424 protein-coding genes, 5 tRNA genes, 4 pseudogenes and 3 riboswitches (1 of these 436 cut by a window edge) are annotated in these 461373 nt (G+C 72.7%); of the genes and pseudogenes, 233 read left to right on the top strand and 200 right to left on the bottom strand.

All coding sequences use genetic code 11. The annotated features are described in order from the left end of the window. Positions 1-63 precede the first annotated feature (63 nt). The 3 genes from thiD to thiM all read right to left on the bottom strand — a co-directional run bounded on the left by thiD (position 64) and on the right by thiM (position 2353). Positions 64-885, bottom strand: coding sequence for a bifunctional hydroxymethylpyrimidine kinase/phosphomethylpyrimidine kinase (thiD, locus tag FHU33_RS00540; protein ID WP_142023596.1), 822 nt, complete (start codon positions 883-885; stop codon positions 64-66). Continuing rightward, the gene (gene thiE, locus FHU33_RS00545) at positions 882-1544 is read right to left on the bottom strand and encodes a thiamine phosphate synthase (RefSeq protein WP_142023597.1); all 663 of its coding nucleotides are present in this window, start codon (positions 1542-1544) and stop codon (positions 882-884) included. The genes thiD and thiE overlap by 4 nt, the downstream gene beginning before the upstream one ends. Further along, positions 1541-2353, bottom strand: coding sequence for a hydroxyethylthiazole kinase (thiM, locus tag FHU33_RS00550; protein ID WP_142023598.1), 813 nt, complete (start codon positions 2351-2353; stop codon positions 1541-1543). Before thiM ends, thiE begins: the two co-directional genes overlap by 4 nt. Further along, positions 2347-2440: riboswitch (TPP riboswitch) on the bottom strand. It overlaps the preceding gene by 7 nt. Before the next feature lie 69 nt (positions 2441-2509). Continuing rightward, a riboswitch (TPP riboswitch) is annotated at positions 2510-2618 on the top strand. A gap of 71 nt (positions 2619-2689) precedes the next feature. Here thiM and FHU33_RS00555 point away from each other — a divergent pair. The 3 genes from FHU33_RS00555 to FHU33_RS00565 all read left to right on the top strand — a co-directional run bounded on the left by FHU33_RS00555 (position 2690) and on the right by FHU33_RS00565 (position 4649). Further along, a complete protein-coding gene (locus FHU33_RS00555; RefSeq protein ID WP_211354948.1) occupies positions 2690-3619 on the top strand; it encodes an alcohol dehydrogenase catalytic domain-containing protein in 930 nt (309 codons plus the stop codon). 106 nt (positions 3620-3725) lie between these two features. Then, positions 3726-4346 (top strand): maleylpyruvate isomerase family mycothiol-dependent enzyme, encoded by a 621-nt coding sequence (locus FHU33_RS00560; RefSeq protein WP_142023600.1) that lies wholly within the window; start codon positions 3726-3728, stop codon positions 4344-4346. A 48-nt stretch (positions 4347-4394) separates the two neighbouring features. Further along, on the top strand, positions 4395-4649 hold the full coding sequence (locus FHU33_RS00565) for a hypothetical protein (RefSeq protein WP_142023601.1): 255 nt from the start codon (positions 4395-4397) through the stop codon (positions 4647-4649). Between the two features lie 23 nt (positions 4650-4672). Here the strand turns inward: FHU33_RS00565 and FHU33_RS00570 are convergent, their stop codons facing one another. Continuing rightward, entirely contained in the window at positions 4673-6415 is a 1743-nt protein-coding gene (locus tag FHU33_RS00570) for a DEAD/DEAH box helicase (RefSeq protein WP_142023602.1), read from the bottom strand. Between the two features lie 66 nt (positions 6416-6481). Here FHU33_RS00570 and FHU33_RS00575 point away from each other — a divergent pair, with 66 nt between their 5' ends. The 4 genes from FHU33_RS00575 to pgm all read left to right on the top strand — a co-directional run bounded on the left by FHU33_RS00575 (position 6482) and on the right by pgm (position 10269). Then, positions 6482-7330, top strand: coding sequence for an alpha/beta fold hydrolase (locus FHU33_RS00575; protein WP_142023603.1), 849 nt, complete (start codon positions 6482-6484; stop codon positions 7328-7330). A gap of 66 nt (positions 7331-7396) precedes the next feature. Then, on the top strand, positions 7397-8170 hold the full coding sequence (locus FHU33_RS00580; protein ID WP_142023604.1) for a S1 family peptidase: 774 nt from the start codon (positions 7397-7399) through the stop codon (positions 8168-8170). Positions 8171-8255: 85 nt separating this feature from the next. Next, on the top strand, positions 8256-8591 hold the full coding sequence (locus tag FHU33_RS00585) for a YnfA family protein (RefSeq protein ID WP_142023605.1): 336 nt from the start codon (positions 8256-8258) through the stop codon (positions 8589-8591). Between the two features lie 43 nt (positions 8592-8634). Next, the gene (gene pgm / locus FHU33_RS00590) at positions 8635-10269 is read left to right on the top strand and encodes a phosphoglucomutase (alpha-D-glucose-1,6-bisphosphate-dependent) (RefSeq protein ID WP_142023606.1); all 1635 of its coding nucleotides are present in this window, start codon (positions 8635-8637) and stop codon (positions 10267-10269) included. Positions 10270-10275: 6 nt separating this feature from the next. Here the strand turns inward: pgm and FHU33_RS00595 are convergent, their stop codons facing one another. After that, entirely contained in the window at positions 10276-11148 is an 873-nt protein-coding gene (locus FHU33_RS00595) for a DUF559 domain-containing protein (RefSeq protein ID WP_170182270.1), read from the bottom strand. A 124-nt stretch (positions 11149-11272) separates the two neighbouring features. On the opposite strand from FHU33_RS00595, the gene FHU33_RS00605 reads away from it, so the two are divergent. The 3 genes from FHU33_RS00605 (at position 11273) to FHU33_RS25265 (ending at position 14888) form a co-directional block, all read left to right on the top strand. Beyond that, positions 11273-11908 (top strand): TetR/AcrR family transcriptional regulator, encoded by a 636-nt coding sequence (locus FHU33_RS00605; RefSeq protein ID WP_170182271.1) that lies wholly within the window; start codon positions 11273-11275, stop codon positions 11906-11908. A gap of 32 nt (positions 11909-11940) precedes the next feature. Next, entirely contained in the window at positions 11941-14193 is a 2253-nt protein-coding gene (locus FHU33_RS00610) for an MMPL family transporter (protein WP_142023610.1), read from the top strand. A gap of 77 nt (positions 14194-14270) precedes the next feature. Then, a complete protein-coding gene (locus FHU33_RS25265; protein ID WP_211354949.1) occupies positions 14271-14888 on the top strand; it encodes a hypothetical protein in 618 nt (205 codons plus the stop codon). A gap of 16 nt (positions 14889-14904) precedes the next feature. On the opposite strand, the gene FHU33_RS00620 is transcribed toward FHU33_RS25265, so the two are convergent. Then, positions 14905-15813 (bottom strand): GGDEF domain-containing protein, encoded by a 909-nt coding sequence (locus tag FHU33_RS00620; protein ID WP_142023611.1) that lies wholly within the window; start codon positions 15811-15813, stop codon positions 14905-14907. A gap of 158 nt (positions 15814-15971) precedes the next feature. Between FHU33_RS00620 and FHU33_RS00625 the strand changes: the two genes are divergently transcribed. After that, positions 15972-16910, top strand: a complete 939-nt coding sequence (locus tag FHU33_RS00625) for a hydroxymethylglutaryl-CoA lyase (RefSeq protein WP_211354950.1) — start codon at positions 15972-15974, stop codon at positions 16908-16910. 16 nt (positions 16911-16926) lie between these two features. Further along, positions 16927-17442 (top strand): flavin reductase family protein, encoded by a 516-nt coding sequence (locus FHU33_RS00630; RefSeq protein WP_211355199.1) that lies wholly within the window; start codon positions 16927-16929, stop codon positions 17440-17442. 21 nt (positions 17443-17463) lie between these two features. Here FHU33_RS00630 and FHU33_RS00635 read toward each other — a convergent pair whose 3' ends face one another. Next, on the bottom strand, positions 17464-19770 hold the full coding sequence (locus FHU33_RS00635) for a SpoIIE family protein phosphatase (RefSeq protein ID WP_142023613.1): 2307 nt from the start codon (positions 19768-19770) through the stop codon (positions 17464-17466). A gap of 162 nt (positions 19771-19932) precedes the next feature. Here FHU33_RS00635 and FHU33_RS00640 point away from each other — a divergent pair, with 162 nt between their 5' ends. Next, complete coding sequence (locus FHU33_RS00640; protein ID WP_142023614.1) at positions 19933-20634, top strand: hypothetical protein; 702 nt, start codon at positions 19933-19935, stop codon at positions 20632-20634. On the opposite strand, the gene FHU33_RS00645 is transcribed toward FHU33_RS00640, so the two are convergent. Beyond that, entirely contained in the window at positions 20550-21059 is a 510-nt protein-coding gene (locus FHU33_RS00645; protein ID WP_246063179.1) for a hypothetical protein, read from the bottom strand. The genes FHU33_RS00640 and FHU33_RS00645 overlap by 85 nt on opposite strands. Next, positions 21052-21417: a hypothetical protein gene (locus tag FHU33_RS24700; RefSeq protein WP_170182260.1), complete on the bottom strand. Its 366-nt coding sequence runs from the start codon at positions 21415-21417 to the stop codon at positions 21052-21054. The genes FHU33_RS00645 and FHU33_RS24700 overlap by 8 nt, the downstream gene beginning before the upstream one ends. A 208-nt stretch (positions 21418-21625) precedes the next feature. Between FHU33_RS24700 and FHU33_RS00655 the strand changes: the two genes are divergently transcribed. The 3 genes from FHU33_RS00655 to ngg all read left to right on the top strand — a co-directional run bounded on the left by FHU33_RS00655 (position 21626) and on the right by ngg (position 26808). Then, positions 21626-23152, top strand: coding sequence for a S8 family serine peptidase (locus FHU33_RS00655; protein ID WP_142023616.1), 1527 nt, complete (start codon positions 21626-21628; stop codon positions 23150-23152). 104 nt (positions 23153-23256) lie between these two features. Next, positions 23257-25041, top strand: a complete 1785-nt coding sequence (locus FHU33_RS00660; RefSeq protein ID WP_142023617.1) for an N-acetylglutaminylglutamine amidotransferase — start codon at positions 23257-23259, stop codon at positions 25039-25041. A gap of 48 nt (positions 25042-25089) precedes the next feature. Then, complete coding sequence (gene ngg / locus FHU33_RS00665) at positions 25090-26808, top strand: N-acetylglutaminylglutamine synthetase (protein WP_246063180.1); 1719 nt, start codon at positions 25090-25092, stop codon at positions 26806-26808. A gap of 82 nt (positions 26809-26890) precedes the next feature. Here ngg and FHU33_RS00670 read toward each other — a convergent pair whose 3' ends face one another. After that, a complete protein-coding gene (locus FHU33_RS00670; protein WP_211354952.1) occupies positions 26891-27988 on the bottom strand; it encodes a CaiB/BaiF CoA transferase family protein in 1098 nt (365 codons plus the stop codon). Between the two features lie 101 nt (positions 27989-28089). Here FHU33_RS00670 and crcB point away from each other — a divergent pair, with 101 nt between their 5' ends. The 17 genes from crcB (at position 28090) to FHU33_RS00755 (ending at position 47169) form a co-directional block, all read left to right on the top strand. Next, entirely contained in the window at positions 28090-28461 is a 372-nt protein-coding gene (crcB, locus tag FHU33_RS00675) for a fluoride efflux transporter CrcB (RefSeq protein ID WP_142023618.1), read from the top strand. Beyond that, complete coding sequence (locus tag FHU33_RS00680; protein WP_170182272.1) at positions 28458-28811, top strand: fluoride efflux transporter FluC; 354 nt, start codon at positions 28458-28460, stop codon at positions 28809-28811. The genes crcB and FHU33_RS00680 overlap by 4 nt, the downstream gene beginning before the upstream one ends. Before the next feature lie 61 nt (positions 28812-28872). Continuing rightward, positions 28873-30378, top strand: coding sequence for an alpha,alpha-trehalose-phosphate synthase (UDP-forming) (locus FHU33_RS25270; RefSeq protein ID WP_246063181.1), 1506 nt, complete (start codon positions 28873-28875; stop codon positions 30376-30378). Continuing rightward, entirely contained in the window at positions 30375-31121 is a 747-nt protein-coding gene (otsB, locus tag FHU33_RS25275) for a trehalose-phosphatase (RefSeq protein ID WP_246063182.1), read from the top strand. The genes FHU33_RS25270 and otsB overlap by 4 nt, the downstream gene beginning before the upstream one ends. 312 nt (positions 31122-31433) lie before the next feature. Continuing rightward, positions 31434-33041 carry a methyl-accepting chemotaxis protein gene (locus tag FHU33_RS00695; RefSeq protein ID WP_342778616.1) on the top strand — a complete coding sequence of 536 codons (1608 nt, stop codon included), beginning with the start codon at positions 31434-31436 and terminating at the stop codon, positions 33039-33041. Positions 33042-33330: 289 nt separating this feature from the next. Next, complete coding sequence (locus FHU33_RS00700; RefSeq protein ID WP_142023620.1) at positions 33331-34947, top strand: methyl-accepting chemotaxis protein; 1617 nt, start codon at positions 33331-33333, stop codon at positions 34945-34947. 381 nt (positions 34948-35328) lie between these two features. Further along, complete coding sequence (locus tag FHU33_RS00705; RefSeq protein WP_142026870.1) at positions 35329-36909, top strand: methyl-accepting chemotaxis protein; 1581 nt, start codon at positions 35329-35331, stop codon at positions 36907-36909. 300 nt (positions 36910-37209) lie between these two features. Next, the gene (locus FHU33_RS00710; protein WP_142023621.1) at positions 37210-38823 is read left to right on the top strand and encodes a methyl-accepting chemotaxis protein; all 1614 of its coding nucleotides are present in this window, start codon (positions 37210-37212) and stop codon (positions 38821-38823) included. Between the two features lie 184 nt (positions 38824-39007). Next, complete coding sequence (locus tag FHU33_RS00715) at positions 39008-41494, top strand: chemotaxis protein CheA (protein ID WP_142023622.1); 2487 nt, start codon at positions 39008-39010, stop codon at positions 41492-41494. 1 nt (position 41495) lies between these two features. After that, positions 41496-41948, top strand: coding sequence for a chemotaxis protein CheW (locus FHU33_RS00720; protein WP_211354953.1), 453 nt, complete (start codon positions 41496-41498; stop codon positions 41946-41948). A gap of 147 nt (positions 41949-42095) precedes the next feature. Next, the gene (locus tag FHU33_RS00725) at positions 42096-42989 is read left to right on the top strand and encodes a hypothetical protein (RefSeq protein WP_142023623.1); all 894 of its coding nucleotides are present in this window, start codon (positions 42096-42098) and stop codon (positions 42987-42989) included. 444 nt (positions 42990-43433) lie between these two features. Next, positions 43434-44552 carry a protein-glutamate methylesterase/protein-glutamine glutaminase gene (locus tag FHU33_RS00730; RefSeq protein WP_142023624.1) on the top strand — a complete coding sequence of 373 codons (1119 nt, stop codon included), beginning with the start codon at positions 43434-43436 and terminating at the stop codon, positions 44550-44552. Then, positions 44549-45373: a CheR family methyltransferase gene (locus FHU33_RS00735; protein WP_142023625.1), complete on the top strand. Its 825-nt coding sequence runs from the start codon at positions 44549-44551 to the stop codon at positions 45371-45373. The genes FHU33_RS00730 and FHU33_RS00735 overlap by 4 nt, the downstream gene beginning before the upstream one ends. Before the next feature lie 2 nt (positions 45374-45375). Further along, positions 45376-45759: a response regulator gene (locus FHU33_RS00740; RefSeq protein WP_092202642.1), complete on the top strand. Its 384-nt coding sequence runs from the start codon at positions 45376-45378 to the stop codon at positions 45757-45759. Further along, positions 45756-46325, top strand: a complete 570-nt coding sequence (locus tag FHU33_RS00745) for a chemotaxis protein CheX (protein WP_246063183.1) — start codon at positions 45756-45758, stop codon at positions 46323-46325. Before FHU33_RS00740 ends, FHU33_RS00745 begins: the two co-directional genes overlap by 4 nt. Then, a complete protein-coding gene (locus tag FHU33_RS00750) occupies positions 46322-46684 on the top strand; it encodes a response regulator (RefSeq protein ID WP_142023626.1) in 363 nt (120 codons plus the stop codon). Before FHU33_RS00745 ends, FHU33_RS00750 begins: the two co-directional genes overlap by 4 nt. Beyond that, entirely contained in the window at positions 46681-47169 is a 489-nt protein-coding gene (locus FHU33_RS00755) for a hypothetical protein (RefSeq protein WP_142023627.1), read from the top strand. The genes FHU33_RS00750 and FHU33_RS00755 overlap by 4 nt, the downstream gene beginning before the upstream one ends. Positions 47170-47282: 113 nt before the next feature. On the opposite strand, the gene FHU33_RS00760 is transcribed toward FHU33_RS00755, so the two are convergent. The 5 genes from FHU33_RS00760 to FHU33_RS00780 form a co-directional block, all read right to left on the bottom strand. After that, positions 47283-47741, bottom strand: a complete 459-nt coding sequence (locus FHU33_RS00760; protein ID WP_142023628.1) for an ATP-binding protein — start codon at positions 47739-47741, stop codon at positions 47283-47285. A 60-nt stretch (positions 47742-47801) separates the two neighbouring features. Further along, a complete protein-coding gene (locus FHU33_RS00765; protein ID WP_246063184.1) occupies positions 47802-49484 on the bottom strand; it encodes a SpoIIE family protein phosphatase in 1683 nt (560 codons plus the stop codon). A 542-nt stretch (positions 49485-50026) separates the two neighbouring features. Beyond that, a complete protein-coding gene (locus FHU33_RS00770; protein ID WP_142023629.1) occupies positions 50027-51220 on the bottom strand; it encodes an ATP-binding protein in 1194 nt (397 codons plus the stop codon). Positions 51221-51306: 86 nt separating this feature from the next. Continuing rightward, the gene (locus tag FHU33_RS00775; RefSeq protein WP_142023630.1) at positions 51307-53370 is read right to left on the bottom strand and encodes an HNH endonuclease signature motif containing protein; all 2064 of its coding nucleotides are present in this window, start codon (positions 53368-53370) and stop codon (positions 51307-51309) included. Positions 53371-53457: 87 nt separating this feature from the next. Next, positions 53458-53919: a hypothetical protein gene (locus tag FHU33_RS00780; protein WP_142023631.1), complete on the bottom strand. Its 462-nt coding sequence runs from the start codon at positions 53917-53919 to the stop codon at positions 53458-53460. Positions 53920-54034: 115 nt separating this feature from the next. On the opposite strand from FHU33_RS00780, the gene FHU33_RS00785 reads away from it, so the two are divergent. From FHU33_RS00785 to FHU33_RS00800, 4 genes are all read left to right on the top strand, one after another. Further along, entirely contained in the window at positions 54035-54406 is a 372-nt protein-coding gene (locus FHU33_RS00785; RefSeq protein WP_142023632.1) for a phage holin family protein, read from the top strand. Between the two features lie 90 nt (positions 54407-54496). Beyond that, on the top strand, positions 54497-59488 hold the full coding sequence (locus FHU33_RS00790) for an NAD-glutamate dehydrogenase (protein WP_142023633.1): 4992 nt from the start codon (positions 54497-54499) through the stop codon (positions 59486-59488). 145 nt (positions 59489-59633) lie between these two features. Continuing rightward, positions 59634-61493 (top strand): glycoside hydrolase family 15 protein, encoded by a 1860-nt coding sequence (locus FHU33_RS00795; RefSeq protein ID WP_246063185.1) that lies wholly within the window; start codon positions 59634-59636, stop codon positions 61491-61493. After that, complete coding sequence (locus FHU33_RS00800; protein WP_142023635.1) at positions 61490-62860, top strand: glucose-6-phosphate dehydrogenase; 1371 nt, start codon at positions 61490-61492, stop codon at positions 62858-62860. Before FHU33_RS00795 ends, FHU33_RS00800 begins: the two co-directional genes overlap by 4 nt. Before the next feature lie 135 nt (positions 62861-62995). Here the strand turns inward: FHU33_RS00800 and FHU33_RS00805 are convergent, their stop codons facing one another. Then, positions 62996-64408 carry an amidase gene (locus FHU33_RS00805; RefSeq protein WP_142023636.1) on the bottom strand — a complete coding sequence of 471 codons (1413 nt, stop codon included), beginning with the start codon at positions 64406-64408 and terminating at the stop codon, positions 62996-62998. Between the two features lie 62 nt (positions 64409-64470). On the opposite strand from FHU33_RS00805, the gene FHU33_RS00810 reads away from it, so the two are divergent. Further along, entirely contained in the window at positions 64471-66141 is a 1671-nt protein-coding gene (locus FHU33_RS00810; RefSeq protein WP_142023637.1) for a DEAD/DEAH box helicase, read from the top strand. A gap of 3 nt (positions 66142-66144) precedes the next feature. Here FHU33_RS00810 and FHU33_RS26110 read toward each other — a convergent pair whose 3' ends face one another. The 3 genes from FHU33_RS26110 to FHU33_RS00825 form a co-directional block, all read right to left on the bottom strand. Beyond that, on the bottom strand, positions 66145-68751 hold the full coding sequence (locus FHU33_RS26110) for a SpoIIE family protein phosphatase (protein WP_142023638.1): 2607 nt from the start codon (positions 68749-68751) through the stop codon (positions 66145-66147). Between the two features lie 148 nt (positions 68752-68899). Further along, a complete protein-coding gene (gene yaaA, locus FHU33_RS00820) occupies positions 68900-69646 on the bottom strand; it encodes a peroxide stress protein YaaA (RefSeq protein WP_142023639.1) in 747 nt (248 codons plus the stop codon). Positions 69647-69729: 83 nt separating this feature from the next. Further along, positions 69730-69948 carry a hypothetical protein gene (locus FHU33_RS00825; RefSeq protein ID WP_246063186.1) on the bottom strand — a complete coding sequence of 73 codons (219 nt, stop codon included), beginning with the start codon at positions 69946-69948 and terminating at the stop codon, positions 69730-69732. 531 nt (positions 69949-70479) lie between these two features. Between FHU33_RS00825 and FHU33_RS00830 the strand changes: the two genes are divergently transcribed. Continuing rightward, complete coding sequence (locus tag FHU33_RS00830; RefSeq protein WP_142023640.1) at positions 70480-70770, top strand: hypothetical protein; 291 nt, start codon at positions 70480-70482, stop codon at positions 70768-70770. On the opposite strand, the gene FHU33_RS00835 is transcribed toward FHU33_RS00830, so the two are convergent. The 3 genes from FHU33_RS00835 to FHU33_RS00845 all read right to left on the bottom strand — a co-directional run bounded on the left by FHU33_RS00835 (position 70764) and on the right by FHU33_RS00845 (position 74369). Then, complete coding sequence (locus FHU33_RS00835; protein ID WP_170182273.1) at positions 70764-72098, bottom strand: deoxyguanosinetriphosphate triphosphohydrolase family protein; 1335 nt, start codon at positions 72096-72098, stop codon at positions 70764-70766. The two genes, FHU33_RS00830 and FHU33_RS00835, sit on opposite strands and share 7 nt — an antisense overlap. Before the next feature lie 960 nt (positions 72099-73058). Then, positions 73059-73883, bottom strand: coding sequence for an ImmA/IrrE family metallo-endopeptidase (locus FHU33_RS00840; protein WP_170182274.1), 825 nt, complete (start codon positions 73881-73883; stop codon positions 73059-73061). An 87-nt stretch (positions 73884-73970) separates the two neighbouring features. Continuing rightward, the gene (locus FHU33_RS00845) at positions 73971-74369 is read right to left on the bottom strand and encodes a helix-turn-helix domain-containing protein (protein WP_170182275.1); all 399 of its coding nucleotides are present in this window, start codon (positions 74367-74369) and stop codon (positions 73971-73973) included. 134 nt (positions 74370-74503) lie between these two features. Between FHU33_RS00845 and FHU33_RS00850 the strand changes: the two genes are divergently transcribed. Further along, complete coding sequence (locus FHU33_RS00850) at positions 74504-74707, top strand: hypothetical protein (RefSeq protein WP_142023644.1); 204 nt, start codon at positions 74504-74506, stop codon at positions 74705-74707. 388 nt (positions 74708-75095) lie between these two features. Here the strand turns inward: FHU33_RS00850 and FHU33_RS00860 are convergent, their stop codons facing one another. After that, positions 75096-76502 (bottom strand): SIR2 family NAD-dependent protein deacylase, encoded by a 1407-nt coding sequence (locus FHU33_RS00860; RefSeq protein WP_142023646.1) that lies wholly within the window; start codon positions 76500-76502, stop codon positions 75096-75098. Positions 76503-76584: 82 nt separating this feature from the next. After that, positions 76585-77817, bottom strand: a complete 1233-nt coding sequence (locus tag FHU33_RS00865) for an AlbA family DNA-binding domain-containing protein (protein ID WP_142023647.1) — start codon at positions 77815-77817, stop codon at positions 76585-76587. A gap of 308 nt (positions 77818-78125) precedes the next feature. Between FHU33_RS00865 and mobF (FHU33_RS00870) the strand changes: the two are divergent. The 3 genes and pseudogenes from mobF (FHU33_RS00870) to FHU33_RS00880 all read left to right on the top strand — a co-directional run. Beyond that, positions 78126-80810 (top strand): annotated as a pseudogene (gene mobF, locus FHU33_RS00870) (MobF family relaxase); the annotation flags it as partial. Positions 80811-81074: 264 nt separating this feature from the next. Further along, a complete protein-coding gene (locus tag FHU33_RS00875) occupies positions 81075-81284 on the top strand; it encodes a helix-turn-helix transcriptional regulator (RefSeq protein WP_142023649.1) in 210 nt (69 codons plus the stop codon). A 144-nt stretch (positions 81285-81428) separates the two neighbouring features. After that, entirely contained in the window at positions 81429-82550 is a 1122-nt protein-coding gene (locus tag FHU33_RS00880; protein ID WP_142023650.1) for a tyrosine-type recombinase/integrase, read from the top strand. Here FHU33_RS00880 and FHU33_RS00885 read toward each other — a convergent pair. Together FHU33_RS00885 and FHU33_RS00890 are read right to left on the bottom strand one after the other, a co-directional pair. Further along, on the bottom strand, positions 82547-83350 hold the full coding sequence (locus FHU33_RS00885) for an exodeoxyribonuclease III (protein WP_142023651.1): 804 nt from the start codon (positions 83348-83350) through the stop codon (positions 82547-82549). The genes FHU33_RS00880 and FHU33_RS00885 overlap by 4 nt on opposite strands. Before the next feature lie 123 nt (positions 83351-83473). Further along, positions 83474-84427 carry an acyl-ACP desaturase gene (locus FHU33_RS00890; protein ID WP_142023652.1) on the bottom strand — a complete coding sequence of 318 codons (954 nt, stop codon included), beginning with the start codon at positions 84425-84427 and terminating at the stop codon, positions 83474-83476. Between the two features lie 297 nt (positions 84428-84724). Here FHU33_RS00890 and FHU33_RS00895 point away from each other — a divergent pair, with 297 nt between their 5' ends. Further along, positions 84725-86293, top strand: coding sequence for an LCP family protein (locus FHU33_RS00895; protein WP_246063187.1), 1569 nt, complete (start codon positions 84725-84727; stop codon positions 86291-86293). Positions 86294-86302: 9 nt separating this feature from the next. Here FHU33_RS00895 and FHU33_RS00900 read toward each other — a convergent pair whose 3' ends face one another. Together FHU33_RS00900 and FHU33_RS00905 are read right to left on the bottom strand one after the other, a co-directional pair. Continuing rightward, positions 86303-87907, bottom strand: a complete 1605-nt coding sequence (locus FHU33_RS00900; protein ID WP_142023653.1) for an ABC transporter permease — start codon at positions 87905-87907, stop codon at positions 86303-86305. Next, entirely contained in the window at positions 87904-88833 is a 930-nt protein-coding gene (locus tag FHU33_RS00905) for an ABC transporter ATP-binding protein (protein ID WP_142023654.1), read from the bottom strand. Before FHU33_RS00905 ends, FHU33_RS00900 begins: the two co-directional genes overlap by 4 nt. Positions 88834-88908: 75 nt before the next feature. On the opposite strand from FHU33_RS00905, the gene FHU33_RS00910 reads away from it, so the two are divergent. Further along, the gene (locus FHU33_RS00910; RefSeq protein ID WP_211354954.1) at positions 88909-89418 is read left to right on the top strand and encodes a GbsR/MarR family transcriptional regulator; all 510 of its coding nucleotides are present in this window, start codon (positions 88909-88911) and stop codon (positions 89416-89418) included. A 21-nt stretch (positions 89419-89439) separates the two neighbouring features. On the opposite strand, the gene FHU33_RS00915 is transcribed toward FHU33_RS00910, so the two are convergent. The 4 genes from FHU33_RS00915 to FHU33_RS00930 are packed head-to-tail and all read right to left on the bottom strand — an operon-like array spanning position 89440 to position 91627. After that, positions 89440-89964, bottom strand: a complete 525-nt coding sequence (locus tag FHU33_RS00915) for a GNAT family N-acetyltransferase (protein WP_142023655.1) — start codon at positions 89962-89964, stop codon at positions 89440-89442. 39 nt (positions 89965-90003) lie between these two features. Further along, entirely contained in the window at positions 90004-90402 is a 399-nt protein-coding gene (locus tag FHU33_RS00920) for a VOC family protein (RefSeq protein WP_142023656.1), read from the bottom strand. Positions 90403-90413: 11 nt separating this feature from the next. After that, positions 90414-90710 (bottom strand): ArsR/SmtB family transcription factor, encoded by a 297-nt coding sequence (locus tag FHU33_RS00925; protein WP_246063188.1) that lies wholly within the window; start codon positions 90708-90710, stop codon positions 90414-90416. A 32-nt stretch (positions 90711-90742) separates the two neighbouring features. Next, the gene (locus FHU33_RS00930; RefSeq protein WP_142023657.1) at positions 90743-91627 is read right to left on the bottom strand and encodes a DNA/RNA non-specific endonuclease; all 885 of its coding nucleotides are present in this window, start codon (positions 91625-91627) and stop codon (positions 90743-90745) included. An 81-nt stretch (positions 91628-91708) separates the two neighbouring features. Here FHU33_RS00930 and FHU33_RS00935 point away from each other — a divergent pair, with 81 nt between their 5' ends. Both FHU33_RS00935 and FHU33_RS00940 read left to right on the top strand, forming a co-directional pair. Next, complete coding sequence (locus FHU33_RS00935; RefSeq protein ID WP_425456745.1) at positions 91709-92224, top strand: GNAT family N-acetyltransferase; 516 nt, start codon at positions 91709-91711, stop codon at positions 92222-92224. A 33-nt stretch (positions 92225-92257) separates the two neighbouring features. Beyond that, entirely contained in the window at positions 92258-92473 is a 216-nt protein-coding gene (locus FHU33_RS00940) for a hypothetical protein (RefSeq protein ID WP_142023658.1), read from the top strand. 86 nt (positions 92474-92559) lie between these two features. Here the strand turns inward: FHU33_RS00940 and FHU33_RS00945 are convergent, their stop codons facing one another. Continuing rightward, positions 92560-93972, bottom strand: coding sequence for a hypothetical protein (locus FHU33_RS00945; RefSeq protein ID WP_142023659.1), 1413 nt, complete (start codon positions 93970-93972; stop codon positions 92560-92562). Position 93973: 1 nt separating this feature from the next. Further along, the gene (locus FHU33_RS00950; protein WP_142023660.1) at positions 93974-94552 is read right to left on the bottom strand and encodes a SigE family RNA polymerase sigma factor; all 579 of its coding nucleotides are present in this window, start codon (positions 94550-94552) and stop codon (positions 93974-93976) included. Between the two features lie 159 nt (positions 94553-94711). Between FHU33_RS00950 and FHU33_RS00955 the strand changes: the two genes are divergently transcribed. After that, positions 94712-94912 (top strand): hypothetical protein, encoded by a 201-nt coding sequence (locus FHU33_RS00955; RefSeq protein WP_142023661.1) that lies wholly within the window; start codon positions 94712-94714, stop codon positions 94910-94912. A gap of 1 nt (position 94913) precedes the next feature. Here FHU33_RS00955 and FHU33_RS00960 read toward each other — a convergent pair whose 3' ends face one another. The 8 genes from FHU33_RS00960 to FHU33_RS00995 form a co-directional block, all read right to left on the bottom strand. Further along, entirely contained in the window at positions 94914-95333 is a 420-nt protein-coding gene (locus tag FHU33_RS00960; protein WP_142023662.1) for a DUF1801 domain-containing protein, read from the bottom strand. A 132-nt stretch (positions 95334-95465) separates the two neighbouring features. Continuing rightward, positions 95466-96677 carry an acyl-CoA dehydrogenase family protein gene (locus tag FHU33_RS00965; RefSeq protein WP_142023663.1) on the bottom strand — a complete coding sequence of 404 codons (1212 nt, stop codon included), beginning with the start codon at positions 96675-96677 and terminating at the stop codon, positions 95466-95468. Positions 96678-96736: 59 nt separating this feature from the next. Further along, positions 96737-97009 carry a DUF3040 domain-containing protein gene (locus FHU33_RS00970; protein ID WP_170182276.1) on the bottom strand — a complete coding sequence of 91 codons (273 nt, stop codon included), beginning with the start codon at positions 97007-97009 and terminating at the stop codon, positions 96737-96739. 186 nt (positions 97010-97195) lie between these two features. After that, complete coding sequence (locus FHU33_RS00975; RefSeq protein ID WP_142023665.1) at positions 97196-97624, bottom strand: DUF4383 domain-containing protein; 429 nt, start codon at positions 97622-97624, stop codon at positions 97196-97198. 200 nt (positions 97625-97824) lie between these two features. Beyond that, a complete protein-coding gene (locus FHU33_RS00980; RefSeq protein WP_142023666.1) occupies positions 97825-99468 on the bottom strand; it encodes a carbamoyltransferase family protein in 1644 nt (547 codons plus the stop codon). 110 nt (positions 99469-99578) lie between these two features. Then, the gene (locus tag FHU33_RS00985; RefSeq protein ID WP_142023667.1) at positions 99579-101330 is read right to left on the bottom strand and encodes a RecQ family ATP-dependent DNA helicase; all 1752 of its coding nucleotides are present in this window, start codon (positions 101328-101330) and stop codon (positions 99579-99581) included. A 216-nt stretch (positions 101331-101546) separates the two neighbouring features. Beyond that, positions 101547-102863 carry an HNH endonuclease signature motif containing protein gene (locus FHU33_RS00990; RefSeq protein ID WP_142023668.1) on the bottom strand — a complete coding sequence of 439 codons (1317 nt, stop codon included), beginning with the start codon at positions 102861-102863 and terminating at the stop codon, positions 101547-101549. Positions 102864-103063: 200 nt separating this feature from the next. Then, positions 103064-104383 (bottom strand): DUF2786 domain-containing protein, encoded by a 1320-nt coding sequence (locus tag FHU33_RS00995; RefSeq protein WP_142023669.1) that lies wholly within the window; start codon positions 104381-104383, stop codon positions 103064-103066. Positions 104384-104514: 131 nt separating this feature from the next. Between FHU33_RS00995 and FHU33_RS01000 the strand changes: the two genes are divergently transcribed. From FHU33_RS01000 to FHU33_RS01025, 6 genes are all read left to right on the top strand, one after another. Further along, on the top strand, positions 104515-104907 hold the full coding sequence (locus FHU33_RS01000; protein WP_142023670.1) for a TOBE domain-containing protein: 393 nt from the start codon (positions 104515-104517) through the stop codon (positions 104905-104907). Next, positions 104904-105734 carry a molybdate ABC transporter substrate-binding protein gene (gene modA, locus FHU33_RS01005; RefSeq protein WP_246063189.1) on the top strand — a complete coding sequence of 277 codons (831 nt, stop codon included), beginning with the start codon at positions 104904-104906 and terminating at the stop codon, positions 105732-105734. The genes FHU33_RS01000 and modA overlap by 4 nt, the downstream gene beginning before the upstream one ends. Then, the gene (locus FHU33_RS01010; RefSeq protein WP_142023671.1) at positions 105731-106534 is read left to right on the top strand and encodes an ABC transporter permease; all 804 of its coding nucleotides are present in this window, start codon (positions 105731-105733) and stop codon (positions 106532-106534) included. The genes modA and FHU33_RS01010 overlap by 4 nt, the downstream gene beginning before the upstream one ends. Further along, the gene (locus FHU33_RS01015) at positions 106531-107583 is read left to right on the top strand and encodes an ABC transporter ATP-binding protein (protein ID WP_142023672.1); all 1053 of its coding nucleotides are present in this window, start codon (positions 106531-106533) and stop codon (positions 107581-107583) included. Before FHU33_RS01010 ends, FHU33_RS01015 begins: the two co-directional genes overlap by 4 nt. 126 nt (positions 107584-107709) lie before the next feature. Beyond that, positions 107710-108297: a nucleotidyltransferase family protein gene (locus tag FHU33_RS01020; protein WP_142023673.1), complete on the top strand. Its 588-nt coding sequence runs from the start codon at positions 107710-107712 to the stop codon at positions 108295-108297. Then, complete coding sequence (locus tag FHU33_RS01025; RefSeq protein WP_142023674.1) at positions 108294-108704, top strand: molybdenum cofactor biosynthesis protein MoaE; 411 nt, start codon at positions 108294-108296, stop codon at positions 108702-108704. Before FHU33_RS01020 ends, FHU33_RS01025 begins: the two co-directional genes overlap by 4 nt. Positions 108705-108712: 8 nt before the next feature. On the opposite strand, the gene FHU33_RS01030 is transcribed toward FHU33_RS01025, so the two are convergent. From FHU33_RS01030 to moaA, 5 genes are all read right to left on the bottom strand, one after another. Further along, complete coding sequence (locus FHU33_RS01030; RefSeq protein ID WP_142023675.1) at positions 108713-109558, bottom strand: SMP-30/gluconolactonase/LRE family protein; 846 nt, start codon at positions 109556-109558, stop codon at positions 108713-108715. 46 nt (positions 109559-109604) lie between these two features. Then, positions 109605-110111, bottom strand: a complete 507-nt coding sequence (locus FHU33_RS01035; protein ID WP_246063190.1) for a histidine kinase — start codon at positions 110109-110111, stop codon at positions 109605-109607. 40 nt (positions 110112-110151) lie between these two features. Further along, positions 110152-110361 carry a hypothetical protein gene (locus FHU33_RS01040; RefSeq protein WP_142023677.1) on the bottom strand — a complete coding sequence of 70 codons (210 nt, stop codon included), beginning with the start codon at positions 110359-110361 and terminating at the stop codon, positions 110152-110154. Between the two features lie 45 nt (positions 110362-110406). Further along, on the bottom strand, positions 110407-110652 hold the full coding sequence (locus FHU33_RS01045) for a MoaD/ThiS family protein (RefSeq protein ID WP_142023678.1): 246 nt from the start codon (positions 110650-110652) through the stop codon (positions 110407-110409). 79 nt (positions 110653-110731) lie between these two features. After that, complete coding sequence (moaA, locus tag FHU33_RS01050; RefSeq protein ID WP_211354955.1) at positions 110732-111784, bottom strand: GTP 3',8-cyclase MoaA; 1053 nt, start codon at positions 111782-111784, stop codon at positions 110732-110734. Positions 111785-111919: 135 nt separating this feature from the next. Here moaA and FHU33_RS01055 point away from each other — a divergent pair, with 135 nt between their 5' ends. Together FHU33_RS01055 and FHU33_RS01060 are read left to right on the top strand one after the other, a co-directional pair. Beyond that, on the top strand, positions 111920-113170 hold the full coding sequence (locus FHU33_RS01055; RefSeq protein ID WP_142023679.1) for an MFS transporter: 1251 nt from the start codon (positions 111920-111922) through the stop codon (positions 113168-113170). 72 nt (positions 113171-113242) lie between these two features. Next, a complete protein-coding gene (locus FHU33_RS01060; RefSeq protein WP_142023680.1) occupies positions 113243-114097 on the top strand; it encodes an aldo/keto reductase in 855 nt (284 codons plus the stop codon). Positions 114098-114224: 127 nt separating this feature from the next. Here the strand turns inward: FHU33_RS01060 and FHU33_RS01065 are convergent, their stop codons facing one another. After that, on the bottom strand, positions 114225-115034 hold the full coding sequence (locus FHU33_RS01065) for a DUF3097 domain-containing protein (RefSeq protein ID WP_142023681.1): 810 nt from the start codon (positions 115032-115034) through the stop codon (positions 114225-114227). 335 nt (positions 115035-115369) lie between these two features. Between FHU33_RS01065 and FHU33_RS01070 the strand changes: the two genes are divergently transcribed. The 6 genes from FHU33_RS01070 to FHU33_RS01095 all read left to right on the top strand — a co-directional run bounded on the left by FHU33_RS01070 (position 115370) and on the right by FHU33_RS01095 (position 122235). Then, entirely contained in the window at positions 115370-116254 is an 885-nt protein-coding gene (locus tag FHU33_RS01070) for a DUF2382 domain-containing protein (RefSeq protein WP_142023682.1), read from the top strand. 162 nt (positions 116255-116416) lie between these two features. Next, entirely contained in the window at positions 116417-117331 is a 915-nt protein-coding gene (locus FHU33_RS01075; RefSeq protein ID WP_246063191.1) for an AAA family ATPase, read from the top strand. A gap of 103 nt (positions 117332-117434) precedes the next feature. Next, positions 117435-118517, top strand: a complete 1083-nt coding sequence (locus tag FHU33_RS01080; protein ID WP_246063192.1) for a vWA domain-containing protein — start codon at positions 117435-117437, stop codon at positions 118515-118517. After that, entirely contained in the window at positions 118510-119631 is a 1122-nt protein-coding gene (locus FHU33_RS01085) for an XdhC family protein (protein ID WP_142023684.1), read from the top strand. The genes FHU33_RS01080 and FHU33_RS01085 overlap by 8 nt, the downstream gene beginning before the upstream one ends. A gap of 20 nt (positions 119632-119651) precedes the next feature. Next, positions 119652-120284, top strand: coding sequence for an MOSC domain-containing protein (locus FHU33_RS01090; protein WP_246063193.1), 633 nt, complete (start codon positions 119652-119654; stop codon positions 120282-120284). A 97-nt stretch (positions 120285-120381) separates the two neighbouring features. After that, positions 120382-122235: an AAA family ATPase gene (locus tag FHU33_RS01095; protein ID WP_142023685.1), complete on the top strand. Its 1854-nt coding sequence runs from the start codon at positions 120382-120384 to the stop codon at positions 122233-122235. 114 nt (positions 122236-122349) lie between these two features. Here the strand turns inward: FHU33_RS01095 and FHU33_RS01100 are convergent, their stop codons facing one another. Next, on the bottom strand, positions 122350-123480 hold the full coding sequence (locus tag FHU33_RS01100) for an NDMA-dependent alcohol dehydrogenase (RefSeq protein ID WP_142023686.1): 1131 nt from the start codon (positions 123478-123480) through the stop codon (positions 122350-122352). A 169-nt stretch (positions 123481-123649) separates the two neighbouring features. On the opposite strand from FHU33_RS01100, the gene FHU33_RS01105 reads away from it, so the two are divergent. From FHU33_RS01105 to FHU33_RS01110, 3 genes are all read left to right on the top strand, one after another. Next, positions 123650-125083, top strand: a complete 1434-nt coding sequence (locus tag FHU33_RS01105) for a bifunctional 3-(3-hydroxy-phenyl)propionate/3-hydroxycinnamic acid hydroxylase (protein ID WP_142023687.1) — start codon at positions 123650-123652, stop codon at positions 125081-125083. 268 nt (positions 125084-125351) lie between these two features. Beyond that, positions 125352-125510 carry a hypothetical protein gene (locus FHU33_RS24710; protein ID WP_170182277.1) on the top strand — a complete coding sequence of 53 codons (159 nt, stop codon included), beginning with the start codon at positions 125352-125354 and terminating at the stop codon, positions 125508-125510. A 49-nt stretch (positions 125511-125559) separates the two neighbouring features. After that, positions 125560-125760 carry a hypothetical protein gene (locus tag FHU33_RS01110; RefSeq protein WP_142023688.1) on the top strand — a complete coding sequence of 67 codons (201 nt, stop codon included), beginning with the start codon at positions 125560-125562 and terminating at the stop codon, positions 125758-125760. Between the two features lie 27 nt (positions 125761-125787). Here the strand turns inward: FHU33_RS01110 and FHU33_RS01115 are convergent, their stop codons facing one another. From FHU33_RS01115 to FHU33_RS01145, 7 genes are all read right to left on the bottom strand, one after another. Then, a complete protein-coding gene (locus FHU33_RS01115; RefSeq protein ID WP_246063194.1) occupies positions 125788-126027 on the bottom strand; it encodes a hypothetical protein in 240 nt (79 codons plus the stop codon). Between the two features lie 99 nt (positions 126028-126126). Continuing rightward, on the bottom strand, positions 126127-127455 hold the full coding sequence (locus FHU33_RS01120; RefSeq protein ID WP_142023689.1) for an MFS transporter: 1329 nt from the start codon (positions 127453-127455) through the stop codon (positions 126127-126129). 195 nt (positions 127456-127650) lie between these two features. Then, a complete protein-coding gene (locus FHU33_RS01125) occupies positions 127651-128061 on the bottom strand; it encodes a universal stress protein (RefSeq protein ID WP_142023690.1) in 411 nt (136 codons plus the stop codon). 47 nt (positions 128062-128108) lie between these two features. Continuing rightward, positions 128109-128831: an isochorismatase family protein gene (locus FHU33_RS01130; protein ID WP_142023691.1), complete on the bottom strand. Its 723-nt coding sequence runs from the start codon at positions 128829-128831 to the stop codon at positions 128109-128111. A 114-nt stretch (positions 128832-128945) separates the two neighbouring features. Continuing rightward, positions 128946-129983: a tripartite tricarboxylate transporter substrate-binding protein gene (locus FHU33_RS01135; protein WP_170182278.1), complete on the bottom strand. Its 1038-nt coding sequence runs from the start codon at positions 129981-129983 to the stop codon at positions 128946-128948. Between the two features lie 136 nt (positions 129984-130119). Continuing rightward, entirely contained in the window at positions 130120-130683 is a 564-nt protein-coding gene (locus FHU33_RS01140) for a tripartite tricarboxylate transporter TctB family protein (RefSeq protein ID WP_142023693.1), read from the bottom strand. Then, positions 130680-132188: a tripartite tricarboxylate transporter permease gene (locus tag FHU33_RS01145; protein WP_211354956.1), complete on the bottom strand. Its 1509-nt coding sequence runs from the start codon at positions 132186-132188 to the stop codon at positions 130680-130682. Before FHU33_RS01145 ends, FHU33_RS01140 begins: the two co-directional genes overlap by 4 nt. A 305-nt stretch (positions 132189-132493) precedes the next feature. On the opposite strand from FHU33_RS01145, the gene FHU33_RS01150 reads away from it, so the two are divergent. Both FHU33_RS01150 and phtC read left to right on the top strand, forming a co-directional pair. After that, positions 132494-133381: an NAD(P)-dependent oxidoreductase gene (locus FHU33_RS01150; protein ID WP_142023694.1), complete on the top strand. Its 888-nt coding sequence runs from the start codon at positions 132494-132496 to the stop codon at positions 133379-133381. Positions 133382-133383: 2 nt separating this feature from the next. Continuing rightward, positions 133384-134145 (top strand): 3,4-dihydroxyphthalate decarboxylase, encoded by a 762-nt coding sequence (gene phtC, locus FHU33_RS01155; RefSeq protein WP_211354957.1) that lies wholly within the window; start codon positions 133384-133386, stop codon positions 134143-134145. A gap of 38 nt (positions 134146-134183) precedes the next feature. Here phtC and FHU33_RS01160 read toward each other — a convergent pair whose 3' ends face one another. Further along, entirely contained in the window at positions 134184-134900 is a 717-nt protein-coding gene (locus FHU33_RS01160; RefSeq protein WP_211354958.1) for a FadR/GntR family transcriptional regulator, read from the bottom strand. Positions 134901-134991: 91 nt separating this feature from the next. After that, positions 134992-136149, bottom strand: a complete 1158-nt coding sequence (locus FHU33_RS01165) for an MFS transporter (RefSeq protein ID WP_142023695.1) — start codon at positions 136147-136149, stop codon at positions 134992-134994. Between the two features lie 204 nt (positions 136150-136353). Here FHU33_RS01165 and FHU33_RS01170 point away from each other — a divergent pair, with 204 nt between their 5' ends. The 7 genes from FHU33_RS01170 (at position 136354) to FHU33_RS01200 (ending at position 143571) form a co-directional block, all read left to right on the top strand. After that, on the top strand, positions 136354-136554 hold the full coding sequence (locus tag FHU33_RS01170) for a ferredoxin (RefSeq protein WP_142023696.1): 201 nt from the start codon (positions 136354-136356) through the stop codon (positions 136552-136554). Then, the gene (locus FHU33_RS01175; protein WP_170182279.1) at positions 136544-137797 is read left to right on the top strand and encodes an NAD(P)/FAD-dependent oxidoreductase; all 1254 of its coding nucleotides are present in this window, start codon (positions 136544-136546) and stop codon (positions 137795-137797) included. Before FHU33_RS01170 ends, FHU33_RS01175 begins: the two co-directional genes overlap by 11 nt. 61 nt (positions 137798-137858) lie before the next feature. Beyond that, positions 137859-139349 (top strand): aromatic ring-hydroxylating oxygenase subunit alpha, encoded by a 1491-nt coding sequence (locus FHU33_RS01180; protein WP_211354959.1) that lies wholly within the window; start codon positions 137859-137861, stop codon positions 139347-139349. 29 nt (positions 139350-139378) lie between these two features. Beyond that, positions 139379-139912: a 3-phenylpropionate/cinnamic acid dioxygenase subunit beta gene (locus FHU33_RS01185; RefSeq protein WP_142023699.1), complete on the top strand. Its 534-nt coding sequence runs from the start codon at positions 139379-139381 to the stop codon at positions 139910-139912. Between the two features lie 90 nt (positions 139913-140002). Continuing rightward, positions 140003-141124, top strand: a complete 1122-nt coding sequence (locus tag FHU33_RS01190; protein WP_142023700.1) for a zinc-binding dehydrogenase — start codon at positions 140003-140005, stop codon at positions 141122-141124. Positions 141125-141216: 92 nt separating this feature from the next. Further along, positions 141217-142701: an aldehyde dehydrogenase family protein gene (locus tag FHU33_RS01195; protein WP_211354960.1), complete on the top strand. Its 1485-nt coding sequence runs from the start codon at positions 141217-141219 to the stop codon at positions 142699-142701. A gap of 72 nt (positions 142702-142773) precedes the next feature. Continuing rightward, positions 142774-143571, top strand: a complete 798-nt coding sequence (locus FHU33_RS01200) for an IclR family transcriptional regulator (protein WP_142023701.1) — start codon at positions 142774-142776, stop codon at positions 143569-143571. 35 nt (positions 143572-143606) lie between these two features. On the opposite strand, the gene mftD is transcribed toward FHU33_RS01200, so the two are convergent. Next, on the bottom strand, positions 143607-144839 hold the full coding sequence (mftD, locus tag FHU33_RS01205; RefSeq protein WP_142023702.1) for a pre-mycofactocin synthase MftD: 1233 nt from the start codon (positions 144837-144839) through the stop codon (positions 143607-143609). 240 nt (positions 144840-145079) lie between these two features. Next, the gene (locus tag FHU33_RS01210; RefSeq protein ID WP_246063195.1) at positions 145080-145670 is read right to left on the bottom strand and encodes an acyl-CoA-like ligand-binding transcription factor; all 591 of its coding nucleotides are present in this window, start codon (positions 145668-145670) and stop codon (positions 145080-145082) included. An 87-nt stretch (positions 145671-145757) separates the two neighbouring features. Here FHU33_RS01210 and mftA point away from each other — a divergent pair, with 87 nt between their 5' ends. The 4 genes from mftA to FHU33_RS01230 all read left to right on the top strand — a co-directional run bounded on the left by mftA (position 145758) and on the right by FHU33_RS01230 (position 149396). Beyond that, positions 145758-145892 (top strand): mycofactocin precursor MftA, encoded by a 135-nt coding sequence (mftA, locus tag FHU33_RS25635; RefSeq protein WP_142023704.1) that lies wholly within the window; start codon positions 145758-145760, stop codon positions 145890-145892. Then, a complete protein-coding gene (gene mftB, locus FHU33_RS01220) occupies positions 145877-146206 on the top strand; it encodes a mycofactocin biosynthesis chaperone MftB (protein WP_142023705.1) in 330 nt (109 codons plus the stop codon). The genes mftA and mftB overlap by 16 nt, the downstream gene beginning before the upstream one ends. After that, on the top strand, positions 146203-147426 hold the full coding sequence (gene mftC / locus FHU33_RS01225; protein WP_142023706.1) for a mycofactocin radical SAM maturase: 1224 nt from the start codon (positions 146203-146205) through the stop codon (positions 147424-147426). The genes mftB and mftC overlap by 4 nt, the downstream gene beginning before the upstream one ends. A gap of 86 nt (positions 147427-147512) precedes the next feature. Further along, positions 147513-149396 carry a putative bifunctional diguanylate cyclase/phosphodiesterase gene (locus tag FHU33_RS01230; RefSeq protein ID WP_246063196.1) on the top strand — a complete coding sequence of 628 codons (1884 nt, stop codon included), beginning with the start codon at positions 147513-147515 and terminating at the stop codon, positions 149394-149396. 13 nt (positions 149397-149409) lie between these two features. On the opposite strand, the gene FHU33_RS01235 is transcribed toward FHU33_RS01230, so the two are convergent. Next, positions 149410-149892 (bottom strand): pyridoxamine 5'-phosphate oxidase family protein, encoded by a 483-nt coding sequence (locus tag FHU33_RS01235; protein WP_142023707.1) that lies wholly within the window; start codon positions 149890-149892, stop codon positions 149410-149412. 54 nt (positions 149893-149946) lie between these two features. Between FHU33_RS01235 and mftE the strand changes: the two genes are divergently transcribed. Continuing rightward, positions 149947-150642, top strand: coding sequence for a mycofactocin biosynthesis peptidyl-dipeptidase MftE (mftE, locus tag FHU33_RS01240; RefSeq protein ID WP_142023708.1), 696 nt, complete (start codon positions 149947-149949; stop codon positions 150640-150642). A gap of 34 nt (positions 150643-150676) precedes the next feature. Here mftE and FHU33_RS01245 read toward each other — a convergent pair whose 3' ends face one another. Continuing rightward, positions 150677-151687 (bottom strand): iron-siderophore ABC transporter substrate-binding protein, encoded by a 1011-nt coding sequence (locus FHU33_RS01245; protein WP_142023709.1) that lies wholly within the window; start codon positions 151685-151687, stop codon positions 150677-150679. A gap of 107 nt (positions 151688-151794) precedes the next feature. On the opposite strand from FHU33_RS01245, the gene FHU33_RS25285 reads away from it, so the two are divergent. From FHU33_RS25285 to FHU33_RS01295, 11 genes are all read left to right on the top strand, one after another. Then, positions 151795-152349 carry a cysteine hydrolase family protein gene (locus FHU33_RS25285; protein ID WP_211354961.1) on the top strand — a complete coding sequence of 185 codons (555 nt, stop codon included), beginning with the start codon at positions 151795-151797 and terminating at the stop codon, positions 152347-152349. Continuing rightward, complete coding sequence (mftF, locus tag FHU33_RS01250) at positions 152346-153824, top strand: mycofactocin biosynthesis glycosyltransferase MftF (protein ID WP_211354962.1); 1479 nt, start codon at positions 152346-152348, stop codon at positions 153822-153824. The genes FHU33_RS25285 and mftF overlap by 4 nt, the downstream gene beginning before the upstream one ends. A gap of 55 nt (positions 153825-153879) precedes the next feature. Beyond that, positions 153880-155148 (top strand): multidrug effflux MFS transporter, encoded by a 1269-nt coding sequence (locus tag FHU33_RS01255; RefSeq protein WP_142023711.1) that lies wholly within the window; start codon positions 153880-153882, stop codon positions 155146-155148. A 111-nt stretch (positions 155149-155259) separates the two neighbouring features. Then, the gene (locus FHU33_RS26115; protein WP_281281600.1) at positions 155260-156585 is read left to right on the top strand and encodes a sigma-54-dependent transcriptional regulator family protein; all 1326 of its coding nucleotides are present in this window, start codon (positions 155260-155262) and stop codon (positions 156583-156585) included. Between the two features lie 53 nt (positions 156586-156638). Then, positions 156639-157877, top strand: a complete 1239-nt coding sequence (locus FHU33_RS01265) for an MFS transporter (protein WP_246063871.1) — start codon at positions 156639-156641, stop codon at positions 157875-157877. Between the two features lie 183 nt (positions 157878-158060). After that, a complete protein-coding gene (locus tag FHU33_RS01270; RefSeq protein ID WP_142023713.1) occupies positions 158061-158564 on the top strand; it encodes a (2Fe-2S)-binding protein in 504 nt (167 codons plus the stop codon). Next, positions 158561-161071 (top strand): xanthine dehydrogenase family protein molybdopterin-binding subunit, encoded by a 2511-nt coding sequence (locus FHU33_RS01275; RefSeq protein WP_142023714.1) that lies wholly within the window; start codon positions 158561-158563, stop codon positions 161069-161071. Before FHU33_RS01270 ends, FHU33_RS01275 begins: the two co-directional genes overlap by 4 nt. Further along, the gene (locus FHU33_RS01280) at positions 161068-161922 is read left to right on the top strand and encodes an FAD binding domain-containing protein (protein ID WP_142023715.1); all 855 of its coding nucleotides are present in this window, start codon (positions 161068-161070) and stop codon (positions 161920-161922) included. The genes FHU33_RS01275 and FHU33_RS01280 overlap by 4 nt, the downstream gene beginning before the upstream one ends. 141 nt (positions 161923-162063) lie before the next feature. Continuing rightward, a complete protein-coding gene (locus FHU33_RS01285) occupies positions 162064-163143 on the top strand; it encodes an SRPBCC family protein (RefSeq protein ID WP_142023716.1) in 1080 nt (359 codons plus the stop codon). A 30-nt stretch (positions 163144-163173) separates the two neighbouring features. Beyond that, positions 163174-163596 (top strand): hypothetical protein, encoded by a 423-nt coding sequence (locus FHU33_RS01290; RefSeq protein ID WP_170182280.1) that lies wholly within the window; start codon positions 163174-163176, stop codon positions 163594-163596. Between the two features lie 98 nt (positions 163597-163694). Next, entirely contained in the window at positions 163695-165359 is a 1665-nt protein-coding gene (locus FHU33_RS01295; RefSeq protein ID WP_170182281.1) for an HNH endonuclease signature motif containing protein, read from the top strand. A gap of 170 nt (positions 165360-165529) precedes the next feature. On the opposite strand, the gene FHU33_RS01300 is transcribed toward FHU33_RS01295, so the two are convergent. From FHU33_RS01300 to FHU33_RS01315, 4 genes are all read right to left on the bottom strand, one after another. Beyond that, positions 165530-165760 carry a hypothetical protein gene (locus tag FHU33_RS01300; protein ID WP_142023719.1) on the bottom strand — a complete coding sequence of 77 codons (231 nt, stop codon included), beginning with the start codon at positions 165758-165760 and terminating at the stop codon, positions 165530-165532. Between the two features lie 174 nt (positions 165761-165934). Continuing rightward, the gene (locus tag FHU33_RS01305; protein WP_142023720.1) at positions 165935-166561 is read right to left on the bottom strand and encodes an alpha/beta hydrolase family protein; all 627 of its coding nucleotides are present in this window, start codon (positions 166559-166561) and stop codon (positions 165935-165937) included. Continuing rightward, on the bottom strand, positions 166558-167229 hold the full coding sequence (locus FHU33_RS01310; RefSeq protein ID WP_142023721.1) for an HAD-IA family hydrolase: 672 nt from the start codon (positions 167227-167229) through the stop codon (positions 166558-166560). Before FHU33_RS01310 ends, FHU33_RS01305 begins: the two co-directional genes overlap by 4 nt. Beyond that, a complete protein-coding gene (locus FHU33_RS01315; RefSeq protein ID WP_142023722.1) occupies positions 167226-167906 on the bottom strand; it encodes a DedA family protein in 681 nt (226 codons plus the stop codon). Before FHU33_RS01315 ends, FHU33_RS01310 begins: the two co-directional genes overlap by 4 nt. Before the next feature lie 72 nt (positions 167907-167978). Between FHU33_RS01315 and FHU33_RS01320 the strand changes: the two genes are divergently transcribed. The 3 genes from FHU33_RS01320 to FHU33_RS01330 all read left to right on the top strand — a co-directional run bounded on the left by FHU33_RS01320 (position 167979) and on the right by FHU33_RS01330 (position 170332). Continuing rightward, positions 167979-169280: an amidohydrolase family protein gene (locus tag FHU33_RS01320; RefSeq protein WP_142023723.1), complete on the top strand. Its 1302-nt coding sequence runs from the start codon at positions 167979-167981 to the stop codon at positions 169278-169280. 204 nt (positions 169281-169484) lie between these two features. After that, positions 169485-169844, top strand: coding sequence for an ArsR/SmtB family transcription factor (locus FHU33_RS01325; protein ID WP_142023724.1), 360 nt, complete (start codon positions 169485-169487; stop codon positions 169842-169844). Beyond that, positions 169841-170332: an SRPBCC family protein gene (locus FHU33_RS01330; protein ID WP_142023725.1), complete on the top strand. Its 492-nt coding sequence runs from the start codon at positions 169841-169843 to the stop codon at positions 170330-170332. Before FHU33_RS01325 ends, FHU33_RS01330 begins: the two co-directional genes overlap by 4 nt. A 57-nt stretch (positions 170333-170389) precedes the next feature. Here the strand turns inward: FHU33_RS01330 and FHU33_RS01335 are convergent, their stop codons facing one another. Continuing rightward, positions 170390-171232 (bottom strand): MBL fold metallo-hydrolase, encoded by an 843-nt coding sequence (locus FHU33_RS01335; RefSeq protein WP_142023726.1) that lies wholly within the window; start codon positions 171230-171232, stop codon positions 170390-170392. A 103-nt stretch (positions 171233-171335) separates the two neighbouring features. Between FHU33_RS01335 and FHU33_RS01340 the strand changes: the two genes are divergently transcribed. Beyond that, positions 171336-172751: a radical SAM domain-containing protein gene (locus FHU33_RS01340; protein ID WP_142023727.1), complete on the top strand. Its 1416-nt coding sequence runs from the start codon at positions 171336-171338 to the stop codon at positions 172749-172751. On the opposite strand, the gene FHU33_RS01345 is transcribed toward FHU33_RS01340, so the two are convergent. Genes FHU33_RS01345 through FHU33_RS01360 form a run of 4 tightly spaced genes read right to left on the bottom strand, consistent with a single transcriptional unit; the run spans position 172735 to position 176840 of the window. Then, a complete protein-coding gene (locus tag FHU33_RS01345) occupies positions 172735-173850 on the bottom strand; it encodes an ABC transporter ATP-binding protein (RefSeq protein ID WP_142023728.1) in 1116 nt (371 codons plus the stop codon). The genes FHU33_RS01340 and FHU33_RS01345 overlap by 17 nt on opposite strands. After that, on the bottom strand, positions 173847-174635 hold the full coding sequence (locus tag FHU33_RS01350) for an ABC transporter permease (RefSeq protein WP_246063197.1): 789 nt from the start codon (positions 174633-174635) through the stop codon (positions 173847-173849). Before FHU33_RS01350 ends, FHU33_RS01345 begins: the two co-directional genes overlap by 4 nt. A gap of 26 nt (positions 174636-174661) precedes the next feature. Continuing rightward, the gene (locus FHU33_RS01355; RefSeq protein WP_142023729.1) at positions 174662-175576 is read right to left on the bottom strand and encodes an ABC transporter permease subunit; all 915 of its coding nucleotides are present in this window, start codon (positions 175574-175576) and stop codon (positions 174662-174664) included. 13 nt (positions 175577-175589) lie between these two features. Next, a complete protein-coding gene (locus FHU33_RS01360; RefSeq protein WP_142023730.1) occupies positions 175590-176840 on the bottom strand; it encodes an ABC transporter substrate-binding protein in 1251 nt (416 codons plus the stop codon). Positions 176841-177004: 164 nt separating this feature from the next. Here FHU33_RS01360 and FHU33_RS01365 point away from each other — a divergent pair, with 164 nt between their 5' ends. Beyond that, entirely contained in the window at positions 177005-177631 is a 627-nt protein-coding gene (locus FHU33_RS01365) for a CDP-alcohol phosphatidyltransferase family protein (protein WP_142023731.1), read from the top strand. On the opposite strand, the gene FHU33_RS01370 is transcribed toward FHU33_RS01365, so the two are convergent. Beyond that, positions 177613-179055, bottom strand: coding sequence for a dihydrolipoyl dehydrogenase family protein (locus FHU33_RS01370; RefSeq protein WP_142023732.1), 1443 nt, complete (start codon positions 179053-179055; stop codon positions 177613-177615). The two genes, FHU33_RS01365 and FHU33_RS01370, sit on opposite strands and share 19 nt — an antisense overlap. Positions 179056-179164: 109 nt before the next feature. Between FHU33_RS01370 and FHU33_RS01375 the strand changes: the two genes are divergently transcribed. From FHU33_RS01375 to FHU33_RS01400, 6 genes are all read left to right on the top strand, one after another. Continuing rightward, complete coding sequence (locus FHU33_RS01375) at positions 179165-180250, top strand: flavin-containing monooxygenase (RefSeq protein ID WP_170182282.1); 1086 nt, start codon at positions 179165-179167, stop codon at positions 180248-180250. A gap of 10 nt (positions 180251-180260) precedes the next feature. After that, positions 180261-181772 (top strand): TldD/PmbA family protein, encoded by a 1512-nt coding sequence (locus tag FHU33_RS01380; RefSeq protein ID WP_142023734.1) that lies wholly within the window; start codon positions 180261-180263, stop codon positions 181770-181772. Further along, the gene (locus FHU33_RS01385; RefSeq protein ID WP_142023735.1) at positions 181769-183157 is read left to right on the top strand and encodes a metallopeptidase TldD-related protein; all 1389 of its coding nucleotides are present in this window, start codon (positions 181769-181771) and stop codon (positions 183155-183157) included. Before FHU33_RS01380 ends, FHU33_RS01385 begins: the two co-directional genes overlap by 4 nt. Positions 183158-183451: 294 nt before the next feature. Next, positions 183452-183754 carry a hypothetical protein gene (locus tag FHU33_RS01390; protein ID WP_142023736.1) on the top strand — a complete coding sequence of 101 codons (303 nt, stop codon included), beginning with the start codon at positions 183452-183454 and terminating at the stop codon, positions 183752-183754. Positions 183755-184037: 283 nt separating this feature from the next. After that, the gene (locus FHU33_RS01395; protein ID WP_142023737.1) at positions 184038-185054 is read left to right on the top strand and encodes a C40 family peptidase; all 1017 of its coding nucleotides are present in this window, start codon (positions 184038-184040) and stop codon (positions 185052-185054) included. Positions 185055-185083: 29 nt separating this feature from the next. Next, the gene (locus FHU33_RS01400; protein WP_142023738.1) at positions 185084-186550 is read left to right on the top strand and encodes an APC family permease; all 1467 of its coding nucleotides are present in this window, start codon (positions 185084-185086) and stop codon (positions 186548-186550) included. Between the two features lie 11 nt (positions 186551-186561). Here the strand turns inward: FHU33_RS01400 and FHU33_RS01405 are convergent, their stop codons facing one another. Continuing rightward, positions 186562-187140, bottom strand: a complete 579-nt coding sequence (locus FHU33_RS01405) for a YdeI/OmpD-associated family protein (protein ID WP_211354964.1) — start codon at positions 187138-187140, stop codon at positions 186562-186564. 99 nt (positions 187141-187239) lie between these two features. Between FHU33_RS01405 and FHU33_RS24715 the strand changes: the two genes are divergently transcribed. From FHU33_RS24715 to FHU33_RS01415, 3 genes are all read left to right on the top strand, one after another. Continuing rightward, positions 187240-187413, top strand: coding sequence for a hypothetical protein (locus tag FHU33_RS24715; protein ID WP_170182283.1), 174 nt, complete (start codon positions 187240-187242; stop codon positions 187411-187413). Positions 187414-187475: 62 nt separating this feature from the next. Beyond that, positions 187476-188825: an NADP-specific glutamate dehydrogenase gene (gene gdhA / locus FHU33_RS01410; RefSeq protein ID WP_211354965.1), complete on the top strand. Its 1350-nt coding sequence runs from the start codon at positions 187476-187478 to the stop codon at positions 188823-188825. Between the two features lie 14 nt (positions 188826-188839). Continuing rightward, the gene (locus FHU33_RS01415; RefSeq protein WP_142023740.1) at positions 188840-189418 is read left to right on the top strand and encodes a gamma carbonic anhydrase family protein; all 579 of its coding nucleotides are present in this window, start codon (positions 188840-188842) and stop codon (positions 189416-189418) included. A 9-nt stretch (positions 189419-189427) separates the two neighbouring features. Here FHU33_RS01415 and FHU33_RS01420 read toward each other — a convergent pair whose 3' ends face one another. The 6 genes from FHU33_RS01420 to FHU33_RS01445 form a co-directional block, all read right to left on the bottom strand. Further along, positions 189428-190633, bottom strand: a complete 1206-nt coding sequence (locus FHU33_RS01420; protein WP_142023741.1) for a cysteine desulfurase-like protein — start codon at positions 190631-190633, stop codon at positions 189428-189430. A gap of 298 nt (positions 190634-190931) precedes the next feature. Then, positions 190932-191429, bottom strand: coding sequence for a hypothetical protein (locus FHU33_RS01425; RefSeq protein ID WP_142023742.1), 498 nt, complete (start codon positions 191427-191429; stop codon positions 190932-190934). A 354-nt stretch (positions 191430-191783) separates the two neighbouring features. Continuing rightward, entirely contained in the window at positions 191784-192854 is a 1071-nt protein-coding gene (gene metX / locus FHU33_RS01430) for a homoserine O-acetyltransferase MetX (protein ID WP_142023743.1), read from the bottom strand. Between the two features lie 19 nt (positions 192855-192873). Further along, positions 192874-194166, bottom strand: coding sequence for a bifunctional o-acetylhomoserine/o-acetylserine sulfhydrylase (locus FHU33_RS01435; RefSeq protein ID WP_142023744.1), 1293 nt, complete (start codon positions 194164-194166; stop codon positions 192874-192876). Positions 194167-194210: 44 nt separating this feature from the next. Continuing rightward, positions 194211-194327, bottom strand: a riboswitch (SAM riboswitch). Between the two features lie 51 nt (positions 194328-194378). Further along, the gene (locus FHU33_RS01440; RefSeq protein ID WP_142023745.1) at positions 194379-195437 is read right to left on the bottom strand and encodes a threonine aldolase family protein; all 1059 of its coding nucleotides are present in this window, start codon (positions 195435-195437) and stop codon (positions 194379-194381) included. A 46-nt stretch (positions 195438-195483) separates the two neighbouring features. After that, entirely contained in the window at positions 195484-196191 is a 708-nt protein-coding gene (locus tag FHU33_RS01445) for a hypothetical protein (protein WP_142023746.1), read from the bottom strand. 34 nt (positions 196192-196225) lie between these two features. Between FHU33_RS01445 and FHU33_RS01450 the strand changes: the two genes are divergently transcribed. After that, the gene (locus FHU33_RS01450) at positions 196226-197254 is read left to right on the top strand and encodes a zinc-dependent alcohol dehydrogenase family protein (RefSeq protein WP_142023747.1); all 1029 of its coding nucleotides are present in this window, start codon (positions 196226-196228) and stop codon (positions 197252-197254) included. 3 nt (positions 197255-197257) lie between these two features. Here the strand turns inward: FHU33_RS01450 and FHU33_RS24720 are convergent, their stop codons facing one another. The 4 genes from FHU33_RS24720 to FHU33_RS01470 form a co-directional block, all read right to left on the bottom strand. Then, a complete protein-coding gene (locus tag FHU33_RS24720) occupies positions 197258-197746 on the bottom strand; it encodes an Rv3103c transmembrane domain-containing protein (RefSeq protein WP_170182284.1) in 489 nt (162 codons plus the stop codon). Next, positions 197743-198636, bottom strand: coding sequence for a mechanosensitive ion channel family protein (locus FHU33_RS01460; protein ID WP_142023748.1), 894 nt, complete (start codon positions 198634-198636; stop codon positions 197743-197745). The genes FHU33_RS24720 and FHU33_RS01460 overlap by 4 nt, the downstream gene beginning before the upstream one ends. 67 nt (positions 198637-198703) lie before the next feature. Then, positions 198704-199495 (bottom strand): thioesterase family protein, encoded by a 792-nt coding sequence (locus FHU33_RS01465; protein WP_142023749.1) that lies wholly within the window; start codon positions 199493-199495, stop codon positions 198704-198706. 22 nt (positions 199496-199517) lie between these two features. Further along, the gene (locus FHU33_RS01470; RefSeq protein WP_142023750.1) at positions 199518-199727 is read right to left on the bottom strand and encodes a hypothetical protein; all 210 of its coding nucleotides are present in this window, start codon (positions 199725-199727) and stop codon (positions 199518-199520) included. A 341-nt stretch (positions 199728-200068) separates the two neighbouring features. Between FHU33_RS01470 and FHU33_RS01475 the strand changes: the two genes are divergently transcribed. Then, a complete protein-coding gene (locus FHU33_RS01475) occupies positions 200069-201847 on the top strand; it encodes a BCCT family transporter (RefSeq protein WP_246063198.1) in 1779 nt (592 codons plus the stop codon). Positions 201848-201882: 35 nt separating this feature from the next. Then, a complete protein-coding gene (locus FHU33_RS01480) occupies positions 201883-202848 on the top strand; it encodes an EamA family transporter (protein ID WP_142023752.1) in 966 nt (321 codons plus the stop codon). Positions 202849-202867: 19 nt separating this feature from the next. Here FHU33_RS01480 and FHU33_RS01485 read toward each other — a convergent pair whose 3' ends face one another. The 4 genes from FHU33_RS01485 to FHU33_RS01500 all read right to left on the bottom strand — a co-directional run bounded on the left by FHU33_RS01485 (position 202868) and on the right by FHU33_RS01500 (position 206936). Then, positions 202868-203878, bottom strand: coding sequence for an ABC transporter substrate-binding protein (locus FHU33_RS01485; RefSeq protein WP_211354966.1), 1011 nt, complete (start codon positions 203876-203878; stop codon positions 202868-202870). 85 nt (positions 203879-203963) lie between these two features. Continuing rightward, a complete protein-coding gene (locus tag FHU33_RS01490) occupies positions 203964-204791 on the bottom strand; it encodes an ABC transporter ATP-binding protein (RefSeq protein ID WP_142023754.1) in 828 nt (275 codons plus the stop codon). Positions 204792-204804: 13 nt separating this feature from the next. Continuing rightward, positions 204805-205878: a FecCD family ABC transporter permease gene (locus tag FHU33_RS01495; RefSeq protein ID WP_142023755.1), complete on the bottom strand. Its 1074-nt coding sequence runs from the start codon at positions 205876-205878 to the stop codon at positions 204805-204807. Beyond that, the gene (locus FHU33_RS01500) at positions 205875-206936 is read right to left on the bottom strand and encodes a FecCD family ABC transporter permease (RefSeq protein WP_142023756.1); all 1062 of its coding nucleotides are present in this window, start codon (positions 206934-206936) and stop codon (positions 205875-205877) included. The genes FHU33_RS01495 and FHU33_RS01500 overlap by 4 nt, the downstream gene beginning before the upstream one ends. 220 nt (positions 206937-207156) lie before the next feature. On the opposite strand from FHU33_RS01500, the gene FHU33_RS01505 reads away from it, so the two are divergent. Continuing rightward, on the top strand, positions 207157-208074 hold the full coding sequence (locus FHU33_RS01505) for a sensor domain-containing diguanylate cyclase (RefSeq protein ID WP_246063199.1): 918 nt from the start codon (positions 207157-207159) through the stop codon (positions 208072-208074). Positions 208075-208091: 17 nt separating this feature from the next. Here the strand turns inward: FHU33_RS01505 and FHU33_RS01510 are convergent, their stop codons facing one another. Genes FHU33_RS01510 through FHU33_RS01520 form a run of 3 tightly spaced genes read right to left on the bottom strand, consistent with a single transcriptional unit; the run spans position 208092 to position 209797 of the window. Then, positions 208092-208820, bottom strand: coding sequence for a mycothiol-dependent nitroreductase Rv2466c family protein (locus FHU33_RS01510; protein ID WP_142023758.1), 729 nt, complete (start codon positions 208818-208820; stop codon positions 208092-208094). A gap of 58 nt (positions 208821-208878) precedes the next feature. Then, complete coding sequence (locus FHU33_RS01515; RefSeq protein WP_142023759.1) at positions 208879-209373, bottom strand: glutathione peroxidase; 495 nt, start codon at positions 209371-209373, stop codon at positions 208879-208881. 28 nt (positions 209374-209401) lie between these two features. Continuing rightward, entirely contained in the window at positions 209402-209797 is a 396-nt protein-coding gene (locus tag FHU33_RS01520; protein WP_142023760.1) for a DUF2237 family protein, read from the bottom strand. A gap of 62 nt (positions 209798-209859) precedes the next feature. Here FHU33_RS01520 and FHU33_RS01525 point away from each other — a divergent pair, with 62 nt between their 5' ends. Beyond that, positions 209860-211824, top strand: coding sequence for an acetoacetate--CoA ligase (locus FHU33_RS01525; protein ID WP_246063200.1), 1965 nt, complete (start codon positions 209860-209862; stop codon positions 211822-211824). Here the strand turns inward: FHU33_RS01525 and FHU33_RS01530 are convergent. From FHU33_RS01530 to FHU33_RS01540, 3 genes are read right to left on the bottom strand one after another with little or no spacing between them, the layout of a single operon-like run. Continuing rightward, positions 211814-212476, bottom strand: coding sequence for an NUDIX domain-containing protein (locus FHU33_RS01530; RefSeq protein WP_142023762.1), 663 nt, complete (start codon positions 212474-212476; stop codon positions 211814-211816). The two genes, FHU33_RS01525 and FHU33_RS01530, sit on opposite strands and share 11 nt — an antisense overlap. Continuing rightward, entirely contained in the window at positions 212473-212841 is a 369-nt protein-coding gene (locus FHU33_RS01535) for a DUF4406 domain-containing protein (protein WP_246063201.1), read from the bottom strand. The genes FHU33_RS01530 and FHU33_RS01535 overlap by 4 nt, the downstream gene beginning before the upstream one ends. After that, positions 212838-213623 (bottom strand): DeoR/GlpR family DNA-binding transcription regulator, encoded by a 786-nt coding sequence (locus FHU33_RS01540; RefSeq protein WP_142023764.1) that lies wholly within the window; start codon positions 213621-213623, stop codon positions 212838-212840. Before FHU33_RS01540 ends, FHU33_RS01535 begins: the two co-directional genes overlap by 4 nt. Before the next feature lie 154 nt (positions 213624-213777). On the opposite strand from FHU33_RS01540, the gene FHU33_RS01545 reads away from it, so the two are divergent. Further along, a complete protein-coding gene (locus tag FHU33_RS01545; RefSeq protein WP_142023765.1) occupies positions 213778-215031 on the top strand; it encodes an acyl-CoA dehydrogenase family protein in 1254 nt (417 codons plus the stop codon). A 93-nt stretch (positions 215032-215124) separates the two neighbouring features. Next, positions 215125-215910 carry an alpha/beta fold hydrolase gene (locus tag FHU33_RS01550; RefSeq protein WP_142023766.1) on the top strand — a complete coding sequence of 262 codons (786 nt, stop codon included), beginning with the start codon at positions 215125-215127 and terminating at the stop codon, positions 215908-215910. A gap of 32 nt (positions 215911-215942) precedes the next feature. Here FHU33_RS01550 and FHU33_RS25290 read toward each other — a convergent pair whose 3' ends face one another. Genes FHU33_RS25290 through FHU33_RS01570 form a run of 4 tightly spaced genes read right to left on the bottom strand, consistent with a single transcriptional unit; the run spans position 215943 to position 219621 of the window. Then, on the bottom strand, positions 215943-216188 hold the full coding sequence (locus FHU33_RS25290) for a hypothetical protein (protein ID WP_211354967.1): 246 nt from the start codon (positions 216186-216188) through the stop codon (positions 215943-215945). Positions 216189-216227: 39 nt separating this feature from the next. Beyond that, the gene (locus FHU33_RS01560; protein ID WP_211354968.1) at positions 216228-217466 is read right to left on the bottom strand and encodes an MFS transporter; all 1239 of its coding nucleotides are present in this window, start codon (positions 217464-217466) and stop codon (positions 216228-216230) included. Between the two features lie 56 nt (positions 217467-217522). After that, on the bottom strand, positions 217523-219232 hold the full coding sequence (locus tag FHU33_RS01565; RefSeq protein ID WP_142023767.1) for a glycoside hydrolase family 13 protein: 1710 nt from the start codon (positions 219230-219232) through the stop codon (positions 217523-217525). Continuing rightward, positions 219232-219621, bottom strand: a complete 390-nt coding sequence (locus FHU33_RS01570; RefSeq protein ID WP_142023768.1) for a VOC family protein — start codon at positions 219619-219621, stop codon at positions 219232-219234. The genes FHU33_RS01565 and FHU33_RS01570 overlap by 1 nt, the downstream gene beginning before the upstream one ends. A gap of 122 nt (positions 219622-219743) precedes the next feature. Here FHU33_RS01570 and FHU33_RS01575 point away from each other — a divergent pair, with 122 nt between their 5' ends. From FHU33_RS01575 to FHU33_RS01585, 3 genes are all read left to right on the top strand, one after another. After that, entirely contained in the window at positions 219744-221048 is a 1305-nt protein-coding gene (locus FHU33_RS01575) for an MFS transporter (protein ID WP_142023769.1), read from the top strand. Positions 221049-221116: 68 nt separating this feature from the next. Further along, positions 221117-221494, top strand: coding sequence for an FKBP-type peptidyl-prolyl cis-trans isomerase (locus tag FHU33_RS01580; protein WP_142023770.1), 378 nt, complete (start codon positions 221117-221119; stop codon positions 221492-221494). A gap of 38 nt (positions 221495-221532) precedes the next feature. Continuing rightward, the gene (locus FHU33_RS01585) at positions 221533-222225 is read left to right on the top strand and encodes a DsbA family oxidoreductase (protein ID WP_142023771.1); all 693 of its coding nucleotides are present in this window, start codon (positions 221533-221535) and stop codon (positions 222223-222225) included. Here the strand turns inward: FHU33_RS01585 and FHU33_RS01590 are convergent. The 3 genes from FHU33_RS01590 to FHU33_RS01600 form a co-directional block, all read right to left on the bottom strand. After that, positions 222222-223184, bottom strand: a complete 963-nt coding sequence (locus FHU33_RS01590; RefSeq protein WP_246063202.1) for an NAD(P)H-dependent flavin oxidoreductase — start codon at positions 223182-223184, stop codon at positions 222222-222224. The two genes, FHU33_RS01585 and FHU33_RS01590, sit on opposite strands and share 4 nt — an antisense overlap. 47 nt (positions 223185-223231) lie before the next feature. Further along, positions 223232-223474 carry an acyl carrier protein gene (locus FHU33_RS01595; protein ID WP_142026892.1) on the bottom strand — a complete coding sequence of 81 codons (243 nt, stop codon included), beginning with the start codon at positions 223472-223474 and terminating at the stop codon, positions 223232-223234. A gap of 72 nt (positions 223475-223546) precedes the next feature. Beyond that, positions 223547-223756: a hypothetical protein gene (locus FHU33_RS01600; RefSeq protein ID WP_142023772.1), complete on the bottom strand. Its 210-nt coding sequence runs from the start codon at positions 223754-223756 to the stop codon at positions 223547-223549. A 75-nt stretch (positions 223757-223831) separates the two neighbouring features. Here FHU33_RS01600 and FHU33_RS01605 point away from each other — a divergent pair, with 75 nt between their 5' ends. After that, positions 223832-224161 carry an ArsR/SmtB family transcription factor gene (locus FHU33_RS01605; protein WP_142023773.1) on the top strand — a complete coding sequence of 110 codons (330 nt, stop codon included), beginning with the start codon at positions 223832-223834 and terminating at the stop codon, positions 224159-224161. Then, entirely contained in the window at positions 224158-224667 is a 510-nt protein-coding gene (locus tag FHU33_RS01610; protein ID WP_142023774.1) for an SRPBCC domain-containing protein, read from the top strand. Before FHU33_RS01605 ends, FHU33_RS01610 begins: the two co-directional genes overlap by 4 nt. Here FHU33_RS01610 and FHU33_RS01615 read toward each other — a convergent pair. Both FHU33_RS01615 and FHU33_RS01620 read right to left on the bottom strand, forming a co-directional pair. After that, positions 224652-225068 carry a hypothetical protein gene (locus tag FHU33_RS01615; RefSeq protein WP_142023775.1) on the bottom strand — a complete coding sequence of 139 codons (417 nt, stop codon included), beginning with the start codon at positions 225066-225068 and terminating at the stop codon, positions 224652-224654. The genes FHU33_RS01610 and FHU33_RS01615 overlap by 16 nt on opposite strands. 87 nt (positions 225069-225155) lie before the next feature. Beyond that, positions 225156-226331 carry an NADH:flavin oxidoreductase/NADH oxidase gene (locus tag FHU33_RS01620; protein WP_246063203.1) on the bottom strand — a complete coding sequence of 392 codons (1176 nt, stop codon included), beginning with the start codon at positions 226329-226331 and terminating at the stop codon, positions 225156-225158. A 219-nt stretch (positions 226332-226550) separates the two neighbouring features. On the opposite strand from FHU33_RS01620, the gene FHU33_RS01625 reads away from it, so the two are divergent. From FHU33_RS01625 to FHU33_RS01690, 14 genes are all read left to right on the top strand, one after another. Beyond that, entirely contained in the window at positions 226551-228365 is a 1815-nt protein-coding gene (locus tag FHU33_RS01625) for a phosphoenolpyruvate carboxykinase (GTP) (RefSeq protein WP_142023777.1), read from the top strand. Positions 228366-228526: 161 nt separating this feature from the next. Continuing rightward, positions 228527-229741: an MFS transporter gene (locus tag FHU33_RS01630; RefSeq protein WP_142023778.1), complete on the top strand. Its 1215-nt coding sequence runs from the start codon at positions 228527-228529 to the stop codon at positions 229739-229741. Continuing rightward, positions 229741-230172, top strand: a complete 432-nt coding sequence (locus tag FHU33_RS01635) for a rhodanese-like domain-containing protein (RefSeq protein WP_142023779.1) — start codon at positions 229741-229743, stop codon at positions 230170-230172. Before FHU33_RS01630 ends, FHU33_RS01635 begins: the two co-directional genes overlap by 1 nt. Next, positions 230169-230834: an acVLRF1 family peptidyl-tRNA hydrolase gene (locus tag FHU33_RS01640; RefSeq protein WP_142023780.1), complete on the top strand. Its 666-nt coding sequence runs from the start codon at positions 230169-230171 to the stop codon at positions 230832-230834. Before FHU33_RS01635 ends, FHU33_RS01640 begins: the two co-directional genes overlap by 4 nt. A 309-nt stretch (positions 230835-231143) precedes the next feature. Further along, complete coding sequence (locus tag FHU33_RS01645) at positions 231144-231818, top strand: TetR/AcrR family transcriptional regulator (protein ID WP_142023781.1); 675 nt, start codon at positions 231144-231146, stop codon at positions 231816-231818. A gap of 93 nt (positions 231819-231911) precedes the next feature. Continuing rightward, the gene (locus tag FHU33_RS01650; protein ID WP_142023782.1) at positions 231912-232754 is read left to right on the top strand and encodes a 3-hydroxyacyl-CoA dehydrogenase family protein; all 843 of its coding nucleotides are present in this window, start codon (positions 231912-231914) and stop codon (positions 232752-232754) included. Between the two features lie 93 nt (positions 232755-232847). Next, the gene (locus tag FHU33_RS01655) at positions 232848-234038 is read left to right on the top strand and encodes an acyl-CoA dehydrogenase family protein (protein WP_246063204.1); all 1191 of its coding nucleotides are present in this window, start codon (positions 232848-232850) and stop codon (positions 234036-234038) included. A 29-nt stretch (positions 234039-234067) separates the two neighbouring features. Continuing rightward, positions 234068-235603 (top strand): long-chain-fatty-acid--CoA ligase, encoded by a 1536-nt coding sequence (locus tag FHU33_RS01660; RefSeq protein WP_142023783.1) that lies wholly within the window; start codon positions 234068-234070, stop codon positions 235601-235603. A 2-nt stretch (positions 235604-235605) separates the two neighbouring features. Then, positions 235606-236385 (top strand): ester cyclase, encoded by a 780-nt coding sequence (locus tag FHU33_RS01665; protein WP_142023784.1) that lies wholly within the window; start codon positions 235606-235608, stop codon positions 236383-236385. Between the two features lie 147 nt (positions 236386-236532). After that, complete coding sequence (locus tag FHU33_RS01670; RefSeq protein ID WP_170182285.1) at positions 236533-237447, top strand: SDR family NAD(P)-dependent oxidoreductase; 915 nt, start codon at positions 236533-236535, stop codon at positions 237445-237447. 85 nt (positions 237448-237532) lie between these two features. Beyond that, positions 237533-238726 (top strand): amino acid ABC transporter substrate-binding protein, encoded by a 1194-nt coding sequence (locus FHU33_RS01675; RefSeq protein WP_142023786.1) that lies wholly within the window; start codon positions 237533-237535, stop codon positions 238724-238726. Between the two features lie 34 nt (positions 238727-238760). Beyond that, a complete protein-coding gene (locus FHU33_RS01680; RefSeq protein ID WP_142023787.1) occupies positions 238761-239624 on the top strand; it encodes a branched-chain amino acid ABC transporter permease in 864 nt (287 codons plus the stop codon). After that, complete coding sequence (locus FHU33_RS01685) at positions 239624-241519, top strand: branched-chain amino acid ABC transporter ATP-binding protein/permease (RefSeq protein ID WP_142023788.1); 1896 nt, start codon at positions 239624-239626, stop codon at positions 241517-241519. The genes FHU33_RS01680 and FHU33_RS01685 overlap by 1 nt, the downstream gene beginning before the upstream one ends. A gap of 32 nt (positions 241520-241551) precedes the next feature. Further along, the gene (locus FHU33_RS01690) at positions 241552-242280 is read left to right on the top strand and encodes an ABC transporter ATP-binding protein (RefSeq protein ID WP_211354970.1); all 729 of its coding nucleotides are present in this window, start codon (positions 241552-241554) and stop codon (positions 242278-242280) included. Between the two features lie 178 nt (positions 242281-242458). On the opposite strand, the gene FHU33_RS01695 is transcribed toward FHU33_RS01690, so the two are convergent. After that, positions 242459-244099 carry a flavin-containing monooxygenase gene (locus tag FHU33_RS01695; RefSeq protein ID WP_142023790.1) on the bottom strand — a complete coding sequence of 547 codons (1641 nt, stop codon included), beginning with the start codon at positions 244097-244099 and terminating at the stop codon, positions 242459-242461. Between the two features lie 89 nt (positions 244100-244188). On the opposite strand from FHU33_RS01695, the gene FHU33_RS01700 reads away from it, so the two are divergent. Next, positions 244189-245214 carry an alpha/beta hydrolase gene (locus FHU33_RS01700; protein WP_142023791.1) on the top strand — a complete coding sequence of 342 codons (1026 nt, stop codon included), beginning with the start codon at positions 244189-244191 and terminating at the stop codon, positions 245212-245214. 36 nt (positions 245215-245250) lie between these two features. On the opposite strand, the gene FHU33_RS01705 is transcribed toward FHU33_RS01700, so the two are convergent. The 5 genes from FHU33_RS01705 to icmF form a co-directional block, all read right to left on the bottom strand. Next, positions 245251-246393, bottom strand: a complete 1143-nt coding sequence (locus tag FHU33_RS01705) for a thiolase family protein (RefSeq protein WP_142023792.1) — start codon at positions 246391-246393, stop codon at positions 245251-245253. A 94-nt stretch (positions 246394-246487) separates the two neighbouring features. Further along, positions 246488-247411: a fumarylacetoacetate hydrolase family protein gene (locus FHU33_RS01710; RefSeq protein ID WP_211354971.1), complete on the bottom strand. Its 924-nt coding sequence runs from the start codon at positions 247409-247411 to the stop codon at positions 246488-246490. Between the two features lie 2 nt (positions 247412-247413). Then, a complete protein-coding gene (locus tag FHU33_RS01715) occupies positions 247414-248352 on the bottom strand; it encodes an MBL fold metallo-hydrolase (RefSeq protein WP_142023793.1) in 939 nt (312 codons plus the stop codon). Between the two features lie 30 nt (positions 248353-248382). After that, positions 248383-249090 (bottom strand): helical backbone metal receptor, encoded by a 708-nt coding sequence (locus FHU33_RS01720; RefSeq protein ID WP_246063205.1) that lies wholly within the window; start codon positions 249088-249090, stop codon positions 248383-248385. A 73-nt stretch (positions 249091-249163) separates the two neighbouring features. Next, a complete protein-coding gene (gene icmF / locus FHU33_RS01725) occupies positions 249164-252406 on the bottom strand; it encodes a fused isobutyryl-CoA mutase/GTPase IcmF (RefSeq protein ID WP_142023795.1) in 3243 nt (1080 codons plus the stop codon). Between the two features lie 145 nt (positions 252407-252551). Here icmF and FHU33_RS01730 point away from each other — a divergent pair, with 145 nt between their 5' ends. From FHU33_RS01730 to FHU33_RS01740, 3 genes are all read left to right on the top strand, one after another. Next, entirely contained in the window at positions 252552-253361 is an 810-nt protein-coding gene (locus FHU33_RS01730; protein WP_246063206.1) for a crotonase/enoyl-CoA hydratase family protein, read from the top strand. 34 nt (positions 253362-253395) lie between these two features. After that, entirely contained in the window at positions 253396-255450 is a 2055-nt protein-coding gene (locus FHU33_RS01735; RefSeq protein WP_142023797.1) for a HelD family protein, read from the top strand. A 118-nt stretch (positions 255451-255568) separates the two neighbouring features. After that, positions 255569-257980 (top strand): transglycosylase domain-containing protein, encoded by a 2412-nt coding sequence (locus tag FHU33_RS01740; RefSeq protein WP_142023798.1) that lies wholly within the window; start codon positions 255569-255571, stop codon positions 257978-257980. Here the strand turns inward: FHU33_RS01740 and FHU33_RS01745 are convergent. From FHU33_RS01745 to FHU33_RS24725, 3 genes are read right to left on the bottom strand one after another with little or no spacing between them, the layout of a single operon-like run. Continuing rightward, positions 257966-258757, bottom strand: coding sequence for a YhjD/YihY/BrkB family envelope integrity protein (locus FHU33_RS01745; protein WP_246063207.1), 792 nt, complete (start codon positions 258755-258757; stop codon positions 257966-257968). The genes FHU33_RS01740 and FHU33_RS01745 overlap by 15 nt on opposite strands. 59 nt (positions 258758-258816) lie before the next feature. Further along, entirely contained in the window at positions 258817-260379 is a 1563-nt protein-coding gene (locus tag FHU33_RS01750; protein WP_142023799.1) for a phytoene desaturase family protein, read from the bottom strand. Positions 260380-260438: 59 nt separating this feature from the next. Then, on the bottom strand, positions 260439-260603 hold the full coding sequence (locus FHU33_RS24725; protein WP_170182286.1) for a hypothetical protein: 165 nt from the start codon (positions 260601-260603) through the stop codon (positions 260439-260441). 329 nt (positions 260604-260932) lie between these two features. Here FHU33_RS24725 and FHU33_RS01755 point away from each other — a divergent pair, with 329 nt between their 5' ends. The 3 genes from FHU33_RS01755 (at position 260933) to FHU33_RS01765 (ending at position 263850) form a co-directional block, all read left to right on the top strand. Beyond that, entirely contained in the window at positions 260933-261988 is a 1056-nt protein-coding gene (locus FHU33_RS01755; RefSeq protein ID WP_142023800.1) for a C40 family peptidase, read from the top strand. Between the two features lie 177 nt (positions 261989-262165). After that, a complete protein-coding gene (locus tag FHU33_RS01760) occupies positions 262166-262489 on the top strand; it encodes a DUF3817 domain-containing protein (RefSeq protein ID WP_246063208.1) in 324 nt (107 codons plus the stop codon). Positions 262490-262527: 38 nt separating this feature from the next. Then, positions 262528-263850 (top strand): serine hydrolase domain-containing protein, encoded by a 1323-nt coding sequence (locus tag FHU33_RS01765; RefSeq protein WP_142023802.1) that lies wholly within the window; start codon positions 262528-262530, stop codon positions 263848-263850. A 21-nt stretch (positions 263851-263871) separates the two neighbouring features. Here the strand turns inward: FHU33_RS01765 and FHU33_RS01770 are convergent, their stop codons facing one another. Next, positions 263872-264582, bottom strand: coding sequence for a hypothetical protein (locus tag FHU33_RS01770; protein WP_246063209.1), 711 nt, complete (start codon positions 264580-264582; stop codon positions 263872-263874). Between the two features lie 154 nt (positions 264583-264736). Then, positions 264737-265357, bottom strand: a complete 621-nt coding sequence (locus FHU33_RS01775) for a hypothetical protein (RefSeq protein WP_142023803.1) — start codon at positions 265355-265357, stop codon at positions 264737-264739. 78 nt (positions 265358-265435) lie between these two features. Between FHU33_RS01775 and FHU33_RS01780 the strand changes: the two genes are divergently transcribed. The 3 genes from FHU33_RS01780 (at position 265436) to FHU33_RS01790 (ending at position 268045) form a co-directional block, all read left to right on the top strand. Then, positions 265436-265687, top strand: coding sequence for a DUF3253 domain-containing protein (locus FHU33_RS01780; protein ID WP_211354972.1), 252 nt, complete (start codon positions 265436-265438; stop codon positions 265685-265687). Between the two features lie 122 nt (positions 265688-265809). Further along, a complete protein-coding gene (locus tag FHU33_RS01785; protein ID WP_142023804.1) occupies positions 265810-267333 on the top strand; it encodes a PASTA domain-containing protein in 1524 nt (507 codons plus the stop codon). Between the two features lie 16 nt (positions 267334-267349). After that, entirely contained in the window at positions 267350-268045 is a 696-nt protein-coding gene (locus FHU33_RS01790) for a hypothetical protein (RefSeq protein ID WP_142023805.1), read from the top strand. On the opposite strand, the gene FHU33_RS01795 is transcribed toward FHU33_RS01790, so the two are convergent. Further along, a complete protein-coding gene (locus FHU33_RS01795; RefSeq protein ID WP_142023806.1) occupies positions 268042-268524 on the bottom strand; it encodes an Lrp/AsnC family transcriptional regulator in 483 nt (160 codons plus the stop codon). The genes FHU33_RS01790 and FHU33_RS01795 overlap by 4 nt on opposite strands. Before the next feature lie 219 nt (positions 268525-268743). Here FHU33_RS01795 and pdhA point away from each other — a divergent pair, with 219 nt between their 5' ends. The 6 genes from pdhA to FHU33_RS01825 all read left to right on the top strand — a co-directional run bounded on the left by pdhA (position 268744) and on the right by FHU33_RS01825 (position 274485). After that, on the top strand, positions 268744-269883 hold the full coding sequence (pdhA, locus tag FHU33_RS01800; RefSeq protein WP_142023807.1) for a pyruvate dehydrogenase (acetyl-transferring) E1 component subunit alpha: 1140 nt from the start codon (positions 268744-268746) through the stop codon (positions 269881-269883). After that, the gene (locus tag FHU33_RS01805; protein WP_142023808.1) at positions 269883-270860 is read left to right on the top strand and encodes an alpha-ketoacid dehydrogenase subunit beta; all 978 of its coding nucleotides are present in this window, start codon (positions 269883-269885) and stop codon (positions 270858-270860) included. The genes pdhA and FHU33_RS01805 overlap by 1 nt, the downstream gene beginning before the upstream one ends. 8 nt (positions 270861-270868) lie before the next feature. Continuing rightward, entirely contained in the window at positions 270869-272365 is a 1497-nt protein-coding gene (locus FHU33_RS01810; protein ID WP_246063210.1) for a dihydrolipoamide acetyltransferase family protein, read from the top strand. A gap of 29 nt (positions 272366-272394) precedes the next feature. Next, a complete protein-coding gene (locus FHU33_RS01815; RefSeq protein ID WP_142023810.1) occupies positions 272395-272784 on the top strand; it encodes a hypothetical protein in 390 nt (129 codons plus the stop codon). Beyond that, the gene (locus tag FHU33_RS01820; protein WP_142023811.1) at positions 272781-273947 is read left to right on the top strand and encodes an AGE family epimerase/isomerase; all 1167 of its coding nucleotides are present in this window, start codon (positions 272781-272783) and stop codon (positions 273945-273947) included. Before FHU33_RS01815 ends, FHU33_RS01820 begins: the two co-directional genes overlap by 4 nt. A 76-nt stretch (positions 273948-274023) precedes the next feature. Beyond that, complete coding sequence (locus tag FHU33_RS01825) at positions 274024-274485, top strand: SRPBCC family protein (RefSeq protein ID WP_142023812.1); 462 nt, start codon at positions 274024-274026, stop codon at positions 274483-274485. Positions 274486-274564: 79 nt separating this feature from the next. Here FHU33_RS01825 and FHU33_RS01830 read toward each other — a convergent pair whose 3' ends face one another. The 4 genes from FHU33_RS01830 to FHU33_RS01845 form a co-directional block, all read right to left on the bottom strand. Further along, positions 274565-274825, bottom strand: coding sequence for an HPr family phosphocarrier protein (locus FHU33_RS01830; protein ID WP_142023813.1), 261 nt, complete (start codon positions 274823-274825; stop codon positions 274565-274567). Between the two features lie 62 nt (positions 274826-274887). Further along, positions 274888-276999 (bottom strand): PTS fructose transporter subunit IIABC, encoded by a 2112-nt coding sequence (locus FHU33_RS01835; RefSeq protein ID WP_142023814.1) that lies wholly within the window; start codon positions 276997-276999, stop codon positions 274888-274890. A 20-nt stretch (positions 277000-277019) separates the two neighbouring features. Beyond that, complete coding sequence (locus tag FHU33_RS01840; RefSeq protein ID WP_142023815.1) at positions 277020-278060, bottom strand: 1-phosphofructokinase family hexose kinase; 1041 nt, start codon at positions 278058-278060, stop codon at positions 277020-277022. Further along, positions 278057-278827: a DeoR/GlpR family DNA-binding transcription regulator gene (locus FHU33_RS01845; protein ID WP_142023816.1), complete on the bottom strand. Its 771-nt coding sequence runs from the start codon at positions 278825-278827 to the stop codon at positions 278057-278059. The genes FHU33_RS01840 and FHU33_RS01845 overlap by 4 nt, the downstream gene beginning before the upstream one ends. A gap of 164 nt (positions 278828-278991) precedes the next feature. On the opposite strand from FHU33_RS01845, the gene FHU33_RS01850 reads away from it, so the two are divergent. Both FHU33_RS01850 and FHU33_RS26120 read left to right on the top strand, forming a co-directional pair. Continuing rightward, the gene (locus FHU33_RS01850) at positions 278992-280689 is read left to right on the top strand and encodes a phosphoenolpyruvate--protein phosphotransferase (protein WP_142023817.1); all 1698 of its coding nucleotides are present in this window, start codon (positions 278992-278994) and stop codon (positions 280687-280689) included. A 132-nt stretch (positions 280690-280821) separates the two neighbouring features. Beyond that, positions 280822-280953 carry a hypothetical protein gene (locus FHU33_RS26120; RefSeq protein WP_281281601.1) on the top strand — a complete coding sequence of 44 codons (132 nt, stop codon included), beginning with the start codon at positions 280822-280824 and terminating at the stop codon, positions 280951-280953. Between the two features lie 142 nt (positions 280954-281095). On the opposite strand, the gene FHU33_RS01855 is transcribed toward FHU33_RS26120, so the two are convergent. Beyond that, the gene (locus FHU33_RS01855) at positions 281096-281581 is read right to left on the bottom strand and encodes a DUF4396 domain-containing protein (protein WP_142023818.1); all 486 of its coding nucleotides are present in this window, start codon (positions 281579-281581) and stop codon (positions 281096-281098) included. 286 nt (positions 281582-281867) lie between these two features. Between FHU33_RS01855 and FHU33_RS01860 the strand changes: the two genes are divergently transcribed. Next, a complete protein-coding gene (locus tag FHU33_RS01860) occupies positions 281868-283949 on the top strand; it encodes a diguanylate cyclase domain-containing protein (protein WP_246063211.1) in 2082 nt (693 codons plus the stop codon). 99 nt (positions 283950-284048) lie between these two features. Here the strand turns inward: FHU33_RS01860 and FHU33_RS01865 are convergent, their stop codons facing one another. Beyond that, positions 284049-284879: a tyrosine-protein phosphatase gene (locus FHU33_RS01865; protein WP_142023819.1), complete on the bottom strand. Its 831-nt coding sequence runs from the start codon at positions 284877-284879 to the stop codon at positions 284049-284051. 185 nt (positions 284880-285064) lie between these two features. On the opposite strand from FHU33_RS01865, the gene FHU33_RS01870 reads away from it, so the two are divergent. From FHU33_RS01870 to FHU33_RS01890, 5 genes are read left to right on the top strand one after another with little or no spacing between them, the layout of a single operon-like run. Beyond that, positions 285065-286288: a substrate-binding domain-containing protein gene (locus FHU33_RS01870; protein WP_142023820.1), complete on the top strand. Its 1224-nt coding sequence runs from the start codon at positions 285065-285067 to the stop codon at positions 286286-286288. A gap of 19 nt (positions 286289-286307) precedes the next feature. After that, complete coding sequence (locus tag FHU33_RS01875) at positions 286308-287099, top strand: ABC transporter ATP-binding protein (protein WP_142023821.1); 792 nt, start codon at positions 286308-286310, stop codon at positions 287097-287099. After that, positions 287096-287911 (top strand): ABC transporter ATP-binding protein, encoded by an 816-nt coding sequence (locus FHU33_RS01880; RefSeq protein WP_211354973.1) that lies wholly within the window; start codon positions 287096-287098, stop codon positions 287909-287911. Before FHU33_RS01875 ends, FHU33_RS01880 begins: the two co-directional genes overlap by 4 nt. Then, positions 287908-288792: a branched-chain amino acid ABC transporter permease gene (locus FHU33_RS01885; protein ID WP_142023822.1), complete on the top strand. Its 885-nt coding sequence runs from the start codon at positions 287908-287910 to the stop codon at positions 288790-288792. Before FHU33_RS01880 ends, FHU33_RS01885 begins: the two co-directional genes overlap by 4 nt. Then, positions 288789-289934: a branched-chain amino acid ABC transporter permease gene (locus tag FHU33_RS01890; protein WP_142023823.1), complete on the top strand. Its 1146-nt coding sequence runs from the start codon at positions 288789-288791 to the stop codon at positions 289932-289934. The genes FHU33_RS01885 and FHU33_RS01890 overlap by 4 nt, the downstream gene beginning before the upstream one ends. A gap of 112 nt (positions 289935-290046) precedes the next feature. On the opposite strand, the gene FHU33_RS01895 is transcribed toward FHU33_RS01890, so the two are convergent. The 3 genes from FHU33_RS01895 to FHU33_RS01905 all read right to left on the bottom strand — a co-directional run bounded on the left by FHU33_RS01895 (position 290047) and on the right by FHU33_RS01905 (position 293893). After that, the gene (locus FHU33_RS01895) at positions 290047-290913 is read right to left on the bottom strand and encodes a 3-methyladenine DNA glycosylase (protein ID WP_142023824.1); all 867 of its coding nucleotides are present in this window, start codon (positions 290911-290913) and stop codon (positions 290047-290049) included. A 248-nt stretch (positions 290914-291161) separates the two neighbouring features. Beyond that, a complete protein-coding gene (locus FHU33_RS01900) occupies positions 291162-293120 on the bottom strand; it encodes a helix-turn-helix domain-containing protein (protein ID WP_142023825.1) in 1959 nt (652 codons plus the stop codon). A 17-nt stretch (positions 293121-293137) separates the two neighbouring features. Next, positions 293138-293893: a 3-hydroxybutyrate dehydrogenase gene (locus FHU33_RS01905; protein WP_142023826.1), complete on the bottom strand. Its 756-nt coding sequence runs from the start codon at positions 293891-293893 to the stop codon at positions 293138-293140. 263 nt (positions 293894-294156) lie between these two features. Between FHU33_RS01905 and FHU33_RS01910 the strand changes: the two genes are divergently transcribed. Continuing rightward, positions 294157-295524: an MFS transporter gene (locus FHU33_RS01910; RefSeq protein WP_142023827.1), complete on the top strand. Its 1368-nt coding sequence runs from the start codon at positions 294157-294159 to the stop codon at positions 295522-295524. A 204-nt stretch (positions 295525-295728) separates the two neighbouring features. Here the strand turns inward: FHU33_RS01910 and FHU33_RS01915 are convergent, their stop codons facing one another. From FHU33_RS01915 to FHU33_RS01955, 12 genes are all read right to left on the bottom strand, one after another. Then, positions 295729-295911 (bottom strand): hypothetical protein, encoded by a 183-nt coding sequence (locus FHU33_RS01915; RefSeq protein WP_142023828.1) that lies wholly within the window; start codon positions 295909-295911, stop codon positions 295729-295731. Positions 295912-295938: 27 nt separating this feature from the next. Further along, positions 295939-296151 (bottom strand): hypothetical protein, encoded by a 213-nt coding sequence (locus tag FHU33_RS01920; RefSeq protein ID WP_142023829.1) that lies wholly within the window; start codon positions 296149-296151, stop codon positions 295939-295941. 124 nt (positions 296152-296275) lie between these two features. Next, positions 296276-298120, bottom strand: coding sequence for an acyl-CoA dehydrogenase (locus tag FHU33_RS01925; RefSeq protein ID WP_142023830.1), 1845 nt, complete (start codon positions 298118-298120; stop codon positions 296276-296278). Positions 298121-298257: 137 nt separating this feature from the next. Further along, the gene (locus FHU33_RS01930; RefSeq protein WP_246063212.1) at positions 298258-298626 is read right to left on the bottom strand and encodes a lipopolysaccharide assembly protein LapA domain-containing protein; all 369 of its coding nucleotides are present in this window, start codon (positions 298624-298626) and stop codon (positions 298258-298260) included. Positions 298627-298695: 69 nt separating this feature from the next. Continuing rightward, on the bottom strand, positions 298696-298866 hold the full coding sequence (locus FHU33_RS24735; RefSeq protein WP_170182287.1) for a hypothetical protein: 171 nt from the start codon (positions 298864-298866) through the stop codon (positions 298696-298698). A 185-nt stretch (positions 298867-299051) separates the two neighbouring features. Next, positions 299052-299477, bottom strand: coding sequence for a hypothetical protein (locus FHU33_RS01935; RefSeq protein ID WP_142023831.1), 426 nt, complete (start codon positions 299475-299477; stop codon positions 299052-299054). Between the two features lie 47 nt (positions 299478-299524). After that, positions 299525-300154, bottom strand: coding sequence for a TetR/AcrR family transcriptional regulator (locus FHU33_RS01940; RefSeq protein WP_142023832.1), 630 nt, complete (start codon positions 300152-300154; stop codon positions 299525-299527). 193 nt (positions 300155-300347) lie between these two features. Beyond that, positions 300348-300485 carry a hypothetical protein gene (locus FHU33_RS24740; RefSeq protein WP_170182288.1) on the bottom strand — a complete coding sequence of 46 codons (138 nt, stop codon included), beginning with the start codon at positions 300483-300485 and terminating at the stop codon, positions 300348-300350. A gap of 115 nt (positions 300486-300600) precedes the next feature. Continuing rightward, positions 300601-301617, bottom strand: a complete 1017-nt coding sequence (locus FHU33_RS01945; protein ID WP_142023833.1) for a TIGR03617 family F420-dependent LLM class oxidoreductase — start codon at positions 301615-301617, stop codon at positions 300601-300603. A gap of 258 nt (positions 301618-301875) precedes the next feature. Further along, positions 301876-302031 (bottom strand): hypothetical protein, encoded by a 156-nt coding sequence (locus FHU33_RS24745; protein ID WP_170182289.1) that lies wholly within the window; start codon positions 302029-302031, stop codon positions 301876-301878. 65 nt (positions 302032-302096) lie between these two features. Beyond that, complete coding sequence (locus FHU33_RS01950) at positions 302097-303023, bottom strand: ribokinase (protein WP_142023834.1); 927 nt, start codon at positions 303021-303023, stop codon at positions 302097-302099. Between the two features lie 58 nt (positions 303024-303081). Then, entirely contained in the window at positions 303082-303558 is a 477-nt protein-coding gene (locus tag FHU33_RS01955; RefSeq protein WP_246063213.1) for a DUF6328 family protein, read from the bottom strand. 69 nt (positions 303559-303627) lie between these two features. Between FHU33_RS01955 and FHU33_RS01960 the strand changes: the two genes are divergently transcribed. The 4 genes from FHU33_RS01960 (at position 303628) to FHU33_RS01975 (ending at position 306523) form a co-directional block, all read left to right on the top strand. Then, entirely contained in the window at positions 303628-303966 is a 339-nt protein-coding gene (locus FHU33_RS01960; RefSeq protein ID WP_142023836.1) for a DUF3140 domain-containing protein, read from the top strand. Further along, complete coding sequence (locus tag FHU33_RS01965; protein ID WP_246063214.1) at positions 303921-304700, top strand: methyltransferase domain-containing protein; 780 nt, start codon at positions 303921-303923, stop codon at positions 304698-304700. Before FHU33_RS01960 ends, FHU33_RS01965 begins: the two co-directional genes overlap by 46 nt. 69 nt (positions 304701-304769) lie before the next feature. Then, positions 304770-305798 carry a type III polyketide synthase gene (locus tag FHU33_RS01970; RefSeq protein WP_142023837.1) on the top strand — a complete coding sequence of 343 codons (1029 nt, stop codon included), beginning with the start codon at positions 304770-304772 and terminating at the stop codon, positions 305796-305798. A gap of 68 nt (positions 305799-305866) precedes the next feature. Continuing rightward, entirely contained in the window at positions 305867-306523 is a 657-nt protein-coding gene (locus tag FHU33_RS01975; RefSeq protein ID WP_281281602.1) for a response regulator, read from the top strand. A gap of 2 nt (positions 306524-306525) precedes the next feature. Here the strand turns inward: FHU33_RS01975 and FHU33_RS01980 are convergent, their stop codons facing one another. Together FHU33_RS01980 and FHU33_RS01985 are read right to left on the bottom strand one after the other, a co-directional pair. Continuing rightward, positions 306526-308235, bottom strand: a complete 1710-nt coding sequence (locus FHU33_RS01980; RefSeq protein WP_246063215.1) for a sensor histidine kinase — start codon at positions 308233-308235, stop codon at positions 306526-306528. Between the two features lie 85 nt (positions 308236-308320). Next, complete coding sequence (locus FHU33_RS01985; protein ID WP_142023840.1) at positions 308321-308848, bottom strand: universal stress protein; 528 nt, start codon at positions 308846-308848, stop codon at positions 308321-308323. Positions 308849-309101: 253 nt separating this feature from the next. Between FHU33_RS01985 and FHU33_RS01990 the strand changes: the two genes are divergently transcribed. Then, positions 309102-311159, top strand: coding sequence for a putative bifunctional diguanylate cyclase/phosphodiesterase (locus tag FHU33_RS01990; protein ID WP_170182290.1), 2058 nt, complete (start codon positions 309102-309104; stop codon positions 311157-311159). A gap of 195 nt (positions 311160-311354) precedes the next feature. On the opposite strand, the gene FHU33_RS01995 is transcribed toward FHU33_RS01990, so the two are convergent. From FHU33_RS01995 to FHU33_RS02010, 4 genes are all read right to left on the bottom strand, one after another. Further along, positions 311355-311428, bottom strand: a tRNA-Gly gene (locus FHU33_RS01995). Further along, a complete protein-coding gene (locus tag FHU33_RS02000) occupies positions 311419-311853 on the bottom strand; it encodes a methyl-accepting chemotaxis protein (RefSeq protein ID WP_142023842.1) in 435 nt (144 codons plus the stop codon). The genes FHU33_RS01995 and FHU33_RS02000 overlap by 10 nt, the downstream gene beginning before the upstream one ends. A gap of 365 nt (positions 311854-312218) precedes the next feature. Then, entirely contained in the window at positions 312219-312437 is a 219-nt protein-coding gene (locus FHU33_RS02005) for a hypothetical protein (protein WP_142023843.1), read from the bottom strand. Positions 312438-312497: 60 nt separating this feature from the next. After that, on the bottom strand, positions 312498-315203 hold the full coding sequence (locus tag FHU33_RS02010; protein ID WP_170182291.1) for a S8 family serine peptidase: 2706 nt from the start codon (positions 315201-315203) through the stop codon (positions 312498-312500). Between the two features lie 169 nt (positions 315204-315372). Here FHU33_RS02010 and dcd point away from each other — a divergent pair, with 169 nt between their 5' ends. Beyond that, a complete protein-coding gene (gene dcd / locus FHU33_RS02015; protein ID WP_142023845.1) occupies positions 315373-315957 on the top strand; it encodes a dCTP deaminase in 585 nt (194 codons plus the stop codon). A gap of 21 nt (positions 315958-315978) precedes the next feature. Here dcd and FHU33_RS02020 read toward each other — a convergent pair whose 3' ends face one another. Then, positions 315979-317298, bottom strand: coding sequence for an MFS transporter (locus tag FHU33_RS02020; RefSeq protein ID WP_142023846.1), 1320 nt, complete (start codon positions 317296-317298; stop codon positions 315979-315981). 183 nt (positions 317299-317481) lie between these two features. Next, positions 317482-319782, bottom strand: a complete 2301-nt coding sequence (locus FHU33_RS02025; protein ID WP_142023847.1) for a heterodisulfide reductase-related iron-sulfur binding cluster — start codon at positions 319780-319782, stop codon at positions 317482-317484. A gap of 458 nt (positions 319783-320240) precedes the next feature. Here FHU33_RS02025 and FHU33_RS02030 point away from each other — a divergent pair, with 458 nt between their 5' ends. Both FHU33_RS02030 and FHU33_RS02035 read left to right on the top strand, forming a co-directional pair. Beyond that, on the top strand, positions 320241-320573 hold the full coding sequence (locus FHU33_RS02030) for a PadR family transcriptional regulator (RefSeq protein ID WP_142023848.1): 333 nt from the start codon (positions 320241-320243) through the stop codon (positions 320571-320573). Next, positions 320570-321577, top strand: a complete 1008-nt coding sequence (locus FHU33_RS02035) for a DUF1700 domain-containing protein (protein WP_142023849.1) — start codon at positions 320570-320572, stop codon at positions 321575-321577. The genes FHU33_RS02030 and FHU33_RS02035 overlap by 4 nt, the downstream gene beginning before the upstream one ends. Positions 321578-321659: 82 nt before the next feature. Here FHU33_RS02035 and FHU33_RS02040 read toward each other — a convergent pair whose 3' ends face one another. After that, entirely contained in the window at positions 321660-322658 is a 999-nt protein-coding gene (locus FHU33_RS02040) for a type IV toxin-antitoxin system AbiEi family antitoxin domain-containing protein (protein ID WP_142023850.1), read from the bottom strand. Between the two features lie 313 nt (positions 322659-322971). On the opposite strand from FHU33_RS02040, the gene dnaK reads away from it, so the two are divergent. From dnaK to FHU33_RS02065, 5 genes are read left to right on the top strand one after another with little or no spacing between them, the layout of a single operon-like run. Next, positions 322972-324837 (top strand): molecular chaperone DnaK, encoded by a 1866-nt coding sequence (gene dnaK, locus FHU33_RS02045; RefSeq protein ID WP_142023851.1) that lies wholly within the window; start codon positions 322972-322974, stop codon positions 324835-324837. Continuing rightward, positions 324834-325562, top strand: a complete 729-nt coding sequence (grpE, locus tag FHU33_RS02050; protein WP_142023852.1) for a nucleotide exchange factor GrpE — start codon at positions 324834-324836, stop codon at positions 325560-325562. The genes dnaK and grpE overlap by 4 nt, the downstream gene beginning before the upstream one ends. A gap of 19 nt (positions 325563-325581) precedes the next feature. Next, the gene (gene dnaJ / locus FHU33_RS02055; protein WP_142023853.1) at positions 325582-326790 is read left to right on the top strand and encodes a molecular chaperone DnaJ; all 1209 of its coding nucleotides are present in this window, start codon (positions 325582-325584) and stop codon (positions 326788-326790) included. Further along, complete coding sequence (locus FHU33_RS02060; protein ID WP_246063216.1) at positions 326787-327224, top strand: heat shock protein transcriptional repressor HspR; 438 nt, start codon at positions 326787-326789, stop codon at positions 327222-327224. Before dnaJ ends, FHU33_RS02060 begins: the two co-directional genes overlap by 4 nt. Next, complete coding sequence (locus FHU33_RS02065) at positions 327221-327712, top strand: MarR family winged helix-turn-helix transcriptional regulator (protein WP_142023854.1); 492 nt, start codon at positions 327221-327223, stop codon at positions 327710-327712. The genes FHU33_RS02060 and FHU33_RS02065 overlap by 4 nt, the downstream gene beginning before the upstream one ends. A gap of 129 nt (positions 327713-327841) precedes the next feature. Here the strand turns inward: FHU33_RS02065 and FHU33_RS02070 are convergent, their stop codons facing one another. Further along, complete coding sequence (locus FHU33_RS02070) at positions 327842-328279, bottom strand: OsmC family peroxiredoxin (protein ID WP_142023855.1); 438 nt, start codon at positions 328277-328279, stop codon at positions 327842-327844. Positions 328280-328363: 84 nt separating this feature from the next. Then, complete coding sequence (locus FHU33_RS02075; protein WP_142023856.1) at positions 328364-328819, bottom strand: MarR family winged helix-turn-helix transcriptional regulator; 456 nt, start codon at positions 328817-328819, stop codon at positions 328364-328366. Between the two features lie 204 nt (positions 328820-329023). Between FHU33_RS02075 and clpB the strand changes: the two genes are divergently transcribed. Both clpB and FHU33_RS24750 read left to right on the top strand, forming a co-directional pair. Further along, on the top strand, positions 329024-331615 hold the full coding sequence (gene clpB, locus FHU33_RS02080) for an ATP-dependent chaperone ClpB (protein ID WP_142023857.1): 2592 nt from the start codon (positions 329024-329026) through the stop codon (positions 331613-331615). 118 nt (positions 331616-331733) lie between these two features. Next, complete coding sequence (locus tag FHU33_RS24750; protein WP_170182292.1) at positions 331734-332438, top strand: hypothetical protein; 705 nt, start codon at positions 331734-331736, stop codon at positions 332436-332438. A 51-nt stretch (positions 332439-332489) separates the two neighbouring features. On the opposite strand, the gene FHU33_RS02090 is transcribed toward FHU33_RS24750, so the two are convergent. Next, the gene (locus FHU33_RS02090) at positions 332490-332957 is read right to left on the bottom strand and encodes a hypothetical protein (RefSeq protein WP_142023858.1); all 468 of its coding nucleotides are present in this window, start codon (positions 332955-332957) and stop codon (positions 332490-332492) included. Between the two features lie 116 nt (positions 332958-333073). Between FHU33_RS02090 and FHU33_RS02095 the strand changes: the two genes are divergently transcribed. The 9 genes from FHU33_RS02095 to FHU33_RS24755 all read left to right on the top strand — a co-directional run bounded on the left by FHU33_RS02095 (position 333074) and on the right by FHU33_RS24755 (position 341569). Continuing rightward, positions 333074-334744, top strand: coding sequence for a molybdopterin-dependent oxidoreductase (locus FHU33_RS02095; protein ID WP_142023859.1), 1671 nt, complete (start codon positions 333074-333076; stop codon positions 334742-334744). Between the two features lie 143 nt (positions 334745-334887). Then, complete coding sequence (locus tag FHU33_RS02100; RefSeq protein WP_246063217.1) at positions 334888-335556, top strand: fasciclin domain-containing protein; 669 nt, start codon at positions 334888-334890, stop codon at positions 335554-335556. A gap of 83 nt (positions 335557-335639) precedes the next feature. Continuing rightward, complete coding sequence (gene pyrE, locus FHU33_RS02105; RefSeq protein ID WP_211354974.1) at positions 335640-336194, top strand: orotate phosphoribosyltransferase; 555 nt, start codon at positions 335640-335642, stop codon at positions 336192-336194. Between the two features lie 46 nt (positions 336195-336240). Beyond that, positions 336241-337674, top strand: coding sequence for an FAD-binding oxidoreductase (locus tag FHU33_RS02110; RefSeq protein WP_211354975.1), 1434 nt, complete (start codon positions 336241-336243; stop codon positions 337672-337674). 37 nt (positions 337675-337711) lie between these two features. Next, entirely contained in the window at positions 337712-339058 is a 1347-nt protein-coding gene (locus tag FHU33_RS02115; RefSeq protein ID WP_142023860.1) for an FAD-dependent oxidoreductase, read from the top strand. 64 nt (positions 339059-339122) lie between these two features. After that, positions 339123-339749, top strand: coding sequence for a pentapeptide repeat-containing protein (locus tag FHU33_RS02120; RefSeq protein WP_142023861.1), 627 nt, complete (start codon positions 339123-339125; stop codon positions 339747-339749). 74 nt (positions 339750-339823) lie between these two features. Beyond that, positions 339824-340858 carry a class II fructose-bisphosphate aldolase gene (fbaA, locus tag FHU33_RS02125; RefSeq protein ID WP_142023862.1) on the top strand — a complete coding sequence of 345 codons (1035 nt, stop codon included), beginning with the start codon at positions 339824-339826 and terminating at the stop codon, positions 340856-340858. A 2-nt stretch (positions 340859-340860) separates the two neighbouring features. Further along, positions 340861-341283, top strand: coding sequence for a DUF3151 domain-containing protein (locus tag FHU33_RS02130; RefSeq protein ID WP_142023863.1), 423 nt, complete (start codon positions 340861-340863; stop codon positions 341281-341283). 142 nt (positions 341284-341425) lie between these two features. After that, positions 341426-341569, top strand: a complete 144-nt coding sequence (locus FHU33_RS24755) for a GPGG-motif small membrane protein (RefSeq protein WP_170182293.1) — start codon at positions 341426-341428, stop codon at positions 341567-341569. Positions 341570-341650: 81 nt separating this feature from the next. Here the strand turns inward: FHU33_RS24755 and FHU33_RS02135 are convergent, their stop codons facing one another. From FHU33_RS02135 to FHU33_RS02145, 3 genes are all read right to left on the bottom strand, one after another. Then, positions 341651-342475: an ATP-binding cassette domain-containing protein gene (locus FHU33_RS02135; RefSeq protein WP_142023864.1), complete on the bottom strand. Its 825-nt coding sequence runs from the start codon at positions 342473-342475 to the stop codon at positions 341651-341653. 67 nt (positions 342476-342542) lie between these two features. Further along, entirely contained in the window at positions 342543-343607 is a 1065-nt protein-coding gene (locus FHU33_RS02140; RefSeq protein WP_142023865.1) for an ABC transporter permease, read from the bottom strand. A gap of 132 nt (positions 343608-343739) precedes the next feature. After that, complete coding sequence (locus FHU33_RS02145; RefSeq protein ID WP_142023866.1) at positions 343740-344354, bottom strand: hypothetical protein; 615 nt, start codon at positions 344352-344354, stop codon at positions 343740-343742. An 80-nt stretch (positions 344355-344434) separates the two neighbouring features. Between FHU33_RS02145 and FHU33_RS02150 the strand changes: the two genes are divergently transcribed. Further along, complete coding sequence (locus FHU33_RS02150) at positions 344435-345724, top strand: adenylosuccinate synthase (RefSeq protein ID WP_142023867.1); 1290 nt, start codon at positions 344435-344437, stop codon at positions 345722-345724. A 201-nt stretch (positions 345725-345925) separates the two neighbouring features. Here the strand turns inward: FHU33_RS02150 and FHU33_RS02155 are convergent, their stop codons facing one another. Continuing rightward, positions 345926-346942, bottom strand: a complete 1017-nt coding sequence (locus tag FHU33_RS02155) for a glycerophosphodiester phosphodiesterase family protein (protein ID WP_142023868.1) — start codon at positions 346940-346942, stop codon at positions 345926-345928. Positions 346943-347089: 147 nt separating this feature from the next. Here FHU33_RS02155 and rsgA point away from each other — a divergent pair, with 147 nt between their 5' ends. Together rsgA and purD are read left to right on the top strand one after the other, a co-directional pair. Further along, complete coding sequence (rsgA, locus tag FHU33_RS02160; RefSeq protein ID WP_246063218.1) at positions 347090-348070, top strand: ribosome small subunit-dependent GTPase A; 981 nt, start codon at positions 347090-347092, stop codon at positions 348068-348070. 24 nt (positions 348071-348094) lie between these two features. After that, complete coding sequence (gene purD / locus FHU33_RS02165; protein WP_142023870.1) at positions 348095-349351, top strand: phosphoribosylamine--glycine ligase; 1257 nt, start codon at positions 348095-348097, stop codon at positions 349349-349351. A gap of 150 nt (positions 349352-349501) precedes the next feature. Here purD and FHU33_RS02170 read toward each other — a convergent pair whose 3' ends face one another. Beyond that, positions 349502-350917 carry an AI-2E family transporter gene (locus FHU33_RS02170; protein WP_142023871.1) on the bottom strand — a complete coding sequence of 472 codons (1416 nt, stop codon included), beginning with the start codon at positions 350915-350917 and terminating at the stop codon, positions 349502-349504. A gap of 126 nt (positions 350918-351043) precedes the next feature. Between FHU33_RS02170 and purB the strand changes: the two genes are divergently transcribed. The 7 genes from purB to FHU33_RS02205 all read left to right on the top strand — a co-directional run bounded on the left by purB (position 351044) and on the right by FHU33_RS02205 (position 359327). Beyond that, positions 351044-352351 carry an adenylosuccinate lyase gene (gene purB, locus FHU33_RS02175; RefSeq protein WP_142023872.1) on the top strand — a complete coding sequence of 436 codons (1308 nt, stop codon included), beginning with the start codon at positions 351044-351046 and terminating at the stop codon, positions 352349-352351. Next, complete coding sequence (locus FHU33_RS02180) at positions 352348-353211, top strand: phosphoribosylaminoimidazolesuccinocarboxamide synthase (protein WP_142023873.1); 864 nt, start codon at positions 352348-352350, stop codon at positions 353209-353211. The genes purB and FHU33_RS02180 overlap by 4 nt, the downstream gene beginning before the upstream one ends. A 115-nt stretch (positions 353212-353326) precedes the next feature. Continuing rightward, on the top strand, positions 353327-355612 hold the full coding sequence (locus FHU33_RS02185; RefSeq protein WP_170182294.1) for an Ig-like domain-containing domain: 2286 nt from the start codon (positions 353327-353329) through the stop codon (positions 355610-355612). Between the two features lie 74 nt (positions 355613-355686). Next, positions 355687-355926 (top strand): phosphoribosylformylglycinamidine synthase subunit PurS, encoded by a 240-nt coding sequence (purS, locus tag FHU33_RS02190; RefSeq protein ID WP_142023875.1) that lies wholly within the window; start codon positions 355687-355689, stop codon positions 355924-355926. Between the two features lie 10 nt (positions 355927-355936). Beyond that, positions 355937-356608 (top strand): phosphoribosylformylglycinamidine synthase subunit PurQ, encoded by a 672-nt coding sequence (gene purQ, locus FHU33_RS02195; RefSeq protein WP_142023876.1) that lies wholly within the window; start codon positions 355937-355939, stop codon positions 356606-356608. Continuing rightward, positions 356605-358947, top strand: coding sequence for a phosphoribosylformylglycinamidine synthase subunit PurL (purL, locus tag FHU33_RS02200; protein ID WP_246063219.1), 2343 nt, complete (start codon positions 356605-356607; stop codon positions 358945-358947). The genes purQ and purL overlap by 4 nt, the downstream gene beginning before the upstream one ends. After that, complete coding sequence (locus tag FHU33_RS02205; RefSeq protein ID WP_142023877.1) at positions 358947-359327, top strand: sterol carrier family protein; 381 nt, start codon at positions 358947-358949, stop codon at positions 359325-359327. The genes purL and FHU33_RS02205 overlap by 1 nt, the downstream gene beginning before the upstream one ends. Positions 359328-359491: 164 nt before the next feature. On the opposite strand, the gene FHU33_RS24760 is transcribed toward FHU33_RS02205, so the two are convergent. Together FHU33_RS24760 and FHU33_RS02210 are read right to left on the bottom strand one after the other, a co-directional pair. Beyond that, positions 359492-359638 carry an MFS transporter small subunit gene (locus tag FHU33_RS24760; RefSeq protein ID WP_170182295.1) on the bottom strand — a complete coding sequence of 49 codons (147 nt, stop codon included), beginning with the start codon at positions 359636-359638 and terminating at the stop codon, positions 359492-359494. Next, positions 359635-361053, bottom strand: coding sequence for an OFA family MFS transporter (locus FHU33_RS02210; protein ID WP_142023878.1), 1419 nt, complete (start codon positions 361051-361053; stop codon positions 359635-359637). Before FHU33_RS02210 ends, FHU33_RS24760 begins: the two co-directional genes overlap by 4 nt. 207 nt (positions 361054-361260) lie before the next feature. Here FHU33_RS02210 and FHU33_RS02215 point away from each other — a divergent pair, with 207 nt between their 5' ends. The 4 genes from FHU33_RS02215 to purM all read left to right on the top strand — a co-directional run bounded on the left by FHU33_RS02215 (position 361261) and on the right by purM (position 365687). Further along, on the top strand, positions 361261-362349 hold the full coding sequence (locus tag FHU33_RS02215) for an S-(hydroxymethyl)mycothiol dehydrogenase (protein WP_142023879.1): 1089 nt from the start codon (positions 361261-361263) through the stop codon (positions 362347-362349). Next, positions 362346-362957: an MBL fold metallo-hydrolase gene (locus tag FHU33_RS02220; RefSeq protein ID WP_142023880.1), complete on the top strand. Its 612-nt coding sequence runs from the start codon at positions 362346-362348 to the stop codon at positions 362955-362957. Before FHU33_RS02215 ends, FHU33_RS02220 begins: the two co-directional genes overlap by 4 nt. A 97-nt stretch (positions 362958-363054) precedes the next feature. Further along, entirely contained in the window at positions 363055-364638 is a 1584-nt protein-coding gene (gene purF, locus FHU33_RS02225) for an amidophosphoribosyltransferase (RefSeq protein ID WP_142023881.1), read from the top strand. After that, positions 364635-365687, top strand: coding sequence for a phosphoribosylformylglycinamidine cyclo-ligase (gene purM, locus FHU33_RS02230; protein WP_142023882.1), 1053 nt, complete (start codon positions 364635-364637; stop codon positions 365685-365687). Before purF ends, purM begins: the two co-directional genes overlap by 4 nt. Before the next feature lie 103 nt (positions 365688-365790). Here the strand turns inward: purM and FHU33_RS02235 are convergent, their stop codons facing one another. Continuing rightward, on the bottom strand, positions 365791-366018 hold the full coding sequence (locus FHU33_RS02235) for a DUF3073 domain-containing protein (RefSeq protein ID WP_142023883.1): 228 nt from the start codon (positions 366016-366018) through the stop codon (positions 365791-365793). 369 nt (positions 366019-366387) lie between these two features. After that, entirely contained in the window at positions 366388-367089 is a 702-nt protein-coding gene (locus tag FHU33_RS02240) for a GntR family transcriptional regulator (protein ID WP_142023884.1), read from the bottom strand. Positions 367090-367172: 83 nt separating this feature from the next. Here FHU33_RS02240 and FHU33_RS02245 point away from each other — a divergent pair, with 83 nt between their 5' ends. Then, the gene (locus FHU33_RS02245; RefSeq protein ID WP_211354976.1) at positions 367173-368351 is read left to right on the top strand and encodes a mandelate racemase/muconate lactonizing enzyme family protein; all 1179 of its coding nucleotides are present in this window, start codon (positions 367173-367175) and stop codon (positions 368349-368351) included. A gap of 106 nt (positions 368352-368457) precedes the next feature. On the opposite strand, the gene FHU33_RS02250 is transcribed toward FHU33_RS02245, so the two are convergent. Continuing rightward, entirely contained in the window at positions 368458-369522 is a 1065-nt protein-coding gene (locus tag FHU33_RS02250; protein WP_142023885.1) for a Glu/Leu/Phe/Val family dehydrogenase, read from the bottom strand. A 158-nt stretch (positions 369523-369680) separates the two neighbouring features. Between FHU33_RS02250 and FHU33_RS02255 the strand changes: the two genes are divergently transcribed. The 4 genes from FHU33_RS02255 to FHU33_RS02270 all read left to right on the top strand — a co-directional run bounded on the left by FHU33_RS02255 (position 369681) and on the right by FHU33_RS02270 (position 374068). After that, complete coding sequence (locus FHU33_RS02255) at positions 369681-370670, top strand: sugar ABC transporter substrate-binding protein (RefSeq protein ID WP_142023886.1); 990 nt, start codon at positions 369681-369683, stop codon at positions 370668-370670. A 68-nt stretch (positions 370671-370738) separates the two neighbouring features. After that, complete coding sequence (locus FHU33_RS02260; RefSeq protein WP_211354977.1) at positions 370739-371740, top strand: ABC transporter permease; 1002 nt, start codon at positions 370739-370741, stop codon at positions 371738-371740. 10 nt (positions 371741-371750) lie between these two features. Then, positions 371751-372539 carry an ATP-binding cassette domain-containing protein gene (locus FHU33_RS02265; RefSeq protein ID WP_142023887.1) on the top strand — a complete coding sequence of 263 codons (789 nt, stop codon included), beginning with the start codon at positions 371751-371753 and terminating at the stop codon, positions 372537-372539. A gap of 155 nt (positions 372540-372694) precedes the next feature. Next, positions 372695-374068: a M23 family metallopeptidase gene (locus FHU33_RS02270; protein ID WP_142023888.1), complete on the top strand. Its 1374-nt coding sequence runs from the start codon at positions 372695-372697 to the stop codon at positions 374066-374068. Positions 374069-374143: 75 nt separating this feature from the next. Here the strand turns inward: FHU33_RS02270 and FHU33_RS02275 are convergent, their stop codons facing one another. Next, a complete protein-coding gene (locus FHU33_RS02275) occupies positions 374144-374677 on the bottom strand; it encodes a hypothetical protein (protein ID WP_142023889.1) in 534 nt (177 codons plus the stop codon). A gap of 59 nt (positions 374678-374736) precedes the next feature. On the opposite strand from FHU33_RS02275, the gene FHU33_RS02280 reads away from it, so the two are divergent. From FHU33_RS02280 to mftG, 3 genes are read left to right on the top strand one after another with little or no spacing between them, the layout of a single operon-like run. Next, positions 374737-375606, top strand: a complete 870-nt coding sequence (locus tag FHU33_RS02280; RefSeq protein ID WP_142023890.1) for an MBL fold metallo-hydrolase — start codon at positions 374737-374739, stop codon at positions 375604-375606. After that, a complete protein-coding gene (locus FHU33_RS02285; RefSeq protein WP_142023891.1) occupies positions 375603-376937 on the top strand; it encodes a class I adenylate-forming enzyme family protein in 1335 nt (444 codons plus the stop codon). Before FHU33_RS02280 ends, FHU33_RS02285 begins: the two co-directional genes overlap by 4 nt. Further along, positions 376930-378450, top strand: coding sequence for a mycofactocin dehydrogenase MftG (mftG, locus tag FHU33_RS02290; protein WP_142023892.1), 1521 nt, complete (start codon positions 376930-376932; stop codon positions 378448-378450). The genes FHU33_RS02285 and mftG overlap by 8 nt, the downstream gene beginning before the upstream one ends. Before the next feature lie 28 nt (positions 378451-378478). Here mftG and FHU33_RS02295 read toward each other — a convergent pair whose 3' ends face one another. Then, the gene (locus tag FHU33_RS02295) at positions 378479-380701 is read right to left on the bottom strand and encodes a transglycosylase domain-containing protein (RefSeq protein WP_142023893.1); all 2223 of its coding nucleotides are present in this window, start codon (positions 380699-380701) and stop codon (positions 378479-378481) included. 181 nt (positions 380702-380882) lie between these two features. Then, positions 380883-382352, bottom strand: a complete 1470-nt coding sequence (locus FHU33_RS02300) for a flavin-containing monooxygenase (RefSeq protein WP_142023894.1) — start codon at positions 382350-382352, stop codon at positions 380883-380885. Positions 382353-382460: 108 nt separating this feature from the next. Here FHU33_RS02300 and FHU33_RS02305 point away from each other — a divergent pair, with 108 nt between their 5' ends. Further along, positions 382461-383117 (top strand): QsdR family transcriptional regulator, encoded by a 657-nt coding sequence (locus FHU33_RS02305; RefSeq protein WP_170182296.1) that lies wholly within the window; start codon positions 382461-382463, stop codon positions 383115-383117. A 60-nt stretch (positions 383118-383177) separates the two neighbouring features. On the opposite strand, the gene FHU33_RS02310 is transcribed toward FHU33_RS02305, so the two are convergent. Continuing rightward, positions 383178-384011, bottom strand: a complete 834-nt coding sequence (locus FHU33_RS02310; protein ID WP_142023895.1) for an alpha/beta fold hydrolase — start codon at positions 384009-384011, stop codon at positions 383178-383180. A 127-nt stretch (positions 384012-384138) separates the two neighbouring features. Next, a complete protein-coding gene (locus FHU33_RS02315) occupies positions 384139-385419 on the bottom strand; it encodes a PucR family transcriptional regulator (protein ID WP_142023896.1) in 1281 nt (426 codons plus the stop codon). A 156-nt stretch (positions 385420-385575) separates the two neighbouring features. Between FHU33_RS02315 and FHU33_RS25295 the strand changes: the two genes are divergently transcribed. The 5 genes from FHU33_RS25295 to FHU33_RS02340 are packed head-to-tail and all read left to right on the top strand — an operon-like array spanning position 385576 to position 391889. Then, on the top strand, positions 385576-386772 hold the full coding sequence (locus FHU33_RS25295; RefSeq protein WP_142023897.1) for a sugar ABC transporter substrate-binding protein: 1197 nt from the start codon (positions 385576-385578) through the stop codon (positions 386770-386772). 47 nt (positions 386773-386819) lie between these two features. After that, positions 386820-388316 carry a sugar ABC transporter ATP-binding protein gene (locus FHU33_RS02325; RefSeq protein WP_281281665.1) on the top strand — a complete coding sequence of 499 codons (1497 nt, stop codon included), beginning with the start codon at positions 386820-386822 and terminating at the stop codon, positions 388314-388316. After that, on the top strand, positions 388313-389374 hold the full coding sequence (locus FHU33_RS02330) for an ABC transporter permease (protein ID WP_142023899.1): 1062 nt from the start codon (positions 388313-388315) through the stop codon (positions 389372-389374). Before FHU33_RS02325 ends, FHU33_RS02330 begins: the two co-directional genes overlap by 4 nt. A gap of 20 nt (positions 389375-389394) precedes the next feature. Next, positions 389395-390381, top strand: a complete 987-nt coding sequence (locus tag FHU33_RS02335; protein ID WP_142023900.1) for a phosphotriesterase family protein — start codon at positions 389395-389397, stop codon at positions 390379-390381. Beyond that, positions 390381-391889: a class I adenylate-forming enzyme family protein gene (locus tag FHU33_RS02340; protein ID WP_142023901.1), complete on the top strand. Its 1509-nt coding sequence runs from the start codon at positions 390381-390383 to the stop codon at positions 391887-391889. The genes FHU33_RS02335 and FHU33_RS02340 overlap by 1 nt, the downstream gene beginning before the upstream one ends. A 47-nt stretch (positions 391890-391936) precedes the next feature. Here FHU33_RS02340 and FHU33_RS02345 read toward each other — a convergent pair whose 3' ends face one another. Beyond that, positions 391937-392149, bottom strand: coding sequence for a hypothetical protein (locus FHU33_RS02345; protein ID WP_142023902.1), 213 nt, complete (start codon positions 392147-392149; stop codon positions 391937-391939). A gap of 244 nt (positions 392150-392393) precedes the next feature. Between FHU33_RS02345 and FHU33_RS02350 the strand changes: the two genes are divergently transcribed. Next, positions 392394-393107: a phosphodiesterase gene (locus tag FHU33_RS02350; RefSeq protein ID WP_211354979.1), complete on the top strand. Its 714-nt coding sequence runs from the start codon at positions 392394-392396 to the stop codon at positions 393105-393107. A 298-nt stretch (positions 393108-393405) separates the two neighbouring features. After that, positions 393406-394395 (top strand): glycosyltransferase family 4 protein, encoded by a 990-nt coding sequence (locus FHU33_RS02355; RefSeq protein ID WP_142023903.1) that lies wholly within the window; start codon positions 393406-393408, stop codon positions 394393-394395. A gap of 90 nt (positions 394396-394485) precedes the next feature. On the opposite strand, the gene FHU33_RS02360 is transcribed toward FHU33_RS02355, so the two are convergent. The 6 genes from FHU33_RS02360 to FHU33_RS02385 form a co-directional block, all read right to left on the bottom strand. Continuing rightward, positions 394486-394559, bottom strand: a tRNA-Phe gene (locus FHU33_RS02360). A gap of 23 nt (positions 394560-394582) precedes the next feature. Beyond that, a tRNA-Asp gene (locus FHU33_RS02365) sits at positions 394583-394656 on the bottom strand. A 14-nt stretch (positions 394657-394670) separates the two neighbouring features. Beyond that, a tRNA-Glu gene (locus FHU33_RS02370) sits at positions 394671-394743 on the bottom strand. A 105-nt stretch (positions 394744-394848) separates the two neighbouring features. Continuing rightward, a complete protein-coding gene (locus FHU33_RS02375; RefSeq protein ID WP_142023904.1) occupies positions 394849-395178 on the bottom strand; it encodes a hypothetical protein in 330 nt (109 codons plus the stop codon). A 23-nt stretch (positions 395179-395201) separates the two neighbouring features. Further along, on the bottom strand, positions 395202-396725 hold the full coding sequence (locus tag FHU33_RS02380) for a metallophosphoesterase (RefSeq protein WP_142023905.1): 1524 nt from the start codon (positions 396723-396725) through the stop codon (positions 395202-395204). Between the two features lie 10 nt (positions 396726-396735). Further along, positions 396736-397263: a GtrA family protein gene (locus FHU33_RS02385; protein WP_246063221.1), complete on the bottom strand. Its 528-nt coding sequence runs from the start codon at positions 397261-397263 to the stop codon at positions 396736-396738. 165 nt (positions 397264-397428) lie between these two features. Between FHU33_RS02385 and FHU33_RS02390 the strand changes: the two genes are divergently transcribed. Continuing rightward, on the top strand, positions 397429-398310 hold the full coding sequence (locus FHU33_RS02390) for a Rieske (2Fe-2S) protein (protein ID WP_142023907.1): 882 nt from the start codon (positions 397429-397431) through the stop codon (positions 398308-398310). Positions 398311-398339: 29 nt separating this feature from the next. Then, positions 398340-399185: a hypothetical protein gene (locus FHU33_RS02395; RefSeq protein ID WP_142023908.1), complete on the top strand. Its 846-nt coding sequence runs from the start codon at positions 398340-398342 to the stop codon at positions 399183-399185. Positions 399186-399576: 391 nt separating this feature from the next. On the opposite strand, the gene FHU33_RS02400 is transcribed toward FHU33_RS02395, so the two are convergent. Then, the gene (locus FHU33_RS02400; RefSeq protein WP_142023909.1) at positions 399577-400473 is read right to left on the bottom strand and encodes a LysR family transcriptional regulator ArgP; all 897 of its coding nucleotides are present in this window, start codon (positions 400471-400473) and stop codon (positions 399577-399579) included. Positions 400474-400544: 71 nt separating this feature from the next. Here FHU33_RS02400 and FHU33_RS02405 point away from each other — a divergent pair, with 71 nt between their 5' ends. Further along, entirely contained in the window at positions 400545-401177 is a 633-nt protein-coding gene (locus tag FHU33_RS02405) for a LysE/ArgO family amino acid transporter (RefSeq protein WP_142023910.1), read from the top strand. 100 nt (positions 401178-401277) lie between these two features. Here FHU33_RS02405 and FHU33_RS02410 read toward each other — a convergent pair whose 3' ends face one another. Both FHU33_RS02410 and FHU33_RS02415 read right to left on the bottom strand, forming a co-directional pair. Further along, a complete protein-coding gene (locus FHU33_RS02410; RefSeq protein ID WP_142023911.1) occupies positions 401278-401712 on the bottom strand; it encodes a cytotoxic translational repressor of toxin-antitoxin stability system in 435 nt (144 codons plus the stop codon). After that, a complete protein-coding gene (locus FHU33_RS02415) occupies positions 401709-402161 on the bottom strand; it encodes a prevent-host-death protein (RefSeq protein WP_142023912.1) in 453 nt (150 codons plus the stop codon). Before FHU33_RS02415 ends, FHU33_RS02410 begins: the two co-directional genes overlap by 4 nt. A gap of 123 nt (positions 402162-402284) precedes the next feature. Between FHU33_RS02415 and FHU33_RS02420 the strand changes: the two genes are divergently transcribed. Next, entirely contained in the window at positions 402285-402614 is a 330-nt protein-coding gene (locus FHU33_RS02420; protein ID WP_142023913.1) for a hypothetical protein, read from the top strand. 231 nt (positions 402615-402845) lie between these two features. Continuing rightward, positions 402846-402918, top strand: a tRNA-Lys gene (locus FHU33_RS02425). Between the two features lie 203 nt (positions 402919-403121). On the opposite strand, the pseudogene FHU33_RS26435 reads toward FHU33_RS02425, so the two are convergent. The 3 genes and pseudogenes from FHU33_RS26435 to FHU33_RS02445 form a co-directional block, all read right to left on the bottom strand. Further along, positions 403122-404180 (bottom strand): annotated as a pseudogene (locus FHU33_RS26435) (tyrosine-type recombinase/integrase); the annotation flags it as partial. A 239-nt stretch (positions 404181-404419) separates the two neighbouring features. Continuing rightward, positions 404420-404977 carry an RES domain-containing protein gene (locus FHU33_RS02440; RefSeq protein WP_113810717.1) on the bottom strand — a complete coding sequence of 186 codons (558 nt, stop codon included), beginning with the start codon at positions 404975-404977 and terminating at the stop codon, positions 404420-404422. 3 nt (positions 404978-404980) lie between these two features. Continuing rightward, a complete protein-coding gene (locus tag FHU33_RS02445) occupies positions 404981-405379 on the bottom strand; it encodes an antitoxin Xre/MbcA/ParS toxin-binding domain-containing protein (protein WP_113810716.1) in 399 nt (132 codons plus the stop codon). Between the two features lie 161 nt (positions 405380-405540). Between FHU33_RS02445 and FHU33_RS02450 the strand changes: the two genes are divergently transcribed. After that, positions 405541-406767 carry a hypothetical protein gene (locus tag FHU33_RS02450; protein ID WP_142023914.1) on the top strand — a complete coding sequence of 409 codons (1227 nt, stop codon included), beginning with the start codon at positions 405541-405543 and terminating at the stop codon, positions 406765-406767. A 362-nt stretch (positions 406768-407129) separates the two neighbouring features. Here the strand turns inward: FHU33_RS02450 and FHU33_RS02460 are convergent, their stop codons facing one another. Both FHU33_RS02460 and FHU33_RS02465 read right to left on the bottom strand, forming a co-directional pair. Further along, on the bottom strand, positions 407130-407789 hold the full coding sequence (locus FHU33_RS02460; RefSeq protein ID WP_113810714.1) for a hypothetical protein: 660 nt from the start codon (positions 407787-407789) through the stop codon (positions 407130-407132). Positions 407790-407967: 178 nt separating this feature from the next. Continuing rightward, positions 407968-408177, bottom strand: coding sequence for a helix-turn-helix transcriptional regulator (locus FHU33_RS02465; RefSeq protein WP_113810713.1), 210 nt, complete (start codon positions 408175-408177; stop codon positions 407968-407970). Between the two features lie 958 nt (positions 408178-409135). Between FHU33_RS02465 and FHU33_RS02470 the strand changes: the two genes are divergently transcribed. Next, positions 409136-410221 (top strand): ArdC-like ssDNA-binding domain-containing protein, encoded by a 1086-nt coding sequence (locus FHU33_RS02470; RefSeq protein ID WP_113810712.1) that lies wholly within the window; start codon positions 409136-409138, stop codon positions 410219-410221. Between the two features lie 468 nt (positions 410222-410689). On the opposite strand, the gene FHU33_RS02480 is transcribed toward FHU33_RS02470, so the two are convergent. Together FHU33_RS02480 and FHU33_RS02485 are read right to left on the bottom strand one after the other, a co-directional pair. Next, positions 410690-411166: a universal stress protein gene (locus tag FHU33_RS02480; RefSeq protein WP_142023915.1), complete on the bottom strand. Its 477-nt coding sequence runs from the start codon at positions 411164-411166 to the stop codon at positions 410690-410692. Beyond that, a complete protein-coding gene (locus FHU33_RS02485; protein WP_142023916.1) occupies positions 411163-412227 on the bottom strand; it encodes a TerC family protein in 1065 nt (354 codons plus the stop codon). Before FHU33_RS02485 ends, FHU33_RS02480 begins: the two co-directional genes overlap by 4 nt. 388 nt (positions 412228-412615) lie before the next feature. Here FHU33_RS02485 and FHU33_RS02490 point away from each other — a divergent pair, with 388 nt between their 5' ends. Continuing rightward, positions 412616-413626 carry an IS481 family transposase gene (locus FHU33_RS02490; RefSeq protein ID WP_142023917.1) on the top strand — a complete coding sequence of 337 codons (1011 nt, stop codon included), beginning with the start codon at positions 412616-412618 and terminating at the stop codon, positions 413624-413626. Positions 413627-413636: 10 nt separating this feature from the next. Here the strand turns inward: FHU33_RS02490 and FHU33_RS02495 are convergent. The 3 genes and pseudogenes from FHU33_RS02495 to nhaA form a co-directional block, all read right to left on the bottom strand. Then, positions 413637-414552, bottom strand: a pseudogene (locus tag FHU33_RS02495) (IS5 family transposase). 46 nt (positions 414553-414598) lie between these two features. Beyond that, the gene (locus tag FHU33_RS24765; RefSeq protein WP_158544625.1) at positions 414599-414832 is read right to left on the bottom strand and encodes a hypothetical protein; all 234 of its coding nucleotides are present in this window, start codon (positions 414830-414832) and stop codon (positions 414599-414601) included. 201 nt (positions 414833-415033) lie between these two features. After that, positions 415034-416271: pseudogene (gene nhaA / locus FHU33_RS02505) on the bottom strand (Na+/H+ antiporter NhaA). A gap of 246 nt (positions 416272-416517) precedes the next feature. On the opposite strand from nhaA, the gene FHU33_RS24770 reads away from it, so the two are divergent. Continuing rightward, positions 416518-417048 (top strand): hypothetical protein, encoded by a 531-nt coding sequence (locus FHU33_RS24770; RefSeq protein WP_170182298.1) that lies wholly within the window; start codon positions 416518-416520, stop codon positions 417046-417048. 74 nt (positions 417049-417122) lie between these two features. On the opposite strand, the gene FHU33_RS02520 is transcribed toward FHU33_RS24770, so the two are convergent. Both FHU33_RS02520 and FHU33_RS02525 read right to left on the bottom strand, forming a co-directional pair. Beyond that, on the bottom strand, positions 417123-417791 hold the full coding sequence (locus FHU33_RS02520) for an ion channel (RefSeq protein WP_142023919.1): 669 nt from the start codon (positions 417789-417791) through the stop codon (positions 417123-417125). Positions 417792-417906: 115 nt separating this feature from the next. After that, positions 417907-418971 (bottom strand): TerC family protein, encoded by a 1065-nt coding sequence (locus tag FHU33_RS02525; RefSeq protein WP_142023920.1) that lies wholly within the window; start codon positions 418969-418971, stop codon positions 417907-417909. Between the two features lie 526 nt (positions 418972-419497). Here FHU33_RS02525 and mobF (FHU33_RS02530) point away from each other — a divergent pair. Next, positions 419498-423136, top strand: a complete 3639-nt coding sequence (gene mobF, locus FHU33_RS02530) for a MobF family relaxase (RefSeq protein WP_113811162.1) — start codon at positions 419498-419500, stop codon at positions 423134-423136. Positions 423137-423644: 508 nt separating this feature from the next. After that, the gene (gene helR / locus FHU33_RS02535) at positions 423645-425807 is read left to right on the top strand and encodes an RNA polymerase recycling motor ATPase HelR (protein WP_142023921.1); all 2163 of its coding nucleotides are present in this window, start codon (positions 423645-423647) and stop codon (positions 425805-425807) included. Positions 425808-425820: 13 nt separating this feature from the next. Here the strand turns inward: helR and FHU33_RS02540 are convergent, their stop codons facing one another. Beyond that, positions 425821-428214: an ATP-binding cassette domain-containing protein gene (locus tag FHU33_RS02540; protein WP_142023922.1), complete on the bottom strand. Its 2394-nt coding sequence runs from the start codon at positions 428212-428214 to the stop codon at positions 425821-425823. Between the two features lie 298 nt (positions 428215-428512). On the opposite strand from FHU33_RS02540, the gene FHU33_RS02545 reads away from it, so the two are divergent. The 6 genes from FHU33_RS02545 (at position 428513) to betT (ending at position 435404) form a co-directional block, all read left to right on the top strand. After that, positions 428513-429007: a DUF2975 domain-containing protein gene (locus FHU33_RS02545; RefSeq protein ID WP_142023923.1), complete on the top strand. Its 495-nt coding sequence runs from the start codon at positions 428513-428515 to the stop codon at positions 429005-429007. After that, positions 429007-429234, top strand: a complete 228-nt coding sequence (locus FHU33_RS02550) for a helix-turn-helix domain-containing protein (RefSeq protein ID WP_142023924.1) — start codon at positions 429007-429009, stop codon at positions 429232-429234. Before FHU33_RS02545 ends, FHU33_RS02550 begins: the two co-directional genes overlap by 1 nt. Continuing rightward, the gene (locus FHU33_RS02555) at positions 429231-430370 is read left to right on the top strand and encodes an NAD(P)/FAD-dependent oxidoreductase (RefSeq protein ID WP_142023925.1); all 1140 of its coding nucleotides are present in this window, start codon (positions 429231-429233) and stop codon (positions 430368-430370) included. The genes FHU33_RS02550 and FHU33_RS02555 overlap by 4 nt, the downstream gene beginning before the upstream one ends. A gap of 322 nt (positions 430371-430692) precedes the next feature. Further along, positions 430693-431304, top strand: coding sequence for a hypothetical protein (locus FHU33_RS02560; protein ID WP_142023926.1), 612 nt, complete (start codon positions 430693-430695; stop codon positions 431302-431304). Positions 431305-431753: 449 nt separating this feature from the next. Further along, positions 431754-433277, top strand: coding sequence for a phospholipase D-like domain-containing protein (locus tag FHU33_RS02565; RefSeq protein ID WP_211354982.1), 1524 nt, complete (start codon positions 431754-431756; stop codon positions 433275-433277). A gap of 111 nt (positions 433278-433388) precedes the next feature. Further along, the gene (betT, locus tag FHU33_RS02570) at positions 433389-435404 is read left to right on the top strand and encodes a choline BCCT transporter BetT (RefSeq protein ID WP_142023927.1); all 2016 of its coding nucleotides are present in this window, start codon (positions 433389-433391) and stop codon (positions 435402-435404) included. A 6-nt stretch (positions 435405-435410) separates the two neighbouring features. On the opposite strand, the gene phaZ is transcribed toward betT, so the two are convergent. From phaZ to FHU33_RS02600, 5 genes are all read right to left on the bottom strand, one after another. Then, on the bottom strand, positions 435411-436256 hold the full coding sequence (gene phaZ, locus FHU33_RS02575; RefSeq protein ID WP_142023928.1) for a poly(3-hydroxyalkanoate) depolymerase: 846 nt from the start codon (positions 436254-436256) through the stop codon (positions 435411-435413). Then, complete coding sequence (locus FHU33_RS02580; protein ID WP_211354983.1) at positions 436240-437985, bottom strand: PHA/PHB synthase family protein; 1746 nt, start codon at positions 437983-437985, stop codon at positions 436240-436242. The genes phaZ and FHU33_RS02580 overlap by 17 nt, the downstream gene beginning before the upstream one ends. A 227-nt stretch (positions 437986-438212) precedes the next feature. Continuing rightward, the gene (locus FHU33_RS02590; RefSeq protein WP_142023929.1) at positions 438213-439316 is read right to left on the bottom strand and encodes a lysylphosphatidylglycerol synthase transmembrane domain-containing protein; all 1104 of its coding nucleotides are present in this window, start codon (positions 439314-439316) and stop codon (positions 438213-438215) included. Next, positions 439313-439915: a hypothetical protein gene (locus FHU33_RS02595; protein WP_246063222.1), complete on the bottom strand. Its 603-nt coding sequence runs from the start codon at positions 439913-439915 to the stop codon at positions 439313-439315. The genes FHU33_RS02590 and FHU33_RS02595 overlap by 4 nt, the downstream gene beginning before the upstream one ends. After that, positions 439912-441627: a hypothetical protein gene (locus FHU33_RS02600; protein ID WP_142023930.1), complete on the bottom strand. Its 1716-nt coding sequence runs from the start codon at positions 441625-441627 to the stop codon at positions 439912-439914. Before FHU33_RS02600 ends, FHU33_RS02595 begins: the two co-directional genes overlap by 4 nt. Before the next feature lie 102 nt (positions 441628-441729). On the opposite strand from FHU33_RS02600, the gene FHU33_RS02605 reads away from it, so the two are divergent. Beyond that, entirely contained in the window at positions 441730-442623 is an 894-nt protein-coding gene (locus tag FHU33_RS02605; protein ID WP_142023931.1) for an ABC transporter substrate-binding protein, read from the top strand. Positions 442624-442650: 27 nt separating this feature from the next. On the opposite strand, the gene FHU33_RS02610 is transcribed toward FHU33_RS02605, so the two are convergent. The 3 genes from FHU33_RS02610 to FHU33_RS02620 all read right to left on the bottom strand — a co-directional run bounded on the left by FHU33_RS02610 (position 442651) and on the right by FHU33_RS02620 (position 446753). After that, complete coding sequence (locus FHU33_RS02610) at positions 442651-443814, bottom strand: acyl-CoA dehydrogenase family protein (RefSeq protein WP_170182299.1); 1164 nt, start codon at positions 443812-443814, stop codon at positions 442651-442653. A 276-nt stretch (positions 443815-444090) separates the two neighbouring features. Further along, positions 444091-445143: a YihY/virulence factor BrkB family protein gene (locus FHU33_RS02615; RefSeq protein WP_142023933.1), complete on the bottom strand. Its 1053-nt coding sequence runs from the start codon at positions 445141-445143 to the stop codon at positions 444091-444093. 104 nt (positions 445144-445247) lie between these two features. Further along, a complete protein-coding gene (locus tag FHU33_RS02620; RefSeq protein WP_142023934.1) occupies positions 445248-446753 on the bottom strand; it encodes an MFS transporter in 1506 nt (501 codons plus the stop codon). A 195-nt stretch (positions 446754-446948) separates the two neighbouring features. Here FHU33_RS02620 and FHU33_RS24775 point away from each other — a divergent pair, with 195 nt between their 5' ends. Next, on the top strand, positions 446949-447110 hold the full coding sequence (locus FHU33_RS24775) for a hypothetical protein (RefSeq protein ID WP_170182300.1): 162 nt from the start codon (positions 446949-446951) through the stop codon (positions 447108-447110). 79 nt (positions 447111-447189) lie between these two features. Here FHU33_RS24775 and FHU33_RS02625 read toward each other — a convergent pair whose 3' ends face one another. The 3 genes from FHU33_RS02625 to FHU33_RS02635 form a co-directional block, all read right to left on the bottom strand. Then, on the bottom strand, positions 447190-448983 hold the full coding sequence (locus tag FHU33_RS02625) for an acyl-CoA dehydrogenase (RefSeq protein ID WP_142023935.1): 1794 nt from the start codon (positions 448981-448983) through the stop codon (positions 447190-447192). 122 nt (positions 448984-449105) lie between these two features. Next, entirely contained in the window at positions 449106-450860 is a 1755-nt protein-coding gene (locus FHU33_RS02630) for an MDR family MFS transporter (protein ID WP_142023936.1), read from the bottom strand. Continuing rightward, on the bottom strand, positions 450857-451345 hold the full coding sequence (locus FHU33_RS02635) for a MarR family winged helix-turn-helix transcriptional regulator (protein WP_142023937.1): 489 nt from the start codon (positions 451343-451345) through the stop codon (positions 450857-450859). Before FHU33_RS02635 ends, FHU33_RS02630 begins: the two co-directional genes overlap by 4 nt. 168 nt (positions 451346-451513) lie before the next feature. Here FHU33_RS02635 and hrpA point away from each other — a divergent pair, with 168 nt between their 5' ends. Both hrpA and FHU33_RS02645 read left to right on the top strand, forming a co-directional pair. Continuing rightward, positions 451514-455497, top strand: a complete 3984-nt coding sequence (gene hrpA, locus FHU33_RS02640) for an ATP-dependent RNA helicase HrpA (protein WP_142023938.1) — start codon at positions 451514-451516, stop codon at positions 455495-455497. Between the two features lie 59 nt (positions 455498-455556). Continuing rightward, entirely contained in the window at positions 455557-456213 is a 657-nt protein-coding gene (locus tag FHU33_RS02645) for a hypothetical protein (protein ID WP_142023939.1), read from the top strand. On the opposite strand, the gene FHU33_RS02650 is transcribed toward FHU33_RS02645, so the two are convergent. Beyond that, a complete protein-coding gene (locus FHU33_RS02650) occupies positions 456200-456592 on the bottom strand; it encodes a hypothetical protein (RefSeq protein ID WP_142023940.1) in 393 nt (130 codons plus the stop codon). The genes FHU33_RS02645 and FHU33_RS02650 overlap by 14 nt on opposite strands. Positions 456593-456788: 196 nt before the next feature. Here FHU33_RS02650 and FHU33_RS02655 point away from each other — a divergent pair, with 196 nt between their 5' ends. The 3 genes from FHU33_RS02655 (at position 456789) to FHU33_RS02660 (ending at position 458880) form a co-directional block, all read left to right on the top strand. Beyond that, on the top strand, positions 456789-457178 hold the full coding sequence (locus tag FHU33_RS02655) for an ATP-binding protein (protein WP_142023941.1): 390 nt from the start codon (positions 456789-456791) through the stop codon (positions 457176-457178). A gap of 93 nt (positions 457179-457271) precedes the next feature. Further along, complete coding sequence (locus FHU33_RS24780) at positions 457272-457442, top strand: hypothetical protein (protein WP_170182301.1); 171 nt, start codon at positions 457272-457274, stop codon at positions 457440-457442. A 73-nt stretch (positions 457443-457515) separates the two neighbouring features. Further along, entirely contained in the window at positions 457516-458880 is a 1365-nt protein-coding gene (locus FHU33_RS02660; RefSeq protein WP_142023942.1) for a cytochrome P450, read from the top strand. Here FHU33_RS02660 and FHU33_RS02665 read toward each other — a convergent pair. From FHU33_RS02665 to FHU33_RS02675, 3 genes are all read right to left on the bottom strand, one after another. Continuing rightward, positions 458864-460156 (bottom strand): sulfate adenylyltransferase subunit 1, encoded by a 1293-nt coding sequence (locus tag FHU33_RS02665; RefSeq protein WP_142023943.1) that lies wholly within the window; start codon positions 460154-460156, stop codon positions 458864-458866. The genes FHU33_RS02660 and FHU33_RS02665 overlap by 17 nt on opposite strands. Continuing rightward, positions 460156-461064, bottom strand: a complete 909-nt coding sequence (gene cysD, locus FHU33_RS02670) for a sulfate adenylyltransferase subunit CysD (protein ID WP_142023944.1) — start codon at positions 461062-461064, stop codon at positions 460156-460158. The genes FHU33_RS02665 and cysD overlap by 1 nt, the downstream gene beginning before the upstream one ends. Before the next feature lie 107 nt (positions 461065-461171). Beyond that, positions 461172-461373, bottom strand: partial view of a PaaI family thioesterase gene (locus FHU33_RS02675; RefSeq protein WP_142023945.1) — the end only. It continues 512 nt past the right edge of the window; the window shows 202 of its 714 coding nt (coding positions 513-714); its start codon lies beyond the right edge, outside the window; its stop codon occupies positions 461172-461174.

The raw sequence follows: 461373 nt of genomic DNA on the forward strand, positions 1-461373 counted from the left end.
GCCGTCGGCGTCGATCGCCAGCCGCAGATGGGGCAGCTGCCGCCCACGCCCGCTCGCTGGAGGTCATGTCGGCCAGATGCCGGCGAAGTGGTGCACCGGGCCGTGTCCCGAACCGATGCCGAGACCGCGGCCGCCCTCCAGTGCCCGGTGCAGGTAGTCGCGGGCCTCCTCCACCAGCGGCAACCAGTCCGAGCTCCTCGACCGGGCGGCCAGCGCGGCGATCGCCGCGGACAGGGTGCACCCCGTTCCGTGCGTCGCCGTCGTCGCCACACGGGGGCGGCGCGTCGTCCAGACCCCGTCCCGGGTGGCGAGCACGTCCACGCTCTCTTCCCCGCCCAGATGGCCGCCTTTGAGCAGCACGGCGCGCGGTCCGAGGTCGAGCAGGGCGCGGGCCTGGTCGGGCAGGTCGTCGGCGTCGGTTCCCGGTTCGACGCCCAGGAGCACCGCGGCCTCGGGAGCATTCGGGGTGATCAGGTCCGCGAGCGGCAGTAGATCGGTACGGACGGCCGCCACCGCGTCCTCGTCGATCAGCCGGTCCCCGCTGGTCGCCACCATGACCGGATCACAGACGACGGGTCCCGGGTGGCGCTCGGTCAGGACCGCGGCGACCTCGCGGACCACCTCCGCGGTGCCCAGCATGCCGAGCTTGGTGGCGTGGACCTCGACGTCGTCGAGCAGGGTGCGCAGCTGGAGGCCGACGAACTTGGCCGGCACGGGGTGGATCCCCGTGACGCCCCGCGTGTTCTGCGCGGTGAGGGCGGTCAGGACGGCAGTGCCGTAGACGCCGAGGGCGCTGAACGTCTTCAGGTCCGCCTGGATGCCGGCGCCGCCGCTGGGATCGCTGCCGGCCACGGTGAGCGCCGTGGGGGTGCGTCCGGCAGTCATCGGATGGCGACCGGCGCCAGGGCTGCGCGGAGTAGTCGCGCCGCGGCCGCCGGATCGTCGGCTGCGCAGATGTCGGACACCACGCAGATCCCGTCGACACCGGTCGCGGCCACGGCGGCCGCTCGCGTGGCGTCGATCCCGCCGATCGCGACGGCGCAGAGCCCCCCGGCGCGGGCGAGGGAGGTCAGGTGGCCGACTGTGTCCAGCCCCAGGCCGGGACCCGCCTCCGGCTTGGTCGGTGTGGCCCAGACCGGGCTGAGACCGACGACGTCGACGGTTCCCGGCGGTAGCCGCAGGGCCTTCTCGAGGTCGTCGGCACTCTCCACCGACAGCCCGATCAGCCGGTCGGGCCCGAGCAGCGCTCGGACCTCGGCTGCCGGCAGGTCCTCCTGGCCGACGTGCACGCCGTCGGCGCCGGCCAGCAGGGCGACGTCCACGGCATCGTTGACGACGACCGACACGTCCGGTCGGTCGGCGACCGCGGCCTGGACCGCTCGGGTCAGCGCCAGCAGCTCACGCCGGGAGGCGACCTTGTCCCGGACCTGGACGGCGGTCACTCCGCCGGCCACCGCGGCACGGACGACATCGGCCACCGGCCGGGGGCGGCACAGTTCCGTGTCGGTGACCAGGTACAGCGTGAGGTCGAACGGCCGTCTCACCCGGCGACCCGGACGTCCGCCACGCGGAGGTCCGCGATGGCCAGGGCGTCCCCGTCCACCGCGTCGAGGGCGTCGAGCCACGCGGCGGCGAACGTGCCGGGCCCCGCGGCCGTCGCCGTCGCCCACTCGGCGGCCAGCGCGACGTGGGCGTGCGCGGCGGCCGCACCGGTCAACGGATCGTCGGTGACGGCGAGGTAGGCCGCCACCAGCGCACCGAGCGCGCAGCCGGCGCCGGTCGTCCGCGTGAGCAGGACCGATCCGCCGCCGACGCGGACGATCCGGCGTCCGTCGGTGAGCAGGTCGACCTCACCACTCACCGCGACCACACCCCCGGTGTGAAGGGCCAGTCCCACCGCCGCGGCGACCGCGTCGTCGGTGGCGGCGGTGCTGTCCACGCCGCGGCCGCCGGCGCCGGCTCCGGCGAGCGCCATGACCTCGGAGGCGTTGCCGCGGACGACGGTGGGACGCAGCGCCACCAGTTCAGCGGCGAGTTCCGTGCGGTAGGCCAGGCCGCCCACTGCGACCGGGTCGAGCACCCAGGGCGTTCCCGCCGTTCCGGCCGACCGGGCTGCGAGTCGCATCGCCTCGGCGGTGCGGCGGTGGACGGTGCCGACGTTGACCAGCACGGCGGAGGCCACGGCGGCGAAGTCGCCGGCCTCCTCCGGGGCATCGACCATGGCCGGTGCCGCGCCCGCGGCGAGCAGCGCGTTGGCCGTGATCGCCTGCACGACGGTGTTCGTGAGGCAGTGCACCAGAGGTGCGTTCGCGCGCACTGCCTCGCGGGCAGCGTTGAGTTCGACGGCATCCATGCCGGTGACATCCCTTCGCCAGTACCAACTGGAGCAGGTTCGACGGGTGTGTTCTCAGTCCCGGTCAGGACACCCCGTGCCACGTACGCCCCGAACGTAACAGCCGGGCGGGTGGCCGTGCTGCCCGGGCGAGGACGGGAACGACCGGCTAGCGTGCCGCCCGTACGCGGGAGCCCATCGGAATGGGCTGAGAGGGCGGCAGGGGTCGCCGACCGTTGGAACCTGTCCGGGTCATGCCGGCGTAGGGAGGCAGTTGTGCGTGCTGTGCGTTTCCACGGAGCGGGACGATCTGTGGTCGTCGAGGACGTCCCGGGTCCTCGCCCGGGCCCCACGGAGGTGTTGATCGACGTCGCCGCCGCGGGGGTGTGCGGCACTGAGTTGCACTTCCTCGACGGGCTGCTGACCCCGGCCCGGACCCCCATCACCCTGGGACACGAGGTGGCCGGCGTCGTCGCCGAGGTGGGCGACGGCGTCGAGGACGTCGCCGTGGGAGACCGCGTCGCGGTGCACTACCGGCATGCCTGCCACCGGTGCCGCTCGTGCCAGGCCGGGAACGACCACCTCTGTGACGCCCCGCTCGGGTTCCTCGCCTTCGCCAGCGACGGGGGATTCGCCGAGCAGGTCGTCGTCCCCGCCTCCGCAGTGGTCCGGGTGCCCGACGGGCTGGACCTCGCGGTCGCGGCCACGCTGTGCTGCAGCGGCACCACGGCGCTGCACGCGGTGGGCGTGGCGGGGGTCCGGGCGGGCGCCGACGCCGTCGTCTACGGGACCGGGGGCGTCGGCCTGGCCCTCGTCCAGGTCCTCCGTGAGGCCGGGGCGCGGCCGATCGCCGTCGCCCGGGATCCCCAGCGGTTGCGGCTGGCGCGCGAGCTGGGAGCGGAGGTCACGGTGGACGGGAGCGGGGACGTCGAGGCCCCGATCCGGGAGGCGACCGGCGGCGCCGGCGCCGACGTGGTCTTCGAGCTGGTCGGCACCAGGGAGACCAGCGCCGCCGCTCTGGCGTCCCTGGGCAAGCGGGGAACGCTGGTCTACGTCGGCTACAGCTTCGACACCGTGGAGATCAGTCCGCTCTCGCTCGTCGTTCCCGAGCAGCGGATCGTCACCTCGGTCGGCAACCGCCGCTCCGAGTTGGTCGAGGCGCTCGACCTGGGCGCCCGGGGCCTGCTGCGCACGACGGTGGACGAACATTTCCTCGACGACGCCCCGCGCGTCCTCGACGAGCTGCGCGCCGGCCGGATCGTCGGGAGAGCGGTGCTCCGCCCCTGACGATGCGCTCACGACGACGCGCCATCCGCCTATCCGGCCGACGAGCAGGGGCGATGGGTCGCTCGGCGCGCTGCCGAGGCCGTGACAGGTTCGGTGGTCGCGGCGCATGAGCGTGATGGCGCAGGCGCGGGCCGAGCGCGAGGACCTGCTCGACCTGGTGGAGCGGCTCACCCCGGAGCAGTGGCGCACTCCGTCGCTGTGCGCGGGCTGGACGGTGCAGGACGTCGTCGCCCACGTGCTGAGCTACGACGAGCTCGGCCCACGGCAGCTGGCGGCTCGCTTCACCCGCGGTCTCTTCCTCGTCGACCGCACGAATGCGCTCGGTCTGTGCGAGTACGCCGTGCGCACTCCGGCTGAGCTGGTCGAGCTGCTCCGCGCCCACCTCACGCCGACGGGGCTGACCGCGGGCCTGGGCGGAGCGATCGCCCTCACCGACGGTCTCATCCACCAGCAGGACATCCGGCGCCCGCTGGGCGAGCCGCGGACCATCCCGGCGGAGCGGCTCGTGCCCGCGCTGCGCACCGCCCTGTTCGGCCCGGTGCTGCGCGGGGTGGTGCGCGTGCGCGACGTCCGGCTCGTGGCGACCGATCTGGACTGGGCGTTCGGTCGGGGGCCCGAGGTCCACGGCACCGCCGAGGCCCTCCTGATGGCCGTGGCGGGCCGGAGGGCGGTCGCCGACGAGCTCTCCGGGCCCGGACGGGCCCGGGTGGCGCAGCGGCTCGGTTGAGCCCGGCCATCCCTTGCCGCTGTCGGCGGTTCCGCGCACTCTGGGCAGATGGCGCACAGCGGCACGAGTGTGGGCACGGTCGTCCGATGGGACGGAAGCCAGGGCGCCGGCCTCATCGAGGCGCCGGATCTCCCGGGCGACTGCTGGGTGGAGGCAGCCGCGCTGGATCCCAGCGCCAACGGCGGTCTGCGCGCGGGACAGGTCGTCGAGGTGGAGTGGACCGAGACCGGGGCCGGTAGCCACCCCGTGCGTGCCGACCGCGTGACGCCACGGGACGACCTGCAGGCCACACCGGGCGCCTGACGCGCAGGGGACCACCCTGGAGATCAGCCGTCGACCAGTGCCGCCGCGGGCAGCCAGTCGGCGTCGAGCAGCTCGGCGATCTCCCGGAGGGACGACGTGTCCGCGCCCGCGGCCGAGCCGCTGACTGCCAGCCGCTCCACCATCACGCGCGCCACCTGCTCCTCCACGGTGTCCTCGGCGAACGCGATCCGCCACGGCGAGGTCTTCCCGTCCCGGTGGGTGCGGCCGGTGACCTGACGGGCCTGGATGCCGGAGAACCGTGGCTGGTGGAAGAGCCCCACCCGCGGGGTGTCCGAGGCAGCCCGCCCGTCCGGCAGAGTCTCGCCGGCGTGCAGCGAGATGGACGCCGTCACGGTGAACACGCAGACCATCGCGTCGCCCCGCTGGAAGCGCAGCCGCTCGCGCTCGACATCGAAGCGGTCCCTGCCGTAGATGCCGGCGACCGGGATGCCCGCGTCCAGCAGGGCCTCGCGGATCGGGTCGGCCGCCGTCTCGACGAACTCGACCGAGACCGCCACCTGGCGCTCGGCCTCCACCTGAGCCCGGACCCAGTCGACGGTGGCCTGCACCCGGATCAGCCCGGCCTTCTGGCGGAACCGCATGAGCGCGGCCCGGCCCTTCGCGCTCTGCCGCGCCTTGCGGGCCAGCTGCATCTCCGCCCGGAACTCCGACCACTCCGACTCGTAGGCGGCCCGCTCCGCGGGGGTCAGTGCCACCGGCGTGCCGGTCACCGACACCGGACCCCAGGGCGCCGGGCGGTGCAGCGTGGCGGGCGGGTCGGCGTCGGCCAGCCACGACTGCAGCCGCGTCAGGTCGGTGCGGCGGGCGTCGGCGTCCTCGGACCACTGCCAGCCGTAGCGGCCACGTTCCACGTGGAACCCGTGGGCCTCGAGCCGCTTCGGCAGGTCCGCCCACTCTCGGATCGACTCCCCGTGCCGGACGGCGAACTCCGGGGCCAGGTAGGGCAGCTCGAGCGGGGTGTGCGCGGGGGTGGCGGTGCAGGCCAGGACGAACGGGGCGTCCTTGACCCGGCCTGCCCCGGACACTGCCTTCCAGTGCTTCCAGCGCTGGGTGGTGGTGTGCCGGACCATGTGCGCCTCGTCGGCGACGACGACGTCGAACCGGAGCGTGGAGACCTTCGCCAGCCGGTCCCAGGTGGTCACGCACCAGCGGAGGCCGCCGTCGCCGAACCCGGCGATCGAGCGCGTCCAGTGCGGGATCGTGATGGCGGCCGGGCGGTCGGCGATCACCAGGACGGTCCGGACGTCGCGCTGCTCGGCGATCGCCTTCACCGCGAGGATCGCCGTCCCGGTCTTGCCCACGCCGGGGTCGTCACCGAGCAGGAACACCCGGCCGCCCGCTGCCGCGTGGGCGGCCACCACGTCGGCGCCGTCGCACTGCTGGTCCCGCGGCGTCATCGGCCGGGCCAGAGGGACCGCCCGCGGCTTCTCGTTGAGCTCGTCCTCCAGGAAGCGCTCGAACGTGTAGGGCGCCGGGTCGTAGGGTGCGAGCTCCGGTGGCAGGTCCGGGCCGACCCAGACGTGCGCCTGCAGGCCGGCGTGCCACACCGCTCCCGGCGCCGGCGCGCGGAACGGCACGGCGAGCACCCACACCCGCTCGCCCGGACCCGCGCTCGGAGTCTCCGGCGCCGGCTTCTTCGACCGCGCCGGTGCGGTGGCGCGCTTCGCGGTGGTGGTCGTCCTGCGGCTCGTCGTCCTGCTGCTCGTGCTGCGGCTGTTCTTGCTTCGGCGTGGCCGGCCTGGCATGGCTCTCCCCCTCGTCCCCGGCACGGTAGGCGGCGGCACCGACGGAACGTCTGATGGAATCGCCGGGTGACCGACGACGAAGGGGACGACGAGCGTCTCGCCACGCGCACCGTGGGGGAGTCGGGGCCGCGGGTCGTCTTCGTGCACGGGCTGTTCGGTCAGGGCCGGAACTGGACCACGATCGCCAAGGGGCTGGCGGACGGCCATCGCGTGACCCTGGTGGACCTGCCCAACCACGGGCACTCCCCGTGGACCGACCGGGTCGACTACCTCGACATGGCCGAGATGCTGGCCACGGAGTTCGAGCACCTGGGGGAGCCGGTCACGCTCGTCGGCCACTCGATGGGCGGGAAGGTGGCGATGCAGCTCGCGCTGCGGCGCCCGGAACTGCTGCGCGCGCTGGTCGTCGTCGACATCGGGCCGGTCGAGTACCCGTTGACGGGCGGCCGCACCGACGACCCCGACGAGGAGGCCTCGCCGTTCGCCGCGTTCATCGCGGCCATGCGGGCGATGGACCTCGACGCGCTGACGACCCGCGCCGATGCCGACGAGGCCCTGAAGACCGCCGTCCCCAGCCGGATGGTCCGCAGCTTCCTGCTGCAGAGCCTGGTGCGGGAGGGGGCGGACGGCGACGGGTGGTGCTGGCGGCTGAACCTGGAGCTGCTCGAGCGAGACCTCGGTGAGCTGCGCGGCTTCCCCGAGCCCCCGCCCGGGGCCACCTACGACGGCCCGGTCCTCTGGGTGGCGGGCGCGAACTCGACCTACGTGCTCGACGAGGACCGCCCGCACATGGACGCCCTCTTCCCCGCCACCCGGCTGGTCCGGATCAAGAACGCCGGCCACTGGGTGCACTCCGAGCAACCCGAGGTCTTCCTCGCGACCGTGCGCCGGTTCCTCGACACCGTCGAGAGCTGACCGGCGGCGCGTGCGACCCCTGGTACCTTCCGCGAGCCCGCCGATCCGTACCGCCGAAGGATCCTCATGCGTCTGCCCCGAGTCCTGGCCGCCGTCATCTCCGCGTCCAGCGCGGTCCTCGCCGTGGGAGCGCTCGGTATGGCGCCGGCCGCGGCCATCGCCAACGGCGTGGCGGCCGAGGAGGGGCAGTTCCCCTTCGCCGTGCAGCTGAAGCTGGACGACATCATGCGGTCGGACGGGACGACGTACGACAGCGCGTGCTCCGGAGCCCTCATCTCTCCGACCTGGATCATGACCGCCGGGCACTGCTTCCACGACGGTGACCGCAACCGGGTGAGCGGTGCCCCCCGGTACGCGACCACCGCCCGCCTGGGTACCGCCAGCACCACCGATCCGGATGCCGGCGTGACCCGGACGGTCACGTGGGTCGAGCAGTCGAGCACGAACGACATCGCGGTCGCACGGCTCGACGCGCCGGTCGAGGGCATCACGCCGATCGCGCTGAACACGGCCAAACCGGCCAGGGGTCAGGTACTGACCTTCGCCGGATGGGGCGCCACCACCAGCGACGGCCCACCGAGCGAGCAGCTCTACTGGGGTCAGGTCTCGGTCAGCAGCGTCCGATCGACGACGGTCCTGGTGAAGGGACACTGGCCGGCCAAGGACACCAGCGCCTGCCCGTACGACTCCGGGGCGCCGTACTTCACCGACAGCCCGACGCCGGCGCTCGTCTCCGTGGAGAGCGGCGGGCCGGCCTGTCCGCACCGGCAGCAGGAGACGACCGCCCGCGTCGACGTGGTCCTCCCGTGGGTGAACAGCGTCGTGACCGACCTGTCCTGACGGGGACTGACCGGCGCGAGGACGTCGTCGGCGAGCGCTGGACGCTGCCCACAGCGACTGCCGGGCCGGTCGATACCGTCCAGCGGTGACGGTCGCCCGCTCGGTCCTGCTGTTCGTGCTCGCCGCGATCGCCGAGATCGGCGGGGCCTGGCTGGTGTGGCAGGGCGTCCGGGAGCACCGCGGCTGGATCTGGATCGGCGCCGGGGTGATCGCGCTGGGGCTCTACGGGTTCGTCGCGACGCTGCAGCCCGACGCGAACTTCGGCCGCATCCTCGCCGCGTACGGCGGCGTCTTCGTCGCCGGGTCGCTGCTGTGGGGCATGGTCGTGGACGGCTTCCGGCCCGACCGGTGGGACGTCGCCGGTGCGCTGATCTGCCTGGTCGGCGTCGCAGTGATCATGTACGCCCCGCGCGCCGCCTGAGATCAGGTCGCGGGAGGGGGCCGCGGCGGGTCAAGATCAGCGCATGAGCGACCCCCGAGCCGGACAGCCCGCCCAGCCCAGCGACCTGGTCGACGTCCCCGCGCTCGTCAGCGCCTACTACACGGTCGAGCCCGATCCGGGCGAGCCGGCGCAGCAGGTGGTCTTCGGCACCTCCGGGCACCGGGGGTCCAGCTTCGACGCCGCCTTCAACGAGGCGCACATCCTGGCCACCACCCAGGCGATCTGCGAGTATCGGGCGCGGCAGGGGTTCGACGGCCCCCTGTTCATCGGCCGCGACACCCACGCGCTCTCCGAGCCGGCCTGGGCGACGGCGCTGGAGGTCCTCGTCGCCAACGACGTGACCGTGCTCGTCGACGCCGGAGAGCGCTACACGCCCACGCCGGCGGTCAGCCACGCCATCCTGGCCGCCAATCGCGGGAAGACGACCGGCCTGGCCGACGGCATCGTCGTCACCCCGTCGCACAACCCACCGCGGGACGGCGGCTTCAAGTACAACCCGCCGCACGGCGGCCCGGCCGACACCGACGCCACCGGCTGGATCGCCGGCCGGGCGAACGACCTGCTGCGGGCGGGGCTCAGCGGCGTCCGCAGGGTGCCCCTCGAGCAGGCCCGCCGCGCCGTCAGCGGATACGACTTCCTCGGCAGCTACGTCGACGACCTGCCGGACGTCGTCGACCTCGACGCCATCCGGAACGCGGGCGTGCGGATCGGCGCCGATCCCCTGGGCGGCGCCAGCGTCGACTACTGGGCCGCGATCGCCGAGCGCCACCGCCTGGACCTCACGGTGGTCAACCCGCTGGTCGACCCCACCTGGCGGTTCATGACGCTGGACTGGGACGGCAGGATTCGCATGGACTGCTCCTCCCCGTCGGCCATGGCGTCCCTGGTCGGCCGGAAGGACGAGTTCCAGATCGCCACCGGCAACGACGCCGACGCCGACCGCCACGGCATCGTCACCCCCGACGCCGGGCTGATGAACCCCAACCACTTCCTCGGCGTCGCGATCGCGTACCTGCTCAGCCACCGGCCGGGCTGGCCCGCCGGAGCCGCCGTCGGCAAGACGCTCGTCTCGAGCTCGCTGATCGACCGGGTCGTGGCCGACCTCGGCCGCAGGCTGGTCGAGGTCCCGGTGGGCTTCAAGTGGTTCGTGCCCGGCCTGCTCGACGGGTCGGTCGGCTTCGGGGGCGAGGAATCGGCCGGCGCCTCGTTCCTGCGGCGGGACGGCGGCGTCTGGACGACGGACAAGGACGGCATCCTGCTGGCGCTGCTGGCCGGTGAGATCCAGGCCGTGACGGGCCGGTCCCCCTCGAAGCTGCACAAGCAGCTGACCGACCACTTCGGCGAGTCCGCCTACGCCCGGATCGACGCCCCGGCGAGCCGGGAGCAGAAGGCCGCGCTAGGCAAGCTGTCCCCCGACGACGTCACCGCGACGGAGCTCGCCGGCGAGCCGATCACCGCCAAGCTGACCCGAGCGCCGGGCAACGACGCCGCGATCGGCGGGCTCAAGGTGACGACGGAGAGCGCCTGGTTCGCCGCCCGCCCGTCGGGGACCGAGGACGTGTACAAGATCTACGCCGAGTCCTTCCGGGGCTCCGAGCACCTCGCGCAGGTGCAGGAGGAGGCCCGCGCCGTCGTGAGCACCGCGCTCGGCACCTGACAGCGTTTATGGCCATAACTGCCGCGTGAGGAGGGCCCGCATCCGGGCGACGACGGCATCCAGGTCGCGGAGGTCCGCGGCGCTCAGGCGGATGACGGTCCACCCGGCGGCTCGGAGCCGGGCGTATCGGACGTCGTCGCGCACGATCTGGTCGTCCTCGAAGTGGTACGCGCCCTCGTACTCGATGGCGATGCGAGCATCCGGGAACGCCAGGTCCACATGGATCGGACGTTCTCCACCGCAGACCTCGTACTGCGGAACGGGTTCCAGTCCGGCGAGGACGAGCGACACCCGAACTCTCGACTCCGGTGCCGACTGCGCGCGGGGATCGACCAGGCCGACGGCCCGGCGGACCTTCGCGACGCCCCACTGTCCGGCGCCTGCCAGCGTCATCGCCGACAGCTCGGCGAGCCCGACGGCCTCGGACCGCACCATGGCATCGAGGGCGGCGACCGCGGTCCCGAGCGGCTCCAGTGCCGCGGTGTCCCATGCAGTCCGCACCGCCGTCGTCACCGGAACGCCGTCGGCGTCGGTGACGACGCCGAACGGTGATCGGCTCCGATGGACCCGGACGCCCCGCGGACCCTTCCACTCGAGAGTCGGGGGGCACACCACGGTGACCGGATCGGAGGTGCCGGCGAACGGTGCGCCGTACCACGCGGCCGCCGAATGCCCGCCGATCGCGGCGCCTGGCGGCAGGAGGAGGGCGGCGCCACGGCACCGGAGCCGGTGGTCGTACTCGATCCCCGGGTCGGCATAGACGCCGTGCAGGAGGCGCCGGTATCCGCGGCGACGGAGCTGACCCGGGGTCAGCAACCCTTCGGCGACGGCGTGGCTCCCGATGAAGACACCTGGGAGCAGTCGCACGTAGGTGGTCACGCCGGAAGCCTCGCCGGAGCGGCGATCCCCGGTCGGCGCCGTCCACAGGCGTGGCGGTTATGGCCATAAACGCACCTGTGTGGCCCTCGATACATCGCTGTATCGGATACAGTTCTGCATCGTGATGGCTGACTCGCAGAGCCTGGACGCCACCGAGCGGCCGAGACGGCGCCGGGCGGAGACCGTCGAGCGCCTGCTCGACGCCGCGCTCGAGACCTTCGCCGACGTCGGGTTCGCCGCGGCCAGCGTCGAGGACATCTGCCGCCGCGGCGGCTTCACCCGCGGCGCCTTCTACTCCAGTTTCCGCACCAAGGACGAGCTGTTCGGGGCGCTGTTCGCACGGGAGACCGCACGCAACCTCGCGCTGGCCGAGCAGCAGCTGGTCGGCATCGAGCAGGAGTCCGACCCGGTCACCGCCGCCGTCGAGCGTTGCCTGTCCACCTTCCGCGCCGACCGCACCTGGGTGCTGGTCCTCACGGAGTACCGCCTGCACGCCGCCCGGCACGCCGAGGCGGCCGCCGCGCTGCTCGAGCACTCGGCGACCCTGCACGCCCGGCTCACCCAGCTCATCGACGACGGCGTCGCGCGGGCCCGCCTGCGGCTCACCCTCCCGGCGGACCGACTGGCCCGCATGGTCCTCGCGCTGCACGACGGCCTCGTGGTCGCGCAGGCCACCGACCCCGCCGGACGCGACGATGCGACCGACCTCGAGCGGACCGCCCTGCTCCTCCTGCTCCGTTCCGCCGTCACGTCGTCCTGATCCCTGCCCCCGACTTCGGAGAACTCCTTCCCATGGCAACCCTGCTCGCCCGGCTCGGCCGCGGCTCCTACCGCCACCGCGGCCTGGTCTCGGTGGCGTGGCTGGCCGTCCTCGGCGCCGTCGTCGCCCTCCTGCTCACCGTGGGCAGCAGCTTCGACGACGAGTTCACGATCCCCGGCTCGGAGTCGCAGGACGCCCTCGACCAGCTGGACGAGGCCTCTCCCGGCGCCGGTGGGGCGAGCGCCCAGATCGTCTTCGTCGCCCCCGACGGCGCCACCGTCGCCGACCCCGCGTTCGCCGCCGCCATCCAGGAGGTCGTGGCCACGGCCGCGGCCACCCGCCAGGTCGGCTCGGTGGCCGACCCCTTCCAGACCCGGGCGATCGCGCCCGACGGCGGCGCGGCGCTGGCCACCGTCTCCTTCGACGTGGAGCGCGAACTGCTGGACCCGGGGACGCTCGACGCCCTGCAGGAGACGACGACGGCCGCCGAGGAGGCCGGGCTCGAGGTCGCCGTCGGCGGCAACGCCTTCGGGACGACGGGCGTGGCGATCGGCGCCACCGAGTTCATCGGCGTAGCCGTGGCGGTGCTCGTGCTGGTGCTGACCTTCGGCTCGCTGCTGGCCGCCGGGATGAACCTGCTGATCGCGTTCATCGGCATCGCCATCGGCATGGGTGCGCTGCTGCTCACCTCGAACCTGGTGACGCTGTCCTCGTCGGCGCCCACGCTGGCGCTGATGATCGGCCTGGCGGTCGGTATCGACTACACGCTGTTCATCCTGTCCCGGCACCGCACCCAGCTGGCCGCGGGGATGGACCCCGAGGAGTCCGCGGCCCGGGCGGTCGGCACCGCCGGCTCCGCGGTCGTCTTCGCCGGGCTCACCGTGGTCATCGCCCTGTCGGGCCTGGCCGTCGTCGGGATCCCGTTCCTCACCGTGATGGGCGTCGGGGCGGCCTGCACCGTGCTGCTCGCCGTCCTGGTGGCGCTGACCTTGCTGCCCGCCCTCCTGGGCTTCGCCGGGAAGCGGCTGGCCCCGAAGCCGGGCTCCCGGGCCGAGCGACGCGAGCTGGCCGACGCCCAGGAGGGCACCGGCACCGGCGGCTCGATGGGCGCCCGCTGGACCCGGCTCGTCACCCGCCGGCCGCTGCTGACCGTCCTCGCCGTCCTGGCCGGTCTCGTGGTGCTCGCCATCCCGGCGCCGCAGCTGCAGCTCGCGCTCCCGGACAACTCCACCGCGGCGGAGGAGAGCCCGGAGCGGCAGGCCTACGACCTGATCAGCGAGAACTTCGGGCCCGGCCTCAACGGCCCGCTGGTGGTGCTGGTGGAGGGCCTCGACCCGGCCACCGCCGAGCGGTCCGTCGGCGCGATCGCCGCCGCCATCGGCGGCACGCCCACCGCCACTCCGGGCGAGTTCCAGGGCGGCCTGGACGACGTGGCCTACGCCCAGCCGACCCTGCTGCCCGACGGCACCACCGCGATCGTGACCGTGATCCCGGAGAGCGGCCCGCAGGAGGAGGCCACCAACGCGCTGGTCGGCGACATCCGCGACCTCGCACCGGAGCTGGAGGCGCAGACCGGTGCCGCCCTGGCGGTCACCGGGCAGACGGCGGTCGCCATCGACGTCTCCGACCGGCTGGGCCAGGCGCTGCTGCCCTTCGCCGTCGTGGTGGTGGGGCTGGCGCTGGTGCTGCTGCTCCTGGTCTTCCGCTCGATCCTCGTGCCGATCAAGGCCGCGGTCGGGTTCCTGCTGTCGGTGGCCGCCTCGTTCGGCGCGGTGGTCGCCGTCTTCCAGTGGGGCTGGTTCAGCGACCTGCTCGGCGTCCCCGCCACCGGCCCGGTGATCAGCTTCCTGCCGATCCTGCTGATGGCCGTCCTGTTCGGGCTGGCCATGGACTACGAGGTGTTCCTCGTGTCGCGGATGCGGGAGGAGTACGTGCACGGGGCCACCCCCCGCGAGGCCGTCGTCATCGGTGCCCGGCACGCCTCCCGGGTGGTCGTGGCGGCTGCGCTGATCATGTTCTCGGTCTTCGCCAGCTTCGTGACGATCGAGGACGTCATCGTGAAGGCGATCGCCCTGGGCCTGGCGGTCGGCATCCTCGTCGACGCCTTCCTGGTGCGGATGACGCTGGTGCCCGCCGTCCTTGCCCTGCTCGGCCGGTCGGCCTGGTGGCTGCCCCGCTGGCTGGACCGCATCCTTCCGGACCTCGACGTCGAGGGCGCCCATCTCGCTGCCGCGCCGGAGCCGGCCGCTCCCCGCCCGGCGGAGGCGCTCGCCGCGGGGCGCTGAACGCCTCTGGTCCGGACGGGTGACGCGTGCCGCCGTGATGACCGGCACGGGCGCCTTTCCCCGGCAGACTGACCGGCGTGAACGGTGAGGGCACCACGCAGGACTGGGACGCCTACCCGCCGCCGGGCTACGGCCCGCCGCCCGGCTACGGCCCGCCGCCGGGCTACGGCCCACCGCCGGGCTACGGCCCGCCCGGCTACGGCCCGCCCGGCTACGGCCCACCGCCGGGCTACGGCCCGCCGCCGGGCTACGGCCCGCCGCCCGGTTACGGCTACGGGATCCCTGGCACCTGGCCGTACGGGCCGGGACGACCGGGGGCCGCCACGGCAGCGGCCGTGCTCGGGTTCGTCACCGGAGCGCTCACGCTCCTGGTGTGCATGGTCGTCGTTCTCACGCTCGGGAGCGGAGACCACGACCCGTCGGCGCTGCTGATGCTGCTGGGCCTCCCGTGCGCGGTCGCCGTCATCGCCGGAGCGGCGGTCCTGCTGGGGCGTGGGTCCCCCGTGCTGCTGCTCCGCGGGGCCTTCGCGTCCGTGGCGGTGCTGGCCCTCGTCACGCTCGTCGGCACGGTCACCCTCGACGGCGGCGACCTCGGAGGCATGCTCATGGTCGTGGTGCTCGCCCTGCCGCTCCCGGTGCTGACGGCAGTCTTCGCCCGTCAGCCGCAGGTCCGTGGCTGGGCCGCCGCGGGCTGACCGCCTGCCGGCCCGGTCAGGACTCCCGGCGCGCCCGTCGCCGACGGCGCGACTTGTCGGCGTACATCGCGTCGTCGGCCTCGCGGACGACACCTTCGTAGACGTCGCTGGGGTGGTCCCCGCCGGCGACCGAGCCGATGCCGATGCTCAGCCCCACGGTGACCGTCGTCCCCTTGAGCACCAGCGGCTCGGTCACCTGCGCGCGCAGCCGTTCCGCGAGCACCTCCGCGTCGACCGGCTCGGTGTTCTCGCAGACGATGCTGAACTCGTCGCCGCCCAGCCGCGCCGCGGTGTCGCTGGCGCGCAGCACCGAGCGCAGGCGCTCGGCGAAGGTCACCAGAACCAGGTCGCCCATGGGGTGGCCGAGCTCGTCGTTGATCGCCTTGAACCCGTCGAGATCGATGATCAGCACGCAGGTCGGGGTGCTCTCCCGACGGCCTCGCTCGAGGGCGTGCCAGAGCCGGTCCTGGAACAGCAGGCGGTTCGGCAGCCCGGTGAGCGGGTCGTGCAGGGATCGGTGGACCAGCTGCGCCTCGAGAGCCTTGCGCTCGGTGATGTCCTCGACGATGAGCACCAGGTGGGCCGCCTGGCCGCCCGCCGTCTCCGGAACCCAGGAGCCGGTCACCTGGACGGGGAGCTCGGTGCCGTCGGCGTGGACGAGCCGGGTCTCGTGTCGCATCGGACGGGTGGGCTGGGCCGCGAGCGCGGCGTGCGCCGCGCGGGCCGTCGAAGCGGCATCCGGATGGACGGCCCCGAGGTAGGAGTGGCCGTAGAGGTCCTCCGCCGTCCGCCCGAGCATCGCGCAGAGCGCGGGATTGGCATCGACGAGCACGCCGGACGGGGTGGTCAGCGCGATGCCCATGGGGGCGTTGGCGAAAGCGCTCCGCCGGTCTGCCGGCGGCAGGGACACATCCACGTCGATCACCGATCACCTTCTTCCCCCACGTCCATCTTGCGCGCCCGGTACCCCGTTCCACCGGATAGACGTCACGGAACCGTTCCGCGTCACCCGCCAGGGTGTTCGCCGCGATCCCCGCCGAGAGGTGCAGGATGCGGGGGACCACTGACAGTCGAGGAGTTTCCGTGATCGAGTTCGACCTTGTGCTGCCCACGGCGGTCGACATCCGCGAGGTGGGCATGCGCGACGGTCTCCAGCTGGAGGCGCCCCTCCCCCTCGACGCCAAGCTCGCGATGCTCGACGCCCTGGTCGCCACGGGCGTCCGGCGGATCGAGGCCACGTCGTTCGTCTCCCCCAGGGCAGTTCCCGCCCTCGCCGACGCCGACCAGGTGGCCGCAGAGCTCTCCCGCTGGGGCGACGTGCACTGGTCGGCGCTGGTCGCCAACGCGCGCGGGGCGGTACGGGCGGTCGACGCCGGGGTGGCCCACCTCGAGTACGTCGTCTCGGCGTCGGACGGGCACAGCCGCGCCAACGCCGGCCGCCCCACGGCCGCCGCGGTGGGCGCGGTGGGCGAGATCGCCGGCCTCGCGCACGGTGCCGGCGGGTCGCTCGAGGTCATCATCGCCACCGCCTGGGACTGCCCCTTCGACGGACGGACGCCGATCCCGCGCACGGTGGACGTCGCCCGGGCCGCCGTCACGGCCGGTGCGGACCAGCTGTGCCTGGGCGACACCATCGGCACGACCACCCCGCTGCGCGTCGTCCAGCTGCTCGACGCCGTCCGGCGCGCCTGCCCCGGCGTGCCCGTCGGTGTGCACTTCCACGACACCCGCGGCACGGGGCAGGCGAACGCGCTCGCCGCGATCCAGGCCGGCGTGACCCAGCTGGACTCCTCCGTCGGCGGGCTCGGCGGCTGCCCGTTCGCGCCCGGTGCCAGCGGCAACATCGCCACCGAGGAGCTGGTCTACCTCCTCGAGGAGTCCGGCGTGCGCACGGGGCTGGACCTCGAGGCCGTCCTCGCCGCCGCCCGCATCACCGAGGACGCCGTCGGGCACGAGCTGCCCAGCTCCCTCTACCGCGCCGGCGGCCGCTCGGTCCCCCGGCCGGCGCCGGACGCCTCCTGATGGAGCAGGCGGCGTGATGGACCAGGTGGCACCGGACGGCGCCCCTCAGATCGTCGACCCGCGCCTGATGCGCGAGGTGCTCGGCCACTTCCCCTCCGGCGTCACGGTGCTGACCGCGGACACCGCAGACGGCCCGATCGGCTTCACCTGCCAGTCGTTCAGCTCGCTGTCGCTCGACCCGCCGCTGATCGCCTTCGCACCGGCGCGGACGTCACGGACCTGGCCGCAGCTGCGCGAGATCGGCCGGTTCTGCGTCAACGTCCTCGCCGAGGGGCAGGACGCCGTCTCGCAGAACTTCGCCCGCTCCGGGACCGACAAGTTCGACGGCGTCCCGTGGACCGCATCGCCGCACGGCTCGCCGGTGCTGGACGACGTCGTGGCCTGGATCGACGGCGAGCTCTGGGCGGAGTACGACGGCGGCGACCACACGATCGTCGTCGCCCGGGTTCTGGACCTCGGCTCGCATCCCGACCGGCGTCCCCTGCTGTTCCACCGCGGCTCCTACGGCCTGCTGCACCGCGACGACGCCTGATCCGGCTCCGGACGGGCGGATCTAGCCGAAGCGGACGGCGAGCAGCGCGACGTCGTCCCGGTGGTCCAGGGCCGCGCTGACCGCGGCGTCGCAGAGCTCCCGCGGCCCCGCGCCGACCGGTGCCGCGGCGATCCGCTCGCGCAGCTCGTGGATGCCCTGGTCCATGTCCTCGCCCGGGCGCTCGATGAGCCCGTCGGTGTAGGCGATGAGCGTCGAACCGGCAGGGACGTCGAGGACGACGGTCGAACGGTGGGCCTCCGCGTCCACGCCGACCAGCATCCCGGTGATCTCCTCGAGCACCCGTACGTCGCCGCCGGGTGACCGCAGCAGCGCCGGGGGATGGCCGGCGCTGGCCAGGTGCAGCCGCCACGGCGCTCCCGCCGTCTCGGGCCGGACCGCGCGGGCGTAGACCATGGTGGCGAGCGAGGCGACCCCCAGACCCTGGACCAGCCGGTCCACGCGCGCCAGCATCCGCCCCGGGTCGGCGTCCTCGGCGTCCCAGATGCAGGCCCGCAGGAGCCCGCGCAGGTGCCCCATCGCCGCGGCGGCGGCCACGTCGTGACCGACCACGTCCCCCACCACCATGCCGACGGAGTCGTCGGGCAGGTGCAGCAGGTCGTAGAAGTCGCCGCCCACGTCGGCCACCGACGAGGCACTGACGTAGTGGGCGGAGGCCACGATGCCCGGCACCTCGGGCAGGACCGGCAGCAGGGAGCGCTGCAGGGTATCGGCCACCGCGTGCTCCCGCTGGTAGAGCCGCACGTTGTCGATCGCCAGGGCGGCCCGCCCGGCGAGGTCCTCGAGGATCTCGACGTCGTCGCGGGTGAAGGCACGGTCGGCGGACGTCCGGACCAGAGCGATGGCGCCGAGCGTCCGGCGGCGGGCGAGCATGGGAACGGTCAGCACCGAGCTGCCGCCCAGCCGGTGGAAGGCCTCCCGCGCGGTCGGGGACGTGACGGCCTCCTCGAGGATCTCCGGCGTCACCTCCGCCAGCAGCACCGGTTGTGACGTCGAGATGCTCCGGCGGCTGGGCGACATGGCCGGCAGGTGCATCACGTGCTGGGCGGTGAACTCCCGCAGATCCGCCTCCCGGCCGTGGCGGTGGCGGGCGACGGCGTCGTGGATCTCGCCGTACTCGTCGAGCACCGTGACGTAGGCCCAGTCGGCGAGCCGGGGCACGCACAGGCCGGTCAGCCGGTCCAGGAGCTCGGACATGTCGAGCGTGGCGATCAGCGTGCTGGTGGCCTCGGCCATGAGCGCCAGCCGGCCCTGGGCGCGCTCCGCCGCTGCCTGGGCGTGCTCGGCATCCGTCTGCGCCTGCTCCGCCACCGAGCGGGCGAGCTCGGCCTCCTGCCGCGCGGCCTGCTCGGCCGCGAACGCCGCCTCCCGCTCCCGCTCCACCCGCACGCGCTCGGTGACGTCGGTCTGCACGCCCACGAAGCTGACCAGGTCGCCGTCCCCGTCGAACACCGGGCTGACCGACAGCTGGTTCCAGAACGCGGTGCCGTCCTTGCGGTAGTTCAGCAGCGTCGTGGTGACCGTCTCGCGCGCCTCGAGCCCCGCCCTGATCGTCGCCACCGCGTCGGCGGCGGTGGCCGGCCCCTGGAGGAACCGGCAGTTGCGCCCGATGACCTCGTCGGCCTCGTAGCCGGTGACCCGCGTGAACGACGGGTTGACCCAGACGAGCGGGTCGTCCGGCTGGCGGGGGTCGGTGATGGTGAAGGTGATGTCGGTGGCGATCACCGCCCGCTCCCGCAGCGCCTGCAGGTAGGCGTCCGGGTCGCCGCTCTGCTCCGGCGGGTCCAGGTGCAGGAAGACCACGAGGGAGAGCTGCTGGTCGCTCCCGGCCCGGGACAGCGGGAAACCGGTCACCCAGAGCAGCTGGTCACCGAGGCCGCCGGCGTCCGCGGCCCCCGCACGTCCGGGCTCGGTGCTCGTCCCGGGCGCCAGCCGCACGGCCTCGCCGGTGACCGGGCGCCCCTGGGCCACCGTCGACAGCGGCCCGCTGCTGGTCGCCAGCGGCCGGCCGGCCAGGTCGGTCAGACCCGCCGCCGCGCCCCAGGTGTCGATGTCCACGGGCAGCCCGACGTCGCCGGCCAGGTGCACCGCCGCGGTGTTGGCGTAGACGACGGAGCCGGCCTCCCGGTCGATGACCAGCACGGCGACCGGCACGTCGGCCAGGACGCCGGGAAGGCCGGCGTGCGCCGCCTTCCCGGAATCGGCGACGGCGGCGCTGGCGGCGGTGACGATGCCCACCTGCTGCCCGAGGTCTGCCTCGGGTGCGAGGGGAGTCCCGGAACGGTCACGCTCGGACGGCACGGAGGCCATCTAACCGTGTGCCACGTACCTGTCTCCACGGCTGTTGCTCCGCCCTGACCTGGGCTCCTGCCTGGGAGCGTGTGGCGGGACGTCGTCCGGGGAACGCCTGTCCCGGTCCGTTCGTCACCGGAGCGGACGCCGCGCTCCGCGGTCACGCCGAGAGGAACCACCATGGGACTGCTCGATCGCCTCTTCGGCCGCCATCCGCGCGGGGGCCCCCAGCAGCACGGCTCCGGTCAGTACGGGCAGCAGGCGTACGCACCGCAGCAGTACGGGCCGCCGGGCGGGCCGTCCGGCCGCCGCGAGCAGTTGCCCGACGACCAGGCGATCGCCCGGTACCGCTACCTGCTGCGCACGGCGCCGCCCGAGCAGATCGAGCAGGCCCACACCGAGGCGTTCGGCCAGCTCACCGTCGACCAGCGACAGCAGGTGCTGGCGCAGCTCGCGGCCGCCGTGCCCTCCGGTGAGCGGCCACGCACCGACGACCCCGAGACCCTCGCCCGGGTCGCCACCCGCGCCGAGATGCGGCAGCCCGGCACCCTCGAGCGGGCCCTCGGCGGCTACGGGCCCGGCTACGGCGGGGGCAATGGCGGTGCCTACGGCAGGGGCTACGGCGGGCCCGGGATGGGCAGCATGATCGGCGGCAGCCTCCTCGGCACCATCGGCGGGCTCGTGATCGGGACCGCCGTCGCCGACGCGCTGTTCGACTCCGGGATCGGTGACGGCGGCCTGTTCGGCGGAGGGGACGAGGAGGCCTACGCCCAGGGCTTCGAGGACGGCGCCGGCGACTACGGGGACGGCGGCGGCGACTTCGGCGGCGGGGACTTCGGGGGCGGGGACTTCGGGGGCGACTTCGGGGGCGGCGACTTCTGAGCCGTGGGCCGTCGCAGCAGGAGCAGCCCCAGCACCGGCAGGACCAGCGGCACGAAGTAGTAGCCACGGCCGTAGCCCGACCACACCGTCTCGTCGGGGAAGGCCGCCGGATCGGCGATCGAGAGCGTGCCGACGACGAGCACGCCGATCAGCTCCACCGTGATCGCCACCAGGGCGGTCCGCCGTCCGGCCACGCCGCCACGGACCAGCCCGACGGTGGCCACCACGTAGACCGCCGCAGCGAGCGCCGACAGCAGGTAGGCCACCGGTGCCTCGTCGAACCGGGTGGCCAGCTGTACTGCCGCCCGGGCGCCGGCAGCCAGTGCGAAGGTGCCGTAGACCGCCACCAGCACCCGCCCCGGGCCCGATGTCCCCGGGCCGCCACCGCTCTCGGCCGGCGCGCCCAGTGCGCGGTCCTCACGCACCGGTGGTCTCCCAGAGCTGCAGCAGCCGCCAGACCATGACGCCGACGACGGCACCGGCCACGGCGAGCACGGTGCCCGCCCAGCGGGTGCGCTCCGTCCGTGCCCACAGCACACCCGCGACCGGCACCAGCGCGACGCCGATGAGGTAGCTGAGGAACGTCGGGGTGTCCTCCGGGCTCTCGCCGCCCACGAGGGCCGCGACCGCGAGGGCGGCCTGGAGCAGGAGCAGTGCCTCCAGCAGCCCGGCAGCGGCCAGGTGCAGCAGGCCGATGCGCCGGTGGGCGAGCGTGGAGAGCAGTCCGAGCAGCGTCACGACCACCGCCACCACCGTGATCGTGCCCACGAGGAACGGCGTCACCGGTGTCGATCCGCGAGGAGGAGGCTGGCCTGCACGGGGCCCATCCTCTCCCGCTCGCTGCCGCGACCGTCGCAGGCCCGGCGGGCAGTGCTGCGGGACGGCCACCTGATCGCCGTTCCGTGGAATTGACCGTAACTACCGAGTAACCCCTACGGCGCAGCCTCGTTGTCCGGTCACGTCCGCCGCCGTGACCCCCGCGAGGAGCGCCATGAACCCGTCGTCCCGTCGTCTGCTCGGGGTGGTGTCCGGCGCCGTCGTCGCCGGCGCCCTCCTCGCCGCGCCCGCCCACGCAGCGCCGTCCGATCCGCTCGCTCCCGTGCAGGACTTCCTCGCCGGCCAGCTCGAGGGGTTGGCCGGCGCGGCGCGGGCGACGGTGCTGGTGCACGGCACCGGCATCGACGCCGCCCGGGCCGCGGTCGACGCGACCGGGATGCGGGCGGTGACGGAGTTCGAGCGGATCGGCGTCGTCGTGGCGTCGGGCACCGCCGACCAGATCGAAGCGGCGCGGACCGAGCCGGGGGTCACCTACCTCGAGGGCAACACCCCCATCGCCTTCACGCAGGAGACGTCGAACACCGCCACCCGCGGCGCCGAGGCCGTGGCCACCCTGACCGGCGCGAACGGCTCGGCGCTGGACGGCAGCGGCGTCTCGGTGGCCGTCATCGACTCCGGCGTCGACCCGACGCACCCCTACTTCCGCAATCCGGACGGCAGCAGCGCCGTCGTCGCGAACCTGAAGAGCCTGTGCCTGGTGGAGTCCGACACCGGCACCGACTGCGTCGTGGAAGTCCCCACCGTCGTCGACACCGACACGATCTCCGGTGGGGGGCACGGCACGCACGTCAGCGGCATCGTCGCCGGCCGGCCGACGGCTCTGGGCGACGGGGGCTCACTGCAGGGCGCCGCGCCCGGCGCGAGCCTGGTGTCCATCTCCACCGGTGCGGTGCTGCTGATCGTGGGCGCCGACTCCGCGCTCAACTGGGTGCTGGAGAACCACCAGGCGCCGTGCGGCGAGGGCGTCCCCGCCGCGGAGTGCCCGCCCATCAAGGTCACCAACAACTCCTACGGCCCGGTGGGCGGCGGCGAGTTCGACCCGAACTCGGCCACGGTCAAGCTCCAGCGCGCGCTGGCCGCCGAGGGCGTCGTCACCGTCTGGGCCGCCGGCAACGACGGCGGCGACGGGTCGGCGTCGGTCACCAACCCGTCCGGCCAGGACCCGACCGGCGGCATCCTCTCGGTGGCCTCCTACTACGACCAGGACACCGGCACCCGGGACGGCGTGGTCAGCGAGTACTCCTCGCGCGGCGACTCGTCCGACCCCTCGACGTGGCCGGACCTCTCCGCCCCCGGCGAGAACATCACGTCGGCCTGCCGGCTCTACCTGCCGATCTGCGCCACCGGCCTGGACCCGCGCAACGGCCCGGGCCTGCTCGACGCCGGCACGTTCAACACCATCAGCGGGACGTCGATGGCCGCGCCGCACGTCGCCGGCATCGTCGCCCAGCTCTTCCAGGCCGACCCGACGGCGACCCCCGCCGAGATCGAGGCGGCGCTGAAGGGCACCACGCACCGGTACTCCGACGGCGCCGCCTACCAGACGGTCGGCGGGTACACGACGTCCTACGACAAGGGCACCGGCCTGGTGGACGTCGTGGCCGCGGCGCAGTCCCTCACCGGAACGTCCGAGGGACAGCAGGGACGGCGTCCGGTCACCGGACCCAGGAAGCGGCGCTGACCGCCGCGTTCCACGTGGAACACCGGCCCGGGGTGGGTGAGCTGCGCCACCCCGGGCCGTCCCGGCGTCGCGTTCGGTGAGTGGCGGGAGTTAGATCAGTACGTATGTGCGGCCTCTGCGGCGAGATCACTTTCGACGGGTCCCTGGCCGACACGACCGCGGTCGCCCGCATGGTCGAGTCCCTCGTACCCCGCGGCCCCGACGGTCAGGGGCTCGCGAGCAACGGCCGGGTGGCCTTCGGGCACCGCCGGCTGTCGGTCATCGACCTCTCCACCTGCGGTTCCCAGCCGATGGTGGACAACGAGCTCGGGCTGACCGCCGTCTTCAACGGCTGCATCTACGACTACCAGGAACTGCGGGCCGAGCTCGAGGGCCACGGCTACCGCTTCTTCTCGCACAGCGACACCGAGGTGATCCTCAAGGGCTATCACCACTGGGGCACCGACGTCGTCTCCCACCTGCACGGGATGTTCGCGTTCGTGATCCACGAGCGGGACACCGGCCGGCTGGTCATGGCCCGCGACCGGCTGGGCATCAAGCCGCTCTACCTGGCCGAGACGCCGGGTAAGCGGCTCCGGTTCGCCTCGACCCTCCCCGCGCTGCTGAAGGGCGGCGGGATCGACACCTCGATCGACCCGGTCGCCCTGCACCACTACCTGACCTGGCACGCCGTCGTCCCGGCGCCGCGCACCATCCTGAACGGCGTCCGCAAGCTCCCCCCGGCCACCGTGCGGGTGGTGGAGTCCGACGGGTCGAGCACCGAGCAGCGTTACTGGGAACCGCGCTACGAGCGCCGTCCCGAGCAGCGGAACTGGTCGCCCCGTGACTGGGAGGACGCCGTCGAGGAGGCGCTGCGGGTCGCCGTCCGCCGGCGCCTGGTCGCCGACATCCCGGTCGGCGTGCTGCTGTCCGGCGGCCTGGACTCCAGCCTGATCGTCGGACTGCTCGCCCAGGCCGGGCAGGCCGGCCTGGCCACCTACTCCATCGGCTTCGAGTCCGTGGGCGGACGGGAGGGCGACGAGTTCGCCTACTCCGACGTCATCGCCGACCACTTCGGCACCGACCACCACCGCATCCGGGTGACCTCCGACGAGCTGTCGGCGGCGCTCGGGCACGCGATCGGAGCCATGGCCGAGCCGATGGTGAGCCACGACGTCGTCGCCTTCGACCTGCTCAGCGAGCGGGTGAGCGAGACGATCCGCGTGGTCCAGTCCGGGCAGGGCGCCGACGAGGTGTTCGCCGGCTACCACTGGTATCCCCCGCTGGCCGGCGCCGGGCGCGAGGAGGCCGTGGAGAAGTACGCGAAGGCGTTCTTCGACCGCGACCACGCGGCCATGGGGCGCGTCGTCGCCGACCGGTACGCGCTGGACTCCGACCCGAGCCTGGCCTTCGTCCGCGACCACATGTCGCGCCCCGGAGCCGAGACGGCCGTCGACGCCGCGCTGCGTCTGGACAGCGAGGTCATGCTCGTCGACGACCCGGTGAAGCGGGTCGACAACATGTCCATGGCCTGGGGCCTGGAGGCGCGGGTGCCGTTCCTCGACCACGACCTGGTCGAGCTCGCCGCGCTCTGCCCGCCGGAGCTGAAGCTGGCCGACGGCGGCAAGGGGATCCTCAAGGCGATCGGCCGGCGGATCATCCCGCCGGAGGTCATCGACCGGCCGAAGGGCTACTTCCCGGTGCCGGCGATCACCCACCTCGAGGGCAAGGTGCTGGGTCTCGTGAAGGACGCTCTGGCTTCCGAGGCGGCCCGGGAGCGCGGGCTGTTCCGGCCGGAGTACGTTGCGGAGCTGCTCGCCGACCCCAACGGCGAGCTCACCCCGCTGCGCGGCAACAAGCTCTGGCAGCTCGGGCTGCTCGAGCTCTGGCTGCAGACCCACGCGGTCTGACCCCCCGTGGCTCCCCCACGTGTCGCCGGCCACCGCCGCCGCACGCCCGTGACGCCCACCCCCGTGCTGACCAGCCGGTCCTGGCACGAGCCGTCCGCCCACGAGATCGAGGGCATGGGCGCCGACGTCGTCCTCGACCTCGGCTGGGGCCAGCTCGTCTTCGGGCAGACGTTCCGGGACCTGCGCGGCATCGTCGACGTGCTGCGCGGCGAGGAGACCGGCCGGCGCGACATCTGCGTCTACCCGCGCGACCCGCAGGTGCTGGTGGGGATGGCACCCGACGAGCTGTTCATCGACCCGTCGCTCACCTACCGGCTCTACCTGCACCGGTACCGCCCCCGGCCCGAGGTCATCCGCGGCGTCTTCGTGCGCACGGTGACGTCCGAGGCCGAGATGGGGGAGATCAACGACCTCTACGCCCGCAACGGGATGGTCCCGGCCGATACGGCGACCATGTGGGCCAACCACCGGACCCGCACCTTCACCTACCTGGTCGCCGAGGACACCCGGACCGGGAAGATCGTCGGGACCGTGACCGGCGTCGACCACGCGCTGGCGTTCGGCGACCCCGAGGGCGGGACCAGCCTCTGGTGCCTGGTCGCCGACAAGCAGGACGCGCCCGCGGGCACGGGCGAGGCCCTCGCGCGGGTCCTGGTCGAGCGGTACGTGGCGCGCGGCCGCGCCTATCTCGACCTCTCGGTGATGCACGACAACACCCCGGCCATCAAGCTCTACCGCAAACTGGGCTTCGCCCGGGTGCCCGCGGTCTGCGTCAAGCGCAAGAACCCGATCAACACTCCGCTGTTCGCCTCGCGGCCGCCCGGGCTGGAGAAGCTCAACCCGTACGCGCTGATCATCGCCGAGGAGGCACTGCGGCGGGGGATCCGGGTCGAGGTCACCGACGCCGAGTGGGGCGAGATGCGGCTGACCGTCGGCGGGCGGACGGTGCTCACCCGCGAGTCGCTGTCGGAGTTCACCACCGCCGTGGCCCTGAGCCGCTGCGACGACAAGCGGGTGACCCGGCGCATCATGCGGCGCGCCGGTGTCCGCGTGGCCCGGGGTGCCGTCGCCTGCGAGGGCGACCTCGGCGACGCCCGCGCACTCCTGGCCGACGTCGGCGCGGTGGTCGTGAAGCCGGCCCGCGGTGAGCAGGGGCGCGGGATCACCGTCGGGGTGTCCGACGACGCCGGCCTGGAGCGGGCCGTGGCGCACGCCCTGCAGTTCTGTCCCGACGTCCTCGTGGAGGAGCTGGTCGCTGGCGAGGATCTGCGGGTCGTCGTCATCGACCGGCAGGTCGTCGCCGCCGCCGTCCGGCGCCCGGCGGAGGTGGTCGGCGACGGGCAGCACCCGGTGGTGGACCTGGTGAAGGCGACGAGCCGGCGCCGCGAGCGGGCCACCGGCGGCGAGTCGAGCATCCCGCTGGACGACACCACCGCCGAGGTGGTCGCCGCGGCGGGCTACGGCATGGACGACGTCCCGCCGCACGGCGAGCGAGTGCCCGTCCGGCGGACGGCGAACTTGCACACCGGCGGCACGATCGAGGACGTCACCGACCGGCTGCACCCGGAGATCGCCGAGGCCGCCGTCCGAGCCGCCGAGTCACTGGGCATCCCGGTCACGGGCGTCGACTTCCTGGTCCCCGCCGTCGACCGCCCCGACTACGTGTTCATCGAGGCCAACGAGCGGCCGGGGCTGGCCAACCACGAGCCGCAGCCGGTGGCCGAGCGGTTCGTCGACCTGCTGTTCCCCGAGACCCGCCGCCGCTGACCTCCGCCGGCGCCCAGGCATAGGTACCTATACATGCGTCTGCGGCCCCAGAACGCATGCATAGGTACCTATGCCCAGGTGGTCAGAGGCCGAGTTCGGCGCGGATCTCGTCGCTGTGCTGGCCGGGTGCGGGCACCGTGCCGACCGAGCCGGGGGTCGCGGAGAAGCGGGGGGCGACGTCGGGCTGCACGACCCCGTCGACCTCGGTGAACACGCGCCGCTCGCGGATGTGCTCGTCGCGGGTGGCCTCCAGCAGTGACCAGACCGGCGCGACGCAGGCGTCGGTGCCGGAGAACTCGGCCCACCATTCGTCCCGCGTGCGGGCGGCGAAGAGGTCGGTGAAGCGCTCCCGCAGGGCCGGCCACTGGCGCGGGTCGTTCCGATCGGGCAGCGTCTCGTCGCCGGCCACTCCGAGCCCGTCCAGCAGCGCGGCGTAGAACTGCTCCTCGAGCGCCCCGACGGCGAGGAACCGCCCGTCGGCACACCGGTAGACGTCATAGAACGGGGCGCCGGTGTCGAGCAGGTTCACCCCACGTCGGTCACGCCACACGCCGGCGTCGAGCATGCCGTGGATCATCGTGGTGAGCACGGCGGTGCCGTCGACGATGGCGGCGTCCACGACCTGGCCCTCCCCGGTCGTCCGGGCGTGCAGCAGGGCGGCCAGGGCGCCCAGGGCGAGGAACACTCCCCCGCCGCCGAAGTCGCCCAGCAGGTTCATCGGCGGCGCCGGCCGCTCGTCGGGCCGCCCGGTGGCGCCCAGCGCCCCGGTCAGCGCGATGTAGCCGATGTCGTGGCCCGCGGTGCTTGCGAGCGGCCCGGTCTGCCCCCACCCGGTCATCCGGCCGTAGACCAGCGACGGCTTCAGCGCCAGCAGGTCGTCGGGCCCGAGTCCCAGGCGCTCCATGACTCCGGGCCGGAAACCCTCGAGCAGGACGTCGGCCCGCTCGACCAGCGCCCGGACGACCTCGACGTCGGCGGGATCCTTGAGGTCGAGGGCGATGGAGCGCTTGCCGCGGTCGAGGAGCGACGTCGCCCCCAGCGACCCGAGCATGCCGCCGCGGGCGCCCCGGCGGTCGATCCGGACGACGTCGGCCCCCAGGTCGGCCAGGAGCATGCCGCAGAACGGACCCGGCCCCAGCCCGGCGAACTCCACCACCCGCACGCCCTGCAGCGGTCCCACGCCGATTCCCTCCCCGGTGTGGGGCCGCCGTCGTGCGACCCTCTCGGGGGCATGCTGCCCGACGCGATCACGGGTCCGGACAGAGGGAGGGCGCGGCGCCGATGGCGTACCTGCTGGCGGCGCTGGGTGGTGCCCTCGGCGCGCTGGCGCGCTGGGCGGTCGCCGAGGTGCTGCCCTCCCCCGCCGGTTGGCCGTGGGCCACGCTGCTGGTCAACCTGACCGGTTGCTTCCTGCTCGGCGCCCTGCTCGCCGTCCTCGCCACGCGGTCCTCGGAGCCGTCCTGGACGCGTCCGTTCCTCGGGGTCGGCGTGCTCGGTGGCTACACGACGTACTCCACCTTCGCGGTCGAGGTGGTCGACCTGCTCGACGACGGGGCCCTCGCCCTGGCCGTCGGCTACGTGCTCCTGTCGACGCTCGGTGGCGTGGCCGCCGTCGCTCTCGGCGCGGTGGCGGCACGGCGGGCGGCTCGGTGACGCCGCTGCTGGTGGTCATGGGTGCCGCCGCGGGGGCTCCGCTGCGGCTGCTCGCGACCAGGCTGGCTGCGCGCCGGGACGGCGACCCCGCGCGCGGCACGCTCGCGGTCAACGTGGTGGGCAGCGCCCTGCTGGGGGTCCTGCTCGGCCTGGCCGACCTCTCCCCCGCCGTCCTGGCGCTGGTCGGCACCGGCTTCTGCGGGACGCTCACCACCTTCTCGACCTTCGGCGCCGACGTCGTCCGGCTGCTCGAGGAGCGGGCGCTCGCGCGGGCGCTGGGTTATCTCGCGGCCACCCTCGTGCTCGGACTGGGGGTGGCGGCGGCCGGCTACGCACTGACCGCATCCTGATCGGCGACGTGCCGGGGCCGGAGGGCGGGACCGGCGGCGGCTCAGTAGGGTCGGGGGCGGTATGGCGGACAACGACGGGGACGACGGCACGGGCGACGGCGTGGGGGCGGACAGCCCCGTGGTCGTCGTCGCGAACCGGCTGCCGGTCGACCAGGTCACCGGGGCCGACGGCGAACCGCGATGGCAGCGCAGCCCCGGCGGGCTCGTCACCGCGCTGGAACCGTTCGTCGCGGGCCGCGGCGGGGCCTGGGTCGGCTGGTCGGGCTCGGCCGGCGAGGCGCCCGAGCCCTTCGAGTCCGGTGGCATGTCGCTGATCCCGGTCGCCCTCACCGACGACGAGGTGGACCGCTACTACGAGGGCATGTCCAACGCCTCGCTGTGGCCGCTCTACCACGACGTCGTCGAAAAGCCCGAGTACCACCGGAACTGGTGGGACACCTACGTCCAGGTCAACAAGCGCTTCGCCCAGCGGGCCGCGGAGGTGGCCGCGGAGAACGCGATCGTGTGGGTGCACGACTACCAGTTGCAGCTGGTCCCCGCGCTCCTGCGCCAGCAGCGGCCGGACCTGACGATCGGGTTCTTCCTGCACATCCCCTTCCCGCCCTACGAGCTGTTCACCCAGCTGCCCTGGCGCTCGGCGATCGTCGAAGGTCTGCTCGGCGCCGACCTCGTCGGCTTCCAGCGGCCCGCCGCGGCGCAGAACTTCGTCCAGCTCGCCCGGCGGCTGCACGACCTGCCGGCCCGCGGTCAGGTGGTCGAGTACGACGGCCGTACCGTCGCCGCCCGGGCCTTCCCCATCTCCATCGACGTGGCGGCCTTCGACGAGCTGGCTCGCTCCCCCGAGGTCCTCGCGCGGGCGAAGGAGATCCGCGAGGAGCTCGGCAGCCCGTCCACGATCATCCTGGGCGTCGACCGGCTCGACTACACCAAGGGGATCGGCGTCCGCCTGGAGGCCTTCGAGGAGCTGCTCGAGGACGGCGCCGTCGAGGCGCCCGACACCGTGCTGGTCCAGGTCGCCACGCCCAGCCGCGAGCGCGTCGAGCACTACGTCCACATGCGGGAGACCATCGAGCAGCAGGTCGGCCACATCAACGGGGTCTTCGGCTCGATCGCCGGGCCGGCGGTGCACTACTTCAACCAGTCGATGCCGCGGGAGGAGCTGGCCGCTCTCTACCGCGCCGCCGACGTGATGCTGGTGACCCCGTACCGCGACGGGATGAACCTCGTCGCCAAGGAGTACGTCGCCGCCCGCGGCGACCTGGGCGGAGCCCTGGTGCTCTCGGAGTTCGCGGGCGCCGCCGCCGAGCTCAAGCAGGCGTTCCTGGTCAACCCGCACGACATCGCCGGTGTGAAGAGCCAGCTGCTCCGGGCGCTGCGCATGGAACCGGCCGAGGGAGCCAAGCGCATGCGCGCGATGCGCAGGCACCTGTTCAAGAACGATCTGGACCACTGGGCCAGCTCCTTCTTCGAGGCTCTGCGCAGCCAGGCCTCCGGCCAGCCGACCGGCCGCGCGGCGGGCCGGGAATCGGCTCCCTTGTCGGCGGGGCGCGGCGGGGCGCAGGGGTGAGCGGCCTGCCTCCGGATCTCGACGCGGCACTCGTTGCATTCGGGAGCCGGCGGCCGCTCCTGGTCGCGAGCGACTACGACGGCGTCCTGGCCCGGCTGCGCGACGACCCGTCGGCCGCCGTCCCGGAGGCGGGGGTCGCCGAGGTGCTGGCCCGGCTGGTCGACGCCGACCGCGTGACGGTGGCTCTGGTCAGCGGCCGGGGCGTCGCCGACCTGCGGACGACGAGCGGGCTGTCCGGCCCCTTCCGGTGGGTGGGCAGTCACGGGGCCGAGTTCGACGGTCCCCTCACCGGCGAGCTCGCCGCCCGACGCGACGCACTGGTCACCCAACTCGCGCCGGTCGTCGCCCGCGTTGCCGGGGCCCGGCTCGAGGTCAAGCCGGCGAGCGTCGCGGTCCACGTTCGACCGGTTCCTGATCGCGTTGCCGCCGCCGCGCTGCTCGATGAGGTGCGCACGCTCGCAGATTCGTCACTGACGATGAAGCCCGGCAAGGACGTGCTCGAACTGGCCGTCACCGACGCCGACAAGGGCAGTGCCCTCCTCCGCCTGGCCGGCGAGCTCGGCGCCGCCGCCACCGTCTACCTCGGCGACGACGTCACCGACGAGGACGCCTTCCGTGCGCTCGGCGCCTCGGACGTCACGATCAAGGTCGGCGATGGCGAGACCGACGCCCGCCACCGGGTGCCCGACACGGCCGGTGCCCTCGCCGTCCTGGAGCGGCTGGCGGACCTGCTCGACGCCTGAGGCAATCAAGTTGCGCGTGAGGGTGTCGTCGATGACGTGCGTCCCGCGCTCAGGTCGCCGCCCTGCCGTTGTCGACAATCGGTGGGCTCCGTCGCTTTCTCCCAGGTCGCTGGCTTTCTGCGCCGTTTCTCGGCTCGAGTCATGGCCGGCGGAAGTCGACAAAAAGTTAGGCGAAAAGCGCTGACCCGATCCAAACATCACAATTCGGGTCAGCCTTGAGTCTCTTAGACTTCCGGGTCGACTGGAGTCGCAACAATCATGGCGTCATCACATCCGGCGCGTGTACGCCATGCTCTGTCAGGACGGTCCCCCGTGAACTCCACTGCCCATTCCCCCGCCGCCCCGCGGCGCGCCGGTTGGTTCGCCGACCGCCCGCTGGCGGTGAAGTTCGGTGTCCTCCTCACCGTCGTCGTGCTCGCCCTCGGGGGCGTGCTCGCCGCCGTGGTCGTCGGCAACGCCGACGTCCACGAGGCGAACACCGAGCTCAGCAACCTCAACGAGGCCGAGAAGCTGGTCCTCCAGATCGACACCCGCGCCAGCGAGCTCAAGGTCGACGACTTCAAGACGCTCGTCCGGGACGACCCCGCGGCGCAGCTGACGGAGCTGGCCGATGACATCGCCACCCCGGAGGGCATGCTGGCCGAGCTCGCCACGATCCCGCTCGAGGGGCCGGCGGCCGACTCCGTCGCCGGACTGGATGACAGCTTCCGCGCGTACACCGACGCGATCACCGCGTGGGTCGACGAGGCGGTCGCCGACCCGGTGGCCATGCGGGCACGCTGGGAGGAGATCCAGGCGGCGAACGACCTCACCGACGGCGCCGTCAGCTCGGCGAAGGACGCACTCGCCGCCGAGAGCGACGCCGCCCAGGGCCGGCTGGACGACGCGATCGCCCGGTCCCAGCTGATCGGGATCGTGATCACGCTCGGCGGGCTGATCGTCATCGGCTTGGTGAGTTGGGTGACCATGCGCTCCATCACTCGTCCGGTGCGGGCGGTCAAGACAGCCCTCGAGGCTCTCGCCGTCGGCGACCTGACCGTCACCACGGGGATCCGGTCGCAGGACGAGGTGGGTCAGATGGCGGCGTCCCTGGACGCGGCGCAGGCCAGCCTCCGCGAGGTGCTCGCGGGTGTGGTCACCTCGGCGGACGCGGTGGCGGCCTCCTCGGAGGAGTTGAGCGCGTCCTCGGCGCAGATCGCCGCCTCGGCGGAGGAGACCTCGACCCAGTCCGGAGTGGTCGCATCGGCGGCCGAGGAGGTGTCCCGCAGCGTCGAGACCGTCGCGGCCGGTGCCGAGCAGATGGGCGCCTCGATCCGGGAGATCGCGTCGAACGCGGCGGAGGCCAGCGAGGTCGCCAGCCGGGCGGTCCACGCCGCGGCGACGACGAAGGCCACGGTCGACAAGCTGGGCCAGTCCTCGGCCGAGATCGGCAACGTGGTCAAGGTGATCACGAGCATCGCCGAGCAGACCAACCTGCTCGCTCTCAACGCCACCATCGAGGCGGCGCGTGCCGGTGAGGCCGGCAAGGGCTTCGCCGTCGTCGCGAACGAGGTCAAGGAGCTGGCCCAGGAGACCGCCAAGGCCACGGAGGACATCGCCAAGCGCGTCCTCGCCATCCAGGGCGACACCACGGCCGCCGTCTCCGCGATCGACGAGATCTCCCAGATCGTCGCGCAGATCTCCGACCGGCAGACCACCATCGCCAGCGCGGTGGAGGAGCAGACCGCCACGACCAGCGAGATGTCGCGCTCGGTGCAGGAGGCGGCCGGCGGCACCGGCGAGATCGCGGCCAACATCACCGGGGTGTCCACCGCCGCTGACTCCACCACCCAGGCGCTGACCCAGACACGCGTCGCCGTGGACGAGCTGTCGCAGATGGCGGTCGAGCTGCGCGCGGCCGTCGGGCGGTTCACCTACTGAGCGGGCGAGTGGCGCACCGGCGCTGACCCGGACGACGAGGAGCGCACGACCACACCGGTCGTGTGCTCCCCGCGCGTTTCCGCCGCCATTCTGGCCATTCCAAGACGCGGCCGAATTGTCGACAAGAAGAGGGCCGGAAGGCAGTCACCTGACTTTCTCTGACGATTGCCGCGACACGTGTTTGATCCTGTTTCGGATCCGTACTGCGTGCGTCACTCTTCCGCCGTCGGGCCGCCGTTCCCGACGCCGCCCGACTGCGAAGCCCCGCATCCGTCCCCAGGAGCCCGTCATGACCGTCCCAGCCCGCACGACTCGATCCGGGCGACCGGGTGGATGGTTCGCCGACCGTCCGATCGGGGTGAAGATCGGCGCGGTCGTCGCACTGCTCGCCATCGTCGTCCTCGGCACCAACTGGCTGGCCGTCGAGCGCATCAGCGAGATGAAGGAAACCCGGGAGGCCCTCTACACCGAGAACCTCCAGCCGCTCACCGCGTTGGCCGAGGTCCAGCGCGCGCACGCCGCGCACCGTGCCCGCACGCTCGAGTACGCCGTCTCCACGCCCGAGCGCCGGGTGGAGCTCGTCGAGCAGATGGAGGAGAAGAACGCCGATCTCCAGGCCGGCTACGACGCCTACGAGCCGTTCATCACGGCGCCGGAGGAGATGACCCGGATGATGGAGACCCGGGCGCAGTTCGTCGACGCGGTCGCCACCCAGCTCTTCCCGGCGGCCGACCGTGGCGACTTCGAGGCCTTCTCCCGGGTGCAGTCCGAGGTGCTCCAGCCGCTCCTGCAGATCATCGCCGACGACATGGAGGCCGAGGGCCTGGCCCAGGCCGCCCAGGCCGCCGCCCGCAACGAGGCGGCCGCCGCCGAGGCGGACGACGCCATCACCGTCCTCCTGGTCACCGCGCTGGGCTCGGTCGCCGTGACCGTCGGCCTCACCGTCGTCGTCGTCCGCCGCATCACCCGGACGGTCCGCTCGGTCCAGCGCTCCGCCGAGGCCATGGCGACCGGCGACCTCACCGTTGCGACAGGAATCACCTCGGCGGACGAGCTCGGCCAGATGGCCGCGGCCCTGGACTCGGCACAGGTGAGCCTGCGGGAGGTGCTCTCGTCGGTCGTGCAGTCGGCGGACGCGGTGGCCGCGAGCTCCGAGGAGCTGTCGGCGTCCTCGGCGCAGATCTCGGCGTCGGCGGAGGAGACCTCGGCCCAGTCGGGTGTGGTGTCGAGCGCTGCGGAGGAGGTCAGCCGGAACGTGCAGACGGTGGCGGCCGGTGCCGAGCAGATGGGTGCCTCGATCCGGGAGATCGCCTCGAACGCCGCGGAGGCCAGCGAGGTCGCCGCCCGGGCCGTGACCGCCGCCGAGACCACCACCGCGACGGTCGCCAAGCTGGGTGACTCCTCGGCCGAGATCGGCAACGTCGTCAAGGTCATCACCAGCATCGCCGAGCAGACCAACCTGCTCGCGCTCAACGCCACCATCGAGGCCGCGCGCGCCGGTGAGGCCGGCAAGGGCTTCGCCGTCGTCGCGAACGAGGTCAAGGAGCTGGCGCAGGAGACGGCGAAGGCGACCGAGGACATCGCCAAGCGGGTCCTGGCGATCCAGGGCGACACGACCGCCGCGGTGGCCGCCATCGAGGAGATCAGCTCGATCGTCGCGCAGATCTCCGACCGGCAGACCACCATCGCCTCGGCCGTGGAGGAGCAGACCGCCACCACCAGCGAGATGTCCCGCTCGGTGCAGGAGGCGGCCAGCGGCACCGGCGAGATCGCCACGAACATCACCGGCGTCTCCACCGCCGCGGAGTCGACCACGCAGGCGCTGACCCAGACCCGCACCGCGGTCGACGAGCTGTCCCGGATGGCAGCGGACCTGCGCACGACCGTCGGGAAGTTCTCCTACTGACCGGCCACCAGCCGCACCGGCGCTGATCCGGACACACCAGGAGCGCACGGCCCCACGGGGCCGTGCGCTCCTCTCGTGTCCCCAGAGCCGCCGGCCCCGCCACCCAGCACTCGGTCGGACCCGCACCGCGGTCGACGAGCCGCGCCTTTCCCCTGTCAGGAATCGGGCGAGCGGAATGTCGACAAGACGCCGATCCGGAGGCGGTCAGCTGTCGATCTCCGGCCATTTCCTGACACGCTGCGAAGCATCGCTAACGACTTATCCTGATGCCCCATCCTCGGGGACGTATTAAATGAACAGTCCGAGAAGTGCTGCGCACTGCGGCGACGCGCAGCCTTCCGGTCCCCGAGCAAGGAGCACCTCATCGTGAGCACCACCCTGATGGCCCGCCGTCGCGGCCGCTGGTTCCTCGACCGTCCCCTCGCCGTGAAGCTCGCCGCCGTCGTGGCGACCATGGGACTCGTCGCCCTCGTCATCACCCGGGTCGGCGTCAGCGGAGTGCAGGAACTGCGTGACGGCGAGCAACGCCTCTACCAGGAGCAGGTCCAGCCGATGGACACCCTGGGCGCCATCCAGCGCAGCTTCCAGGGCGACCGCGTGCGCGTCGTCTCCTACAACGTCGCCGACGCCGAGACCCGGGCCTTCCTGCGGGAGAACCTGGCCGAGCGGCAGGTCGCGCTGCAGGCTCTGCTGGATCGGTACGACGGCCAGCAGGCCGACGACGCCGCGTGGACGGCGGTCAACGAGGCCCTGGCCGCCTACTACGCCAACGCCACCCAGCAGATGAACGCCATCGACGCCGGTTCCGCCGCGTACTACGGGTTCAACGAGGAGAAGCCGCTGGCCAGCGGTGTCATGGACCCGTACGCGGTCGAGAGCGATGCCCAGGCGGCAGCGGCCGCCGCTGAGGCGGCTGCCGGTGAGGACCTCGCGGGCGACGTCGTGCTGCAGATCGTCACCGCTCTCGTCGTCGGGCTGCTGCTCGCGTCGGCGCTGGCTGTCGTCGTCGTCCGGCACCTGACGCGGACCGTGCGTTCTGTCCATGCCGCAGTCGACGCGCTCGCGGCAGGAGACCTGACGCACGCACCCGAGGCGACGTCGGGCGACGAGCTCGGCCGCATGGCCGACGCCCTGGCCGCTGCCCAGGGGAACCTGCGGGAGGTGCTGTCCGGGGTGGTCGCCTCGGCGGACGCGGTGGCGGCGAGCTCGGAGGAGCTGTCGGCGTCGTCGGCGCAGATCTCGGCGTCGGCGGAGGAGACCTCGGCCCAGTCCGGTGTGGTGTCCGGTGCGGCGGAGGAGGTCTCGCGCAGCGTGCAGACCGTCGCCGCCGGCGCGGAGGAGATGGGTGCCTCGATCCGGGAGATCGCCTCGAACGCGGCTGAGGCCAGTGAGGTGGCGGCCCGCGCGGTGACCGCTGCGGAGACGACGACGGCGACGGTGGCGAAGCTGGGTGACTCCTCGGCCGAGATCGGTAACGTGGTGAAGGTGATCACGAGCATCGCCGAGCAGACGAATCTGCTGGCGCTGAACGCCACCATCGAGGCCGCGCGTGCCGGTGAGGCCGGCAAGGGCTTCGCCGTGGTGGCCAACGAGGTGAAGGAGCTGGCGCAGGAGACGGCGAAGGCGACCGAGGACATCGCCCGCCGGGTGCAGTCGATCCAGGGCGACACCACCGCCGCCGTTGCGGCGATCGAGGAGATCAGCCAGATCGTCGCCCAGATCTCCGACCGGCAGACCACCATCGCCTCGGCCGTGGAGGAGCAGACCGCCACCACCAGCGAGATGTCGCGGTCGGTGCAGGAGGCGGCGAACGGCACGGCGGAGATCGCCAGCAACATCACCGGCGTCTCGACCGCGGCCGGTTCCACCACCCAGGCCCTGGGGCAGACCCGGACCGCCGTGGACGAGCTGTCCCGGATGGCCGCGGACCTGCGGACCAGCGTCGGGCGTTTCACCTACTGACGCTCTCCACCCACACGATCGGGGTGGCAGCCGGATGTCCGGCTGCCACCCCGTTCGCGCATTCCGGGCACCTTTCCCGACACGTCAATGGCGTCATGTCGACAACGACGATGCGGTCATCGACCAATCTTCCGCGCCGTTCGCGACACGCTGGAAATGCGGACGATCCCGATTCGGACGTGCCCTACCTTTCTGCCAGTCGCACACGCCCCACGTGATGGACCGCTTTCTGTCGAGGCCATTCGCGGCGCGACGATGCCCCGCCTGCCGTGCACATCAGTCTCTTCCAGGAGAACCACCATGACTGTTCCCGCCAAGACCACCCGCTCCGGACGAGGAGGCTGGTTCACCGATCGTCCGATCGGCGTGAAGATCGGTGCCGCCCTCGCCGTCCTCGCGATCGTCGCCTTCGGGCTCACAGCTCTGGCCGTCCAGCGGATAGGAACGCTGGCCGACGCGGGAGACATGCTGTACGAGGACTCCATCGTGCCGCTCGAGCGGCTGGGTGAGGCCCAGCGAACGTTCCAGGGCATCCGTGCGCGCAACAACGTCTACGGCCTGGCCGACGCGGCGACCCAGGAAAGCCTGCGGGCCGACCTGGAGGCTCGCACGGAGCAGTTCGTCGGCGAGGTGCAGGTCTACGTCGACACCCTGGGAGACCCGAACGACTTCGCGCCGGTCCAGGAGGCCGTCGACGCCTACTTCGCCGTGGTGGAGGGGCAACTCTACCCGGTCGCCGCCACCGGCGACGCCGCTGCGGCCCTCCAGGTGGTCAGCGGTCCGCTCGCCGAGACCGGGCGGGCCCTCTCGGACTCGTTCGGTGTCGAGCAGGCGCGGCAGGGAGAGGACGCCAAGGCCGACGCCGCGGCCGGCCAGGACCTCGCCACGGCGGCGCGGTACACCCTGTGGATCGCCCTCGCGATCGGGGTCGCCGTCGCCGGGCTGCTCGGTGGGTGGGTCGTGCGCCAGATCGTCCGGACCGTGCGGTCGGTGCAGGCATCCGTGGATGCGCTTGCCAAGGGCGATCTGACCGTCATCCCCGAGGTCAACTCGGGTGACGAGCTCGGCCGGATGGCCGCCTCGCTCGGCACGGCCCAGGAGGGCCTGCGGTCGGTCCTGGCCGGTGTGGCCGCCTCGGCGGACGCGGTGGCGGCGAGCTCGGAGGAGCTGTCGGCGTCGTCGGCGCAGATCTCGGCGTCGGCGGAGGAGACCTCGGCCCAGTCCGGTGTCGTGTCCTCGGCGGCGGAGGAGGTCTCGCGCAGCGTGCAGACCGTGGCCGCGGGTGCGGAGCAGATGGGTGCCTCGATCCGGGAGATCGCCTCGAACGCGGCGGAGGCCAGCGAGGTGGCGGCCCGGGCCGTCACGGCAGCGGAGACCACCACCGCGACGGTGGCCAAGCTGGGCGAGTCCTCGGCCGAGATCGGCAACGTCGTCAAGGTCATCACCAGCATCGCCGAGCAGACCAACCTCCTCGCGCTCAACGCCACCATCGAGGCCGCGCGGGCCGGGGAGGCCGGCAAGGGCTTCGCGGTCGTGGCCAACGAGGTCAAGGAGCTGGCGCAGGAGACGGCGAAGGCGACGGAGGACATCGCCCGGCGGGTGCAGTCGATCCAGGGCGACACGACCGCGGCGGTGGCCGCGATCGAGGAGATCTCCCAGATCGTCGCCCAGATCTCCGACCGGCAGACCACCATCGCCTCGGCGGTGGAGGAGCAGACCGCGACCACCAACGAGATGTCGCGCTCGGTCCAGGAGGCCGCCGGCGGGACGACGGAGATCGCCAGCAACATCACCGGTGTCTCCACGGCGGCGGAGTCCACCACGCAGGCGCTGACCCAGACGCAGACGGCCGTGGAGGAGCTCTCCCGCATGGCCGCCGACCTGCGGACGAGCGTCGGCACGTTCACGTACTGAGCACCACCCCTGTCGACGTGGCCACTTCGGCGGGGCAGCAGGTGTCGGCTCCACCTCGCGGGTGCCGATAACTGCACCGACGGCGGTGCCGGGCGGGTTCACCTTGACTCCGCCCGGCACCGGCCGATGACCCAACCGGGCGGGCTCCCAGCCCGGTCGCAACGTGAGAGAGAAGGCACCAACGGTGGACGGTCTGGACGACATCGTCGAGGAGTTCCTGGTCGAGAGCCACGAGAACCTCGACCAGCTGGACTCGGACCTGGTCGCGCTGGAACAGGACCCGAATTCCCGCGAGCGGCTCTCGAGCATCTTCCGGACCATCCACACGATCAAGGGCACCAGCGGCTTCCTGGCCTTCAACCGGCTCGAGGAGGTGACCCACGTCGGGGAGAACATGCTCTCCCGGCTGCGGGACGGCGAACTGGCGCTGACTCCCGCCCGCACCAGCGTGCTGCTGCAGATGGTGGACACGGTCCGGGCCCTGCTGACCTCGATCGAGGCGAGCGGCGGTGAGGGTGCCGTGGAGGTCGCCGGCGTCGTCGCCGCGATCACCGCCGCGATGGACGACGCCCCGGCCGCCGCGGCCATCCCGGCCCCCCGGACCGGGACGCCGGCGAAGGCCACCGCCGTCAAGGCCCCGGCCAAGGCTCCGGCCAAGGCCGCCGCGAAGGCTCCCGCCAAGGCTGCCGCCAAGGCCCCGGTCAAGGCCGCGAAGACCCCGGCCAGGAAGACCACCGCACGCAAGGCCACCACGCCGCGTGCCACGACGACCCCGGCGGCGCCCGCCGCCGGGCCGCTGGACGACGCACCGCTCGCCGTCCTCGTCGACGAGCTGCCCGAGGGAGCGAACGCAGTCATGCCCGAGCGCACTGTGGAGGAGCCGGCCGCCCCGGCTCCCGCCGCCGAGCAGACCGAGACCGAGGCGCCGTCGGCCGGCGGTGACGGTCAGGCGCGGCGCGGGGTCGCCGACAGCACCATCCGGGTCGACGTCGACCTGCTCGACGAGCTCATGCTGCTGGTGGGCGAGCTGGTCCTCACCCGCAACCAGATCGTGCAGAACGTCGCCCGGCAGACCGACACGGACCTGATCCGTGCCTCCCAGCGGCTCAACCTGATCGCCAGCGAGCTGCAGGAGGGCGTCATGAAGACGCGCATGCAGCCGATCGACCACATCTGGTCCAAGCTGCCGCGCGTCGTCCGCGACCTGGGTCTGCAGTGCGGCAAGAACGTGCGGCTGGAGATGGAGGGCCGGGAGACCGAGCTCGACAAGACGCTGCTCGAGGCCGTCAAGGACCCGTTGACCCACCTGGTGCGGAACTCGGTGGACCACGGCATCGAGGCCGTCGAGGCGCGCAGGAAGGCCGGCAAGCCCGCCGAGGGCGTCCTCACCCTGCGGGCGCGCCACGAGAGCGGCCAGGTCGTGGTCGAGGTCGCCGACGACGGCGCGGGCATCGACCCCGCCAAGCTGGGCGCCAAGGCCGTCCAGCGCGGCCTCGTCACCCCCGATGCGCTCACCCGGATGAGCCCGGCCGACATCCTGCAGCTGATCTTCCTGCCCGGCTTCTCCACCGCAGCGGCCGTCACGAACGTCTCCGGCCGAGGCGTCGGCATGGACGTCGTCAAGACCAACATCGAGGCGATCGGCGGCACGATCGAGGTCGAGTCCGACGCCGGTGTGGGCACCGTCTGCCGGCTGCGCATCCCGCTCACCCTCGCGATCGTCCCGGCGCTGACCGTCGAGTGCGCCGGCGACCGCTACGCCATCCCGCAGATCAGCCTGCAGGAGCTGGTCAGCCTGGACGCCGAGAAGGCAGCGAATGCCGTCGAGGAGGTCGGCGGCGCGCAGGTCTACCGGCTCCGGGGTGAGCTACTGCCCCTCGTCCGGCTCACCGACGTCCTGGGCCTGACCTCCGAGCGGCACGACGGCCACGTGGTCATCGCCGTGCTGCGCTCCGAGGGCCGGCGCTTCGGCCTCGTCGTGGACCGCGTCATCAACACCGAGGAGATCGTCGTCAAGGCGGTCGGCGGCCAGATGAAGGCGATCGGCCTCTACTCCGGCGCGACCGTCCTCGGCGACGGCACCGTTGCGCTCATCCTCGACGTCCAGGCGCTGGCCCGCCGGGCCCTGCGCACCGAGACCACCGAACGGAGCCAGGAGGCCGCCCGGGACGCGGCCGCGGCCGCGGCGTCGAGCGAGACCGACCGGCAGCGGATGCTCCTGGCGGCGATCGGCGGCGGCCGCCGCGTGGCCATCCCCCTCGACACCGTCACGCGCCTCGAGCAGGTGCGCACGGAGTCGGTGGAGAAGGTCGGCAACCGGGAGGTCGTGCAGTACCGCGGCGCGATCCTGCCGATGGTCCGCCTCGACCGGCACCTGGGCGCGTACGGCGAGACCGACCGCGAGGTCCTCGAGGTGATCGTCTACAGCGACCACGGGCGCAGCGTCGCGATCGTCGTCGAGGAGATCCTCGACATCGTCGACGGCGAGGCCGCGGTGCGCAGCGACATCGACGACCTGGGGCTGCTCGGCTCCGCCGTCCTCGGCGACAAGGTGACCGAACTGCTCGACGTGCGCGCGGCCATCCTGGCTGCCGACCCGGCCTTCTACTCGGCCCACCCCACCGCCCCCGCGACGCCCACCGGCGTCCCCGCCTCTCTGCTGGAGGTCTGACGTGACCGCCCCCGCCCGCACTGCCGCTCCCGCCACGAGCGGGCAGCTGGCCACCTTCCGGCTGGACGGTGACCTGTACGGCATCGAGGTCGAGCACGTGCAGGAGGTGCTGCGCAGCCAGCAGCTCACCCGCGTGCCCCTCGCGCCCACCGCCGTCGCCGGGCTCATCAACCTGCGTGGCCAGGTGGTGACCGCGATCGAGCTGCGCGAGCGCCTCGGCCGACCGCCGCGTCCGGAGGGCACCGACCCCGTGGTCATCGTCGTCCGCCTGCACGGCGAGGCCGTCAGCATGCTGGTCGACTCCATCGCCGACGTCGTCGACGTGGACGCCAGTGACTTCGAGGCGCCGCCGGACACGCTGGAGGGCCAGGCCCGTGACCTGATCCGCGGCGCGTACAAGCTGCACGGCCAGCTGCTGCTGGCGCTGGACGTCCAGAAAGCCGTCAGCGCCTGAGTCGCTCACTCGACGCAATCGGGCGCTGACAGTCTTCGCCCGAACGCGCGGCCGTTCCCCCATCGCTCTCCTGCCTTGGGGTGACGGCCGCGTGGCGTTTCCGGGACGGAGCATTCAGAGTGGACCAACCCATCTCTGGAGGCGACCGTGCCCTACTCCCTGGTCAGTGCCGCAACGCTCGGCTTCGACCTGGTGCGCCTGCCCGCCGGCCAGGCGGTCGCCGGTGTCCTGCTGACCGGGCTGGGGTCCGATGCCGTGGCCCTGTCGGGCCTCGCCACCATGAACCCGAGCCGGGGACTCGCTCTCGAGGAGCGCGGGGTGCTCGCGGTCCGTGGTCGCCGCGCCCGGGAGCTGGCTGCCTCCGTCCCGCACATGCGCAGCGCCGCCGCCGCGGATGATCGCGCCGCCGTGCTCGTGAGCCAGCTCGAGCAGGGCACGATCGGTGACGCGCCGACGCTGGAGCGCCTGCTCCGCGACGACGTCCTGGGCCCCGAGCACGCCGCGGCCGGTGAGCTGTCGGACGACGAGCGGGACGAGGCCGTGGCCGTCCTGGCCGACGCCGCGGTCGGCTACTGGGCCGCAGGCGTCCTCCCCCCGCTGGTCCGGCGTGAGCTGACCGGCCCCTACGACCGGGCCGTGGAGCGTGCACTCGTCGCCGTCCCCGAGGTCGGCGGCGACCTCGGCCCGGCCGCCGCCGCTCTGGCAGGCCTGCTCGATGCGATCCGCGGGCTGGACGAGACCGGCCGGGCCGCCTGGCGCGCGGCCGTCGACGAGGGCCGCGCCGAGCACCGCCCGTGGGCCACGGCCATGCACGAGGCCTCCTGGGCCGCGCACGTGTCCGGCCGGACCCGATCCCTGGCGGCGGCCCAGCTGCACGCCGTCCAGGCATTCCTCGACGGCGGCTTCGACCTGCACGACGGCGCCGCGGGCGTGTGGAACGCCGTCGCGGGCTGCGTCCAGGGTCTGGCCATGGGCGACCTGCTCGACGAGGGGGCTCAGGCGGTCCTGCAGGCGCCCTTGCGCCGCGTCAGCGCTGCCTGAGCAACCCTTCTCCCTCCCGCCTGCGGCGCCTGCCGCGTCTCGCGGTGGTCGCGGGCGTTGCACGTGCTCGCGGTGACCTCATCGCCGAAGAGGCGGTCATGCGCGCACCTCGGCTCGATCGCTGGCGGGATGCGGCTGCTGCGGGCCGGTGACCTGCAGCTCTCCGCCTGATCCGGCGACCGCATCGCCATTGTCGACAGATGGCCAAAATGCTATTGCGACCATTCCGGGGCGGTCGCCGATGAATCGCGTAACGAGTTCGGCCGGTCCCTTTCCTTTTCATTGCGCACACCCGAAGCTCAATGTGTCGGTACCGTCGGCGGCGCCTCCGGGAGCCGCTCGCGAAAAGGATCATGCCCGCCCGCTCAAGGGCCGTTCCCTGGTGCCGATACAGGAATGACAGCCTGCCGGGCTGAGCCTGCGCAGGGAAGCTGGAGGACACGCGTGAACCCGATCAGGGTGATGGTCGTCGACGATTCCGTCGTCGTCCGGAAGATCGTGACCGACGTCCTCTCCGCCGACCCGGACATCGAGGTCGTGGGCACCGCCGTCAACGGCAGGATCGCCCTGGGCAAGCTCGAGCAGCTGAAGCCGGATCTCGTCACGATGGACATCGAGATGCCGGAGATGAACGGCATCGAGGCAGTGCGCGCCATCCGCGCCTCTCGCAGCCGGGTGCCGATCGTCATGTTCAGCACGCTGACCGAGCGAGGCGCCTCGTCCACCCTGGACGCCCTGTCCGCGGGCGCCAACGACTACGTCACGAAGCCGGCGAACGTCGGCAGCGTCGGGCAGTCGATGGAGAGCGTCCGCGAGCAGCTGATCCCGAAGATCAAGGCGCTCACCGGCCGCCCGGTCACCCCGGGGCCGGCCCGCGCCGCCGCACCACTCCCCCCTCCTCCCCCCGCCGCGCCCCGCACCGGCCCGCACAAGTTGCCGGCCGTGCTGGTGATCGGTTCCTCCACCGGCGGGCCCGAGGCGCTTGCCAAGGTGCTCCCCCAGCTGCCCGCCTCGCTGCCGGTCCCGGTGCTCCTGGTGCAGCACATGCCGCCCGTCTTCACCCGGCAGTTCGCCCAGCGCCTCGACCGGCTGTGCCCGCTGCGCGTGGTGGAGGCCTCCGACGGCACCCCGATCCTCCCGGGCACCGTCCACCTGGCACCGGGCGATCACCACCTCGTCGTCCGGGGCGGTGGGGCCCGCGGGCGGCAGGCCCTGCACACCGGGCTCCACCAGGGCCCGCCCGAGAACTTCTGCCGTCCGGCCGTCGATCCGCTCTTCCGCTCGGCCGTGACCGCGTTCGACGGCGCCGTGCTGGCCGTCGTCCTGACCGGCATGGGTTCCGACGGACGCAACGGCGCCGGGGAGATCCGCGCCGCTGGAGGCACCGTGCTCGTGCAGGACCAGACCACCTCCGTCGTCTGGGGGATGCCCGGCGCCATCAGCCAGGCCGGCTACGCCGACGAGGTGCTGCCCCTGGACCGCATCCCGGAGGCGATCAACCGCCACCTGTCCGGCGTCGCGGGTACGCGTCCGGCCGCGGCCGTCGCAGGAGGCGCGCGATGACCCTCACCGCGACCAGCTTCGACTGGGTGCGCGCCCTCGTGCACAAGGAGAGCGCGATCGTCCTCCAGCCGGGCAAGGAGTACCTCGTCGAGGCGCGCCTGCTGCCCATCGCCCGGGAGAAGGGCATTTCCGACGTCTCCCAGTTCGTGGACTCGGTCCGGAGCCGGCCCGACCAGGACAGCAATCGCCGGATCGTCGAGGCGCTGACCACCAACGAGACCTCGTGGTTCCGGGACGGCGACCCGTTCACCGCGCTCACCTCCACGGTGATGCCGGCGCTGCTGGCCGCTCGCGGACCGAACGAGCGGCTCCAGATCTGGTCGGCCGCCTGCTCCAGCGGGCAGGAGCCGTACACGATCGCGATGCTGCTCGAGGACGCGATCCCCAACGCCGGCTCCCGGGTCTCCATCACCGCGACCGACCTCTCCCGCGAGATGGTGGCGCGCACGCGGGCCGGCCGGTTCTCCCAGCTCGAGGTCAACCGCGGCCTGCCCGCGCCCATGCTCGTCCGGCACTTCGTGCGGGCGGGCAGCGAGTGGGAGGTCTCCGCGCCGCTGCGCCGGATGGTCACCGCCTCCGAGTGCAACCTCGCGACGCCGCTGCCGCGGATGGGTCCGTTCGACGTGGTCTACCTGCGCAACGTCCTCATCTACTTCGACCTGCCCACGAAGCAGGCGATCCTCCGCCGCGTGCGCGATCTCATGCGCCCCGACGGATGGCTGTTCCTGGGCGCGGCAGAGACGACGCTCGGGGTGGACGACTCCTGGGAGCGGGTCGTCGTCGGCCGCAGCTCCGCCTACCGCCCGCTGAAGGGAAAGTGATCGTGCGCGCTCTGGTGATCGACGATTCGAAGGTCATGCGCCGGATCGTCGCCGGGATCCTCGAGGGTCTCGGGTACGAGGTGCAGCAGGCCGGCCACGGCCGCGAGGGGCTCGACGTCCTCGAGGGCGGCTACGTGCCGGACCTGGTCTGCGTCGACTGGAACATGCCGGTGATGGACGGGCTCCAGTTCGTCTCCGCCGTCCGCTCCAACCCGGCCTGGCGGCAGGTGACGATCATGATGGTCACCTCCGAGAGCGAGCACGGCCAGATCGTGCGGGCGCTCGCGGCCGGCGCCCACGAGTACGTCATCAAGCCCTTCACCGCCGACGCGATCCGCGACAAGCTCGCGCTCCTCGGCCTGCTGCCCGAGGAGGTCGTCCTGTGACCGAGCTGTCCGCGTCCGGGGACACCGGCGAGCGCCGTCGCGCCAGCGACGCCCCGCTGCTGATCACCGAGCTGATCGACGAGGACACCGTCCAGAGCATCGCGCAGGAGGCCTGGTCTGCCCTGATCGGGGACGACGAGTTCCTCGTGCCGCTCCCGGGCGGGCTCCCCGACGACGCCGTGAGCTCGTGGGTGGAGATCGTCGGGCCGTGGACCGGCGCCGTCGTCCTCACCTGCGGCCGTTCGACCGCCGAGGCGCTCGCCCGGTGCCTGATGGCCGAGCACGCTCCCCCGGTGCTCGACGCCGACGACATCCAGGACGCCCTGGGTGAGCTCGCCAACGTCGTGGGAGGCAACGTCAAGGCCGTCCTCCCCGGCCCTTCCGTCCTCGGCCTGCCCGAGGTGGGGTCGGTACCCCCAGCCGGCCACACAGCCGATGCCTCGGCTGACACCTGCCGCGTCGACCTCCTGTGGCGTGGCCAGTCCCTGATCGTCACCGTCCAGGGCTCCGCCGGAGCCCCGTCCGTCCCCGAGAACAACCAGCACGAAAACGAGGTGCCGCTGTGAAGATCCTGGTCGCCGACGACAGCCGCGTCATGCGGCAGATCGTCATCCGTACTCTGCGCCAGGCCGGTTACGACGACCACGACATCGTCGAGGCCGAGGACGGCGCCGACGCGCTGGCCAAGGTCTCGTCCGAGAAGCCGGACCTGGTCCTGTCCGACTGGAACATGCCCAACATGAGCGGCATCGAGTGCCTGCAGGCCATGCGCGCCTCCGGCTCCGCCGTGCCGTTCGGGTTCGTCACCTCGGAGGGCTCCCCGGAGATGCGGGAGAAGGCGTCCGACGCCGGCGCCCTCTTCCTCATCGCCAAGCCGTTCACCGAGGACACGTTCAAGGAGCACCTGGACGGGGTGATCGCATGACGACCGGCACCGTGCAGCTGCCCGCTGCCAAGGACGTCCGCGACATGCTGTCCGGCCTGGTCGGCAAGTCGGTCGGCGTCAACCCCGGCGCCCCGGTCACGCCGACCCCCGACAAGCCGGTGTCCGTGGCGGTCTACGTCGACCCGCACATGGCCATCAACGCGATCTGCGTGATGGACCTGGGTGCGTCGGCCTACACCGGAGCCGCCCTGGCCCTGCTCCCGCCTGGTGGTGCGCAGGACGCGGTCGAGGAGGACGGCGAGCTCAGCGGCATGCTGGTCGAGGCGCTGCACGAGGTGGTGAACGTGCTGTCGGCGCTGTTCAACATCCCGGGCGCCCCGCACTCCAAGCTGCACAAGCTCTACGCCCCCGGCGACGACCTGCCCGGTGACATCGAGGGCATGCTCGCCAATTTCAACCGGATCGACCTCGCACTCGAGGTTCCCGGCTACGGCAAGGGAGCACTCTCGCTGGTCCTGCCGTGAGGAAGTGACCTCGTAGTCCGACGGGCTGCGATGGTCTGCAATGCCGCGACCCCCGCTGCTCACTGAGGTAGCGGGGGTCGCGGCGAGTGGGCCCGGAGGCGTTGGGTGCCCTCCTATGCCATGGCGGGCCGGCGGTTCTGGACGACGGTGGGCAGGCAGGCCCACACGTGCTTGCAGCCCTCGTCGACGTACCAGCCGTGGGCCACCGACAGCCGGGCGACCAGGTGCAGGCCGAGGCCGCCCTTGGCGGGGTCGCGGTCGACGGCCGGGGCGGGCAGCGTCTCCGACGCCCGGTCGCTCACGTCCAGCAGCCATCCACCGCTGCCGGCCACCACGGTCGCCACCACGGGGGACTCGCCGTGCCGCAGTGCGTTGGAGGCCAGTTCGTCGAAGGCGAGCACCAGCCGTTCCCCGGCGGTGTCCTCGTCCGGGGGCGGGAACCCGGCCACGCCCAGGCGGGTGCGCAGCGCCGCGCGCGCCGCCGGCAGCTCGGAGAGCTCGGAGAGATCCCAGCGCCACACCTCGCCGCGTCCGTCGGGCAACGGGCGCAGTGGCCACGACAGTCGACCCATGGCCCTCTCCCCCCGGTTGCCGGAACGTGCACAGGCGGAGTTGCCCAGCCGATCACGGCGTCAACCGTGCGGGGATGTGCTTCCTGACTCGTCCGGGTGGGGATCGGCCAGCCGGACGGCCACGAGCGCGACGTCGTCCTGCGGGGTGCCGCGCAGCATCCGGCGCAGCAGGCCGTCGCACAGCTCGTCGAGGGGGCTGCCGGCCAGCTCCCTCAGATGTCCGACCAGGGCGGCCGTGCCGGCGTCCAGCGTGCTCTCCCGGCGCTCCACGAGGCCGTCGGTGTACATCAGGACCACGGCCCCCGGCGGCAGGGGCACCACCGACTCCGCCCGGACGGCGGCGGGGTCGACGCCGAGCATGAGGTCGCCGAGATCGCCACCCAGCACGGTGGCGGTCCCCTCGGCGGTCAGCAGGATCGGTGGGGGATGGCCGGCGTTGGCCCAGCGGAGGATGCGGCCGCCGGCGCCGTCGCACTCGAACCGGGCGACCGCAGCGGTCGCGAGCGTCTCGTCGTGCATCTGGGCGATGGCCTCGTCCAGCCCGCGCAGCACCTCGGCCGGTCCGGCGCTGCTGTAGTACGCGATCCCGCGCAGCAGCCCGCGCAGCTGCCCCATGGCCGCGGCGGCGGCGGTGTCGTGCCCGACGACGTCGCCGATCACGACCACCAGGGAGCCGTTCCGCTGGAGGAAGGCGTCGTACCAGTCACCACCCACGCGAGCGGCCTCCGCCGCGGGGACGTACCGGACGACGACGGCGGTCTCGCCCAGCGCGGGTGGGTCGGTGAGCAGGCTGCGCTGCAGGGCCTCGGCGAGCTGCGCCTGCTGGTTCTGCCGGTGCACCCGTGCGATCGCCCGGGCGGCCTCCGCCGCGACCTGCCGGGCGGTGTCCACGTCCTCGGCGGTCATGACCCGGCCGGCGTCCTGGTACAGCGTGAGCACGCCGACGGTGCGGGATTCGGCGGTCAGCGGGAGGACGACGGCCGTGGCGGGGGCCAGCGCGACGAGGAGGTCACGGGCGGGGCCCTCGCCCATCAGGTCCAGGACGGCGGCGACGGACTCGGTGACGGGCGTCCCGGCGAGCAGGGCCTGTGCCACCGGTGAGGTGCCGGGCAGGGTGTCGAGCCGGATCTGGGCGTAGCGGTTCATGAGCGGCCGGCGCGCCGGGTCCGCGTGCCAGGAACCGACGTCGCGGGCCCGGCCCTCGCGGTCGACCAGGGTGACGATGCAGCCGTCGGTCAGGATCGGCACCACCAGCTCCGCGAGCCGGCCGAGCGCGGAGAGGGTGTCCAGCTGGCCGGACAGCTCCGCGCTCACCCGTGCGAGCAGCCCCGTCCGCGCGGTGGCCCGCCGGGCGGCGTCCTCGGCGTTCCGCCGGTCGGTGACGTCGAGGACGTAGACCGCCAGGCCGTCCGAGCCCGGCCACATCCGGACCTCGAACCAGCCCTCCGGGACGCCGGGGAAGGAGGTCTCGAAGGTGAGGGGGTGGCCGGTGGCCGTCGCCGTCCGGTAGCTGGTCTCGAAGAGGCTGCCGACGATGTCGGGGAAGGCGTCCCACAGGGACTGGCCGACGAGCTGCGTCCGGGAGCGGCCCATCAGCCGTTCGGCCTCGGCGTTCACGTAGCGGAACCGCCAGCGGGCGTCCAGGAAGGAGAAGGCGGCCGGCATGGTTTCGAGGAACCGGACGAGGTCGGCGTCGGGGCGTCGGCCGGCACCTTCGCGCTGCCGCAGTTCGCGCTCGTCCACCGTGGTGCCCCCACGCCTCGCTGTGTCCGCCGGCCGGCTGCTCCGCTGCTGGAGCGTCCACACCGACACGGGCGGGGACGGGCCCGATTCTGTCCACCCGACCAGCGGCTGCCAAGGAGGCGCGGAGCGGGGACGACTGTGTCCCGTCCCGGACGCCGCAGGTGCTCGCGCGTCCGCCGGGTGAACGAGTTCCACCGTGGCGTCCACGACGCCGACGTGCCGCGGAGTCCGCAGACGTGCCGGCCTTGGCGCCTCAGAGGCGCTCGGGCGTCGTCGTCGCAGCGGGCGTCGGACCTACGCCGAGGCCGTCGCCGGAACGCTCGTCCGGCTGCGGCCCCGGTGTCCTCGCCGTCGCCGAAGGGCGCCTCCGGTGCCTGCGGTCTGCCGAAGTGGTAGCCCTGCCCCCGCTCGGCTCCGACGCTGCGCAGCGTGGCCGCCTGCTCGGGGGTGTCGATGCAGGCTGCAGTGCGGGTGAGGGCGCTGCCCCACAGGGGTGACTACCGGGGTCTCTGCTCGATGCGCCGCGCGACGCCGGCCGAATCTCAGTCGGGGTGGCGGAGCAGGTAACGGCCGAAGTGGGGCACGGTGAAGGCGATCTGCCCGCGCTCGGCGGAGTAGACGAGGCCCTTCTTGATCAGCGAGTCGCGCGCGGGCGAGAGCGACGCCGGTTTGCGGCCCAGGGAGACCGCGACCTCGCTCGTCGCCACCGCCGTCCCGCCGGGACCACCCAGCTCGGCCATCGCGTGCATGTACTCCCGCTCGGCCGGGGTCGCCCGGTCGTAGCGCGAGCCGAAGAAGCCCACCGCCAGCTCGGCCTCGGCGACCGGCGCGGCCATGACGACGTCGGCAGCGGTGATGGGGGAGGAGGCCGCGACGTCCCAGGTGACCTTGCCGTAGGCCTGGACGAAGTAGGGATAGCCGTCCGCGGCCGCGTAGAGGGCGTCGAGGGCGTCGGTTTCGAACTCGACGTCCTCCCGGGCGGCCGGTGCGAGCAGCGCGCGGTCGGCGGCCTCCCGGTCGAGCCGGTCGATGCGCAGGTAGCGGAAGAGCCGCTCGGAGTAGCTCTTCGATGCGGACAGCACGGCGGGTAGGTGGGGGAGGCCCGCGCCGACGACGATCAGCGGCGCGCCCTGCTGGGATAGTTCGTGGCAGGCGGCGCAGATGGCCGAGACGTCGTCGGGCTGGACGTCCTGCATCTCGTCGATGAACAGGGCGATCCCGCTGCCGATGTCGGCAGCCACCCCGGCGGCGTCGCTGAGCAGCTCGACGAGGTCGATCTCCATGTCGCCGGAGTCGGCCCGCCCGCTGGCGGCAGGGACGTCGATGCCCGGCTGCCAGCGGTCCCGCACCTTCGCCTCGGCCGGGGCCTGCCGCTGCGCGAACGCCTTGAGGACGCCCAGGACCTCCTCCATCGACTCCTGGTCCTTGTGCCGCGGGCCGAGCTCGCGCAGGGCCATGTGCAGGGCCGAGGACACCGGCCTGCGCAGCGACTGCTCCGGGCGAGCCTCGATCTTGCCGGTGCCCCAGCCGCGCGAGATCGCGGCCGACCGCAGCTGGTTCAGCAGCACGGTCTTGCCGACGCCGCGCAGCCCGGTCAGCACGAGCGAGCGCTCGGGGCGGCCGTGCGCGATCCGCTCCAGGACGACGTCGAAGGCGGACAGCTCCGAGTCGCGTCCGGCCAGCTCCGGGGGGCGCTGGCCGGCACCGGGGGCATACGGGTTCCGCACGGGATCCATGTCGAGCACCGTATGGCGTTCTCTAGCCGGAACCGTAGAGATCGGTAGAACGACCTAGCGCGTGTCGCCCGCGGGCATCTCAGCGCTCAGTACGGGATGAGCGGGTCGGGCGGGCCGGGGCTGGATGCGCTGATCCTCGCCAGCGCGGCGGCGTACTTCTCCTGAGCCGTGGGCGGTGACGGGATGACGGTCGGGGTGCTGCCGTCGTCGGTGCCGAAGGCGGGCGGGTGGGTGGTGAGGGTGCGTCCGCCGGGCAGGGTCCACACCAGGCCGCCGTCGGGGTCGCGGTGCAGCCGCCAGCCCGGGGCCTGGTGGGAGAGGCGGTGATGGTGCTCGCAGAGGCAGGCGAGGTTGTCGTGCGCCGTGGGCCCGTGGGGGTGTGGGGTCTGGTGGTCGAGGTCGCAGCAGCGGGCGCGGGCGCGACAACCGGGGAAGCGACAGCGGCGATCGCGCAGTCTCACGAAGCGGTGCAGGGGGTCGGTGGGCCGGTAGCCGTCGGTGCCCGGTGGGGGCCCGAGTCCGTGTCCGGTGGCGGCGGCCGCGCGCAGTTCGATGCTGTCGGTCAGCGCCAGCAGCGTCCCGGTCAGCCGGTCGGTCACCGCGATGCGGGGCCGTTCGGCGAGTGCGGTGTCGATCAGCCGGCGGGTGTCCAGCAGCCGGGTCAACGCCGCCTGCGCCGACGCGGCGGACCCCACGTCGGCGGGCCGGCCGGCGTAGGCCGTCCCCAGCTCCCGGGCCGCGGCGCGTTCCGCGGCCCGCAACGCGGCCAGGCGCGCCGCCGATCCGCCCTCGCCGGTCGGTGGCACCTTCCCGCCGCCGGCGTCGTGTGGGGTGATCGCGTCGTTCCCGCCGGCGTCGCTCCCACTGGCGTCGTTCTCGGCGGCAGCACTCGGAACGGCGTCATCGGCCGTGTGGCTGGCCTCATCGTCGGCGTCGTCGACCGTGCCGGTGAGGTCCACCGTGTCGGTGGGGTCATCGGCGGCGTCGTCGACCGTGTCGGTGGGGTCATCGGCGGCGTCGTCGACCGTGTCGGTGCCGTCGTTCTCGCTGGCGTGCGCGGCGGTGTCGGTGTCGTGGCTGGGGGTGTGGGGGGTCGCCGGGGCGGGCCGCGGGAGCAGGCCGAACACGTACGCCAGTTCGCGGGCCAGGGCGGCGGGCACGAGGTCGCCGTCGACCTCGGCCGGCTCGTCGGCACCGGGCCCGTGCCCGGTGAGGGTGTCGGCGCCGGTGACCAGGGTCAGTGCGATCTGCACCGGCGGGTGGTCGGCGTGCGGGCGCAGGATGAGGTCGGCGAGGCAGTCGGCCATGCGCTGCTGGTGGGTGCGGGGGTCACGGTCGCCGTTCTCGTCGTACGTGCAGGCCGTGGCGTAGGCGCTGAGCGTCTGGTGGCAGGCGCGGGCGAGCGGAGTGGCCCACAGCGTGGTCATCGCCGACATGCCGTCGTCGCGGGCGTCCAGCCGCACCTGCCTGTTCCGTACGGCCTCGGCCAGTCGCTGCGCGGCGGCGGCGGCGTCGATGCGGGTGACCGCGCGCCGTACGCAGGCCCGCAGCGCGGCGGTGGTCTGCCGCGGGGCCCGGGGCAGCACCGCCGCCTCCACCTGCGCGCGTTTCTGCGGTGTGGACACCGGGCCGGCGAGCTCGACCAGCACCGTGGCGTGGGCGGGGGAGATGTCGCCGGCGGTGAGGGCGGCGAGGGTGGCGGGCAGGCCCTCGACGAGGGTCACCGCCTGGACCAGCATGAGCGAGGCGGCCCGCGCGGAGATGCCCAGCGTGGCCGCGGCCTCGTCCACGGCCCATTCGCTGACCTCGGTGAGTGCGGCGGGCCGGGCGGCGACCGACGCCGCCGAGGCCGCGCCCCGTTCGCCGGGTGCGCGGTCGAACATCGCCGCCGGGCGGCTGCGGGCGAAGGCGGCCAGCGCCCGGGCGCGGGCGGCGGCGGCGCGGGCGGCGTCCCGGTCGGCGGCGGCCGCCTGGTCGAGCTGGGCCGCGCCGGCGCACAGCAGCCGGGCTCGGGCGTCGAGGAAGCGCTGGTGCTCGTCGCGGACGAAGTCGGCGGCATCGGGGTAGTCGGCGCCGAACTCGGTCTCGAGGCAGGCGATGACGTAGGCGTCGTACTCCTCCGCCGTCAACACCACCACGTCGTCGAACACGTGTTCGATCATAGCCGACGTGCGGGGGTCTGACCAGCGGAAGTGGCGCCCTGCCGGACGACGATCGGGACGGCGACCCGGCGCGTGTCAGCGGGGCGGCTGCGGCCGCCCGGACACCCAGCCACGGATCTCGTCGGCCTGCCGCTCGAGCCGCCCGAGGACTTCGCCGCTCGACGGCATCTCCGTGACGTCGAGTCGATGCCGGGAGCCGTCCTCGAGGACGAGGAAGACCGCCCAGCCCCGGCCGCGCCCCAGCCAGCCGTCGGCCCGGTCGATGCCGACCACCTCGACCTGCTGCCGCAGGAAGGTGCGGGTGGATGCGATGTTGCGCACGGTGAGCCGGCCGTCCGCGGTGGCGATCACGCTGCAGAGGGCCACTCGAAGGAGGAAGGCGACCACCAGCACGGTCAGGAGCGCACCGGGGAGCAGGTAGTAGCCCGGCGGCGGATCGCTGAGGAAGGTGTGCAGCCAGGCGACGACGACCACGGCGCCGAGTGCCCGCACCCATCCCGGCGGTCGGAGAGCGAGCTGCTCGTCCGTAGTCGTCACGGTGCGAGTCTGCGGCCGTCCAGGGCTGTCTGCCACTCTCTAGGCGCGACGCTAGACAGCAGTAGTCGAGGCGAGATCCCCCGTCGCCCGCTGCCGGCCGTCTAGCGTCGACGGCGTGATCAAGTTCGCGCTCAAGGTCGTTCTCCTCGCGGCGGTCTTCTACGGGCTGACCTACTTCGACGTCCTGCCGGGGCTCGAGGTCCTGCCCAACCCCGACGGGCCGCTGGGCGAGTACGGCACCTACCTGTGGATCGGACTGATCTTCGGCGTCGTCAACGCGATCGTGGGCCCGGTGCTCCGGCTGCTGTCGCTGCCGTTCGTGCTGCTGACGCTCGGCCTGTTCCTGCTCGTCATCAACGCGGCGCTGCTCGCGCTGACAGCCGGGATCACCGACCGGCTCACCATCGACGGCTTCACGACCGCCCTCCTCGGCGGCCTCATCCTGGCCGTGGCCGGGTGGGCGGCCGACCAGCTGCTCGACCGCTGACCCGGATCCGGCGCAAGGCCGGGCCACGGGTCGGTAACGCCTGCGGCGTCGCCATGAGAAGTGGCCCGGATCGCAGTAGCGTGGCGTGACATGGCCAGCACCACCGCCGTACCGCCGACGCCGGTACGCGGACCGGACGGCGGGCCCTCGGCCGGTTCCCTGACCGAACTCGCCGCGCTCGAGGCCGCCCGCGACGAGAAGCGGCAGCTCCTGGGCCGTGCGGCCGAAGCGGCACTGGCCGCGAAGCGCGACCTGCCTACCGGCTGCACCCCCGACGACCTGCCGGCTCTGCTGCAGCGCTACTACTGGAGCGAGCCCGCCGCCGAGGTCCTCGGCCACGAACCTGCCGAACTCGCCGAACTCGCACTCGGCCACCTCCGCCTCGCCGAGGTGCGGCCCCCGGGGTCGGCCACGGTCGACGCACACGCGCTCCCCGACGGGAGGGCGGTCGTCCGGCTCGTCACCGACGACATGCCCTACCTGGTCGACTCGGTCACCGCCGAGGTCGTCCGGCAGGGCTTCACGCTGGCCCACATCGTCCACCCGGTCGTGGTGGTGCGCCGTGACCTGCGGGGGCAGATCCTGGCCTTCTGCGACAGCAGCGCGGCCGCCGGCTGCGGCGCCGACGCGCTCACCGAGTCCTGGATGGCCGTCGTCCTCGACGGACCGCTGGACGAGGAGGCCAGCACCGACCTCGTCACCGGCCTGCGCACGGTGCTCGACGACGTCCGGGCCGTCGACGAGGACGCCGAGCGCCTGCGGACCCGGCTGCTCGAGCTGGCCGGCCGCCTCGACGAGCTCGTCGGCGTCGCTTCCCCCTCCGGCACGGACGCCGACCCCGCCGACGACCCCGCCGAGGCCGCCGCCCTCCTGCGCTGGCTGGCCGACGGCAACTTCGTCCTGCTCGGTGCGCGGGAGGTCGAGCAGGCGACGGGACGCGGGAAGCCGTCCGCGGCAGTCGTCCCGGGCACCGGCCTCGGGGTGCTGCGCAGCGACACCGACATGAGCGAGCCGACGACCCGACTGCCCGAGGCCGTGCGGACGCCGGGGCAGCACCTGCTCACGGTGACCAAGGCCGACACCCGCTCGCCGGTCTACCGGCGGGCGTGGCTGGACCTGGTAGCGGTCACCCTGCCACCCGATCGGGACGGACGGGCGCGCCAGTTCCGCTTCGTCGGGTTGTTCCCGTCCGCGGCGTACACGAGCAGCGTCGTCGACGTGCCGCTGGTGCGTCGCCGGGTGGCGGAGGTCGTGGCCCGCTCCGGCGTCCCGGCCGACAGCCACACCGGCAAGGAGCTGCTGGAGGTACTGGAGACCTACCCGCGCGACGAACTGCTGCAGGTCGGCGCCGACCAGCTGCTGCCCGTGGCGACCGCGGTGCTGCACTTGAAGGAACGCCGGCAGACCCGGCTGTTCCTCCGTCAGGACCCGACCGGGCGGTTCTGGTCCGCCCTGGTCTACGTGCCGCGGGACCGGTACACGACCGAGGTCCGGCTGGCCATGCAGCAGCTGCTGCTGGAGCGGCTCGGCGGCGCCAGCATCGAGTACACGGCGCGCTCGACGGAGTCGGTCCTCGCGCGGCTGCACTTCGTCGTCCGCGTGCCGGTGGGGCGCCGCGGCAGCCCCAAGCCGATGACCGTCGACGTCGACGCCCTGCAGGCCGAGCTGGCCGCGGCCGCCCGCAGCTGGACCGACGAGCTCGCCGACGCCCTGCAGGCCCGGCACGGCGCCGAGGCGGAGAAGCTCCTCTCCCGCGTCGCGGACGCCTTCCCCACCGGCTACCAGCAGGACTTCTCCGCCGAGCAGGCCGTCGACGACCTCACCCGGCTGGACGGCCTCGCCCCGGGCCAGATCTCGATGCGGCTCTGGACGCCGAAGGGCGCCGCGGCGGGGGAGCGGCGGCTCTCCATCTACCGGGTCGGGCAGCGGCTGCTGCTGTCGGAGGTGCTGCCGGTCCTGCAGAACATGGGCGTGGACGTCGTCGACGAGCGGCCGTACGAGATCGACCGCATCGGTGCCCCTCCGACGTGGATCTACGACTTCGGCGTCGCGGTGCCCGCGGCCGAGCTGCCGCTGATCCGCTCGCTCCCGGAGCGGTTCACCGAGGCCGTCAGCGCGGTCTGGCGCGGCGAGGCCGAGGACGACGGCCTCGGTGCGCTGGTGCTCCTGGCGGGGCTGAACTGGCGGCAGGTCAGCGTGGTGCGGGCCTACGTGCAGTGGCTGCGACAGGCCGGGCTCCCGTTCGGGCAGTCCTACGTGGAACAGACCCTGGCCGCGCATCCCGACGTCGTCGCCCGCCTGGTCCTGCTGTTCGAGACGAGGTTCTCCCCGGGCAGGGGAAACGGCCGGGCCGAGCGCCAGGAGGAGCTGGTCGAGGCGTTGCAGGCCTCGATCGGCGAGGTGGCGTCGTTGGACGCCGACCGGGTGCTCAGCTCGCTGCTCGCCGCGGTCACCGCCACCCAGCGGACCACCTACTACGCCATGTCCTCCTCTGCCAGCCCCGCCCTGGCCGTCAAGCTCGACCCGCACGCCGTGCCCGACCTGCCCGAGCCGCGCCCCGCCCGCGAGGTGTGGGTCAGCTCGCCCCGCGTCATGGGCATCCACCTGCGCTTCGGCGCCGTCGCGCGGGGTGGTCTGCGCTGGTCCGACCGGCGCGAGGACCTGCGCACCGAGGTGCTCGGTCTGGTCAAGGCGCAGATGGTCAAGAACACGGTCATCGTGCCGACCGGGGCCAAGGGCGGCTTCGTCGTCAAGAACCCGCCCCCGGACGGGGCCTCGCGCGACGAGGTCGTCGCCGAGGGGCAGGCCTGCTACACGATCTTCATCGGGGCGCTGCTCTCGCTCACCGACAATCTGGTGGACGGCACGGTCGTCCCGCCGGAGAAGGTCGTGCGGCACGACGGCGACGACACCTACCTCGTGGTGGCGGCCGACAAGGGGACGGCGACCTTCTCCGACCTCGCCAACTCCGTCGCGATCGAGCGCGGCTTCTGGCTCGGCGACGCCTTCGCCTCGGGCGGCTCGGTCGGCTACGACCACAAGGCCATGGGCATCACCGCCCGGGGCGCGTGGGAGTCGGTCACCCGGCACTTCCGCGAGCTCGGCGTCGACGTGCAGGCGCAGGACTTCACCGTGGTCGGCATCGGCGACATGTCCGGCGACGTCTTCGGCAACGGCATGCTGCTGTCGGAGCACATCCGTCTCGTGGCCGCCTTCGACCACCGGCACGTGTTCGTGGACCCGAATCCCGACGCGGCGGCGTCCTTCGCCGAGCGCCGGCGGCTGTTCGGGCTGCAGCGCTCGTCGTGGGCGGACTACAACCGCTCGCGGATCAGCGCCGGCGGAGGGGTGTGGCCACGGACGGCGAAGGCGATCCCGGTCTCCGAGCCGATGCGGGCCGCCCTCGGCATCGCCGACGGCGCCGACACGCTCACCCCCGTCGACCTCATCCGGGCGATCCTGTTGGCGCCGGTCGACCTGCTGTTCAACGGCGGCATCGGCACCTACGTGAAGGCGTCGACCGAGAGCGCCCTGGACGCGGGGGACAAGGCCAACGACGCCGTCCGGGTGGACGGCGAAAAGCTGCGTGCCCGCGTGGTCGGGGAGGGCGGCAACCTCGGCCTGACCCAGCGCGGCCGCGTCGAGTACGCCCTCACCGGTGGCCGGGTGAACACCGACGCCATCGACAACTCCGCGGGCGTCGACACGTCCGACCACGAGGTCAACATCAAGATCGCGCTGAACCGGGTGGTGGACGACGGCGAGATCGACGCCGCCGGCCGGGCCGCGCTGCTGGGCGAGATGGCCGACGAGGTCGCCGCCGCCGTCCTCGCCGACAACCACGACCAGAACGCGACCCTGGCCGTGGAGGCCACCTCGGCCCGCAGCCTGCTGGACGCCCACGAGCGACTCCTCCGGTCGCTGGAGCGGTCGGGCCGGCTGGTCCGCAGCGTCGAGGCGCTGCCCGACGACCGCGCTCTGGCCGAGCGCCGGCGGGACGGGCATGCGCTGACCAGCCCCGAGCTCTCGGTCCTGCTCGCCTACGCCAAACTCGAGACCGGCGACGTCGTCCTGCAGACCGACCTGCCCGACGACCCCGCGCTCGAGGACCTGCTGACCAGCTACTTCCCGAGCCGGCTGCGGGAGCGGTTCCCGGCCGCGATCACCGGCCACCCGCTGCGGCGGGAGATCATCGCGACGGCACTGACGAACCGGGCGGTCAACATCGCCGGGGCCACCGGGCTGTTCCGGCTCTCGCAGGAGACCGGCGTGCCGCTCGACCGCGTCGTACGGGCGCACGTCGTGGCCCGCGCGGTGTTCGACGTCGACCGGCAGTGGGACGCCGTGGGCGCGCTGGACAACCACGTGTCGGCGACGACGCAGGTCGAGCTGCGCACCGAGGTCACCCGTCTGGCCGAGCGGACGGCGCGCTGGCTGCTGCGCCAGCCCGACCTCGTCGCCGACCCGGCGCCTCCCGTCGCCGCTGTGAGGGACCGGTTCGCCTCGTCCGTCACGGCCGTGCGCGCCGCTCTGCCGCACTGGCTGCTCGGTGCGGAGGCCGAGGCCTATGCCGCCCGTGTCGCCCGGCTGCAGGAGGCCGGAGTGCCGCCCGAGCTGTCCGCCGAGGCCGCGGCGGCACCCCTGCTGCCGGCCGCCCTCGACCTCGCCGTCGTCACGGAGCGGACCGGGGCGCCGGTCGCCCTCTCCGGACCGGTCATGCAGTGCCTGTCGGAGCGGCTGGGGCTGGTGCCGCTGCGCGAGCTGGTCCTCGCCCTGCCCCGCGACCGCCGCTGGCCGTCCATGGCGCGGGCCTCCCTGCGCGACGACCTGGCGTCGGAGACGGCATCCCTGACCGAGGACGTCCTGAGCGCCCGGCGTTCGGACGAGGACGAGCCGAAGGAGCTGGTGGCGGCCTGGGTGGCCGGCTGGGACGCCACGCAGGCCCGCTCGGCCGCGCAGCTCGCCGACATCGCCTCCGGTGAGCGGCACGAGCTCGCCGAGCTGCTCGTCGCCGTCCGCACGCTGCGTGGCCTGCGCAAACGCCGCCAGGCCCGTCGCCTCCCCCGCCCCGCGGCGCCGTAGCCGCTGCCGAGTCCGGACGACTATCGGACTCTCCAGCTCGGCCGCTAGAGAGGGAGCTGTTCACCAGACCGTCATGCGTTCCAGGATTCCCGGCGCCACGCGGGGGAACTGTCCCGGCGACCTGTCGTCCAGCCGAGGATTCCTCTTGCCATTGCGTCCCATCGTCCGGACCGACGGATATCTGCCCATCGAGGACCACGGGCTGATCGGGGACGGTCTCACCTGCGCCCTCGTGGCCCGGGACGGTGCCATCCCCTGGCTGTGCCTGCCGAACTTCGACAGCCGACCGTTCCTCGCGGGGATCCTCGACGCCGAACGCGGCGGCTCCCTGGACGTCATCCCGGTCGGCCTCCAGGGGTCCCGGCAGCGCTACCTGCCCGACACCGGGATCCTGGTGACCGAGATGCAGGGCCCGGACGGGCGGCTGGAGCTCACCGACTGCCTGACGCTGCGGTCGGGCGCGGACCTGTCCGAGCCGGTGCCCTCCGGCCGCGGCGAGCTCCTGCGGCTGGCGCGCGCCGTCGGGGGCACGGTCGAGGTCGACGTCCTGTTGACCCCGATGGACGGCGTGCTCGTGCGCTCCGAACTCGGTGCCTGGCGGATCCACTGGGCCGCCCAGCCGAGCCTCGAGATCCTGTTCTCCGCCTCGCACCCGCTCACCGTTGCCGGCGACGGATCCATCCGCGGGCGGGTCACCCTGCGCGAGGGCGAACAACTGACCGTCGCGCTCCAGTGGTCCGGGCAGACCCATACCCGGATCCGCACGGAACCCGAGCGGCTCATCGAGCAGACGGCGGCGGCCTGGCGCAGCTGGGCCGATCGCCTGCAGTACACGGGGCCGCAGACCGACCTGGTCCGCCGGTCCGCCCTGACCCTGAAGCTGCTCGACCACGCGCCGACCGGGGCGATCATGGCGGCGGCGACGTCCTCGCTGCCCGAGGAGATCGGCGGCGTCCGGAACTGGGACTACCGCTACACCTGGGTGCGGGACGCGGCGTTCTCCAGCTACGCGCTGCGGCGCATCGGCATGCAGGACGAGTCCGACGCCTTCCTGGCCTGGACCCTGCGCAACATCGAGCGCGACGACCGGGCCAGCATCGTCTACACCCTCGACGGCAAGCGCCCCGGCATGGAGTGGCAGGACCTGGCGCTCTCCGGCTACCGCGGCTCGGGCCCGGTCCGCTGGGGCAACGGCGCGGCACGGCAGGTCCAGAACGACGTCTACGGCGAGTTGCTGGACGTCGCCTACCAGTGGGTGCGCGCCGGAGGCGCGCTCGACGAGCCGCTGTGGGGTGCGCTGCAGGAGCTGACGGAGCAGGCCATCGGCCAGTGGTCGACGCCGGACAACGGCATCTGGGAGATCCGGGACGCCGGACGGCCGTTCACCTACTCGGTCGCGATGTGCCACGTCGCGGTCGACCGGGCGCTCCGGATCGGCGAGATCTGCGGTCTGCCGCATCCGCGGCAACGATGGCGCCACGAGGCCGACCGGATCTCCGCGACCCTCCTCGAGTCGTCGTGGGACCCGGATCGGGGCACCTTCACCGAGCACCTCACGCCTCCGGGACAGGGCGATCGAGGCGGGCTGGACGGCTCGCTGCTCACCCTGCCGCTGCGCGGCGTCGTCCGGGCCGACGATCCCCGGATGGTGGCCACGACCGAGGCGGTGCGCCGCTATCTCGATGCGGGCGACGGACTCCTCTACCGGTACCTGCACACCGAGTCACCCGACGGTCTGGCGGGCGGGGAGGGTGCCTTCCTGCTCTGCAGTTTCTGGCTGGTCGACAACCTGGTCGGCCAGGGCCGGCTCGAGGAGGCGCACGGCCTGTACGAGTCGTTGTGCGGCCGGGCGAACGAACTGGGACTCCTGGCCGAGGAGATCGACCCGGCGACCGGGACGTTCCTCGGCAACTTCCCGCAGGCGTTCAGCCATGTCGGGGTGATCAGCAGCGGGTGGAACCTGACCCGGGCCGAGGCTGCGGCGGCCGGCGGGACCGCACGATGACGCAGGCGACGTCCCGGTCGTTCGTGATCCTCGGGGGCACGGGTGACCTCTCGGGCCGGCTGCTGCTGCCCGGGGTGGCCGAGCTGGTCGACGCCGGGCTGCTCGAGGGCGTCGACGTGCTGGCCGTCAGCCAGGAGGACTGGTCCGACGGCGAGTACCGGGACTGGGCGCGGGACCGGCTGGCCGAGCACGCGGGTCATGTGCCGGAGGCGTCGCGGGAGCGGGTCGTCGAGCGGCTGGGGTACCGGCACGGCGACGTGACCCTCTCCGCCGACCTGCGGTCAGCCCTCGCCCGCGTGGAGGGAGCACCGGTCGTCTACCTGGCGCTGCCGAACACCGTCTTCCTGCCCACCCTCGAGGCACTGACCGAGGTCGGGTTGCCGGACGGGGCCGTCGTCGCCGTCGAGAAGCCGTTCGGGCGCAACCTGGCCGACGCACGGCGGCTCAACGCCGTCCTCCACCGACTCCTGCCCGAGGAGTCGATCTTCCGCACCGACCACTTCCTGGGCATGCAGACGGTGCTCAACATCCTGGGGCTGCGGTTCGCCAACCGGGTGTTCGAGCCGCTGTGGAACGCGACGCACATCGAACGGGTCGACATCGTGTTCGACGAGACCATCGGCCTCGAGGGGCGGGCCGGCTACTACGACACGGCCGGCGCGCTGAAGGACATGCTGCAGAACCACCTGCTGCAGATGCTGGCCGTCGTGGCGATGGAGCCGCCGGCCGCGGTGGACGCCCGCAGCCTGGCGGCACGGAAGGCCGACGTGCTGCGCGCCGTCCGGCCGCCGGAGGACATGCAGCGGGACACCGTGCGCGGCCGGTACACCGCCGGCGCCGTCCGGGGGCGGCCGCTGCCCGACTACGCGGCCGAGGACGGCGTCGAACCGGACCGCGGCACCGAGACCTATGCCGAGTACACGGTCGGCATCGACAACTGGCGGTGGGCCGGCGTCCCCTTCCGGCTGCGCTCCGGCAAGGCGCTGGGCGCGGACCGGCACGAGATCGTGCTGCGGTTCAAGCCCGTGCCGCACATGGCGTTCGGCGGCGAGGCCCCCGAACCCGACGTGCTCCGGCTGCGGCTGGACCCCGACGGCATCGCGCTGGAGATCAACCTCAACGGGGCGGGGGACCCGTTCGAGATCGAGCGGCGTTCCCTCGACATCGCGCTGCCCCCCACGCGGCTCTCGGCGTACGGGCTGCTGCTCAAGGAGATGCTCGACGGGAACGCCGCGCTGTCGATCAGCGACGTCGAGGCGGAGGAGTCGTGGCGGATCGTCGAGCCCATCCTCGCCGCGTGGCAGGCGGGGGACGTGCCTCTCCGCGAGTACCCCGCCGGCTCCGACGGGCCCACGCGGCACCCCTGACGCCCGGCCTCCGCACGCCCCCGTTCCCGCCGTCATCCGCATGGCGGCGGTCATCCGGGCGCCATAACCGCGCTCATCCGCATATCGGCGATTCTCGGGCCATCTAGGGCCGCGGCTAGAGAGCCGTAGAGGAGGTCAGAGGGCGGGACGGCGCTCGCCGAAGCGGGTGGCCTGCTCGAAGGCGTGCCCCGCCTCCAGCACCCGCCGGTCGGCGCGGGGCGGGCCGACGACCTGCAGGCCCACGGGCAGCCCGTCCGGCGTGAACCCGCCCGGCACCGACAGCGCCGGGCAGCCGGTCGCCGAGATGACCGTGCAGGAGCGCATCCACTCCAGGTAGTTGTCCTGGTGGACGCCGGCGATCTCGGTCGGGTACTCGATCTCCACGGGGAAGGGCAGCACCTGCGTCGTCGGGGCGAGCAGCACGTCGTACCGCTCGAAGAAGGACACCACCCGCTCGTAGAGCTTCGTGTGCACCTGCTCGGCGCGGGCGACGTCGGAGCCGGTCAGCTTGGCGCCCAGCTCGGCGTTCCAGCGGATCGACTCCTTGACCTTGTCCGGGTGCCGGCGCGCCAGATCGCTGAACGTCGCGTCGAACAGCCACGCCCGCAGCGTCCCGAACACCTCGTCCGCGCCGGACAGGTCGGGGCAGGCCTCCTCCACGGACGCCCCCAGCGACTCGAACACCGCGACGGACGGCGTCAGTACCGCGGTGATCGCCGGGTCCGCGGTCACCTGTCCTCCCAGGTCCGGCGCCCAGGCCACCCGCAGGCCGTCCAGCCGCTCGGGCAGCGGTGCGGCGAACCCTGCCGGGTCGTCCGCGAGCGCGATCGGCACCCGCGGATCCGGTCCGGCCAGCACCGACAGCTGCAGCGCCACGTCGGCGACGGTGCGCCCCATCGGGCCCTGCACCGACAGCTGCGACCACCCCATGGGCGCGGGCCAGGTCGGCACCCGGCCCGGCGTCGGACGCAGGCCCACCACGTTGCAGAACGCGGCCGGGTTGCGCAGCGAGCCGCCCATGTCGCTGCCGTCGGCCAGCGGTACGAAGCCGGCGGCCAGGGCCGCGGCCCCGCCGCCCGACGAGCCACCGGCCGACAGCCCGTGCCGGTAGGGGTTGTGGGTGGCGCCGAACAGGGTGTTGAAGGTGTGCGAGCCGGCCGCGAACTCCGGCACGTTCGTCTTCCCCACGCGGATCGCCCCGGCCGCCGCCATCCGCGCCACGACCAGCTCGTCGCGCAGCGGCACGGTGTCGGCGTGCAGCGGCGAGCCCCACGTCGTCCGCATGCCGCCCGTGGCGTGGGTGTCCTTGTGCGCCACCGGCAGGCCGTGCAGCGGGCCGACGGGATCCCCCGCGGCAAGCGCCGCGTCGGCCGCGTCGGCCGCCGCCCTGGCGCCGTCGGCGTCGAGGGTGACGACGGCGTTCACGTCCGGGTCCAGCCGGTCGATCCGATCGAGGTGCGCGGCCAGCAGCTCGCGCGCGGAGATCTCGCGGGCACGCAGCAGCGCGGCCAGCTCGGTGGCGGGCCGGAAGCACAGGTCGTCGGTCACCGGCCGAGCCTGTCATGCCCCCGTGACGCGCGGAACGAGCCAGGGGGGAACGATGGAGCGCGATGGACGGCGAACGAGACACCAGCGAGGACGGCCCGACCTTCGACGATCTCGGCCTGCGGCCCGAGTTGCTGGCGGCCCTGAGCGCCCTCGGCTACGAGGAGCCCACGCCGATCCAGCAGGAAGCCGTCCCGCCGCTGGTGGAGGGTCGCGACCTGCTCGGCCAGGCGGCGACCGGCACGGGCAAGACCGCCGCGTTCGCGCTGCCGGTGCTGCAGCGGCTGACCGCACACCGCACGCAACGCCCGCCGGTCGCCCTCGTCCTGGTGCCCACCCGCGAGCTCGCCGTCCAGGTGTCGGAGGCGCTGCACCGCTACGGCAAGGACCTCGGCGCCCGCGTCCTGCCCGTCTACGGGGGCGCCCCGATCGTTCGGCAGCTGCGCAGCCTCGAGCACGGGGTGGACGTCGTCGTCGCGACACCGGGACGGGCCCTGGACCTGCTCAACCGCGGCAGCCTGCAGCTGGGCGAGGTCGCCACCGTCGTCCTGGACGAGGCCGACGAGATGCTCGACATGGGGTTCGCCGAGGACCTGGAGGCGATCCTCGACGAGACGCCGGAGACCCGGCAGACCGTCCTCTTCTCCGCGACGATGCCCCGCCGGCTCGACGCGCTGGCCCGCCGGCACCTCAGCGACCCGGTCCGCATCACCATCGCCAAGGAGAAGGCGGCCGCGGGGGAGGCGCCGCGGGTGCGCCAGACCGCCTACGTCGTCCCCCGTGCGGCGAAGCCCGCCGCACTCGGCCGGATCCTCGACATCGAGGCGCCGACGGCGGCGATCGTCTTCTGCCGCACCCGCGAAGAGGTCGACTCGCTCACCGAGACGCTCAACGGCCGCGGATACCGCGCCGAGGCGCTGCACGGCGGGATGAGCCAGGAGCAGCGCGACCGCGTCATGGGCCGGCTGCGCGGGGGGACGGCGGACCTGCTGGTGGCCACCGACGTCGCCGCCCGGGGGCTGGACATCGAGCAGCTGACCCACGTCGTCAACTACGACGTGCCGTCGGCCCCGGAGTCCTACGTGCACCGCATCGGGCGCGTGGGCCGGGCCGGCCGGGAGGGCGTCGCGATCACCCTGGCCGAGCCCCGTGAGCACCGGATGCTCAAGACGATCGAGCGGGTCGCTGGCAACCCGATCTCGGTGCAGACGGTGCCGACCGTCGCCGACCTGCGTGCCCGGCAGCTCGACCTGACCCGCGGGGCGCTGCGGGAGAGCCTGCTCAGCGACGACCTCGACCGGTTCCGCGTCGTGGTGGAGACCCTGGCCGACGAGTTCGACCTCATGGAGGTGGCGCTCGCCGCGGTGAAGCTCGCGCACGAGAGCGGGGGCGCGGCCGACGACGACGAGGAGATCCCGCAGGTCACGTTCCGCCCGGACGCAGCTCGCCGGCCCGACACCCGTGGTTCCGCTCCGAGGACCCGCCGGCCTTCCGGAGGTCCGGTCGCCCGGTTGTTCGTCGGTGCCGGACGGGAGGCCGGGATCCGGCCCGGTGACCTCGTCGGCGCGATCACCGGCGAGACCGGCCTGACCGGCCGCGACATCGGCGCCATCGAGATCCACCAGCGGTTCGCGCTGGTGGAGGTTCCGGAGCCGGCCGCCAACGAGGTGATCAGCGCCCTCAAGGCGACGATGATCAAGGGACGGAAGGCGACGGTCCGCCGCGACAAGAGCTAGGGCTCAGGCGGTGCCGCGCTCCGGCGGCACGGTGGGGGGCACCTTGTTCGGGCCGGCCTCGGCCGGCCGGGGCCGGTCCTGCCGGTGCAGCCGGACGGCGACCAGCGCGACGTCGTCCTCGGGCCGGCCGTGGACGAGCCGTTCGAGCAGCTCGTCGAGCATCTCCTGCAGCGGCAGGTCGGCCAGCTCGACGAGGGCGTCGCGCAGCCGGACCAGGCCCGCGTCGAGGTCGGCGTCGCGGCGCTCGATGAGGCCGTCGGTGTAGAGCAGGACCGTCGCGCCCCGGTCCAGCGTCACCACCGACTCCCGGCGGCGGGCGTCCGCGTCCACGCCCAGGAGCAGGTCGCCCCGCCAGCTGGCGAGCTCGGCCACGCTCCCGTCGGGGTTGACGACCAGGGGTGGCAGGTGGCCGGCGTTCGCCCAGCGCATCCGGGTGACGCCCCGCTCCAGCTCGTCCGGGGTCTGCTCGAACCGGGCGATGGCTGCCGTGGCCAGCGTTCCCGTCTGCAGCGTGGCCATCGAGGCGTCCAGGCCGCGGAGCACCTCCGCCGGGCCGGCGTCGCTGTAGGTGGCGATCCCCCGGAGCAGGCCGCGCAACTGACCCATGGCTGCCGCCGCCTCCGTGTCGTGACCGACCACGTCGCCGATGACGAGCATCGTCGAGCCGCCGGGCTGCAGGAAGGCGTCGTACCAGTCGCCACCGACGCGGGCCGCCTCGGCGGCCGGCAGGTAGCGGACGGCGATCTCGGCGTGGTCGGGCTCCGGCGGCTCCGTCAGCAGGCTGCGCTGGAGCCCCTCGGCCAACTGCTGCTGGGCGTTGTAGAGCCGCGCGTTGTCCAGCGCCAGCCCCGCACGGTCGGCCACGTCCTGGGCGATGGCGAGGTCTTCGTCCGTCATCTCGGTCCCCGGCCGGTAGTAGGCGGTCACCAGACCGAGGGTGCGTCCACGACCGCGCATCGGGAGGACGACGGCGCTGTGCGGGTGCAGGATCTGCGCCAGGTCGCGCGCCTCGCCGGGCGCCAGCATGCCCAGCACCGTCTCGCCGCTCTCCCTGACCGCCTCGCCGCTGACCAGCGCCCGGGCCACCGGTGAGCCGACCGGCATGGAGTCCAGACGCACGTCGGCGTACCGCTCCAGCAGCGGCTGGGACGCCGGGTCCGCGTGCCACGACGCGACGTCGCGCGGCCGGCCGTCGGGGTCGACGAGGGTGACGATGCAGAAGTCCGCCAGGGCCGGGACGACGATCCGCGGGAGGTGCGACACGGCCGTCGGCGCATCGAGGGTGCCGGCGAGCTCCGCGCTGACCTGCGCGAGGATCGCCAGCCGGCGCGCCGAGCGATCCGCCCGGTCCTGCATCTGCCGCCGCTCGGTGACCTCGAGGAAGTAGACCGACAGGCCGTCCGGTGTGGGCCAGGCGCGCACCTCGAACCACCCGTCCAGCGGGGCGGGGTAGTAGGTGTCGAAGGTAGCCGGCTCGCCGGTCCGGACGGCGTTGCGGTAGCTGTCCTCGACGTTGCTGCCGACCGCAGAAGGGAAGGCGCTCCACAGGACCTGCCCGAGCAGCTCCTCTCGAGAGCTGCCGATCAGTCGCTCGGCCTCGGCGTTCACGTGGGTGAACCGCCACTCGCGGTCGAGGCTGTAGAAGCCCGCGGGCATCGCCTCGAGCAGCCGGGTGACGAGGGCGGCACCCTCCCGCTCGCCGGTGGTGTCGTAGGCGGCGCCCAGGATCCGGACCGCCGAGCCGGCGGACCCCACGAGGGCGCGGCCCCGTGCGTGCACCCAGCGGGTCTCGCCGTCCGGACGGACCACCCGGTATTCGGCGTCGTACTCGCCGCAGGTGTCGATGCACTGCTGCAGGGCCTCGGTGACCCGCTCGCGGTCGTCGGGGTGCAGCCGGGCGCTGAACGCCTCGATGGTCTCCTCGAAGGTGCCGGGCTCGTACCCGAACATCACGTTCAGCTGCTCGTCCCAGGACAGCCGCCCGCTGGCCAGGTCCCAGTCGAAGGTGCCGATGCCCGCGGCGTCGATCGCCAGGCCCCATCGGATGCGGTCGTTCTCGTACTGCTGGACGAGGGCGGAGAGCTCCAGCTCGGTCACGGTCGACTCGGCCAGCTGCTGCAGGGTGGCGACGTCGGCCTCGGACCATTCGCGGGGCGCCGGGCCGAACACGCACAGCGCGCCGATGACCAGGCCGCCGGACGTCGTCAGGGGTGTGCCGAGGTAGGCGCCGACCTGGCCGGAGGCGACCGGCGGCAGGTCGCGCACCCGGTCGTCGGCGCGGGCGTCGGGGACGACGAGGGAGGCGGCGCCGGTCGCGGTCACGGTGCAGAGCGAGGTCTCCAGCGGGCTCTCGCCCCCCACGGAGCCGGGCGGCAGGCCCGCACCGGCAGCGACCACCTGGACGTCGGTGAGCAGCGAGATCTGGCTGCCGGGGGTGCCGAGCAGTCGGCCGGCGAGCTCGGTCAGCCGGTCCAGGGCGTTGCTCCCGCCGCGCGCGGATCGCAGCCGCCGGGCCTCGACCACCCTGGCGGGCTGGCGGCGCAGCTCCGCTGCCGCACGTTCGCCGGATCGCGGGAACCCGGGGGGCGTGCGGTCTGCCGTTCGGTCCACGATGCCCTTCCGCCCGGCGCTGCCGGGGAGCGCGGGAGGCGCGACCCCGATGCTGGAGCCGCACCCCTCTCCCACAGTTATTGCATGCCCGATCCATTGGACGCAACCAACCCGGAGGAAGGTCACGTTCGCGAACGGCGGCGGCTCCTCACGGAGCAGGGACGACGAGCGTCAGGGCGGTGCCGCCGCCATGTTCCACGTGCAACCCCGCCCGTCGCAGCAGGCTCCTCAGCCGCACGACGTCGGCCGGCTCCGCCGTCGACAGGGCGAGCAGCCGGGCGACCCGGCCCTTGTGCGCCTTGTTGAAGTGGCTGACCACCGAGCGGCGGCCGTCCGGGCGCTCACTGAGCACCTCGAGGGTCACGGCGCCGGGCACGGGCGCGAGCGCGGCGTACGAGCCGCTGCGGAGATCGACGACGAGGTCGTCGACGGCTGCCAGGACGGGAGAGAGGGCCGGCTTCCACATCGCGCGCAGGGTCGGCAGGCCGGGGAGCGTCGAGCCGGCGGAGAGCCGGTAGGCCGGGATCGGGTCCTCGCCGCGGACCACCCCGAACAGCGCGGAGCCCACGGCCAGCCGCCGTCCGGCCCGGGCGCGCTGCGCCCGCGTCATCGAGGCGACGTCCAGCGCGTCGTAGAGGACACCGGTGTAGCGCTCCAGCGCCGGACGGGTGGGGCTCGTCCAGAGCTCGGCGTTGCGCGCGATCTCGGCGTCCTGCTTCGGTGAGAGGCCGAGGGCGGCGCGCGCGGCCGGGACGTCGCCGGCGAGCTTTCCCAGCGCCTCGGCGATCTCGGTGCGCACCGGGGTCAGTTCCGGTGCGGTCAGCGCGGCGAGGTCGAGCGGCGCGCCGTCCCCGCCGGGTGCCTTGGTCTCCGACGGCGGCAGCAGGACGAGCACGGAACGTGAGGTTACAGAATGGGCCCCCCTGCCCCCCGCCGCTCGCAGGCCCGCGGCGGGCCCCTGCAGGGCGGCCGAACGACCTAGCCCGCGAGGTCGACGATCACGGGTGCGTGGTCGCTGGCGCCCTTGCCCTTGCGCTCCTCGCGGTCGATCCGCGCGCCCGTCACCCGGCCGGCGAATGCGGGGGAGCCGAGCACGAAGTCGATCCGCATGCCCTCGCGGCGCGGGAAGCGCAGCTGAGTGTAGTCCCAGTACGTGCGGGTGGGGCCCGTTGACCAGCGAGACGACGCGCACTTCACCTCTGAGCTGCAGAGATACATGCCAGCCAATCAGTGTCAACCAACATCAATTACAAGATCATGTGCCCCGATTGTGCCCCACCAGGGTTTCCGGCCGCTCGCCGGCGCGGCGCTGGTGATCCGAATGCCTCAGCTCGGCCAGTGCGCGTCACGCAGCACCACCGCGCGAGCCCACGCGGTCGGCGCCTTCCACGCTCATCTGCGTCAGGCCGGGAACGGGCCGGACGTGGGCTCCGCACGGCGGCATCTTCGTACTCACGGGGTCCCGCGCCTGCCCGCGGCCTACCCTGCAGATGACGCTCCTGAGGACTCGCCTCGTCGAGGCGGCCCAAGCTCAGGCGTCCTTCGGTGAGCGGCGACACGCCGCCCTGGCGCGACGCGCCGCCAGCTACCTGGCTGTGTGCTCTGGGTCGTTGTGTCGGTATCCGCAGGCATGATTCGCTCGAAGTGGTGAGCAGGCCTGGACAAGACGACCGCTCGGGCGTACCGGCCGGGGCGCAGTTAAGGTCGGGTCAAACCGAAGGGGGTCACATGACGGCGACAGTTGCCGACTGGCAGGAAACGGGGCCTGTCGACCTGCGCGGATGGGATCCATTGGCCGCGGACCGGGCTGCCGAGCGCCTGGAGCGGCGTGCCCGCGACCTCGCGCTCCGGATCGTCAACCGCCCGGGGGTTCACTCTGCCGACGAGGTGCTGCACGCGGTCTCCGTGCAGACCAGCCCGGACGCTGCCGCAGCGGCGATCGTCGCGCTTCTCTCCGAGGGGCAGCTCCGGCTGACTGGCCAGCACCGGCTCGTCCCGGGCGAGGCCGACCCTCAGTAGGCCATCCACGAGTCCAGGGCCGACTGCCCGGTCCGGCCGCGTAGCCGACCGTGCAGGTCGATCACCTGCGCCTCGGTCAGCATGGCGATGTAATCGGCGACGCAGCGGGCGAGGCGCGCGGTCCTGTCGCGGTACGCGTTCGCATCCGGCTCGTCGTCGGACATGTGCCAGAGGTCTACCAGTCGCTTCGGGACCCGGTACTCCTCCCCCTCCCTGCGCGCGCGGGGGAACCACTCCATCAGGTCCTCGAACAGTTCGGCCATCAGCCGACGGTTGCCCTCCTGCATGGTGGCCAGCGCCGGGTCGTGGATCACGTAGAACCAGATCAGCTGCTTGAGCATCTTGACGGCGTACTTCGTCTGCGCGGGCACGTCGATCGGGTCGTCCAGCGGTCCGACCCGGACGGCGCTCACGAAGCTGTTGATCATCTGGCCGGACGCTTGCTGGAGGGCAGCCAGGTCGTCCGAGCCCCCGCGGTAGTGCTTCGAGCGGCTCAGGAACGTCTCGGCGACGGTTCGGAAAGAGCGTTCCGCGAAGTCTGGACTGAACTCCGGGTCCTTGGGCGCCAGCTGCTTCGTCGCCGCGGCGACGAAGCGCGACATCTCGCGGCCGTCGGTGTCAAGTAGCCGGGCGATTGGAATCCGGCCGGCGCGCAGGAAGTCCTCCAGGTCGTGGACGGCGTAGGTAACGTCGTCCGCCCAGTCCATGACCGCAGCCTCGAGGCTCTGGGCCCCGTCGGGGGACCCCCGGCGGGCAGTGTCGAACGCCTCGCGCTCCGTTGGGTAGGCGTTCCACTTCTGGTGAGGGCCCCGCTGCCCCTCCGGGCGCATTCGTGGGTACTTGATCAGCGCGTTCAGCGTCCGAGGATTGAGTCCGAGCCCGAGGCCGGTCTGCGGCCCCCGCCGGAGGATCTTCGTGACCAGGCGGAAGGTCTGGGCGTTGCCCTCGAAGCCATCCAGGCCGTTGCCCTCGCACCACTCGTTGAGAACGGCCTCGCCGACGTGCCCGAACGGCGGGTGCCCGAGGTCGTGGGCGAGGCCGGCAGCCTCCGCCGCGGCGATGTCGATGCCGCGCCACGGTGCGAGGCGCGCGTCGCTGCCCGGCGCGCGGGCGAGGTGTTCCGCGAGCCGCCGCGCGATCTGCGCGACCTTCAGCGTGTGCGTCAGGCGGTTGTGGAACAGCGGGATCTCGCCGACGGCGATCACCTGGGTCACGCCGCCAAGGCGCCGGAACCCGTCGGAGTACAGGATCCGGTCAACCCCGTGCTCGGACTGGCTCCGCCGGTCCCGGGTGGGCACCTCCTCCGCGACCGTGTTCTCCTCGCTCACCGGCTGCACACCCCCGCGTTACCTTTCCCTCGGACGGGTCGGCTCGCGGCCTTGCCTGGCTCCGGGGCTCGTAGTTTCATCGGGGACGTCTCCTCTGTCTTGATCCGGACGGCGGGACGAGGACGGGCCTTCAGCTGCAACTGGGGGCCCGTTCGCTGTCTACTCGCCGGACCCGACGGCCATCCTCGAACCGTGGTTCGAATTCCACGCTTGTAAGGGCAAGAGGGACGGTAGGTGCGCGCTCCAACGACGTCCAACCCCCGACACCCCAGGGTTCTGCACTACTTGTGGACAGATCAGTGGACGGACGCATGTCGACATGTGGAACGCTCCGGGGACGCGTCGACGACGCGGCTGTTCTCCGACGGTCTGACCTGCAAAGACACTGCACACGCGCTGTGGACGGGAGAAAGTCGGGAGAAACTTTGCGCGTCGGTCGCCCGGCGTGTCGCTGTGGAAGTCACCGCTGGGGACAAACCGGCGCCCTCCGCGGGGAAGCCAGGCAGCGTGGTCCCTCGACGAGCACGTCGATCGGACGCGGCATTGATCTCCTGGCGGTTCGTGGTCGAAGACCTGCCGCGCAGCCTCGGACACTCCCTGATGACAGCACCCGTCCCCACACCCGCGCGAGCGTTTCCGACTGCGCCGGCCGCCGGAAGGGCGCTGCGCGTCCCTGCGGGATGGGCCTGCGGCCCACCCTTCCCCCGGCCGGCGCAGTCGGAGGGGAGCTGGTTATGGGGAAGTGGTCAGGCGTGGTGGGCTACTCGCCAGCCATTCTGCCGTCGATCGAACTGCCCGCACTCGGGACGCCACGCCCCTGCCCCGCTTCCACCCAGCAGCGGCGGCTGACCCTGTGACGGCTCCTGACTGAACCCAGATCGGGCTGCGAAGGCCGATCCCCGGCGCTTGACGAGCGCCAGACTGGCGACCCGCCCTTGCCGTGACGGACGCAGACGACGGTCAGGCGGCACGCAGCCGCTGCCCGCTGAAGCGCCCCTTCTGGTAGAGCAGGACGAAGTTCAGCCGGCCGTTGTGGAAGGCCTGCGTCTGGAAAGTCGTCATGCCTCGCTTCGTCTCGATGACGAGGTCGTCGTTGTCCTCCAGCAGGCTAGTGGAGGCCACACGGCCAGCGGCGGCGATGGCGGGGTGCTCGGTCAACACCAAGGGAAGGGCGGCGAGGTCGGTGATAGACCCGAAGCGCTCGGCGAAGGCAGCCGACTCGGCGCACTGGTCGGCCATCAGTGGCAGGTACGGGCCGCGAGAGACCCGCCGGGTGAAGCGGCCCAGGGTCAGAAGAGCAATGCGGTGGTGGCTGGTGGCCACGTACCGCCGGATGGCGGCATGGGCCGAGGTCTGAAACTGACTGCTCAAGTGGAGCGGCACTGCCAGACCAGGAGCGTAGCTGTCCGCCATGGTGGTGAAGCGATCTAAGCCGAACAGCAGTTCAGCTGAGAAGGCGTTGGCTTCCCACTCCATCGCGTCGCGGGTCTCGGGGCTCAAGGTGTTCTCGTCATCGGCGTAGTACGCCTGTTCCTGCCAAGGGAGCACCTGGTGGCCGAGTTCGTGGCCATGAACGAAGCGCCGGCGGGGGACAGCCAGTTCAGCAGTGTTGAGGTACACCCGCTTCTCGCGGTAGGCCAGGCCTCCCATGACCTTCTTCATGAGCTTGGCGGCGATGGCAGCGATTCCCGGCGGGACGTCGGCCCCGGCCAGGAAGAGCTGCTCGGCCGGCAGCAACCCCACAGCAGCTTCAACCGCAGCCAGCGGCGTGGGCGTGAGCTCCATCGCATCGGCGGCGTGAAGTGCCCCCCGTGCGTACCTGCGGATGTCCTCGAGTGAGGCGGCATGAAGCGGCGGCATGGGCTTCTTTACCTACCTTGGGCTCGACGCGCGCCTGGAACGGAGGAAGGCGATGTACTCAAGAAGTTCTCTGCGTTCGCTCTCCGTCAGCTCTTCCAGGGCGTTCATGGGGAAGCCGGCGAGAATGCCTCGCTGCGCCGTGTCGTCGCTGTGCGGGATGCGGTGGCCGGCACGGACGAGGAGGTCGCCGTAGTCCAGGTCATAGACCTGAGCTAGGTGGTACAGCATGTTGGGTGAGGGCTGGGTGACTGTGCCGCTCTCGATCTGGCTGAGGTAGCCGTTCGTCACGGCCTTGCCGGTGCGTTCTTCAACCGCGCGCAAGCTCACGCCCAGTGCGGAGCGGGCCGACTTCAAGTAGGCGCCCAGGCTTTGCGAGCTCGCCGCGCGGGAGGAGTCCAGGTTGGGGGGCACCGCCCCATCATGACGGAGTCTGCTTAGTCGAGCAAGCATTGCGCGGTCCGGCTTGCGCGACGGGTCGTCGTGCGCTTAGCCTACTAAGCAGCGCTTGTAACGGCAGGCGCACAGCGAGTAGACAGGAGACGACCATGGCCAAGGGCCACAGTCGAAGCGCCATCACCGGTCGGTACATCTCGAGAGCGGCCGCGGCCCGGCATCCGCGGACGAGCGTCACCGAGTCCGGGAGTAATCGGAACTCGGGCACCCACCACCGCTCCGCGATCACGGGTCACTACATCTCGGGGGCGGCGGCGGCTCGGCACCCGAACACCAGCGTCACCGAGAAGGCCTGACCGCCGGACGATGAACAGGGCCCCCCGCAGTGCAAGTGCGGGGGGCCCTGCCTCGTACAGCCCCGTCTACCAGGGACGATCAGGTGCGGTGGCAGATGCGGATGGCACAGTCAACTGCGTCGATCAGGCTTGTCCGGTGGCTGAACCGGAGGTGCTCGACCGCCCGTTGGTGGATCGCTCCGTCACTGCGGTGCGAGGGTGGCGGTGAGCAGTCTTAGCGGCTACGAAACGACCGGTGATGGCGCTGCGGCCGCGCACTGTGCTCACTCGGAAGGTGCCGGGGCTGACTTCGCGAACCGAGGTCTTGTTCGTGGACTTCACTGCCGCCTCCTCCTCAACGACGTCACCGTAGCGCCTCTACCTGACAACGGCTGGTGAGGCGGGGCCATCATTCCCCCGCCAGGGTGGACAACCGCTCGGCCCACTCCTCCGACAGTGCGGCAAGGACCTCGGCCCACGCATCTAGATCCTGGTCCTCCAGCGGGGTCGGCGCCGCAGAGCTCAGGACGGCAGTGGGCAGGGGCGGTCCACCGGGCAAAGCCGCAACGCATGGCGCTGCTACCACCGACTGCCATCGCCGGGTGCTTGCTTCTTCGGAGAGGTCTCGCGCCAGGATGTCGGACAGACCCAGGCACTGGCCGGCGATCCAGGGGCTGTCATGTCCCACGGGCACGCTGCGCAGCTGCTCCGGGTGTCGGTAGAGGCGGTCGTGGGAACTCCAACGAACGATTTGGCCGGCCCCGTCGGCGAGCCACAGGGTCATGTTCGCGTTGTCGCCGAGCATGGGTCGAAGCCGAGCAAGGTCATGGGCCAGCTGGTCGGAGTGCTCTCGTTGGAGTCGGTCGAAGTCGCCTTGGATGGCAGTCCACAGAGTGCCGGCCCGAATCTTTGGGGCCAGGTAGCCCGGCTGGGTCAGGGCACTCATCTCGCGGATCGCCTGGGCGGCGTCGCTGTGGTCTTGAACCAGGACGGCTGCAACCCCAATAGCTGCCCATTGCGCCACCAAGGCGTCCTTGACTTGGTCGAACTGTTGCCGGGAGAGCCCGAAGCCTTCGCGAGCCAAGAGAACAAAGCCCTTGTCTGGGCGAGTTGCGAGACCGAGCTCGTGTAGCCACTGGCGGATGTCGCTGTCGCGGTAAGAGGTGCCGGCCAGCAGCAGTGGTCCGCGACTGAGGGCATCCTGGAGAGCGGCGACCTGCCACGGCTTTGACTGTGCGCTCAGGGTCGTGAAGTCTGACAGCGTCAGGACGATCTTGCCCGTCTCGGCGGTGTCCCGGCCCAGGTAGCCGTGTAGGTGGTGAACCTCGAAGTCTCCTCGGGGGGCGCGGTCATCCTCGGTGTCTCGAGGGTGAATCCCGGCGTCCTGCCCGACTTCTTCCAGGGCGTCCTGCAGTGCGCGTTCGATCAAGAGGTCGAAGTTCAGCGTGAACAGTCCGACCTCTCCTACGGGCCGCTGAGCGGCAAGGGAGGCCACCGCGAAGTGAAGGGCGGCCGGCTCGGGCTCACCCAAGGACTCCGGGTATAGGGCACTGCGTACCAGCTCGAGCCAGTCGCTGGCTCCGGCCCGCGCCGCCTCCGCTGCCAGAGAGGGGTCCTGTCGGGCAAGGAACGCCCGGGCGGTTTCCTCGTCGTCGATCGCGCCGCTCAGTCGCAACAGTTGGGTCGCCAGGCGGTCCCAGTCAGGGAGTCCCGCCGCGGCGGACGCACCAGCGCCCAACAGGATGCTCACCTGATCGGCCAGGGTAATTGGACGCAACCGCTCAAGCGTGGCTAGATCGAGCTCGGCGGCGCTCACCCGCTCATGATCTCAGGCACAGGCTGGTCCAATCGATCCCCCCTACCCGAGAGACGATCTCCCGCTGCTGCCGCCCTCACTGTCACGACGACCGCGAGGCCATATCGTCTATCTGCTGTTCCACTCCGAGGATCCGGAAGGCAGGTCGCAGGAGTCGGTCGACTACGCGCTGGGGGTTCGAGTTGAGCTCGGTGGCGGTGGTCGTGGTGAGGCCGAGGTACTCGTCCTCTGGGTAGGTCGCTCTGTACAGGCCGGTCAGTCTCCCGCTGTTCGCGGGTGCTGCCGAGTGGCCCTCGAGACCCGCGAGCGCCAAGCCGATGTCCCAAGAGCCTGCGTATCCAGCTCGGTCGCCGAGTCGACCAGCCATGATCGTCAGCCATTCGGTGAGGGCCAGGACGCCGCGGGTCGACATGAGCGGTTGGGGTGTTGCGCCCCCTTGGCCTGCGCCATAGGTCAGCCTGCTGCAGGAGTAGAACAGGGTGCCGTCGTCCTCGATCCGCGCTGACCTCAGATGGGCCTCGATCTGCGACGCTGCATCCTTCAAGTTGGCAGCGCGGTCCCGCGGTACTTCGAAGTTGGACAACTCGGCGCCGTGTAGCACCCGCCGGACCTGATCAAGTTCGCCGATCGTCCAGCCGTCCGGGTCAAGGGGCAGTTCCACGGTGAGGTCATGGAACAAATTGCGGGGGGAGTCGACCTCGGCGGCCAGCGCGCCGCGCCGCCCAGCCCGGGGTCGGAAGAGGACATGCAAGACGCCGGGTCCGCCGAGGGGCGCTTGGTGCCGTGCGGCCGCGAATCGATCTTCAAAAGCGTTCCGGCGCTGTTCGTTCTCGGCCAGGCGCCGGCGCACCTCAAGATCGATGAGCGGTCTCTTACCGGTGTCACCGCGGCCCCAGTAGCTGCCCTCGACCATGTGAGGTCCGTCGGCGCTGGCATCCAGGACGATCAGCAGGCAGCCGTGCCCGTCCATCGAGGGGTGCGGCAGTGGAATCGACCGCACCACCAAGGGTGGGTCGATGCCGGCTCCGGCTACCTGGTCGATACGGTCCTGTAGGCCAGCGAGCGAGGTGCCCACGACCGCGCCGGCCTTGCCTGAGTCATCCTCGATCCCGATAACGAGGAGCCCACCGTCACAGGCCAGTGAAGCCAGGTCCTTGGCGAGCTCGCGGTTGGCTGCTTTGGAATCTGCGGGTACCGCCTTCTTGAGTTCCACCCAGTGGGTCTCGTCAAGAAGCCCTGCGGCGGCGGCAGACTCGACGTCCCCCCAGCTTGCCGGTGTCCAGCGCTCGACGGTGGGACCCATGTACAGGCTCATGGCGAACTGTAGAACGGAGCGCAGCCCCGGGTGTGCGCTGGCCAGCCGCTCCGGCAACCTTCCCCTGGTCGGAAGCATGACGGTGAAGAGCTAATAGGCGCTAGGTATTCAACCGTTACCAATCACCTACTCAGACAACTCCGTATCCCTCTTCAATAAACCTGTCATTAAGCCCAACACAGCCGTGCGATCAAGCGGCACGCATGCTACCAATAGGGGTAGTCCGGGCCCCGCCTCGCGGGGCCTATCGCCGTTTCTAGGGGTGACCTATTGGTCATTGTTGGGTGGCGTTGGGAATGCGCGGTGGAATGAAGGTGTACGCCGGGTCGGCGGCGGCTGCCCGGGCGTATCTGGAGGCCGACCGCGGCCGGGCCGATGACTACTACTTGACCGAGGGCACCGGCCTGGCCCGCCGCTTCGTGGCCCGCGACGGACGGGTGGCAGAGCGGGCGCCGCTCACGGGGGAGACCTACGAGACGTGGGTGGCCGGCCGTGACCCGGACACCGGCGACCCACGGGGGCGGCTAAGGACCGATGAGCGTGCGGTGCGGTTCGTCGAGGTGGTGGTCAACGGCCCGAAGTCCTGGTCGCTGGCCGCCGCGATGCACGACGACGTCGCGGCCGCCTACGACGCCGCGCAGGACCGCGCCGCCGCCCAGATCATCGGCTGGCTCGCCGCCCACGCCACCACCCGGGTCGGCCCGCGCGGTGGCCAGGTCCAGGTGCCGGTGGAGATGCTGGAGGCGGTGACGGTGCGGCACTACACCTCCCGCGCCGGAGATCCGCACCGGCATCTGCACCTGCAGATCGGCGCCCGGGTGTTCGCCGCCGAACAATGGCGCGGGCTGGACACCGTCGGCGTGCGCGACTTCCTCGCCGCCATAAACGGAATCGGGCACGCTGCGGTCGCCTGCGATCCGCAGTTCCGGGCCGCACTCGCCGCGCACGGCTACACCCTGGATGCGACTGGAGAAATACAGGAGCTTTCCGACTATGTGGGCCCTTTCAGCGCGAGGGCGGCGCAGATCGGGCGCAACCTGGACCGCTACGAACGCGACTGGATGGCGGGGCACCCCGGAGAACAGCCCGGTCCGGCGCTGCGGCGGGCCTGGGACGCCCGCGCCTGGGCCGAGGGGCGCCCGGACAAGGTCATCCCCCGCTCCGGGGCCGACCTCGTGGCACGGTGGCGAGCCGAGCTGGGGTCACTGGGCTATCGCAATCCTGCCCATCCCGTCTCGCTGGCGCCGACTTCGATCGGCGCGCTCGACCGCGAGGCTGCCGTCGACACCGTGCTGACCCGGCTGGCCGCCGGCCGCTCGGCCTGGAACGCCGCCGACGTCCGCGGCGAGACCGAACGGCTGATCGCCGCCGACGGCGTCATCGCCGACCCGGCAGTGCGCCTCGAGCTGGCCGAGGACCTCACCGCCCGCGCCCTCGACCGGTGCGTTCCCCTGGTGGACCGGGAGGGAGTGCCGGAACACGTCCGGTCCTGGACCTCGCGGCCGGTGCTCGCCGTGGAGGCCGACCTGCGCACCCGGTTCGCCGCCCGCGCCCGTCAGCCGCCGCGGGGTGCACCGCGGCTGGCACCGCTGCCGGCCGGCGGTGTCCGGAGCCTGGACGCCGGTCAGGCCGCGGCGGTCGCCGTCCTGGCCGGCGACCAGCGGCTGGTCGTGGTGGAGGGCGCGGCCGGCGCGGGCAAGACCACCACGCTGGCCGCTGCCCGTGGCCTTCTGCAGCGGCAGGGGCGGCGGCTGGTCGTGGTGACCCCGACGCTGAAGGCCGCCCAGGTCGCCCGCGCGGAGGTCGGCGCGGCCGCAGGATCGGCGGCGTCCCTCGTCTTCGCCCACGGCTGGCGCTGGAACGAGCACGGCGAGTGGACCCGACTCATCGTCGGCGAGGTCGACCCGGTCACCGGCCGCATCCACACCGGGCCGGCGGAGGGGGGCCGGCTGCGGCCCGGCGATCTGCTGATCGTCGATGAGGCCGGCATGCTCGACCAGGACACCGCCCGCGCTCTGCTCACCGTCGCCGACGAGGCCGGGGCGCGGCTGGCGCTGCTGGGGGACCGTCACCAGCTCGCCGCGGTCGGCCGCGGCGGCGTCCTCGACCTCGCCGTGGGCAGCGTCGACCCGGCCGCCTGCCTGACATTGGAGTCGGTGCACCGCTTCACCCGCACCGACAGCACCGGCCAGTCGGTTCCGGACGGTGAGTACGCCGAGCTGACGTTGGCGATGCGGCGGGGTGACACCCCGGGTGGGGTGTTCGGCGCCCTCCTCGCCCGCGGCCGGATCCGCCTGCACCCCGACCACGCGGCGCTGCAGGACGCCCTGGCCGCGGCCGCCGCCCACGACCCCCGGGCGGCCGACGTCGCCGTGGTGGCGGACACCCGCGAGCAGGTCAACGAGCTCAACGCCGCCATCCGCAATCGGCTGGTCACCGACGGCCGTGTCGACGACGTCCGGGTCGTGACCACGCGGGCCGGTCAGCGGGTCGGCGCCGGCGACAGGATCGCCACCCGGCGCAACGACCGTGACCTGGAGGTGGCCAACCGGGACACGTGGACCGTCATCGCGGTCGGCCGACGCGGTGGGCTGCTGGTCACCGCCGGCACGGCCACCGGTGGCGTCTCCCGGGGCGATGTCACCCCGGCCGGCGCCCGGGTCCGGGTGCTGCCCGCCGACTACGTCACCGAGCACGTGGAGCTGGCCTACGCCAGCACCGCGTACGGCGTGCAGGGTGACACCGTTCCCGCCGCGCACGTGGTGATCGGTGATCAGACCGGCGCGACCTCGGCCTACGTCGGCATGACCCGCGGCCGGTTGTCCAACACCGCGCACCTCGTCGCGGCCGACGTGGCCGAGGCCCGGGCGCAGTGGCTCGCGGTCTTCGGCCGCGACCGGGCCGACCTCGGCCCCGGCCACGCGGCCGAGCTGGCCGCTCGAGAGGCCGCCCGCGACCGCCAGGACCGGTCGCGCGACCGGAGGGCAGCCGCTCCCCCGCGGCCGGTCGCGCCGGTACCTAGCGTCCCCCGGCCCGAGGCGGAGCGGCGGGGCCCATCTCTTGCCCGTGGAGGCGCCGCGCCGGGCATCGGCCGATGAGCAGGGCCGCCTCCACCGCCCGGCCGCGGGCCCGGCCAGCAACGGGAGGAGAACCGGAGGATTTCGGAAGCCATCGGTGGTCGGCTGTCACCAATCGCACCCAAATGGCGCCTTCTCCCGTAACGGAGCACAGCCCACCCAAGCCCACCGGAGCCAGCCATGTCCGACGAACCCGCCCGCCGCGAGCCCGAACTGCTCACCATCACCGAGGCCGCCGAACTGCTCCGCGCTCCGGTGGCCACCCTCCGGTACTGGCGCCACCGGGGCACCGGTCCGCGCAGCTTCCGCCTCGGTCGCCGCGTCCTCTACCGCTACGACGACCTGCAGGCGTGGGTCGAGCAGCAGCTGGGCCAAGGCGCCGCCGGATAGCGATCCGCAGAAGGGCGCAAGTCCCGTACGTCAGCTCTGACCTCGTCAGATTCTTCGGGCATGCTGCGGCCCGAACTGTTCCGTCCCGAGAAGCGACGACCCCGATTCGAGCCTGGCCGCGTCGGAGACGTGGAGGAGTCAGTCATGGCGAGCGTGGAGAAGCTGGTCCGCAACGGGCGGACGACCTATCAAGCACGGTGGCGAGACGACCAGGGCAGACAGCGCAAGAAGTCCTTCAGCAAGAAGGGCGCTGCTGATCGTCATGCGGCCACCGTGGAAGCGGACAAGGCGCGCGGCACCTACATCGAGCCACGCAAGATCACTGTGGCCGGGTACGCCCGGGAGTGGGCGAGGTCCCGCCCGCACCGGCCCACCACGGCTAGGCGCACCGAGATGATGATCCGGCTACACATCGAGGGGACGCGGCTCGGAAGCCGCAAGCTCGCCGACGTACGCCCGTCTGAGGTCCAGGCCTGGGCGACCGACCGGTCGAGAGTGCTGGCCCCCACCACCCTTCGACAAGCGGTTGGCCTGCTGCGAAGTGTGTACGCGGCCGCGGTTCTCGACCGGCTGGTGGCCTCCTCACCCGTCGTCCGCATCCAACTTCCCCGACACGAGAGGGAGCGGGTCGTGCCGCTGTCGGTCGAGCAGGTTGCGGCACTCGCCCAGGCCATGCCAGCTCGCTACCGAGCCATGGTCCTCACTCAGGCCGGGCTCGGGCTCCGGATCGGCGAGCTGCTCGCGCTCCGCGTCCAGGACGTCGACTTCCTGCGTCGCAGCGTGCGGATCGAGTGGCAGTTCACCCAGGGTTCGAAGGGCGAGCGGAGCGAGCCGAAGACCCCCCGGTCGAGGCGGACCGTCCCGCTGCCTCGGGTGGTCGCCGACGCGCTGGCCGCCCAGCTGATGGCGTACCCAGCGGGCGAGGACGGAACGATCTTCGCGACGGGGAAGGGCGCCCCGCTCGGGCACGTCTACTACGGCCACAACCTCATGCGTCGGGCGGTGACCGGCTCGGGCCTACCGAAGGGGACGACGAGCCACGACCTGCGACACCACTACGCCAGTGTCCTGCTGGCGGCCGGCGAGTCCGTCGTGGCAGTGGCCGAGCGGCTTGGACACGAAGACGCCTCGCTGGTACTGAGCACTTACGGGCACCTGATGCCGGATTCCGACGACCGGACGCGTAGCGCCATCGACGCGGCGTGGGCTGGGGCCGGTGCCTCGAGTGCCCCAGATGTGCCCCAGGGCGCCGGAGCGGTCCGCTAGTCGGCCAGCTCGACCACGACCGGCGCGTGGTCGCTGGCGCCCTTGCCCTTGCGTTCCTCGCGGTCTACCAGGGCGTTTGTCACCCGGCCGGCCAGCGCCGGGGAGCCCAGCACGAAGTCGATCCGCATGCCCTCGCGGCGAGGGAAGCGCAGCTGCGTGTAGTCCCAGTAGGTGTAGACGCCCGGCCCGGGTGCGTACGGGCGGACGACGTCGGCGTAGCCGGCCTCGACGATCGCCCGGAACGCCGCCCGCTCGGGCGGGGAGACGTGCGTCGAGTGCGCGAAGACGGCCATGTCCCAGACGTCGTCGTCCTCGGGGGCGATGTTCCAGTCGCCGACGAGGGCGACCGGGGTCTCGGGGGTCTCGGTCAGCCAGTCGGACCCCGCGGCGCGCAGGGCCGCCAGCCACTCCAGCTTGTACTGCAGGTGCGGGTCGGCGAGCGTGCGGCCGTTGGGCACGTAGAGGCTCCAGATCCGCACGCCGGCGCAGGTCGCGCCCAGCGCGCGGGCCTCGGGCGTCGCATCCAGGCCCTCCTTCGACGACCAGGACGGCATGCCGGGGAACCCCACCGTCACGTCCTCCAGGCCCACCCGGGACAGGATCGCGACCCCGTTCCACTGCGAGTGGCCCACGTGCGCGACCTCGTAGCCCAGTGCGCTGAACACCATCTCCGGGAACTGGTCGTCCCGGCACTTGGTCTCCTGGAGGGCGAGCACGTCGACGTCCTCCCGCTGCAGGAAGGCCGCCACGCGGTCGGCGCGGGTGCGGATCGAGTTGACGTTCCAGGTGGCCAGTCGCACGGGGCCATGGTGTCTTGTCGTGCCGAGTGGGGGCCCGGAGGGTCTCCGCGCAGGCGCGACGCAGCGGCTCAGGGCACCAGGGGGACGGCTCCTGGCTGCGGTGTCGGCCGGAGGCCGACGATGTCATGGCACCTGGACGGGGACCTCGTCCCTGGCCGCCATGCGGGCCCGCATCCGCTCCCGGCTCTCCACGAACTTGGTGGCCTGCGCGTCGAGACCGGCCAGGAACGCCGCCAGCTCCTCGCGGGACTGCTCGCCCTCGGGGCCGAAGTCGCTGCGCTCGAAGACCTTCCAGGTGCGCAGGATGGGGGCCACCACCTCGTCGTGGTGCAGGCGCAGGTCGTAGATGCCGGCCTTGGCGATGATCGTCGAGTTCTTCCGGAAGTTCGCCATGTTCGCGCCGGGCATCTCGAAGTTCATGACCTCGTTGGCCACGGCCTTCATCATCTCGTCGGGGTCGATGTCGAACGCCGCGGTCACCAGGTTCCGGTAGAAGATCATGTGCAGGTTCTCGTCGGTGGCGATGCGGGCCAGCAGCTTGTCCGCGATCGGGTCGCCGGTGGCCTTGCCGGTGTTGCGGTGCGAGACCCGCGTGGCCAGCTCCTGGAAGGAGACGTACGCGACGGCCTCGAGCGGGCTCTTGTCGCCGGAGTCGTAGCCGGTGGTCATGTAGTCCATCCGGGCCCGCTCCAGCTCGACCGGGTCGACGCCGCGGGTGACGACGAGGTAGTCGCGGATCGCGATGCCGTGCCGGCCCTCCTCCGCGGTCCACCGGCCCACCCACTGCCCCCAGGCGCCGTCCCGGCCGAACCGGGTGGCGATCTCGCGGTGGTAGCTGGGCAGGTTGTCCTCGGTGAGCAGGTTGACGAACATCGCCGCCTTGGCCGTCGCGTCCAGCTTCGACTGTTCCGGCGACCAGTCCTCGCCACCGAGGAAGGCGAAGTTCCGTCCGTCGTCCCACGGGACGTAGTCGTGCGGGTGCCATTCCTTCGCCATCCGGACGTGGCGGTCGAGGTTCTCCGCGACCACGGGCTCGAGCTCGGTCAGCACGGCTGCCTGCGGGGACGTCTGGGGCATGGGAACCTCCGGATCGACTCGACCTGCGCCGACGTAACCTACGCCGCCGCCACCTGCGGTCGTGCTCGTCGGGGAGTGCCCCGTTCGGACCGTCGCTACCCCTCCGCCGGGCATCCTCGAGGGACTGCGCGCCCCGGGAGCACCCAGCCAGGGAAGCTTCGACCGCGCGACGGTGCGACCATGAAGCCATGATCCGGCAGCGCATGGCGACGGTCGGCGGGTGAGCGAGCTCGCGAGCTCACCGATGGAAACAGCAGCGCCGCGAACGCGACCGACGAGCTCCAGCGAGGAGGACACGTGAGCGTCGGTCCCGATTCCCCTGCCCACGGTCCCGCGGGTGGGGCCCGCGTGCTCCGTCCCCCGGTCCGCCGGCGCCGCGGGGAACGCAGCTTCCGCGCCGCCGTCGGGCTCGGCGTGCTGGGTGCCCTCGTCCCCGGCGCGGCATTCCTCGCCGCAGGCCGCCGCGTGCTCGGCGCAGTCACCCTCGTGGTCTTCCTGCTCCTCGTCGGAGGTGGCGTCTGGCTGGCGACCGGGGGCCGCCGGACGGTGCTCCTGACCGCTGTCGACACCGATCAGCTGCTCTGGGTCGTGGCGGGGGTGGGGCTCCTGGCCCTGCTCTGGGTGGCCGTGGTCGTGGCCGGCTTCGTCATGCTCGTGCCGCGACGGCTCTCGTCGGGACGCCGCGCGCTCGGCGCGCTCGTGGTGACGGTGCTCGTCGCCGCGATCGTGGCGCCCGCGGTCTGGGCGAGCCAGCTCCTTCTCACCCAGCGGGAACTCATCGCCGGCGTGTTCGACGTCGACGGCCGGTCGGCGACCGTGGAGGACACCCCGGATCCGTTCGGGAACAAGGAGCGGGTCAACGTCCTGCTGCTGGGCGGGGACGGCGGCGAGGGGCGCGAGGGCGTGCGCACCGACACCGTCATCGTGGCCAGCATCGACGCCGACACCGGTGACACCGTGCTGTTCAGCCTGCCGCGCAACCTGCAGGACCTGCCGTTCCCCCAGGACAGCCCGCTGCACGAGGTCTATCCAAACGGGTTCGAGGGCGCCAACGAGTCCGACAGCCTGCTCAACGCCGTCTACCGCACCGGACCGGCGTGGTATCCCGGCATCCTGGGCCCCACCGACGACGCCGGCGCCGACTTCCTCAAGCTCGGCGTCGGCGAGGCTCTCGGGCTGGAGATCGACTACTACGTCCTGGTCAACCTCGACGGCTTCAGCCGGCTGGTCGACGCCCTCGGCGGCATCACCGTGAACGTCAACTACTACGTGCCGATCGGCGGGGACCCGGGCACCGGGCGGCTGCCCGACGACTACATCGCGCCGGGGCCGGACCAGCATCTGGACGGCGTCCGCGCGCTCGACTTCGCGCGTGGACGCTTCGGCCTCAGCGACTACGACCGGATGGCCCGGCAGCGGTGCGCGATCGACGCGATCATCGACGCCGCGAACCCGGGAACCCTGCTGCGGAAGTACCAGGAGCTGGCGGCCACGACCGAGGACATCGTCAGCACCGACATCCCGCGGTCGGCGCTCGACGACTTCGTCGAGCTGGGCCTGCTGGTGAAGGACGCGAGCGTCCGGAGCGTCGTCTTCGACGTGAGCGTGATCGACCCGGCCTACCCGGACTACGACCGGATCCGCCAGATCGTCCAGGACGCCCTCGTCCCGCCCGCGGCGCCCACCGGCTGGGCGGAGGAGGCGCCGGCCGACGGGTCCACCGCGCCGCCGTCCCCCGTCGGTGAGCCGGCCGCTCCGGCGACCGTCGACGGCCCCGCAGCCGACGTGGCGGACGCCTGCGCCTACGATCCGGTCCGGGCGCAGGAAGCCCTCGCCGCCGGAGAACCGCCCACCTACGGCGGCTGAGCGGGTCGGTCAGCCCAGCGCGATGTCGCGTCGCCGGAAGCCGGTGAAGCCGGCGGCCAGGAGGACGGCGGCGACCGCGGCCAGCCCGAGCAGGGGAGCCAGGGTCCACTCCTCGAGCGGGAGCGTCGGGATCCAGGTGATCGGGGACAGGTCGCTCACCCAGCCCGGCCAGTCGAACGACTCGGCGAACATGGTGATCAGCAGGAACAGGCCGACCGCCGTCCAGGCCATGGCCGCAGCCTGGCGGGGGAGGAGTCCGAAGAGCGCGACGGCCACGCCGGCCACGACCCAGATGGCGGGGATGTAGGACACGGCCGCCCCGACCATCCGGCCGAGCGCCGCCCACTCCCCGGTCTGCGCCACGCGCACCAGCCCGGTGGTGACCCCGGCGACGGCCATCGCCAGCGCCGAGCCCCACAGGGCGACCAGCACGTGGCTGCCCAGCCAGGCCGGGCGGCTGGTCGCCGTGGCGAGCAGCACCTCCGCCCGGTCGCCCGATTCCTCGGCGCGGGCCCGCAGGACGGCGGAGACGGCGTAGGACGAGGCGAGCAGCGCCGTGACGGCGAACGTCGTGCCGAGGTAGGCATCGACGAGCTGATCGACGTCCGGGTCACCGAAGACGGCCAGCGCCTGCTCGTTCTCCCCGATGAGCGTCTCCACCGAGTCCGCGAGGGCGCCGTAGACGACGCCGAGCAGGCCCAGCCCCACGGTCCAGGCGATCAGCGCCCCGCGGTGCAACCGGACCGCCAGGCCGAGCGGGGAGAGCAGGGCCCGCCGAGCGGCGCGCCGGCCGGGCCGCGGCTGGGTGAGCCCGGAGCCGAGGTCGCGGCGGTCGAGCAGCGCGAAGCCGGCGACGACGAGGGCAGCGGCCACGACCAGGCACAGCATCAGCGGGACGACGGCGTCGTCGGTGAACGGGTGCGTGGCCTGCGCCCACCCGATCGCCGAGGTCCACACCACCCAGTTGCCTTCGATGTCGCCGATGGCGCGCAGCACGAACGCGACCGCGAACAGCCCGCCGACCAGGCCGTAGACGCTGCGGGTGTAGCCCGTCGCCTGTGCGGCGACGGCGGTGATCCCGGTGAAGACCAGGCCGCACGCGCCCACCGATGCGCCGAGCACGAACGAGCCGAGCGCCGGCAGCCCGGAGGCCGTCGTGGCGGCGCCGATGGCCAGCGCCAGCACGACGCACGCCAGCGAGGAGAGCAGCACGGCGGCCAGCAGCGGCGCGTGCCGACCGACGCGCGCCGACCGGAGCAGCTCCGTGCGGCCGGCTTCCTCGTCGGCCCGGGTGTGGCGGGTGACGGTGAGCATCGCCATCAGCGCGGCGATCAGCATGACGGTCGCGGAGATCTCGAAGGCGACCGCGCCGGCGACGGTGTCCAGCCCGACCGGGGGGCCGGCCAGCGCGATGGTCGCCGCGTTGCTGCCGACCGACGCCCGGTAGGCGGCCAGGTCCGCCGGGGTGCCGTACAGGGCCTGGCTGGAGACCGACTGCGTGACGACCATGAAGGTGCCGACGGCGATCCAGACCGGCAGGCGCAGCCGGTCACGGCGCAGCGCGAAGCGGAACAGCGCGCCGGTGCCGGCGAGCGTGCTCGATCCGCCGCTCATGAGCGCCCCGCCCCCTGCCGGACCGGCACGCCGTCGGCGGCGAGCTCGTCGCCGTAGTGGCGCAGGAACAGCTCCTCCAGCGTGGGCGGGGTGCTCGTCAGGCCGCGCACCCCCAGGTCGGTGAGGTGCCGGAGCACGCGGTCGAGGGCATCGGTGTCGACGTCGAAGTGCACGCGGCCGTCCTCGTGCCGCAGGTCGTGCACCCCGGAGAGGGACTGCAGGGCGTCGGCGGGCCGCTGGGTCTCCACGACCATGGACATCCGCGTGAGGTGACGCAGCTCGGCCAAGGTGCCGCTCTGCACCGTCCGGCCGAGCCGGATGATGCTCACCCGATCGCAGAGTGACTCGGCCTCGGCGAGGATGTGGCTGGACAGCAGCACCGTCCGGCCCTCGGCGCGGAGCTCGCGGATGCACGACTGGAACACCGCCTCCATGAGCGGGTCCAGCCCCGAGGTCGGCTCGTCCAGGACGAACAACTCGGCGTCCGAGGCCAGCGCCGCCACGAGGGCGACCTTCTGCCGGTTGCCCTTCGAGTAGGTGCGCGCCTTCTTCCGCGGGTCGAGGTCGAAGCGCTCGAGCAGCTCTGCGCGGCGGCGCGGGTCGAGGCCGCCGCGCAGGGCGCCGATCAGGTCGATCGCCTCGCCGCCGCTGATGCTCGGCCACAGGGTCACGTCACCAGGGACGTAGGCGAGCCGGCGGTGCAGCGCGACGGCGTTCCGCCACGGATCGCCGCCGAGCAGCTCGGCCCGGCCGGCGTCGGGGCGCAGCAGGCCGAGCAGCACGCGGATGGTCGTGGACTTCCCGGAGCCGTTCGGGCCCAGGAAGCCGTGCACCTCACCGGAGGCGACCTCGAGGTCGAGGCCGTCGAGGGCGCGGGTGGCGCCGAACGTCTTCACCAGGCCGGAGACGGAGATGGCTGTGGTCACGGCAGCAGAACCTACACGCCCTTCACAAATATATGAAGGTTATTACGTCGGCGATCCCTCCGGTACCGTGGGTGCGTGACCAGGGTGGATGCGCCGCGGGAAGATCGGGCCACCCTGCTCCGGTTCGTCGAGCGGTTCGCCTTGGTCCTGCGGGAGTCGGGCATGGCGCCGATGCCGGCCCGGGTCTTCGCCTACGCCCTGGCCGACGACGCCGACCGGTACACCGCAGCAGAGCTGGCGGAGGGGCTGCAGGTGAGCCCGGCCGCGATCAGCGGGGCGGTGCGCCAGCTGGTGCAGATCGGGTTCCTCGTGCGTGAACGAGAGCCGGGCACGCGGAGCGACCTCTACGTCCTCGACGACGAGAACCTGTGGACCCGCTTCACCGGCGCGGAGCTGTCCGCGCTGCAGCGGTTGGAGGACGTCGTCGCGGCCGGCATCGACCTCATCGGGGTGCAACGCCCGGGTGGGCGCCGGCTGGCCGAGACCCGGGAGTTCCTCGCCTTCCTGCACGAGGTGCTCGCCGACGCCGTGGCCCGCTGGCCCGAGGAACGGACCCGCCGGGCCGTGCGCGGGAGCGCGGGCTGACCCGACCACCTGCGCGGGGCGTCAGGGCCCGTCGAAGGGTGCGGCGTAGCGGAACGCCCCCTGGACCGGCGGGCCGGTGAGGTGGCGGGCCTGGAAGTGCACTCCCCACGCCGGATCGGGCGCCGTGATGCCGAGCTCCGTGGCCGGCCGGAAGTCGAACCGCTGGTAGTACTCCGGGGCGCCCAGCAGGGCGACCAGCCGCTCCTCGCAGGTCTCGGCGACCGCGAGGAGGGCGTGGACCAGGGCGGTGCCCACGCCGCGGCCCTGCTCGGCGGGCAGCACGCCGAGCGGTCCGAGGCCCAGCGCCGGGACGCCGAGCGGCTCCAGCCGGCCCCGCGTGGCCAGCACATGGCCGACGACGACGACGTCGTCCCGGACCGCGACCAGCGACAGGTGCGGCAGGAAACCCACGTCCGCACGCAACTGGTCGGTCAGCCGGGCCTCGACGACGTCGTCCGTCCGATCGGTGTCCGGGCGGGCGAACGCCGCCCGGTGCACCGCGCGGACGGCGTCGTGATCGGTCGGTCTCTCCCGGCGGACGTGCACCGGGGCAGTGTCGCCGCGGTCCGGACGCCGCGCACCCCGTTATGCCGCGGGCTCGTTCGTCTCGGCGATCATGATGAGGTTGCCGCAGGTGTCGTCGAGGACGGCCGTCGTGACGGGGCCCATGTCCGCCGGCTCCTGGGTGAAGGTGACGCCGAGGCCCTTCAGGCGGTCGAACTCCGCATGCACGTCGTCCACGGCGAACGAGGTGAACGGGATCCCGTCGGCGACCAGCGCCTCCTTGAGCGGCCGGGCCGCGGGGTGCGCGTCGGGCTCCAGCAGGAGTTCCACGCCGTCGGGGGCCTCCGGGCTGACGACGGTCAGCCAGCGGTGCTCCCCGGTCGGGACGTCGGTCTTCTTGGCGAAGCCGAGCACGTCGGTGTAGAAGCGGAGCGCCTTCTCCTGGTCGTCCACCCAGACGCTGGCCAGGTTGATCCGCATGGCAGTCCTCCTCAGTCGGTGGGCAGCTGCCACCGGTCGGTGATGGTCCTGAGTGGCGAGGTGTCCAGGTCGTGGAACTTGTAGCGGCCCTCGCGGCGGGTTCGCACGAGGCCCGCGGCCTCGAGCACGTCCAGGTGCTGGGAGACCGCCTGCCGGGACGAGCTGAACCCGTGCTTGTTGATCAGCCGGGCGCACAGCTCGAACAGGGTCTGGCCGTTCCGCTCCTGGAGCTCGTCGAGGATTGCGCGCCGGGTCGGGTCCGCGAGGGCTCGGTAGATGTCACCGGACAACGTCGCCCACGACTCCACAATAGGCAAGTGACGACTTGCCTGACAACCCTTCAGCTCGTCAGCACCACGTCCTCGAGCGAGGAGAGCTCTCGCCAGCCGATGCTCGTCCCGCCGGGAGGGGGCGCTGCGCCGGTCGCGGACGCACCCATCAGATCGGCCAGGACCAGCTGGTCGAGGCGGAGGTCGGCCAGTGCCGCGATGTCGGCGACCGGCACCTGGAACGTCCGGAACGGTCCCAGCGGAGGCAACTGCCCCGCCGGTGTCTGCGCGATCGCCGTCTGCAGGTCGTCGACCAGCGGCGTCTGGTCGAGCAGGTAGCCGGTCGCCGCGAGGGCGCCGTCCTGGACGAACGCCACCACCTTCCAGAACCGCAGCGGGACCTGGATCCCCCGGTAGGGCGGGTCGGCCGGGTCGAGCACCGGCCCCGCGAGGACCACCAGCTTCCGGTCGAAGGCGTCGGCGTGGTCCTGCAGGTACTCCTCCAGCCCCAGCCACAGCTCCCGCCCCTGGTTGAACTGCTTGTTCTGGGGCGCGGCGTTCGAGAAGTAGAACGTGTCGGCCTCGGCCTGCCGCGCCTCGTCCTCGGTGTCGCCCCAGGTGGACGACGCCCGCATGACCAGGTGGCCCCGGTCCAGGTCGTTGTGGGCGTAGACCGGCGGGCCCGCCTGCAGCTCGGCCGCCAGCCGCGGGTCCAGGCGCCAGGTGTCGGTGCGGTCCACCTGGCGGAGGCGGGCCCCGTCCAGGTCCAGCGCCGTCACGGCGGCGAAGCGGCGGTCGGGGCGGAACAGCACGCTGTAGTGCAGGTAGTGCAACAGCACCGTCGCCCGGGAGGAGGCGAGCGTGGGCATGGGCACGGCCGGGCCGAGGAAGGCCGGGTCGTAGCCGGCGCGGCCGTCGAGGTCCTGTGCCGTGGCAGCGGCGGACAGGTCTGTCATGGCGGAACGCTAGGACCGCCGGGCCGGCAGTGGAAGGAGGTCGTGCGCGCGGCCGTGGCGGCTCGCGGGAGGATGGGCGCCGTGAGCGCCGAGGTCCGTGCCGTGTTCGAGGTCGACGACGTCCTGCGGCAGGAGCTGCTGGCCTGCTGGATCGACGTGACGAACGCCGGCGGGGCCGTGGGCTTCGTGCCCCCGGTGACCTCCGACGACGTCGTCCCCCTGCTGGACAAGCTGCTGGAGGGCGTCCACTCCGGCCGGGACGTGCTCGCGCTGCTCACCGTGGACGGCGGGACGGCGGGCTTCGCCAGCGTCGTGGGTTCGCTGAGCCCGCTACGCCGCCACTGGGGGACGGTGCTGCGGGTGCAGGTGCACCCCTCGCACCAGGGACAGGGCCTGGGGCGGGTGCTCATGGACGGGGTGCACCGGATCGCGCGCGACCGGGGGTGGGAGTTCCTGCACCTGACGGCCCGTGGCGGCACCGGCGTGGATGCGTTCTACCGCGGCCTGGGCTACGAGGAGGTCGGCCGGCTGCCCGGCGCGATCCGGGTCGCCCCGGGCGACGACCGCGACGAGATCGTCATGGCCTGCCGTCTCTGATCCCGACGGCGGCGCGTTTGGCAGGCTGGGGACATGACCGACCCGTCCCCCGGCGCCCCTGTCTCCCGCAACGCCCGTCGGGAGCGCCTGGTCGGACTGCTCGTCCTCGGGGTCGCCCTCGTGCTCCTCGTGTCGTCACCCACCTGGTTCGCCGGCGACCGGGCCGTGGTCGGGATCGGCCAGCTGGTCCTCGGCGTGATCCTGGCCGGCGTCGGCGGTTTCCTGGTCCGGCGGTCGGGTCGGGGCTGACCGCGCGATGCGGCGCCGGCCCGGCGGCCTGCGCAGTCGCGCCTCCTCCACCAGCTGCCGCATGGCGGTGAGCGACGCCGGTTCGCTCATCGGCCGACCGGCTCCGTGAGCGGTGTCTCCGCCAGGAACGACCCGTCGCGGTCGAAGAAGCGCACCGTCGCGTCGCCGGGGTTGGCGGTGACGGCTGCCGTCCCGGCTCCCTCGGTGAGCGGGAGCCGCATGATCAGCGTGCCATCGGCGCTGGAGGCCTCGGCGAGGACGGCGTCGGCCGGTCCGCTGACCGTCAGCAGGATCGCGCCCGGCACCGAGGACGGCACGGCGAAGACCCGGTCGAGCAGGTCCGTCCCCGCCGGGGCGACCTCGGTCAGCCCGACCTGGGAGGCCAGCCCGGAGGGGCTGTCGTCGCTGCCCCAGATGATCACCTGCGCCGCCGTCGTGGCCCCCGACGGGAAGGTCGCGCCGACGAGAACCACCGTCGAGCGGGAGCCGCCGGTGATCGGAGCACCGGCCAGCAGGGTCGGATCGAGGTCGCCGGCCGGCATCCCGTAGTACCCGGCCAGGGCCTCCACGGCCGCGCGGAGGTCCTCGTCGCGGACCGATCCACGCAGGCCGCGGGGATCGGCCACGTCCGGCAGGGGAGACGTCCTGTCGAGCGCGCGGTCGGTGACGGTCAGATCGGGGTTGTAAGAGCCGGCGTCCTGGTGGACCCACAGTTGCACCTCGAGCGGCCAGCCCGGCCGACCCGGCGTGGTGATCGCACCGACCCCGTCCGTCGTCGGCACCGGCTCCCGGTTCTCCGTGGTCTTCCCGGCGGCGTCCACGGTTCGGCCGGTCAGCAAGGTGACCTCGTCACCGGGCCAGGCGACGACGACCAGCGTCGCGCTGTCCGACGCCGGGTTCGGTGCGTCCATGAGGGCCAGCGGCTGCCGCCACGTCGTCTCGCCGGGGGGCGCGGCGAGGACCATCTGATCAGGGGAGGCGCCGACCGGGCCGATGAACCACGCCTTGAGCGGCCGGCTGTCCAGGCCCAGGACGAGGGCCACCCGCGCCCCCGGCACGTCTCCGGCGAAGGCGACCACCCGGGTGTCCAGCGGGGGGTCGTGGACCGTGACCGCGGTCCGCGGCGGCAGGCCCGGTTCCGGTGCGGTGAATTCCCAGGACAGCTGCGTCACCGCCTCGAGCCAGTCCGCGTCGCCGGCCAGCGAGCCGCGCGTCGGGATCCTGGCGAGCGAGGTCAGTGGGTCCGGTGACGAACCCGTGGACGGAGCCGCTGTCTCCGCGCGGCCTCCGCCCAGGGTCATCGACGAGGCGACGGGGACGCCGACGAGGACGATCAGCGCGGCGAGGCCGCCGGCCGCCCACGCGGCCCGTGAGCGGCGCTCGGCGCGGTAGCGCTCGCGGGTCCGCTGGGCCAGGTCGGACCGGGGCGGCGCGATCTCGTCGGCACGGGTGCGCAGGGATCGCAGGCCGGCCTCGAGCTCGGTGTCGGAGGTCGTCACGTCAGCGCTCCTGTCCGGGGCGGTGGGGCGGGTAAGGAACGAGGCCGGGGCGGTGGGGCGGGTGGGGGACAAGGACGGTGGCCGGTGCCGTGGCATCCAGGAGGGCGCGCAGCCGGGCGAGACCGCGCACGGTCTGGCTCCTGACGGTGTGGACCGAGCATCCGAGCAGCTCGGCGGTGCCGGCCTCGCTCAGGTCCTCGGTGTAGCGGAGGACGAGCACGGCGCGCATGCGCGGCGGCAGGGTGGCCAGCGCCTCGGCCATCCGCTCGCGCTCGGCGACGGCGTCGGTCGCGTCGGGCATCGCCGGATCGTGGGCGGGCAGCGAGACGATCTCCTGCGTGCTGCGCAGCCGCCACCAGCTCGCCGCGGTGGTCACGAGGACCCGGCGCACGTAGGGGTACGGGTCGCCGTCGATCCGTTTCCACCGGCGGTAGGCCTTCACGAGCGCGGTCTGCAGCAGGTCCTCCGCATGACCCCGGTCGCGCGTCAGCAGGACGGCGGTGCGGAGCAGGTCGGCCGACCGCGCCGCGACGAAGGCCTCGAACGCGGCATCGTCGCCACGGCGGTCCGTTGCTCTCACTGGGCCTCCCCGGGTCGTCACCCGCTATGACGTCCCGAGGTGGCCGTGACGAACGCCGTCGTGACCTGATCGTGATCGGGCCGGTTCCGGTGGATCGGCGTTTGCGGCGCCGCACGGCGCGCATCACACTCGCGGACACCCATGACGGACGGAGGACCGGTGAAGCTGGACAAGCAGGAGCTGCTGCGGATGCTGCGCACCCAGGGCGACAACGACACGGCGGACGAGGCGGAACGCAAGCTGCCCGACGAGGTCGACACCGACCGGGACGGCGACGCGCTCGATGCCCTGGGCCTGGACCGCACCCAGCTCATGGCGAAGCTCGCCGGAGGAGGCTTCGGGGGCACGATCGCTCCCTGAGTCATCCCCGCCCCGCCCTCCCCAGGGTGTCGCGCGGACCGCTCGACCGTGTGGCGCGCAGCGACGGGCCTTGGTCGACGGCGAGGTCGAGGAACCGGGTGACGACGTCTGCGTCCACCGGCGCTCCGGCAGCGACGTCCAGCGCGCGGACCTGCCGTCCCGTGCCGGACAGGTGGCCCTCCGGATCGGGCAGGCGGGCGCCGTGCTCGAACACGAGCTGCACGCGGTCGGGCCCGGGGAACAGGGCGCAGACGAACCCGGCGACGGGGTCCCGGTAGTTGATGGAGTGCCAACCGGTCCGCGCCCGCTCGACGAGTTGGGGGTGCGCGCCCAGCACGATCGACCGCAGCCGGTGCACGGTCTCGATGACGGCGTCCGGGTGATCGGCGAGTAGTTGCTCCACGGCTGCGTCCCCGGGCATGGGCCCACCGTGGCACGTGGGTACGACAGATGAGAGACCCCCTGCCCCCACGGCTCGCACGCTCGCCGCGGGACCCTGCAGGGGGCCGGGAACCGCCCCGAACGTGCGAGGGGTGGGGAAAGGGCCCCTCTCTCAGCCGCTGTAGGGGCGCTCGCGCGCGAGCTCCTCCTTGGCGACGCCGCGGATGTGCACGGCGTCGGGGCCGTCGACGATCCGCAGCGTGCGGGCACTGGCGTAGAAGCGGGCCAGGACGGTGTCGTTGCTGACGCCCGCGCCCCCGTGCACCTGGATCGCCCGGTCGATGACGTCGAGGGCCACCTTGGGGGCGGCGACCTTGATCGCGGAGATCTCGGTGCGGGCGCCCTTGGCCCCGTACTTGTCGATCAGATCGGCGGTCTTCAGCACGTACAGGCGAGCCTGGTCGATCTCGATCCGCGACAGCGCGATGGCCTCCCGCACGGTGCCCTGCTCGGCCAGCGGCCGGCCGAAGGCCACCCGGTTCTTCGTCCGCTCGACCATCAGGGCGAGCGCCCGCTCGGCCATGCCGATGGCGCGCATGCAGTGGTGGATCCGGCCCGGGCCGAGCCGCGCCTGGGCGATCATGAAGCCGTCGCCCTCGCCGGAGAGGATGTTGCTCACCGGCACCCGCACGTCGGTGAAGCGCAGCTCCGAGTGGCCGTGCTGGTCCTGGTACCCGAACACCGGCAGGTGCCGGATGATCTCCAGGCCGGGGGTGTCGCGGGGGACGAGGATCATCGACTGCTGCCGGTGCGGGGCGCCGTCGGGGTCGGTCTTGCCCATGACGATGAAGATCTGGCAGCGCTCGTCGGCGGCACCCGAGGTCCACCACTTGCGGCCGTTGATCACGTACTCGTCGCCGTCGCGGACGATCGACGTCTGGATGTTGCGGGCGTCCGACGACGCGACGTCGGGCTCGGTCATCGCGAAGCCGGAGCGGATCTCGCCCTCCAGCAGGGGTTGCAGCCAGCGCTGCTTGTGCTCCTCGGTGCCGAAGAGCATGAGCGTCTCCATGTTGCCCGTATCGGGCGCACCGACGTTCATGGCCTCGGGGGCGATGGTCGGCGACCAGCCGGTGATCTCGGCGACGGAGGCGTACTCCAGGTTGGACAGGCCACCGAGCTCGTGGTGGAAGAGGTTCCACAGCCCGCGCTTGCGCGCCTCGACCTTCAGCTCCTCCAGCACGGGCGGGTGCTCGTGGTTGTCGTACCCGCGCTCGGCGCGCCAGGCCTCGTACACCGGCTCGGCGGGGAACACGTGCTCGCGCATGAAGTCCCACGCACGGGCGCAGACGTCCTCGGCCTTGGCGGAGAGAGCGAAATCCATGTCCGCAAGGTAACGCCGGACGTGACCGCCGTCGCACCGGGGTCCCTTCGCGGTATCGCTCAGCGCGGCGGCGGGGTGGGACGCTCGTCGGCGCAGAGCCAGCAGACCGCCAGCGGCGAGGCGACGGCCAGCAGGATCGCGGCGGCACCGGCGGTGATCGTCGGAGCCAGCAGCAGGGCCAGGGTCACCAGCGGGGTGGCGAGGAGGACGAGGGCGATCCTGGCGACCCTCCGCGGAGGCGCGGGAGGGGTTCCGCCGAGCAGCGCGGCCAGCCGCGGATCGTCCCGGGCGAGGTCCGCGGCCAGCGACCGCAGGACCGGGTCTGCGTCCATCGGCTGGTCCATCGCGTGGCCCCTCGGGGTCTCCCGGACGGCGGCCGGGGGCGTCCCGCCGCTGTGGGCAGTCTGCTCCTGCGGACGGCATCCCGGAAGACGCCGAGAGCCGGGCCCCGGTTCCCCGGAGGGAGGACGGGACCCGGCTCTGCGGCTTACCGGCCGGCGCGGCCGGATCCGGTGGGATCAGCGACGGCTGTCGACCGCGTTGCGCACCGGCATCAGGGCGATCACCAGGCCGACCAGGGCGGTGGCGATGTGCAGGACGTTGTCCGCGGCGTTGATGCTGAGGAAGTCCCAGGTCTCGCCGATGGCGATCAGGCCGTAGACGAAGGCTGCGGCGTAGCCGACCGCGAGCAGCCAGCCGTAGGTCCGCGCCCCGGCCAGGGTGCGGGAGAGCAAAAGCCCGGCGATGCCGATCACGATGTGCACGACGTTGTGCATGCCGTTGATCTCGAACCAGAGCAGCGTCTCGTTCGTGTCGTGGGCGAAGAAGTCGTCGAAGCCGGTGACGAAGAACCCGACGATCCCGACGAGCAGGTAGACGGCCCCGAAGGCCAGTCCGAGGATCTCCGGCACGGTCTTGCCCCGGCCTGCTGCGTTGTTTCCGGCCATTGGTGTCCTCCCGAACGTGAGCCCGCCGGGGTCCCGGCGGGGGTTGCTCATCCCGGTACCCCCCGTGCACGCAGGGATAACGGGCGTCCCCCGTCCGGGCGACAGTCGATGCCGAAACGTCACCGAGGTGGCGTCGTGTCGAGGACGAGTTCCTGGAGGAGTTCGCGAGCCGGCCACCCGGCGGTTCAGGCGGCCCCCTTTCAGGTGAGTGTCGACCGGCTCCGGCGGACGACGAAGGGGCCGATCGCGAGCAGGTCGACCGGTGCCGAGCCGAAGCACTCCAGGGCGTCGCGGGGGTCGTCGACCATCGGTCGGCCCGCGGTGTTCAGGCTGGTGTTGACGACGATCGGCAGCCCGGTGCGCCGCTCGAAGCACTCGAGCATCCGCGCCACCAGCGGCTCCTCGGCGCGGTCGACCGTCTGGATCCGCGCCGTGCCGTCCACGTGGGTGACCGTCGGGATCCGCTCCCGCCACTCCTGGGCCACGTCGTGCACGAAGAGCATGTACCGCGACGGGATCGGACCGCGGCTGAAGATGTCAGCGGCGCGCTCGGCCAGGACCATGGGCGCCACCGGGCGGAACTGCTCTCGCCCCTTCACGTCGTTCATCCGCTCCAGATTGGCCTCGTGGCCGGGGTGCGCCAGGAGCGAGCGGTGCCCCAGCGCGCGCGGGCCGTACTCGCTGCGGCCCTGGAACCACGCGACGATCCCGTTGTTCGCCAGCACCTCCGCGACGGCGTCGGCGACGTCGCGCGGACGCTCGTACTCGATCGCCGCCGTGCGAAGGAACTGCTCGATCTCGTCGTCGGACCAGCCGCGGCCGAGGTCGGCGCCCGGCATCGGCTCGGTGGTCTCGCCCAGGCCGCGCGCCACGTGCAGCGCGCTGCCCAGCGCCGTGCCGGCGTCGCCCGCGGCGGGCTGGACCCAGACCTGCTCGAACGGCGTCTCGGCGAATATGCGGGTGTTGGCCACGCAGTTGAGCGCTACGCCGCCGGCGAGGGTCAGCGTGCGGTCACCGGTCCGCTCGTGCAGCCAGCGCGCGAGGTCCAGCAGGACCTCCTCCGTGCGCTGCTGGACGCTCGCGGCCAGGTCGGCGTGGTCGGAGGTCCAGTCGTCGCCCTTGCTCAGGCGGGGGGCGAACTCCGAGAAGTCGATCGGCGGCGTCCGGAAGCCGCCGTCGTCGGTCGCGACGATCAGCTCCGACAGCTCGCCGGCGAAGCGGGGCTTGCCGTAGGAGGCCATCGCCATGACCTTGAACTCGTCGCTGCTGCGCAGGAACCCGAGGTGGTCGGTGAGGTCCTCGTAGAGGAGGCCGAGGGAGTGGGGCAGCGCCTGACCGGCCAGGATCTCCAGCTGCCCGTCGACGTAGCGCCCGGCCAGGTGGCTGTGCGCCTCGCCCCGGCCGTCGAGCACCAGGACGGAGTTGTCCTGCGTCGGGGCGGCCAGCCCGGCCGAGGCGGCGTGCGCCACGTGGTGCTTGACGTAGCGGACCTTCGCGGGATCGAGACCGGGCAGGGCGTGGGCGAGGAACTCCGGGGCCTTCTCCGCGTACATCTTCCGCATGACGTCGCCGGGGTCGTTCAGGCCGGACTCCTCCGGCGTGCCCATGAGCGCGGGGTCGAAGGAGTAGGCGACCGCGTCGAGCTCGTCGGGGTGGATGCCGGCCTCGGCCAGGCACCAGGCGGCCGACAGCTCGGGCAGCTCCCACGCGCTCCACGGCAGCGGGCGCTTGCCGTGCTTGCGCCGGCTGAACCGCTCCTCCTCTGCGGCGGCGACGATCCTCCCGTCGACGACGACCGCCGCCGCCGGGTCGTGGTAGATCGCGTTGATGCCGAGGACCTTCACGCGTGCACTCCTTCTCCTGGGTCCCTGCCCGTCCGTTCCAGGCGCTGACCCGTCGTCGTGCCGATGATCAAGCCCCGCGGCTGGAGCCGCAGCTCGAAGCGACGGGCAGCTCAGCCGCGGGTGCGCAGCAGGTCGTGCTCGAGGACGGCGGCCAGGCCGAGGGTCTTGTAGCCGACCTCGTCGAACAGCACGGTGATCCGGTCGTCCTCGACGCGCATGACCACTCCCGCGCCCCACTCGGTGTGCTCCACCGGGGTCTCGACCGGGAAGGGGGTGTCGTGGTCGTCGGCGGCCGGGTGGTCCTGCGCGGTGCCGGCGGAGCAGTTGTCGCAGTTCCCGCACGGCTCGTCGAGCTGCTCGCCGAAGTAGCCCAGCAGGAACTGCCGGCGGCACTCGGTGGTCTCGGCGTAGCCGCGCATCATCTCCACGCGGCTCTGGTCCACCTTCTCGTGGTGCTCGGCCAGCTCGCGGGCGGCCGCGGCGGCCTCCGCCGGGCCCGGCCCGTCGTCGACCGGGTGGGCGGCGCCATCCTCGTCCAGGACGACGGCCGCCACCTGCTCCAGCAGGTTGAGGTCGCGGGCCAGCGGGGTCGCACCGCGCCCGGTCTCCTCGCGCAGGTCCTTGACGTCCACGCCGTCGTCGATGCCGGCCGCGGACGCGGCGGCCACGAGCCCGGCGACCTGTTGCAGCTCCTCCTCGGCCGGTGCCCCGGCGGCGAAGAACCGGCGCAGACCCAGGTCTTCCTGCCGGTAGACGAGCACGGCGAGCGCCGGCTCGCCGTCCCGGCCGGCTCTGCCGATCTCCTGGTAGTAGCTGTCGACGGAGTCGGCGGGCTCGGCGTGGATCACGAATCGGGTGTCGGGCTTGTCGATCCCCATGCCGAAGGCGGTCGTGGCGACGACGACGTCGAGTTCGTCTTCCATCCAGGCCCGCTGGGTGTCCTCGCGGTCGGCCTTGTTCAGACCGGCGTGGTAGGGCCGGGCGCGGATGCCCCGCTCGGCGAGCACGGTGGCGATCTCTTCGGTGCCCCTGCGCGTGGCGCTGTAGACGATGCCCGGCCCCCGGCCGTCGCCGATCTCGGCCAGCACCCGGTCGAGCACGCCTTGCTCCTTGCCGCGCGCATCGGCGTGGTGGTCGACCTCGAGGCGGATCTCCGGCCGGTCGAAGCCCGCGACCACCACTTCGGGGTCACGCATCTCGAGCTCTTCGACGATCTCGGCCCGCACCGGCGGCGCCGCCGTGGCGGTGAGCGCGAGCACCGTCGGGTGGCCGAGCTGCTCGATGACGCCGCCGAGCCGGAGGTAGTCCGGCCGGAAGTCGTGTCCCCAGGCGGAGACGCAGTGCGCCTCGTCGACGACGAACAGCGCCGGCTTTCCCTCGGCGATCGCGTCGACGACCTCGGGCTTGGCCAGCTGCTCGGGGGCCAGGAAGACGAAGCGGACCGTTCCGTCCTGCAGCGCCTCCAGCACCTCGCGCTGGTCGCCGGCCGACATCGTGGAGTTGAGCTGGACGGCCCGGCCGGCGCGGTCCTCGATCTCGGTCAGGCGCTCGACCTGGTCGCGCTGCAGGGCGATCAGCGGCGAGACGACGATCACCGGTCCGTCGAGGAGTGGTCCGGCGACCTGGTACACCGCCGTCTTGCCGGCCCCGGAGGGCAGGACGGCGAGGGTGTCGCGGCCGGCGACGACCGCCTGCATCGCGGCCTCCTGGCCGGGGCGGAACGCCTCGAAGCCGAGGACGTCGCGGGCGAATTCGCGGATGCGGCGGGTGCGGACGGCCGCGGTGGCGCCGGCGGGGTTCGCGTCGCCGTCATCGGCAGGGGTGGGAGCGGCGGAACGGTCGGCGCGAGAGCGTGGTGACACCGACCGTGGCTGCCCTCCACTCGGCGGGGGCAAACCGCCGGCCGGGGTGACTCAGGCCGCTCCACACGCCCTCACGCCGAAGGCGCCCGCGGACAGCTCTGAGCGCGACCGCTCCTTGGTCGTGCCGGCCAGCTTCACGCATGCCGACGGCGCCCACGGACAGCCCTGAGCGCGACCGCTCCTCGGCCGTGTTCAACCCGTCCCGCACTGATTGGGCTACGGCACCGCGCCCGAGGTGTGCCCGGCCAGCGCGACGTCGCGGGGGTCGAGGTCCCAGACGGTGTTCGGCTCGTCGGCGACCTGAGGCAGCGGTGCGGGCGGCAGGATCTCAGTGCCGTCGGGCCGATAGGTGTGCCACCGGCCGATGGGATCTCGCTCGATGCGGAACCCGTGATGCACTTTCGTGTGGTGGCGTTCGCAGAGGAGCGCCGAGTTGTCCAGCGATGTCGGGCCCTCGTCGAGGACCCATTCCAGGACATGGTGGACGTCGCACCAGTGGGTCGGGGCTCCGCAGCCGGCGAACACGCAGTGCCGCTGCTGTACCTCGACGGCCCGGCGCAGGCCCGGCGGGACGATCCGCCTGGCTCGCCCGTAGTCCAAGACCTCCCCGTCGGGCCCCATGACCACGCGACTGACGGTGCCGTCGCAAGCCAGCCAGCGCGCCCGGGCGGCAGAGACGACGGCACCGAAGCCGGTCCTCGCCGCGCCCGGACCGGTGGCCGGATCGATCAGGTCTTCCACGTTGATCATCGCGACCACGTGCGGCTTGACGGTGCGCATGATCGGTAGACCACCGGACGCGAGGGCGTTGTCGGCGAGCTGCACCAGCGCGTCTGCCTGTTGCTGGGCGCGCGTGCGGTCGTCTCCGGCGCACCGGCCGGCCTGCAGGATCGACTCGATCGCGGTGAGGAACTTCTCTCCGCCGACGGCGTCGAGGTCGAACCGGCCGCTGACCGCGCCGTCGGCGTGCCGGGACCAGACGAGCGAGCGGCCCTCGGTGGGATCCGGCTCGGGACCGTCCGGGTCGAGGCGCTCGAGGTAGTGGTGCACGACCTGCCGGAGCTCGTCGTAGGGCCGGGTGGCGGCCACCTCGGCCAGAGCGGCGTCCACACCGGAAAGGTCTACGCCCTGCGTGGCGGCTGCGGCCACATTCTCCGCTCTCGCCACCGGCGCGATGGCAGCCACCTGCTCGGCGGTCACCGCGCCGCGCCCGAACGCCTCCTCCACCGCCGGCAACTGCGTCAGCGCCCGGCCGCAGCGCACCAATCGCGCGGCCGCCGGCGGGGAGAGCCGCCCGTGCCCGCGCAGCCACGACTGCATCGTCTTCAGCCCGTCGTGTTCGGGCGCCTGGGTGACCTCGCACTCGCGCACTCGCCGCGTCAGCTGTGCGGCCAGCCGGTTCTGCGCCGCAAGCAAGTCGCGCAGCCCCTCGAGCAGCTGTGGGCCGAACTGTCCGGAGAGGTCCTCAATCGCCAAGTCGTCCAGCGCAGCCGTCAGCCGGCTCAGCGCATCGGGGCGACTGCTCGAACACATGTGCGAATAGTAGTCGATCTAGCTGAGGCAAGCAACATGAAAGCGCAGGTCAGACCTTCGTAGCGTGAAGTCGGAGGCGGTCGCGCGTTGGAGTGGGGAGACGTGTCGGGCCAGGGGGCTGCGCGGCCCGCCGATGAGGCGGGGAAGATGCGTCCGCATGGCTCGTCGACCGACGGCGGCGTCGGATAAGCCGTATCGGCTCAGTGGGACACCTGGTCCCGGCCGGAGCCGAGATCGGCGTTGTCGGCGGCCAGCTGTCCCGCGTACCACCCCCGCGCGTCGAGGCCCCGCGACTTGGTCGCCCGAGTCTTGGGGAACATCTGGGCGAAGACGTCGTCCACCGCTTCGGTGCGCGCGCGCATCACCGGCACCAGATCCGTGCCGATGCTCCGCGATGCCTCCTCGGTCACCTGCTCCCGCGCCTGGGTCAGCCGTTCGCCGATGCGGAAGGCGTAGGACGTCAGGAAGGCCCGCCGGAACGATGGCGACCGGGTGCTTCCGGCTCCGGCTCGACCGGTGTCGGTCATGGCCCGGGTCGCCTGCACCAACAGGGAGGTGAACAGCAGGTCGACCGCGTCCAGATCGGCAGGGAGCCCCACCATCGTGGCGATGCCGAGCTGCTCGATCCAGATGACCCGGACGCCGTTGACCCGGCCGACGGCGTCGAGGAGCTGGACCTTCGCCTCGGGATACGGGTTGTCGACGTGGACCCGGCGAGCGACGACCTGGTCGGTGATCGAGATCCCGTGCTGGGCATCGAGCACTGCGGCGTCGACCGCGTGCCGGGTCATGAGCTCCTGCGCCTTGGCGCTGAGTGCATCCGCTTCCTCCGGGAATTCGGTGCGTTCGGCCTTGGCCAGCAGCCCACGGATGCGGCCCAGGACGCGAGCGTCAGTCACCGCGGCTGTCCGTCGAGGTGACGCCTCGCGGGTGCCCCACCGGGACGGCGGCGGCGTCAGCTGCTGGAGTTCTCCCAGTCCGGTGAGCGCGGCGAACAACCGGAGGACGTCCCGCCAGGCATCGAGCACCGGCAGGCCTTCGGTCCGCAACCAGTTCGTGACGATGGGAGGCCCCGGACTGGCGAGCGCATCCAGGGCTGCGAGCTGGGCCAGCCAGTCCTCCGGCGCCCGCGTTTCGGCTCCGGCGACCCGCGCTCCCTCGGCGATTGCGGCGATCGCCAGCCGGGTCACCCGCTGGGTGGTGGAGCGGCGGACGACGTGGGCGATGTCCGCGGGCTGCCATCCTCGTTCCCACAGGCCGTTCACCAGGCCGACGAGCAGGCTCGACGCGAGGCCGTCCTCGTCCACGCCGGGGTCGAGGACGGCGAGCCGGGCGACCACCTGCTCGACCGTGTAGTCGTCGGCGAACATGGCGGCACGGATGAGCTGCCGCCGCTGGTACTCGAAGTCCTGCTCGTCTGCACCGGTCCAGGGTCCGGGCCCGCTACCGGGCCGGCGTCGGTCCCGGTCCTGCTGCTTGCGCTTGCGGGTGGCACGCCGTTCGGCCGCGGTCTTCCCCATGGCGGCCATCGTTCCGCACGGGATCTCGCCGGCGGAGCCGGGCAGCGAACTGTGGACAGCGCTCCGAATTCCGCATCTGCGGGGGATAAGCGGGCCGACATGTCCGCATATGCGGATATAGAGTCTCCGGCGTGCCCACCGCCTACCGGATCGCCGAGGCCGCCGCGCTGCTCGGGGTCAGTGACGACACGGTCCGCCGATGGATCGACAGTGCCCGGCTGCCGGTGCACCGGGAGGGAGGTGGCCCCGCGACGATCGACGGAGCGGCCCTCGCCCGGCTCGCCACCGAGCTGCGGGAAGCGCCCGAGCCCGGGACGACGCCGTCGTCGGCGCGCAACCGGCTCGCCGGCATCGTCACCCGCGTCGTCCGCGACACCGTCATGGCCCAGGTGGAGATCCAGGCGGGCCCGTTCCGGCTGGTGTCGCTCATGTCGCGCGAGGCCGCCGACGAGCTGGGGCTGGAGATCGGCGTCCGGGCGGTGGCGACCGTGAAGGCGACCCAGGTCAGCGTGGACGTCCCTTGAGCACGCACCTGCGACGGGCCGCGATCGGTGTCGCGGCGCTCGTGCTGGCCGGCTGCAGCGGGCCCGCCGGCGCCCCGGGGGAGGAGCCGGCGGCGAGCGGGCAGGCGACCGGCGGCTCGGAGCCCACGGGCACGCTCACCGTCTTCGCGGCCGCCTCGCTGACCGACGTCTTCACCGATCTCGGCGAGCAGCTCGAGGACGAGCACCCCGGCCTCGACGTACAGATCAACTCCGCCGGCAGCTCGGCGCTGGCCGGTCAGTTGGAGCAGGGCGCCCCGGCGGATGTGTTCGCCTCCGCCGACGAGGCCCAGATGGCCCGGCTGGAGGACGGCGGGCTGGTCGACGACGCCGTCGTCTTCGCCCGCAACCCGCTCATGCTCGCCGTCCCCCTGGACAACCCGCAGGGCATCGTCCTCCCGGAGGGCCGCGCGGGGATCCCGTCCCTGGCCGACCTGATCACGGCGGACATGACCGTCGCGGTCTGCGCCCCCGAAGTGCCCTGCGGCGTCGCCGCGGCCGAGGTGCTCGAGTCCGCCGGACTGTCGGACGCCCCGGACACCTACGAGGACGACGTCCGGGCGGTGCTCACCAAGGTGCAGTTGGACGAGGTGGACGCGGGACTGGTCTACGTCTCCGACGTCCACGCCGCGGAGGACGCGATCCTGGCCTACGCCTTCCGCGAGAGCGAGCAGGCGATCAACTCCTATCCGGTCGGCGTCCTCACCGACGCCCCCAACCCGGCGGCCGCCCGCGCCTTCGTCGACCTGGTGCTCTCCGATGCCGGGCAGGAGGCGCTGGCCGACGCGGGTTTCCAGCCACCGGTGTGAGCAGGGCCCGGAGGGACGCGCGCATCCCGGCTCCGCTGCTGGTCCCGGCGGCGCTGGGGGCCGCGTTCCTCGTCCTCCCGCTGGTCGGACTGCTGGTGCGCGCCCCCTGGTCGTCGGTGGGCGAGCAGCTCGCGGCGCCCGGGGTCGGCCAGGCCCTGCGGCTCTCCCTCGTCTCGGCCACCCTCGCCACGCTCCTGTCCCTCGTGCTGGGCGTCCCCCTCGCCTGGGTCCTGGCGCGGTCGAGCATCCGTGGGCGCAGCGTGCTCAGGGCGCTGGTCACCGTCCCGCTCGTGCTGCCACCGGTGGTCGGCGGTGTCGCGCTGTTCCTGGTGCTCGGCCGCCAGGGGATCGTCGGCAGCTGGCTCGACGACGCCTTCGGCGTCACCATCCCGTTCACCACGACCGCCGTCGTCATCGCCGAGACGTTCGTGGCCATGCCGTTCCTGGTGGTGAGCGTCGAGGGGGCGCTGCGGGCTGCCGACGCGCGCTTCGAGGACGTCGCGGCCACCCTCGGCGCCGACCGCTGGACGACGTTCCGCCGCGTGACCCTTCCCCTGGTGGCGCCGGGTGTCGCGGCCGGCGCGGTGCTGTGCTGGGCCCGGGCGCTGGGCGAGTTCGGCGCCACGATCACCTTCGCGGGCAACTTCCCGGGGACGACGCAGACGATGCCGCTCGCGGTCTACCTGGCGCTGCAGCGGGAGCCGGAGGCGGCGATCGTCCTGTCCCTGGTGCTGCTGGCCGTCTCCCTCGCCACGCTGCTGCTCCTGCGCGACCGCTGGCTGGGGCGGTCGGTGCCGTGAGCCTCTCGGCACAGGTGGCCGTCCGGCGGGGGTCGCTCGCGCTCGACGCCTCGGTGGAGGTCGCCGAGGGAGAGGTGCTCGCCGTCCTCGGACCCAACGGTGCGGGGAAGTCCACGCTCCTGCGGGTGCTCGCCGGGCTGCTGACGCCCGACGACGGGTGCGTCGCCGTCGACGGCACGGTCTGGGACGACGTTCCGGCGGGAACGCACCTACCCGCGCACCGGCGGCCGCTCGGCGTCGTCTTCCAGGATGCGCTGCTCTTCCCGCACCTGAGCGTGGGGGAGAACGTGGCCTTCGGGCTCCGGACCCGCGGCGTCCGGAAGGCCGAGCGCCGGACGGCGGCGGCCGCCTGGCTGGACCGGGTGGGCCTGGACGGTCTCGGCGACCGGCGGCCCGCACAGCTCTCCGGAGGACAGGCGCAGCGGGCGGCCCTGGCCCGCGCGCTGGTGGGCGACCCGGCGCTGCTGCTCCTCGACGAGCCGCTGTCGGCCCTCGATGCTCGCACCCGGCTCGTCGTGCGGGCCGAGCTGCGCCGTCACCTGGCCGCGTTCCGGGGCAGCACCGTGCTGGTCACCCATGATCCCGTCGACGCGATGGCCCTGGCCGATCGCGTCGTGGTCGTGGAGGACGGGTGCGTCGTCCAGACCGGCACCCCGGACGAGGTGAACCGGCGGCCGCGCACCGACTACGTCGCCCGCCTGGCCGGGCTCTCCCTGCTGGCCGGCACGGGCGAGGGGAACACCGTCCGGCTCGATGCCGGGGGAGTGGTCGCGGTGGCCGAGGAGGCGGACGGGCCGGTCTTCGCCGCCGTCCGGCCGGAGTCGGTGGCGCTCTACCTGACGCGTCCCGAGGGCAGCCCGCGGAACGTGTGGCCGGCCCGGGTGGTGGGGGCGACCCCGCACGGGGCCACGGTGCGCGTCGAACTGGCCGGCGAGGTGCCGCTGGTCGCCGACGTCACCGTGACTGCCTTCGCCGAGCTGGGCCTGATGCCCGGAGCCGAGGTGTGGGCGACGGTGAAGGCCTCCGAGGTCGCCGTCTACGCCCGCTGACCAGTGGTGATGATGATCAGGAGACCTGACCATCCGGGGTCCTCCCTCACCACCGGTCACGAGGGAGGACCCGTGATGACCAGGAGACCTGATCATCATCGCCGGCGGTCCTGGGAGGGTGGAGGGATGAGCGCACCGGTCCTCGCCGCCGTCGTCCTCGCCGCCGGGGGCGGCCGCCGCTACGGCATGCCCAAGGCCCTGGTCGAGTACGAGGGCAGTCTGCTGGTCGAGCGTGCGGTGCGGACGGCGCGGGCGGTCTGCGACCCGGTGCTCGCGGTGCTCGGTGCCCGGGCGGTGGACGTCTGGCGGCAGGCCGATCTCGGCGGGGCCGCCGTGCTCGCGAACAAGGAGTGGGAGACCGGGATGGCCTCGTCCCTGCGCACCGGGCTGGACGGTCTCCGCGGCTGGCCGGGACGGGTCGACGCCGCCCTGGTGCTGCTGGTCGACATGCCCGGGATGACGACCGACGCACTGCAGGCGATGGCGGAGCACGCCGCCCCCGACGCGCTCGCCGTCGCCACGTACGACGGGGTGCGGTCCCACCCGGTGCTGATCGGCCGGCAGCACTGGGCCGCGGTGATCGAGACGGCCACCGGTGACGAGGGGGCGCGGCGCTACCTCGCGGCCCACGCGGTGACCGAGGTCGACTGCACCGGTCTGGCCGATCCGGCCGACCTCGACGTCCCGCCGTCCGGGGTACCTTCGGCGCCGTGATCGCTCAGGTCGTCGACGCCCCGCTGTCCGTCGCCGAGCACGAGGACGCCGTGGCCGACAAGGCGGCCGGGGCCGTCGTCTCGTTCGCCGGAGTCGTGCGTGACCACGACGGAGGCCGGTCGGTCACCGAGCTGGAGTACGTCGGCCACCCGACGGCGGCCGAGGTGATCACCGAGCTCGCCGAGGAGTTCGCTGCGCGACCCGACGTGCACGCCGTCGCCGTCTCCCACCGCATCGGCCTGCTCGGCATCGGCGACGTCGCGCTGGCGTGCGCGGTCAGCGCCTCGCACCGGGGCCAGGCGTTCGCCGCCTGCGCCGAGCTCGTCGACGAGGTGAAGAAGCGGCTGCCGATCTGGAAGCGGCAGGTCTTCACCGACGGCGAGGAGGAATGGGTGGCCTGCCCGTAGGTCGCGGCTCAGCCGGCGAACTCGCGCACCGGCAGCCCCCGCACCCCGGCGTCGACCCGGAAGAGCGCGCCCGCCAGCGGGTCGTCGCCGGGCTCCAGGCCCTCGCGCGAGGTCGTGACGAACAACTGGCCCAGCTCCGGCCCGCCCAGCGTGCAGGCCGTCACCTGCGCCGTGGGAACCTCCACCACGGCGTCCAGCCGACCCCCGGCGTCGTACCGGTGCACCGCGCCGCCGCCGTACAAGGCGACCCACACCCCGCCCTCGGCATCGACGGTCAGCCCGTCGGGATTGCCGTCGTCGCCGAGGGCCACGAACGGCCGTCGTCCGGTCAGCCCGGCGTCGCGGTCGTAGTCGAAGACGTCGACGCGGTGGGTCGCGGTGTCGGCGTAGTAGGCCAGCGCACCGTCGGGGCTCCACTCCAGGCCGTTGGAGATCGTGACGCCGCCGAAGACCTCGTGCACGCTGCCGTCGGGGTCCAGCCGGTACATCGACGCCGCACCCGGCGCCTGGTCGTAGGCCATGGAGCCGCACCACAGGCGGCCGTCGGGATCGCAGCCGCCCTCGTTCATCCGGACGCCGGTGTCGGCCCACACCGGGTGGAGGTGCCGGAGTGCGCCGTCGGCGTCCTGCAGGGCGAAGCCCCGCTCGACCGCCAGGACCGCGCCGCCGTCACGGCGCGGACGGACGACGGCGGCGACGTCCCCCACGTGCGCCCGGCCCACGGTCCCGTCGCCGTCGAGGGAGAGGACGTCGCCGGCGAGCATGTCCACCCAGCGCAGCCCGCCCCACCTCGGCGACCAGATCGGCCCCTCGCCGTGGTGGGCGACCGGCCCCGTCAGCTGCTCAGCCCGCATCGGACGATCTGACCGCACTCGGGACGCGGCCGCCAGGCGCGGGCGATCAGTCGTTCGGGTCGTCGGGCAGCGGCGGCGGCTCCATCCCCGCCGCCATGAGCGTGCTGAGCATGCGGGCCGCGATCTCCACCACGGACATCTCGCGGGCGGCGCTCCGCGGTTTCGCCCGGTAGGCCACACCGCACAGCGTGCCGAACAACGTCCCGTCGGCTCGGACCAGCGGGACGCCCACGTAGGCGGCGATATCGCTCAGCGCACCGGTCGACCGGGAGGCGTATGCCGGGACGGCAGCGGTGACGGTGGCCAGCCGTGGGGCGTTGCCCTCGATCATCTGACGGCAGAAGCTCTTCTCCCACGGAAGCTCGATCCCGGGCCGCACGGCACCGGCGGGATGGGCGAGCAGCACGACCTGGCGGTCCTCGACCACCTGGGTGACCATCCAGATGTCCCAGCCCACGTGCTCGGCCAGGAAGCCCAGCGCCCCCTCCGCGGCTGCACACCAGTCCGGCCACGGGGCGACGTCGGCGAATCCCGACGGAACCATGCCGGTCATTATTCCCCTCGGGGGACCGGTCAACCGCGATCGCGGCTGGTCAGCGGGCTCCGGCGAGGCCGTCGTCGTCCCGTCGCCGGTCGGCGTCGTGCGAGGAGCGGTCGAGCTGTTCCTCCTCGGCCTCGGCCTCGATCACGTGCGCCTCACCGGCGACCGTGGCGGCGGCGTCGCCGTGCGACTCCCCGTAGACCTGCTCGGCCCGCCCCAGCAGTTCCTCTGCTTTCGCCTTCGCCTTGCCCAAGAAGCTCATGCCGTCATCCTTCCGCAGCGCCTGCCCCGGACCGGCGGGAACCCGTCACCCTCCGGCGAAGGGCGGCAGCACGTCGACGACCGCCCCGGGTGCCAGGGCCAACGACCGGTCGCGGGTGGTGGTTCCGTCCACGAGGAACGAGCAGGCGGTGAGCACCCGCTCCAGCCGCTCGCCGTGGGCGTCGACCATCTGGCGCACCAGCTCGTCGAGGTCGGCGGCCTCCCGGGTCTCGGTGTCGACGCCGGAGGCCGCCCTCGCCCCGGCGAAGTACCGCACGGTGACGGCGCTCACCGGGTCGCTCCCGCGGACCGATCCGCGCCTCGCTCGTTCCTCGCTGCAGTGCTCACGGTCCCGTCCGATCCCGCCCTCATCAGCCCCCGATCGCCGACATCGGCCGGGCCGGCTGCAGGAAGCTCGGGTCGTCGATCCCGTGCCCGGGCAGCTTGCCCAGGGTCGCGATCCGCCAGCGGTCGGCGATCTCCTGATCGGTCGCGCCGTCGCGCAACGGCGTCCGCAGGTCGGACTCCTCCCGGGCGAACAGGCAGTTGCGGATCTGGCCGTCGGCGGTCAGCCGGGTGCGGTCGCAGGAGCCGCAGAAGGACCGCGTCACCGACGCGATGACGCCGACGGTCGCGGGACCGCCGTCGACCAGCCAGCGCTCGGCCGGCGCCGAACCGCGGGCCTCGGTGTCCGGGGTGAGCGAGTGAGCCGCCGACAGCCGCTCGAGGATGTCCTCGGCGGTGACCATCTCCCCGCGCGTCCAGGCGTGGTGGGCGTCCAGCGGCATCTGCTCGATGAACCGCAGCTGGTAACCGTGCTCGAGGCAGAAGTCGAGCAGGGGGACGGCGTCCTCCTCGTTCATCCCGCGCAGCAGGACGGCGTTGACCTTGACGGGGGTGAGGCCCGCCGCCTGGGCAGCCGCCATGCCGGCGAGGACGTCGTCGAAGCGGTCGCGGTGGGTGAGCTGCTTGAACCGGGCACGGTCGACGGTGTCGAGGCTGACGTTGATCCGGTCCAGTCCCGCGGCGGCCAGCGCCGGCGCCACCCTGGCGAGGCCGATCGCGTTGGTGGTGAGGCTGACCTCGGGCCGGGGCGTCAGGGCGGTCGCGCCGGCGACGATGCCGACGAGGCCGGGCCGGAGCAACGGCTCACCCCCGGTGAACCGGACCTCCTGGATGCCCAGTTGCTCGACGCCGATGCGCACCAGCCGGACGATTTCGTCGTCGGTCAGCACCTCGACCTTCGGCAGCCAGTCCAGCCCCTCGGGCGGCATGCAGTAGGTGCACCGCAGGTTGCAGCGGTCGGTCAGCGAGACCCGGAGGTCGGTCGCGACGCGGCCGTGCCGGTCGACCAGCCCCCCGCTCCCGGGGGCGGCGGCGTCCGGGGGGCGCACCCAGGGGTCGGGCAGCGAGCTGCTGGTCATGGGCCGAATGTAGTAGTGCGGACAGACAAATGTGGCGGGGAAGTCCGGTGGCCGCCGCTAGGCTCGCGCTGCCACCCGAGAGACCGGCGGAGGACCACCCCGCACTCGCCCGTGGCCAGAGAGCGCGAGAACACCGTGTCACCCCGCACCGTCTTCAGTCCCTACGCCCGCCTGTTCGCCGTCCCCGGTGCGGCGTCCTTCTCCTTCGCCGGCTGGGTGGGCCGGTTGCCCGCCCCCATGCTCGGGCTCGGCGCTGTCCTTCTCGTCGAGGGGGAGACGGGGAGCTACGGCCTCGCCGGTGCCGTGTCGGGCACGCTCGCCCTGAGCTACGGACTGGCCGGCCCCCTGTGGGCGCGGGCGATGGACCGCCGCGGCCAGGGGCTGGTGCTGCGCTGGGCCATGACCGCCTTCGCGCTGGCCGGCGTCGCCTTCGTCGGGTCGGTCGTGGCGGGCGGCCCCCGGTGGAGCTGGTTCCTGCTGGCCGCGGTCGCCGGTGCCAGCGGCCCGAACGTCGGCTCAATGGTCCGCGCCCGGTGGTCGGCGCTGCTGGACCCGGCCGGACGGCAGACGGCCTACGCCTTCGAGGCGGTCGCCGACGAGGTCGTGTTCGTCCTCGGACCTCCGCTCGTGACGCTGCTCGCCACGCTGATCGCCCCGTCGGTCGGCTTCCTCACGGGCGTTTTCTTCGGCGTCGTGGGTGGTCTCTGGCTGGCCGCGCAGCAGGCCACCGAGCCGCCGCTGCACCCCGTCGACGCGACCGCCCCGACGCGGCGGCTCGCGGCGCTCACGCCGACGCTGCTCGTCGTCGTCGTCACCTACCTGGGGGTGGGGACGGTCTTCGGCGCCATCGACGTCGTGGTCATCGGCTTCGCCGAGGAGCAGGGTGCGCCCGCGCTGGCCGGGGCGGTGCTCGCCGTGTTCGCGGGCGGGAGCCTCGTGGCGGGGCTGGCCTACGGCCTCGCCCGGCTGCCGGGCACGCTCGCCGCCCGGTTCGTGGGGACGGCGGTCGCCTTCGGGCTGGCCGCCCAGCTGCTGTGGGGCGTGGGGTCGCTGCCGGTGCTCATCGGCTGCGGCTTCCTCGCCGGGCTCACGATCGCGCCGGTGCTGGTGTCCGGCACCTCGCTGGTCGAGTCGCGGGTGGCGCCCGGCGTCCTCACCGAGTCGCTGGCCTGGACCATCACCGGCCTCACGCTCGGGGTCACGGTGGGCTCGGCGGTGGCCGGCGCGGCGGTGGACGCGTGGGGTGCGGAGCGGGCGTTCGCCGTCCCGGCCGTGGCCGGGGGCCTGGCGGCCCTGCTCGCGCTGGTGGGTGCCGTCCTGCTGCGATCGCCGGAGGCCGCGGCGCCCGACGCCGGGCCGCTGATTGAGGACGACGTCAAGGGGTAGGCCGCGAGGGGGTCGATCGCGCACGACCGATCGCGCAGGTCCCGGCCCCACCCCGACTCGAAAGGACAGCCTGTGGCTCCCGCACCCGCCCTCGGAGTGCCCACGATCCCCCTGAACAACGGCGTCGAGATCCCCCAGCTGGGCTTCGGCGTGTACCAGGTTCCGCCCGAGGACACGGCCGATGTCGTCGGTACCGCGCTGGAGCTGGGTTACCGCCACATCGACACCGCCCAGATGTACGGCAACGAGAAGGGTGTCGGCGAGGCCGTCGCGGCGTCGGGCGTCGACCGCGGCGAGATCTTCGTGACCAGCAAGCTCAACAACGGCTTCCACCGCCGCGACGACGCGCTGCGCGCCTTCGACCGGTCGCTGGCCGACCTCGGGTTCGAGCAGCTGGACCTCTTCCTGATCCACTGGCCGCTCCCGGGCATCGACGTCGACTACGTGGAGACCTGGAAGGCGCTCGAGGAGATCTACGCCGGCGGCCGGGTCCGGGCGATCGGCGTCTCCAACTTCCAGCCCCACCACCTGCGTCGGCTGTTCGCGCAAGCCGAGGTCCGGCCCGCGGTGAACCAGATCGAGGTGCACCCCTACCTCGCCCAGGACGACGTCCGCGCGTTCGATGCCGACCACGAGATCGTCACGCAGGCCTGGTCGCCCATCGCGCGGGGCAAGGTGCTGAGCGACCCGGCGATCACCGCCATCGCCGAGCGGCTGGGCCGCACGCCGGCCCAGGTGGTGCTGCGCTGGCACATCCAGCGCGGCGACGTCGTCTTCCCGAAGTCCGTGTCGCGGGAGCGCATGCAGGAGAACTTCGCGCTGTTCGACTTCGAGCTGGGCACCGACGAGATGTCGGCGCTCGCGGGCCTGGACCGGGGTGAGCGCACCGGCCCCGACCCCGACACCTTCAACTACGTCCCGGGCTGATCAGGGGGTCAGACGTCGTTCCCGCGCCCCGTCGGATCGCCGTCCTCCCTCACCGTCGGGGGTCCTCCCCCACGGTCGACGGCGAGGGAGGACACCCGACGATCAGGGAACCTGATCATCGGCGGGGTCAGTCCGTGGTGACGAAGTCGATGAGCTCCTCCACGCGGCCGAGGAGGGTCGGCTCCAGGTCGGTGAAGCTGTTGACCCGGGCGAGGATCCGCTGCGCCCAGACGTAGCCGGTGTCGTCCTCCCAGCCCAGCCGCCGGCAGACGCCCTCCTTCCACGACTCGCCCTTGGGCACCACCGGCCAGGCCTTGATGCCCACAACCTGCGGCTTGACCGCCTGCCAGATGTCGATGAACGGATGCCCGACGACGAGGGCGTGCGCGCCGGTGATCTGCTCGGCGATCCGGGACTCCTTGGAGCCCGTCACGAGGTGGTCGACCAGGACGCCGAGACGACGCCCCTGGGCCGGACGGAACTCCTTGACGATCGAGGGCAGGTCGTCGACGCCGTGCAGGGGCTCCACGACGACGCCCTCGATGCGCAGGTCGTGGCCCCAGACCTTCTCCACCAGCTCGGCGTCGTGCTTGCCTTCGACGTAGATGCGGCCGGCGCGGGCGACCCGCGCCCGGGCGTTCTCCACGTAGAGCGAGCCGGAGGCGCTGCGCAGCGGACCGGCCGGCGCTGCGTGCCTGGGCCGCACGAGCACCACGGGGCGGCCGTCGACCCAGAAGCCGGGCCCCAGGGGATAGCCCTTGACCTTGCCGAAGCGGTCCTCGAGGTGGACGACGTCCTTCTCGCACCGGACGACCGCGCCGACGAAACCCGAGCTGGGGTCCTCGACGACGAGGTCCTTCTCGGCCTCGACCTGGGGCACCGGCTTCTTCTGGGTGCGCGGGTGGACGAGGTTGTCGTACGGGGAACGGGGAGGCACGCCTCATGGTGAGCACCGGACCGGACGGAGCGACGCAGGACGCGCCGGGCGGACGGCGGCGACACGCGCGGCCCGCGGCGAAATTGCGCAGAGTGAGCGACCCGGAACTGCGGTAGCGAGCAGGAGGCGCACCGGATTGCACGCAACCAGTCGCCGCCTGACCTGCGCCGATGCTGCGCGAGCCGTTCGGTGTGCCGCGACGTCGGCGGCAAACCCCGCGCTAACTCCCCCGCAGCCGGGCGTGTCGATCCGCTGGCGATCGTTTCGTGCTTGCGATCACGGTCACCCATCCGAGTGACCGCACCAACTCGTGCAGAGATAGGAGTGCAACGACGATGATCGGTACCGACACCATCAGCCGCGTGATCGGCCAGGACGTCTACGACGAGTCCGGGGACAAGATCGGCTCGGCCGCGGAGGTCTATCTCGACGACGAGACCGGCCAGCCCGAGTGGGTCACCGTGCGCACCGGCATGTTCGGCACCAAGGAGTCCTTCGTCCCCATCCGGGACGCGGACCTCACCGACGACGGCGTCCGCGTACCCGTCAGCAAGAGCAAGGTGAAGGACGCCCCGAAGATCGACACCGACGGCCACCTCTCCCCGCAGGAGGAGCAGGAGCTGTACCGGTACTACGGCATGGGCATGGGTGCGGACAGCACGCCGACCATGACGACCACGGAGACGACGACCGGCATGGCCGGGACCGGTCGGACCGACGCCGGCATGACCGGCACCGATGCCGGCATGACCGGCACCGATGCCGGCATGACCGGCACCGACGCCGGCATGACCGGCACCGACGCCCGGGGCACGGTCGGACACGACACCTCCGGCCCCACCACGGACGACGCCATGACGCTGTCGGAGGAGCGACTCAACGTGGGCACCCGCTCGCAGGAGGTCGGCCGCGCCCGGCTGCGCAAGTACGTCGTCACCGAGAACGTCACCGAGACCGTCCCGGTGTCCCGCGAGGAGGCCCGCCTCGAGCGCGAGCCCATCACGGACGCCAACGTCGGCAAGGCGATGGACGGGCCGGCCATCTCGGAGGAGGAGCACGAGGTCGTCCTCCACGCGGAGACGCCCGTCGTCGAGAAGGAAGCCGTGCCGGTCGAGCGTGTGCGTCTCGACAAGACCACGGTCACCGACCAGGAAACGGTGAGCGAGGGCGTCCGCAAGGAAGAGGTCGACGTCGACGGCGACACCGAGCGCCGGGTCTGAACGCCGGCACGTGATCGACCCCTGGCGCACCACGCCGGGACCCAGAGACGGCGGCGGCCGGCCGAGGACCAGACTCGACCGGCCGCCGTTCTCCATGCCGGGACCCTGGCGACGAGCGACGGGTTTCGACGGTGGCGTCCGTGCAGGTGGGATGCTCGCGGTGTGAGCGAGCCCACCGTCGCGCCGATCGCCGCCGAACCCGCCGGTCTCGCCGGTCCCGACGAGCTGGCGGCCGCCCTCGAGGGCACCGGCTACCTCCCCGACGAGGGGCTGGCGACCGCTGCCTACCTGGCTCTGGTCATGCACCGGCCGCTCTTCCTGGAGGGTGAGGCGGGGGTGGGCAAGACCGCCCTGGCCCACGCCCTGGCGCAGGTCACGGGCCGGCCGATCTACCGGCTGCAGTGCTACGAGGGACTCGAGGCCAGCCAGGCGCTCTACGACTGGGACTTCGGCCGCCAACTGCTGCACCTGCGGGCCGCCGAGGCCGCCCACGCCACCGAGGACACCGAGAAACTCGAGGCCTCGCTCTACGACCGCCGGTTCCTGCTCGCTCGGCCGCTGCTGCAGGCCCTGGAGGACTCGCCGAGTGTGTTGCTCATCGACGAGGTCGACCGGGCCGACGACGAGTTCGAGGCGTTCCTGCTGGAGGTCCTCTCCGACTTCACCATCTCGATCCCGGAGCTGGGCACCGTCCGCGCGCAGACGCCGCCGCTCGTGGTCCTCACCTCCAACCGCACCCGCGAGGTGCACGACGCGCTCAAGCGCCGGTGCCTCTACCACTGGCTGCAGCACCCCGAGTTCGACCGCGAGGTGGCGATCCTCCGCCGCCGGCTTCCCCAGGTGACCGAGCAGCTGGCCCGCGAGGTCGCCCGGGCGACGGCGAAGCTGCGCACCCTGGACCTGCTCAAGCCGCCCGGCATCGCCGAGTCCATGGACTGGGCCACGGCGCTGCACACCCTCGGCGCCCGCGACCTCGATCCCGACCTCGCCGCCCGCACCCTGGGCGCCGTGCTCAAGTACCGCGAGGACACCGAGCGGGTCCGGTCGCTGGCGAGGGGAGCGCTGTTCGGTGGCTGACGTTCCAGGCATAGGAACCTTTACCCCCGCTGACGGGGCTCAGGGCACAGGTAAAGGTTCCTATGCCTGTGCGCCATCCCAGCCTCGGGACGTCGTCGACACGGTGCTCGGCTTCGCCCGCACGCTCCGGCACGCCGGGGTGCCGGCGTCGCCGGACCGGGTCGAGGCGATGCTCGTGGCGCTCGGTTCGCTCGACGTGCTGGAGCCGGGCGCCGTCTACTGGGCCGGCCGGCTGACCCTCTGCGCCGGGCCGGACGACCTCGACCGCTACGACGCGGCCTTCGCCGTGTACTTCTCCGGTGAGCGGCCGCGTGCTCCGCGGACGGTGGGCAAGCCCGAGGTCCGGCTCGCGGCCTCGGCCCCGCTGGAACAGGGCACCGGGGACGGCGACGACGAGACCGACGCCCCCGACCTCGCCGTCCAGGCCAGCGCCGACGAGGTGCTGCGCCACCGGGACGTCGCCGAGCTGACCCCGGCCGAGCGCGAGCACCTGCGCCGGCTCTTCGCGCTGCTCGCGCCGGCGACCCCCATGCGCCCGGCCCGGCGGCGGCGGCCCGACACCCGGGGGACGATCCACCCGGCACGGACCGTGCGCCGGGCGTTGCGCAGCGGGGGCGAGGTCACCCGGCTGATGCACCACCGCAGGCGGACGCGCCCGCGCCGCGTCGTCCTGCTGGTCGACGTCTCCGGATCGATGGCGCCCTACGCCGACGCCCTGCTGCGCTTCGCGCACGCCGCCGTCCGGGCGCGGCCGTCGTCCACCGACGTCTTCACGATCGGGACGCGCCTCACCCGGGTGACCCGGGAGATGCGGCTGCGCGACCCCGACCGGGCGCTGGCCGCCAGCGGCTCGGCGATCCCCGACTGGTCCGGGGGCACCCGCCTCGGCGAGGTGCTCAAGGCCTTCCTCGACCGGTGGGGGCAGCGCGGCACCGCCCGTGGCGCGGTCGTGGTGGTGTGCAGCGACGGCTGGGAGCGGGGCGGGGCGGACCTGCTCGGCGAGCAGATGGTCCGGCTGCGGCGGCTGGCCCACGCCGTCGTCTGGGTGAACCCGCACAAGGGGCGGTCGGGCTACGAGCCGCTCACCGGCGGGATGCAGGCGGCCCTGCCGTCGGTCGACCACTTCGTGTCGGGGCACAGCATGGCCGCGTTCGAGGAGCTGACGGGAGTGATCCAGCGTGCGTGACGTTCTCGAGGATCTCATCGGCTGGTGGCAGGCCGGGGAGACCGTCGGCATGGGGACGGTGGTCGCCACCTGGCGGTCGGCGCCCCGGCCCGCGGGCGCGTCGATCCTGGTCGGCCCCGACGGGACGGCGGTGGGCAGCGTCTCCGGCGGCTGCGTCGAGGGCGCGGTCTACGAGGAGGCCAGGGACGCCGTCGAGACCGGCGTGCCGACGCTGGAGCGCTACGGCGTGAGCGACGACGACGCGTTCGCCGTCGGCCTGACCTGTGGCGGCATCCTCGACGTCTTCGTCGAGTCGATCTCGCGCGAGTCGTTCCCGGAGCTCGGTGAGGTCGCCGAGTCGGTGGACCGGCACGAGCCGGTCGCCGTCGTCACGGTGGTGAAGGGCCCCGACGACCGGCTGGGCCGGCGGTTGGTCCTGTGGCCGGACCGGTCCTCCGGGACGCTGGGTCTGCAGCGGCTGGACGACGCGGTCGCGGCCGATGCCCGCGGGATGCTCGTGGCCGGCCGGACCGGCCTGCTGCACGTCGGGCACGACGGCGAGCGGCGCGGGGACGACCTGACGCTCTTCGTGAACTCGTTCGCGCCCCCGGCCCGGATGGTCGTCTTCGGCGCGATCGACTTCGCCGCGGCGGTCGCCCGGGTCGGCGCCTTCCTCGGCTACCGGGTCACCGTGTGCGACGCCCGGCCGGTCTTCGCCACGCCGAAGCGGTTCCCCGACGCGCACGAGGTGATCGTCGAGTGGCCGCACCGCTACCTGCAGGCCGAGGTCGACGCCGGGCGCATCGACGAGCGCACGGTGCTCTGCGTGCTCACCCACGACCCCAAGTTCGACGTCCCGTTGCTGGAGGTCGCGCTGCGCATCCCGGTCGCCTACGTGGGCGCGATGGGCTCGCGACGCACCCACGACGAGCGGCTGGAGCGGCTGGTGGAGGCGGGGCTGTCGAAGGCGGAGATCGGGCGGCTGTCCTCGCCGATCGGGCTCGACCTCGGGGCGCGGACACCGGAGGAGACGGCCGTCTCCATCGCGGCGGAGATCATCGCCGGGCGGTGGGGCGGCACCGGGGAGCGGCTGGCCGGGATCGACGGGCCCATCCACCGGACGGCCGACCGCTGACTCCCGCAGACTCCGCCGACGTGGCCACGTCGGCGCAGCTGCCGTACCGGTACGACGTCGAGGTCGTCGGGCTGCTGGCCGCGGCGGTGCACCGGTACGACGGGCGCCCGGGGGGCAGGGTGCCCGAGCAGGCCGACGACCGGCGGGAGCGACTCGAGGTGCGCGCCGGGTACGGCATCGTCGGCGACCGGTACGCGGGGAGGCCCGCGCACCGGGACGCCGCCGTGACGGTGCTCGCCGCGGAGTCGGTCGAGGCGCTGGCCGCCGAGCTGGGGTCCGGCCCGCTGGACCCGCTGCTGACCCGCCGGAACGTCGTGCTGCGCAGCGCCGAGGTGGAGGCGCTGCGCGGGCAGCTGTTCGCGATCGACTGCGGGCAGGGCGTCGTGCTGCTGCGGGGCGGCCGGCCCGCCAACCCGTGCGCGTGGCTGGACACCGTCCTGGTCCCCGGCGCACACCGGGGCCTGCGGGGCCGCGGTGGCATCCGGTGCGCCCCGCTCGGCGACGGCGTCCTCCGGCTCGGCCCTGCCCTGCTGTGCAGCGCCGTTCCGCTCGACGCCGGTCGGGCCGGCCATGCGGTCCGGCCGGTACCGAGACCGCCGCAGCCCGGAGGGAAGCAGGCACGAAACGCCGGGATGCCCGGCCATCTGCGGTAGTGGCGGATCGCCCCGCAGGATCCCAGGCCGGACTGGGGAGTGGGAGTCCGCCGCGTACGTGCAGACTCCGGGCAGTCCGACTGCAGGAAAGGCCCGCATGACCACCGACTCCCCGGCGCCCGGCCCCGTCGTCGGCCTGCGCCGCGAGCGCGAGGTCCTCGCGGTGGCGCTCGCGACCCACCGGCACGTCGTCCTCGAAGGGCCGCCGGGCACCGGCAAGTCCACGCTGCTGCGGGCGGTCGCCGCCGAGACCGGTCAGGACGTCGTCTTCGTGGAGGGCAACGCCGAACTGACCCCCGCCCGGCTGGTCGGGCAGTACGACCCCTCCGCCGTGCTCGCAGGCGGCTACGTGCCGGAGAACTTCACCGACGGCCCGCTGCTGACCGCGATGCGCGGGTCGGGGCTGCTCTACCTGGAGGAGCTCAACCGGATCCCCGAGGAGACGCTGAACGTCCTCATCACCGTGCTCACCGAGGGCGAGATCGCCGTCCCCCGGCTGGGCACGGTGCGCGCGACGGCCGGATTCCGGCTGATCGCCGCCATGAACCCCTTCGACGCGATCGGCACCGCCCGGGTCGGCCAGGCGATCGCGGACCGGATGTGCCGGGTCGTGCTCGGCTACCAGCCGGAAGAGGCCGAGCGCGAGATCGTCGCCGGCATCACCGGGTCCGGCGCCCGCCAGGTCGCCCTCGCCGTCCGGCTGGTGCGCGCCACCCGGCAGCACCGCGACCTGCGCACCGGCTCGTCGGTGCGTGGCGCGATCGACCTCGTACTGCTGCTCGACGGACTGCTGCGCCTACGCGGCCAGGAGCTGACCTGCGGACGGGAAACCACGCGGGATGCCGCCCACGCGGCCCTCTCGGGCCGGATCCGCGTCACGGAGGGGGTGGAGCGGACGCCGGAGTCGGTCCTCGACGAGATCCTGGACGACGTCTGGCCGCCCGACTCCGCGCCCCCGGACACGGCCGACGGCGCACCGTCGGGGGGTGGCCTGGGAAAAGCTCCGGGCCCGTCGACCGGGACGGGCCCTGACCGAGCGGACACCCCGCGCGCCGATCGCGCGCCCCGCCGCGCGCCGCGCACGACCGGCCGCCGCGAGATGCAACTCCGACACGAGGCCTTCTCCACCGTCAGCCCGGAGGTGGGCGAGCTCGACGAGGAGGCGTTCGCCGGCCTGATGGGGGCCGACCCCGATGCGGCCGCCGCCCTGCTGGCCGACCTCGCCACCGCGACCGACCGGGAACTGCGGTCGGCCGCCCGCCGGCTGGCCGCCCGGGTGTTCGTCCAGGTCGGGCGGGTCGGGGCGGCCCGGGCGCGGGGCACGCGGCGGTTGGCCGCCACCCGACGTCCCGAGGGCGACCTGGATCTGGACCGCACCCTGGACCGCTGGACCGGGATCTGGCCGCCGGTCGCAGAGGACCTGGTCACGCGACACTGGACCGGATCCCGCCGGGCGGTCTGCCTCGCTGTCGACCGTTCCGGATCGATGCAGGGCCTCGGTGTCGCCATCGCGGCCGTCGCCGCTGCGGGCGTCGTCCTGGCCGCCGACGAGCGGCTGCGGACGAGCGTGCTCACCTTCGCCGACGACGTGACCGTGCTGCAGCCGCACGGCCGGCACCGGTCGGCGGAGGACGTCGTCCTGGCGCTGGTGGGACTGCGCGGCCACGGGCGGACCGACCTCGCCGCGGCGCTACAGGGTGCGCGGAGCGAGCTGCTGCCGGCGACGGCGGACGAGCGGGTCGTCGTCCTGCTGTCGGACTGCCTGTCGACGGTGGGGGAGCCGCCCGAGTCGGCGCTGGCCGGCATCGACCGGCTGCACGTGCTCTGCCCGCTGCCGACGGAGGAGGCCGTGGACGCCGCCCGCCTGCTCGCCGCTCGCGGTGGCGGGACGATGGAGCCGGTCGGGACGCTCGCCGACCTCGGGCCCGCCCTCACCCGGCTGCTGGGCTAGGGAGCACTACACGCTCGGGTAACGACGTCGTCCGACGAGCGGGGGGCCGGAGGCCTCCCCGAGGAGGGTGGGCAGCGGCTCCACCCGCCTCGGGGACGGCTCCTGGCCGCGGTGTTATCGCCGGTCGGCGTCGGTGTAGACGATCATGCCGCGGATGTTCTCGCCGTCGCGCATGTCCTGGTAGCCCTTGTTGACCTCTTCCAGGGAGTACCTCGTCGTCACCAGCTCGTCGAGCTTGAGCTGCCCCTCCTGGTAGAGCGAGAGCAGCTCCGGGATGGCGTTGCGCGGGGCCAGGCCGCCGAAGATGGCCCCCTGCAGGTCCTTCTGCAGCAGGGTGAGCTCGAAGAGGCTGAGCTTCACGTCGACGTTGGCGTAGTTGCCCATGCCGGTGACGACCGCGCGGCCACCCTTGCCGGTGACGCTGAGCGCGGCGGCGATGTCCTCGCCCTGGATGTCGCCGACGGTGATGATCGTCTTCTCCGCCATCCGGCCCCAGGTGAGCTCGTTGATCGCCGGCACCGCCTCCTCCATGTTCGCGAAGGTGTGGGTGGCGCCCATGTCCATCGCCCACTCGCGCTTCTTGGCGACGGGGTCGATGACCATGACCCGCTTGGCCCCGGCCGCGGCCGCGCCCTGGACGGCGTTCATGCCGACGCCTCCGGCGCCCATGACCACGACGTTCTCGCCCGGCCGGACGTCGGCCACCTTGGTCGCCGAGCCCCAGCCGGTGGTGACGCCGCAACCCACGAGGGCCGCGATGTCGAGGGGGATGTCCGGTTCGATCTTCACGACCGACGCCTGGTGCACCGTCATGTACGGCGAGAACGTGCCGAGCAGGCACATCGGGATGACGTCCTTGCCCCGAGCCTTCACGCGGTAGCTGCCGTCGGAGATCGACGTGCCGGCGAGCAGGTTCGCGCCGAGGTCGCACAGGTTCTGCTGGCCGCGCGAGCACGGCGGGCACTGCCCACAGGCGGGGATGAAGGCGGTGACGACGTGGTCGCCCTCCTCGAGGCCGGTCACGCCGGGACCCACCTTGGTGACGACGCCGGCGCCCTCGTGCCCGCCGATGACCGGGTAGGACGCGACCGGGGTGCCGCCGGTGACCAGGTGCTCGTCGGAGTGGCAGAGGCCCGAGGCGGCGAGCTCGACGGTGACCTCACCCGCCCGCGGATCCCCGAGTTCGATCTCCTCGACCGACCATTCCTCGTCGACACCCCACAAGATCGCGCCCTTGGTCTTCACAGAGATCCCTTCCGTCGATTCGCGCCGTTGGCAAGGCAGAGCGGCTCGGTACCCGTCGGTACCGTGCCGCGCGTCACACTCTGCTGACGCGGGCGGCAGCCCGTCAACCCTGACCGTCGTTCCCCAGGCCGTCGTGCAACGTCGTGCAGCGGTCGGCGACACTGGCCGGGTGTCCGCAGCTCCGGTGGTCGTGGTCGGCGCCGGGCCCGTGGGGCTGACGGCGGCGCTGCTGCTCGCCCGCCGCGGGGTCGACGTCCGGGTCCTCGAGAAGCACCGGGAGCCGTATCCGCTGCCGCGGGCCGTGCACCTGGACGACGAGGTGTTCCGCGTGCTGCAGGCCGCCGGTGTCGCGGACACCGTCCTCGCCCGCAGCCGTCCCATGGCCGGGCTGCGGCTCCTGGACGGCGGACACCGGGTGCTGGCCGAGTTCGCCCGCCACCCCGACGCCGGGCCGCACGGTTTCCCGCAGGGCTCGCTGGTCCACCAGCCCGACCTCGAGGCGGTGCTGGCCGCCGCGGCAGCCGATGCGGGCATCGCCGTGGACCGGGGCGCGGAGGTGACCGGCCTGCGCCAGGAGCCCGAAGGCGTCACGGTGACCGTCGGATCGTGGAACGGCGGTCGGGACCGGTCCGTCCGCGCGGGCGCGGTGCTGGGCTGCGACGGCGCCAACAGCACCGTGCGGGAGCTGATCGGCGCCGCGATGCGCGACCTGGGGACGCCGGACCGCTGGCTGGTGCTCGACGTGCGCTCCCCGGTGGAGCTACCGGTCTGGCCCGGCGCCCACCAGGTGTGCGACTCGCGGAAGCCGGCGACGTTCATGCCGGTGACCGGCGACCGGTACCGCTGGGAGCGCCGGCTCGGGCCGGGGGAGACGGTCGCCGCCGCCACCGCGCCGGACCGGCTCGCTGCGCTGCTGGCGCCGGTCGACCCGGCGAAGGTCGAGTTCGCCCGGTCGGTCGAGTACACGTTCCGCGCGCAGGTGGCCGATCGCTGGCGGGACGGCCGGGTGCTGCTGGCCGGCGACGCCGCCCACCTGTCCCCGCCGTTCGTCGGCCAGGGGCTCGGCCTGGGGCTGCGCGACGTCCACCAGCTGTGCTGGAAGCTCGCCGCCGTCCTGTCGGGGGACGCCGACGACGCGCTGCTGGACACCTACCAGGCCGAGCGCGAGCCCCACGCCCGCGCGCTCATCCGGGTCGCCCAACTGCTGGGCGCGCTCATGACCGGCGGCGGGCGGAGCGGCGACGCCGTCCGCCGGTCGGTGCTGGCCGCCGTCCGGCGGATCCCGGCGGTGGCCCGGTTGGCGACCGACAGCACGACGCCGCCGCTGCGCCACGGCCCGCTGGTCGAGCGCCGCGGCCGGGCCGGGCGGCGGCTGGCCGGGACGCTCGTCCCGCAGCCCGAGGTGCTCGTCGACGGGCGTCCCTGCCGGCTGGACGACGTCCTCGGTGCGGGCTACGCGGAGATCACCGCGGGCCTGCTCGTGCGGCGGGCCGACGGCACGGAGCTGCAGGTCGAGGACCCGACCGGCGCGCTCCGGCGCTGGATGGGCGGTGCCTCGATGGTGCGGATCCGCCCTGACCGCGTCGTGCGCTCCGCCCGTTAGCCCGATCGTGCACGGCCGGGCCCCTCTGCTGGCCCGGCCGCACGCGACCGGTGGTCCTCGTCCGCGGACGAATGGCCCGCGCGGGCGTCGCGGTGGCAGCTCGGCCTGGCTGCTGAGACTGACCTGCGGCATCGGCGCCGGACCGGCGGACCGCGAGGAGGGCGTCGCTCCGGGGACCCGTGCCCGAGGACCGCGAGACCCGTGCTGCCGCATACGCGCTGACGCCGAGCGCACTGGCCGAGCACCGCGTCGCCGGGTGCTCGGGATCGTGAGTGCGCTATTCGTGCTCGGGGTGCTGGTCAACCTGGCCGTCCAGGCCTCCCCGTGGTGGTGGCTCGGGGTCGCCGTCGACGCCGGCCTGCTCGCGCACGGCTGGTTCGTGCACCCGAGGCGGCTGCGCCGCCGCGCCGACCTGCTCAGGCAGTGAGCGGGCGCGTCCGGGAGTCTGACCGCGTGACGCGGGTAGTGCCCCCACCATGAACATCGACAAGGACCAGATCCTGCAGCTCCTGCGTTCGCAGGGCGACGACGCCAAGGCTCAGCAGGCCGACCAGGAGCTCCCCGGCCAGGTCGACACCGAGAAGGACGCCGGGTTGCTCTCCAAGCTTGGTATCGATCCAATGGACCTGGTGAAGAAGCTCGGCGGCGGCGGGCTGGGCGGCCTGCTCGGCCGCTGAGCCGGCGCCACTGTGCGCGTATTCACCTCATCCGTCACGAATGCGGTGGATATGCGCACAACGGCGACAGCAGGCGGTCAGGCCTCGCGACGGCGCTGGGCCGGCGGTGTGCGGCGCGAACCCCAGTTCGGCGAAGGCGGCGAGGTTGTCCTCGAGGGTCAGGCCGCGCTCCGAGCCGGCGACCAGTGCGCCGTACACGCCCTTGGGCAGCCGCTTCTTGGCCCGGCGCTGGGCCTCGGCGACCGACTTGAACCACGGGTTAGCCATCGTCAGACCTCCTCGGGCCCGGTCGGCCGAGTCCATCATCTTGGCAGCCGCCCCGCGGCCTGCGCCGCGCAGGCGCGGCGCAGACCGGGGACGAGTGGTTCAGCCCTTGACGTACCGGCGCAGGCTGCCGTCGACGACCGTGAGTAGCAGCAGTAGCGCCCCGGCTCCGACGGAGACCCAGCCGAGGACCTGTATCGCAGCGTCCGAGACGCCGTCGGCGTAGGCGAGCGCGACCGCGCCCGTGGCGGTCATTGCGCCGGTGTACTGCGCCGTGCGGAACAGGCCCGCCGCCGCACCGATCTGGCCTCCGGGCGCAGCCCGGTACACGAGCATCTGGTTGGCGACGAGCCCGAGGCCGTTCGGGAGCCCGAACACGGCGGAGATAAGCACCAGCAGAGCCATCGGGGAGCCGGCGTGCAGGAGCAGCATCCCTACGCTCCCGGCGAGGAGGCCCAGGGCACCTATCAGCAACGGCGGGAGCAGGCGTCGACCCCGGACGCCCACGAAGGACGCGACGGCTCCGACCGCCGACATGCCTAGGAGCACCAGGCCCGCAGTGCTGGCGGACAGGCCCCGGATGTCCTGGAGCCAGGGAGTGAGCCCGAAGAGCACCCCGTACACGACTAGGAAGGTGAGGAAGACCCGCACGTACGCGCTGACCAGCGCGGTGTTCCTGGCGAGCATGCGGAGATCGATGAACGGTGTCCGCGCGCGCAGTTCCACCAGCACGAGAAGCAGCACGCTGGCCACCAGGCCGAGCAGGACCGGCACAGGTGGCCGAGGCAGTTCCATCGTGGTCAGGAGGAAGAGGGAGACGGCGCCTCCGAAGAGCGCGGTTCCCGGCAGGTCGAGCAGCCGCCAGGCCCGTGCCTCTCGGACCCGTGGCAGCGAGCGGGGGAGCAGCAGGAAGCCCAGGGAGGTGACGGCCAGACCGAGCGGCACGTTGACGGCGAAGACGGCCCGCCAGCCGATGGTGTCCACGAGGAGACCGCCCAGTGGAGGCCCGACGGTGAGCGTCACCAGGCTCACCGTGCTCAGCAGCGCCAGTGTCCGGGGCGGGGTGGGCACGCCCAGACGGTCTGCCTGCTCACGCAGCATCGCGATCGCCGCCGGGAAGGCAGCCCCGGTGCCCAGGCCGACCACCGCTCTGGAGGCCACCAGCCACCCGAAGGCTGGTGCGAGCGCCCCGAGCACGCCGGCCACCGCGACGAGCACGCCGCCGACGAGGAACACCCGCCGCGGACCGAACTGGTCGGCCAGGCGCCCGGCGACGGGCTGGCCGATTGCGCTGGCCAGGTACATGACCGCCACGAGCCACGCCGTCGCGGCGGGCCCGACCCCCAGGTCGCCGCCGATCGGTGACAGCGCGGTGGCGATCACCGTGGAGTTGACCGGGTTGAGCATCGCGCCGGCGCAGAGCGGCACCACCAGACGTGGCCCTAGATCGACCGCCCGATGGCGGCCGAACCGGGACGCCGGTGCTGCGGGGCGAGGCCATCCCGGGCGCGTCCCTTGGTGCCGGTCGGCCGAGCTTCTCGAGCGTGGGAGCACAATTCCCCGGACCGTTCGTTGCCCTCCGCGGGCAGTGGTGTGTCGATGGAGGTGCGAGCGTGGCCGGGCCCCCTACATCCCGTGCAGCTGCCGCACGAGGACGGGGCACTCGGCGCTGAGCAGGATCCGCTGCGCGTCACTGCCCATGAGGGCCTTGCCGACCCGCGTGCGCTTGGCCAGCCCGATCACCATCAGGTCCGATTCCCGAGTCGCGGCGATCCGCACCAGATCGACCGCCGCGCTGACGGCGACGATGCTGGCCTCCCACGAGGTCTCGTAGCCCTCGGTGGTCAGGGCCTCGGCCTGCTGCTCGAGGCTGCGCTCGGTCCGCCGGAGCCGCTGGATCTCGTCGTCCTCGGTCCCCACCCGCACCAGGGTGACCAGGTGCAGTCTGGCCGGGCTCCGGGCCGCCTTCCTCGCCAGTTCCAGGAGTGGCTCGTGCGGCTGGTTCTCCTTGAGCGCGACGACAATGCTGGTGAACACGGGAACTCGCTCTCCGAACTCGTGGGATCACGCCGTCGGCGACGGCTTCAGGGCTGTTCGGGCTCGGCCGCGGGGGCGGCCGGTCGTCGTGCGTCGAGAGCCAGCTCGAACTGGGCGAGGGTCATGACGTCGGCGTACTTGTGATGCAGGTCGAAGAGGCTGATCTTGTGGCTGAGGGGACTGCGGTCGAACACTGCCTCTTCGACCACGACGACGTGCAGGCCGTGGGAGTAGGCGTCGACCGCTGTCGCCCGGACGCAACCGCTCGTGGTCTCCCCGCAGAGGACCAGCGTGCCCACGCCCAGCCGCTCGAGGTGCCCGGCGAGGTCGGTCTCGAAGAAGACGCTGGCGCGGCACTTGGCGACCACGAGCTCACCGGCACGGGGACCGAAGTACGGGTCGAGAGCGAGGTCCGCCGCGTCGCGCGGGGACGGAGGTCGGTGTGTGGCACGCGACGTCTCGGCTTCCTGCGTGCTGAAGAGCACGGGGAGGCCGCGAGTGCGCGCGGAGTGGAGCAGGGCGGCGATAGGTGCGCGCGCGGCCCAGGCGTCGGGGCCGCAGCTGCGCGGGTTGCGCGCCACGGCTTCGGTCAGCGTCATGGGGCCGTCGGGGAAGACGCCGCTGAAGAGGTCGACGGCCAGCACCGCCGGCCGACCGACGATCCTCGTCTCGCGCCGGTAGGCGCTGTAGACCTCCAGGGTTTCGGCGGGGACCACGTCCCGCCAGCAGTGGTCCTCGAAGGGATCCACGGCTTGGGTGGCCGACGACATGGACAACGACCTCCAGCTGGGGGTGCTAGCCGGTGGGAGCCGGCCCGGGGAGCGGTACGGAGAGATGACGGCGGTCGCCGGCGACTCGTCGCAGGCGACCGCCGTCACCCGGTCTCAGAAGGAGGCCTTGACCGCCTCGATGAACTCCGGCGAAGAGTCGAGCACCGACTGGATCAGCTCGATGTACTCGTCACCGGTGAGAACGTCCAGCGGCCGCTGCTGGCCCTCCAGCTCCGCGATCAGCTCCTCGTTGCTCGTGGCGCACTCGAAGGCCTCACGGAGCTCGGTCAGCTGGTTCTCGGGCAGCCCGGGGGGGGCCACCAGGCCGCGACCCAGGGTCTCGAGGTTCACGAGGTCCTCGATCAGCGTCTCGCCATCCTCGGACTCGGGGGCGAAGTCGGTGACCAACGGGGTGCCGGGGAGCAGCTCGACCGGCTCGTCGCTGGTGATCAGGACCGGCGTGATCTCACCGCTCTCGATCGCACCGAGGTGGCTGTCCCAGGTGCTGGCGTGGGCGTCGGTGTTGCCGGCGATGACGGACAGCCGAGCCTCGCCCGAGCCGCCGAAGCCGGTGATGACCTCGTACGGGAAGCCGTAGATGGCCGACAGCACGCTGGCCGCGATGTACTCGTTGCTGCCGGGCCCGGTGGCAGCGAAGCGCACGGGCTCCTCGGAGTCGATGATGTCCTGGAAGGACTGCAAGTTCCCGCCGGAGGCCACAGCGATCGTGTCCGGAGCGGTCGCCACTCGGCCGATTACGGAGAAGTCCGACATGTCGAACAGGACGCCCTCGGCGCCGGCGATCTGCGCACTGGTCGCGCCGACCGTGTTGACGATCTGGATGCGGCGCTCGTCAGGGTCCGCGGCAGCCGTGGCGTTGGTAGCGAGCAGGCTCCCGGCGCCGGGCTCGTTGCGGACGACGACCTCGGCCCCGAGGCACTCGCCCAGGTACGGCGCCATGGCGCGGGCGTACACGTCGTAGCCACCGCCAGCGTCGTAGGGAACCACGAAATCGAGGTTCTCGCCCTCGTAGAACGATGCCTCGGCGTCGCCCTCGGAAGCGTTACCGTTCTGTCCACACGCCGCGAGGGCGGCGACGAGGACGACGGCTCCGCCGGCGCGGCGCAGGGTGGTCGAGGGCCTGTGGGTCATGACGTTCTCCTTGGCTCGGGTGGCTGGCGTGGTGCCCGTGCTGGTGCTGCTGGCCGATGGGCCGGGGCGTTCGCCGGTCCGTCGGTGTCGTGCGGCTTGCATGCCGTCCTCCGGCCCGCGAGCCGGCGGAGGGGGGTCAGAAGAAGAGCCCGGGTGGCACCTGAAGCTGCAGCGCCAGCTCGAAGGCGAGGTACAGCACGGCGAAGACCGCGACCGCGTAGACGAGGCTGAACACCCAGGACCGGCGCACCGAGAACCGCAGGTAGCCGAAGGCGAACAGCGGGGCGGTGACGAACAGCCCCAGGACGTACAGGCCGACGAAGAAGGCGGCGACCCACGCCAGCGAGCCGGCCCAGGCGCGGCCACCGGCGTGCGCGAAGACGTACTCGACGTCCTCCTCGGCCTCGTCGTCGGCATCGACCCGCTGCTCGACCGCCGGCGCGGCGGTGCGCGCCCGGAGCACCAGCATGATCACGTGCAGGAGGGCGAGGGCCATGCCCAGTCCGGTGACCATGCGGGGGAACAGCCCCGCCCGCACCGACCAGTCCGTCGAGATCAGGAAGGCGTTGGCGAATAGCGCGCCGAGGCCGAGGCTGACGACCAGGTCGACCACGGGTAGCCGGCGCCGCGCCCGCGGCTGGTCGGCAGCGGAAGGGGTGGCCACTCCTGCGGCGCGGATGGGGCCGTCGGGCCTGGTCATGAACGGACCTCCTCGGCGAGCGGGGCGGACTGGGAGCGGGCCCGGCGCCGACGCAGCGCCGGAACCACGAAGATGCCGAGGAGGACCACGGCCATGCCGATGACCGTCGGGCGCAGCAGCCAGTCCCACCCGAACAGCGAGTAGGAGACGAACAGGTAGCGCTCCGCGATGCCGCCGAGGACGACGGCGAGCAGGAAGGGCACACGCGGCCAGTCCCAGCGGATGCACGCCACGCCGATCGCCGCGGCGATCAGCATCACGAGGACGTCCCCGAAGGAGTTGCTGGAGCTGTAGGCGCCCAGGCCCAGCAGGAGCAGGAGGAAGGGCACCAGCAGCGGGCCGGAGATGAACGTCAGCCGGGTGAGTGGACGCAGGAACGCGAAGGCTGCCGCGACGGCGACGAAGTTGGCCAGGACGACGATCCAGACCATCGAGAACGTGATGTCCAGCTCCGTCGTGAGCATCTCCGGCCCCGGGTCCAGCCCGGCGATCAGGAAGGCGCTCAGCAGCACGGCGGTGGCGGCTCCACCGGGGATGCCGAAGGCGACGGTGGGGATGAGCGCCCCCCCGTCCTTCGCGTTGTTGGTGGCGCCGCTTGCGATCACGCCGTCGATCGCGCCCTTGCCGAACTGCTCCGGGTTCTTGGAGGACTGGCGCGCCTGTCCGTAGGCGATGAATTGGGCGACGGAGCCGCCGAGGCCCGGGATCATGCCGATCGTGGAGCCGATGGCGCTCGACCGCAGGACGACCGGCCAGTGGCGCAGCGTGTCCTTGATCCCCTCGCCGATACCGGTGATGCGGCTGGGCACCTCACCGTTCCCGGCGATGCTGCTGCGACTGAGCATGAGCTGCAGGACCTCGGCGCCACCGAACAGACCGACCACCAGCGGAACCAGCGGGATGCCGTCCCACAAGTAGAGCTGGTCCATCGTGTAGCGGGGGATGCCCTCCTGGGAGTCGATCCCGATGAGGGCCACGAGCAGCCCTGCGGCGGCCATGAGAAGCCCCTTCACCACGTTCTTCCCCGACAGCGCCACCACGAAGGTCATGCCGACGAGGGTCAGCATGAAGAACTCGGGGGCGCTGAGGGCCAGCACGACCGGCCTGATCACCGGCACGGACAGGGCGAGGACCAGCGCGCCGAAGACCGATCCCAGCGCGGAGCTGAACAGGACCGCGCCGAGAGCGCGGCCGGCCTGACCGCGCCGCGTGAGGGGATAGCCGTCGAGCGTGGCGGCCGCCGACGTCGCCTCACCGGGGATGCCGAAGAGGACCGAGGTGATGTCGCCGGTCGTGGAGGTGACGACCAGCATCCCGAGCAGGAAGGCGAAGGCCTCGACCGGCTCCATGGTGAACGTGAACGGCAGCATCAACGCCAGCGTCACCGGGCCGCCGAGGCCGGGCAGGATTCCGACGACGAAGCCGATCGCGACACCGAGCAGCATCAGGCCGAGGGTCTGCAGCTGCAGAACCTGCGCCAGGCCGTCGAGGAGTGCCTCGCCCACGGAAGCTCCAGGGGGATGTAGTTGCCCGCGCGACCGGACCGGCCAGCCGGGATGTGCAGCGGATCCTCGGACCGGACGGGATGGCGTCCGGTCCGCGGCTCTGCGGTCGACGTGCGGTGGATCACGTCCGCAGGGATGGTTGAGCAGAAACGAGTTCTTTGTCAAGCCCACCGTGCAGGCAACCACGTACCCGACCTCCGCCACGTGCTTACGAGTGCGGAGACGCTTGTGGCGCCAGCTGGATGCACCGTACAGTCGCATCAGCAGAAATTACTTCTGCGATGCTCTACCGGAGGGATAACGTCGTGCGGCAGGTGGGAGTCGTCGGTCTCGGGGGCATGGGCATCGCACTGACGGAGTCCCTGCTCGATGCCGGCTGGCCCGTGCGCTGCCACGACATCCGGCCCGAACCGGTGGCCGCCATGGTGGCTCGGGGTGCAGGGGCAGCGACCAGCCCGCGCGCTCTGGCCGAGGTGAGTGACGTTGTGCTCACCTTCCTGCCCGGACCGGAGCAGGTCCGGAAGGTGGCGCTGGATCCCGATACCGGCGTGCTCGTGGGGCTCGGGGCCGGCCGGGCGATGCTGGACATGTCCACCTGCGGGCCCGACCTGGCCGCGGTGCTCGGCGCGGCCTTCGAGACCGCCGGCCGACGTTTCGTCGACTGCCCGGTGAGCCGGAAGGCGCCGAACATGACAGTGCTGGTCGGCGGTCACGCGGGCGTGCTGGGGGAGGACGAGGAGGTCCTCGCCGCCGTGTCCCGGGTCATCGTCCACTGCGGTCGGCGGGGCGCCGGCTACGCGGTGAAGCTGCTCAACCAGCAGGTGAAGTACGGTTGGTACCTCGCCTCGGCGGAGGCCCTGCTCGTGGGTGCGGCCCTGGGGCTGGACCCGGCGACGGTCACCACGGCCATCGAGGAGTCAAGCGGGTCGGACTCCGGCTTCTCCACCGCCGCCAAATACTTCCTCGGCGACGCCGAGGGCATCACCACGCACGCGCCGGCGAGCACGATCGAGAAGGATCTCGCGCTCGCCGAGGCCATGGCGTCGGACGCCGGTGTGCGCAGCAGGCTGCTGGCCGCCGCCGTCGACTTCTTCGTCACCGCCGGTGGCACCCCCTACCGCGGACGCCCCTACCCGGAGAGCTCCGCCCTTCTTCACGCACTGCGGGCGATGCCCCCACGAACAGGAGAGTGACCGTGACCATCACCGACCGGACCGTTCCGGGCCTCGGCTCGTCCGCGGAACTCCGCGACCTCGTGGCGCTCGGCTGCCGGGTGCTGGCCTTTCGCGGTCTGGCCGAGGACATCCTCGGGCACATCAGCGTCCGCACGACAGCCGACGAGCTCCTCGTCCGGTGCCGGGGTCCGCAGGAGCGGGGCCTGCTCTTCACCGGCTCCGCGGACGTGCACGCGGTCTCCCTGGACGGGGAGAGCGAGCTACCCGCCCGCTTCTCGGCGCCCAATGAGCTCCCCATCCATACGGAGGTGCTCCGGGCACGACCCGACGTCCAGGCCGTGGTGCACGTGCACCCCCCGGCCGTCGTCGCGGCAGACCTGGCAGGTCTGCCGCTCCGGCCCATCGTCGGCGCGTACAACATCCCGGCGATGCGCATGGCCCAGAATGGCGTCCCCACCTATCCGCGCGGTGTGCTCATCAACCGTCCGGAGCTGGGGCGCGACGTGGCCCGCGCCCTCGGCGATCGCCCCGCATGCATCCTCCGCGGGCACGGCATCGTCGCCACGGGGGACTCGGTGGAGCAGGCCGTCGTGCGCGCACTCAACCTCGACGCGCTGGCCCGCATGACTCTGCAGGCCAGCGCCTTCGGGACGACCCCGCCGGAGCTGTCGGCGGAGGACATCGCCGCCATGCCCGACTTGGGGTCGGCCTTCAACGACGCGCAGGTCTGGGCGTACAACATCAGCCGGCTGGAGAACGCCGGCCTGGCCGGCGACCTGTGACCAACAACTGAGCGGGACCGGCCCCGGCCGGATCCCGCTCAGTGCCCCGCGACGCGGCGGGCGGTCCGCTGGAGATGGTCGGCCATGATCCGCTGCGCCCGGTCGGGGTCGCGCGTGCGCACGGCCTCGACGAAGGTTCGGTGCTCGGCAACGCCCTGGCGTCCTTCGTGCTGTGCCTCTCGCAAGGACATCAGCACGGGTTCCCGCAATGACCGCATCAGCATGACCAGCGCCGGGTTGTGCGCCGCTGCCGCGACCTGCAGGTGGAAGTCGAACGACATCGTCACCGTGTAGGTTCCCGCGTCGCGGGCTCGCTCCGCCTCATCGCACAGCTGCACCAGCTCGTCCAGCTCTCCCTCGGTGGCGCGTTCGCACACCAGGGGGACGATGCCCAGCTCGAACACCTCGCGGGCCTCGGTCACCTCGGCCGCCGACAGCGCTGACAGGCTGAGCAGGTCGGTGATGCCCTCGCCGACCCGCCTGGTAGTGGGAGCGGTGACGAACGCGCCGCCCCGCGAGCCGACGCGGATCTCGATGAGGCCGCTGGCCTCGAGCACCCGCAGGGCTTCGCGCACGGTCACCCGGCTGACCCCGAAGCGCTCGCCGAGTTCCCGCTCCGACGGCAGTCGGGCGCCGATGCCGAGCTCGCCGGTGCGGATGAGTGCCCGCACCTGTTCGACGATCGCCTGCGAGATGCGCCCGACGGCCACGGGCCGGAACAGGTCGGCGTTGGACGGGGCCAGGCCGTCGCTCACCGCCGGCCTCCTCTCATCGGATGCGGAGATTACTGCACGGCGCCCACCCGGACGTGCCCGTAGCGGGTCCGGACTCGTGGCGGACAGGGACTCAGCCTGCCGGGCGCAGTCGGCCGAGGCCCACCGCCGGTGCCGTGATCAGGATCCCGGCGGTGACGACGGCGGCGGTGAGGGGGATGACGGTGACCATGCCGGCGACGGCGAACGGCGCGACCAGGAGAGCGGCGGCGCGGAAGGTGCCCGTGGAGGCGATGGCCTCGCCGCGCTCCTCGGCGTCGACGGCATCGGTCGCCACGGCGGGGCCGACCGTCTGGACCGCGCCCGCCCCGATCCCCGAGACGAACAGCGCGAGCGCGGTCAGCGCCGCCATCTCGGCGAGCGGCCCGACCACGGCGATGCCGATGCCGCTGGCGAGGATGCCGAGCACCAGTGACCGGCGTAGACCGGCGCCGCGCAAGCGGCCGGCGATCGCGCTCCCGGCAACCTGGGCGCCGTTGGCGACGGCGACGAGCGCGCCGATCGTCGTGGAACTCTGCCGCGCGTGCTCGAGGGCGACGGGGACGTAGGACCCCAGGAGCCCGCGCCAGGCACCCGCGCTGGCGCCTGCCCAGCACCCGACGTCGACGCCCGGGCGCCGCCAGATCCGCACCCGGCCGCGGTCCTTGCTGCGTGGCGCAAAGGGTGGCAGCCGGATGAGCAGCAGGGCGCTCACCACGCCGAGTGCGCTGATGGCCCCGGCCACGCCGAGGGCGAGCTGGGGGGAGTGGGCGATCAGCAGGCCGGCCATCAGCGGGCCGGCGATCTGTCCCAGCCCGGATACCAGGTTGACCCGTGCGAGCGCTCCCACGGCGGACTCCGACGTCCGCACGGCGTGAGTCTGTGTGCCGGTCCAGAAGAAGGCCCGGGCCAGCCCCTGGAGCAACTGGGAGACCGTGAAGATCAGCCACGTGGTCGAGATGACGAGGACGCCGCAGGACAGTGCCAGCGACGCGGCGGAGATGATGACGAACACCTTGTCCGGCAGGCGCCGCATCATCGCGCCCATGAAGAGCCGGGCGCCCATCTGGGACACGGCGGACATCGCGACGATGACACCCACCTCGGCGGTCGAGTACCCGACCCGCAGCGCCAGGAGCGGCACGGCCACGCTGGCGATGCCCTGGCCCACGGCGAAGATCACCGCCCCGACAAGACTGGCTGTCGCGTCCCGGCGGGAGCCGCCCGCGCCCTCCCGCGACGTTGGCGCCATGCGGCGGTTCCTTCCTCGCTGGGGCTGGATGTCGATCGCCCGGTTGACAGTGGCCTCGACCACTCTTACCGTACAATGGACAGACCATTTGCACAACGTGTGCAATGCTGGCCGCGGACCGGGGGCTGGCGGTCGCCTGCCGGCGGCAAAGCGTCATCCCCACCGCGCCCCGAGCACCCGGAACGAGTACGGAGACCGACCCTCATGCAGATCAAGGCCGACGTGGGCAAGTGTCAGGGCTACGGCAACTGTGTCGACCTGGATCCTGAGCACTTCGACCTCGATGACGACGGACTCGTCGTCCTGCTCCGTACCTCCGTGGGCGACACCGAGCGGGAGACGTCCGGCGCCGCCGTGCGCAGCTGCCCCGTGCAAGCCGTGTGGCTGGTCGACGATGACGCGTGACCGGACGCCCGAGCGGGTCGTCGTCGTCGGCGCGTCCGTCGGCGGCATCAGGACCGGGCAGGCTCTCCGGGCCGCGGGCCACACCGGCGAGGTGGTGCTGGTCGGTGCCGAGGACGTCGCTCCCTACGACAAGCCTCCATTGTCCAAGCAGGTGCTGGTCGGCAGCCAGACGGCGGCCGACATCTCGCTTCTCGGTCCCGACGGCTGGGCGGGCGACGGGCTGACGCCGATGACGGGCCGCGCCGCGGTGCGTCTGGACCCGGTCGGCAAGCAGGTGATCCTGTCCGACGGCGAGCCGGTGGCCTACGACGCCGTCGTGCTGGCGACCGGCGCATTTCCGCGGAGCATTGCGGCGCCAGAGGGTGACCTGGTGTGCACCGTGCGCGAGTTGCGCGACGCCGCCGCGATTCGGGAGCGGTTCTCGCGCGGTGGACCGGTCGTCGTCGTGGGCAGCGGCTTCATCGGCGCCGAGGTCGCCTCGAGCGCCCGCCAGCTGGGTCTGGAGGCAACGATCGTCGAGGCGCTGCCCGAGCCGTTCGCCCGCGTCCTGGGGCCCGAAGTCGGTGCCCGGATCAGTCGCCTGCACGCCGATGCCGGGGTGCCGGTCATGGGGTCCGCGGCCGTGGCGCGCGTGGAGTCACTGGCCGACGGCACCGGTGTCGTGCACCTGGCGGACGGCAGACGCCTGCCCGCGGCGACGGTCGTCGTCGGAATCGGCGTGGTCCCCAGCACCGGGTGGCTGGAGGGCTCTGGTCTGGATCTCGGGTTCGGCGTGCTGACAGACGAGTTCTGCCGGGCGTCGGGAGCGCCGGACGTATACGCCGTCGGCGACGTCGCGCGTTGGCTGGACGTGCGCAGCGGCGAGCACCGCCTGGTCGAGCACTGGACCAATGCGGTGGAGCAGGCCAACCTCGTGGCGCACAACATGCTGAACCCCGGAGACCTGCGCCCCCACGTGAAGGCGCCGTACTTCTGGTCCGACCAGCACGGTCTGAAGATCCAGATGGTCGGGCGCATCCACCCCGACGACCGGGTGAGCTTCCTGCGCTGCACCACCGCTGCGGGTGACAAGGACGTCGCTCTCTATTCCCGCGGGGGTGGCTTCTCCGCCGCCGTGGTGCTCGGCTGGCCGCGCGCCGTCGTGGCATGCAGGCAGGCCTGGGAGCGCGGCGAGGACCTGGCGCAGGTCACCGCGCGGCTGTCCGGTCTCGCCACATCGATCCTCTCCGTCCCGGCCGCCTGACCGGGTCCTGATGTCGCTCCACCGACCCCGACAAGTCCACACGCCAGAGGAGAACGAGCAAGTGACGACAGTCGAAGAGCCCACCGGTACCGGCGCTCGGCAGGTGCGCGACCTGGTCGACGTCCGCAAGGGCGAGATCAGCCGCGAGATTTTCATCGACGAGCAGATCTTCAAGGCCGAGTTGGAGAATCTGTTCCCGCGTGCGTGGCTGTTCGTCGGCCACGCCACGCAGGTGCCCAACCCCGGGGACTTCTTCTCTTCGTGGATGGGTGCCGACCCCGTCCTGCTGACCCGGGACGACAAGGGTGAGCTGAACGTCCTGCTCAACTCGTGCCGGCACCGCGGCATGCGTGTCTGCCGCTACGACGAGGGCAACACCCTTCAGTTCACCTGCCCCTATCACGCCTGGTCGTACTCGATCGACGGCTCGCTGGTCGACACCCCCGGCGCCCTGCACGGTGTCCCGCAGCAGAAGGCGGCGTACGGCACCAACCTGGAGCGGCAGAAGTGGGGGCTGGTTCGCGCCGCCAAGGTGCACAACTACAAGGGCCTCGTCTTCGCCAACTGGGACCCGCAGGCGCCGTCGTTCGACGAGTACGTCGGTGACTTCCACTGGTGGCTGGACAACCTGGCCGACGCCTTCGACGGCACCGAGGGCGGCACCGAGGCCTACCGCGGCGTGCACAAGTGGCGGATCCGGTCGAACTGGAAGTTCGTCTCGGAGAACTTCCTCGGCGACACCTACCACGGCGCCTCCACCCACGCCTCGGTCGAGGCCGTCGGCATCGGCCCGGGCGGGAAGGGCAAGCGGCGTCACGGCGAGCGTCAGAACGAGGGTGGATTCTCGAAGGGGCGGATGAAGACCTCCTTCCGGCGCGGACACGGTGCATCGGACAACCTCGCCTACGAAGTCCCGTACCCGGAGTTTGCCGAGGACGACCTGAACGATTACTTCGTCGCCGCATGGGAGAAGCGCAAGGAGAAGCTGCAGGCGGAGGGGCGCCTGCTGGGCGGCCGGGGTCCTGCGACGCTCTTCCCGAACATGTCCTTCGCCGGAGGTTTCCCGCGGACCATCCTGGTCGCGCACCCGATCAGCCCGACCGAGACCGAGGTGTGGCGCTGGTACCTGGTGGACAAGTCCGCGCCCGAGAACGTGCGCGACTGGCTGCGCCACTACTACATGCGCTATGCGGGTCCGGCCGGCATGACCGAGCAGGACGACATGGAGAACTGGGACTACGCCACCGAGGCCAGCCGGGGCGTCGTCGCTCGGCGCTACCCCTACAACTACCAGCAGGGGCTCGGTCAGGAGACCGCGAGCGACCTGGCCGGCTCGGTGCACTCCCACCACGCCATCGCCGGCGAGGTCAACGCCCGCGCCTTCTACCGGCGGTGGGCCGAGTTCGTAGACAACCTCTCGTGGCCCGAGCTCACCGAGCTCGCACGGGTCGACGACCGCGCCACGGAACGCGATGCCGACGTCACCGACGTCGCCGACGGCGTCAAGGTCCTCGACGCTGTCGACGTCGTCGACGGCCCCCCCGCGCAGTAGGACCACCACTACTCCACGAAAGGACTGCCATGCCGATCGACGAGGCCCTGCTCGAGCGGGTGCTCCTGCTCGAGAGCGTGTCCGAATTTTTGTACCGGGAGGCCGATCTGCTCGACGAGCGGCGGTACACCGAGTGGCTGGACATGCTCGCCGAGGACTACCAATACTCGGTGCCGCTCCGGATGAACGTCGCCTACGGGGAGACGGACGCGCGTGAGGAGACGCGTGCCGGCCGAGAGATCTGCTGGTTCGACGAGGGCAAGGAGACGATGTCTCTCCGCGTCGACCAGCTGAACACGGGCCTCCACTGGGCGGAGGAGCCGGTGTCCCGGGTGTCGCACCTGGTGACCAACATCCGGCTCGAAGCCATCGAGCTGCCCGAGGTCGCGGTGAGCTGCCGCTTCCTGGTCTACCGGAACCGGGTGGCGGACGAGACCGACTTCCTCGTCGGCCGCCGCAAGGACCGCCTGCGCCAGGTCGGTGACTCCTGGCAGGTCGTCCGCCGGGAGCTGCTGCTCGACCAGTCCGTCCTCCTGGCGAAAAATCTCTCCATCTTCGTCTGAGCCCACCGTTACCGGGTCTTCTCCGGCCGCCGGCGGAGAAGGCCCGTCGGGGCGTCGCCGCCCCGTGCCCCACCCGAGAGGAGCACCGACGTGCCGATCCCGTCGTCGAGCCGGGCCGCGCTGCTGCGCGCGTTCGGGCAGCCGGCCTCCGTCGAGGACGTCCCGGTGCCCGCGGAACTCGAGCCCGGGGCGCTCCTGGTCCGCGTGACCATGGCGTCGGTGTGCGGCACGGACGTGCACATCTGGGAGGGCGGGGCCTTCACCGCGAACGCCGCGAACCTGCCGCAGGTGATGGGGCACGAGATGGTGGGGGAGGTCGTCGCCTTCGGCGACGGTCCGCGCACCGACTCCCTCGGCCGGCCCCTGGCGACCGGCGACCGGGTCGTCTGGACGCACGCGCCGTGCGGCCGATGCTTCTACTGCACGGTCGACCGGCAGCCCTCGCTGTGCTCGCACCGCCAGAGCTACGGGCGGCTACCCGCGTCCGCCTTTCCCCACGTCACGGGTGGTTTCGCGGAGTACTGCTACGTGTTCCCGGGGTCCGGGCGCGTCCGGGTGCCCGACGAGGTGCCCGACGCGTGGGCCGCTCCGGCGAGCTGCGCGCTGCGCACGGTGGTGCACGTGCTCGAGCAGGTCGGCACCGTGCAGCCGCACGAGTCCGTGGTCGTCCAGGGTGCCGGACCACTGGGTCTGTACGCGACGGCGGTGCTCCGCCACCTCGGGGTGGGCTCCGTCATCGTGCTGGGAGCCCCCGACGGTCGCCTCGAGCTGGCAACGGCCTACGGCGCCACCGGGACCGTATCGGTGGAGCACCTGCCGGATGCCCGCGAGCGGAACGAGGCCGTGCGCCGGCTGACCTCCGACGGGCGGGGCGCCGACGTCGTCCTGGAGCTCTCCGGTGCGCGGTCGGCCTTCGGGGAGGGCCTCGAGCTGCTCCGGGCGGGCGGCCGCTACGGCGTGGCCGGGCAGACCAACGCGGTGGACCTCGCGATCGACCCCAGTCTGATCGTGCGCAAGCAGCTCATCGTCCGGGGCGTCCTGTCGGCCCACGCCGGCCACTACTGGAAGGCCCTGGACTTCCTCCGGCAGACCCGGGACTCCGTCGACTGGGACGCGCTGGTGACCGCGCCCGTCGGGCTGGACCACGTCACCGACGCCATGCGGTCGATGAAACGCGGAGTCCTGAAGCCGCTCGTCGACCCCCTCCTGTGACTCCGCGCTCCCCGCGCGCAGAAGCCGTCGTGGCGCCTCCTGGTGGGGCGCATCCCGGGCCGCCCGCCCGTCGTCCCATCGAGGAGATGCACATGTCCCCCACCGCCACCTATGCCGGCACCGCGCCGGATCGGCTGATGCTGATAGACGGCAAGCTCTGCGCCAGCGTCGGCGACGGCTGGCTGACCGCCATCGACCCGAGCAACGAGAACGTGCTCGGCCGGGTCCCCGAGGCCACGGCGGAGGACGTCGAGCTGGCGGTCGCCGCAGCCGACCGCGCCGCGCCCGCGTGGGCCGCCACGCCTGCGCTGGAGCGGGGCCGGCTGGTGCGGGAGCTCGCCCGCCGCGCCCTGGAGCGGGCCGACGAGCTGCTGGAGCTGGAGGTCCGCGACACCGGGAACACCCGGCGGCGGATGGTCCGCGACGTCACCATGGCCACGGATCTGCTGGAGTATTTCGCCGGTCTGGCCCTGGAGACGAAGGGCGAGACCATCCCGTCCACCGCCACCGGGCTGCATCTCTCGGTGCGTGAGCCCTACGGGGTCGTGGGCCGCATCCTCGCCTTCAACCACCCCTTCTACTTCGCCGCCTCGCGGCTGGCGGCCCCCCTCGTCGCCGGCAACACCGTGGTCCTGAAGCCGTCGGAGGAGGCGCCGCTGTCGACCACCGTGCTGGCCGAATTGTGTGCGGAGGTCTTTCCGCCCGGCGTGGTCAACATCGTGACCGGCACGGGCCTCGTCGCCGGGGCCGCTCTGGTCCGGCACCCTCGCGTCAAGCGGCTGACGTTCATCGGATCGGTCCCGACCGGCCGGGCCATCCAGCGCCAGGCTGCGGAGTCCTCGGTCAAGCACGTCTCGCTCGAGCTGGGCGGCAAGAATCCGATGATCGTCTTCGGTGACGCCGACCCGGAGAAGGTCGCGACCGCGGCGGTCGCCGGCATGAACTTCGGCCACCAGGGTCAGTCGTGCGGCTCGACCAGCCGGCTGCTGCTCCACGAGGACCTCTACGACGACGTCCTGGCGCGCGTGGTGGAGAAGGTCACGGCCCTGCGGCTGGGCGACCCCACACGCGACGACACCGACATGGGCCCCCTCAACAACGCCCGGCACCTCCAGAACGTGAAGAGCCACATCGCGGCTGCGGAGCAGGACGGTGCCCGGCTCGTGACGGGCGGGCGGCGCCCCGGCGGTGCGCAGTTCGAGCGGGGGTTCTGGCTTCAGCCCACAGTGTTCGCCGACGTGACACCCGACATGCGCCTGTTCCGGAGCGAGGTCTTCGGGCCGGTCCTGGCGGTCAGCAGGTGGTCCGACGACGACGACCTGCTGGCCGTCGCGAACGGCGTCGACTACGGGCTGACCGCCTCGATCTGGACCGACGACCTGAACCGGGCTCTGGTCACCGCGCGCGCGGTGCAGGCCGGATACGTCTGGATCAACGGCAACTCGTCGCACTTCCCCGGCACCAGCTTCGGCGGTCGCAAGGAGAGCGGTACCGGAACGGAGGAGGGGCTCGACGAACTGCTCAGCTTCACCGAGGTCAAGACCATCAACATCGTGCTTCCGGCCCAGCTGTCCTGACGGGACGGAGCGGCGTGCAGGTGGCCGGATCGGGCGACGCGACAATGCATCGAGACCCATTAGGATCGTCGGATGGCTGAAACGGTGACCACCGCCGCGAAGGCCGGCCCCGCCTACCCGATCTCGTCCGTGGACAACGCGCTCCGGCTCGTGCTGATGCTGCGGGACCAGCCGCGCCTGCGGCTCTCGGGGATCGCCGTGGCGCTGGACATCGCTCCCTCCACCGCGCACCGGCTGCTGGCGATGCTCGTCCATCACGGCTTCGTCCGGCAGGAGGATGGCATGGGTACCTATGTCGCCGGTCCGGCGTTGCTGGAGCTGGGGCTGGCTGCCGTGCGCAACCTCGACATCCGCACCTACGCCCGGCCGATCCTGGCCGACCTCGCCAGGAAGACCGATGAGACGGTGCATTTGGCGCAGCTGGAGGGCGCCAAGACGCGGTACCTGGCCGCCGCCGAGAGCGGCCAGCCGCTGCGGGTGGCCGACCGGACCGGCCAGCTCCTCCCGGCGCACCGCACGGCGACCGGCAAGGCGATCCTCGCCTCGTTCACCGGTCAGCAGCTGGACGAGATCTTCTCGCTGGACCAGCTCGGCAACGGCGAGGGACTCACCCCGGAGGACCGGGCGCAGCTCGATGCCGAGCTGCTCGAGGTACGGGAACGGGGATATGCGACCAACCACCGGGTGGCAGAGGACATCATCTCCGTCGCCGTGGCGGTGCAGGACCACCGCGGGGCCAGCATCGCCGCCATCAATGCGTCCGCGCCGTCGAGCCGCATGACCAAGAAGAGGCAGATCGCCGTGGTTCGGGACCTGCACGCCGCCGCCGCCCAGCTGGAGGGCCTGCTCAGCACCGGAGGCCGCACCTAGACAAGGGCGCCGGCCCCGGGTGTAGCGGTCCTGGCTCAGGCCTCGCGGCGGCGCTGGGCGGGTGACGTGGCCAGCAGCGCGTTCTCGACGGCGGCGTCGCCGAGCTTGCGCTCGAAGCCGGCGGGGATGACGAGGTCGTCGCGACTGAGCTCGGCGACGTCGGGGCGGCCGAGGCCGACCATCGCCGACCCGAGACCGTCGCGCAACAGGTCGAGCACGTTCTCCACGCCGGCCTGGCCGTTGGCCGCGAGGCCCCACAGGTAGGCGCGGCCGATCATGACCGCCTTGGCGCCCAGGGCCAGGGCCTTGGCGACGTCGCCACCGCGGCGGATGCCGCCGTCCAGGAGCACCTCGATCTGGTCGCCGACCGCGTCGGCGACCGCCGGCAGCGCCCGTACCGAGGCCGGCGTGCCGTCGAGGTTGTTGCCGCCGTGGTTGGAGACCGAGATGGCCGTGACTCCCGCGTCGACGGCGCGCCTGGCGTCGTCGACCCGCATGACGCCCTTGAGCATGAAGGGCCCGTCCCACTGCTCGCGCAGCCAGGCGACGTCCTCCCACGTGGGCATCGGCGACTGCATCCACATGCCGTAGGCGCCGAAGAAGGTGGGTGCGTCGTCACCGGGGTTCGCCACCATGTTCGGGACGGTGAGGTCCGGGATCTTCCCGGTCCTCGCGAAGTCCAGGAGCCAGCGCGGCTTGACCAGGACCTGGGGCGCGTACCGGCGGGCCGCCGCGAAGTCGATCTTCTCCGGGATGAACGGGCTGCCCCAGTCGCGGCCGTACGCGAAGGACCAGTCGAGCGTGGCGATCAGCCCGACGGCGCCGGCCTTCCTGGCCCGCTCCATGCGGGCGAGCATCTCCTCGCGGGTGCCCACCCAGTACATCTGGAAGAAGGTCTGCGGGTTGGCCGCGGCGACCTCCTCGATCGGCTTGCTCGCGAACGACGAGAGCCCCATCGACACCCCGCGGGCGGCTGCGGCGCGGGCGACGGCGACCTCGCCGTCGGGGTGGACCGCCTGCACACCGGTCGGGCTGATCAGAATCGGCATCGACATGGACTGGCCCATGACGGTCACGCCCATGGTGCGCTCGTTGGCCAGGCCGGCGGTGTGGGGGGCGAAGCCGATCTCGGCGAAGGCGGCCAGGTTGTCCTCGAGGGTCAGGCCGCGCTCGGAGCCGGCGACCAGGGCGCCGTACACGCCCTTGGGCAGCCGCTTCCTGGCCCGGCGCTGGGCCTCGGCGACCGACTCGAACCACGGGTTAGCCATCGTCGGACCTCCTCGGGCCCGGTCGTCCGGGTCCATCGACCGGCCCTCGACGGCCGGTGGCACTGAGTGCCAGCCTATCCGTCGGTGCGGGCACCAACGCTCCCCCCGCGAGGGTGGACCCCGCGGATGCCCGGCCGCGTCGGCTGACGTCCAGCCGTGCTCCGGCGCGGCTCGACGTCAGGTCGGGCGGCTCCCCATGCGCGCCGCACCTCATCGCAGGTGTCGCAGGGAGTCCGGTCCTCACCGGCCGAGGGTCGGGAATCCCGCCGCCATCTCGTCGAACGCTCGGTGCAGGAGCCGGGTGAGGGAGGACCGCCCGTCGGCGAGCCACGCCTCGAACGCCGTCGTCGCCGCCGCCCGGGTGCTCGCCGCCACCAGCCGGGGGACCAGCGCGTCGGCCGAGGTCCGGGTCCGCTCGGCGACGTGCCGCGCGACCACCCGGTCGACCTCGGCGAACCGCAGCTGCGAGTGCGCCAGCAGCGCCGGCTCGCCCAGGATCAGCCGCATGCGCTCGCGGAGCAGCGGCAGTTCGGCGTCCGGATAGTCGTTCGCCTCGACGTAGGCCGCGCAGACCGAGGCGAGCACCCCCGTCGCAGGGTCCGTGGCGGTGAGCAAACCCTCCAGGCGGGCGACGTGGCCGGCGAAGTCGCCCCACACGGCGTCGGCCTTCGTGGGGTAGTAGCGGAAGAACGTCCGGCGGCTGATGCCTGCGGAGTCGGCGACCTCGTCGCTGGTCACGTTCTCGAAGCCGCGGGAGGCGAAGAGCTCCAGGGCCGCCCGCTCGACGCGCACCCGCGTGCCCCCGGTCGGTGGTGTCCCCGTCCCGGTCACGCGCAGCATTGTGCCGGTGTTGCCAGTGGCACCGGGTGTCACTAACGTCCGCGGCACCCGCCCTCGCCCCGCTCCGGAGGTATCGCCATGCCCGAGACGCCCCAGACCGACGTTCCCGTCCTCGAGGCCGGATCGGGCGGGCAGGCCCTCGTCGAGGAGGACCTGGTGGAGGAGTCGCTGGTCGAGGAGGTCTCCATCGACGGCATGTGCGGCGTCTACTGAGCCGCCCGGTCGACGAGGTCGCCACCGTGCTGACGGACGTCGCCTTCGATCCGTCGCTGCCGTGGCAGAAGGCCCGGTCGGTGGCGCTGCGGCCGGAGCCGTTCGGTGCGCTGGCCTACCACTTCGGCAACCGGAAGCTCTCCTTCCTGAAGTCGAGGACGCTGGTCGCCGTCGTGGAAGCGCTGGCCACCCACCCGAGTGCCGAGGCGACGCTGGCCGCCTGCGCCGTGCCTGACGGGCAGCGCCCCGCCTACGTCAAGGCGCTGGCCGACCTTGCCCGTTCGCAGATGATCGAGCCCCGGGAGACCCCGTGACCACCGTCTTGCCGTCCCGCCCGCAGCGCCCCCAGGGCGGCCGGCTGGTCGACCAGTTCGAGTACGGCCTGGACGCCCCGATCTGCCTGACCTGGGAGCTCACCTACGCCTGCAACCTGGCGTGCGTGCACTGCCTGTCCTCCTCGGGACGACGCGACCCGCGCGAGCTCTCCACCGCCGAGGCCGAGGCGGTCATCGACGAGCTGCAGCGGATGCAGGTCTTCTACGTCAACGTCGGCGGCGGCGAGCCCACCGTGCGCCCGGACTTCTGGCACCTGCTCGACTACGCCATCGGCCACGACGTCGGCGTCAAGTTCTCCACCAACGGCATCAGGCTCGACCGGGCCCGCGCCGACCAGCTGGCCCGCACCGACTACGTCGACGTCCAGATCTCCCTGGACGGCGCGACCGCCGAGGTGAACGACGCCGTCCGCGGCACCGGCTCCTTCGCGACGGCCGTGAAGGCCCTGGAGAACCTGGCCGAGGCCGGGATGAAAGATGTCAAGGTCTCGGTCGTCGTCACCCGCGAGAACGCCGGGCAGCTCGACGACTTCAGGGCGCTCACCGACCGCTACGGCGCCCAGCTGCGGATCACCCGCTTCCGGCCCGCGGGGCGCGGTGCCGACGTCTGGGACCGGCTGCACCCCACCCAGCAGCAGCAGCGGGAGCTGTACGCCTGGCTGCTCGACAACGGCGACCGGGTGCTGACCGGCGACTCCTTCTTCCACCTCTCGGCGCTCGGCGAGGCCCTGCCCGGGCTCAACCTGTGCGGCGCGGGCCGGGTGGTCTGCCTGATCGACCCGGTCGGCGACGTCTACGCCTGCCCGTTCGCCATCCACGAGAACTTCCTCGCCGGCAACGTGCGCGACGAGGGCGGCTTCCAGCGGGTGTGGCAGCAGTCGGAGCTGTTCGCCGACCTGCGCAACCCGCAGACGGAGGGCGCATGCACCAAGTGCGCCCACTTCGACGCCTGCCGCGGCGGTTGCATGGCGGCCAAGTTCTTCACCGGGCTGCCCCTGGACGGCCCCGACCCCGAGTGCGTGCAGGGCTACGGCGAGACGGCGCTGGCCGCCCGCGACCTGGGGCTGGCCACCCCGCGCAGCCACATCGACCACTCGCACAAGGGCCCGGTCCGCGGCCAGCCCACGCTGCTGGGCATCCCGTCGATCCCCAGCAAGATCTGCGACGAGTCACCGCTGGCCGGGCTCGACCTGCGCTGAAACGTCTCCCGCGGTGATCCACCCCGAAGGGGGCAGCTGACCGGTCGGGGGTACAGCGAGCCGGGCGAGCAGCCGATGCGGGGAACGTGATCCTCCGACTCCGCGACCGGTGTGCCCGGCTGCTGCCCGAGGGTCGGCTGCTGCCCGAGGCCGTCTGGGAGCGTCGGCACCGCGCCATCATGCGGCTCTGCCTGGCCTCGGCCGGGCTGCTCGTGCTCGTCGCCTGGCTGCAGGGCGGCGGTCAGCCGGCCGCCGTCGCCGTCCTGGCCGCCGTGGCCGGCCCCGTCGCCCTGGCCGCCGTCCCGCGGCTGGGACGCAAGGGCCGCGCCGCCGCGACGACGGCGAGCCTCCTGGCCGCTTCCGTGGCGCTGGTCCATCTCTGGGGCGGGGTCACCGAGGCGCACTTCATCTTCTTCGTGATGATCGGCGTCGTCTCGCTGTACCAGGACTGGGTGCCGTACGGCATCGCCCTGGTCGTCGTCGTCGTGCACCACGGCGTCTTCGGCACGATGTACCCGCACGAGGTGTACAGCCACGACGCGGTGCACGACCCCTGGCTGTGGGCGGGGATCCACGCGGCGTTCGTGCTCGCGGCGAGCATCGCTCACCTGGCCGCCTGGCGGCTCAACGAGGACCAGGTCCTCAGCGACCCCCTGACCGGCCTGGCCAACCGGACGCTGCTCGAGGAGATCACCCACCGCCTGCTGGCTCGAGGCGGAGCGGTCAGCCTGCTGTTCATCGACCTCGACGACTTCAAGGACATCAACGACAGCCGCGGGCACGCGGCCGGCGACGGGCTGCTGCTGGTCCTCGCCGAGCGGCTCCACGGTTGCGTGCGGCCGGGGGACGTCGTCGCGCGGATCGGCGGCGACGAGTTCGCCGTCGTCGTCAACGGTGGCCCGGACGTCGCCCGCTCGGTCGGCGAGCGCGCCCTCGTGGCGCTGTCGGTCCCCGTGCCACTGGCCGACGGCATGGTGACGGTGCACGCCAGCGTGGGTGTCGCCGCCTCCACGGACGCCACCGACCGCACCGCCGGCGCTCTGCTCCGCAACGCCGACCTCGCCATGTACCTGGCGAAGGCCCAGGGCAAGAACCGGCTGGTCGTCTACGCCGACGGCATGGCCGAGGCCGCGCGCCGCCGCGCGGGCCTTGCCCAGGACCTGGCCGTCGCCGCCGACGCCGGGCAGCTGGAGGTCCACTACCAGCCGACGGTGCGCCTGACCGACGGCCGGACCACCGGGTTCGAGGCGCTGGTCCGCTGGAACCACCCCGGCGGCGGCCTGGTGCCGCCCGGGGAGTTCATCCCGCTCGCCGAGGAGACCGGCGCGATCACCGGCATCGCCCGCTGGGTGCTGCGCGAGGCCCTGCGCCAGGGCGCCGTCTGGCTGGCGGAGACCGGGACGCCGCTGCGCATGGCCGTCAACCTCTCGCCGCGCCAGTTCCAGGACGGCGACGTGACCGCCGACGTCGTGGCCGCGCTCGAGGAGAGCGGATTCCCCGCGGAGCTGCTCACCCTCGAGGTCACCGAGGGCGTCCTGGTCCGGGACGTCGACTCGGTCGTCGCCCACCTGGAGGCGCTGCGCACCCTGGGGATCCGCATCGCCATCGACGACTTCGGCACCGGATTCTCCGGACTGTCCTACCTGCGCCACCTGCCGGCCGACATCATCAAGATCGATCGCAGCTTCGTCATGGACCTGCCGCGGGGCCGCTCGGCCACCACGTTGATCACGTCGATCGTCGAGCTGGCCCGCACCCTGGGCCTCGACGTCGTCGCAGAGGGCGTGGAGACCGAGGGGCAGCGCCAGGCGCTCGCCGACCTGCACTGCGCCCAGGCGCAGGGCTACCTGTTCGCCCGGCCCGCCCCGGCCGCGCGCGCCGGGGCGAGCCTGCCGGGCCGTCCGGCGCGGGTGCCGGCGCAGCCCGGGGCGCCCGCGGTCGAGCGGTTGCAGGGCACCCGCAGGCACTGAGCCGGGAGCGCGCCTACGAGAGGTCGACCTTCTCGTTCTCCCCGGCGTCGGTCCGCTCGCCGGTGACCTTGGCCTTCACGAAGCTGAACGCCGTCGCCAACCGGCCGCCCGGGCTGTCCCAGTACTCCGCGGAGTCGGCCTCCACCTTGATCAGGACGACGCTGTCGTCGTCCGGACCCTGCGGGAACCACGCCTCGACGGCGCCGTTCCACAGCTCTCGCTTCTTCGCCGTGTCCGTCACGACGACGGCGTCGCCGGTGAGGGACACCCACGTGCCGCCCGACCCGACGCCGACGTTCACCTGCGGGGAGGCGGTGACGTGCTGGACGGGGTTCGAGTCGCGCTCGGCGAAGAACCACAGGTCACCGTCGAACTCCACCTCCTGCAGCGTCATGGGCCGGCTGGTCAGCGTGCCGTCGGTCCGGATGGTGGTGAGGAAGCCGAACCGCTCACCCTTGATCAGCTCGGCCACCTTGCGCGTCTGGTCTGTCGTCATGGGCCTCCCTTGCCCACCACCGATCCGCCGACACCCCGTGTCTAGGCTGCGCCGATGACCTCTCTGGCCGGCGCCGTCTGGCCGGAGATCCCCGATGCGCCGTTGCTCGTCGTGCCCCTCGGCTCGGTCGAGCAGCACGGCCACCACCTGCCGCTGGGCACCGACACGTCGGTCGCCCGCGCCGTCGCCGCCGCGGCGGCCGGGGCGCTGGACGGCGCGCTCGTGGCACCCGCCCTGGCGTACGGCGCGAGCGGTGAGCACGAGGGCTTCCCGGGCACGATCTCGCTCGGCACCGAGGCGCTGACCGGCCTGCTCGTCGAGTACGGCCGCTCCGCCGGCCGCTGGGCCACCCGCGTGCTGGTCGTGAACGGGCACGGCGGCAACCTCGATGCCCTGCGCGCGGCCGTGCCGCTGCTGCGGTCGGAGGGGCGCGACGTCGCCTGGTTCCCGTGCGGGGTACCCGGGGGCGATGCGCACGCGGGGCGCACCGAGACGTCACTGATGTTGCACGTGGAACCTCATGGGGTGCGGGAGGAGCGCGCCGTCGCCGGGGCGACCGCGCCGATCCGCGATCTGCTCCCGCGACTGCGGGCGGAGGGCGTCCGGGCGGTGAGCCCGACCGGCGTCCTCGGCGACCCCGCCGGCGCTTCACGCGCCGAGGGCGCCGCACTGCTGGCGGAGATCACCGGGCGGCTGGTCGCCGCCGCCGAGGGGTGGAACGTCGACGGCGCCGGCCGGCTCCTGGACTGACAGGGCCGACCGACGCCGCAGGCCGTGTCAGAGCTCAGCCGTCCAGGGCGTCGGCGAAGAGCGGGACCGTCGTCTCCAGGGCGTAGAGCAGGCCCGGCGCCGAGGCGCTGGAGAAGGCGTTGAGCACGGTGAGGTCGTCGAGGACGACGGCGCGACCCTCCTGCACCGAGGGCAGGGCCTGCCACAGCGGGTTCCCGGTGAACTCCGACGCCTCGACGAAGATCGGGAACACCACCGTCAGCTCGGCGTCGAGCAGGCCGAGCTGCTCCTCGCTGACCGGGATGAAGAAGTTCTCCGTCGCGAGGTCCTCGATCTCGGTCTTGTTCTCGAAGCCGAGCTGCTCCATGAAGGCGACCCGGGCATCCCCGCTCACGTACGCCCCGAAGCCCTCCGAGGTGTAGGCGCCGACGGCGACCTCGGTGCCCTCGAACTCGGGGTGCGCCGCGGCGGCGTCGGCGAACGCCTGCTCCACCTCGGCGGCCAGCTCCTCGGCCTCGTCGGTCCTGCCGAGGGCCTGGCCCACCATCTCCAGCTGCTGCTGCCACGTGGTCTGGTACGGACCCACGCCTTCGGGCTGGCTGATCGTGGGGGCGATCTCGCTGAGGAGCTCGTGGCGCTCCTCGGTTGCGGCGGACCTGGTGTCCAGGATCAGGTCCGGCTCGAGGGCGGCGATCGCCTCGAAGCTCGGCTCCATCGTCTCGATGAGCTCCGGTGCCTCCTCGTAGCCCTGCTCGACCCACTCCCCGAGGCCGTCGTCGCCGCCGACGGCGAGCCAGTCGCTGGCGCCGACCGGCTCGACGCCGAGCGCGAGCGCCGTCTCGGCGTCCGACCAGCCCAGCGCCACGACGCGGGTCGGCTCCTCCTCGACGGTCACGTCGCCGAAGGCGGTGCTGATCGTGACCGGGAAGGCCTCCGACGAGCCGGACGCCGACCCGCCGGTCCCGGTGGCGGAGTCGTCGCCGGAATCGTCGCCGGAGCCGCAACCGGTGACGACGAGGGCGGTGACGAGGAGGGCAGCACCGCGGAGGGCGGGACGGGCAGACATGCGTGTTCCCTTCCGGAGACCAGGTAAGGCTGACCTAAGCACACGATCCTGTGGGTGTGGCCGCCACCCCGTCCACGGCTCGCGACCGCACGGGAGAGAATCGCCGGGTGAGCACACCTGGACCGGAGCTCGAGGGCTGGCTCGTCGTCGTCGACCTGCAGCGCGTGTTCGCCGACGAGTCCTCGCCCTGGACCACGCCGCGCTTCGAGGAGGCTCGTGCGAAGGTCCGCCGGCTGGTCGCGGCGTTCGGCGACCGGGTGGTGTGGACACGGTTCGTCGCACCGGAGCAGCCGACCGGGGCGTGGAAGGAGTACTACGCGAAGTACGACTTCGCCCTCCAGCCCCCGGACGCCGAGTGCTACCAGTTGGTCGAGGACCCCGGCACCCACCGCGTCCTCGACGCGACCACGTTCGGCAAGTGGGGGCCGGAGATGGCCGAGGTGGTCGGGGACGGGCCGCTGACCGTCGTCGGGGTGGCCACCGACTGCTGCGTCCTCTCCACGGTGCTCCCCGCGGCCGACGCCGGGGTGGCCGTCCGCGTCGTGGGCGACGCCTGCGCCGGTTCCTGCGACGAGGACCACGACCGCGCGCTGCGGATCATGGGCCTGTACGCACCGCTGGTGGAGATCACCACCACCGACGAGGTGCTGGCCGGGCGGTGACGCCGGCCGCGCCCGAAGGCAGGCTCCCTGCCGGGTTCGCCGTCCGGCTGGACCCGCGGACCCGCGCCCGGGACGGCGGTGCCGTCCTGGTCGGCGGCTCGCCGCTGCGCCTGCTGCGGCTCTCCCCGCGCGCCCGGGCACTGCTCGGCGACGGCCGGCTGGTGGTCCGCGACGCGACGACGGCGGCCCTCGCCGCCCGGCTGCTGGACGCCGGGCTGGCCCACCCCGACCTCGCCGGGCGGCCCGCGGACGACGTGACGGTCGTCGTCCCGGTGAGGGACCGCCCCGCGGCGCTCGACCGATTGCTGGCGGCGCTGCGCACCGACCCGGGGACGGCGGGCCTGCCGGTGGTCGTGGTGGACGACGGCTCGGCGGTTCCGGTGGACGTGCCGGAGGGGCTCCGGGTCGTGCGGCATCCCGTGGCCCGGGGGCCGGCAGCGGCTCGGAACGCGGGCCTGCGGGTGGCGGCGACGCCGTTCGTGGCGTTCCTGGACTCCGACTGCGTCCCGCTCCCCGGCTGGCTCCATCGCCTGCGGCCGCATCTCGACGACCCGCAGGTGGCCGTCGTCGCCCCCCGGATCGTGCCGCTGGGCGGAGGTCCGGGCTGGTTCGCCGCGTACGAGGCGGCGGTCAGCGCCCTCGACATGGGCGAGCACCCCGCCGCCGTGCGGCCGGGGTCGGCCGTCTCGTACGTGCCGAGCGCGGCGCTGCTCGCCCGCCGGGAGGCGCTCGGACCGGGCTTCGACGAGTCGATGCGCGTCGCCGAGGACGTCGACCTGGTCTGGCGGCTGTCCGCCGCGGGGCGGCGGGTGCGGTACGAGCCGGCTGCCGCGGTGGCGCACGACCATCCGGCGACGACGGGGGAGTGGCTGCGCCGGCGTGCGTTCTACGGCACGGGCGCCGCCCTGCTCGCGGCCCGGCACGGGAACGCCGTGGCGCCCCTCGTGATCGCCCCGGAGACGGCTCTGGCATGGGGGCTGGCGCTGTCCGGGCGGCGCTGGGGCCGGATGGCCGCGCTGGGTGTCCTGGGCGTGACCGCAGCCCGCCTCGCGCCCCGGCTCGCGGCGCCCGGGGAGCGGCCGCCGGCCGGGTTCGCCGCCCTGCTCGTCGCCCGGGGCGTGGGCGCCTCCGGCCGGGCGCTCGCCCGTTCGGTCACCCGGCACCACTGGCCGGTGGCGCTGGCGGCGGCGCTGGTCTCCCGCCGCGCCCGTCGCTGGGTGCTCACGGCCGCCGTCGTCGATGCCGCCCTGGCCTGGTGGCCGCACCGGCAGTGGGTGGGACCGGTCCGTTTCGCCGTCGCGCGGCGGCTGGAGGACCTGGCCTACGGCGCCGGGTTGTGGACCGGCGTGGTGCGCCGAGGCAGCCCGGCAGCGCTCCTCCCCACCCGACCACCGAGGGAACGTGCCGATGAACACCCTGCCGGTTCCCGTCCGGCCGGAATGAGCCCGGACCCCCGGGACTTGTCGCCCTCGTAGTGCGGCACGGCCAGCGTCGGTCCCCCGCGTCACCGACGATCGGACGAGGACCCCCGTGACCACACTCCAGGAGCGGCCGGCCGCCGCGCCGCCGCTCGCCGTACCGCGCCCGGACGCGGCCCGCACGGCGCTCGTGCTCGGCGCCTTCGTGGCCATCGGCCCGCTGACCATCGACATGTACCTGCCGGCGCTCCCGACGATCACGCGTGAGCTCGAGACGACGTCGGCCGCGGTGCAGCTGACGCTGACCGGCACGCTCATCGGTCTCGCGCTCGGCCAGCTGGTGCTGGGCCCGCTGTCCGACGCGTTCGGCCGGCGCCGGCCGCTGCTGGCCGGCACCGCCCTGCACGTGCTGGCCTCGCTCCTGGTGATCGTCGCCCCGAACCTGGCGGTCCTCGGTGGGCTCCGCGTGCTGCAGGGCGTCGGGACGGCGGCCGGGGCGGTGGTCGCCCTCGCGATCGTGCGCGACCTCTACGACGGGCGGGCCGCGGCCACGATGCTCTCGCGGTTGTTCCTCGTCCTGGGCGCGGCGCCGGTGCTCGCGCCCACCATCGGCGGGGAGCTGCTGCGGTTCACCTCCTGGCGCGGGATCTTCGCGTTCCTCGCCGTCTACGGCGTCGTCATGATCGTCGTGGGCTACCGCCTCCTGCCGGAGACGCTGCCACCGGAGCGCCGGGTGAGCAGCGGCGTCCGGGGGACCCTGCGCGGCTACCGGAGCCTGTTCCGCGACCGGGCCTACGTCGGCCTCGTGCTGGTCGCCGGGCTGACGATGGCCGGCCTGTTCAGCTACGTCTCCGGCTCGGCCTTCGTCTACCAGGGCGAGTTCGGCCTCGACGAGCAGCAGTTCGGGCTGCTCTTCGGCGCCGGCGCGTTCTGGCTCATCGCGGCCACCCAGCTCAACCCGCTCCTGCTGCGCCGGTGGTCGCCGCAGCAACTGCTGGTGGCCGGCACGGTCGCCGGCGCCGCGGCCGGCGCCGCCCTGGTGGTCCTCGCCGGCACGGGGACCGGCGGCCTGCCCGCCGTCGCGGGCTCGCTGTGGGCCGTGCTCTTCGCCTGCGGTCTGGCCCTGCCGAACGCTCCGGCGCTCGCCCTCTCCCGGCACGGGGACGCCGCCGGGACCGCCGCGGCCCTGCTGGGGGCCATCCAGTTCGGCGTGGGCGCCGTCGTCTCCCCGGTGGTCGGCCTGCTCGGCAACGACGCGGTGGCCATCGGCACCGTCGTCGTCACCGCGCTGGTGCTCGCGATCGCGGTCCTCGCGCTGGTCGTGCGGCCGTGGGAGCTGCCCGTGCCCGACGATGACGCGGTTCCCGTCGCGGCGCACTGAGGCACACGATCCGGTGCCGTGCGCCGGATCGCTGGTGGCTCCTGCCCTGGTCAAAAGGGCCGCGACCAGCCACGATGGCCGTGACATGAGCCACCGTCGGCGGAGCCTCCTGTGCCGTCGGCCGTGAATCCCTGGCTGGCGCTCCCCACGGGGCGGCCCGGCCCGGACCACGACCGGCGGCTGCGCGCTGCCCACGAGCGGCTGGTGACCGGGACGGCGCTCGGCGACGGACCGGCCGACATCGCGGTGCGCTCGGTGGTCCACGACTCGTGGCGGCGCTCCCTCGGCAGCGGCGTCGACCCCGACGGCGGGGAGCCCCCGGTCGACCTGCTGGACGACGACCTGATCGCCTACCGCGAGGCCCATCCGTTGGCCCTGGTCATGCCGGTGATCCGGCGGCTCCTGGTCGAGGACGCCGAGGACGGCCGGATGATCGTGGCGGTCACCGACGCCGGCGGCCGGATGCTCTGGGTGGAGGGCGACTCCGCGCTGCGCTCCCGGGCGGCGGGCATGCACTTCGTCGAGGGCGCCCGCTGGTCCGAGGAGGTCGTGGGCACCAACGCCCCCGGCACCGCGCTCGCCGTCGACCACGCCGTCCAGATCTACGGCAGCGAGCACTTCCGGCGGCCGGTCCAGCCGTGGAGCTGCTCGGCCGCGCCCGTGCACGACCCGGTGACCGGCGTCCTGCTGGGCGCGATCGACGTGACCGGCGGGGACCACGTGGCCAGTCCGCACGTGCTCACGCTCGTCCGCGCGACGGTCGCTGCGGTGGAGTCCGAGCTGCGCTGGCAGCACCGCGAGCAGCTCCAGCGGGGGAGCCGTGCGACGCCGCTGCAACGACTGGCCCCCCGGCTCGACGTGCTCGGCCGGGAGCGCGCCAGGCTCACCCTGCCGGCCGGCCCGGTGGAGCTGTCGCTGCGGCACTCCGAACTGCTGCTCCTGCTGGCCGAGGCCGCCGTCGCCGGCGAGGGCCGGACGGCGGTGCAGCTGGCCGCCGAGTGCCATCCCGGCGAGGCCGCGGAGGTCACCGTCCGGGCGGAGCTGTCCCGGCTGCGCCGCCTGGTGGGCGCCGACCTGGTGGGCTCCCGCCCGTACCGCCTGCTCGGGCGGATCGACACCGACCTGGACCGGGTCCGCCGGCTGCTGGCGCGGGGCGCCGTCGGCGAGGCGCTGGAGCGCTACCCCGGCGCGGTGCTGCCCGGCTCCCGCGCGCCGGGGGTCGCCGTCGCCCGCGAGCGGGTGGGCGCGCTGCTCCGGCAGGCGGTCCTGCGCAGCCGCCGTCCGGAGCTGCTCCTGCGCTACGCCCAGCTGCCGGAGGCCCGGGACGACGTGCTGGTGTGGCAGACGTGCCTGGAGTGGCTGCCGGCCAGCTCCCCGCGTCGGGCGGCGGCGGCCGCGCACCTGCTGCGCCTGCGGCGGGGACCCCGCCCGCGCTGAACCCGCCGGGAATGCCGACCGACAGTGAGCTCTTGGCACAGCGAGTGAGTGCCGTGTCGTCGCCCGCAAGCCCCCCGTCCCTGAGCACCGTCCGCGTCGTCGTCGCCGTGGTCGCCCTCGCGCTCGGTGGGTTCGCGATCGGCACGACGGAGTTCGTGACGATGGGCGTCCTGCCCGACATCGCCGACGGCGTGGGTGTCGACATCCCCTCGGCCGGTCACCTCATCTCCGTCTACGCCCTGGGCGTCGTCGTCGGGGCTCCGGTCATCGCCGCGCTGAGCGCCCGGCTGCCCCGGCGGGCCCTGCTCGTCGGGCTGATGGGCGCGTTCCTGCTCGGCAACGTGCTGACCGCCGTGGCGCCCGGCTACCCCACCCTGCTGGCCGCCCGGTTCCTGAGCGGGCTGCCGCACGGCGCCTACTTCGGCGTGGCCTCCCTGGTCGCGGCGTCGCTCGTCGCCCCGCACCTGCGCGGGCGCGCGGTGAGTTCGGTGCTGCTGGGCCTGGCGGCGGCGATGCTCACCGGTGTCCCCGCGGCCACCTGGCTCGGGCAGCAGTTCGGCTGGCGCTCGGCGTACTGGACGGTCGTGCTCCTCGCCGCGGTCACGGTCGCCGCCGTGCTGGCCGTCGTCCCCTCGTCGCCGGGACGCCCCGAGGCCACGGTGCGGGGTGAGCTCCAGGCCCTGCGCCGGCCCCAGGTGCTGCTGACGCTGGGAGTCGGGATCGTCGGCTTCGGCGGGATGTTCGCCCTCTACAGCTACATCGCCCCCGTCATCACCGACGTCGCCGGGCTGTCGCGCGGAACGGTGCCGCTGATCCTGCTGGTCTACGGGGCGGGTGGCGTGATCGGCACGGCGCTCGGCGGTCGCCTGGCCGACCTGGCGCTGTTCGGCTCCCTCGTCGCGGCCCTCGTCGCGCTCGGCGTCCTCCTCGCCCTCGTGGCGCTCACCGCCTCGTCCCCGGCGGCGCTCGTCGTCGGCGTCTTCCTGGTGTCCGTGGGCGCCTCCGTGCTGGCCGTCTGCCTGCAGATGCGGCTCATGGAGACCGCGGGCGACGCCCAGATGCTGGGAGCAGCCCTCAACCACTCGGCCCTGAACCTGGCGAACGCGCTCGGCGCCTGGCTCGGCGGCCTGGTCATCGCTGCGGGTCTGGGCTTCCGCGCGCCCAGCGCCGTCGGTGCCGGGCTGGCCGCCGCCGGCCTCGTCCCGCTCGCGGTGTCAGCCGTCCTGCGCCGTCGCGAGACGGCCGCTCCGGTGGCCGCCGTGCCGACGCCGTCCGGCGTCCCGGTCGGCTGAGCTGCAACCACGCTGCAACGTTGCGCGACAACCGGGAACAGTCGATCTTCCCGGTTTTCCGCCGTTTTCGGCGTCCCGGAGCCCTCCGGGGCGATCACTGAGCCTGGCCTAACCTGCGCCGGGCAGTACAGACTCCGCCCGAAGGCCGGCAGTGACCGGGGCCACACCTCAGAGCGGAGGGCCATGACCCAGATCAACGTGCGGGTCGACGGGGCGTCCTACAGCGACGACGTCGAACCGCGGACGCTGCTCGTCCACTACCTGCGGGAGCAACTCGGCAAGGTCGGCACCGTCGTCGGTTGCGACACCAGCAACTGCGGCGCGTGCACCGTGCACCTCGACGGCGAGGCCGTGAAGAGCTGCACCGTCTTCGCCGTCCAGGCCGACGGCAGCGAGGTCACCACGATCGAGGGCATCTCCTCGAACGGGACCCTGCACCCCATGCAGAAGGCATTCCACGAGATGCACGGCCTGCAGTGCGGGTTCTGCACCCCCGGGATGATCATGGCGTCGATCGACCTGGTGAAGGACAACCCGGACCCCAGCGAGGACGAGGTGCGCGAGGGCATCGAGGGCAACCTCTGCCGGTGCACCGGCTACCAGAACATCATCCGCGCGGTGCAGCAGGCCGCCGGTGAGATGAGCGGCCGCACCGCTGCTGCCGACACCCTCGGAGCGCAGTCATGACCCTCGTCGAGGAGCCGGCCGCCGCGACGCCGGAGAAGGAGATCGGCAGGGCGCGCCGCCGCAAGGAGGACGCCCGGCTGATCACGGGCAGGACCACGTGGACCGACAACATGGTCCTGCCGGGGATGCTGCACCTCGCGATCGTCCGCAGCCCCGTGGCCCACGCCAGGATCACCAACGTCGACGTCTCGGCGGCCCAGCAGGCACCCGGCGTCATCGCGGTCTTCACCGGGGCAGACCTCGCCGAGGAGCAGGGTTCCCTGCCCTGTGCCTGGCCGGTCACGCCGGACATGGTGAACCCGGGGCACCCGTCGGTCGCCGTCGACGAGGTGAACCACGTCGGCGAGGCCGTCGCGGTCATCGTGGGGCGCAGCAAGGTCGCCGCCCAGGACGCCGTCGAGCTGGTCGACGTCGATTACGACCTGCTGCCCGTCGTCCTCGACATGGAGGAGGCGGTGAAGGACGGGGCGGACCTCGTCCACGACCACACGTCGGCCAACACCAGCTACCACTTCGTCTTCGACGCCGGCGAGGCCGGCACCGGTGCCGACACCGAGCAGGCGTTCGCCGACGCCGAGGTCGTGGTCAGCCGACGGTTGATCAACCAGCGGCTGATCCCGGCCTTCATGGAGCCCCGCTCCGTGGTGGTCCAGCCGCAGGGGGACAACTACACCTTGTGGTCGGCCACCCAGATCCCGCACATCCTCCGGGTGATGCTGGCGATGGTCACCGGTGTTCCCGAGCACAAGCTGCGGGTCATCGCGCCGGACGTGGGGGGCGGGTTCGGCGGCAAGATCACGCCCACGCCCGAGGAGGTCCTGACCCTCCTGGTCGCCCGGCGGCTCGGGAAGCCGATCAAGTGGACCGAGACGCGCAGCGAGTCGCTGATGACCGCCCACCACGGCCGCGACCAGATCCAGTACATCGACATCGCGGCCGACCGCGAGGGCAACGTCAAGGGCCTGCGCGTCCGGCTGCTGGCCGACATGGGCGCCTACCTGCGGCTCATCACGCCGGGCATCCCGGCGCTCGGGGCGTTCATGTTCCCGGGCATCTACAAGTTCCCGGCCTACCGGTTCGAGTGCGACGGCGTCTTCACGAACAAGGTGCCCACCGACGCCTACCGCGGCGCCGGCCGGCCCGAGGCGACCTTCGCCATCGAGCGGATCATGGACGAACTCGCCGTCGAGCTCGGCATGGACCCGCTGGAGCTGCGGCGGAAGAACTGGATCCGGGCCGAGGAGTTCCCGTTCACCACCGTGGCCGGGCTGCAGTACGACAGCGGCGACTACGACGGCGCCACCCAGGCGGCGCTGGAGCTGCTCGGCTACGACGAGCTGCGCGCGGAGCAGCAGCGGCGCCGGGAGTCGGGCGACCCGGTCCAGCTGGGCATCGGCTTCTCCACCTTCACCGAGATGTGCGGGCTGGCCCCCTCCCGGGTGCTGGGGTCGCTGTCGTTCGGCGCCGGTGGCTGGGAGTCCGCGTCGATCCGGATGCTCCCCACCGGCAAGGTCGAGGTGGTCACCGGGTCCACGCCGCACGGGCAGGGCCACGAGACGGCGTGGAGCCAGCTGGTCGCCGACCACCTCGGCGTCCCGTTCGAGGACGTCGAGGTGCTGCACGGCGACACCGCCATCTCCTCCAAGGGGCTGGACACCTACGGGTCCCGGTCCCTGGTCGTCGGCGGCACCGCGGTGGTGAAGGCCGCCGAGAAGGTGGTGGCCAAGGCCCGGAAGATCGCCGCGCACCTGCTCGAGGCCAGCGAGGACGACCTGGAGTTCTCCGGCGGGAAGTTCTCCGTCCGGGGCACGCCGGGAACGGGCCTGGGCATCCAGGAGATCGCCCTGGCGATCTTCGCCGCGCACAACTACCCGGAGGGCGTCGAGCCCTCGATCGACGCCGAGGCCACGTTCGACCCGGAGAACTTCTCCTTCCCCCACGGCACGCACATCTGCGCCATGGAGGTCGACACCGAGACCGGGTTCGTCAAGATCCGCAAGTACGCCTGCGTGGACGACGTCGGCACGATCGTCAACCCGCTGATCGTCGAGGGGCAGGTGCACGGTGGGTTGGCGCAGGGGATCGCGCAGGCGCTGTACGAGGAAGCCGTGTACGACGCCGACGGCAACCTGACCACCGGCACCTTCGTCGACTACCTGGTGCCGTCGGCCGCCGACCTGCCGCACTTCGACACCGGGAACACGGTGCACGAGGCGACGTCGAACCCGATCGGGGCCAAGGGCGTCGGCGAGGCGGGATGCATCGCCAGCACCCCGGCGGTGGTCAACGCCGCCATCGACGCCGTCCGGCACCTGGGGGTCAGCGACCTCCGGATGCCCCTGACACCCGAACGGGTCTGGCGGGCACTCCATGAGGGCGGGGACGGTGCTGGTCTCCCACCCGGCCCCGACCGTGCCACCGCCGGCACCATCGCCTACGGCGGCGCCTCCACGGAGACGTCGTCGGGGGTCTCGACCGATGCTTCCTCGCTGGGAGGGGACCGATGATTCCCGCGCCGTTCGCCTACGCCCGCCCGTCCACGATCGACGAGGCGCTGCAAGCGGTCGCCTCCGGCGGGGAGGACGTGAAGATCCTCGCCGGTGGCCAGTCGCTCATCCCGGTCATGCGGCTGCGGCTGGCCGCCCCGGAGACCGTCGTCGACCTGACCCGCGTCGCGGAGCTCCGCGGGGTCCGGGACGACGGTGACGTCATCGTCATCGGTGCCATGACGACGCACTCCGACGTCCTCTCCGACCCGCTGATCGCGCGGTACGCGTCGCTCATCGCGGAGGCCACCGAGACGGTCGCGGACCGGCAGGTGCGCCACCGCGGCACCTTCGGCGGAGCCCTGGCCCACGCCGACCCGGCCGGTGACCTGCCGGCCGTCGCCCTGGCCCTGGACGCCGAGTTCGTCGTCGCCGGGCTCGAGGGGCGGCGCACCGTGAGAGCGTCGGAGTTCTTCGTCGACTACCTGACCACCGCGCTGCAGGAGGGGGAGCTGCTCGTCGAGATCCGCGTCCCCAAGCGCGAGGGCTGGGGCATGCACTACGAGAAGTTCAACCGGGTGGCGCAGGCCTGGTCGATCGTGGCCGTCGCCGCGGCCGTGCGGATGGAGGGCGGCCGGATCGCCGAGGCGCGGATCGGGCTGACCAACATGGGCCCGACCCCCCTGCGGGCGTCGGCGGTCGAAGCGGCGCTGACCGGCGCCGAGGCCACTGCCGAGGCGATCTCGGCAGCGGCGGGACGTGCCGGTGAGGGCACCACCCCGAGCAGCGATCTCAACGCGCAGGCCGACTACCGCCACCACCTCGCCACGGTGCTCACTCGCCGTGCGGTGACGGCGGCCTGCGGGCTGTAGCGTCAAGAAGGACCCCGTTCTCCCCACCCCTCGCACGCTCGGGGCGGTGCCCTGAACGGGGCCGTCGGGTCCGTCATCGTCCGTCCCGGCCGGTCCGCCCGTTCCGGGCGGGCCGGCCGAGCGCACCTCCAGGAGGTCCCCGTGCAGCTGGAGAACTCGTTCACCGTGCCCGTGCCGATCGACGAGGCCTGGCGGGTGCTCCTCGACATCGAACGGATCGCCCCCTGCATGCCGGGTGCGGCGCTCGACTCCGTCGACGGTGACGACTTCACCGGCCGGGTGAAGGTCAAGCTCGGCCCGATCAACCTGACCTACCAGGGCAAGGCGTCCTTCATCGAGAAGGACGAGGCCGCCCACAAGGCCGTGATCGACGCCCGCGGCAAGGACCAACGCGGCAACGGCACCGCAGCCGCCGTGGTCACCGCGAAGCTGGCCGCCGAGGGCTCGATCACCCGGGTCGACGTGCTGACCGACCTCAACATCACCGGCCGCCCGGCCCAGTTCGGCCGCGGTGTCATGACCGACGTCGGCAACAAGCTGCTCGGCCAGTTCGCCGACAAGCTCGCCGCGCAGCTCGGTGAGGGCGACGCCCAGGGAGACGCCGACCGTGCCGCCGCGGCGGAGGAGACCGCGGCCCAGAAGGCCGCGGCGACGGCGACCGGCGCCGTCGAGGAGATCGCCGCCTCCGCCGAGCAGGCGGCCGGGAACGGCGCCGCCGGCAAGGCGGTCAAGAAGGCGGCCGCAGGGACCAAGAAGGCCGCCGCCGCGGCCACGGACAAGGTCAGCGCGACCAGTGCCACGGAGCCGGCGAAGACGGCGCCCGCGAAGAAGGCCGCACCCGCGAAGAAGGCGGCTGCGGCCAGGACCGCTCCGGTGAAGGCCGTTCCGCCGCTGGCCGGCTCCGCCCCTGCCGCGGCCGACATCGCAGCCGTCGCAGCGGAGACCGCCCCGGCTGCGACCGCCCCGGCCAAGAAGGCGCCCAGTGGCCCGCCCGCAGGTCCCACCGCGCCGCCGACCCGCCCGGCCACCGGTGCACCGGTGCGCACTCTGCCTCCCGCCGGTACGCACGTCGTCCACCCGCAGGAGGAGCCGGAGCCGATCGACCTGCTCGAGGTCGCCGGCGGGGCGGCGATGGCGCGGTACGCGGCACCCGCCGCCGGCGTCGCCGGTGTGGTGCTGCTCGTCGCGCTGCTCGTGCGCCGCCGTCGACGTCGGCGCTGAGCCGCAGCGCGACTGATTCGGAGGCCGGCCATGGGCGACGCGAACGTCGTCGACGAGGGGCGGCCGGACCCGCTGCGCCGACCGTCGTCCGGTCTACCGCCGGGCCCCGGAACGTCCGCTCGATCGGTGCCACCCGTCCGGTGGATGGACGACGGGGCGCGGCTGGCGATCACGATCTGGGGCAGCAGCCGTGCACCGACCGTGGTCACGGGTGCCCGCGTGGAGGGGCAGCGGCTGAGCTTGACCGGTGCGGTCCGGAACCCGGGGGGCGGGCCGGTGACCGCCGATCTGAGCCCGTACGTCACCGTCATCGAGACGCCAACCGGTCTGGATCCACGCTCGCCCGTGGTCGTGGCCATGGGCGGCCAGGAGTACGACCTGCCGCCGGCGTCCGAGCAACGGGACGAGCCGCGCATCGAGCTGAGGCCCGCGGGGCGCCCGCCGAGACTCTGAGGGCTCTGCGCTCTCGTCCGCGTGTAGGCGTCCGCCGTCGCCACTCCATGCTGGTCACAGCTCCGAAAGTGTCAGACCCCGTCCGTAGATTCGCTCATGTGTTCGAGGGCGGTGGTTTCGGGGTCGGGGTGACGGTCACCTCGCTCGATGTCGCGCCATGGCCGGAGGAGGTGCTGCCGCCGGGTGTGGTGGCCCGGCCGACGCGGCTGGGCGAGATGCTGCCGGTGGCCTCCCGGACCGATGCCGAGATCGCGGCGGAGCTGCAGCGGATTCAGCAGATGGAGGCCCGGCTGGCCGCCTACACTGTCGAGCTGGTCACCGAGATGTCCGCCCGCCGGCCGGACACGCTCGACCGGCAGATCGGTGAGCCGGGCGCCGCCTCCCCGGACTGGGCGCCGGGCCCGGGCTTGGAGCCGGCGCCGGGGGTGAGCGAATTCTTCGCCGACGAGCTGGCGATGATCCTCAACTGCTCGCGGACCGCGGCCACGAAACTGGCCGACACGGCGGCGTTGTTGACCCAGAGACTGCCGGTGACCTGGGCGGCATTGGCCGACGGTCAGCTGGACTGGCCCCGCGCCCGGGCGCTGGCCGCAGAATTGATGGATCCGGCCCGCGACGTCGAGCCGCAGGTGATCGCCGAGGTGGAGGCCGCGGTCCTGCCGCGGGCGAACCGGCTGTCGATCCGCGGGCTGCAGGCAGCGGCCCGCGCCGAGCTGCTGCGCCTCGACGCCGGCGCGGCCGACCGGCGACGTAAGCAGGCCGAGCGGGGAGCCGACGTCACCCTCCGCCCGGAACGGGACGGGATGGCCGAGCTGTCGGTGTTCCTGCCGCACCCGATGGCGGCCACCATCCACCAGACCCTGGACCACTACGCCCGCCTCGCCAAGGTCGCCGGCGACGACCACCCGCTCGGTCAACTGCGTGTCGGGGTGCTCTACGACCTGGTGACCCGTCCCTGGGACACCAGCCGAGCACCGGTCACCGCCCACGTCACCGTGCTCGCCCGGCTGGACACTCTCCACGCCGCGGCCGCCGGACACGATGCGTGCGCCACCGCCCACCTGCCCAGCGACCACCTGCGCGCCGACCCACCGTCAGCCGCAGCGAATCCGACCGATGAACCGGGTGCGGGTGCCGGTTGTCCTCCGGCCGCCGGTGGTGACGGGTGTGGACGCGTGGAGCCCGCCGAGGTGGACGGGCAGCCGATCACCGCCGCCCACCTGCGCGAGCTGCTCGAACAACTCGACGCCCTCTGCCCGGGCGGCCTGCAGGCCCCGGCCGGGGGCAACCTGACCATCGCGCTCACCGACCCGGTCAGCGGCGCCCTGCGGGCGACCGTCACCCGCGCCGAACTGGAGCGGCTGGCCCGCCGTGGCTGCCCCGACCACCCCGCCGGCGACTGCGGCTGCCCGCTGCTGGACAGGCCTCCACCGGTGGACCGCTACCGGCACACCCCGGCCCAGGAACGGTTCCTCACCACCCGCGACCGCACCTGCCGCCACCCCGGCTGCCACAACAAGGCCGCCTGGGCCGACCTCGACCACGTCCTCCCCCACGCCGACGGCGGAGAGACCGCCTGCGAGAACCTCTGCTGCCTGTGCCGCCGACACCACCGGCTCAAGACCCACGCCCCCGGCTGGTCCTTCACCATGGCCCCCGACGGCACCCTCACCGTCACCACACCCAGCGGCATCACCCGCGTCACCCGACCACCCGGCCTCGCCGAACCCGACGACCCGGACGACGAACCACCACCGTTCTGACGTCACAGGGCAGGCCGGGCGCCAGGGGCGGCTGCCGTGGAACAAGGCTGGCGCTCGTACTGGCTGACGCGAGTTCGGTAGAAGGCGTGCTTTGAGCGATGAGCCCCGGCGACGCCGCTGCGGAATTGACCAGACCGGATGAGACCTGCGCCGATCAGGCTCAGCAGCCGCTAGGGATCTTCCGGACCTACCGCCGGGGCAAGGCGCTCACGTGCGGCCGCGAGCAGTTCGCTGTAGCGGGGATCGATGGTCTCGACCAGCGTCCGCTCCAGCGCGCCGGCCAGCTGCAACAAAGCGCCCAGTTCGCCGCGGTGCGTGAAGGGGAGGTCCGCCCAGTCCTCTTCCTCGCGCTGGGTCAACCACTCGAACAAGACCAGCGCGACGTCATGTGACAGCTCCATCTCCTAGTCGCGGGAGGCGAGCGACCCTTCTGATCCGGTGCGCCGCCACTTTCGAGGGACGACCCGCCAGATCCCATCGCGTCGCCTCGGGCCTTGCACCGTCTCGCAGGGCTGAGGCTGTGCCTCTGCGAGAGGCATCGACTCCTGGACCATTTCGCACCTCGGCTGTCGGACTCAACCTGCCGTGACCTCGCCGAGCCACGACATCGCGGCCGCGGCGACGACGTCGACGTTGCGCTTCAGCGAGTGGTCGCCGGGGACGGCGTAGACCGAGGCGCCGGCCTGCCCCGTGAGTGCTGCAGCCACCTCCGCCGGCCCACCGAAGGCGTCGGTCTCGCCCTGGATCACGACCAGCGGCACGGGGACGGCGGTCAGCTCGACGGCGCGGCTCTTCTCCGGCTTGCCGGGCGGGTGCAGCGGGAACGCGAGCGCCAGCACACCTGCGGCGCCCTGGTCGGCCGCCGTCCGGCACGCCACACGGGCGCCGGCGCTGCGCCCGCCCAGCACCAGGGGACCGGTGAGGAGGTCGCCCGCCCGGAGGTGGTCGAGCACCGCCCGCCAGCCCTCGTCGAGCGTCGGCGGCGCGGCGGCGATCCGCTTCCCCGCGACCCGCCACGGCTGCTCGACCCGCACCACCCGCCAGCCGGCTCCAGCCGCCTCCGTGGCCACCTGCACCAGGTCCGCCGACTCCACGCCGCCGCCGGCTCCGTGGCCCAGGACGAGCGTCCCGCTGCTCCCGCCCGTCGTGACGTGCGCCCGCGCCGGGCCGTGCGGGGTCCCGATGTCGTGCACCTCGGTCATGCGGCAGGCAGGGCCAGGAGCGCGTCGACGGCGGCGGCGAGTCCGCCTGCCTCGATGTGGGCCGGCTCGTACACCGCCGGGTAGACCCGCTCGCTCCGTGGGAACCAGGCGCCGGTGAGCCCGGCCCGCTGCGCGCCCAGCACGTCCCAGCCGTGCGCGGCGACCAGCGCCATGCGGTCGGGAGCGACGCCGCAGGTGCCGGCCGCCCACAGGTAGACCTCGCGGGCCGGCTTCCACGCCCGGATGGCCTCGCTGGAGAGGCTGCGCTGCACCAGCGGGGTGATCCCGCCGCGGGCCAGGCCTGCCTCCGCGACGCCCGGTGAGCCGTGGGTCAGGGTGACCACCCGGAGGCCGACCTCCACCAGCCGGCGCAGCGCGGGCTCGACGTCCGGGTGCGGGGCCAGTTCGCCGAAGGCCTCGATGACGCGGCCGCGCGCGCCGGCGTCCAGCTCGGAATCTTGGGCGAGCGCGGAGTCGAAGGCGTCGCGGAACCGGCACCAGGTGCCGGATGCCGCCGCCGCGAAACCGGTCAGCAGCGTGCGGGCGAAGACGGTCGGCAGCAGGGTCTCCGGTTGCCCGGCCTCCACCAGGGTGGCGCGGACGGGCGCCAGGTCCAGCAGTGTCTCGTTGACGTCGAACGCGACGACCTCGGGCCGGACCCGGGTCACGACGTCTGGTCGCGTTCGTCGGCGGGCAGGCCGGCGCCCGCCGTGGGCGGGCGCCGCAACTTGCCGCTGGCCTTGCGATAGACGAACCAGGCCACGGCGAGGACGACGGCGGCGACCAGCGCGTAGTCCAGGTACTTGAGGTTGTCGCGCACGAAGTCGCCGGCGGCCACGCCCAGCCCGATGAGCACGCTGTTCCAGATCAGGCTGCCGGCGGTGGTGAACAGCAGGAACTGCCCCAACGGCATCCGGACGACACCGGCCGGCACCGAGATGAAGCTCCGCACGATCGGCACCATGCGGCCGAAGAAGACCGCCGAGCGGCCGTGCCGTTGGAACCACGCGAAGGTCCTGTCGACGTCCTCGGTCTCGACCAGCGGCAGCCGGTCGAGGAAGGCGTGCGAGCGGCGCGGGCCCAGCGCCCGGCCGACGTAGTAGAAGAAGATCGCGCCCAGGACCGAGCCCAGGGTGGCGAAGAGCACCACCGGGACGACCGACATCCGGCCCTCGTTGATCAGCACCCCGGCCAGCCCGAGCACCGCCTCGCTGGGGATCGGCGGGATGACGGTCTCCGCGAGGATGCTCAACCCCACGCCGACGGCACCCAGCCTGTCGACCAGGTCGAGCAGGAAACCGGTGATCCCGCCCTCGTCGGATGCGGTGGCGGCGAGGAGCGACATGGCCTCCACGGTATCTGCGGGTACCGGGAGCCGCCGGGCCCCGCAGGGATGCCGGCACTAGGTTCGGGTGCCATGCCGCTCCGCTTCACCGCCCGCGCCGCCGTCATCGGGGATCGCGCCGGAACCGTCGTCCCCGACGCCGTCGTCGACGTCGCGGACGGGCGGATCAGCTGGGTGGGACCGGCCGCGGAGGCGCCGCCGCCCGGGGAGGCCGAGCTGGTCGAACTGCCCGGACTGCTCATGCCGGGGCTGGTCAACACCCACTCCCACGCACCGATGGTGCTGTTCCGCGGCCAGGGGGAGGGTCTGCCGCTGGACCGCTGGCTGCAGGAGGTCATGTGGCCGCGCGAGGCGCGGCTGACCGCCGACGACGTCGAGGTCGCCATGACCGCCGCGTCCGCGGAGATGCTGGGCAACGGGGTGACCACCAGCGTCGAGATGTACTTCCACCCGGAACGGATCGCGGCCGCCGTCGGCACCACCGGCGCCCGCGTGATCATCGCCACCCCGCTGATCCCGTTGCCGGGCATGCCGCCGTTCGAGGAACAGCTGCGGACCGCCGTCGGCCTGGCCGCCGGCGCCCCGGACGACGGCACCGTCGAGTTCGGCATAGGACCGCACGCCGCGTACACGGTGCCGCTGCCGGTGCTGCGGGAGGCGGCCGCCGCCGCACGGGAGCACGGGCTGCTCCTGCACCTGCACGTGGCCGAGACCGCCACGGAGGGCGCGGACCTGCTCGCCGTCCACGGACTGTCGGTGCCGGCGCTGCTGGCCGCGCACGACGTCCTCGGTGGCCGGGTGCTGGCCGCGCACTGCGTCCACATGGACGGCGGCGACCTCGAGCTGTGGTCGGAGTACGACGTCGCCGTCGCTCACTGCCCGGCGAGCAACGCGAAGCTGGCCAGCGGCATCGCGCCGCTGCGCGCCATGCTCGACCGCGGCATCAGGGTGGGGATGGGCACCGACGGGCCGGCGTCCAACGACGGTCTGGACCTGCTCGCCGACCTGCGACTCACGGCGTCGATCGCGCGGCTGGCGGGCCGCTCGGCGACGGCGCTGACCGCGGCCGAAGCGATCTGGCTGGCCACGGGCGCCGCCGCCGACGCCGTCGGCCGACCGGACCTGGGACAGCTGTCGGCCGGTCGCCGGGCCGACCTGGTGCACGTCGACACCCGCGACCTGGTCTTCGAGCCGGTCGGCGACCCGGCCGACCTGCTGGCGCACCTGGTGTGGTCCGGCTCTGGACGGCACGTCCGGGACGTGTGGGTCGGCGGGCGGCACGTCGTGCGGGACGGCGCATCGACGACGGTGGACACCGAGGCGCTTCGGCGCGACGTCGCCGAGCGGGCCGCCCGGCTGGCGGCTGGGGGATGAGCGCCGACCGGGTCGCCGCGCTCGGCCGGACCTCCTCCACGCGCTGCGGTACTCGTCCTCGCCGTCGACCGCGGGGACGACGGTGATACCGCGCGGACGAGGTCCGCGCACCCGGCAGAGTTCTCAACCGATGGGTTGACTACGGCAGCGAGTCGGCCTACCGTCTTATTCAACCGGAAGGTTGAGCACGAGGGGGGCGACGTGGTGGCTGATCCGCTTACCCGGGTGTTCTCGGCGCTGGCCGACCCCACCCGGCGGGACATCGTCGCGCGACTCGCGATCGGTGACGCCACGGTGAGCGAGCTCGCCGTCCCCTTCGACGTGAGTCTCCAGGCCGTGTCCAAGCACCTGAAGGTGCTCGAGGACGCCGGTCTGGTGAGCCGGAGCCGGGAGGCCCAGCGCCGCCCGGTCCACCTCGAGGCGGAGGTGTTCGACCTGATGACCACGTGGATCGAGCGCTACCGCCGTCGCGCCGAGGCGCGTTACCGCCGCCTCGACGACGTCCTCCGGTCCATGCCGGATGAGCCGACACCCATCGCACCCCAGGAAGGAACACCGTCATGACCAGCAGTCAGACGCGGCACCGCGAGACCGAGATCGCCGCCGACCCCGACGTCCCGCTCATCCGGATCACCCGCGAGTTCGACGCGCCGAGGGAGAAGGTCTTCCGCGCGCACGTCGACCCGCAGCTGGTGGCGCAGTGGCTCGGCCCGGACAGCACCCGGACCCGCATCGACCAGTGGGACTGCCGCACCGGCGGCTCGTACCGCTACGTCTCCATCCACGAGGGCACCGAGTACGGCTTCTACGGCAGCTTCCACGAGGTGCGCCCCGACGAGCTGATCGTCCAGACGTTCACCTTCGAGGGCATGCCCGACGGCGTCGCGCTGGAGAAGCTGGCCGTCGAGGACCTCGGCGACGGCCGCAGCCGGCTCACGACGACGTCCCTCTGCGACTCCTTCGCCGACCGCGACGCCATGCTCGCCAGCGGCATGGACGTCGGCGTCACCGAGGGCTACGCGAAGCTGGACGACATCCTCGCCCGCGGCTGACCGCCCCGCTCGGAGGCGCGAAGGGTTCGTGGGGGTTCCTCGCCGCGGGCCCTTCCGTCACGCCCGCAGCGAGATGGTGTCGCCGCGGCCGACGGTGCGCAGCTGCCCGGGGAGCTCCCGGCGCCCGACCTCCGCGACGAAGTCGCCGAGCGGGCTCCGGAACCGGTCGTAGTCGTCGTAGTGGACCGGCACGGTGACCGGGGGCTTCAGCAGCTCCACCAGGTCCGCGCCCTGCCGGGCGTCCATCGTCACCGTGAGGCCGAGCGCCTTGGTGCCGCCGAGGTGGGGGATGAGGACGTCGAGCGGCCCGCACCGTTCCAGGACCTCACCCAGGAAGGGCCGGTAGAGGGTGTCGCCGCTGACGTAGCCGCGCCAGCTGACCTCCCCTCCCCGCACCAGCTCGATCACGCTACCCATCACCTGTGGCAGCACGCGGGCGAGCGGGCCGGGGCCGTGGACGCCGGGGACCGAGGTGATCCGCAGGGTGTCGGTGTCGCGGGTGAATTCGTGGGTCTGCCACGACTGGAGGTCGGCGGTGGCGGTGAAACCGCGGCCGGCCAGGTACTTCGCCGCCTCGGGCGTGGTGACCACCGGGATCTCCTTGGGCAGCGACCTCGTGGCGATGCGGTCCCAGTGGTCGCCGTGCATGTGCGAGAGCAGGATGCCGTCGAGCGCCGGCAGCTGGGTCGGCTGCAGCGCGGGCTCGGTCAGCCGCTTGGCGCGCAGGCCGTAGCCCAGGTGCGCCCGCTGGCCGCGGTGCAGGAAGTTCGGATCGGTGAGCAGCGTGAACGGGCCGATGCGCAGCAGCATCGTGGCCGTCCCGCCGAAGGTCATGGTGACGTCGTCCGCGTCGTCGCGACCGGGTTGCCCTGTGGGGCGCGCGTCCGTCGGTTGTGCCATGTCCACCTCCTGAGGTCCGGTGGTCTCCATGCCCCGGGTGGGATCCGTGCAACCCGACGCCGGCGGACCGGCGCGCCCGCTGCCGGGCGACGACACTGGCGCCATGCCCTCGCTCCTGAGACGCCTCCGTGCGACCTGGCACGGATTCGCCGACCGCTCCCGGCCGGTGCACCCCGAGACGGCTCGCGCGCTGCGCGAACGCTGGGCGGCCCTGCCCGCGCACGTGCAGACCCCGGCCCAGACGCTCGGCCGGCACGCCGTCGGCTGCGAGGGCACCCATGGCGTCTTCCCCAAGTGCAACCTCACCTGCACGCCCTGCTACCACTCGGCCGACGCCAACAAGGTGCGGGTCGACGGCGGGCACACGCTGCGCGAGATCGAGTCGCAGATGTCCTTCCTGCGCGAGCGGCGGGGGCCCTACGCCCACGCCCAGCTGATCGGCGGCGAGGTCAGCCTGCTCTCCCCCGACGACCACGCAGCCGCCCTGCAGGCCATGCGCGACCACGGCCGCTCCCCGATGTCGATGACGCACGGCGACTTCGACCCCGAGTACCTGCGCGACCTGGTCACCGGCCCCGACGGGACGCTGCGCTTCGACCGGATCAGCTTCGCCGCCCACGTCGACTCCCTGATGCGCGGCCGGCGCGGCGCGGTGCGCCCGAGGAGCGAGGCCGAGCTGCACCCCTTCAGGCAGCAGTTCGTGCAGATGTTCCGCGACCTGCGCGCCGCGACCGGCCTGCGCTACTACCTGGCGCACAACATGACCGTCACGCCGGCCAACCTCGGCCAGGTGGCCGAGACGGTCCGCGCCGTCCTGCCCATGGGCTTCTCGATGATGAGCTTCCAGCCGGCCGCCCACGTCGGCGACGACCGGCGGTGGAAGGAGTCCTACACCGCCGTCGACGCCGACGCGGTCTGGGCCGAGCTGGAGAAGGGCCTGGGCCAGCGCATCGCGCACGAAGGCATCGAGTTCGGCGATCCGCGCTGCAACCGGCTCGCCTTCGGCTTCCTGGCCGGCGGCCGCTGGACGCCGTTCGTCGATCCCGATTCCGCCGCCGACCGCGCCGCCCGCGAGCGGTTCTTCGCCCACTGGGGCGGGCTGGCCTTCAGCGGCACCCCGCCGCTCCTGCTGCTGGTCAAGATCGCCCGCGTACTGCGGCACCATCCGGACGATGCGGCCGTCGCCGCACGCTGGTTCGCCCGCCTGCTGCGCCGGGCCGGTGGCCTGCGCCACCTGGTCCGCGCCGCGCGTGCCGGCACGCTGGGGCTGATGACCTTCGAGGTGCACAGCTTCATGGACGCCGCCGACGTCGGGCCGGCGTGGGAGCTCATGCAGCAGGGCGTCGAGTCCGACGACCCGCGGATCAGGGCCACCCAGGAGCGGCTGGCGGCCTGCACCTACTCGATGGCCCACCCCGAGACCGGGCAGCTGGTGCCCGCCTGCGCCCAGCACTCCGTCCTCGACGTGACCGAGAACGCCCAGCTGCGCAGGCTGCTGCCGCTCACCGTCGTCGGCTGACAGCCGCGGTCGTGGGACTCCCGGTGGTTCCGGCCGGAGTCGCCACCACCCATCGGTCGGCCACCGGCAACCGCAGGCCCACGGTGGCGCCCGGGGGCACGTCCTCACCCGGGCCGAGCTCGGCGTCCACCGACGCGGTGCCGGCCCCACCCGCGCCGCCGTCCCCGGTCACCTCGACGGTGACCAGCGAGCGCAGGCCGCGGCGCCGCAGCCGGACGACGGTGCCGACGCAGTCGCCGTCCGCGGGGGAGGTGACGGTCACCGCCTCGTGCCGCACGACGAGCACGGCGGGCCCGTCGGGAACGCGCGCCGGGAGTTCGAGCGTGCCCAGTGGCGACTCGTGCCGTCCCTCGCGCACCACCCCGGTGACCTCCGTGCGCCCGCCCAGCAGGCGGCAGACCGCCAGTGACGCGGGGCGGGCGTAGAGCGAGCGCATCGGTCCGGTCTGCAGCAGGACACCCTCGTCGAGGACCGCGGCGGTGTCGGCGAGGGCATCGGCCTCGGCGTGGTCGTGGGTCACCAGCAGGATCGTCGGGTCCAGCCGCATGCGCAGGTCGCCGAGCAGCTCGTGCATCTCCTCGCGCAGCGCGGCGTCCAGGGCGCTGAACGCCTCGTCGAGCAGCAGCACCCGTGGTTCGGCGGCCAGCGCCCGGGCCAGGGCCACCCGCTGCTCCTGCCCGCCAGACAGCGCCCGCGCCGGTCGCCCGCCGTAGCCGCCCAGCTGCACCAGCTCGAGGAACTCCTCGGCCCGTCGCCGCGCCGTCCGCCGGGGCACCCCGCGCACCCGGTCGGCGAAGGCCACGTTGTCCCGCACGGAGAGATGGGGGAACAGCAGCGGCCGCTGGAACACCATGGCCATGCCGCGTCGCTCGGGGACCACGCCGGCGAGATCGGCGCCGTCGACCCGGACCGTGCCGGCCGTCGGCTCGTCGAGCCCCGCGGTCAGCCGCAGCACCGTGCTCTTGCCCGACCCCGAGGGTCCCAGGATGGCCACGCAGGAGCCGGCGGGCACGTCGAGGGAGAAGTCGTCCAGCGCAGGGCGCTGCCCCGGGCGGTGCACCCGGGTCAGCCCGGTCAACTTCAGCGAACCGCCGCTCATCGTCTCCCTCTCCGGCCCAGCATGCCGACGACGACCAGCAGGGCCACCGGCGGCAGGACGGCGGTCAACGACAGGACGGCGACCTGGGCGTCGTTGCCGGTGGCCGATGCGGCCGACGCGACGAGCAGCGGCAGCGTCGTCAGCCGGCCGCCACCGATCAGCACGGTGACGATGTAATCGCTCCAGCCGACGAGGAACGCGAGGAACGCCGCTCCGGCCAGGGCCGGGGCCAGCAGCGGCAGCTGCACCGAGCGCACGGTCTGCCAGCGGGTGGCGCCGAGCAGGCGCGCCTCGTCCTCGAAGCCGCGGTCGTGCGCGGCGTAGGCGGCCCGCATGGTGATCGTCGTGTAGGGCAGGGCGGCCACGACCAGCAGGACGACGACGCCGAGCGCCGCCGGCACGCGCAGCCGCAGCAGCAGCACGTCCAGACCCAGGGCGACGGCGAAGGGCGGGAGCACCAGCGGCGACAGCAGGACCGCCAGCACCGCGGTCGACCCGGGGACCTGCCGCGAGGCCAGCGCCCGCCCGGCCATCGCCCCGGGCGGGGTGGCCAGCAGCGCGACGACCGCGCCGAGCAGCGTCGAGCGCAGGAACGCCCCGCCGGCGCCGGAGGCAGCGGCCTCGGCCAGCCCCTGGACGCCCCACTCCTGCGGCAGCAACGCGGGGTGGGTCCACCGGTCGGCGAAGGCCCAGAGCAGCAGGGGGACGACGGGCAGCACCAGCCACAGCGCCAGCAGCCCGCGGCCCGTGCGCGAGGCCGCCCGCACCGCGCGGTCGGTCCGCATCCTGGCCGGCCGCGCGGGCGCGACGGTCACTGCTCGGCCGCCAGCCGGCGCAGCGCCCGCAGCGCGAGCAGGACGACGGCGAGCGCGAGCAGCGCCGTCGTCACGGCCACCGCGGCCGCCTGCGGGCGGGCGGCGAGGTCGATGGAGGTGAACAGCCGGAAGGCGAGCACCGCCAGCGGCTCCGGGTAGGCGCGGCCGAGCAGCGCGGCCACCTCGTAGGAGCCGAGCGTGTAGACGAAGCTGACCGCGGCCGTGGCGCCGAGCGCGGGCGCGGCCAGCGGCAGGGTGACGTGCCGCAGGCGGGCCCAGCGGCCGGCTCCGAGCAGCGCGGCGGTCTCGGCGTAGGACGCCGCCCGGGAGGACAGCACCCCGGCGACCACCAGCGCGACGAACGCCGACTCCTTCCACGCGTACTCGGCCACCACGGCCACCCACAGCCGACCGCCCACCAGCGGGGGCCACGAGGACGGGTCGACGCCGACCAGCCGGGAGAGGAAGCCGGCGTCGGCCAGGAGCAGGCCCATGGCCGCCGCTCCCACCAGGTGCGGGATCGGGATGGTGAGCGCGGCCAGCGTGCCCAGCAACCGGCTGCGGCGGACCGCGGCGGTGGCGGCCAGCGCCAGGCAGAGGCCCACGGCGGCGGCGATCGCGGTGGACGCTGCGGCGATGCCCAGCGAGGTGCGCAGCGAGCTGCCCAGGTCGGTCGCGACGGCCCGGTAGGCGTCCAGGGAGAGACTCGGCTCGCCCACCAGGGGTGTCAGTCCCAGGCTCAGCAGCACCGCCGACGTGAGCGCCGCGCCCACGACCGCGACGACCGGCACCAGGGCCGGGAGGACCAGCAGGGCGGCGCGGGTCCGGGGGCCGGGTCGACGACGAGCCGCGCCCGCCTTCCCTGACGGGCTCGTCGGGGCGGACGGCTCGGCGTCCCTCGTCGTCGTCATCGCCTTCGGTGGGTCAGCCGGCGGCGATCTGCCGGCGCCACCCCTCGTCCAGGGCGGTCACCCATCCGGCCTCGACCTCGGGGTCGGCGTCCTCGCTGAGCTCGGCGTAGGAGGGCAGGACCTCCGACTGCGGCAGCTCGGCGAACTGCGTCTGCACCTCGCCCGGCAGGCGCTCGGGGTCGAGGACGGTGTACTGCCCCCACACCTCGGGCCGGGCCTTCGCCAGCTGCTGCTCCGGGGAGAGCGCCAGGTTCGCCACGACCATGGCACCCGCCCGGCTGCCCGACGTGGACGGGACGGCCAGGAAGCTGGCGTTGCCGATGGTGCCGTCCTCGACCAGCAGCACCCGCGTGGTGGGCGGGAAGGTGCCCTCCTCCACCAGGTCGGGGAGCGTCGCCGGTCCGTAGGTCATGGTGAAGTCCACCTGGCCGTCGGCGTAGAGCTGGTCGAGCTCCTGCAGGCTCTGCGGGTACGTCTGCCCCTCGCGCCACAGCGAGGGCTCAATGTCCTCGAGGGTGCCGAACAGCTCCGGCGCGAGCTCGTCGTAGGCGTCCTGGGAGAACTCGAGGGGCACGTTGTCCACCCCGCCGGCGACGGAGTACAGCACCTGCCGGACGAACACCGAGCCGGTGAAGTCCGGCGGGGCGGGATAGGAGAACCGGCCCGGGTGCTCCTCGATCCAGGTCAGCAGCTCATCGACGCTGCCCGGCGGGTCCTCGACCCGCGCCTCGTCGTAGACCAGCGCGAACTGGGCCTTGTGCCAGGGCGCCTCGCACCCGTTCACATCGAGCCCGAAGTCGGTGGTGAGCAGCGGGTCCTCGGGGTCGACGTACTCCATGTTGGGCAGCATCGACGTCCAGTCGCACAGCCACGCACCGGCCTGCTGCCCGGTGGCGAAGTTCTCGCCGTTGATCCAGATCAGGTCCACCTCGCCGTCGGTGACGCCGGCCTGTCGTTCTGACAGCACGCGGTTGACCGCGTCGCCGGTGTCGGCGATCGGTACGCGCTCCAGCGTCACGCCCTCCTCGGCGGCGGCCGGGGCCAGGACGTCGTCCACGTAGGCGTTGCCCTTGTCGTCGCCGCCGTACATCCACAGCCGCACGGTCTGCCCGTCGGCCTCGGCGAGGACGTCGTCCCAGCCGCGTGCCTCGGCGGTCGTCGGCTCGCTCACGGGTGCGGCGCAGCCGGCGAGGGCGAGCAGCAGCGCGCCCACGCCCACCGCCGTCCTGCGGGCTCGCCGGCTCGCGGGGCGTCGTGCGGCCATCGGGAAGGTCCTCCTCGGACTGCGATCGTGGGCGTCGACCCGCGCCCGAAGCGTGTTCGTGCCCGACCGGAGATCCGGATGCGGCCGTCGTCGAGGTCGTGCGAAAGGATCGTCCCCGACCTGATGTCGCCCCGCCACGGGGCCGCCGGCCGTGGAGGTGCCCGGTGCTCGATGCGGCGGCGCGGCGCGTGCTCGACGCGCCCCTGGCGCGCGCGGCCGGCGCCCTGGACCGGCCGTGGCTGAGCCCGGACCGGCTGACCGCCCTCGGCCTGGCTCTCGGGCTGGGCTGCGCGGTCGCTGCCGCCGTCCAGTGGTGGGGGACGGCGCTGGTGCTGTGGCTGGTGTCCCGGGTGGCGGACGGGCTGGACGGGCCGCTGGCGCGCCGGCGCCGGGCGGTCGGGGCGCCCGGCGACGCCGGCAGCGGTGGGTTCTTCGACATCACCGCCGACTTCTGCGTCTACGGCAGCACGGTGGCCGGGGTGGCCGTCGGGGTCACGCACGCCTTCGGTGCGCCGTGGGAGCCCTTCCTCGCCGTCCTGCTCGCCTACTACGTCAACGGGACGGCGTTCCTGGCCTTCTCGTCCATCGCCGAGCGGAGCGGCCGGCAGCTCGACGACGGCCGGTCGCTGTCCTTCCTCGGCGGGCTGGCGGAGGGCACCGAGACGATCGTCGTCCACGCGCTGTGGCTGCTGCTGCCGACGGTCGCCTGGCAGCTGGCGTGGGGATGGGCCGCGGTGGTCGCGGTCAGCGCCGTGCACCGGATGTGGGTCGGTTACCGCTCGCTGCGCTGACCGCCCCGAAGGCGACCGCGGACCCACACCGCCGCCCGCAGGGCGCCTCGGACGAGCGGGTTCGCCAGGCGGGCCCGGACGTCGTCGAGCGCGGCGTCGACGATCGCGTCGTCGTAGGTGGGATAGGCGTGGGTGGTGCCGGCCAGGTCGCCGGCGGTCAGCCGCTGCCGGACGGCGAGAGTCAGCTCGCCCAGGGTCTCCCCCGCGCGCGGGCCGACGACGACGGCACCGACCACGCGGTGCCGCCGGTCGAGGACGAGCGAGGTGAACCCCTCCGTCTCGCCTTCGGCGACCGCACGGTCCACCGCCGCGTGCTCGACACGGCGCACGGTGCAGCCGCTCCCCGCCGCCTCGGCGGGGCTCAGGCCGACCGAGGCCACTTCCGGGGAGGTGAAGGTGACCCGGGGGACGACGGGGTCGATGCGGCGGGCCAGGCCGAGGACGGCGTTGCTCGCGGCGACGCTGCCGTGCATGCCGGCGGTGTGGGTGAAGAACGGCGGGCCGGTGACGTCGCCGGCCGCCCAGATCCGCCGATTGGTGGTGCGCAGGGCCGCGTCGAGGGTGACGCTCCCGTCGTCGTCCAGGTCGACCCCGGCGGCGTCCAGCCCGAGGCCGGTGGTCCGGGGCCGGCGGCCGACGGCGACCAGCAGGCGGTCGAAGGGCAGCGCCGTCCCGTCGTCCAGGTGCAGGACGCCCGGTTCGATACGTACGCCCTGCGAACCCAGTCGCAGCTGCGCCCCGTCCCGCTGCAGAGCCGCGGCGACCAGGGCCGCGGCGTCGGGATCCTCGGGCTCGAGCAGCCGGTCCGACCCGTCGACGACGGTGACCGCCGAGCCGAGCCGGGCGAAGGCCTGACCGAGCTCGCAGCCGATCGGGCCACCGCCCAGGACCACCAGGCGCCGGGGCAGCTCCTCCACGTCCCAGAGCGTCTCGCTGGTGAGCGGCTCGATCGTCTCCATGCCGTCGATCGGGGGCATCGCCGGGTCGGCGCCGGTCGCCAGCAGGGCCGCGGAGAAACGGACGGAGCGCTCGCCGATGCGGGCGGTGTCGGGGCCGGTGAACACCGCGCTGCCGGTCAGCACCGAGACGCCGGCCTTCTCGAGCGCCTCGGGGGAGTCCTTCGGCTGGACGGCGGTGATGGCGGCACGGACGTGGGCCCGGACGCGGGCGAACTCGACGCGCACCTCGCCGACGTCGACGCCGAGGCTGCTCGCCCGGCGGGCGGACGCAGCGGCCGAGGCGGCGGCGAGCAGGGCCTTGGAGGGGACGCACCCGGTCCAGAGGCAGTCGCCACCGGTGCGTCCGTGCTCCACGAGCACGGTGCGGGCACCGAGGGCAGCGGCGGTGTGCGCGCCGACCAGCCCGGCGGTGCCGCCACCGACGACCAGCAGGTCGACGGTGTCCTCGATCGGGTGCACCGGCATCGTCTGGCCTCCCTCGGTCCGGCGACGGTCGCCGCGGGTCACGCTAGTGCCGCTCGCACGATCCGGTCGTGCCCGGCCGATCCGCGCCGGCCGAGGGAGGATCGGCCTGGTGAACACGGAGCCGGAGATCCAGGTCCTGGTGATCGGAGCCGGTCAGGCCGGTCTGGGCACGGCGTACCGGCTGCGGCGGGAAGGCGTCCACGACGTCCTCGTGGTGGAGGCCGGTGAGGTCGCGCAGAGCTGGCGGGAGCGGTGGGCGAGCCTGCAGCTGTTCACCCCGCGCCGGTTCAGCTCCCTGCCCGGCAGGCGCTTTCCGCCGGGCCCGACCCGCAGTCCCTCCCGGCTGGAGATGGCCGACTACCTCGTGTCCTACGCAACAAGCCTCGAGCTGCCGGTGCGCACCCGGACACCGGTGCGGCGGCTCGTGCGCAGGGAACACGGCTTCGTGGCGGCCACGCCGTCCGGGGAGATCCGGGCCCGGCACGTGGTGGTGGCCACGGGGGCCTTCCGCCGTCCCCGCGTGCCGGCCGCGGCCGGCGGCCTGAGCCCGGCGGTGCACCAGCTGCACTCCTCGCAGTACTGCACGCCCGACGACGTGCCCCCCGGCCCGGTCCTGGTGGTGGGTGGCGGCAACTCCGCGGCGCAGCTGGCGATCGAGCTCTCGGACGGGCACGAGGTGACCGTGGCCGCCCCGACGGAGCCGCGCTTCCTCCCCGAGGACGTGCTGGGCGTGAGCAGCTACTGGTGGCTCCTGGTCAGCGGGATCCTCAACGCCGGCGCGTCGACGCCGGTCGCCCGGTTCCTGCGCAGCCGCCACGAGGCGATCCTCGGCCGGGAGCTGAAGCGGGAGGTCCGCGCCGGCCGGATCCGGCTGGCTCCGCACCGCGTGGTCGCGGCGGACGGAAACCGGCTGCGCCTCGCCGACGGCAGCACCGAGCAACCCCGCACGGTGCTGTGGTGCACCGGCTTCGAGCCCGACACCGCGTGGATCGCGATCGACGGCGCCCTCGCGGACGGCGGGGCCCCGGTGCACTCGAAGGGGGCCTCACCGGTAGCGGGACTGCACTGGATGGGCCTGCCCTGGCAGACGCGGGTCAACTCCTCGCTGGTCGACGGCGTCGACCGCGACGCCCGCCGGACGGCGCGGCGGATCCGCCGGCGAGAACGGCAGTTGCCGGAGGGTGGCGGCTGGTAGACAGGGGCGCGTGTCAGCACGCTCCGTCGACGAGTCCTTCCTCGCTCTCCCGCTGTCCGCCCTCACCGACGCCGCGCTGACCCGCGCCGTCGACCTCGGCTGCGAGCACGCCGACATCAGGGTCGAGCGGCTCCGCACCCAGACGATCAGCCTGCGCGACGCCCGGCCCGAGGCCTCCATCGACGGGGAGGACCTCGGCCTGTCGGTGCGCGTCGTGCACGAGGGCACGTGGGGCTTCGCCGCCGGCGTCGTCCTCACCGCGGCCGAGGCCGTCCGGCTGGCCGAGGAGGCCGTCGCCGTGGCGCAGGTGTCCGCCGCCATCAACACCGATCCCGTCGAGCTCGCGCCCGAGCCGGTGTACCCCGACGCCGTCTTCGTCTCCGCCTACGACGTCGACCCCTTCGAGGTGCCGGACCCGGAGAAGACCGGCCTGCTGACCGACCTCTCCGAACAGCTGCTCGCCGCCGACGGCGTCGAGCACGTGCAGACGCGGTGCATGCACGTCAAGGAGCAGAAGTACTACGCCGACACCGCCGGCACCCGCACGCGACAGCAGCGGATCCGCATCCAGCCGGAGTTCACCGCGCTGACCGTCGACCGGGCGACCGGCTCGTTCGAGAGCATGCGCACGCTGGCCCCGCCGGTCGGCCGTGGCTGGGAGTACCTGACCGGCACCGGCTGGGACTGGCGCGCGGAGCTCGCCGAGATCCCCGAGCTGCTGCGCGAGAAGACCAAGGCGCCGTCGGTCGAGGCCGGCCGGCACGACCTCGTCGTCGATCCGTCGAACCTGTGGCTGACCATCCACGAGTCCATCGGGCACGCCACCGAGCTCGACCGGGCGCTCGGCTACGAGGCGGCCTACGCCGGGACGTCGTTCGCCACCGTCGACAAGCTCGGCACGCTGCAGTACGGCTCGGCGCTGATGAACGTCACCGGCGACCGGACGGCGCTGCACGGGCTGTCCACGGTGGGCTGGGACGACGAGGGCGTCGCCGGCCAGCAGTGGGACATCGTGAAGGACGGCGTGCTGGTGGGCTACCAGGTCGACCGCAACATGGCCCGGCTGCGCGCGCTGGGTCGGTCGAACGGCTGCGCGTTCGCCGACAGCCCCGGGCACGTGCCGGTCCAGCGCATGGCCAACGTCTCGCTGCGCCCCGACCCCGACGGCCCCTCCACCGAGGCACTCATCGCCGGCGTCGAGCACGGCATCTACGTCGTCGGCGACAAGAGCTGGTCGATCGACATGCAGCGCTACAACTTCCAGTTCACCGGTCAGCGGTTCTACCGCATCGAGGGGGGCCGGCTGGCCGGCCAGCTGCGCGACGTGGCCTACCAGGCGACGACGACGGACTTCTGGGGCTCGATGTCGGTCGTCGGCGGGCCGGACACCTACGTGCTCGGCGGGGCCATGAACTGCGGCAAGGCCCAGCCCGGTCAGGTCGCCCCGGTGAGCCACGGCTGCCCGGTGGCGCTGTTCGAGGGCGTGAACATCCTGAACACGGTGCAGGAGGCGGGGCGATGACTCGCGTGAAGCCGCAGGAGCTGGTCGAGCAGGCCCTCGCCGCCTCGACCGCCGACGACCAGATCGCCTTCGTCGTCGAGAGCTCCGGGGCCAACCTGCGCTGGGCGGCCAACAGCCTGACGACGAACGGGTCGATGCGCTCCCGCCAGGTCGTCGTCATCTCCTTCGTCGACGGCGGCGCCGGCATGGCCGCCGGCACCGTCACCCGCACCGGCACGCCGGACGTCGCCGAGCTGGTCGCCGCGAGCGAGCAGGCCGCCCGGGACGCCGGCCCCGCGGAGGACGCCGTTCCGCTGATCGGCGATGCCCCGGACGGCAACGGCGACTGGGACGCCCCGGCCGCCGAGACGTCGATCGGGGTGTTCACCGACTTCGCCCCCGACCTCGGCCAGGCGTTCGGCGAGGCCCGTGACCGCGACGAGCTGCTCTTCGGCTTCGCCGAGCACCGGATGGCCACGACCTACCTCGGCAGCTCGACCGGTCTGCGGCTGCGGCACGACCAGCCCACCGGCCGGGTCGAGCTCAACGGCAAGAGCCCGGACTTCGGCCGCTCCGTCTGGGCGGGCGTGGGGACGCGGGACTTCCGGGACGTCTCGGTGGCCGGCCTCGCGGCCGACGTCGAGCGGAAGATGGGCTGGTCCCGGCGCCGGGTGGAACTGCCGGCCGGCCGCTACGAGACGCTGCTGCCGCCGTCGGCGGTCAGCGACCTGATGATCTACCTGTACTGGACGATGGAGGCCCGGGACGCCGACGAGGGCCGCAACGTCTTCGCCAGGCCGGGCGGCGGCAACCGGGTGGGCGAGCGGCTGGCCGCGCTCCCGCTGACCCTGTGCAGCGACCCGCACGCGCCCGGCCTGGAAGCGGCGCCCTTCCAGGTGGTCGGCGCCTCCTCCGGATCGGCGTCCGTCTTCGACAACGGCATGGCCGCCCCGGCGGTGAACTGGATCGAGCAGGGCACCCTCACCAACCTGATCCGGCCCCGGGCATGGGCGCTGAAGACCACCGCCCCGGCGACGGCAGCCGTGGACAACCTGATCCTCGAGGACCCGACGGCGACGGCGTCCCAGGAGGAGATGCTGGCCGCCACCGACCGCGGCCTGCTCCTGACCACCCTCTGGTACATCCGCGAGGTGGACCCGCAGACCCTGCTGCTCACCGGGCTGACCCGCGACGGCGTCTTCCTCGTCGAGGGCGGGGAGGTGACCGCGGCGGTGAACAACTTCCGCTTCAACGAGTCGCCGGTCGATCTGCTCGGTCGGACGGTCCAGGCGGGTCGTACCGAGCGCACGCTGCCCCGGGAGTGGAACGACTGGTTCACCCGCTGCGCGATGCCACCGCTGCGGGTGCCGGACTTCAACATGAGCAGCGTCAGTCCGGCCAGTTGAGGGGCGCCTTGTCGGCCGTCCGAACCCTTCCGTCACACCCGTCACGGAAACGAATCCGACCGGTGTAATTCCCACAACCGTTGCGCGCAACCGCTGGTGAGTAATGACGGCGACGACCCGTGCAGAGCCGATTACGCTCGGTACCCGGGGGCGATGCCGCCGAACCTGAACTGAACGAAATCTCTGCGCCAGGCATTCAGCGCCACCCGGATCCTGCCGATATCTCGTTCACGTCATCCGCAACGTGCAACACGGGTCGCGAACAACGCGCGGGACCGTCGAGGGGAGGGCTCCGTGAGCAGGAGTCGCAAGCCGTCCGTCTTCCAGGTGGGCAAGGTCCGGGACGACGGCCGCACCGTCGTCATCTCCGGCTGGGGTCTGGGGCTGTGCGCCTCCGGCTGCGCCTGCCATCGCCACCCCGTCGCCGGGCACCTCGCCATCGCCGAGGACCAGGCCGGCGGAAAGCTCGGCCTCGCCACCTACGGCGAGGACGAGTGCGACTGCTGCGAGGCGTGGACCGCCGACGAGCTCGCTGCCATCCTCCGCGATCTCGACACCGTGGCCGGCCTGCAGGCGCAGGAGCCCCTCGCCGGCTGAACGTTCGACAACTTCTGCCCGTCGTCCTCGGCGGGCGACGATGTGCGCCCAGGGCGCATTCCCACCACGGGAATGCGCCCTGGGCGCACATTCATGTGGGGACCTGCCGTCGATGAAGTCGCGGGTGTTCCCCGTGTGGCGGGTGTGACGGGCGTGGTGCGGCCACGACAGGGCACCTGCGCGCCTCCCACTACTTCTCGATGTCGAATCCTTACGGTCCGTCCTGACGCGCATGGAACGAGGCCCCTTCCCCGGGTCCGGCGCACTCTGACGGAGGCCGACGGTGCAGTCCACGCGCACGACGACCCGGCGCCGGTCCCGTGCCGTCCTCGCCCTGGGGGCCGTGCTCGTCGCGGCGTCCACCGGGGTCCTCGCGCCGTCGCCCGCCGCGGCCGACCCGACGACGTCGGCCCAGGTACAGGCGCTGATGCGGGAGACCGCCCAGCAACTGACGGTCATCGACGAGCAGCTGCACGAGGCCGAGCTGATCGTGGCCGCTCAGCAGCAGGCCGCCGACGCGGCCGCCGCACAGGCCGCCGCGGCCCAGCAGGCACTCGACGTCTTCGCACCGCAGATCCGGGCGATCGCCCAGAGCGGGTTCACCGGAAAGACCCAGTCGCGGGTGGCCGCGTTCCTGACCAGTGCCTCCGCCGAGGAGCTCGTCCAGCAGATGACGACGCTGGACATGATCGCCGCGCACACCAACGACGTCGTCACCGAGGCGTCGCTCGCGCAGAAGGCCGCGCAGGACGCGCAGACGGCCGCCGACCAGGCCGCCGCCGCCGCCCGTGCCGGGCTCGAGCAGCTGCAGGCGCAGAAGGCCGAGGCCGAGCAGAAGGCCGCCGCCTACCAGGCCGACTTCGCCCGGCTGTCGGCCGCCGAGCAGGCTGCCCTCACCACGGCCGTGGCCGGACGGTCCCTGCAGGCGCCGCGGAACCTGCCGCTGCCTCCCGGGGCCGCGGGTGCGGCCATCGAGACGGCGCTCGCGCAGGTGGGTGACCGTTACGTGAGTGGGGCCTCCGGACCGGACGCCTTCGACTGCTCCGGCCTGACCTCCTACGCGTACGCGGCGGCCGGGATCACGCTGCCCCGCTCGAGCCGAGCCCAGTCGCAGATCGGCACCCAGGTCTCCCGGGCGGAGCTGCAGCCCGGCGACCTCGTCTTCTACTACACGCCCATCAGCCACGTGGCCCTCTACATCGGCGACGGGATGATCGTGCACGCCCGCACCCACGGCGTCCCCCTCTCGGTCACCAGCGTCGACCAGCGCGGGTTCCGGTTCGGCGTCCGCCTGGGTTGAGCGCCCGCCCCGCCTGGCACCATCCGGACGTGACCGTCCGACCCGCCGCGCCCTCCGAGGCGACGCTCCGGCCCGACGCGGTCGGGTTCCTCGACGGGCTGGTGATCGGCCTGGCCGCCACCTCCCCGGCGTACTCGCTGGCCGCCGTCCTCGGGCCGGTCGTCGCCCTGGTCGGCGTGCACGCCCCGGGCGTGCTCCTGGCCTCGTTCGTGCCGATGCTGCTCATCGCCGGTGCGTTCGCGGCCCTCAACCGTGTCGACCCCGACTGCGGGACGACCTTCTCCTGGGTCACCCGCGCGATGGGGCCGTGGGCGGGATGGATCGGTGGCTGGGCGATCACCATGACCGGCGTCCTGGTGCTGGGCTCCCTGGCGGAGGTGGGCGTCCGCTTCACGCTGCTGGCCGCGGGACTGGACGGCTGGACGGAGTCGACGCCGGTGGTCATGGGGCTGACCGCCGGGCTGATCCTGCTCATGGCCTGGATCTGCGTCCGCGGCACCGAGGTGTCCGCGCGGCTGCAGAACGGCCTGATCCTCGCCCAGACGGCGGCGCTCGCCGTCTTCGCCGTCGTCGCGGTCACCCGGGGCCTGCGGGGCGACAGCCCCTTCGGTGGGCTCACCCCGTCCTGGGAGTGGCTGGACCCCTTCGGCGCGGGTGGGGCGGCACTGACCAGCGGCCTGCTGCTGGGCGTGTTCGCCTACTGGGGCTGGGAATCCGCGGTCAACCTGACCGAGGAGACGACGAACCCGCGGACGGCGCCCGGGCGGGCGGCCGTGCTCTCCACCGTCGTCCTGCTGCTGACCTACCTCGGCGTGGCGACCGCGGTCGTCTCCTTCGCCGGCACCGGGTTCCTGGCGGGGAACGCCGACGAGGAGGAGGCGGTCTTCGCGCTGCTCTCGGCGGAGACGCTCGGCGGGTGGGACTGGGTGGTCCTCCTCGCCGTCGCCACCTCGGCCATCGCCTCCACGCAGACGACGATCATCCCCGCCTCCCGCACCGGCCTGTCCATGGCCCGCCGCGGCGCCCTGCCCCGTCGGTTCGCCTCGATCTCGCCCACGCACCGGACGCCCGACGTCTCCACGTGGTGGGTCGCCGGCGTCGGGATCGCCTGGTACGTCGTGGTGGGCCTGATCAGCGAGAACGCGCTCTACGACTCGATCACCGGGCTGTCGCTGCTCATCGCCCTGTACTACGCGCTGACCGGCCTGGCCTGCGCCGTCTACTTCCGCCGGCGACTGCTGCGCAGCGTGCGCGACCTGCTGCTGCTGGGCGTGGGCCCGCTGGTCGGCGCCGGCCTGCTGGCCTGGTTGCTCGTGCTCTCGGTGCGCGACCTCGCCGACGCGGACAACTCCTACACCGGGCAGGCGTGGCTGGGCGTCGGACCGCCGCTGGTGATCGGCGTCGGGGTCATGACCGCGGGCGTCGTCCTGATGCTGTGGTGGCGACGGCGGGACACGGCCTTCTGGCGCGAGCGGGCGAGCACGTACGACGCCTGAGCGCCGTGCGCTCAGTGCAGCCGGCGGCCCTCGCCGAGCATCTGCACGAGGGTGGCGATCCGCTTGGCCCGGGTCGCCGGCGTGGCCGCCGTGTGCACCCGCCAGAGGACGGCGTAGCGGTTCTGCCCGTCGAGCCCGTCGAACGCCGCGCGGGCCGCAGGCTCGGCGTCCAGGGCCGCGCCCAGGTCGTCGGGCACGGTGACGGTAGCGGGGCCGGCGTAGGCGCGCTCCCAGCGCCCGTCGGCCTTCGCCGCCTCGACGGCGGCCAGCCCGGCGGGTCGGATCCGCCCCTCGGCGATCAGCCGCTCCACCGTCGCGACGTTCTTCTGCGACCACACGCTGCGTGGACGCCGCGGCGTGATCCGCTGCAGGTAGAACCGGTCGTCCAGCCGGTTGGCCCGCCCGTCGATCCAGCCGAAGCAGAGCAGCACCTCGACCATCTGCTCCCAGTTGATCGACGGGACGCCCGAGCCCTTCTTCGCCAGCTTCACGTACAACCCCGGAGCGGTCAGGTGCTCGGCCTCCAGCCATGCCTCGAGCGCGCCCTGGTCGGCGAAGGCGAGCACCGGGAGGTCGGTGGGCAGCGTCACGGGCCCATCCTGCCGTCGGGTGCCGACAGTTTCGTCGCTCGCCGGCGCGGCTACCGGCGTCCCGGTGACCGCAGGGTGCGGCGCGGACAGGGGTGGCGGGTGACCGACCGGGGACCTGGCCCGTCGGTGGTGTGGCTCGTGCGGCGGATCTGGGCGGCGTACCTGCACGGGCGGGCGGGCGAGCGGCCGGCGTCGTCCGTCGGCCCACAGGGCTTCCTGGCCCGCGAGCTGCCCGGGGAGGTGCCGGCGGCGCCGGCGGAGGCCGTGCCCTGAGCCGCCGGGCGCCCCGCGTACGTTGACGTCCGACCATCGATCGGCAGTACGGGAGGCCAGGGATGCACGTGGACGTGCCTGCGAAGGTGCAGGAGATCTACGCGGAGGTGCTGCGACGCAACCCCGGCGAGCAGGAGTTCCACCAGGCCGTCTGGGAGGTACTCGAGTCCCTCGCCGTCGTCCTCGGCCGGCACAGCGAGTACGCCGAGATGAAGACGATCGAACGCATCTGCGAGCCCGAGCGGCAGATCATCTTCCGGGTGCCATGGCAGGACGACTCCGGCGAGGTGCAGATCAACCGCGGGTTCCGGGTGGAGTTCAACTCCGCACTGGGGCCGTACAAGGGCGGCCTGCGGTTCCACCCGTCGGTGAACCTGGGCATCGTGAAGTTCCTCGGCTTCGAGCAGATCTTCAAGAACGCGCTCACCGGGATGCCGATCGGCGGCGGCAAGGGCGGCTCGGACTTCGATCCGAAGGGCCGGTCGGACGCCGAGGTCATGCGCTTCTGCCAGTCGTTCATGACCGAGCTCTACCGGCACCTCGGCGAGTACACCGACGTCCCGGCCGGTGACATCGGCGTGGGTGCCCGCGAGATCGGCTACCTGTTCGGCCAGTACAAGCGGATCACCAACCGGTACGAGTCCGGCGTCCTGACCGGCAAGGGGCTGGGCTGGGGCGGTGCCCTGGTGCGCACCGAGGCCACCGGCTACGGGGCCGCGTTCTTCGCCGAGGCGATGATGGCGGCCTGCGGTGAGTCCTTCGACGGCAAGCGGGTCGTCATCAGCGGCTCGGGCAACGTCGCCGTCTACGGCATCGAGAAGGTGCACCAGCTCGGCGGGACGGCGGTGGCGTGCTCTGACTCCACCGGCTACGTCGTCGACGAGAAGGGCATCGACCTCGAGATGCTCAAGCAGGTCAAGGAGGTCGAGCGCGGCCGGATCGCCGACTACGCCGACCGGGTGGAGTCGGCGTCCTTCGTGGCGGGCGGCAGCATCTGGGACGTCCCCTGCGACGTCGCCATGCCCAGCGCGACCCAGAACGAGCTGGACGGCGCGGCCGCGCAGGTCCTGGCGCGCAACGGCTGCCGCTACGTGGTGGAGGGCGCGAACATGCCGGCGACGCCGGACGCCGTGGACGCGTTCCGCGAGGCGGGGATGGCCTTCGCACCCGGGAAGGCGGCCAACGCCGGCGGCGTGGCGACCTCCGCGCTGGAGATGCAGCAGAACGCCTCGCGGGACCGGTGGACGTTCGAGCACAGCGAGGCCAAGCTGGCCGAGATCATGCGCAGCATCCACGCGCGGTGCCACGAGACCGCGGACGAGTACGGGTCGCCCGGCGACCTGGTGCTCGGCGCCAACGTGGCCGGCTTCCTCGAGGTGGCCGAAGCCGTGCACGCGCACGGGCTGATCTGACACAGGAGGACGGCGTGGCCGACAACTACATCGCGGAACTGCCCTTCGGCGCACCGAAGATCGACGAGGACGCGTTCGTGGCGCCCACGGCGGTCGTCGTGGGCGCGGTGACCATGGGGCCGCGCGCGAGCATCTGGTACGGGGCCGTCGCCCGCGCCGACCACGAGACCATCGAGATCGGCGAGGGCTCCAACGTGCAGGACGGCTGCACGCTGCACTGCGACCCGGGCTTCCCCCTGGTCGTCGGCCGGAACGTGACGGTCGGGCACCGGGTCGTGCTGCACGGTGCCCGGATCGACGACGAGGTGCTGGTCGGCATGGGCAGCGTCGTCATGAACGGGGCGCACATCGGCTCCGGCTCGATCGTCGCCGCCGGGGCCGTCGTCACCCAGGGCAAGCAGTTCCCGCCCCGGTCGGTGATCGCCGGCGTCCCCGCCAAGGTCGTCCGCGAGGCCACCGACGACGACCTGCTGCACATCCGCGGCAACGCGGCCGCGTACTACGACCGGCTGCCGGAGGCGCGCAAGGTCCGCCCGGTCGTCCGGCGTCCGCTGCCGCCGGCCGGGATGGTGCCGGGGGACGCGCTGGCCTGACGTCCGCGCTCAGCGGACGGCGAGCCACTCCCGCAGGCCGGCCACCAGCCGGTCGACGTCGTCGCGGTCGCTGTAGGGCGCGAGCCCCACCCGCAGGCCGCCGGTGTCGCCCAGCCCGAGCCAGCGGCTGGCCTCGATGGCGTAGAACGAGCCGGCCGGTGCGTTCACCCCGCGCTCGGCGAGGAAGCGGTAGGCGTCGGCTGCCTCGCGCCCGTCGAAGGTGAGCAGCAGCGTGGGCGTCCGCTGCGCGGCCTTCGACCACAGCCGGACGCCGGGCAGCGTGGCCAGCTGCGTCTCGAGGTGCACGCGCAGCCCGTCCTCGTACTCCTCCAGCGCGGCCATCGCGGCCAGCAGCCGCTCGCGCCGGCTGCCGTCCGTGGGCGCCAGGCCGGCGAGGAAGTCGATCGCCGCCGTCGTCCCGGCCATGAGCTCGTAGGGCAGGGTGCCGAGCTCGAACCGCTCGGGGACGTCGTCCGACGAGGGCAGCAGCTTGGCCGGTGCCAGCGACTCGAGCAGGGCGGGGTCGGCGGCCAGGACGCCGCAGTGCGGGCCGAGGAACTTGTACGGCGAGCAGGTGAAGAGGTCCGCACCCAGCGCGCGCACGTCCACCGGTGCGTGCGCGGTCAGGTGGACGCCGTCGACGGCGAGCAGTGCGCCCACGGCGTGCACCCGCTCGGCGATCTCGGCCACCGGCGGCCGGGTGCCGATCAGGTTGGACGCCCCGGTGACGGCGACCAGTCTGGTCCGCTCGGTCAGCACCTCGGCGACGTCGTCGGCGGTGAGCTCGCCGGTCGCCGGGTCGAACGCCGCCCAGCGCACCGTCGCGCCGGCCTGCTCGGCCGCGATCACCCAGGGCCGCACGTTCGCGTCGTGGTCGAGCCGGGAGACGACGACCTCGTCACCCGACCCCCAGCCGGCGGCCAGCGCCCGGGAGACGTCGAAGGTGAGCGACGTGGCGCTGCGGCCGAAGACGATGCCGCGCGGATCGGCGCCGAGCAGATCCGCCAGGGCCTGACGGGCGCCCGCGACGACGTCGTCCGCCGTCCGCTCCGCCGCGGTGACACGGCCGCGGTTGGCGATCGGCGCGGTCAGGGTGTCGGCGACGGCGCGCGCGACCGGCTCGGGCACCTGGGTGCCCCCCGGGCCGTCGAAGTGGGCAGTGCCCGCCCGTAGTGCCGGGAACTGCGCCCGGACGGCGGCGACGTCGTAGCTCATGCCCCCGACGCTATCCCGGTGGCCGTCCTCGCGAGATCTGCTCGGCGTAGCGGAACTCTGTCATGTAGAGGGTGGGTCAACGCCTGAGCTGTAGCCCGCAACCCACTCGACGTTCTTGCCCGGTGTTGACTGAACTCGCTCGACCTGGTGATCCATCAATGTTGCTTTTGTTCCATTTTCGGGCATGCTTGGACCAGCTCACCCCCTGAGGGCGGTGGGAAGTGAGGCCGGGACCCCCGCCGGACGACGGGACCCGGCCTTCGCGCTGTCCGAGGCGCGTCTGTCAGGAGCGGCCCGCTCAGAGCGTCGAGACGTCGATCTGCTCCACGCGCCCGATCAACTCCAGCCACTCGCTTCTGCCGCGGTCCCGCGCTGCTCCGAAGGCTCCGGCGACGGAGTCGGGGAGCCACAGCATCGGTTCCTCCTTCGGTCTCGCTGTCTCCACCCGCAGTCCTGCGGTGATCAGCCGCTTACCGCGCACGGCCGTGATCATCTTTCGGTCCGACTCGACCAGGCTCCGGGTGCGCTCCTCCATCACGACGCGGGTGACGCCCATGGTTTCCAAGTTCGGCAGAAGCGTCTCCAGGCACTTGCGCCGAGCGCGCTCTTGCTTCGACTTGGCCAACGGCGTTCCGATCACGACGGTGGCCGCAAGATCGAGCGCTCCGATGGCCTCGGCGATCTTCGTGCGACGTGGAGCCTCTTCGTCGCGCCAGTGCAGCCGATCCTGCCGCCGGTAGAGCAGCGACCGGAGGACTTGGCGGATCTCGTCGATCCGGACCGTGTCGACGACCACGGCTACCAGCAGGTAGGTGCCCTGATTCGCAGGGGTGATTCGCATGGACTCATCGACGAAGGCGCACCACTGAGGAGCCTCCGGCTCCTTCGGGGCTGCGGCGCGACGACGACCTAGCACTCCAGGAGTGTGACCGGTCGTTCCGACAGGAGGGAAACCTCGCCTACATCTTTCCCTGTGGATAACCCCCATGGGGTCTCAGTCGTCCCACGCGGAACAGCCGTCGAGCGCAGCGGTAACCGTGCTCGCCGCGGCACGGCACGACCGGCAAGAGACAGCGTGGGGACCCTCCGGGAAACGGCAGGTCCCGCGGGAGTGGACTGCTGCAAATCTCTGCGAGTACCGACGCGTGGATCAGGCGAGCAGGTCGCGCAGGAGTCGGCCGACGGCGGCGGTCTCGATGAGGAAGCCGTCGTGCCCGTACGGCGAGGAGATCACCTGCAGCGGGACCCCGAGGCCGTCGGCGACCTGCTGCTGCAGCTCGATCGGGTAGAGCCGGTCGCTGTCCACGCCCGCGACCACCGACCGGGCCGTCACCCGGGAGAGCGCCGCCTCCACCCCGCCCCGGCCGCGGCCGACATCCCAGCTGTTCATCGCCTCGGTGAGCAGCACGTAGCTGCCGGCGTCGAACCGGCGGCCCAGCTTGCCCGCGTGGTGCTCCAGGTAGGAGGCGACGGCGAACCGCCCGTCCTCCTGCACCGTCGCGCCGAAGCGCTCGCCGAGCTCGAAGGCGCTGCGGTAGGTCAGGTGGGCGATGCGGCGGGCGACGCCCAGCCCGTCCACCGGTGGGTCGGACAGGTCGTAGTCGCCGCCGGCCCAGCGCGGATCGGCGCGGACGGCGGCCTGCTGCGTGGTCTGGGTGCCGATCTGGTCGGCGGTGGCCACCGCCCCCGACGCCAGGAAGAACAGCGTCGCCACGCGGTCGGGCATCGCCACCGCCCACTCCAGGGCCCGCATCCCACCCATCGAGCCACCGACGACGCACGCCCAACGGGCGATGCCGAGCGCGTCGGTCAGGGCCGTCTCCACCCGTACCTGGTCGCCGACGGTCACCTCGGGGAAGCGGGAGCCCCAGCGCACGCCGTCCGGGTCGAGGGACGACGGCCCCGTCGTCCCCTGGCAGCCGCCGAGCACGTTGGCGCAGACCACGAAGAGCCGGTCGGTGTCCAGCGGCGCGCCGGGGCCTACCAGGCCGGCCCACCAGCCGGGGGTCGGGTGGCCTGGACCGGCCGGCCCGGCGACGTGGCTGTCGCCGGTGAGCGCGTGCTCGACCAGGACCGCGTTCGAGCCGTCCGGCGCGAGCGTGCCCCAGGTCTCGTAGGCGACCCGGACCGACGGGAGGACACCGCCGCGCTCGGGGGAGAACGCGGGCAGGTCGAGGACGACCCGGTCGCCCACCGGATCCCCCTCGACCCACCCGCCCATCGTCAGCTGCGCCGCTCGGTCAGGCGGCCTTCGCGGCGCGGAAGCCGGCCTCGAGGTCGGCGAGGATGTCCTCGATGCCCTCCAGGCCGACGGCCAGCCGCACCAGGCCGGGCGTCACACCGGTGGTGAGCTGCTCGTCGGCGGTCAGCTGCGAGTGCGTGGTCGAGGCCGGGTGGATGACCAGGCTGCGCACGTCGCCGATGTTGGCCACGTGGCTGTGCAGCTCCAGGGCCTCGACGAACCGCTGGCCGGCCTCGCGGCCGCCGTGCAGCTCGAACGTGAGCACGGCGCCGGCGCCCTTCGGCGCGTACTTCTGCTGCGCCGCGTGCCACGGCGAGGACGCCAGGACCGGGTAGTTCACCCGGTCCACCTCGTCGTGCGCCTCGAGGAACTCCGCGACGCGCACGGTGTTCTGCACGTGCCGCTCCATGCGCAGCGACAGCGTCTCGATCCCCTGGACGACCAGGAACGCGTTGAACGGCGAGAGGGCCGGGCCGAGGTCGCGCAGCAGCTGCACCCGGGCCTTCAGCGCGTAGGCCGGCGCCCCGAGATCGGCGTAGACCACGCCGTTGTACGTCGGGTCCGGCGTGGTGAAGCCGGGGAACTTCCCGCCGGTCCAGTCGAACGTCCCGGCGTCCACGATCAGCCCCGCGATCGCGGTGCCGTGCCCGCCGAGGTACTTGGTCGCGGAGTGCACCACGACGTCGGCACCGAACTCGAAGGGCCGGATGAGGAACGGCGTGGCGATGGTGTTGTCCACGATCAGCGGGACGCCGTTGCGGTGCGCGACGTCGGCGATCTGCTCGATGTCGAGGACGTCGCCCTTCGGGTTGCCGATGGACTCGCCGAAGAACGCCTTGGTGTTCTCCCGGACCAGCGACTGCCACGCCTCGGGGTCGTCGGGGTCCTCCACGAAGGAGACCGTGACGCCGAGCTTGGGCAGCGAGTGGTGCAGCAGGTTGTAGGTCCCGCCGTACAGCGAGGCCGACGCGACGACGTGGTCGCCGGCCTCGGCGACGTTCAGGAGCGCGAGCGTCGTCGCCGACTGCCCCGACGCGACGGCGAGCGCGGCGACACCGCCCTCGAGCGAGGCCACGCGCTGCTCGAGCGCGTCCTGCGTCGGGTTCATGATCCGCGTGTAGATGTTGCCCATCTCGGCCAGCGCGAACAGGTCCGCGGCGTGCTGGCTGTCGCGGAACTGGTACGCGGTGGTCGCGTAGATGGGCAGCGCGCGGGCTCCGGTCGTGGGGTCGGGGCTCGTGCCGGCGTGGATCTGCCGGGTCTCGAAGCTCCAGCTCTGCGGGTCGGTCATGCGCCGTCTCCTCTTCGCTCGCGGAGAGCCCGCGGCGCGCAGGAACTCCGTCCTTGCCGGACGACGGACGCCGCCCGGCCGGCTCTTCCCCTGGGAGCACCTCAGACGGAGTAGAGGTTGCCGGGCAGCCAGCCAGGTGCTTGTCGCTGCCTCTCGTGAGCCGTTCCGATCCTAGGACGCCGACTCGCCGGGCTGCACGGGGCCCTCGACGGTCAGCCGGCGAGCGTCGCGATCCCGCGCCGGATCTCCGGGAGCGACAGCGCCATGGTGGCGTCGCCGACCGGCAGCTCGACCCGCTGGACGGCCGGGTCGACCGTCGCCATCGACCGCTCCCAGGTCCACAGCCCGTCCTCGGCCAGCGCCCGTGCCGCGGTCCGGAAGTCCTCGGCACCGGTGCGCAGCAGCAGGTGCAGCATCGGCGTCTGCGGCGGATCCGGGACGACGGCCACGCCGGGCAGGTCGCGCACCGCCGCGGCGATCTCCCGCGCCCGCTCCAGGTAGGCCGGCATCAACGGCAGGCGCCGGCGCAGGCACGTCAGCGCCGAGGCCGCGCCGGGCCACAGGCCGAACAGTGTGCCGCCCATCCGCCGCCGCCACTCCCGGACCTCGGCGACGACGTCGACCGGACCGGCCAGGCAGCACCCGGCGAGCGCTCCGATGCCCTTGTAGAAGCTGACGTAGGTGGTGTCGAACAGCCCCGCCACCTCCGCCGGGGTGCGTCCGTACCCCGCGGCCGCCTCCCACAGGCGTGCACCGTCCAGGTGCGCCGCGGCGCCGCGCTCGCGCGCCCAGGCGACCTGGGCGACCAGGTCGTCCCAGGGCGGCAGCTGACCGCCGAGGTCCCGCTGCGGCAGCTCGACGAGCAGGGCGGCCGGCGCCTCGGCGACGGCGTCCAGGTCATGGCGCAGCAGCAGCCGGTAGCGGTCCCCCACCGGCCGGCCGACCAGACCCTGCAGCCGTTCCAGCGCGCGACCCTCGTGCCGGTCGAGGTGGCTCTCGGGATGGAAGAGCACGGTGCGCCGGCCGCGCCGGTCGGCGTGCACCCGCAGTGCCGCCTGCTGGGCCATCGTTCCGCTGGGCAGGTACACGGCAGCGGGCTGCCCGAGCAGCGCCGCGACCTCCGCCTCCAGTTCGGCGACCACGCCGCCGTCGCCGTAGCGGTCGGGATCGGTGTCGGCCGGGATGGTCGCGAGCAGGTCGGCTGCGCGCTGCGGGCCGTGTCCGGCGAGCGCGCGGTCGCAGGTCCGGCGGAGGGTGTCCAGATCGTCCACGCCGGTCAGTCTGTCCGGCGTCGATGTCCCACGTGAAACACCCGCCTCAGGACGGCGGCATCGCGAACCAGAGTGCCTGCGCCCGGGCGCACACCTCGCCGTCGGGGCCGATCAGCGCCGACGCCGTCGTGGACCGGCGCCCCTCGCGGCCGATCACCCAGGACAAGACGACGTGGTCGGTGTCCAGCCGCACCGGGGTGTCCTGGCGCGCGGTGATGGTCCCGAGCAGGTGGGGTAACGAGTCCAGTGGCGCGATCGGCTGGAACGACGGACAGTCCAGCGCCGCCCAGACCGTCTCCGGTGCGGCGGCGCCGTCCGACGAGGGCAGCTCGGCGGTGGGCCGGAAGACTCCGGCCCAGAGGTCGGGCCGGTCCGGGAGCGGTCCGACGAACACGGCGACGGCCTCGCCGGGCGTGCGCTCGGGCCCGCAGCCGAAGCACCGGGGGAAGGGATGCCCCGTCCGCGGCGGCAGCGCGGCCTGCGCGGCCGCCGCCTCGGCGGGGGACGGCGCGGCCGGGACCTCGAGGTCGAGCTCGGCCGGTGTCGCGACGGCCAGCACCTCGTCGCCGTCCAGGAGCTCCACGCCGGTCCCCGCGGGACGGACGTCGAGGGGCCGGTCCAGCGGAGTGGGCCGGCGCAGCCGCACGCTCACGGTGCTCGAGTCGGTCAGCGCCGCCAGCCGGCCGGCCAGGTAGCCGCCGTTGGCGGTGCCGGGTGGACCGCAGAAGCGCCCGGCGACGGTGAGGGTCGGCATCCGGGCGATGGTAGGCGCCGGGCAGGCTGGCACCGTGCGCGCCCTGGTCTTCGAGTCCTTCGCCGGTCCGCTGTCGGTGCAGGAGGTGCCCGTCCCCGACCCCGCGCCCGGAGGCGTCGTCGTCCGGGTGGCCGCCAGCGGGATCTGCCGCAGCGACTGGCACGCCTGGCAGGGGCACGATGCCGACGTCGTCCTGCCGCACGTGCCCGGGCACGAGCTGGCCGGCACTGTCGAGGCGGTCGGCGGGGGAATCCGCCGCTGGCGGGTCGGCGACCGGGTGACCGTGCCGTTCGTCAACGCCTGCGGCCGGTGCGCCCAGTGCGCGGCCGGCGACCACCAGGTGTGCGCCCACCAGACCCAGCCCGGCTTCACCCACTGGGGTTCGCTGGCGGAGTTCGTCGCCCTGGACGCGGCCGACGTCAACCTGGTCGCCGTCCCGGAGGAGCTCGACCTGACCACTGCGGCGGCCCTGGGCTGCCGTTACGCCACTGCCTTCCGGGCCGTCACGCAGATCGGCCGGGTGCGCCCGGGGGAGTGGGTCGCGGTGCACGGCTGTGGTGGGGTCGGTCTCTCCGCGGTGCAGATCGCGGTGGCCGCCGGCGCACGGGTCGTGGCGATCGACGTCTCGGCCGCCGCGCTCGACCTCGCCCGGCAGCTCGGTGCCGAGCACACCGTGGACGGCGGGGCCGACGTGCCGGTCGCGGTCCAGGACCTCACCGCGGGCGGTGCGCACGTCTCGCTGGACGCCCTGGGCGCACCCGTCACCTGCGGGAACTCCCTCCGCAGCCTGCGTCCCCGCGGGCGGCACGTGCAGGTGGGCCTGCTGCCGCCGGAGCAGGGGCGCGCCGAGGTGCCGATGGAGCGGGTCATCGCCCTCGAGCTCGAGGTCCTGGGCAGTCACGGCATGGCCGCGCACGCCTATCCCGGGCTGCTCGGCCTCATCGCCGCCGGCCGGCTCGACCCCGGTCGGCTAGTCACCCGCACGCTCGCGCTCGACGAGTCCGCCCCCGCCCTGGCCGACGTGGGCCGCCGCCCGGGCATCGCCGTCGTCACCTCGTTCTAGGCGTCAGCCAGGCGCACTGCCCGTCCCGGTCTCGGTCGGCAGGCTGGGCGCCGACGTCGTCGGGGTGTCCTCGTCCGTCGTCTCCTCCGGCGTCGTCGTTCCGTCGGGGGTTCCGTCGGGGGTGCCGGTGGGGGTGCCGGTGGGCGTCCGTGTCGGGGTCGACGTGGGGCCGGTCGACGGCGTGGGGGCGGTGGACGGCGCCGGATCGGTCGTCTCCTCCGGGGGCGTCGTCTCCGGGGCGGGCGTGGTCTCGACCGCGGGCTGCTCCGTGCCGGTCCCGGCCGTCGACGGCCGGTCCGGATCGGGGCGGATCTGCAGCCAGAGGGTGCCGATCGCCAGGAACAGCAGGCTCAGGACGACGGTCGACGTCCGCGCCCGCCCCAGGTGCGACGGGATCCGCGAGGGATGCCACGGGGACCGCGGGCGAGCCGTGCTCGCATCGGCGGCGACCTCGGGTTGCTGGAGCGTGGGTTGCCGGTCGGGCTCGTTCACGAATCGCCCTCCTGCGTGCGATCGCCGTCGGCGGACATCCCGACGGTCGTCGGCGGCTCCACCTTCATCCCCTGCGCGCGGAACGCCAGGACGACGCGGGCGCGCAGGTCACGGCCGACGTCGAACTGCTTGCCGGGCAGCGTGCGGGCCACCATGCGGACGTTCACCTGGTCGAGGCCGAGGCTCTCCACGCCCATCACGCTGGGCGGGTCGAGCAGCAGGGGGCGCAGCGCGGGATCGCGGAAGGCCTCCCGGCCCACCTCGCGCAGCACCTCGTTGGCGCGGTTGACGTCGACGCTGGTCGGGACGGGGACGTCGACGACCGCCCGCGCCCAGTCGCGGGACAGGTTGATCACCTTGACGATCTGCCCGTTGGGCACGGTGACGACCTCGCCGTCGGCGGAGCGCAGCCGGGTGATCCGCAGCGTCACGTCCTCCACGGTGCCCGTGGCGGGATCCATCCCGCCCACGACCTGGATCGCGACGACGTCGCCGAAGCCGTACTGGCGCTCGGTGATGATGAAGAACCCGGCCAGGACGTCGCCGACGATCCGCTGCGCGCCGAAGCCGAGCCCGACGCCCAGCACGGTCGCCGGGGCGACCAGGCCGGTGATCGGCACTCCCAGCCGGTCGAGCACGAAGAACACCGCGATCGAGTAGATGAGGACGATGGCGGCCCAGGTGAGCACCTGGGTGAGGGAGTGCCGGTGCTTGGCGGCCTCGGTACGGACGAGGGCGTCACCGCCGGTGTACCGGGCGTCGATGCGGTCGGTGATGCGGCCGCCGGCCCACGAGACGAGCCGGGCGAGCAGCACCGAGCCGAGGATGATGAGCACGACCTCGAGACCGCGGCCGGACAGCCAGTCCCGCAGCTCGATCAGCGCGTCCATGCCACTCCCGTCGGTCGATCCGTGCTCGTACTCACCTTGCTCCGTCGGCCGGGCCCGCGCCACACCGTCAGCGGGGCTCCACGAACAGTGACTGCGCCGACCGGCCGATCGGGCCCTCGGCGTCGAAGAGGACGGCGGTGCACTGCGCCGCGCCGGTCCCGCCCAGCGTCGTCACGGCGTCCATGCCCAGCCAGTCGCCCCGCGGTGGCCGGTGCAGGGAGACGAGCAGGTCCACGTTGGCGAAGGTCGCCGTGGTCCAGTCCAGAACCGCTGAGATCCCGCTCGCTGCGTCGGTCATCACCAGCAGGTGCTGCAGGGGCGTCATCGGCTCGCCCGCGACCAGGGTGCAGCGCGGGGTCGTCCACGCCGAGGCCGGCCCCGGGGAATTGAAGCTGCCCGTGGGGAAGCGCCAGTCCAGCGCCCGGTGGTAGGCAACCTCGGTGGTGAAGAAGGCCGCCAGCTCGCGGCGGCTCTCCTCCGGTCCGGACGCGGCCGGGTGGGGTGCCGGCGGCTCGGGGGCGGCACCGTCGGAACGGGCCCGCATGCGCCAGGCCGACAGCCGCATCAGCGGCCGCTCGTCCCCGGCGGTGAGCACCGTCTCGACCAGTTCGATCCGCCGTCCGGGGCGGACGACCGACGCCGTGATGCGCACCGGGCCGACCGGGACCGGCGCGAAGATGTCGTAGGCCATCCGGACGGTCTGCCCGCCCTCGATGGCGCCGGCCCGCTCGGCCTCCCGCAGCAGCAGCGCCGCCGGAGGGCCGGCGTGCTGCAGCCCGGCGTCCCAGGGCCCGATGGTCAGCGCGGTGGCCAGGTAGCCGTCGTCCGTGGATTCGTAGAGGGCGGTGGGCAGCTCCATGTCCTGCAGTCTGGCGTCAGCCTCAGACATCGGTCCGCCGGGCCGCCCGGGCCGCGGCGGCCGTCCACACGGTGCAGAGCGCGGTGGCCGGCCACCAGAGCCCGCGCAGGTCGTCAGGCGTGGACAGCAGGAGCAGGACGGCGACGACGAGCGCCGCGCCGGCGACGGTGCCGAGGGCGAGGCCGAGCAGGACCCGGCGCCGCCGGTCGGACCACGGTGCGCGTCCGTCCATGCGACCAGGAAACCCGGTGGACCTGTGGATCGGCTGAGCGCGCCCGCCGAAGAGGTGACGCCGACCTCAACCGTTCGGGCCCGAGCGCGTTTGGGCGGGTCCCGGCACGGTCACGGTCATGGGCGCCCGTAGCGCGCGCGGAGCACTGTCAGGCATTGCTCCCCGCGGCCTCCGGGCTGTCCGTACTGCTCGTCGACCGTGAACGGAGATGCGTCGAACGCCGACGCCACACCACTGTGACGACTACCCCGACCGACAGGCCTCTCAGCGACGGCCCGGAGCCCGGCACGTCCGGCTCGGGCGCAACCCAGATGCACCCCGCGATCGCCGAGCCACCACCCATGGCGGGCGACCGCGCGGGGCGGCTGGACACCGTGGTCTTCGGCGTCGCTGCGGCACTCGCGCTCGCCTTCGTCGCCTGGGGCTTCCTGGCGCCGTCGAACCTGGGAACGGCGAGCAGCAGCGCGCTCGGGTGGGTCATCGGCAACCTCGGCTGGCTGTTCGTGGTGGTCGCCTCGGCGTTCGTCGTCTTCGTGATCTGGCTGGCGGCCAGCAAGTACGGCCGCATCCCGCTGGGCCGCGACGACGAGGAGCCCGAGTTCCGGACGACCTCCTGGATCGCGATGATGTTCAGCGCGGGCATGGGCATCGGTCTGATGTTCTTCGGCGTCAGCGAGCCCCTGTCGCACTACGTCTCGCCGCCGCCCCTGACCGTCGAGGGCGAGACCCCGGCCGCGGTGGAGACGGCGATGGCCACCACGCTCTTCCACTGGTCGCTGCACCCGTGGGCCATCTACGCCGTCGTCGGCCTGGCGATCGCCTACGGCACCTTCCGCCGCGGCCGCCGGCAGTTGATCAGCTCCGCGTTCGCTCCGCTGTTCGGCGAGCGGCGCACCTCCGGCCCGGCGGGCAAGGCCATCGACATCCTGGCGATCTTCGCCACCCTGTTCGGATCGGCGGCCTCCCTGGGGCTCGGCGCGCTGCAGATCGGCAGCGGCGCGGAGATCCTGGGCTGGGCAGGTGACCTCGGCAACTCGCTCCTGGTCGTCATCATCGCGATCCTGACGATGGCGTTCGTCGCCTCGGCGGTCTCCGGGATCGCCAAGGGCATCCAGTACCTGGCCAACATCAACATGGTCCTCGCGTTGATCCTCGCGGTGTTCGTGTTCGTCGTCGGCCCGACGGTCTTCATCCTCAACCTGATTCCCACCACGGTGGGCAACTACTTCGCCGATCTGGGCGACCTGGCTGCCCGCACCGGGGCCAGCGGCGGCGACCCGCTGGACGCGTGGCTGAGCGGCTGGACGATCTTCTACTGGGCCTGGTGGATCAGCTGGACGCCGTTCGTCGGCATGTTCATCGCCCGGATCAGCCGCGGCCGCACCGTCCGCCAGTTCGTCACCGGCGTGCTGCTCGTGCCCAGCGTCGTGAGCCTGATCTGGTTCGCGATCTTCGGTGGCGCCGGGATCGCCGCCCAGCGGGACGGCGCCGACCTGGCCGGCGCGGGCTCGCCCGAGGCCCAGCTGTTCGGCGTCCTCGAGCAGTTCCCGCTGGCCACCGTCATGACCGTGCTCGTCATGCTGCTCGTGGCGATCTTCTTCGTCTCGGGCGCTGACGCCGCGTCGATCGTCATGGGCTCGCTGTCGGAACGCGGCACGATCGAGCCCAGCCGGAAGACCGTCGTCTTCTGGGGGCTGGTCATGGGTGCCGTGGCGGCGATCATGCTGCTGGTGGGCGAGGAGGCCCTCACCGGATTGCAGAACCTCACGATCGTCGCCGCGCTGCCGTTCGCGATCGTCATGGTCGGGCTGGCGGTGTCGCTGGCCAAGGACCTGAGGTCCGATCCCCTGATGCTGCGGCGTGAAGTGGCTCTGGAGGCGGTGCGGCAGGCCGTCCGCCACGGGATCACCCACCACGGGGACGACTTCGTCCTGTCCGTCAAGCCGGCACCGGACGCCGACGGGGACGGTGTGCCCGACACGCCCACGGGCCGGACGCCGGCGCAGGAGGCCAAGCGGGATCGCGCCGACGGCAGCGAGACGGTCCGGGACGTCGGCTCGCCGGTGCCGCACGGCGGCGACGCCGGCACGGGGCACGGACAGGGCTCGCCTGCCCGGTAGGTGGCTCGGGGCACGACGGGGACTACGTTCCCGACGTGCCCCGCCCCGCCCGCCCCGCCCTCGGCTACGCCCTCACGCTGGCCGCGGCCGGGTTCTTCGCCGTCAACGGCACGGTCTCCGCCCTCGCGCTCGAGGCGGGCATCTCCGCCCCGCGGCTGACCGCCCTGCGCTGCACCGGTGCCGCGATCGGGCTGCTCGCCGTCCTGCTGGTGACGGCGCCGGGCCGGCTGCGGGTCGGCCGCCGGGAGCTCCCCCTGCTGGCCGTGCTCGGTGTCATCGGCATCGCCATGACCCAGTACCTGTTCTACGTGGCGATCGGCCGGCTGCCGGTGGGCATCGCCCTGGTGTTCGAGTTCACCGGGACGGTGCTCATCGCCCTCTACGTCTGGTTGGTGCGCAAGGAGGAGGTGCGCAGCCGGGTGTGGGTGGCGCTCGTGCTGTCGCTGTCCGGGCTGGCGTTGGTCACCGAGATCTGGACCGGTGGCGGCTCGCTGGACGTGGTGGGGGTCGCGGCCGGGCTCGGTGCCGCCGTCGCCCTGGCGACCTACTACCTCATCGGGGAGCGGGGAACGGTCACCCGCGACCCGGTGACGTTGACCTGCTGGGCCTTCGTCGCGGCGGCGATCTTCTGGGCGGTGGCCGCGCCGTGGTGGCAGTTCGACGCCGGGGTGCTGGGCCGCAGCGTGCCCGTCTCGATCGGCTCGCTCGAGCTGTCGCTCTGGGTGCTGGTCGCCTGGATCGCGGTGATGGGCGCCATCATGCCGTTCTGGTTGTCGATCGCCGCCCTGCGCCACCTGCCGCCGACCGCCGCGGGGCTGGTGGCCACGGCCGAACCGGTGCTCGCCTCGATCGTCGCCTGGCTGTGGGTGGAGCAGGTGCTCTCCGCCTGGCAGATCATCGGCGGCGGCGTCGTCCTCACCGGGATCCTGCTCGCCCAGACCGCGCGCACCGCTCCTCCGCAGGCCCCGATGGGCGAGACCCCCGCGGCCCTGTCCAGCTGAGCGGGGGTCTCGCCGTCGTTCAGCTGGTGACCTTCTGCGCCTCGGTCAGGTAGCCGGCCAGTTCCGCCATGTAGGCGGCCTGCGAGACGTAGTCGGGGCCGATGTACTTCCACGGGTGGAGCTGGCCGGCCTGGACGGCGGGCAGCAGGGCGGCGGTCGGCTGCGCGGCGATCTCCTCGGGGCTCATGCTGAAGCGCAGCGAGTACAGGATCACGTCGCTGGGGTGGTCGGGCACCTCTTCCCAGCCCACCGAGTGCCAGAAGTAGCCGTCGCCGCCCGGATCGACGAAGGTCACGCCCAGGTCCTGGTAGAGCGCCAGCTGCGGGTCGTCGGGCGCCTTCGCCATCCACCAGCCGTCGGCCTCGGTGGCGAACACCGGCAGCACGCTGACGCCGCTCGAGGCCGCCTCGGTGAGCGCCGCGGAGGCGGACTCGAAGTCCGCGCGGGCGTCGGCGACCTCGCCGCTCCCGGTGTCCACGCCCAGCGCGTCGGCCAACTCGACGACCCGCTCGATGACGTCGGCGGCCGAGCCGGTGTAGGCGATGGTGATGATCGGCGCGATCTCGGCGACCAGCTCCTGCTGGGCCATGTCGTTGAAGCCGTAGCCGGCCTTGTCCTCGGGGATCCCGCCGGAGGCGTCGTCCGGGTAGATCGTGGTGACGATGACGTCGGGATCGGCCGCGGCCAGCGCCTCGAGGTCGATCTCGCCGTAGGCGGAGCCCACGATCGCCACGTCGCCGAGGTCCCGGCCCTCGAAGGCGACGTCATCGGCCGCCGAGGTCTGCCCGAAGGTGGCCACCGGCTCGATGCCGTAGTTCCAGAGCGAGGCCGTCAGGTCGTTGAGGCCGGCGATGCGGGTCGGCGCCTCGTCCAGCTCGACGGTGGTGCCCAGGTCGTCGGTGAACGACCAGCCGCCCTCGGCGGACCCGGCGCTCGTGGTGTCTGCGCTGTCGGCGCCGCAGGCGCTGGCGCCCACGGTCACTCCGAGGGCCAGCAGGCCGCCGATCAGGCGGCGAGAGGTGTGGTGCAACGGAACTCCCTCGGTGAGGGGATGCGAGATCATCCCGGTTGCGAGGAAGGTTAGCCTGCCCTAAGCAAGACGGGGAAGGGGGCCGTCAGCGCAGCCGGCGCACCGGGACGACCATCGGGGTCCCGGCCACCGGATCGGGCAGGATCCGCGCCTCGAGATCGAAGACCTCGGCCAGGAGCTGCTCGGTGAGCACCTCGGCCGGCCGGCCGGAGGCGACCAGCACGCCGTCCTTCATGGCGACCAGCCGGTGGGCGTAGCGGGCCGCCAAGTTGAGGTCGTGCAGGACCACGACGACGGTGCGGCCGCGCTCGGCGTGCAACCGGCTGACCAGCTCGAGGACGTCGATCTGGTGGGAGAGGTCGAGGTAGGTCGTCGGCTCGTCGAGGAGCAGCAGGTCGGTGCCCTGGGCCAGGGCCATGGAGATCCAGGCGCGCTGCCGCTGGCCGCCGGAGAGCTCGTCGACCGGCCGGTCGGCGAGCTCGGCCATGTCGGTCCAGGCCAGCGACTCGGCGACCACCGCCTCGTCGTCCCGCGACCACTGGCGCAGCCAGTTCTGGTGCGGGTGCCGGCCCCGGGCCACCAGGTCGGCGACGGTCAGCCCCTCGGGCGCGATCGGCGCCTGCGGGAGCAGGCCGAGCACCTTGGCGACCTCCCTGGTCGGCGTCTTCGCGATCGCCTGCCCGTCGAGCAGCACCTGACCGCTGGTCGGCCGCATCAACCGGCCCAGGGCCCGCAGCAGCGTGGACTTGCCGCAGCCGTTCGGTCCGACGATCGCGGTGAACGACCCCTCGGTGAGCTGCAGGTCCAGGTCGCGGACGACGACGTGGTCGTCGTAAGCCAGGCTGACGCGCTCGGCGGCGAGACGGACCCGTCCGCTCCCGACGTCCGTGCCAGGGTTCAGCAGCTGGGTCATCGCTGGATCGTCCTCATGTGAACTGCCGCCTTCCGCGGACGAGGAGCCAGAGCAGGTACGGGGCGCCGAGGACGGCGGTGAGGATGCCGACGGGCAGCGCCTCGGGGAGCACGGTGCGCGTCACGAGGTCCGCGCCGACGACCAGCACGGCGCCGAGCAGACCCGAGGCCAGCAGCGGCGGCCGGGAACCACCGGTCAGGCGGACGGCGATCTGCGGCACCACGAGCGCGACGAAGGTGATCGGCCCGGCGGCCGAGACGGCGAAGGCCACGCAGCCGATCGCGACGAGGACGACGGCGGCCTGCGCCGTCTGCAACCGGACGCCGAGGCCCCGGGCGGTGTCGTCGCCGAACTGGAGGACGCCGAGGGCGCGGCTGGCCGCCACGGCCAGCGGTAGCAGCACCGCCAGCGCCACGGCCAGCGGGAGCGCGTGGTCCCAGGTGCGGGCGTTCAGCGAGCCGGTGATCCACACGTAGGCCGCGGCGGCGTCGTAGATCTCGGCGTTGGTCAGCAGCCAGTCGACCAGCGCGGTGCCCACCGACCAGAGCGCGATGCCGACGAGCACCAGCCGGTAGCCGTCGATGCCGGCCCGCCACGTGAGCACGAACAGCAGGACGCCGACCAGCAGCGCGCCCAGCAGGGCGGCCAGGGGGATACCCAGCCCGCTGACCGCGCCGCCCGCGGCGAGCACGATCGCCCCGACCGCACCGACGGAGGCCCCCATGGTGATGCCGAGCGTGTCGGGGGAGGCCAGCGGATTGCGGGCGAAGGTCTGGAACAGCGCACCGGCCACGCCGAGGGCCAGGCCGACCAGCAGGCCCACCACGATCCGGGGCGCCCGCAGCTCGAGGATGATGAAGTCCTGCGTGCCGTCGCCGAGACCGACGAGGGTCCGGAGCACGTCCGGGACGCTGATGGGAAAGTCGCCGCGGCCCAGGCCGACGGCCGAGAGCAGCACGAGGACGGCGACGGCGCCCAGCGGCACGGCCACCTGGCGCCAGCGCACGATGCCCGAGGCGGGACCGATCCGGACCACGATGCCCGGCCGGCCCGGCGGAACCGGCGGTGCCGCTGCGCCGACGCTCACAGCCCGGCCGTCTTCCGGCGGCGGACGAGTGCGATGAAGAACGGGGCGCCGATCAGCGCCAGCACGATCCCGACCTGCAGCTCGCCGGGACGGGCGACGACCCGGCCGATCACGTCGGCGGTCAGCAGCAGGACGGCACCGGCCAGTGCGGAGCAGGGCACCAGCCAGCGGTGGTCGGGACCGGTGAACGCGCGGACCGCGTGCGGCACGACGAGCCCGACGAAGGCGATGGGGCCGCAGGCCGCGGTCGCGGCACCGGCCAGCAGGGTGATCGAGGCCAGTCCCACGGCCCGGGCCAGCCAGATGCGCTGCCCGAGCCCGCGGGCGACGTCCTCGCCGAGGCCGAGCAGGTTGAGCGCGGGGGCGTTGGCCAGGGCGAGCAGCAGGCCGAGCGCGATGAACGGCGCGACCTGCCACGCCACGTCGGCGTCGCGCCCGGCCAGCGATCCGACGACCCAGAAGCGGAAGGAGTCCAGGGTCTGCTGGTCGCTGACCAGCACGGCGCGGACCAGTCCGTACATCAGCGCGGACAGGGCGGCGCCGGCCAGCGCCAGGGTGAGCGGGGTGGCCCCGCCGCGGCCCACCGAGCCGATCGCGTAGACGAGGACGGTGCCGGTCAGCGCGCCGAGGAAGGCGAACCAGACGTAGCCCGACGGCGTGCCGATGCCGAGCAGGGCGATGGACAGGACGACGGCGAGGCTGGCGCCGGCCGTCACCCCGAGCAGCCCCGGATCGCCGAGGGGGTTGCGGGTGTGCCCCTGCATGAGGGCTCCGGCCACGCCCAGCGCCACCCCGACCATCAGGCCGAGCGCGGTGCGCGGTACGCGCAGCTGCCGGATGATGACCGTTTCCTCGCTGGTCGGGTCGCTGTCGAGCAGCGCCTGCCAGACCTCGCCGAGCCCGATCGAGCGGGTGCCGACCGCGATGCTGGCCAGGCAGACCCCGACGGTGAGCGCGATGAGCAGGACCAGGCCGAGCCAGCGGCGGGACCGGCCGGGACGCCTCCCCCCGGACAGGGGTGCCGCGAGGCCCCGCGCCGGGGCGGCGGTCGCGGTCACGTGCGGCTCCCGGGGACAGCAGTCGAGAAAGAAAGGCTTACCTTACCTGGCCGCGCGAGGCCGCCGGTCGTCCGAGGTAGGGCTGGGCCCACTCCGTGTGGGGAGCTGCGACGGCGCAGCGTCAGGTGCGTACCGGCGAAGGCCGATGGGAACAAGGTCCAGATCCGCCGCCGGAACGACCGGCCGGTGTCCGACAGGCCGTGAACCGGAGGAGGCACGCGTGTCCGCTCAGCGGGAGTCCGCCCACTCCGCCGCCGAGCTGGCGCACGCCCTGGTGGAGGCGACCGAGTCGCTGATCTGCGTCGTCGACGGCGACGGCCGCATCCTCCTGGCCAACGCCGCGCTGGAGCGCTTCACCGGACGCGCGGCCGCGGACCTCGTCGATCGCTGCCTCTGGGACGTGCTGGTCATCCCCGAGGAGGTGGACCTGGCCCGCGCCGCCGTCGCCGACGCGATGGCCGGTGTGCGCCGGATCCCGAAGGAGGTGGACTGGCTGGCCGCCGGCGGTGCCCGGCGGCGCGTGGCGCTGCACAACAGCGTGCTCGCCGACGAGACCGGCCGGCCCTACGCCACCGCTTTCGTCGGATCCGACGTCACCGAGCAACGGGAACGCGAGGCGCTGAGCGACCTGCGGGCCAGCACCGATCCGCTGACCGGTGTGGGGAACCGGCGCGTCGTCTTCGAGGTCCTGCAGGAGCACCTGGGTGCTGCGAGGGGCGGCGGCTGCGGATTGCTCTTCTGCGATGTCGACCAGTTCAAGCAGGTCAACGACCAGCACGGACATGCCGCCGGCGACCAGGTGCTGATCGAGCTGGCCAGGCGGCTCGGCGACCTGGCCGGGCCCGACGACGTGGTGGCCCGCCTGGGCGGCGACGAGTTCGTCCTGCTGAGCCCCGGCGCGGACCAGGCGTCTCTGGCGGCTCTGGCCGGTCGCCTGGGAGAGGGCATGCGCGCGCCGGTGCAGACGTCCGCCGGGGCGCTGGACCTCAGGGTCAGCGTCGGCAGTGCGCTCGGCCGCCCCGGGGAGGACGCCGACGAGCTCATGGCGCGCGCCGACCGGGCCATGTACGGCTCGAAGACGCTCCGGCGGCGCAACCGGCCGCGCCATCCACAAGGTGCGGTCCGCATGCCCCGCTGATCCTCCCGGCCGCGCCGTCACCGCTTCTGCCGGCGGCTCCCGCCGTGCCAGTCCTCCTGGATCCCGGTCTGGCCCGGCCGGACGCCGAACGCAGGAAGCTGCGGCCGCTCGCGCAGGCTCCGCTTCAGCTCGGCGAACCCGGGGAAGCCGGCCAGTGCGACGACGTGCTGCCAGAGCGCGACGGCGTCGTCCTCGTCGGGCAGCCGGCTGATGACCGGGCCGAAGAAGGCCACGCCGTCGGGCGGGCCGTCCGGTGGCCGGAAGTGCAGGATCGGCGTGCCGACGTCCTTGCCGGTCAGCCCGAGGGCCTCGTCGGTCTCCGCCCGCAGCTCGGGGTCCAGCGTCTCGTCGTCCAGGGCGTCGGCCAGCACCGCCGGCAGGCCGACCTCGGCCAGCGCGGGCGCCACGAACTCCCGGGTACTCCGGTCACCGGCACCGGGTGCTGCGTCCACCTCGAAGATGCGCCGGCCGAGGGCCTCGTAGAGCGGACCGACCGCTTCGCGCCCGTGCTCTGCGCGGGCGCGGGCCGCTACCCGGAGGAGCCGCAGGCCGTCGGTGTGGCCGGCCTCGTACTCGGGCGGGAAGTGGGCGTCGTAGTCGATGTGCGCGTTGAGCAGGCGCAGGGAGATCAAGCGCCAGTCGACGGCGTAGTCGCTGCGGGCGGCGACCGTCCGGACCCACTTGCTCGTCATCCAGGCGAAGGGACAGACCGGATCGAAGTAGAACGTGAGATCGGCGTCGGCCATGCACCGAACGTAACCCGGGACCGGGGGAGCGGCGACTGCCGATGGGGAAGGGTGAGCCTCAGCCGGGCAGCACGGACTCGATCGCGGCGCGGACCTCGGGCGCGTCCGGCTGGGTCCTCGGACGGAACCGGGCAACGACCTCGCCCTGCCCGCTGATCACCCACTTCTCGAAGTTCCACGCGACGTCGCCGTCCTGCCCGTCGATGTCCGGCGTCGCCGTCAGGCGCTGGAACAGCGGATGCGCCCCGGGGCCGTTGACCTCGACCTTCTCGGTCATCGGGAACGTGACGCCGTAGGTCGCGGAGCAGAACTCGGCGATCTCCTCCGCCGTGCCGGGCTCCTGGCCCATGAACTGGTTGCAGGGCACGCCGACGACGGCGAACCCGCGGCCGGCGTACTCCTCGTGCATCGCCTCGAGGCCGGCGTACTGCGGGGTGAGGCCGCACCGGCTGGCCACGTTGACGACGAGGGCGGGGCGGCCACCGGTCAGGTCGCGCAGCGTCGTCGGCTCGCCCTGGAGGGTGGACACCGGCAGGTCGAGGAGGTCGCTCATGCGGGCGGCAGCGTCGCCGGCGGTGCATTCATTCCAGGCCGCTGACGTCGTCCGGGACGTCGACCGCGTGCTGACGCAGCGCCTCCATCGGGACGATCTCCAGCGCACGGACGTTCGTCGCGGCCAGGACGACGCCGGCTGCCGCGCCCGCCTGGTAGGCCTGCAGCCACCGCACCGCGACCACGCACCACCGGTCGCCGGGCCTCAGGCCCGGGAACCCGTATTCCGGGCGCGGGGTGGAGAGGTCGTTGCCCAGGTCGCGCTGCATCCGGAGGAAGTCCGCCGAGACGACGGCGCACACGGTGTGCGAGCCCAGGTCCTCGGGCCCGGTGCTGCAGCAGCCGTCCCGGTAGAAGCCGGTCAGCGGCTCGGTGCCGCACGGTTCCAGCGGGCCGCCCAGCACGTTGCGCTCGTCGGGCTGCACGGCCGCTCCTCGGATCGGGTGCGCGCATGGTCGGCGCGCGGTCAGGATGGCATGGTGCGGTCGTGAACGAGGTGCTGTGGGAGCCGACGCCGGAGAGCATGCAGCAGACGCGGATGGCCGCGTTCGCCCGCTGGGTGGAGGAGCGCCGCGGCCTCTCCTTCGGGGACCCGCCGGACTACGACGCCCTGTGGCGCTGGTCGGTCGAGCACCTCGACCAGTTCTGGGCCGACGTCGCGTCGTGGACCGGCGTGCTGCCCGATGTCCCCGACGACCGGGTGCTCACCGACCGCAGCATGCCGGGAGCGGTCTGGTTCCCCGGGACGACGGTCAACTACGCCGAGCAGGCCCTGCGCCACGCGACCGACGAGGCGCCGGCGCTGATCGCCGTCGCCGAGGACACCGCGCCGGTCGAGATCTCCTGGGCGGACCTGCGCGCGCAGGTCGGCGCCTTCGCCGCGACGTTGCGGCGGCTCGGGGTGCAGCGCGGCGACCGGGTCGCCGGCTACCTGCCCAACGTCCCCGAGGCGGTGATCGCCTTCCTCGGGGCGGCGTCGGTCGGGGCGGTGTGGTCCTCGTGCGCCCCCGACTTCGGCACCCGGGCGGTGCTCGACCGGTTCGCCCAGATCGAGCCCGTCGTGCTGGTCGCCGTCGACGGCTACCGCTTCAACGGCAGGGACCACGACCGGCGGGACGTCGTCGGCGAGTTGCGGGCCGGCCTGCCCAGCGTGCGGACGACGGTCGCCGTCCCCCGGCTGTTCCCGGACGAGGTGCCCGAGGGCGCGCTGCCCTGGTCCGAGGCGGTGGCGGACGCCCAGGAGCCGGTGTTCGAGCCGCTGCCCTTCGACTCGCCGCTGTGGATCCTCTACAGCTCGGGCACGACCGGGCTGCCCAAGGGCATCGTGCACGCGCACGGCGGCGTGGTGCTGGAGCAGCTGAAGTCGAGCCGGCTGCACTCCGACCTCGGCCCCGGTGACCGCTTCTACTGGTACACGTCGACGGCCTGGATGATGTGGAACGTCGTCGTGTCCTCGCTGATGTCCGGCGCCACCGCTGTGGTCCACGACGGCGCACCGGCGTACCCGACGGTGGACGCGCAGTTCGCCCTCGCCGCGCGGCTCGGCATCACCCACCTCGGCACCAGCCCCGGCTACCTCGCCGCGTGCCAGAAGGCCGGCGTCCGGCCCGGGGACGACCACGACCTCTCCGCGTTGCGGGTGCTCGGGTGCACCGGCTCCCCGCTGCCCGCCGCCAGCTACCACTGGGTCTACGACGCGGTCGGCACGCAGCTGCAGCTGACGTCGGCGTCGGGCGGGACGGACGTCGCGGCCGGGTTCATCGGCAGCTCACCGCTGCTGCCGGTGATCGCGGGGGAGCTGCAGCGGCCGATGCTCGGCGTCGCGGTCGCGTCCTGGGACGAGGACGGCCGGCCGGTGGTCGGGGAACTCGGCGAGCTGGTGGTGACCGAGCCGATGCCGTCGATGCCGCTCTACTTCTGGAACGACCCTTCCGGGCAGCGCTACCGGGAGGCGTACTTCGAGCCGTGGCCGGGGGTGTGGCGGCACGGCGACTGGCTGGAGATCACCGAGCGGGGCACGTGCCTCATCACCGGCCGCTCGGACTCGACGCTCAACCGCGGCGGGGTCCGGATGGGGACGGCGGACATCTACGCGGCGGTCGAGTCGATCCCCGCCGTCGTCGACTGCGTCGTCCTCGGTGTGGAGCTTCGCGACGGCGGTTACTGGATGCCGCTGTTCGTGCAGCTGGCGCCGGGAGAGGAGCTCACCGACGAGCTGGCCGGCACGATCCGGACGGCGGTCCGCGAGCAGGCCTCGCCGCGGCACGTGCCCGACGAGATCATCGCCGTCCCCGGTGTGCCGCACACCCGCACCGGCAAGCGGCTGGAGGTGCCGCTGAAGAAGCTGTTCCAGGGCGTGGACCCGGCCAAGGCGGTCAACCCCGGCGCCGTCGACGACGCCGCCCTGGTCGACCACTTCGTACAGCTGGCGCAGGACCGCGTCAGCTCCTGAAGGGCCCTCGCGCGGCCGCCCACTGCAGCAGCATGATCGTCTTGGCGTCGGCGATCCGGCCGCCGTCGATCATGTCGAGCGCCTCGTCGAAGGGCAGTTCGAGGACCTCGATGTCCTCGCCCTCCTCCTCGAGCCCGCCGCCGGCTGTGGTGCGGTCATGCGGGCGGTAGGGCGCGGCGTAGAAGTGCAGCCGCTCGGTCACCGAGCCGGGGCTCATGAAGACGTCGAACACGTGCTGCACCTCGCCGACGGCGACCCCGAGCTCCTCCTCGACCTCGCGGCGGACGGCGACCTCCGGGGCGTCGTCGTCCAGGAGCCCGGCAGCGGCCTCGATCAGCAACCCGTCGGGGTGGCCGTTGACGTAGACCGGGTAGCGGAACTGCCGGGTGAGCAGCACGGTCCGGCGCTCGACGTCGTGCAGCAGCATGGTCGCGCCGTTTCCGCGGTCGTAGGTCTCGCGCTGCTCGGTGACCCACTCGCCGTCGCCGCGACGGCGCTCGAGGGTCGTCCTCCGCAGCACGTGCCAGCCGCTGTGAAGCAGTTCGACGTCCTTCACGACGACGTCGGGATTGCCGGTCAGGTCGCGGCCGACCTGGTCCAGGCCGGTGCGGCCGCGGTGGTCCGGGACGTCGACCCCGGGGACGCCGGTCATCGCGCGGCCGGGATCTCGTCGACGCTGGTCCACACCGGGGCCCCGCGTGCCTCTGCCAGCGCGACCATCTCGTCGGAGCCGGCCGAGGGGCCGGGCAGGCGCAGGACGCCGTCGCACCGGGCCACCAGTCGTCGGCCCATCGGGTGGAACATTTCGTCGAAGGCGGCGTCGCCCACCGTGCGCGACCCCGCCAGCGAGGCCAGGGGGAGGGCGAGGTCCTCACCGTTGACCGCGAGATGGCCCGCCCGGAACAGGTCGAGACACGCCGCCTGGATGCGGCGGTGGTTGGCCGCGATGCGCCCGGGGTCGTCGTCGGTGCCGCTCCGGTAGGGGCCGGCCACCAGGATCATCAACGGCTCGGTCATGCGCAGACCACCTCCACGTCGGCCTCGGTCAGGGCGGTGATGCTCTCCTGTGCGGCGGGGGAGAGCTGGGGATCGCGGGCACCGGTGTCGGTGACCAGCCGGTCGACGGAATCGATGGGCGCCACGGAGGCGAAGGCGCGCACGCCGAGCTTGCTCGCGTCGGCGACCACCGTCGTCGTCCGTGCGCGTTCCAGCCCAACCTGCTTGACCGCCGCGTCCTCGAGGGTGAACTCCGACCAGCCGGCGTCGGCGCTGACCGCCCCGATGGACATGAGGAAGACGTCGAAGCTGAGCCGGCGCAGGGTCTCGGCCGCGAGCGGCCCGGCGAGGCTCTGCTCGCCGGGCCGGGACTCGCCGCCGACGACGATCAGCCGGATGCCGGGCTGGTCGGCGAGCTGGGCGGCGACCGGCAGGCTCAGCACCGCCACGGTGAGCGGACCGCGGTCGACCAGGTGGCGCGCCACGTGCACGGTCGTGGTCCCGGCGTCCAGAAGCACCGTCGATCCCGGTTCGACCAGCGCAGCGGCGGTCCGTGCGATCCGGTCCTTGGTGGCGCCCTGCCAGTCGCGGCGCGCGGTGAAGCCGCCCTCGGTCTCGGGCCGGGTGACCGCGACCGCGCCCCCTCGTATCCGCTCGACCAGTCCTCGCCGCTGGAGAACGTCGAGGTCGCGCCGGACGGTCATCTCCGAGACCCCGAGGCGAGTGGCGAGATCCACCAGCGACACCCGGTCGGCGTTGCGCACGAGTCTCAGCGTCACGTCGAGCCGGTCGGGAACAGCCATGCCGCAGTTTTAACAGCTCGATGTGAGATGTGTGAAGTAGTTGTGATGTCTCTGGTGAGTCCGCTCACCTCGCGGGTGACGACGGCATGCGGGGGGCACCCCCTGCCGCCAAGGTGTACGTGATCATCCGCCGCACGAGTGGAGACGACCGACGATGACGTCGAACGAGACCTGGCAGCCGGAGCCGCCGGTGCTGCTGCCGCCGTGGCACACGCCCGAGCGGGAGCAGCTGCAGGAGCAGGCCCGCCGGTTCGCCATCGACGAGGTGCTGCCGGTCGCCAACGAGCTCGACCCGCAGAAGGGCGAGATCCCGGCGTCCCTGCTGTCGCGGCTGGCCGAGCTCGGCTGGTTCGGCATCACCGTGCCCGCCGAGCAGGGCGGGCTGGGGCTCGGCGTCTTCGAATACTGCATGGTCAGCGAGGAGCTGGCCCGTGCCTGGATGTCGACCGCCAGCATCCTGGCCCGTTCCCAGGGCCTGGGGACGGCGGTGGCCGACGCGGACCGCCGGCACGAGTTGCTCGCCCGCAGCGCCCGCGGAGAGTGGATCGGCGCGATCGCGCTGTCGGAGCCCGACGCCGGTTCCGACCTGGCCGGGGTCTCCACCCGCGCCGTCCTCGACGGCGACGAGTGGATCGTGACCGGTCACAAGCGCTGGTGCGGCAACGCCAAGGCCGCCGACTTCATCCAGGTGCTCGTGCGCCAGCGGGACCCGGAGCCGGGGGAGTCCCGCTCTACGGGCCTGGTCAACCTGCTGCTGGAGAAGGAGCGCGGGGAGTTTCCCGAGGGGGTCTCGGGCTACCCGATCGACAAGGTCGGCTACCACGGCTTCCTCACCTGGGACCTCGAGTTCGACGGCGTCCGGATCCCGAAGGACAACGTCGTCGACGAGGCGCGCGCCGCGCGGGAGGAGAGCGAGGAGGAGGGCGAGGCCGCCGAGCAGGCCGGCTTCGCCGAGGCGCAGAAGTTCCTCAACACCGCCCGCGTGCACACCGCCGCCCGCGCCGTCGGCCTGGCCCGCGCCGCGCTCGAGGACTCGATCGTCTACCTGCAGGAGCGCGAGCAGTTCGGCCATCCGATCGCCGACTTCCAGGCGCTGCGGTTCGCCGTCGCCGAGATGGCCGCCCAGATCGAGCAGTCCCGCGCCTTCTACCGGCAGGTCGCCCACCTGCTGGACCTGGGGCTACCGGTCCACAAGGAGGCCTCGATGGTGAAGCTCGAGGCGACCGAGATGTCGGTGCGGGTGACCAACCAGGCCATGCAACTGCACGGCGGGAACGGCTACACCACCGAGCGGCAGGTCGAGCGTCACTGGCGCGACGCCCGGCTGACCACGATCTTCGAGGGCACCAGCGAGATCCAGAAGCGGATCATCAGCGACCGGCTGCTCCCACGGAGTCCCCTGGGTTGACGCGGCGAGCGTTGTCCCTCAGCCGGACATTTCGCCGCACCGAATGTCCGCCTCGGGGGCGACGTTCCGGCGCACGGTGGGTAGGGGCTTCGGATGAAGCTCTCGGCGCACCGCTCCGGATCCGGCCCACCTCTCGTGCTCGTCCACGGTCTCGGAGGTTCGTGGCGCACCTGGCAACCGGTGCTCCCCGGGCTGTCCGCCGAGCGGGAGGTCGTCGCCGTCGACCTCCCCGGCTTCGCCGGCGACACCCCACCGCTGCCCGACCCGACGCTGGCCGCGCTCGACGACGCGCTGCAGGAGTGGCTGGTCGAGGAGGGCTTGGCCGACGCGCCGCTGGTCGGTACCTCGATGGGCGCCCGGATGGTGCTCGAGCTCAGCCGCCGCGGGATCGGCCGGGACAACGTCGCGCTCGACCCGGGAGGCTTCTGGACCGACCGCGAGGCGACCGTCTTCCGGACCAGCATCGCCGCATCGGTCGCCCTGCTCCGGCGGATCCGGCCGGTGCTCCCCGCGCTGCTCGGCAACCCGGCCGGCCGGACGGCGTTGCTGGCGCAGTTCTCCGCCCGGCCCTGGGCGCTGGACGCCGACGTCGTCCGGACCGAGCTGGAGGGTTACGTGGCGTCGCCGTCCTTCGACCCGGTGCTCGACGATCTCGCGAACGGCCCGAAGCAGGAGGGGGCAGCGCCCGGCGCGGTGTCCGGCCGGCTGACCATCGGCTGGGGACGTCGCGACCGGGTGACCCTCGCCCGGCAGGCAGCCCGCGCGCTGGAGGCGTTCCCGGACGCCGAGCTGCACTGGTTCGAGCACTCCGGCCACTTCCCGTTGTGGGACCGGCCGGAGGAGACCGTGCGGCTCGTGCTGGACCGCACGGGTAGCTGACGTTCAGGGCAGGCGGATCGGCATCAGCATGCTCACGTCCCCGGGCCGCGACGCGTCGCGGAGTGCCAGGGGGCGATGGGGCCGTCGAGCTCCAGCACGAGCTGGCCGGAGTCCCCGGCGTCGAGGGCCTGGAGCAGGAACTCCCGATTCAGCCCCACCTGCAGCACGCCGTGCGCCTGCATCGCGAAGCTCGGCTCGCCGTCCGGCCCGATGGTGAGCACGGAGACTTCCTCGTCCTCGACGCTGCGGGTGAGAGCGGCGCGCGTGTTCCTCCACATGGACGACCGTCCGGCCTCGACCAGGTCGAGAGCCGACCGTCACGACGTGAGCGCGACCTCGTCGGCGTGTGCGATGTGCGCCAATTCCTTCCAAATCAGCGCCAGGATGACGGCGGAGCCCACGAAGGCGAACCAGAACGGGCCGGTGATGCCCCAGATCCGGGCGATGACGCCGCCCAGCGCCTGGCCCGCCACGATGCCCCCGAAGACGCCGATGGAGTAGAGGCTGCCCACGCGTCCCTGCAGCTGCGTGGGCACCGCCCGCATGCGCACCGTGCGCGACGTCGTCCCCCAGACGAAGGCGTGCGCGCCGAAGACGAACATGATTCCCATCGCGACCCAGCCCGTGGTGGCCAGCGCGAGGCCCAGGTGCGTGAAGGTCTCGATGACCAGCCCCACCCGCATGATCGCGGCCAGGCTCACCCGCCGCTCCAGCCAGTCGTAGCCCGCCGTCCCGGCGAGGCCGCCGAGGGCGCCGACCGTCGTGAGCAGGCCGAAGCCGATGGGGCCCAGGCCCAGGTGCTCCGTCGCGTAGAGGACCAGGACCGACCAGGCGGCGCCGTAGGTGACGTTGAAGGTGACGATCGCCAGGGTGAGCGTGCGGACGGGGGGATTGCCCCAGGTCCACCGGAAACCCTCGGCGATGTCGCGGCCGACGTGACGGGGCCCCTCCGGGCTGGGCAGCGACGGCAGCACCATCCGCGAGATCAGCAGCGCCGCCAGGCCCAGGCAGACCGCCTGGACGACGAACGGCCACGCCATCCCCGCCGCGAAGAGTGCGGCCCCGACGGCCGGCCCCACCAGCTGATTCATCGTGATGCCGGCGGTCATGAGGCGGGCGTTGCCGATGCCGAGGTCCGCCCGGGGCACCGCCATCGGCAGCAGCGTCGCGCTCGTGGTGTCGACGAACACCTCGGCGGTGCCGAGCAGGAACAGGGCGAGCAGGACGACGCTGGTGTTCACCGCGCCGGTGACCAGCGCGGCGGCGAGCACGACGACCACGCCGGCGCGCAGCAGGTCGACCGCGACGACCACGAGCCGGCGGTCCACGCGATCGGCGAGGACGCCGGCGTGCAGGCCGAAGAGCAGCCACGGCAGGCGCTGGAGGAGGCCGGCGAGCGCGACGAGGAGCGGGTCGGAGGTCTGCGAGGCGACCAGCAGCGGCCCGGCGGCCAGCGCGATGCCGTCGCCGAGGTTGCCCACCCACGCCGAGCCGACCAGCCAGCGGAACGGCGTCCCCATGCGGGCCGGGAGCACTGCTTCGACGATCCGGCCCACGAAGAGGAGACCCTAGGCGCCGGCCACGGATCCGCCGACACCATTACCCGGCCGGGTCAGGACACGCTGAGGACCCGGGCCTCCCACGGGCGCAGCAGGTCGGGATCCTCGTCGGCCAGGTTGCCCAGCAGCAGCCGCCCGTTCGCGGCCTCGGGCAGCAGCTCGGCCAGCGGGTACGGCGTCGCGCTGACGTTGCAGACGACGAGCAGCACCTCACCGCCGAGGGTGCGGGTGAAGGCGTAGACGTCGTCGTGCTCGGGCAGCAGCATCGCGAAGTCGCCCAGCGCGACGACCGGGTTCTCGTGCCGCAGCGCGATCAACCGACGGTAGTGGGCGAGCACCGACGAGGGGTCGCCGCGCTGGGCCTCGGCGTTCCACTCGACGTGGTCGGGGTTGACCGGCAGCCACGGCGTCCCGGCGGTGAACCCGGCGTGCTGCGACGCGTCCCACTGCACGGGGGTGCGGGCGTTGTCCCGGCTCATCCGGCGCATCGCGGCGAGGACGGCGGCCGGATCCTCGCCGGCGACCATCGCCGTCCCGAAGTGGTTGACCGACTCCACGTCGCGGAAGTCGTCCACTCCTGCGAACGGGTAGTTCGCCATCCCGAGCTCCTGGCCCTGGTAGACGTACGGCGTCCCCCGGTGCAGGTGCAGCAGCGTGGCCAGGCAGGTGGCGGAGTCCCGCCGGTAGCGGGGGGAGTCGTCGCCGAAGCGGGACACCGCCCGGGGCTGGTCGTGGTTGTCCCAGTAGAGGGAGTTCCAGCCGACGTCGGCCAGCCCGGCCTGCCACCGCCCGAACGATGCCTTGAGGTCGCGCATCCGCAGGGGGACGGGCCGCCACTTGCTGCCCTCGTGGTCCAGCCCGACGTGCTCGAACTGGAACACCATGTCCACCTCGCCCCGCGCCGGATCGGTGAACAGCACAGCCTGCTCGACGGTCACACCGGGCATCTCGCCGACCGTGAGGAGAGCGCCCTCCCGCCCGGCGAAGACCTCGCGGTGCATCTCCTGCAGGAACTCGTGGATCCGCGGGCCGCCCAGGTACGACGCCGACCCGTCGCCCAGCGACGTCCCCGGGATCGGCGGTCCGTCGTGCAGGTGCCCGTCGGGCGAGACGTCCTTGGAGATCATGTTGATGACGTCCATGCGGAAGCCGTCGACCCCGCGGTCGAGCCACCACCGCATCATCGCGTAGACCGCCTGCCGCACCCCCGGGTTCTCCCAGTTGAGGTCGGGCTGTCTCCGGTCGAACAGGTGCAGGTAGTACTCGCCGCTGGTCTCGTCGAACTCCCAGGTCGGACCGGAGAAGAACGACTGCCAGTTCGTCGGCTCCGCACCCGGGTCGCCGCCGGCGAAGCCCGCGCGCGGCGGCCGCCACCAGTACCAGTCGCGCTTGGGTGACGACGGCGACGACCGGCTCTCCGCGAACCACGGGTGCTCGTCGCTCGTGTGGTTCACCACCAGGTCCATCAGCAGCTTCATGCCGCGCCCGTGCAGGGCGGCGACCAGCTCGTCGAGCTGCTGGAGCGTCCCGAACAGCGGATCGATGCCCTGGTAGTCGCTGATGTCGTAGCCGTTGTCGGCCTGCGGCGAGGGGTAGACCGGCGAGAGCCACAGGACGTCGACGCCCAGGTCGGCCAGGTGGTCCAGGCGCTGCAGGACCCCGCCGAGGTCACCGATGCCGTCGCCGTCGGAGTCCTGGAACGAGCGCGGGTAGACCTGGTAGGCGACGGCGCTGGTCCACCACGGGGCGTCCTCGGGCTCCATCAGCCGGGGAACGTGTGGTGGACGGCCTCGAGGTTGTTGCCGTCCGGGTCGCGGAAGAAGACGGCGTAGTAGCCCGGGTGGTACTCCGGCCAGATCCGCGGCTCGTGCAGGATCTCGGTACCGGCGTCCTCCGCGGCCGCGAAGACCCCATCCACTGCCTCGCGGGACGGCGCCGCGACCGCCAGGTGCACGGGGCGGACGCCGGTGTCGACGGCGCTGCCGAGCCAGAGCCGCGGGAAGCTGTCCGGGCCGCACAGGCCGACGACCGCGCCGCCACCCGGCGCCTCGTACCGCATCAGTTCGCGGACCCCGCACGACGCGAGGACGCGCGTGTAGAAGTCCGCCGCGGCGCCGACGTCCGTGCACTGGAGGGCCAGGTGATCGAGCATGTCCCGGACGCTAGTGCCGGGGACTGACGTCGGGCATCCGGGCGGTGCGCCGACCGCGAAATCGGGTGCGTCCTGTCGTACCCGTCACCGACGATGACGGCACCGACCCGACAAGGAGCACGATGACCGCCCTGCCGCGTGCGCTGTCGCCGCTGCAGCATGCCCACTACCGCCGGCTGGCCGCCTCCCTGGCGCTGTCGCTGCTCGGCCACGGGCTGTGGGCGGTCGCCGTGGTGTGGCAGGTCGTCGCCCTCGGTGGCGGCCCGGCAGCGCTGTCGCTGGTCACCGCGCTCGCGGCGGGCGGCATGCTCGTCAGCACCCTCGTCGGCGGGGCGCTGGCCGACCGGCTCCCCCAGGGGCACATCCTGCTGGGGGTGACGCTCACCGAGGGCGTCACGATCGCGGTCGTCGCCGTGCTGTCCCTGACCGGCGTGCTGGCGCTGGGTCACGTGGCGGCCGTCGGGCTCGTCGGCGGGATCGCCATGGGCTTCTACTACCCGGCCTACTCCGCGCTGGTGCCGGTGCTGGTCCCGCCGGGCGACTTCCTTGCGGTCAACGGCCTGGAGGGCGTCGTCCGCCCGGTGCTCGCGCAGGCGGCCGGACCGGCCGTCGCCGGATTCCTGGTCGCCGCGATCTCCCCCGGCGCCGCCCTGGCCGCGGCGGCCGCCGCGGCGTTCGGTGCGGCCGCGTGCGTCACCACCCTGCCGGTCCGCGAGGCGCCGGCGACCCATGCGGGTGCCCGCTCGGCCGTGGCCGGCCTGCTGGCCGACGTCGGCGAGGGTTTCCGCTACATGGTGCAGACGCCGTGGCTGCTGGCGACCCTGCTCTTCGCCGCCACGATGCTGCTCGCCTTCATCGGGCCCTTCGAGGTGCTCGTCCCGTTCGCCATCCAGGCGGCCGGGGGCGGCCCCTCGCAGCACGCCTACGTCCTGGCCGCGTTCGGTATCGGCGGCGCGATCGGGTCGCTGGGCGTGGCCTCGCTCCGGCTGCCACGCCGCTATCTGACCGTGATGAACCTGCTCTGGGGCGCCGGCTGCATCCCGCTGGTGGTCTTCGGGTTCACCACCGACCTCTGGCTGATGCTCGCGGCCGGGGCGGTCATGGGTGCCACCTTCCAGGCGGGCATGGTCATCTGGGGCACGCTGCTGCAGCGTCGCGTGCCGGCCGAGCTGCTGGGCCGCGTCTCGAGCCTCGACTTCTTCGTGTCCCTGTCGTTCATGCCCCTGTCGATGGCGCTGGCCGGCCCGGTGAGCGAGCTGATCGGGCTGACCGCCACGTTCGTCGTCGGCGGCCTCGCGCCCGCGGTCCTCGCCGTCGTCACCATCGTGGTGGCGCGCATGCCGGCCGACGAGCTCTCCCATCCCCTCGACGTCGTCCCCGAGGTGCCATCCGGGCCGCTGGCCGAGGAGCGGCTGGACCGGGTCTGAGCGGGTCCGGCCGGCCGCTGCTTGGATGGGTGCGGCGCCGGGAGAGCCCCGGTGCAGGAGGGAGAACCGTGGCCGAGTTGACCCGACCGGACGTCGAGCCGCCCACCGGGCCGGCCCCGGCGGACCTCGTGATCGAGGACATCGCCGTCGGCGACGGGCCCGAGGCGACCGCCGGCAGCCTCGTCAGCGCGCACTACGTCGGCGTCACCCACGACGCCGGGGAGCAGTTCGACGCCTCCTGGGACCGGGGCGATCCGCTGGAGTTCCGCCTGGGCGTCGGCATGGTCATCCAGGGCTGGGACGAGGGCATCGCCGGCATGAAGGTCGGCGGCCGCCGCCGGCTGACCATCCCCGCGCACAAGGCCTACGGCGAGCGAGGCGCGGGCGGGGTCATCAAGCCCGGTGCGACGCTCGTCTTCGTCGTCGATCTCGTCGGGGTGCGCTGACCCGGAATCGTTGAACGGGCAACGACGTTGGGCCGGGCATGCAGGTAGAGATCTGGTCCGACGTCGTGTGTCCCTGGTGCTACATCGGCAAGCGCCGCCTGGAGAGCGCCCTCGAGCAGTTCCCGCACCGGGACCAGGTCGAGGTCGTCTGGCGGTCCTTCCAGCTCGACCCGTCGGTCCCGGAGGGCGAGACGCACCCCACGCTGCCCGCGCTGGCGGCCAAGTACGGCACGACCGAGGACGCCATGCGCGCGAACATGGCACGCGTGGAGCAGGTCGCCGCCGAGGAGGGCCTGGAATACCACCTCGTCGACGCGACCAGCGGCAACACCCTGCTCGCTCACGAGCTGCTGCACCTGGCCGCCGAGCACGGGAAGCGCAACGAGCTCAAGGAGCTCCTGCTGCACGCCTACTTCGAGCAGGGCCGCCCGGTCTTCGACGTCGACTCCCTCGTGCCGTTCGCGGTCGAGGTGGGGCTCGACGAGGCCGAGGTGCGCGAGGCCCTCGCCGACCGCCGCTACCTCTCCGCCGTCCGGCAGGACGGCGCGACCGCGCAGGCTCTCGGCGCGACCGGCGTCCCGTTCTTCGTCGTCGACCGCAAGTACGGTGCCGCCGGTGCCCAGCCGGCCGAGCTGCTCCTGCAGATCCTGGAGCGGGCCTGGGCCGACGCCCACCCGCTGGTCACCGTGCCGGCCGCCGACGGCTGCACCGACGACAGCTGCGTGGTCTAACCCAGCAGTCGCGGCACGGCGCGCAGCGCCTTCTCGGCCTCGGCGTCCATCTCCCGGACGACGTCGGTCGCCGACCGCTCACTGGTCACCAGCCCGACCGACTCACCCGCATAGATGGGGGCGTCGGCGGGGTCGCCGGTGCGACGTCCGTCGATCACCCGCTGGCGGGCCTCCGGTGTCCCGCGCAGCTCGTCCTCGCGGCCGTGCCATTCCCGGCTGAAGTCGTTGACCAACGCCCGGCCGGGCCACCGTTCGGGCCAGGCGGCGCCCTCCGCGACGTCGAACGCCCGGGTCAGCACCGTCTCGTCGCCCGAGGCCGCCCGGACCCGCTCCCGCAGGGCGGGCGCGTTGAGCCCCTCGGTGCACGACAGCAGGGGCGTCCCGATCCACACCCCGGCCGCGCCCGCGACGAGAGCGGCAGCCATCCCCGCGCCGGTGGCGATGCCGCCGGCCGCCACCACCGGCCGGTCGGTCAGCGTCAGGACCTCCTGCAGCAGCGGGAGGGTGGCGCGGTGACCGGTGTGCCCCCCGGCCTCGGTCCCCTGCGCGACCAGGATGTCGACACCGGCGTCGAGGGCTCTATGGGCGTCGGCGGTGGTGTTGACCTGCGCGCAGACGGCGATCCCCGCGTCGTGCAGCGGGCCCACGTAGGGCGCCGGGTCCCCGAAGGAGACCGACACCAGGCTGGGCTCCGCGGCCACCGTCGCCTCGAACAGCTCCGGCCGGGCCTCGAGGACCCAGATCATCAGCCCCACGCCGAAGGGCAGCTGGTTGGCGGCCGGGACCGCGCACTGCTCGGTGACGAACTCCGCTGAGTGGGATCCGCTGACACCGACCATCCCGAGGCCGCCGGCACGCGAGACAGCTGCGGCCAGCGCACCGCCGGACACGCCGGCCATCGGCGCACCGATGACCGGCGTGGTCAGGTCGAACCAGCGGGTCAGCGGAGTCCTGATCACCCGCTCATCGTGCCCTGTGGCGCGGTGGGGCGGCAGGAGTCCTCCTGCTACTGCGCTGCCGGACCGGCCTGATCGGTCCCCTGCAGCCTGCCCAGGAACTCGTGACAGCGCTTCGCCCGCGCGGAATCCTGCTCCATCACCTCGCGGAAGAAGCTCGCGATGTCGTCCAGGCCGGCGTTCTCGGCGTCCCGGACGTACTGGCCGTAGTCGTGCCCGGCCTTCAGCGAGTGGTACTGGACGGAGATCAGGTCGTAGTAGACGTCTTCGAAGCCGGTTTCGCCCGTGGCCATCCGATCCTCCTCGATCCAAAGCGGTAAAGGACCTCGCGGCCCTACCCGGCACGGACCGATCCGTCACATGGATCAAGATTCCGAGAACGCGCCTCCGGTGACGTCGCCGCCACCGGCTTCGTCGGGGAGGTTCTGGCTGGTGGCGAGGTCCTCCTCGCCCGTGGCCGTCGGGTCGTCCCCGGCCGAGGCAAGGTCGTCGCCCTGGCCGTGGGCGCCGGGGTCGGCCTGGAGAGTGCGCGGGTCGTTGAGGGGATCGGGGACGTCGGGATCGGTGACGGTCATGGCGGTCGCATGCCCCGGCCGTGCACGGGTGAAAACCTCTGGTGTCATGCGTAACCCGCGTGTTACACATGACCGGTGGAGGCGCTCGCGGCACTGGCCGACCCCGTCCGGCGGGAGCTGGTGAGCCTGCTCGCCCGGGGAGAGCTGGCCGCCGGTGAGCTCGCCGACCGGTTCCCCGTCAGCCGGCCGGCGATCAGCCGGCACCTGCGGGTGCTCCGCGAGGCGGGGCTGGTCACCGCGCGGGCCGAGGGCAGGCGGCGGCTCTACGCGCTCGACCCGCGACCGCTGCGGGAGATCGACGACTGGCTGGAGCCCTACCGCGACCTGTGGGCCCAGCGGCTGGACGCACTGGACACCGAGATCGCCCGCGGTCGGCGGGCACGGACGAGCGGAGGACAGGCATGACTCAGGACGTCGGGGCCCGGCGAGGCGTCGTCACCGCGCAGGACGACGGGCGGCAACGGCTGGAGTTCCGCCGCTCCTGGCCCGACCCGATCGAGGACGTCTGGGGAGCGCTCACCGAGCCCGACCGCCTGGCCCGCTGGATCGGCCGTTACGACGGGGCGAGGGACGTGGGAGCCACCGGTACCTTCTTCATGACGCACGAGCAGGGGGAGCCGGTCGGAGAACCGATGACCGTCGTCGAGTGCGAGCCGCCCCGCCGGCTGGTGGTCGAGTGGATCCAGCAGGAGACGGAGGACTGGTCGGTGGCCCTCGACCTCTGGACCGAGGACGGGCGGACGTGGCTGCGCTTCGTCCAGGTCTTCCCGGCCGGCGCAGACGTCACCGACTTCGCGATGGGCTGGCACTGGTACCTGGACAAGTTCGGCGCCGAGGTCAGCGGCGATCCGGTCCCCGGCGACTGGGACGACTTCCTCGCGGAGGTCGGCCCCGCCTACGGTCGCGGCTGAGGGCGACCGAGTACGAGCATCGCGACGGCGCCGGCCAAGACCGCGATGACGATCGGCGTCTCCACCGGATCGAACCCCCGCGGCCGGAGCAGGCCGCGGGTCCGGCGCTCCAGCAGCACGCCAGGGACCATGCCCGCCGCGAGCAGGCGGAGTACCCGCCGGGCACGGTCGTCCGGGCCGCCGGCCAGGCGGATGACGGCCCAGGTCTGCGCCGCGAGCATGTACGAAGGCGCGCTCAGCGCCGTGCCGATCCACCACGAGTCCCGGGCGACGTGATCTGCGTCGCCCTGCAGGAACGGGATGTCGAACGCGCGTTGCCGGCGGAGGGCGACCAGCTGGCCGGCCAGTCCCGCGGCCAGCTGGAGGGCGGAGGCGCGGACGAGCGACGAGGTGTGCGCCATGCCGGCGCACCCTAGGACCGCCCCCCCGCCTCGTGGTGTGTTCGGCGCGCCCGGCCCCGGCCCCGACGCCGGGGGGGTGGGCTTTCCTCAGACGGGCTGGTGCACCTGGACCGGGTCCGGGCCCGTCCAGGGCCCCAGTCGGCCCAGCAGCCGATCACGCGCAGCCAGCCGGGGCCCGGCCTGCACCGGGTAGCCCTCGTGGCTCCCGGTGAGCTCGCGCGCCGCACGCGCGGCGAAGTTGGGATCGTCCTGCGCCTCCCGCGCGACCGCCACCAGGTCGGCGCAGCCCTGCTGCACGATCGCCTCGGCCTGCCGGGCGTCGACGATGAGCCCGACGGCCATCGTGGCGATGCCGGCCTCCTCGCGGATCCGGGCGGCGTGCGGCACCTGGTAGCCGTAGCCGATGGGGTGCTGCCAGCCGCCGCCGAGCCCGCCGCCGGAGGCGTCGACGACGTCGACGCCGCGCTCCTTCAGCTCGCGGGCGAAGGCGACGGTGTCCTCCAGCGTCACACCGTCGCGGGACCCGTCGACCGACGAGACGCGCACGAAGAGGGGTCGATCGTCGGGCCATGCCGCGCGGACGGCCTCGACCACCTCGAGCGGGAAGCGCATCCGGCCCTCGCGGGAGCCGCCGTACTCGTCGTCCCGCCGGTTGGTGAGGGGGGAGAGGAACTGGTTGAGCAGATAGCCGTGTGCGGCGTGCACCTCGACGACGTCGAAGCCCGCGGCCAGCGAGCGCCGGGTGGCGGCGACGAACGCCTCGCGCACCTCGGCCAGCTCGTCGGTGGTCAGCGCGTGCGGGGTCGGCCACCCCGGCGCGACCGGCACGGCGCTGGCCGACACGGTGGGCCAGGGCTCCTCGCCCGGAAGGGCGTTCTCCGCCGTCACCGGCCCGTCGCCGTCCCACGGCCGCAAGCTGGCGGCCTTGGCGCCGGCGTGGGCGAGCTGGATCCCGGCCAGGGACCCGTGGGCGTGCAGGAAGTCGGTCACGCGGGCGAGCCCGGCGATGTGCTCGTCGGACCAGAGGCCGACGTCACCGTGGCTGATCCGGCCCTCGGGGGTGACCCCGGTCGCCTCGACGACGACCAGCCCGAACCCGCCCAGTGCGAACCGGCCCAGATGGGCCAGGTGGTAGTCGCCGACGAAGCCGTCGGTCACCGAGTACTGGCACATGGGGGCGACGACGAGCCGGTTCGGCAGCGTGACGCCGCGGAGGGGCAGGGGCGCGAAGAGGCTGGTGTCAGAAGAGGGTGAGGTGCTCACAGCCGGCGCAACGCGCCCGACGGCCGAGGTCTTCCGCGTCCCACCAGGGTCTTCCGACCTGAGAACCAGACGTCCTAGACGTAACATCTCTCACGGTTACAGCGGTGCGAAGCGCCGGTAACCTCACCTGATCCGGATCGTTGCACCTGTACCGACACCGGATCCGCAGCACCAGCGCCGGTGCCAGAGCCGCCCGGCTACCCAGAGGATGGAGACGCCGTGACTTCAGTGGCCACCCCCGGTCTCGAGAACGCACCCACCACGCATGCCCGCCTCCTGGCGTGGGTCCGGGAGATGGCCGAGCTGACGACGCCGGACCAGGTGGTCTGGGTCGACGGCAGCGACGAGGAGTGGGAGCGGCTGACGGCACAGCTCGTCGATGCCGGCACCTTCACCCGCCTGGACAAGAAGCCCAACTCGTTCCACTGCGCCTCCGACCCCAGTGACGTCGCCCGGGTCGAGGACCGCACCTACATCTGCTCGGTCGACGAGGCCGACGCGGGTCCTACCAACAACTGGATGGACCCGGCCGAGATGAAGTCGGTCATGACCGAGCTGTACCGCGGGTGCATGCGCGGCCGGACCATGTACGTCATCCCGTTCTGCATGGGCCCGGTCGAGGCCGAGAACCCCATGTTCGGCGTCGAGCTCACCGACTCGGAGTACGTCGTCGTCTCGATGCGCGTCATGGCCCGCATCGGCAGCTACGTCCTCGAGGCCATGGGCGAGGACCGCCCGTTCGTGCCGGCCATGCACTCCCTGGGCGCGCCGCTCGAGGAGGGCCAGCAGGACGTGCCGTGGCCCTGCAGCGACACCAAGTACATCGTGCACTTCCCCGAGGAGCGGGCCATCTGGTCCTACGGCTCGGGCTACGGCGGCAATGCCCTGCTGGGCAAGAAGTGCTACTCGCTGCGCATCGCCTCGGTGATGGCGCGCGACGAGGGCTGGCTCGCCGAGCACATGCTGATCCTCAAGCTGACCAGCCCGCAGCAGAAGACCTACTACGTGGCCGCGGCGTTCCCGTCGGCCTGCGGCAAGACGAACCTGGCCATGCTCGAGCCCACCATCCCGGGCTGGAAGGTCGAGACCCTGGGCGACGACATCGCCTGGATGCGCTTCGGCGAGGACGGCCGGCTCTACGCCCTCAACCCGGAGTTCGGCCTGTTCGGCGTCGCCCCGGGCACCGGCTGGGACACCAACCCCAACGCCATGCGCACGATCGAGAAGGGCAACTCGGTCTTCACCAACGTCGCCCTCACCGACGACGGCGACATCTGGTGGGAGGGCATGACCGACGACGCCCCCGCCCACCTCACCGACTGGAAGGGCCGCGACTGGACGCCGGAGAGCGATGAGCCCTCCAGCCACCCGAACAGCCGGTTCTGCACCCCGATCGCCCAGTGCCCGATCCTGGCGCCGGAGTACGAGGACCCGAAGGGCGTGCCGATCTCGGCGATCCTCTTCGGCGGCCGGCGCAAGACCACGATCCCGCTGGTCAGCGAGGCCCGGGACTGGAACCACGGCGTCTTCATGGGCGCGACGCTCTCCTCGGAGACCACCGCCGCCGCGACCGGTGCGGTCGGCGTCGTCCGCCGCGACCCGTTCGCCATGCTGCCGTTCATCGGCTACAACGCCGGCGACTACTTCTCGCACTGGGTCGACACCGGCAAGCAGGCCGACTCCACCAAGCTGCCGCGGATCTTCTACGTGAACTGGTTCCGTCGCGACGAGGACGGCGGCTTCCTGTGGCCGGGCTTCGGCGAGAACAGCCGGGTCCTCAAGTGGGTCGTCGAGCGCCTCGAGGGGACGGCGGCCGCCGTCGAGACCCCGGTCGGCCACGTGCCCACCGTCGACGCGCTCGACGTCTCCGGTCTGGACATGACGCCGGAGCAGGTCGAAGCGGCGCTGGCCGTCAAGCCCGAGGAGTGGCGCGAGGAGATCCCGCAGATCACCGAGTGGTTCGAGAAGTTCGGGGACAAGCTGCCCAGCACCATGTGGGACGAGCTGGAGATCCTGAAGAGCCGGCTCGCCTGAAGAAGGACCCCGCGAGGCACTGAACGCCTGAGGCCCAGAACCGCTCCGGTTCTGGGCCTCAGGCGTTCAGCGGCACGACACCGATTCCTCGCCCGTCGCCGGAGCACGCAGTCGGTTAGCGTGGCGAGGGCCCTACCTCGTCCGACGGAGGCTCCCAGCTCGTGGCGAATCCCTACCTGCAGGTGCTGCGGACCCCGCACACCCTGCCGATGGTGCTCGCCGCGTTCATCGGGCGGCTGCCGCTGTCGATGGTCGGCCTGGGCTGCGTGCTGCTGGTCGCCGACGAGACCGGGTCCTACGGGCTGGGCGGCGCCGTCGCCGCGGCCGGCGCGGTCACCACCGCCATCGCCGGCCCCGTGCTCGGTCGCTGGGCCGACAGCCACGGCCAGCGCAAGGTCCTCCTGCCGGTCCTCGCCGTGTTCGTCGTCGCCGGAACGGCGTTCCTCGCGGCCGTGAAGGGGGACTGGCCGCTGTGGACGGTCTTCGTCTCGGCCGGGATCGCGGGCGCCTGCATCCCGCCCGTCTCCTCGATGATCCGGGTGCGCTGGACCCACCTGTTGCGCGGCAGCCACCGGCTCCCCACGGCCCTGGCGATGGAGTCCGTGGTCGACGAGTTCGTCTTCATCGTCGGCCCGGTGCTGGTCACGTTCCTCTCCACGACCGGCCACGCCACCAGCGGCGTCGTCACCGCATTCACGCTCGCCGCTGTCGGCAGCCTGCTGTTCGCCGCCCAGGGCAGGACCGAGCCCCCACCGACCCCGCACGAGCACCGCAACGGCCCCTCGGCGATCCGCACCCCCGGGCTGCGGGTGCTGTTCGTGGTCGGTGCCGCGGTCGGCGCCATCCTCGGCACACTGGAGATCGCGCTGGTCGCCTTCGCCGACCAGGAGGGCGCCTTGTCGCTGTCGGGCGTCCTCATCGCCGGCCTCGCCGTCGGGTCGATGGCCAGCGGGATCGGCTGGGGCACGGTGCACTGGCGGATGCCGCTGCGGCACCGGCTGGTGGGCGTGCTCGCGCTCCTGACTATCTGCAGCATCCCGCTGCTCCTGGTCACCGACGTGTGGGTGATGGTGCCCTTCGTCGTTCTCGCCGGGGTCGCGGTCTCGCCGTCGCTCATCAGCTCGTTCACCCTCGCCGAGCTGCTCGTCCCCCGGGCGGCGGTGACGGAGGCCTTCACCTGGATCGGCACCGCTCTCGGCCTCGGGGTGGCGGTCGGCGCGTCGGTCGCGGGCAAGGTCGTGGACGTCTACGGCGCCAACACGGCGTTCCTCGTGGCGGTCGTCGCCGCCGCCATCGCCACGGTCGTCGTCGGGATGTTCCAGAGGCTGCTGCACGTCCCGGCGGAGCACGCCTCGGCGCCGGCCCTCGTCCGCTGATGGGGCGCGAGGACCGGCAGTCGGGGGCCCGCACCATCGACGAACTGCTCGAGCAGGTGCGCGGCAGGATCGACCGCGTCGGGCCGGGGGAGGCCGCGAGCCGCCTCGCCGAGGGGGCGCTCCTGATCGACACCCGCCCGCTCGAGCAGCGAGACCGGGACGGAGAGGTGCCCGGCGCCGTCGTCGTCGACCGCAACGTGCTCGAGTGGCGGCTCGACCCGGCCAGCCCGTACCGCCTCCCCGAGGTGAGCGGCTACGACCGGGAGGTGATCGTGCTGTGCAACCAGGGCTTCAGCTCCAGCCTCGTGGCCGACACGCTGCGCTCGCTCGGGCTGCGCCGGGCCGTCGACGTCGTGGGCGGCTTCGAGGCGTGGGCCGCCGCCGGGCTCCCGGTCCTCCCTCCGGGCGGGCGACGGGACGTCGGGGTGTGAGCCGGCCCCGGCCCGCCGCGGGAGGGGGCCGCATCCTCGGCGTCACGCCGGAGCGGCTGGGGCGCTGGCTGGACGGCGTGGCCGAACGGCACGGCAGCTTCACCGCCGCCGTCCACGCGGAGGAGGCCGTGCGCATCACCTGCGCCGACACCACGACGGTCGTGCTGCGCGCGCCCTTCGCCTGGGAGCCCGGGCCGGCGCTGCTCAGCACGTTCACGGCCGCAGCGCGACAGCCGCACCGGGCGGCCGTGCTGCTGGTGCGCCGCGGGCGCTGGGCCGTGGGGGTGTTCGACGGCTCCGACCTGGTCGTCTCGAAGGTGGACGCCAGGCAGGTCCAGGGCCGGACGGCGGCCGGCGGCTGGTCGCAGCAGCGCTTCGCCCGCCGCCGCGGGCACCAGACCGACGCCGTCGTCGCCCACGCCATCGAGACGGCGGTGCGCGTGCTCATGCCGCACGCGGCCACGGTGGACGCGCTCTTCACCGGCGGTGACCGCGGCCTGGTCGACGACGTCCTCGCGGACTCCCGGCTGACCCCGCTCGCCGCGCTCCGGCGCGAGCCCGCCCTCGACGTGGGCGAGCCGACCAAGGCGGTCCTGCTGGAGACCCCGAAGCAGTTCCGCGCGGTCCAGGTGCACATCGTGGAGCCAGTCGACCGCATGTGATCCAACCTGCGAGAGATCTTCAGGGCCGGTCCTGTCGATCATTCCGTACACGGACGAGCCATGCGTGTGGCCCGCCAGCTGCGGGTCGGGGACCGTCGATGACGGGGTCCTCAACCCGGCTGCACCGTCCGGCGGGTATATCGGCAATCGGGCATCGTGGGCGAGTGTGGCGAGCACGGTCTGACCGAGTTCCTTGACGAAGGCGATCCAGCGCCCGGGGGAGAGCCCTGAGCTGCCTCACGGCCGGGCCGGCAGACTCCCCGGCGGTGAGGCGCACCTGGGTCCTCCGCGAGTCTCTAGAGTGCAGGAATGTCACAGGACGCCATCGAGCAGCAGTCGAGCGGTATCGGCCGCCGCCGAGCGGCGGCTCAGGGGGAGAACCGGACGGCCTACCGGGAGCGCCGTCAGGAGATCATCACCGTCGCCGCCAACCTGTTCAAGGCCCGGGGGTTCCGCGGGACGAGCATCGGCCAGATCGCGGAGGCGCTCGACACCGACCGGGCGACGCTCTACTACTACATCGGGAGCAAGGAAGAGCTCTTCGACGAGGTGGTCACCGACGCTGTCCGGGCCAACGTCGCCTTCGCCGAGTCGGTCCGCGACGGCGGGGGGACGGCGCCGGAGAAGTTGCGCACCCTGATGACCGCGCTGATGCAGTCGTACGCGGAGAACTATCCGTTCCTCTACGTCTACATCCAGGAGAATCTCAGCCACGTCGGCGGGACGCGTGCCGACTGGTCTCGCGAGATGCGCCAGTTGAACAAGTCCTACGAGGACACCGTCGTGGCGATCATCCAGTCGGGCATCAACGAGGGCACGATCCGGCCGGTGGCGGACGCATGGGTCATCGCCTACGGACTCATCGGCATGTTCGGGTGGACCAACCGGTGGTTCAACCCGGCCACGTCCGCGGTCGACGCCGCCACGATCGGCTCGGCCTACGCCGAGATATTCCTCCAGGGGATCGTCACCGTCTCCCCCTGACGCACCGCGCGGTGGCGACGCCAGGCGTACCTTCAAGTGCTGTCAACGGTTATGTTGATCCTTCGCAGGAGTTCCCGGTCGGAGGAGAGCAGCATGGCGAGCAGTGTCGGAGTGATCGGTGGCGGCACGATGGGCATCGGAATTGCCTACGTGTTCGCCGTCTCGGGTGCCGCGACGACCGTCGTCGAGCCCGATGCCGGCCGGATAGCGATTCTCCGGGAGGAGATCGAGCAGGCCGCCGCGGGAGGGGTCGCCCGCGGCAAGCTGGCCCCCGAGGCCGCCGCCGCCCTTGGCGGGCTGATCACCCACGCGATCTCGGCCGACGAGCTGCCCGAGGGCCTCGACCTCGTCGTCGAGACCGTCCCGGAGTCGCCCGACCTCAAGCGTGAGGTCCTCTGTGCGGCCGAGTCGCGCGGTCCCGCTGTCCTGGCCAGCAACACCAGCGCGCTCTCGATCGACGAGCTCGCCACGTCGTTGACGGAGCCCGAGCGCTTCCTCGGACTGCACTTCTTCAACCCGGTCTGGTCGATCCCGGTGGTCGAGGTGGTCCGTGGCGCGGCCACCAGCCCGCAGACGCTCGACGCGGCGCTGGCCTCGGTGCGGGGGATCGGCAAGGAGGCGGCTGTCGTCCGCGACATGCCCGGCTTCGCGACCAGCCGGCTCGACGTGGTGGCGGCCCTCGAGGCGATCCGCATGGTGGAGACCGGTGTCGGCGAGCCCGCCGACATCGACCGAGCCATCCAGCTCGCCTACCGGCACCCGGTGGGGCCGCTACGGCTGAGCGACATCGTCGGCCTGGACGTGCGCCTCCACATCGCGCGCAACCTCGAGCAGGCGCTCGGGCCGCAGTTCACCCCGCCCCGACTTCTCGTCGACAAGGTGGAGGCCGGCGAGCTCGGCCGCAAGACCGGCCGCGGCTTCTACGACTGGGACTGACGGCGGCTGCTCGTTGACGTGCGGGCGCTCGCTCGCCTATCGTCAACTGTACTGTTGACGACCGGCCGCGGGGCCGTGGAAGTGGAGGTTCGCGTGGGCGGGCAGCCGATCGGACTGGGCCGGGCGTCGCTGATCTCTAACACCAGCGACGAGCACCGCAACCTGCGCGAGAGCGTGGCCAAACTGGTCGCGGGCTACGGACGCGCCTACTTCCAGGACGTCGTCGCCAAGGGGCAAAAGGCCGACGCGCTGTGGGCCGACATGGGAGCGGCCGGCTTCCTCGGGGTCCACCTGCCCGAGGAGCACGGCGGCGGTGGCGGCGGGCTGGCCGACCTCGCCGTGGTCATCGAGGAGATGGCCGCGCAGGGCTGCCCGATGTTCATGATCGTCATCAGCCCGGCGATCTGCGGTTCGGTGCTCGCGGCACACGGCACCCCGGAGCAGAAGCAGCGCTACCTGCCGGGCATCGCCGACGGCACCTTCCGCATGGCGTTCGCGATCACCGAGCCCGATGCCGGCTCCAACACCCACAAGATCACCACGACGGCGCACCGGGACGGCGACGGCTGGCGGTTGCGGGGGCAGAAGTACTGGACCTCCGGCGTCGACGAGTGCCAGGCCCTTTTGGTCGTGGCCCGCGACGCCGACCCGGGCCCCGACGGCCGGAACACGCTCTCGCTGTTCATCGTCCCGACCGACGCCCCCGGCCTGAGCTTCCAGCAGCTCGACTCGGCGCTGCAGCTGCCCGAGAAGCAGTTCACCACCTTCTTCGACGACGTCCCCGTCGAGCGCATCGGCCTGGTCGGTGCCGAGGGCGAGGGGCTCAAGCAGGTCTTCGCCGGCCTGAACCCGGAACGCGTCGCGGCCGCCTGCATGGCGAACGGCATCGCTCGGTACGCGCTGGCCCGCGGCGCCCAGTACGCCCGTGAGCGCATTGTCTGGAAGGCGCCGATCGGCGCCCACCAGGGCGTGGCGCACCCCCTGGCCAAGGCATACATCGACGTGGAGCTCGCCCGGCTGATGACCATGCGCGCGGCGACCATGACCGACCAGGGGCTTGACGCGGCCGAGGCCGGCAACATCGCGAAGTTCGCAGCCGGCGACGCCTGCGTCCAGGCGCTGGACCAGGCGATCCAGGTGCACGGCGGCAACGGGCTGTCCAACGAGTTCGGCCTGGCCGACCTCTGGTTCATCGGCCGCATGTTCAAGACCGCGCCGGTGAGTCGCGAGATGGTCCTCAACCACATCGCCCAGCACAGCCTCGGCCTACCGAAGAGCTACTGAGGCCGCCCCGACCGCGACAGGAGTGGCTCGTGTCCGCAACCCTCTCGGGACTGATCCGTGACCTCGGGGCCGCCCGCCCGGCTGCGCCCGCCGTCTCCACGGGCGGGCAGACGGTGACCTTCGGCCGGCTCGACGAGCGCAGCTCCCGGGTGGCGCAGGCACTGCTGCAGGCAGGGGTCGGCCCGCAGGACCGGATTGCCGTCCTCGACAAGAATGCGCCCACTTTCTACGAGGTGACGTTCGGCGCGGCCAAGGTCGGGGCGGTCACCGTCGGGCTGAACTTCCGGCTGGCGACGCCCGAGATCGCGGCGATCGTCGCCGACGCCCGCCCCCGGGTCGTCGTGGTGGCGCCGGAGTTCCGTGCGCTGCTCGCCGACGTGGGTCCCGACGGCCCCCGCGTCGTGCAACTCGGCGAGGAGTACGAGGCGTGGCTGGCCGCGGCGCCGGCGGAGGACCCCGGCGCGGAGGCCGACCCCGACGACGTCGTTCTGCAGCTGTACAGCTCTGGGACGACCGGCCGCCCCAAGGGGGCGATGCTGACTTCGGCGAACCTGCTGTTCACCCCTCGCATGGGCCGCGAGTTCTACGGCATGGGTCCTGAGACGGTGAACCTCGTGCCCTCACCGCTGTTCCACATCGGGGGGATCGGCTACAGCCTCACGGCCATGGGGCTGGGTGGGCACACCGTCCTGGTGCGGGACGTCGATCCCGCAGGGGTGCTCGCGCTCATCGAGCGTCACCGGGTGACGCACACGTTCCTGGTCCCCGCCGTCGTGCAGATGCTCGCCGAGAGCCCGGCGCTCCCGGGCACGGACCTCTCGAGTCTGCGGCGCATCGCCTACGGCGGGGCGCCGATGGGGGAGACCCAGCTGCTGAAGGCCATGGCGCTGCTCGGTTGCGACTTCATGGGCGTGTACGGGATGACCGAGACCGCCGGCAGCGTCACGGCGTTGGCTCCGGACGACCACGACCCCCGCGGTCCGCGGGCGGCGCTGCTGCGGTCGGTCGGTCGCCCGCTGCCGTGGCTGGACCTGCGCGTGGTCGATCCCACGACAGGCGAGGACGCGCCGGTCGGCGGCGTCGGCGAGATCTGGGTGCGCTCGGGCCAGAACACCGTCGGCTACTGGGGGCTGCCCGAGCTGACCGCGGAAACCCTCGTCGAGGGTGGCTGGCTGCGCACCGGTGACGCGGCCTACCTCGACGACGAGGGGTACGTGTACATGCACGACCGGATGAAGGACATGGTGGTGTCTGGCGGGGAGAACATCTATCCCGCAGAGGTCGAGAACGTCCTCTACGCACATCCGGAGGTGCTCGAGGTCGCGGTCATCGGCGTCCCGTCCGACCGGTGGGGCGAGACAGTGAAGGCGGTCGTCGTCCCGCGGCCGGGCGCCGCTCTCGACGCGGACGACCTGATCGCGTTCGCGCGGGAGCGGCTGGCGCACTACAAGTGCCCCACCACCGTCGACTTCGCCGGCGAACTTCCCCGAAACGCCTCCGGAAAGGTGCTCAAGAAGGTGCTGCGGGAGCCGTTCTGGGCCGGTGTCGGCCGAAAGGTGAACTGATCATGGAGGGCGCTCCGGCCGGAGCCATCCACCCGCTCGTGCGGCTGGCCCAGCGGTTCACCATCGACTGGCTCGACCGCGCCGACGGTTCCGTGCCGCCGCAGATCATGACGCCGGACTATCAGGTGCACATCGGCGGCATCGATCTCGAGGGCCTCGAGGCCTATGCGCCGGCGACCCTCGGCCAGCTCACCCAGTTCCCCGGTCTGCAGCTGACGGTCCACGACCTCGTGACCACCGGCGACCGGCTGGCGCTGCACTTCACTGAACACGGCGCGTCCGCGCGCCACGAGGGGCGGCCCGCGGCCTGGGCCGGTGTCGCCCTCTTCCGCTGGGACGGTGAGCGGCTGGCCGAGAACTGGACGCAGGAGGACTACGCCGCCCGTCGTCGCCAGCTGGCCGACGGGCAGTCCGACCCCGTCGCGGCGCCCATGGTCGCGCCGTGGACCGTGACGCCGGCCGCATCCGACCCGACCGCCGAGGTCGTGGTGCGGGACTGGCTTGCCACGGCCGCCCCGGGTGGCGGCGACGTCCGCTGGGACGACGGCCGGGACGGGCCGCTGATCGCGCCGACCGGCGCCGGGGTCGTGGAAATCTTCTCGGTCGGCTCGCGGGTCGCCTTCGCCGCCACGCAGACGGGCCGCTTCCTCGGCGAGGGCGGGAGTGACGAACCGGTTCGCCTCGGACTGGCTGGCCTGGTCGACGTCGTCGACGGTTCGGTGGCACGGGGTGTCGTGATCAGCGACCGTCTGGGGCTGCTCCGCGCGCGCTCGAGGGGCTGATCCTGCCCCCACCAGCGATCTCTTCTCGCCGGAGGACCCATCGGTCGTCCGGCGAGAGGTCGTGCGCCGATAGTCGGATGACGGTCCGGCAACGATGTCGGAATCAGTCAACAGAGTGGTTGACTGGCGTGGTGCAAGTCACCTAACGTGCTTCTCGTCGCCGACGACGAGGTCGGCGACCACGGTCGCGGGCCGGAGGGTGGGACACCGCTCGCCGGCCTCGCGCCGGACATCGACGGAGGAGTAGCCGTGGCCCAGCACACGACGCGAGGCGGTGCCGTCCTCGTCACCGGTGCGGCGTCGGGCATCGGCGAGGCGGCCGCACGGCTGCTCGCGGCACGGGGGCAGCACGTCGTCGTCACGGACCGGGACGGCGAAGGCGCCGCGGCGGTGGCCGCCGACATCGAGCGCGCGAGCGGGTCGGCCGAGTCCGTGTGCATCGACGTCGCGGACGACGACTCCGCGCGGCGTGCGTTCGACGAGCTGCGCGGGCGGGGTGTCGCGGTCGACGGGTTGGTCAACAGCGCGGGAGTCGCCAGCCGCTACCGGTTCCAGGACATGCCGGTCAGCGAGTGGGAGCGCGTCCTGGCCGTTAACCTCACCGGCACCATGCGCGTGACGCAGCTGGTGGTGGCCGACCTGCTGGCGCGCGGCGCCGGTGGCGCCGTCGTAAACGTGGCGTCGGTGATGGCGCACTTCGCGGCCCCCAACCTGGCCTCCTACGTCGCGTCCAAGGGCGGGATCGCGATGCTCACCCGGGCGACTGCGCTCGAGCTGGCTGCCCACGGCATCCGGGTCAACGCGGTGAGCCCGGGCTACGTGGAGTCCGGCATGACCGTCCGGGGATTCGCCGTCCCGAGGTTCCGCGACGCCGTCCTCGCCCGCACGCCGATGGGCCGCTTCGGCACCCCCGGCGACATCGCCGGGGTGATCGCCTTCCTCCTGTCTCAGGACGCCGGCTTCCTCACCGGTCAGGTCATCCCCGTCGACGGCGGCATGTCAGCGGGCGACGCGTCTCTCGCGTCACCGTCGGCCGACGAGCTGGCAGCGGTGTCCCGGTGAGCGACCCGACCCGCTGAGTCCCCTCCCTCCCTCCCATCCCAGACCCACCGCGATCAGCCGCGGTGTCACCCCCAAGGAGCAGGCCATGAGCAGGTCCACGAGGTTCGCGATCGGCATCGCGATCACCGCCACCGTCGTGAGCGGGTGCGGCGGCGGGTCCGACGATGCCGGAGGTGGCGCCGAAGCGGCGTCGTCCGACGAGCCCATCGTCATCGGGGCCTCCGTCTCGCTGACCGGCCCCTACGCCTCGAGCGGCGCCAACGTGTCCAACGGGTACCAGCTCGCGGTCGACCAGATCAACGAAAACGGTGGCGTGCTGGGCCGCCAGCTGGAGCTCGACCTCCAGGACGACCAGAGCGACGCAGGCATCGTCAGCCGCCTCTACACCGAGTTTCTCGGCACCGACGAGGTCGACGCCGTCCTCAGCCCGTACGGCAGCGCCCTGTCCGGACCGGCCGCCCAGCTCGCCGAGCGGTACCAGACTCCCATGGTGCACAGCCAGACGTCGTCGGCCGCCGTGTTCGAGGGCACGGAGTGGAGCGTCATGGCCGGACTCGGCCCTGGCGACGAGGTGCTGGCGCAGGTGCCGGCGTTCGCCGTGGAGGCCGGGTACACCGACATCACCCTGGTCAACAACGACCTCGACGCCTTTAGCGCCATCTGCGACGGCGTGGAGGCGGCGATCGAGGACGCCGGCGCCACCCTGGTCGACCGCATCGAGTACGCCGCCGCAACCAGCGACTTCTCCTCCACGGCCCTCCGGATCTCCGAGGGTGCCCCCGAGGTCGTCGTCATGTGCTCGGCGATCCAGGACTCGATCGGCCTGACCCGGGCGCTGGACCAGCAGGGCTTCCGTCCGGCCGTGGTCGCCTCGCCGACCGCCGTGGACCCGGCCTTCGCCGAGTCGCTCGGTGCACTGGCCGAGAAGGCCGTCGGGTACACGCAGTTCGCGCCCGCTCTCGGTTACGAGGGGTCCGAGGAGTTCGTCGAGGGCTACGAGGCCGAGCACGGCACGGTGAACACCCAGGCCGCCGGCGCCTACGCCACCGTCCAGGTGCTGGCCGCTGCCATCGAGGAGGCTGGCTCCACCGAGAAGGAGGCCGTGAACACCGCGCTCCACGAGGGCACGTTCGAGACCATCCTGGGTGAGTACAGCGTCGACGAGAACGGCGTCCAGACCGGTTACGAGCCGGTTCTGTTCCAGTGGATCGGCGGCGAGCAGGTCATCGTCTACCCGAGCGACGTCGAGGGCGCCGTCGAGCCCCAGCTGCCCTACTGACCGGCAGCGGTGACGGCGAGGAGAGGGGCGGGGCGTGACCTACGTACAGGTGGTGCTCAACGGCATCCTGCTGGGCGGCTTCTACCTCCTGATGGCGCAGGGGCTGAATCTGGTCTTCGGTGTCATGGGGATCGTGAACCTGGCCCACGGCGCGTTCATCGTGCTGGGTGGCCTGGGCGTCTTCAGCCTGTACGAGGCCGGGGTGAACCCGTTCCTCGGCCTGGTCATCGTCCTGATCGCGGGGGCGGCGCTCGGTGCGCTGGTCCAGTGGGCGGTCATCGAGCGGATCCGCGGGACGGCGAAGCAGCACGAGCTGCTGACCCTGATGGCGACGTTCGGGCTGTCCTACATCCTCATCAACATCGCGCAGCAGGTCTGGGGTTCGAACTACCGGACGATCCCCTTTCTGCAGTCGGCGTTGACGGTGGGCCCGTTCCGCTTCTCCCTCTCCCTGGTGGTCGGGGTCGCGCTCGCTGCGGTCATCACGCTGAGCATCGCGTTCTGGCTCACCCGGACCCGCGCCGGCATGAGCTTGCGGGCGCAGGCGCAGAGCCCGGTGGGGGCCGGGGCGTGCGGGATCAATCCCCGCAGGCTCCGGCTGGTCGGGTTCAGCGTGGGAGCGGCGGTCGCCGCGGCGGCCGGGATGCTGCTGGTCATGACCCAGCCGATCGCCCCCCAGGAGGCTACGAACTTCACGATCGTGGCGTTCGTGGTCATCGCCCTGGGCGGGCTCGGCAACTACAAGGGCGCCGTCGCCGGTGCCGTCCTGGTGGGGGTGGTCCAGACTCTCGCCGGCTACCAGATGGGTGCCGTCATCCAGGGCGCGGCGCCCTACCTGATGCTGATCCTGGTGATGCTCTTCCGGCCCGCCGGGCTGCTCACGAGGAAGGCTGCCTGATGACCGACCACCCCGGAACCCCGGTGGACCGCCCGGCCGAGCCCGGCCGGGGCTCGCTGGTCGCCACCTTGATCGGCCGCGGACGCGGCGCCGCCAGCACGCGGCACACCGGCGGCCGGCTGCCCTCCACGCGCAGCGACGCCCTCCAGGCGCTGGCCCTGGTGGTGCTGGTGTGTCTGTTCCTGTCCTGGGGGCTGCTGGGCTCGCTGTCGACCAATCAGCTGGCCATCGACATCGCCATGTTCGTCGCGCTGGCCTATGCGTTCAACGTCATCAGCGGGTTCACCGGCTACATCTCGTTCGGCCAGGTGGTCTTCTTCGGCCTGGGCGCGTTCGCGACGGCGCTGCTGATCATCCACCTGGACGTCCCCTGGTTCCTCGCGACGCTGCTGGGCGGCGCCGGCGCCGCGCTGCTCGCGGTGCCCATCGGCGCGGTCATGCTGCGGTTGCAGGGGATCTACTTCGCGCTGGGGATGTTCGGTCTGGCCTACATCGTCCATCTGCTCCTGTCCCAGTGGGACTTCACCGGTGGCTCCACCGGTCTGGTCGTCCCCGGCGTCATCGCGCAGAAACCGGTGCTGCTCGGCGTCACCGGCGTCGCGGTCGCAGCGTTCGCCGTGAACGCGTTCATGGCCCGGTCCTCGTTCGGCCTGCGCGCCATGGCCGTGCGCGACGACGAGCAGGTCGCCGCGGCGATGGGCGTGCCCACCACGCGGATCAAGGTCCTGGCGTTCCTGCTCAGTGCCGTCTTCCCAGCAGTGGTCGGAGGGATGGTCGCCTACAACCGCGGCTTCATCGACACCTCGTCGGTGTTCAACCCCGCGATCGACCTGCAGGTCATCGTCCTGGTGCTCGCCGGGGGGATCGGGACCCTCTGGGGACCGCTCATCGGCGCGGTGCTTCTCACCGTCGTCAGCGACCAGCTCGCCGACTCATTCCCCGACTACCAGCTTGCGCTGTTCGGCTTGCTGGTCATCCTCGTGACGATCTTGCTGCCGGGCGGGATCGTGTCGGTGGTCAACCGTTGGGGCTGGTTGCGGCGCGCGATCGTCCGCGGCACGGCCGACCTGCCCGCCACGACCGACCTGGAACGCGAGCTGGCTGCGGCGCACACCCCGCGGGCAGACCGTCGCGACGGCGAGGAGCTGCTCGTCTGCACCGACGTCGGCGTCACCTTCGGTGGCGTGCAGGCGCTGCGTGGCGTCGACTTCACCGTCCGCCGCGGCGAGACGGTGTTCATCATCGGCGCCAACGGAGCCGGTAAGACCACGCTGTTCAACGCCATCACCGGCGTCGTCACGCCGTCGTCGGGCAGCGTCGTGTTCGACGGCCGGCCGGTGCACAAGGTGCCGGCGCACCAGCTGGCCCGGCGCGGTCTGGCCCGCACCTTCCAGATCCCTCGTCCCTTCGCGTCCATGACGGTGTGGGAGAACGTCTACCTCGCCGCGCTCGGCGGCCGGCACCGGCGTCAGGCGCGGGAGCAGGCGGCCTGGGTCGTGCGGGTGCTGGGCCTCGAGGAGATCCGGTTCGCCGCGTCCGACACGCTCGCCGTCGGCCACCGGCGGATGGTCGAGTTGGGACGGGCGCTCGCGCTCGGGCCGTCGCTGATCCTGCTCGACGAGGTCATGGCGGGCATGTCCGACGACGAGCTCGAGCGCGTGCGCGACGCGATCCGCCGCATGCCGGCCTTCGGGGTGGACGCGGTCGCCGGAATCGAGCACGTCATCAAGGCCATCGTCGACCTGGCCGACGAGATCGTCGTCATGGACCGGGGGGCCAGGATCATCTCCGGCGAACCGAACGAGATCCTGCGGCACCCCGAGGTGATCCGCGCCTATCTCGGCACCGGTGGCGGACTGGACGCCGCCGCCCCCGCAGCCAGGGACGTGCAGTGATGAAGCTCGGTCGAGGGTCCGCCGTCTCCAGGGTGGACGACACGGGCGCCGGCCCCGCGCTGGAGGTCACCGACCTCCAGGCCGGCTACGGCGCGCTACGCGTGCTGCACGGCATCACCCTGAGCGTCGCCCCCAACGAGGTGGTCGGCGTGCTGGGGGCCAACGGGGCCGGGAAGACCACCCTGCTGAGAGCGATCTCCGGCGCCGTCCGCCCCCAGGGGGGTTCGGTCGTCCTCCACGGGCGGACCGTCACGGGGATGCCGGACTACGAGCTGACCCGGGCCGGCGTGGGTCATGTGCCCAGCGGTCGGGAGCTGTTCGCCGACCTGAGCGTTGACGACAACCTGATGATGGGCGCCCACTCGGTCCCCGCCGCGCGCGCCGGTGAGCTGCGGGATCGGGTCCTGGAGCTGTTCCCCGCCCTCGGGTCGATGCTGGACCGGCGGGCCGGCGCCCTGTCCGGCGGCGAGCAGCAGATGCTGGCGTTCGGCCGGGCGCTGATGACAGACCCGTCCTTGCTGCTGCTCGACGAGCCGTCGACCGGGCTGGCTCCGGCGATCGTGGCCTCGTTGTTCGACGCGTTGCGACAGCTGATCGCCGAGGGCGGCATGAGCGTGGTCCTCGTGGAGCAGAACGCAGGGTTGGCCCTCGAGGTGGTCGAGCGTGCCTTCGTCCTCCGCCAAGGCCGGATCGTCCTGGCTGGGACGGCTGCGGATCTGGGGAACGACACCCAGCTGGTCGACGCCTATCTGGGGGCTTGACCCCCGCTCGTCCCGGGTGGAGCCCGTCGTGCGCAGGGTCGGCAGGCGTCGCCGCGATTGCCGCATGTCCCTCGCGCCGACGCGGCCGATGGACGGGGACCGACCGGGTCGGGTGCACGGTCGGCCCCCGCTGCCGGTGGGCGTCGGCGGGACGCCAGTCGTCCGGCCGACGGGCGCCTCAGGGGGTGCGGGAGAAGCCGGCGTAGCCGTCCTGCGCGACCTGGTCGCACTCGCGCCGGTAGCGGCGCAGCCCGCCGGCGTAGGGCATGAACACCCGCGGCTTGCCGGGGATCTCGGCGCCCAGGTAGTAGGAGGCGGCCTCCCAGTAGAGCGTTCCCGCCGCTGCGGCGTTCACGTGCGCCACCCACTCCGCCTCGGCGTCCCGCTGGGCCTCGATGGTGGGTGTGCCCTCGGCAAGGGACCGGGTGAGCAGGTCCGACACCCAGTCGACGTGCTGCTCGATGGAGACCATCACGTTGCCCAGCAGCGACGGGCTGCCGGGGCCGGCGATGATGAACATGTTGGGGAAGCCTGAGGTGGCCAGGCCGAGGTAGGTCAGCGGCCCGCCCTGCCAGTGCTCGCGCAGGGTCTCCCCGCCACGGCCGCGGATCTCCGGCCGCAGCAGCGAGCCGGTCATGGCGTCGAAGCCCGTCGCGAAGACGATGACGTCGAGTTCGTACTCCGCCGTCGACGTGTGCAGGCTGGTCTCGGTGACCTTGGCCAGCGGCGACTCGGCGATGTCCACGAGCGTGACGTTCGGCCGGTTGAACGTCTCGTAGTAGCCGGTGTCCACGCACGGTCGCTTGGCCCCGTAGGGGTACGTGCGTGGGGTCAGCTTCTCGCGCAGCTCCGGGTCCTCGACCCGCTCTGCGATCTTCGACCGGATGAAGTCCGCCGCGGTGTCGTTGGACTCGCGGTTGGTGAGCAGGTCCGAGTAGCTGAGGAGGAATCCGAACCCGGCCGTGGCCCAGTACTCCTCGTAGTGCGCGCGGCGTTCCTTGTCGTCGACCTCGAGCGCCGACTGGCGCGTGATCGGCACAGAAAGCCCGGTGGGTGACTTGCGCAGCAGCTCACGACGCTGTGGCAGTTCGGCCCGGATGGCCGCCCGGTCGGCGTCGGTGAGGACCTGGTGGCGGGCGGGCACGCTGAAGGTGGGTGTCCGCTGGAAGACGAACAGTTGGTCGACGACCGGGGCGACCGTCGGGATGACCTGGATGCCCGAGGAGCCGGTGCCGATCACACCCACACGCTTGTCCGTGAGGTCGACGGGTTCGGCGGGCCAGTCAGCGGTGTGCAGCACCTGTCCGCGGAAGTCCCCGAGGCCGTCGAGCTCGGGCCGCTTGGTGGCCGAGAGACATCCGGTGGCCATGACCAGGTAGCGACCCCGACCGGTCAGGCCGTTCTCGCAACTCACGTGCCAATGGGACGAGTCCTCGTCCCAGGACGCCTCGACGACCCGGGCACCCAGGGAGATGTCGCTGCGCAGGTCGAACTTGTCGGCAACGTGGTGGACGTAGCGGAGGATCTCCGGCTGCGTCGCGTAGCGCTCGCTCCAGTTCCACTCCTCGTCGAGCTCACTGGAGAAGGAGTAGGAGTAGTCGGTGCTGTCGACGTCGCAGCGCGCGCCGGGGTAGCGGTTCCAGTACCAGACGCCCCCGACGTCGTCCCCGGCCTCGAGGACCTGCACCGAGAGGCCCCGCTCGTCGCGCAGCTCCCGCAGCATCGCCAGGCCGGCGAAGCCGGCGCCGACGACGACCACGTCGACGTCGAACGCAGGGGCCGTGCCGGGATCGACTGGGGCGGGGGTGGGGAGGGTCATCTCGCTCCTGTCACGACGGAACCGGGCTGGCTCGACGCTAGGTGGCCTGGCGCCATCTGTCAACGTTGGTGTTGACGAATGTGACCCGGGTGGCGGAGCATGGGAATCCGGCGGCGCTACGGTGCCGCACCTACGGGGGCGACGAGGGGAACGGCGGCATGGGTGGCGGTGTGTGGCCGGGGGAGCTGAACCCGGATTCCCGGGCGCTCATCGACGCCTTCGTGGCTCAGGGTGTCCAGCCGTACGACCGGCTGAGCGTCCTGGAGGCGCGGGCGATGGTGGCCGGTTCGACCCGGCTCCAGGGGCCCCGCATCGAACTCCCGTCCGTCCGCGATCTTCTCCTGCCCGCTCGCGCCGGTCGGTTGCCGGTCCGCGTCTACCATCCCGCGCCGGGGCAGTCGCTCCCGCTCGTCGTCTACTTCCACGGCGGCGGCTTCGTCACCGGCAGCGTCGCCGTCGCCGACCGGCCATGCCGCCTGCTCGCCCGGGCCGGGCGCTGCGTCGTGGCGTCGGTGGAGTACCGGCTGGCTCCCGAGTGCCCGTTCCCCGGCCCCTTGGACGACGCTCTGGACTCCACCCGGTGGCTGGCCGCCCATGCCGACGAGCTCGGTGCGGATGCCGAACGCCTGGTGATCGCCGGCGACAGTGCGGGTGGGAACCTTGCGGCGGCGACGGTGCAGCGGATCGTCGCCGTTGGCGGGCCGACGATCGCCCACCAGATGCTGCTGTACCCGACGCTCGCGCCGAGTCGGGACAGTGCGTCGGAATCCCTCGTCGAGAACGGTGAGGGATACCTCCTCACCCGCGGGTCGCTCGACTGGTTCTGGGACCACTACCTGCCGGACCCGGCCGCCACACGGGATCCGCGGGCCGCACCGCTGTTGGCCGAGAACCTGGCGGGGCTGCCGGGGACGACGATCGTCGTCCCTGAGTTCGATCCCCTGCGCGATGAGGGGCTCGCCTACGCCGACCGGCTACGGGCGGCCCTCGTGGACGTCGAGGTGGATCGAGTCCCTGGAGCGCTGCACGGATTCTGGTGGATGGCCGGCGCGCTCTCCCAGGCGGGCGAGCTGACCGAGCGTCTCGGGGCTCGATTGCGCGCCCTGCTCGAATGAGCGGGGCGGGGCGGAGTGCTCCGCCCCGCCCCCCACTCACAGCAGCTCGAGGATCGTGGCGTTGGCCTGGCCGCCGCCCTCGCACATCGACTGCAGGCCGTAGCGGATTCCCTGGTCCCGCATGTGGTGGACCATCGTGGTCATGATCCGAGCGCCGCTGCCGCCGAGTGGGTGACCCAGGGCGATCGCTCCGCCGAGCGGGTTGAGCGCCTTGTCGTCCGCCCCGATGTCGTGCAGCCACGCCAAGGGCACCGAGGCGAAGGCCTCGTTGATCTCGAAGACGCCGATCTCGTCCAGGCGCAGGCCGCTGCGGTTGAGCACCTTGCGGGTGGCCGGGATGGGGGCGGTGAGCATCTTGATGGGGTCGTCACCGGCCAGCGCGACGCTGTGCACCCGGGCGATCGGTGTGAGACCGAGCTCCCGCGCCTTGTCGCTGGTGGTCATGAGGAGCGCGGCGGAGCCGTCGGAGATCTGGCTGGCATTGCCCGCGCTGACGACGCCGTCGGCCTTGAAGGGAGTCTTGAGCCCGGCGAGGCCCTCGAGCGTCCCGCCGCGGCGGATGCCTTCGTCGACCTCCACGACGGTGCCGTCCGGCGCCGTCGCCGGCGCGATCTGGGCGGTGAACCGGCCGTCGTCCTGCGCGGTGGCGGCGCGCTCGTGGGACCGCAGCGCGAATTCGTCGAGCTGGGTGCGCGAGAGGCCCCACTTCTCGGCGATCATCTCGGCGCCGATTCCCTGGTTGGGGAACATGCCGTAGCGCTCCAGGAAGCGCTCGCCGAGGGGGCTCTGGTCAGCCAGGGACGAGCCCATCGGCACCCGACTCATCGACTCGACACCACCGGCCACGACGACGTCGTAGTGACCGGCGACCAACCCGGCGGCGGCGAAGTGCACGGCCTGCTGGGACGAGCCGCACTGACGGTCGACGGTGGTCCCGGGCACGCTCTCCGGCCAACCGGCGGCGAGGACGGCGTTGCGGGCGATGTCGTAGGTCTGCTCCCCGACCTGCGAGACACACCCCCAGACGACGTCGTCGACGTGTACGGGGTCCACGCCGGCGCGGGAGACGAGTGACTCCAGGACGTGTGCGGACAGGTCGGTCGGGTGGATGCCGGCCAGACCGCCGTTGCGCTTGCCCACGGGCGTGCGCACCGCCTCGACGATGACTGCGTCGCGCATGCTGCGACTCCTCTCGGTCGGGAGCCCGGCGGCTCCGCAGGGAAACTTCGTCAACACCGTAGTTGACAGGTCTGATGGTGCGCCGTGTCCGCCGTCAGTGCAAGGGTCGGACTGGCGGGGCCGGCTGGATCGTCGTCTCGACCGCGCCCAGAAGGTCCACTTCGAGACGCACGCGGTCGCCGGGCCGGAGCCAGGGGCGGGTCTCCGCTCCGTGCACCGCCGACAGCTCGAGGATGCAGCCGGTCCCGACCGTGCCCGTGCCGAGGACGTCGCCGGGGCGCAGCGCCGTACCCCGCGAGGCGTAGGCCAGCAGTTGGCCCACGGTCCAGTGGAGGTCGGAGAACCGCCCCTCGCTCCACAGCTCGCCGTTGACCAGCGCGCGCATCCCGACGTCGGGGGCGTTGCCGGCGCCACGGTCGGGAAGCTCGTCGGGGGTCACGAGGTAGGGGCCGAGGCTGGTGGCGCCGTCCTTGCCCTTGACCGGCCCGAGGCCCAGGGCCATCTCCCGGGCCTGGAGGTCGCGCGCGCTCCAATCGCAGAGCACGGTGTACCCGGCGACGTGCGACTCGGCGCAGGCTGGATCGAGGTCCCGACCAGCGGCACCGACGACGATGCCGATCTCCAGCTCGTAGTCGAATGCGGACGAGCCGGGGGAGACAGCCACCGGGTCGGTCGGGCCGCACACGGCGGCCGGGTTCGTGAAGTAGAAGACCGGGAGTTCGTACCAGTCCGGGTTCACCTCGCGTCCGAGCGCCGCGCTGGCCGTGACGACATGCTGCTCGAAGGCCATGAAGTCGCGGACCGACGGCGGCTGCGGGACGGGAGCGCGCAGCCGGACGCTGCCCTCGGGCAGCACTTCGACCGGAGCGCGGATCGCGCGGTCGGCGGCGTCGGCCAGTCGCTCCGGGGACAGCACGTCGATCAGCCGCCGGTCCGGAAGCCCGTGGAGGGCGCCGTCCTTCACGAGGGCGACGTGATCGGTTCCGTCACGCGGGGAGACGTACGTGGCGAACCGCACGGTCAGGCCCGGCAGGTCAGCGGTCGACCACCGTTGTAGGCGACCATGTCGCGGAGTGCGGCGCCGACGTCGATGCGTGCCCCCCGGGGCGCCCCGTCCAGTTCTGCGTAGGCACGGTGGAGGTTGCCGACGATGCGTTCGGCGTCGGTCCAATCGGCGTACGGGCCGAGGTCCGTGCCGCGGGCGGCCTCCAGGGGTGCCACCCCGGCGGCATGTGCGTCGCGGGCTACGTCGTCGAGCCAGCGCAGGTAGCCGAGGACGTCGTCCACGAGGCCGGCGCCCGCAACTGGGCCGTGACCGGGAACGATGGTCTGTGCACCCAGCGGCCCCACCACCTGCTCCAGCACCTCGATGGCGCCTGCGAGCGAGCCCATGACCAGGAACGGCGTCCCGCCCGAGAAGAGGAGATCGCCGGCGAAGAGGGTGTGGCGTTCGGGGATCCAGACGACCGAGTCGTTGGTGGTGTGCGCCGGGGTGCCCACGTGCAGGACCTCGCAGCGCAGGTCGTCCACCCAGAGCGTGACGCCCTCGGTGTAGGTGAGGAACGGCGGCGCCAGGCGGATCTCGCCGAAGTCGAACGGCGTCCAGAACTCCTGGGTGGCCATCACCCCCGCGGCGATGACGCCGGCCCGGGTGCCCTCGTGCGCCACGATGGTCGCGTCGTCGAAGAGCCAGTTGCCATGCGTGTGGTCGCCGTGGTGGTGGGTGTTGATCAACGTCTTCACCGACCGGGGGGTCACGGTGCGGATGGCCTCGAGGTAGGCGCGGGTGCGCCGCTCGGTGGCGCAGCTGTCGACGCTCGTCACCCCCGACCTGCCCACGAGTAGGCCGGTGTTGTTGATCCACCACGTGCCGTCGGGCTGGACGTAGGCGAAGACGTCCTCGCTCACCTCCTGCAGCATCCCCGGCTGCAGGACCGGATCGGCGGTCGTCGAGCTCATCTGCGTCTCCTCGGTGCGGTGGGTGTCAACCTAGCCGTTGATCGCCGGTCGGATGGCCGCGGTCAGCTCGGCACGGGCGGTGGCCAGCGACGGCCCGTACCAGGTGAGCAGCCTGCCGGAGATCAGTGTGGTCGGCGTCCCGGGAAAGGCCTCCGGCCCGTCGGCGGCGGTGAAGGCGTACGGCTCGTCCGGCAGCAGGACCAGCCCGGCCCCTTGGAGCTCGGCCAGCTCCCGGTGTGGGTAGCGTTCGTCGCCCGCCGCCCAGACGTTCTCCAGACCCAGCCGGGCGAGCACGTCGCCGGTGAACGTCCGGGCGCCGACCACCATCCACGGATCCCGCCAGATCGGGACGCACACCCGTGTCGGTGGCAGCGGCGCGGCCCCGGACCACGCGTGCGCCGCGGCCGACAGCCACGATGGCGTCCCGACGTCGAGCACGTCGTCGAACAGTCGGTGCAGCGAGGCCAGAGCCTCGTCGACGGACTCGATCACGGTCACCCAGACCGGCACGCCGGCAGTGCGCAGCCGTTCCACGTCGAGCTGCCGGTTCTCCTCCCGGTTGACCACCACCAGGTCCGGGTGCAGCGCCTCGATCGCTGTCCGGTCGGGGTTCTTGGTCCCGCGCACCCGGACCACGTCCAGTCCGGCCGGGTGGGTGCACCAGTCGGTGGCCCCGACGAGACGGTCGGGCACCGTCACGGCGAGCGCCTCGGTGATCGACGGGACCAGCGAGACCACCCGCCGAGGCGGCGCCTGAAGGTGGACAGCCGTGCCGAGGTCGTCGGTCAGGGATCGGGGACGGGCCGTCATGTCAGACGTTGCGCCGGTACTGTCCGCCGACCTCGAAGAAGGCCTCGCTGATCTGGCCCAGGGAGCAGGACCGGACGGCGCTCATCAGCTCGGCGAAGACGTTCCCGCCGTCCAGGGCGACCCCCTGCAGGCGAGCGAGCGCCACCGGCGACTCGTCGGCGTTGCGGGACTGGAAGTCGGCCAGCCGGACCAGCTGGGACTGCTTCTCCTCCTCGGTGGCCCGGGCCAGCTCGACGGTGGGCGGCGGGGCGTCGCCCCGGTCGGGAGCGAGGAAGGTGTTGACCCCCACGATCGGCAGGCTGCCGTCGTGCTTGCGGTGCTCGTAAAGCATCGACTCGTCCTGGATCCTGCCCCGCTGGTAGCCGGTCTCCATCGCCCCCAGCACCCCGCCACGCTCCGCGATCCGGTCGAACTCGGCCAGCACGGCCTCTTCGACGAGGTCGGTGAGCTCGTCGATGACGAAGGACCCCTGGAGGGGGTTCTCGTTGCCGGAGAGGCCCCATTCCTTGTCGATGATCATCTGGATCGCCAGGGCCCGGCGGACCGAGTTCTCGCTCGGCGTCGTCACGGCCTCGTCGAACGCGTTGGTGTGCAGACTGTTGGCGTTGTCGTAGATCGCGCAGAGCGCCTGCAGCGTCGTCCGGATGTCGTTGAAGTCCATCTCCTGGGCGTGCAGCGACCGGCCCGAGGTCTGCACGTGGTACTTCAGCTTCTGCGAGCGCTCGTCCGCTCCGTAGCGCTCGCGCATGGCCACCGCCCAGATGCGGCGGGCCACCCGGCCGATCACCGAGTACTCCGCGTCCAGCCCGTTGGAGAAGAAGAACGACAGGTTGGGCGCGAAGTCGTCGATGTCCATCCCGCGGGCGAGGTAGCTCTCCACGTAGGTGAAGCCGTTGGCCAGCGTGAAGGCGAGCTGGCTGATGGGGTTCGCCCCGGCCTCGGCGATGTGGTACCCCGAGATCGACACCGAGTAGAAGTTCCGCACGCCGTTGTCGATGAAGTACTGCTGGATGTCCCCCATCGCCCGCAAGGCGAACTCGGTGGAGAAGATGCAGGTGTTCTGGCCCTGGTCCTCCTTGAGGATGTCGGCCTGCACCGTGCCGCGGACGTTGGCCAGCACCCAGGCGCTGATCTCCTCGGCCTCGGACGCGTCGGGGTCGCGGCCCTCCTCGGCGCGGAAGGCGTCGAAGCGCTGGTCGATCGCGGTGACGAGGAACATCGCGAGGATCGTCGGAGCGGGGCCGTTGATCGTCATGGACACCGAAGTCGTCGGCGAACAGAGGTCGAAGCCGGAGTACAGGACCTTCATGTCCTCGACCGTCGCGATCGAGACGCCCGACGTGCCGACCTTGCCGTAGATGTCGGGGCGCTGGTCGGGGTCGCGGCCGTACAGCGTCACGGAGTCGAAGGCCGTGGACAGCCGGGTCGCCTCGCCGCCGCTCGACAACAGCTGGAAACGCCGGTTGGTGCGGAAGGCGTCGCCCTCGCCGGCGAACATCCGGGCGGGGGCTTCGCCCTCGCGCTTGAACGGGAAGACCCCGGCGGTGAAGGGGAAGAAGCCGGGCAGGTTCTCCGAGCGCAGGAAGCGCAGCAGCTCGCCGTGGTCGGTCGTCCGCGGCAGGGCGACGCGGGGCACCTTGTTGCCCGACAGCGTCGTGCGCGTCAGCTGCGTCCGGATCTCGTTGCCGCGGACGGAGTAGACGAGCTCGTCGCCGGTGTACTCGGCCACGCGGGCCGGCCACCGGTCGAGTTGCTCGCGGACGGCCGGCAGCACCTGCTGGTCGGTCTCGGCCAGCAGCTCGGCGAGGCGGTCCCCTGCAGTGGTGCCGAGTACGTCGGCCGCCGTCTGGAGGTGTTGCCGGCGGCGAACGACGTCGGCCTGGGCGGTCGTTTCGCGGTGGTAGATCCGCACCGCCTCGGTGATCTCTGCCAGGTACCGGGACCGGGCCGAGGGAACCACGCCGGTCAGGCCGGAGGAGGCGCGCACGTCGACAGCGGGCAGGACGCCGTCGGTGATCGGCAGGCCCTGGACGGCGAGCAGGCTCCGGAGTTCCTGGTACAGGGCGGTGACGCCGTCGTCGTTGAACCGTGCGGCGCTGGTGCCGAAGACAGGCATCTGCTCCCAGGCCACGCCGAAGGCGGCCCGGTTGCGGACCATCTGGCGGGCGACGTCGCGGCGGGCGTCCTCCGCCCCCCGCCGCTCGAACTTGTTGATCGCCACGACGTCCGCGAAGTCGAGCATGTCAATCTTCTCGAGCTGGGATGCGGCGCCGAACTCCGGCGTCATGACGTACAGCGAGACGTCGCTGAACGGAATGATGGCGGCGTCACCCTGCCCGATTCCGGGGGTCTCCACGATCACGAGGTCATACCCGGCGGCCTTCACCGCCGCTATCACGTCGTCGAGGTGTTCTGGCACCTGCGCCCCGGCGGTCCGGGTGGCCATCGACCGGAAGTAGGTGCGGTTGCGGTCGCCGCTCTCCAGCGCGTTCATCCGGATCCGGTCGCCGAGGAGCGCGCCACCGCCGCGGCGACGGGTCGGGTCGACGGCGAGGACGGCGATGCGGAGCTTGTCCTCCTGGTCCAGCCGGATCCGGCGCAGCAGTTCGTCGGTCAGCGAGGACTTGCCGGAGCCGCCGGTGCCGGTGATCCCGAGGACAGGAACAGTCCGTCCGGCGGCGATGGCGCGGACGCGTTCGGCGAGCTCGGGGGAGCGGCCGCTCTCCAGGAGCGTGATGGCGCGCGCCAGTGCGGCCGGGTCACCGCCGAGCAGGGCCTCGGTGTCCGGCGCGGAATCCGCGAGGTCGACGTCGCAGGCGCGGATCAGCTCGTTGATCATGCCGGGGAGGCCCAGGCGCTGGCCGTCCTCGGGAGCGAAGATGGTGACGCCCCGCTCCCGAAGGGTGTCGATCTCGTCGGGGACGATCACGCCGCCGCCGCCGCCGAAGACCTGAACGTGGCCGGCCCCCTGCTCGGCAAGCCGTTCGACCAGGTAGCTGAAGTACTCGACGTGCCCGCCCTGGTAGGACGAGAGGGCGATGCCTTGGACGTCCTCCTCCAACGCCGCCCGGACGACGGAGTCCACGCTCCGGTCGTGACCGAGATGCACCACCTCGGCGCCTTGGCTCTGCAGCATCCGCCGCATGATGTTGATCGCCGCGTCGTGTCCGTCGAACAGACTGGCCGCCGTCACGAAACGGACGGGATGCGAGGGGACGTGCAGGTCGGACGTCGGAGTGGCCATGGTGCTCCTGTCGGGAGGCCGCAGGTGTTGCGGCCATGTGCGTGGACGTCGAGGAACCGTGGACGGTGCGCCGGCAAGTGACGCGGAACAGCCTACGTCAACTATAGTGTTGACGCCCCGCGCTGACGACGACCGTGGAGACCCCGTGACCCAGCTCGAGCGACAGAACTCCTCGGACGACGTCGTCCTGGTGGAGGTTGACGGCTCCGTCGTGACGATCACGATGAACCGCCCGCAGGTCCGCAACGCCGTCGACGGGCCTCTGTCGCGAGCCGTGGGTGTGGCACTGCGGCGCTTCGACGCCGACCCGGGACTCAGCGTCGCGGTGCTGACCGGCGCCGGCGGAAACTTCTGCACCGGCATGGACCTGAAGGCATACGACCGAGGTGAGGCCATCGGCACGGAGGAGGGTGGCCTGGCCGGCCTCACCCGCTGGTCCCCTCGCAAGCCGGTCATCGCCGCGGTGGAGGGCTACGCGCTCGCGGGCGGTTTCGAGATCGCGTTGGCCTGCGATCTCGTCGTCGCCGCTGAGGGCGCGCGGTTCGGTATCCCCGAGGTCCGGCGCGGTCTCATCGCCGGGTCCGGTGGTCTGATCGCGCTGGCCCGGCACCTGCCCCGCGTCATCGCCGCGGAGTATGCCTACACCGGCCGCCACTTCTCAGCCCGGGAGGCAGCCCGATGGGGACTGGTCAACGACGTGGTCGCGGACGGTGCGGCGCTGAGGTGGGCCCGGGCCCTCGCGGACGACATCGCAGCAAACTCTCCTTCCGCGGTTGCGGCGTCCAAGTCGGTCCTGCTCGCCGGATTGCCCACCCCCGGCGACGCACTGTGGGTACACCAGGACGCTCTCCTCGGGAAGGTCCTGGCCTCGGATGACGCACGCGAAGGGGCACGCGCCTTCCTGGAGAAGCGTCCCCCCGTGTGGCCCGGCCTGGCACCGGCCGAGACCCCCTGACTTTCTCCGGGTCGAGGCGTAACGTCCTCCGACCGTGTCTCCTCCTGCTGAACCCGAGACCCTCGATCCCGTTCTGACCGCCGAGCGCGCCCACCTCGCTCGAGCCGCCGAGTGCCTCACCGAGATGCGTGCCGCAGCCTCCGCCGTCGTCGATGCCGGCGTCGACGCCTGGGCCTCCGAACGTCTGGGTGCGGCGCGGGCCGAGCGGCTGCGGGCGCTGGCCGCCGACCCGGGCGTCCCGCCCTTCTTCGGCCGGACCGACGACTCCTGCGAGACCTTCCACATCGGCCGGCGGCACGTCCGCGACACCGCGGGGAATCCGGTCGTCATCGACTGGCGTGCGCCGATGAGCCGGCCCTTCTACCAGGCCAGCACCGCCGATCCGCAGGGTCTGACCCGCCGCCGTCGCTTCGGCTTCTCGGGCGGTGACCTCACCGGCTACGAGGACGAGGTGCTGGCGGAGTCGTCGCCCGCCCACCCGGAGGAGGGGACGGGGAGATTTCTCCGGGCGGAGATCGAGCGGCCACGCAGCGGGCCGATGCGCGACATCGTCGCCACGATCCAGCCCGAGCAGGACGAGATCGTCCGGGCGCCGCTCGCGGAATCGATCTGCGTGCAGGGCGCCCCGGGCACCGGCAAGACGGCGGTGGGCCTCCACCGGGCGGCCTTCCTGCTCTACACCTACGGCAGCCAACTGGCGCGCACCGGCGTCCTGGTCGTCGGACCCAACCGGGCGTTCCTGCGCTACATCGAGCAGGTGCTCCCGACCCTCGGCGAGGTGGATGTCGAGCAGACCACGCTCGCCGAGCTCACCGCCCGGGTGCCGGTCCGGGCGGTGGACCCGCCGGAGGTCGCCGTCCTCAAGGGGGACGTGCGGATGGCCGAGGTGCTGCGCCGGGCCCTGTGGGGGGAGATCGCCAAGCCCACGGACTCCGTGCAGGTGCCACTGGCGGGACGCCGCTACCGCGTCCCGGTCGAGCGGCTGAAGCGGTACGTCGATGACGTGCGCCGCCGCGGCCGGGCGGAGGACGACCAGCAGGTGCTCCACTACGTCGCCGGCCGGGAACGGCTGGCGACGCGGCTGGCCGAGGACGCCCGACGGCAGAAGGAGGAGGGCGGGGGCAGCCCCACCGACGCCGAGACCCGGCGGGCGGCCCGCAGCGCCGAGGTGCGCGACTTCTGCGACGCGGTGTGGCCCGTCCGGGACGCCGCCGGTCTGCTGTGCGAACTGTGGAGCGACCCCGCCCGACTCGCACGTGCCGCACGCGGCGTCCTGGACGACGACGAGCAGGCGTTGCTCCGCTGGCCGGTGCCGCCGCGGTCGGTGCGCACCGCGCCGTGGACCGCGGCCGACGCCGTCCTGGCCGACGAGCTGGCCGGCCTGCTCGAGCGCACGTCCGGATACGGGCACGTGGTCGTCGACGAGGCACAGGACCTCTCGCCCATGCAGTGCCGCGCCGTCGCCCGCAGGCTGGCCGCGGGATCGCTCACGGTCCTCGGCGACCTCGCGCAGGCGACCAGCCCCTGGTCGCCGTCGGACTGGCGGGACACGCTGGCCGGGCTGGGCCGCCCGCACACCGTCGTCCGTCCGCTGACCCGGGGCTACCGGGTGCCCGGCGAGGTCCTCGACTTCGCCAACCGGCTGCTGCCGCTCATCGCCCCCGGTCTCGCCGCGGCGACGGCCGTCCGTGCCGAACCCGGGTCGCTGAGCATCCGCCCCGTGGCCGCCATCGCCGGCCCGCTCGTCGACGTGGTCGGCGGGCTGAGCGCCGTCCCGGGATCGATCGGGATCGTCTGCGCCGACGACGCGGCGGCCGACGTCGCCGCCGTCCTCAGCGACGGGGGGTTGCCCACCGCGGTGCTGACCGACGACGGCGACGAGGTGCCCCGGGTGGCCGTCGTCCCGGCCGCACTGGCCAAGGGGCTGGAGTTCGACGCCGTCGTCGTGGTCGACCCGGCGGCGATCGCGGCGGCCGAGCCACGGGGCCTGCACCGGCTCTACGTCGTCCTCACCCGGGCGGTCAGCACCCTCGTCGTCCTCCACCGGAACGACCTCCCCGCGCCTCTAGGGGATCACGCAACGCTCTGACCACGGCCTTCCCACTCGTCCGTCGCGTTCCGTCACGGGGTGGCTACGGACGGCGCGGGGGATTGTGGGACGCGTCGTTCTCTGTTGGGGTGATGCCCGAATCGGAGAGAGGAGGGTCATGGACCGGCGTGCCGGCACGCTGCGCACGTTGTGCGTCCTGGCCCTCAGCATCGCCCTGGGCGGAACCCTGCTCGCCGGACTGCTCATGCCGTGGGTGGGCGGCCCCGCGCTCGCCGCCCAGCAGTCGACCAGCCTCCTGGGCGATCCACCGGAGGAGCTCACCGACCACCCGCCGCCCGGGAACACGGTCATGCTCGCCGCCGACGGCGAGCTGATCACGTCCTTCTACCGCGAGAACCGTGCCCCGGTCGCCACCGACCAGATCGCCGAGGTGATGCGACAGGCGATCGTCGCCATCGAGGACGCCCGCTTCTACGAGCACGGCGGCGTCGACATCCAGGGCACCCTGCGGGCGCTGGTCAAGAACCTCGCGGCCGGCGAGGTCATGGAGGGCGGCTCGACGCTGACCCAGCAGCTGGTCAAGCAGACGCTGCTGCAGTCGACCGACGACCCGGCCGAGCGGGCGGCGGCCATCGAGGAGAGCGTGGGCCGCAAGCTCCGCGAAGCCCGGCTGGCCCTCGACCTGGAGGACCGGTACAGCAAGGACGAGCTGCTCACCCGCTACCTCAACATCGTCTATTTCGGGCAGAACGCCTACGGCGTGCAGCCGGCCGCGCACGCCTATTTCGGGGTGGACGCCGCGGCGCTGACGCTGAACCAGGCTGCACTCCTGGCCGGCCTGGTGCAGAGCCCGAGCCACGACGACCCGTTCGTCGATCCCGAGGCCGCCACGATCCGGCGCAACCAGGTGCTCGACCGCATGGCCGAGCAGGGCTACATCACCCCGGAGCAGGAGGCCGAGGCTGCCGGCGCGCCCCTCGGGCTCGCCCCGGCGCCCGCGCCGCGCCGCGGGTGCGTCGAGGCCAGCGTCGGCCCGTACGTCTGCGACTTCGTGCAGAAGTACGTGACGCAGACGCTCGGGATCAGCCAGCACGAGCTCGAGACCGGCGGCCTGGTCATCCAGACCACGCTCGATCCCGAGCTCCAGCGCTCCGGCGACGCCGCCGTGCTGAACACGCTGCCGCTGGACGACGAGCGGGTCGCGACCTTCAACGCGGTGCAGCCGGGCACGGGGCACCTGCTGGCGCTCAGCGTCAACCGGACCTTCGGGTACGACAAGAACGATCCGACCCAGGAGTCCTACAACCTCAACCGGGCGCCCAGCCGCGGAGCGGGCTCGACGTACAAGGTCTTCGTGGCCGCCGCCGCGCTCGCCCGCGGCTACTCGAGCGAGTTCACGCTGAACGCGCCGAGCCCGTACCGGTCCCGCGTGTACCGCGAGGAGGGTGGCCCGTACACCGTCGAGAACGCCGGCAGGTACCGGTCGATACTGGATCTGACCACTGCGCTCTACCAGTCGTCGAACACCTACTTCGTCGCCCTCGAGGACGTCCTCGGCAGCGTCGAGGAGCCGGTGCGGATGGCCGAGCGGATGGGGCTCTACCAGTTCGGCCAGGAGGCGCTCGCGCAGCAGATCATCGACGAGAACCGGGGCTCGTTCACGCTCGGCCCCGATGCCACGAGCCCGCTCGGGCTGGCGAGCGCCTACTCCACCCTGGCCGCGGGCGGGACGCAGTGCGACGTCCTGCCCGTGACCGCGATCCTCGACCGGTTCGGCGAGCCCCTGCTCGGCGACGACGGCGAGCCGCTGGTCCCGTCGGACAACTGCACGCCCGAGGCGGTCCCGGCCGGAGTCGCCAACACGCTCAACCAGATGCTGCGCAAGGACGTCGAGCCCGGGAACCCCGGCCAGACGGCGCCGGGCGCCTACGTGCGCGGCCACCAGATCGCCGGCAAGACCGGGACGGCGCAGGGCAACGTGTCGGTGACGTTCGTCGGCTACACGCCCGAGATCACCGCCAGCGTCATGGTGTTCAACCCCAAGCGGAACCAGAACGTCGGCGGCTTCGGTGGCGGCAAGGGCGCGACGATCTGGCGGGACGCGATGGCCCCGATCCTGGAGGCGCGCGGGAGCAGCGACTTCGCACCCGCCGATCCCGCCGTGGTCAACGGCAACACCAAGCCGGTGCCCGGCTGCGGCTCGGTGGCCGACTGCGTCCGGGCGCTGGCCGCGGCCGGCTTCCAGAGCACCACCCTGCGCGTCGACAGCGACCAGCCCGAGGGCGCCTTCCTGGGCACCAGCCCCGGGAGGGGCGGCCGGGCCGTCCCGCTGCAGGTCGTGACGATCCTGGTCAGCAACGGCGCCGACTACGTGGAACCTGCGCCGGAGCCACCGCCCGTGCCGGTCCCGCCGCCCCCGTCTCCGCCGCCCGCGCCGCCACCGGAGGTCCCTCCGGTCGAGCCCGAGCCCGAGCCCGAGCCCGAGCCCGAGCCCGACGAACCGATCCTCCCGGCTGCTCCGTCCTGGCCGGAGGACTGGCCCGAGTGGATGCCGCTACCGCGCGGTTGACCGACGCCCGAGCAGCTCGTCCAGCGACTGGGTCGCCAGCCAGCCGCTGATCACGACGAGGTGCAGCAGGAAGAGCCACAGCCCGAGCGCGACCACGCCGCCGACGACGTCGAGGCCGCCGAAGGGTGCGCCGAGATCCAGCGGCAGGGCGAGGAAGAGCACGAAGCCCTGCAGGAAGCCTGACACGCACGCCGCCGTGAACATGGCGCCGGCGACGAGCGCAGGCCAGCGCACCCGCCCGGCAGCCACCACACGGAAGCCCCAGGCCAGGGGCACGGTAAGCGCGGCCAGGACACCGTAGAAGCCGATGGCGATCCGGCCCACCGTCGGTCCCACCCCGCCGGTCTCGGCCAGATCGGCCATGACCGGCACCGTCAGCAGCAGCGGATAGAGCAGCAGCGGGGTCATGACGACGACCGGCAGGGCCGCCAGCCGTCCCTTCCAGCCCGTCAGGCCCTCGCGGCGGCCGCTGAATCGCAGCAGCGCGCGGCGCAGGCCCTCGCCGTAGAACGACATGGGCAGCAGCGCCAACAGCCCGCCCAGCAGCGACAGCTCCACCCCCGCGGACACCAGCCGCTCGACGGCGTCGGGAGCGCCGATGTCGGGGGGCAGCAGCTCGGCCAGGCGACCGCCCAGCTCGGTCACCCGCTCCGGCGAGGTCAGCCAGGTGGTGAGGGCGAAGGCCAGCACGAGCACCGGGACGACGGCGATGCCGGCGTAGAAGGTGAGCCCTGCGGCGATCAGCGCGAGATCCCGGCCCTCCAGCCGGCGACGCACGCCGCCCAGGAGCTCCGCGGCACCGCCCCGCGGACGGCGCGAGCCCGCAGGGCGCCCCGTCAGCGCACGTCCAGCAGGTGCCGGGCGGCCGCGTAGCCACCGAGGCCGCTGACCGCGCCGCCCCGGACGGTCCCGCCGGAGGACGCCGCCACGATCCTCGGGTGTCCGGTCGCGACGCCCCAGGTGCCGACCTCGTCCGTCGTCGCGGCCACCGGCCACGCCAGGTCGCCGTGGAAGATGTGCCCGCCCGGCATCGCGAGGGACTCCTCGACGTCCAGCGGGGAGGCGGCCTGCAGGCACGGCTCGCCGGCGGCGTCGGAGGCCAGGCAGTCCAGCAACGGCTCCTCGAGGTGCGCGTCGAGCTGGGCGACCACCCGGCGGACCGCCTCCCGGCGCGTGCCCACGGGGTCGGCGCGGAAGAGCTCGGCCGGGGTGTGCAGGCCGAAGAGGGTCAGCGTGTGATGGCCGGTCGCCCGCTCGACCGGGCCCAGGATCGACGGATCGCTCAGCGAGTGGCAGTAGACCTCGAACGGGATGACGTCGGGCAGCCGGCCGGCCGCGGCCTGCGTGTACGCGGCGTCGATCTGACCGGCCGCCTCGTCGACGTGGAGGGTCCCGGCGAACGCGGCCGCCGGGTCGGCCCCCGACCGCAGCCGGGGCAGCCGAGCCAGGACCATGTTGATCTTCAGCTGTGATCCCGACGGGCGCGTACCAGGCTCGCTGCCCGTGAGCTCGGCGAGGACGGTGGGCGCGGCCCCGCAGACCACGTGGCCGGCATCGACGGCCCGGGTGCCGCCGTCCCCGTCGGTCCAGTGCACCGTGACCCCGGACGTCGTCGTCTCCAGGGCCGTGACGGTGGCCCGGGTGACGATCTCCGCGCCGTCCCGGCGGGCGGCGGCCGCCATGGCGCCGCTGACGGCGCCCATGCCACCCACCGGCACCCGCCAGCGGCCCGTGCCGTTGCCGACGAGGTGGTACAGGAAGCAGCGGCCGGCGAGCCCGTCGGCGGCGTGCACGTCCGCGAACGTCCCGATCAGCCCGTCGGTGAGTGCGATCCCCTGGACGACGTCGTCGGCGAGGTGATCGCCCACCACGTCGGCGAGCGGCCGTTCCCGGAGGTCGTGCCACAGCTCCGGGTCGCGGAGTCGCCCGGTCAGCTCGCCGGGGGAGAGCAGCGGCTCGGTCAGCGTGGGCGCGAGGTCCTCGGCCAGTGCCGCCAGGCGGCCGTAGAACCGCTGCCAGCCCTCGAACTCCGCGTCGGACCCGGTCAGCTGCCGGAAGGAGGTCGCGGTGGCCGGGCCCTCGTCGCGCTCGACCAGCAACCCGGTGGAGCGGCCGTCCCGCTGGACCGCGGTGTAGGAGGCGACCGCCCGGTCGGCCAGGCGGACGTCGAGGGCGAGGTCGTCCACGATCCGGTCCGGCAGCAGGCTGACCAGGTAGGAGTAGGCCGACAGGCGGACGTCGACGCCGTCGAAGACCTGCCGGCTCACCGCCGCCCCGCCCACCTGGGGAAGCCGTTCCAGCACGAGCACGGACCGGCCGGCCCGGGCGAGATAGGCGGCGGCCACCAGGCCGTTGTGGCCCCCGCCCACGACCACGACGTCGTATCTGCTGCGCGTCACCGGCGGACGGTACCGAGCGGACGCCTCCACGTCATCGCGTGGTCGGGCCGGGGGAGGGCTCAGTCCTCCGGGCCTTCCTCCTCGCACTCCTCGTCGTGCTGGTTGGACGCCTCCTCGCCGGCGGCGTCGCAGTTGGTCTCGCCCCGGTCGAGGTCGGTGTTGTCGCCGCACGCCACGAGGGAACCGGCGACGAGGAAGGCCACCAGGGGTCGCTTCAGATTCATGCCCGGGGTATCGGCCGGGCAGCGCCTTCCGAAACGGATCCGCGCGGCGCGGTCGCGGGCTGGGACGCGGCCTCCGCGACGCGTGGGGCAGCTGGGGCAGGAGCCGATCCGCCGACCTGCCGGTGAAGTGGAACACCGAACAAAAAACATCATTGTCATTGTCACGAGCCGGTCACGACGCTTACGGTCTGTGTGTCCGTCGGGGCGTTCAGTCACTGGCAGCTCGACCCACCGGACGCCGTCGCGCCGGGTCCGTCCGGGATCCGAACTGGTCGGACGACCCGACGGGCAGCCCGTGGAAGAACCGGAGAAACGGAGAGCGCCGCGTCATGGCGTCCCCCCTCGGCCGTGCGTCCCGCACGTCGTCCCGCCCCGCGCTCGTCCGTCGCGCAGGCCTCGCCCTGCTCGCCGTCCTCGGCACGCTCTTCGTCACGGTTCCCGCCCAGGCTGCGCCCGCCGACTCCGCCGAGGCCGCGCAGCTCATCGCCGCTCGCGGGCACGAGCTCGAGGTGGTCACCGAGCAGTTCAACGATGCGCGGGTCGCCCTCGAGGCGCAGCAGGCGGGAGCCGAGGCCGCCGTCGCGACGATGGAGCAGGCCACGGCAGAGCTCGCCGCCGCCCAGCAGTCCGTCCGCGGCCTCGCCCGGACCGCCTACACCGGCGAGGGGCTCGGCTCCGTCCATGCCCTGCTCACCAGCGACTCCGCGGATGCGTTCGTCGACCGCATGGCCACCCTCCAGCTAATCGCCGGCCACCAGGGCGAGATCCTCGAGCGCGCCGCCGCGGCCAACGTCGCCGCCGCGCAGGCGCAGGCCGCCGCCCAGCAGGCCGCCGCCGAGGCGCAGTCCCAGTACGACTCGGTGATGGCCCAGCAGACCGCGCTGCAGGCGGAGGTCGACAGCTACCGGGCCGCCTTCTCACAGCTCAGCGCCCAGGAGCAGCAGACCGCGATCGCCGGCCACCACGGTGAGGACCGGGCCAGCCGCTCGGAGGAGCGCGAGCCCGCGGCCGCCGGCGCTCCCGTCGTGGCCAACAGCAACGCGGCGCAGATCGCCATCGACACCGCCATGGCCCAGCGCGGAGACCCCTACGTCTGGGCGGCCGGCGGCCCGAACTCCTTCGACTGCTCGGGCCTGACCGCCTACGCATTCCGCGCCGCCGGCATCGACCTGCCGCACTCCAGCCGGATGCAGGCCCAGATGGGCCAGCCCGTCTCCCGGGACCAGCTGCAGCCCGGTGACCTGGTCTTCTTCTACAGCCCGGTCAGCCACGTGGGCATCTACATCGGCGACGGGCAGATGGTGCACGCGCCGACCTTCGGCGACGTCGTCAAGGTCGCCCCGCTGATGAGCGGGTTCAGCGGCGCCCGGCGCATCGCCGTCTGATCACCCCTGCTCGGAGTCGATCATCGGCTGAGCGACCGCCGGCGCGGCGTGTCCGGCCGGGTCCCGTGCGCACAGGCGATGATCGACCAGGGCAGACGCGCGGCCTGCCCGTGGGGTACGAGATCTCACACCGCGGGCGGGCGTACCTCGGCTGACACCTCGGGGAGGATCGCAGGCGTGAACCCCCGCACCGCCGCCACCGCGTTCCGCATCGTCGCCGTCGCCGAGGCCCTCTCCTGGATCGGCCTGCTGATCGGCATGTTCGTGAAGTACGTGCCCCGGACGACCGAGCTGGGCGTGCAGATCTTCGGTCCGATCCACGGCGGAATCTTCGTGGCCTACGTCGTCGTCGCGCTCGTGACCGCACGGGTCCTCCGCTGGTCGGGCGGGACGACGCTGCTCGCGCTCGTGGCCTCTGTCCCGCCCCTGGCGACCGTCTGGTTCGAGCGCCGGGCGACCCGCACGGGGCAGCTGCCGCAGGGCGAGGCCGTTCCCGCCTGACCTGCGGCATGCCGGGGCGGCTCGCTACGGTCGCCGTCATGCCCGAGCCCGTCCTCGCGACCACCGCACGCGCCCTCCTGGCACGCACCGCCCGCGCGCAGCGGGAGGGCCGCGCGCCGAGCCTGGTGGCCGGGGTCGTCCGCGACGGCGGACTCGCCTGGTCGGCCGGGCGCGGGGCGGTGTCCGAGCTGCACACCGACGTGCAGTACCGCCTCGGCTCGATCAGCAAGACCGTCACCGCCGTCGTCGTGATGCGGCTGCGCGACGAGGGCCGGCTGCACCTCGACGACCCGCTGGACAGGCACCTGCCCGGCACGCCGTTCGGCGACCGGACCGTCGGCCAGTTGCTCTCGCACCTCGCCGGGGCCTCGGCCGAGAGCCCGGGCGGCTGGTGGGAGCGCACGCCGGGCGGCTCGCTGGCGGAACTCGGCCTGAGTGCGTACGACGTCGTCCTCGGCGCCGCCCGCCGCTTCCACTACTCCAACGTGGGCTTCGGCGTCCTCGGTGAGCTGGTGGCCCGGATGCGCGGCACGTCATGGGAGCAGGCCGTCACCGCGGAGGTCCTGGCCCCGCTGGGCATGGTCCGGACGACGCCCCGCCCGGTGGCGCCGGCGGCCGACGGCACCGCGGTGCACCCGTGGGCCGACGTCGTCCTGCCCGAGCCGGAGCACCACGCCGGGGTCATGGCCGCCGCCGGTCAGCTCTGGGCGCCCCTCGACGACCTGGCGAGATTCGCGGCCTTCCTCGTCGGGGACACCGGCGACGTCCTGGATTCCGCCACCCTCGAGGAGATGACCGTGCCGGCCGGCGTGGACTCCTCGGCGCCGGGCTGGTCGGCCTACGGCCTGGGTCTGCAGGTGCTGCGGATGGACGGCCGGACGCTGGTCGGGCACGGTGGGTCGATGCCGGGCTTCCTGGCCGGGGTGTTCGTCGACCGCGACGAGCAGACCGGAGCGGTGTCGCTCGCGAACGCGACGTCCGGGGTCGATGCGGTGGTGTTCGGGCTGCTGGCGGACCTTCGGGCGGCGGAGCCGCGGATCGTCGAGCCCTGGCGGCCGTCGCCGTCCCCCATCGAGCTCGACCTGCTCGGCGTCTGGTTCTGGGGGCCGTCGCCGTACGTGCTGCGGGCGTGCGGTGGCGGACTGCTGCACCTCGGCCCGCTGCCCGGCCGCACCGGCCGGGCCAGCCGGTTCACCGCGCGGGACGACGGCACCTGGGTCGGCCTGGACGGCTACTTCGCCGGGGAGACGCTGCGCATCGCCCCGGACCACCTCAACCTGGGCACGTTCGTGTTCACCCGCACCCCGTACGACCCCGAGGCGCCGGTACCGGGCGGGGTCGACGAGCGCGGCTGGCGCTGATGTTGTTCCCTCTGCCCCGGATCAGGGGCGGTCGAACGCGTCCATCGTGGTCTTCACGACGACGCCGTACGCCAGGTGCGGGACCAGGTCGCTGATCCAGTCGGTGGCCGACCAGGTGCGTGGGTCCGTGACCCCCATGACCGTCATCGGCCCGTTCGCGGCGACCAGCACGCCGGCCGTGGTGAGCAGCGTCCCGACCAGCGGCTGCGAGCGGAAGCCCGCCGTACGCACCAGTCCGACCACCACCCCGACGCCGACGCCTGCGACGAGCCCCATGAGAGGGCCGAGGCCCTGCTTCCGGTTCTTCCGCGTCTCGTCGTCCCCCGGGATCGACACGTGTGCGGTGTCGGCCAGCTTCTCCACCGTCTTCTCCGGGGTCGAGCTGCTGCCGCGCCCCCGCACGGCCATGTCGAGGTAGGTGACCGCGTTGAGCGCGGTGCTGCCGGCGGCGCCGGCCGCAGCGCCGCGCAGCATCCAGCCGGCCGTGCTGATGCCGCGCTTGCCCTTGCCGAACGTCCCGATCGGGGTCTTCTTCGCCATGTTCGGGCTTCTACCCGACGCGCCGGCCGGCACGCGCCGATCAGTCATCGAGAGCTCGTCCATGTGCGCCATCACCCGGATCGCCGGAGCGCTCTCGTCGGAACCGCGCAGCAGGCCGACCAGGTTGCCGGAGGCGTCGACGTCGATCTCGTCCGTCAGCGGCGCGAGCTCGCGGCGGCAGACCTCCCGCACCTCGTCCTCCTGCCCACCGGGGCCCTAGGCGTGCAGGAACTCCTGGAGCAGATCGCGGTCGGCGGGGGACACGGGTCTCCTCTGTCGGCGGACGGGACGGTGCAGCCCCTACCCCCGCGCCACGGGCGGGTAGTCCTCGCGCCGTCGGACCCGGTCAGCCCCGCCGTCGTCTCTGGAGGAGGAGCGCGCCCGCCGACAGCACGGCCAGGAGCGCGGCCAGCGCCCCGGCCGTGACGGGTGAGACGGCTGGTCCCGAATCCGCGGTGACGGTCCCGGCGGCGCCCGGGCGCGGACTCGCCGCCGGTGCCTCCGGAGGGCCGGCCAGAGCGGCGAGCTCGGCTTCCAGCGCCGGCGTGGCGGGTCGGCTGCCGTCGCAGAGGAGTGACGCGTACTGGTCGTCGGCCAGCGTGGCGAACGCCGTCCCACCGAGGTCGGCCGATCGGGTGGCGAAGACGACGAACGGGCCCTCGCCGGACAGCTCCAGCCCGCACGTCGCACCGGAGACGGGGGACACCACCTCCTGCTCGGCGGCGACGGTGCCCTTGAAGACGGTGTCCACCGCGAAGACGTGCAGCGCCGGATCGGCGCTGCTGACGACCGTCCCCCGGGGCTCCTCCCGGGAGACCAGCCGGGCGGTGAAGACGGCGTCGGCCCGCTCGACGTACTGCTGCGTCGTCTGCGGCACGCAGCTGCAGGCCGACGCGGGCGCCGCGGCCACGAGGCCGAGGGCCGTGAACAGGCAGCTCAGCAGCAGGATGGCGACGGGCCGGTGCACGGGCGAAGCATCCTCCGGGCCGGCCCGCCTGGCCAGGACCGCCTCGCGGTACCCGTGGACGGCGGTCAGGCTGGGGCCGTGGACGACGTCGACGCCCGGCTGCAGCAGATGATCGAGGGCCTGCTCGACCAGCGGCGCCCGGACGCGTCGATCTGCCCGTCGGAGGCGGCTCGGGCGGTCGATCCGGACGGCTGGCGCGATCTGATGCCCGCCGCCCGTGCTGCGGCCGGCCGGCTGGCGGCGGCCGGAGAGGTCGAGGTCACGCAGGGCGGCGCGGTCGTCGACGTCACCGTCGCGCAAGGGCCGGTGCGGGTCCGCCGACCGCAGTAGGACTCCGCGGTCCGGCGTCGATCCCGCGATCCCGCGACACAGGAAAACCGGAACGGAATCTGTACGGAAAATGGTTCCGGATCACTCCTTTCTCCCGAACACTTCGGGTCGGGGGTAGCGCCATGGACATCCGGTCCTTCTCGCGGGCAGCGGTGGTGAGCGTCGTCGGCGCCGTGCTGCTGCTCGTCCCCCTCGCACAACTGCCCGCGCAAGCCGCAGGGTCGCTGACCGTCACGCCGAGCCGGGTGACCGAAACGCCCGCGCACGTGCAGCTCAGCGGCCAGTGCCCTGGGTTCCATGACGACGGCGAATCCTTCTATCCCCCGACGCTGACCGTCACGCTGGTCGGCCAGGGGCTGTCCAAGGACATCGACCTGGTGGAGGGGGCGTTCGCCGACGAGCCGTTCGACCTGCCTGCCGCACTGACTCCCGGGGTCTACGACTTCAGCGGCCAGCTGCCTGCCGATCCCGAAGGCGGATCCAGTGCTGACTCCGACTTTCCCGCGTGCGACCCGACGGCGACGCTGACGGTCCTCCCGCGCCCCGACCCGGCGACGCTGACCGTGGACCCGGACCGCGGCGAGGCGGGTGACACCGTGGCCGTGGCGGGTTCCTGCCCGGACCCGGGGTCACGTGAGCTCGTCACGTTGTCCTTCGATGGCAACCCCGTGCAGCGCGCCGTCGCGGTGGACAGCTCGACGGGCGAATTCGGTCCCGTCGACGTCACGGTCCCCGACGTCTCCCCGGACAGCTACGAGGTCACCTCCGATTGCGGCGGTGAGCGATCGTTCGAGGTGCTCGCCCCCGAGATTCCCGCGACCTTGGAGCTCGATCCGCTCAGCGGAACGGTGGGCGGTGCCGTCACCGCGACCGGCACCTGCCCGGTGGCCGGCGAGCAGGTCACGGTCTACTTCGGCGACCGCGCCGTGGGCTCCGGCGCGATCGGGGCGGAGACCGGCGCGTTCGGACCCGTCGGGTTCGCCGTCCCGGACGCCGGCGTCGGCCCGGTCACCGTCCGGACCGACTGCGGAGCCGAGCGGACCTTCACGGTGACGCTGACGACGGTCGTTCCGAGCAGCCCCACGCCGTCCGTCGCCCCGGAGACACCGGAGACGCCGGAGACACCGGCGACACCGGAGACACCGGCGACACCGGCGACGCCGGCGTCACCGGCGACCGGGGGCGGTCCCTCGAGCCCGCCGACCACCGCCGTGCCGACGGACACCCCGGACGGGGTGCGCGTCGTGGTGCCTGATCTCCGGGGGATGACCGAGGACGAGGTGATCGGGGCCCTGGGCGGCCGGCTGGTGCTGGGCAATCCGACGGGCGGGGACGGACGCGTGCGCGAGCAGCTTCCGGCGCCCGGCACGCTGGTGGAGCCCGCCAGCGCGGTCCGGGTGCTGCTCGCCGACGATCCCCCGGCTCCCTTTCCCTGGTGGCTCGTCCCGCCGGTGCTCCTCGCCGGTCTGGCGGCGGCCGAGCGGACGCGCCGGGTCCGGCGACGGGCCCGCGAGGAGCGCTGGCTCGAGGAGCAGGTGCGGACGGAGCTGCAGCCACGGGGTGGTCTGCCGTCCCAGGTCCCCGGCCAGGCCGTGCCGGGGTTCGATCTCCGGGTCGAGGTTCGACGCCATCCGGCCCAACTGTGATTCCAGGAGGTGCCCCGTGCCCGTGCTCGAACTGACCTACCCGACGAGCGTCTTCCGCCTGTTCTGCGGTGACGCCGACCAGGACGTCGCCCTCCGGTCCATGGCCGATCGGCTGCCTTCCGACGGGCTGTCGCAGCGTCGCGTGCGCCGGCGGTTCGACCTCCGGCGAGCGACCTGCCGGCTCCTCGACAGCCGGATCCTGGAGGCTGCGGCCACGGCCCTGAACCAGGACGTGGCGAAGCCCCTCGTCGCGTGGCTGGGCACCTACCAGAACCTCCGCGAGGCGGCGGCGGAGACCCGGGGCGGCGAGGGGGAAGTGGTCGTCGTCCTCACGGAACCGGTCCCCTTCACGTCGGTCCAGGGCTCGGACGTCGCGGTGTACGTGGGCGAGGACGAGGTCGCGTCGTTCGCCTTCCGGCTGGAGCTCCACGTGGAGCTGGGCAAGACCTCGGTCGCGGTACGGGACGGCGCGATCGAGGAGGTCGTCTGCACCGTCTGCTGCGCCTCGGCCACGTTCACCCTCGAGGGGTGCCCGAAGCCGCTGTGGAAGCCGGAGCCCGTGTCCCTCCCCGACGTGCACCTGCCGGTCCGGCCGCCGTTCGTCGTCCCGCTGGGAACGGTGCCACCGCCCCGGACGCCGGCCGAGGAACCGATCCGACGGGCCGCCGGGCGCCCACCCGTGCCCGGGCGGGCCCGGCCCACGACGGGTTAGGGCCGGGGGGCGCCCCCGGCCGCGCGCTCCAGCAGCGGGCCGAGGCGGTGGTCGACGAAGCGGCGCAGGGCGAGCGCGGTGTCGGTGCGCTGCACACCCGGGATGGCGAGCACCTGCTCGGTGATCCGCCAGAGGTCGTCGGCGTCGGTGGCCACGACCTCCACCAGCAGGTCGGCCACCCCGGACAGGCCGGTGACCTCGACGACCTCGGGGATCTGGGCGAGCGCGCCGCTGACGTCGGCCAGGCTGCGCTGCACCACCTGCACGGTGACGTAGGCGCTCAACCGGTAGCCGAGCGCCTCGGGCCGTACCCGCCGGTCCAGCGGGGCCAGCACGCCGTTGGTCTCCAGGCGGGTCAGCCGGGCCTGCACCGTGTTGCGGGCGAGGCCGAGCCGCTGGGAGAGCGCCATCACGCTGGCGCGGGGGTCCTCGCCCAGGGCGAGCAGCAGTCGGGCGTCGGTGGCGTCCACATCGGCCATGGTGCTCAGTCTGACATGCGTGGACGTCCCACTACTGCCTCTTGTGCGCAACCATTCCGGGGGATCTTGCGCAGATCGATTCGGGAGTGGTGTTGTCCTCCCACCGGGGTGTCGTGCCACCATGTGTGAGTGGCGCCACACCCTGGCGCCCGCGACACGTCCACCGACCGCAGTCCGCCGGAGACCCCGGCCACCGCGGGAGACGGCGAGGAGACCACCGTGACAGCGTTGAGTCAGGCCACCGAGGTGGTCGATCCGGTACCCGGGGCATCGTCCCCCCATCTGCCCCGTCAGCCGGATCTGGTCCAGCTGCTCACGCCGGAGGGCGAGCGCGTCGAGCATCCCGACTACTCCCTCGACATCTCCGACGAGGAGATGCGCGGCCTGTACCGCGACCTCGTCCTCGTGCGCCGCTGGGACATCGAAGCCACCGCGCTGCAGCGCCAGGGCGAGCTCGGCATCTGGGCCTCGCTGCTGGGGCAGGAGGCCGCGCAGGTCGGGGCCGGCCGCGCGCTCCAGGACGGCGACATGGCCTTCCCGACCTACCGGGAGCACGGCGTGGCCTGGACGCGGGGCGTGGACCCCCTGCACGTCATGGGCCTGTTCCGGGGCGTCGACAACGGCGGGTGGGATCCCGTCGAGCGCAGGTTCAACCTGTACACGATCGTCATCGGCTCCCAGTGCCTGCACGCGACCGGCTACGCCATGGGCGTGCAGCGCGACGGTGCGGAGGACGCCGTCCTCGCCTTCCTGGGCGACGGCGCCACCAGTCAGGGCGAGGTCAACGAGGCGATGATCTTCGCCGCGAGCTTCTCCGCGCCGGTGGTCTTCTTCTGCCAGAACAACCAGTACGCGATCAGCGTCCCGCTCGAACGGCAGACCCGGATCCCGCTCTACCAGCGGGCCGCCGGCTTCGGCTTCCCCGGCGTCCGGGTCGACGGCAACGACGTGCTCGCCGTCCTGGCCGTGACGCGGGCGGCGCTGGCCGCCGCCCGCGAGGGGCAGGGACCCACCTTCATCGAGGCGTTCACCTACCGGATGGGCGCCCACACCACCTCCGACGACCCCACCCGCTACCGGCTGGCCAGCGAGCTGGAGGAGTGGAAGCTGCGCGATCCCATCGCCCGGCTGAAGGCACACCTGTCGCGCAGCGGCATCGCCGACGCGGAGTTCTTCGCCGGCGTCGACGCCGAGGGCGACGAGCTGGCCGCGCGCATCCGCAGCGGCACGGTCGACATGCCCGACCCTGCACCCAGCTCGATGTTCGACCACGTCTACGCCGAGCAGACGCCGCCGCTCGCCGCCCAGAAGGCCGAGTTCGAGGCGTACCACGCGTCGTTCGAGGGGGGCGAGCACTGATGGCCGAGACGTTCACCATCGGCAAGGCGCTCAACCTCGGCCTGCGCAGGGCCATGGAGGACGACGCCAAGGTCGTGCTCATGGGCGAGGACATCGGCAAGCTCGGCGGTGTCTTCCGGATCACCGACGGCCTGCAGAAGGACTTCGGCGAGGACCGCGTCGTCGACACCCCGCTGGCCGAGGCCGGCATCCTCGGCACCGCCGTCGGCCTGGCCATGCGCGGCTACCGGCCGGTGTGCGAGATCCAGTTCGACGGGTTCGTCTTCCCCGCCTACAACCAGATCGTCACCCAGGTCGCCAAGATCCACGCCCGCTCCAAGGGAAAGCTCCAGATGCCGATCGTCATCCGGATCCCGATGGGCGGGGGCATCGGCGCGGTGGAGCACCACAGCGAGAGCCCCGAGGCCTACTTCGCGCACACGGCCGGGCTGAAGGTCGTCGCCGTCAGCAACCCGGTCGACGCCTACTGGGGCATCCAGCAGGCGATCGCCCACCCCGATCCGATCGTCTTCCTCGAGCCGAAGCGGCGGTACTGGGAGAAGGCGGAGGTCGACACCGCCGCGACGCCGGAGCCGCTGTTCCGCTCCCGGGTCGTGCGCGGCGGAGACGACGTCACGGTGCTGGCCTACGGCCCGATGGTGAAGACCGCGCTGCAGGCGGCGAAGGCCGCGGAGGAGGAGGGCCGGTCGCTGGAGGTCGTCGACCTGCGCACGGTCTCGCCGCTCGACCTCGATCCGGTGTTCGAGAGCGTCCGGCGCACCGGCCGTTGCGTCGTCGTCCACGAGGCGGCCGTGACGCTGGGTCTGGGCGCGGAGATCGCCGCGCGCGTGACCGAGACCTGCTTCCACTCGCTGGAGGCGCCGGTGCTGCGCGTCGGTGGTTACGACACCCCGTACCCCCCGTCGAAGCTCGAGGAGGAGTACCTGCCCGACCTGGACCGGGTGCTCGACGCCGTCGACCGCTCGATGGAATTCTGAGGATGGGCATGCTCAAGCAGTTCAAGCTGCCCGACGTCGGCGAGGGGCTGACCGAGGGCGAGATCCTGCAGTGGCTGGTCGCCGTCGGGGACACGGTCACGGTCAACCAGCCGCTGTGCGAGGTGGAGACGGCCAAGGCCGCCGTCGAGCTGCCCTCGCCCTTCGCCGGCACGGTCACCGAACTGCTGTTCGAAGCGGGGACGATGGTCGACGTCGGCACGCCGATCATCACGATCGACACGTCCGGCGGATCGGTCCCGGCAGCCGCCCCGGCTCCGGAGCCGGCCGCCGGCGCCCCGGTCGCCGAGGCCGAGCCGGCCGCCGGGCTGATCGGTGGGTCGGCTCCGGGCGGGCGGACCGCGGTGCTGGTGGGCTACGGCCCCCGCACCACCGAGGCCCGCCGCCGCCCCCGCCGCGTCGACGCCCCGGCTGCCGGCGGCGCGTCCCCTGAGGCCCCGCTGCCCGGCGCCGACTACGGCTCGGGCGGCGGCACCCACCCGCCGCTGCTCGCCACCGCCCCCGACGCCGGCACCAAGCCGGTGCGGCACGGCGGTCTGGAGGTGGGCCGGCAGGCCGAGGCGCACGCCCTGCGCGGCGACGCCGCGGCCTCAGGCGGTGCCGCACCGGGCCGGGGTCGCCTGCGGCCGCTGGCCAAGCCCCCGGTGCGCAAGTACGCCAAGGACCTCGGCGTGGACCTCGCCGCCGTCACGGGAACCGGCAACGGCGGCGTCATCACCCGGGCCGACGTCGACGCGGTGGCCTCCCCCGAGCCCGGGGCAGTCATGGCCATGAACGCACCTCCGGGGGGTGGCGAGCAGCGGATCCCGATCAAGGGCGTCCGCAAGCACACGGCGGCAGCCATGGTGGCCAGCGCCTTCACCGCGCCACACGTCACGGAGTTCCTCACCGTCGACGTGACGCGGACGATGAAGCTGCGCACCCGGCTCGCCCAGCGGCCGGAACTGGCCGGCGTCAAGGTCAGCCCGCTGCTCTTCGTCGCCAAGGCGTTGCTGCTCGCGGTCCGCCGGCACCCGATGGTCAACAGTTCCTGGGACGAGGCGGCGCAGGAGATCGTGGTCAAGGACTACGTGAACCTCGGTATCGCCGCGGCCACCCCGCGCGGCCTCGTCGTCCCGAACATCAAGGACGCCGGACGGCTCTCCCTGCCCGAGCTGGCCGGCGCCCTGGCCGATCTGACGGCCACGGCCCGCGAGGGGAAGACCGCACCGGCGGACATGAGCGGCGGCACGATCACCATCACGAACGTGGGCGTCTTCGGCGTCGACACCGGGACCCCGATCCTCAACCCGGGGGAGTCGGCGATCCTGGCCTTCGGGGCGGTCCGCGAGATGGCGTGGGTGCACAAGGGGAGAGTGGTCCCGCGCCAGGTGACCCAGCTGGCGCTGTCCTTCGACCACCGGATCGTCGACGGCGAGCTGGGGTCGCGGTTCCTGGCCGACATCGGTGCGCTGCTGCACGATCCGGGGGCGGCACTGGCGTTCTGACCGGGGTCCGCTCGCGGAAGGGGATGCCCGTGGACCGGCGCCGGAGGGCACTCGTCCTGCTCCTGCTGTTCGTCGTGCTCACGGGCGTCTCGATCGCGGTGAGCGGGAGCCGGCCGCACCTCGACCAGGGCACCGCGCCGTGGCTGCTCCAGGTGGTCGGTCACCTGTGTGCACTGGCGGGCGGGGTGTTGCTGCTCGCTCCCGAGGAGGGGCGGGAGGACGCCGGGGTCCGACGGCTCGGCGCCGTCGTCCTCGCGGCGATCGTCGTCCTGGGGCTCGTCGATGCGATGACGCTCGCGGCCGACTCCGCAGGGGCGAACATCGGCGCCGGCCTCGTCCGCCTCGTCGGCCTGGTGGCGATCATGGTGGCGACCATCCGTCTCGCGCACGGTGTCGCTGCATCGAGACGCACCCGGTGACCGATCTCGACGGGCTGCTCCGCTTCGCCGCCCGGTCGCGACTCGCCGACGGCGGCTTCGGCTACCTCGGCGCCGACGGGCGAGTGCCGCCCGACCGGCCGGTCGAGACGTGGATCGTCGCGCGGATGACGCACGTCTTCGGGCTGGCTGCCCTGCTGGGCCGACCGGGAGCGGACGCGCTGGCCCGGCACGGCGTCGCGGCGCTGACCGACGGGCCGCTGCACGACCGCGCGCACGGCGGATGGTCCGCCGCCACCGACGACGACACGAAGACCGCCTACGTGCACGCGTTCGTGGTGCTGGCCGGCGCGACGGCCACTGCGGCCGGCATCGATGGCGGCCGGGTGCTGCTCGGCGACGCGCTGGACGTCTGGCGGACCCGGTTCTGCGACGACGACGCCGGCCTGGCCGTCGAGGAGTGGGACCGGGCGTGGACGCGGCTGGACGGCTACCGCGGCGTCAACGCCAACATGCACGGGGTCGAGGCGATGCTGGCCGCCGCCGACGCCGTGGACGACGCCGCCACGGCCGAATGGCTGCGCGACCGGGCGCGGCGCGCCACCGAGCGGGTCGTGCACGGCTGGGCCCGCGAGCGCGACTGGCGGCTGCCCGAGCACTTCACGCACCGCTGGGAGCCCGTGCTCGACTACAACCGCGAGCGCCCGGCCGACCCGTTCCGCCCCTATGGCGTGACGGTCGGGCACCAGTTCGAGTGGGCGCGCCTCGCGCTGCACGTCCGCGCCGTCGTCGACGACCCGCCGGCCTGGCTGCTGGACGACGCGGTGGACCTCTTCGACGCCGCAGCCGCGCGCGGCTGGGCGGCCGACGGGCACGACGGATTCCCGTACACCCTCGACTGGGACGACCGGCCGGTCGTCGGCGCGCGCCTGCACTGGGTGCTGTGCGAGGCCGTGGCCGCGGCGTCCGTCCTGGCGCAGGTGACCGGCGAGCCGCGCTACCGGGAGCTGGCCCGACGGTGGCGGGAGCACGGCGAACGCCGCTTCGCCGACCCGACGACGGGCAGCTGGCACCACGAGCTGACCCCGGCCGGTCAGGTCGCGACGGGCACCTGGACGGGGCAACCGGACGCTTACCACCTCGCCCAGATGCTGCTGCTCGACGGCCGACCGGTGCGCGGGAGCGTCGCGGCGACGCTGCGCTGAACTGCTCGTACAGGTGTCCGGCGGGGGTGCCCGGGGTAGGGAGCGGCGGTCACCATCGAGATCGAGGAGGGCCCCTATGGCCAGCGTGCAGGAGGCCGTCGACGTCGACGTGCCCATCCGCGTCGCCTACGACCAGTGGACGCAGTTCGAGTCCTTCCCCCAGTTCATGGGCGGGGTCGAGCGCATCACCCAGCTCGACGACACCCACACCCACTGGGTCACCAACATCGACGGCGTGAAGCGTGAGTTCGACGCCGAGATCACCGAGCAGCACCCCGAGGAGCGCGTCGCCTGGACGAGCACGAGCGGTGAGGCCAAGCACGCCGGCGTCGTCACGTTCCACCGCCTGGACGACGCCAGGACCCGGGTCATGATCCAGATCGACTGGGAACCCGAGGGCCTGGTCGAGAAGGCCGGCGCCGCCCTGGGCTTCGACGACCGGCAGATCAAGGCCGACGCGAAGAAATTCAAGGAGTTCATCGAGAGCCGCGGCACCGAGACCGGCGCCTGGCGCGGGGACGTCCAGCGCCCCAGCTGAGCACCGAGCCCCTCACGATCGACGGCGCCCGTCCCCTCTCCGGGGGCGGGCGCCGTCGTCGTCCGCGGTTCCGCGGCGCCTATTCCGCGTCGAGGTCCTGGGCCACCAGGCCGGCGATCCGGTCGAGCACGGCATGGTCGTCGCTGCTGACCACGACCTCGGCGCCCTGCTTGGCGCCGAGCGTCATGATCATCAGGGGCGAGCCGGCATCGACGGGGTTCCCGCCCGGGGTGGCCAGGGTGACCGGCACCCCGGCCTTGCCGACTGCCTCGGCGATCAGTGCTGCTGGCCGGGCGTGCAGTCCCACCCGCGATCCGACGGTGACGGTCTGACTGGGCATCGATCCTCTTCCTCGCTGCTGGGACGGGTGCTGGCCGGACGGGGTGGTCGTGAGCATGCCGCTCAGGCGCTCGCCGCGCGCGCCGGGACGTGGGCCGGGGTATGGGCGTGCTCCAGGTCGACGGCGTCCTCGGGAGCCTCCTCCGCGTCGGACCGCCCGATGCTCTTCGCGACGGTGACGGCGATGCCGCCCACGACGGCGCCGATGGCGATCGCCAGCAGCCAGAGCAGGAAGTTGCTGATCGCGAAGAAGACGAACACCCCACCGTGCGGAGCCCGTGCCTCGATCTCCAGTACCGCCACGATCGCACCGGTGGTCGCGCCGCCGAGCATCATCGACGGGATCACGCGGACGGGGTCGGCCGCAGCGAAGGGGATGGCCCCCTCGGAGATGAACGAGAGGCCGAGCAGCCAGGCCGCCTTGCCGTTCTCCCGCTCCGCGGGGGTGTAGAGCCTCGAGCGGAGGGCCGTGCTGAGCGCCATGGCCAGCGGCGGCACCATGCCGGCGGCCATCACGGTCGCCATGATCACGAACGAGCCGCTGGTCTGCGAGGCCAGGCCTGCGGTGGCGAAGAGGTACGCCGCCTTGTTGACCGGGCCGCCCAGGTCGAAGCACATCATCAGGCCGAGGATGATCCCGAGCAGGATGGCGGAGGAGCCGCTCAAGCCGTTGAGCCAGTCGCCCAGGCCCTCGAGCGCCGCGGCCAGCGGGCGGCCGAGCACCATCACCATGATGCCGCTGGAGATGAGCGTCGCCACCAGCGGGATGATCACCACGGGCTGCAGTCCGCGGACACCCGACGGCAGGCGCCAGCGGCTGATCCACAGCGCCACCAGGCCGGCGAGGATGCCGCCCACCAGGCCGCCGAGGAAGCCGGCGCCCACGGTCACCGACACCGCACCGACCACGAAACCGGGCGCGATGCCCGGGCGGTCGGCGATCGCGTAGGCGATGTAGCCGGCCAGGGCGGGGACCAGGAACGCGAAGGCCGCCTGTCCGAGGACGGTGCAGACCGCGCCCAGGTAGCCGAGGACCCCGAAGCGGAGCTCCTCGGTGCTCTGGCCGACCGGGAGGTCGAACAGCGAGTTGTTCAGCACCCAGCTGAGGGCGTAGCTCTGCCCCTCGGCGTCCGGGTTGCCGTTGACGATCTGGTATCCGCCGAGGGCGAAGCCCAGGGCGATGAGCAGCCCGCCGGCCGCGACGAACGGGATCATGTAGCTCACACCGGTGAGCAGCCAGCGGCGGATCTCCGAGCCGGTGCGCGCACCTCCGCCGCTCGACACGGAGGAGGTGTCGCCCGAGGCGGTGCCGGAGACGCGGCGGGCGTTCGGGTCGTCCGCGGCGGCCAGTGCCTCGCGGATCATCACCTCGGGCTCGTTGATCGCCCGCTTCGTCCCGCTCTGCACGAGCGGCTTGCCGGCGAACCGGCCCTGGTCCCGCACGCCCACGTCGACGGCGAAGATGGCGGCGTCGGCGGCGCGGATGACGGCCGGGTCGAGCGGGGTGGATCCGGAGGAACCCTGCGTCTCGACGTGGACGTCCACCCCGGCGGCCTCGCCGGCGGCGGCCAGCTTGTCGGCGGCCATGTAGGTGTGCGCGATGCCTGTCGGGCAGGCGCTGACGACCACGATGCTCTTCCGGGCGGCTGGTTCCGCGGCGGGACCAGCGGCCGGCGCGGCCGCGGTCGCCCCGCCGGTCGCGCCCGCCGGTCCTGCGGCGGGAGCGGGGGAGACGACCTCCTGCACCAGCGCGACGATCTCCTCGTCGGAGGCGGCGGACCGCAGCGAGGCCACGAACTCCGGCCGCACCAGCGCCCTGGCCAGGGCGGTCAGCAGGGTGAGGTGGTCGGCGTCGCCGTGTGCCGGGGCGGCGATGAGGAAGGCCAGGTCGGCCGGCCCGTCGGGGGCGCCGAAGTCGACCTTCGGGGAGAGGCGGGCGAAGGCGAGGGACGCCTCGGTCACCGCCGCCGACCGGCAGTGGGGGATCGCGATGCCGCCGGGCAGCCCGGTCGCCGCCTGTGCCTCGCGGGCCAGGACGTCGGCCTGCAGGGCGTCGGTGTTCGTGGCGCGGCCGGCGGCGGCGACCAGTTCGGCCAGCCGGCGGACGACCGCGGCCTTGTCGGCCCCGAGATCGGCGTCGAGCGCGACCAGGTCCGGAGTGATCAGTGCGGGCATGGGGTCCTCTCCCGGAGGAGTCAGAGGGCGCCCCGGCCGGCGGCCGGAACGGGGTTCGGGGCGGTGGGCGGGGGGGAACTGGTGCTGCCGGGCAGGCCGGCGGTGACCCGTACGGCGGAGCCGTCCACCCGGGCCGGGGTGGGAACGGCGGATCCGGGGAGCGACGCGCTCGCCGCTCCGTAGGCGACGGCGGTCCGCAGACGCTCGGCGGGGGGAGCGCCGGCGAGCGAGGCGAGCAGGTACCCGGCGAGGCTGCAGTCACCGGCGCCGACGGTGCTGCGGACGGCGATCTCCGGCGGGCGGGCCGACCACAGCTCGCCGTCGGCCGTGGAGAGGACCGCGCCGTCGCCCCCGAGCGTGAGGAGCACCTCGGCCACTCCGCGGGCGTGCAGCGTCCGGACGGCCTCGAGCATCGCCGCCGGGTCCCGCAGCACGTCGTCCTCGGTGAGGCCGGCCACCTGGGCCAGCTCCTCGGCGTTGGGCTTGAGCAGGTGGGGGGCGGCGTCACGCCCGGCGGACAGCAGCGCGAGCAGCGGCGCCTCGCTGGTGTCCACCGCGATGCGCGCCCCCGTGTCCCGGAGCGTTCGGACCAGGTCGGCGTACCAGTCGACCGGGGTCGACGGGGGGAGGGAGCCGGACAGGACGACCCACCGCGCAGCGGCGGCGTGCCCGTGCAGGATGCCGCTGAGCGCTGTCCGCGTCGCGTCGCTCAGCGCGGCGCCGGGCTCGTTGAGCTTCGTGGTCGTCCCGGCGGGATCGACCAGCGTGTAGTTCGTGCGCACCGGGCTGTGGACCGGCACGGTGGCGAGCTCCAGGCCCAGGGCCCGGAGAGCCGTGACGATCGGGTCCGACGCCGCTGCCGGGAGGATCGACACCACGTCCCCGCCCGCGGCGGCGAGGGCACGCGCCACGTTGACGCCCTTGCCCCCGGGCTCGGTGCTGCTGCCCGCCAGGCGGACGATGCCGCCCTGGGCCAGCGGCGCGGGCAGGTCCAACGTGCGGTCCAGGCTCGGGTTGGCCGTCAGGGTGACGACCCGGTCCGGCCTCCTCGGGCCGCTCACGCGAGCACGACCTCGACGCCGGCCTTCTCCAGCTCGGCGACCAGTCCGGGGTCGGCGCCCGCGTCGGTCACCAGGACGTCGACGTCCTCGATCGCGGCGTACCGGACCAGGTGCTCGCGGCCCAGCTTGCTGCTGTCGGCGAGCACCACCACGCGCTGCCCGGCCCGCACCATGGCGCGCTTGACCGACGCCTCCGCCTCGTCGGGCGTGGTGAAGCCGTGCTCGGCGGTGATGCCGTTGGCGCCCAGGAACGCGACGTCGACCCGCAGCTCGGCCAGCGAGCGCACCGTCGTCTCCCCGACCGCGCACTGGGTGACGCCGCGGACCCGCCCGCCGAGGACGTGCAGCAGGACGCCGCCGGTGACCGAGAGCCGCGACGCGATGGGCACCGAGGAGGTGACGGCGAGCAGCCGGCGGTCGGCGGGGAGGACTTCAGCGAGGGCGGCCGTCGTCGTCCCGCCGTCGAGGACGATGCTGCCCTCCGCGCCGGGCAGGAGGCCCAGCGCCGCCGCGGCGATCGCCCGCTTCTGCTCGCTGTGCGACCGGTGCCGCTCGCCGAGCCCCGGCTCGACCAGGGTCAGGGCTCCTGCGGGTACCGCGCCGCCGTGCACCCGCCGCAGCATCCCGGCCCGCTCCAGGACGGCGAGGTCGCGCCGGACTGTCTCGGTCGTGACGCCGAACTCCTCCGCCAGAGCGGCGACGGCGAGGCGACCGCGGTCGGTCACCAGGGCCGCGATCGCCTGCTGGCGTTCTTCGGGATAGAGCACGCCTGTCCTCCGGCTGGTGCGGCGATGCGTGTCCGAGCATGTGGCCTTGCGGCTGTGCTTGTGTTGTTTTACGTCCGTTCCGTTGACAAGTCAACAGGGATTGGTGACTCTGGTCACCAAGCCCGCGGGAGACCCCCGCCCCTCTCGTCCGCAGCGAGGTCCCCATGTCGAGCACCGTCTCCCCGCCCGCGTCCCTCGGGCCTGCCGTCCTCACGGGCACGCCCGTGGTCCCGGGGGCCGCCGTCGGTCCGGTGGTGCGCCCCTCGGGCGCGGTCCGCCTTCCGGCCGAGTCGGAGGCCGCGGTGCCGCAGGCCGATCGGGAGGCGGAGAAGGCCCGCTACAGGGCGGCCGCCGAACTGGTGGCCGAGCGGCTGAGCGCCCGCGCCGCCGCGTCGACCGGGGTGAGTGCCGAGGTGCTCAGCACGACGGCGGGGATCGCACGGGACCGGGCGTTGCGCACCACCGCCGAACAGCGGATCGAGGAGGGCGTGCCGGCCGCCGTGGCGGCCGTCCAGGCGGCCCAGCAGTTCATGGACATGTTCGCGGCGCTGGGTGGCCTGATGGCCGAGCGGGTACCGGACGTGCGCGACGTCCGTGACCGGCTCGTCGCGGAGCTCACCGGGCAGGGGGAGCCGGGCATCCCGGCGCCCGACGTGCCGTCGGTCCTGCTCGCCGAGGACCTCGCGCCGGCCGACACCGCCGGCCTGGACCCGGCACGGATCCTCGGGCTGGCCACCCGGCTGGGCGGCACGACGAGCCACACCGCGATCATCGCCCGCCAGCTCGGCCTGCCGTGCGTCGTCGGTGTCGGTGGTCTCGACGACGTCCCCGTGGGTGCCACCGTGCTGATCGACGGTGAGCAGGGAACGGTCACGGTGGACCCCGAGCCTGCGAAGGCGCGGGCGCAGGTGGATGCAGCGAGACTGGCCGCCGAGGCGCTGGCCGGTTACCGCGGACCAGGTCGCACGCGGGACGGGCGCGTCGTCCAGGTGCTGGCCAACGTGCAGGACGGTGCGGGTGCCCGCGCGGCCGCCGACGCGCACGCGGAGGGCGTCGGCCTCTTCCGGACGGAGCTGGCGTTCCTCGGGCGCGCGGCGGAGCCGTCGGTGGACGAGCAGGCCACCGGGTACGCCGAGGTACTGGCGGCCTTCCCGGGCCGGAAGGTCGTCGTCCGGACGCTGGATGCAGGCTCGGACAAGCCGCTGGCCTTCGCCACGCCGCCGGACGAGGCCAACCCGGCGCTCGGCGTCCGTGGCCTTCGGGTGGCCCGCCGGAACCCCCGGCTTCTCGAACGCCAGCTCGACGCCATCGCGGAGGCGGCGGCCCGGACGGCGTCGACGCCGTGGGTGATGGCCCCGATGGTCGCCACGGTCCCGGAGGCGGCCGGTTTCGCGGCCGCCGTGCGCGCCCGCGGCCTGGTTCCCGGGGTGATGATCGAGGTGCCCTCGGCCGCGCTCCACGCCGAGCGGCTGTTGGCGCACGTCGACTTCCTGTCCATCGGCACCAACGACCTGTCGCAGTACGCGCTCGCCGCCGACCGGCTCTCCGCCGACCTCGCCGAGCTGACCGACCCCTGGCAGCCCGCGCTCCTCGAGCTCGTCGCCCTGACGGCTGGCGCCGGTCGCCGCGCGGGGAAGCCGGTGGGCGTCTGCGGCGAGGCGGCTGCCGATCCACTGCTGGGCTGCGTCCTCGTCGGGCTCGGGGTCGGCTCGCTGTCCTGCGCGACCTCCGCCGTGGCGCGGGTGGGTGCCCGGCTGTCCACCGTCGACCTGACCGCCTGCGAGCGTGCGGCCGAGGCGGCGCTGGCCACCGACGACCCCCAGGCGGCCCGGGCGGCCGCACGGAGGGTCCTCGTCGGGTGATCACTCTCACCCCGAAGAGTGAGAGAACATCGGCCTTGCTTGAGTTCTACCTGCGATTCGTCGGAATAGAGTGGAGTAAGCCTGCATTGCTAAGGGAGCAGGCGCACCACTTCGATGAAAGAGGCAGTAGAGATGAGCAGCGTGACGACCCGGTGGCAGCAGCGTCGACAGGCGGCGCGTACCCGGCGGGCACTGAACCAGGCGCTCGCTCGCACGAGCAGCCCGGCGATGCGCGACGAGCTCCTCACCATCGCCAACCGCTGACGCGACGGCGGCCCCGAGCCGCTGACGCGATCGCGGCGCCCGGCCCCTGACGCGGGTGGCCGCCCGGTGCGGCACCGCTCCGGCAACGCGACCCCGACCTCCTCCGGAGGCCGGGGTCGTCTGCTGTCCGGGGGTGGCGGGTTCAGTGCACGGCGTGGACGACGGCGTGCCCCTTGCCGCGGCTCATCAGCGCCCGGTTGATCGGCAGGGTGACCACGAAGGCCACGGCGAGCGCCCCCGCCAGCGACACCCAGAACACGGCACCGGCGATGCCCGCCTCCATCGCCCCGGGGACCGTCAGCACCACCGCGTTGTCGACGATCTCCATGACGGCGATCGACACGGTGTCCGCAGCCAAGGCGACCCGTAGGGCGGCGCGGAACGGCAGGCCGGCCCGGAGGACGCCCCGCATCGTCAGGGCGTAGCCGAAGACGAAGGCCAGTGTCACCGCCAGGGCCACCGTGGCGGCATCGTGAAGCCCCAGCGACGTGCCGATGACCATGCCGAGCACCTCGCCGATCGCGCAGCCGGTGAGGCAGTGCAGGGTCGCCTGCCGCGCGGCCGCCCACGACACCCGTTGCGGACTGCTGTCATGCTGTAGCCGTGAGTGCACGGAATCGCGGTGCATGGAGGCCTCCTTGCGCTGCATGTACCCCTAGGGGGTATATGACCCCCGGTGTACTCCGCTGGGCGCCGCCGCGCAAGGCCCCCGCCGCCCACGACGCCGAGCGGGCCCGAGGGTGCTCGGCGTCACCTCTGCAAGCCCATTCACCCGACCGGGTGACGACGCTCAGGAACCGGTCGGTTCCTGCCGTTCCAGCACTCGTGCGCATCCACGGGACCTCCCTGCCTCGGGTCGCGTCCGTCCGGCGGGCCGCCCGGCCATCGGGGTCCCCTCCGCCCGGGCGCCGGCTGTGACGGGGCCGCTGGGCGAGGCGCGCGAGACCTCCGGCGCGACCACCGGAGGGCTGCTGCGGTACGTGCGCACGGTCGCGGGTGAGGAGGGGGTCGACCGCGTCCTGCTGAGCGCGGGACTGCCCTACACGGCCGACCAGCTCGAGGACCAGTCGCTGTGGTGGAGCTACGACACGCGCATCCGGCTCTTCGCCGCGGCCACCGAGGTCCTCGCCGACCCAGGGCTGCTGTTCAAGGTCGGCACGGCGGCGCTGCACAGCGGGCTGGCCCACTCGATGGTCATCCTGCTGCGGGCCATGGGCACCCCCCGGCAGGTCTTCCGGCAGCTGCCGCGGGCCGTCGCCAAGTTCAGCACGACGTCGACGATGGAGATCCTGGACGCGTCCGCCACCTCCGCGACCATCCGCTACACGCTGCACCCGGGTTACGAGCACTCACGGCTGGACTGCATCTACGCCCAGGGGCTCCTGAGCACGGTCCCGACGATCTTCGGCCTGTCCGCGGCGCGCATCACGCATGACGAGTGCGAGTCCGACGGGCACCCGGCCTGCCTCTACACCCTGACCTGGGACCGGCGCATCCGGCGGCCGCGCCGCCGGGAGAGCGAGCGCTCGGCCGACCTGGAGCTCAGGGCCCTGCGTGGGCAGCTGAGCAATCTCCAGTCGGCCGGCGCGGACCTCGTCGGCAGCGACGACCTCGACAGCGTGCTGCACCGCATCGTCGCCCGCGCCGCCGAAGCAGTCCTCGCGCCGGCCTACCTGCTGGCCGTCGACGCCCCTGCAGGCGGCGAGCCGCTGGTGCACAGCGTCGGCGTGCCCCAGGACCGGGCCGCCGGACTCGCTGCCACCCTGCTCGCCGGTGGGGACCTCGGTCAGAGCGCCGTCGTCGTAGAGGTGGCCTCGGCCCGCCGCTCGCACGGCCGGCTGGCCGCCCTGTACGGCACCTCCCCGGACACCAACTACGGCGCGATGGGCGACGAGGCCTCCTTGCTCACGGCGTACGCCGGCCACGCGGCTGCGGCGCTGGATCTGCTGTTCGCCCTGGACGGCGCTCGCCAGGAGGCGGTCCGCGCCAGTGCCCTGCTCGAGCTGGCCCACGAGCTGGCCGCTGCCGCGGACGCGGCCGCGGTGACCGAGGTCGTCGCCGAAGCGCTCCCGCGCATCGTCGGCTGCACCCGCTCCAGCCTCCTGCTCTGGGACCCGGGGGCGGGCGTCCTCCGCGCATCGGCGTCCTTCGGCATGACCGACGAGCAGACCGCCCGGCTGCACGGCGCCGAGCTGCGGCCCGAGGACACCCCGGAGCTGATCGGGATGCTCACCGACCGCTCGCCGCTGATCATCGACGACAGCACGAGCAGCCCGGCCCTCCGGGCGCTGTTGCAGGCGATCAGCAGTTCCGACGTCGCGGCCGTTCCGCTGCTGGCCGGCAGCACCTTCCTCGGCGTGGCGACGGCGGGCTGGCAGCCCGGCGAGGCGCCCCCGTCTCTCGCCGGTGACGTCCTCGCCCGCCTCCGCGGTGTCGGCGACCAGGCCTCCACCGCCCTGCAGAAGGCCCGGCTGCTCGAGACGGTGAGCCACCAGGCCACCCATGACGCCCTCACCGGCCTGCCGAACCGCGTGCTCTTCCTGAGCCGGCTGCAGAGCGAGCTGCCCGAGGCCCGGCACGGAGCACACCTGGGCGTGCTCTTCTGCGACCTCGACCGGTTCAAGGAGGTCAACGACGCGCTCGGCCACGCCGCCGGTGACGAGCTGCTCCGTCAGGTCGCGGCACGGCTGCGGTCGGCGCTGCGCCCGGGCGACACCGTCGGCCGGCTCAGCGGGGACGAGTTCGCGGTCATCCTGCCCGGCCTCGTCCACCCCGACGACGCCCACGGGTTGGCTGCGCGCGTCGCCGCGTGCTTCGCCGAGCCGTTCCGGCTCGAGGGCACCGACGTCACGGTGGGCACCAGCGTCGGCGTCGCGGTGCACGGCGACGGTGCGGTACGGACGGCCGAGCAGCTGCTGCGCGAGGCCGATGCGGCGATGTACCGGCACAAGCAGCGCAGCAGGCGCGGCGCCGGCACTTCCCGCGGCCCCGTCTAGAGGCTCGCCCCGAGCTCGCGAGGGCTGATGACCCCGTCCAGAGGCTCGCCGCGAGACTTGCGAGTGGTGAGGAGGACGGGAACCTCTCGGGGATGTTCTTCAGTCCCGCAGGCGGGCGCGCAGCGCGGCCTGCTCCTCGGCGCCGAAGCCGTGCGCGTCCAGCCAACCCAGCGGGCCGCCGTGCCGTTCGTCGAGCAGCGTCAGCACGCGGGCCATCGTCTCGGCCCGCGGCGTGTGGCTGGCGACGTCCCGCGTTCCCATGTCCTCGGCGTAGGTCGGTGACGCGGCCAGCTTCGCGACCAGGGCGTCGATGATCTCGGCGGTCATGGCGTAGTCGGCCACGATCTCCTCGTGCGGCACCCCCGCGACGGCCAGGGACAACGCGCAGACGACGCCGGTGCGGTCCTTGCCGGCGGCGCAGTGCACGACCGAGGCGCCGGAGGCCCGGGTGATCGCGCGGAGTGCGCCGACCACGTTGTCGGCACGGTGGTCGAGATAGCCCAGGTAGGAGCGCACGGCCGGGTGCTCGCCCTGGTCGTGCTCGGCGACCTGCCGGGGGAGCAGCGACTCCGTCCAGCCGGCCGGCAGATCCAGCTCGGCGTCGTCCTCCTCCACCGCGAAGACGTCGGTGTGGTGGCCGCGCTCGGGCAGCAGGCTGAAGTGCCGGTGTGTGACCTGCGGGACGTCGCGCAGCGGACCGCGGCCCTCGAGCAGGACCTCCGCGGTGGTGCGCAGGTCGATCACCTGACGCAGGCCGATGTCGCCGACCAGCCGCCGGACGTCGTCCGGGCTGAGGGTCTGCAGGTTGTCGCTGCGCAGGATCCGGCCGGGCACGGTGCGGCCGCCGTCGGTCGTGGGCAGCCCACCCAGGTCGCGGGTGTTCGTGGTGCCGTCGAGCCGCACCCAGCGGCCGGTGCGGGTGGAGGTCACCCGACGACGGTACGACGTCCGCGTCTCCGGCCCCGGCCGGAGCAGGGTGGCCGTCCTCGGGATGTCGGTCACAGCCACAGGATTCGACCAGGGTGTGGGGCGCGCCTACATGGGCACCTGATCACGCGCTCCTTACGGTGTGGTCCAGCCCACTTGTGCACTGACGCACACCCGAGGAGATCGCCATGTCCCGCACCAGTTCCCGGTCCGTTCCGCTCGCCGTGGCGGCGGCCGGCGTCCTCGCCCTCAGTACCGCCTGCGGCAGCCCCGGCGCCCCCGCCGGCGACACCGGTGGTGGCGGCGGAGGCGAGGAAGGTGCGCCGGTGCAGGTCGGCCTGGTCACGTCCATCTCCGGGCCGCTGGCCGCCTACGGCGAGCAGTACCTCCAGGGCTTCGAGGCCTGCCTGGACTACGCGACCGACGGATCCGGTGAGGTCGCCGGACGGCCCATCGAGATCATCGAGCGCGACGACGCCGGAGACCCGGCCAAGGCCGTCGCCGAGGTCACCGATCTGATCGGCCAGGGCGTGCAGATCATCGCCGGCTCGGCGTCCTCCGGCGTCGCCACGCAGGTGGCCCCGCTGGCCGAGCAGAACGACGTCCTGTTCATCTCCGGTCCGGCCGCCACCGACGCGCTCACCGGGATCAACGACAACACGTTCCGATCCGGGCGGCAGACCTACCAGGACGTGCGGACGGCGCAGTCGTTCATCGGCGACGCCGCGGGCCAGACCGTGCTCGTCTTCGCGCAGGACAGCGCGTTCGGCCAGGCCAACGTCGCCGCGGTGACCGCGGTGCTGGGCGAGGAGGCCGGGGCCACCGTGACCCCGCTGCTGGTGCCGGCCAGCGCGACCGACCTCACGCCGTTCGCCGCCCAGGCGCGGGATGCCGGGGCCGACCTGACCTTCGTGGCCTGGGCCGGCGAGACCGCGCCCGCCATGTGGCAGGCCATGGGCCAGCAGGGCGTGTTCGACGCGACCAGCGTCGTCACCGGCCTGGACCTGCGGGCCTCCTACCCGACCTACGGCGAGCAGGCCTCCCAGCTGAACTTCCTCTCCCACTTCTTCGCCGAGGCGGTCGACAACGAGGTCAGCCAGGCCATGGCCGAGCGGGTCGAGGAGGCCGGCGGCACGGTCGACATCTTCACCCCCGACGGCTGCAACGCGGCGCAGATGATCGTGCGCGCCGTCGAGGAGGGCGGCGACGACGTCGCCGGGATGATCAGTGCACTCGAGGGCTGGACCTTCGACGGCGCCAAGGGCGAGATCACCATCCGCGAGGAGGACCACGCCATGCTGCAGCCGATGTTCACGGCCACGCTCGAGCAGCAGGGCGAGGAGTTCGCCCCGGTCCTGGTCGACACGCTCGACCCTGAGGAGACCGCGCCGCCGGTCACCGCCGGCTCCTGAGCCGGGGAGCCGCGTGTCCATGAGCACCCAGCCGGCACCGGCCGCCCGCCCCGCTGCGGGCGCGCCGGTGCTGCAGGTCGAGGGCCTCACGTGCGCGATCGGTGGGGCGGTCATCGTCGACGGCGTCGGCTTCGACGTCGCCCCCGGTGAGTTCGTCGCCGTCATCGGGCCCAACGGCGCGGGGAAGACGTCGCTGTTCAACCTGCTCTCCGGCCTGCTGCCGGTGACCGGCGGAACCGTCACGCTGGCCGGTGCCGACATCACCCGCGAGAGCCCGTCGGCACGAGCCCGCAGAGGCCTCGGCCGGACCTTCCAGGCGTCGTCGGTGTTCGTCGGGCTCACCGTGCGGGAGAACGTCCGGCTCGCCGCCCAGGCCAAGCTGGGCGGCAGCATGCGGCCGTGGCAGCGGGTGCGGCCCGGCGACGCCGCGCAGGAGGTCGCGGGGCGCTCCCTGGAGCGGGTGGGCCTGGGCGCCCGGGGCGAGGACCTCGCCGGCGCGCTCTCGCACGGCGACAAGCGCAAGCTCGAGCTGGCCATCCTGCTGGCCACCGACCCCGCCGTCGTCCTGCTGGACGAGCCGATGGCCGGTGTCAGCATCGAGGACGTCGCGGGGCTGACGGAGGTCATCGCCTCGGTGCACCGCGAGGAGGGCAAGACGGTGCTGATGGTCGAGCACCACATGGACGTGCTGCTGGGCCTCGCCGACCGCGTCGCCGTCATGCACCACGGCAAGCTGCTCGCGCTCGACACCCCGGCGAAGGTGACCAGCGACCCCGCCGTGCAGCAGGCCTACCTGGGGGAGTCGCTGTGAGTGAGACGCCGCTCCTGCAGATGACCGACGTGCACGTGCGGCTGTCGGGCAGCCACATCCTGCAGGGCGTGGACCTCGGCGTCCGGCGCGGCGGGGTCACGGCCCTGCTGGGGCGCAACGGCGCGGGCAAGACGACGACGGTCAAGGCGATCCTCGGCCTCGTCCCCTCCACCGGCGTCGTCGAGTTCACCGGCGAGGACGGCCGGACCGAGCGGCTGTCGGGCCGGCGGACCCACGAGATCGTCCGCCGCGGGATCGGCTATGCGCCGGAGGACCGCGAGGTCTTCGCCGGGCTGACCGTCGCGGAGAACCTGACCCTGGCCGAGCGGCGGGACTCCGCCCACCACCAGGACCGCGTGTTCGAGCTGTTCCCCGAGCTGAAGCAGCGCAGCAAGCAGCTCGCCGGCACCCTCTCGGGCGGTCAGCAGCAGATGGTCGCCATCGCGCGCCTGCTGCTCAACGACAACCAGCTGCTGCTCATCGACGAGCCGACCAAGGGCCTGGCACCGCTGCTCGTGGCCGAGGTCGCCGACGTGCTGGCCCGCGCGGCCGAGGAGGTGACGATCCTGCTCGTCGAGCAGAACCTGACCGTCGTCCAGCGGATGGCGCACGACGCCGTCGTCGTCGACCAGGGCCGGGTGGCCTGGACCGGGTCCGCCGCCGCGCTGCTGGCCGACACCGAACGCACGCGAGAGCTGCTCGGCGTGGCCTCGAGCGGAGGTGCGCACGCAGTGGGCGAGCTCGCGAGCCCACCAGGGACGGAGCCACCGGGTGGCATGCGTCGGGCGAGCGCCGGCGAGGCGGGCGCATGACGACCGTGGTGCTCCTGACCGTCACCGGGCTGGGCCTGGCGGCGCTGTACTTCCTCGTCGCGTCCGGCCTCTCGCTGATCTTCGGCCTGATGGGCGTGCTCAACTTCGCCCACGGCGCCTTCCTCACCATCGGCGCCTACGGCACCTGGTGGGCGGCCGGGAACCTGCCCGGGGCCGGCTCGACGGGCTGGGGCTTCGTGCTGGCCGTCGTCTTCGGCGTCGCCGTCGGCACCCTGGTGGCCGCGCTGATCGAGCTCTCGCTGATCCGACCGCTCTACGAGCGGCACATCGAGCAGGTGCTGGTCACGGTGGGCCTCAGCCTCGCGCTGGTGGCTCTCGTGCGGGCCATCTGGGGCGCCGACCCCCGGCCGTTCCCGCGGCCGGAGTGGGCCCAGCGGACGACGTCGGTGCTGGGCGCCAACGTGCCCAACGACCGCTTCCTGCTGATCGCCACCGCGATCGTGGTGCTCGTGGCGGTGCTGGCCTTCCTGCGGTTCACCCGCGTCGGCCTGATCATCCGCGCCGGGGTCGAGAACCGGTCGATGGTCACGGCGCTGGGGATCGACGTCCGCAAGGCGTTCACCCTGGTGTTCGCGATCGGTGGCGCGTTCGCCGCGCTGGCCGGGGCGCTGGGTGGCATCTACCTCGGCTCGATCTCGCCGGGACAGGGCACGTCGCTGCTGATCTTCGCCTTCATCGTCGTCGTGATCGGCGGGATGAGCTCGATCACCGGCACGGCGGCGGCCGCGGTGCTGGTCGGCCTGGTGCAGCAGTTCGCGAACTACTACGCCGCGAGTGGAGTGGGTGACCTGTCGGTGGTGCTGCTGCTCGCGGTGGTGCTGCTGGCCCGTCCCAGCGGTCTGACGGCGAGGATGGCATGAACCGGATGGGTGTGCGGCGGCTCGCGCCGCTGATCGTGCTGGTGGTCCTGGCGTTGCTGCCCTACTCCACGCTGCAGGTGCCCGGTCTCTTCGACGGGGTGCTCAACAGCCCGGGCACGCTGCAGCTGCTGGCGCTGTGCCTGGTCTTCGGCGGGGTCGCGCTCTCCTTCGACCTGCTGTTCGGGTTCACCGGGCTGCTCTCCTTCGGGCACGCGCTGTACTTCGCCGCCGGCACCTACGTCGCGAACCTGGCACTGACCGAGCTCGGCTGGGGCCTGGGGGCCGCGATCGCACTCACCACCGTGGTGGGCATCGCCCTGCCCCTGCTGATCGGCAGCGTCGCCCTGCGCGTGTCGGGCATCGCGTTCTCGATGGTCACGCTGGCCACCGCCCAGGTCGGGTCGATCATCGTGCTGCAGGACCCGGGCGGTCTCACCGGCGGCGAGGAGGGCCTGGCGGTCGACCGGAACCCCATCCCGGACGCCCTCATCGGGGTCTTCAACACCGTCAACAAGTACTGGCTGGCGCTGGCCTACCTCGTCCTCGTGTACGTGGTCGTCACCTGGGTCACCAGCTCGCGGGCCGGGCGGGTCTGGCAGGCGATCCGGGAGAACGAGCGCCGGGTCGAGGTGCTCGGGCTGCGGCCCTACCGCTTCAAACTGCTGGTCTTCGTGCTGGCGGGGCTGCTGGCCACGCTCGGCGGCATCGTGCACCTGCTCCTGCTCGGTGGCTCGACCCCGCGGGTGACGACCGCCGACTTCACGATCGGCCTGCTCGTCATGGTGGTGCTCGGCGGCGCGGGCAGCCGGTGGGGCGCGGTGCTGGGCGGGGTGCTCTACACGTACCTGGACTCGCGACTGACCGACCTGGCTCAGTCGCCCGCCGTCCAGGACCTGCCGGCCTGGCTGCAGATCCCGCTGTCGGAGCCGCTGTTCCTGCTGGGGACGCTGTTCGTGCTCGTCGTCCTCTTCGTGCCCGGCGGCATCGCCGGTCTGGTGGCCCAGCTGAGGGAGCGCCGGGCCGGCCGGCGCCCGAGCGGAGACGACGGCCCCGCTCCGGGTCGCGTGGTCGAGCAGCTGCGCGACCAGGTCACCGCCGGTACCGGTGTCGGCGCGGGCGCGCGCCCGCACGACGGCGTCTGATCGCACACCCCGCGGCATTCGACCTCGCGGTATCGCCGCCGTCCACGCGGTATACCGCGGGGAGGAGCACTGCATGGCGAGGTCGACGACCCGGACCGGGTCGAGCGGGAAGTCAGCCGCCCAGGAGCAGCTGGTCGCAGACGTCGATCAGGCGCTGGCGGAGGACGGCGCCGAGCTCGGCGAATACTCGCTGGGCGGCGACGTATTCGGCCTTGCCCTCGGGGGTCTCGATCGCGACCGGCTCGTACCCGTGCCCGCTGAGGTCGTACGGCGAGGCCCGCATGTCGAGCTCCCGGACCTCCACGGCCAGCTCGAAGCAGTCCGCGACCAGGTCACCCGGGGTCGCCGGGCTGAGCTTGTAGGCCCACTTGTAGAGGTCCATGCCGGCGTGCAGGCAGCCGGGCTGCTCCAGCTCCGGCTGGGTCTCCCGCGTCGGCTGGAGGCGATTGCGGCCCACGGCGTCCGGCGTGAAGAAGCGGAACGCGTCGACGTGCGTGCACCGGATCTGGTGCGCCTCCACGACCTCGTCGGTCCCGGCCCGACCGAGCCGGAGCGGTATCGCGTGTCGGGTCCCCGTGTCGCGGTAGACCATCGCCCACTCGTGCAGGCCGAAGCAGCCGGTGGACGCCGGGCGGGAAGCGGTCGCGGCGAGCAGCCGGCGCACGAAGCGGACGGTGTCGCCGCGGTCGGCGGCGAAGGCGTCGGCGTCGAGGTGCACGGTCGCGCCGTCGGTCACGTACCAGCGCCAGTCGGAGTGCGGTGCCGGACCGGCGAGGGCGACGCCCGGTCCCGGGTGCCAGCGGCGCAGCCGCCCCGGTGTCTCGGAGTAGTAGGTGAAGAGGAAGTCCAGGACCGGGTGGGTCCGCCCCTGGCGGCGGCGCTCCCGGTGCGGCGTCGTCCACCGGTCGATCCGCGCCTCGTGCGCGGCCGCCCGTGCCGTCCAGACGTCCACCGGCAGCTCGCTCAGCAGGACAGGCACCGGCCCAGCGTAGGAGCCGCCGGAAAGGACGTTCGGCGGTGACCGATCGGCCAGTCGATCCCTAGCGTTGCTCCATGGCGGAGAAACCGTGGACGTGCAGGCTGGGATTCCACTCCTACGTCCGTGAGCACCCGCGCGACGAACGTCCACCCGGTGCGGGCGGTGGTGATGAGGTGTGCCGGCGGTGCGGCAAGCGCCGCGGGGAGCCGGGCATCCCTCTGTCCGTGCTCGGCGGTTGAGCGCCTCGGTCAGTCGGGGACGGCGCCGGTGAGCCGGTGCAGCCGCAGCGCGAGCTGCACCTCCAGCGCCCGCTCCGGCGAGGACCACTCCTTGCCCAGGAGCCGGCTCACCCGGTCCAGGCGCTGGGTGACGGTGTTGACGTGCACCCGCAGTGCCTCGGCGGCCCGCGCGGGGGAGCTCCCCGCGTCGAAGAACGCCTGGAGCGTGCCCTCGAGATCGGTGCCGCGCTTGACGTCGTAGTCCAGCACCGGCGCCAGGGTCGCCTGCACGAACCCGCGGACGTCCCGGCCGTCGCCGACGAGCAGGCCGAAGAAGCCCAGCTCCTCGGCGCTCGCCGCCCCCCCGGCCCGGCCGAGCGCGATCAGCGTCGCGGCGCACCGCGCCGCCTCCTCGTGCGCCGGGGCCATGGACGCCGGACCGCGCGCCGGTCCGGCGCCGCCGACGGTCACGGTCCCGGCCCCGGCATTGCCCAGTTCGCGGCGGACGGTGGCCGCCGCGGCCCCCGGCTCGAGGTCGGGCAGGCACAGGACGACGCAGCCGTCGTGCGTCCCCGCCAGGCCTCCCCGCGTCGCCGCCAGGTGCGTGGCCGCGGCCAGCGCCCGCGATCGGCAACGCTCCTCGACGCGGGCCACGACGACCGCGTGCGGCCGGTCGAGGTCGGCGCCCAGCCGGCGGGCGCGTTCGCGTACCCCGTCGGGATCGCGGACGGTGGCGCCCAGCAGCTCCTCCAGCAGTTCCCCGCGCACGCGGTTCTCCGCCTCCCCGGCCGTCCGCCGGATGAGCAGGAGCAGCGCGGTCACGAGGGCCGCGCGCTCGAGGATGCGCTGGTCGGCCTCGGACAGCTCGTCGTCCCGGTGCAGGACGAGGCCGCCGAGCAGCTCGCTGTCCACCGTCACCGCGGCGGTCCACCAGGTGCCGTCGCGCACGGTGCGCCCGGTGGAACGGGCGAGGGTGAGGGCGCCGGCGGGATCGGGCGGCAGCTCGGCGGCGGCCTCGTCGCCGGAGATGCCGCCGTCAGCCGGAGTCACCCGCCCCTCCTCGTCGAGGACGGTGATGCTGCCGCCCAGGGCCTCGGTCACGGCGGCCGCGACGTCCTCGACGCCGCCGCCGCGCAGGACGACGTCGATGAACCGGTCGTGCGCGCCCGCTGCCCGCTCGACCGACGCGGTGTGGGCGCGCAGTTCCCGGCTGGCCGTGGACAGCTCGTCGAGCGCGGCCCGTGTCTCCTCGAGCAGCCGGGCGTTGTCCAGGGCGATCGCCGCGTGCGCGGCGAGCGACCCCAGCAGCGACACCTCCGACCGGTCGAAGGTGCGCTCGGTCCGGTCCGCGGCGAACAGCACCCCGATGACCTGCGAGCCGCGGATCAGGGGGACGCCGAGGATCGCGATGAGCCCCTCGTCGTGGACGCCGTCGTTGATCTCGCTGGTGTGCCGGAACCGGGCGTCGGTGAAGTAACTCGCCGTCGCGTACGGCGCCGCCGTCTGGGCGACCAGGCCGCCCAGCCCGACCCCCATCGGCAGCCGCAGCGCCTGGAAGCGGGCGGAGACCGATCCGTCGGTGACCCGCATGTAGGTGTCGCCGGCGGCGGGGTCGTTCAGCGTCAGGTACGAGACGTCGGTGCCCAGCAGCTGACGGGCGCGCCGCACGATCGCGGTGAGCACGGAGTCCACGCCGCGCAGCGCGGCGAGATCGCTCGCGGTGTCGAAGAGCGCCGACAGCTCCGACTCACGACGACGGCGCGCCGCGAAGGCCTCCCGTACCTCCAGGGCCAGCAGCTTCACCCGCTCGAGCTCGGCGAGCTCGTCGCCGTCGGCGCCGGCGGCACGCGCGCGGACCAGCGGGCGCTCGTACTCGATCGCCGCAGCGTCCTCCAGCAGCAGCTCGAAGTACTCGGCCGCCCGGCCCGCGGCCGGACGTGGTCCGTCGCCGGCAGCGGGCAAGGCCGGGGACCGGGTCACGACCGGCATTCTCGCCGGTCGCGCGCTCAATGTGCGCTCCACCCGCCGTCCATCACCAGCGAGGTGCCCGTGACCGAGGCCGCGGACGGCGAGCACAGCCAGGCCACGGCGTCGGCGACCTCGGCCGGCTCGATCAGCCGCTTCACCGCCGCGGGGGCCAGCATGATCTGTCCGACGACCTGGTCCTCCGAGAGACCGTGGGCCTTCGCCTGATCGGCGATCTGGCCCTCCACCAGCGGCGTCCGCACGTAGGCCGGGTTCACGCAGTTGGAGGTGACCCCCTTCTCGGCGCCCTCCAGGGCGATCACCTTCGACAGGCCTTCCAGGCCGTGCTTGGCCGTGACGTAGGCGGCCTTGTAGGCGGACGCGCGCAGCCCGTGGATCGAGCTGATGTTCACCACGCGGCCCCAGCCCCGCTCGTACATGTGCGGCAGTGCGCCGCGGGCCAGCCGGAAGGGCACCTCCACCATCAGCCGCAGGATGTAGGCGAACCGGTCGACCGGGAACTCGTGCACCGGCGCCACGTGCTGCAGCCCGGCGTTGTTCACGAGGATGTCCACCGCGAGGTCGAGCGCGTCGACAGCCTCGAGGTCGGACAGGTCCACGGCCACGGCCGTGCCCCCCACCTCGGCGGCCACCGCCTTCGCCGCCTCCGCGTCGCGGTCGACGACGACGACGTCGGCGCCCTCGTCGCCGAGGCGAACGGCGCAGGCCCGTCCGATGCCCGACGCTCCGCCGGTGATGAGTGCGCGACGTCCGACCAGGGGACCGTTGATCGCCATGGACGAGACGCTAGGCCGCGCCTGCGACACCCCCCACGGTCACAGCGCACACAGCTTCCGGCCGACCGGTGGTGTTCCACCACACCATGGTCGGGGATGAGGGAGACGACTGATTCGATCGTCGTCAACCCGGTTCGGCACCGGGCATGGCTGATCCCCACATGGCCTGCGTCACATTCCGGGCGATCCGGCACATGGCCGTGGTGCGGCCAGCGACCTAGCGTCCTTCCGGAACGACACCTGCCCCTCGACGAGGAGAGACCATGTCCGCACCCGCGCACTCCCCGACGCGCTTCGGCCGCGTCGTCGGCGCGAGCATCGTCGGCACCACCGTCGAGTGGTACGACTTCTTCCTGTACGGCTCGGCCGCCGCGCTCGTCTTCGGACCGCTCTTCTTCCCGGAGCAGGACGACTTCGTGCAGGTCCTCGCTGCCTTCGCCACCTACGCGGTCGGCTTCTTCGCCCGACCCGTCGGCGCACTCGTCTTCGGCCACTTCGGTGACCGTGTCGGCCGCAAGAAGCTGCTCGTCATCTCGCTGATGATGATGGGCGGCGCGACCTTCCTCATCGGCCTGCTGCCCACCTACGCCACCGTCGGCGTGCTGGCCCCGGTCCTGCTGATCGTCCTGCGCCTCGTCCAGGGCTTCGCGCTCGGCGGCGAGTGGGGCGGCGCGGTGCTGATCGTCTCCGAGCACGGCAAGCCCGAACACCGCGGGTTCTGGGCCTCCTGGCCGCAGGCCGGTGCCCCGGCGGGCAACCTCCTGGCCACGGGCGTTCTCGCGCTGCTGGCCGCGGTCCAGTCCGAGGAGACCTTCCTCGCCTGGGGCTGGCGGATCCCGTTCCTGCTCTCGGCCGTACTGATCATCGTCGGGCTGTGGGTGCGGCTGTCGGTGTCCGAGTCGCCGGTCTTCCTCGAAGCGCAGCGGGCCGCCGCGGCCAAGGCGGCGGAGACCGGAGTGGCCGAGAAGGCGCCGATCCTCACCGTGCTGACGCGCTACAAGCGCGAGGTGCTCACCGCCATGGGAGCGCGGATCGCCGAGAACGTCTCGTTCTACCTGCTGACGGCGTTCAGCCTCACGTACCTGGTGAACGTCGGCGGGCTGGACTCCTCGTTCGCGCTCAACGCAGTGCTGCTCGCATCAGCGGTGCACCTGGTGACCATCCCGATGTGGGGCCACCTCTCCGACCGGATCGGCCGCCGGCCGGTCTACCTGTTCGGCGCCGCGGGCATCGGGGTCTGGGCCTTCGTCTTCTTCGGCCTGCTGGACACCGGCAGCTTCGGGCTCGCGTTCGTGGCCATCACGGTCGGCCTGCTGTTCCACGGCGCGATGTACGGGCCGCAGGCGGCCTTCTTCTCCGAGCTGTTCGGCACCAAGGCCCGCTACACCGGCGTCTCGGTCGGTGCCCAACTGGCGTCTCTGGTGGCCGGGGCACCTGCACCGCTGATCGCGCTGGCGCTGCTGGGCAGCTTCGAGGAGCCCAACGTGCTGGCCGTGGCGTTCTACCTCGTCGCGTGCGCGGTGGTCACCCTGATAGCGGTGGCCTCCTACGGCGAGACGGCCAAGCGTGACCTCGCCGAGGACAAGGCAGTCGTGCTGCAGAAGGAGCGCCGGTCGGTCGAGTCCGTCTGACCCGAATCCACGACCGGCTCCCCGTGGCGACTGCCGCGGGGAGCCCGTCGTCCGTGCTGGGCAGGCCCCGGCTGACGAGAGCCCCTGCGTCCCTCCGGGGATTGTCCGGTCCCTTCGTGGCGTTGCCGCAGAACCCCGAGCTGATGTCGCGGCTCCGGGCGGTGGGTGACCAGCTGCCCTTCGACGGCGCGCTGAGCCCAGAGCTCAGTCGGCCTCGTTGCCCGGCCGCACGATGCCGTCGTCCTTCTGGGCGTCGTCGTCGGTGGTGAGGGTGGCTCCGCCGTCAGCAGGGACGTCGGCGCCCTCGTGCTGGCTGCCGCCGGGGCCGATGTCGCTGTCGGTCGTGTCGGGAGAGTCGTTGTAGCCGGTCGAGTCGGACTCGCTCATGGGGTTCCTCGGTCTGTCTCGGTCGGGTCAGGAGCTGCCGTCGGGATCGGCGCGGTCGAGCAGGCCGACGTCGCTGCCCGGCTTGGCCGGTTGCTCGTCGTCATGGGCCGAATCGCGCTCGACGGCCTCCTCCCGCGTCAGCGGGACGTCGTCGAACGAGGAGCCCGAGATGCCGTCGTTCCCGGTGGGGGAGGTGGGCACGTCCTGCTGGATGCGGTCGCTGCCGGTGGGATCGGTCATCGTCGTCTCCTGTCGTGCCGTGCCTGCGATCGGTCGCCTCGACCATGCCCGGCCGTGGGACCCCGAAACGGCGACTGCCGCCGTCCCCGCGCAGGGACGGCGGCAGTCGGTCGGCGCCCGAGGCTCAGAACGCGGCCTCGGGCACCTCCATCAACGCGTTGTCGGTGTTCTCGACGATCGTCCGCTCCGACGTGAGCCGCGGCAGCACCTGGGTGCAGAAGAACCGGGTCGCGGCGAGCTTGCCCTCGTAGAAGAACCGGTCCTTCTCGCCGACCTCGCCGGAGAGGGCCGCGAGCGCGACCTCCGACTGGCGGACCAGCAGCCAGCCCGTGATCAGATCACCGGCGGCCAGCAGCAGGCGCGAGGTGCTCTGCGCGACCTTGTACAGGGAGTTCATGTCCTGCTGCGCCGCGGTCAGGTGGCCGAACATCGCGGTGAGCATGCCCTGGACGTCGGACAGCGCGGTACCGAGCAGCGCCCGCTCCTCCTTGAGCCGGCCGTTGCCGGCCTCGCCGTCCACCGTCGCCTGGATCTGCTCGGCCAGCCAGGTCAGCGCGACGCCGCCGTCCTTGACGATCTTCCGGAAGAAGAAGTCCTGGCCCTGGATCGCCGTGGTGCCCTCGTAGAGGGTGTCGATCTTCGAGTCGCGGATGTACTGCTCGATCGGGTAGTCCTGCAGGTAGCCCGAGCCGCCGAGGGTCTGCAGCGACTCGGCGGTGAGCAGCTGGGTCGCCCGCTCCGACCCGAAGCCCTTCACGATCGGCAGCAGCAGGTCATTGACCCGCCCGGCCAGCGTCGCCTGCTCGCCGTCGCCCTCGCCTGCGGCTTCGGCCTCGGTGATCTGGTCGCGGAAGCTCGCGGCGTAGAGGTACAGCGCGCGCATGCCCTCGGCGTAGGACTTCTGCAGCATCAGCGACCGGCGCACGTCCGGGTGGTGGGTGATGGGAACCCGCGGCGCGTCCTTGGACGTCGCGGTGAGGTCGGCACCCTGCACCCGGGTCTTGGCGTAGTCGCGCGCGACCTGGTAGCCGGCCGAGAGGGTGGCGATGGCCTTGGCCCCGACGAACATGCGGGCGTGCTCGATGACCTTGAACATCTGCGCGATGCCGTCGTGCACCTCGCCGACCAGCCAGCCCTGTGCCGGGACCGGCCCGTCGCCGAAGGTGAGCTCGCAGGTCGTGGAGACCTTGAGGCCCATCTTCTTCTCGACGTTCGTGACGTAGGCGCCGTTGCGCTCGAGGAGCTCCCCGGTCTCGAGGTCGACGTGGAACTTGGGGACGACGAACAGCGACAGCCCCTTGGTGCCGGCCTTCGCGCCCTCGGGGCGGGCCAGGACCAGGTGGATGATGTTGTCGGAGAGGTCGTGTTCGGCCGACGTGATGAACCGCTTCACGCCGTGGATGTGCCACGAGCCGTCGGCCTGCTGCACGGCCTTGGTGGTGCCGGCGCCGACGTCGGAGCCCGCGTCGGGCTCGGTGAGGACCATGGTCGCGCCCCAGTTGTGCTCGAGCATCAACTCGGCCATGCGCTTCTGGTCGGGGGTGCCCAGCTCGTCGAGGATCGCGGCGAACGCAGCACCCGATCCGTACATGAACGCGGCCGGGTTGGCGCCGAGGATCATCTCGAAGGCGCCCCAGGTCAGGGCGTGCGGTGCGCCGAACCCGCCGAGGTGCTCGGGCAGGTCGAGGCGGTACCACTCGCCGTCCTCGATGGCCTTGACCGACTTCTTGAACGACTCGGGCAGCGTCACCGAGTTCGTGGCGGGGTCGAACACCGGCGGGTTGCGGTCGGCGTCGACGAAGGACGCCGCGACGGGGCCCTCCGCCAGCCGGCGGACCTCGCTCAGGATCCCCCGGGCGGTCTCGGCGTCCATCTGCGCGAACGGCCCGGTGCCGAAGCGGTCCTTGGTGTCCAGGAACTCGAAGAGGTTGAACTCGAGGTCCCGGAGGTTGGCGGTGTAGTGCGTCATTGCGCTGGGCTCCCGTGCTCCGATGCCGACGTGCCGCGTAGTGCTACTCGCGAGTAACAACGCTATTACCCGTCAGTAGTAACGGCAAGCCTCACGGTGCGTTACACGCCGGTGGACGGAGACCTGACCCGGACGGGTCAGCGGGAGCGACGCCGCGCCCTCAGGACCAGACCCGCCAGCCAGACCAGCAGCCCGCCGAGGGCAGCGGCGACCAGCAGGGCGACGACCAGCGACGCGCGGACGTCCGTGAAGACCAGGCTGACGTCGACGGTCTGGGTGTTGAAGACGACGAACAGCACGAGCACGACCGTCACGAAGACCAGCAGCGCCAGCGCGAGCGTACGGCCGATCGTGCGACCGGCGCCCCCGGACTGCTTGGGCGCAGGCGGCGGTCCGTCAGGGCCGGTACCGGACACCGGTGGCGGGCTCGGGCGGTCACTCCCCGGCGAGCTGGGCGTCGGGTCGGATCCGGGGGCGCCGGCGGGGCGCGGGTCGGGAGTGCTCACGCCCTGAGTGTGCTGCTCAGGGCCGGTCGGCGCAGCCCGTCCGGGCGCCGGGCCTGCGTCGATCCGGTATCAGTTCGCGTCCGGCTCGGTCTCCGCGGGCGGGTAGCTCGGTCCCGCGATGCCGCTGGCCCGGCCCGGTTCACCACCCTGGGATTCCGGGTCCGCCGGTGGCGCCACCTCGCTGCCGAGGGGCTGGGCGTCCCGGTCGGGGCCGGCGTCGTTCTCGTCAGGCATGGTCACGATGTCATCGTCGCCCTTCGGGCGACGCCGGGCCAGCTGCCGTCGTCCCCCCGCTGGTCGGCCACACCCCCGACCGCGCCGGGCCGGGCCCCTCGATGATCAGGGAACCTGATCGCGGGGGGTCCTACCTCGCCGTCGACAGTGAGGTAGGACCCCGTTCGATCAGGGAACCTGATCATCGATGCTCAGTCGCCGAGTGCCGGGCCGGATTCGTGGCGGGGGTGGCCGGCGGTCCGCTCGCGCTGCTTCATCCGCGCCTCGTACACGTGCCGGTCCCCGTCGGCGAGCTCGGCGCGGGCGCGGGCGTCGAGCTCGCGAAAGGTCGTCCAGTAGTTCGCGTCGTAGTCCTCGACGATCTGGAACGTCCACCGGTCGGCGATGACGTTGCGGCCGACCAGGTCGCGGGCGAGGTCGTCGGCGAGGGCGGTGTGCCCGGCCTGTCGGAGGAGTTCGACGGCGTCCTGCAGCAGCAGGTCGGCCTTGCCGGTCAGCTGGTGGAAGCCGTACAGCAGGCCGCGGGCCTGCTCGACGGTCTCGAGTGCCTCGGAGAGCTTGCCGAGGCCCTCGACGGTGGTGTCGTCGAGGTCGGGCCGGGTCCGGTCGTTCGTCACCCGCCCATCGTGCGGGCCGGTGCAGTGCGCCGCCCGTCAGGCGGCCGTCAGATCTGGGCGATGCCGATGAGGCGCTCGGCGAGCTGTCGACCGTGGGACGCCGGGCCGTCGGGGCCGAGCAGTCCACCGGAGAGGTACATGCCGTCGATGATCAGGTGGATCTGGGCGGCGAGGTCCTCGCCGTTGCCCGGGACGACCTGCTCGGCGAGGCGCTCCAGCCGCAGGTGCAGCTCGAACTTGTAGTCCGCGGCAGCACTGCGCGCCGGGTGCTGCGGGTCGTCGTACTCGCTGCTGACGTTGGTGAACGGACAGCCGCGGAAGCCGGTGCGCGTCACGTCGCGTTCGACGGCGTCCACGACCGAGAGGAGGGCGGCGCGCGGGTCGCCCTGCAGGCGCACCAGCTCGGCATCGATGAAGGCGAGGACCGTGGCGGCCTTGCGCGAGAGATAGGCCCCGACGAGGTCGTCCTTGCTCTTGAAGAGCCGGTAGACCGTCATCTTGCCCAGGCCGGTCTCGCGGACCAGCTCGTCCATGCCGACGCTGCGCGAGCTGCGGCCGGCGAACAGGCGCTCGGCGGTGTCCAGGACGATCGCCTGGCGCTCGGCGCGGCTCCGGCGGACGGGAGCGCCTGCGGCAGCGAGGTCGTCGTCGGCGGCGAGAAGCGGGGCGGCGGTCACGCAGCGATGGTGCACCACAGGCGTGACGGAGCAGTTCGCGGCACGCCGACGGTTGTAGCTCTGGGTGACCAGAGGTGTGCGGGTTCCCCGGGGCGCCGGGGAGCGTTGGGGCCGGTGTGGCTACGGAGAGTGACGAAGGAGCCCTGTCCTCCTCGCACCTCGCGGGCCCGGTGCGAGCCTCGGGACGGGGCCGTCAGTTCCGGCGGATGCGTCGCGGGTTGGCCAGCATGCGGGCGACGGTCACGGTCGCCGGCTCGGGGCTGCGGGACTCCTCGGTCTGGGCCTCGGTGGAGTCGTCGGAAACTCGTACGTCGCGCTGGGTGTCCTCCATGTGCCCCAGCGTGCCCTCCGCAGGCGGTCCCGGAAACGCCCGGAGGCGTGATCTACCTCGCCTTGGCCGAGAGATGGGTCACTCCAGCTCGGCGTGCCGCGGGGGCGGGAGGCGGTCAGCGGAACGACTCGACCAGCGGATCCCAGAGGTCGAGCGGTGTCGGATAGGACGCGTACACGCTGAAGCGGTCGACCATTCCGTCGTAGCGCCGGCGCACGGCGGCCGCCACGTCCCCCGGCTCCGCCACGACGGCGAACGTGCCGAGGACCTCGTCGTCGACCAGGTCGCGCATCGCCGTCCACTTGTCCTCCCGGCGGCCCACCGACATTGTGTGCAGCTCGTCGGCGAGGGCGTCCCAGCCGTGCAGTTCGAGGACCGGCCGGTAAGCGGGAGTGCTCCCGTAGAAGGCGATCGTGGCCTTGACCGCGGCGACGGCCGCGGCGCGCTCCTGCTCGGTCCGGCCGGACACCACGAGCCCGGGCAGGGTGACGGCGACCCGGTCGCGGGTGCGGCCGGCGGCCGCCAGCCCCTCCTCGAGGGCGGGCAGCGTGCGCTCGCGCAGGTACCGCTCGGTGGTGAAGCCGTGCACCAGGAGCCCGTCGGCCACCTCGCCGACCAGGCGCGTCATCGCGGGCCCGACCGCGGCCAGGTAGACCGGAGGCGGCCCCCAGGTGTGCGGATCCGGCGCGAACATCGGCGTCATCAACGTGTGCCGGTAGTGCTCGCCCTGGAAGCGCAGCGGTGTCCCGTCCTGCCAGGCCGCCCAGATCGCCCGCAGGGCCGCGACGTACTCCCGCATCCGCGCGACCGGGGGGCTCCAGGGCATGGAGAACCGCCGCTCCACGTGCGCCTTGATCTGGGTGCCCAGTCCGAGCACGAACCGGCCGCGGGTGTAGCGCTGCAGGTCGTAGGCGGTCGTCGCCAGCGTCATGGGGGAACGAGCGAAGGCGACGGCGATCGCGGTGCCGACCTGGATGCGCTCGGTCGCCTGCCCGGCCGACAGCAGGGGCAGGAACGGGTCGTGGTCGACCTCGGACGCCCACACCCCGGCGTACCCGCGCGACTCCAGGTCACGGGCGGTGGCCGGGATGTCGTCGATCCCGGTGGACAGGAGTGCGGCGTCGAGAAGCACGGTGCGGGAGCCTGCCCTACCGGTCGCGATGCTGGCCAGAGCGGGTGGTCCGTGACCGGATGCTGCGCCAGCCGCACGAGGGCTGCATGCGCCGTCGGCTCGCGGAGGTGATGGTGGTTCGGGCGCACGCTGCAGCTCTTCATGGCCGTGCACCGGATGCGGACCTCCGCCCGCCCGGCCGGCGGAGCCGGCCAGCTGCAAAGATCCGGCGTCGCGACCTGCGGGCGAAGGAGAAGGCCGCCCAGGCCTGATCCCAGGTCAGGTGTCGGGGGTGTCCGCGCCCTCGCCCTGACCGGCGTCCTTGCCCTCGGCCGGTTCCTGCGGGTGCGGGGTTCGGCCGCCGGTTGCGTCATCGCCGGGCGGGTCGCCCTCGGCCCGTTCGGACGTGTGCGGCGTGCGACCGGGCTCGGTCATGGTGGTCCTCCTCGATCCGTCGGCTGTCCGGCCTGTGCCCCCGTCGCCGTCGTGGAAACCCCTGCTCAGACCACCGGCGTGGCGGCCGGCACCCGCGGCAGGAGCGCCTCGACGGCCTCGGCGTCCGGAAGTGCGCCACGGGCGCCGGGGCCGGTGGTGGACAGCGCCGCGGCCGTCACCGCGAACCGCACCGCCGCCGGCAGGTCCCGGTCGGTGGCCAGTGCCTGCGCCAGCGCGCCGCAGAAGCAGTCGCCCGCTCCGGTGGTGTCGACGGCCGTCACCGGCGGCGGGGGCTGGAGGAGCGCGGGAGAGCCGTCGCGGCGCACCACCAGCGCGCCGCGGGCGCCGAGGGTCACCACCACGACCGGGCCGAAGATGCTGCGGGCGAGGGCGACCAGCTCGACGGGCGTCCGGGCGCCGGCAGTGGCACCGGTGAGCTGCACCAGCTCGTGCTCGTTGGGGACCAGCACGTCAACGAGGGCCAGCAGCTCTTCCGGCAGGGGCTGGGGAGGTGCGGGCGTCAGGACGACTCTTCCGCCGGCCGCTGCGGCAGCGGCGTAGACCGTGTCCATCGGCACCTCGAGCTGCAGCAGCAGCACGTCGGCGCGGTGTACCGGATCGACGTCGACGTCGTCGGGGGTCAGCTCGGCGTTGGCGCCGGGGACGACGACGATGAGGTTCTCGCCGGTGCCCTCCTCCACCGGGATGGTGGCCGACCCGGTCGGCACCCCCGGCGTGCGGTGCACGCCGCTGACGTCCACCCGGGAGCTCGCCAGCGCGGCCAGCTGCCGGTCGCCGGCCGGGTCCTCGCCGACGCGGCCCACCATGTGCACGCCCGGCCCCAGCAGCCCCGCGGCAGCGGCCTGGTTGGCGCCCTTGCCGCCCGGCGCGAGGGTGGCGGAGCGGCCGATCACGGTCTCGCCGCCCCCGGGCAGCCGGCCGACGGCGACGAGGACGTCCTCGTTCAGGCTGCCGACGACGGTGCCGGGCACGGGGACCTCCGGGGACGCTGAGCGGGGAGATCACCAGTACCAGAACCTCCGTGCCGGGTCAGGACCGGTCCGCCCTCCGCTGCAGCAGGGGAACGGCGTACCAGCACACCGCGCCGACCAGCACGACGACGCCGCAGCCTGCGATGGCCGGCCACCGCCCGAGGACGACGTCCAGCACGAGCAGCACGGCGCTGGTGATGCCGACCAGGAGCAGCCCCAGCCCGACGAGCAGCGCCCGGTCGGCGAAGGCGACCAGCTGCTCCTTGAGCTGGCGCCGGAACACGGTGCGGTGGAAGGAGACCGGTGCGATGAGCACGACGGTCGCGCAGGCGGTGCTCATCAGGGTGATCGTGTAGACGGTCGTCGCGAACAGGCCGCGCTCAGCGAGGTCGGCGGTGAAGGCCAGGGCGAGCAGGAACGCGAACAGGATCTGCACGCCGGTCAGCACCACGCGGAGCTCCTGCAGCAGCTCGTTCAGGTTCCGGTCCAGGACCTGGTCAGGAGTCTCGCCGCGCGCCTGTGCGGTCTGCTCCACTCCTGGCCGTTTGGTCCTCACAGCGCTGCGGTACCGCGCCGGGAAGGACCTGACACGCGGAGGACAGCCATGGCCAGCGAGGACCCGGACACGGTGCGCGAGGGGTTCGGCGAGGTGGTGAACATGACCGCGGGCGAGCTGGAGAAGTGGCTCGGCACCGACGAGTCGCAGTCGGTGGGCCAGGATTCCGACGGGTCGGGTGAGTCGACCGGGCACGCATCCGGGCGGCGCATCGTCGACCTGCTCCGCACGAAGAAGGGCGACCTGACCTCCGACGACCTGGCGCACATGCGCAAGGTCCACGGCTACGTTCGACGCCACCTGGCCCAGCGACCGCAGAAGGAGGAGGTCGAGACCTCCCGGTGGCGGCATTCCCTGATGAACTGGGGTCACGATCCGCTGAAGTAGACCCGCTGGAGCAGATCCGCCGAGGACGAGGAGACCCCGCCATCCGCCGCAACGATCCCGCGCAGTACGACCAGCTGGCCGACGAATGGTGGCGGCACGACGGGGAGTTCGCGGCCCTGCACTGGCTGGCCGCATCGCGAGCAGAGCGCGTCCCACCGGCCCCGCACGAGGGGGCGGTGCTGGTCGACCTGGCGTGCGGCGGCGGTCTGATGGGCCCGCACGTGGCGCGCCTCGGCTACCGGCACGTCGGGGTCGACATCGGCGCCCGCGGCCTGGAGCTGGCCCGCGCGCACGCCGTGATCCCCGTGCGCGGTTCGGTCCTGGCGGTGCCGCTCGCCGACGGCTGCGCCGACGTCGTGCTGGCCGGCGAGATCCTGGAGCACGTGGAGGACCACGCCGGGGTCCTCGCCGAGTGCGCTCGGCTGCTCCGGCCGGGCGGGATCATCGTGCTCGACGCCCTCGCGGCCGGCTGGCTGTCGACGCTGGTCAACGTGCACCTGCTCGAGCGGCTGCCCGGTGGTCCGCCGCGCGGGCTCCACGATCCAGCGCTGTTCGTCGACCGCGAGCGCCTGCTCGAAACAGCCGACCGGCTGGGCCTGGAACTGCAGCTGGTGGGCCTGCGGCCGTCGATGCGCCAGGCCGTCGCCTGGAAGCTGGGCCGCCGGCGAATGGTGCGGATGAAGCCGATCCGCTCCACCGCGGTCGTCTTCGCCGGGTACGGGCACAAGCGCTGAGGCGGCGGTCGTGTTGGGCGCCACGTACCTTCGGGACATGACGCCGAGCCCGTGCGCCCCGGAGCAACCGTGACAGCGGCGGTCGTGACCGGGGTGGGCTCCGCACTCCCGGCGACCTTCGAGCAGGACGCCGTCTGGGACGGCTTCTTCGCCGATCACTACGAGGGCGTGCGTGCGGCGCGGCGCATCTTCCAGAGCGCGGGCGTGCAGCGCCGGCACGCGGTGGCCAGCCCGATGGACGAGGACCTCAGCCAGTGGGGGACCGGCGCCCGGATGGAGCGCTACGTCCAGGAGGCCCTGCCCCTGGGCAAGCAGGCGGTGGCGGGGGCGCTGGACGTGGCCGGGCTGGCCCCGGGCGACGTCGGCCTGTTCGCCGTCGCCACCTGCACCGGGTACGCCACCCCGGGGCTGGACATCCGGCTGGCCAGTGACCTCGGCATGCCGCCGGGCCTGCAGCGGCTGCTGGTCGGGCACATGGGCTGCTATGCCGCGATCCCCGGCCTGGCCGCGGTCAGCGACTTCGTGACGGCGCGGTCCCGCCCCGCCGTCCTGCTCTGCTGCGAGCTGACCAGCCTGCACGTCCAGCCGGCGCAGCGGGACCTCGAGCAGGTCGTCGCGCACGCGCTGTTCTCCGACGCCGCGGCCGCCGTCGTCCTCGAGCCGGGTGCCTCGCGCGGGCGCCGGGTGGCCGGGATGGTCGCCCGCACCGACGCGTCGACCGCGGACCACATGACCTGGGACGTCACCGACCTCGGCTTCCGCATGGGCCTGTCCCCCCGGGTCCCGGACGTGCTGTCCCGGCACGTCGGGGGCGTGGTCGAGGAGCTGCTCAGCGGTGCCGGCCTGCGTACCGAGGACGTCGCCGGCTGGGCCGTGCACCCCGGTGGGCCCCGCATCCTCGACGTCGTCCGGGACGAGCTCGGCCTGACCGAGGACCAGATGTCCGCCTCGCGCCGGGTGCTGGCCGAGCACGGCAACTGCTCGTCGGCCACGGTGCTCCTCGTGCTGGAGGAGATGGCCGACGTCGACGGCCCGGTCGTGGTGATGGCCTTCGGCCCCGGTCTGACGCTCTACGCCGCGCTGCTCATGCCGATATGACCTGCCACGGGATCCGTGAGGGCTTACGCTCTGTGACCTAGGTCACGGAGCGTGGGGAGGTGCCCCCGGTGCAGTCCCCGTCCCGGCTGGTCCGCGTCTTCCTCGTCGACGACCACGAGGTCGTCCGCCGGGGGGTGGCGGAGGTGCTGGAGGACGATCCCGGGATCACGGTCGCGGGCGAGGCCGGCTCCGTCGCCGAGGCGCTGGTGCGGGTTCCTGCCGTGCGCCCGGACATCGTCCTCATCGACATGCGCCTGCCCGACGGTGACGGTGCCGATCTCTGCCGCGGCCTGCGCGACCGGGTTCCCGGGCTGCGCTGCCTCGTGCTGACCAGCTTCGCGGAGCAGGAGGCACTGGACGCCGCCGTCCGGGCGGGGGCCTCGGGCTTCCTGCTCAAGCAGGTGCGGGGACCGGCCCTCGTGTCCGCCGTGCGCACGGTGTCCGGGGGCGGCACGCTGTTCGACGACGTGGCACCCGCGGTGTCGCGGGTGCGCGGCCCCGCGGCGGCGGGCAGCGATCGACTGAGGCTGCTCACCGACCAGGAGCGCACCGTGCTGCGGCTGATCGGTGAGGGGCTCACCAACCGCCAGATCGGTGCCCGCATGGGGCTGGCCGAGAAGACGGTGAAGAACTACACCAGTCACCTGCTGGCCAAGCTCGGGCTCGAACGGCGCACCCAGGCGGCGATCCTCGCGACGGAGCTGCGGGACCGCGCCGGGGGCTGAGTTCAGGCCGTCACCGGCGCCGTCCAGCGGATCTCGGTTCCCGAGGACGAGGAGACGCAGGCCAGGGCGCCACCCCGGCGCTCGGCGCGGTCGGCCAGGTTGGCCAGGCCGCTGCGCACGGTGACCGGTGGCAGCCCGCACCCGTCGTCGGTGACCACCACGCAGGCGGTGTCCCGGACCTCGATGGCCACGGTCACCCGCTGGGCCCGAGCGTGCCGGACCACGTTGGTCACCAGCTCGCGCACCACCGCGATCAGGTCCGCGACGAGGTCGGGCGGGAGCTCGTCGTGGTCGGAGCGGATCCGCAGGTCAGGTCGCAGCGCGTGCCCGTCGGTGACCGAGCGGAGCACCTCGGCCAGCCGGCTGCGGAAGGCGGCCGCCGATGCGTCCTGGGTCTCGTGCAGCTCGAAGATCGAGGAGCGGATCCGCGCGATCGTCCCGTGCAGGTCCTCCACGCGCTGCGACAGCGCCGCCGCGACGTCGCTGCGCTCGGACTCCAGCGAGCGGCCGAGCCGGTCCAGGGAGAGGGCGGTGGCGAAGATCCGCTGGACGACGTGGTCGTGCAGGTCGCGCGCGATGCGCTCGCGATCGGCCTGCACCTGCAGCCGCCGGGCGCGCTGCTGGGAGCGGGCCAGTTCCAGCGCCACCGCGGTGTGGGCCGCGAAGTCGGACAGCAGATCCAGCTCCTCGGGGGAGAACGGCCCGCGCCCCGTGGAGCGCATGGCCACCAGCAGCGCGCGGTTGGGAGCCCTGCCCACCGGGGCCAGCATCGCCGGTCCGAAACCCGAGGTCAGCTCGACGACGGCCGCGGTCAGCTCCGCGGCCGCCGGCGTCCGCGTGCCGACCACAGGCATGGTGTCGATGTCCGCGATCAGGCGGGGAACGCCTGCCTCCAGGGTCGCCCCGACGTAGGTGCCGGCCACGGGTACGCGGACGCCCTCGACGTCGTCGGCGGCAGCGCCGACGGCGGCGACGATGGTCATCGTCTCGGGGTCGTCGCTGCTCGGGGCCAGGACCCCGGCCAGGTCGGCACCGGCCAGCGTGGACACCCGCGTCGACACCGCGCGGAGCACGTCCTCCGGATCGGCCCCCGACAGCAGGGCGGTCGCCATCTCCGTGGCGGCCTGACCCCACGTGCGGCGGGCCTCGGCCTGCTCGGCCAGCCGGGCGTTCTCGATCGCCATCCCGGCGACACCCGCGAGGGCCTGGACGACCTCGGCGTCGGCCGGCGTGAACGGCCCACCGGTGCGTTTCTCGGTCAGGTAGAGGTTCCCGAAGACCGCGTCCCCGACCCGGACCGGCACGCCGAGGAAGGAGCGCATCGGCGGGTGTCCCGGCGGGAACCCCACCGAGGCGGGGTGCTCGCCGAGGTCGTCGAGCCGCAGCGTCGAGGGCTCGGCGACCAGGAGGCCCAGGATGCCGCGGCCTTCCGGTGGCCGGCCGATGCGGTCGCGGTCGTCGTCGTCCATGCCCACGATGACGAACCGGTCCAGCCGGAGCCCGTCCCCGGTGAGCACCCCGAGCGCCCCGTAGGTCGCGTCGACGTGCCGGACCGCCGCCTGCACGATGTCGTGCAGCGTCGCCTCCAGGTGGCTGCCCGAGGCGACGGCGCGCAGAGCCGCGGTGAGCGCCGGGACACCGCGCACGTCACCGTGCTGCCCGGCTGCGGCACCGCCGTCCGGCGGCGGGACCGGGGCGTCGGGCGGGGGCACGGCCCGACGGTAGGAACCCTGGCCGGGCTCGGGAAGCGGTTCGTGAGCGGCCGGTCCGCCCCGCGTCTCGGCGGGGGAGCGGTGCTCAGGCGCCACGGGCCAGCCGGCGGGTCAGGGGACGGGGAACGGCCTGCCGGAGCAGGGTCTTGCCGCGGGCGCCGACGACCACCAGATCGGCTCCGTGGGTGGCGGCGGTCAGGGCGTCGAAGACCGGCCGCTCCAGGACGGCCGTACGGCTCCGCCCGTGCACCCCGGTCTCCGCGATCGCCCGGAGCACCTGGGCATCCAGGCGGTCGTGCGCGGCCATCCGGGTGCGGAGGTGGATCCGGCTCGACCCCTCCAGGGGGTCGCCGCCGGGGTCGTCGAGCACGTGGACGGCGACGACCGTCGCCTCACGCCGCGCCGCCTCCCGGAGCGCCCACACCAGGGCGCCGTGGCCCGTCGCCGATCCGTCGACCTCGACGATCAGCCAGGGGCTCTGCCGGCGCGGCAGCAGGGGCGGCAGCCGCAGCGGCGCGACATCGGCGAGCGGCTCCTCGCCGGTCCGTGCCGGCGGGATCACGGATCCGGCGTGCGTCTCCGGAGCCTGCTCCGGGTCCCCCAGGTCGCTCATGAGGCGAATCGTGGCGGCGCGTACAGCGATCTCCCAGGGACCAAGGGCCCGAGCCGCAGCCGGAAACGCGTACCGACGTCGTTCCGTTGCTGGCTCCTGCGTGTCCGCACGCAGCGTGACTGAACCGGAACACCCGCGATCGCAAACCGCACGGGTTTACCACCGGACCCGTCGGCACACGTGACGTCACCCCGTGGAGGGGATGCACGACGGGCGACTCAAGGAAGGTCGTGCCCGACCCGATTGTCCAGGCATGAGCCTTCTCCGACGGCTGCGGGGCACCAGCCTGCTGACCCGCTTCGGTGCGGTCAGCCTGCTGCTCACGTTCGCCGTGGGGGCGGTGCTCTCCTCCGTGCTGAGCACCGCCATCGAGGAGCGCGCCCGCCAGCAGGCGGAGGACGCGGCCCTGATGGCGGTGCGCCTGGGACTCCAGCCGCTGTTCACCCCCGCCGACCTCGCCGGCGGGTTCGAGGCCGGGCGGCTGGCGGACGTGGAGGACGCCGTCGATGACGCCGCCGAGGAGCTCGGGACGGCGGGGCTCGCGCTCGCCGCTTTCGATCCGATCGAGCTGAAGATCTTCAACCGCGAGCGGACGATCGTCTACCACTCGGAGGACCCGGAACTCGTCGGGGAGACGTCGGGTTCGGGTGAGCTGGGCGCCGCGCTCGACGGCTACGTCGTCTCGGGCTTCGCGCACTCCGCCGACGACAGCGCCGGCAGCGAGGAGGGCACGCACCAGCTGCTCGAGGTCTACGTGCCGATGCAGTACGACGGCGCAGACCGGCCGGACGGCGTCATCGAGCTGTACCTGCCCTACGCCCCCGTGGCCGCGGCGGTCGCGGACGACGTCCGCACCATGACGATCGCACTGGCTGCGAGCCTGACGGCCTTCTACCTCGTCGTCTTCCGCCTCATCGCGTCGGCGTCGAGGAAGCTCCGCCGCCAGACCGAGGCCCTGCAGACCTCCGCCGAGCGGGACCGCCACCAGGCCACGCACGACGCCCTGACCGGCCTGCCCAACTGGGAACTGCTGCGCGACCGCCTCGACCAGGGCCTGGCCGCGGCCAGCCGCTCGGACGGCGAGATCGCTCTGCTCCTGATCGACCTGGACCGCTTCAAGGAGATCAACGACACCCTCGGCCACTCCTACGGTGACAAGCTGCTCTGCCAGGTGGGCCCCCGCCTCGAGTCGGTGCTGCGGGAGGGTGACACCGTCGCCCGCCTCGGCGGGGACGAGTTCGCCGTCCTGCTGCCCCTCGTGGACGGGGTCGGCGAGGCCGAGCAGGTGGCCGAGCGGCTGCGGGCGGCCCTGCACCGGCCCTTCGACGTCGGCGGCCACGACGAGGACCTGGCGCTCGACGTGGAGGCCAGCATCGGCATCGTCGTCTCCCCGTGGCACGGCACCGACACGGAGGTGCTGCTGCGCAACGCCGACATCGCGATGTACGTCGCCAAGGAGCTCAAGGCCGGTGCCGTGGTCTTCCAGGCCGAGGAGCACGTCACGGCCCCGTCGCGGCTGACGGTCCTGGGTGACCTGCGCCGGGCCCTGGAGGGCGACGGCGAGCTGTTCCTGAACTACCAGCCCAAGTACACCCTCGACGGCGAGCGGATCGAGGGACTGGAGGCGCTGCTCCGCTGGAAGCACCCGACCCAGGGCCTGATCCCGCCCGGCGACTTCATCCCGGCCGCCGAGGGCACCGGCATCATCCTGCGCCTCACCGAGCGGGTGCTCGACCTTGCGCTGGCCCAGATGCGCTGCTGGATGGATGCCGGGCACGCTGTTCCCGTCGCCGTCAACCTGTCCACCCGCTGCCTGCTCGACGCCGGCCTGCCCGATCTGGTCCAGCGGCTGCTCACCGAGCACCGGGTGCCGGCCGAGCTGCTGCGGCTCGAGGTGACCGAGAGCGCGGTCATGGGCGACGCAGCCCGCTGCATGGCGGTCCTGCAGCGCCTGCACGACCTGGGCGTGAAGCTCTCGATCGACGACTTCGGCACCGGCTACACCTCCATGGCCCACCTGCGCCGGCTCCCCGTCGACGAGCTCAAGATCGACCGCTCCTTCGTGCTGGGCATGACGACCACCGCGCACGACGCCGTCCTGGTGCGCACGGCGATCGACCTGGGGCACAACCTGGGGCTGACCGTCGTCGCCGAAGGCGTCGAAGGGGCCGAGCACGTCACGGCGCTGCGCGAGCTGGGCTGCGACATCGCGCAGGGCTACCACTACGCCCGGCCGATGGCCGGTGAGCAGATGAGCGAGCTGCTGGAGCGCGTCGGCACGATCCACGACGGGACGCTGCCGGTCGCCTGACCCGCGGATCGACGCCGCCGCCCCCGTCGATGATCAGGTTCCCTGATCGAAACGGGTCCTCCCTCGCGGTCGATGCTGAGGTAGGACCCCACACGGTGAGGGAGGATGCTCCGACGGCCGTTCTCGGACCATGGAGGACGACGAAGCGCGAGGGCCCCGGTCGGTCGACCGGGGCCCTCGCGCTTGCTCGCACACTGGAGCGGGTGACGAGAATCGAACTCGCACTGTCAGCTTGGGAAGCTGATGTTCTACCATTGAACTACACCCGCGGACGCCGGCCAGAGTACCTGGTAGCCGTCGGAGAGCGGGAGCAGACCCCCTGATCAGCGGCGCATCCCGGCGAGGAACCCGGTCGCCTCCGACCGCAGTTTCTCCCGCGATCTGCGACAGCCCCGTGATGTCCTCGCCGCCGGTCGCCAGGGACCACGACCCGTCCAGCGCCGCGGCGATCGGCGTCGACCAGGCTGTTCATCTCCCCGACCGTCGTCCCGACCGTGCCCATGCCCGCGGTGACGGCGTCGGCGGCCTGCCGGATCTGCTCGACCTGCCCGGTGACCCGCTCGGTGGCCCGAGCGGTCTGGTCGGCGAGATCCCCGACCTCCGACGCGACGACGGCGAAGCCCTTGGCGGCCCCACCGGCGCGGGCGGCCTCGATGGTCGCGTCGAGGGCGAGCAGCCGTGTCTGGGCGGCCACGTCGTCTCACCGCGATGATCTCCGTGATCGCGGCCGACGACTGCGGCAGCGAGGCGATCGTCTGCTGCGCCGTCCCGACCTCGGTGCTCGCGGCGGCCGCCGCCGCCCTGGGGCCGGACGCCGGCGAGCTCATCTCCGTGGAGGCCACCTGCTCCGACATCGCGAGGACGACGGAGTCGAACTCGTCGGCCAGGCGGAGACGGGAGGTCTGGGCCTCGGTCACCCGGCCGGCCGTCTCCTTGCATCGCCCCCCGTGCCCTGTTGACGTCCTGGGCGCTGGTGCGCAAGGCGCCCGGCAGGCCGCCCTCGAGCAGCGCCGGCGATGGAACCGCCCCTCGGCCGCCGACGGGAAGCGCCGCGGAGCACTACCGCGCGAAGGCGCCGGAGACGTCGAGCGTCCGGTTCGGCGCATCGTGCAGCGTGGGGAGCTCCGGCACGGTGTCCATCGCCGGGTCCAGGCAGCTGCGGGCCTCGAGGTCGCCGCGGGCCGCCGCCTCGCAGGTCGGGGTCAGCGCGCGGACGAAACGATCCGGGTGGGTTCCGTCGGAGTCGTCGGCAGCCGCCTGCCCGGAGGGGACGTGCACGACCCACTGCGCCCCGTCCGCATGGGGAAGTCGGACGGGGCGCAGCAGCTCGGGGCGGGGTCAGATCGCGACCCCGGTACAGGACGACGAGCAGTCGGTCGACCAGATCGAGCCGAGCCGGCCGAACTTCGCCGAGCTGACCAGCCGCTCACCCGCGGGTCCGGACTGCACGACCGGCGAGGTGTCGGGCGTCGAGCCGCTGTCCGACGCCCCGTCGTCCGGGGTGGCGCCACCCGGCGTGCTCCCACCCGGCGCGCTGTCCCCGGGCGACGTGCCGCCCGGCGTGGAACCACCCGGCGTGCTGCCCGACCCGTCGGGCGCGGTGCCGACGGTGGCCGCGTAGGTGAGCGCGTCGCTCAGCACCGTGGACCGGCCGTCGGGGGCGAAGACCGACACGTCGTAGACACCGGCCACCCGCGCAGGAACCCGGAAGGTCACCTCGGTGGTCGTCGCGCGGATCACCGTCGCGGCGGCCGTGTCGCCGATGCGCACCGAGGGGCCGGCCGGCAGCGCCTCGCCGGTGATGGTGACGATCGTGCCGCCGGCGACATCCACCACGTTCGGGCTGAGCGAGGTGATCCGGAACTCGCCGACCGAGGGGTAGGTCGTGGTCCCGGGGACCGGTCCGCCGGGCGTCGAACCGCCGGGCGTCGAGCCGCCAGGGGTGGAGGTGTCCGGGTTGGAGGTGTCCGGCGTCGGACCCGAGCCGGGCGACGTGCCGCCGGGCGCCGTCGGCGCGAGGGGCGCGGACGGCGTGCCGGTCCCCGGGTCGGAGCCGTCCGAGCCGCTGTCCGGGGAGGCGCCCGGCGTGGTCCCGGGTGCGGTGCCCGGCGTAGTCCCGGGGGCGGTTCCGCCACCCGAGCCGCCACCCGAGCCGCCCGGCGTGCTGGCGCCGGAGTCCCCGGTGCCCGGGTCGCCCGGGGCGGTGCCCCCGCCCGGCGAGGTCGGGGTGGTGTCGGTACCGGGCGGCGTGGTGGCGCCGGGGGTGCTCCCACCCGGCGTCGACCCGTCGGGAGCCGACCCGCCGGGAGCGCTGCCCGGCGTCGATCCGCCCGGTGTCCCCGGAACGGGCACGGCGGTGCCCACCAGCAGCGGAGCGGCGTACATGCGGCCGACCGGGCTGCCGTCGCGGAGGGTCTGGACGGTGAGGACGTAGCGGCCGTCGCCGAGCTCCATGCTGGGCGAGAGACCCACGCCGTCCAGCCCGGCGAGGGTGCCGAGCGGGAACACCGCGTCGCCGGCGTCGTCGGTGGTCACGGTGACCCCGTCCAGGGTCACCGGCTTGTCCGACAGCGCCCAGATCGAGCCGCCGTACTCCATGCCGAGCCCCAGGACGACCTCGTAGTCACCTGCCGTGGTCGGGCCCGTGACCCCGATGGCCGGGGTGACCACGCCGGCCGGTGCGGTCATGGAGGCGAAGGCGTAGGTCGCCTTCTCCTCGGCGACGGCGGACAGCCGGGCGAGGCTGAGCCGGCCGCCGGTGACCGACTTGCCGGTGAAGGCCGGCTTCGGGTCGACGTCGGCCAGCAGGGCGCGCTTGATCTCGGCCGCCGTCGCGGTCGGCATCGCCTCGCGGTACAGGGCGACCGCGGCGGCGACGATGGGGGAGGAGAACGAGGTGCCGTCCGCCAGGGCGTAGCCGCCGGTGTTGGAGGTGACGACGACCCGGGAGCCCGGGGCGAACAGGTCGACCGATGCCGCGCCGTAGCCGGAGAAGGAGCTGACCGTGTCGCCGGCGGTCGAGGAGCCGACGGTGACGAGGTTCCAGTCGGGGAGGCTCGCCGGGTACACGAGGTTGGTGTCGCGGTTGCCGCTGTCGTTGCCGGCCGCGGCCACCACGAGCACGTCGTGCGCCGCCGCGTAGGCGACCGCCGACCGGAGCGCGTCCAGCGCATAACCGGAGATGTACCCGCCCCAGGAGGCGTTGATGACGTCGGCGCCGTGGTCGACGGCATAGCGGATCGCCTCGGCGCCCGCCAGCACGTCCACGGTGCTCCCGCCGCCGATGACCAGCGGCATGATCGTGACGTCCGGTGCCACGCCGGCCAGGCCCTCGCCGTTGCCCGCGCGCGCCCCCACCGTGCCCGAGACGGACGCGCCGTGGCTGCCGTAGCTGCCGTTGTCGATGTCGGCGCTGTTGGTGTACCAGTTCCAGCCGTGGCAGTCGCCGGCCTTGCCGTTGCCGTCGGTGTCCGCGGACCCGCAGGACTCGTCGGGGTTGACCCAGAGCGAGCCGGCGAGGTCGGGGTGGTCGGAGTCGAAGCCGGAGTCGACGACGGCGACGATCATCCCGTCGCCGGTGCCGGTGTCCCAGCCCTCGGCGGCGTCGACGTCGGCGTCCGCGACCACGGGGCTCTGCCCGTAGGCGTTGGTGCCGGTGTTCTCCAGGTGCCAGCCGTAGGAGGGGAAGAAGGGGTCGGTGACCGTGGCGGCGACCGGGACCTGCGGGGAGAGCTCGACCGCCGAGACGCCGCTGACGGCGGCCAGGTCCTGCGGGACGAGGCCGTCGGTGGCGACGAGCGCGCGGCCGTCGGACAGCGTCTGGGCGCTGACGACGCCGTCGACGCCCCCGAGACCGGCCAGCAGCTCCGGCGACGTCGTCCCGGAGGTGGCGGTGAGCACGTAGCGGGTGAGGCCGTCGCCCGGCCCCCAGTCGGTGATGACCGGCAGGGCCGGGGCAGCCACTGCGGAGAAGGCCGCAGCGCCCCCGTAGCCGGCGACGGCAGCCGTTGCCAGGACCATCGCCTGGACCCGCTTGCTCTTCATGCTGTCTCCCGGACGTCTTCCCGCCGGACCGTCCGGTGGCGCCCGCCCCCGTGCACGGGGGCGGACCTGCGTCTTCCCGGCTCCAACGGCGCGTCCGGGACGGCGGTTGAGAGGCCTGACCGGAGGTTCGCCCGGAGGAGTGAGGACGGCGGTCCCTAGACTCCGCGCCATGCTGCTGAGCGACCGCGACATCACGGCCGCGATCGCCGAGGGCCGCCTCGGGATCGAGCCCTACGACAAGGCGCTGGTGCAGCCCTCGAGCATCGACGTCCGGCTGGACCGGTTCTTCCGGGTGTTCAACAACGCCCGGTACACCCACATCGACCCGGCCCAGCAGCAGGACGACCTCACCACCCTGGTCGAGCCCGTCGGGGACGAGCCCTTCGTGCTGCACCCGGGGGAGTTCGTGCTCGGGTCGACGCTGGAAGTCGTGAGCATCCCCGACGACCTGGCCGCGAGGCTCGAGGGAAAATCGAGCCTAGGCCGTCTCGGATTGCTCACCCATTCGACGGCCGGCTTCGTCGACCCGGGCTTCTCCGGGCACATCACCCTGGAGCTCTCGAACGTGGCGAACCTGCCGATCACGCTCTGGCCGGGGATGAAGATCGGCCAGCTCTGCCTGTTCCGGCTGACCAGCCCGTCGGAGCACCCGTACGGCTCGGCCGTCTACGGCTCCCGCTACCAGGACCAGCGCGGCCCGACGCCGTCCCGCTCCTACCGGAACTTCAGCCGCGCGGAGACGCGGCGTCCCTAGCCGCGCCGCGGCGCTGCGTCCCTAGCCGCGCGGCGGCGCGGTGTCCGAGCTGACGTGGGCGATGACCGGCGCCTCGGCCCCCGCCGACTCCAGCACGTCCGTGCCGGTCGGGGATCCACCCGGGACGGGCCGGTCCACCTCGTCGTCCACGTACACCTGCCGGGTGGCGAACCAGCCGGCCACGGCCAGCACGGCGACGCCCGCCAATACCAGGACGAACATTCCGGTGTAGCCGCCGGTGACGCCGCGCAGGACGCCGACCAGCAAGGGTCCGAACCCCGCGAGGACGTAGCCCCAGCCCTGGACGACGGTGGACAGGGCAGCGGTCGTCTCCGGGGTGCGGGCCCGCAGCCCGATGAGGGTGAGCACCATCGCGAAGGTGCCCATGCCCACGGCGATGAGGGTCATCCAGAGCCAGGGCGCCGTCGTCGGTGACCGCCACAGGCCCAGCCAGCCGACCACGTAGGCGACGACGAACGCGACGAGCAGGGGCCGCTGCAGGCGTGGGCGCACGGTCAGGGACGGGATCACCGCGCTGAGCGGAAGCCCGACGACGGAGTTCAGGCCGAGCAGCAGGCCGGCCGTCGCCGCGCTCAGTCCCGAGTCGCGCAGGTACTGGGCCGACCAGCCGATGACGATGTAGGCCTGCAGTGCCTGGACGCCGAAGAACACCGTCAGGGCCAGCGCCGTCCTGCTGTGCACCAGCGCCCGCATGCGGACGGCGGTGTGCGTGCTCCGTGAGGCGCCGGGCGTGGCCCGGATCCCGAGCCACGCGGCCGCGGCGACCAGTGCCGGGACCGCCCACACCCCGAGTGCCCAGCGCCAGCCCCCTCCGCCGGCCGCGTCGGCGATCGGCTGGGCGGCGACGGCCGCGGACGCGCCGCCCAGGCCCAGGGCGGTGCTGTAGGCGCCCACGAGCAGTCCCGTGCGCCCGGGGAAGTACCGCTTCACCAGGCTGGGCAGCAGGACGTTGCCCAGCGCCCCGCCCACCATGGCCACCACCGTGCCGGCGAGGAACAGGGAAAATTCGCCGGCGAGGCTGCGCAGGACGAGTCCCGCCGCCATCGCGGACAGTGCCCCGGCCAGCACGTGGGAGTCGCGGAACCGGGCCGACAGCGCCGGCCCGGCGAAACCGATGGCGGCGAAGCACAGCACCGGCATGGAGGTGATCAGGCCCGCGAGCCCGCTGGAGATGCCGAGGCCGTTCTCGATCTCCTCGAGCACCGGGCCGACGCTCGTGACCGCCGTCCGCAGGTTCAGCCCGGTCAGGACGATCGCGACGGCGATCAGCGCGAGACCCCGGCGATGGCTCGTCTCGGACGGAGGAGCGGTGCGGGTCACCGGAGGATCGTCCTCCATCCGCGCCGTCCGTCGTCCCCCGGGTCGTGAGCCGGCGTAACGATCTTTCCGGGGCCGGAACGACGACGGCGCGCGCTCCCGAGGGAGACGCGCGCCGCCGTTCTCGGCCTCCTCGCAGGGGCCCGCCGCGAGCTTGCGAGCGGTGGGGGGCGAGGAGGTCCTTTCTCAGGCGGTCGGGCCGTGCTCCGTCGCCGCGGAACGGTTGCCGGCGACGTCGTCGACCGCCGTCCCGACGTCGGGACCGGACTCGGCGCCCTGTGCCCCGACGGCGACCGGGGTCATCGAGCGCAGCAGGATCTGGCTGACGTCGAGGACCTCGACGTGCTCGCCCGCCTCGCCGTTCTGCTTCTTGGATGTCAGCGCGTCGCTCAGCATCGTGATGCAGAACGGGCAGGCCGTGGAGATGACGTCGGGGTCGAGCTCGAGGGCCTCCTCGGTGCGCTCCATGTTGATCCGCTTGCCGATCTTCTCCTCCATCCACATGCGCGCGCCGCCGGCGCCGCAGCAGAAGCCGCGGTCCTTGCAGCGGTGCATCTCCTGGGTGGAGAGGCCCTGGACGGAGTCGAGGATCTCCCGCGGAGGCGTGTAGACCTTGTTGTGCCGGCCCAGGAAGCACGGGTCGTGGTAGGTCACCTTGCGATCGACCGGCGTGACGGGCGTGAGCCGGCCCTCCTCGATCAGCTGACCGAGCAGCTGCGTGTGGTGCACGACCTCGTAGTGGCCCTCGAGCTGCGGGTACTCCCTGCCGAGGGAGTTGAAGCAGTGCGGGCAGGTGGCGACGATCTTGCGCATCCCGGGCACGCGACCCTCGAAGACGCCGTCGAGGGTCTCGACGTTCTGCTGCGCCAGCATCTGGAACAGGAACTCGTTGCCCATGCGGCGGGCCGGGTCGCCCGAGCAGCTCTCCCCGTTGCCGAGGACGGCGAACTCGACGCCGGCGATGTTGAGCAGCTCGGCGACGGCCTTGGTGACCTTCTTGGCACGGTCGTCGATGGCGCCGGCGCAGCCGACCCAGAACAGGTACTCGATGTCGTAGTCGAGCGGGCCGTCGGCAACCGTCACCTCGAAGTCGAGCTCCTTGATCCAGTCCTCGCGGACGTTGCCCCCCATGCCCCAGGGGTTGCCGCGGTTCTCGAGATTCTTCAGCATCACGCCGGCCTCGGAGGGGAAGCTCGACTCGATCAGCACCTGGTAGCGGCGCATGTCCATGATGTGGTCGACGTGCTCGATGTCGACCGGGCACTGCTCGACGCAGGCGCCGCAGCTGGTGCAGCTCCACAGGACGTCGGGGTCGATGACCCCGCCCTCCTCGAGCGTGCCGACCAGCGGGCGGTGGGCCTGGGCGTCGTTGGTGCCCTCGATGCGGGCGTACCCGGAGGCCCAGACCTGCTCGTCGCTGGGCTTGAGGACGTCGTAGTCCGGTGCGGTCTCGGACGCGGTCTTCTCACCGAGGAGGTAGGGGGCCTTCGCGTAGAGGTGATCGCGAAGATCCATGATCACCATCTTGGGGCTGAGCGGCTTGCCGGTGTTCCAGGCCGGGCACTGGCTCTGGCACCGCCCGCACTCGGTGCAGGTGGTGAAGTCCAGCATCCCCTTCCAGGTGAAGTCCTCGATCTTGCCGCGGCCGAAGACATCGTCCTCGCCCGGATCCTCGAAGTCGATGGGCTTGCCGCCGCTGGTCATCGGCTGCAGCGGGCCGAGGGCGACGCTGCCGTCGTCCTCGCGCTTGAAGTAGATGTTGAAGAAGGCGCTGAACCGGTGCCAGGCGACGCCCATGTTCAGGATCCGGCTGATGACGACCAGCCAGGTCAGGCTCACCACGATCTTGACGAAGGCGACGACCGTGAGCAGGTCGGGGCTGTCGGGCAGGACCGTGGCCAGGGCGCCGGAGACCGGGTGCGACCAGGCGGGGGCGTCGGTCAGGTCGGAGGAGACCTTCAGGGCGCGGATCAGCAGGATGGCGACGCCGACGGTGAGGACGACGGCCTCGACGAAGTAGCCGCGGCCCTCGTTGGTGCCGGCGAAGCGGCTCTTCCGGCCCTGGCGGCGCGGGTGGTCCTTCTGGCGCCGGTAGATCAGGTAGAGGATCCCGAGGATCGTGCCGGTGCCGATGAGGTCGGCGAAAAGGTTCCACAGGAACCACTCGCCGATGATCGGCAGGTGGAAGGCCGGGTTCCAGACCTCGCCGAACGCCTCGACCAGGGTGAGGAAGAGGCCGTAGAAGCCGACGAAGACGAACCAGTGGGCGGCGCCGATGGCCGACCACTTGAGCATCCGGGTGTGGCCCAGCGACTCGATCGCGAGCGTCTTCAGCCGGTTCTTCACCGGGCCGAACCGCGTGCCGTCGGGCTGACCGGTGCGGATGATCCGCACCATCGCCCGGACGGCCCGATAGGCCATCACCGACGAGACGATCAGGAACAGGACGCTGATCGTGCCGAGGACGATCTGCAACGGGCCCGTCATTCTCTTCCTCCCGCGTACGCCTGACGGCGTCGGCCGACTCCCGTCCGCCCTGCGGCGGCGGGGGCACCAGGTGGTGCGCGAGCCGTCGTCCGCACCGGCCGGAGCCGGGGGGCGGATCGCATGCGGGCACTGCTGTCCCGCACTGGGTCGCACGATAGCTGGCGCGCTGCGAGGCTACTCGCCGGTAACCATGGGCGCCGCGCCCAGAGATCGCCGGCGCCCGCGGGCGTCCTGCCCACCGGCGGCTCGTGGCTCCGTTCCTGATCGCCGTCGCCGGCTCCGGGCCGCCGTCCTCGGGCTGCATCCCGGGGACGGTGATCCGAGGGTGAGGACGGCGGAACCGCGGGGCCCCCCGTCGCACTCGGCGCCGACACACCGGTTCTCGCCCGCCCGTACTACTGCGCATCGTGCAGTACCGTTCGCTCCGCCACAGCGGAACGGGACGTGGAGGTGCGGCAGTGGACGCCAGTCAGCTGCTCAAGGGCGTGCTCGACGTGGCCGTGCTCGCCGTCGTGCGCGATGCCGACGGCTACGGCTACGACGTCGTGCGCCGGTTGCGCAACGCCGGGCTCGACGAGGTGGGTGACGCGTCGGTGTACGGCACGCTCCGCCGCCTCTACCAGGCCGGGGCGCTGACCTCCTACGTCGTCCCGAGCGACGAGGGACCGCACCGCAAGTACTACGCGATCAACGACAGGGGGCGCACGGTGCTCGAGGACTCGACCAAGACGTGGAGGACGTTCGCCGACACCGTCGACGCTCTCCTGGCCGGCCCGGGGGTGGCGGCATGACCACGGCGACCGACTCCGCGGTGACCCGGCAGACCCAGGACTACCTCGCGGCGGTCGAGCACGAGCTCGCCGATCTGCCCGCGGAGGACCGCAGCGCGCTGCTGGAGGACCTCGCGCTCCACCTCGAGGCTCTCGCGCAGGAGGACGACGACCGTCCGGTCGCCGTCCGCCTGGGCCCGCCGGCCGACTACGCCGCTGATCTCCGGGCCGCCGCCGGCCTGCCTCCTCGCGGGAGCAGCGCCCGGCCCGAGACCGTCGGACTGCGCGAACGGCTCGAGGGTGTCCTGTCCTCGCCCCACGTCGCCCGGACCGCGCGCGAGATGCGTCGCCTGCTCGGCGAGTTGCGACCGGCGTGGTGGGTGCTGCACGGCTACCTGGTGGTCCTGCTGCCCTGCCTGCACGAACGGGACGGGGTGAGCGACTTCCCGGTGCCCGCGCCGCTGGACGATCACCTGCTCGGCGCCGTGCTCGTCCTCGCGGCGGTCGCCGGGTCCGTGGCGCTGGGCCGACGACGGCTGCTCCGCCCGTGGGGGGTGCTCGTCGCGGCGGCCGGTGTCGTCCTCCTGTTCTTCACCTTCGTGGCGTGGGACAGGTCCGAGGTCTCCCGCGGGGCGAACCTGGACGCGGCCGGTTTCTCCCCGCCGGAGCAGGCGGTCGGCGAGTACCCGCTGCTCTCGCGCTACGGGCCGGTGACCGACGTGCTCCCGTACGCGGCCGACGGCACGCCCTTGGAGGGCGTGCTGCTCTACGACCAGGACGGCCGGCCGCTGCAGGTGGGCTTCCAGGAGTGGTGGGCGGACGGTTGCCGGCGGGTGCTCGAGCCCCCGCGCGCAGCGGACGGCGGACCGGTCTCGTGGTCCTTCCCCCAGACCTACGAGCTCGACCGGGCGCTGGAGCCGAACGCGCTGGGCATCGACGGCAGCCCCGTGCCGACGAGCCAGTGCGACGCGGAGCTGCTGCGGCCGGAGCTCCCTCTGCCGCAGTTCTCGTCGCCGGCGCCGTGAGCCCGTAGTCGTCCGCGCGGTGTGGTCGTCGTCCTCCCGGTGTGCCGCGAGGAGGACCGCCTTCCGACGCGGACGACGGTGGTCACCCGGCCCGGCGACGTCCCAGATCGCGTGCGGTCGCGCTGAATCGGCGTCTCGTCGGGCCTGCGGTCGAGACGAGTTCCCGGAGGCGGGTCTCGAGGCGCGCCCACGGTGGACCGAGATCGGCGTCGGCGATCCGGACGACGCGGATGTCCAGGCCTCGCAGCTCGTCCTCGCGCCGTTTCTCCTCCCAGAGCGCCCGCTCCGGGGATTGTCCGCGCCACGGGTCGGTGTACTTGACCTGCCCGTCGAACTCGACCGCGACGGCCGCCTCCTCGAACCAGGCGTCGACGACGGCCACGAGGCGTCCGCCTGTCCGGATCTCCACCTGGAGCTCCGGGGTGGGCAGTCCGGCGCCGAGGATCCGCAGCCGGCCACGGGTCTCCAGCGGCGACTCCGCCCGGCCGTCGGCAAGGGACACGGCTCGGACCGCGTTCAGTCCGCCGGGCCAGGATCGCGCGGCCGCAGCGGCGCTCCGCAGCTCGCCGCCGGTGAGTTTCCGCGAGAGAAGCGCGGCGTCCATCGCCACGACGCTGTCGTCGAGGCCCCACTCGCGGGCGCAGTCGATGAGGGTGCGGGCCGCTGACGTCACTCTCAGGGGCCCGCTCCGCTGGATCTCACCGATGCGGAGCGGAGCCTGCTTCAAGAGAAATCCTCGGCCCCGGCGCCAGACATCGGCATCGGTCAGGCGAACGGTGCCGGCGATGTCCCGCCGGAGCGGCAGGCCGTGCAGTCGTGCGGCGGATGCGTGACTCGCGACAGTGGTGGGCCGCCCCAGCTCGAGAACCACGGCGAGGCAGTCGATCCGGTGGCGTGCAGATGCCGATCGGGCGCGGTCGAGCGCATCCGGCGTCGTGTAGATGCCGCGGCGCAGTCGCACCCAGGTCCCCGACCGGCACAGCCTCCGGACCTCAGCGTGCTCGTATCCGGCCTCTCGGGCGTCGACCGCGGTGAACAGGCCCAGCTGCTGGTCCGCTCGGGCGCGCAGGATGGGGTGCACGGCGGAAGTGTGGAGCCTCGCGCCCCCTCGTGGGTGGGCGTGACGGTCGCTGTGGATGGGCCCGGCCCTCGTCCGCCGTCCTTCGCTGCTCGTCCGCGCGGTGTGGTCGTGATCCGCGTCGTGTGCCGCGGGGAGGAGTGCCATACGGCGCGGGTGACCGATGGGGGAGGGTGTCGGGAGAAGGCGGTCGGCCCCGGGAACACCGCCAGAAGCCCTGCCGTTAGGGTGGGCAGGAAAGTTGAGTGGACCTCGCGCAAGGCGCTCGACTTCCCGGTAGACCACCCCGCACACGAACGGAAGAGAGGCCATCCCCATGGCACGAGCGGTCGGTATCGACCTCGGCACCACCAACTCCGTCGTCACCGTCCTGGAGGGCGGCGAGCCGACGGTCATCGCGAACTCCGAGGGTTCGCGCACCACCCCGTCCGTCGTCGCCTTCGCCAAGAACGGCGAGGTCCTCGTCGGCCAGTCGGCGAAGAACCAGGCGGTCACCAACGTCGACCGCACCATCCGCAGCGTCAAGCGTGAGATGGGCACCACCTGGAAGTCCGCCGACATCGACGGCAAGCAGTACACCCCGCAGGAGATCAGCGCCCGGGTCCTGCAGAAGCTCAAGCGGGACGCCGAGACCTACCTGGGCGAGCCGGTCACCGACGCCGTCATCACCGTCCCGGCCTACTTCGAGGACGCCCAGCGCCAGGCCACCAAGGAGGCCGGTGAGATCGCCGGCCTCAACGTCCTGCGCATCGTCAACGAGCCGACGGCGGCCGCGCTGGCCTACGGCCTGGACAAGGGCGAGACCGAGCAGACGATCCTCGTCTTCGACCTCGGTGGTGGCACCTTCGACGTCTCCCTGCTCGAGATCGGGGACGGCGTCATCGAGGTGAAGGCCACCGCCGGTGACAACCACCTCGGTGGTGACGACTGGGACCAGAAGGTCATGGACCACCTGGTCAAGACCTTCAACGCCTCCAACGGCATCGACCTGTCGAAGGACAAGCTGGCCCTGCAGCGTCTCCGCGAGGCCGCCGAGAAGGCCAAGATCGAGCTGTCCGGCGCGCAGTCGGCCAACATCAACCTGCCCTACATCACCGCCGGCGCCGAGGGTCCCCTGCACCTGGACGTCACGATCACCCGCGCCGAGTTCCAGCGGATGACGCAGGACCTCCTCGACCGTGCCCGCGCGCCGTTCAACCAGGCGATCCGGGACGCCGGCATCTCCGTGGGCCAGATCGACCACGTCGTCCTCGTGGGTGGATCGACCCGCATGCCGGCCGTCAGCGACCTGGTGAAGGAGCTGACCGGCGGCAAGGAGCCCAACAAGGGTGTCAACCCCGACGAGGTCGTGGCGATCGGCGCTGCGCTTCAGGCCGGCGTCCTCCGCGGTGAGGTCAAGGACGTCCTGCTCCTCGACGTCACCCCGCTGTCCCTGGGCATCGAGACCAAGGGCGGGATCATGACCAAGCTCATCGAGCGCAACACCACGATCCCGACCAAGCGCAGCGAGATCTTCACGACGGCCGACGACAACCAGCCGTCCGTGCAGATCCAGGTCTTCCAGGGCGAGCGCGAGATGGCCGCCTACAACAAGAAGCTCGGCATGTTCGAGCTGACCGGTCTGCCTCCGGCGCCGCGCGGCGTCCCGCAGATCGAGGTCGCCTTCGACATCGACGCCAACGGCATCGTCCACGTCCACGCCAAGGACCTCGGCACGGGCAAGGAGCAGTCGATGACCATCACCGGCGGCTCGGCGCTGCCCAAGGACGACATCGAGCGGATGATGAAGGACGCCGAGGCGCACGCCGAGGAGGACAAGAAGCGCCGCGAGGAGGCCGAGACCCGCAACCTGGCCGAGTCGCTGCAGTACCAGACCGAGAAGTTCCTGGCCGAGAACGGCGACAAGATCCCGGCCGAGAAGAAGGACGAGCTCGGCGAGGCGCTGACCGACCTGCGAAGCGCGCTGGGTGGCTCCGACATCGAGGCCATCAAGACGGCGCAGGAGAAGGTCGCCCGAGTCTCCCAGGAGGTCGGCGGCGCGCTCTACGCCCAGAACGCCGAGGCCGGTGCCGAGGGTGCGCCCGGTGCCGAGGCCGGCGAGGGTGGCGCGTCCTCCCCGACCGCTGACGACGACGTCGTCGACGCCGAGATCGTCGACGAGGACACCGACAAGCGGTCGTGACGACGCGGGACGAGGATGCGCCGCGGGTCGTGATCCGCGACAAGCGGCGCATCGATCCGATGACCGGAGCGGTCCGGGTGCCGGCCGGCGACCAGCCGGCCGGCACCACCCCCGATGCCGCCGCCCCCGCTGCGCACACCCCAGATGCAGCCTCCCGAGAGGAACAGATGAGCGAGCACGAGACGCCGGTCGTCGAGGAGCCGACGCCGAGCCAGCCCGAAGCCCCGCCGCCCGGTGGGGACCTGGAGAAGCAGCTGGCCGAGCGGACCGAGGACCTGCAGCGGGTCACCGCCGAGTACGCCAACTACCGGCGCCGGGTCGACCGCGATCGCACCCTGGTCGTCGACCAGGCGGCCGAGCGGTTCGCGCTGCAGCTGTTCCCGATCGTCGACGACATCGAGCGGGCCCGTGACCACGGGGACCTGACCGGTGCCTTCAAGGTCGTGGCCGACCGGGTCCTGGGCCTGCTCGAGGGCCTCGGGGTCGAGGCGTTCGGCACGGCCGGCGACCCGTTCGACCCGTCGCTGCACGAGGCGGTCCTGCACGACACGTCGCCGGAGGTCGCGGTCCCGACCGCCACCACGGTGCTGCGGCAGGGTTTCCGACGCGGTGACCGGGTCCTGCGGACGGCGATGGTCGGTGTCAGCGAGCCGGAGAACCCGGCACCGGCCGCGCCGGCGGCGCCGACCGCCACGGACGAGACCAGCGCTCCGGCGTCCGACTGATCCAGAGAGGGGGCGCCCGATGAGCACCCGGGACTTCATCGAGAAGGACTACTACGCCGCATTGGGCGTCCCCAAGGACGCCGATGCGTCGGCGATCAAGAAGGCCTACCGCAAGCTGGCGCAGGAGCTGCACCCGGACAAGAACCCGGGCAACGCCGAGGCCGAGGCGCGGTTCAAGGACGTCTCCGAGGCCTACGACGTGCTGTCGGACACCAAGCGGCGGACCGAGTACGACGAGGCCCGCCGGCTGTTCGGGGGCGGCGGCCGGCCGGGCGGCTTCCCCGGCGGGTTCCCGGGCGGGGGCGGCGGCCAGCCGTTCGACCTCGGTGACCTGTTCGGCGCCGCGGGCGGCGCCGGGCCGGCCGGTGGCCGCGGTGCCGGCGGGCTCGGCGACATCCTCGGCGGGCTGTTCGGCGGTGCGGCCGGGGGTGGCGCGCGCGCCCGCAGCCAGGCCGCGTCCGGCCCCGCCCGCGGTCAGGACGTCGAGACCGAGGCCACGCTTTCCTTCGACGAGGCGGCCCTCGGTGTGACCGTCCCGCTGCGGATGCAGAGCCCGGGCACCTGCCCGACCTGCGCCGGCAGCGGCGCCAAGCCGGGTACGAGCCCGCACACCTGCCCGGTCTGCCAGGGCGCCGGTGTGACCAGCCGGAGCCAGGGGGCCTTTGCCTTCTCCGAGCCCTGCCGCAACTGCCGCGGCACCGGCTCGGTCGTCGACGACCCGTGCCCGACCTGCGCCGGCAACGGCGTCACGACCCAGACCCGCACGATCACCGTCCGCATCCCGGCGGGGGTCAAGGACGGCCAGCGCATCCGGCTGGCCGGCAAGGGCGCGCCGGGACGACGGGGCGGGCCGGCGGGCGACCTCTTCGTCGTGGTCCACGTCTCCGAGCACGAGCTGTTGGGGCGCAAGGGCGAGGATCTGACGCTCACCGTGCCGATCACCTTCGCCGAGGCCGCTCTCGGGACGACGCTGACCGTGCCGACGCTCGACGGGAACGTCTCGCTCAAGGTGCCGGCCGGTACCGCCAGCGGGCGCACCCTGCGCGTCCGGGGGCGGGGCGTGCACGGCAAGGGTCGCTCCGGCGACCTGCTCGTCACCCTGGAGGTGGCGGTGCCCTCCCGGCTGACCCCCGCGCAGCGCAAGGTCATCGAGAACCTCGCCGAGGAGATGGCCGAGGACCCGCGCCCGCAGATCACCGCCGCGGTGCAGGCGGGAGGTGAGCGGTGAGCAGCTCCCACGACGGCGTCCGCGCCGTCGCCGAGGACGCTCCGGTGTTCGTCATCTCCGTGGCGGCGCAGCTGGCCGGCATGCACGCGCAGACGCTGCGCCAGTACGACCGGCTCGGGCTGGTCAGCCCCGGCCGGACGCCCGGCGGTGGCCGCCGGTACAGCCCGCGGGACGTCGCCCTCCTCCGTGAGGTGCAGCGCCTCTCGCAGGAGGACGGCGTCAACCTGGCCGGGATCAAGCGGATCATCGACCTCGAGTCGCAGGTCGAGGCGTTGCAGGCCCGGGTGCGCGAACTGCTGGAGGCGCTCGACCTGTCCGAGGCCCGACTCATGGCGGCCGAGGCCGCCGTCCCCGCCGGGTACCGGCGCGACCTCGTGCCCCGGAGCAGGCAGAGTTCGGCGCTGGTCGTCTGGCGGCCGCGGAGCGATCGGTGACCGGTTGGTCGGACGACGGCGACCCGCGCGCCGGCGATGCCCATGAGGCCTTCGTCCGGCTGGAGCGCGAGGTCGGTCTGCTGCTGCGCCGGGCCCGCGCCATCTCCACCCGCCTGGCCGGCGAGCTGCATCCCGACCTCGACGGCGCGGCGTACGGTCTCTTGGCGCTGCTCCAGGACTCCGGCCCGTTGCGGGCCAGCGACCTCGTGACCCGGCTGGGCCTGGACAAGAGCACGGTCAGCCGCCAGGTGGCCCACCTGGTCGATCTGGGACTCGTCGACCGCGCGGCCGACCCCGTCGACGGGCGGGCCCAGGTGCTGACGCCGTCGGCCGAGGGCTCGGCCCGCCTGTCCCGGATCCGTGAGGTGCGCCGGGCCCGCTGGGAGTCCGACCTGGGCGACTGGCCGCCGGCCGATGTCGCCCAGCTGGCGGAGTTGCTCGCCCGGCTGAACCAGCTCGGCGAGGCCCGCGAGGCGACGGGCTCCTGACTTCGGTGCGAGCCGTCCCACGGGCCTCCACCCGCCCGGCTGACGCCGCCCTCCCTCTCAGGCATTGGAACCTTCACCTGCGTTCTGGCGCTGCGATGCGCAGGTGAAGGTACCTATGCCCACGGCGGGCTACTGGTCGAGTGCGGCGTCGAGGGTGATCTCGGTGCCGGCCAGGGCCTTGCTGACCGGGCAGCCGACCTTCGCCGCCTGTGCGGCCTGTTCGAACCCGGCCGCGTCGAGGCCGTCGACCTCGCCGCGGACGGTGAGCGTGATCCCCGTGATGTGGGGGGCGCCGTCCTTCTGCCCGAGGGTCACGTCCGCGGTCACCTCGAGGGCCTGCGGGGTGCCGCCGGCCTTGCCGATCTCGCTGGACAGGGCCATCGCGAAGCAGGAGGAATGCGCGGCAGCGATGAGCTCCTCGGGGCTGGTGGTTCCCCCGGCCTCCTCCGCGGCGCGCTTGGGGAAGGACACCTCGTAGGTGCCGACCTTGGAGCTGGAGAGCTCGACCTGGCCGGAGCCCTCCTGCAGGGTGCCGTTCCAGGCGGTGCGTGCGGTGCGAGTAGGCATGAGGCCTCTTCCGTGCCGGGCGCCGCCAGCTCCTGGACGGCGCGTCGACCAGCCCCTACCCGGTGAGCTGCGGGCTCAACGCATTCAGCAGACGGCTTCCCCGCGGTTGACCCGCTCGGTCAGCAGACGCAGCCGCTGCATGAGCTCGTCGAACTCTCCGCTGTCGAAGCCGATGGCGCCGATCATCTTCTCGGAGATCGCGAACGCCTTCTCGCGGAGGGCGCGGCCCTCGTCGGTCAGCGCGATGGCGACCGAGCGCTCGTCCTCGACCCGGCGGTGCCGGGTGACCAGTCCCGCGGCGGTCAGCCGCTTGAGCAGCGGGGACAGGGTGCCGCTGTCGAGGGCCAGGCGGGAACCGAGCTGCCCGACGGTCTGGTGGTCGGACTCCCAGAGCAGCATCATGACGAGGTACTGGGGATAGGTCAGGCCGAGGGCGTCGAGCATCGGCCGGTAGCGCGCCGTCACTGCCCGGGAAGCGGCGTACAGCGCGAAGCACAGCTGGTCGTCGAGCGCCACACTCGGTGCCGGCAGAGCGGTCATGTCCTGAGTCTAGGTCGCACCAGCGCGTCTGCCACGACGGCCGCACAGTTCCTCGCTCGGCGGGGGCACATCCGGCGAGGGGGTCGGACCCGGCTAGGTTGAGCGGAACAGACTCAACTTCGCCGTCGTTGCACTGGTCGCCACGCGCTGCCGGGGTCCCGTCCGGCGGTCATCCGAGCCACGAGAGGAAGAGCGTCCCCGACCATGGAGAGCAAGCTCACGACCCGCTCGCAGGAGGCCATCGCAGCGGCGCAGCGCCTCGCCGTCGCCCGCGGCCAGGCGGCGCTCGAGCCGCTGCACCTCCTCGCCGCGCTGCTGGAGCAGTCCGACGGCATCGCCGGCCCGCTGCTCACCGCCGTCGGCGCCGACCCGGTCGACGTCCGGGCGAAGGCCGAGGCGGCGCTGCGCCGCATGCCCAGCGTCAGCGGGGCCACCGTGCCCGCCCCGTCGCCGTCCCGGGAACTGCTCCGGGTCATCAACGACGCCGGCGAGCAGGCCGGCGCCCTCGGTGACGAGTACATCTCCACCGAGCACCTGCTGGTCGGGCTCGCCGGCTCCGACGGTGACGCCGGGGACGTCCTGACCGGGTCGGGTGCGACCCGCGACACGCTGCTGGCCGCCTTCCGCACGGTCCGGGGCAACCGCAAGGTCACGACGCCGGACCCCGAGGGCACCTTCCAGGCGCTGGAGAAGTACGCCGTCGACCTCACCCAGCGAGCTCGGGACGGCAAGATCGACCCGGTCATCGGCCGGGACACCGAGATCCGGCGGGTCGTCCAGGTGCTCTCCCGGCGCACGAAGAACAACCCGGTGCTCATCGGCGAGCCCGGCGTCGGCAAGACGGCCATCGTCGAGGGCCTGGCCCAGCGGATGGTGGCCGGTGACGTCCCGGAGAGTTTGAAGGGCAAGCGCCTGATGGCGCTGGACCTCGGCTCGATGGTCGCCGGCGCCAAGTACCGCGGCGAGTTCGAGGAGCGGCTCAAGGCCGTGCTCCAGGAGATCACCGACGCCGAGGGGCAGATCGTCACGTTCATCGACGAGTTGCACACGATCGTCGGCGCCGGCGCCACCGGCGACTCCGCCATGGACGCCGGCAACATGATCAAGCCGATGCTCGCCCGCGGTGAGCTGCGGATGGTCGGCGCGACGACGCTCGACGAGTTCCGCGAGCACATCGAGAAGGACGCCGCGCTCGAGCGCCGCTTCCAGCAGGTCTTCGTCGGCGAGCCGAGCGTCGAGGACACCATCGGCATCCTGCGCGGGCTCAAGGAGCGCTACGAGGTGCACCACGGTGTCCGCATCACCGACACGGCGATCGTCGCGGCCGCCACGCTGTCGGACCGCTACGTCACGGCCCGTTTCCTCCCCGACAAGGCGATCGACCTCGTGGACGAGGCCGCCAGCCGGCTCCGGATGGAGATCGACAGCCGGCCGGTCGAGGTCGACGAGGTGGAGCGCGCCGTCCGCCGGATGGAGATCGAGGAGATGGCGCTGTCCAAGGAGGACGACGCCTCCTCGATGGAGCGGCTGGCCGCACTCCGCGAGGAGCTCGCCAATCGCCGGCAGGAGCTGGCCGAGCTCACCTTCCGCTGGCAGCAGGACAAGACCGCCATCGAGCGCATCCAGCGGATCAAGGAGGAGCTCGAGTCCGTCCGCACGGAGGCCGAGCGGGCCGAGCGCGACGGCGACCTCGCACGGGCCGCCGAGCTGCGCTACGGCCGCCTGCCCGAGCTGGAGCGGTCGCTGACCTCGGCCGAGGACTCCGTGGCCAGCGGCGACTCCATGCTCAAGGAGGAGGTCGGCCCCGACGACATCGCCGAGGTCGTCCAGGCCTGGACCGGCATCCCCGCGGGCCGGCTGCTCGAGGGCGAGACCCACAAGCTGCTGCGCATGGAGGACGGGCTGGCCGCTCGCGTCGTGGGTCAGCCCGACGCCGTCCGGGCGGTGTCCGACGCGGTGCGCCGGGCCCGCTCCGGGGTCTCCGATCCCGATCGGCCGACCGGTTCCTTCCTCTTCCTCGGTCCGACCGGTGTCGGCAAGACCGAGCTGGCCAAGGCGCTCGCGGAGTTCCTGTTCGACGACGAGCGGGCCATGGTCCGCATCGACATGAGCGAGTACTCGGAGAAGCACTCGGTGGCCCGGCTGGTCGGCGCGCCGCCCGGATACGTCGGGTACGAGGCGGGCGGCCAGCTCACCGAGGCGGTGCGGCGGCGTCCGTACACCGTCGTCCTGCTCGACGAGGTGGAGAAGGCCCACCCGGACGTGTTCGACGTGCTGCTCCAGGTGCTCGACGACGGCCGGCTCACCGACGGTCAGGGCCGCACGGTCGACTTCCGCAACACCATCCTGATCCTGACGTCGAACCTGGGTTCGCAGCTGATCGCCGACCAGTCGGTCCCCGAGGAACGTCGGCGCGAGGCCGTGATGAGCGTCGTCCGGACGCACTTCAAGCCGGAGTTCCTCAACCGGCTCGACGACGTCGTGGTCTTCCGGGCCCTCGGCAGCGAGGAGCTGACCGGGATCGTCGACATCCAGGTCGGCGTCCTGGCGCGGCGGCTCGCCGCTCGGCGGCTCACCCTGCGGGTCACCGATGCGGCGAAGGAGTGGCTGGCGCTGGGCGGGTTCGACCCCGTCTACGGCGCCCGTCCGCTGCGGCGGCTGGTGCAGTCGGCGATCGGCGACCGGCTGGCCAAGGCGCTGCTGGCCGGCGACATCCGCGACGGCGACGAGGTCGTCGTCGACCGGCCGGCGGACGTGGCCGACGGCGACGGCGGACTGAGCGTCACCCGCGGCTGAGCCGGTGGTCCCTGGCCGGACCGTGACACGACCGGGCGACGACACGCGCCGGGTCGCTGGCCGCTGCCCCGGGTGTCCACCATGATCACGAGGAACCGGTACCAACGGGAGGCGGAAGATGACGTCAGGACAGAGCGGTCCCTACGGGGACCCCGGCGAGCAGGGGCAGGGCGGTCCGCCGCAGGGGTGGAACCCCCCGCCGTCCCAGCCTCCGTACGGCCAGCCGCCCCAGGGGCAACCGCCGTACGGGCAGCCGCCGTACGGCCAGCCGTCCCAGGGCCAGCCGCCGTACGGCGAGCAGTACCCCGGGTACGCCCCGGCGCCGTCGGCGCCGACCGGCTACGGCGCGCCCACCCCGATGGAGCGGCCGACCACGGTGCGCGTCGGCATCGGTGCCCTGGTGGCCAGCCTCGTGCTCGGGCTCATCCAGTCGATCGTGACCTTCTCCGACATGGAGGGTCTGATCGAGCAGTCGATGCTGGAGTCCACCGATGCCGCGATCACCGAGGACCTCGTCCGGACGGGCATCGTCATCGGCGTCGTCATCACGCTGATCATCCTGGGGCTGCAGGCCCTCTTCATCTGGTTCGCCTGGCAGGGCCGCAACTGGGCACGGATCGTGATCTGGGTCCTCGGCGGTCTCAGTGTCCTGTTCGGGCTGCTGGGCCTCGGGGCGGGCACCGGCCAGAGCACCGGCTTCCTCACCTCGCTGGGCTGGTTCTCGCTGATCCTCACGGCGGTCGGCATCGTGGCGCTGGCGCTCAAGCCGTCCAACGAGTGGTACCGCTACCGCGGCTGGCAGCGGGCGAACGGCCAGGGCTGACCGATCGTCACCGGCGGTGCCACGTGTACGTGGCGCCGCCGGCGACGCCCCTCAGGCCGGGGTGCGCAGCGTGGGCATCCAGGCGCCGGTCGTGCGTGCCAGCAGGCTCGTGACGGCCGCGACCGAGAGCACCAGGACCAACAGCGAGGCGACCGTGATGCCGGCGGTGACGACCACCTGGAACAGCGTCAGCAGTGCGAGCAGGCCGCTGGCGGCCAGCCCCGTCCACCGGGCCCAGGGGCGGCGCCGGGGGAGGAACCAGGCCGACAGGGTCAGCAGCAGGCCGAGCACCAGGTTGGGGATCAGGGACATCAGCACGAACTGCCGGGCCTCGTCGCGGGCGACGTCCGCCTCCCGGGCGATGCGGTCGACGGCGGAGTCGTAGCCGTACCAGAGCAGTGCGGCGTTGGTGAGCAGCAGCGCGGCGAGCACGCCCATCGTGATGACGGCGACGCGTACGGACGGCGGCACCACGGGGCGCGCGGCCTGCCCTTCGGCGGGGGACTGATCGATCGGCACGGCGCCAGCGTGGCAGAAGCCCCTGGCAGGCATGCCGAACGGCGCGGACCGGTTGTGCACCAGACAATTCTTCGCCGAATCGAATCCGGATCCGGGGCGGTGCCCGAAGACAGGGCGTGACCACGTCCACACAGACTCCGGCCCTCGCACCGGACGAGCGACCCGAGCGCCCCCGGGGCCGCCGCGTCCTCGCCGCGCTGGCCGGCCTGCTGGCCGCGGCGGTCGCCCTCGGCGTCGCGGAACTGGTCGCCGGGTTCGTCGGTCCCGCCTCGTCGCCGGTGATCGCCGTCGGCGACGCGGCCATCACGCTCACTCCGGAGGCGGTCAAGGCCTTCGCGATCCGGACCTTCGGCGAGAACGACAAGATCGCGCTGGTCGTCGGGACCCTCGTGGCGATCGCCCTCTACGCGCTGGCCGTCGGCCTGGTCGGGCTGCGCAACCGGCGGCTCGGCGTCCTCGGGATCGCGCTCTTCGGCGCCATCGGCGTCCTCGCGGCCCTCACCCGCCCCGCGGGCGGACCGCTCGACGCGCTCCCGTCCCTGCTCGGCGCGGCGGCCGGCATCGCCGCCCTGCTCGCGCTCCTGGCCCCCCTCACCGTGGCGGTGGTCCCACCGGCCGAGCAGCCGCCCCCCGCGCCCGGTGATCACGCCGACGAGCGCATCGTCGAGAGACTGCGCGAGGTCCTCGGCTCCGGCGACCGCAAGGGTGCCGGTCTCGACCGCCGCCGCTTCTTCCTCACCAGCGGGGTCGCCCTCGGTGCGGCTGCGGTGACCGGCGGCGGTGGCCGGCTGCTCCAGCAGCGCTTCGACGTCGCCGGCGACCGGGCCGCCCTCGCCCTGCCGGCCCCGGCTTCGCCCGCCGAGCCGCTGCCCCCGGGGGCCGACCTCTCCGACGAGATCGACGGCCTGACCCCGCTGTTCACCGACAACGGCGAGTTCTACCGGGTCGACACCGCGATCACCGTTCCGCGCATCCGGCCCGCCGACTACCGGCTGGAGATGGCCGGCATGTTCGACTCCCCGCGCAGCTACACGCTCGCCGACCTGTTCGAGCGCGACGACCTCATCGAGCGGGACATCACGCTGACCTGCGTCTCCAACGAGGTCGGCGGCGGACTGGCCGGCACCGCCCGCTGGATCGGGGTCCCCCTGGCCGCGCTGCTGGAGGAGAACGGCATCCGCTCCGGCAGCGACCAGTTGCTGTGCCGCTCCGAGGACGGCATGACGATCGGCGCCCCGACCCGCAACGCCCTCGAGGTCGAGGACGCGATGCTGGCCTTCGGGATGAACGGCGAGCCGCTCCCGGTCGAGCACGGCTTCCCGGTGCGGATGATCATCCCCGGCCTCTACGGCTACGTGTCGGCCTGCAAGTGGCTGGTGCGCATCGATGCCACGACCTTCGACGCCGTCGACGCCTACTGGACCGAGCGCGACTGGGCGGCCGAGGGTCCGATCAAGGTCGCTTCCCGGATCGACACCCCTGCGCCGCTGCGCGAGTTCCCGGCCGGCCGCCGGGCGATCGCCGGCATGGCGTGGGCCCAGACGCGGGGGATCTCCCGGGTCGAGGTGCGCGTCGACGAGGAGGACTGGGCGGAGGCCGAGCTCTCCCCGCAGGTCGACGCCGACCTGTGGCGTCAGTGGGTTCTTCCCTACGACTTCGCCCCCGGCCGGCACCAGGTCACCGTGCGCGCCACCGGCGCCGACGGCGAGGTGCAGACCGAGGAGCGTGCGGCGCCCTTCCCCGCCGGCTCCAGCGGTTGGCACTCCATCCAGGTGGTCGCCGGCTGACCCACCTTCCCGGCCACCCGGCCGGACCCAGACCCGTCCCGGCACCCGCCGGTGGCGAGATACTCCGGACCGCTCCCGCGGGCCGGCGCACCACCCGCCCGCGACAATGCGGTCGCACGGACAGGACAAGGAGCACCATCACCGTGAAGAGCAACCTCCTCACCCGCGGCGTCCTCATGACCGCCGTCTCCACCCTCGCCATCACCTTGAGCGCCTGCGGCTCGGACGAGCCGGCCGAGGACACCGGCGCGGCCGCCGACACGAGCACCAGCATCGAGAGCGAGGCCCCCGAGAGCAGCGCGATGCCGACCTCCGACGAGCCGTTCGGAGAGGGCTGTGCCGCGGTTCCCGCCGAGGGCGAGGGCAGCTTCACCGGGATGACCGACGACCCGGTCGCGACCGCCGCCAGCAACAACCCGGCGCTGTCCACGCTGGTGCAGGCCGTGACCGCCGCGAACCTCGGCGACACGCTGAACACCACCGACGACATCACCGTGCTGGCCCCGGCCAACCCCGCCTTCGAGGCCGTTCCCGCCGACGCGCTCAACGCGCTGCTGGCCGACACCCCGCAGCTGACCACGGTGCTGACCCACCACGTCATCCCGGGCCGCCTGGCCCCCGACGAGCTGGCCGGCACGCACACCACGCTGAACAACGACGAGGTGACGATCGAGGGCTCCGGTGAGGACTTCTCCATCGCCGCCGACGGCACGGTCGTGGGCATGGAGGCCTCGGTGATCTGCGGCAACGTGCAGACGGCCAACGCCACCGTCTACATCATCGACCAGGTGCTGGCCCCCGCCGCCTCCTGATCGGTCCGGCCCAGGGCCGTCGTCCGACTCCGGTCGGACGGCGGCCCTGCGCCGTCTGCGGGGCCGTGTCTAGGGTCGGTGGCATGACGGCTCCCGCGACTCTGCCCGACCGTGACCGGCTGCTGGAACTCATCGTCGAGCTCGCCGTGGTGCACGGGAAGGTCACGCTCTCCTCGGGGCGGGAGGCCGACTGGTACATCGACATGCGCCGGCTCACGCTGCACCACGAGGGCGCCCCGCTCGTCGGCCGCGTGATGCGCCAGCTCACCGGTGACCTGCGCTACGACGTCGTGGGTGGCCTCACCCTCGGGGCGGACCCCGTCGCGACGGCGATGCTGCACGCAGCGGCCGGCGGCGAGGGGTTCCTCGACGCCTGCGTCGTCCGGAAGGCCGGCAAGGCGCACGGCCTGCAGCGCCGCATCGAGGGCCCCGACGTCGAGGGCCGCGCCGTGCTCGTGGTGGAGGACGTCTCCACCACCGGCGGCAGCCCGCTCACCGCGGCCGAGGCCCTGCAGGAGGCCGGCGCCGAGGTCATCGGCGTGGCCGTGATCGTCGACCGAGGCGGGCGGGCGGCGGTCGAGGAGGCCGGCTTCGAATACCGCGCCGCCTTCACCCTCGCCGACCTCGGCCTGGACTGACCGCATCGTTGACCTGATCATCGTCGGGACCGCCTACGGTGTGACGGTGACCACCGTGACGGCGGCGTGGGTGGGCGAGCTGCAGGACGCGCTCGGCCCCGGCAGCGTCCTCCTCGATCCCGACGTGACGGCGCCCTACGCCCGTGACCAGGCCATGCTCGCCCCGGCCGGCACGCCCGCGGCCGTCGTGTTCCCGCGCAGCACCGCCGACGTCGTCACGGTGATGCAGGTGGCCTCCCGGCACGGCGTCCCGGTGGTCCCGCGCGGCGCGGGCTCCGGACTGGCCGGCTCCAGCAACGCCGTCGACGGCGCGATCACGCTGGTGATGACCCGGATGGACGCAGTCCTGGAGGTGTCGCCCGCCGACCGCCTGGCCGTCGTCCAGCCCGGCGTGGTGAACAAGTCGCTGCGCGACGCGGTCGCCGGCGCCGGCCTGTTCTATCCCCCCGACCCCTCCAGCTACGACTGGTGCACGATCGGCGGCAACCTCTCCACGAACTCCGGCGGCCTGTGCTGCGTGAAGTACGGGGTGACCACCGACTACGTGCTCGGCCTCGAAGTCGTCCTCGCCGACGGGCGGGTGCTGCGAACCGGACGGCGAACGGTGAAGGGCGTCGCCGGCTACGACCTGGCCCGGCTGTTCGTGGGCTCCGAGGGAACGCTGGGCGTCATCACCGAGGCCACGCTCGCGCTGCGCCCCGCGCCGCAGCGGCCGGTCACGCTCGCCGCCACCTTCGCGACGACGGCGCAGACCGGCGAGGTCGTCGAGCGCGTGGTCACCACCGGCCTGGTGCCCAGCCTGCTCGAGGTCATGGACAACACCTGCATCTGCGCCGTCGACGACCTGCTGAAGGCCGACCTCGACCGTTCCGCGCACGCGCTGCTGCTGGCGCAGTCCGACACCGGCGGGGAGGCGGCCGCGCGGGAGATCGAGGCCCTGGCGCAGCTGTGCCGCGAGGCCGGCGCGGAGTTCGTGCACACCACCGACGACGCCACCGAGGGCGACCTCCTGCTGCAGGCCCGCCGGATGGCGCTCCCCGCGCTGGAGCAGCTGGGCAGCACCCTGATCGACGACGTCGCCGTCCCCCGGTCCCGGATCGCCCAGTTCCTCGACGGCTGCGACGCGATCGCTGCCGCCCGCGCGCTCACCATCGGCGTGGTGGGGCACGCCGGCGACGGGAACATGCACCCGACGATCTGCTTCGACCCGGCCGACGCCGACCAGCGCGAGCGGGCCTTCGCCGCCTTCGACGACATCCTCGAGCTGGGGCTGTCGCTGGGCGGCACGATCACCGGCGAGCACGGCGTGGGTGCGATCAAGGTCGACTGGCTGGAGCGGGAGATCGGCCCCGTCGCGATCGACGTGCACCGGGCCATCAAGGACGCCCTCGACCCGGCGGGTCTGCTCAACCCGGGCAAGGTCTTCCGCCGGGCCGGGGTTCGCGACCTCGCCGCCGTGGGGGATCTCGGCAGCCGCTGATCTGCCGGGTGTCGGTCCGGGGTGACACCCTGTCGGCGTGGAACGGCTTGTGGTCATCGGCGGGGACGCCGCAGGGTTGTCGGCGGCCGCCCAGGCGCGGCGCCTGCGCGGTGCCTCCGAGCTCGACGTCGTCGTCCTGGAGCAGGGCCCGGAGATCTCCTACTCCGCCTGCGGCATCCCCTACTGGATCGGCGGGCTGGTCTCCGACCGCGACCGGCTCATGGCCCGCACCCCGGCCGACTTCGCCGCGCAGGACGTCGCGGTGCGCACCGACACCCGGGCCGAGGGCATCGATCTGTCGGCGGGGGAGGTCGTCGCGGCCGGTGGGGAACGGCTGGGCTACGACCATCTGGTCGTCGCCACCGGCGGCAAGCCCTTCCGGCCGCCCGTGCCGGGCCTGGACGCCGACGGCGTGCACGGCGTGCACCGCCTCGCCGACGGTGCCGACATCCGGGCCGCCATCGCCGCGGGAGCGAAGCGGGCCGTCGTCCTCGGCGGTGGCTACATCGGCCTGGAGATGGCCGAGGTGCTGCAGACCCGCGGCCTCGAGGTGACCGTCGTCCTGGCCGACCCTCTGCCCATGGCGCAGCTGGACGACGACATGGGGGAGCGGGTCTGCGCGGCGATGTGCGGGATGGGCATCGACGTCCGACCGAACCAGCCGGTCCGCGAGATCGAGCTGGGCGTCGACGGCGCGGTGCGCGCGGTGCGCACCGACGAGGCGGCCTACGACGCCGATCTCGTCGTCCTCGGCCTGGGCATGGGCCCGGAGACGACGCTGGCGCAGGAGGCGGGACTGGCCCTGGGGACGACGGGCGCGATCGATGTCGCGCACACCCAGCGCAGCCGCTCGCATCCCGAGGTCTTCGCCGCGGGAGACTGCGCCCAGACGTTCCACCGGATCACCGGCGAGGCCATCCATGTCGCCCTCGGCACGCACGCCAACAAGCAGGGGCGGGTGGCCGGCTCGGTGATCGGGGGCAGACCGGCCCGCTTCGCGGGCGTCCTGGGGACGGCGATGACGAAGGTGGGCGACCTCGAGGTCGCGCGCACCGGGCTGTGTACCACGCAGGCCGAGGAGGGCGGGTACGACTACCGGACGGAGCTGATCGAGTCGTCGACCCGGGCCGGCTACTACCCGGGGTCGGCACCGATCACCGTCAAGATAATCACCGAGCGCGGTTCGGGCCTGCTGCTGGGCGCCCAGATCGTCGGCGGGCCGGGCAGCGGCAAGCGGATCGACGTCTTCGCTACCGCCGTCTGGGCCGGGATGACCGCCGAGACGCTGGCCGGGTCCGACCTCTCCTACGCCCCGCCCTTCTCGCCGACTTACGACCCGGTGGTGGTGGCCGCGCGGGTGGCCAGCCGCATCGAGCAGGGGTGAAGGCCGCGGCGGGGGACGGTGGGCGGGTCAGGGCAGTGCGGCGGGGGACGGTGGGCGGGTAAGGGTGGCCGACCGCACGTACGGTGTCGAGCCGCCGCCGACCGACAGCGAGGTGCGGCAGGCCGACTGGTACGGCGAGGACCTCTCCGGTCAGGAGCACACCCGGGTCGCGTTCGTCGGCGTCGATCTCACCGAGGCCACCGACGCCGGCGCGGTGTTCACCGAGTGCACGTTCCGCGACTGCCGCTTCAACCTCTCGCAGCACACCGACGCCGCGTTCCTGAACTGCACCTTCACCGGCTGCTCGTTCTTCCAGGCCACGTTCACCGACTGCAAGCTCGTGGGCTCGATGTTCGACCGGTGCACGTTCGACCTGATGACGGTCGAACGGGGTGACTGGTCGTTCGTCGGCCTGCCCGGCGCCGACCTCGCCCGCGCGACGTTCACCGGCACCCGCCTGCGCGAGGCCGACCTGACCGGGCTGCGCGCATCCGGGGCCACGTTGCGCCATCTCGACCTCTCGGCCGCCTGGCTGCACGACGCCGATCTCAGCGGTGCCGACCTGCGCGGCAGCGACCTGAGCGCCGTCGATCCGCGCACCGTCGAGCTGGCCGGAGCGCAGGTCGACGTCACCCAGGCGGTGGTTCTCGTGACGACCCTGGGGCTCAGCGTCCGCCCCGACGCCCCGTAGTGACCACACCGGCGCGATACTGATCACCGACGTCCAGTGCCGTGCACCAGCAACGCAGCCGAGGAGTGCCCCGCATGCCCATCGCGACCCCTGAGGTCTACGCCGACATGATCCGCCGGGCCAAGGAAGGCGGGTTCGCCTACCCGGCGATCAACTGCACGTCCTCGGAGACGGTCAACGCGGCCCTGCGCGGGTTCGCCGACGCGGGCAGTGACGGCATCATCCAGTTCTCCACCGGAGGTGCGGAGTTCGGCTCGGGCACCCGGGTGAAGGACATGGTCACCGGCGCGGTGGCGCTGGCCGAGTTCGCGCACGTCGTCGCCGAGAAGTACCCGGTCAACGTCGCGCTGCACACCGACCACTGCCCCAAGGACAAGCTCGACTCCTACGTCCGCCCGCTCATCGCGCTGTCGAAGGACCGGGTGGACGCCGGCCAGGAGCCGCTGTTCCAGTCGCACATGTGGGACGGCTCGGCGATCGAGCTCACCGAGAACCTCGACATCGCCGAGGAGCTGATGGAGAAGTCCGCGGCGGCCAAGATCGTGCTCGAGCTGGAGATCGGCATCGTCGGCGGCGAGGAGGACGGCGTCGTCGCCGAGATCAACGAGAAGCTCTACACCGCCGACGGCGACTTCCTGCGCACCGCCCAGCAGCTGGGCCTGGGGGAGCGGGGCGTCTACCTGCTCGCCGCGACGTTCGGCAACGTGCACGGCGTCTACAAGCCGGGCAACGTCAGGCTCCGCCCCGACGTGCTCGAGCGCGGTCAGGCGGCCGTGGCCAAGGAGTTCGGTCTCGGTGACGGCGCCAAGCCGTTCAACCTGGTGTTCCACGGCGGCTCGGGCTCGGCCCTCGAGGAGATCCGGGAGGCGCTGTCGTACGGCGTCGTGAAGATGAACGTCGACACCGACACCCAGTACGCCTTCACCCGGCCGATCGCCGGCCACATGTTCACCAACTACGACGGCGTCCTGAAGATCGACGGCGAGGTGGGCAACAAGAAGGCCTACGACCCGCGCAGCTACCTCAAGGCCGCCGAGACCGGCATGGCCGCCCGCGTCGGCGAGGCGTGCGAGGACCTGCTGTCGGCCGGTCAGTCGCAGGGCGGCTGACGATGTCGCACTCCCACGGGAACCTGCTGGGTGAGCCCCCGGCGACACTCCTGCCGGCCACGCCCGAGGCCGACGCCGAGCTGGCGGAAGGCGCCACCGCGGCCGAAGCCGTCGCCCACCACCCCACGGTGAGCGCACTGTGGGCCACGCTGGCCGAGGAGGCGCTGAACCGGCCCGAGCGACAGCTGGCCGACACGATCCAGGCCTACGCCTACGCCCGTACCGGCTACCACCGCGGGTTGGACGCGCTGCGCCGCAACGGCTGGAAGGGTTTCGGTCCGGTGCCGTGGTCGCACGAGCCCAACCGCGGGTTCCTGCGCTGCGTGACGGTGCTCGCCAAGGCGGCCGAGGCCATCGGCGAGCACGACGAGCAGGAGCGCTGCACCCAGCTGCTGCGCGACTGCGACCCGACGTTGTTGGCCTGATCCCTCACTATCGGTAATTCCCGGTCCGGCCGGGGCGGGCGGCTGAGCTGTGCGTTCGTGGCAGAGGTTTGCCCGGCGAGTGTGATGGTCATCACTGTGAGTGCACGGCGCCCCCCGGCGCCCGCACGAACGGAGACAGCGCATGGCCACCCTCCTGTGGATCCTCGCCGTCGTACTCGTGGTCGCCGGCATCGTCGCGATCGTCCGGAAGCAGTTGCTGTGGGGCATCGTGCTGATCGTCGTGGGCCTGCTGGTCGGGCCCGGCGGGGTGAGCGTCTTGACCTGATCGCGCAGAAATGGCCATTTCTGCCCGACGGGTGCACCCCCTCCGGCCGGGTGCGCCGCAGAAATGGCCATTTCTGCAGGCTCAGCGGTCGCCGAGTTCGGAGTGGAGAGCGGTCAGGGCGTCGGTCAGGGCGCTGAACTCCTCCCCGCCGGCCATCAGGCGCATGAGGTCGGAGGCGTCGACGTCGTCGCGGGTCAGCGTGCCGGCGACCGAGCCGTGGGCCAGCAGCAGGAACCGGTCACCCACCAGGTGGGCGTAGCGGGGGTTGTTCGTCACCAGCAGCACCGCGAGGCCCTGCGTGCGGGCGGCGACGATCGCCTGCAGCAGGAGCGTCTGCTGGTTCACCGTGAGCGGCGCCGCCGGCTCGTCGACGATCAGCGCCCGGGCGCCGAAGTGCATGGCCCGCGCGATGGCCAGGCTCTGCCGCGCACCGGCCTGAAGGGTGCTGGCCGGCTGGTCGGGGTCCAGCTGCGTCACGCCGACGCGGGCCATGGCCCGCACCGTCGTCTCCCGCGCCCGCTCGACGTCCAGCCGGCGCAGCGGCCACACCCCGCGGGTGGGCTCCGCGCCCAGGAAGAAGTTCCGCCAGATCGACAGCAGCGGGGCGACGGCGAGGTCCTGCCAGACCGTCGCGATCCCGGCCGCGCGGGCCTGGCGCGGTGAGCGGAAGCGGACCGGCTCGCCGCTGAGCAGGAGCTGCCCCTCGTCGTGCGGAGTCAGCCCCGACAGCACCGAGACCAGGGTGGACTTGCCGGAGCCGTTCTCCCCGAGGACGCAGGTGATCTCCCCCGCCGGCAGCGTCACGCTGACTCGCGACAGCGCGGCCACGCTGCCGAAGTGCACGCTGAGACGCCGCAGCTCCAGCTCCGGGAGGGCCGGCGCGGTGCGATGGACGGGCTCGGTCACGGGCGCTCCTTGCTCGTCACATCCGTGCCCGTGGGCGCTCTGTTTCCCCGTGACCTCGCAAGCCCGGTCACGACCGGGGCACCGCCTTCAGCCGGCGGCGCACGACGCCCGTGGCCAGGAGCGCGACCAGCAGCAGGACGCCGAGGAGCGCGCGGAACCACAGCGGATCCCACCCGGCCAGCACGATGCCCTCCCGCGAGACGGCGTAGAGGATCGCGCCCACCGAGGCGCCGATGGCCGACCCATAGCCCCCGGTGAGCAGGCAGCCGCCGAGGACCGCCACGACGATGAAGTCGATCGCCGTGCTCAGCACCGGCGAGCCGACCGCGACCCCGCCGATGCGGACCAATCCCAGGGTGCCGATCAGCCAGCCCGCCGACGCGGTCAGGCAGAACAGGGCGAGCGTCGTCCGCCGGACCGGGACGCCGAGCTGGCGGGCCGCCGTCCGGGCCCCTCCGCTGGCGAAGACGGCGTTGCCGAACCGGGTACGCCACAGCGCCCACGTCGCCAGAGCGGTGACCCCGACCCACCACAGCAGGGCCACGCGGAAGCGGCCGTCGCCGACCTGCACGGTCGAGCCGAAGACGGCGACGGCGGCGTCCCAGCCGGGGGCCTCCTCCACCTCCGCGAGCCGCCCCGACCCGGCCACGGCCAGCGTTCCGGCCTGCGACACCCCCTGCAGGATGAGGAAGGTCGCCAGGGTCACCAGGAAGCTCGGCAGGCCCGTGTTCACCACCAGGACGCCGTTGACCAGGCCGACGGCCAGGGCCGCGGCCAGCGAGGCCGACAACGCGGGCCAGAGGCCCCAGCCGGCCTGCTGGACCAGCAGCGCGGTGAGCAGCGGGCTGGCGACGGCGAGGACACCCACCGACAGGTCGAACTGCCCGGCGATGAGCAGGAGGCCGACCGCGACGCCACCGATGCCCAGCAGCGCCGCCGTGTTCAGCACGCTGGCCAGGCCGCCGGTCGTGACCAGAGCCGGCGCCTGCAGGCCGAACACCACCGAGACGACCGCGAGGCCGACCAGGGCGGGCAGGCTCGGCCGGGCCAGCGCCCGCCCCAGCAACCGCCCGCCGCGCGAGGACCCGGCCCGCGCTCCCGACGTGCGCTGCCGGTCCGACATCACCGGCATGCCTCGCGGCCGAGCCGGAACCCGGTCGAGGGACAGGACGACGGCAGCGGAACCTCCTCGGGCGGTGGGGTTCGCTCCAGTGTCCACGAGGCGCCCGGCCCCTGCCGGAGCCCGCCGCGGCCCCGCCCTGGTTCAGGGCTGGAGCCGCCAGCGGACCCGGTCGTCGGCGTACCAGGTCCAGCGGTGCACCGGACGCGGAAAGGGCACCCCGTCGCGGACGATGCGGGCCGGGTCGGAGGCGATCTGGAGGGCCCGGCCGCTGGTCTGACGGGTGGGCCGCAGGGGCTGGAGCATGACCGTGACACCGATCGTGTCCACCGCGCGCCAGTCCGGGCGGACGTCGATGCGGGTGATCTCGCCGTCGGCCACCTTGATGTCGTCGTGGTGCGCCTGCAACCCCAGCCGACGGCTCAGGGAGCGGCGTCCGTCACCGGCGGCCTCCACGCGGCCGTGGTGCAGGAGGACACCCCCGTGGTCGTCCCGGACCAGGCAGAGGTCGCGGGGCTGCCCGGTGCCGACGCCGATGTCGCGGGCCAGGGCGAGCGACGCCTTGTCCGACGCCGGCTCCCAGGCCACCGGCACGCGTGCGGTGCGCTCTGCCTTGAGCAGGACGGTGAGGACCGCCGAGAGGCCCGCGACCGGGCCCCGCACGCGCAACGAGTCCGCGTCCGCGGCGGCGGCGACGTCCTCCCGTCGGGGGGCCTGGCCGGGCTCCAGACGGCGGAGGTCCAGCTGCACGGCGGCCATGCGGATACCCTGCCATCTGGCCCCGGCGGGAACCGCCGGGTGCCGCTCCACCCCCGACGCACAAGGAGAACCAGGACCCGATGCCGGCTGTCGTGCTGATCGGTGCCCAGTGGGGCGACGAGGGCAAGGGCAAGGCCACCGACCTCCTCGGTGGCCGCGTCCCCTACGTCGTCCGCTACCAGGGCGGCAACAACGCCGGTCACACGGTGATCACCCCGGACGGCGAGAAGTACGCCCTGCACCTCATCCCGTCGGGCATCCTCACGCCCGGCTGCACGCCGGTCATCGGCAACGGCGTGGTCATCGATCCCGAGGTGCTGATCGGCGAACTCGCCGGACTGGAGGAGCGCGGGGTGGACACCTCGCGGCTGGTCATCTCCTCGGACGCGCACTTGATCATGCCCCACCACCGGGCCCTCGACAAGGTCACCGAGCGCTTCCTCGGCAAGCGCAAGATCGGCACCACCGGCCGCGGCATCGGCCCCGCCTACGGCGACAAGGTGGCCCGCGTCGGCATCCGCGTGCAGGACCTCCTGGACCTCTCGATCCTCCGGCAGAAGCTCGAGGGCACGCTCCAGGAGAAGAACCAGATCCTGGTCAAGGTCTACAACCGCAAGGCCATCGACGTCGACGAGGTGGTCGCCGAGTACACGCAGTACGCCGAGGCGCTCAAGCACCGCATCGTCGACACCCGGCTGCTGCTCGGCCAGGCACTCGACGCGGGCGAGTGGGTGCTGCTCGAGGGCTCGCAGGGCACGCTCCTCGACGTCGACCACGGCACCTATCCGTTCGTGACGTCGTCCAACCCGACCGCGGGCGGCGCCGCCGTCGGCGCAGGTGTCGGCCCGACCCGGATCGAGCGGGTCGTCGGCATCCTCAAGGCGTACACGACCCGCGTCGGCTCGGGCCCCTTCCCGACCGAGCTCTTCGACGCCAGCGGCGAATACCTGCGCAAGCAGGGCGGGGAGGTCGGCGTGACGACCGGCCGCGACCGCCGCTGCGGGTGGTTCGACGCCGTCGTCGCCCGGTACGCCAGCCGGGTCAACGGCATCACCGACTACTTCCTCACCAAGCTCGACGTGCTGTCGGGTCTGGACACGGTGCCGATCTGCGTCGCCTACGAGATCGACGGCGTCCGGCACGACGAGATGCCCATGACGCAGACCGACTTCCACCACGCGAAGCCGGTGTACGAGGAGATGCCGGGCTGGGTCGAGGACATCCGCCACTGCCGGACGTTCGACGAACTACCGAAGAACGCCCAGGCTTACGTGCAGCGGCTGGAGGAGCTCTCCGGGGCCCGGATCAGCGTCATCGGCGTCGGCCCGGGCCGCGACGAGAACGTCGTCATACGGGACCTGATTGGTTGATGCTCCGCATCAACCACCGCGGCCAGGAGCCGTCCCCTGCTGCGATGAGCCGTTGCCGGCCGTTCCTCAGGGAGGCCTCCGGCCGCCCTTCGTCGCGGCCGCCTCGCGGGGCGGCTCGCCTATTGTTCCGCGGCTCTCTTCCGGCCCGGCTTGGTCCTCGCGGCTCTGCGGCCTTCCTCGGGGACCCTTCGGGCCCCCTCGTCAGGCCGCGGCGGCGAGCGCCAGTTCGGCGATGGCCACGGCGGCGTACTCGGGGAAGTCGGTGATCAGGCCGTCGACGCCCAGCGCGAGCAGCTGACGGGCCACGCCCATCGCGTCGCCCAAGGCCTCGGGGACATCGCCGATCCGGAGGTGCTCCGGCAGGAACGCGTTCTCCGCCCGCAGCGTCCAGGTGAAGACCGTCAGCGCCGCGCGGTGGGCCTCGGTCACCAGCGGGGAGCCGCCGCCCGTGGCACTCCGCAGCACCCGCTCCACGCTCGGCCCCACGCCCTGGGCGTAGGTGCTGATCTCCCGCAGCCCGGCGGGGGTGACCATGCGGTCACCTTCGGCGAAGTCGTTCACCAGCTGGACCATCTCCGGGCCCTGCTCACCCAGCCGCGCGCGCAGCTCGCGCAGGACGGCGGCGTCGAAGGACTGCAGCAGCACCGAACCCCGCGCGTCGGTCGCGTCCAGCCGGCGGAGCTCCTCGGCGACCAGCTCGGCCATGGGCAGGCCCTCCTCGGCCGACCAGCCCGGGTGCTTGAGCTCGGCCAGTACCCGGATCTGGCGCTCGGCGGTCGACCGGGTCCGCGCCAGGTCGATCACCTCGGCGAGGGTCAGGATGCCGAACCGGCCGTCGTAGGCGGTGTTCAGCGGGCGGAACTCGGGCATGCGCTCCACCGCGCGCAGCGTGCGCAGCTCGGCGAGGGTGAAGTCCTCGGCGAACCAGCCGGTGCACGGGGCGCCGTCCACCTCCTTGGTGGTGCGGCGGTCGGCGAACTCGGCGCGGCTGCCGACGTCGGTGGACCACGAGAGCTCGCTCTCGTGGCGGACGACGAGGGCGCCGTCACGGCTGACCACGACGTCGGGCTCGATCAGCTCTGCACCGAGGTCGATCGCCAGCTCGTAGCTGGCCACCGTGTGCTCGGGGCGGTAGGCGGGGGCACCGCGGTGCCCGATGACGACAGGACGGGGAAGGCGGGTCGCTGGTCGCACTGCCAGCGACTCGGTCGCGCGCATGTCCGTCACAGAACCTTAATCGGATGACTACGGGGTGAACTGAAGCGAACGCGTCTCACACAATTCGACAGACACAACGCTGACCAGCGCTGCACCATTCGCACCGTGACGGATCTCTCATCGCTGGGCTGGGGCAGGTGTGACGCAGTGCAATCCGGCACCGTGCTCGGACGGGTGGCGCGTATCGACCGAGGTCGGCTGACCGTGCTGACCGCCGACGGCGAGCGGCGCGTCGTCCCGGGGGCTGCGCTCCACGCCACCGACGGCACCGGTCCCGCGGTGGGCGACTGGGTGACGGTGCGCGGTGAGCTCGCCGTCGAGCTCCTCCCCCGGAAGAGTGCCTTCGTCCGGACCGTCGCCGGACGGAGGTCGGCCGCGCAGGTCGTCGCGGCCAACCTCGACCTGGTCCTCGTGGTCGACGCGCTCACCGGGGAGGCCCGGATGCGGCGCATCGAGCGCTATCTCGCCGTCGCCTGGAGCAGCGGGGCCACGCCGGTCGTCGTCCTCACCAAGGCCGACCTCTGCGCCGACGTCGCCGCCGCGGTCGAGGCCGTCCGCGAGGACGCCCTCGGCGTGGACGTGCTGCCCGTCAGCTCGGTGACCGGGGAGGGGCTGGCCGAGGTCCGCGCGCTGCTCGGGCCGGGCCGGACGGCGGCGATGGTGGGTCCGTCCGGCGTCGGGAAGTCCAGTCTCGTCAACGCACTGGCCGGGCGGACGGTTGCCGGGACGCGCGAGATCCGCGACGACGGCCGGGGGCGGCACACCACGACCGCCCGCGAGCTGCACCTGCTGCCCGGCGGGGGCCTTCTCGTCGACACCCCGGGGATGCGGGAGCTGGCGCTCCACGACGACGCCGACGGGGTGGAGGCCGCCTACGCCGACGTCGCCGAGCTGGCCGCCGGGTGCCGGTTCCGCGACTGCGGCCACCGCGGCGAACCGGGGTGCGCAGTGGCGGCCGCGATCGACGACGGCCGCCTGGACCCCGCCCGTTTCACCGCCTGGCGCAAGCTCCAGGCCGAGACCCACCGGCAGCTGCTGCGCATCGACGCCCGCGCCCGCGCCGAGGAGCGGGCCCGTCTGCGCAGCTTCCACCGGGGCCTGAGGGAGCGGCCCAACCGCCTGCGCTGACGGGGGCTCGGTAGTTTCGGCCCCGTGCGCGTGCTCGTGATCGGCTCCGGTGCCCGGGAGCACGCCCTGTGCGTGGCTCTGTCGTCCGACCCCGCGGTGGGCGCGCTCGCCTGTGCGCCCGGCAACGCCGGCACCCGAGCGCTCGCCGAACCCCTGGCCGTGGACGTGGCCGACCCGGACGCGATCGCCTCGGTCGCCACGGCGTGGTCGGCCGACCTCGTCGCGGTCGGGCCCGAGGTCCCGCTGGTCGCCGGCGCCGCCGACGCCGTCCGGGACGCCGGCATCGCCTGCTTCGGCCCCTCCGCGCAGGCCGCCCAGCTGGAGGGCAGCAAGTCCTTCGCCAAGCACGTCATGGAGGCGGCCGGCGTACCCACGGCACGGGCCTGGCCCGTGGGCGGGACCGCGGAACTGGAGACCGTGCTGGACGAGGTGGGGGCGCCGTACGTCGTCAAGGACGACGGCCTGGCCGCCGGCAAGGGCGTCCTGGTCACCGACGACCGCGCCGCCGCCGTCGCCCATGGTCACCGGGTGCTCGACGCCGGTGGGGCCGTGCTGGTCGAGGAGTACCTGGACGGGCCCGAGGTGTCGCTGTTCGCGATCACCGACGGGACGACGGTGCTGCCGCTGATCCCTGCCCAGGACCACAAGCGCCGCGACGACGGCGACGGTGGCCCGAACACCGGCGGGATGGGGGCCTACGCGCCGCTGCCGTGGGCGCCCCCTGGACTGGTCGAGGAGGTGCTCGGCACGGTGCTCCAGCCGACCGTCGACGAGATGGCCCGCCGCGGCGAGACCTTCAGCGGACTGCTCTACGCCGGTCTCGCGCTGACCTCTCGGGGGATTCGGGTGGTGGAGTTCAACGCCCGGTTCGGCGACCCGGAGACCCAGGTCGTGCTCCCCCTGCTGGAGACTCCGCTCGGCGGGCTTCTGCACGCCGCCGCGACGGGCACCCTCGCCGGCCACCCGCCGCTGCGCTGGCGGGACGGTGCGGCAGTGACCGTCGTCGTGGCCGCGCCCGGCTATCCGGAGGCGCCGCGGACGGGCGACCCCGTGACCGGCGCCGACGGCGAGGGCGTGCTGCACGCCGGGACGGCGCTGGCCGCGGACGGTTCGATCGTGTCGGCCGGGGGGCGGGTCGTGTCCGTCGTCGGGCTGGGCCCCGATCTCGCGGCCGCCCGGCAGACCGCCTACGAGCGCCTGGCCGGCGTCCGGCTGGCCGGCGGGCACTGGCGCACCGACATCGCGCTGGCCGCCGTCGAGGGGCGGATCACCGTCGGGTGACAGCCGCGTGAGCATCGCAGGGAGACGCCCGGAGCCGACAGGGAGTGAGCATCGCAGCGAGCGCCGGCGAGCGAGGAGCGGAGCGACCGCGAAGGCGACTGGCGGCGCCGACCGAGGAGCGGAGGGCGGCGCGGAAGCCGACCAGTGATCTCAGCCAGCCGTGACCGCCGGCCGGGCCCGCTCCGGGCGGGGCTCGGGCGGCCGGGGGCCCTCGTGCCGACGGCTGAGGTAGGTGCCGGCGACGTTCACGCAGGCCACCGTCGGGACGGCGATCAGCGCGCCGAAGATGCCGCCGACGAGCAGGCCCGCCGCGATCGCCAGCACGACCGCCAGTGGGTGCACGTGTACGGCCCGACCGAGCAGCAGCGGCTGGAGGACGTGTCCCTCGAGCTGCATGACCGCGATGACGATGGCCAGGGCGATGAGTGCGGAGATCGGTCCCTGGGAGACCAGGGCGACGAGCACCGCGACGGTGCCGGCGAGGAACGATCCGATGATCGGGATGAACGCGCCCAGGAAGACCAGAGCGGCCAGCGGGATCACCAGCGGGACGCCGAGGATGGCCAACCCGATGCCGATGCCGACGGCGTCGACCAGGGCCACCGCGACCGTCGCCCGGACGTAGGAGATCAGGGTGCGCCACGACCGGCGGGCCGCCTCGTCCAGATAGGCGCGGGAGCCGGCGGGGAAGAGGCCGACCAGCCAGAGCCAGATCGACCGGCCGTCCTTGAGGAAGAAGAACAGCGTGAACAGCGCCAGGACGAGGCCGGTGAAGACGTGGCCCACCGTGGTGGCGGTCGTGAGGGCGCCGGAGGCGATCGTCTCCTGGTTGGCGACCAGCGCTTCCTGCGCCTGGGCGACGGCCTCCTCCAGCTGACCGCTGGTGATCGGGAAGGTGCGGACGACGAACGACTGCACCTGCCCGATGCCCTCGCTGACCTGCTCGGCGAGGTCGCTGAAGCCGGCGCTGATCTGCTGGACGACCAGGGTGATGATCCCGGAGACGACTGCGAGCCCGACCACGAGCATGGCCGACGCCGCCAGCGATCGGGGCCAGCCGCGCTTCACCAGCCCGGCCGCCCCCGGCTGCAGGAGCGCCGCCAGCAGCAGGGCCACGATCACCGGGACGACGACGACCGCGATGTGGCTGGCGGCGTAGAGCAGGACGTAGAACCCGGCGATCACGACGATCAGCCGCCAGGACCAGGCCGCCGCCGTCCGCAGACCGAAGGGGACGTCGTCCTCGGCCGCCGCCCGGCGCGGGGGGGCCGTCCGCGCGACCGGGCGCCGTGGCCGGCCGCCCTCGGGTGTCGTGCGATCGGGCGGGCCACTGACTCCACCGGGGCCGGTCACGCCGTCGAGGTCGGGAGCGCCGGCCTCGGGGCTGCCCAGCGGAGGTCGCGTGGACCCCCGGGCGTCGCCGTCCTCGCTCGGATCGTGGTCGACGTCGACCGCCTCGGGCTCCGCCTGGTCGGGGTGGGGGTGCCAGGCGTGGGGATCGTGTTCCCGCGCGGCACGGATCCGCTCGCGGGCGCGGGCGGTCAGGTCACGGGCGCGGCCGCGCATCGTGCACCTCCGCTCGGGCGTCAGGGTCCTGGAAGAACATCGAAGCCCCACAGAGGGGACCCCGCCAGCCCTGCGGGAGGATGGTCCCGTGGTGCGACGAGCTGAGCAGAGCCAGGCGGTACCCGCATGATCGAGCGCTACACGCTCCCGGAGATGGGCCGCGTCTGGAGCGACCAGCACAAGTACGAGCTGTGGTGCCGCGTCGAGACCCTCGTCCTGGAGGCGCACGCCGCGGCCGGACGGGTCCCGGCCGACGTCGTCGATCCGGTCCGCAACGCCCCGCCTCCGACGCCCGAGCGGGTCGCGGAGATCGAGGAGACGACGCAGCACGACGTCATCGCCTTCCTCACCGCCTGGGCGGACAACACCGAGCCCCGCTCGGCGGCCGCCTACGTGCACCACGGCATGACCTCCTCGGACCTGCTCGACACCGCGCTCGCCGTCCAGCTGACCGACGCCACCGACGTGCTGCTGGCCAAGGCCGACCGGTTGGTGGCGGCCCTGCGCGACCACGGCCTGGCGCACCGGTCGACGATCAAGGTCGGGCGGACGCACGGCGTGCACGCCGAGCCCGTCGTCTGGGGCCACCGGGTGGCCGACCTCGCCTTCGCGGCCGCGCGGTCGCGGGACCGGCTGCGGGCAGCGCGCGACGCCGTCGGCGTCGTGGCCATCTCCGGCGCCGTCGGCACGTACTCGCTGATCGACCCGTCCGTCGAGGGGGCGGTGGCGTCGGCGCTGGAGCTGGAGCCGGCCGACGCCTCCACCCAGGTCGTGCTGCGCGACGGCATCAGCGAGTGGGTCTCGGCGCTGGCGATCATCGCGACGGTCTGCGAGGCGATCGCGCTGGAGGTCCGGCACGGCCAGCGCACCGAGGTGCGGGAGCTGTCGGAGGCGTTCGGGTCGGGCCAGAAGGGCTCGAGCGCGATGCCGCACAAGAAGAACCCGATCCGCTCCGAGCGCATCGCCGGGCTGGCGCGGGTGGTGCGCGCGGCGATCGTGCCGGTGATGGAGGGCATCCCGCTCTGGCACGAGCGCGACATCTCGCACTCCTCGACCGAGCGGGTGTTCCTGCCCGACGCCGCGATCACCACCGACTACCTGCTGAACATGACCGCCGGGCTGGTGGAGAACCTCGTGGTCGACGCCGACCGGATGCGCGCGAACCTCGAGTCCACCGGTGGGCTGATCTACACGTCGTCGGTGCTGCTGGAACTGGTCGAGGGCGGGCTGTCCCGCGAGGACGCCTACGCGCTCGTGCAGACGGCGGCGATGGAGACGTGGAACTCGGGTGTCCCGTTCCGCGAGACGCTGCGGGCGCGGGCGGCCGCGTCCTCGGTGGCGCTCGACGAGACCCGGCTCGACGAGATCTGCCGGCCGGAGCAGTACGTGGCCAACCTCGGCCCGCTGTTCGACCGGCTGGCCGCGCTCTCATGACCGTGGACCTGCCCCTGGTGGCCCGGGGGAAGGTGCGCGAGATCTACGACGCCGGCGACGACCGGCTGCTGCTCGTGGCCTCGGACCGGATCTCGGCCTACGACCACGTGCTGCCCACGCCCATCCCCGACAAGGGCAGGGTGCTCACCCAGCTCTCGGTGTGGTGGTTCGAGCAGCTGACGCCGGTGCTGGAGCAGTTCGGGGCGTCGCACCACCTGGTGTCGGCGGTCGACGTGCCTGCGGAGGTCGCCGGCCGCGCCATGCTGGTGCGGCGGCTGGACATGCTGCCGGTGGAGTGCGTGGCCCGCGGCTACCTGTCCGGCTCGGGCACGGTCGAGTACTCGCGCACCGGCTCCATCCGGGACGTCGCCCTGCCTGCGGGGCTGGTCGAGGGCTCGGAGCTGCCGGTGCCGGTGTTCACGCCGTCCACCAAGGCGGAGGTCGGGGAGCACGACGAGGCGATCGACTTCAGCGCTGTGCAGGGCGCCGTCGGAGCCGGCCGTGCCGCGGAACTGCGGGAGCTGACGCTGGCGCTGTACTCGCGGGCGGCGGAGATCGCGCTGGGGGCCGGGATCATCCTGGCCGACACGAAGTTCGAGTTCGGGATCTCGCCCGAGGGCGGGCTGGTGCTCGGCGACGAGGTGCTCACCCCGGACTCGTCCCGCTTCTGGCCGGCAGCCACCTGGGAGCCCGGCGCCGTGCAGCCGTCGTACGACAAGCAGTACGTGCGCGACTGGCTGACGTCGTCCGGCTGGGACCGGGCCTCCCCGCCCCCGGAGCTGCCGTCCGCCGTCGTCGAGGCCACCCGCGACCGCTACGTCACCGCCTACGAGCAGCTCACCGGCCGCCGTTTCGGCTAGCAGGTCGCGGCCCCGCGCGAGCATGGGTGGTGCCGGACCGGCCCGTCACCTACGGTCTCGGGGCCCGGAGCGTCCCCGCGACCTCGCCGGTCTCCGCCTCCCCCCTGGAGTTCCTATGGCCCTCGACCTGGTTCTGCGACGTCTCGCCGGTCGGGGGAAGCTCCTGATGGTCACCGCCATCACGAGCGCGCTGGTGCTCGGCGGGCTGACCTGGGCCCCTCCCGCGTCGGCCGCCGTCGGGGTGCCGGTGACGTATCCCGGGCACTTCTACGACTCGTCGGTGACCAACCCGAGCGCGGACAAACCGCAGAGCAAGCTCTGGTACCACGACGGCTCCTGGTGGGCGCTCATGGTGGAGGCCGGCGGCACAGCGGTGACCATCCACGAGCTCGACCGCGCCACGCACGTCTGGAACAACACCGGCACGATCGTCGACGACCGTCTCAACAGCACCGGTGACGCCCTCTGGAGCGGCAAGGACGGACGGCTCTACGTCGCCAGCCGCGTCAAGGGGACGGGGACCGGTGCGAACCTCGAGGTGACGGCCTACACCTACGGCAACGGGGCGTGGTCCCTCGTTCCCGGCTTCCCCGTTCCCCTGGACACCAAGGGCGGTTCGGAGTCGGCCACGATCGACCAGGACTCGCTCGGCCATCTGTGGGTCACCTACACCCAGGGCTCGAAGCTCTGGGTGGCGCACTCGACCGACGGGGGCCGCACCACCTGGACCCCGGGATTCGTCCCGAACGTGCCCGACGCGGCGATCGCGTCCGACGACATCTCGGCGTTGATCGCGTTCGGCTCCAGCATCGGCGTGCTGTGGTCGGACCAGCAGTCCGGCGCTGTGCGATTCGCCATCCACGACGACGGCGCCGCCGACACCGCCTGGCGGGTGGAGGACGTGCCGCTCCTGGCAGGTCTGGCCGACGACCACATCAACATCAAGCAGCTCACCGGGGACGCGCAGGGCCGGATCTTCGCCGCCATCAAGACCTCCGCGGACGAGGCCGCTTCCCCGAATCCGGACGACACCCTCGTCGGCGTCCTCACGCGGACGCCCGGGTCGAACGGGGCAGGGAGCTGGGCGCTGGCCCCGGCGGGCACCGTCGCCCAGGGGTACACCCGGCCGATCATCGCCATCGACGCCGAGAATGCCGAGCTGTACTTCCTCGCCACCACGGGCGTCGGCGGCCCCGACATCGTCTACAAGAAGTCGCCGCTGTCCAGCGTGAGCTTCCCGACCGGTCCCGGGCAGCTCTTCATCGACGCCAGCTACTCGGTGAACAACGCCTCCGGCGCCAAGGACCCGGTCGACTCCACGACCGACCTGGTCATCCTCGCCGCGTCGGGGGGCCAGGACAGGTATGCCCACGCCGAGATGGAGCTCGCCGGGGGCGGCGACGGCGGCGAGCCGGAGCCGGAGCCGGAGCCGGATGCTGCGCCCACGGTGGTGTCGACGAGCCCCGGCTCCGGCGCCACGGGGGTGGCCGTGACCGCGAACGTGACCGCCACCTTCAGCGAGGCCGTGACCGGGGTGAGCGGCACCAGCTTCACCCTTCGTCCCACGAACGGCACCACAGCCGTGGAAGCCGCCGTCAGCTACGACGCCGCCACCAAGGTGGCCACGCTCGACCCGGGCAGCAGCCTGGCCGGTGGTACCTCGTACACCGCGACGCTGTCCGGAGCCATCACGGACAGCGCCGGCCAGCCGCTCGACCCGAACCCGACGACCTGGAGCTTCACCACGGCCAGCGCGTCGGGCGATTCCAAGGAGCCGACGGTGAAGGCCAGGACCCCGGCTGCCGGCGCCACCGGCGTCTCGCTCGGGGTCAACGTCACCGCCACCTTCAGCGAGGCGGTGACCGGCGTGGACTCCAGCACGTTCACGCTGCGGAACAAGGCCACCGGGCAGCCGGTCCCCGCCGTGGTGTCGCTCACCAGCACCACGAACAAGTACATGCTCAACCCCGACAAGAACCTGGCTGCCGACACGCGCTACGTGGCCAGCCTCAGCTCCGGGATCCGGGACCTCGCGGGCAACGCCCTGACCCTGACCGAATGGGAGTTCCTCACCGGTCCGGCGCCGAAGGTCTCCTCACGGACGCCTGCCGCGGGCGCGACCGGCGTCAGCCGCACCGCCGACATCACCGCCACGTTCAGCGAGCCGGTGATGAACGTCACCACCGGCACCTTCACGGTGCGAGTCGGCACCGGTACGGCGATCACCGCCACGGTCACGCGAAACGGCACCACGAACCAGTGGATCCTGGACCCCGGGGTGACCCTGGCGGCGAACACCAAGTACACGGTCACGCTCACCGGCGGCCCGAGCGGGATCACCGACCTCGCCGGCAACCCCCTGAAGACCGTGAAGTGGACATTCACCACCGGGGCTACCTGATCCGGGGCTGAGTAGCAGGGCGGGCAGCGGGTGGGGCGCATGGCGCCCTCCCCGCCCCCGGTACCCTCGTCGGCGTGTCCCGGGTGGTCGTCGACGTCGTCCTGAAGCCGGAGATCTCCGACCCCCAGGGTCAGGCGGTGCTCGGAGCGCTGGGCCGGCTCGGTCACGACAGCATTCGCAGCGTCCGCCAGGGCAAGCACTTCGTGCTCGAGGTCGACGGCACCCCGGACGAGGCCGAGCTGAAGCAGATCGCCGAGACGCTGCTGGCCAATCCCGTCATCGAGGACGTCGAGCTGCAGCTCACCACCGACTGAAAGAGCAATCGTGCGCATCGGTGTCATCACCTTCCCGGGCTCCCTGGACGACGTCGACGCCGCCCGCGCGGTGCGGCTGGCCGGTGGTGAGCCGGTTGCCCTGTGGCATGGCGACCACGACCTGAAGGACGTCGACGCCGTCGTCCTCCCCGGTGGCTTCTCCTACGGCGACTACCTGCGCGCCGGCGCCATCGCGGCGCGTGCGCCCCTGATGCAGGACGTCGTGACGCAGGCCCGCCAGGGCCTGCCCGTGCTGGGCATCTGCAACGGCTTCCAGGTCCTGTGCGAGGCCGGCCTCCTCCCAGGTGCGCTGACCCGTAACAGCCACCTGCACTTCCGCAACCGCGACCAGGTGCTGCGGGTCGAGCGCGCGGACACGACGTGGACCCAGGACTACGAGACCGGCCAGCACATCGTCATCCCGGTCAAGAACGGGGAGGGCCGCTACGTCGCCGCGGATGCGGACCTCGACCGCCTGGAGGGCGACGGCCGGGTCGTGTTCCGCTACGTGGGCGGCAACCCCAACGGGTCCAGCCGCGACATCGCCGGCGTGACCAGCGGGGACGGCCGGATCGTGGGTCTGATGCCGCACCCGGAGCACGCCGTCGAGGACCTCACCGGTCCCAGCACCGACGGTCTGGGCTTCTTCACCAGCGTCCTGAAGGCCGCGGTGAACGCATGACCAGTGCCTCGGAGGGGCTCTCCGACCTCGACACGGGCCCGGGGCGGCTGGCCAACCGGCTCGACACCGTCGACCTGGCGGCGAGCACACCGGACGACGAGCAGCCCTACGCCGAGCTCGGGCTCGAGGCCGACGAGTACGCCCGGATCACGGACATCCTGGGCCGCCGCCCGACCACCGCCGAGCTCGCGATGTACAGCGTCATGTGGAGCGAGCACTGCTCGTACAAGTCCAGCAAGGTCCACCTGCGGCAGTTCGGCGACCTGCCGCCCAGCGACGCCCTCCTCGTCGGCATCGGCGAGAACGCGGGTGTCGTCGACGTGGGTGACGGCTACGCGGTCACCTTCAAGGTCGAGTCGCACAACCACCCGAGCTACGTCGAGCCCTACCAGGGCGCGGCCACCGGCGTCGGCGGCATCGTCCGCGACATCCTCACCATGGGCGCGCGGCCGATCGCGGTCATGGACAGCCTGCGCTTCGGCCGGGCGGACGCCCCCGACACCGCGCGCGTCCTGCCGGGCGTCGTCGCCGGGGTCGGCGGCTACGGCAACTGCCTGGGTCTGCCCAACATCGGCGGCGAGCTGCTCTTCGACGACTGCTACGCCGGAAACCCGCTGGTCAACGCGCTGTGCGTCGGCGTCATGAAGCACGAGGACGTCCGGCTGGCCAAGGCCGAGGGCATCGGCAACAAGGTCGTCCTCTTCGGTGCCCGCACCGGCGGCGACGGCATCGGCGGCGTGAGCGTGCTGGCCAGCGAGACCTTCGACGCGGAGGGCCCGGCCAAGCGGCCGTCAGTGCAGGTCGGCGACCCGTTCACCGAGAAGCTGCTCATCGAGGCCTGCCTGGAGATCTTCGCGGCCGACCTGGTCACCGGCATCCAGGACCTCGGTGGCGCCGGCCTCTCCTGCGCGACGTCCGAGTTGGCCAGCGCTGGCACCGGCGGCATGCACGTCGACCTCGACACCGTCCCGCTGCGCGACAGCACCCTGACGCCCGCCGAGATCCTGATGAGCGAGTCGCAGGAGCGCATGTGCGCCATCGTCGAGCCGGCCAAGGTCGCCGACTTCCTCGCCGTCTGCGAGAAGTGGGACGTGCTCGCGACCGTCATCGGTGAGGTGACCGACGGCGACCGGCTCACCGTCGACTGGCACGGCGAGCGGATCGTCGACGTCCCGCCGCGCACCGTCGCGCACGAGGGTCCGGTCTACGAACGCCCGATGCGCCGCCCGGCCGACCTCGACGCCCTGCAGGCCGACGACGCGGCGAAGCTCCCCCGTCCCACGACCGGCGCGGAGCTGCAGGCGCACTGGCTCGCCGTGGTCAGCAGCCCGGACGGCGCCGACAAGACCTGGGTCACCGAGCAGTACGACCGCTACGTCCGCGGCAACACGGTGCTGGCCCAACCCGAGGACGCCGGTGTGGTCCGCATCGACGAGGACAGCTCCCGCGGCATCGCGCTCTCCCTCGACGGCAACGCCCGCTACGCCCGGCTGGACCCCTACGCCGGCGCCCAGCTCAACCTCGCCGAGGCCTACCGCAACGTGGCGGTGAGCGGCGCCAAGCCGCTGGCGGTCACCAACTGCCTGAACTTCGGCTCCCCGGGGGAGCCGGAGGTCATGTGGCAGTTCGCCGAGGCCGTCCGCGGCCTCGCCGACGCCTGCCGCGAACTGGGCCTGCCGGTCACCGGGGGCAACGTGAGCCTCTACAACCAGACCGGTGACGTCGCCATCAACCCGACGCCGGTCATCGGTGTCCTGGGCGTTCACGAGGACGTCCGCACGCGGGTGCCGAGCGGCTGGCGGACGGCGGAGGAGACGGTCCTGCTGCTCGGCGAGACGAAGCCGGAGTTCGGCGGCTCCGCGTGGGCGGACGTCGTGCACGGCCACCTCGGCGGCCGGCCGCCGGCGGTCGACCTCGCCGCCGAGCGCGCGCTGGGCGAGCTGCTGGCCGCCCTGGGCCGTGAGGGCCTGCTCGGCTCGGCGCACGACCTGGCCGACGGCGGCCTCGCACAGACCCTCGCCGAGTCCGCGCTGCGGTACGGCGTCGGCGCCCGCCTCTCCCTCGGGGACGATCCGTTCACGGCGCTGTTCAGCGAGTCCACGGCACGGGTCGTCGTCACGACGTCGGACCCCGGCGGCGTGAAGACGACGGCGCGGTGGGCCGGGGTGTCCGTGACGGAACTCGGGACGACCGGCGGGGACGCCCTGACCGTCGACGGTCTGCTCCACCTGCCGCTCGCCGAGCTGCGCGCCGCGTGGACGGCCACCCTGCCGGCGCTGTTCGGGGCCCCCGAGGTCACGGTCGGCTCCGTACCGGCGGGCACCGTGCCGACGAGCTGATGCCGGCCCCGATCCCGGCCGGCGAGCTGCGCGCCGTCCTCGAACCGGTGGAGGCCTGGCTGGACGGGGCGGCCGAGCAGCCGCCCCGCGCGGTGGTGGGCGCCGCGGTGAAGACCACGGCCCGCTGGCTGGCGCAGCAGGTGCCCGGCCGATCGGTGGAGCTGCGGGTGCCGCCGCACGTCGCCGTCCAGTGCATCGAGGGGCCCCGGCACACCCGGGGGACGCCGCCGAACGTGGTGGAGACCGACGCCGCGACCTGGTTGCGGCTGACCAGCGGCCGGCTGACCTGGGACGCCGCCGTCGCCGACGGGAAGGTCACCGCCAGCGGCAACCGCGCGGACCTCACCGGACTACTTCCCCTGTCACCGCTCCTCAGGTGACACCGCGGCCAGGAGCCGTCCCCCGATCGGTGGAGCCGCTGCGTCGCGCCTGCGCGGAACCCTCCGGGCCACCTCCGGGCCCCACTCGGCGCGACAACTCATCAAGCACAGCACTGCGCCCCGCCCGCTCGAGAGCGGACGGGGCGCAGTGGCCGTACGGGTGATCAGCCGCCGAACAGCGCGCTGGCCGCCTTCACGGTGTTGTACAGCCCGTAGGCCAGCGGGACGCCGACCAGTGCCCACGCGAAGGCGATGAGCCCCGTGGACGTGTGGGTGGGCTGCTGGTTCTGGGTCGAGGCGGGAGAACTCATCGGACCGTGCTCCGTTCGGGTGCCGCGGCTGCGGTGGGGACGTCGGTGGGCTTGGGCTCGAACCACTTGTCGGCAACCGGCTTGATCAGCAGGTTCGCGACGAAGCCGACGGCCAGCAGACCGACCATGATGAACAGCGCCGGCCGGTAGTCACCGGCGGTGAGCTGACCCGGCGTGCCACGGGAGTCGAGGACGCCGTTGATGATCAGCGGACCGGCGATGCCGGCGGCCGCCCACGCGGTCAGCAGCCGGCCGTGGATGGCGCCGACCTGGTACGTGCCGAACAGGTCGCGCAGGTACGCCGGGACCGTCGCGAAGCCACCACCGTAGAAGCTGATGATGATCGCGGCGGTGACCACGAAGATCCAGGTCGCCGTGCTGCCGAGGGTCGCCAGGATGATGTACAGCACGATGCCGACACCCAGGTAGACCATGTAGATCGGCTTGCGCCCGATGTAGTCCGAGGTCGAGGACCACACGAACCGGCCCGCCATGTTGAACAGCGAGAGCAGCCCGACGAAGCCGGCCGCGGTGGCGGCCAGGACCGTGGAGGTCTCGCCCGTGCGGAAGAAGTCCTGGATCATCGGCGCGGCCTGCTCGAGGATGCCGATGCCGGCGGTCACGTTGCAGAACAGCACCGTCCAGAGCAGCCAGAACTGCGGCGTCTTGATGGCGTTGTTGGCCGAGACGTTCTCGGTGGTGACCAGCGACTTGGCCTTGACCGAGGCGGGGTCGAACCCGTGGGGGCGCCAGTCGGCCGCGGGCACGCGGATGATGAACGCGCCGAACATCATGAAGACCAGGTAGATCAGGCCGAGGGTGAGGAACAGGCCCGCGACGGCATTGCCGCTGGGCACCGTGCCGGCGACGGCCGGGTCGTAGCCCGGGTCGTACCAGTTCATCAGCTGGCGGGACAGCGGCGAGGCGATGAGCGCGCCACCACCGAAGCCCATGATCGCCATGCCGGTGGCCAGGCCCGGGCGGTCGGGGAACCACTTGATCAGCGTGGAGACCGGCGAGATGTAGCCGATGCCCAGGCCGATGCCGCCGAGGAAGCCGTAGCCGAGATACAGCAGCCACAGCTGCTCGGTGTAGATGCCCAGAGAGCCGACGAGGAAGCCGCTCACCCAGAAGACGGCCGAGGTGAACATGGCGGCGCGGGGGCCGTTCCTGTCCACCCAGGTGCCGAAGAGGGCGGCCGAGATCCCGAGCATGACGATCGCGATCGAGAAGATGATCCCGATCTGGGTGAGCCCGGTGTCGAAGTGCTCGACCAGGGCCACCTTGTAGACACTGGTCGCGTAGGCCTGGCCGATCGACAGGTGGACGGCGAGAGCCGCCGGCGGGATCAGCCAGCGGTTGAAGCCCGGCCGAGCGACGATGCGCTCACGTGCCAGGAAGCTGGGTACTGCCACGGAACGACCTCCGAGGACGGGAACGCTGCGGCCGGTTGGACGCAACCTGGTCGCGCACTGTGACGTTTATCGCGACCGGTGGCACGGTACGTCGGCCGTCAAGTACTCGCGCGTACAACACCCGACCGAGACATGCGCGTGACTGAGAAGATCTGCGGTCGGGGAGCCCCTCCGGCCCCATCTGCCCCTCCCGCCTAGGCTCCCCGCATGGCTTACGAGGTGAAGGGTGTCGTCGCCCGAGGCAAGGGCGCACCGGTCAGCATCGAGACGATCGTGGTTCCCGATCCGGGGCCAGGCGAGGCCGTGGTCGACGTCCAGGCGTGCGGGGTCTGCCACACCGACCTGCACTACCGCGAGGGTGGCATCAACGACGACTTCCCGTTCCTGCTCGGCCACGAGGCGGCCGGGATCGTCTCCGCGGTCGGCGAGGGCGTGACCGACGTGGCGGTCGGTGACTACGTCGTCCTCAACTGGCGCGCTGTGTGCGGTCAGTGCCGGGCCTGTCTCAAGGGCGAACCGCAGTACTGCTTCGACACCCACAACGCCGCGCAGAAGATGACCCTCACCGACGGCACGGAGCTCAGCCCGGCCCTCGGCATCGGCGCGTTCGCCGAGAAGACGCTGGTCCACTCCGGTCAGTGCACCAAGGTCGATCCCGCCGCGCCGCCGACGGCGGCCGGCCTGCTCGGCTGCGGGGTCATGGCCGGCGTGGGTGCGGCCATCAACACCGGCGCGGTGCAGCGCGGGGAGACCGTCGCGGTCTTCGGCTGCGGCGGCGTCGGTGACGCCGCGATCGCCGGCGCGAAGCTGGCCGGTGCGACGACGATCATCGCCGTCGACATCTCCGACCGGAAGCTGGAGTGGGCGCGGAACATGGGCGCCACCCACACGGTCAACTCGAAGGAGAGCGACCCGGTCGAGGCGATCAAGGCGCTGACCGGCGGCTTCGGGGTCGACGTGGCGATCGACGCCGTCGGCCACCCCAAGGTGTTCGAGCAGGCCTTCTACGCCCGCGACCTGGCCGGCCGGGTGGTCATGGTCGGCGTGCCGACGCCGGACATGACCATCGAGCTGCCGGCCATCGAGATCTTCGGCCGCGGCGGGGCGATCAAGTCCTCCTGGTACGGCGACTGCCTGCCCAGCCGCGACTTCCCGATGCTGGTCGACCTCTACCTGCAGGGCCGCTTCGACCTCGACGCGTTCGTCTCGGAGACGATCGGGCTGGAGGACGTCGAGGAGGCCTTCGAGAAGATGCACCGCGGCGAGGTGCTGCGCAGCGTGGTGGTCCTGAAGTGAGCACCCCCCGCATCGACAATGTCGTCGTCTCCGGCGTCTTCAGCCTGGACGGGCAGGACTTCGACGTCGACAACAACGTCTGGCTCGTCGGGGACGACGACGAGGTGCTCGTCATCGACGCCCCGCACGACGCCGCCCCGATCGTCGAGGCGATCGGTGGCCGGAAGGTCACCGCGATCGTGCTCACCCACGGGCACAACGACCACATCACCGCCGCGGTCGCGCTGCGCGAGGCCACCGGCGCGCCGATCTGGTTCCACCCGATGGACCGGATGCTGTGGGACGTGGTGCACCCGGACACGGAGCCCGACCGGGACCTCGTGTCCGGCACCCGCTTCACGGTGGCCGGCGCCCAGCTGGTCGCCCTGCACACACCGGGGCACTCGCCGGGCAGCGTGTGCCTCCACGCGCCGGACCTGGCGACGGTCTTCACCGGCGACACCCTCTTCCACGGCGGACCAGGAGCCACCGGGCGCTCGTTCAGCGACCGGCCGACGATCGAGCACTCGATCCGCTCGGAGCTGTTCACCCTGCACGGCGACACGGTGGTGAAGACAGGCCACGGCGACGACACGACCATCGGCGCCGAGGTCGGCAACCTCGCCTGACGCCTCCCCCATGGCAGATATGGCCATTTCTGCCCTGGGGGTCCGGCGGTGATGTGTTCCACCGCGGCCCGTGCGCCCGGGCCGGTACGGTGGGGAGGTGCCTCGCGGTGATGGACGGCTGACGCACGACCTCGATCCCCTGTCTCCTGGTCCCCAGGACGCCTGTGGCGTCTTCGGTGTCTGGGCACCGGGGGAGGAGGTCGCGAAGCTGACCTATTTCGGTCTGTACGCCCTCCAGCACCGCGGTCAGGAGGCGGCGGGCATCGCGGTGTCCGACGGGGCCTCCGTCGTGGTCTACAAGGACCTTGGGCTGGTCAGCCAGGTGTTCGACGAGCCGACCCTGGGCAGCCTGCGCGGCCACATCGCCGTCGGCCACACCCGCTACTCCACGACCGGTGCCTCGACGTGGGAGAACGCCCAGCCGACGTTCCGCACCACCTCGGCCGGCACCGGCCTGGCGCTGTGTCACAACGGAAATCTCGTGAACACCGCCGAGCTGGCCAGCAAGGCCGCCGACGCCGGTGTGCCGGGGGCGTTCGTGGCCACCAACGACTCCGACCTGGTCACCGCCCTCATCGCCGCCCGCCCCGACCTCTCCGTCGAGGCGGCCGCCATGGAGGTGCTGCCCCAGCTGCGAGGCGCCTTCAGCTTCACGTTCATGGACGAGGACACCCTCTACGCCGCCCGCGATCCGCAGGGCGTGCGCCCGCTGGTGCTCGGGCGGCTCGAGCGGGGCTGGGTCGTGGCCAGCGAGACGGCGGCACTGGACATCGTGGGCGCCTCGGTCGTGCGCGAGGTGGAGCCGGGCGAGCTGATCGCGATCGACGAGAACGGGCTGCGCAGCCAGCACTTCGCTCCTGCCGACCCCAAGGGCTGCGTCTTCGAGTACGTCTACCTCGCCCGCCCCGACACGACGATCTCCGGCCGGGGCGTGCACGCCGCCCGTGTCGAGATCGGGCGCCGGCTGGCCAGGGAGCACCCGGTGGAGGCCGATCTGGTCATCCCGGTGCCGGAGTCGGGCACCCCGGCCGCGGTCGGCTACGCCGAGGCCTCGGGCATCCCCTACGGCCTGGGCCTGGTGAAGAACTCCTACGTCGGACGCACCTTCATCCAGCCCAGCCAGACGATCCGGCAGCTGGGCATCCGGCTGAAGCTGAACCCGCTGCGCGACGTCATCCGTGGCAAGCGGCTGGTCGTCGTCGACGACTCGATCGTCCGGGGGAACACCCAGCGGGCGCTGATCCGCATGCTGCGCGAGGCCGGCGCCGTCGAGGTGCACGTGCGGATCGCCTCGCCGCCGGTGAAGTGGCCGTGCTTCTACGGCATCGACTTCGCCAGCCGGGCCGAGCTGGTCGCCAACGGTCTCGAGATCGACGGCGTGCGCGCCTCGATCAACGCCGACTCCCTCGGCTACGTCTCCGAGCAGGGGCTGATCGCCGCGACCGAGCAGCCCGCCAGCCGGCTCTGCACGGCCTGCTTCACCGGCGAGTACCCGATCCCGCTGGGCGAGTCCGAGGTGTTCGGCAAGCACGTGCTCGAGGGCATCGGCCGGACGCCGCTGCCCATGGCGGCGGCGATGCCCCGCGTGGACGAGCAGCGCTCCGTCAGCGGCTGGACCGGGCAGCAGGCCGGCAGCGCCAGCGTCCCCGGCGGGGCCGAGGACGCGCTCAGCCGTCCATGAGCGAATTCACCTACGCGGCGTCCGGCGTCGACATCGACGCGGGAGAGCGCGCCGTCACGCTGATGAAGGCCGCGGTCGAGAAGACCAACCGCCCGGAGGTGGTCGGCGGGCTGGGCGGCTTCGCCGGGCTGTTCGCGCTGGACACCGCCAAGTACCGCCGTCCCCTGCTGGCCTCCTCCACCGACGGGGTCGGCACGAAGATCGCCCTGGCCCGGCAGCTCGACCGGCACGACACCGTGGGCATCGATCTGGTCGCGATGGTCGTCGACGACCTCGTCGCCTGCGGCGCCGAGCCGCTGTTCCTGCAGGACTACGTGGCCTGCGGCAAGGTCGTCCCGGAGCGGATCGCCGCGATCGTCACCGGCATCGCCGCCGGCTGCACCCAGGCGGGCGCGGCGCTGGTCGGCGGGGAGACCGCCGAGCACGGCGACCTCATGGACGCCGACGAGTACGACCTGGCCGCGACGGCGGTCGGCGTGGTCGAGGCCGACGCCGTCCTGGGCCCGGAGCGGGTGGCCGACGGCGACGTCGTCGTCGCGATGGCCTCCTCCGGTTTCCACTCCAACGGCTACTCGCTGGTGCGCCGGGTCGTGAGCGCGGCCGGGCTCGACCTGCACGCGACGCCGTCGGGGCTGGACCGGCCGCTCGGGGAGGAGCTGCTCGAGCCCACCCGGATCTACGCCCGCGACTGCCTGGCGTTGGTGACGGAACTCGGCGTGGAACGCGTGCACGCCTTCGCGCACATCACCGGCGGCGGGCTGGCCGGCAACACCGCGCGCGTCGTCCCCGAGGGTCTGGAGGCGGTGCTCGACCGCGGCACCTGGGCGCTGCCCTCGGCGGTGCGGCTCATGGAGGAGCACGGCGTTCCCCGCGAGGAGTCCGAGCGCGCCTTCAACTGCGGCGTCGGCATGATCGCCGCCGTCGCGCCGGAGGTCGCCGACGCGGCGGTCGCCCAGCTCGGCGGAGCCGGCATCCCGGCGTGGATCGCCGGGGCGGTCCGGCCGCGCACCGGTCAGAGCGCGGCCTCCCTGGTGGGCACCTACCGCTGACGACGGGGACTTCCGGTTCAGGGAGCCCCCGATCGCGCGCGAGGACACCGCAGCTCCGGGAGAGCTGCGGCGTCCTCGATCGGGCCGCTGACGATCAGCGGCGTCAACGCGGGCTGGCAGCCCAGTCGTCGTCCCCGTCGCCGTCGGCCCAGCGGTCGGCGTACTCGTCGTCGTCATCGTCGTCGTCGGTCGTCGCCCGGGCAGGGGCGGTGTACGACGACGGACCACCGGTGAGTTCCTTCTGCAAAGCAGAAAGGTCGGTGTTCGGTGAGCTGTACTTGAGCTCACGGGCCACGCGTGTCTGCTTGGCCTTCGCTCGGCCGCGCCCCATCGGCTCGACCCCCTCGCTACGGAGTGCGGGAGTCCAGCCCCCGGGCTGGAACGGCCCGCGTGGCGACCCCGACTGAGTGACAATGTCTTGGACAACCTTACGACACGGATCGGCGACGGGCACACGTCCCTCCCCCTCAGGCGCGGCACGTCCCCCGTGTGGGTGCCGTGGGCCTGGCGGGCAGTAGGTCGAGCCGCCTCGGTGCCGGGCGTGCTGCCGGGACTTCCCGCCCGGGCGTCGGCGATCTGGAGGTCGTGGTGCGGGGGCGGGCCCCGTGGACGACGCGCATGGAGTCGACCATCGGCCTCTGCACGACCGAACACATCGGCCGCAGCGATCCTGGACCCTCGCTGGTGGGGCCTGCCGGACTCAGCCGGCTTGCGTGGCCACGCTTGCCTGCTCGTGCTCGCGTTGTTCGAGGACGGTGATCGCGGTGGCGGTGAGGCTGCGCTCGACGTGGCCCCGCATGAGCTCGCGCGCTCCGGCTGCCTCCCCGGCCGTGATCAGCTCGAGGAGCTCGTGGTGTTCGCGGTGGTCGCGAGTCCGCGGCTCGTCTCCGGGCGGGAGGTCGAGCCCGAGGCTGCGGTAACGGTCCCCCTTGTCCCAGAGGTCGTCGAGCGTCCTCACGAGGACGTCGTTGTGCGAGGCGATGTACAGGGCGCGGTGAAACGCGCGGTGCGCCCTGAGCCCCTCCTCGCCCCGAGCCCGAGTCACCGGCAGCAGGCGGGCGGCGGCAACGCGGAGGGCGGTGACATCGGCATCCGTGCGGCGTCGTGCCGCGAGCTCGGCGGCAGTCGGATCCAGCGACAGCCGCACCTCGAAGAGGTGGCGGGCCTCGGTAGCGTTCACCGCAGCGACCCGCGCGTTCCGGTGGGTGTCGAGGATGATGAAACCCTCGCTGCTGAGCCGACGAATCGCCTCCCGCAGTGGCGTCAGACTCATGCCCAGTGCTCGAGCGAGATCGTGCTGAGCCAGGCGCGAGCCGGGTGGCAGGTCGCCACTGAGGATGCGGGCCCGTAGCTCCGCGTAGGCCACGTCACCCTTGCTCGAGAACACGGTGCCGCTCGTCATGGCCTTCGCCTCTCGTGCAGACCCGATTCCCGTGCGCGGGGTTGCGATAGCCTAGCATCCGTTACACATTATGAATTCCAACGATGGAGAACGCAGTGAAGATCGTCTCGGTGCACGAGGGCGTCGTCCCCATCAGCTCGTCCATCCGCAACGCCTGGATCGACTTCAGCACGATGGACAGCTCCATCGTGGCGGTGGTCTCCGACGTCGTGCGCGACGGCGAACCGGTGGTCGGCTACGGCTTCAACTCCAACGGCCGCTACAGCGCCGGCGAGATCCTGCGGCGGAGGATCGTGCCGCGACTGCTCGCCGCCGATCCGGAGTCGCTGCTCGCCGAGGACGGCCAGCTCGATCCCTCGCGGGCCTGGGACGTGGTGATGACCAACGAGAAGCCCGGTGGGCACGGCGAGCGATCCGTCGCCGTCGGCGTGATCGACATGGCGCTGTTCGACCTCGCCGCCAAGATCGCGGGGCAGCCGCTCTACCGGTGGCTCGCCGACCGCTACGGCGACGGGAACCCCGACGAGAAGGTCTTCGTCTACGCCGCCGGCGGCTACTACGCACCCGGCAAGACCCTGCGCGACCTGCAGGAGGAGATGCAGCGCTTCCTCGACCAGGGCTACCGCGTGGTCAAGATGAAGATCGGCGGCGCGGACCTCGCCGAGGACCTGCAGCGGATCGAGGCCGTCCTCGAGGTGCTCGACGGCGACGGCTCCCGCCTGGCCGTCGACGTCAACGGCCGGTTCGACCTCGCCACCGCGCTCGAGTACGGCACGGCCATCGAGCCCTACGGCCTGTTCTGGTACGAGGAGATCGGCGACCCGCTGGACTACCAGCTGAACGCGGTCGTCTCCGAGCACTACCGCGGCCCCATCGCGACCGGCGAGAACCTGTTCTCCCTCCAGGACGCCCGCAACCTCGTTCGCTACGGCGGGATGCGTCCGGACCGCGACTACATCCAGGTGGATCCGGCCCTGAGCTACGGTCTGACCGAGTACCTGCGGATCCAGGAGATGCTCGTCCAGCACGGCTGGTCCTCGCGGCGCTGCATCCCCCATGGCGGGCACCAGTTCTCTCTCCACATCGCCGCAGCGCTCAAGCTGGGAGGAAACGAGTCCTACCCCGGTGAGTTCCAGCCCACCGGCGGATTCGCCGACGGCGCCGTCGTCGAGAACAGCTACGTCGGGCTCACCGAGACCCCCGGCATCGGCTTCGAGAGCAAGGTCGCCTTCTACGGCGTGCTCCGCGCGCTCCACGCCTGACGCGCCCGCGATGGACCCCGCCCCAGCGGCCGCGCACCGACCTCCACACTGCCGTGGCGAGGAGCACGAGCAGGTCCGCAGGAACGACCCACCTAGGCCCGAGTGATCAGCGGGGGAGGCGGATGGCCGCCAGCCGCCCCACCGAGCGCATCCGCTCCTCGGCGAGACGATCGGCCGCGACGGCGGGCGAGACGCCCTCCTCGTCGGCGGCGCGGAACACCTGCAGCGCGATGTCGAAGATCCTCATCGCCTTGGCCTGCGCGCGCTGGAACGAGAACCCGTGCCGCTCGTCCTCGACCTGGATGACCCCGCCGGCGTTCACCAGGTAGTCGGGCGCGTAGAGGATGCCGCGGCCGCGCAGCTGCTCGGCGACGTCGGGCGTGGCCAGCTGGTTGTTCGCCCCGCCGCAGACCACCCGCGAGGGCAGCGCCGCCACCGTCCCCTCGTCGAGGGCGCCGCCCAGCGCGTTGGGGGAATAGACGTCGTGCGGGGTGCGGATCAGGGTGGCCGTGTCGGGCGCCGCCGTCACCTGCGGGTGCCGGGCCTGCACGCGCGCGACCGCAGCCGGGTCGACGTCGGTCACCACGACCTCCGCGCCGTCGTCGACCAGGCGGCCGATCAGGTGCGAGCCCACCTTGCCGGCGCCGGCCACGGCCACGGTGCGACCGGCCAGCGACCGCGAGCCCCAGCAGTGCTGCGCGGCCGCCTGCATGCCGAGGAAGACGCCGTAGGCGGTGAGGACCGACGAGTCGCCGCAGCCGCCGTAGGCCTCCGAACGGCCGTGGGCGAAGCGGGTCTCCCGGGCGACGACGTCGAGGTCGGCGTTGTAGGTGCCGACGTCGCACGCCGTCAGGTACCGCCCGCCCAGCGCCTCGACGAAGCGGCCGTAGGCGCGCAGCAGCGCCTCGGTCTTGTCGGTCTGCGGATCACCGATGATCACTGCCTTGCCGCCACCGAGGTCCAGGCCGGCCAGGCTGTTCTTGTAGGACATCGCCGCCGACAGCCGCAGCGCGTCCTCGACGGCCGCCTCCTCGCTGGCGTAGGGGTAGAACCGCGTGCCGCCGAGCGCTGGGCCCAGCGCCGTGGAGTGGATCGCGACGATCGCTCTCAGCCCCGATCGGGCATCGCTGCAGAAGACGACCTGTTCGTGACCCGAGCTCAGTATCTCCACGCCCAGGAGCCTAGATCTCCTGCGGTCGGTAGTCCGTTCCGCGGGCCCCCCACCCCACCCGTGCGCGGGTCCGTCCGCACCGGCGCGCCCGTGCGGGCATGATTCGGCGAGGAACACCGGCGGGGGCGGAGGAGCTCCCGCGAGCACAGGAGGACTCCATGGCCCGACCCCACCGTCTGCTGGCGATCGCGGTGGCGGCACCGCTCCTGCTCGCCGCCTGCACGACCGACGGCGGCGACTCCGGCGGCAACGGTGCCAGTGGTGGCGGTGGGGGAGGTGGCGGCGGCGGTGACCTCGCCTTCTCCGTGATCACGCACGGCTCGGCGGGGGACGCGTTCTGGGACGTCGTCCAGAACGGGGCCGAGGCCGCGGGCGAGGACCTCGGGATCTCCGTGGACTACCAGAGCGACGGCGACCCCCAGCGGCAGGCGCAGCTCATCGACGCGGCCGTGAACCAGGGCGTCGACGGGATCGTGGTCTCGATGGCCAACCCCGACGCGCTCCAGGACTCGGTCGAGGCGGCCGTGGACGCCGGCATCCCGGTCGTGACGATCAACTCCGGCGGCGAGCGGTCGGCGGAGTTCGGTGCCATCGGGCACGTCGGCCAGGACGAGGCGATCGCGGGGCGGGGCGCCGGGCAGGAGCTGGCCGCCTCGGGTGCGACCAACGTGCTGTGCGTGGTCCACGAGGCCGGCAACATCGGTCTGGAGCAGCGCTGCTCCGGCGCGTCGGAGGGCCTGGGCGCCGCGGTGACTCCGCTACAGGTGGACATCAACGACCTGCAGGGCGCCCAGTCGACGATCACCTCGCAGCTGCAGAGCGACCCGACCATCGACGCCGTGCTCACCTTGAACTCCGCCGTCGCCGCGGTCGCGGTCGCGGCGGCCGCCGACGCCGGCTCGGACGCGCAGGTGGCGACGTTCGACCTCAACTCCGACGTCATCGCGGGCATCCAGGACGGCGACATCGCGTTCGCCGTGGACCAGCAGCAGTACGAGCAGGGCTACCTGCCGATCGTGATGCTGAAGCTGTACGCGGAGAACCTCAACACCGTCGGCGGGGGGCAGCCGGTGCTCACCGGCCCGGGGATCGTCGACGAGAGCAACGTCGACGAGATCGCCGACCTCGCTTCGGCCGGCACGCGCTGAGCACGCGCGAGCAGACGGCCGGGGCGCCGCGGACCCCCGCCGAGCGGCGGGCCGACGAGCGGCTGGCCGTGGCCGGGCCGCTGCGCCGGCTGCTGGTGAAGCCGGAGCTCGGCGCGCTCATCGGGGCGGTCGCCGTGTTCACCTTCTTCGCCGTCCAGTCGGAGGTCTTCCGCTCCGCGCGCGGGGTGGCGAACTGGCTGGACCCGGCGTCGACGCTCGGCATCATGGCCGTCGCGGTGGCGCTGCTGATGATCGGCGGCCACTTCGACCTGTCGGCCGGTGTCATGGTCGGGACGACGGCACTGACGGTGGGCGTCGTCGCCGTCGAGTTCCGGCAGAACCTGTGGGTCGCGATCGGCGCCGCCCTGGTCGTGGCCCTGGCGATCGGGTTCGCGAACGGCTGGCTGGTCACCCGCACCGGGCTGCCCAGCTTCATCATCACGCTCGGCACGTTCCTCATGCTCCAGGGTCTGAACCTCGGGCTGACCAAGCTGTTCACCAGCACGGTCACCGTCGGCGGCATCGACGAGGTCCCCGGATACGCCGCCGCAGAGTGGTTGTTCGCCTCGCGCCTGAGCATCGCGGGCACGGAGTTCCGGGTGGCCATCCTCTGGTGGGCGCTGTTCACGGCGCTGGCCACCTGGGTGCTGCTGCGCACCCGCTTCGGCAACTGGGTGTTCGCCACCGGCGGGGACGAGGTGGCCGCACGCAACGTCGGCGTCCCGGCGCGGCGCACCACGATCACCCTGTTCATGACCACGGCGGCCGCGGCCTGGTTCGTCGGCGTCACCCTCGCCGTCCGGCTGACCTCCGTGCAGGCCAACACCGGTATCGGGCAGGAGCTGATCTACATCGTGGCCGCGGTCATCGGTGGCTGCCTGCTCACCGGCGGCTTCGGTTCGGCGATCGGTGCGTCGCTCGGCGCGCTGATCTTCGGCATGACCCAGCTCGGCATCCCCTACCTGCGCTGGGACGCCGACTGGTTCTACTTCTTCCTCGGCGCGATGCTGCTGCTCGCCGTGCTGGCCAACCGGCTGGTCCGTCGCTACGCCGAGGCGGCCCGACGATGAGGGGCGTGCGATGAGCGGGACCCCGTCCCTGCTGGAGCTGCGGGACGTCGGCAAGGACTACGGCTCGGTGATCGCCCTCGACGGCATCAGCACGACCGTCCGCGCCGGAGAGGTCACCTGCGTGCTGGGGGACAACGGCGCTGGGAAGTCGACCCTGATCAAGGTCCTCTCCGGCGTGCACCGGCCGGACCGGGGCGAGGTGCTGCTCGACGGGCAGCCGGTGACCTTCGGTGCTCCCCGGGAGGCGCTGGACGCCGGGATCGCCACCGTCTACCAGGACCTCGCGATGATCCCGCTGATGGCGATCTGGCGGAACTTCTTCCTCGGTGCCGAGCCGACGCGGGGATGGGGCCCGTTCCGGCGCTTCGACGCGGCCGCCGCCCGGGAGACGACCCGCCGGGCGCTGGCCGAGATGGGCATCGACCTGCGCGACCCCGATCAGCCCGTGGGCACCCTGTCCGGGGGCGAGCGCCAGTCCGTGGCGATCGCCCGCGCGGTGCACTTCGGTGCGCGGGTCCTGATCCTGGACGAGCCGACGTCGGCGCTCGGGGTCAAGCAGGCCGGCGTCGTCCTGCGGTACGTGGCCCAAGCGCGCGATCGCGGGGTGGGCGTCGTGCTGATCACCCACAATCCGCACCACGCCCATCCCGTCGGCGACCGTTTCCTGCTGCTCAACCGGGGACGCAGTCTCGGGACGTTCGCCAAGGACGAGGTGGACCGGGACGAGTTGACCCGGCTCATGGCCGGCGGCGCAGAGCTGGACGAGCTGGCGCACGAGCTGGAGCGCCCACCCGCCTGACCCGGGATGTCGACATACCGACAGTCGCGGGACGGTCACTAACCGTTCTTGCGACGGTGCCTCACGTGTTCCGCGTGTTGCCTTTGTGACTCATGGTGGTGCTGCGACTCTCGCTGGGCACCACAGCCCACCCTCTTCCCCAGGGAGCGCAAACCATGTTCCAGCGCCGTCGATCCGGACCGGCGACTCCGTCGGTCCCCGGGCGATCCCGTGCCCGCCGGCCGGTCGCGGGCCGCCGGGCGAGCCTCGCGCGGAACGCCCTCGTCGCCGTCGTCACCGGCGTCGTGCTGATCGGAACCGCCGGTCCCGCCTCCGCCGTGCCCGCGCCGCCGAACCCGACCGACGACCAGCTGGGTGCCGCGCAGGCCGAGCAGGACGCCGCCGCCGCCGAGGTGGGCCGGATCGCCGCCCTGGTGGCCGGCGCCGAGGCCGAGCTGGAGAAGGTGGGCGTGCTCGCGGAGGCCGCGGGAACGGCCTACATGCTGGCCGAGGACGCACTGCTGCAGGCGCAGGAGGTCGCCGACCGGACCGCCGCGGAGCTGCAGGCCGCGGCCGACGCCGTGGCGGCGTCCCAGGCCCGCATCGCGCTCTTCTCCCGGGACAGCTACATGAAGAGTTCGCAGCTGAGCACGACCGCAGCCCTGCTGGACTCCGCCGGTCCCGGCGAGCTCATCCAGAACGCCGCGATGCTCGACTACGTGGCCGACAACCAGGTCGACGTCCTCGGCCAGCTCGAGGTCGCGAAGGTGACCCAGGCCAACGCCGACTCCGCCGCCCGGGCCGCACGCGACGAGATGGCCGCCGCGGAGGAGGCCGCCGAGGTGGCCAAGCTGGAGGCCGACCGCCAGCTGGCCGCCCAGCAGGGCGCCTACGAGCAGGTGGCCGCACAGAAGACGCAGTACGAGGCGCAGCTCCAGACCGCGCAGATCCGGCTGCTGGAGCTCCAGGGCGCCCGCAACGCCTACCAGCAGTGGGTCGCCCAGAGGCAGGCGGAGGAGGCAGCCGCCGCCCGCGCCGCACAGGAGGCCGCCGCGCGCGCCGCGGCTGCCGCTGAGGCGGCCAACAGAGGCGGTGGCGGCGGTGGCGGCGGTGGTGGTGCCAGCAGCGGCGGTGGCGGCGGCAACTACGTCGCGCCGACCTCGGGCCGGGTGAGCAGCTGCTACGGCGCACGCTGGGGCGTGACGCACTACGGCGTCGACATCGCCGCGCCCATCGGGACGAACGTCTACGCCGCCACCTCTGGCGTGGTCCGGCGCGCGGGCCCGGCCACCGGCTTCGGTCAGGCCGTCTACATCCTGGGGGACGACGGCTACGTCACCGTCTACGGGCACGTGCACCGGTACTTCGTCTCCTACGGGGAGCGCGTCTCCGCCGGAGAGGTGATCGCCGAGGTCGGCAACCGCGGCCAGTCGACCGGTCCGCACCTGCACTTCGAGGTGCACTCCGGTGGGCAGCTCTACAGGAACCAGCTGGACCCGGTCCCCTGGCTCAACGCCCGGGGCGTCTACATCGGCGGCTGCGGCGGCTGAGGAAGCCCCCTCACGAACAGCTGCGGCCCGCCACCTCGGGGATGAGTGGCGGGCCGCAGTCGTGCTCGGGTCCGTTCAGCTGGTCGGGGCGGCGGGCTCGGTCGAGTCGACCTCGAGGCCGCACTCGGTGGCGAGGTAGGTCTGGACGTTGGTCGCCGAGGTCGTCAGCTCGCCGATGATCTCGGTGCTCCGCTGCTGCAGCTCGGCCGCGCTCGCCGGGTCGGTCACGTCGACGTCGGCGAAGGCCTGCGCGAACTGCTCGATGCCGTCGGCCAGCGCCGCCCAGTCGCTCTCGAGCTCGCTCGGGGGCTCGATCGCGCGGACGTCGTCGGCCGCCTGCTGGAGAGCGGTGGCCAGGGCGGCCGGGTCGTCGCCGCCGCCGGTGAATGCCGGCTCCACCTGCTCGAAGGCTGCCTGGGCCTGGCTGCAGAACTCCGAGTCGGACTCCGAGTCGGACTCCGCGGCGGTCGTCTCGGCGGCGCTGGAGCTGCTCGCGCTGCTCTCCGACGACGCCGCGTCCTCGCCGTCGGAGCCGCCGCAGGCGGTGACCAGGACCACGGCGGCGGCGAGGGAGAGCCCGTTGCGGGCCATGGTGAGGGTTCGGCGCATGGGCGCGAGGTTAGTCGCCGGATGCGCCTGCGCCCAGCGGTCCGGCTAACGTGCCCAGCGTGGACGCCCCGGCCGACCCGCGCGCCTCCTGGTTCCTTCCTGCCCCGGGAGAGCTGCCCCGGACGGCGGACCTGGAGCCGCTGGTCTCCCGTGTCCTGGCGCCCAACCCGTCGGGGATGACGCTCGACGGCACCAACACCTACGTCGTCGGGGCGCCCGGCAGCGGCCAGGCGGTGCTGGTCGACCCCGGACCCGACGACGCGGCGCACCTCACCGCGGTCGAGGCCGTGCTGGCCGCGCGTGGCGCCCGCTGCGTCGCCGTCCTCGTCACCCACCACCACGGCGACCACGCGGAGGCGGCCCTGCCGTGGGGCGGCCGCTTCGGCGCGCCGGTCGCCGCGGCCAGTGCCGCGGTGGCGGGGGCCGGCGGCCGCGTGCTCGACCACGGTGAGCGCCTGGGCCTGGCCGGCACGACGATCGACGTCGTCGCGACGCCCGGGCACACCCGCGACCACCTGGCCTTCCGCCTGGAGTCCGGCGCCGTGCTCGTCGGCGACCACGTCCTGGGCCGCGGCACCTCGGTGGTCACCCACCCGGAGGGCGACGTCGTCGCCTACCTGGAGTCCCTGCGCCGGGTGCACGACCTCGGTCCGAGCGCCCTGTACTGCGGGCACGGGCCGGAGCTCACCGTGGACCCCGGCGCGGTGCTCGACTACTACCTGGCCCACCGCGCCTACCGCGAGCACCAGCTGCTGACGGCGCTGGCCGCCGGCGCCGGGTCGGTCGAGGAGCTGGTCGCGACGGTCTACGCGGAGGTGCCGCGGCAGCTGTGGCCGGCGGCGACGCAGTCGACCCGCGCCACCCTGGCGAAGCTGCAGGCCGAGGGCCGTGTCGAGACCTCCACGGGCGACACCGTCCGCCCGGCATGAGGAACGTGCCGATCCTCTCCGCGGCCGACAGCGAGCGCGACCAGCGCCGTGCGGCGGCCGCGCTGGCCGCTGCCGGACTCCGCGCGGGCGACCGGCTGCTGGTGTCGGCGGCCGCCTCGCCCGCCCTGCTGGCCGTCGTCCTCGGCGCCCTGCGGACCGGGATCGTGCCCGTGGTCTCCGATCCCGGCCTGCCGCCGGCCGAGCGGGCGGCGCTGGCGGAGGACGCCGACCCGGCCCTGGACGTCGGCGCCGAACCGGCCCGGCTGCTGACCGGAACCGCCGAGGTCGACCTCGCCGACGTGCCACTGGCCCGCCCGATGCACTACACGTCCGGGACGACGGGCCGGCGCAAGGGTGTCTGGTCCGGCGTGCTTTCCGAGGACGACGCCCGCGCGCTGGCGGCCGAGGAGATCGCGCTCTGGGACTTCGGGCCCGGCGACCGGCACCTGGTGCTCTCCCCGCTGTACCACAGCGCGCCCCTGCGCTTCGCGATCCACACCCTGCTGGCCGGCGGACAGGTGCTGCTGCCCGGCCCTTTCGACGTCGCCCGGGCGGCCGCCGCGATCTCCACCCTGCGACCGACGACGACGTTCTGCGTGCCGACCCACCTCCAGCGGCTCCTCGGGCACGGCGATGTCGACTGGTCGTCGTTCCGCCGCCTCGTGCACGCCGGCGCCCCCTGTCCGGCACCGCTCAAGCGGGCGGTGCTGGACGCCGCCCCGGAGGACAGCGTCTGGGAGTTCTACGGCTCCACCGAGGCGCAGTTCACCGTGTGCTCGCCCGAGGACTGGCTGGCGCACCCGGGCAGCGTCGGACGCGCCCGGCCCGGCCGCCGGCTGGAGACCGACGAGCGGGGCCAGCTGTGGTGCGCCGTGCCGCCGTGGGCGCGCTTCGAGTACTGGCTGGCGCCGGAGAAGACCGAGGCGGCCTGGCGCGGCGACCTGGTCACCGTGGGCGACCTCGGCCGGGTGGACCGGGACGGCGTGGTGTGGCTCGACGGACGGCGGGAGGACCTGGTCATCTCCGGTGGCGTCAACGTCTACCCGGGAGAGGTCGAGGCCGTGCTGGACGCCCATCCGGACGTGGTGGAGAGCGCGGTGTTCGGGGTGCCGGACGAGGAGTGGGGCCAGCGGGTCGCGGCGGCCTACGTGGGCCGCGCCGATCCGGGCGACCTGGGCGCCTGGGCGCGGGAACGGCTGGGGGCGGCCAAGCGGCCCAAGGTGCTGCACCGGCTCGACGACCTTCCTCGCACCTCCACCGGCAAGGTGCGCCGGCTGGACCTGCCCGGGGTGCTGGGCCTGGAGGGGGTGCCGGGCCAGTCCGATGGCTGAGGAGTGGGATGTCGTCGTCGTCGGCGCGGGGACCTCCGGCTGCGCGGTGGCCGCCCGGCTGGCCGATGCGGGCCGGCGGGTGCTCCTGCTCGAGGCCGGAGCCGACCACCGGCAGCCCGGGGACTTCCCGGCCGAGCTCCGGGATCCCGCCACGATGCGGGCGTCCGTGCCCGGTCACGAGGCCAACTGGAACCTCGAGGCGGAGCTGGTCCCCGGCCGGATCACGCGGGTTCCGCGCGGCCGGGTGACCGGAGGCTCGAGCGCGCTCTACGCCGGCTCGTTCATCCGCGGCACGCGGGCGGACTTCGACGGCTGGGCCGCGGCCGGCAACGACCTGTGGTGCTACGACGCCGTCCTCCCTGCCTTCTGCCGGCTGGAGGCCGATGCCGACTTCGGGAGCCGCCCGGGCCACGGGGCGGACGGGCCGGTGCCGGTCCGGCGACCGCGCGACGGACATCCCCTGGCCGACGGCTTCGCCGCGGCCGCCGAGGAGCTGGGGCACCCGGGCGAGCCGGACAAGAACGGCGACGGTCCGCCGGGCTACGGGCCGGTGCCGCTGACCGTGTCCGGGGGCGTCCGGGTGAACACCGCGATGGCCTACCTCTCGCCCCGCCGCGGACGGCCGGGACTGACCGTGCGGGGCGGGGTGCGCGTGCGGCGGCTGGTCGTCGAGGCCGGCCGCGCAGTCGGGGTGGAGACGACCGGCGGCGTCGTCCGGGCCGGTGAGGTCGTGCTCTCGGCCGGCGCCGTCGGATCGCCCCAGCTGCTGCTGCTCTCCGGCATCGGCCCGGCCGACCACCTGAGGTCGGTGGGGCTGCCGGTCGTCGCCGACGTGCCCGGTGTCGGCGCGGGCTCCACCGATCATCCGCTCGTCTACCTGGGCTTCCGGCCCGCCCGGCCGGTGCCGCTGCTCCCTGGACGGCTGCCGCTGCACGGCGTCCTGCACGCGACGTCGGAGGGGGCGACGCGGCCCGGGGACCTGGAGCTCCTGCCCTGGCTCGCGCCGTTCGGCCGGATCACCGGATCGGCCCCGCACGAGGACGAGCTGGCGATCGGCGTGGGGCTGCAGCAGGGGAGCAGCCGCGGCCGGCTCTCGCTCACGACCGGCGACCCCCTCCGGCAGCCACGCCTGCAGTACCGGTACCTGACCGAGGAGGCCGACCGGCGGCGGATGCGGGACGGCGTCCGGCTGGCGGCCGCGCTGTTGCGCGCACGCGAGCTCGCGCCACTCGTGGCCCCGGGCGGCGGGGTGCCCACCGCGGTCCTCGACCGCGACGAGGAGCTGGACCGGTGGGTGCGGGCGCACCTGACCACCGCGGTGCACCTGGCCGGCACCGCCCGCATGGGCCCGGACGACGATCCCGGTGCCGTGGTCGACCAGTGGCTCCGGGTCCGGGGGGTGGCCGGTCTGCGGGTCGTCGACACCGCGGTCATGCCGCAGGTGACCTCGCGCGGCCCCGCGGCGACCGCGGTGATGCTCGGCGAGCGGGCCGCCGAGCTGATGGTGGGCTGACGGCGCGCCGGGGCCCGAGCCGGCACGGTCAGTCGAAGGGGAACCCGGGGGCGTCGAAGGGGAACTGCCCGGCGGGCAACTGGTCCGGCGGAGGCACCTCGGGCGGCGGAGGTACCTCGGGCGGCGGGGGAGCCTCGGGCGGCGGGGGAGCCTCGGGCGGCGGGGGAGCCTCGGGCGGCGGGGGAGCCTCGGGCGGCGGGGGAGGCGGGCGCCGTGGCGGCGGCGGTGGCGGTGGTGGGGCCGGGTCGATCAGCGGGATGCCCGGGGGCGGGAAAGGCACCGGCGCCTGGGCGGTCAGGACCGGCAGCATCGCGGCCCGCCAGATCGGCGCGGCGAGCCGGCCGCCGTAGCCGCCGAGGTCCTCGTTCCGTTTCGGGTTGAGGACCATGACGCTCGCCGCGTACTGCGGAGTGTAGCCGACGAAGGCGACCGAGAAGCGGTCCTGGCTGGTACCGGTCTTCCCCGCGATCTGGTGGCCGGGGATCGCGGCCCGGGTGCCCGTGCCGATGGGCAGGGCGGTGTCGCCGACGAGGATCTGGTTCAGCGTCGTCGCGACGTCGGGACGCACCGCCTCGGGCGTGCAGCTGCTGCCGACCGGCAACGGCGCGCCGTCCGGGCCGGCCAGGGGAGCGCCGTCGCGGTCCAGGATCTCGGTCACCGGGGTGGGGTCGCACTGCGTGCCGGAGGCGGCGAGCGTGGCGTAGGCGTTGGCCAGGGCGAGTGGGCTGGTCGCCTCGGCGCCGAGGGTGAACGAGCCGCGGTTCTCGGCGACCACCTGGTCGGCCACGGGGTCGAGGGAGAACAGGCCCATCTCCTGCGCCGTCCGGACCGGGCCCTCCACGCTGCCCAGCTGGTCCTCCAGCGCCACGAAGTAGGTGTTCGACGACCGGATCAGGGCCTCGGTCATGTCCAGCGTGGCGGGATAGCGGCCGGCGTTGCGCACGACGTACGGCGCCCGTCCGTTCTTGTACACCCGCGACACGTAGGGGTCGCTGGTGGTGATCGTGTGCCAGGGCGGGATCCCGCGTTCGAGCGCGGCGGCGGCGACGAAGACCTTGTAGGTGGACCCGGCGCCCTGGCTGGCCACCAGGTTGAGGTTGACCGATTCCTGGGTGGGGTCGGCCGCGTCGTAGCCGAACCGGCGGTTGACGCTCATGGCCAGGACCTTCCCGGTCCCCGGCTCCACCGCGGTGAACATCCCGGCCAGCGGATCGTCCAGGGCGAGGTTCGCCACGACCGCCTGGTCGCCGGCCACCTGCAGGTCCGGGCGCAGCGTCGTCCGGATCGTGAGGCCACCGGTCTCGAGCTGCTCCTGGGTGAGCCCGAGCGTGCCGGTCAGGTGACGCTGGAGGTAGTCGCAGAAGAACGCACCCACCAGGGCGTCGACGCAGCCGTTGGGCGGCGGCTCGGTGGGGTTGACCTGGACGGGCTGACCGAGGAACTCGGCGAGCTCCTGGGCGGTGATGTGGCCGAGCGCGTGCATCCGCTGCAGCACCTGGTCGCGCCGTTGCACCGCGGCCTCGGGGTAGGCCACGGGGTCGTCGTTGGTGGGCGTCTGCACCAGCCCGGCGAGCATCGCCGCCTGCGGCAGCGTGAGATCGGCGGCGTTGACGCCGAAGTACCGCTGCGCCGCGGCCTGGACGCCGTAGGCGCCTCGGCCGAAGTACACGATGTTGAGGTAGCGGGTGAGGATCTCCGCCTTCGAGTACTGACGCTCCAGCGCGAGGGCCAGCCGGGCCTCGCGGAGCTTGCGGCCGATGCTCTCCTCCGTGGCGGCCAGCCGTTCCTCCGGCGTCGTCGCCGTCTGCAGCAGGGTCTGCTTGACCAGCTGCTGGGTGATCGTCGAGCCGCCCTCCATGACGCTGCCGGCCATCAGGTTGCGCATCAGGGCCCGGGCGGTGCCTTCGACGTCCAGCCCGCGGTGCTCGTAGAAGCGGGAGTCCTCGATGTCGACCAGGGCCTGCTTCATCACCTCGGCGATGGCGTCGGCCGTCACCGGCGTCCGGTTGTGGCGGTAGAAGTGGGTGATCAGGGAACCGTCGGCGGCCAGGACGACGGAGTTCCCCGCCGGGGTGCTGTCGCCGAGCTCGACCGGCAGGGGGGCGAGCAGGTCGGCGTTGGACCGGACGACGAGGCCGGGGCCGAGGAGCCAGGGGAGCAGGAGCGCGGCCACGAGCGCACCGGCGATCGGGACGGCCACGAGGAGCAGCAACTGGGCGGCATGCAACCGGGGACGGTCCCGCCCGGCCATCGACACCTCCGCCCTTGCCGCCACATGCGGACGGCACGGTTCCGAGCATGGCCCTGACGCGGACCGCGAGCCAGGGGGTCGAGCGCCGTGGAGCCGATCGGGAGCGCCGCTTGCGGTGCGTGGATGGCCGGCCCACGCAGCGTGAGCCCAGGCCACCTCGGCCTGGGTCGCGCAGGCCGCGTCAGGCGGTCGCCGGCTGGAGCACCTCGTAGTCGTCGAGCCGGAACGTCCGCATGGCTTCCTGGTACTCCCCGACGCTGCCGGACCAGTTGTTCGTGATGTGCCCGTCGGCGGTCTTGTACCAGCTGGTGCAGCCGCCGGCGAAGGCCGTGCCGCGCAGCGTCTCCTGGAGGCGGTCGTTGAACCGGTGCATCGCCTCCCGTCGAACGTCCAGGGCGACGGCCGACGTCTCGGCACGGGTGCGCAGTGCCTGGAGGACGTAGTCGTACTGGCACTCCAGCATCAGGATGATCGAGTTGTGGCCCAGGTTGGTGTTGGGGCCGTACAGCAGGAAGAGGTTGGGGAAGCCGCTGACCGTGGTGCCGAGGTAGGCACGCGCCCCGTCGTGCCAGACATCGCGCAGGGACCGCCCGTCCCGGCCGGTGATCTCCAGGTCGCCGAGGAACGACAGGGTCTCGAACCCGGTGGCGTAGATGACCACGTCGAGCTCGTGGACGGCGCCGTCCCGGGTGCGGAGACCTTCGGGGACCACCTCGGCGATGCGCTCGGTGACCAGTTCCACGTTGTCGCGCATCAGCGCGGGGTAGTAGTCGTCGGCGACGAGAACCCGCTTGCAGCCGAGGGGATAGTCGGGCCACAGCTTCTCGCGGAGTTCGGCGTCGGGCACCTGGGTCTCCAGCAGCTCCCTCGCGATGCGGTAGAACTCGTCGAGCACCGGGTTGGCGTCGAGCTTCATGGCGCCGACCCAGCTCTCGTGCTCGGCGAAGAAGGCCTCCCGGCTCTCCAGCAGCCGGGCCGCGCCGCGGTACAGCTGCCGCTCGTCCTGGTCGTAGGCACGGTCCATCCGGGGTACGTGGTAGTTCGCCGAGCGCTGGAACACCGTCAGGGAGGCCACGTCCCCGGCGATCTGCGGCACGATCTGGACCGCGCTGGCCCCGTTGCCGACGACTGCCACCCGCTTGCCCGCGAGATCGACGTCGTGGCGCCACTGGGCCGAGTGGAACGAGGCGCCCCGGAAGCTCTCCCGCCCCTCGATGCCCTTGAACGACGGCCGGTTGAGCTGGCCCCAGGCGCCGACGAACACCTCGGCGACGATCTGCTCTCCGGCGGTCGTGCCGATCAGCCACCGGCCACGCTCGTGATCCCACTCGGCGCGGTTCACCTCGGCGTTCAGCCGGATGTGCGGGGCGAGGTCGTACCGCTCGACGAAGGACTCGACGTTCTGCCGGATCTCCGGCTGCTGCGCGTAGAGGCGGGTCCAGTCGGGCTGCTGATCGTCGAAGGAGTACCAGTACAGGTGGGACTGCACGTCGCAGGCGGCGCCGGGATAGGTGTTCTCGCGCCACGTCCCCCCGACCGCGTCGGCTTTCTCCAGGACGACGAAGGAGGACTTCCCCTCCTTCTTGAGCTTCGCCGCCATGCCGAGCCCGCCGATGCCGGCGCCCAGGATCGCGATCGTGTACTCGGTCATGACACTGCTCCTGGGATGATGCGTGGACGGGATGTCGGGCGCCGGCCGGGTGTGATCTGGGTCATGAAGCTGCCAGCTCGGCGGTGAAACAGTCAAGGGATGTGTTTCATGGGCCCACCGGATCCCCCTCCGGACGGCGCGACGCCGGAGGCGGCCGCCGACGGGCCGGCCGATCCGCGGCCCCGGAGCGACGCCGGCGCCGACGACTGGCCCGAGCTGGCGCGGCGGGCGCAGGAGCTGGCCGCCCGGTGGGTGCACGACGGCCGGCGCCTGGACATGCGGGGCCTGTCCGCGGAGCTCGGCGTCTCCCGGGTCACCCTGTTCCGGCACGTCGGCGGGCGGGAGGTGCTGCTCGGGAGGGCTCTGTGGCTGCTGACCGAGCGGACGTTCGCCGCGGCGGAACGTCAGTGGGAGCTCGGCCCGGAGGGTCTGCGGTCCACGGGGGTCATGCGCCTGTTCAACCAGCGGATCGCTGCGGCGCCCGGCCTGCGCCGGCTCCTGGACGACGAGCCCGCACTCGCGATCCGGGTGCTCACCGACCCACGAGGCGCCATCCAGCCTGGCGTCGTCGCGGCTGTCGAGGCGCTGTTGCGGCGCGATGTCCAGGAGGCCGGTCTCGAGCTGATCCTCGAGCCCGGGGCGCTGGCCTTCGCTCTCGTGCGGATCGGCGAGTCGTTCCTGTACGCCGACGTGCTCGCCAATCGGACACCCGACGTCGACATGGCCGACCGGCTGCAACGAGCCCTCATCGAGGGCAGGGCCTGACGCGCGTGCGGGCGCGGTCGGGGTGGCCCGCCACGGGCGGACCACCCCGACCGCTCGCGCTCAGGACATCGCGTGCTTGCCGAGGAACTGCAGCGACATGGGCAGGAACTCCTCGGCCCGCTCCACGCCGAGTGCGTGGCTGGAACCCGGGCCGGTGAAGAGCTCGAACCGGGCGCCGGGAATGCGCTCGGCGACCGCGCGGCCCTGCCACGGCGGTGTGAGCAGGTCCTGCTCGCCGGCGACGACCAGGGTGGGGACGGTGATGTCCGTCAGCCGGTCGAGCGTGTCGTGCAGCAGATCGGCGTCCCACTGCTCGGCGGTCGCGGCGATCTGCGCCGGCGTGCTCGGGAACAGCGGCAGCAGTTGCTCGACCAGGGCGCCGAACTCGGGGCTGTTCAGCAGCTCGGGTGAGAACGCGATACCGAGCGCGCCCAGCGCCGCCTCCATGTCACCGGTCCGCCACGGATGCGCGAGGCCGGTGATGACCGCGCGCTGGAAGCCGTCGGTCCGGCCCCACGTGCACAGCAGGACGAGCGAGGCCACCCGCTCGGGCGCGAGCAGGGCCAGCTCCTGGGCGGTGGCGCTGCCCAGGGAGTACCCGAGCACGTGGGCCCGCTCCACGCCGAGCGCGTCCAGCAGGCCACGCGCATCGGCAGCCAGCGTCGGCACCGTCATCTCGGCCGTTCCGCGCTCGGAAGCCCCGAGTCCCCGCAGGTCGTAGGTGATGACGCGATAGCTGCCCGCCCACACCTGTGCGGCCTCGGCCCAGAAGCCGAGGGACTGGCTGGTGCCGTTGATGATGAGCAGCGGTTCACCTTCCCCGTACTCCTGGACGGCGACCGAGATGTCGCCGACCTCGACGGTGCGCGCTGCGTGGACGGTGGGTGCGGTCAACGGGTCTCCCGGATCTCGTTCCGCCGCTCCGATGCGGCGAAGTGCCCGGGACTCCACCACACCGGGCCCCCGGGCGGCCAGCCCCCCGGGGCGAGACGGCGGGATGCGCAGCGGCCGGACCCGGGGGTCAGGTCGGCGGTTCGGCGGGCAGGTTCGCGGTGGAGCGCTCGACGTGGAGTGCGACCAGACCTGCCTGGAGCGTCCCGACCCCTCGGCTGGTCGACAGGTCGAGACCGGTGAGGGTGGCGATCCGGTCCAGCCGCTTGTCCAGGGTGTTGGGGTGGACGTGCAGCGCTTCGGCGGCCTCCCTGCGATTGCGCTCGTGCGCGAGCCAGCAGCGGGCCGTCTCGAGCAGGTCGGGGTGGGCCGACAGGGGGGCCAGCAGCTCGGCGAGCCGCTCGCGCGCGGGGCCGGGGCGCGACAGCTGGTACTCCAGGACCAGGTCGTCGACGGAGTAGACCCCGGGGCGCCGGCCGAGCACGCGGACGAGCTCCAGGAGGTCGCCCGCCTGCGCGGCCGCATGCGGCACCCGGTCCACCGTCGGCGCCGGTACCCAGACTGCGGTCGGTCGGGCGCCGGCCGCCCGGGCCAGGAGGTCCACCGCGCGGGCCGTCTCCGCCGGCCCCGGCAGCGACGTCCCCGTGCCCGGCAGCAGCACCAGGCCCCCGGCCGGGGACAGCGACGCCAGCGCGGCCGATCGTCCCGGCAGCCGGTCGACCGCTGCCTGCACGCGCCGCACCTTCCGCCGTCCGGCGACGTCGACGTCGACGGCCTCGTCCTGCTCGTCGTCGGTGGGCCCCAACTGCAGGGCCACCACCAGGTAGCCATCGGCCAGCACGACGCCCAGTCGCTGTGCGAGCACGTGCGGGGCCGTGCCTTCGAGGACGCCCTGCACCAGGTCGCGCCAGGCAGAGCCCTCGTGGTGCTCGATGGAGCGGCGTTCGGCGTCGTAGGCCTCGGTGACCGCCTGGAGCATGGCCTGCAGGTAGCGCTGGAGGTACGGGGTGAAGGCGGCCACCTGCGCCTCACGGCCGGGCGGCACCTGTTCGACGAGCATCTGCCACGTCACCTGGTTGCCGATGACGTAGGCCATCAGGACCGCGTCCAGGGGGACGCCTTCCTCCGCTCGCCGGGCTGCGCCCGCGCGAGCGGCGGTGAGCTCCCCCGAGGCGGGGAGCCGATCCTCGCGGCAGCAGCGGATGAACGCGGCCATGTTGTCCCGGCACACCTGGGCGATCTCGCCGCGGAGCTGCTCGTCGGGGAGCCGGCGGTAGAACGGGATCCCCTCCACGAAGCCCGCGACCATGCGCCGGACGGATTCGCCGAGCCGCCGGGAGACGGCCTCCACCAACTCCGGTGGAGGCGGCACGGGGGACTGGTCCAGCAGGGCGGGGACGGGGCTGCTCACGGGCTCCTCGACGGTCGTTCTGAGGACGGACGGGCGGTGTGACCCGTCACACACAACGGGCTGCAACTGTAGGACCGCAACCACTGCCCCCCGTACGGGGGCCCTCGACACACTTCCTGCACTCGCGGCCGGTCGTGTCGCGTCGAGGAGGAACACGTGTCCCGACCCCCCCGGTCCCGTCTCGCCGTCCTGTCCGCCGTGGCATGCCTGTCGCTCGTCGCCGCCTGCGGCGGGTCCGACGCCGAGACCGCGAGCGCCGGTTCCGAGGCCGACAGCGAGCTCGTCGCGCAGGCGAAGGCCGCCGTCGAGCAGAACCGGCAGGGCACCGACCGTGCGCTGCCGGAGAGCGGGCCGGCACCCTTGTCCGACCAGAACATCTGGGTCATCTCCTGCACCGAGGCGGGCGAGGGTTGCTCGGCTCCTGCGGCCGGCGCCAAGGACGCCGGGGAGCAGCTCGGCTGGGACGTCACCGTCTTCGACGGCAAGGGCACCCCGGACGTCTTCGCCCAGGGCATCCGCACGGCCATCGCGGACCAGGCCGACGGCATCATCCTCGACGTCGTCGACTGCGTCGCCGCGAAGGCTCCCTTGGAGGAGGCCAAGGCCGCCGGGGTCAAGATCTTCGCGTTCTACTCGCTGGACTGCGACGACCCCCTGCTCGGCGGTGGTGAGCCGCTGTTCGACGCGGAGATCCTCTACGAGGAGGGCATGACCTACGCCGAGCAGGTGGAAGACGTGTACTCCAAGAGCGTCGCCGACTACGTCATCGCCGAGACCGAGGGCAACGCGAAGATCATCCAGTTCATCGAGGACGACATCCTCGTCGGGCAGCACCTCTACAAGGGCTTCGAGAAGCACATCGAGCCCTGCGGCGGCTGCGAGATCGTCAAGCAGATCCCCTTCACGCTGACCGACCTCGTCACCGGTCAGCTGCAGGGGAAGGCCGCCGCCGCGCTCACCCAGCACCCGGACGCCAACGTCATGTACGTCCCCTACGACGCGGCACTGACGCTCGGCATCGCCCAGGCCGTCACGGCCTCCGGTCGGGACGCCGACATGCTCGTCACCGGCGGCGAGGGTCTCTCGCCCAACCTCGGGTTCGTCCGCGAGGGCAAGGGGCAGGACATGATCGCCGGCGCTCCCGCCCGATGGGTGGGCTGGGCCGCCATCGACGGCATGAACAGGCTGCTGCAGGGCGAGGAGCAGGTCGACGCCGGCATCGGCATGCAGACGCTCGACTCCGAGTCGACGCTGCCGACGGAGACCTCCTTCTACGACGGCAACGTCGACGCCGACGGCAAGCCCACGCAGGACTACGAGGCCAACTACCGCACGATCTGGGGCCTGTCCTGAGCGACGCGACCGGAGGCGCGCAGGACGTCGTCCTGCGCGCCTCCGGGCTGAGCAAGACCTTCGGTCCGACCACCGTCCTCCGGCAGGCGGGGCTCACCGTCGGGCGGGGCGAGGTGCACGCGCTCCTCGGTGGCAACGGATCGGGCAAGTCGACGCTGGTGAAGCTGCTCGCCGGCGTCCACCGGGCCGATCCCGGGGGCTCGATCTCGATCGGGGACGTCGAGACGCCCGCTGATTCGTGGTCGGCGGAGGTGGCCAAGAAGCAGGGGCTGCACTTCGTGCACCAGGACCCGGCCGTCTTCCCGGCCCTCACCGTCGCGGAGAACATCGCCATCGGCCGCGGGTTCGTCACCGGGCGGACCGGTCGCATCGACTGGGGCGCGACCCGGCGCCGCACCGCCGAGGTGCTCGACCGTTTCGCCATCCCGGCGACGCCGGACATGCCCGTCGCCGCCCTCCGCCCGGCCGACCGGGTGATGATCGCCATCGCGCGGGCCCTGCAGGACCAGGAGGGCGCCCGGGACGGCGTCCTCGTGCTCGACGAGCCCACGGCGTCCCTCCCGGTCACCGAGGTCGAGGTGCTCCTGTCGGCGCTGCGCCGGTACGCCGAGGCGGGCCAGACGATCGTCTACGTCAGTCACCGGCTGGGCGAGGTGCTCGACTTCGCGGACGAGGTGACCGTGCTGCGCGACGGGAACGTCGTCGGCTCCCGGCCGGTGCCGGGCATGACCGAGGACGGTCTGATCGAACTGATCGTGGGGCGCCCGCTGGACCGGGTCTTCCCCGAGCCCCGCACGACCCGGCGCCAGGACGTGGTCCTGTCGGTGCGCGGCCTGGCGACCGGTCCGCTGCGGGGTGTGGACCTGGACCTGCACCGCGGGGAGGTCCTGGGCGTGGCCGGGCTCCTCGGCTCGGGGCGCACGGAACTGCTGCGGTCGCTCTTCGGCGACCTGCCGGTGACGGCCGGCGAGGTGCTCCTGGAGGGGAAGCCCCTGCGGCCCCGGGGGCCGCGCCAGGCGATGAAGGCCGGGCTGGCGATGGTGCCGGAGGACCGCGGCTCGGAGGGGCTGTTCCCCGGCATGTCGGTCCGGGAGAACCTCTCGGCCGCCGTCGTCCCGACGTACTGGCGCAGAGGGCGGCTCCGGCACCGCAGCGAGCGGGACGACGCTCAGCGGCTCGTGCAGCAGTACGCGGTCAAGCCCGCCACCGACCTCCCACCCGCGGGCACGCTGTCCGGCGGCAATCAGCAGAAGGTCGTCCTCGGGCGCTGGCTGCGGCGGGAGCCGACGATCCTGCTCCTCGACGAGCCGACCCAGGGCGTCGACGTGAACGCCCGCGCCGACATCTACGCCCACGTCCGTGCCGCGGTCGACCGCGGGACCGCGGTCCTGCTGGTGACCTCGGACTTCGAGGAGATGTCCCACGTCGCCGACCGGGTGGTCGTGCTGCGCGACGGCGTGGTGGCCGCCGAGCTCCACGCGCCGGACATCACCGAGCAGCGGCTGACCGAGCTCTCCTACCTGACCGCGGAGGTCCCCGCATGACGACCACTCCCGCTCGGACGACGCCGGACCAGGGGGCGCCCGACCCGGCCGGACCGGTCCGGTCCGAGACCGCCGTCGACGGGCCGCCGGCGCCGCGGACGGCCCGGTTCATGCCGTTCCTCGAGCGCTACGCCCTGCTGCTCCTCCTCGTGCTGCTGTGCGTGTTCTTCAGCGCCTACGGACCGACCAGCGAAACCTTCCCGAGTCCGGCCAACCTGCGCAACATCCTCGGCAACGAGGCGGTCATCGCGGTCACGGCGCTCGCGTCGATCATCCCGCTCACCTGCGGGCAGTTCGACCTGTCGGTGGGCTCGGTGGTCGGGCTCTCCTCCATCATCACGGCGAGCATGGCCGCCGAGCACGACCTGCCGGTCGCGGTGGCGATCCTGCTCGGCGTCCTCTCCGGCTGCGTGGTGGGGCTGGTCAACGGCGTGCTCGTGGCCAAGATCGGCGTCAACGCGCTGATCGCCACCCTGGGCACGTCCACCCTGGTGGCCGGCCTCATCTCCCTCTACACGGCCAACCAGGTCATCAGCATCGGCATCCCCGAGAGCATCACGGCGCTCGGCTCGGGGACCTGGCTCGGGCTGCCGCGCACCGTCTTCTCGCTGGCCGTCGTCGCGCTCGCGGTCTACTACCTGCTCACCCACACGCCCTACGGCCGGTACCTGGCGTCGGTCGGGGTCAGCCCCGGCTCGGCCCGCCTCGTGGGTCTGCGGGTCGACCGGTACGTGCTCTCCAGCTTCGTCCTGTCCGGCGCGCTCGCCGGGGTGGCCGGCGTCCTGCTGCTGGCGCGCGCCGGTACGGCCAACCCCCAGGTGGGCCCGGGGTTCACCCTCGCCGCCCTGTCCGCGGCGTTCCTGGGCGCCACCGCCATCAAGCCGGGCCGGTTCAACGTGCTGGGCACGCTGCTGGGTGTCCTCTTCGTCGCCGTCAGCGTCAACGGGCTGGTGCTCGCCGGGGCCGCCGACTGGGTCCAGCCCACGTTCAACGGCGCGGCGCTGCTCGTCGCCGTCGCCCTGTCCACCGCCATCGCCCGGCGCCGCGCCGGCACATGACCATCCAGGAGGAGAACGCCATGCCGCAGGTCCAGACCGTGAAGGGCCCTGTCGACACCGCAGAGCTCGGCCAGACGCTCATGCACGAGCACGTGTTCGTGCTCAACGCCGACGTCCAGCAGAACTACCCGGAGGAATGGGGGAGCGAGGACGACCGGGTCGCCGACGCCGTGCAGAAGTTGAACCGGCTCGCCGGGGTCGGCGTCCGCACCATCGTCGACCCGACGGTGATCGGGTTGGGCCGCTACATCCCGCGCATCCAGCGGATCGCCGAGCAGGTCGACCTCAACATCGTCGTGGCCACCGGCTGCTACACCTACGACGACGTCCCGTTCTTCTTCCACTACCGTGGGCCGGCCCTCAACGAGGCCGTCGGTGCCGAGGTGCCCGACCCGATGGTCGACATGTTCGTCGGCGACATCGAGAACGGCATCGCGGGCACGGGCGTGCGGGCCGGCTTCCTCAAGTGCGCCATCGACCACCAGGGCATGACCGCCGGTGTGGAACGGGTGATGCGCGCCGTCGCCAAGGCCCACCGCCGCACCGGCGTCCCGATCACCGTGCACACCCACCCCGGCAGCCGGCAGGGGCTCGCGGTGCAGAAGGTCCTCGATGACGAGGGCGTCGACCCACGGCGCGTCGTCCTGGGCCACAGCGGGGACACGACGGACGTGGACCACCTCAGCGAGCTGGCCGACGCCGGGTTCATCCTCGGCATGGACCGGTTCGGCATCAACCTGGACACCACGTTCGAGGCCCGTGCCGACACGGTCGTCGAGATGTGCCGGCGCGGCTACGCGGACCGCATGGTGCTCTCGCAGGACGCCTCCTGCTACATCGACTGGCTGGCGCCGGGCGTCATGGACCTGCTGCCGCAGTGGCACTACACGCACATCCACGAGGAGGTGCTTCCCTACCTGCGCGAGCACGGGGTCAGCGACGAGCAGATCGAGACCATGCTCGTGACCAACCCGCGGAGCTACTTCGAGAACGTCGGGACGTACTGATGGTCCTTCGACCCTTCGACGAGACCGGTGTCGAGCGCGATGCGGCCGGGATCAAGCGCTACACGGAGCTGCCCGACTCCGTCGTCGCCATGCTCCGGACGTCGGTGGAGCGCGATCCCGACGCCGAGGCGGTGGTCGAGGTGGACGGCCCCCGCCTCACCTACCGGGAGCTGTGGGACGCCGCCGCCCGGGTCGCCGGCGGGCTGCGCGCGAGCGGCGTCGGGCGTGGCGACCGGGTGGCCATCCGGCTGGGCAACGGGATCGAGTGGGTGCTGGGTTTCCTCGGCACGCTCATGGCCGGCGGCGTCGCCGTACCCGTGAACACCCGGTTCACCGACGCAGAGGCGCAGTACGTCGTCGATGACAGCGGCGCCCGGGTGGTGCTGCGGCCCGGCGCGGCGCTGCCCGACGGCGAGCCCTACGCGGCCGAGGACCTGCGGAGGCAGGACCTGGCCGCGATCTTCTACACCTCCGGGACGACGGGTTTCCCCAAGGGGGCGATGACCAGCCACGAGAACTTCCTGACCAACTCGGAGAACGCCCGGCGGGTGGTCGGCCTGCCTGGGCACGACCCGTCGCTGCGCAACCTCATCTCGGTGCCGCTGTTCCACGTGACCGGATGCAACAGCCAGCTGCTCCCGACCCTCGAGGGTGGCGCTGCGGCAGTCATCATGCCGGTCTTCGACGTCGGGCGGTTCCTGCGCGTCATCCCCGAGGAACGGATCGCCATCGTCACGACGGTTCCCGCGATCTTCTGGCTGGCGATCAGTCAGGAGCAGTTCGCGGACGTGGACGTCAGCGGCGTGCGATTCGCCACCTACGGTGGGGCGCCGATCGCGCCGGAGCTCGTGCAGCAGATCAAGCGCAGCTTCCCGGCTGCCCGCGTAGGGAACGGCTTCGGCCTGTCGGAGACCTCCTCGATCTCCACGTTCCTCCCGCACGAGTACGCCGACACCCATGCCGACTCCGTCGGCTTCCCGGCCCCGGTCGTCGACCTCGACCTGACCGACGTCGACACGACCACGGGCGTCGGCGAGCTGCTGATCCGTGGCGCCCAGGTCGTGCAGGGCTACTGGAACAAGCCGGAGGCGACCGAGCAGGCGTTCGCGGAGGGCTGGCTGCGCACCGGCGACCTGGCCCGCATCGACGACGACGGATTCACCTACATCGTCGACCGGGCGAAGGACATGATCAACCGGGGCGGGGAGAATGTGTACTGCGTCGAGGTCGAGAACGCCCTGGCCGCGGCGCCCGGCGTCTTCGAGATCGCGGTCGTCGGCGTGCCCGACCCGATGATGGGGGAGAAGGTCGGCGCGGTCGTGGTGCCCACGCCCGGCACCGAGTTCGACGTCGAGGTGTTCCTCGCCCACGCCCGCGAGCACCTGGCCGACTTCAAGGTGCCGCAGTTCGTGGCGGTGCGCCCGGGCGCCCTGCCGCGCAATCCGGGCGGCAAGGTGCTCAAGCCGGTGCTGCGCAGGGAGACCGACTGGAGTCCGGTGCAGCGGTGACCGGGCCGTCCCGGCGGCGCGCGCTCGCAGCCGCCGGGACGCCGGGGTCAGCGGACCGCGGGGATCTCGTTGGTCGTGGTGGCCGGGAGCGACGCCCACGCGTCGGGGTGGGGCCGGCCGGCGTCGACGACCCAGGACGGCGTCGGCGAGGGCACGCCGGCCGCGCGGGTCTGCGGCCTGGCGCTGAGGCTCACGATCAGGGCGAGGAGCACGAGCAGTCCGACAAGGACACCGCCGATGACCAGGAGCGTGGAGAGCATGAGGAGAAGGTATGCGGGGGACCGATCCGTGTCATGCGACCCGCTCCAGCAGATATCACCGAAGATAAGCGCAGGATTGCTCATCATTCGCCGCTTGACGGCGCAGCTCTGACGTCGGTTTCGGCACATGCCGACATCTCGCTCCTGGGCCAGGTCGCCGCCGGTACCGGCGGGCCGAGCGGTGGGGACTGCGCGGCGACCGCGCTCGGTGTCGTACCGCCGCGACCCGGGGTAGGACCGCCGGATGCGGACCGGAGCACGGCTGGGGGCGACGGTGGCCCGGGGGGCCGGCCGGCTGGTGGCGGTGCCCCTCGGGGCGATCGCCCGGTGGCGGGACGGCAAGCCGATGCACCCGCGGGGCGCGGTCTTCGACGCCGTCCTGGAGCGGCAGGGCGGCCCCGTCGAGTGGGGCGTCCCCTGGCTGGACGCATCGGGGACCGACGCCGCGGTCGCGCGGCTCTCGCGCGGCGCGGGTCTGCCGGAGCCGCTGCCGGACGTCCTGGGGCTGGCCGTCCGGGTGTCGGGGGACGCCGGCCCGATCGACCTCCTGCTGAGCACCACCGGCACGGGGCCGATCACCCGGTTGCTGCCCGTCCTGCGGCGGAACACCGCGGCGGTCCACTCCTCGATCATGGGTTACCGCTCCGACGCCGGGACCCTGCGCCTGGCCGCGTTCCCCGAGGCCGAGCAGTTGCCGTCCGAACCCCGCGCGCTCGCCCGCGAGGTGGCCCGGAACGGCGTGCGGTTCAGCGTCGCCGCCGCCCGTGGCCTCGGGCCCTGGCAGCCGTTCGCCCGGCTCACGCTGACCGCGCCGCTGCCCTCCCTCGATCCGGACGTCCGCTTCGACGCCGTCCAGAACCCACCGCCGGGCCTGGTGCCCGACGGGCCGATGGCCCGGTTCCGGGCCCCCGCCTACGCCCGGGCCCGCGCGGCGCGCGGCCCCACGCCGGAGAGCTGAGGGCGGTGCCGGCGTCGTGCCGCGCTCGCGGGCGGCTGCGGCCGGCCGTTCCCGCGCCCCGGCGCTGACCCGAACGCGGTCACCCGGTCACCCGATGGGGTTGCCCACGGGTTGGCCCACGAAGGCGGTGGGTAGGGCGGACCAGACCGGCTCGAACATCCTGGCCGGGCGCTGAGACCGTCGAGCAGCACGCCGTGCTGTCGCAGTGCTCGACCACACGAGGAGCCGGACGAACCCTGTGATGCCCGCCGACCCCCCTGAAACCAGGGGGTCGCTCCACCGGGGCGGCCCCGTCCGCGTGGCGACGATCCCGTTCGCCGACCCCTACGTCGACGCCGTGCTCCCACCCGACGTCCTCCGGGTCGGCCCCTCGGGCGAGGTCAGCCCCTGGCTGGATCACGCGTACCTCGCCGCACACGCCGCGGAGATCGACGTCCTGCACCTGCACACCGGGCCGGCAAGCTCGACGGCTGCGGCCGTCGAGTGCTGGGCCGAGACCGTCCGGCGACTCGGGGTCCCGCTGGTGGTCACCGTGCACGGGCTCGGTGCCCGGGCCGGGGACGGCGGCTGTCCCGGGAACCCGGCGATGGACGCGCACCTCGAGGCGGTGCTGTCGACGGCCGAGGTGGTCTTCACGCTCACTCCGGGCGCGGCCGACGAGATCGCCGAGCGGTACGGCCGCACGGCCATCGTGGTCGCGCACCCCGCGGTCGCCGCCCCGGATCCGGACGTGGGTGCCGAGCGAGGGCTGGTGGGCCTGCGGCTGGGGCGGGTCTCGGCCGCCGTCCCCGATCCGGGGGCACTGGTCCGCGCCACGCTGTCCGGAGCCGTCTCGGGGGGCGGAAGGCTCCGGGTGCTCGTCGACGCCGCGGACGAACCGTGGGCCGGGAGCGAGGCGCGCAAGCTGGCGGCCCGCGGGGAGCTGGAACTCCTCGTCCACCCGAGCAGCGAGTGGCCGGCGCAGTTGCAGCAGCTGCACGTGGCGGTGCTGCCCGAACCGTGCGGCCACCACTCCCGCGACCTGGAGATCTGCCGGGACGTCGGGACCCGCGTCGTCGCCCCCGGTTGCGGATGGTTCGCCGACCAGTGGTCCGACGTCGTGTCCTACGGCAGCCACGAGCAGGGCCGTCTGGACCCCGTCTCGCTCGCCGCCGCCATCGGCGCGGCGCTGATCCGCCCGATGCCACGTCCGGCCGACTGCGACTGGCGGGAGGAGCAGCGCGCCGCGGTGCGCCAGGTGCACGCCGACGTCTACGCCCAGGTGGCGGGGGACCGCAGCTGGGTCTGAGGAAGGATCTTGTCCGCCTCCTCCTCGCACGCTCGGAGTGAGCCTCGGGAGGGGGCCGGACCCGGGTCGGGCCGCAGATGTGATGGTGTGTGGGCAGGGGCGGGGTCGAACCGCCGACCTCTCGCTTTTCAGGCGAGCGCTCGTACCGACTGAGCTACCTGCCCCTCCCGGTGTCTCCACCGGAGAGCGACCCTGACGGGACTCGAACCCGCGACCTCCGCCGTGACAGGGCGGCGCGCTAACCAACTGCGCTACAGGGCCTTGCTGGTCGTGCGTGCCCCCAACGGGGTTCGAACCCGTGCTACCGCCTTGAAAGGGCGGCGTCCTGGACCACTAGACGATGGGGGCTCGTAGTTCGCCGGGGGCGGAGGAAACAATACATGGCCCTCCGGGCCGCCCGTCGCGGGGTCCGTGCGCGCCTTCCTCCGGAGCGCCTGCGGGGCTGCGTGACCGTCAGCCGAGGGAGGCGGTCAGCTCCACGGAGTCGCCGGTCACGCTGGAGCACTCCAGCTCGAGCGGGCCGGCGACGACCGACTCGCCCTCGCCGCAGGAGACGCTGGCGCCACCCACGCTCAGCGAGGCCCGACCGTCCTGGACGCCGCCGAACGTCAGCGTGGTGCCGAGGATGTCCGCCTCCGCGCCGTCGCCGGCCAGCGTGACCGTGCACGAGCTGGTCGAGCAGCTGACCCCGTTGGCGGTGAAGGAGCAGGCGGACAGCGGCAGCAGCAGCGCTCCGGCAAGGAGCGTGGCGGCAGCGCGGGAGGCCGCCGAGGTCGAAGACATGCCCCGAGGGTAGGTGGACGCCGTCACTCCATCGGGGATGCGGGCGTGAGGATGCCGTCGGGGAGTGTGGCGCCCTCCGTGGTCGGGACGTCGTCTGCCGGCGCGAGGCTGCCCTCGTCCACCGCCGGCAGGGTGTGCCGCTGGATCCTCACCTCGGTCTCGCCCAGGCCGCCGAGGACGATCTCGTCGTAGGCCTGCAGTCGGCCGGTCTCCGCGTCCAGGTAGAGCACGGTGCACGTCAGCGGCTCGGGGAACTCGCCCTGCAGGCCGCGGAGGCCGGCGCCGCCGGTGGAGCCCTGCACCATGAGCAGGGTCCCGTCCTCCATCTCGGTGACTTCCCGATCGTGGGTGTGGCCTGCCAGGACCACCGGGACGGCACCGTCGAGAGGGCCGGCCTGCCTGGGGTCGTGGACCATGGCGATGGCCGGTGGGTCCGGCAGCTCCTCGATGACCTCCACGAGCGCCTCGCCGGAGCGGACGAGCACGTCCTCGCCGGCCTCGTCGTCTCCGGTGCTCTTGTCGGGGGTGAACCGGGGGTCGGGGATCCCGGCCACCTCGATGCCTGCGACGGTGACGGTCGAGCCGGCCAGCACGGTCGCATCGGGTTGCTCGGCGATGAGCGCGGCGGTGGCCGCCGAGTCGTGGTTGCCGCGGATGTAGACGTAGGGCACGCCGAGGGAGCCCACGGAGGTGATGAGCTGGTTCTCCGGCTCGCTGCCCCAGTCGGTGATGTCGCCGGTGTCGAGCACGCCGTCAACCGCGAACTGGTCGACCACCTGCTCCATGAGGTCGAACCCGGCCGGGTTCAGGTGCAGGTCGGACACGTGCAGCAGGACGACGCTCTCGCCGTCGCCGCTGGGGACCGGCAGCGAGGAGAGGGCGGAGTAGAGGGTGCCGACGTTGCCGACGATGTCCTCGAGCGAGGCCCGGTAGGCGTCGAAGCGGGCGACGATGTCCTCGGCGCTGCCGATCAGGCTGGTGGCGTTGACCAGCAGGCCGGTGTAGGTCGGCTGGGAGAGCGCCTCGGGGCGCCAGGTCGCGGCGCCCAGGCCGCCCGTCCCGAGCAGGAGGACGGTGGTGATGCCGGCGGCGATCAGCGGTTCCCGACGGCGGCGGGTGATGACCAGGCTGGTCAGCGCCGCACCGGCGAGCGCGAGGCCCGCGGTGGTCCACACCAGCCGGACGATGGCGGACTGCAGGTCCTCGCTCACCCGGTCGACGACGCCGGCCAGCCGTACCGGGTCGTAGGCGAGCGCCTGGGCGCGGTCCTGGTCGACGGCCTGCAACGCGACGTCGAGCCGCAACGGGCCGTCGTAGACGTCGACGGCGATGGCGCCGAGCGGTGGGACGGCGACCGACGCGCCGCCACTGGCCGGCTGGAACGCCAGCGTGGCGTCGAAGGGTCCGATGGGGGCCGAGATCCGGCCGAAGACCAGCACCGCGATCAGGGCGCCGGCGAGGGCGGTGGCCACCCGCAGCGCCCATCGCCCGCCCACCCGGGCGCGTCCCGCCCAGGGGGAGGGCTCCACCTGGGTCGGTTCGCTCATCGCGCTCACACTACTGAGCCGCGACGGCTCCCGGGGGGCGGAAGATCCAGCGCAGGGCGATGAATCGGATCAGGCCGATGAAGCCGGTGACCGCGACGACGAGGCTGATCTGCACGAGGGGGTGCGCCGCGCCGACGCTCGCGTCGAGCCAGCCGAGCGCGACGCTGGTGGCGACCAGCCCGAAGAGCGAGACGCCGCCCGCCTCGACCTGGGCGGCCAGCCAGCCGACTCGCTCGTCGGCCCGGAAGGTGAGCCGGCGGTGCAGCTCGTTGGCGAGGACCGAGGAGACGACCGTGGCGACGACGTGCGCGGGCAGGTAGCCGTACCGCTCCAGACCGAGGAACAGCAGCGCGTACACCGCCGTCGAGGAGCCGCCGACGAGGACGAAACGGATGAACTGGCCGAGCGTGTCGTCGCGCCGGGCCTGCTCGGCGGCCGCGTGCGCCACCTCACCCACCTGGTGCGCGGGACCGTGCGAGGGGTCACCGACGACATCGGTGGCCCCAGGGCGGCGGCGCAGCAGGGAGGGGCAGGTCACGAGGATCCTCTCGAAGGATGTGGCGCGGGGACAAGGCTCCTCTTCGGCTCGGCCCTTGTCACGCCAGAACATGCCCGGTCACCCTGACGATTCCTTGTCGCTTCCGTCACGATCGGCTGATGGCCGCGGGCGTCGCCGGTGGATCGAGGGGGTAGGGGAGCGCTCATGAGCCTGATGGGGATCCTCGACCGGGTTGCCGACGTAGATGCCTTCGACAAGGTCATCGAACCCGCGCGGCGGGCGGTGAACGCGGCCCTGCGACCCCAGTCGGTCAAGGACCTGCTGCACGGCACGTGGCTGGGCCATGCCCTGCACCCTGTGCTGGTGCAGGTCCCGGTCGGCAGCTGGATCTCGGCCGGTCTGCTCGACGCGATCCCGCCGATGCGGCCGGCCGCGACGGTGCTGATCGGCACCGGCGTGGCCGCGGCCGTGCCCGCCTCGCTGTCCGGCGCGGCCGACTGGTCGGAGCAGGACACGGGGGTGCGGCGCCTGGGCGCGCTGCACGCGGTGGCCAACAGTGCCGCCCTGGGGCTCTACGTCGGTTCCCTCGTCGCCCGCGGCAAGGGCCGCGGCACGCTGGGCCGGGTGCTGTCCTACGCGGGGCTGGGCCTCGCCACCGGATCGGCGGCCATCGGAGGCCACATGTCCTACGCGCAGTCCTCGGGAGCCTCGCACTCCGCGACCGCGGCCCGGGCGCTCACCTCCGACTGGATCGACCTCGGCCCGCTCGACGACCTGCCCGAGGGGCGTCCGGCGCTGCGGACGGGCAAGGGCGGCAGCGTCGCCGTCCCCCTCGCCGCCGTCCGTCGCGGGACGAAGGTCGACGTCTTCATCGGCGCCTGCTCACACCTGGCCGGCCCGCTGTACGAGGGCGGGGTCGAGGACGTGCGGGGCCGGGAGTGCCTGGTGTGCCCGTGGCACGGCTCCGCCTTCGACCTGGACAGCGGCTCTCCCCGCCGCGGCCCGGCGGCCAACCCGCAGGAGAAGCTCGAGGTCCGGATGGAGGCCGGCCGGGTCATGGCCCGGCTGCCCGCGCGCAACCGGTAGCGCCCCGTCCACGTCCTACGCTGCGCCTCGTGAGGCGGACGGTGGTCGCACTGCTCGTGGTGGTGGCCGCAGGGTGCGGGACGACGGTCGATCCGGTCGAGCCGGCACGGACCGAGGATGCGGCCGCGCCGTCGGCCGAGCCCGTTCCCGGCCTGCAGGCCGAGGCGGTGCGGCTGCGCACCGACGAGGCGGTCGGCGGCCGGTTCCAGGTGCGCGTCACGAACACCGGGGACGAGGCGTTCACGGTGACCGCCGTGGCGCTCGACTCACCAGGGTTCACCGCCCTGCCGGCCGCGACGCGGACGACGGAGTTCGCGCCGGGGCGGGTGATCGATCTGCCGACGGCGTACGGCGAGCCGGTGTGCGATGCGGGTCCGGTGCCGGCCGCGGCGCAGTTGAGCGTCGCGCGCCCCGGTGGCGTGACGGAGTCGGTGCGCGTGCCGCTGGCGGCCGAGGCGCTCGTCCTCATCCACGAGGAGGAGTGCGCGGTCCGCGCCGTCGAGAAGGTCGTGCACGTCGCCGTGACCGGGCTCGTCGACGACGGCGACGCTCTCTCGGGTTCGTTGACGCTGACCCGGCAGGCGGGGAACGAGCCGGTCGTGGCGACGACGCTGTACCGCAGTGTGCTGGTCGACGTCGCGGCCGAGGGCCTGCCGCTGGAGCTCGCCGGGGACGAGCGGAGCGGAACGACGGCGGTGTCGTTCACCCCGGCCACGTGCGACCCGCACGTCCTGTCGGAGACCAAAAAGCCTTACGTCTTCCCGCTGACCGTGCAGGTGGGGGACGACGACCCGGTTCCGGTCGACCTGCCGCTGGACGAGGCGGCGCGCGACCAGCTCGCCGCGCTGGTGCAGCGGGTCTGTGCCGATGCGTGAGACGCCGCGGCAGGAGAAGCAGAAGCCGGCCCGGCCGCCCCGGGGGGAACGGGTCGGCCGGGCCGGGGTCGTATCCGCCGGGTCGTGCGCCGGCGGAAGATTCCGCAGCCGGGTGGCAGGCGACGTCGCCCGGCCACCCGACCGGAGCGGTGATGACCGTACGTAGTCGCCGACCGGCCGCGGCATCCCCCGAACGAGTGCAATGCGCGAGACGGTGGTGACGGAGCGCACACCATCGGCGGTTCGATCGAGCGCTGCCTGGGCACCGGGGAGCGGTGTTCTTCCTCTTCTCCAGCCGGCTGGGTTGTCTCGGGTCGCTGCTGCTGTCCGCCCTGCTGACCCTGGTCCTGCTGCTGGTGTTCGACGTCCTCTGATGCGTTCGCGGGTCTGGTCAGCCGCTGGACCCGGAGAGGTCGAGTTCGCGGCAGGCGGCGGCCAGCACAGCTTCCCGGACGCGGTCGAGGGTTGCCGAGCGCAGCTTCCACTGCTGCCAGTACAGGACGACGTGGACTGCGCCGGCCGGGTCCAGGTCGACCAGGTCGGTCGTCACTCCTCGCGCCTGGAGGTCGGGCACCATGCCCCAACCCAGGCCGAGGGCGATCGCGGCGACGAAGTCCGCCGAGGCCGGTACGTAGTGCACCGGCGGGGCGACGTCGCTGCCGGCCCGTGCGTGCAGGTAGCGGTGCTGCAGGTCGTCCTTGCGGTCGAAGACCACGACGGGGGACCGGGCCAGCGCCTCGGGCGTGGGGCCGGCGGGGAACCAGCGTCGCGCGAAGCCGGAAGTGGCCATGGGCCGGTAGCGCATGCCGCCCAGGCGGGTGGAGGTGCAACCGGGCACCGGCTGGGCCTCCGCGGTCACCGCCGCCATGACGGTTCCCGCGCGCAGCAGGGCGCCGGTGTGCTCCTGGTCTTCGCGGTACAGGTCGAAGCAGACATCTCCCGCCAGTGGCGCCAGGGCGGGCAGCACCCAGGTGGCCATCGAGTCGGCGTTCACCGCGATCGGCAGCGCGGGCACGCGCCCGGGCGAGGGATCACCCCCGAGCTCGCGGGCGACGTCGGCAGTCAGGAGATCGATCTGCCGGGCCGCGCGCAGCACCGCCTGCCCGGACTCGGTGACCTGCACCGGCCTGCTCCGCACCAGCAGGATCCGGCCGGTCGCCACTTCGAGGGCCCGCAACCGCTGGCTCACCGCCGACGGGGTGACGTGCAGTGCCCGGGCAGCGGCTTCCAGGGTGCCTTCGCGGACGGTGGCGTCCAACGCCCGTAGGTGGCCGAGGTCGAGCTCCATGAACAGCAACGCTAATGCTCGGTAAGAATCCTTAGCTGGACCGCCGATATGGCGCCTTCTAGCGTCGACGCGTGCTGACCTCTGCCGCGCTGCTCGCCGTCGCCTCGGGGCTCGTGCTGGGCCTGGGACTGATCGTCGCCATCGGCGCCCAGAACGCCTTCGTCCTGCGGCAGGGGCTGCGCCTCGAGCACGTGGCCGCCGTGGTGGCGGTGTGCGCCGTCTCCGACATCGTGCTGATCGCCGCAGGCGTGTTCGGCGCCGGCGCGGCCGTGTCGCGGGTGCCGTCGCTGATCCCGGTGGTGTGCTTCGCCGGGGCGGCGTTCCTGCTCGGCTACGGCGTCCTGGCCGCGCGACGGGCGTTGCGGCCCGGCGCCTTGTTGCCGGACGCCGGCGGCGCCCGGGCCGGGCTGGCGGTGACCGTCGGCACCTGTCTGGCGCTGACCTGGCTGAACCCGCACGTGTACCTGGACACGGTCGTGCTGCTGGGCTCGATGGCCTCGACCTATGGCGAGCACCGGTGGCAGTTCGCCGCCGGTGCGGCTCTCGGCAGCGCCGTCTGGTTCACCGGCCTCGGCTACGGCGCCCGCCTGCTCCGGCCGGTGTTCGCCCGTCCGGCGGCGTGGCGGATCCTCGACGGCGGCATCGCCGTCGTCATGGTGGCCCTTGCCGTCTCCCTGGCCGTCCGCGGCGCGAGCGGCGCCTGAGATCCGTGGCCCACCGCGCCCACCGGGGCCTCTGGTGCATGCAGAACATGCGGCGGCTGTGATCACACGGCAACCTTCGACTACCAGTCCCCGGTCGCAGCTACTCCTTCGGTCGTGACCAGTGAGCGGTCATGACCTCGACCGCCCGCTCGAGCGACATTCCGGCGACGTCGTCCTCCGGTACACCGGCAACGTGGATGAGCTGGTGCACCAGACTCGCCGGCAGCGCCTGCGCAGGAGGCTCGATCGTGGCGGCCCCACGGTCAGGTAGCTGCTTGTCGCGGAGGCACGCCCAGAACTCCGCCTCGGTGACGTCGAGCTGTTCCGTGAGGATGTGCTTCCACAGGCTGAGCACGTACGTGGTGTTGTCGGCTGGCCGAGAGATACGGGTGCGCAGGATCCGGCCGTCGGGCAACGTCAGCTCGTAGGTGATGTGGTGCTCAACTTTGCCACCCCGCGCGTTTCGGACCTCGTCCCAGCCCTCGGTCTTGCAGAAGCGGTTATGGTCGCGCCGGCTGGCCGCGCCGTCGCTCACGCGGAGACAAGCGCGCGGGCAGAGTCCTTGGCGGCGTCGGTGCGCCCGACCAGCCAGTCGCGCAGCTGGTCGTCGTTGGAGAGCTCAACGAGTTCGACGATGCTGCGGTGACCGGCGTGGTTTGGGGCGGCGTGCAAACGATCGTTCCAGTCCTCGGCGTACTCGCGAAGTCCGGCGATGAGGTCGTCGATGGCCGCGTCGAAGGAGTCGGCGTCGCCGTGCACTGGCACGCCGGGTACGAATGCGGCCCAGCCGCCACCTTCGGACACCACCACTGCCTGGGAGGGCAGTAGCCGCCGGAGCTCAGCGGCGCGAGCGTCGGCGGTCAGCACCACGAACAGTTCCTTGTCCCGGGCAACGGTGGTGACAACGCCTTCATGTGCGGCATCCAGGACCCAGCGCAGCTTCGAGCGAGCCTCGGTGAAGCTGTCGAAGTGGCGCAGAGCCATGCTGTCCTCCTCGGCCTGGGGCGTATCCCCATGGCCCTTGTCGGTCGTCCCGGGGCGTCTCCCCGGTCCTCACGGTGTCCCCATCGTTCCCTGCTGTCCGCCATTGACCACTGGCGTCTCAGTGTGTCCAAGTACATCAAGTACGTCAAGTACGCGCTTGTTCCACAGGGCTTGCAGCATGTGCACTACCTGAAAGGGGCGACCCGGCCTTCGGGCGGCAACGATCCACGGGGTGCCATAGGAAGGGCCGTGCTCCAGGACTGCGGGGCGAGGCGCTGTGAACAACGGGTGTCGTTTTTTGCCGCCACTCAGGATGTGCCGGCCGACTGGCATGGCCTTCGCGCCGCTCTTCACAGGGTGGCCTGGGTCGATGCACGAACGGCCGAGCTGCAGCCTCGTCAGCGCGCGGGTGTCGACCTCGGGCCGCGACTCCAGATCAGCTTGCCTGCCTGAACCCACCCGCCCGGGTGTCACATTGGCCGCCTCCAGAGACACACGCGAGAGTCGTCCGGGCGTCCGCCATCAGCGAGCTACCCGCCGCGGCGGTGGCCGGGCTGTCGCCTGCGGGCCCGCTTCCAAACGGATCGGCGCAGCGCTCGGCGGTAGCCTCACACCGGGGTGGCGAGGCCGCCGGAAGTCTCACGCGTTGTCTCGTGGGTTCTCTGGAGGGTTTCTGCACCCACCGGGCCTCTAGCTCAATTGGCAGAGCAGCGGACTTTTAATCCGCGGGTTGTGGGTTCGATCCCCACGGGGCCCACCGCGTTGACCTGGGCGTTTTCCCTTCGTCGGAGTCTCGGCTGCTGGCCGCGCCCACACGGCGCCCACACGCGCGTCCGTGGCTGCCCGCGCGGCGGCGTCCATCCGGTCGGCCAAAGCGGCTAGGTCGTCGTCGAACAGGCCCGAGTACACGTCCAGCGTCATGGCCGCCGAGGCGTGCCCGAGCATCCGCTGGACGCTCTTGACGGTCGCGCCGCTGGCGACGGCGAGAGAGGCGGCGGTGTGCCGGAGGTCGTGTGGGGTGACGTCGCTCAGCCCGGCCGTCCGGACCGCCGGATCGAAGACGGCCCGACGCCAGTTCCGCAGCCGCAGCACCGTGCCGCTGGCCGTGGTCCTCAGCAGGTCGTCGCCCTGCTTGCCCTCGCAGTGGCGGGCCAGCGACTCGGCGAGGGTCGCGGGCAGGGGCACGGTCCGCTGCTGATGGGTCTTCGGTGTGCCGAACTCCAGCCGCCCGCCGACTTCGGTGACCGCCTCGGCGATGGTGAGCCGGCGCCGGAGGAAGTCGACCCGTCGGACCCGCAGGGCGGCCATCTCGCCGAAGCGCAGTCCGGTGTAGGCGAGCAGCCGTATGACGTCCCCGTCCTCACCCGCCGCGTCGGCGAGCCGCTCGACCTCGTCATGGTTGAGGAACCTCGGCTCCTGCCGCGTCACTCGGGGCAGGGGTACGCGCTCGGCCGGGTTGCGGGGGATGCGCCCGTCGCGGACGGCGAGGCCCAGGAGGAGTGAGAAGACGCGGTGGGCCTGGCGGACCGTGCCCGGGGCGGATCCCTGCGTCAGCAGCTCAGCCACCCAGACGGCGACGTCGGCGTGGGTGACGTCGGCGAGCCGGTACCGACTCCACGACGGCAGGACGTGGGTCCGCAGGAGGTTCTCGTACCGGTAGAGGGTGCTCGGCTTGACCCCGGTCTGCGAGGACAGCCATCGATCGGACCACTCCTCGACGGTGATCCGGCCTCGGACTGGCGCCGTCCACGTTTGCGTGACCATGGCTGACGTAGCCTCATCCAGCCAGCGCTGCGCATCTACCTTCCGCGCAAAGCGCCTCTCGTGCTGACGGCCGCCTGGGTCGCGATACCGGGCGCGATAGCGGGTTGAGCCGTCGCTGAGCGTGATGCGGGTGATCGAGCCGTCCATGAGGACCTCCGTAGCGAGGTATGCGTCTCTCAGCGTGCCGGACGCCTCTGACAACGGGCCGCCCTCGTCATCCCGGACATGATTATGCCGCTCTCCCCTGAGCAGCATAGTTCGCGCAAACTCCCGTTCTGAGCTGCATGTATAGGCGTGAAGTGTCGTTGGTCGAGGACGGCGCGTTCTGGGTGTCTTGCGGACTTTCTGCGGACTATGTGCGGACCGAGATTGTGAGACAGTCCGCCCGTCAGCCCCGCGCCTGGTCTGGGGGGCGTGACCGCTGTGGCGCCGGGGCGGCGGCCTGGTCCACTACCGCGCAGGTCAGTCAGGAGCCCGGTGTGGGATGACTTGGGTCAGGCCTGCCTGGGCGGGACGGCGCGGAGCTGGCGTGGGTCGGCCGGCAGCGTGTTCCAGGTCTCCTCGGTGCGCACCACCGGCATCTCCCGCAGGGTGATCCGTTCCCGGAAGAGCGCGAGCGTCTCGCCCAGGCCGGTGGCCGAGGGGGCGAGGACGGCATGCAGCTCGAGCTGGTGGGCGGCGGCGGCGACGCGCTGGCAGGCGGCGTAGTCGTCGACCTCGGACCTCAGGTCGGCAGCGGAGAGTCCCACGGCGGCGACGTTGTGGGGGTTGGTGAGGTCGAGCACCGCGTCGACATCCACGGTGACGGTATAGAAGCGGCGCGGCTGCACAAGCTCGACGGGGATCCCGTAGGCCTCGACCAGGTGCCTGTAGGCCTCGGCGGTGACTGACGTCGGTGGACGGCCGAGGTAGATGACGGGAAACGTCTCTCCCCAGCGTCCCTGGTCGCCGCCGGCGAAGGCGTCGCGGTTGACCGCCGCGTGTCGGTAGAAGGTGCCGTGCACGCTGATCGGTGGCACGGCCGCGACGCGTTCGGCGATGGAGCGCTGCACGCCTTACCGAACCTTCGACCCGCCGGCGAGGCGCTGCACCAGTCGCAGCACGGTCTCGAAGTCGCCTGCCTTCAGTACGTCGATCGGGCGGCGGTCGCCTAGGGCGCGTTGTCGGGCGTGCAGCCAGATGTCGATGCCTTCGGGCTTGTAGACGTCGGAGAGCTCTGCGATGACGTACTGCAGCTCCAGCAGCCGGTCGCGCTTGGTGCCCTCGGGCCGCGCGGCGCCGGCGGCCCATTTCTGCACTGCGCGCTCTCCGGCGCCGACGATCTCCCCGATCTCGGCGAGGGTGAGCGCGCGGCGCGTGTCGGCCACGACATGGCGGTAGACGGGGGAGTCTCCGGCCGGGTCGTGCGACGCAGGCTGGGACGCCGCCGCCGCGGCGGTGCGGGTCGGGCTCATCTGACTGGTCTCCTTCTGAGGCAGCGCCGATCGGTCCGTTCGGCCTGCGAGGTAGACGCTATACATCCTCACCGTTCGCCGCTAGGTACATCGTCAAGTTCGTGCTAAGGTTCACCCCGCAAGCGTCACAGTTCGGTAACTCTGTGGTAGGAGACTCACCGATGGATCTGTTGATCAGGGCCGGTCGCGGTGACCACCTGCTCGTCAAGGATCTGTGCGCCCCGGCCGCCAGCGGACTGTGGCCCCTGCGGGAGCTGCCGCTCACCGGGGTGGTTGCCGATGCGCAGGTGGCGATGGAGCGGCCGGGCCTCCGGGAGACTGCGGATGCAGCCGGGGTGCCGTTCTTGGTCGACCCGCTCACCCCGCTGCTGGCCGATCAGCAGTCGCCGAGCAATGGCTGGGCGCGACTGCCGTACGCCACCGCAGACAAGCTGACCCCGGCAGACCTCGGCCACCACGAACTGCAGGACGAACTGGTCGACCAGGTAATCGGCTTCCAGCGCGAGCAGGGCGCTACGGTGCTCATTCCGCCCTACGTCTACGTCGACCGGCGAAACAGCGCCTGGCTGGAGGTCAACCGCAGCCTGTTGATCCGGACCGCCCGCTATCTGGAGCGCGAAGACATCGACCTGCCCGTCGCGCCGGTCTTCGCCGCGTCCCTGCACCAGTTCGGCCCCCAGTCCACCTGGCCGGCCGGGCTGGACCCGTTCCTCGCTACCGCTGATGAGATGAACACCCGCTACGTGGCGCTGTCGATGTCCTGGTCCAAGCAGCGGACCGCCAGCTACGACGCCATCGCCACGCTGATGACCGCCACCCAGCACGCCGCCGCCGGACGGCGGGTGCTGTCCTGGCGCCAAGGCCTCTACGGTGCAGCCCTTACCGGCGTGGGAGCCGCCGGCTACGAGACCGGTCCCGGGCACGGCGAGGCCGGCCACTTTCCCCAGTTGCTGGCCCGCAGGCGTCCCAGCGACAAGCCCCGCACGGGCGGCGGCGAGGCCAACGTGTACTTCACCGCCTTCGGCCGCAGCCTCGACCGCAGCCATGGCCAGAAGCTGCTCGAGAACCGGCTGCTACGGGCCACGCTGGTCTGCCCGGAGAGCTCCTGCTGCCCGGACGGCGCCAGCAGCATGATAAACAGCTGGCGCGAGCACGCCGTGCGCGCACGCCACCGCGAACTGTCCGAGATCGACCGCATGCCCGCCTCGCCCAGCTGGCGACTCAACAAGATCTCCCGGGATGCCGAGCAAGCCGCACTGTCCACCCGAGCGGGGAACGACGTCCTCGCCGAGGCGGGAATCGGCTGGCGGCTGCCCACCGACACCTACCGGCATCTCTCGGACGTGGCCGCCGACATCCGCGCCAACCTCGGCCGGCGAGTGGCGTGACCAGGACGGGCGGTCACCGTCGACTCCGGCGCCGGGCAGGGTGAGCGCGTACTCGTAGCGGCCGTCCGGGGCGAGCAGCCGGCCGCACCGTGGTGGCCGGGACTGGGTGGGCGCCAGGGCGCTTAGCAGGCGCTGGACAGCGGCGAGGGCGACCCGGTTGGCCAGTGGCGCCGGCAATCGCAGCGGCTCGGTCTCGGTGCCCGGATCCTGCTGGTCGTCGTCCTCCCACGTGCCCAGGCGCAGCAGGATCTCTTCCAGGGCGCGCAGCGGGGCCAGCGGCTCGCCGTCGAGGTCGACGACGAGCGGGATGCGCCGCCCTTGACGGGATTTGCTCGTTCGGTCCGGGCTGGCCGGTCGGCTGCTCAGCCACGGGGGGACCACCGCTCGGCCGCCGACCGGCCGGTCAGGCCGGTGACCCGGCCGATGTCGGCCCACGAGGCCCCGGCCGCGACGGCGGCGCGCACCGCCTCGTCCAGCGCGCGGGCGGCGGCGGCCTGCCCGGCGGCGGCCGCCTCGACGTCCTCGAGGGCTTGCCATCCGGCGATGTGCCGGCGCCACTCGGCGATGACCTGCGTCTCGTCGGCGGCCTCCAGGTCGGCCCACGGACCGGCAACGACCAGCTGCCGCGCCGCCGGGTCGGCCAGCTCCCATGCGGTCACGCGGGCCCAGGGGATGCCGCGCCAGCCACAGGTGCAGCCGGCGACCCAGCCGACCACCTCCGCGTCCGGACGCCACTGGTCGGCCTCCTCGATCACCTCGCAGTGCACCGGGTCGCCGGCGTCGGCGGGCATGATCCCGTCATCGCCGATGACCGTGCCGTCGGACCAGACGCCCTCGGCGGTGGCACCGTTGCGGTAGGTCAGCCGGACCCGGTCGCCGTCGCAGGGCCCGTCGTCGGGCCGGCGGGCGATCAGCACCCCGCGGGCGCTGGTGGTGCCGGCGCCTTGCGCGCCGTCGGCGAACAGCGGCACCACCCAGCCCTCGTGCTCCTGGCCGCCCACGACCGGGCCCATCCATCCCATCGCTGCTCCTCTCGGTGATGCGAGCGTCGCCGTTCCGGCGCCGCCGGAGCCTGTCCCGGCCGGCTTCTGTGCACGGCCGTCGTCGTCCACAGACAGGGCTGGCCACACGGCCGCACCGTCTGCCGGGAGTCCGACGCGGCTTCGCGCCCCGCCCAGCCGCCCTCCGCCGGGCGCGGGGCTATCGGCGGGGGGACTGGTCAGCTTGTGCGTCGATCCAGGCGCGCAGGTCGACGCGGCGGTAGAGGACGCGCCGGCCGAGCCGGAAGCTGTTCGGGCCGGTGCCGAGGTGTCGCCAGTACCGGAGAGTGGCCACCGGCGCGCGCAGCACGTCGGCGGCCTCGGTGATGGTCAGCAGCTCCGGCTCGTGGCCGGCGGTGGGGTCGGGCATGGCTGGCTCCCCGGAAGTCGTCGGTGGCGGTGCCTTCACCACAGAAGGCGCCATTTCGGGCCCGCTGGTGACACCTCACAGCCAGCCTTTTCTGACGGGCTCCGGTTCTTCCCCTGTACGGCCACCGGTGGGGGGCACCTGCTAGCGACGGAGACCGGCCGGTGGACAGCCTCCCGGTACTACGGCCGGGTTCGGCCCCGTCCCGATCAGGGGGTCTCCCCGGACCGCCTCCTGTTCGTCTCCGGTTGATCCCCGGTTGTCGCTCCGCGGCCCTGTCCCTGACCGGCCTGCGCCGCCCGCGCTTGGGAACCACGTTCTGCGGATGGCCTTCCTCCGGTTCTCCTCCTGTTGTCCTGCAGCCAGCCGGTGCAGGCCCGGGCATCGGGACGCTCCCGCGCAACCGGTCCCTGTGGACGATGGCTCCTGTCCACAACATCGGGACCGACACCATCGGGCGGGCGCTGGCCTGGCCACGCTCGACTCATGGCGCACGACACCGCACCCGGGGCCCGGCGGGACGGCAGTGCCCGTGGCCGGTCCCTCTGGTCTCTCCGCGACGTGTCGGGTGATGGGGCTCGCTGACCGGTGGGCGCGCCGTCGCCGTCGTCGCGCCGGGGCCGGTGGGGTGGGCCAGGAGCACACATCGGGCCACGCTGCGCGCGGCGCCGGCTGCGCCGTCGTCACCGTCCGCCTGCGGCGGGCTGTCCTTGCTGGTCCCCCGACCCGTCCGGCAGCTCAGCGTAAGGGCCTCCCGCGCCGTCTCCTCCCGACCGGACCAAGATCCTTCCGCCCTTCGGGCGCTGCGCTGCGGAAGCAGTCTTGGTCCGGTCGTCCCCCGCCGTCGCTCCCGGCCCCTGAGCAGAGCTCTGTGCCGGACGGGCCGGGGGAATGGGTGGCAGGACACCTGTTCCGCAGTCCCTTCCGTACCGGCTTCGGCTCCAGTTCCGGGAGGGTCCAGATGACCAGCACCAACAGCACAACCAGTAGCAGCCGCACCGGCAAGGACGAGCGGGGTAGGCGCGCCCGCCTCAGCGAGCCGCAACGGGAAGCCGCCGACGCCGCGCGCGCAGCGAAGATCGCCGCCCTGCACGACCAGATCGGCGAGCAGGTCGAGCAGCTGACCGCCGATCCGCAGTGGCGGGCGATGCTCGATGCCGCCGCGAAGTTCCACACCTACAGCCTCAACAACCAGATGCTGATCGAGCTGCAGGCCGCGCGGCTGGGCATCAGCCCGACCCGGGTTGCCGGGTTCGGCACCTGGAAGGCGCTGGGCCGCAGCGTGGTCAAGGGGTCCACCGGGCTCGCGGTCCTGGCGCCGTGCACCTACACCCCCAAGAACACCGACCCCGGCCAGGCGGCACCCGCCGCCGCGACGGCGACGGGCACGGCGAGGGAGCCGGCCGGCGGGGACGCCGACCAGCGTGCCGGGGCGCGGGTGCTGCGCGGGTTCCGGGTCGCGCACGTCTTCGACATCTCCCAGACCGACGGCGACCCGCTGCCCGACATCGTCCCCGAGCTGCTCACCGGTGACGCCCCCGCCGCCCTGTGGGACGCGCTGGCCACCCAGGTCGCCGGCCACGGCTACACGCTCGTCCGCGAGGCCTGCGAGCAGGCCAACGGCCTCACCGACCCGGCCGCCCGCACCGTCCGCGTGCGCCCGGACGTCCCCGAGGCGCAGGCGGTCAAGACCCTCGCTCACGAACTGGCGCACATCGAGTGCGGGCACACCGCCGACGACTTCGACTACCGGGGGTGCCGCGGGCGGGCCGAGGCCGAAGCCGGGTCGATCGCCTACATCGTCACCGCCTGGGCCGGGCTGGACGCCGGCGCCTACACCGTCCCCTACGTCGCCGCCTGGTCAGCCGGGGACACCGACATCGTCCGCGCCGCCGCCGCGACGGTGACCGCCGCCGCCCGCCGCATCCTCGACCACCTCGACGGCGCCGAGAGCACCGAGAACGCCGCACGGGGGACGGGGACGCCGCCCCGCCAGCCGGACCGGCCGGGCCGACCGCCGGTGCCCGCGTCTCTTGCCACCACCTGAGCGGGGAGAGCGCGACATGGCCGCCACCAGCACCCCACCGAGAGCACCGCCACCCCACAGAAACATCGAAGGAGAACCCACGATGACCACGACAGTTGCCGCCCTGACCACCGGCCGGGAGAGTAAAGGTGGCCAAGTCGACAGGGCTGGCCCGGAAGCGGGTCGCCAAGGCAGCCGTGGTCCCCCGGCTGGACGGCGACCCGCCGCAGTCGCCGTTGCCGGGCCGCCCCTGGACCAGGCCGCCGCCGCCCTCGTCGCGGCAGCGGCGGAGGGGCCGGGCGGTTCCCCCCATGCCCTGACCCGCGCCAAGCAGGCGAGGCAGGAAGCGGAGAAGGCCGCCGCGCTCCTTGCTGAGCTGACCGCTGCCGTTGACCCGATGACTAGGTCGACGCCCTGCCGAAGGGCCCATGCGGCCGCCGCGGCGGGGAGCCACGTTCGCCGCAGGGCCTCGGTAGCCTGCGTGGCGGGTCAGCGGGGAACATGCTCCCCGACGCCCTCGGACGGCGACGGCGCAGGCTGGCCGCTCGCCGCTAGCCCGGTGACCGGGTCGAGCAGAACCAACCCTCGGGTGCCCGTCCGGCCCGCGGCGCGGGGGCCGCAGACGACGACCTCGGCGCCGGCCCGTCGCGCGGCTCGCAGTGCCGCGGTGAGGGCCGGCGTCCGGGCACGGACTGGGCGGTAGGTGACCACGTGCGCGGGCGCCGGCCGCCCGCCGAGGGCGGGGGTGATCCGGCCGAGCACCGCTGCCGCATCGCGCTCGCGGCGCCGGCGTGCGACCTCGTGCAGCGCTGGGTCCAGAGACAGCCCGGTACCAGGCAGAGGGACGAGGAGCAGAAGGGGCCGGTCCCAGTCGCGCGCCAGGCGGACGGCGTGTCGAACGGCGCGTACCGCCTCCAGATCGTCGGTGACGACCGCGGCCACCGGCCCCGGGATGGCCCGTGTCACCTCCGCCGCCTGGCGTCCGGCTCGCGCTCGGTGTCCCCAGGCGCCTGCCGCTGCGACGCACGACCCCAGACCGGCTGGAGCGCGGCGATCTCCTCGTCGGTCGCGACGCGGAACGGGGGCGTGACCGGTGCCTGGAACGCCTTCCGCCCCTGTCCGCGGGTGGCCCGGAGACTCAGGTAGATCGAGATCCCGATGATCGTGGTGATCACGGCGAGGCTGATGGTGGTCGGGATGTAGAAGAGGTCGACCTTGAGCATCATCTTGATGCCGACCCAGATCAGCACCAGGGCCAGGCCGATCTTCAGGTAGATGAAGCGGTGGATGAGGTCGGCGAGCAGGAAGTACATCGCCCGCAGTCCCAGGATGGCGAACGCGTTGGCGGTGAAGACGAGGAACGGCTCGTCGGTGACCGCGAAGATCGCCGGGATCGAGTCGACGGCGAAGATGACGTCGGTGATCTCGACCAGGACCAGCACCGCCAGCAGCGGGGTGGCCATCAGGAGGCCGTTGCGGCGGATGAGGAAGCGCTGCCCGTGGTAGGCGTCGGTGGTCGGGACGTAGCGGCGGAACAGCCGCAGCGCCTTCGACTTCTCCGGGTCGAGGTGCTCGTTGCGCTGGCGGATCATCTTGTACCCGGTCCACAGTAGGAACGCGGCGAAGATGTAGAGGATCCAGCTGAAGCTGGCGATGAGCACCGACCCGCCGGCGATGAAGATGCCGCGGAAGATCAGCGCGCCGAGGACCCCGAAGAACAGCACTCGGTGCTGGTACTCCCGGGGAACGGCGAAGTAGGTGAAGATGATCGCCCAGACGAAGACGTTGTCGACCGCCAGCGATTTCTCGATCACATAGCCGGCGAAGTACTGCTGGCCGAACTCGGCGCCGTAGGCGGACCAGATATAGGCCCCGAACGCGAGCCCGATGGCCACCCAGATCGCCGACCACACCGCGGCCTCGCGCACGCCGATGACGTGGGCTTTGCGATGCGCGAACAGGTCCACGGCGAGCATGGCGACGATGCCGCCGAGCACGGCCAACCACAACCACAACGGGACATCCATGCGGAGACTCCTGCCTCGGTCGGTACTGCTGACCTGAGGTCTCTCCCGGCACCTCGGCGCGGTCGCCGGGCGCCCGCTACGCCGAGTCCCTCCGGCGGGACCGTACTGACGGCAGAAGCGTCGCTGGGGATACTCCCCTCCTGCACACGAGTGAAGCACACTTCAGCTATCGACGTCGAGGGACCACGGCGAAGGGGGAACACATGCCTGAGGACCGCCGTCGGTCCTGGACGTTCCTGACCAACCACGGCCACGTGCTGCTAGCTGTGATGACCAGGCACGTTGGTCGAGGACCTGCGATCACAGCGTCTGACGTGTAGATGGGCGAAGGCCTCCCGGTGTGGAGTGGAGCTGTTGAGGAACCGCTCCGCCACCAGAGGAGGCCTTCGTGGCCCACGCTACCCATGTCAACGCTGCCCTGACGCCTCGTGCGCGACTCCGTCTTGGTCAGCTGGTGATCGACCACGGCTGGCCCCCCGCCCGCGCAGCCGAGCGTTACGACGTCTCGTGGCGCACCGCGCAGAAGTGGGCCGAGCGCTACCGCGACGAGGGGCCCGCGGGGATGTTCGACCGTTCCTCGGCGCCGCATCGTCAGCCGAACCGGACGCCGGCCCCGGTGGTCCGCAAGATCGTGCACCTGCGGTGGAAGCAGCGGCTGGGACCGGTAGAGATCGGCGACCGGCTCGGCATGGCCTCCTCGACCGTGCATGCGGTCCTGGTTCGCTGCCGGATCAACCGGCTCACCCACATCGACCGCGCGACCGGCGAGGCGATCAGACGCTACGAGCACGAGCGCCCCGGCGACCTGATCCACGTCGACGTGAAGAAGCTCGGCAGGGTCCCCGATGGTGGCGGGTGGCGCTACACCGGCCGGGAACAGGGGTTCAGGAACCGCGCGAGGACCGTGGCCCGCACCGGTGCACCCAGGAGCAAGTACCGCCAGCCGTTGATCGGCACGTGCTACCTGCACACCGTCATCGACGACCACTCCCGGGTCGCCTACGTCGAGGCGCGCGACGACGAGACCAAGGAGACCTCGGTCGCCGTGCTGCGCAACGCCGTCGCCTGGTTCGCTGAACGAGGTGTCACCGTGCACCGGGTGCTCAGCGACAACGGCGGCGCCTACCGCTCCTTCCTGTGGCGCGACACCTGCGCCGAGCTGGGCATCACGCCGAAGAAGACACGGCCCTACCGCCCACAGACCAACGGCAAGATCGAGCGCTTCCACCGAACACTCACCGAGGGCTGGGCATTCAAGAAGTTCTACAACTCCGAGTCAGCTCGGCTCGCGGCTCTGCCAGCATGGGTCCACCAGTACAACCACCACCGGCCCCACTCAGCGGTCGGGAAGGCGCCACCCATCACCAGGTTGAACAACCTGGCAGGGCATCACAGCTAGGGCGCGTCTCCTAAGTCGTTAGCCACATGGTGATGGCCCGGAGGACGACGGCTCCTCGGTAGACGGTGGCGAGCCTGTCGTAGCGGGTGGCGATGCCACGCCATTGCTTGTGGTCGTTGAACGAGCGCTCGATGACGTTGCGGCCCTTGTAGGTGATCGGGTCGAAGGCCGGTGGTCGGCCACCGGCCGAGCCGCGGCGAGCGCGATGTCTGACCTGGTCAGACGGTTGCGGGATCACCGCGGTGATACCGCGCTCGCGAAGCATGGTCCTGGTGGCGCGAGAGGAGTAGGCCTTGTCGCCGATCAGCGCTGTGGGGCGGGTGCGTGGTCGGCCTGGCCCCAGTCGGCGCACCGCGAGTTGAGCCAGCAGCGGCTGCAGCATCGGGGAGTCGCCGGCCTGCCCGGGTGTCAGCGCGATGACCAGCGGTCTACCGCGGCCGTCGACGAGCTGGTGAATCTTGGTGGACAGGCCGCCCCGGGAGCGTCCGATCGCATGATCGGGCGGTTCTTCCCACGGGTTCTTGTAACTCGGCTCAGCCCCCTGTGTGGCGCACCGGACGACGGCCGGCGGGCTCCTCCACCCGACTGGCGTTGGTCGCGTGCTGATGGGCCCGGTTGATGGTGGAGTCCACGCTGACCATCCAGTCGATGTCTCCCGCGGCCTGCGCTTCGGCGAGCAGCCGGGCGTGGATCTTGTCCCACGTGCCATCGGTGCTGAACCGGTGGTGCCGCTTCCACACGGTCTGCCACGGGCCGAACGAGGCGGGCAGATCACGCCACGCGACCCCAGTCCGGAACCGGTAGATCACCCCTTCCACGACCTGGCGGTGATCGCGGAAGGGCCGCGATCTCACGCCGTCCGAGGACGGCATCAACGCCTCAATCCGCTCCCACTGAGCGTCGGTCAGCACTCGATCGCGAGACATATCCGCAGCAAATCAGCCCCACCACGCTCAACTTAGGAGACACGCCCTAGCCGTCGCCGCCGACCCCGACGCCCGGGTTGCGGAGATTGCGGCGCGGGTCCGCATCACCGAACGCGCCACGCTGTCGATCTTGCGCGACCTCGAGGCCGAGGGATACCTGGTTCGTGCCCGCCGTGGCCGCCGCACGCACTACGCCCTCCGGCCGCACCAACCCTTCCGCCACCCCACGACCGCCGACCACGAGATCGACGAACTGCTCGGCCTCTTCACGCCAGGTCAAGCCGCCGAACCGACCCGCCGGGCCGTAGCCGGTCCAGCGACCCGTGGCGGGGCCACCGGAGTGCCGCCGGGCCCTCCCTGATCGGATGGCACCTGTGTCGGCGGGATCCTGCCCGGATGATCCGATTGCCCTCCAGACCGACCTTGCCCGACCTTCTCCTCGCAGTGATCCACAACGGCCGATCCGGGCACTGCCGGCGTTTCAGCTGCTCTCCGGGGCCCCGCCGGGGCGGTCGAGCTGCCGGTTACCACCGTGGCCTCCGCGGCCGACCAGGATGAAGGCACCGAGGGCACCGGCGACGGCCGATCCCGCGAGGATGCCGATCTTGGCCTGGTTCACCAACAGAGCGTCGTCGTAGGCGAGTCCGGCGATGAACAGCGACACGGTGAATCCGATCCCGCCGAGAGCGGCAACCCCCCAGACCGTCCGGAACCCCGCGCCTGCCGGAAGCGTTCCCCAGCGGGCTCGCACGGCTAGGTGGGCCGCACCGGCTATGCCGAGGACCTTGCCGACAACGAGCCCGGCGACGATCGCCCACGCGAGACGGCTGCCCACCGCTTCTCCGAGCACGCCGCCGCCGAGGTCCACCCCGGCGTTGGCGAGGGCGAACAGCGGGACGATGACGTAGGCGGTGACCGGGTGCAGCCGGTGCTCGACCGCGACAAGGACCTCCCGCCCGTCGACCGGCCGGGCCGGAACCAGCAGTCCGAGGGCAACCCCCGCGATGGTCGCGTGCACCCCCGAGTTGAAGACAGCGACCCAGGCGACACCGGCGAGCGGGACCTGGATCCACCACCGGGCCAGGCCGGCGCGCCAGGCTGCGGTGACCAATGCCAGAGTGAGCGCGGCGGCGCCGAGCCAGCCCAGGGCGATGTCGTCGGAGTAGAACACCGCGATGACCGTGATGGCGATGATGTCGTCGACGATCGCGACGGACAGCAGGAAGAGCTTCGCGCTCGCCGGCACGCGGTCGCCCAGCAGCGCCATGATGCCGACCGCGAAGGCGATGCGGTCGCCATCGGGATGCCCCATCCCGCCCGCGCCGGCCCGCCGCCGACCACGGCGAGGAACAGCGCAGCCGGGAGAAGCACACCGCCGAGCGCGGCCACGGCGGGCAGGGCTGCCGCGCGCCGGTCGCGCAACTCCCCAACAACGAGTTCGCGCTTGATCTCCAAGCCGACGACGAAGAAGAACAGCGCCATGAGCAGGTCGTTGACCCAGTGCTGCAGGTCCTCAGTGATCGCGAAGGGCGCGGCGCCGATGGTCAGCTCCCGGTGCCAAAAGGAGTCGTAACCCTCGCCCGCCGCGCTGTTGGCCCAGATAAGGGCGGCCGCGGTGGCCACTAGGAGGACCAGGCCGCCGGAAGCCTCAGCGTGCAGGAACCTCTGCACCGGCGAGAGAATCCGCGTGAACCGTCCGCCGTCCCCTTCGACGCCCACCTAGCCTTCTCCCGTCCTGCCGTTCCCGTTTACGACAAGAACCCCGCGAGGTTCCCGCGACCGGGGTCGGAATCTCAACCGCCCGAACTCCGCGGGGAGGTCTCCCGCTCATCCTTGCCGAGGGACGCGGGATCCCGCCGGGATGCGCCACGTGCCCGGTCTGGTGCTCGGGGACCCCAACACGTGACCGCAAGGGACAGCAAGGTGGGAATCTCCCGCGTGCCCGGGCCATACCCCGTGTGCACATTGGAGAACCAGGTTGACGCCGATGAAGCCCAGGATGGCGGCCAGTCCGTAGCCCAGGTGCACCCGCCTGCCGAGCGCGCCCCCGAGGACGAAGTACAGCGCCTGAAGCAAGCGTTGGTGGCGATCACCAGGAATGGGTCACCGATGATGTCGTACACGCCCGGATTGCAGAGATCGCGGCGCGGGTCCCGCATCATCGAACGGCCAGATGCTCACCCCCATGGGATCCTCGTCGTCTCAAAGGGAATGGTCGAGCGGGCCGATGACCGGCTGCACTGGGTCCGCCGCGTGACCTTGCCGAAGAGCACGGCCAATGCCGAACCGCGGCTTGCCGCCCAGGTCCTGGCCACCCTGCGCAACACCGCACATCAGCCTCCACCGACGCACCGACGCACCGACGCACCGACGCACCGACGCACCGACGCACCGACGCACCGACGCACCGACGCACCGACGCACCGGAGCGACCAGCATCGCCACTGCCTGGCGAGCGACCACCTAGCTAGCGCCGGATCCGTCTGGCGACCTTGATCACAAAACGAAGAGACCAACCTTTCCGAGCCCCTGCCGCGGGTTGCCGCTGAAGGCCTGTCGGCGCGGCGTGACTACTTCAGCCCGCGCCGGATCCGGCCCGCGGAAAGACCGACGAGCCTGGCAACCACCATCGCGATGTAGAAGAGGCCGGCCAGCTGCTCGAGCATCACCACGCTCCTCGCGTGATCCTTCACCGGGACGATGTCCGACAGCCCCGTCCCGGACAGCGTCGAGAAGGACAAGAACAGCAGCTCCGTCCAGGACCGCGGCTCGTTCGGTGCCACTGCGGCGATGAAGCTGCCGGGGTCGAGGGCCTGCACCACGACGAAGGTGTGCGCGAACGCCCAGGCGAGCAGGGTGAAGACCGCGCTGATGGCGAACAGCTCGTCCGTGGTGACCACCTCGTCGGCGAGCATGTAGGCCAGCATGCTGGCGGCTGCGTAGAAGTACAGCACCGCCTCGAACCCGGAGCTCCAGGCATTGAGCCCAGGGCTGCTCACAAAGACCTGCGCCACGAGCAGCACCGTCGCCGGCGCCGCCACCAGGAGCACGACCCACGACAGCATCGGGGTCGCGCGGACGGCGATCACCACCAGCCCCAGGACCAGGAAGCCGAAGATCGCCAGCAGCGCCCCGCCGGCGACGCTGTCCTCCAGGAACGGGTAGAGGAGGACTCCCAGGATCTGTGCACCCAGCAGCGTCGCGCACGGCGTATCGCGGACGAAGCGGATCACTCGCATTGACGGAGGCTAGCCAGCGAGGTCTTCGCCTCCACGGAGAACGGGCCTCACCGGTGGTGGCGGCTGCTGTGCCCCGCCGCCACGAGAGGTCGGACGCCCGGCGATCCGGCCCGGGTCACCGCCGTTCGCCGGAGTCCGGACCTCGGTCGGTGTCCGCCGTCGCCTGCCGCTGCGACGCACGACCCCAGACCGGCTGGAGCGCGGCGATCTCCTCGTCGGTCGCGACGCGGAACGGGGGCGTGACCGGTGCCTGGAACGCCTTCCGCCCCTGTCCGCGGGTGGCCCGGAGACTCAGGTAGATCGAGATCCCGATGATCGTGGTGATCACGGCGAGGCTGATGGTGGTCGGGATGTAGAAGAGGTCGACCTTGAGCATCATCTTGATGCCGACCCAGATCAGCACCAGGGCCAGGCCGATCTTCAGGTAGATGAAGCGGTGGATGAGGTCGGCGAGCAGGAAGTACATCGCCCGCAGTCCCAGGATGGCGAACGCGTTGGCGGTGAAGACGAGGAACGGCTCGTCGGTGACCGCGAAGATCGCCGGGATCGAGTCGACGGCGAAGATGACGTCGGTGATCTCGACCAGGACCAGCACCGCCAGCAGCGGGGTGGCCATCAGGAGGCCGTTGCGGCGGATGAGGAAGCGCTGCCCGTGGTAGGCGTCGGTGGTCGGGACGTAGCGGCGGAACAGCCGCAGCGCCTTCGACTTCTCCGGGTCGAGGTGCTCGTTGCGCTGGCGGATCATCTTGTACCCGGTCCACAGTAGGAACGCGGCGAAGATGTAGAGGATCCAGCTGAAGCTGGCGATGAGCACCGACCCGCCGGCGATGAAGATGCCGCGGAAGATCAGCGCGCCGAGGACCCCGAAGAACAGCACTCGGTGCTGGTACTCCCGGGGAACGGCGAAGTAGGTGAAGATGATCGCCCAGACGAAGACGTTGTCGACCGCCAGCGATTTCTCGATCACATAGCCGGCGAAGTACTGCTGGCCGAACTCGGCGCCGTAGGCGGACCAGATATAGGCCCCGAACGCGAGCCCGATGGCCACCCAGATCGCCGACCAGACCGCGGCCTCGCGCACGCCGATGACGTGGGCTTTGCGATGCGCGAACAGGTCCACGGCGAGCATGGCGACGATGCCGCCGAGCACGGCCAACCACAACCACAACGGGACATCCATGCGGAGACTCCTGCCTCGGTCGGTGCCTTACTACCCCGCCGTTGACGGGAGGTTCGTCGACGTTCGGTGCAGGCTGACCGGTCCGGACTGCCCCGGGTGCGTCGCGATCGTATGTACCGGAGGCCAAGGCCTCTGAAACGGCCGGGGGTTGGATGACGCCTGGCCGCCATGTCACCGCCAGCGGGCGACTCCCACGCTGTAGGGCTCGGCGGCACGGCCGTCGAACTCGTCGCGACGCACAGGCGCCCGCGGCCCTCGGCGTGTCCCTACCTCCACCGCAAGCGCGAGAGCTGGAACATTGACATTCGGCTCGCAGTCGACGATCGCCATGAACGATCAACAAGATGGCACCTGCACGATTCCTTGCCCCCGAGTGAGCTGCTCCAATAAGTGCTCAGATCTTCACGAGAGAACGGCACGAATGCTACCTTCGGAGGTAGCTCGGGCCCCGCTTCGCGGGGCCCATCGGCGTTTCTAGGGGTGACTCGTTGGTCATTGTCGGGTGGCGTTGAAGATGCACGGCGGAATGAAGATTTACGCCGGCGCGCCGGTGGCTGCCCGGCACTACGTGGAGGCCGACCGCGGCCGGGTCGACGACTACTACCTCACCGAGGGCACCGGCGTCGCCCGTCGCTTCACCACAACGGATGGTCGCGTGGCCGAGCTGGGGCCGCTGACCGGCGACGCCTACGAGACCTGGGTGGCTGGCCGCGACCCGAAGACGGGTGAGCCGAGGGGGCAGCTGCGCACCGATGAGCACGCCGTTCGGTTCGCCGAGGTGGTGGTCAACGGCCCGAAGACGTGGTCGCTGGCCGCCGCGCTGGACCCGGACATCGCGACGGCGTACGAGGCGGCGCAGGACCGCGCCGCCGAGCAGATCATCGCCTGGCTCTCCGAGCACGCCACCACCCGGGTCGGCCCGCGCGGCGGGCAGGTGCAGATACCGCTGGAGGTGCTGGAGGCCGCGACGGTTCGGCACTACACCTCCCGGGCGAACGACCCGCACTGGCACCTGCACCTGCAGTTCCTGTCCCGGGTATTCGCCGCGGGGAAATGGCGCGGCTTGCACACCGTCGGCGTCCGCGACTTCTTGGGCGCGATCAACGGGATCGGGCACGCCGCGATGGCGTGTGACCCGGAATTGAACGCCGCCTTCGCCGCGCACGGCTACCGGAAGGGCGCTACGGGAGAAATACTGGAGCTCGCCGAGTACACGGGTCCGTTCAGCGCCCGGCACGCCCAGATCGCCCGGAATGTGGACCGCTACGAACGGGAATGGACCGCAGCGCACCCCGGCGAATCCCCCGGGCCGGTGCTGCGCCGAGCCTGGGACGTCCGGGCGTGGGCCGACGGCCGCCCGGACAAGATCACTGCCCAGCCCGGGGTCGGGCTGGAGGAACGCTGGCGGGCCGAGCTGTCCGCCCTCGGCTACCGCGACCCGGGAAAGCCGGTCGACCTGGCCCCCACCCCGATCGGGGCCCTCGATCGAGACGAACTGGTGCAGCGCGCGCTGGCCCGGCTCGCGGCCGGGCGGTCGGCGTGGAACGCCGCCGACATCCGGGGCGAGGCCGAGCGGCTGATCGCCGCCGCAGGCGTCGTCGCCGACGCCGGGGTGCGCATCGAGCTGGCCGAAGACCTCACCGCCCGCGCGATGGACCGGTGCGTGCCGTTGCTGGACCGCGACGGGGTGCCCGAGCACATCCGCGCCTGGACCTCCCAGCCGGTCCTCGACGTCGAAGCCGACCTGACCACCCGGCTCGCCGCCCGCGCTGCGCGCGGCGTGCCGGACACCGTCCCGGCACTGCCGGTCGAGCGCGTGGCCGCCGCCGGCCGGCTGGATGCCGGCCAAGCCGCGGCGGTCGCCGCGCTCGCCGGCGACCGGCCCCTGGTGGTGGTCGAGGGCGCCGCCGGGGCGGGCAAGACCACCACCCTGTCCGCCACCCGCGACCTGCTCGAGGCACAACATCGCCGGCTCGTGGTGGTCACCCCCACCCGCAAGGCAGCCAAGGTGGCCGCCTGCGAGGTGGGGACGGCCGCCGGGTCGGCGGCATCCCTGGCCTTCCAGCACGGCTGGCGCTGGAACGACGAAGGGCGTTGGACCCGGCTCACCGCCGGCCAGGTCGACCCGGCGACCGGCCGTGTGTACGCCGGGCCGAACGAGGCCGCGCAGCTACGGCCCGGGGACCTGCTGCTGGTCGATGAGGCCGGGATGCTCGATCAGGACACCGCCCGCGCCCTGCTCACCGTCGCCGACGAGTGCCGGGTCCGGGTGGCGCTGCTCGGCGACCGGCACCAGCTGTCCGCGGTCGGCCGCGGCGGCGTCCTAGACCTCGCCATCGGCCAGGCCGACCCCGGGGCGCACCTGACACTCGACTCCGTGCACCGCTTCACCCGAACCGACGAGGAAGGCCGCACAACACGCGACACCGGCTACGCCGAGCTGACCCTGGCCATGCGCACCGGCGAGGACCTCGGCGCCGTCTTCGACGCCCTCCTCGCCCGCGGCCAGATCCGGCTGTTCCCCGACGCCGCCGCGCTGCGCGACGCGCTGGCCGCCACCGCCGCCGAGTCTTATGCCGCAGGCCGACCGGTGGCCGTGGTGGTGGACACCCGCGACCAGGCCGCCGAACTCAACACCGCCATCCGGGAACGGCTGGCCGTCGCCGGCCGGGTCGATGACCGAACGGTGGCCGTCACCGGCGCCGGGGAGCGGATCGGCGCCGGGGACCGGATCGCCACCCGGCGCAACGACCGTCACCTCGACGTCGCCAACCGCGACACCTGGGTGGTCACCGCGGTCGGCCGCCGCGGCGGGCTGCTCGTCACCCCTGCTGTCACCCCCACCGGCACCGTCCCCGGGAACGGGTCCGGCGGTGTCACCCCGGCCGGCCTAGGGACCCGCGTACTGCCCGCGGACTACGTCACCGAGCACGTCGAGCTCGCCTACGCCTCCACCGCGTACGGCGTGCAGGGCGACACCGTCACCGCCGCGCACGTGGTGGTCGGCGAGCAGACCGGCGCCTCCTCCTGCTATGTCGGGATGACCCGCGGCCGAACGGCGAACACCGCCCACCTCGTCGCCACCGACGCCGACCAGGCGCGGGGACAATGGATCGCCGTGTTCGCCCGCGACCGCGCAGACCTCGGCCCCGCGCACGCCGCCCAGCTCGCCGCCGCCGAGGCCGCCCGGTACGCCACTCCCCGCCCGCTGGAGCAGACGCTCGCCGACCTGCACTCTGCGTGGACGGCCGAGCAACGCTGCCTCGACCGGCTCGCCCACGACCTGCCGCGCCGGGACGCGCTGCGCGAGATCGTCGCGCTCGAGTCCGCCCACGCCGACCGGGCCGCCGCGCTCACAGATGCGTATCGGCAGACAGGGATCGACGCCCGCCACGCGACGGCGCGGGCCGACGCCAGCGGCGCGGTCGTCACCGCCGAGACCGACCGGATCCGCGACACGCTGCTCGGCAGCTGGGACACTGGGCGTGACGCCGCCCGTGACGCCGCGCAGGTCGTGCTCGATGGTCCCGGCCGGCTCCGGCTGCGGCGGGCGGCGGTGAACCGGGCCGGCGAGCAGCTGGTCGACTGGGCGGACGCCTGGCGGCCCTACCTGCCGGCCATGCCCACCGACCCGCAGCAGCTCGCGCGCCTGGCTGACCGGTCCGACGACCGACCGCGGCTGTGGACTGCCTTCGACTCCTACGCCCGCCACCACGCCGAACACGCCCATCCGGAGCACGCTCAGTTGCGCGAGACCGCAGCCACCGCCCAGGAGACCCACCGGCACGCCGGGGCCGCGCTGGCCGACGCCCGCCGTCAGCACGAGGACCGGCTCGCCCGCTTCGGACCTCTCGCCCGAACCCTCGACCCGGCGGAGCGACTGTCCGACACCGACCGGGCCATCACCGCCGCCCGAGCAGAACTGGCCGCCGTCGGCGCCCGCGTTGCGCGTCTGACGGCCGAGCCGGCTCTTCTCGCCCAGCCGGTCGACCGCCTCGCCCAGGAGCGGGTCACCTGGCGTGCACACCAGGACGCCGACCCGAACCCACACGGATCGGCCGCCCCGCTGCTGACCGCCTCCGAACCGGGTGTCCGCCGCCCGCGGCCCGAGGATCTTCAATACATCTCGCCGCACCGCGCCCCGGGGCGGGGCATATCGCGCTGAACGGGCGGCCCTCCCCGAGCCTCCGACGACGGGGCTGAGACTCGGCCGCCAGCGTCGACGCTCCGTCGCCCAGGCGGGGGTGGGTGCCGCGAGCCTACGGCGCTCACCACCACGCGGATGGTTCACCGGCGGCGTGCGGATCAGTGGGGGCACTTCGCCCGACAGCCGCCCACACCGCGCCCACAAGACGCCCACAGAAGGGCCGTCCGCGACCAACGTCGACCGAACGCAGCAAACGGTATTTCTGCTGGTCAAGACACAGTTCCGCGGAGAATGCGCTGATCAGAAGAGCGTCTCTTGGGAACTTTTAATCCGCGGGTTGTGGGTTCGATCCCCACGGGGCCCACCGTCGCTGGTGCGAGCTCGGCTGATCCTCGACACCCGTCGCGGCCGTTGTCCGCCTGCCGCAGACGACTCCCCGCCACCTCATGTGTAGCAGCTTTCAGCGGCCCTCATGAGCCGCAAAAATTCGTTCTAGGGTCGCGCATCTCAGATCGGAGCTGATGCCGTGAACCCCTTGACCACCAGCGCGTTCGCGCTTCCCCATCACCTCGCCGCCAAGGCCGACCCGGCCCTGATCGCCGACGACGAGCAGCACTTCGCGGCCATCGCCGACAGCCTGGGGCAGTCGGTTGCCGACCTGTCCGACCGCCTCGACGCCGAACGCAAGTCACCTGGCGGCAGCGGCCAGGAGGCGCTGGACCGCGATCTGGAGATCCACCGACTCGCCGCCCGCCTGCGCGCCCTGCGCCGCTTCGGCCTGGACCTCTGCCTCGGGCGGATCGTCTCCGCCGACGACCCCGAGCCCGTGTACGTCGGACGGCTCGGCCTCACCGACAGCACGGGCCGTCGGCTGCTGCTCGACTGGCGGTCCCCGGCGGCCGAGACGTTCTTCGGCGCGACCCACGCACGTCCGATGGGTCTGACGAGTCGCCGCAGGTACCGCTGGACGCGTGGCCGGATCACCGACTACTGGGACGAGGTGTTCACCCCGGACGGGCTCGAGGGGCACGCCGCGCTCGACGACCAGTCCGCCTTCATCGCCAGCCTGGGCAGCAACCGGTCGGCCCGGATGCGCGACGTGCTCGGCACCATCCAGGCCGACCAGGACGCCGTCATCCGCGCGGGATCCGCCGGCGCTCTCGTCGTCGACGGCGGCCCGGGAACGGGCAAGACCGTCGTCGCCCTGCACCGCGCCGCGTACCTCCTCTACGCCGACTCCCGCGTCGGCCACCACCGGGGTGGCGTGCTGTTCGTCGGCCCGCACCAGCCCTATCTGGCCTACGTCGCCGACGTCCTCCCCAGCCTCGGCGAGGAGGGCGTGCCGCTCTGCACCCTGCGCGACCTCGTCCCCGAGGGCGCCGCAGCCGGGGTCGAGGCCGACCCCGAGGTGGCCCTCCTGAAGTCGTCCGCGAACTGGGGGACGGCGATCGAGGCGGCGGTCCGGTTCTACGAGGAGCCGCCCGACGAGGCGATGACGGTCGAGACGGACTGGTCCGACATCCGGCTGAGCGCCGACGACTGGGCCGAGGCCTTCGGGGCGCCGGACCCGGGCACCCCGCACAACGAAGCGCGCGACCGGGTCTGGGACGAGCTGCTCGCGATCCTGGTGGACAAGCACGACGGCGACGAGGAAGACAGCCTGCTCCGGAGGTCGCTGCAGGGGAACAGGGACCTGCTGGCGACGTTCGACCGGGCGTGGCCGCTGCTCCGGGCGACCGATCTCGTCGGGGACCTGTGGTCGGTGCCCGCGTACCTGCGAAAGTGCGCGCCCTGGCTCGGCTCCGACGACGTCCGGAAGCTCCAGCGCGGGGAGGCCCAGGCCTGGACGGCGTCCGACCTGCCGCTCCTGGACGCCGCACGGCAGCGACTCGGCGACCCGGAGGCGTCCCGGCGCAGACGCCGGCACGACGCCGCCGTCGCCGCCGAGCGCGAGCGCATGGCCGACGTCATCGACCACCTCATCGAGGCCGACGACGACGGTCTGGGCCTGGTGCAGAGCCTGCGCCACGGGGATCTCCGGGACGCCCTGGTCGACGAGACGGCGCTGCCCACCGCCGACCCCGATCTGCTCGCCGGCCCGTTCGCGCACGTCGTCGTGGACGAGGCCCAGGAACTGACCGACGCGGAGTGGCAGATGCTGCTGCTCCGCTGCCCGTCCGGAAGCTTCACCATCGTCGGGGACCGCGCCCAGGCCCGGCACGGCTTCGCGGAATCGTGGCGGGAGCGGCTCGAGCGGGTCGGGATCGACCGGGTCGACCTGGCCTCGCTGAGCATCAACTACCGGACGCCGGCCGAGGTCATGGCCGAAGCCGAGCCGGTCATCCGCGCCCTGCTCCCGGACGCCAACGTGCCGACCTCCATCCGCAGCACCGGCGTCCCCGTCGTCCACAGGTCTGCGTCGGACCTCGGCCCGATCCTCGACGCCTGGCTCGCGGAACATGCCGACGGGATCGCCTGCGTCATCAGCGCTGGTGACATGGGGGATGGCACCTTCCGGGCGACGTCGCGTGTCCGGTCGCTCACCCCGGAGCTGGCGAAGGGGCTCGAGTTCGACCTCGTCGTCCTCGTCGACCCGGACGCGTTCGGCTCGGGCATCGAGGGAGCGGTCGACCGCTACGTCGCGATGACCCGGGCGACCCAGCGACTCGTCGTCCTCACGAACACCTGACGCGGGGGCGGCGTCAGGAGCCGACGTAGGCCGCGAGGTGCTCGCCGGTGAGCGTGGAGCGGGCCGCGACCAGGTCGGCCGGCGTGCCCTCGAACACGATCCGGCCGCCGTCGTGGCCGGCGCCGGGGCCGAGGTCGATGATCCAGTCGGCGTGGGCCATCACCGCCTGGTGGTGCTCGATGACGATGACCGACAGCTCGTCGTCGACGAGCCGGTCGAGCAGCCCGAGCAGCTGCTCGACGTCGGCCAGGTGCAGGCCGGTCGTCGGCTCGTCGAGCACGTAGACGTTCCCCTTCTCCGCCATCTGGGTGGCCAGCTTCAGCCGCTGCCGCTCACCGCCGGACAGCGTCGTGAGGGGCTGGCCGAGGGTGAGGTAGCCGAGGCCGACGTCGGCGAGCCGGTCGAGGATCGTGTGGGCGGCCGGCGTGCGCGCCTCGCCGGCGCCGAAGAACTCCTGGGCTTGCGCCACCGACATCGCGAGCACCTCGGCGATGTTCCGGCCGCCCAGCGTGTACTCCAGCACCGACGCCTGGAAGCGCCGTCCCTCGCACTCCTCGCAGACGGATTCGACGGTGGCCATGACGCCCAGCTCGGTGAAGATGACGCCGGCGCCGTTGCACGTGGGGCAGGCGCCCTCGGAGTTGGAGCTGAAGAGCGCCGGCTTCACGCCGTTGGCCTTCGCGAACGCCTTGCGGATCGGCTCCAGCAGGCCGGTGTAGGTCGCCGGGTTGCTCCGGCGTGAACCGCGGATGGCCCCCTGGTCGATGACCACCACGCCCTCGCGGCCGGCGACCGAGCCGTGGATCAGGGAGCTCTTGCCCGAGCCGGCGACGCCCGTGAGCACGCACAGAACGCCGAGCGGGACGTCGACGTCGACGTCCTGCAGGTTGTGCGTCGACGCGCCCCGGACCTCCAGCGCGCCCGACGACGGACGCACCGAGCCCTTGAGGGTCGCCCGGTCGTCGAGATGGCGTCCGGTGATGGTGTCGCTGGCCCGCAGCTGCTCCACGGTGCCCTCGAAACAGACGACGCCGCCCTCCGTGCCGGCGCCGGGGCCGAGATCGACGACGTGGTCGGCGATCGCGATCGCCTCGGGCTTGTGCTCCACGACGAGCACGGTGTTGCCCTTGTCCCGCAGCTGGAGCAGCAGGCCGTTCATCCGCTCGATGTCGTGGGGGTGCAGGCCGATCGTGGGCTCGTCGAAGACGTAGGTGACGTCGGTGAGGGACGAGCCGAGGTGCCGGATCATCTTGGTGCGCTGCGCCTCGCCGCCGGACAGGGTGCCGGCCGGCCGGTCGAGGGAGAGGTAGCCCAGCCCGATATCGGAGAACGAGTCGAGGAGGTGCTGCAGTCCGGCGAGCAGCGGGGCCACCGACGGCTCGTCGAGCTTCCGCACCCAGTCGGCCAGGTCGCTGATCTGCATCGCGCACAGGTCGGCGATGTTCTTCCCCTGGATCTTCGAGGACCTGGCCTCCGGGCTGAGCCGTGTGCCGGCACACTCGGGGCAGGGCTGGAACGTGATCGCGCGCTCCACGAAGGCGCGGATGTGCGGCTGCATCGCGTCGACGTCCTTGGAGAGCATCGACTTCTGGATCTTCGGGATGACGCCCTCGTAGGTGAGGTTGATGCCCTCGACCTTGATCTTGGTCGGCTCCTTGTAGAGCAGGTCGTGCATCTCCTTCTTGGTGTACTTCGCGATCGGCTTGTCCATGTCGAAGCCGGCGCCGCTGAAGATCCGGCCGTACCAGCCGTCCATGCTGTAGCCGGGGATCGTCAGCGCACCCTCCGCCAGGGACTTGCCCTCGTCGTACAATGCCGTGAGGTCGAAGTCGGAGACCGAGCCCATGCCCTCGCAGCGCGGACACATGCCGCCCATGTAGACCACGTCGCGCACCACGTTCTTCTCGACCCGGCCGCCGGCCTTCTCGGTGCTCATCACCCCGCTCGCCTTCCGCGTCGGGACGTTGAACGAGAACGCCGTCGGTGGACCGATGTGCGGCGTGCCCAGCCGGCTGAAGAGGATCCGGAGCATCGCGTTGGCGTCGGTGGCGGTGCCGACGGTCGAGCGGGGATTGGCGCCCATCCGCTCCTGGTCGACGATGATCGCCGTGGTCAGCCCCTCGAGCAGGTCGACCTCGGGCCGCGACAGGGTCGGCATGAACCCCTGCACGAAGGCGCTGTAGGTCTCGTTGATCAGCCGCTGCGATTCCGCGGCGATGGTGGCGAACACCAGCGAGCTCTTGCCCGAGCCGGAGACCCCGGTGAACACCGTCAGCCGGCGCTTCGGGATCTCGACGGCCACGTCCTTGAGGTTGTTCACCCGCGCGCCCTGCACGCGGATCAGGTCGTGGGTGTCGGCGACGTGCGCCGCGTGCGGCTGCGTACCGGTCGTCGTGGCCGTGCGCATGTGTCTCCCTCGGTGCGGCGGGCGGTGTCCCCCCAGCTAGGACGTCGCCCGGCCGCTCAACTGAGCGCCTGGATGTGGATCATGTTGCCCGCCGTGTCGCGGAGGCGCGGTCGCGGAGGCCGTACTCAGCCGCGCGAGGCCGCGCAGGTGCTGCTCGGTGGCGGGCGTGCTGGTCATCCGGAGGAGCGTGCCACGTCCCGCCGCGATCCGGTTCCCCCTTCCCCCCGCCGAGCGAGATGCGCCGATTGACGGGGTGTATCGATTGACAATCAATAGGTATCCCGTGAGAGTCGATCGCATGACGCACTTGCGCCGCGTGGTGCTCCCGCTCCGGACCCTGCTCGTCATCGTCTTCGTGGCCCTCGTGGTCGCCCAGATCTGGGGCGTGCCCGGGCTCCTGCCGGATCTCGCCGAGCCGACGCTGGAGCGATCGGCCATGAAGGTGGCGATGGCGACCGTCTCGGTGCTGGCTCTGGTGTGCGTCCAGGTCGTGATCGTGTGCACCTGGAAGCTGCTCACCCTGGTCACGAACGACCGGATCTTCAGCGCGAGCGCGCTGCCGTGGGTGAACGGCATCGTGCGGGCGACCGTCGTCGGCTGGGGAATGCTGCTGGGCGCCTTCGTCTGCAGCTACTACTTCATCGTCGACGAGGTCAGCGACGATCCGGCACTGCCCGCCCTGCTGCTCCTGCTGCTGCTCGTCGGAGCGGTACTGGGCCTGCTCATGGTGGTGATGCGGGCGCTGCTGCGGCAGGCGACGACGCTGCGGGCCGACATGGAAGCAGTCATCTGATGCCCATCGTCGTACGCATCGACGTCGAGCTGGCCAGACGCAAGATGAGCGTGGGCGAGTTCGCCGAGCGGATCGGGCTCACGCCGGCGAACGTCGCCGTGCTGAAGAACGGCCGCGCCAAGGCCGTCCGCTTCAGCACGCTGGAGGCGATGTGCCGGGTGCTCGAGTGCCAGCCCGGCGACCTGCTGGAGTGGGTGCCGGACGAAGAAGTTGCGGCGAGGCGGTGACCAGCCGGAGCGGCACGCAGACCGTCGACGTGCTGGTCGTCGGGGCCGGTCTCGCCGGGCTGCACACCGCGACGCTGCTGGCCGAGCGGGGCCACGACGTGCTCCTGGCCGAGCGGCGCCCCAGCCTGGCCGGTGCCATCCGCACCACGGGGATCTTCGTCCGGAAGACGCTGGACGACTTCCAACTGCCGCCGGAGTGCCTCGGACCGCCGATCCGCCGGGTGGTGCTCTACCCGCCGGGGCTGCGTCGCCCGGTGACCCTGGACAGCGATCGCGACGAGTACCGGGTGGGGGACATGGCGCCGCTCTACGCGGCAGCGGCCGTGGCCGCGGCCGACGCCGGCGTGCGGATGGAGCTGGGCACCCGCTACGTCGGGCGGCGGGCCGACGTCTACACGTTGGACGGGCCGGACGGGCCCGTCCGGGTCCGTGCCCGGTACGTCGTGGGTGCCGACGGCGCCCGCTCGCGGGTCGCCCGCGACCTCGCCCTGGACCGCAACGACTCCCTGCTGGTCGGTGCGGAGGAGGTCTTCGCGGTTCCTCGTAGCGCCGAGCCCCCTGCGTTCCACTGCGTGCTCGACCCGTCGCTGGCGCCCGGGTACCTGGCCTGGGTGGTCAACGACGGGCAGCACGCCCACGTCGGCGTGGCCGGCTACGCGCACCGTTTCCCCGACGGCCTCCGCCGGGCCGTGGCGCGGTTCGGCGCCTCGGCGCCCGGACTCCACGGCGTCGACCGCCCCGCCGAGGTGGAGCGACGGGGCGGGCCCATCCCCGTAGGCGGACTGCTGCGCCGGATCAGCTGCCCGCTGGGACTGCTCGTGGGAGATGCGGCGGGCGCGGTCTCCCCGCTCACCGCCGGCGGCCTCGATCCCTGCCTGCGGCTGTCCGAACACGCCGCGGACGTCCTCGACGAGGCCCTGCGATCCGGGCGGGCGGCCGCGTTGGCCCGCTACGACGGGGCCGAGCTGCGGGCCTCCTTCCGCGGACGGCTCGCATTGCGCCGCGGACTGGCGCAGGTGCGCACACCCGCCGTCGCAGCGGCGGCGTTCTCGCTGCTGCGCACCCCGGTCGGGCGGGCCGCGGCCCGCCGCATCCTCTTCGGCGATCGATCCTTTCCCACCCGCACGGTGGCGTGACCCGGCGTCGACGACACGCCGCGGCCGGCCGGCGTGGCCGGGGTCGTCGGCCCGGCCGGAGCGGGGCGCCACGCTCGGCGGGGACCGAACCTGTCGACATGTCATCCGGTCGGACGGCGGGTCACCGGCTCCTTCGGTGGCTTCGGCAACGATTCGGGAACGCGACGTCTCCGGCCGGTCGCGGCACCCCGTCCGCCGACCCGCCCCGGCCTACCTTCTGGGCACACCGCGCACACGGATGGGCGCGGTGGCCGGCGCACTTCCCCAGCGTCGGCCGCGTTCCAGGGAGTGGTCGTCAGTGAATGCTGCGTCGAGCAGTGGTGTGTCCAGCAGTGGAGTCGTCCTCGGCGGCACGGTCCGCCAGGGCTGGTGGCTGGTCGACGAGGAGGCCGGACCCGGCCGGATCGTCGCCGGGCCGTTTCCCGACCGTGCCGAGGCCGACTGGGCCGCCGGTGCCCTCGTGGAGCATTGCCCGGGCGAGATCCGTCCCGTCTACGGCATCCGCCGTCCCGACGGAGGGCTGGGCCGTCGTCCCTCGCCGCAGGACTGGGCGTGGCTGGCGCACCTCGGCGAGCAGCTCGACCGGCTGCCGGAGGACTGGGACGCGGGCTTTCCCGACGACGATCCGCTGGCGACCTTCGTCGTCGAGGTGACGGCGGCTCTCGCGGAAGCAGGCCTCCAGCTGCACGACACCACCGGGGCCGGCCGTGAGGTGGGCGGGGCCTGCCTGAGTCCCGAGCCCGGGCTGGGCGGCATCGTGGTCACCTGGCGCCAGCACGACCGGATGAGCGTCGAACAGGTCCACGGCTCCGCGGCCGACGGGCCGGTGCAGCAGGTGATGAACCAGGCACTGGCCGAGGTGCTCCGCCTCCGCGGCTTCGTGGTCACCGACTTCGCGGGCGGTAGCGGCCACGTAGTGCGCCCGGCAGCCTGATGCGCGGGACGCCGGCGTCAGGAACCGACGGTGCCGAGCCGGCTCGCCACGACGGGCGGGATCACAAGGGGACGGCGACTGCGCAGCCGAGCCGGGAGACGCTGCCCGGGCGCGGACGAGGCCGCCGTGCTCGTTCGATCGGGGCGGGCGGGCAGGTCGATCACGGCGTCTCCTCGGTGCTCCGGTGGACTCCGAGGATCGCCGAGGGGTCTGACATTCCGGCGGGAACGAGCTGCCGGCTTCCTGGGAGGCGGCCCCGTCACGCGCGAGGTGGTCCGGGTTCTCACCACCGACGGAGAGGCGCCGATACGAGGCGTTGGGGGAACGCCGACCTCCCGGTCCGCCGACCCGGCAGACTGCCGGCGTGAGCGACATCCCCACTGTCCGCCGGCAACCGCGGTCGCCGGCCGACCGGCCGCTGTCGCCCTCCCGCGGAACGGGCGAGCACGGTGACTGACACCGGGGGAGCGACAGCGGACCACGGCGGACGCACGATCTCGGGCCTCGAGGACGACGCGATCCTGGTGCCAGGGGAGACGTGCTGGCGCATCGAGCGAGCAGACCGGCACACGGTCTTCATCGACGCTGCGGACTACTTCGCAGCGCTCAAGCAGGCGGTCCCGCGCGCGGAGCGGCGGGTGCTGTTCATCGGCTGGGACTTCGAACCCCGCATCCGCCTGGACCCGCGCGCTCCGGGCCCGGCGCGGGACGACCGGCTCGGGCGGGTGCTCGAGGCGGCGGTGCGGGGCAATCCCGAGCTCGAGATCGGCGTCCTGCAGTGGGGCCTGGGGATGCTGGAGTCGCTGCGGCGCGGAGTGCTGCCGGCCGCGCTGCTCGATCGCAAGGCGCCCGAGCGGCTGCGTTTCACCGTCGACCACCGTCACCCGCTGGGGGCCTCGCACCACCAGAAGATCGTGGTGATCGACGACTGCCTGGCCTTCGCCGGCGGCATCGACGTCACCAGTGACCGGTGGGACACCTCCGAGCACCTCGACCGGCACCGGCACCGGCACCGGCCCACGTCGCGGCGTCCGACCGGTCCGTGGCACGACGTGACGAGCCTGGTCTCCGGCCCCGCGGCACGCGCACTGGGCGATCTGGCCCGCGAGCGGTGGGAGAGCGGCACCGGGAGGCATCTCGAGCCGATCGACGACGTCGAAGCCTGCTGGCCCGAGGGTGTGGAGCCACTGCTGACCGACGTCGACGTCGCCATCTCGCGCACCCGCCCCGCGCACGGCGGCAGGGAACTCGTGCACGAGATCGAGTTGCTCTGGCTGGCGGCGATCGCCGCAGCCCGCGAGACCGTCTACATCGAGAGCCAGTACTTCGCCAACCGCCGGATCGCCGAGGCGATCGCCGAGCGGCTGGGCGAGGAGGACGGTCCGGAGTTCGTCCTGGTGAACCCGGAGTCTGCCGACGGCTGGCTGGAGGAGAAGGCGATGGGCACCGCCCGCGCGCGGTTGCTGGACATCGTCCGGCAGGCCGACGTGCACGACCGCTTCCGCATCCACGTGCCGGTGACCGAGGGCGGCCGGCCGGTGTACGTGCACGCCAAGGTGATGGTGGTGGACGACCGGCTGCTGCGGATCGGCAGCTCCAACCTCAACAACCGCTCCATGGGTCTGGACACCGAGTGCGATGTGACCATCGAGGCCCGGAGCGACGATCCGCGCCACGGCGAGCTGGCCGCCACCGTCCTCGGGATGCGCCACCGGTTGCTCGGCGAGCACCTCGGCGTCGAACCGGACGCGGTGGCCTCCGCGGTCGAGGCGCACGACGGATCCCTGGTGCGTGCGGTCGACAGCCTGCGGACACCGGCCGGGCGGTCACTGCGGCCGCTCGAGCCGCCGGAGCAGCACGTGGTCGATCGTGTGCTTGCCCACACCGAGCTGCTCGACCCCGAGCGCACACCCGACCGCTGGAGCCGGGTCAGGCGAGCGTTTCCGCGACGCCGGGGCCGCCCCGGTCACTGAGCGATGTCGACCCGGCGCGCTGCCGGACGGCCTCGTCTGTGTCACGATCCGACCGGTGGAAGGCGAATGGACATCCGGGATCGCGCTCATCTCCAGGACCGGTGAGGTGCGATGAGCGATCTCCGCGCGCAGCCCGTCGACACCGGGCCGGAGTCCGGGACCGGGCTCAAACGGCCGGTCTTCTACGGTTCGCTCATCGGCGTCTCGGCGGTCGCGTTCTGGGCGATGCTGAGTCCGACCGCGGCCGCGGAGACCATCGGGGCCCTGGTGGGCTGGACCTCGGAGTGGTTCGGCTGGTTCTACATCGCCTTCGCCACCGCCGTGCTCGTCTTCGTCCTGGCCATCGCCTTCTCCCGCTACGGGAAGGTGAAGCTCGGGCCGGAGCACTCCGCCCCGCAGTTCGGCACGTTCGCCTGGGCCTCGATGCTCTTCGCCGCCGGGATCGGTACCGACCTCATGTTCTTCGCGGTCGCCGAGCCGGTGACCCAGTACCTGGCCCCGCCGGTCGGCGACGGGGAGACCGTCGAGGCCGCTCGCGAGGCGACCGTGTGGACGCTCTTCCACTACGGCGTCAGCGGCTGGGGCATGTACGCGCTGATGGGGATGGCGCTGGCCTACTTCGCCTACCGGATGAACATGCCGCTGGCCATCCGGTCCGTGCTCTACCCCATCTTCGGCAGACGCGTGCACGGCGCGCTGGGCGACGGGGTCGACATCGCGGCGGTCCTGGGCACGATCTTCGGTGTCGCGACGTCCCTGGGGATCGGCGTCGTCCAGCTGAACTACGGGCTGTCCGTGCTCTTCGGCATCCCCGAGGGCCGGGCCGCGCAGATCGGGCTGATCGTGCTCGCCGTGGCCGCGGCGACGGTGTCCGCGGTGAGCGGGGTGGACAGGGGCATCAAGCGGCTCTCCCAGCTCAACGTCGTCCTGGCACTGGGGCTTGCCGGCTTCGTCCTCGTCACGGGAAACGCCGCCTTCCTGCTCAACGGGCTGGTGCTCAACGTCGGCGACTTCGTCAGCGGATTCCCCGAGTTGACGATGCAGACCTTCGCCTACGACCGTCCCGACGCGTGGCTCAACAGCTGGACGCTGTTCTTCTGGGCCTGGTGGATCGCGTGGGCCTCGTTCGTCGGGCTGTTCCTCGCCCGCATCTCGCGCGGGCGGACGATCCGTCAGTTCGTCGCCGGGACGCTGATCATCCCGTTCAGCTACATCCTCATGTGGGTGTCGATCTTCGGTAACAGCGCCATCGACCGCATCCGGCAGGGCGATGCGGCGTTCGGCGAGACGGCCATGAACACGCCGGAACGGGGCTTCTACACGTTGCTGATGGACTACCCGGCCTTCCCGTTCATCGGCGCGATCGCGACCTTCATCGGCCTGCTCTTCTACGTGACCTCGGCCGACTCCGGCGCTCTGGTGATGGCCAACCTGTCGTCCCGGCTGAAGCGGCCCCAGGACGACGCCGCCGGCGGTGTCCGGATCGTGTGGGCGGTGGCCACCGGCGTCCTCACGGCGGCGATGCTCCTCGTCGGCGGGGTGCCCGCACTCCAGAACGCCACCATCATCATGGGGCTGCCGTTCGGGTTCGTGATGGTGCTGGTGATGGTCGGGCTGTACCGGGCGTTGCGCAACGAGGCAGACCGCGCCGTCAGCCGGCACCGGGTCGGCGCGTCCCGCCGACCGGCCGCCCGACGCCGGGCCCGGCTGCGGCGGCGCCGGGAGGCGGTGCCCACCGGCAGGGAGCGGGCGGACCAGTACCTCCACGAGACCGCCCGCCCGGCTCTGACCGAGGTGGCGGCCGAGCTGCGGACGCGGGGCCTGGAGTCGGAAGCGCGCTGGGTCGTCGACGGCTTCGGTGGCACCTACGTCGAGCTCACGGCGGAGGGCGACGGTGAGGCGTTCTTCCGCTACCGCATCCAGCCCAGGGACGTGCCCCGACGGGGGACGGGTGCCCGCCCGTCGGCCGACGCCGGCAGCCCCCGGCTCGACGTGCACCTCGGCCCGCGTGGCCACGGGACCGGCGTCGTCAGCTACGACGTCATGAACTACACGCACGCCCAGCTGATCGACGACGCCCTCGAGCAGTACGAGCGGCACGTCGAGGCCCGGACCGGGCTGGTCTGAGCAACCTCAGTCGAGGAACTCCTCGATCACCGGAGCGAGTTCGCCGGCCTCGGTGACGAGGGCGATGTGGCCGCCGTCGTACAGGTGCAGGCGCGCGTCCGGGATCAGCCGGGCCATGATCCGGGCGTTCACCACCGGGATGATCGGGTCGTCGTTCCCCGCGACGATCAGCGTGGGCTGCCGGATGAGCCGCAGGAACGGCAGGCTGCTCCAGCCGGTGCTGGCCGCCAGCTGGTAGTAGTAGCCGCGCCGCGGGCCCAGCCGGGACGCCGAGTGCAGCGCGCGGGCGGCCCGGGCGGGGTCGTCGCGCATGGTCCCGCCGTAGATCTCCCCGGCGATGCTGCGGGCGTATTCGGGATCGCGGTGCCGCCGCGGGGTGAGCATCTTCGCCAGCACCCGGGGGTCGGCCGGCACCATCAGCGACCCCGTGCCGGTGGCCGCGAGGACCAGGCGGCGGACCCGCCGGCGGTGCTGGACCGCGAAGTGCTGCGCCAGGCCCCCGCCCCACGACAACCCCAGGACGTCGACCGGGTCGTCGAACCCCAGCCGGCCGAGCATGCCGCTCACCACCGGACTGAACGTCGAGAGGTTGTAGGGGACGACCGGCCGGGGGGACCCACCGACGCCCGGCACGTCGAAGCGGATCACGCTGCGCCGCCGGTCGAGGGCGTCGACGAAGGGCTGGAGCACCTCCAGGCTCGCGCCGATCCCGTTCATGAGCAGCAGGGCCGGAACGCCAGCGTCCGTCCCGCGGCGCACCGACACCCGCAGGGTCCGGCCGCCCACGGTGACCGTCCGGACGACGTCCCCGCGCCCGGGGGACGGCGATTCGGGGCTACTTGTCGAAGACATAGGTGCCGGGCGCCTCCGCCAGCTCCTCGAGCCCGGACGGCGGAGCGACCTGGTCCCCGGACCGCTCGCCCAGCCAGGTCATGTAGTCCGGCCACCAGGAGCCCTGCACCGTCTCGGCCTGTGCCAGCCACTTCTCGGGGTCGGCCGGGGTGTCGGCGGCGACCTGGAAGGTGGACTTCGGGTTGCCCGGCGGGTTGACCAGCGAGGCGATGTGGCCGCTGGTGGACAGGATGAACCGGTTCCCACCGCCGAGGAGCTGGGTGGACCGGTAGCAGGCCTGCCACGGGCAGAGGTGGTCGGCGATCCCGGCGGTGATGTAGGAGTCGACGGTGACCTTCGACAGGTCCACCGGCGAGCCGAGCATGGTGGCCTTGCCCGGCTCGGTGAGGGCGTTGCCGATCGCGATGTCGATGAAGTCGCGGTGCAGCGCGGCGCTCATCCGGGTCGTGTCGGCGTTCCAGAACAGGATGTCGAAGTTCGGCGGCGGCTTGCCCTGCAGGTAGTTGTTGACCCAGTAGTTCCACACCAGGTCGTTGGGCCGCAGCCAGGCGAAGACCTCGGCCAGCTGGGCGCCGTCCAGGTAGCCCTTCCGGCGGGACTTCTCGGTCGCGGCCTTCACCGACTCCTCGTCCATGAGCGCGGAGACGGTGCCGGCGCGGGACCAGTCCAGCACGGTGACCGCGTAGCTGGCGGCGGCCACCCGGTCCTGCTGCCCGATGGCGGCCAGGTGCGCCAGCACCATCGCCGTGATGATCCCGCCGGAGCAGAACGCCTGGAGAGCCACCCGCTCGCTGCCGGTCGCCCGCTCGACGGCGTCCATCGCGTCGAGGATCGCCTGACCGTAGGTGTCCAGGCCCCACTCGGCGTGCCGCTCGTCGGGGTTGCGCCACGACATCATGAACACCTGCTGGCCGCTGCTCACGTAGTGCTCGACGATGCTGCGGCCCGGCGCGAGGTCGGCGATGTAGTACTTGTTGATCGTCGGCGGGACCATGATCAGCGGCACCTGGCGGACGGTCTCGGTGGTCGGGGTGTAGCGGATCAGCTCGAACACCGGCGTGCGGACGACGACCGCGCCGGGGGTGGACGCGAGGTCCTCGCCGACGGTGAAGGCGTCGGGCTCGACCATCGAGGGCACGCGGGGCGGGCTCGCGAGGTCGCGGACGAATCGCCCGAGGCCCTTGACGGCGCTCTTCCCGCCGGTGTCGATCGCGGCCTTCAGCGACAGCGGGTTGACCACCGGGACGTTGCTGGGGGCCAGCGCGTCGACCAGGTTCGTCGCAGTGAACCGGATCCGCTCGTCGTCCTGCCAGTCGAGGTCGGCGTCCTCGATGAGCTCCCAGGCGACGCGGGCGGTGGCCAGGTGGGCCTGCATCGCCCGCCGCAGCAGCGGGTTGCCGCTCCAGGCGGGGTCGGCGAACCGCTTGTCCTTCTTGCCGGGGGCCAGCTCGGACCGGCCTACCGCCACCTTGCCCAGCTCCCGCGCCAGCTCACCGCCGCGGCGGGCGACCGTGCCCGGCTGCCGGGCGAGCGCGGTGCCGAACCGCAACGCCGTCCCGGCGGGCGGCACCAGGCGGCGCAGCGGGCCGCGGGCGGCATCGATCAGCACCATGTCCAGGCCCATGACGGCCTCGGTGGCCTCCTCCGGAGGGTCGGCCGGCCGCCCGGCGGCAGCCTTCGCGGAGGTGCCCTTCTCGGGTGCTTTCGGGTCGGTCGCGGGCTGGGCCATCGATGACTCTCCTTCGAGCGCTGCGCTGCGCCGGGCGCGCTCGGGGACAGCAGGCACGCCGTTCCCCCAGCGCAGGTGTGACGCCGTTCACTGAACCACAGCGCCCGGTTCGCGGCAGTCCGGTGCGGAGACGGCCGTCAGGAGGTGGACGCGGCCGGATCGCGCTGGTGCCGGATCGCCATGAGCAGGGCCGGCCGGCCCAGGGCCAGGCCCGCGCCGAGCATTCGTCACACCGACTCCGGCACCAGCTCGGTCCGCGGCGCGGCGTTGGGCGCTCGCCGCCACGACCGGTTCCGTCGCCAGAAGACGTAGGTGCCCAGCCCGATCGGGATGGGCAGCACGAAGGTGAGCGCCCGGAAGACGAGCACTGCGGCGGCCACCAGCGCGTTGGGCCCGCCGGCGGTGGAGAGGCCGGTGATCAACGCCAGCTCCACCACGCCGAGCCCTCCGGGGGTGAGCGGGACCGCCGTCAGCAGCCGGGCGAACGCGAAGACGGCGAGCGCCTCGGCGAGGCCCACCTGGTCCGCGCCCACCCCGACGAAGCGCAGCGCCAGCAGCAGCACCAGGAACAGTGACAGGTGGCTGACCACCGTGGCCAGGGTGATCCAGTGCCAGCGCGCGCGGAGCAGGAGGACGGTGCGCCGCCGGAACTTCGTCGTCGCCAGGTCCCAGCCGGTGACCGGACCGCGGCCGAGCAGGCGGCGCAGTGCGGACGCCGCCCGTGCCGCGCCGACGCCGAGCCGGGCGGCCGCGGCCTCGCTGCGCAGCAGCATCCCCAGGGCCAGGACGGCCGCGATGAGCGCGGTCACCCCCAGCAGCCCCGCGATCAGCCGGCCGGTGGTCGGGGGCGCGGAGAAGGCGAGGAGCACCAGGGCCAGCACCGGCAGCCCCAGCTTGGCGAAGTTGTTCCACAGCCCCGAGATGAGCAGGGACACCGAGGTGCGCGACCGGGAGAAGCCCCACGAGGAGTTCATCGCGTAGGTGAGCCCCAGCGCGATCGCGGCGCCGCCCACGACGGTGTTGGAGACGGCGGTCGAGGTCTCGGTGGAGACGGTGGCCTGGCGGAAGGTCAGTCCGGGTGTCGTCGTCATCATGAGGAACTGGTAGGTGGCGAGGTTCCACATCGCCGCCAGCAGCAGGAGGCCGACCTCGATCCACGTCATGGCGCGGACCGACGTCCACACGTCGGAGAGGCTGGTGAACTGCGGGAGGAACCAGGCGAAGACGGCCACGACCAGGGCGAGCGACAGCGCCGGCCCCAGCCATCGCCGCCAGCCGGCCCGGCGGGTGCGCGGCACGTCGGGTCCGGTCCGCGACTCCACGGCGGTCATCGGCCACCGTCCCGGGTGGCGGGCGGGTCCAGGTACAGCCGGCCGCCGCTCTTCTCGTGCACCAGCGCGCGCAGCTCGTCCCGGGGGACGGCGCCCAGCCCCTGGGTGGCGACCGCCAGCGGCTCCCCGCGGTTCTCGCCGAACAGCGTGAAGAGCACGGTGATGCAGCCGCCCTCGAACAGGTAGTAGCGCCGGCCCACGTACTGCGGGCTGACCTGGGTGACCCGCTCGAGCCGGCGCATCTCGGGCCGGTCGCTGGGGATCTCCGTCGCACCCTCGGTGTCGCAGGACTCGGTGAGCCGCACCTCGATGGCGTGCGTGCCGTCGCGGTCGGAGTCCAGCCAGAAGCGCGCGGAGCCGCGGTCGACGTCCATGTCGGAGAAGTGCCAGCCCAGGGGCATGCCCTCCAGGCACGGCACCCAGGAGGCGCTGGGCACCGACTGGGCCATGAGGACGACGCCGTTGGACGGCATGCCGTCGTCCCCCTCCTTGCAGGCGACCAGCTCGGTGCTCAGCGTGCCGAGCTGCACGCAGCCGGGCAGCAGGAGCACGCCGAGGGAGGCGAGCAGGACCGGGAGGGAGCGGCGGGCGGGCCTCACAGCGGTGACCCGAGGATGGTGACGGTGATCGCGGCGACGACGACGGCGCCGACGAGGGTGACCAGGGTGAGGCCGGCCCGGCGCCAGGTCCAGCGCTGGATGCGGACCGGGGGCAGCCGGTAGGGCAGCAGGCGCAGGAAGTCCGCGTGCAGATCCCGCCCCTGCTGGCGCAGCATCCGGCGCAGTTGGGTGGGCATGGTCAGGCCGCGGGTTGCGGCGAACGCCTCGGCGATCTCCTCCTCGGAGAACTGCAGCCGGGCGCGGCGGTAGACCCGCTCGGCGTCGGTGCGCAGGGCGAGGACGAGCAGCATGTTCGCGAGGTCGACCGCCTGGCGCCACGGGCTGGGGCGCACCTCGGCGAAGGCGGAGTCGATCAGGAACAGCGTGCCGTCGCGCACCAGCAGGTTGGCCGGCTTGATGTCGCGGTGGGCCATGCCGATGTCCCACATCCGGCGGACGATCGACAGGCCCTGGTCGATGACCGAGTCGTCGACCTCGGCCTCCCCGGCCTCCTTGGCGCCGGCGATGAACTCGGTGGCCAGCAGGTACTCCCGTTCCGGCGTGATCTCCACGATGCCGAGCGGGTGCGGCACCGGAAGACCGGCGTCGGAGAACAGCCGCAGGATGTAGTCCTCGTACTGCACGAGCCGGCGCACGCTGTGGAACGGCTTCTCGTCCTCCAGGCGCCCGTAGAGCAGGGTCCGGCCGAGCTTGTACCAGCGGTCGGAGCGCACGTGCGTGGCCGCGTAGAGCTTGCCGAAGATGCAGCTCTCGTCGTCCGAGATCGAGGAGTCGGCCTTCACGCTGATCTTCAACGGAGTCGAGCCGCCCGATCCGGACAGGCCGAACGGGGTGACCTCGCTGGCCAGGACACCCAGCTGATCGTGCAGGGCCCGGACGATGGCCTCCCCGCGCTCGCCCGAGACGTCGAGGTGGGCGGGGCGCGATCGGCTGTAGCGCACCGGGTAGACAGAGTTCGGTGTCATCAGCCGGAAGGCGGCCAGCGGCGCGGCCACCCCGAGCACCACGCCGGCCAGGATGCCCGTCGGGTGGTCCTGCGCCAGGTAGAGGCGCGACGCCGCGGTGACCGCCAGGAGCCCGCCGACCGCCCACTTCCCCCGCGTCCGCCACGTTCCCGGCGGGATCAGGGCGTAGACGGTGCTGACCAGGAAGGCGGCGAGGACGGTCATGGGCAGCGACGGCATCGAGAAGCCCGACCAGTCGCCGATGATCTCGACCTCGTAGGGCCGCGGCCGCTGGAGGGTGTGCGCGAGGAACGCGCCCAGGTTGGCGACCAGGAGACCGACGGCGACCCACACGAACAGGTGCCGCCACCGCCGGAAGACGACCAGCAGCACCAGGTTGGTCAGCCACAGGACGTGGATCGCCTTCGCCGTCGCCAGCACGCCGGCGACCTCCGCCACGCCTGTCAGCCCGGGGGATCGCACCTCGCTGATCGCCTGCAGGATCCGGGTGTCGATGACGTCGAACACCGTGATCGTCCCGGTGACGACGACCACGGCCCATGCGACGAGGACGACGGCGCTGAGGCTCAGCCAGAACTTTCCGGAGGCGTTGAGGGCTCGAGGGAGCGGAGGCGGTTCCCCCGAGGGGCGGCGGCGGCTGCGGACGCGCGCGATCGCCGGGGGAGCGGGCCGCGGGACCGGGACCGAGCGCCCCGGTCCGGGCGGGGCCTGCGGCAGCGACGCCATGTCGGCAGATGCTGCACCTCGAACCGGATCAGGACCATCCCCTTTCGTCCCCGTGCGGCGTTACCGTGACCACCGCCCGCACCCAGGGGGAAGGAGACGTCTGTGCGACGTCGGCCTGCCGGTCTCGTGGCGGTGCTGCTGCTGGTGCTCATCGCCGCCTGCGGAGCCCGGCCCGAGGAGCCGACGGTGCCGAGCGGGACCGTGCGGTTCGCCTCCTACGACTTCCCGGAGAACCAGATCCTGGTGGAGGTCTACGCCGAGGCCGCCCGTCGCGCGGGGGTGCCGGTCGCCGTCCAGCACGGGATCGGCACCCGGGAGGTGGTCGCGCCGGCCCTGCAGCAGGAGGTCGTGGACGTCGTCGTCGACTACCTCGGCACCGCGCTGCTGTTCGCCCGCCCGGCGTTCCCCGATCTGCCGGAGACGCCGGAGGGGATGCACGCGGTGCTGTCCCGGACGCTCGGCGGGCGCGGGGTGCTGGTGCTCGACATCGCGCAGGCCGAGGACCAGAACGGGTTCGCCGTGACCAAGGCGTTCGCCGCAGAGCACGGCGTGAATCAGCTATCCGACCTCGTCCCGCTGGCGCCGGACCTGGTCTTCGGCGGACCGCCCGAGTGCCCGGACCGGCCGCTGTGCCTCCTCGGGCTTCAGGAGGTCTACGGCCTGGACTTCGGCAAGGTGATCAGCATGCCGTCCCGGGCCGCCACCGTGGAGGCGCTGCTCTCCGGCTCCATCCACGTGGGCCTGCTGGAGACGACCGACGCGCGGTTGGCGGTCGCTCCGGTGAAGCTGCTCGTCGACGATCTCGCGCTGCAGCCTCGGGAGAACGTCGTCCCCCTGGTGCGTGCGGCCGTCGCCGACCGGTGGGGTGCCCGGCTCACCGACGCCCTCGACGACACGAGCGCCCTCCTGACGACGGGCGACCTCGTCCAGCTCAACCGCTGGGTGGAACTCGACGGGCTGACTCCGGAGGAGGCCGCGGACCGCTGGTGGGGCTGAGCTCCGGCGCGGATCAGGCGCGGGTCGTCAGACGATCGCGCCGATGCCGGTGATGGCGCGGCCGACGATCAGCGTGTTCACCTCGCGGGTGCCCTCGTAGGAGTAGATGGCCTCGGCGTCGGCGACGAAGCGGCCGACGTTGTGCTCGAGCAGAATGCCGTTGCCGCCCATCAGCTCGCGGGCCCAGCCGGCGGTCTCCCGCATGCGCACGGTGCTGAAGGCCTTGGCCAGCGACGCCTGCTCGTCGGTCATCCGCCCGGTGTCCTGCAGTTGGGAGAGCCGCATGCACAGCGCGGCCGATGCGGTGATGTTGCCGAGCATCCGGACCAGCAGGTCCTGCACCAGCTGGAAGCTCGCGATCGGCTTGCCGAACTGGGTGCGCTCGTTGGCGTAGCGCAGGGCGTGCTCGTACGCGCCGCGGGAGCAACCCACCGCCGACCAGGCCACGCCCGCCCGCGTCGTCCTCAGGACCTTGGCGGTGTCCTTGAAGCCGTTGGCCTCCTGCAGCCGGTTCTCCTCGGGCACGCGGACGTCCTCCAGCGTGAGGACGGCGTTCTGGACGGCGCGCAGCGCGATCTTGTCCTCGAGGTCGACGGCGGAGAACCCCTCGGTGCCCTGCTCGACGACGAAGCCCAGCACCCGGGAGGTGTCGACGTCCTGGGCCCAGACGATCACCAGGTCGGCGAAGCTGCCGTTGCCGATCCACTTCTTCTGGCCGTTGAGCACCCACGTGTCGCCGTCCCGGCGGGCCGTCGTCCGCAGGCCGCGGGCGACGTCGGAACCGGAGTCGGGCTCGGTGAGCCCGAAGGCGCCGATCAACTCCATGCGCGCCATGGCGGGCAGCCAGCGCTCCTTCTGCTCCTCGGAGGCGCACAGGTGCATCGAGCCCATGGCCAGGCCGCCGTGCACGCCCATGAAGGTGGAGACAGAGGGGTCGCCGCGGGATAGCTCCATGGCGATCATCCCGTCGAGGAGGGCCGACTTGCCGGGGGAGCCGTAGCCGGAGAACTGCGTGCCGGCGATGCCCAGCTTCGCGAGCCCGGGGATGATCTGGCGGGGGAACTCGGCCCGCGTCCAGTACTCGTTGATGATCGGCTGGACCTCGGTGTCCATGAAGTTCCGCACTCGGTACAGCAGCGCCCGGTCGTCGTCGTCGAGGAGCGCCTCGAGGTCGTAGAAGTCCGACGTCACTGGCCTCGTTCCGGCGGTCACGCCCGCCCCCTACCCCGCGGTCCGCGCGGCAACCGGCAGGTATGCGCGGCCGCCCTCCGGGAACGACCGGGTCCCCGTGCCCCGATCCATCGCACACCAGACCGTCGACGAGCTGGGTGGACCGGGGAGCGTTGACGGGAGTCGTCGAGCGGCTGCCTGTCGCGCGGACCGGTGACCGGCCCCCGACGAGCCGCTGACAACGACAGAACGGGCCGGTTCCCCGCGGTGGGGCCGGCCCGTCCTGTCGTCGTCAGCTCAGGTCGTCTGCTTGGGCTTGGGGTCGTCGCGGGCGTCGAGCTGGATCTCCTTCTCGGCCCTCGGCACGCCCTCCTTCAGCTCCTTGGTCCGCTCGATCTCGGCGTCCATCTCGATGCCGAAGAGCAGCGCGAGGTTGATCAGCCAGAACCAGATCAGGAAGATCACCACGCCGGCCAGTGCCCCGTAGGTGGCGTTGTAGCTGCTGAAGTTGGCCACGTAGAAGGCGAACGCTGCCGAGGCGACGACCGCCACCAGGATGGCGACGCCGGCCCCCGGGCTGACCCACTTGAAGCCGCGCAGCTTCACGTTGGGCGTCGAGTAGTAGAGGACGGCGATCATCAGCGCCAGGATGACCAGCATGACCGGCCACTTGGCCCAGGTCCAGACGGTGAGGGCGGTGTCGCCCAGTCCGATGGCCTGCCCGATGGCGTCGACCACCGGGCCGCTGAGCACCAGCATCGCGACGAGCACGGCGGCGAACAGGATGCCGATCAGGGTGACCAGCAGCTGCAGCGGCTTGAGCTTCCAGATCTTGCGGCCCTCGGGCGTCTCGTAGACGACGTTGGCGGCGCGGGTGAACGCGCCGACGTAGCCCGAGGCCGACCAGACGGCGCCGGCGAGACCGAGGATCAGGGCGAAGCCGACCGGAGCGCTGTTCCCGGCGATCTGCTCGATCACCGGGTTGAGGGTCTCCGCCGCGGACTGGGGAACGACCGCGGTCAGCGCGTCGGTGAGCTGCTGCGGAGTGGTGAACAGGCCGACGATGGAGGCCAGCGCGATCAGTGCCGGGAACAGCGCCAGGACGCCGTAGTAGGTCAGCGCCGCGGCCCAGTCGGTGAGGTTGTCCTCGCTGAACTCCTTCAGCGTCCGCTTGATCGTCCCGCCGGTCGTCGGCTTGGGGTCGGCGCCCGTGGGCGCGTAGTCGGCACGCGTGCCGCTGATGCTGTCGTTGTCCGGGGCGGGGTCGCCTGCGGGGCCGGTGTCGGCGGCGCGGTTGCCGGAGAACTGCGTCTCCGTGGTGCGGCTCGAGGAGCCGGTCGATCGAGCCATGGAGTTCCTCCGTCGGGGCGGGAAGTGATCGCGCTCTGGATGCCCCGGATGATCTGCTTCCATGCCGGACGCGCCGGTAACGGTTCGGACGCGGCGCTGCCGGTTCAGCGGATGCCGGACACCGGCGACCATTCGCCGGCACGTGCGGTGGCCTCCTCGACCCCGGTGAGCGGGTCCGTCCGGCGGCCGGCGCCGCCACGACGGTCGGCCACCATGCCGACGACGGCGACCGCCATGACGGCGAGGGTGGCGAGCGCCCCGATAAGCGCTACACCGGTGTAGGCACCGTCGCGCGGGAATCCGGTCGCGGGGTCGTGGCCGGCCGCGATCAGGGTGACCGCGACCGTGCTGCCCAGCGCCTGCCCGACCGCCCGGGCGATGGAGTTCACGGCGTTGGCCACGCCGGTCTCGTCCTCGTGCACGGCCTGCACGACGAGCGCCGGCAGGGCCGCGTAGGCGACGGTCACCGACAGCTGGGTCAGCACGCCGGCGACGACGACCAGCCATGGCTCGCCGCGGAGGAAGGCCAGCAGCAGGAAGCCCGCGACCCCGGTGGCGGCGCCGGCCAGCAGCGTCGGCAGGGCGCCGAGCCGGGTCACCACCTTCCCGGCGACCGGCGCCACGGCGATCCCGACGACGCCGCCGGGCACCAGGTAGAGCACCGACGCCTCGAGGACGGAGGCGCCGAAGCCGTAGCCGGTCGCCCCGGGTGGGGTCTGCACGTACTGCAGGACGGCGAGGAACGAGGCGAACAGCGCGATCCCGGTCATGAGCCCGGCGACGTTCGGGACGATGGTGCGCCGGTCGGCGAGCATCGCCGGGCGCAGGAGCGGCTGCGCCGTGCGGCGCTGCAGGACCACCCAGCCGGCGAGCACCAGGACCGAGCCGGCCAGGCAGCCGACGACCCCCGGTGACGCCCAACCCCACGCGTTGCCCTGCGATACCGGCAGCAGGAGCAGCACCAGGCCGGCACCGAGGACCAGCGCTCCCCACCAGTCGACCCGACCGGAACCCGAGGACGGGCGATCGGGCAGCAGCCGGTAGGCGAGGACGAGGGACGCCAGGGTGACGCCGAGGCCGATCCAGAACGGCCGCCGGTAGTCGCCGCCGTCGCCGACCAGCAGGCCGGTGGCCACCAGTCCCGCCACGCCGCCCACGGCGAGCGTGCTGCTGACGATCGACATGGCCACGCTGAGCCGTGCCGCGGGCAGCTCGCGGCGCAGCACGCTGATCGACAGCGGGAACAACCCGTAGGAGGCGCCCTGCAGGATGCGGCCGACCAGCAGCAGCGGCAGGGACGTCGTGACGATGGCGAGCAGCGTGCCCAGCGCGACCGCCACGAGGATGCCCAGGATCACCGGCCGTTCGCCCCGCAGGTCGCCGAGCCGGCCCAGAGCGGGCGTCAGGACGGCAGCGGCCAGCAGGTTGGCCGTGAGCACCCAGCCGGCGGCCCCGGGGGACACGTCGAGCTGGTCCTCGATCGTGCCGAGGACGGGGACGACGAGACTCTGGAGCAGCGACAGCGTGGTGACGCCGAGGGCCAGGGCGAGGACCAGCAGCCCGGGCCGGACGGCGGTGCCCGGGGTGGACGAGGGGGAGGACCGGGACACCCATCGATCAGACCACGCGACCGGAGCCCTCAAGTTGGCTCGGACAACGACCGATGGTCGTGAAGCTGGTCACACTCCGTCAGGTGAAGTACCCAACTCGACGATTGAGACCTCGGTTCACGGGGGACAGAGTCTTCCGATGACGTGCGCCGCCCCTGTCCCGGCGGCGCATCCGACTGCAGGGGGAGAGCGAAGATGATGTTGTGGCCGGCCGTGACCCTGATCGGGTTCCTGGTTCTGACGGCCCTGGTCATCGCGATGGGCACCCGGTCCACCGCCCGCTACGAGGCCGAGCGTGCCGAGATGGCTGACCGTCCCCGGCACGGCGCAGGCGACCCGGTGCGCGCCGCCGCATAGCCGACCGAAGGAACGACCGAAGCCCCGCCGCTCCGTCCGGAGCGAGCGGGGCTCGGTCGTTCTCGAGCACGTGGTCGTTCTAGAGCACGTGCGAAGGCGTGTCCAGCACCGTGCGGTCGAGGGACTCCAGCAGGCCGAAGCGGTGGTTCACCCGCGGCAGCTCCCAGCGCCAGAAGTACCTGGCCGCCTGCCGTTTGCCCTCGTGGAAGTCGCTCGCCGCGCCCTCGCAGGCCAGCGCCTGCTCCAGCCACAGCCACGCGACGACGATGTGCCCGGCGGCCTCGAGGTAGACGTGCGAGTTGGCCAGGGCCAGGTCCGGCTCGCCGGTTCCCCAGAGCGTCGCGGTCACCGCGCCCATGCGGGCCACCGCGGCGTCCAGGTCGGCGGCGAAGCCGGCCCACTCGCTCCCCGCCGCGCGGGCCGTGGTGGCCGCGATCGTCTCGCCCAGCAGGGCCAGCCCGGCACCGCCCTGCATCACGACCTTGCGTCCCAGCAGGTCGAGGGACTGGACGCCCTGGGTCCCCTCGTGGATGGGGTTGAGCCGGTTGTCCCGGTAGAACTGCTCGACCGGGTAGTCGCGGGTGTAGCCGTAGCCGCCGTGCACCTGGATGGCCAGGTCGTTGGCGGCCAGGCCCCACTGGGAGGGCCACGCCTTGGCGATCGGGGTGAGCATGTCCAGCAGCAGGTGGGCGCGGCTCCGCTCCTCCTGGGTCTCCGCCGTCTGCTCCTCGTCCACGAGCCGCGCGCAGTAAAGGCCCAGGGCCATGCCGCCCTCGACGTAGGACTTGGCGGCCAGCAGCATCCGGCGGACGTCGGTGTGCTCGATGATCGGCACCATCGGCGAGGCGGGGTCTTTGCCGGCGGGCGGGCGGCCCTGGGTGCGGGTGCGGGCGTACTCCAGCGCGTGCAGGTAGCCGGTGTAGCCGAGGACGGTGGCGCCGACCCCGACGCCGATCCGCGCCTCGTTCATCATGTGGAACATGTAGGTCAGGCCGCGGTGCTGCTCGCCCACGAGGTAGCCGACCGCGCCGGCCCGCCCGCCGGGCGTGTGCACGCCTTCACCGAAGTTGAGCAGGGTGTTCGTCGTCCCGCGGTAGCCCATCTTGTGGTTGAGCCCGGCGAGGACGACGTCGTTGCGCTCGCCGAGCGAGCCGTCGTCGTTGACCAGGAACTTCGGGACGATGAACAGCGAGATGCCCTTCACCCCGGGCGGTCCGCCGGGGATCTTGGCCAGCACCAGGTGGACGATGTTCTCGGTCAGCTCGTGGTCGCCGCCGGAGATCCACATCTTGTTGCCGGTGAGCCGGTAGGTGCCGTCGTCCTGCGGGACGGCCCTGGTGGTGATGTCGGCCAGCGACGACCCGGCCTGCGGCTCGGACAGGGCCATGGTCCCGAACCAGCGGCCCTCGAGCTCGGGCCGGACGAAGGTGTCGATCTGCTCCTGGCTGCCGTGGGCGAGCAGCAGCCGCGCGTTGCCCATCGTCAGGAACGGATAGGCCGACGTGCCGACGTTGGCCGCCTTGAACCAGGCGAACACCGCCTGGCCGACGGTGTGCGGCAGCTGCATGCCGCCGTACTCCTCGTCGAACGAGCCGGCAATCAGCCCGGCGTCGGTGAACACCTTCAGCGCCTTGGACACCTCCGGGATCAGCACGGCCTTGCCGTCGACCATGTGCGGCTCGTTCTCGTCGGCCGTCCGGTTGTGCGGCGCGAAGTGGTCGGTGGCGATCTGCTCGGCCAGGTCCAGGACCGCGTCGAACGTCTCGCGGGAGTGCTCGGTGAACCGGGAGCGCTTGGTGAGGGACTCGACGTCGAGCCACTCGTGCAGCAGGAAGTCCAGGTCGCGGCGGGACAGGATCAAAGAGGTAGCCACGACCGTCAGCGTAGGCGGAACGGGCGACGCCAGCGGGCGCGTCCCGCCTGCTCCGACCAGTGGACCCGGGTGACCCGGCTTGCTCCTGGGAACGGGCCGTCCGGGTCCACTGGTCCGTGGCGTCAGCTCGGCGCGTCCCCGGGCCGGCCGGCCGGAGGCGGGACGGACGTCGGAGCGGCGGTGCCGGCGGCGTGCACGACCTGACCGGCGGCGTCGTCCTCCGGCGGGGTGCCGGCCTCCTCCTGCCGGGCCTGGATCCCCGACTTGGTGCTCAGCGCCAGTTGCGGCAGGAACAGGAACACGAAGAAGCCGATCGCGACCACGCACGCGGCGATGAGGAACACCACGTCGATCGAGTCGGAGAAGCCGACCTTGAAGGGCAGCGCCAGCACGGCCGGCAGCTCCTGGATGAAGGACGTGTCCTCGAGGCTGCCGCCGTTCCCGGCACCCAGCTGCTCGAACCGGGGGGCCAGCTCGGGGTTCGCCCGGGCCGCGTCCTGGACCGCGCTACCGATGTCCTGCGGCAGCCGGGTGAAGAGGATCGACAGGAAGGCGGCCGTGCCGATCGTGCCGCCCATCTGCCGGAAGAACGTCACCGACGACGTGGCGACCCCCATCTCCCGCGGGGAGACGGCGTTCTGGACGGCGAGGATGACCGGCTGGAAGTTGAAGCCGAGGCCCAGGCCGAGCATGACCATGAACGGCACCAGCGTCCACACCGAGGTGTCGGCCCCGACGACGAACGACATCGACAGCAGTGCGGTCACCATCAGCGCGATGCCGACCAGCGGGAAGATCTTGTACCTGCCGGTCTTCGAGATCGCGATGCCCGAGCTCAGCGCGCCGGCCATGATGCCGGCGACGAGCGGGATCATCTGCAGCCCGGCGACGGTCGCGCTCGAGCCCTTGACGATCTGCAGGTACTGGGGGAGCAGGAGCAGGCCGCCGAACATGCCGGCGCCCATCACGACGCTGCCGATGCCGCTGACGGCGAAGGTCCGGTTGCCGAACAGCCGCAGGGGGAGCAGCGCGTCGTCCCGGTAGGCCCGCTCGGCGAGCACGAACAGGGCGAAGCCGACGGCGCCGATCGCGTAGCAGGTCAGGGCACGGCCGGAGGACCAGCCCCAGATGCGGCCCTGCTCGGCGATGATCAGCAGCGGCACCAGGAACGTGATCAGGGCCAGCGCGCCGGGCCAGTCGATCCGGTGGTCGCGGCGCTCGTGCGGCAGGTGGAGGACCCGCCAGACGACCGCGAAGGCCATCAGACCCAGCGGCACGTTGATCCAGAAGATCCAGCGCCAGCCGTCCAGCCCGAGGATCGAGGACTGCCCCGCCAGGAACCCCCCGATGACCGGGCCGAGCACGCTGGACGTGCCGAAGACGGCCATGAAGTAGCCCTGGTACCGGGAGCGCTCCCGCGGCGGCACGATGTCGCCGATGATCGCCAGCGCCATGGACATGAGGCCACCGGCACCGATGCCCTGCACGGCCCGGAACGCGGCCAGCTGGTACATCGAGTCGGCGATCCCGCAGAGCGCGGAGCCGACGACGAAGACGGTGATGGCGAACAGGTAGAACGGCCGCCGCCCGTAGATGTCCGACAGCTTCCCGTACATCGGGGTGGCGATCGTCGACGTGATCAGGAACGCCGTCGTCGCCCAGGCCTGCAGGTCGTAGCCCTGCAGGTCGTCGGCGATGATCCGGATCGCCGTCGCGACGACGGTCTGGTCCAGCGCGGCCAGGAACATCGCGACCATGAGGCCGACGAGGATCGTGACGATCTGACGGTGGGTGAAGCTGCCGCTGGCGTCCGGTGCCGCGGCCGCCGCGCGGGCACCCCTGCGCTCGGCCGCGGTCGTGCGGGTGGACTGGCTCATCGGTTCTCTCTCGCGGGGTCGTGGTCGGCGGTGCCGGGGAGCGTGGCCGCCATGTCGTCGAGCAGGCGGCCGAACAACGTGGTCAGGGTGGCGACGTCCGCGGGGTCCCAGCCGGCGGTGACCCGCTCGAGGTGGGCCTCCCGCTCGCGCCGGAGGGCGTCGAGGGCGGCATGGCCGGCCTCGGTGACGACGAGCCGGCTGGCCCGCCCGTCGGACTCGTCGGCGCTGCGCCGCACGAGCCCCTGCTCGACCAGGGCGGCGACGTGCCGGCTGACGGTCGACGGGTCGGCGTGCACGAGCTCGGCGAGGGCGCCCTGGCGCAGCGGCCCCAGGCGCTCGAGCGGGAACAGCAGCACGAGCGCCGCCCGATCGCGACCGTCGGTCGTGGACATCTGCGACTTCAGCGCGTGCACCAGCCGCATGAACCGTGGCAGCTGCTCGGACAGGGCGCGCACCAACGCGTGCCGGTCGGCGGGGGCGGACATGCGACTCCGGAGGACGACGAGGATCGGGCGCGGACATCTCGTTGCACGATGCACGCAATAAGTTGCAGACTACACCGATCCGGATCGGCGGACGGGCCGGGCACCCGCGGTGGGATCCTTGGGCCCCACCGGACCCATCCGATGCCCGAGAGGAACGCGAGCCCGACCGTGAGTGCCCCCACCGACGACCTGAGGGAACGGCTGTCGGCGCTCACGGTTCTCGACGAGCACCGGCTGCGCCGCCGGCTGGACGGGCTGCGGAAGACCCGCGACCCGCAGGCCCGGGCGCGGCAGCGTGAGCGGATCGTCGCCGACGTCGCCGCCGCCGAGCTGCGCATGGCCCGGCGCCGGGCCGCCGTCCCGGTGGTCGCCTACCCGGAAGAGCTGCCGGTCAGCGCCCGGCGGGACGACATCGCCGCCGCGCTCCGTGACTCCCAGGTGGTCGTCGTCGCGGGCGAGACGGGCTCGGGGAAGACGACCCAGCTGCCGAAGATCGCGCTCGAGCTCGGCCGCGGGGTGCGCGGCCGCATCGGGCACACCCAGCCCCGCCGGATCGCCGCGCGCAGCGTCGCCGAGCGGATCGCCGAGGAGCTCGACAGCCCGCTCGGCGAGGCCGTCGGCTACAAGATGCGCTTCAACGACCAGGTCTCGGACTCGACGCTGGTCAAGCTGATGACCGACGGCGTGCTGCTGGCCGAGATCGCGCACGACCGGCTGCTGCGCCAGTACGACACGATCATCCTCGACGAGGCGCACGAGCGGAGTCTCAACATCGACTTCCTGCTGGGCTACCTGGCCCAGCTGCTGCCTCGGCGTCCCGACCTCAAGCTGGTGATCACGTCGGCGACGATCGACGTCGAACGCGTGGCTGCGCGCTTCGCAGGACTCGGCGAGATCGGGCATGGCGCGGGCGCGCCGATCATCGAGGTCAGCGGCCGCACGTACCCGGTCGAGGCACGGTACCGCCCCGTCGTGGACCCCGACGACGAGGACGCCGATCCCGACCGCGACCAGGTCAGCGCGATTCTCGACGCCGTCGACGAGCTGGTGGCCGAGGGGCCGGGCGACATCCTGGTCTTCCTCGCGGGCGAGCGGGAGATCCGCGACACCCAGGACGCGCTGAGCGAGCGCGACCTGCGCGGCACCGAGATCGTCCCGCTCTACTCGCGGCTGTCGGCCGCCGACCAGCACAAGGTCTTCGCCCCGCACACCGGACGGCGGATCGTGCTGTCCACCAACGTTGCGGAGACCTCGCTGACCGTCCCGGGGATCCGCTACGTGATCGACCCCGGCACCGCGCGGATCTCCCGGTACAGCCATCGCACGAAGGTGCAGCGGTTGCCGATCGAGCCGGTCAGCCAGGCCTCGGCCCGGCAGCGCTCGGGGCGGTGCGGGCGGCTGGGCCCGGGCGTCGCCATCCGGCTCTACACGGAGGCCGACTTCGAGGCCCGGCCGGAGTTCACCGACCCGGAGATCCTGCGCACCAACCTCGCCTCGGTGCTGCTGCAGATGGCCGCCCTCGACCTGGGTGCCGTGGAGGACTTCCCGTTCGTCGACCCGCCGGACCGCCGGGCCATCGCCGACGGCCTGGCGCTGCTGGAGGAGCTGCACGCCCTCGACGAGCAGGGCAAGCTCACGCCGACCGGACGGGCGCTGGCCGCGCTGCCGCTGGACCCCCGCATGGCGCGGATGGTGGTCGAGGCGAACGAGCGGGGCGTGCTCGACGAGGTGCTGGTCATCGCCGCCGGCCTCACGATCCAGGACCCGCGCGAGCGGCCCACCGAGCACCAGCAGGCGGCCGACCAACTGCACGCCCGGTTCGCCGACGAGAACTCCGACTTCCTGGCCCTGCTCAACCTCTGGCGCCACCTCGGGGAGCAGCAGGAGGCGCTCAGCGGCAACCAGTTCCGCCGGACGGTGAAGCGCGAGTTCCTGCACTACCTGCGGATCCGCGAGTGGCAGGACCTGCACGGCCAGCTCCGCGGGACGGCGAGACGGCTGGGCATGACGGTGGGTGAGCCCGCCGCCGAACCCGACGAGAAGGGCATCCACGCCGCCCTCCTCGCCGGCCTGCTCTCCCACGTCGGCCTGCAGCTGGAGCCCGACAAGAGCAGTTATGGCCATAAACGCACCTCGGAGGGTGGGCGGCGGGGGAGCCGCGAGTACCTCGGCACCCGCAACACCCGGTTCGTGATCGCCCCGGGCACCCCGCTGGCGAAGAAGCCGCCGCGCTGGGTGGTCGCCGCCGAGCTGGTGGAGACCAGCCGGCTGTTCGCCCGCACCGTCGCCCGCATCGACCCCGAGACCGTGGAGAAGCTGGCCGAGCACCTGGTCAAGCGCCAGTACAGCGAGCCGCGGTGGGACGCCAAGCGCGGCTCCGTCGTCGCCACCGAACGGGTCACGCTGTACGGGCTGCCGCTGGTCGTCGGCCGACGGGTGCAGTACGGCTCGATCGACCCGGTCGTCTCCCGGGAGCTGTTCATCCGGCACGCGCTCGTCGAGGGACAGTGGACCACCCACCACCGGTTCTGGGCCGACAACCTGCGGGCGATCGAGCGGGTCGCGGCGCTGGAGGAACGCGCCCGCCGCCGGGACATCGGTGTCGACGACGAGACGCTGTTCGAGCTCTACGACGCCCGCGTCCCGGCCGACGTCGTCTCCACCCGGCACTTCGACCGGTGGTGGAAGTCCGCGCGCCGGGACCGCCCGGACCTGCTCACCTTCACACCCGACATGCTCACCAACGCCGCGGCCGCCGGGCAGGTCCGCGTCGAGGACTATCCCGACCAGGTGGAGCTCACGCAGGGCCTCACGCTGCCGCTCTCCTACGCGTTCGCCCCCGGGGCGGCCGAGGACGGCGTCACCGTCGACGTGCCCCTCGCCGTCCTCGACGGCGTCGCCGCGCGGACCTCCGGGGAGTCCCTCGCCTTCACCGTGCCCGGTCTGCGCGAGGAGCTGGTGACGGCGCTGCTGCGGACGCTGCCCAAGCAGCTGCGCCGAGGACTGGTGCCGATCCCGGACCGGGTGCGCGAGGTGCTGCCGAACATCGACCCGGGGGAGCCCCTGCTGCCGGCGCTGGAGCGGGAGCTGCGTCGCGCGACGGCGGTGACCATCCCGCCGGACGCCTGGGCGCCGGAGCAGGTGCCCGGCCACCTGCGGGCCACCTTCCGGGTGCTCGACGACCAGCAGCGCACCCTCGCCACCGGCAAAGATCTGGCGGCGCTCAAGGCGAAGGTCGCGCCGCAGGCGCGGGCGAGCCTCACCCGGGCCGCATCGGAGTCCGAACGCACCGGGATGACGAGCTGGGACCTCGGCACCCTCCCGGCGACGGTGGAGGTGCGGCAGGGAAGCAACGTCGTCACCGCCTACCCCGCGCTGGTCGACGAGGGTGCGACGGTCGGCGTGCGCGTCGTCCCGACCGAGGTCGAGGCGGAGCGGCTGACCAGGCGCGGAGCCCGGCGGCTGCTGATCCTCGTCGCCGGCTCACCGGTCAAGCAGGTCGTGAAGTCCCTGTCGCCGCGCTCGCGACTGGCGCTGCAGTTCAATCCCGACGGCGAGATCCCGGACCTGGTGGCCGACTGCGTCGACGCGGCGGCCGACGAGCTGATCGCCGCGGCCGGCGGCCCGCCCCGGGACGAGGCGGCGTTCAGCGCGCTCGTCGGGACGGCGAAGGGTGAGCTGCACCGGTTGACCGTGGACGCGGTGCAGAAGGTCGAGGCGGTGCTCACCGAGGCGCGGGAGGTCGCGGTGGCCATCGGCGCCGCTCCCGGACGACGGGTGCCGGAGGCGGCCGTGGCCGATCTGCGTCGTCAGATGACCGGCCTGCTGCACCGGGGATTCGTGGCCACCGCCGGCCGGCGGCGGCTGCCCGACCTGGTGCGGTACCTGCGGGCGATGGCCTACCGGCTGGAGAAGCTGCCGGCGAACGCGGTCCGGGACGAGCTCGCGATGCGCCAGGTGGCCGCGGTCAGCGAGGAGTACGAGCAGCTGCGCGCCCGGATGCCGGCCAGCGGCGCTCCCGACGACCCCGTGGCCCGCATCCGCTGGATGGTCGAGGAGCTGCGCGTCGGGCTCTTCGCTCAGGGCATCGGCACGCCCCGTCCCATCTCCGAGCAGCGCGTCTACAAGGCGATCGACTCGCTCAGCGCCTGAGGTCTTCTCCGCCGCACCCGACCGCGCGACCATGGATCCCGCCCCCGAGGGGAGATGCCGTGGACGCCTTCATCCGCTGGTCGGGTCTCGGATTCGTGGCCTCCGGTGTGCTGGTGCTGCCGGTCGCGTGGCACCCCGACATCTTCGACACGGGCTTCGCGGCCGCCGCGCGAGAGACGCTCTGGGGGCCGGGGCACGCCGCCGGACTGGCGGTCGTCGCGCTGAGCCTGCTCGGGCTGGCCGGCTGGGGCGCGCGGCTGGGGAGCCGGGCCGGCCGCCTCGGTGCGGCCGGTGCGGTGTTCACCGTGGTCGGCCTGGTGGTCACCGCCGGGCTGGCGGCCGTGGAGGCGTTCGTCTTCCCGGTGCTGGCCATCGAGGAGCCCGCCCTGCTCGACCTCGACGGGCCGCTGCTCGGTTCCCTGGCCATCCGGGCGGTCGGCGGGCTCGCGCTGCTCTGGTTCGTCGGCCTGGCCTGCGTCGGGGTGGCGAGCGAACGATCCGGCGTGCTCCCGAGGGGTCCCGGCTGGCTGCTGGCGGTCGGCGCCGTGTCGTTCGCCGCCTTCGAGGGGCCGTTCGTGCCCGTGCTCGGTCAGCTGTCGGTCGTGCTCTTCGCGGCGGCCCAGATGTGGTTCGGCATCGCGGTGGCCGCGGGCCGGACACACTCGGGGCCGGCCGTGGAGCCACCGCACGGCGAGCGCGCGATCAGCCGCCCGTGACGGTGGAGTCCGCGCCCGGGTCGTTCTCCTTGAGCAACGCGGAGATCCGCTGCCGGGTGACGCCGAACAGCGCCGCGATCCGGTTGATGCTCACCTGCTCACCCTGGAGGGCGGCTGCCTGCTCCCGGCGCCACACGTGTCCGGCTGCCGACAGCGACGCGAGGACCGTCGAGATGCGCTCCACGACGAGCGGGCGGGCTTCGCCGGTCACCAGTTCCAGCCATGGACGTCCGTCCCGCCGCTCGCGCAGCAGGGTCTCTGCCCGGACCCGTGCCTGCACGAGCTCTTCCACGCACTGGTCGAGCTCGACGACGAGAGCCTGGAGGGCACGCTCGGCCGCCGCCTCGCCAGCGGGGACGTCGTGCGCCGTCGTGCCCATGTGTGGGTCTCCTCGTCAGCCGGAACCAGGTTGCACACTACCTGACCGAACGGCTGTTGCATGCAATAGGGGTGACATGCAATTGCCCTTTCATGCAATAGCCCTTGCGCATGTGGTCGCGATCCTGTTCAGTTGTGTGCAACGGAGTCGAGCAGATCGGTCGACGTCGTCCAGCCAGCAGAACGGATACGCCGCCATGTCCAGCCGCGACGCCAGCATCGAGCTTCCGCCGATCCCGCCCAGCGTGACCGTGTCACGGCACCTCGTCCTCGAGCTGCTGCGCGTCTGGGACGTCCCCCACGACCGGCAGGACGCGGCGCTGCTGGTGACCGAACTCGTGTCGGACGTCGTCGACCACGTCGAGGGCCGGGCCAGCCTGACTCTCGAGCTCGGGCTGGCCGAGGACCGGCTGCGCATCGCCGTCGTCGACGGCTCCTCGGTGCGCCCCGTCGTCCACGAGCTGCCGATGGACCGTCCCCGCGGGCGCGGGATGCGGATGGTCCAGCTGATCGCCGACCGCTGGGGCGCCGAGGACCACCGCGGCGGGAAGAGGGTGTGGTTCGAGCTGCGGGCCCCGACTCGCTGACCGCGGGGATGTGACCCGGGCACTGGTTTGCCGTCGACGGCGATCGGGGACGGGCTGCGGCACGGCATGTTGGCGACAGAGAGGAACCGCGTGATGAGCGAGCCCACCGGAGACGTGCACGCCGCTGGGGAAGGTGTCTCCGACGAGGAGATGGTGGAGACCGTCGCCGGCCAGACCGACAGCGCGTCGGAGAACGCCGACACGGCGGGCAAGGACTGGAACGGCGACCCGAGCGAGGCTCCGGCTCCGACCGACGAGGCCTGAGGCGCAGCGGATGCCGTCCGGCCGGTGCGCAGGGGCACCGGCCGGACGGCATCCGCACTGACAGACTGCCCGGATGGGTACGGAGACCTCCTCGACCGTGGGGCCGCCGGCGCGCAAGGCGGCCCCCGTCCTGCGCCCCGCGCGCACGGTCGCCCGCTGGGCGGTGCGCCACGGGTTGCCGGCCGTCTACCTCGAGCGCGGTGCCCGTCGCGGCGATCCGGTCGGGCGGCTGCTGCGGGACCGCTCCGTCCGTGACCAGCCGTACGGGCTCTACGAGGAGCTGCGCGCACGCGGCGCGGTCTCGCCCGGCAGCATCGGCCTGGTCACCACCTCGCACGCCGTCGCCTCGGAGCTCCTCCGTTCGGACCGGTTCGGCGTCGGCTGGGACCGGTCGCAGGCGCCCCGGCTGATCCGCTGGGCGCTGGCCTTCGGCGACGAGCTGGACGCCGCGGGCGTGGCCGAGCCGCCGTCCATGCTCGTGGTCGACCCGCCCGACCACACCCGGTTCCGTCGGCTGGTGAGCCGGGCGTTCACCCCTCGTGCCACCGCAGCCTTCGAGCCGGTGGTCCAGCGCACCGCCGACTCCCTGCTCGACGCGCTGGAGCGACACCCCGGTGCGCACGGCGGCGAGGTCGACCTGATCACGACCTACGCCGCGCAGCTGCCCGTGCTCGTCATCGCCGACCTGCTCGGCGTCCCCACGGAGCGCCGGGAGGACTTCCTCCGCTGGGGCGCTGCGGCGGCGGCCACGCTGGACCCAGGGTTGCCGTTCCGGCGCTACGTGGCCGCCGAACGGGCGCTGCGAGCCATGCACGCCTTCCTGCGGGAGCACTTCGCGCGGCTGCGCCGCGACCCCGGAGAGGACCTGGTCAGCCGGCTGGTCGGTCTGCCGGACGACGAGGCGCTGACCGAGCGGGAGCTGCACGCGACCGTGATGCTGCTGCTGGGCGCCGGCTTCGAGACCACCGTCAACCTGCTCGGCAACGGCGTCGTGCTGCTGGACGCCCACCATGAGCAGTGGGACGCCCTGCGCGCGGTCCCGGCCGGCTGGGACGGCGCCGTCGAGGAGATCCTCCGCCACGACAGCCCGGTCCAGATCACCGGCCGGACGGCGAAGGAGAGCGGACCCCTCGCCGGGCGGGAGGTGCGCGCAGGCACGCGGGTGACCGTCCTGCTCGGGGCGGCCAACCGGGACCCCGAGGTGTTCGACGCCCCGGCCCGGTTCGACGTCGGCCGCGTCAACGCACGGGACCACCTGGCCTTCTCCGCGGGGATCCACTACTGCGTGGGTGCGGGCCTCGCCCGGCTGGAGGGCGTCGTGGGGCTGCGGACCCTGAGCGAACGCTTCCCGGCCCTGCGCGTCAGCGGCCGGCCGATCCGGCGCGACCTCCAGACCCTGCGCGGGTTCGAGGCCCTCCCCGTCACCCTGCGGGGGTGAGCATCCCGGCGCCGACGGTGGCGTTGGTGGCCTCGTCGACCAGGATGAAGCGGCCGGTCACCCGGTTGCGCGTGTAGTCGTCGACGAACAGCGGCTGGGTCGCCCGCAGCCGCACCCGGCCGATGTCGTTGAGCCCGAGCTCGCCGGCCTCGGTGTCGCGGTGCAGGGTGTTGACGTCGAGCCGGTAGGCCAGCTCTTTCACCGCGCCCCGCACGGTCCGGGTGGTGTGCTTGATCGCGATCCGCTGCCGGGGCCGCAGCGGCTCGTCGGCCATCCAGCAGACGAGGGCGTCGACGTCCTGGGTCGCCACCGGTGCGTTCGCCGGGCGGCAGATCAGGTCGCCGCGGGAGACGTCGACGTCGTCGGTGAGCCGCACGGTCACCGCCATGGGTGGGAACGCCTCCGCGACCGGGCCCCGGGGCCCGTCGATGGCGGCGATCGTCGTCGTCAGGCCGCTGGGCAGCACCTGCACCTCGTCGCCGGGCCGCAGCACCCCGCTGGCCACCGTCCCGGCGTAGCCGCGGTAGTCGTGGAAGGCATCCGACTGCGGGCGGATCACGTACTGCACCGGGAACCGGGCGTCGACCAGGTTGCGGTCGCTGGCCACGTGCACGTGCTCGAGGTGGTGCAGCAGCGTCGTCCCCTCGTACCAGGGGGTGTTGGCCGAGTGGGTGACGACGTTGTCGCCGTTGAGCGCGGAGATCGGGATGACGGTCAGGTCCGGCACGTTCAGCTTGGCGGCGAAGGCGCTGAACTCGTCGCGGATGGACTCGTAGACGTCCTCCGACCATCCGACGAGATCCATCTTGTTGACCGCGACGACCAGGTGCGGCACCCGCAGCAGCGAGGCGAGGAACGCGTGCCGGCGGCTCTGCTCGAGCATCCCCTTGCGCGCGTCGACCAGGACGATCGCGAGGTCGGCCGTCGAGGCCCCGGTGACCATGTTGCGCGTGTACTGAACGTGCCCCGGGGTGTCGGCGAGGATGAACGTCCGCCGGGGCGTGCTGAAGTACCGGTAGGCGACGTCGATGGTGATGCCCTGCTCGCGCTCGGCGCGCAGGCCGTCGGTGAGCAGCGCGAGATCGACGTAGTCCCCCTTGCTGGCGCGTTCGACCGCCTCGTACTGGTCCTCGAAGATGGCCTTGCTGTCGTAGAGCAGCCGGCCGATCAGCGTGCTCTTCCCGTCGTCGACGGAACCGGCGGTGGCGATGCGCAGGATGTCCTTGCGGGCGAAGGCGAGGTCTGCGGCGCCCGCGGGCAGGGTCGAGGCGCTCATCAGAAGTACCCCTCCTTCTTGCGGTCCTCCATGGCGGCGTCGCTGACCTTGTCGTCGCCGCGGGTGGCGCCGCGCTCGGTCATGCGGGTCACCGCGATCTCGGCGATGACGTCCTCGACCGTGGTCGCCTGCGACAGCACCGCGGCGGTCAGGTTCGCGTCGCCGACGGTGCGGTAGCGGACGGTCTCGCGGCGCACCTGCTCCCCGTCCCGGGGACGGATGAACTCGTTGACGGCGTAGAGCATCCCCTGCCGCTCGACGACGTCCCGCTCCTGCGCGAGGTACAGCGCGGGGATGGCGATCTCCTCGCGGAGGATGTACTGCCAGATGTCGAGCTCGGTCCAGTTCGACAGCGGGAACACCCGGATGGACTCGCCCAGGTGGATCCGGCCGTTGTAGAGGTCCCAGAGCTCCGGCCGCTGGTTCTTCGGGTCCCACTGGCCGAACTCGTCGCGGAAGGAGAACACCCGCTCCTTGGCGCGGGCCTTGTCCTCGTCGCGGCGGGCCCCGCCGAACAGCGCGGTGAAACCGTGCTCCTCGACCGCGTCGAGCAGCACCGGGGTCTGGATGCGGTTGCGGGAGCCGTTCGGCTCCTCCTTCACCGTCCCGGCGGCGATCGCGTCGGGCACCGACGCCACGACGAGCTGAACGCCGAGCTCGGCAACCCGCTTGTCGCGGAACTCCAGCACGTCCGGAAAGTTCAGCCCCGTGTCCACGTGCATGACCGGAAAGGGGATGCGGGCCGGCGCGAAGGCCTTGCGGGCCAGCTCCAGCATCACGATCGAGTCCTTGCCGCCGGAGAACAGCAGCACCGGCCGCTCCAGCTCGGCGACCACCTCGCGGATGACGTGGATGGACTCGGCCTCCAGCGTCTCGAGCTGGCTCAGCCGGTAGTCGGGCGTGCTCATGCGCTCAGGCTCCGGTGGTTCGGCATCAGGACGACCAACCGCACCGGCATGGTGCGGATTCCCGTCCAGTGTCCGCTATCGCGTGGAGCACACCGCCGCCGGCTTGCTCAGTCCCGCTCGTCGACGGCGGTCGCGTCGCTGGGCCGGCGCGGCGGTGCGTGCCGGCCGGTGGAGTCGGTGATCGAGCCGAAGTAGGCGTCCACCTTCTCCGGGCGGGGCATGACGAACACCCCGCGAGCCTCGACCAGGATCCGGTCCGGGTCGTCGGCCAGCGCGATCGTGCCGGTGATGACGCACTTGCGGCCCGCG

Origin of the sequence: Blastococcus colisei (assembly GCF_006717095.1) — a bacterium.
In the GTDB taxonomy this organism is placed as follows: Bacteria; Actinomycetota; Actinomycetes; order Mycobacteriales; family Geodermatophilaceae; genus Blastococcus_B; species Blastococcus_B colisei.

Excerpts from the sequence above, each read along its gene's own strand:
- FHU33_RS02630 (WP_142023936.1), bottom strand. The coding sequence starts at position 450,860 with ATGAGCCAGTCCACCCGCACGACCGCGGCCGAGCGCAGGGGTGCCCGC.
- FHU33_RS02155 (WP_142023868.1), bottom strand. The coding sequence starts at position 346,942 with ATGCGCGCGACCGAGTCGCTGGCAGTGCGACCAGCGACCCGCCTTCCC.
- FHU33_RS01795 (WP_142023806.1), bottom strand. The coding sequence starts at position 268,524 with ATGGCCGATGTGGACGCCACCGACGCCCGACTGCTGCTCGCCCTGGGC.
- FHU33_RS00790 (WP_142023633.1), top strand. The coding sequence starts at position 54,497 with ATGGCCAGCACCACCGCCGTACCGCCGACGCCGGTACGCGGACCGGAC.
- FHU33_RS00990 (WP_142023668.1), bottom strand. The coding sequence starts at position 102,863 with ATGTGTTCGAGCAGTCGCCCCGATGCGCTGAGCCGGCTGACGGCTGCG.
- FHU33_RS01650 (WP_142023782.1), top strand. The coding sequence starts at position 231,912 with ATGGCGAGCAGTGTCGGAGTGATCGGTGGCGGCACGATGGGCATCGGA.
- mftA (WP_142023704.1), top strand. The coding sequence starts at position 145,758 with ATGCCCGAGACGCCCCAGACCGACGTTCCCGTCCTCGAGGCCGGATCG.
- FHU33_RS02635 (WP_142023937.1), bottom strand. The coding sequence starts at position 451,345 with ATGTCCGCCCCCGCCGACCGGCACGCGTTGGTGCGCGCCCTGTCCGAG.
- FHU33_RS01465 (WP_142023749.1), bottom strand. The coding sequence starts at position 199,495 with ATGGAGCTGCCCACCGCCCTCTACGAATCCACGGACGACGGCTACCTG.
- FHU33_RS01305 (WP_142023720.1), bottom strand. The coding sequence starts at position 166,561 with ATGACCGAGGTGCACGACATCGGGACCCCGCACGGCCCGGCGCGGGCG.
- FHU33_RS00840 (WP_170182274.1), bottom strand. The coding sequence starts at position 73,883 with ATGGAGCTCACGCCCACGCCGCTGGCTGCGGTTGAAGCTGCTGTGGGG.
- FHU33_RS01510 (WP_142023758.1), bottom strand. The coding sequence starts at position 208,820 with ATGGCCGACGCCGATCTCACGTTCTACTTCGATCCGGTCTGTCCCTTC.
- FHU33_RS00865 (WP_142023647.1), bottom strand. The coding sequence starts at position 77,817 with ATGAGCCTGTACATGGGTCCCACCGTCGAGCGCTGGACACCGGCAAGC.
- FHU33_RS01300 (WP_142023719.1), bottom strand. The coding sequence starts at position 165,760 with ATGGAGCTGTCACATGACGTCGCGCTGGTCTTGTTCGAGTGGTTGACC.
- FHU33_RS02460 (WP_113810714.1), bottom strand. The coding sequence starts at position 407,789 with ATGGGATGGATGGGCCCGGTCGTGGGCGGCCAGGAGCACGAGGGCTGG.
- FHU33_RS01185 (WP_142023699.1), top strand. The coding sequence starts at position 139,379 with ATGCCGATCGACGAGGCCCTGCTCGAGCGGGTGCTCCTGCTCGAGAGC.
- FHU33_RS02650 (WP_142023940.1), bottom strand. The coding sequence starts at position 456,592 with ATGGGCACGACGGCGCACGACGTCCCCGCTGGCGAGGCGGCGGCCGAG.
- FHU33_RS01490 (WP_142023754.1), bottom strand. The coding sequence starts at position 204,791 with ATGACCCAGCTGCTGAACCCTGGCACGGACGTCGGGAGCGGACGGGTC.
- FHU33_RS02025 (WP_142023847.1), bottom strand. The coding sequence starts at position 319,782 with ATGACGGGCCCGTTGCAGATCGTCCTCGGCACGATCAGCGTCCTGTTC.
- FHU33_RS00565 (WP_142023601.1), top strand. The coding sequence starts at position 4,395 with ATGGCGCACAGCGGCACGAGTGTGGGCACGGTCGTCCGATGGGACGGA.
- pyrE (WP_211354974.1), top strand. The coding sequence starts at position 335,640 with ATGACGGCTCCCGCGACTCTGCCCGACCGTGACCGGCTGCTGGAACTC.
- FHU33_RS25270 (WP_246063181.1), top strand. The coding sequence starts at position 28,873 with ATGGCGGACAACGACGGGGACGACGGCACGGGCGACGGCGTGGGGGCG.
- FHU33_RS00610 (WP_142023610.1), top strand. The coding sequence starts at position 11,941 with ATGGCAACCCTGCTCGCCCGGCTCGGCCGCGGCTCCTACCGCCACCGC.
- FHU33_RS01315 (WP_142023722.1), bottom strand. The coding sequence starts at position 167,906 with ATGTCGCTCCTCGCCGCCACCGCATCCGACGAGGGCGGGATCACCGGT.
- mftE (WP_142023708.1), top strand. The coding sequence starts at position 149,947 with ATGACCTCTCTGGCCGGCGCCGTCTGGCCGGAGATCCCCGATGCGCCG.
- FHU33_RS01135 (WP_170182278.1), bottom strand. The coding sequence starts at position 129,983 with ATGACCCACAGGCCCTCGACCACCCTGCGCCGCGCCGGCGGAGCCGTC.
- thiM (WP_142023598.1), bottom strand. The coding sequence starts at position 2,353 with ATGGATGCCGTCGAACTCAACGCTGCCCGCGAGGCAGTGCGCGCGAAC.
- FHU33_RS01475 (WP_246063198.1), top strand. The coding sequence starts at position 200,069 with ATGGCGGGCGACCGCGCGGGGCGGCTGGACACCGTGGTCTTCGGCGTC.
- FHU33_RS01115 (WP_246063194.1), bottom strand. The coding sequence starts at position 126,027 with ATGGCTAACCCGTGGTTCAAGTCGGTCGCCGAGGCCCAGCGCCGGGCC.
- FHU33_RS02270 (WP_142023888.1), top strand. The coding sequence starts at position 372,695 with ATGTTCCAGCGCCGTCGATCCGGACCGGCGACTCCGTCGGTCCCCGGG.
- FHU33_RS24740 (WP_170182288.1), bottom strand. The coding sequence starts at position 300,485 with ATGGAGGACACCCAGCGCGACGTACGAGTTTCCGACGACTCCACCGAG.
- FHU33_RS01245 (WP_142023709.1), bottom strand. The coding sequence starts at position 151,687 with ATGTCTGCCCGTCCCGCCCTCCGCGGTGCTGCCCTCCTCGTCACCGCC.
- FHU33_RS01385 (WP_142023735.1), top strand. The coding sequence starts at position 181,769 with ATGACTCGCGTGAAGCCGCAGGAGCTGGTCGAGCAGGCCCTCGCCGCC.
- FHU33_RS01810 (WP_246063210.1), top strand. The coding sequence starts at position 270,869 with ATGCTCAAGCAGTTCAAGCTGCCCGACGTCGGCGAGGGGCTGACCGAG.
- FHU33_RS00880 (WP_142023650.1), top strand. The coding sequence starts at position 81,429 with ATGGCGAGCGTGGAGAAGCTGGTCCGCAACGGGCGGACGACCTATCAA.
- FHU33_RS02375 (WP_142023904.1), bottom strand. The coding sequence starts at position 395,178 with ATGTCTTCGACCTCGGCGGCCTCCCGCGCTGCCGCCACGCTCCTTGCC.
- FHU33_RS01335 (WP_142023726.1), bottom strand. The coding sequence starts at position 171,232 with ATGGCACAACCGACGGACGCGCGCCCCACAGGGCAACCCGGTCGCGAC.
- FHU33_RS00630 (WP_211355199.1), top strand. The coding sequence starts at position 16,927 with ATGGACCAGGTGGCACCGGACGGCGCCCCTCAGATCGTCGACCCGCGC.
- FHU33_RS01925 (WP_142023830.1), bottom strand. The coding sequence starts at position 298,120 with ATGACGCACTACACCGCCAACCTCCGGGACCTCGAGTTCAACCTCTTC.
- FHU33_RS01280 (WP_142023715.1), top strand. The coding sequence starts at position 161,068 with ATGATTCCCGCGCCGTTCGCCTACGCCCGCCCGTCCACGATCGACGAG.
- FHU33_RS02655 (WP_142023941.1), top strand. The coding sequence starts at position 456,789 with ATGTCCAGCCGCGACGCCAGCATCGAGCTTCCGCCGATCCCGCCCAGC.
- FHU33_RS02580 (WP_211354983.1), bottom strand. The coding sequence starts at position 437,985 with ATGGCCCAGCCCGCGACCGACCCGAAAGCACCCGAGAAGGGCACCTCC.
- FHU33_RS00965 (WP_142023663.1), bottom strand. The coding sequence starts at position 96,677 with ATGGATTTCGCTCTCTCCGCCAAGGCCGAGGACGTCTGCGCCCGTGCG.
- FHU33_RS01550 (WP_142023766.1), top strand. The coding sequence starts at position 215,125 with ATGAAGCTCTCGGCGCACCGCTCCGGATCCGGCCCACCTCTCGTGCTC.
- FHU33_RS01765 (WP_142023802.1), top strand. The coding sequence starts at position 262,528 with ATGCCCGAGCCCGTCCTCGCGACCACCGCACGCGCCCTCCTGGCACGC.
- FHU33_RS01890 (WP_142023823.1), top strand. The coding sequence starts at position 288,789 with ATGAACCGGATGGGTGTGCGGCGGCTCGCGCCGCTGATCGTGCTGGTG.
- FHU33_RS01355 (WP_142023729.1), bottom strand. The coding sequence starts at position 175,576 with ATGACGACGACGAGGGACGCCGAGCCGTCCGCCCCGACGAGCCCGTCA.
- FHU33_RS02295 (WP_142023893.1), bottom strand. The coding sequence starts at position 380,701 with ATGGCCGGGCGGGACCGTCCCCGGTTGCATGCCGCCCAGTTGCTGCTC.
- icmF (WP_142023795.1), bottom strand. The coding sequence starts at position 252,406 with ATGGCCACTCCGACGTCCGACCTGCACGTCCCCTCGCATCCCGTCCGT.
- FHU33_RS01530 (WP_142023762.1), bottom strand. The coding sequence starts at position 212,476 with ATGACCGGCGTCCCCGGGGTCGACGTCCCGGACCACCGCGGCCGCACC.
- crcB (WP_142023618.1), top strand. The coding sequence starts at position 28,090 with ATGGCGTACCTGCTGGCGGCGCTGGGTGGTGCCCTCGGCGCGCTGGCG.
- FHU33_RS01570 (WP_142023768.1), bottom strand. The coding sequence starts at position 219,621 with ATGCTCGATCACCTGGCCCTCCAGTGCACGGACGTCGGCGCCGCGGCG.
- FHU33_RS01330 (WP_142023725.1), top strand. The coding sequence starts at position 169,841 with ATGACCAGCAGTCAGACGCGGCACCGCGAGACCGAGATCGCCGCCGAC.
- FHU33_RS02415 (WP_142023912.1), bottom strand. The coding sequence starts at position 402,161 with ATGGCTCTGCGCCACTTCGACAGCTTCACCGAGGCTCGCTCGAAGCTG.
- FHU33_RS02070 (WP_142023855.1), bottom strand. The coding sequence starts at position 328,279 with ATGCCTACTCGCACCGCACGCACCGCCTGGAACGGCACCCTGCAGGAG.
- FHU33_RS01755 (WP_142023800.1), top strand. The coding sequence starts at position 260,933 with ATGGCGTCCCCCCTCGGCCGTGCGTCCCGCACGTCGTCCCGCCCCGCG.
- FHU33_RS00920 (WP_142023656.1), bottom strand. The coding sequence starts at position 90,402 with ATGCGGATCAACCTGGCCAGCGTCTGGGTGGACGACCAGGAGAAGGCG.
- FHU33_RS02185 (WP_170182294.1), top strand. The coding sequence starts at position 353,327 with ATGGCCCTCGACCTGGTTCTGCGACGTCTCGCCGGTCGGGGGAAGCTC.
- metX (WP_142023743.1), bottom strand. The coding sequence starts at position 192,854 with ATGGGCGGGTGGGTCGAGGGGGATCCGGTGGGCGACCGGGTCGTCCTC.
- FHU33_RS00970 (WP_170182276.1), bottom strand. The coding sequence starts at position 97,009 with ATGGACGCAGACCCGGTCCTGCGGTCGCTGGCCGCGGACCTCGCCCGG.
- dnaJ (WP_142023853.1), top strand. The coding sequence starts at position 325,582 with ATGAGCACCCGGGACTTCATCGAGAAGGACTACTACGCCGCATTGGGC.
- FHU33_RS02450 (WP_142023914.1), top strand. The coding sequence starts at position 405,541 with ATGGATCTGTTGATCAGGGCCGGTCGCGGTGACCACCTGCTCGTCAAG.
- FHU33_RS01290 (WP_170182280.1), top strand. The coding sequence starts at position 163,174 with ATGGGCGACGCGAACGTCGTCGACGAGGGGCGGCCGGACCCGCTGCGC.
- FHU33_RS01685 (WP_142023788.1), top strand. The coding sequence starts at position 239,624 with ATGACCGACCACCCCGGAACCCCGGTGGACCGCCCGGCCGAGCCCGGC.
- FHU33_RS01565 (WP_142023767.1), bottom strand. The coding sequence starts at position 219,232 with ATGGAGCCCGAGGACGCCCCGTGGTGGACCAGCGCCGTCGCCTACCAG.
- FHU33_RS00810 (WP_142023637.1), top strand. The coding sequence starts at position 64,471 with ATGGACGGCGAACGAGACACCAGCGAGGACGGCCCGACCTTCGACGAT.
- FHU33_RS01020 (WP_142023673.1), top strand. The coding sequence starts at position 107,710 with ATGAGCGCACCGGTCCTCGCCGCCGTCGTCCTCGCCGCCGGGGGCGGC.
- FHU33_RS02205 (WP_142023877.1), top strand. The coding sequence starts at position 358,947 with ATGCCGGCCCCGATCCCGGCCGGCGAGCTGCGCGCCGTCCTCGAACCG.
- moaA (WP_211354955.1), bottom strand. The coding sequence starts at position 111,784 with ATGACCAGCAGCTCGCTGCCCGACCCCTGGGTGCGCCCCCCGGACGCC.
- FHU33_RS01835 (WP_142023814.1), bottom strand. The coding sequence starts at position 276,999 with ATGCCCGCACTGATCACTCCGGACCTGGTCGCGCTCGACGCCGATCTC.
- FHU33_RS00705 (WP_142026870.1), top strand. The coding sequence starts at position 35,329 with ATGGCCCGCCGTCGCGGCCGCTGGTTCCTCGACCGTCCCCTCGCCGTG.
- FHU33_RS01040 (WP_142023677.1), bottom strand. The coding sequence starts at position 110,361 with ATGAGCTTCTTGGGCAAGGCGAAGGCGAAAGCAGAGGAACTGCTGGGG.
- FHU33_RS24725 (WP_170182286.1), bottom strand. The coding sequence starts at position 260,603 with ATGAATCTGAAGCGACCCCTGGTGGCCTTCCTCGTCGCCGGTTCCCTC.
- FHU33_RS01740 (WP_142023798.1), top strand. The coding sequence starts at position 255,569 with ATGGACCGGCGTGCCGGCACGCTGCGCACGTTGTGCGTCCTGGCCCTC.
- FHU33_RS01585 (WP_142023771.1), top strand. The coding sequence starts at position 221,533 with ATGCAGGTAGAGATCTGGTCCGACGTCGTGTGTCCCTGGTGCTACATC.
- FHU33_RS24760 (WP_170182295.1), bottom strand. The coding sequence starts at position 359,638 with ATGAGTTCTCCCGCCTCGACCCAGAACCAGCAGCCCACCCACACGTCC.
- FHU33_RS00735 (WP_142023625.1), top strand. The coding sequence starts at position 44,549 with ATGACCCTCACCGCGACCAGCTTCGACTGGGTGCGCGCCCTCGTGCAC.
- betT (WP_142023927.1), top strand. The coding sequence starts at position 433,389 with ATGAGCGATCTCCGCGCGCAGCCCGTCGACACCGGGCCGGAGTCCGGG.
- FHU33_RS01110 (WP_142023688.1), top strand. The coding sequence starts at position 125,560 with ATGAACATCGACAAGGACCAGATCCTGCAGCTCCTGCGTTCGCAGGGC.
- FHU33_RS02390 (WP_142023907.1), top strand. The coding sequence starts at position 397,429 with ATGAGCCTGATGGGGATCCTCGACCGGGTTGCCGACGTAGATGCCTTC.
- FHU33_RS01340 (WP_142023727.1), top strand. The coding sequence starts at position 171,336 with ATGCCCTCGCTCCTGAGACGCCTCCGTGCGACCTGGCACGGATTCGCC.
- FHU33_RS01435 (WP_142023744.1), bottom strand. The coding sequence starts at position 194,166 with ATGACCGACCCGCAGAGCTGGAGCTTCGAGACCCGGCAGATCCACGCC.
- FHU33_RS01270 (WP_142023713.1), top strand. The coding sequence starts at position 158,061 with ATGACCCAGATCAACGTGCGGGTCGACGGGGCGTCCTACAGCGACGAC.
- FHU33_RS01600 (WP_142023772.1), bottom strand. The coding sequence starts at position 223,756 with ATGACCGTCACCGATCCCGACGTCCCCGATCCCCTCAACGACCCGCGC.
- FHU33_RS02400 (WP_142023909.1), bottom strand. The coding sequence starts at position 400,473 with ATGGAGCTCGACCTCGGCCACCTACGGGCGTTGGACGCCACCGTCCGC.
- FHU33_RS00770 (WP_142023629.1), bottom strand. The coding sequence starts at position 51,220 with ATGGATCCCGTGCGGAACCCGTATGCCCCCGGTGCCGGCCAGCGCCCC.
- FHU33_RS01350 (WP_246063197.1), bottom strand. The coding sequence starts at position 174,635 with ATGCGGACCGACCGCGCGGTGCGGGCGGCCTCGCGCACGGGCCGCGGG.
- FHU33_RS01370 (WP_142023732.1), bottom strand. The coding sequence starts at position 179,055 with ATGCCGGTGCACCCGATCGAGGACACCGTCGACCTGCTGGTCGTCGGT.
- FHU33_RS01035 (WP_246063190.1), bottom strand. The coding sequence starts at position 110,111 with ATGACCGGCATGGTTCCGTCGGGATTCGCCGACGTCGCCCCGTGGCCG.
- FHU33_RS00890 (WP_142023652.1), bottom strand. The coding sequence starts at position 84,427 with ATGCCCCAGACGTCCCCGCAGGCAGCCGTGCTGACCGAGCTCGAGCCC.
- FHU33_RS01635 (WP_142023779.1), top strand. The coding sequence starts at position 229,741 with ATGGGGCGCGAGGACCGGCAGTCGGGGGCCCGCACCATCGACGAACTG.
- mobF (WP_113811162.1), top strand. The coding sequence starts at position 419,498 with ATGAAGATTTACGCCGGCGCGCCGGTGGCTGCCCGGCACTACGTGGAG.
- FHU33_RS01905 (WP_142023826.1), bottom strand. The coding sequence starts at position 293,893 with ATGGCGATCAACGGTCCCCTGGTCGGACGTCGCGCACTCATCACCGGC.
- FHU33_RS01825 (WP_142023812.1), top strand. The coding sequence starts at position 274,024 with ATGGCCAGCGTGCAGGAGGCCGTCGACGTCGACGTGCCCATCCGCGTC.
- FHU33_RS01170 (WP_142023696.1), top strand. The coding sequence starts at position 136,354 with ATGCAGATCAAGGCCGACGTGGGCAAGTGTCAGGGCTACGGCAACTGT.
- pgm (WP_142023606.1), top strand. The coding sequence starts at position 8,635 with ATGAGCGACCCCCGAGCCGGACAGCCCGCCCAGCCCAGCGACCTGGTC.
- purM (WP_142023882.1), top strand. The coding sequence starts at position 364,635 with ATGAGCGAATTCACCTACGCGGCGTCCGGCGTCGACATCGACGCGGGA.
- FHU33_RS00755 (WP_142023627.1), top strand. The coding sequence starts at position 46,681 with ATGACGACCGGCACCGTGCAGCTGCCCGCTGCCAAGGACGTCCGCGAC.
- FHU33_RS01460 (WP_142023748.1), bottom strand. The coding sequence starts at position 198,636 with ATGGACGCGCTGATCGAGCTGCGGGACTGGCTGTCCGGCCGCGGTCTC.
- FHU33_RS24775 (WP_170182300.1), top strand. The coding sequence starts at position 446,949 with ATGATGTTGTGGCCGGCCGTGACCCTGATCGGGTTCCTGGTTCTGACG.
- FHU33_RS02660 (WP_142023942.1), top strand. The coding sequence starts at position 457,516 with ATGGGTACGGAGACCTCCTCGACCGTGGGGCCGCCGGCGCGCAAGGCG.
- FHU33_RS02300 (WP_142023894.1), bottom strand. The coding sequence starts at position 382,352 with ATGACCGAGTACACGATCGCGATCCTGGGCGCCGGCATCGGCGGGCTC.
- FHU33_RS02520 (WP_142023919.1), bottom strand. The coding sequence starts at position 417,791 with ATGCGAGTGATCCGCTTCGTCCGCGATACGCCGTGCGCGACGCTGCTG.
- FHU33_RS01540 (WP_142023764.1), bottom strand. The coding sequence starts at position 213,623 with ATGGCTGTTCCCGACCGGCTCGACGTGACGCTGAGACTCGTGCGCAAC.
- FHU33_RS01645 (WP_142023781.1), top strand. The coding sequence starts at position 231,144 with ATGTCACAGGACGCCATCGAGCAGCAGTCGAGCGGTATCGGCCGCCGC.
- FHU33_RS02590 (WP_142023929.1), bottom strand. The coding sequence starts at position 439,316 with ATGACCGCCGTGGAGTCGCGGACCGGACCCGACGTGCCGCGCACCCGC.
- FHU33_RS01030 (WP_142023675.1), bottom strand. The coding sequence starts at position 109,558 with ATGCGGGCTGAGCAGCTGACGGGGCCGGTCGCCCACCACGGCGAGGGG.
- FHU33_RS00830 (WP_142023640.1), top strand. The coding sequence starts at position 70,480 with ATGACGGCGACAGTTGCCGACTGGCAGGAAACGGGGCCTGTCGACCTG.
- FHU33_RS00660 (WP_142023617.1), top strand. The coding sequence starts at position 23,257 with ATGTGCGGCCTCTGCGGCGAGATCACTTTCGACGGGTCCCTGGCCGAC.
- FHU33_RS01535 (WP_246063201.1), bottom strand. The coding sequence starts at position 212,841 with ATGACCGAGCCGTTGATGATCCTGGTGGCCGGCCCCTACCGGAGCGGC.
- FHU33_RS02665 (WP_142023943.1), bottom strand. The coding sequence starts at position 460,156 with ATGAGCGCCTCGACCCTGCCCGCGGGCGCCGCAGACCTCGCCTTCGCC.
- FHU33_RS00710 (WP_142023621.1), top strand. The coding sequence starts at position 37,210 with ATGACTGTTCCCGCCAAGACCACCCGCTCCGGACGAGGAGGCTGGTTC.
- mftG (WP_142023892.1), top strand. The coding sequence starts at position 376,930 with ATGGCTGAGGAGTGGGATGTCGTCGTCGTCGGCGCGGGGACCTCCGGC.
- FHU33_RS01870 (WP_142023820.1), top strand. The coding sequence starts at position 285,065 with ATGTCCCGCACCAGTTCCCGGTCCGTTCCGCTCGCCGTGGCGGCGGCC.
- FHU33_RS24750 (WP_170182292.1), top strand. The coding sequence starts at position 331,734 with ATGACGTCAGGACAGAGCGGTCCCTACGGGGACCCCGGCGAGCAGGGG.
- FHU33_RS02130 (WP_142023863.1), top strand. The coding sequence starts at position 340,861 with ATGTCGCACTCCCACGGGAACCTGCTGGGTGAGCCCCCGGCGACACTC.
- FHU33_RS02010 (WP_170182291.1), bottom strand. The coding sequence starts at position 315,203 with ATGAAGAGCAAGCGGGTCCAGGCGATGGTCCTGGCAACGGCTGCCGTC.
- FHU33_RS00560 (WP_142023600.1), top strand. The coding sequence starts at position 3,726 with ATGAGCGTGATGGCGCAGGCGCGGGCCGAGCGCGAGGACCTGCTCGAC.
- FHU33_RS01830 (WP_142023813.1), bottom strand. The coding sequence starts at position 274,825 with ATGCCCAGTCAGACCGTCACCGTCGGATCGCGGGTGGGACTGCACGCC.
- FHU33_RS01575 (WP_142023769.1), top strand. The coding sequence starts at position 219,744 with ATGACCGCCCTGCCGCGTGCGCTGTCGCCGCTGCAGCATGCCCACTAC.
- FHU33_RS01420 (WP_142023741.1), bottom strand. The coding sequence starts at position 190,633 with ATGAGCTACGACGTCGCCGCCGTCCGGGCGCAGTTCCCGGCACTACGG.
- FHU33_RS24745 (WP_170182289.1), bottom strand. The coding sequence starts at position 302,031 with ATGACCGAGCCCGGTCGCACGCCGCACACGTCCGAACGGGCCGAGGGC.
- mftD (WP_142023702.1), bottom strand. The coding sequence starts at position 144,839 with ATGGCTAACCCGTGGTTCGAGTCGGTCGCCGAGGCCCAGCGCCGGGCC.
- FHU33_RS25290 (WP_211354967.1), bottom strand. The coding sequence starts at position 216,188 with ATGTGGAGGAACACGCGCGCCGCTCTCACCCGCAGCGTCGAGGACGAG.
- FHU33_RS01900 (WP_142023825.1), bottom strand. The coding sequence starts at position 293,120 with ATGCCGGTCGTGACCCGGTCCCCGGCCTTGCCCGCTGCCGGCGACGGA.
- FHU33_RS02170 (WP_142023871.1), bottom strand. The coding sequence starts at position 350,917 with ATGCGCGGCCGCGCCCGTGACCTGACCGCCCGCGCCCGCGAGCGGATC.
- phaZ (WP_142023928.1), bottom strand. The coding sequence starts at position 436,256 with ATGTCTTCGACAAGTAGCCCCGAATCGCCGTCCCCCGGGCGCGGGGAC.
- FHU33_RS00900 (WP_142023653.1), bottom strand. The coding sequence starts at position 87,907 with ATGAGCGGCGGATCGAGCACGCTCGCCGGCACCGGCGCGCTGTTCCGC.
- FHU33_RS02275 (WP_142023889.1), bottom strand. The coding sequence starts at position 374,677 with ATGCGCCGAACCCTCACCATGGCCCGCAACGGGCTCTCCCTCGCCGCC.
- FHU33_RS02285 (WP_142023891.1), top strand. The coding sequence starts at position 375,603 with ATGAGGAACGTGCCGATCCTCTCCGCGGCCGACAGCGAGCGCGACCAG.
- FHU33_RS00800 (WP_142023635.1), top strand. The coding sequence starts at position 61,490 with ATGACGCAGGCGACGTCCCGGTCGTTCGTGATCCTCGGGGGCACGGGT.
- FHU33_RS01920 (WP_142023829.1), bottom strand. The coding sequence starts at position 296,151 with ATGACCGATCCCACCGGCAGCGACCGCATCCAGCAGGACGTGCCCACC.
- FHU33_RS26120 (WP_281281601.1), top strand. The coding sequence starts at position 280,822 with ATGAGCAGCGTGACGACCCGGTGGCAGCAGCGTCGACAGGCGGCGCGT.
- FHU33_RS02240 (WP_142023884.1), bottom strand. The coding sequence starts at position 367,089 with ATGACGAGCGGCACCGTGTTCTCGAGCAAGGGTGACGTGGCCTACGCG.
- FHU33_RS01875 (WP_142023821.1), top strand. The coding sequence starts at position 286,308 with ATGAGCACCCAGCCGGCACCGGCCGCCCGCCCCGCTGCGGGCGCGCCG.
- FHU33_RS00960 (WP_142023662.1), bottom strand. The coding sequence starts at position 95,333 with ATGCCCGGGGACGCAGCCGTGGAGCAACTACTCGCCGATCACCCGGAC.
- FHU33_RS02525 (WP_142023920.1), bottom strand. The coding sequence starts at position 418,971 with ATGGATGTCCCGTTGTGGTTGTGGTTGGCCGTGCTCGGCGGCATCGTC.
- FHU33_RS01130 (WP_142023691.1), bottom strand. The coding sequence starts at position 128,831 with ATGTCGTCGGCCACCCAAGCCGTGGATCCCTTCGAGGACCACTGCTGG.
- FHU33_RS24780 (WP_170182301.1), top strand. The coding sequence starts at position 457,272 with ATGAGCGAGCCCACCGGAGACGTGCACGCCGCTGGGGAAGGTGTCTCC.
- FHU33_RS01715 (WP_142023793.1), bottom strand. The coding sequence starts at position 248,352 with ATGAGCTCGACGACCGCCGATCCGGTCCTGCAGCCGGGGATGCTGCAG.
- FHU33_RS02180 (WP_142023873.1), top strand. The coding sequence starts at position 352,348 with ATGACCGTGGACCTGCCCCTGGTGGCCCGGGGGAAGGTGCGCGAGATC.
- FHU33_RS02335 (WP_142023900.1), top strand. The coding sequence starts at position 389,395 with ATGCCGCAGGTCCAGACCGTGAAGGGCCCTGTCGACACCGCAGAGCTC.
- FHU33_RS01985 (WP_142023840.1), bottom strand. The coding sequence starts at position 308,848 with ATGAGCGACCTGGGGGACCCGGAGCAGGCTCCGGAGACGCACGCCGGA.
- FHU33_RS02550 (WP_142023924.1), top strand. The coding sequence starts at position 429,007 with ATGCCCATCGTCGTACGCATCGACGTCGAGCTGGCCAGACGCAAGATG.
- FHU33_RS02340 (WP_142023901.1), top strand. The coding sequence starts at position 390,381 with ATGGTCCTTCGACCCTTCGACGAGACCGGTGTCGAGCGCGATGCGGCC.
- FHU33_RS02345 (WP_142023902.1), bottom strand. The coding sequence starts at position 392,149 with ATGCTCTCCACGCTCCTGGTCATCGGCGGTGTCCTTGTCGGACTGCTC.
- FHU33_RS01470 (WP_142023750.1), bottom strand. The coding sequence starts at position 199,727 with ATGGACGGACGCGCACCGTGGTCCGACCGGCGGCGCCGGGTCCTGCTC.
- FHU33_RS01070 (WP_142023682.1), top strand. The coding sequence starts at position 115,370 with ATGATCGGTACCGACACCATCAGCCGCGTGATCGGCCAGGACGTCTAC.
- FHU33_RS01915 (WP_142023828.1), bottom strand. The coding sequence starts at position 295,911 with ATGAGCGAGTCCGACTCGACCGGCTACAACGACTCTCCCGACACGACC.
- FHU33_RS02545 (WP_142023923.1), top strand. The coding sequence starts at position 428,513 with ATGACGCACTTGCGCCGCGTGGTGCTCCCGCTCCGGACCCTGCTCGTC.
- FHU33_RS01095 (WP_142023685.1), top strand. The coding sequence starts at position 120,382 with ATGACCACCGACTCCCCGGCGCCCGGCCCCGTCGTCGGCCTGCGCCGC.
- clpB (WP_142023857.1), top strand. The coding sequence starts at position 329,024 with ATGGAGAGCAAGCTCACGACCCGCTCGCAGGAGGCCATCGCAGCGGCG.
- FHU33_RS01855 (WP_142023818.1), bottom strand. The coding sequence starts at position 281,581 with ATGCACCGCGATTCCGTGCACTCACGGCTACAGCATGACAGCAGTCCG.
- FHU33_RS01960 (WP_142023836.1), top strand. The coding sequence starts at position 303,628 with ATGGCCAGCGAGGACCCGGACACGGTGCGCGAGGGGTTCGGCGAGGTG.
- FHU33_RS02145 (WP_142023866.1), bottom strand. The coding sequence starts at position 344,354 with ATGGCCGCCGTGCAGCTGGACCTCCGCCGTCTGGAGCCCGGCCAGGCC.
- FHU33_RS01675 (WP_142023786.1), top strand. The coding sequence starts at position 237,533 with ATGAGCAGGTCCACGAGGTTCGCGATCGGCATCGCGATCACCGCCACC.
- FHU33_RS00760 (WP_142023628.1), bottom strand. The coding sequence starts at position 47,741 with ATGGGTCGACTGTCGTGGCCACTGCGCCCGTTGCCCGACGGACGCGGC.
- FHU33_RS01175 (WP_170182279.1), top strand. The coding sequence starts at position 136,544 with ATGACGCGTGACCGGACGCCCGAGCGGGTCGTCGTCGTCGGCGCGTCC.
- FHU33_RS00875 (WP_142023649.1), top strand. The coding sequence starts at position 81,075 with ATGTCCGACGAACCCGCCCGCCGCGAGCCCGAACTGCTCACCATCACC.
- FHU33_RS00570 (WP_142023602.1), bottom strand. The coding sequence starts at position 6,415 with ATGCCAGGCCGGCCACGCCGAAGCAAGAACAGCCGCAGCACGAGCAGC.
- FHU33_RS02075 (WP_142023856.1), bottom strand. The coding sequence starts at position 328,819 with ATGACCGCTCTGCCGGCACCGAGTGTGGCGCTCGACGACCAGCTGTGC.
- FHU33_RS01885 (WP_142023822.1), top strand. The coding sequence starts at position 287,908 with ATGACGACCGTGGTGCTCCTGACCGTCACCGGGCTGGGCCTGGCGGCG.
- FHU33_RS00975 (WP_142023665.1), bottom strand. The coding sequence starts at position 97,624 with ATGGCCGGAAACAACGCAGCAGGCCGGGGCAAGACCGTGCCGGAGATC.
- FHU33_RS01275 (WP_142023714.1), top strand. The coding sequence starts at position 158,561 with ATGACCCTCGTCGAGGAGCCGGCCGCCGCGACGCCGGAGAAGGAGATC.
- FHU33_RS01345 (WP_142023728.1), bottom strand. The coding sequence starts at position 173,850 with ATGAGCGGCGGTTCGCTGAAGTTGACCGGGCTGACCCGGGTGCACCGC.
- FHU33_RS01705 (WP_142023792.1), bottom strand. The coding sequence starts at position 246,393 with ATGCGCGACGCAGTCATCGTCGAGGCGGTGCGCACGCCCGTGGGCAAG.
- fbaA (WP_142023862.1), top strand. The coding sequence starts at position 339,824 with ATGCCCATCGCGACCCCTGAGGTCTACGCCGACATGATCCGCCGGGCC.
- gdhA (WP_211354965.1), top strand. The coding sequence starts at position 187,476 with ATGCACGTGGACGTGCCTGCGAAGGTGCAGGAGATCTACGCGGAGGTG.
- FHU33_RS00940 (WP_142023658.1), top strand. The coding sequence starts at position 92,258 with ATGACCGACCCGTCCCCCGGCGCCCCTGTCTCCCGCAACGCCCGTCGG.
- FHU33_RS01445 (WP_142023746.1), bottom strand. The coding sequence starts at position 196,191 with ATGCCGACCCTCACCGTCGCCGGGCGCTTCTGCGGTCCACCCGGCACC.
- FHU33_RS01695 (WP_142023790.1), bottom strand. The coding sequence starts at position 244,099 with ATGACCCTCCCCACCCCCGCCCCAGTCGATCCCGGCACGGCCCCTGCG.
- FHU33_RS02140 (WP_142023865.1), bottom strand. The coding sequence starts at position 343,607 with ATGCCGGTGATGTCGGACCGGCAGCGCACGTCGGGAGCGCGGGCCGGG.
- FHU33_RS02215 (WP_142023879.1), top strand. The coding sequence starts at position 361,261 with ATGGCTTACGAGGTGAAGGGTGTCGTCGCCCGAGGCAAGGGCGCACCG.
- FHU33_RS02245 (WP_211354976.1), top strand. The coding sequence starts at position 367,173 with ATGGAGAACGCAGTGAAGATCGTCTCGGTGCACGAGGGCGTCGTCCCC.
- FHU33_RS01360 (WP_142023730.1), bottom strand. The coding sequence starts at position 176,840 with ATGGCCGCACGACGCCCCGCGAGCCGGCGAGCCCGCAGGACGGCGGTG.
- FHU33_RS01140 (WP_142023693.1), bottom strand. The coding sequence starts at position 130,683 with ATGACCAGGCCCGACGGCCCCATCCGCGCCGCAGGAGTGGCCACCCCT.
- FHU33_RS02235 (WP_142023883.1), bottom strand. The coding sequence starts at position 366,018 with ATGGGGCGCGGCCGAGCGAAGGCCAAGCAGACACGCGTGGCCCGTGAG.
- FHU33_RS01910 (WP_142023827.1), top strand. The coding sequence starts at position 294,157 with ATGTCCGCACCCGCGCACTCCCCGACGCGCTTCGGCCGCGTCGTCGGC.
- FHU33_RS00580 (WP_142023604.1), top strand. The coding sequence starts at position 7,397 with ATGCGTCTGCCCCGAGTCCTGGCCGCCGTCATCTCCGCGTCCAGCGCG.
- FHU33_RS00995 (WP_142023669.1), bottom strand. The coding sequence starts at position 104,383 with ATGGGGAAGACCGCGGCCGAACGGCGTGCCACCCGCAAGCGCAAGCAG.
- FHU33_RS00605 (WP_170182271.1), top strand. The coding sequence starts at position 11,273 with ATGGCTGACTCGCAGAGCCTGGACGCCACCGAGCGGCCGAGACGGCGC.
- FHU33_RS01595 (WP_142026892.1), bottom strand. The coding sequence starts at position 223,474 with ATGGCCACGGGCGAAACCGGCTTCGAAGACGTCTACTACGACCTGATC.
- FHU33_RS00700 (WP_142023620.1), top strand. The coding sequence starts at position 33,331 with ATGACCGTCCCAGCCCGCACGACTCGATCCGGGCGACCGGGTGGATGG.
- FHU33_RS01610 (WP_142023774.1), top strand. The coding sequence starts at position 224,158 with ATGACTCAGGACGTCGGGGCCCGGCGAGGCGTCGTCACCGCGCAGGAC.
- FHU33_RS00930 (WP_142023657.1), bottom strand. The coding sequence starts at position 91,627 with ATGACAGACCTGTCCGCCGCTGCCACGGCACAGGACCTCGACGGCCGC.
- FHU33_RS01515 (WP_142023759.1), bottom strand. The coding sequence starts at position 209,373 with ATGAGCGACCTCCTCGACCTGCCGGTGTCCACCCTCCAGGGCGAGCCG.
- FHU33_RS01545 (WP_142023765.1), top strand. The coding sequence starts at position 213,778 with ATGACGTCGAACGAGACCTGGCAGCCGGAGCCGCCGGTGCTGCTGCCG.
- FHU33_RS02350 (WP_211354979.1), top strand. The coding sequence starts at position 392,394 with ATGCGGACCGGAGCACGGCTGGGGGCGACGGTGGCCCGGGGGGCCGGC.
- FHU33_RS02465 (WP_113810713.1), bottom strand. The coding sequence starts at position 408,177 with ATGCCCGACCCCACCGCCGGCCACGAGCCGGAGCTGCTGACCATCACC.
- FHU33_RS01665 (WP_142023784.1), top strand. The coding sequence starts at position 235,606 with ATGGAGGGCGCTCCGGCCGGAGCCATCCACCCGCTCGTGCGGCTGGCC.
- FHU33_RS02540 (WP_142023922.1), bottom strand. The coding sequence starts at position 428,214 with ATGCGCACGGCCACGACGACCGGTACGCAGCCGCACGCGGCGCACGTC.
- FHU33_RS02615 (WP_142023933.1), bottom strand. The coding sequence starts at position 445,143 with ATGGCTCGATCGACCGGCTCCTCGAGCCGCACCACGGAGACGCAGTTC.
- FHU33_RS01805 (WP_142023808.1), top strand. The coding sequence starts at position 269,883 with ATGGCCGAGACGTTCACCATCGGCAAGGCGCTCAACCTCGGCCTGCGC.
- FHU33_RS02380 (WP_142023905.1), bottom strand. The coding sequence starts at position 396,725 with ATGAGCGAACCGACCCAGGTGGAGCCCTCCCCCTGGGCGGGACGCGCC.
- FHU33_RS01850 (WP_142023817.1), top strand. The coding sequence starts at position 278,992 with ATGTCGAGCACCGTCTCCCCGCCCGCGTCCCTCGGGCCTGCCGTCCTC.
- FHU33_RS01990 (WP_170182290.1), top strand. The coding sequence starts at position 309,102 with ATGAGCCTTCTCCGACGGCTGCGGGGCACCAGCCTGCTGACCCGCTTC.
- FHU33_RS00655 (WP_142023616.1), top strand. The coding sequence starts at position 21,626 with ATGAACCCGTCGTCCCGTCGTCTGCTCGGGGTGGTGTCCGGCGCCGTC.
- FHU33_RS02330 (WP_142023899.1), top strand. The coding sequence starts at position 388,313 with ATGACGACCACTCCCGCTCGGACGACGCCGGACCAGGGGGCGCCCGAC.
- FHU33_RS01195 (WP_211354960.1), top strand. The coding sequence starts at position 141,217 with ATGTCCCCCACCGCCACCTATGCCGGCACCGCGCCGGATCGGCTGATG.
- cysD (WP_142023944.1), bottom strand. The coding sequence starts at position 461,064 with ATGAGCACGCCCGACTACCGGCTGAGCCAGCTCGAGACGCTGGAGGCC.
- FHU33_RS01235 (WP_142023707.1), bottom strand. The coding sequence starts at position 149,892 with ATGACGACAGACCAGACGCGCAAGGTGGCCGAGCTGATCAAGGGTGAG.
- FHU33_RS02600 (WP_142023930.1), bottom strand. The coding sequence starts at position 441,627 with ATGGCGTCGCTGCCGCAGGCCCCGCCCGGACCGGGGCGCTCGGTCCCG.
- FHU33_RS02035 (WP_142023849.1), top strand. The coding sequence starts at position 320,570 with ATGACCACGGCGACCGACTCCGCGGTGACCCGGCAGACCCAGGACTAC.
- FHU33_RS02150 (WP_142023867.1), top strand. The coding sequence starts at position 344,435 with ATGCCGGCTGTCGTGCTGATCGGTGCCCAGTGGGGCGACGAGGGCAAG.
- FHU33_RS00635 (WP_142023613.1), bottom strand. The coding sequence starts at position 19,770 with ATGGCCTCCGTGCCGTCCGAGCGTGACCGTTCCGGGACTCCCCTCGCA.
- purL (WP_246063219.1), top strand. The coding sequence starts at position 356,605 with ATGACCAGTGCCTCGGAGGGGCTCTCCGACCTCGACACGGGCCCGGGG.
- FHU33_RS00850 (WP_142023644.1), top strand. The coding sequence starts at position 74,504 with ATGGCCAAGGGCCACAGTCGAAGCGCCATCACCGGTCGGTACATCTCG.
- FHU33_RS24755 (WP_170182293.1), top strand. The coding sequence starts at position 341,426 with ATGGCCACCCTCCTGTGGATCCTCGCCGTCGTACTCGTGGTCGCCGGC.
- FHU33_RS01785 (WP_142023804.1), top strand. The coding sequence starts at position 265,810 with ATGGACATCCGGTCCTTCTCGCGGGCAGCGGTGGTGAGCGTCGTCGGC.
- FHU33_RS01320 (WP_142023723.1), top strand. The coding sequence starts at position 167,979 with ATGCCGCTCCGCTTCACCGCCCGCGCCGCCGTCATCGGGGATCGCGCC.
- thiD (WP_142023596.1), bottom strand. The coding sequence starts at position 885 with ATGACTGCCGGACGCACCCCCACGGCGCTCACCGTGGCCGGCAGCGAT.
- dcd (WP_142023845.1), top strand. The coding sequence starts at position 315,373 with ATGCTGCTGAGCGACCGCGACATCACGGCCGCGATCGCCGAGGGCCGC.
- FHU33_RS02470 (WP_113810712.1), top strand. The coding sequence starts at position 409,136 with ATGACCAGCACCAACAGCACAACCAGTAGCAGCCGCACCGGCAAGGAC.
- FHU33_RS00640 (WP_142023614.1), top strand. The coding sequence starts at position 19,933 with ATGGGACTGCTCGATCGCCTCTTCGGCCGCCATCCGCGCGGGGGCCCC.
- purB (WP_142023872.1), top strand. The coding sequence starts at position 351,044 with ATGATCGAGCGCTACACGCTCCCGGAGATGGGCCGCGTCTGGAGCGAC.
- FHU33_RS02485 (WP_142023916.1), bottom strand. The coding sequence starts at position 412,227 with ATGGATGTCCCGTTGTGGTTGTGGTTGGCCGTGCTCGGCGGCATCGTC.
- FHU33_RS02255 (WP_142023886.1), top strand. The coding sequence starts at position 369,681 with ATGGCCCGACCCCACCGTCTGCTGGCGATCGCGGTGGCGGCACCGCTC.
- FHU33_RS02445 (WP_113810716.1), bottom strand. The coding sequence starts at position 405,379 with ATGAGCCCGACCCGCACCGCCGCGGCGGCGGCGTCCCAGCCTGCGTCG.
- FHU33_RS02265 (WP_142023887.1), top strand. The coding sequence starts at position 371,751 with ATGAGCGGGACCCCGTCCCTGCTGGAGCTGCGGGACGTCGGCAAGGAC.
- FHU33_RS01615 (WP_142023775.1), bottom strand. The coding sequence starts at position 225,068 with ATGGCGCACACCTCGTCGCTCGTCCGCGCCTCCGCCCTCCAGCTGGCC.
- FHU33_RS01165 (WP_142023695.1), bottom strand. The coding sequence starts at position 136,149 with ATGGCGCCAACGTCGCGGGAGGGCGCGGGCGGCTCCCGCCGGGACGCG.
- FHU33_RS01200 (WP_142023701.1), top strand. The coding sequence starts at position 142,774 with ATGGCTGAAACGGTGACCACCGCCGCGAAGGCCGGCCCCGCCTACCCG.
- dnaK (WP_142023851.1), top strand. The coding sequence starts at position 322,972 with ATGGCACGAGCGGTCGGTATCGACCTCGGCACCACCAACTCCGTCGTC.
- FHU33_RS02305 (WP_170182296.1), top strand. The coding sequence starts at position 382,461 with ATGGGCCCACCGGATCCCCCTCCGGACGGCGCGACGCCGGAGGCGGCC.